Origin of the sequence: Aerococcus christensenii, assembly GCF_001543105.1 — a bacterium.
Classification (GTDB): Bacteria; Bacillota; Bacilli; order Lactobacillales; family Aerococcaceae; genus Aerococcus; species Aerococcus christensenii.
Window position 1 is genome coordinate 1,037,582 of record NZ_CP014159.1, and the last position, 461,373, is coordinate 1,498,954.

At 40.1% G+C, this 461,373-nt stretch carries 436 protein-coding genes, 4 tRNA genes, 1 other RNA gene, 19 pseudogenes, 1 CRISPR repeat array, 7 riboswitches and 2 other annotated features (2 of these 470 only partly in view); of the genes and pseudogenes, 362 read left to right on the forward strand and 98 right to left on the reverse strand.

Features of this window, described 5'->3' with window-relative positions; translation table 11 throughout:
- Both AWM71_RS04980 and AWM71_RS04985 read right to left on the reverse strand, forming a co-directional pair.
- Positions 1-227, reverse strand: partial view of a glycerate kinase type-2 family protein gene (locus AWM71_RS04980; RefSeq protein WP_060776916.1) — the 5' end (the start) only. It extends 1,021 nt beyond the left edge of the window; 227 of the gene's 1,248 nt are visible here — the first part of the coding sequence; the start codon lies at positions 225-227; the stop codon falls past the left edge of the window.
- Between the two features lie 33 nt (positions 228-260).
- A complete protein-coding gene (locus tag AWM71_RS04985) occupies positions 261-1,652 on the reverse strand; it encodes a GntP family permease (RefSeq protein ID WP_060776917.1) in 1,392 nt (463 codons plus the stop codon).
- A gap of 600 nt (positions 1,653-2,252) precedes the next feature.
- Here AWM71_RS04985 and AWM71_RS04990 point away from each other — a divergent pair.
- The 21 genes from AWM71_RS04990 (at position 2,253) to AWM71_RS05085 (ending at position 21,681) form a co-directional block, all read left to right on the forward strand.
- Positions 2,253-2,483, forward strand: coding sequence for a YSIRK-type signal peptide-containing protein (locus AWM71_RS04990; protein ID WP_060776918.1), 231 nt, complete (start codon positions 2,253-2,255; stop codon positions 2,481-2,483).
- A 123-nt stretch (positions 2,484-2,606) separates the two neighbouring features.
- Positions 2,607-2,762: a hypothetical protein gene (locus AWM71_RS08250; protein WP_158320033.1), complete on the forward strand. Its 156-nt coding sequence runs from the start codon at positions 2,607-2,609 to the stop codon at positions 2,760-2,762.
- 227 nt (positions 2,763-2,989) lie between these two features.
- The gene (gene rpsP / locus AWM71_RS04995) at positions 2,990-3,262 is read left to right on the forward strand and encodes a 30S ribosomal protein S16 (protein ID WP_060776919.1); all 273 of its coding nucleotides are present in this window, start codon (positions 2,990-2,992) and stop codon (positions 3,260-3,262) included.
- Between the two features lie 17 nt (positions 3,263-3,279).
- Positions 3,280-3,540 (forward strand): KH domain-containing protein, encoded by a 261-nt coding sequence (locus AWM71_RS05000; protein WP_269447855.1) that lies wholly within the window; start codon positions 3,280-3,282, stop codon positions 3,538-3,540.
- A gap of 106 nt (positions 3,541-3,646) precedes the next feature.
- A complete protein-coding gene (gene rimM / locus AWM71_RS05005; protein WP_101660135.1) occupies positions 3,647-4,180 on the forward strand; it encodes a ribosome maturation factor RimM in 534 nt (177 codons plus the stop codon).
- Positions 4,170-4,940 (forward strand): tRNA (guanosine(37)-N1)-methyltransferase TrmD, encoded by a 771-nt coding sequence (trmD, locus tag AWM71_RS05010; protein ID WP_060776920.1) that lies wholly within the window; start codon positions 4,170-4,172, stop codon positions 4,938-4,940. Before rimM ends, trmD begins: the two co-directional genes overlap by 11 nt.
- Before the next feature lie 219 nt (positions 4,941-5,159).
- Positions 5,160-5,762, forward strand: coding sequence for an MptD family putative ECF transporter S component (locus tag AWM71_RS05015; RefSeq protein WP_060776921.1), 603 nt, complete (start codon positions 5,160-5,162; stop codon positions 5,760-5,762).
- Entirely contained in the window at positions 5,762-6,442 is a 681-nt protein-coding gene (locus tag AWM71_RS05020) for an energy-coupling factor transporter transmembrane component T (RefSeq protein ID WP_060776922.1), read from the forward strand. Before AWM71_RS05015 ends, AWM71_RS05020 begins: the two co-directional genes overlap by 1 nt.
- The gene (locus AWM71_RS05025) at positions 6,442-7,815 is read left to right on the forward strand and encodes an ABC transporter ATP-binding protein (protein WP_060776923.1); all 1,374 of its coding nucleotides are present in this window, start codon (positions 6,442-6,444) and stop codon (positions 7,813-7,815) included. Before AWM71_RS05020 ends, AWM71_RS05025 begins: the two co-directional genes overlap by 1 nt.
- A 196-nt stretch (positions 7,816-8,011) precedes the next feature.
- On the forward strand, positions 8,012-8,374 hold the full coding sequence (rplS, locus tag AWM71_RS05030) for a 50S ribosomal protein L19 (protein ID WP_060776924.1): 363 nt from the start codon (positions 8,012-8,014) through the stop codon (positions 8,372-8,374).
- Between the two features lie 178 nt (positions 8,375-8,552).
- A complete protein-coding gene (locus AWM71_RS05035; protein ID WP_060776925.1) occupies positions 8,553-9,044 on the forward strand; it encodes a hypothetical protein in 492 nt (163 codons plus the stop codon).
- A 178-nt stretch (positions 9,045-9,222) separates the two neighbouring features.
- Positions 9,223-10,953, forward strand: coding sequence for an ABC transporter ATP-binding protein/permease (locus AWM71_RS05040; protein ID WP_060776926.1), 1,731 nt, complete (start codon positions 9,223-9,225; stop codon positions 10,951-10,953).
- A 4-nt stretch (positions 10,954-10,957) separates the two neighbouring features.
- A complete protein-coding gene (locus tag AWM71_RS05045; protein ID WP_060776927.1) occupies positions 10,958-12,634 on the forward strand; it encodes an amino acid ABC transporter ATP-binding/permease protein in 1,677 nt (558 codons plus the stop codon).
- Positions 12,635-12,768: 134 nt separating this feature from the next.
- Positions 12,769-15,378, forward strand: coding sequence for an ATP-dependent chaperone ClpB (gene clpB / locus AWM71_RS05050; RefSeq protein ID WP_060776928.1), 2,610 nt, complete (start codon positions 12,769-12,771; stop codon positions 15,376-15,378).
- A gap of 154 nt (positions 15,379-15,532) precedes the next feature.
- Positions 15,533-16,279 (forward strand): TMEM164 family acyltransferase, encoded by a 747-nt coding sequence (locus tag AWM71_RS05055; RefSeq protein WP_082632707.1) that lies wholly within the window; start codon positions 15,533-15,535, stop codon positions 16,277-16,279.
- Positions 16,280-16,348: 69 nt separating this feature from the next.
- Positions 16,349-17,488 carry a tRNA guanosine(34) transglycosylase Tgt gene (tgt, locus tag AWM71_RS05060; protein WP_060776930.1) on the forward strand — a complete coding sequence of 380 codons (1,140 nt, stop codon included), beginning with the start codon at positions 16,349-16,351 and terminating at the stop codon, positions 17,486-17,488.
- A 27-nt stretch (positions 17,489-17,515) separates the two neighbouring features.
- The gene (yajC, locus tag AWM71_RS05065) at positions 17,516-17,851 is read left to right on the forward strand and encodes a preprotein translocase subunit YajC (RefSeq protein WP_060776931.1); all 336 of its coding nucleotides are present in this window, start codon (positions 17,516-17,518) and stop codon (positions 17,849-17,851) included.
- Between the two features lie 20 nt (positions 17,852-17,871).
- Positions 17,872-18,147 (forward strand): post-transcriptional regulator, encoded by a 276-nt coding sequence (locus AWM71_RS05070; RefSeq protein ID WP_060776932.1) that lies wholly within the window; start codon positions 17,872-17,874, stop codon positions 18,145-18,147.
- A gap of 111 nt (positions 18,148-18,258) precedes the next feature.
- Positions 18,259-19,374: a DNA polymerase IV gene (dinB, locus tag AWM71_RS05075; RefSeq protein WP_060776933.1), complete on the forward strand. Its 1,116-nt coding sequence runs from the start codon at positions 18,259-18,261 to the stop codon at positions 19,372-19,374.
- 17 nt (positions 19,375-19,391) lie between these two features.
- Complete coding sequence (locus tag AWM71_RS05080) at positions 19,392-20,708, forward strand: DRTGG domain-containing protein (protein ID WP_060776934.1); 1,317 nt, start codon at positions 19,392-19,394, stop codon at positions 20,706-20,708.
- Between the two features lie 13 nt (positions 20,709-20,721).
- Entirely contained in the window at positions 20,722-21,681 is a 960-nt protein-coding gene (locus AWM71_RS05085) for a DHH family phosphoesterase (RefSeq protein ID WP_060776935.1), read from the forward strand.
- A 72-nt stretch (positions 21,682-21,753) separates the two neighbouring features.
- On the opposite strand, the gene zwf is transcribed toward AWM71_RS05085, so the two are convergent.
- Positions 21,754-23,217: a glucose-6-phosphate dehydrogenase gene (zwf, locus tag AWM71_RS05090; protein ID WP_060776936.1), complete on the reverse strand. Its 1,464-nt coding sequence runs from the start codon at positions 23,215-23,217 to the stop codon at positions 21,754-21,756.
- A 193-nt stretch (positions 23,218-23,410) separates the two neighbouring features.
- Here zwf and AWM71_RS05095 point away from each other — a divergent pair, with 193 nt between their 5' ends.
- A complete protein-coding gene (locus AWM71_RS05095) occupies positions 23,411-24,760 on the forward strand; it encodes a DEAD/DEAH box helicase (protein WP_060776937.1) in 1,350 nt (449 codons plus the stop codon).
- Positions 24,761-24,822: 62 nt separating this feature from the next.
- On the opposite strand, the gene AWM71_RS05100 is transcribed toward AWM71_RS05095, so the two are convergent.
- Positions 24,823-25,842 (reverse strand): DUF1189 family protein, encoded by a 1,020-nt coding sequence (locus AWM71_RS05100; RefSeq protein ID WP_060776938.1) that lies wholly within the window; start codon positions 25,840-25,842, stop codon positions 24,823-24,825.
- Positions 25,843-26,026: 184 nt separating this feature from the next.
- Between AWM71_RS05100 and AWM71_RS05105 the strand changes: the two genes are divergently transcribed.
- Positions 26,027-26,707 (forward strand): class I SAM-dependent methyltransferase, encoded by a 681-nt coding sequence (locus AWM71_RS05105; protein ID WP_060776939.1) that lies wholly within the window; start codon positions 26,027-26,029, stop codon positions 26,705-26,707.
- A gap of 75 nt (positions 26,708-26,782) precedes the next feature.
- Here AWM71_RS05105 and AWM71_RS05110 read toward each other — a convergent pair whose 3' ends face one another.
- Positions 26,783-29,404, reverse strand: coding sequence for a YfhO family protein (locus AWM71_RS05110; RefSeq protein WP_158320034.1), 2,622 nt, complete (start codon positions 29,402-29,404; stop codon positions 26,783-26,785).
- A gap of 383 nt (positions 29,405-29,787) precedes the next feature.
- Between AWM71_RS05110 and AWM71_RS05115 the strand changes: the two genes are divergently transcribed.
- From AWM71_RS05115 to glmS, 8 genes are all read left to right on the forward strand, one after another.
- Positions 29,788-31,956, forward strand: a complete 2,169-nt coding sequence (locus AWM71_RS05115) for a peptidoglycan D,D-transpeptidase FtsI family protein (protein ID WP_156407343.1) — start codon at positions 29,788-29,790, stop codon at positions 31,954-31,956.
- 101 nt (positions 31,957-32,057) lie between these two features.
- A complete protein-coding gene (gene rpmG, locus AWM71_RS05120; RefSeq protein WP_060776942.1) occupies positions 32,058-32,213 on the forward strand; it encodes a 50S ribosomal protein L33 in 156 nt (51 codons plus the stop codon).
- A 229-nt stretch (positions 32,214-32,442) separates the two neighbouring features.
- Positions 32,443-33,102: a rhomboid family intramembrane serine protease gene (locus AWM71_RS05125; RefSeq protein WP_060776943.1), complete on the forward strand. Its 660-nt coding sequence runs from the start codon at positions 32,443-32,445 to the stop codon at positions 33,100-33,102.
- Positions 33,103-33,129: 27 nt separating this feature from the next.
- The gene (locus tag AWM71_RS05130) at positions 33,130-34,098 is read left to right on the forward strand and encodes an ROK family glucokinase (RefSeq protein ID WP_060776944.1); all 969 of its coding nucleotides are present in this window, start codon (positions 33,130-33,132) and stop codon (positions 34,096-34,098) included.
- Between the two features lies 1 nt (position 34,099).
- Positions 34,100-34,504 carry a rhodanese-like domain-containing protein gene (locus AWM71_RS05135; RefSeq protein ID WP_060776945.1) on the forward strand — a complete coding sequence of 135 codons (405 nt, stop codon included), beginning with the start codon at positions 34,100-34,102 and terminating at the stop codon, positions 34,502-34,504.
- Positions 34,504-35,127, forward strand: coding sequence for a DNA-3-methyladenine glycosylase (locus AWM71_RS05140; RefSeq protein WP_060776946.1), 624 nt, complete (start codon positions 34,504-34,506; stop codon positions 35,125-35,127). The genes AWM71_RS05135 and AWM71_RS05140 overlap by 1 nt, the downstream gene beginning before the upstream one ends.
- A gap of 313 nt (positions 35,128-35,440) precedes the next feature.
- Positions 35,441-38,080, forward strand: a complete 2,640-nt coding sequence (locus tag AWM71_RS05145; RefSeq protein ID WP_060776947.1) for a valine--tRNA ligase — start codon at positions 35,441-35,443, stop codon at positions 38,078-38,080.
- A 436-nt stretch (positions 38,081-38,516) separates the two neighbouring features.
- The gene (gene glmS / locus AWM71_RS05150; RefSeq protein WP_060776948.1) at positions 38,517-40,325 is read left to right on the forward strand and encodes a glutamine--fructose-6-phosphate transaminase (isomerizing); all 1,809 of its coding nucleotides are present in this window, start codon (positions 38,517-38,519) and stop codon (positions 40,323-40,325) included.
- Between the two features lie 122 nt (positions 40,326-40,447).
- Here the strand turns inward: glmS and AWM71_RS05155 are convergent, their stop codons facing one another.
- From AWM71_RS05155 to AWM71_RS05165, 3 genes are all read right to left on the reverse strand, one after another.
- Positions 40,448-41,425, reverse strand: a complete 978-nt coding sequence (locus AWM71_RS05155; protein WP_060776949.1) for a peptidylprolyl isomerase — start codon at positions 41,423-41,425, stop codon at positions 40,448-40,450.
- A 123-nt stretch (positions 41,426-41,548) separates the two neighbouring features.
- A complete protein-coding gene (locus AWM71_RS05160) occupies positions 41,549-41,881 on the reverse strand; it encodes a YtxH domain-containing protein (protein ID WP_060776950.1) in 333 nt (110 codons plus the stop codon).
- Positions 41,882-41,883: 2 nt separating this feature from the next.
- Entirely contained in the window at positions 41,884-42,312 is a 429-nt protein-coding gene (locus AWM71_RS05165; protein ID WP_060776951.1) for an HIT family protein, read from the reverse strand.
- A 157-nt stretch (positions 42,313-42,469) separates the two neighbouring features.
- On the opposite strand from AWM71_RS05165, the gene AWM71_RS05170 reads away from it, so the two are divergent.
- The 4 genes from AWM71_RS05170 to trmB all read left to right on the forward strand — a co-directional run bounded on the left by AWM71_RS05170 (position 42,470) and on the right by trmB (position 46,041).
- The gene (locus AWM71_RS05170; protein ID WP_060776952.1) at positions 42,470-43,216 is read left to right on the forward strand and encodes an ABC transporter ATP-binding protein; all 747 of its coding nucleotides are present in this window, start codon (positions 42,470-42,472) and stop codon (positions 43,214-43,216) included.
- A complete protein-coding gene (locus AWM71_RS05175; RefSeq protein WP_060776953.1) occupies positions 43,206-44,414 on the forward strand; it encodes an ABC transporter permease in 1,209 nt (402 codons plus the stop codon). Before AWM71_RS05170 ends, AWM71_RS05175 begins: the two co-directional genes overlap by 11 nt.
- A 135-nt stretch (positions 44,415-44,549) precedes the next feature.
- Positions 44,550-45,347, forward strand: coding sequence for a phosphotransferase family protein (locus AWM71_RS05180; protein ID WP_060776954.1), 798 nt, complete (start codon positions 44,550-44,552; stop codon positions 45,345-45,347).
- Between the two features lie 55 nt (positions 45,348-45,402).
- Positions 45,403-46,041 (forward strand): tRNA (guanosine(46)-N7)-methyltransferase TrmB, encoded by a 639-nt coding sequence (trmB, locus tag AWM71_RS05185; protein ID WP_060777466.1) that lies wholly within the window; start codon positions 45,403-45,405, stop codon positions 46,039-46,041.
- 42 nt (positions 46,042-46,083) lie between these two features.
- On the opposite strand, the gene AWM71_RS05190 is transcribed toward trmB, so the two are convergent.
- Entirely contained in the window at positions 46,084-46,458 is a 375-nt protein-coding gene (locus AWM71_RS05190) for a hypothetical protein (RefSeq protein ID WP_236701108.1), read from the reverse strand.
- 238 nt (positions 46,459-46,696) lie between these two features.
- Between AWM71_RS05190 and ytpR the strand changes: the two genes are divergently transcribed.
- The 6 genes from ytpR (at position 46,697) to AWM71_RS05220 (ending at position 52,734) form a co-directional block, all read left to right on the forward strand.
- Positions 46,697-47,320, forward strand: coding sequence for a YtpR family tRNA-binding protein (gene ytpR / locus AWM71_RS05195; RefSeq protein ID WP_060776955.1), 624 nt, complete (start codon positions 46,697-46,699; stop codon positions 47,318-47,320).
- A complete protein-coding gene (locus tag AWM71_RS05200; protein ID WP_060776956.1) occupies positions 47,320-48,060 on the forward strand; it encodes a hypothetical protein in 741 nt (246 codons plus the stop codon). The genes ytpR and AWM71_RS05200 overlap by 1 nt, the downstream gene beginning before the upstream one ends.
- Complete coding sequence (gene murC, locus AWM71_RS05205) at positions 48,053-49,384, forward strand: UDP-N-acetylmuramate--L-alanine ligase (RefSeq protein WP_060776957.1); 1,332 nt, start codon at positions 48,053-48,055, stop codon at positions 49,382-49,384. The genes AWM71_RS05200 and murC overlap by 8 nt, the downstream gene beginning before the upstream one ends.
- A 17-nt stretch (positions 49,385-49,401) precedes the next feature.
- Positions 49,402-50,295, forward strand: a complete 894-nt coding sequence (locus AWM71_RS05210) for a UTP--glucose-1-phosphate uridylyltransferase (RefSeq protein ID WP_060776958.1) — start codon at positions 49,402-49,404, stop codon at positions 50,293-50,295.
- Between the two features lie 94 nt (positions 50,296-50,389).
- Positions 50,390-51,397: a nucleoid-associated protein gene (locus tag AWM71_RS05215; protein WP_060776959.1), complete on the forward strand. Its 1,008-nt coding sequence runs from the start codon at positions 50,390-50,392 to the stop codon at positions 51,395-51,397.
- 29 nt (positions 51,398-51,426) lie between these two features.
- On the forward strand, positions 51,427-52,734 hold the full coding sequence (locus AWM71_RS05220) for a bifunctional folylpolyglutamate synthase/dihydrofolate synthase (RefSeq protein WP_236701109.1): 1,308 nt from the start codon (positions 51,427-51,429) through the stop codon (positions 52,732-52,734).
- Positions 52,735-52,774: 40 nt separating this feature from the next.
- Here AWM71_RS05220 and AWM71_RS05225 read toward each other — a convergent pair whose 3' ends face one another.
- Both AWM71_RS05225 and AWM71_RS05230 read right to left on the reverse strand, forming a co-directional pair.
- Positions 52,775-53,446 carry a histidine phosphatase family protein gene (locus AWM71_RS05225; protein ID WP_060776961.1) on the reverse strand — a complete coding sequence of 224 codons (672 nt, stop codon included), beginning with the start codon at positions 53,444-53,446 and terminating at the stop codon, positions 52,775-52,777.
- Between the two features lie 764 nt (positions 53,447-54,210).
- Positions 54,211-55,209, reverse strand: a complete 999-nt coding sequence (locus AWM71_RS05230) for a LacI family DNA-binding transcriptional regulator (protein ID WP_060776962.1) — start codon at positions 55,207-55,209, stop codon at positions 54,211-54,213.
- Between the two features lie 134 nt (positions 55,210-55,343).
- Here AWM71_RS05230 and rpe point away from each other — a divergent pair, with 134 nt between their 5' ends.
- From rpe to AWM71_RS05280, 9 genes are all read left to right on the forward strand, one after another.
- Complete coding sequence (rpe, locus tag AWM71_RS05235; protein WP_060776963.1) at positions 55,344-55,997, forward strand: ribulose-phosphate 3-epimerase; 654 nt, start codon at positions 55,344-55,346, stop codon at positions 55,995-55,997.
- Between the two features lie 31 nt (positions 55,998-56,028).
- Positions 56,029-56,508, forward strand: coding sequence for a ribose 5-phosphate isomerase B (rpiB, locus tag AWM71_RS05240; protein WP_060776964.1), 480 nt, complete (start codon positions 56,029-56,031; stop codon positions 56,506-56,508).
- Positions 56,509-56,528: 20 nt separating this feature from the next.
- Entirely contained in the window at positions 56,529-57,887 is a 1,359-nt protein-coding gene (locus AWM71_RS05245) for a PTS transporter subunit EIIC (RefSeq protein ID WP_060776965.1), read from the forward strand.
- 42 nt (positions 57,888-57,929) lie between these two features.
- Complete coding sequence (locus tag AWM71_RS05250) at positions 57,930-58,880, forward strand: DUF7916 family protein (RefSeq protein ID WP_455300544.1); 951 nt, start codon at positions 57,930-57,932, stop codon at positions 58,878-58,880.
- A gap of 92 nt (positions 58,881-58,972) precedes the next feature.
- Positions 58,973-59,467: a PTS sugar transporter subunit IIA gene (locus AWM71_RS05255; protein ID WP_060776967.1), complete on the forward strand. Its 495-nt coding sequence runs from the start codon at positions 58,973-58,975 to the stop codon at positions 59,465-59,467.
- A 442-nt stretch (positions 59,468-59,909) separates the two neighbouring features.
- A complete protein-coding gene (gene leuS, locus AWM71_RS05260) occupies positions 59,910-62,327 on the forward strand; it encodes a leucine--tRNA ligase (protein WP_060776968.1) in 2,418 nt (805 codons plus the stop codon).
- A 19-nt stretch (positions 62,328-62,346) separates the two neighbouring features.
- The gene (locus AWM71_RS05265) at positions 62,347-63,219 is read left to right on the forward strand and encodes a PfkB family carbohydrate kinase (protein WP_060776969.1); all 873 of its coding nucleotides are present in this window, start codon (positions 62,347-62,349) and stop codon (positions 63,217-63,219) included.
- Between the two features lie 417 nt (positions 63,220-63,636).
- A complete protein-coding gene (locus tag AWM71_RS05270; protein ID WP_060776970.1) occupies positions 63,637-64,266 on the forward strand; it encodes a glycine zipper 2TM domain-containing protein in 630 nt (209 codons plus the stop codon).
- Between the two features lie 575 nt (positions 64,267-64,841).
- Entirely contained in the window at positions 64,842-66,566 is a 1,725-nt protein-coding gene (locus AWM71_RS05280; protein WP_060776972.1) for a putative polysaccharide biosynthesis protein, read from the forward strand.
- Positions 66,567-66,787: 221 nt separating this feature from the next.
- Here AWM71_RS05280 and glgP read toward each other — a convergent pair whose 3' ends face one another.
- Positions 66,788-69,061: a glycogen/starch/alpha-glucan family phosphorylase gene (gene glgP, locus AWM71_RS05285; RefSeq protein ID WP_060776973.1), complete on the reverse strand. Its 2,274-nt coding sequence runs from the start codon at positions 69,059-69,061 to the stop codon at positions 66,788-66,790.
- A 274-nt stretch (positions 69,062-69,335) separates the two neighbouring features.
- Here glgP and AWM71_RS08605 point away from each other — a divergent pair.
- The 7 genes and pseudogenes from AWM71_RS08605 to AWM71_RS05315 form a co-directional block, all read left to right on the forward strand.
- Positions 69,336-69,473 (forward strand): annotated as a pseudogene (locus tag AWM71_RS08605) (LacI family DNA-binding transcriptional regulator); the annotation flags it as partial.
- Positions 69,468-70,334, forward strand: a complete 867-nt coding sequence (locus AWM71_RS05290; RefSeq protein WP_335338719.1) for a helix-turn-helix transcriptional regulator — start codon at positions 69,468-69,470, stop codon at positions 70,332-70,334. The pseudogene AWM71_RS08605 and the gene AWM71_RS05290, both read left to right, overlap by 6 nt.
- A 198-nt stretch (positions 70,335-70,532) precedes the next feature.
- Entirely contained in the window at positions 70,533-72,287 is a 1,755-nt protein-coding gene (locus AWM71_RS05295; RefSeq protein ID WP_060776975.1) for a glycoside hydrolase family 13 protein, read from the forward strand.
- Positions 72,288-72,438: 151 nt separating this feature from the next.
- Entirely contained in the window at positions 72,439-73,704 is a 1,266-nt protein-coding gene (locus tag AWM71_RS05300) for an extracellular solute-binding protein (protein WP_060776976.1), read from the forward strand.
- 116 nt (positions 73,705-73,820) lie between these two features.
- Positions 73,821-75,086, forward strand: coding sequence for a carbohydrate ABC transporter permease (locus AWM71_RS05305; protein WP_060777468.1), 1,266 nt, complete (start codon positions 73,821-73,823; stop codon positions 75,084-75,086).
- The gene (locus tag AWM71_RS05310) at positions 75,087-75,944 is read left to right on the forward strand and encodes a sugar ABC transporter permease (RefSeq protein WP_060776977.1); all 858 of its coding nucleotides are present in this window, start codon (positions 75,087-75,089) and stop codon (positions 75,942-75,944) included.
- A 12-nt stretch (positions 75,945-75,956) separates the two neighbouring features.
- The gene (locus AWM71_RS05315) at positions 75,957-76,787 is read left to right on the forward strand and encodes a hypothetical protein (RefSeq protein WP_060776978.1); all 831 of its coding nucleotides are present in this window, start codon (positions 75,957-75,959) and stop codon (positions 76,785-76,787) included.
- A 158-nt stretch (positions 76,788-76,945) separates the two neighbouring features.
- On the opposite strand, the gene malQ is transcribed toward AWM71_RS05315, so the two are convergent.
- Positions 76,946-78,445 (reverse strand): 4-alpha-glucanotransferase, encoded by a 1,500-nt coding sequence (malQ, locus tag AWM71_RS05320; RefSeq protein WP_060776979.1) that lies wholly within the window; start codon positions 78,443-78,445, stop codon positions 76,946-76,948.
- Between the two features lie 253 nt (positions 78,446-78,698).
- On the opposite strand from malQ, the gene AWM71_RS05325 reads away from it, so the two are divergent.
- From AWM71_RS05325 to rny, 10 genes are all read left to right on the forward strand, one after another.
- The gene (locus AWM71_RS05325) at positions 78,699-80,003 is read left to right on the forward strand and encodes an alpha-amylase family glycosyl hydrolase (RefSeq protein ID WP_060776980.1); all 1,305 of its coding nucleotides are present in this window, start codon (positions 78,699-78,701) and stop codon (positions 80,001-80,003) included.
- A 25-nt stretch (positions 80,004-80,028) separates the two neighbouring features.
- Entirely contained in the window at positions 80,029-81,135 is a 1,107-nt protein-coding gene (locus AWM71_RS05330; RefSeq protein ID WP_060776981.1) for an ABC transporter ATP-binding protein, read from the forward strand.
- Between the two features lie 121 nt (positions 81,136-81,256).
- Positions 81,257-82,096 carry an endonuclease/exonuclease/phosphatase family protein gene (locus AWM71_RS05335; protein WP_158320035.1) on the forward strand — a complete coding sequence of 280 codons (840 nt, stop codon included), beginning with the start codon at positions 81,257-81,259 and terminating at the stop codon, positions 82,094-82,096.
- Between the two features lie 65 nt (positions 82,097-82,161).
- Complete coding sequence (gene pepV / locus AWM71_RS05340) at positions 82,162-83,550, forward strand: dipeptidase PepV (protein ID WP_060776983.1); 1,389 nt, start codon at positions 82,162-82,164, stop codon at positions 83,548-83,550.
- Position 83,551: 1 nt separating this feature from the next.
- Positions 83,552-84,313: a TrmH family RNA methyltransferase gene (locus AWM71_RS05345; protein ID WP_060776984.1), complete on the forward strand. Its 762-nt coding sequence runs from the start codon at positions 83,552-83,554 to the stop codon at positions 84,311-84,313.
- Between the two features lie 357 nt (positions 84,314-84,670).
- Positions 84,671-85,720 (forward strand): phenylalanine--tRNA ligase subunit alpha, encoded by a 1,050-nt coding sequence (gene pheS / locus AWM71_RS05350; RefSeq protein WP_060776985.1) that lies wholly within the window; start codon positions 84,671-84,673, stop codon positions 85,718-85,720.
- 8 nt (positions 85,721-85,728) lie between these two features.
- The gene (pheT, locus tag AWM71_RS05355; protein WP_060776986.1) at positions 85,729-88,149 is read left to right on the forward strand and encodes a phenylalanine--tRNA ligase subunit beta; all 2,421 of its coding nucleotides are present in this window, start codon (positions 85,729-85,731) and stop codon (positions 88,147-88,149) included.
- Between the two features lie 197 nt (positions 88,150-88,346).
- The gene (locus tag AWM71_RS05360; RefSeq protein WP_060776987.1) at positions 88,347-89,765 is read left to right on the forward strand and encodes an alanine/glycine:cation symporter family protein; all 1,419 of its coding nucleotides are present in this window, start codon (positions 88,347-88,349) and stop codon (positions 89,763-89,765) included.
- 101 nt (positions 89,766-89,866) lie between these two features.
- The gene (gene pta, locus AWM71_RS05365; RefSeq protein ID WP_060776988.1) at positions 89,867-90,865 is read left to right on the forward strand and encodes a phosphate acetyltransferase; all 999 of its coding nucleotides are present in this window, start codon (positions 89,867-89,869) and stop codon (positions 90,863-90,865) included.
- 214 nt (positions 90,866-91,079) lie between these two features.
- A complete protein-coding gene (gene rny, locus AWM71_RS05370) occupies positions 91,080-92,651 on the forward strand; it encodes a ribonuclease Y (protein ID WP_060776989.1) in 1,572 nt (523 codons plus the stop codon).
- A 307-nt stretch (positions 92,652-92,958) separates the two neighbouring features.
- Here the strand turns inward: rny and AWM71_RS05375 are convergent.
- Together AWM71_RS05375 and AWM71_RS05380 are read right to left on the reverse strand one after the other, a co-directional pair.
- Positions 92,959-93,046 (reverse strand) — tRNA-Ser (locus AWM71_RS05375).
- Positions 93,047-93,088: 42 nt separating this feature from the next.
- Positions 93,089-93,670 carry a histidine phosphatase family protein gene (locus AWM71_RS05380; RefSeq protein WP_060776990.1) on the reverse strand — a complete coding sequence of 194 codons (582 nt, stop codon included), beginning with the start codon at positions 93,668-93,670 and terminating at the stop codon, positions 93,089-93,091.
- A 197-nt stretch (positions 93,671-93,867) separates the two neighbouring features.
- Between AWM71_RS05380 and mutS the strand changes: the two genes are divergently transcribed.
- From mutS to AWM71_RS05455, 15 genes and pseudogenes are all read left to right on the forward strand, one after another.
- Positions 93,868-96,447 (forward strand): DNA mismatch repair protein MutS, encoded by a 2,580-nt coding sequence (gene mutS / locus AWM71_RS05385; RefSeq protein ID WP_060776991.1) that lies wholly within the window; start codon positions 93,868-93,870, stop codon positions 96,445-96,447.
- Positions 96,438-98,330, forward strand: a complete 1,893-nt coding sequence (mutL, locus tag AWM71_RS05390; protein WP_162492234.1) for a DNA mismatch repair endonuclease MutL — start codon at positions 96,438-96,440, stop codon at positions 98,328-98,330. Before mutS ends, mutL begins: the two co-directional genes overlap by 10 nt.
- 50 nt (positions 98,331-98,380) lie before the next feature.
- Positions 98,381-98,818 (forward strand): peptide-methionine (R)-S-oxide reductase MsrB, encoded by a 438-nt coding sequence (gene msrB, locus AWM71_RS05395; protein ID WP_060776993.1) that lies wholly within the window; start codon positions 98,381-98,383, stop codon positions 98,816-98,818.
- Between the two features lie 15 nt (positions 98,819-98,833).
- Entirely contained in the window at positions 98,834-99,436 is a 603-nt protein-coding gene (gene ruvA, locus AWM71_RS05400; protein WP_060776994.1) for a Holliday junction branch migration protein RuvA, read from the forward strand.
- 15 nt (positions 99,437-99,451) lie between these two features.
- Positions 99,452-100,483, forward strand: coding sequence for a Holliday junction branch migration DNA helicase RuvB (ruvB, locus tag AWM71_RS05405; RefSeq protein ID WP_060776995.1), 1,032 nt, complete (start codon positions 99,452-99,454; stop codon positions 100,481-100,483).
- On the forward strand, positions 100,464-101,537 hold the full coding sequence (gene queA, locus AWM71_RS05410; RefSeq protein WP_060776996.1) for a tRNA preQ1(34) S-adenosylmethionine ribosyltransferase-isomerase QueA: 1,074 nt from the start codon (positions 100,464-100,466) through the stop codon (positions 101,535-101,537). The genes ruvB and queA overlap by 20 nt, the downstream gene beginning before the upstream one ends.
- 70 nt (positions 101,538-101,607) lie before the next feature.
- Positions 101,608-105,012, forward strand: coding sequence for a DNA polymerase III subunit alpha (locus AWM71_RS05415; RefSeq protein ID WP_060776997.1), 3,405 nt, complete (start codon positions 101,608-101,610; stop codon positions 105,010-105,012).
- Between the two features lie 87 nt (positions 105,013-105,099).
- On the forward strand, positions 105,100-106,077 hold the full coding sequence (gene pfkA / locus AWM71_RS05420; RefSeq protein WP_060776998.1) for a 6-phosphofructokinase: 978 nt from the start codon (positions 105,100-105,102) through the stop codon (positions 106,075-106,077).
- Between the two features lie 20 nt (positions 106,078-106,097).
- Positions 106,098-107,885 (forward strand): pyruvate kinase, encoded by a 1,788-nt coding sequence (gene pyk / locus AWM71_RS05425; protein ID WP_082632711.1) that lies wholly within the window; start codon positions 106,098-106,100, stop codon positions 107,883-107,885.
- Positions 107,886-108,116: 231 nt separating this feature from the next.
- Positions 108,117-109,117: pseudogene (locus AWM71_RS05430) on the forward strand (IS30 family transposase).
- Between the two features lie 421 nt (positions 109,118-109,538).
- A complete protein-coding gene (gene pyrF, locus AWM71_RS05435) occupies positions 109,539-110,240 on the forward strand; it encodes an orotidine-5'-phosphate decarboxylase (RefSeq protein WP_060776999.1) in 702 nt (233 codons plus the stop codon).
- Entirely contained in the window at positions 110,240-110,866 is a 627-nt protein-coding gene (gene pyrE / locus AWM71_RS05440) for an orotate phosphoribosyltransferase (RefSeq protein ID WP_060777000.1), read from the forward strand. Before pyrF ends, pyrE begins: the two co-directional genes overlap by 1 nt.
- 284 nt (positions 110,867-111,150) lie before the next feature.
- Entirely contained in the window at positions 111,151-111,942 is a 792-nt protein-coding gene (locus AWM71_RS05445; RefSeq protein WP_060777001.1) for a DUF5633 domain-containing protein, read from the forward strand.
- A 118-nt stretch (positions 111,943-112,060) separates the two neighbouring features.
- Positions 112,061-112,321 (forward strand): hypothetical protein, encoded by a 261-nt coding sequence (locus tag AWM71_RS05450; RefSeq protein ID WP_060777002.1) that lies wholly within the window; start codon positions 112,061-112,063, stop codon positions 112,319-112,321.
- A gap of 158 nt (positions 112,322-112,479) precedes the next feature.
- A complete protein-coding gene (locus AWM71_RS05455) occupies positions 112,480-112,944 on the forward strand; it encodes a CAP domain-containing protein (RefSeq protein ID WP_060777003.1) in 465 nt (154 codons plus the stop codon).
- Positions 112,945-113,133: 189 nt separating this feature from the next.
- On the opposite strand, the gene phoU is transcribed toward AWM71_RS05455, so the two are convergent.
- A complete protein-coding gene (gene phoU, locus AWM71_RS05460; RefSeq protein ID WP_060777004.1) occupies positions 113,134-113,805 on the reverse strand; it encodes a phosphate signaling complex protein PhoU in 672 nt (223 codons plus the stop codon).
- 161 nt (positions 113,806-113,966) lie between these two features.
- On the opposite strand from phoU, the gene AWM71_RS05465 reads away from it, so the two are divergent.
- Positions 113,967-115,130 (forward strand): ABC transporter substrate-binding protein, encoded by a 1,164-nt coding sequence (locus AWM71_RS05465; RefSeq protein WP_060777005.1) that lies wholly within the window; start codon positions 113,967-113,969, stop codon positions 115,128-115,130.
- Between the two features lie 68 nt (positions 115,131-115,198).
- Here AWM71_RS05465 and AWM71_RS05470 read toward each other — a convergent pair whose 3' ends face one another.
- A complete protein-coding gene (locus AWM71_RS05470) occupies positions 115,199-116,029 on the reverse strand; it encodes an undecaprenyl-diphosphate phosphatase (RefSeq protein ID WP_417858888.1) in 831 nt (276 codons plus the stop codon).
- A gap of 145 nt (positions 116,030-116,174) precedes the next feature.
- Complete coding sequence (locus tag AWM71_RS05475) at positions 116,175-117,197, reverse strand: lactonase family protein (RefSeq protein WP_060777007.1); 1,023 nt, start codon at positions 117,195-117,197, stop codon at positions 116,175-116,177.
- Between the two features lie 174 nt (positions 117,198-117,371).
- Here AWM71_RS05475 and AWM71_RS05480 point away from each other — a divergent pair, with 174 nt between their 5' ends.
- The 9 genes from AWM71_RS05480 to murA all read left to right on the forward strand — a co-directional run bounded on the left by AWM71_RS05480 (position 117,372) and on the right by murA (position 126,608).
- Positions 117,372-118,589 (forward strand): AI-2E family transporter, encoded by a 1,218-nt coding sequence (locus AWM71_RS05480; protein WP_060777008.1) that lies wholly within the window; start codon positions 117,372-117,374, stop codon positions 118,587-118,589.
- A 42-nt stretch (positions 118,590-118,631) separates the two neighbouring features.
- Positions 118,632-119,987: a Mur ligase family protein gene (locus AWM71_RS05485; protein WP_060777009.1), complete on the forward strand. Its 1,356-nt coding sequence runs from the start codon at positions 118,632-118,634 to the stop codon at positions 119,985-119,987.
- Positions 119,984-120,640 carry a type 1 glutamine amidotransferase gene (locus AWM71_RS05490; protein WP_060777010.1) on the forward strand — a complete coding sequence of 219 codons (657 nt, stop codon included), beginning with the start codon at positions 119,984-119,986 and terminating at the stop codon, positions 120,638-120,640. The genes AWM71_RS05485 and AWM71_RS05490 overlap by 4 nt, the downstream gene beginning before the upstream one ends.
- Positions 120,641-120,788: 148 nt before the next feature.
- Positions 120,789-121,388, forward strand: coding sequence for a thymidine kinase (locus tag AWM71_RS05495; RefSeq protein ID WP_060777011.1), 600 nt, complete (start codon positions 120,789-120,791; stop codon positions 121,386-121,388).
- A gap of 67 nt (positions 121,389-121,455) precedes the next feature.
- Entirely contained in the window at positions 121,456-122,538 is a 1,083-nt protein-coding gene (gene prfA / locus AWM71_RS05500; RefSeq protein ID WP_060777012.1) for a peptide chain release factor 1, read from the forward strand.
- Positions 122,522-123,433 carry a peptide chain release factor N(5)-glutamine methyltransferase gene (prmC, locus tag AWM71_RS05505; RefSeq protein WP_060777013.1) on the forward strand — a complete coding sequence of 304 codons (912 nt, stop codon included), beginning with the start codon at positions 122,522-122,524 and terminating at the stop codon, positions 123,431-123,433. Before prfA ends, prmC begins: the two co-directional genes overlap by 17 nt.
- Positions 123,400-124,446, forward strand: coding sequence for an L-threonylcarbamoyladenylate synthase (locus AWM71_RS05510; protein WP_060777014.1), 1,047 nt, complete (start codon positions 123,400-123,402; stop codon positions 124,444-124,446). Before prmC ends, AWM71_RS05510 begins: the two co-directional genes overlap by 34 nt.
- A gap of 181 nt (positions 124,447-124,627) precedes the next feature.
- Positions 124,628-125,269 carry a uracil phosphoribosyltransferase gene (gene upp / locus AWM71_RS05515; protein ID WP_060777015.1) on the forward strand — a complete coding sequence of 214 codons (642 nt, stop codon included), beginning with the start codon at positions 124,628-124,630 and terminating at the stop codon, positions 125,267-125,269.
- A gap of 34 nt (positions 125,270-125,303) precedes the next feature.
- On the forward strand, positions 125,304-126,608 hold the full coding sequence (gene murA, locus AWM71_RS05520) for a UDP-N-acetylglucosamine 1-carboxyvinyltransferase (protein ID WP_060777016.1): 1,305 nt from the start codon (positions 125,304-125,306) through the stop codon (positions 126,606-126,608).
- 66 nt (positions 126,609-126,674) lie between these two features.
- Here murA and yidC read toward each other — a convergent pair whose 3' ends face one another.
- The gene (yidC, locus tag AWM71_RS05525; RefSeq protein WP_060777017.1) at positions 126,675-127,586 is read right to left on the reverse strand and encodes a membrane protein insertase YidC; all 912 of its coding nucleotides are present in this window, start codon (positions 127,584-127,586) and stop codon (positions 126,675-126,677) included.
- A 63-nt stretch (positions 127,587-127,649) separates the two neighbouring features.
- Positions 127,650-127,928 carry an acylphosphatase gene (locus AWM71_RS05530; RefSeq protein WP_060777018.1) on the reverse strand — a complete coding sequence of 93 codons (279 nt, stop codon included), beginning with the start codon at positions 127,926-127,928 and terminating at the stop codon, positions 127,650-127,652.
- A gap of 146 nt (positions 127,929-128,074) precedes the next feature.
- Between AWM71_RS05530 and AWM71_RS05535 the strand changes: the two genes are divergently transcribed.
- Positions 128,075-130,393 carry a DNA translocase FtsK gene (locus AWM71_RS05535; protein WP_060777019.1) on the forward strand — a complete coding sequence of 773 codons (2,319 nt, stop codon included), beginning with the start codon at positions 128,075-128,077 and terminating at the stop codon, positions 130,391-130,393.
- A gap of 98 nt (positions 130,394-130,491) precedes the next feature.
- On the opposite strand, the gene AWM71_RS05540 is transcribed toward AWM71_RS05535, so the two are convergent.
- On the reverse strand, positions 130,492-131,580 hold the full coding sequence (locus AWM71_RS05540) for a M42 family metallopeptidase (protein ID WP_060777020.1): 1,089 nt from the start codon (positions 131,578-131,580) through the stop codon (positions 130,492-130,494).
- Positions 131,581-131,751: 171 nt separating this feature from the next.
- Here AWM71_RS05540 and AWM71_RS05545 point away from each other — a divergent pair, with 171 nt between their 5' ends.
- From AWM71_RS05545 to AWM71_RS05565, 5 genes are all read left to right on the forward strand, one after another.
- The gene (locus AWM71_RS05545; RefSeq protein ID WP_060777021.1) at positions 131,752-133,377 is read left to right on the forward strand and encodes a peptide ABC transporter substrate-binding protein; all 1,626 of its coding nucleotides are present in this window, start codon (positions 131,752-131,754) and stop codon (positions 133,375-133,377) included.
- Between the two features lie 150 nt (positions 133,378-133,527).
- On the forward strand, positions 133,528-134,109 hold the full coding sequence (gene pgsA, locus AWM71_RS05550) for a CDP-diacylglycerol--glycerol-3-phosphate 3-phosphatidyltransferase (protein WP_060777022.1): 582 nt from the start codon (positions 133,528-133,530) through the stop codon (positions 134,107-134,109).
- A 69-nt stretch (positions 134,110-134,178) separates the two neighbouring features.
- The gene (locus tag AWM71_RS05555) at positions 134,179-135,426 is read left to right on the forward strand and encodes a competence/damage-inducible protein A (RefSeq protein ID WP_060777023.1); all 1,248 of its coding nucleotides are present in this window, start codon (positions 134,179-134,181) and stop codon (positions 135,424-135,426) included.
- An 87-nt stretch (positions 135,427-135,513) separates the two neighbouring features.
- On the forward strand, positions 135,514-136,644 hold the full coding sequence (recA, locus tag AWM71_RS05560; RefSeq protein ID WP_060777024.1) for a recombinase RecA: 1,131 nt from the start codon (positions 135,514-135,516) through the stop codon (positions 136,642-136,644).
- 168 nt (positions 136,645-136,812) lie between these two features.
- Positions 136,813-137,385: a GNAT family N-acetyltransferase gene (locus AWM71_RS05565; RefSeq protein WP_060777025.1), complete on the forward strand. Its 573-nt coding sequence runs from the start codon at positions 136,813-136,815 to the stop codon at positions 137,383-137,385.
- A gap of 93 nt (positions 137,386-137,478) precedes the next feature.
- On the opposite strand, the gene AWM71_RS05570 is transcribed toward AWM71_RS05565, so the two are convergent.
- The 6 genes from AWM71_RS05570 to spxA form a co-directional block, all read right to left on the reverse strand.
- Positions 137,479-138,021, reverse strand: coding sequence for a TIGR01440 family protein (locus AWM71_RS05570; RefSeq protein ID WP_236701111.1), 543 nt, complete (start codon positions 138,019-138,021; stop codon positions 137,479-137,481).
- Positions 138,022-138,126: 105 nt separating this feature from the next.
- A complete protein-coding gene (locus AWM71_RS05575) occupies positions 138,127-138,633 on the reverse strand; it encodes a TatD family hydrolase (protein WP_082632716.1) in 507 nt (168 codons plus the stop codon).
- Between the two features lie 71 nt (positions 138,634-138,704).
- Entirely contained in the window at positions 138,705-138,851 is a 147-nt protein-coding gene (locus AWM71_RS08255) for a hypothetical protein (RefSeq protein WP_156407344.1), read from the reverse strand.
- Positions 138,852-138,890: 39 nt separating this feature from the next.
- On the reverse strand, positions 138,891-139,190 hold the full coding sequence (locus AWM71_RS05580; protein WP_060777028.1) for a thiamine-binding protein: 300 nt from the start codon (positions 139,188-139,190) through the stop codon (positions 138,891-138,893).
- 58 nt (positions 139,191-139,248) lie between these two features.
- A riboswitch (TPP riboswitch) is annotated at positions 139,249-139,347 on the reverse strand.
- A gap of 142 nt (positions 139,348-139,489) precedes the next feature.
- Positions 139,490-140,146, reverse strand: a complete 657-nt coding sequence (locus tag AWM71_RS05585; RefSeq protein ID WP_060777029.1) for an adaptor protein MecA — start codon at positions 140,144-140,146, stop codon at positions 139,490-139,492.
- Positions 140,147-140,320: 174 nt separating this feature from the next.
- Positions 140,321-140,716, reverse strand: coding sequence for a transcriptional regulator SpxA (gene spxA, locus AWM71_RS05590; protein WP_060777030.1), 396 nt, complete (start codon positions 140,714-140,716; stop codon positions 140,321-140,323).
- Positions 140,717-140,949: 233 nt separating this feature from the next.
- Between spxA and trpS the strand changes: the two genes are divergently transcribed.
- Both trpS and AWM71_RS05600 read left to right on the forward strand, forming a co-directional pair.
- Entirely contained in the window at positions 140,950-141,936 is a 987-nt protein-coding gene (gene trpS / locus AWM71_RS05595; protein ID WP_060777031.1) for a tryptophan--tRNA ligase, read from the forward strand.
- A 156-nt stretch (positions 141,937-142,092) separates the two neighbouring features.
- Positions 142,093-143,106: a competence protein CoiA gene (locus AWM71_RS05600; protein WP_082632717.1), complete on the forward strand. Its 1,014-nt coding sequence runs from the start codon at positions 142,093-142,095 to the stop codon at positions 143,104-143,106.
- Positions 143,107-143,160: 54 nt separating this feature from the next.
- On the opposite strand, the gene AWM71_RS05605 is transcribed toward AWM71_RS05600, so the two are convergent.
- Together AWM71_RS05605 and AWM71_RS05610 are read right to left on the reverse strand one after the other, a co-directional pair.
- A complete protein-coding gene (locus AWM71_RS05605; RefSeq protein ID WP_060777033.1) occupies positions 143,161-143,889 on the reverse strand; it encodes a DsbA family protein in 729 nt (242 codons plus the stop codon).
- A complete protein-coding gene (locus tag AWM71_RS05610; RefSeq protein ID WP_060777034.1) occupies positions 143,886-144,512 on the reverse strand; it encodes a CYTH domain-containing protein in 627 nt (208 codons plus the stop codon). Before AWM71_RS05610 ends, AWM71_RS05605 begins: the two co-directional genes overlap by 4 nt.
- Positions 144,513-144,696: 184 nt before the next feature.
- Here AWM71_RS05610 and AWM71_RS05615 point away from each other — a divergent pair, with 184 nt between their 5' ends.
- The 3 genes from AWM71_RS05615 to metA all read left to right on the forward strand — a co-directional run bounded on the left by AWM71_RS05615 (position 144,697) and on the right by metA (position 147,678).
- Complete coding sequence (locus AWM71_RS05615; protein WP_060777035.1) at positions 144,697-145,500, forward strand: NAD kinase; 804 nt, start codon at positions 144,697-144,699, stop codon at positions 145,498-145,500.
- 8 nt (positions 145,501-145,508) lie between these two features.
- Positions 145,509-146,396 carry an RluA family pseudouridine synthase gene (locus AWM71_RS05620; RefSeq protein WP_060777036.1) on the forward strand — a complete coding sequence of 296 codons (888 nt, stop codon included), beginning with the start codon at positions 145,509-145,511 and terminating at the stop codon, positions 146,394-146,396.
- Between the two features lie 361 nt (positions 146,397-146,757).
- Positions 146,758-147,678 carry a homoserine O-acetyltransferase MetA gene (metA, locus tag AWM71_RS05625; RefSeq protein WP_060777037.1) on the forward strand — a complete coding sequence of 307 codons (921 nt, stop codon included), beginning with the start codon at positions 146,758-146,760 and terminating at the stop codon, positions 147,676-147,678.
- Here the strand turns inward: metA and AWM71_RS05630 are convergent.
- A complete protein-coding gene (locus AWM71_RS05630) occupies positions 147,668-148,123 on the reverse strand; it encodes a GNAT family N-acetyltransferase (RefSeq protein ID WP_060777038.1) in 456 nt (151 codons plus the stop codon). The two genes, metA and AWM71_RS05630, sit on opposite strands and share 11 nt — an antisense overlap.
- Positions 148,124-148,463: 340 nt before the next feature.
- On the opposite strand from AWM71_RS05630, the gene AWM71_RS05635 reads away from it, so the two are divergent.
- Genes AWM71_RS05635 through AWM71_RS05675 form a run of 9 tightly spaced genes read left to right on the forward strand, consistent with a single transcriptional unit; the run spans position 148,464 to position 157,014 of the window.
- The gene (locus AWM71_RS05635; RefSeq protein ID WP_060777039.1) at positions 148,464-148,790 is read left to right on the forward strand and encodes a hypothetical protein; all 327 of its coding nucleotides are present in this window, start codon (positions 148,464-148,466) and stop codon (positions 148,788-148,790) included.
- Positions 148,777-150,732 (forward strand): V-type ATP synthase subunit I, encoded by a 1,956-nt coding sequence (locus tag AWM71_RS05640; RefSeq protein ID WP_060777040.1) that lies wholly within the window; start codon positions 148,777-148,779, stop codon positions 150,730-150,732. The genes AWM71_RS05635 and AWM71_RS05640 overlap by 14 nt, the downstream gene beginning before the upstream one ends.
- A 16-nt stretch (positions 150,733-150,748) precedes the next feature.
- A complete protein-coding gene (locus AWM71_RS05645; RefSeq protein ID WP_060777041.1) occupies positions 150,749-151,228 on the forward strand; it encodes a V-type ATP synthase subunit K in 480 nt (159 codons plus the stop codon).
- Between the two features lie 21 nt (positions 151,229-151,249).
- Entirely contained in the window at positions 151,250-151,831 is a 582-nt protein-coding gene (locus tag AWM71_RS05650) for a hypothetical protein (RefSeq protein ID WP_060777042.1), read from the forward strand.
- A 15-nt stretch (positions 151,832-151,846) separates the two neighbouring features.
- A complete protein-coding gene (locus tag AWM71_RS05655) occupies positions 151,847-152,863 on the forward strand; it encodes a V-type ATPase subunit (RefSeq protein ID WP_060777043.1) in 1,017 nt (338 codons plus the stop codon).
- Positions 152,853-153,164: a V-type ATP synthase subunit F gene (locus tag AWM71_RS05660; protein WP_060777044.1), complete on the forward strand. Its 312-nt coding sequence runs from the start codon at positions 152,853-152,855 to the stop codon at positions 153,162-153,164. Before AWM71_RS05655 ends, AWM71_RS05660 begins: the two co-directional genes overlap by 11 nt.
- Before the next feature lie 18 nt (positions 153,165-153,182).
- Positions 153,183-154,967 (forward strand): V-type ATP synthase subunit A, encoded by a 1,785-nt coding sequence (locus tag AWM71_RS05665; protein ID WP_060777045.1) that lies wholly within the window; start codon positions 153,183-153,185, stop codon positions 154,965-154,967.
- Complete coding sequence (locus AWM71_RS05670; protein WP_060777046.1) at positions 154,961-156,349, forward strand: V-type ATP synthase subunit B; 1,389 nt, start codon at positions 154,961-154,963, stop codon at positions 156,347-156,349. Before AWM71_RS05665 ends, AWM71_RS05670 begins: the two co-directional genes overlap by 7 nt.
- Positions 156,350-156,381: 32 nt before the next feature.
- Positions 156,382-157,014, forward strand: a complete 633-nt coding sequence (locus AWM71_RS05675; RefSeq protein ID WP_060777047.1) for a V-type ATP synthase subunit D — start codon at positions 156,382-156,384, stop codon at positions 157,012-157,014.
- 199 nt (positions 157,015-157,213) lie between these two features.
- Here the strand turns inward: AWM71_RS05675 and AWM71_RS05680 are convergent, their stop codons facing one another.
- Complete coding sequence (locus AWM71_RS05680; RefSeq protein WP_060777048.1) at positions 157,214-157,408, reverse strand: type II toxin-antitoxin system RelB/DinJ family antitoxin; 195 nt, start codon at positions 157,406-157,408, stop codon at positions 157,214-157,216.
- A 159-nt stretch (positions 157,409-157,567) separates the two neighbouring features.
- On the opposite strand from AWM71_RS05680, the gene AWM71_RS08260 reads away from it, so the two are divergent.
- The gene (locus AWM71_RS08260) at positions 157,568-157,714 is read left to right on the forward strand and encodes a hypothetical protein (RefSeq protein WP_156407345.1); all 147 of its coding nucleotides are present in this window, start codon (positions 157,568-157,570) and stop codon (positions 157,712-157,714) included.
- Positions 157,715-157,815: 101 nt separating this feature from the next.
- On the opposite strand, the gene AWM71_RS05685 is transcribed toward AWM71_RS08260, so the two are convergent.
- Positions 157,816-159,579: an LPXTG cell wall anchor domain-containing protein gene (locus AWM71_RS05685; protein WP_060777049.1), complete on the reverse strand. Its 1,764-nt coding sequence runs from the start codon at positions 159,577-159,579 to the stop codon at positions 157,816-157,818.
- Positions 159,580-159,974: 395 nt separating this feature from the next.
- Between AWM71_RS05685 and AWM71_RS05690 the strand changes: the two genes are divergently transcribed.
- The 4 genes from AWM71_RS05690 (at position 159,975) to AWM71_RS05705 (ending at position 161,488) form a co-directional block, all read left to right on the forward strand.
- Positions 159,975-160,622 carry a sigma-70 family RNA polymerase sigma factor gene (locus AWM71_RS05690; protein WP_060777050.1) on the forward strand — a complete coding sequence of 216 codons (648 nt, stop codon included), beginning with the start codon at positions 159,975-159,977 and terminating at the stop codon, positions 160,620-160,622.
- A 111-nt stretch (positions 160,623-160,733) separates the two neighbouring features.
- A complete protein-coding gene (locus AWM71_RS05695; RefSeq protein ID WP_060777051.1) occupies positions 160,734-160,931 on the forward strand; it encodes a hypothetical protein in 198 nt (65 codons plus the stop codon).
- 12 nt (positions 160,932-160,943) lie between these two features.
- Positions 160,944-161,189 (forward strand): DUF2922 domain-containing protein, encoded by a 246-nt coding sequence (locus tag AWM71_RS05700; protein WP_060777052.1) that lies wholly within the window; start codon positions 160,944-160,946, stop codon positions 161,187-161,189.
- A gap of 35 nt (positions 161,190-161,224) precedes the next feature.
- The gene (locus tag AWM71_RS05705; RefSeq protein WP_060777053.1) at positions 161,225-161,488 is read left to right on the forward strand and encodes a hypothetical protein; all 264 of its coding nucleotides are present in this window, start codon (positions 161,225-161,227) and stop codon (positions 161,486-161,488) included.
- 273 nt (positions 161,489-161,761) lie between these two features.
- On the opposite strand, the gene fni is transcribed toward AWM71_RS05705, so the two are convergent.
- From fni to mvk, 4 genes are read right to left on the reverse strand one after another with little or no spacing between them, the layout of a single operon-like run.
- Positions 161,762-162,814, reverse strand: coding sequence for a type 2 isopentenyl-diphosphate Delta-isomerase (fni, locus tag AWM71_RS07955; RefSeq protein WP_082632719.1), 1,053 nt, complete (start codon positions 162,812-162,814; stop codon positions 161,762-161,764).
- 56 nt (positions 162,815-162,870) lie between these two features.
- Complete coding sequence (locus AWM71_RS05715; protein ID WP_060777055.1) at positions 162,871-163,977, reverse strand: phosphomevalonate kinase; 1,107 nt, start codon at positions 163,975-163,977, stop codon at positions 162,871-162,873.
- Positions 163,970-164,968, reverse strand: a complete 999-nt coding sequence (gene mvaD, locus AWM71_RS05720) for a diphosphomevalonate decarboxylase (RefSeq protein WP_060777056.1) — start codon at positions 164,966-164,968, stop codon at positions 163,970-163,972. The genes AWM71_RS05715 and mvaD overlap by 8 nt, the downstream gene beginning before the upstream one ends.
- 15 nt (positions 164,969-164,983) lie before the next feature.
- Positions 164,984-165,940, reverse strand: a complete 957-nt coding sequence (gene mvk / locus AWM71_RS05725) for a mevalonate kinase (RefSeq protein ID WP_062121869.1) — start codon at positions 165,938-165,940, stop codon at positions 164,984-164,986.
- Between the two features lie 339 nt (positions 165,941-166,279).
- Here mvk and guaA point away from each other — a divergent pair, with 339 nt between their 5' ends.
- From guaA to AWM71_RS05755, 5 genes and pseudogenes are all read left to right on the forward strand, one after another.
- Positions 166,280-167,830 (forward strand): glutamine-hydrolyzing GMP synthase, encoded by a 1,551-nt coding sequence (gene guaA / locus AWM71_RS05730; RefSeq protein WP_060777470.1) that lies wholly within the window; start codon positions 166,280-166,282, stop codon positions 167,828-167,830.
- 199 nt (positions 167,831-168,029) lie between these two features.
- A pseudogene (locus AWM71_RS05735) lies at positions 168,030-168,224 on the forward strand (plasmid mobilization protein); the annotation flags it as partial.
- Between the two features lies 1 nt (position 168,225).
- A pseudogene (locus AWM71_RS07960) lies at positions 168,226-169,547 on the forward strand (relaxase/mobilization nuclease domain-containing protein).
- A 114-nt stretch (positions 169,548-169,661) separates the two neighbouring features.
- On the forward strand, positions 169,662-170,117 hold the full coding sequence (locus AWM71_RS05750) for a CopY/TcrY family copper transport repressor (protein WP_060777060.1): 456 nt from the start codon (positions 169,662-169,664) through the stop codon (positions 170,115-170,117).
- Positions 170,118-170,130: 13 nt separating this feature from the next.
- Complete coding sequence (locus AWM71_RS05755) at positions 170,131-172,254, forward strand: heavy metal translocating P-type ATPase (RefSeq protein WP_060777061.1); 2,124 nt, start codon at positions 170,131-170,133, stop codon at positions 172,252-172,254.
- A gap of 197 nt (positions 172,255-172,451) precedes the next feature.
- On the opposite strand, the gene AWM71_RS08455 is transcribed toward AWM71_RS05755, so the two are convergent.
- From AWM71_RS08455 to AWM71_RS05770, 4 genes and pseudogenes are all read right to left on the reverse strand, one after another.
- A complete protein-coding gene (locus tag AWM71_RS08455; protein ID WP_231723648.1) occupies positions 172,452-172,844 on the reverse strand; it encodes an AAA family ATPase in 393 nt (130 codons plus the stop codon).
- A pseudogene (locus AWM71_RS07965) lies at positions 172,828-173,056 on the reverse strand (helix-turn-helix domain-containing protein). Before AWM71_RS07965 ends, AWM71_RS08455 begins: the two are co-directional and overlap by 17 nt.
- Positions 173,057-173,202: 146 nt before the next feature.
- Positions 173,203-173,472, reverse strand: a pseudogene (locus AWM71_RS05765) (hypothetical protein); the annotation flags it as partial.
- 441 nt (positions 173,473-173,913) lie between these two features.
- Positions 173,914-174,201, reverse strand: a complete 288-nt coding sequence (locus tag AWM71_RS05770) for a hypothetical protein (RefSeq protein ID WP_060777063.1) — start codon at positions 174,199-174,201, stop codon at positions 173,914-173,916.
- A gap of 235 nt (positions 174,202-174,436) precedes the next feature.
- Here AWM71_RS05770 and AWM71_RS05775 point away from each other — a divergent pair, with 235 nt between their 5' ends.
- Entirely contained in the window at positions 174,437-176,215 is a 1,779-nt protein-coding gene (locus AWM71_RS05775) for a DUF262 domain-containing protein (protein ID WP_060777064.1), read from the forward strand.
- Positions 176,216-176,453: 238 nt separating this feature from the next.
- On the opposite strand, the pseudogene AWM71_RS07970 reads toward AWM71_RS05775, so the two are convergent.
- Positions 176,454-176,648, reverse strand: a pseudogene (locus AWM71_RS07970) (tyrosine-type recombinase/integrase); the annotation flags it as partial.
- On the opposite strand from AWM71_RS07970, the gene AWM71_RS08460 reads away from it, so the two are divergent.
- The 6 genes from AWM71_RS08460 to AWM71_RS05800 all read left to right on the forward strand — a co-directional run bounded on the left by AWM71_RS08460 (position 176,622) and on the right by AWM71_RS05800 (position 182,440).
- Entirely contained in the window at positions 176,622-176,978 is a 357-nt protein-coding gene (locus AWM71_RS08460; RefSeq protein ID WP_236701112.1) for a hypothetical protein, read from the forward strand. The pseudogene AWM71_RS07970 and the gene AWM71_RS08460 overlap by 27 nt on opposite strands.
- Entirely contained in the window at positions 176,918-177,394 is a 477-nt protein-coding gene (locus tag AWM71_RS08465; RefSeq protein ID WP_236701167.1) for an IS30 family transposase, read from the forward strand. Before AWM71_RS08460 ends, AWM71_RS08465 begins: the two co-directional genes overlap by 61 nt.
- 290 nt (positions 177,395-177,684) lie before the next feature.
- A complete protein-coding gene (locus tag AWM71_RS05785; RefSeq protein ID WP_060777065.1) occupies positions 177,685-179,181 on the forward strand; it encodes a Spo0B domain-containing protein in 1,497 nt (498 codons plus the stop codon).
- Between the two features lies 1 nt (position 179,182).
- On the forward strand, positions 179,183-179,899 hold the full coding sequence (locus AWM71_RS05790) for a response regulator (protein WP_060777066.1): 717 nt from the start codon (positions 179,183-179,185) through the stop codon (positions 179,897-179,899).
- Between the two features lie 448 nt (positions 179,900-180,347).
- Positions 180,348-181,415, forward strand: coding sequence for an AEC family transporter (locus tag AWM71_RS05795; protein ID WP_060777067.1), 1,068 nt, complete (start codon positions 180,348-180,350; stop codon positions 181,413-181,415).
- Positions 181,416-181,432: 17 nt separating this feature from the next.
- Positions 181,433-182,440 (forward strand): NAD(P)-dependent oxidoreductase, encoded by a 1,008-nt coding sequence (locus AWM71_RS05800; RefSeq protein ID WP_060777068.1) that lies wholly within the window; start codon positions 181,433-181,435, stop codon positions 182,438-182,440.
- Positions 182,441-182,800: 360 nt separating this feature from the next.
- Here AWM71_RS05800 and AWM71_RS05805 read toward each other — a convergent pair whose 3' ends face one another.
- The 3 genes from AWM71_RS05805 to AWM71_RS08735 form a co-directional block, all read right to left on the reverse strand.
- The gene (locus AWM71_RS05805; protein WP_060777069.1) at positions 182,801-183,307 is read right to left on the reverse strand and encodes a COG2426 family protein; all 507 of its coding nucleotides are present in this window, start codon (positions 183,305-183,307) and stop codon (positions 182,801-182,803) included.
- A gap of 205 nt (positions 183,308-183,512) precedes the next feature.
- Complete coding sequence (locus tag AWM71_RS08730) at positions 183,513-183,815, reverse strand: DUF436 family protein (protein WP_256379445.1); 303 nt, start codon at positions 183,813-183,815, stop codon at positions 183,513-183,515.
- Entirely contained in the window at positions 183,815-183,979 is a 165-nt protein-coding gene (locus AWM71_RS08735; RefSeq protein ID WP_470207128.1) for a DUF436 family protein, read from the reverse strand. Before AWM71_RS08735 ends, AWM71_RS08730 begins: the two co-directional genes overlap by 1 nt.
- Before the next feature lie 317 nt (positions 183,980-184,296).
- Between AWM71_RS08735 and AWM71_RS08570 the strand changes: the two genes are divergently transcribed.
- The 3 genes from AWM71_RS08570 (at position 184,297) to AWM71_RS08140 (ending at position 184,934) form a co-directional block, all read left to right on the forward strand.
- Positions 184,297-184,419: a dCTP deaminase/dUTPase family protein gene (locus AWM71_RS08570; protein WP_256379430.1), complete on the forward strand. Its 123-nt coding sequence runs from the start codon at positions 184,297-184,299 to the stop codon at positions 184,417-184,419.
- 86 nt (positions 184,420-184,505) lie between these two features.
- Positions 184,506-184,688, forward strand: a complete 183-nt coding sequence (locus AWM71_RS05810) for an ECF transporter S component (RefSeq protein WP_256379446.1) — start codon at positions 184,506-184,508, stop codon at positions 184,686-184,688.
- A gap of 6 nt (positions 184,689-184,694) precedes the next feature.
- Positions 184,695-184,934: a hypothetical protein gene (locus AWM71_RS08140; RefSeq protein ID WP_062121873.1), complete on the forward strand. Its 240-nt coding sequence runs from the start codon at positions 184,695-184,697 to the stop codon at positions 184,932-184,934.
- Positions 184,935-185,052: 118 nt separating this feature from the next.
- Here AWM71_RS08140 and AWM71_RS05815 read toward each other — a convergent pair whose 3' ends face one another.
- A complete protein-coding gene (locus AWM71_RS05815) occupies positions 185,053-187,290 on the reverse strand; it encodes an ATP-dependent Clp protease ATP-binding subunit (RefSeq protein WP_060777071.1) in 2,238 nt (745 codons plus the stop codon).
- Between the two features lie 330 nt (positions 187,291-187,620).
- Here AWM71_RS05815 and AWM71_RS05820 point away from each other — a divergent pair, with 330 nt between their 5' ends.
- The 34 genes from AWM71_RS05820 to AWM71_RS05980 all read left to right on the forward strand — a co-directional run bounded on the left by AWM71_RS05820 (position 187,621) and on the right by AWM71_RS05980 (position 216,102).
- The gene (locus tag AWM71_RS05820) at positions 187,621-187,887 is read left to right on the forward strand and encodes a phosphocarrier protein HPr (protein WP_060777072.1); all 267 of its coding nucleotides are present in this window, start codon (positions 187,621-187,623) and stop codon (positions 187,885-187,887) included.
- A 1-nt stretch (position 187,888) separates the two neighbouring features.
- Positions 187,889-189,613 (forward strand): phosphoenolpyruvate--protein phosphotransferase, encoded by a 1,725-nt coding sequence (ptsP, locus tag AWM71_RS05825; RefSeq protein WP_060777472.1) that lies wholly within the window; start codon positions 187,889-187,891, stop codon positions 189,611-189,613.
- A 188-nt stretch (positions 189,614-189,801) separates the two neighbouring features.
- A complete protein-coding gene (locus AWM71_RS05830; protein WP_060777073.1) occupies positions 189,802-190,047 on the forward strand; it encodes a hypothetical protein in 246 nt (81 codons plus the stop codon).
- Positions 190,017-190,349 (forward strand): hypothetical protein, encoded by a 333-nt coding sequence (locus AWM71_RS05835; protein ID WP_144428636.1) that lies wholly within the window; start codon positions 190,017-190,019, stop codon positions 190,347-190,349. Before AWM71_RS05830 ends, AWM71_RS05835 begins: the two co-directional genes overlap by 31 nt.
- Before the next feature lie 175 nt (positions 190,350-190,524).
- The gene (locus AWM71_RS05840; protein WP_060777075.1) at positions 190,525-191,724 is read left to right on the forward strand and encodes a glycosyltransferase family 4 protein; all 1,200 of its coding nucleotides are present in this window, start codon (positions 190,525-190,527) and stop codon (positions 191,722-191,724) included.
- Between the two features lie 67 nt (positions 191,725-191,791).
- Positions 191,792-192,019: a YkuJ family protein gene (locus AWM71_RS05845; RefSeq protein WP_060777076.1), complete on the forward strand. Its 228-nt coding sequence runs from the start codon at positions 191,792-191,794 to the stop codon at positions 192,017-192,019.
- A 151-nt stretch (positions 192,020-192,170) separates the two neighbouring features.
- Positions 192,171-193,670, forward strand: coding sequence for a Mur ligase family protein (locus AWM71_RS05850; protein WP_060777077.1), 1,500 nt, complete (start codon positions 192,171-192,173; stop codon positions 193,668-193,670).
- Between the two features lie 58 nt (positions 193,671-193,728).
- Positions 193,729-195,009, forward strand: a complete 1,281-nt coding sequence (locus tag AWM71_RS05855) for a homoserine dehydrogenase (protein WP_060777078.1) — start codon at positions 193,729-193,731, stop codon at positions 195,007-195,009.
- A gap of 39 nt (positions 195,010-195,048) precedes the next feature.
- Entirely contained in the window at positions 195,049-195,927 is an 879-nt protein-coding gene (gene thrB, locus AWM71_RS05860; protein WP_060777079.1) for a homoserine kinase, read from the forward strand.
- A gap of 146 nt (positions 195,928-196,073) precedes the next feature.
- Positions 196,074-196,604 carry a YqeG family HAD IIIA-type phosphatase gene (locus AWM71_RS05865; protein ID WP_060777080.1) on the forward strand — a complete coding sequence of 177 codons (531 nt, stop codon included), beginning with the start codon at positions 196,074-196,076 and terminating at the stop codon, positions 196,602-196,604.
- Positions 196,597-197,718 (forward strand): ribosome biogenesis GTPase YqeH, encoded by a 1,122-nt coding sequence (yqeH, locus tag AWM71_RS05870; protein WP_060777081.1) that lies wholly within the window; start codon positions 196,597-196,599, stop codon positions 197,716-197,718. Before AWM71_RS05865 ends, yqeH begins: the two co-directional genes overlap by 8 nt.
- A gap of 18 nt (positions 197,719-197,736) precedes the next feature.
- Positions 197,737-198,048, forward strand: coding sequence for a YhbY family RNA-binding protein (locus AWM71_RS05875; protein ID WP_060777082.1), 312 nt, complete (start codon positions 197,737-197,739; stop codon positions 198,046-198,048).
- Between the two features lie 13 nt (positions 198,049-198,061).
- Positions 198,062-198,703, forward strand: coding sequence for a nicotinate-nucleotide adenylyltransferase (locus AWM71_RS05880; RefSeq protein ID WP_060777083.1), 642 nt, complete (start codon positions 198,062-198,064; stop codon positions 198,701-198,703).
- Positions 198,690-199,304 (forward strand): bis(5'-nucleosyl)-tetraphosphatase (symmetrical) YqeK, encoded by a 615-nt coding sequence (yqeK, locus tag AWM71_RS05885; protein WP_060777084.1) that lies wholly within the window; start codon positions 198,690-198,692, stop codon positions 199,302-199,304. The genes AWM71_RS05880 and yqeK overlap by 14 nt, the downstream gene beginning before the upstream one ends.
- 34 nt (positions 199,305-199,338) lie before the next feature.
- Positions 199,339-199,710: a ribosome silencing factor gene (gene rsfS, locus AWM71_RS05890; RefSeq protein WP_060777085.1), complete on the forward strand. Its 372-nt coding sequence runs from the start codon at positions 199,339-199,341 to the stop codon at positions 199,708-199,710.
- Positions 199,700-200,464, forward strand: coding sequence for a class I SAM-dependent DNA methyltransferase (locus tag AWM71_RS05895; protein WP_060777086.1), 765 nt, complete (start codon positions 199,700-199,702; stop codon positions 200,462-200,464). Before rsfS ends, AWM71_RS05895 begins: the two co-directional genes overlap by 11 nt.
- A 2-nt stretch (positions 200,465-200,466) precedes the next feature.
- On the forward strand, positions 200,467-201,675 hold the full coding sequence (locus tag AWM71_RS05900) for a nucleotidyltransferase family protein (RefSeq protein ID WP_060777087.1): 1,209 nt from the start codon (positions 200,467-200,469) through the stop codon (positions 201,673-201,675).
- 106 nt (positions 201,676-201,781) lie between these two features.
- A complete protein-coding gene (locus AWM71_RS05905; RefSeq protein ID WP_060777088.1) occupies positions 201,782-202,333 on the forward strand; it encodes a YceD family protein in 552 nt (183 codons plus the stop codon).
- Positions 202,334-202,362: 29 nt separating this feature from the next.
- Positions 202,363-202,554: a 50S ribosomal protein L32 gene (gene rpmF, locus AWM71_RS05910; protein ID WP_060777473.1), complete on the forward strand. Its 192-nt coding sequence runs from the start codon at positions 202,363-202,365 to the stop codon at positions 202,552-202,554.
- Between the two features lie 176 nt (positions 202,555-202,730).
- Positions 202,731-202,904: a hypothetical protein gene (locus tag AWM71_RS08265; RefSeq protein ID WP_156407348.1), complete on the forward strand. Its 174-nt coding sequence runs from the start codon at positions 202,731-202,733 to the stop codon at positions 202,902-202,904.
- Complete coding sequence (locus tag AWM71_RS05915) at positions 202,901-204,748, forward strand: polysaccharide biosynthesis protein (protein ID WP_060777089.1); 1,848 nt, start codon at positions 202,901-202,903, stop codon at positions 204,746-204,748. Before AWM71_RS08265 ends, AWM71_RS05915 begins: the two co-directional genes overlap by 4 nt.
- Before the next feature lie 15 nt (positions 204,749-204,763).
- Entirely contained in the window at positions 204,764-205,969 is a 1,206-nt protein-coding gene (locus AWM71_RS05920; RefSeq protein WP_060777090.1) for a DegT/DnrJ/EryC1/StrS family aminotransferase, read from the forward strand.
- Between the two features lie 45 nt (positions 205,970-206,014).
- Entirely contained in the window at positions 206,015-206,662 is a 648-nt protein-coding gene (locus AWM71_RS05925) for a sugar transferase (protein ID WP_201783965.1), read from the forward strand.
- A gap of 16 nt (positions 206,663-206,678) precedes the next feature.
- Complete coding sequence (locus AWM71_RS05930) at positions 206,679-207,494, forward strand: glycosyltransferase (protein WP_060777091.1); 816 nt, start codon at positions 206,679-206,681, stop codon at positions 207,492-207,494.
- Between the two features lie 186 nt (positions 207,495-207,680).
- Positions 207,681-208,577 (forward strand): coiled-coil domain-containing protein, encoded by an 897-nt coding sequence (locus tag AWM71_RS05935; RefSeq protein WP_060777092.1) that lies wholly within the window; start codon positions 207,681-207,683, stop codon positions 208,575-208,577.
- A gap of 22 nt (positions 208,578-208,599) precedes the next feature.
- The gene (locus AWM71_RS05940; protein WP_060777093.1) at positions 208,600-209,169 is read left to right on the forward strand and encodes a CvpA family protein; all 570 of its coding nucleotides are present in this window, start codon (positions 208,600-208,602) and stop codon (positions 209,167-209,169) included.
- 52 nt (positions 209,170-209,221) lie between these two features.
- Positions 209,222-211,612: an endonuclease MutS2 gene (locus tag AWM71_RS05945; RefSeq protein ID WP_060777094.1), complete on the forward strand. Its 2,391-nt coding sequence runs from the start codon at positions 209,222-209,224 to the stop codon at positions 211,610-211,612.
- A gap of 86 nt (positions 211,613-211,698) precedes the next feature.
- On the forward strand, positions 211,699-212,016 hold the full coding sequence (gene trxA, locus AWM71_RS05950) for a thioredoxin (RefSeq protein WP_060777095.1): 318 nt from the start codon (positions 211,699-211,701) through the stop codon (positions 212,014-212,016).
- 99 nt (positions 212,017-212,115) lie between these two features.
- Positions 212,116-212,937: a glutamate racemase gene (gene racE / locus AWM71_RS05955; protein WP_060777096.1), complete on the forward strand. Its 822-nt coding sequence runs from the start codon at positions 212,116-212,118 to the stop codon at positions 212,935-212,937.
- 3 nt (positions 212,938-212,940) lie between these two features.
- Positions 212,941-213,549 carry an XTP/dITP diphosphatase gene (locus AWM71_RS05960; RefSeq protein WP_060777475.1) on the forward strand — a complete coding sequence of 203 codons (609 nt, stop codon included), beginning with the start codon at positions 212,941-212,943 and terminating at the stop codon, positions 213,547-213,549.
- Positions 213,546-214,052, forward strand: coding sequence for a YfcE family phosphodiesterase (locus tag AWM71_RS05965; RefSeq protein ID WP_060777097.1), 507 nt, complete (start codon positions 213,546-213,548; stop codon positions 214,050-214,052). Before AWM71_RS05960 ends, AWM71_RS05965 begins: the two co-directional genes overlap by 4 nt.
- Positions 214,053-214,217: 165 nt before the next feature.
- Positions 214,218-214,574, forward strand: coding sequence for a GntR family transcriptional regulator (locus AWM71_RS05970; RefSeq protein WP_101659932.1), 357 nt, complete (start codon positions 214,218-214,220; stop codon positions 214,572-214,574).
- Positions 214,568-215,425: an ATP-binding cassette domain-containing protein gene (locus AWM71_RS05975; protein ID WP_060777098.1), complete on the forward strand. Its 858-nt coding sequence runs from the start codon at positions 214,568-214,570 to the stop codon at positions 215,423-215,425. The genes AWM71_RS05970 and AWM71_RS05975 overlap by 7 nt, the downstream gene beginning before the upstream one ends.
- A complete protein-coding gene (locus AWM71_RS05980) occupies positions 215,425-216,102 on the forward strand; it encodes a hypothetical protein (protein WP_060777099.1) in 678 nt (225 codons plus the stop codon). The genes AWM71_RS05975 and AWM71_RS05980 overlap by 1 nt, the downstream gene beginning before the upstream one ends.
- 74 nt (positions 216,103-216,176) lie before the next feature.
- On the opposite strand, the gene AWM71_RS05985 is transcribed toward AWM71_RS05980, so the two are convergent.
- Both AWM71_RS05985 and AWM71_RS05990 read right to left on the reverse strand, forming a co-directional pair.
- Positions 216,177-216,650 (reverse strand): nuclear transport factor 2 family protein, encoded by a 474-nt coding sequence (locus AWM71_RS05985; RefSeq protein ID WP_060777100.1) that lies wholly within the window; start codon positions 216,648-216,650, stop codon positions 216,177-216,179.
- A gap of 65 nt (positions 216,651-216,715) precedes the next feature.
- The gene (locus AWM71_RS05990; RefSeq protein ID WP_060777101.1) at positions 216,716-217,600 is read right to left on the reverse strand and encodes a mechanosensitive ion channel family protein; all 885 of its coding nucleotides are present in this window, start codon (positions 217,598-217,600) and stop codon (positions 216,716-216,718) included.
- A 160-nt stretch (positions 217,601-217,760) separates the two neighbouring features.
- Between AWM71_RS05990 and AWM71_RS05995 the strand changes: the two genes are divergently transcribed.
- A complete protein-coding gene (locus tag AWM71_RS05995; protein WP_060777102.1) occupies positions 217,761-218,411 on the forward strand; it encodes a DUF948 domain-containing protein in 651 nt (216 codons plus the stop codon).
- A 60-nt stretch (positions 218,412-218,471) separates the two neighbouring features.
- A complete protein-coding gene (locus tag AWM71_RS06000; protein ID WP_060777103.1) occupies positions 218,472-218,951 on the forward strand; it encodes a YtxH domain-containing protein in 480 nt (159 codons plus the stop codon).
- A 64-nt stretch (positions 218,952-219,015) separates the two neighbouring features.
- Here the strand turns inward: AWM71_RS06000 and rpoN are convergent, their stop codons facing one another.
- A complete protein-coding gene (gene rpoN / locus AWM71_RS06005; RefSeq protein ID WP_060777104.1) occupies positions 219,016-220,326 on the reverse strand; it encodes an RNA polymerase factor sigma-54 in 1,311 nt (436 codons plus the stop codon).
- Between the two features lie 145 nt (positions 220,327-220,471).
- Here rpoN and AWM71_RS06010 point away from each other — a divergent pair, with 145 nt between their 5' ends.
- The 9 genes from AWM71_RS06010 to AWM71_RS06050 all read left to right on the forward strand — a co-directional run bounded on the left by AWM71_RS06010 (position 220,472) and on the right by AWM71_RS06050 (position 230,351).
- Positions 220,472-220,891 carry a PTS sugar transporter subunit IIA gene (locus tag AWM71_RS06010; protein ID WP_060777105.1) on the forward strand — a complete coding sequence of 140 codons (420 nt, stop codon included), beginning with the start codon at positions 220,472-220,474 and terminating at the stop codon, positions 220,889-220,891.
- A 23-nt stretch (positions 220,892-220,914) separates the two neighbouring features.
- The gene (locus AWM71_RS06015; RefSeq protein ID WP_060777106.1) at positions 220,915-221,412 is read left to right on the forward strand and encodes a PTS sugar transporter subunit IIB; all 498 of its coding nucleotides are present in this window, start codon (positions 220,915-220,917) and stop codon (positions 221,410-221,412) included.
- Between the two features lie 22 nt (positions 221,413-221,434).
- Positions 221,435-222,247 carry a PTS mannose/fructose/sorbose/N-acetylgalactosamine transporter subunit IIC gene (locus tag AWM71_RS06020; protein ID WP_060777107.1) on the forward strand — a complete coding sequence of 271 codons (813 nt, stop codon included), beginning with the start codon at positions 221,435-221,437 and terminating at the stop codon, positions 222,245-222,247.
- A complete protein-coding gene (locus AWM71_RS06025) occupies positions 222,244-223,101 on the forward strand; it encodes a PTS system mannose/fructose/sorbose family transporter subunit IID (RefSeq protein WP_060777108.1) in 858 nt (285 codons plus the stop codon). The genes AWM71_RS06020 and AWM71_RS06025 overlap by 4 nt, the downstream gene beginning before the upstream one ends.
- A gap of 72 nt (positions 223,102-223,173) precedes the next feature.
- On the forward strand, positions 223,174-225,768 hold the full coding sequence (locus AWM71_RS06030) for a sigma 54-interacting transcriptional regulator (RefSeq protein WP_060777109.1): 2,595 nt from the start codon (positions 223,174-223,176) through the stop codon (positions 225,766-225,768).
- A 21-nt stretch (positions 225,769-225,789) separates the two neighbouring features.
- Positions 225,790-226,602: a Cof-type HAD-IIB family hydrolase gene (locus AWM71_RS06035; RefSeq protein WP_060777110.1), complete on the forward strand. Its 813-nt coding sequence runs from the start codon at positions 225,790-225,792 to the stop codon at positions 226,600-226,602.
- Positions 226,603-226,733: 131 nt separating this feature from the next.
- Positions 226,734-227,933, forward strand: a complete 1,200-nt coding sequence (locus AWM71_RS06040) for a metal-dependent hydrolase family protein (RefSeq protein ID WP_060777111.1) — start codon at positions 226,734-226,736, stop codon at positions 227,931-227,933.
- A 171-nt stretch (positions 227,934-228,104) separates the two neighbouring features.
- The gene (locus AWM71_RS06045) at positions 228,105-228,836 is read left to right on the forward strand and encodes a YebC/PmpR family DNA-binding transcriptional regulator (protein WP_060777112.1); all 732 of its coding nucleotides are present in this window, start codon (positions 228,105-228,107) and stop codon (positions 228,834-228,836) included.
- Positions 228,837-229,016: 180 nt separating this feature from the next.
- Positions 229,017-230,351: a C1 family peptidase gene (locus tag AWM71_RS06050; protein WP_060777113.1), complete on the forward strand. Its 1,335-nt coding sequence runs from the start codon at positions 229,017-229,019 to the stop codon at positions 230,349-230,351.
- Positions 230,352-230,521: 170 nt separating this feature from the next.
- Here AWM71_RS06050 and rnjA read toward each other — a convergent pair whose 3' ends face one another.
- The 3 genes from rnjA to AWM71_RS06065 form a co-directional block, all read right to left on the reverse strand.
- Positions 230,522-232,195 carry a ribonuclease J1 gene (gene rnjA, locus AWM71_RS06055; RefSeq protein WP_060777114.1) on the reverse strand — a complete coding sequence of 558 codons (1,674 nt, stop codon included), beginning with the start codon at positions 232,193-232,195 and terminating at the stop codon, positions 230,522-230,524.
- Positions 232,195-232,413 (reverse strand): DNA-dependent RNA polymerase subunit epsilon, encoded by a 219-nt coding sequence (locus AWM71_RS06060; RefSeq protein ID WP_060777115.1) that lies wholly within the window; start codon positions 232,411-232,413, stop codon positions 232,195-232,197. Before AWM71_RS06060 ends, rnjA begins: the two co-directional genes overlap by 1 nt.
- A gap of 273 nt (positions 232,414-232,686) precedes the next feature.
- Entirely contained in the window at positions 232,687-232,983 is a 297-nt protein-coding gene (locus AWM71_RS06065; RefSeq protein WP_060777116.1) for a HesB/YadR/YfhF family protein, read from the reverse strand.
- A gap of 170 nt (positions 232,984-233,153) precedes the next feature.
- On the opposite strand from AWM71_RS06065, the gene AWM71_RS06070 reads away from it, so the two are divergent.
- The 5 genes from AWM71_RS06070 (at position 233,154) to AWM71_RS07985 (ending at position 239,657) form a co-directional block, all read left to right on the forward strand.
- Positions 233,154-233,948, forward strand: a complete 795-nt coding sequence (locus AWM71_RS06070) for an acyl-[acyl-carrier-protein] thioesterase (protein WP_060777117.1) — start codon at positions 233,154-233,156, stop codon at positions 233,946-233,948.
- Positions 233,917-234,849 carry a type I pantothenate kinase gene (gene coaA / locus AWM71_RS06075; protein WP_060777118.1) on the forward strand — a complete coding sequence of 311 codons (933 nt, stop codon included), beginning with the start codon at positions 233,917-233,919 and terminating at the stop codon, positions 234,847-234,849. The genes AWM71_RS06070 and coaA overlap by 32 nt, the downstream gene beginning before the upstream one ends.
- A 14-nt stretch (positions 234,850-234,863) precedes the next feature.
- Positions 234,864-236,030: an AI-2E family transporter gene (locus AWM71_RS06080; RefSeq protein ID WP_060777119.1), complete on the forward strand. Its 1,167-nt coding sequence runs from the start codon at positions 234,864-234,866 to the stop codon at positions 236,028-236,030.
- 481 nt (positions 236,031-236,511) lie between these two features.
- Positions 236,512-239,103 (forward strand): SHIRT domain-containing protein, encoded by a 2,592-nt coding sequence (locus tag AWM71_RS06085; protein WP_201783951.1) that lies wholly within the window; start codon positions 236,512-236,514, stop codon positions 239,101-239,103.
- Between the two features lie 386 nt (positions 239,104-239,489).
- Complete coding sequence (locus AWM71_RS07985) at positions 239,490-239,657, forward strand: IS3 family transposase (RefSeq protein WP_256379447.1); 168 nt, start codon at positions 239,490-239,492, stop codon at positions 239,655-239,657.
- Between the two features lie 63 nt (positions 239,658-239,720).
- Here AWM71_RS07985 and AWM71_RS06090 read toward each other — a convergent pair whose 3' ends face one another.
- The 3 genes from AWM71_RS06090 to AWM71_RS06100 form a co-directional block, all read right to left on the reverse strand.
- On the reverse strand, positions 239,721-241,493 hold the full coding sequence (locus tag AWM71_RS06090; protein WP_060777120.1) for an ABC transporter ATP-binding protein: 1,773 nt from the start codon (positions 241,491-241,493) through the stop codon (positions 239,721-239,723).
- Complete coding sequence (locus tag AWM71_RS06095; protein WP_060777121.1) at positions 241,483-243,219, reverse strand: ABC transporter ATP-binding protein; 1,737 nt, start codon at positions 243,217-243,219, stop codon at positions 241,483-241,485. Before AWM71_RS06095 ends, AWM71_RS06090 begins: the two co-directional genes overlap by 11 nt.
- Positions 243,220-243,306: 87 nt before the next feature.
- Positions 243,307-244,941: an ABC-F family ATP-binding cassette domain-containing protein gene (locus AWM71_RS06100; RefSeq protein WP_060777122.1), complete on the reverse strand. Its 1,635-nt coding sequence runs from the start codon at positions 244,939-244,941 to the stop codon at positions 243,307-243,309.
- 252 nt (positions 244,942-245,193) lie between these two features.
- Here AWM71_RS06100 and AWM71_RS06105 point away from each other — a divergent pair, with 252 nt between their 5' ends.
- From AWM71_RS06105 to tenA, 5 genes are all read left to right on the forward strand, one after another.
- Positions 245,194-245,856 carry an HAD family hydrolase gene (locus tag AWM71_RS06105; protein WP_060777123.1) on the forward strand — a complete coding sequence of 221 codons (663 nt, stop codon included), beginning with the start codon at positions 245,194-245,196 and terminating at the stop codon, positions 245,854-245,856.
- Between the two features lie 88 nt (positions 245,857-245,944).
- Positions 245,945-246,049: riboswitch (TPP riboswitch) on the forward strand.
- 94 nt (positions 246,050-246,143) lie between these two features.
- Complete coding sequence (gene thiE, locus AWM71_RS06110) at positions 246,144-246,779, forward strand: thiamine phosphate synthase (protein ID WP_201783952.1); 636 nt, start codon at positions 246,144-246,146, stop codon at positions 246,777-246,779.
- Positions 246,776-247,438 carry an HAD family hydrolase gene (locus AWM71_RS08145; RefSeq protein ID WP_060777125.1) on the forward strand — a complete coding sequence of 221 codons (663 nt, stop codon included), beginning with the start codon at positions 246,776-246,778 and terminating at the stop codon, positions 247,436-247,438. Before thiE ends, AWM71_RS08145 begins: the two co-directional genes overlap by 4 nt.
- On the forward strand, positions 247,435-248,238 hold the full coding sequence (gene thiD, locus AWM71_RS08150) for a bifunctional hydroxymethylpyrimidine kinase/phosphomethylpyrimidine kinase (protein WP_060777126.1): 804 nt from the start codon (positions 247,435-247,437) through the stop codon (positions 248,236-248,238). The genes AWM71_RS08145 and thiD overlap by 4 nt, the downstream gene beginning before the upstream one ends.
- A 1-nt stretch (position 248,239) precedes the next feature.
- Positions 248,240-248,908, forward strand: coding sequence for a thiaminase II (gene tenA / locus AWM71_RS06125; RefSeq protein WP_060777127.1), 669 nt, complete (start codon positions 248,240-248,242; stop codon positions 248,906-248,908).
- Positions 248,909-249,182: 274 nt separating this feature from the next.
- On the opposite strand, the gene AWM71_RS06130 is transcribed toward tenA, so the two are convergent.
- The 7 genes from AWM71_RS06130 to AWM71_RS06160 all read right to left on the reverse strand — a co-directional run bounded on the left by AWM71_RS06130 (position 249,183) and on the right by AWM71_RS06160 (position 256,395).
- Entirely contained in the window at positions 249,183-250,451 is a 1,269-nt protein-coding gene (locus AWM71_RS06130; RefSeq protein WP_060777128.1) for an acetylornithine deacetylase, read from the reverse strand.
- Positions 250,452-250,523: 72 nt separating this feature from the next.
- The gene (thiM, locus tag AWM71_RS06135) at positions 250,524-251,357 is read right to left on the reverse strand and encodes a hydroxyethylthiazole kinase (RefSeq protein ID WP_060777129.1); all 834 of its coding nucleotides are present in this window, start codon (positions 251,355-251,357) and stop codon (positions 250,524-250,526) included.
- Positions 251,358-251,440: 83 nt separating this feature from the next.
- Positions 251,441-251,538: riboswitch (TPP riboswitch) on the reverse strand.
- A 47-nt stretch (positions 251,539-251,585) separates the two neighbouring features.
- Entirely contained in the window at positions 251,586-252,293 is a 708-nt protein-coding gene (locus tag AWM71_RS06140) for an energy-coupling factor transporter transmembrane component T family protein (RefSeq protein WP_060777130.1), read from the reverse strand.
- Positions 252,290-253,708: an ABC transporter ATP-binding protein gene (locus tag AWM71_RS06145; protein WP_082632729.1), complete on the reverse strand. Its 1,419-nt coding sequence runs from the start codon at positions 253,706-253,708 to the stop codon at positions 252,290-252,292. The genes AWM71_RS06140 and AWM71_RS06145 overlap by 4 nt, the downstream gene beginning before the upstream one ends.
- Positions 253,689-254,258 (reverse strand): ECF transporter S component, encoded by a 570-nt coding sequence (locus AWM71_RS06150; protein WP_060777132.1) that lies wholly within the window; start codon positions 254,256-254,258, stop codon positions 253,689-253,691. The genes AWM71_RS06145 and AWM71_RS06150 overlap by 20 nt, the downstream gene beginning before the upstream one ends.
- A 134-nt stretch (positions 254,259-254,392) precedes the next feature.
- A riboswitch (TPP riboswitch) is annotated at positions 254,393-254,483 on the reverse strand.
- A 464-nt stretch (positions 254,484-254,947) separates the two neighbouring features.
- The gene (locus tag AWM71_RS06155) at positions 254,948-255,499 is read right to left on the reverse strand and encodes a low molecular weight protein-tyrosine-phosphatase (RefSeq protein WP_060777133.1); all 552 of its coding nucleotides are present in this window, start codon (positions 255,497-255,499) and stop codon (positions 254,948-254,950) included.
- Positions 255,499-256,395, reverse strand: a complete 897-nt coding sequence (locus tag AWM71_RS06160) for a Cof-type HAD-IIB family hydrolase (RefSeq protein WP_060777134.1) — start codon at positions 256,393-256,395, stop codon at positions 255,499-255,501. Before AWM71_RS06160 ends, AWM71_RS06155 begins: the two co-directional genes overlap by 1 nt.
- A gap of 100 nt (positions 256,396-256,495) precedes the next feature.
- Between AWM71_RS06160 and AWM71_RS06165 the strand changes: the two genes are divergently transcribed.
- Positions 256,496-257,173 (forward strand): uracil-DNA glycosylase, encoded by a 678-nt coding sequence (locus AWM71_RS06165; RefSeq protein ID WP_060777135.1) that lies wholly within the window; start codon positions 256,496-256,498, stop codon positions 257,171-257,173.
- A 62-nt stretch (positions 257,174-257,235) separates the two neighbouring features.
- Here AWM71_RS06165 and AWM71_RS06170 read toward each other — a convergent pair whose 3' ends face one another.
- The 3 genes from AWM71_RS06170 to recU all read right to left on the reverse strand — a co-directional run bounded on the left by AWM71_RS06170 (position 257,236) and on the right by recU (position 261,412).
- Positions 257,236-258,210 (reverse strand): alpha/beta fold hydrolase, encoded by a 975-nt coding sequence (locus AWM71_RS06170; protein ID WP_060777136.1) that lies wholly within the window; start codon positions 258,208-258,210, stop codon positions 257,236-257,238.
- A 153-nt stretch (positions 258,211-258,363) separates the two neighbouring features.
- Complete coding sequence (locus tag AWM71_RS06175; RefSeq protein ID WP_060777137.1) at positions 258,364-260,769, reverse strand: transglycosylase domain-containing protein; 2,406 nt, start codon at positions 260,767-260,769, stop codon at positions 258,364-258,366.
- Positions 260,770-260,788: 19 nt separating this feature from the next.
- Positions 260,789-261,412: a Holliday junction resolvase RecU gene (gene recU / locus AWM71_RS06180; RefSeq protein ID WP_060777138.1), complete on the reverse strand. Its 624-nt coding sequence runs from the start codon at positions 261,410-261,412 to the stop codon at positions 260,789-260,791.
- 287 nt (positions 261,413-261,699) lie between these two features.
- Between recU and tig the strand changes: the two genes are divergently transcribed.
- From tig to AWM71_RS08270, 21 genes and pseudogenes are all read left to right on the forward strand, one after another.
- Complete coding sequence (tig, locus tag AWM71_RS06185; RefSeq protein WP_060777139.1) at positions 261,700-262,980, forward strand: trigger factor; 1,281 nt, start codon at positions 261,700-261,702, stop codon at positions 262,978-262,980.
- Between the two features lie 99 nt (positions 262,981-263,079).
- Positions 263,080-264,351, forward strand: coding sequence for an ATP-dependent Clp protease ATP-binding subunit ClpX (clpX, locus tag AWM71_RS06190; protein WP_060777140.1), 1,272 nt, complete (start codon positions 263,080-263,082; stop codon positions 264,349-264,351).
- An 88-nt stretch (positions 264,352-264,439) separates the two neighbouring features.
- Entirely contained in the window at positions 264,440-265,048 is a 609-nt protein-coding gene (gene yihA, locus AWM71_RS06195) for a ribosome biogenesis GTP-binding protein YihA/YsxC (protein ID WP_060777141.1), read from the forward strand.
- A gap of 93 nt (positions 265,049-265,141) precedes the next feature.
- Positions 265,142-267,004 (forward strand): DNA primase, encoded by a 1,863-nt coding sequence (gene dnaG, locus AWM71_RS06200; protein ID WP_060777142.1) that lies wholly within the window; start codon positions 265,142-265,144, stop codon positions 267,002-267,004.
- A gap of 50 nt (positions 267,005-267,054) precedes the next feature.
- Positions 267,055-268,188 (forward strand): RNA polymerase sigma factor RpoD, encoded by a 1,134-nt coding sequence (gene rpoD / locus AWM71_RS06205; RefSeq protein ID WP_231723649.1) that lies wholly within the window; start codon positions 267,055-267,057, stop codon positions 268,186-268,188.
- Positions 268,189-268,336: 148 nt separating this feature from the next.
- Entirely contained in the window at positions 268,337-269,707 is a 1,371-nt protein-coding gene (locus AWM71_RS06210) for an aspartate kinase (RefSeq protein WP_060777144.1), read from the forward strand.
- 9 nt (positions 269,708-269,716) lie between these two features.
- Positions 269,717-269,950: a hypothetical protein gene (locus tag AWM71_RS06215; protein WP_060777145.1), complete on the forward strand. Its 234-nt coding sequence runs from the start codon at positions 269,717-269,719 to the stop codon at positions 269,948-269,950.
- Positions 269,951-270,450: 500 nt separating this feature from the next.
- Positions 270,451-273,216 (forward strand): CRISPR-associated helicase/endonuclease Cas3, encoded by a 2,766-nt coding sequence (locus AWM71_RS06220; RefSeq protein ID WP_060777146.1) that lies wholly within the window; start codon positions 270,451-270,453, stop codon positions 273,214-273,216.
- Between the two features lie 5 nt (positions 273,217-273,221).
- Positions 273,222-274,952: a type I-E CRISPR-associated protein Cse1/CasA gene (locus tag AWM71_RS06225; protein WP_062121880.1), complete on the forward strand. Its 1,731-nt coding sequence runs from the start codon at positions 273,222-273,224 to the stop codon at positions 274,950-274,952.
- Between the two features lie 8 nt (positions 274,953-274,960).
- A complete protein-coding gene (casB, locus tag AWM71_RS06230) occupies positions 274,961-275,554 on the forward strand; it encodes a type I-E CRISPR-associated protein Cse2/CasB (protein ID WP_060777148.1) in 594 nt (197 codons plus the stop codon).
- On the forward strand, positions 275,544-276,659 hold the full coding sequence (gene cas7e / locus AWM71_RS06235; protein ID WP_060777149.1) for a type I-E CRISPR-associated protein Cas7/Cse4/CasC: 1,116 nt from the start codon (positions 275,544-275,546) through the stop codon (positions 276,657-276,659). The genes casB and cas7e overlap by 11 nt, the downstream gene beginning before the upstream one ends.
- A 15-nt stretch (positions 276,660-276,674) precedes the next feature.
- A complete protein-coding gene (cas5e, locus tag AWM71_RS06240) occupies positions 276,675-277,400 on the forward strand; it encodes a type I-E CRISPR-associated protein Cas5/CasD (RefSeq protein ID WP_060777150.1) in 726 nt (241 codons plus the stop codon).
- A 20-nt stretch (positions 277,401-277,420) separates the two neighbouring features.
- The gene (gene cas6e, locus AWM71_RS06245) at positions 277,421-278,059 is read left to right on the forward strand and encodes a type I-E CRISPR-associated protein Cas6/Cse3/CasE (RefSeq protein WP_060777151.1); all 639 of its coding nucleotides are present in this window, start codon (positions 277,421-277,423) and stop codon (positions 278,057-278,059) included.
- Positions 278,059-278,997 (forward strand): type I-E CRISPR-associated endonuclease Cas1e, encoded by a 939-nt coding sequence (gene cas1e / locus AWM71_RS06250; RefSeq protein ID WP_144428638.1) that lies wholly within the window; start codon positions 278,059-278,061, stop codon positions 278,995-278,997. Before cas6e ends, cas1e begins: the two co-directional genes overlap by 1 nt.
- A gap of 2 nt (positions 278,998-278,999) precedes the next feature.
- Complete coding sequence (cas2e, locus tag AWM71_RS06255; protein WP_060777153.1) at positions 279,000-279,902, forward strand: type I-E CRISPR-associated endoribonuclease Cas2e; 903 nt, start codon at positions 279,000-279,002, stop codon at positions 279,900-279,902.
- A gap of 20 nt (positions 279,903-279,922) precedes the next feature.
- A CRISPR array of direct repeats spans positions 279,923-280,868; the repeat unit is 28 nt; unit sequence CTTTTTCCCGCGTATGCGGGGGTGATCC.
- A gap of 1,662 nt (positions 280,869-282,530) precedes the next feature.
- Positions 282,531-282,740: a hypothetical protein gene (locus AWM71_RS06265; protein ID WP_060777155.1), complete on the forward strand. Its 210-nt coding sequence runs from the start codon at positions 282,531-282,533 to the stop codon at positions 282,738-282,740.
- Positions 282,741-282,881: 141 nt separating this feature from the next.
- Positions 282,882-283,010, forward strand: coding sequence for a hypothetical protein (locus AWM71_RS08575; RefSeq protein WP_256379432.1), 129 nt, complete (start codon positions 282,882-282,884; stop codon positions 283,008-283,010).
- Between the two features lie 485 nt (positions 283,011-283,495).
- Positions 283,496-284,779 (forward strand): annotated as a pseudogene (locus AWM71_RS06270) (phage portal protein); the annotation flags it as partial.
- A complete protein-coding gene (locus AWM71_RS06275) occupies positions 284,763-285,992 on the forward strand; it encodes a minor capsid protein (RefSeq protein ID WP_082632735.1) in 1,230 nt (409 codons plus the stop codon). The pseudogene AWM71_RS06270 and the gene AWM71_RS06275, both read left to right, overlap by 17 nt.
- Entirely contained in the window at positions 285,989-286,273 is a 285-nt protein-coding gene (locus AWM71_RS06280; protein WP_060777157.1) for a hypothetical protein, read from the forward strand. Before AWM71_RS06275 ends, AWM71_RS06280 begins: the two co-directional genes overlap by 4 nt.
- Positions 286,274-286,330: 57 nt before the next feature.
- Positions 286,331-286,486 carry a hypothetical protein gene (locus AWM71_RS08270; protein WP_156407349.1) on the forward strand — a complete coding sequence of 52 codons (156 nt, stop codon included), beginning with the start codon at positions 286,331-286,333 and terminating at the stop codon, positions 286,484-286,486.
- A 498-nt stretch (positions 286,487-286,984) separates the two neighbouring features.
- Here the strand turns inward: AWM71_RS08270 and AWM71_RS06290 are convergent, their stop codons facing one another.
- Both AWM71_RS06290 and AWM71_RS06295 read right to left on the reverse strand, forming a co-directional pair.
- Positions 286,985-287,362, reverse strand: a complete 378-nt coding sequence (locus tag AWM71_RS06290) for a type II toxin-antitoxin system HicB family antitoxin (protein WP_060777159.1) — start codon at positions 287,360-287,362, stop codon at positions 286,985-286,987.
- A gap of 56 nt (positions 287,363-287,418) precedes the next feature.
- Entirely contained in the window at positions 287,419-287,613 is a 195-nt protein-coding gene (locus AWM71_RS06295) for a type II toxin-antitoxin system HicA family toxin (RefSeq protein ID WP_060777160.1), read from the reverse strand.
- A 227-nt stretch (positions 287,614-287,840) separates the two neighbouring features.
- On the opposite strand from AWM71_RS06295, the pseudogene AWM71_RS06300 reads away from it, so the two are divergent.
- A pseudogene (locus tag AWM71_RS06300) lies at positions 287,841-288,053 on the forward strand (HNH endonuclease); the annotation flags it as partial.
- 221 nt (positions 288,054-288,274) lie between these two features.
- Here AWM71_RS06300 and AWM71_RS06305 read toward each other — a convergent pair.
- Positions 288,275-288,347 (reverse strand) — tRNA-Thr (locus AWM71_RS06305).
- Between the two features lie 186 nt (positions 288,348-288,533).
- On the opposite strand from AWM71_RS06305, the gene fabG reads away from it, so the two are divergent.
- Entirely contained in the window at positions 288,534-289,274 is a 741-nt protein-coding gene (gene fabG / locus AWM71_RS06310; protein WP_060777161.1) for a 3-oxoacyl-ACP reductase FabG, read from the forward strand.
- Between the two features lie 500 nt (positions 289,275-289,774).
- On the opposite strand, the gene AWM71_RS06315 is transcribed toward fabG, so the two are convergent.
- Complete coding sequence (locus tag AWM71_RS06315; protein WP_060777162.1) at positions 289,775-292,489, reverse strand: cation-translocating P-type ATPase; 2,715 nt, start codon at positions 292,487-292,489, stop codon at positions 289,775-289,777.
- Positions 292,490-292,840: 351 nt separating this feature from the next.
- Between AWM71_RS06315 and AWM71_RS06320 the strand changes: the two genes are divergently transcribed.
- Both AWM71_RS06320 and AWM71_RS06325 read left to right on the forward strand, forming a co-directional pair.
- Positions 292,841-294,994, forward strand: coding sequence for a Tex family protein (locus AWM71_RS06320; protein ID WP_060777163.1), 2,154 nt, complete (start codon positions 292,841-292,843; stop codon positions 294,992-294,994).
- Complete coding sequence (locus AWM71_RS06325; protein ID WP_060777164.1) at positions 294,994-295,479, forward strand: SprT family protein; 486 nt, start codon at positions 294,994-294,996, stop codon at positions 295,477-295,479. The genes AWM71_RS06320 and AWM71_RS06325 overlap by 1 nt, the downstream gene beginning before the upstream one ends.
- Before the next feature lie 245 nt (positions 295,480-295,724).
- Here the strand turns inward: AWM71_RS06325 and AWM71_RS06330 are convergent, their stop codons facing one another.
- The gene (locus tag AWM71_RS06330; RefSeq protein WP_060777165.1) at positions 295,725-296,612 is read right to left on the reverse strand and encodes a LysR family transcriptional regulator; all 888 of its coding nucleotides are present in this window, start codon (positions 296,610-296,612) and stop codon (positions 295,725-295,727) included.
- A gap of 73 nt (positions 296,613-296,685) precedes the next feature.
- On the opposite strand from AWM71_RS06330, the gene AWM71_RS06335 reads away from it, so the two are divergent.
- From AWM71_RS06335 to AWM71_RS06360, 6 genes are read left to right on the forward strand one after another with little or no spacing between them, the layout of a single operon-like run.
- Complete coding sequence (locus tag AWM71_RS06335) at positions 296,686-297,534, forward strand: phosphate acyltransferase (RefSeq protein WP_060777166.1); 849 nt, start codon at positions 296,686-296,688, stop codon at positions 297,532-297,534.
- Positions 297,518-298,621, forward strand: a complete 1,104-nt coding sequence (gene buk / locus AWM71_RS06340; protein ID WP_060777167.1) for a butyrate kinase — start codon at positions 297,518-297,520, stop codon at positions 298,619-298,621. The genes AWM71_RS06335 and buk overlap by 17 nt, the downstream gene beginning before the upstream one ends.
- Positions 298,618-300,030 (forward strand): dihydrolipoyl dehydrogenase, encoded by a 1,413-nt coding sequence (gene lpdA / locus AWM71_RS06345; protein WP_060777168.1) that lies wholly within the window; start codon positions 298,618-298,620, stop codon positions 300,028-300,030. Before buk ends, lpdA begins: the two co-directional genes overlap by 4 nt.
- A gap of 22 nt (positions 300,031-300,052) precedes the next feature.
- Positions 300,053-301,039 (forward strand): thiamine pyrophosphate-dependent dehydrogenase E1 component subunit alpha, encoded by a 987-nt coding sequence (locus AWM71_RS06350; RefSeq protein WP_060777169.1) that lies wholly within the window; start codon positions 300,053-300,055, stop codon positions 301,037-301,039.
- Positions 301,040-301,069: 30 nt separating this feature from the next.
- Positions 301,070-302,059 (forward strand): alpha-ketoacid dehydrogenase subunit beta, encoded by a 990-nt coding sequence (locus AWM71_RS06355; protein ID WP_060777170.1) that lies wholly within the window; start codon positions 301,070-301,072, stop codon positions 302,057-302,059.
- A gap of 13 nt (positions 302,060-302,072) precedes the next feature.
- On the forward strand, positions 302,073-303,521 hold the full coding sequence (locus tag AWM71_RS06360) for a dihydrolipoamide acetyltransferase family protein (RefSeq protein ID WP_060777171.1): 1,449 nt from the start codon (positions 302,073-302,075) through the stop codon (positions 303,519-303,521).
- Positions 303,522-303,660: 139 nt separating this feature from the next.
- Here the strand turns inward: AWM71_RS06360 and AWM71_RS06365 are convergent.
- A pseudogene (locus tag AWM71_RS06365) lies at positions 303,661-304,825 on the reverse strand (uracil-xanthine permease family protein).
- Between the two features lie 405 nt (positions 304,826-305,230).
- Here AWM71_RS06365 and AWM71_RS06370 point away from each other — a divergent pair.
- From AWM71_RS06370 to AWM71_RS06380, 3 genes are all read left to right on the forward strand, one after another.
- The gene (locus tag AWM71_RS06370; RefSeq protein ID WP_060777172.1) at positions 305,231-306,667 is read left to right on the forward strand and encodes an amino acid ABC transporter substrate-binding protein/permease; all 1,437 of its coding nucleotides are present in this window, start codon (positions 305,231-305,233) and stop codon (positions 306,665-306,667) included.
- Position 306,668: 1 nt separating this feature from the next.
- Positions 306,669-307,406, forward strand: coding sequence for an amino acid ABC transporter ATP-binding protein (locus tag AWM71_RS06375; RefSeq protein ID WP_060777173.1), 738 nt, complete (start codon positions 306,669-306,671; stop codon positions 307,404-307,406).
- Between the two features lie 285 nt (positions 307,407-307,691).
- Entirely contained in the window at positions 307,692-308,720 is a 1,029-nt protein-coding gene (locus AWM71_RS06380) for a lipoate--protein ligase (protein ID WP_060777174.1), read from the forward strand.
- Positions 308,721-308,824: 104 nt separating this feature from the next.
- On the opposite strand, the gene AWM71_RS06385 is transcribed toward AWM71_RS06380, so the two are convergent.
- Complete coding sequence (locus tag AWM71_RS06385) at positions 308,825-309,121, reverse strand: hypothetical protein (RefSeq protein ID WP_060777175.1); 297 nt, start codon at positions 309,119-309,121, stop codon at positions 308,825-308,827.
- Positions 309,122-309,346: 225 nt separating this feature from the next.
- Between AWM71_RS06385 and mreC the strand changes: the two genes are divergently transcribed.
- The 4 genes from mreC (at position 309,347) to AWM71_RS06405 (ending at position 313,371) form a co-directional block, all read left to right on the forward strand.
- A complete protein-coding gene (gene mreC / locus AWM71_RS06390) occupies positions 309,347-310,387 on the forward strand; it encodes a rod shape-determining protein MreC (protein ID WP_082632732.1) in 1,041 nt (346 codons plus the stop codon).
- The gene (gene mreD / locus AWM71_RS06395; protein ID WP_060777176.1) at positions 310,380-310,901 is read left to right on the forward strand and encodes a rod shape-determining protein MreD; all 522 of its coding nucleotides are present in this window, start codon (positions 310,380-310,382) and stop codon (positions 310,899-310,901) included. Before mreC ends, mreD begins: the two co-directional genes overlap by 8 nt.
- Positions 310,902-310,945: 44 nt before the next feature.
- Positions 310,946-311,159: a binding site (T-box leader), on the forward strand.
- A 58-nt stretch (positions 311,160-311,217) separates the two neighbouring features.
- Positions 311,218-312,687 carry an ABC transporter permease subunit gene (locus AWM71_RS08615; protein ID WP_082632733.1) on the forward strand — a complete coding sequence of 490 codons (1,470 nt, stop codon included), beginning with the start codon at positions 311,218-311,220 and terminating at the stop codon, positions 312,685-312,687.
- 12 nt (positions 312,688-312,699) lie between these two features.
- Positions 312,700-313,371 carry an amino acid ABC transporter ATP-binding protein gene (locus AWM71_RS06405; protein ID WP_060777177.1) on the forward strand — a complete coding sequence of 224 codons (672 nt, stop codon included), beginning with the start codon at positions 312,700-312,702 and terminating at the stop codon, positions 313,369-313,371.
- A gap of 198 nt (positions 313,372-313,569) precedes the next feature.
- On the opposite strand, the gene AWM71_RS06410 is transcribed toward AWM71_RS06405, so the two are convergent.
- Entirely contained in the window at positions 313,570-314,325 is a 756-nt protein-coding gene (locus AWM71_RS06410) for a 3-oxoacyl-ACP reductase (RefSeq protein ID WP_060777178.1), read from the reverse strand.
- Positions 314,326-314,393: 68 nt separating this feature from the next.
- A riboswitch (TPP riboswitch) is annotated at positions 314,394-314,490 on the reverse strand.
- A 456-nt stretch (positions 314,491-314,946) separates the two neighbouring features.
- Between AWM71_RS06410 and AWM71_RS06420 the strand changes: the two genes are divergently transcribed.
- From AWM71_RS06420 to AWM71_RS06465, 11 genes are all read left to right on the forward strand, one after another.
- Positions 314,947-315,858: an aspartate carbamoyltransferase catalytic subunit gene (locus AWM71_RS06420; protein ID WP_060777180.1), complete on the forward strand. Its 912-nt coding sequence runs from the start codon at positions 314,947-314,949 to the stop codon at positions 315,856-315,858.
- Positions 315,859-317,145 (forward strand): dihydroorotase, encoded by a 1,287-nt coding sequence (locus AWM71_RS06425; protein WP_060777181.1) that lies wholly within the window; start codon positions 315,859-315,861, stop codon positions 317,143-317,145.
- 43 nt (positions 317,146-317,188) lie between these two features.
- Positions 317,189-318,115 (forward strand): dihydroorotate dehydrogenase, encoded by a 927-nt coding sequence (locus tag AWM71_RS06430; RefSeq protein ID WP_060777182.1) that lies wholly within the window; start codon positions 317,189-317,191, stop codon positions 318,113-318,115.
- Positions 318,116-318,470: 355 nt separating this feature from the next.
- Positions 318,471-318,614: a hypothetical protein gene (locus tag AWM71_RS08275; RefSeq protein ID WP_156407350.1), complete on the forward strand. Its 144-nt coding sequence runs from the start codon at positions 318,471-318,473 to the stop codon at positions 318,612-318,614.
- 77 nt (positions 318,615-318,691) lie between these two features.
- Positions 318,692-318,766, forward strand: a sequence feature (ribosomal protein L21 leader region).
- A gap of 15 nt (positions 318,767-318,781) precedes the next feature.
- The gene (gene rplU / locus AWM71_RS06435) at positions 318,782-319,090 is read left to right on the forward strand and encodes a 50S ribosomal protein L21 (protein ID WP_060777183.1); all 309 of its coding nucleotides are present in this window, start codon (positions 318,782-318,784) and stop codon (positions 319,088-319,090) included.
- 3 nt (positions 319,091-319,093) lie between these two features.
- A complete protein-coding gene (locus AWM71_RS06440; RefSeq protein ID WP_060777184.1) occupies positions 319,094-319,429 on the forward strand; it encodes a ribosomal-processing cysteine protease Prp in 336 nt (111 codons plus the stop codon).
- A gap of 17 nt (positions 319,430-319,446) precedes the next feature.
- Positions 319,447-319,731, forward strand: a complete 285-nt coding sequence (gene rpmA, locus AWM71_RS06445; RefSeq protein WP_060777185.1) for a 50S ribosomal protein L27 — start codon at positions 319,447-319,449, stop codon at positions 319,729-319,731.
- A gap of 163 nt (positions 319,732-319,894) precedes the next feature.
- Positions 319,895-320,272 (forward strand): GntR family transcriptional regulator, encoded by a 378-nt coding sequence (locus AWM71_RS06450; protein WP_060777186.1) that lies wholly within the window; start codon positions 319,895-319,897, stop codon positions 320,270-320,272.
- A gap of 60 nt (positions 320,273-320,332) precedes the next feature.
- The gene (locus AWM71_RS06455) at positions 320,333-320,950 is read left to right on the forward strand and encodes an ATP-binding cassette domain-containing protein (protein WP_236701114.1); all 618 of its coding nucleotides are present in this window, start codon (positions 320,333-320,335) and stop codon (positions 320,948-320,950) included.
- Positions 320,950-321,756, forward strand: a complete 807-nt coding sequence (locus tag AWM71_RS06460; protein WP_060777187.1) for a hypothetical protein — start codon at positions 320,950-320,952, stop codon at positions 321,754-321,756. Before AWM71_RS06455 ends, AWM71_RS06460 begins: the two co-directional genes overlap by 1 nt.
- A gap of 11 nt (positions 321,757-321,767) precedes the next feature.
- Positions 321,768-322,910, forward strand: a complete 1,143-nt coding sequence (locus AWM71_RS06465) for a hypothetical protein (protein ID WP_060777188.1) — start codon at positions 321,768-321,770, stop codon at positions 322,908-322,910.
- Positions 322,911-323,005: 95 nt separating this feature from the next.
- Here AWM71_RS06465 and AWM71_RS08000 read toward each other — a convergent pair.
- Positions 323,006-324,414, reverse strand: a pseudogene (locus AWM71_RS08000) (IS3 family transposase).
- Positions 324,415-324,583: 169 nt separating this feature from the next.
- Here AWM71_RS08000 and AWM71_RS06480 point away from each other — a divergent pair.
- Positions 324,584-325,612, forward strand: a complete 1,029-nt coding sequence (locus AWM71_RS06480) for a class I SAM-dependent methyltransferase (RefSeq protein ID WP_060777190.1) — start codon at positions 324,584-324,586, stop codon at positions 325,610-325,612.
- Between the two features lie 84 nt (positions 325,613-325,696).
- Here the strand turns inward: AWM71_RS06480 and AWM71_RS06485 are convergent, their stop codons facing one another.
- Genes AWM71_RS06485 through AWM71_RS06495 form a run of 3 tightly spaced genes read right to left on the reverse strand, consistent with a single transcriptional unit; the run spans position 325,697 to position 329,668 of the window.
- Positions 325,697-327,499 (reverse strand): ABC transporter ATP-binding protein, encoded by a 1,803-nt coding sequence (locus AWM71_RS06485; RefSeq protein ID WP_060777191.1) that lies wholly within the window; start codon positions 327,497-327,499, stop codon positions 325,697-325,699.
- Positions 327,499-329,226: an ABC transporter ATP-binding protein gene (locus AWM71_RS06490; RefSeq protein WP_060777192.1), complete on the reverse strand. Its 1,728-nt coding sequence runs from the start codon at positions 329,224-329,226 to the stop codon at positions 327,499-327,501. The genes AWM71_RS06485 and AWM71_RS06490 overlap by 1 nt, the downstream gene beginning before the upstream one ends.
- Position 329,227: 1 nt before the next feature.
- A complete protein-coding gene (locus AWM71_RS06495; protein WP_060777193.1) occupies positions 329,228-329,668 on the reverse strand; it encodes a MarR family winged helix-turn-helix transcriptional regulator in 441 nt (146 codons plus the stop codon).
- A gap of 239 nt (positions 329,669-329,907) precedes the next feature.
- On the opposite strand from AWM71_RS06495, the gene AWM71_RS06500 reads away from it, so the two are divergent.
- Genes AWM71_RS06500 through AWM71_RS06515 form a run of 4 tightly spaced genes read left to right on the forward strand, consistent with a single transcriptional unit; the run spans position 329,908 to position 333,688 of the window.
- Positions 329,908-331,017: an ABC transporter ATP-binding protein gene (locus tag AWM71_RS06500; protein ID WP_060777478.1), complete on the forward strand. Its 1,110-nt coding sequence runs from the start codon at positions 329,908-329,910 to the stop codon at positions 331,015-331,017.
- On the forward strand, positions 331,010-331,825 hold the full coding sequence (locus AWM71_RS06505) for an ABC transporter permease (RefSeq protein ID WP_060777194.1): 816 nt from the start codon (positions 331,010-331,012) through the stop codon (positions 331,823-331,825). Before AWM71_RS06500 ends, AWM71_RS06505 begins: the two co-directional genes overlap by 8 nt.
- Entirely contained in the window at positions 331,812-332,609 is a 798-nt protein-coding gene (locus AWM71_RS06510; RefSeq protein WP_060777195.1) for an ABC transporter permease, read from the forward strand. The genes AWM71_RS06505 and AWM71_RS06510 overlap by 14 nt, the downstream gene beginning before the upstream one ends.
- 8 nt (positions 332,610-332,617) lie before the next feature.
- The gene (locus AWM71_RS06515; protein ID WP_060777196.1) at positions 332,618-333,688 is read left to right on the forward strand and encodes an ABC transporter substrate-binding protein; all 1,071 of its coding nucleotides are present in this window, start codon (positions 332,618-332,620) and stop codon (positions 333,686-333,688) included.
- A gap of 57 nt (positions 333,689-333,745) precedes the next feature.
- Here AWM71_RS06515 and AWM71_RS08560 read toward each other — a convergent pair whose 3' ends face one another.
- From AWM71_RS08560 to AWM71_RS08690, 3 genes and pseudogenes are all read right to left on the reverse strand, one after another.
- On the reverse strand, positions 333,746-333,856 hold the full coding sequence (locus AWM71_RS08560) for an SDR family oxidoreductase (protein WP_082632700.1): 111 nt from the start codon (positions 333,854-333,856) through the stop codon (positions 333,746-333,748).
- Between the two features lie 50 nt (positions 333,857-333,906).
- The gene (locus AWM71_RS08685) at positions 333,907-334,251 is read right to left on the reverse strand and encodes an SDR family NAD(P)-dependent oxidoreductase (RefSeq protein WP_417859223.1); all 345 of its coding nucleotides are present in this window, start codon (positions 334,249-334,251) and stop codon (positions 333,907-333,909) included.
- A pseudogene (locus tag AWM71_RS08690) lies at positions 334,231-334,955 on the reverse strand (SPFH domain-containing protein); the annotation flags it as partial. The pseudogene AWM71_RS08690 and the gene AWM71_RS08685, both read right to left, overlap by 21 nt.
- Before the next feature lie 113 nt (positions 334,956-335,068).
- On the opposite strand from AWM71_RS08690, the gene AWM71_RS06530 reads away from it, so the two are divergent.
- Positions 335,069-335,368, forward strand: coding sequence for a hypothetical protein (locus AWM71_RS06530; RefSeq protein ID WP_060777198.1), 300 nt, complete (start codon positions 335,069-335,071; stop codon positions 335,366-335,368).
- Here the strand turns inward: AWM71_RS06530 and AWM71_RS06535 are convergent.
- Together AWM71_RS06535 and AWM71_RS06540 are read right to left on the reverse strand one after the other, a co-directional pair.
- The gene (locus tag AWM71_RS06535) at positions 335,353-335,619 is read right to left on the reverse strand and encodes a hypothetical protein (protein ID WP_060777199.1); all 267 of its coding nucleotides are present in this window, start codon (positions 335,617-335,619) and stop codon (positions 335,353-335,355) included. The two genes, AWM71_RS06530 and AWM71_RS06535, sit on opposite strands and share 16 nt — an antisense overlap.
- Positions 335,620-335,710: 91 nt before the next feature.
- Positions 335,711-338,248 (reverse strand): M1 family metallopeptidase, encoded by a 2,538-nt coding sequence (locus AWM71_RS06540; protein ID WP_060777200.1) that lies wholly within the window; start codon positions 338,246-338,248, stop codon positions 335,711-335,713.
- A 414-nt stretch (positions 338,249-338,662) separates the two neighbouring features.
- A riboswitch (TPP riboswitch) is annotated at positions 338,663-338,752 on the forward strand.
- A 165-nt stretch (positions 338,753-338,917) separates the two neighbouring features.
- On the opposite strand from AWM71_RS06540, the gene AWM71_RS06545 reads away from it, so the two are divergent.
- From AWM71_RS06545 to AWM71_RS06655, 25 genes and pseudogenes are all read left to right on the forward strand, one after another.
- On the forward strand, positions 338,918-339,955 hold the full coding sequence (locus tag AWM71_RS06545) for a hydantoinase/carbamoylase family amidase (RefSeq protein WP_201783954.1): 1,038 nt from the start codon (positions 338,918-338,920) through the stop codon (positions 339,953-339,955).
- Between the two features lie 227 nt (positions 339,956-340,182).
- Positions 340,183-340,254: transfer RNA gene (locus tag AWM71_RS06550), tRNA-Glu, on the forward strand.
- Positions 340,255-340,485: 231 nt separating this feature from the next.
- A pseudogene (locus AWM71_RS08015) lies at positions 340,486-340,692 on the forward strand (HNH endonuclease); the annotation flags it as partial.
- Positions 340,693-340,785: 93 nt separating this feature from the next.
- Complete coding sequence (locus tag AWM71_RS06555) at positions 340,786-342,099, forward strand: phage portal protein (RefSeq protein ID WP_060777201.1); 1,314 nt, start codon at positions 340,786-340,788, stop codon at positions 342,097-342,099.
- Entirely contained in the window at positions 342,008-343,357 is a 1,350-nt protein-coding gene (locus AWM71_RS08480) for an ADP-ribosyltransferase (protein ID WP_236701115.1), read from the forward strand. The genes AWM71_RS06555 and AWM71_RS08480 overlap by 92 nt, the downstream gene beginning before the upstream one ends.
- A complete protein-coding gene (locus tag AWM71_RS06570; RefSeq protein WP_060777202.1) occupies positions 343,344-343,532 on the forward strand; it encodes a hypothetical protein in 189 nt (62 codons plus the stop codon). The genes AWM71_RS08480 and AWM71_RS06570 overlap by 14 nt, the downstream gene beginning before the upstream one ends.
- Positions 343,532-343,900, forward strand: a complete 369-nt coding sequence (locus tag AWM71_RS06575; RefSeq protein WP_060777203.1) for a YjcQ family protein — start codon at positions 343,532-343,534, stop codon at positions 343,898-343,900. Before AWM71_RS06570 ends, AWM71_RS06575 begins: the two co-directional genes overlap by 1 nt.
- A 55-nt stretch (positions 343,901-343,955) precedes the next feature.
- Entirely contained in the window at positions 343,956-344,111 is a 156-nt protein-coding gene (locus AWM71_RS08280) for a hypothetical protein (RefSeq protein ID WP_158320036.1), read from the forward strand.
- 1,159 nt (positions 344,112-345,270) lie between these two features.
- Positions 345,271-345,546: pseudogene (pgi, locus tag AWM71_RS08620) on the forward strand (glucose-6-phosphate isomerase); the annotation flags it as partial.
- Positions 345,547-345,792: 246 nt separating this feature from the next.
- Entirely contained in the window at positions 345,793-346,800 is a 1,008-nt protein-coding gene (locus tag AWM71_RS06585) for an SPFH domain-containing protein (protein ID WP_060777204.1), read from the forward strand.
- Complete coding sequence (locus AWM71_RS06590; protein WP_180947039.1) at positions 346,794-346,997, forward strand: type II toxin-antitoxin system antitoxin; 204 nt, start codon at positions 346,794-346,796, stop codon at positions 346,995-346,997. The genes AWM71_RS06585 and AWM71_RS06590 overlap by 7 nt, the downstream gene beginning before the upstream one ends.
- Positions 346,998-347,064: 67 nt before the next feature.
- Positions 347,065-347,958 carry an ABC transporter ATP-binding protein gene (locus tag AWM71_RS06595; RefSeq protein WP_060777206.1) on the forward strand — a complete coding sequence of 298 codons (894 nt, stop codon included), beginning with the start codon at positions 347,065-347,067 and terminating at the stop codon, positions 347,956-347,958.
- Entirely contained in the window at positions 347,955-349,163 is a 1,209-nt protein-coding gene (locus tag AWM71_RS06600) for an ABC transporter permease (protein ID WP_060777207.1), read from the forward strand. Before AWM71_RS06595 ends, AWM71_RS06600 begins: the two co-directional genes overlap by 4 nt.
- Before the next feature lie 99 nt (positions 349,164-349,262).
- Positions 349,263-349,745 (forward strand): TMEM164 family acyltransferase, encoded by a 483-nt coding sequence (locus tag AWM71_RS06605; protein WP_158320037.1) that lies wholly within the window; start codon positions 349,263-349,265, stop codon positions 349,743-349,745.
- 4 nt (positions 349,746-349,749) lie between these two features.
- Complete coding sequence (locus AWM71_RS06610; protein ID WP_060777209.1) at positions 349,750-349,965, forward strand: hypothetical protein; 216 nt, start codon at positions 349,750-349,752, stop codon at positions 349,963-349,965.
- A gap of 205 nt (positions 349,966-350,170) precedes the next feature.
- Positions 350,171-350,260, forward strand: a riboswitch (TPP riboswitch).
- Positions 350,261-350,310: 50 nt separating this feature from the next.
- A complete protein-coding gene (locus AWM71_RS06615) occupies positions 350,311-351,270 on the forward strand; it encodes an NAD(P)-dependent oxidoreductase (RefSeq protein WP_060777210.1) in 960 nt (319 codons plus the stop codon).
- Between the two features lie 83 nt (positions 351,271-351,353).
- A complete protein-coding gene (locus AWM71_RS06620; protein WP_060777211.1) occupies positions 351,354-352,586 on the forward strand; it encodes a hydantoinase/carbamoylase family amidase in 1,233 nt (410 codons plus the stop codon).
- A 264-nt stretch (positions 352,587-352,850) separates the two neighbouring features.
- Positions 352,851-354,077: a dicarboxylate/amino acid:cation symporter gene (locus AWM71_RS06625; protein ID WP_060777212.1), complete on the forward strand. Its 1,227-nt coding sequence runs from the start codon at positions 352,851-352,853 to the stop codon at positions 354,075-354,077.
- A gap of 32 nt (positions 354,078-354,109) precedes the next feature.
- The gene (gene thiS, locus AWM71_RS06630; RefSeq protein ID WP_060777213.1) at positions 354,110-354,307 is read left to right on the forward strand and encodes a sulfur carrier protein ThiS; all 198 of its coding nucleotides are present in this window, start codon (positions 354,110-354,112) and stop codon (positions 354,305-354,307) included.
- 1 nt (position 354,308) lies between these two features.
- Positions 354,309-354,932: a sulfur carrier protein ThiS adenylyltransferase ThiF gene (gene thiF, locus AWM71_RS06635; protein ID WP_060777214.1), complete on the forward strand. Its 624-nt coding sequence runs from the start codon at positions 354,309-354,311 to the stop codon at positions 354,930-354,932.
- Entirely contained in the window at positions 354,922-355,692 is a 771-nt protein-coding gene (locus AWM71_RS06640; protein WP_060777215.1) for a thiazole synthase, read from the forward strand. Before thiF ends, AWM71_RS06640 begins: the two co-directional genes overlap by 11 nt.
- 133 nt (positions 355,693-355,825) lie before the next feature.
- Positions 355,826-356,386, forward strand: coding sequence for a hypothetical protein (locus tag AWM71_RS06645; protein ID WP_060777216.1), 561 nt, complete (start codon positions 355,826-355,828; stop codon positions 356,384-356,386).
- A 20-nt stretch (positions 356,387-356,406) separates the two neighbouring features.
- Positions 356,407-356,541 (forward strand): ADP-ribosylglycohydrolase, encoded by a 135-nt coding sequence (locus AWM71_RS08485; protein WP_236701116.1) that lies wholly within the window; start codon positions 356,407-356,409, stop codon positions 356,539-356,541.
- Between the two features lie 85 nt (positions 356,542-356,626).
- Positions 356,627-356,902: a hypothetical protein gene (locus AWM71_RS06650; protein WP_144428640.1), complete on the forward strand. Its 276-nt coding sequence runs from the start codon at positions 356,627-356,629 to the stop codon at positions 356,900-356,902.
- Entirely contained in the window at positions 356,899-357,651 is a 753-nt protein-coding gene (locus tag AWM71_RS06655; RefSeq protein ID WP_060777218.1) for a hypothetical protein, read from the forward strand. The genes AWM71_RS06650 and AWM71_RS06655 overlap by 4 nt, the downstream gene beginning before the upstream one ends.
- A gap of 300 nt (positions 357,652-357,951) precedes the next feature.
- Here the strand turns inward: AWM71_RS06655 and AWM71_RS06660 are convergent, their stop codons facing one another.
- Positions 357,952-358,647, reverse strand: a complete 696-nt coding sequence (locus AWM71_RS06660) for a MurR/RpiR family transcriptional regulator (RefSeq protein ID WP_060777219.1) — start codon at positions 358,645-358,647, stop codon at positions 357,952-357,954.
- Positions 358,648-358,690: 43 nt separating this feature from the next.
- On the opposite strand from AWM71_RS06660, the gene AWM71_RS06665 reads away from it, so the two are divergent.
- The 5 genes from AWM71_RS06665 to AWM71_RS06685 all read left to right on the forward strand — a co-directional run bounded on the left by AWM71_RS06665 (position 358,691) and on the right by AWM71_RS06685 (position 363,734).
- Positions 358,691-359,326 (forward strand): AAA family ATPase, encoded by a 636-nt coding sequence (locus AWM71_RS06665; RefSeq protein WP_060777220.1) that lies wholly within the window; start codon positions 358,691-358,693, stop codon positions 359,324-359,326.
- A 34-nt stretch (positions 359,327-359,360) separates the two neighbouring features.
- On the forward strand, positions 359,361-360,662 hold the full coding sequence (locus tag AWM71_RS06670; RefSeq protein ID WP_060777221.1) for a PTS sugar transporter subunit IIC: 1,302 nt from the start codon (positions 359,361-359,363) through the stop codon (positions 360,660-360,662).
- A 4-nt stretch (positions 360,663-360,666) separates the two neighbouring features.
- Positions 360,667-360,981: a PTS sugar transporter subunit IIB gene (locus AWM71_RS06675; protein ID WP_060777222.1), complete on the forward strand. Its 315-nt coding sequence runs from the start codon at positions 360,667-360,669 to the stop codon at positions 360,979-360,981.
- 9 nt (positions 360,982-360,990) lie between these two features.
- Entirely contained in the window at positions 360,991-361,308 is a 318-nt protein-coding gene (locus tag AWM71_RS06680; RefSeq protein WP_060777223.1) for a PTS sugar transporter subunit IIA, read from the forward strand.
- A gap of 242 nt (positions 361,309-361,550) precedes the next feature.
- Positions 361,551-363,734, forward strand: a complete 2,184-nt coding sequence (locus tag AWM71_RS06685; RefSeq protein WP_060777224.1) for an SHIRT domain-containing protein — start codon at positions 361,551-361,553, stop codon at positions 363,732-363,734.
- A 207-nt stretch (positions 363,735-363,941) separates the two neighbouring features.
- Here the strand turns inward: AWM71_RS06685 and AWM71_RS06690 are convergent, their stop codons facing one another.
- Positions 363,942-366,779, reverse strand: coding sequence for an LPXTG cell wall anchor domain-containing protein (locus AWM71_RS06690; RefSeq protein ID WP_060777225.1), 2,838 nt, complete (start codon positions 366,777-366,779; stop codon positions 363,942-363,944).
- A 329-nt stretch (positions 366,780-367,108) separates the two neighbouring features.
- Between AWM71_RS06690 and AWM71_RS08580 the strand changes: the two genes are divergently transcribed.
- Together AWM71_RS08580 and AWM71_RS06695 are read left to right on the forward strand one after the other, a co-directional pair.
- Positions 367,109-367,240, forward strand: a complete 132-nt coding sequence (locus AWM71_RS08580) for a hypothetical protein (protein ID WP_256379434.1) — start codon at positions 367,109-367,111, stop codon at positions 367,238-367,240.
- A pseudogene (locus AWM71_RS06695) lies at positions 367,237-367,611 on the forward strand (hypothetical protein); the annotation flags it as partial. The gene AWM71_RS08580 and the pseudogene AWM71_RS06695, both read left to right, overlap by 4 nt.
- A gap of 378 nt (positions 367,612-367,989) precedes the next feature.
- Here the strand turns inward: AWM71_RS06695 and AWM71_RS06700 are convergent.
- Both AWM71_RS06700 and AWM71_RS06705 read right to left on the reverse strand, forming a co-directional pair.
- Complete coding sequence (locus tag AWM71_RS06700; RefSeq protein WP_060777227.1) at positions 367,990-369,141, reverse strand: tyrosine-type recombinase/integrase; 1,152 nt, start codon at positions 369,139-369,141, stop codon at positions 367,990-367,992.
- 198 nt (positions 369,142-369,339) lie between these two features.
- Positions 369,340-370,074 carry a helix-turn-helix domain-containing protein gene (locus AWM71_RS06705; protein ID WP_060777228.1) on the reverse strand — a complete coding sequence of 245 codons (735 nt, stop codon included), beginning with the start codon at positions 370,072-370,074 and terminating at the stop codon, positions 369,340-369,342.
- Positions 370,075-370,196: 122 nt separating this feature from the next.
- Between AWM71_RS06705 and AWM71_RS06710 the strand changes: the two genes are divergently transcribed.
- The 21 genes and pseudogenes from AWM71_RS06710 to AWM71_RS08595 all read left to right on the forward strand — a co-directional run bounded on the left by AWM71_RS06710 (position 370,197) and on the right by AWM71_RS08595 (position 380,188).
- Positions 370,197-370,424, forward strand: a complete 228-nt coding sequence (locus AWM71_RS06710) for a helix-turn-helix transcriptional regulator (protein WP_060777229.1) — start codon at positions 370,197-370,199, stop codon at positions 370,422-370,424.
- A 55-nt stretch (positions 370,425-370,479) separates the two neighbouring features.
- Positions 370,480-370,605: a BRO-N domain-containing protein gene (locus AWM71_RS08585; RefSeq protein ID WP_256379435.1), complete on the forward strand. Its 126-nt coding sequence runs from the start codon at positions 370,480-370,482 to the stop codon at positions 370,603-370,605.
- Between the two features lie 137 nt (positions 370,606-370,742).
- Positions 370,743-370,868 carry a hypothetical protein gene (locus tag AWM71_RS08590; protein WP_256379436.1) on the forward strand — a complete coding sequence of 42 codons (126 nt, stop codon included), beginning with the start codon at positions 370,743-370,745 and terminating at the stop codon, positions 370,866-370,868.
- A 97-nt stretch (positions 370,869-370,965) separates the two neighbouring features.
- Positions 370,966-371,292: a hypothetical protein gene (locus AWM71_RS06715; protein ID WP_060777230.1), complete on the forward strand. Its 327-nt coding sequence runs from the start codon at positions 370,966-370,968 to the stop codon at positions 371,290-371,292.
- Positions 371,276-371,575: a type II toxin-antitoxin system mRNA interferase toxin, RelE/StbE family gene (locus tag AWM71_RS06720; protein WP_060777231.1), complete on the forward strand. Its 300-nt coding sequence runs from the start codon at positions 371,276-371,278 to the stop codon at positions 371,573-371,575. The genes AWM71_RS06715 and AWM71_RS06720 overlap by 17 nt, the downstream gene beginning before the upstream one ends.
- Before the next feature lie 100 nt (positions 371,576-371,675).
- Entirely contained in the window at positions 371,676-371,849 is a 174-nt protein-coding gene (locus AWM71_RS06725) for a CopG family transcriptional regulator (RefSeq protein WP_236701117.1), read from the forward strand.
- A 250-nt stretch (positions 371,850-372,099) separates the two neighbouring features.
- Complete coding sequence (locus tag AWM71_RS06730; protein WP_060777233.1) at positions 372,100-372,405, forward strand: hypothetical protein; 306 nt, start codon at positions 372,100-372,102, stop codon at positions 372,403-372,405.
- Between the two features lie 136 nt (positions 372,406-372,541).
- Positions 372,542-372,850 carry a hypothetical protein gene (locus tag AWM71_RS06735; protein WP_060777234.1) on the forward strand — a complete coding sequence of 103 codons (309 nt, stop codon included), beginning with the start codon at positions 372,542-372,544 and terminating at the stop codon, positions 372,848-372,850.
- A gap of 67 nt (positions 372,851-372,917) precedes the next feature.
- Positions 372,918-373,211, forward strand: a complete 294-nt coding sequence (locus AWM71_RS06740; protein ID WP_060777235.1) for a helix-turn-helix domain-containing protein — start codon at positions 372,918-372,920, stop codon at positions 373,209-373,211.
- 113 nt (positions 373,212-373,324) lie between these two features.
- On the forward strand, positions 373,325-373,648 hold the full coding sequence (locus AWM71_RS06745) for a hypothetical protein (RefSeq protein ID WP_060777236.1): 324 nt from the start codon (positions 373,325-373,327) through the stop codon (positions 373,646-373,648).
- Between the two features lie 16 nt (positions 373,649-373,664).
- A pseudogene (locus tag AWM71_RS08025) lies at positions 373,665-374,048 on the forward strand (hypothetical protein); the annotation flags it as partial.
- 677 nt (positions 374,049-374,725) lie between these two features.
- Positions 374,726-375,640 carry an ATP-binding protein gene (locus AWM71_RS06755; RefSeq protein WP_060777238.1) on the forward strand — a complete coding sequence of 305 codons (915 nt, stop codon included), beginning with the start codon at positions 374,726-374,728 and terminating at the stop codon, positions 375,638-375,640.
- A gap of 466 nt (positions 375,641-376,106) precedes the next feature.
- The gene (locus tag AWM71_RS06760) at positions 376,107-376,517 is read left to right on the forward strand and encodes an ArpU family phage packaging/lysis transcriptional regulator (RefSeq protein WP_060777239.1); all 411 of its coding nucleotides are present in this window, start codon (positions 376,107-376,109) and stop codon (positions 376,515-376,517) included.
- A gap of 49 nt (positions 376,518-376,566) precedes the next feature.
- The gene (locus AWM71_RS06765) at positions 376,567-377,124 is read left to right on the forward strand and encodes a hypothetical protein (RefSeq protein ID WP_060777240.1); all 558 of its coding nucleotides are present in this window, start codon (positions 376,567-376,569) and stop codon (positions 377,122-377,124) included.
- Between the two features lie 27 nt (positions 377,125-377,151).
- Complete coding sequence (locus AWM71_RS08290; protein ID WP_060777241.1) at positions 377,152-377,487, forward strand: hypothetical protein; 336 nt, start codon at positions 377,152-377,154, stop codon at positions 377,485-377,487.
- Between the two features lie 10 nt (positions 377,488-377,497).
- A complete protein-coding gene (locus AWM71_RS06775; RefSeq protein WP_060777242.1) occupies positions 377,498-377,935 on the forward strand; it encodes a hypothetical protein in 438 nt (145 codons plus the stop codon).
- A gap of 933 nt (positions 377,936-378,868) precedes the next feature.
- Positions 378,869-379,159 carry a hypothetical protein gene (locus tag AWM71_RS08490; RefSeq protein WP_236701118.1) on the forward strand — a complete coding sequence of 97 codons (291 nt, stop codon included), beginning with the start codon at positions 378,869-378,871 and terminating at the stop codon, positions 379,157-379,159.
- A 146-nt stretch (positions 379,160-379,305) separates the two neighbouring features.
- Complete coding sequence (locus AWM71_RS06790) at positions 379,306-379,509, forward strand: CPCC family cysteine-rich protein (RefSeq protein WP_201783966.1); 204 nt, start codon at positions 379,306-379,308, stop codon at positions 379,507-379,509.
- 67 nt (positions 379,510-379,576) lie between these two features.
- Positions 379,577-379,804 carry a polymorphic toxin type 50 domain-containing protein gene (locus AWM71_RS06795; RefSeq protein WP_144428642.1) on the forward strand — a complete coding sequence of 76 codons (228 nt, stop codon included), beginning with the start codon at positions 379,577-379,579 and terminating at the stop codon, positions 379,802-379,804.
- Positions 379,797-380,006: a hypothetical protein gene (locus AWM71_RS06800; RefSeq protein WP_060777245.1), complete on the forward strand. Its 210-nt coding sequence runs from the start codon at positions 379,797-379,799 to the stop codon at positions 380,004-380,006. The genes AWM71_RS06795 and AWM71_RS06800 overlap by 8 nt, the downstream gene beginning before the upstream one ends.
- A 59-nt stretch (positions 380,007-380,065) precedes the next feature.
- Positions 380,066-380,188 (forward strand): hypothetical protein, encoded by a 123-nt coding sequence (locus tag AWM71_RS08595; RefSeq protein WP_256379437.1) that lies wholly within the window; start codon positions 380,066-380,068, stop codon positions 380,186-380,188.
- Positions 380,189-380,472: 284 nt separating this feature from the next.
- Here the strand turns inward: AWM71_RS08595 and AWM71_RS06805 are convergent.
- Both AWM71_RS06805 and AWM71_RS06810 read right to left on the reverse strand, forming a co-directional pair.
- A tRNA-Leu gene (locus AWM71_RS06805) sits at positions 380,473-380,557 on the reverse strand.
- 50 nt (positions 380,558-380,607) lie between these two features.
- Positions 380,608-381,393, reverse strand: a complete 786-nt coding sequence (locus AWM71_RS06810) for a zinc ribbon domain-containing protein (protein WP_060777246.1) — start codon at positions 381,391-381,393, stop codon at positions 380,608-380,610.
- Positions 381,394-381,636: 243 nt separating this feature from the next.
- On the opposite strand from AWM71_RS06810, the gene AWM71_RS06815 reads away from it, so the two are divergent.
- From AWM71_RS06815 to AWM71_RS06830, 4 genes and pseudogenes are all read left to right on the forward strand, one after another.
- The gene (locus AWM71_RS06815) at positions 381,637-382,593 is read left to right on the forward strand and encodes a transglutaminase-like domain-containing protein (protein WP_060777247.1); all 957 of its coding nucleotides are present in this window, start codon (positions 381,637-381,639) and stop codon (positions 382,591-382,593) included.
- Positions 382,594-382,921: 328 nt separating this feature from the next.
- Positions 382,922-383,629, forward strand: a pseudogene (locus tag AWM71_RS08625) (DeoR/GlpR family DNA-binding transcription regulator); the annotation flags it as partial.
- Between the two features lie 220 nt (positions 383,630-383,849).
- Positions 383,850-384,131, forward strand: a complete 282-nt coding sequence (locus AWM71_RS08495; RefSeq protein WP_236701119.1) for a hypothetical protein — start codon at positions 383,850-383,852, stop codon at positions 384,129-384,131.
- A complete protein-coding gene (locus AWM71_RS06830) occupies positions 384,100-385,164 on the forward strand; it encodes a Na+/H+ antiporter NhaC family protein (protein ID WP_236701120.1) in 1,065 nt (354 codons plus the stop codon). The genes AWM71_RS08495 and AWM71_RS06830 overlap by 32 nt, the downstream gene beginning before the upstream one ends.
- 223 nt (positions 385,165-385,387) lie before the next feature.
- Here the strand turns inward: AWM71_RS06830 and AWM71_RS06835 are convergent, their stop codons facing one another.
- A complete protein-coding gene (locus AWM71_RS06835) occupies positions 385,388-386,353 on the reverse strand; it encodes an L-lactate dehydrogenase (protein WP_060777250.1) in 966 nt (321 codons plus the stop codon).
- Positions 386,354-386,716: 363 nt separating this feature from the next.
- Here AWM71_RS06835 and AWM71_RS06840 point away from each other — a divergent pair, with 363 nt between their 5' ends.
- The 6 genes from AWM71_RS06840 (at position 386,717) to AWM71_RS06865 (ending at position 395,018) form a co-directional block, all read left to right on the forward strand.
- Entirely contained in the window at positions 386,717-387,910 is a 1,194-nt protein-coding gene (locus AWM71_RS06840; protein ID WP_060777251.1) for an acetate/propionate family kinase, read from the forward strand.
- A 77-nt stretch (positions 387,911-387,987) separates the two neighbouring features.
- Positions 387,988-389,334 (forward strand): NAD(P)/FAD-dependent oxidoreductase, encoded by a 1,347-nt coding sequence (locus tag AWM71_RS06845; protein WP_060777252.1) that lies wholly within the window; start codon positions 387,988-387,990, stop codon positions 389,332-389,334.
- Positions 389,312-390,718, forward strand: a complete 1,407-nt coding sequence (locus AWM71_RS06850; protein ID WP_060777253.1) for a helix-turn-helix domain-containing protein — start codon at positions 389,312-389,314, stop codon at positions 390,716-390,718. Before AWM71_RS06845 ends, AWM71_RS06850 begins: the two co-directional genes overlap by 23 nt.
- A 211-nt stretch (positions 390,719-390,929) precedes the next feature.
- Entirely contained in the window at positions 390,930-392,444 is a 1,515-nt protein-coding gene (gene glpK / locus AWM71_RS06855) for a glycerol kinase GlpK (protein WP_060777254.1), read from the forward strand.
- A 28-nt stretch (positions 392,445-392,472) separates the two neighbouring features.
- Positions 392,473-394,302, forward strand: coding sequence for a type 1 glycerol-3-phosphate oxidase (gene glpO / locus AWM71_RS06860; RefSeq protein ID WP_060777480.1), 1,830 nt, complete (start codon positions 392,473-392,475; stop codon positions 394,300-394,302).
- Positions 394,303-394,313: 11 nt separating this feature from the next.
- Complete coding sequence (locus AWM71_RS06865) at positions 394,314-395,018, forward strand: MIP/aquaporin family protein (protein WP_060777255.1); 705 nt, start codon at positions 394,314-394,316, stop codon at positions 395,016-395,018.
- A 114-nt stretch (positions 395,019-395,132) separates the two neighbouring features.
- On the opposite strand, the gene AWM71_RS06870 is transcribed toward AWM71_RS06865, so the two are convergent.
- From AWM71_RS06870 to AWM71_RS06880, 3 genes are all read right to left on the reverse strand, one after another.
- A complete protein-coding gene (locus AWM71_RS06870; protein ID WP_060777256.1) occupies positions 395,133-395,597 on the reverse strand; it encodes a universal stress protein in 465 nt (154 codons plus the stop codon).
- A 195-nt stretch (positions 395,598-395,792) separates the two neighbouring features.
- A non-coding RNA gene (gene ssrS, locus AWM71_RS06875) (6S RNA) lies at positions 395,793-395,976 on the reverse strand.
- 107 nt (positions 395,977-396,083) lie between these two features.
- Positions 396,084-397,358: a replication-associated recombination protein A gene (locus tag AWM71_RS06880; RefSeq protein WP_060777257.1), complete on the reverse strand. Its 1,275-nt coding sequence runs from the start codon at positions 397,356-397,358 to the stop codon at positions 396,084-396,086.
- Positions 397,359-397,554: 196 nt separating this feature from the next.
- Between AWM71_RS06880 and AWM71_RS06885 the strand changes: the two genes are divergently transcribed.
- The 29 genes from AWM71_RS06885 (at position 397,555) to rbfA (ending at position 428,034) form a co-directional block, all read left to right on the forward strand.
- A complete protein-coding gene (locus tag AWM71_RS06885; RefSeq protein ID WP_060777258.1) occupies positions 397,555-398,679 on the forward strand; it encodes a cysteine desulfurase family protein in 1,125 nt (374 codons plus the stop codon).
- 85 nt (positions 398,680-398,764) lie between these two features.
- Positions 398,765-399,112, forward strand: coding sequence for a hypothetical protein (locus AWM71_RS06890; protein WP_060777259.1), 348 nt, complete (start codon positions 398,765-398,767; stop codon positions 399,110-399,112).
- A 170-nt stretch (positions 399,113-399,282) separates the two neighbouring features.
- Positions 399,283-400,407, forward strand: coding sequence for a tRNA 2-thiouridine(34) synthase MnmA (gene mnmA / locus AWM71_RS06895; protein ID WP_060777481.1), 1,125 nt, complete (start codon positions 399,283-399,285; stop codon positions 400,405-400,407).
- Positions 400,408-400,507: 100 nt separating this feature from the next.
- Complete coding sequence (gene recD2 / locus AWM71_RS06900) at positions 400,508-402,931, forward strand: SF1B family DNA helicase RecD2 (RefSeq protein ID WP_144428643.1); 2,424 nt, start codon at positions 400,508-400,510, stop codon at positions 402,929-402,931.
- A gap of 134 nt (positions 402,932-403,065) precedes the next feature.
- Positions 403,066-403,884 carry a formate/nitrite transporter family protein gene (locus AWM71_RS06905; RefSeq protein ID WP_060777261.1) on the forward strand — a complete coding sequence of 273 codons (819 nt, stop codon included), beginning with the start codon at positions 403,066-403,068 and terminating at the stop codon, positions 403,882-403,884.
- Positions 403,885-404,214: 330 nt separating this feature from the next.
- On the forward strand, positions 404,215-406,863 hold the full coding sequence (gene alaS / locus AWM71_RS06910; protein WP_060777262.1) for an alanine--tRNA ligase: 2,649 nt from the start codon (positions 404,215-404,217) through the stop codon (positions 406,861-406,863).
- Positions 406,864-407,058: 195 nt separating this feature from the next.
- On the forward strand, positions 407,059-407,322 hold the full coding sequence (locus AWM71_RS06915; RefSeq protein WP_060777263.1) for an IreB family regulatory phosphoprotein: 264 nt from the start codon (positions 407,059-407,061) through the stop codon (positions 407,320-407,322).
- Positions 407,323-407,325: 3 nt separating this feature from the next.
- Positions 407,326-407,757 carry a Holliday junction resolvase RuvX gene (gene ruvX, locus AWM71_RS06920; RefSeq protein ID WP_060777264.1) on the forward strand — a complete coding sequence of 144 codons (432 nt, stop codon included), beginning with the start codon at positions 407,326-407,328 and terminating at the stop codon, positions 407,755-407,757.
- A gap of 59 nt (positions 407,758-407,816) precedes the next feature.
- Positions 407,817-408,095 carry a DUF1292 domain-containing protein gene (locus AWM71_RS06925; RefSeq protein ID WP_101660169.1) on the forward strand — a complete coding sequence of 93 codons (279 nt, stop codon included), beginning with the start codon at positions 407,817-407,819 and terminating at the stop codon, positions 408,093-408,095.
- A 177-nt stretch (positions 408,096-408,272) separates the two neighbouring features.
- Entirely contained in the window at positions 408,273-408,761 is a 489-nt protein-coding gene (locus tag AWM71_RS06930) for a YSIRK-type signal peptide-containing protein (RefSeq protein WP_060777266.1), read from the forward strand.
- A 9-nt stretch (positions 408,762-408,770) separates the two neighbouring features.
- Entirely contained in the window at positions 408,771-409,067 is a 297-nt protein-coding gene (locus tag AWM71_RS06935) for a hypothetical protein (protein WP_060777267.1), read from the forward strand.
- A gap of 140 nt (positions 409,068-409,207) precedes the next feature.
- Positions 409,208-409,399, forward strand: a complete 192-nt coding sequence (locus AWM71_RS06940; RefSeq protein WP_060777268.1) for a hypothetical protein — start codon at positions 409,208-409,210, stop codon at positions 409,397-409,399.
- The gene (locus tag AWM71_RS06945; RefSeq protein ID WP_060777269.1) at positions 409,396-409,800 is read left to right on the forward strand and encodes a hypothetical protein; all 405 of its coding nucleotides are present in this window, start codon (positions 409,396-409,398) and stop codon (positions 409,798-409,800) included. Before AWM71_RS06940 ends, AWM71_RS06945 begins: the two co-directional genes overlap by 4 nt.
- Before the next feature lie 321 nt (positions 409,801-410,121).
- On the forward strand, positions 410,122-411,243 hold the full coding sequence (gene mltG / locus AWM71_RS06950; protein WP_236701121.1) for an endolytic transglycosylase MltG: 1,122 nt from the start codon (positions 410,122-410,124) through the stop codon (positions 411,241-411,243).
- A gap of 97 nt (positions 411,244-411,340) precedes the next feature.
- Positions 411,341-411,820, forward strand: a complete 480-nt coding sequence (greA, locus tag AWM71_RS06955) for a transcription elongation factor GreA (RefSeq protein WP_060777270.1) — start codon at positions 411,341-411,343, stop codon at positions 411,818-411,820.
- A 217-nt stretch (positions 411,821-412,037) separates the two neighbouring features.
- Positions 412,038-412,808 (forward strand): 30S ribosomal protein S2, encoded by a 771-nt coding sequence (gene rpsB, locus AWM71_RS06960; protein ID WP_060777271.1) that lies wholly within the window; start codon positions 412,038-412,040, stop codon positions 412,806-412,808.
- A gap of 159 nt (positions 412,809-412,967) precedes the next feature.
- Positions 412,968-413,840: a translation elongation factor Ts gene (gene tsf, locus AWM71_RS06965; RefSeq protein WP_060777272.1), complete on the forward strand. Its 873-nt coding sequence runs from the start codon at positions 412,968-412,970 to the stop codon at positions 413,838-413,840.
- A gap of 83 nt (positions 413,841-413,923) precedes the next feature.
- Positions 413,924-414,640 carry a UMP kinase gene (pyrH, locus tag AWM71_RS06970; protein ID WP_060777273.1) on the forward strand — a complete coding sequence of 239 codons (717 nt, stop codon included), beginning with the start codon at positions 413,924-413,926 and terminating at the stop codon, positions 414,638-414,640.
- A gap of 4 nt (positions 414,641-414,644) precedes the next feature.
- Complete coding sequence (gene frr / locus AWM71_RS06975) at positions 414,645-415,205, forward strand: ribosome recycling factor (protein WP_060777274.1); 561 nt, start codon at positions 414,645-414,647, stop codon at positions 415,203-415,205.
- A 220-nt stretch (positions 415,206-415,425) separates the two neighbouring features.
- Positions 415,426-416,166, forward strand: a complete 741-nt coding sequence (locus AWM71_RS06980) for an isoprenyl transferase (RefSeq protein WP_060777275.1) — start codon at positions 415,426-415,428, stop codon at positions 416,164-416,166.
- 16 nt (positions 416,167-416,182) lie between these two features.
- Positions 416,183-416,977, forward strand: coding sequence for a phosphatidate cytidylyltransferase (locus AWM71_RS06985; RefSeq protein WP_060777276.1), 795 nt, complete (start codon positions 416,183-416,185; stop codon positions 416,975-416,977).
- A gap of 15 nt (positions 416,978-416,992) precedes the next feature.
- Positions 416,993-418,255: an RIP metalloprotease RseP gene (gene rseP / locus AWM71_RS06990; RefSeq protein WP_060777277.1), complete on the forward strand. Its 1,263-nt coding sequence runs from the start codon at positions 416,993-416,995 to the stop codon at positions 418,253-418,255.
- A gap of 64 nt (positions 418,256-418,319) precedes the next feature.
- Positions 418,320-422,636, forward strand: coding sequence for a PolC-type DNA polymerase III (locus tag AWM71_RS06995; RefSeq protein WP_144428644.1), 4,317 nt, complete (start codon positions 418,320-418,322; stop codon positions 422,634-422,636).
- 242 nt (positions 422,637-422,878) lie between these two features.
- Positions 422,879-423,352: a ribosome maturation factor RimP gene (gene rimP / locus AWM71_RS07000; RefSeq protein WP_060777278.1), complete on the forward strand. Its 474-nt coding sequence runs from the start codon at positions 422,879-422,881 to the stop codon at positions 423,350-423,352.
- 12 nt (positions 423,353-423,364) lie between these two features.
- Entirely contained in the window at positions 423,365-424,717 is a 1,353-nt protein-coding gene (gene nusA, locus AWM71_RS07005) for a transcription termination factor NusA (protein ID WP_082632741.1), read from the forward strand.
- An 83-nt stretch (positions 424,718-424,800) separates the two neighbouring features.
- On the forward strand, positions 424,801-425,097 hold the full coding sequence (gene rnpM, locus AWM71_RS07010) for an RNase P modulator RnpM (protein WP_060777279.1): 297 nt from the start codon (positions 424,801-424,803) through the stop codon (positions 425,095-425,097).
- Positions 425,090-425,371 carry a L7Ae/L30e/S12e/Gadd45 family ribosomal protein gene (locus tag AWM71_RS07015; protein WP_060777280.1) on the forward strand — a complete coding sequence of 94 codons (282 nt, stop codon included), beginning with the start codon at positions 425,090-425,092 and terminating at the stop codon, positions 425,369-425,371. The genes rnpM and AWM71_RS07015 overlap by 8 nt, the downstream gene beginning before the upstream one ends.
- A gap of 77 nt (positions 425,372-425,448) precedes the next feature.
- Positions 425,449-427,662: a translation initiation factor IF-2 gene (gene infB, locus AWM71_RS07020; protein WP_060777281.1), complete on the forward strand. Its 2,214-nt coding sequence runs from the start codon at positions 425,449-425,451 to the stop codon at positions 427,660-427,662.
- An 18-nt stretch (positions 427,663-427,680) separates the two neighbouring features.
- On the forward strand, positions 427,681-428,034 hold the full coding sequence (rbfA, locus tag AWM71_RS07025; RefSeq protein WP_060777282.1) for a 30S ribosome-binding factor RbfA: 354 nt from the start codon (positions 427,681-427,683) through the stop codon (positions 428,032-428,034).
- Positions 428,035-428,189: 155 nt separating this feature from the next.
- On the opposite strand, the gene AWM71_RS08695 is transcribed toward rbfA, so the two are convergent.
- Both AWM71_RS08695 and AWM71_RS07030 read right to left on the reverse strand, forming a co-directional pair.
- Positions 428,190-428,357, reverse strand: coding sequence for a type II toxin-antitoxin system YafQ family toxin (locus tag AWM71_RS08695; protein ID WP_236701122.1), 168 nt, complete (start codon positions 428,355-428,357; stop codon positions 428,190-428,192).
- Between the two features lie 52 nt (positions 428,358-428,409).
- Positions 428,410-428,628 (reverse strand): annotated as a pseudogene (locus AWM71_RS07030) (type II toxin-antitoxin system RelB/DinJ family antitoxin); the annotation flags it as partial.
- Positions 428,629-428,916: 288 nt separating this feature from the next.
- Between AWM71_RS07030 and AWM71_RS07035 the strand changes: the two are divergent.
- Both AWM71_RS07035 and AWM71_RS07040 read left to right on the forward strand, forming a co-directional pair.
- Positions 428,917-431,559, forward strand: coding sequence for an SHIRT domain-containing protein (locus AWM71_RS07035; RefSeq protein ID WP_060777284.1), 2,643 nt, complete (start codon positions 428,917-428,919; stop codon positions 431,557-431,559).
- Positions 431,560-431,806: 247 nt separating this feature from the next.
- Positions 431,807-434,314 (forward strand): InlB B-repeat-containing protein, encoded by a 2,508-nt coding sequence (locus AWM71_RS07040; protein WP_060777285.1) that lies wholly within the window; start codon positions 431,807-431,809, stop codon positions 434,312-434,314.
- A 123-nt stretch (positions 434,315-434,437) separates the two neighbouring features.
- Here the strand turns inward: AWM71_RS07040 and AWM71_RS07045 are convergent, their stop codons facing one another.
- Positions 434,438-434,764 (reverse strand): heavy metal-binding domain-containing protein, encoded by a 327-nt coding sequence (locus AWM71_RS07045; protein ID WP_060777286.1) that lies wholly within the window; start codon positions 434,762-434,764, stop codon positions 434,438-434,440.
- 451 nt (positions 434,765-435,215) lie between these two features.
- Positions 435,216-435,464 carry a hypothetical protein gene (locus AWM71_RS08175; protein ID WP_144428645.1) on the reverse strand — a complete coding sequence of 83 codons (249 nt, stop codon included), beginning with the start codon at positions 435,462-435,464 and terminating at the stop codon, positions 435,216-435,218.
- Positions 435,465-435,821: 357 nt separating this feature from the next.
- Between AWM71_RS08175 and AWM71_RS07050 the strand changes: the two genes are divergently transcribed.
- Positions 435,822-436,526, forward strand: coding sequence for a YaaA family protein (locus AWM71_RS07050; RefSeq protein ID WP_060777287.1), 705 nt, complete (start codon positions 435,822-435,824; stop codon positions 436,524-436,526).
- Positions 436,527-436,616: 90 nt separating this feature from the next.
- Here AWM71_RS07050 and AWM71_RS07055 read toward each other — a convergent pair whose 3' ends face one another.
- Together AWM71_RS07055 and AWM71_RS07060 are read right to left on the reverse strand one after the other, a co-directional pair.
- Positions 436,617-437,387 carry a 3-oxoacyl-ACP reductase gene (locus AWM71_RS07055; protein WP_060777288.1) on the reverse strand — a complete coding sequence of 257 codons (771 nt, stop codon included), beginning with the start codon at positions 437,385-437,387 and terminating at the stop codon, positions 436,617-436,619.
- Positions 437,387-437,608 (reverse strand): DUF2829 domain-containing protein, encoded by a 222-nt coding sequence (locus AWM71_RS07060; protein WP_060777289.1) that lies wholly within the window; start codon positions 437,606-437,608, stop codon positions 437,387-437,389. Before AWM71_RS07060 ends, AWM71_RS07055 begins: the two co-directional genes overlap by 1 nt.
- Before the next feature lie 432 nt (positions 437,609-438,040).
- Here AWM71_RS07060 and AWM71_RS07065 point away from each other — a divergent pair, with 432 nt between their 5' ends.
- From AWM71_RS07065 to AWM71_RS08060, 14 genes and pseudogenes are all read left to right on the forward strand, one after another.
- On the forward strand, positions 438,041-438,355 hold the full coding sequence (locus AWM71_RS07065; RefSeq protein WP_000420682.1) for a YdcP family protein: 315 nt from the start codon (positions 438,041-438,043) through the stop codon (positions 438,353-438,355).
- Positions 438,356-438,370: 15 nt separating this feature from the next.
- The gene (locus AWM71_RS07070; protein WP_000985015.1) at positions 438,371-438,757 is read left to right on the forward strand and encodes a YdcP family protein; all 387 of its coding nucleotides are present in this window, start codon (positions 438,371-438,373) and stop codon (positions 438,755-438,757) included.
- Positions 438,758-438,785: 28 nt separating this feature from the next.
- Entirely contained in the window at positions 438,786-440,171 is a 1,386-nt protein-coding gene (locus AWM71_RS07075) for an FtsK/SpoIIIE domain-containing protein (RefSeq protein WP_000813488.1), read from the forward strand.
- 177 nt (positions 440,172-440,348) lie between these two features.
- Complete coding sequence (mobT, locus tag AWM71_RS07080) at positions 440,349-441,554, forward strand: MobT family relaxase (protein ID WP_000398284.1); 1,206 nt, start codon at positions 440,349-440,351, stop codon at positions 441,552-441,554.
- A gap of 42 nt (positions 441,555-441,596) precedes the next feature.
- A complete protein-coding gene (locus AWM71_RS07085; protein ID WP_001009056.1) occupies positions 441,597-441,818 on the forward strand; it encodes a hypothetical protein in 222 nt (73 codons plus the stop codon).
- Between the two features lie 116 nt (positions 441,819-441,934).
- On the forward strand, positions 441,935-442,432 hold the full coding sequence (locus AWM71_RS07090; RefSeq protein ID WP_000342539.1) for an antirestriction protein ArdA: 498 nt from the start codon (positions 441,935-441,937) through the stop codon (positions 442,430-442,432).
- Between the two features lie 88 nt (positions 442,433-442,520).
- Positions 442,521-442,913 carry a conjugal transfer protein gene (locus AWM71_RS07095; RefSeq protein ID WP_000723888.1) on the forward strand — a complete coding sequence of 131 codons (393 nt, stop codon included), beginning with the start codon at positions 442,521-442,523 and terminating at the stop codon, positions 442,911-442,913.
- Complete coding sequence (tcpF, locus tag AWM71_RS07100) at positions 442,897-445,344, forward strand: conjugal transfer ATPase TcpF (protein WP_000331160.1); 2,448 nt, start codon at positions 442,897-442,899, stop codon at positions 445,342-445,344. The genes AWM71_RS07095 and tcpF overlap by 17 nt, the downstream gene beginning before the upstream one ends.
- A gap of 2 nt (positions 445,345-445,346) precedes the next feature.
- On the forward strand, positions 445,347-447,524 hold the full coding sequence (locus AWM71_RS07105) for a CD3337/EF1877 family mobilome membrane protein (protein WP_000804748.1): 2,178 nt from the start codon (positions 445,347-445,349) through the stop codon (positions 447,522-447,524).
- A complete protein-coding gene (locus AWM71_RS07110) occupies positions 447,521-448,522 on the forward strand; it encodes a bifunctional lytic transglycosylase/C40 family peptidase (protein WP_000769868.1) in 1,002 nt (333 codons plus the stop codon). Before AWM71_RS07105 ends, AWM71_RS07110 begins: the two co-directional genes overlap by 4 nt.
- Entirely contained in the window at positions 448,519-449,451 is a 933-nt protein-coding gene (locus AWM71_RS07115; RefSeq protein ID WP_001224319.1) for a conjugal transfer protein, read from the forward strand. Before AWM71_RS07110 ends, AWM71_RS07115 begins: the two co-directional genes overlap by 4 nt.
- 313 nt (positions 449,452-449,764) lie before the next feature.
- Positions 449,765-449,812, forward strand: a pseudogene (locus tag AWM71_RS08700) (hypothetical protein); the annotation flags it as partial.
- Between the two features lie 15 nt (positions 449,813-449,827).
- On the forward strand, positions 449,828-451,747 hold the full coding sequence (gene tet(M), locus AWM71_RS07120; protein ID WP_000691727.1) for a tetracycline resistance ribosomal protection protein Tet(M): 1,920 nt from the start codon (positions 449,828-449,830) through the stop codon (positions 451,745-451,747).
- 118 nt (positions 451,748-451,865) lie between these two features.
- Positions 451,866-452,033 carry a cysteine-rich KTR domain-containing protein gene (locus AWM71_RS08060; RefSeq protein ID WP_000336323.1) on the forward strand — a complete coding sequence of 56 codons (168 nt, stop codon included), beginning with the start codon at positions 451,866-451,868 and terminating at the stop codon, positions 452,031-452,033.
- Between the two features lie 59 nt (positions 452,034-452,092).
- On the opposite strand, the gene AWM71_RS07125 is transcribed toward AWM71_RS08060, so the two are convergent.
- On the reverse strand, positions 452,093-452,446 hold the full coding sequence (locus tag AWM71_RS07125; protein ID WP_001227347.1) for a helix-turn-helix transcriptional regulator: 354 nt from the start codon (positions 452,444-452,446) through the stop codon (positions 452,093-452,095).
- Positions 452,447-452,950: 504 nt separating this feature from the next.
- Between AWM71_RS07125 and AWM71_RS07130 the strand changes: the two genes are divergently transcribed.
- The 10 genes from AWM71_RS07130 to AWM71_RS07175 form a co-directional block, all read left to right on the forward strand.
- Positions 452,951-453,373, forward strand: coding sequence for a sigma-70 family RNA polymerase sigma factor (locus tag AWM71_RS07130; RefSeq protein WP_000804885.1), 423 nt, complete (start codon positions 452,951-452,953; stop codon positions 453,371-453,373).
- On the forward strand, positions 453,370-453,600 hold the full coding sequence (locus tag AWM71_RS07135; protein WP_000857133.1) for a helix-turn-helix domain-containing protein: 231 nt from the start codon (positions 453,370-453,372) through the stop codon (positions 453,598-453,600). Before AWM71_RS07130 ends, AWM71_RS07135 begins: the two co-directional genes overlap by 4 nt.
- Positions 453,601-454,060: 460 nt before the next feature.
- A complete protein-coding gene (locus AWM71_RS07140; RefSeq protein ID WP_000814511.1) occupies positions 454,061-454,264 on the forward strand; it encodes an excisionase in 204 nt (67 codons plus the stop codon).
- Between the two features lie 81 nt (positions 454,265-454,345).
- Positions 454,346-455,563, forward strand: coding sequence for a tyrosine-type recombinase/integrase (locus AWM71_RS07145; protein ID WP_001291561.1), 1,218 nt, complete (start codon positions 454,346-454,348; stop codon positions 455,561-455,563).
- Between the two features lie 339 nt (positions 455,564-455,902).
- Positions 455,903-456,442 carry a QueT transporter family protein gene (locus AWM71_RS07150; protein WP_060777290.1) on the forward strand — a complete coding sequence of 180 codons (540 nt, stop codon included), beginning with the start codon at positions 455,903-455,905 and terminating at the stop codon, positions 456,440-456,442.
- A 166-nt stretch (positions 456,443-456,608) separates the two neighbouring features.
- Positions 456,609-458,408: a DNA helicase RecQ gene (recQ, locus tag AWM71_RS07155; RefSeq protein ID WP_060777291.1), complete on the forward strand. Its 1,800-nt coding sequence runs from the start codon at positions 456,609-456,611 to the stop codon at positions 458,406-458,408.
- Positions 458,409-458,495: 87 nt separating this feature from the next.
- On the forward strand, positions 458,496-459,404 hold the full coding sequence (gene truB / locus AWM71_RS07160; RefSeq protein WP_060777292.1) for a tRNA pseudouridine(55) synthase TruB: 909 nt from the start codon (positions 458,496-458,498) through the stop codon (positions 459,402-459,404).
- Between the two features lie 33 nt (positions 459,405-459,437).
- Positions 459,438-460,394: a riboflavin biosynthesis protein RibF gene (ribF, locus tag AWM71_RS07165; protein ID WP_060777293.1), complete on the forward strand. Its 957-nt coding sequence runs from the start codon at positions 459,438-459,440 to the stop codon at positions 460,392-460,394.
- Between the two features lie 356 nt (positions 460,395-460,750).
- The gene (locus tag AWM71_RS07170; RefSeq protein WP_060777294.1) at positions 460,751-461,161 is read left to right on the forward strand and encodes a PRD domain-containing protein; all 411 of its coding nucleotides are present in this window, start codon (positions 460,751-460,753) and stop codon (positions 461,159-461,161) included.
- Positions 461,162-461,236: 75 nt separating this feature from the next.
- A protein-coding gene (locus tag AWM71_RS07175; RefSeq protein WP_060777295.1) for a hypothetical protein crosses the window boundary here: on the forward strand, positions 461,237-461,373 show its 5' portion. It continues 58 nt past the right edge of the window; the window shows 137 of its 195 coding nt (coding positions 1-137); the start codon lies at positions 461,237-461,239; its stop codon lies off the right edge, out of view.

The following is a 461,373-nucleotide window of genomic DNA, read 5'->3' on the forward strand; positions in this document are numbered from 1 at the left end:
CCCTCACAGTGTCCATACTTGGTAATCACAAGCCCTTGATCAAAGGTGACACCTGGATAGTCAACGGCCGCTTTTGCCATCCGCCAAGCGGCTTTGCCAATGGCAATAAATAATTTTCGCCCAGAAACTTCAGGTAAGTCTGCTAAAGCTCGCTTAACAGCTGTATCTGGTAGACAAGCCGTGATGGTTTGAGTGACCAGTTGTTTTTGAAAATCAGAGAAAGTCATGATAAATGCTCCTTGGTTCATAATAAAGTCAGACTAATGTAGGAATAAAGATAAGACAAAGATCAAAGCCATTGAGCTGATCCCTTCGATGAGTGTGACAACAGTTTGCGTGCGGTAACCCTGGTTAGGCGTCATTTGCCCGAAGTTTGTCACTACCCAGAAGTAAGAGTCGTTCGCGTGAGAAACGGTCATGGCACCAGCACCGATCGCCATAACGACCAACACACTTGAAATCGGCGAAGCAAGGCCGAGAGCTGGAAGAAGGGGTGCCATAATCCCAGCAGTTGTGGTCAGCGCAACGGTAGAAGATCCTTGAGCGGTCTTGAGTAAGGCCGAGAGAACAAACGGGAAGAGAATTCCAATCGATTGTAGAATATTAGCATTTGCTGTAATAAAGGAAACGAGACTTGTAGAAGCAATCACCTTCCCTAAAACAGAACCAGCAGCGGTCACAAAGAGAATAGGACCGGATACTTTTAAGGTATCATCGACCATTTTGTAAAGTTTATCGACCATTTTTTGTTGAAGGACGAGATAGACCCCGAGGACAACCCCAACCGCTAAAGCCATAATAGGTGTTCCAAAGAAGATACAGAGTTCTGCACCTAGTCCCTTCCAGTGAGCTAAAGTGGCAATATTAGAGAGGGCCATGAGTAAGATAGGAACAATGATAGGCGCAAGAGCCATAAAGCCATTTGGCAATTGCCCATATTCTGCAACGAGTTCTTCATAGGTCTTCTCAATAGAGTCAGAATCCGCCTCATCGCGAGCCTGTTCCTTTTGACCGATGTGCTTAGCATAGAAGTAAGAAGTAATAAGAGCAGGAATTGAGCAGATCGCTCCGAAAAGCATGACTAATAAGAATTGATTACCAATGCCGAGCGTATTGGCAGCGGCGATAGGACCTGGTGTAGGCGGAATAAAGACGTGCGACGCATAGAGCCCGGCAGATAAGCAGACCGTCATTGCCACAGAAGAAGCGCCTGTCCGCTTCACTAAGGCTTTACGGATAGGGTTTAAAACAACAAAACCTGAATCACAGAAAACAGGAATGGAGACTACCCAACCCATTAATTCAATAGCAAGCTCTGGACGATGAGGGCCGACTAACTTAATCACCATATCCGCTAATTTTAAGGCGGCACCAGTGACTTCCAAGAAAGTCCCAATCATCGCACCAAAGATAATCACGATCCCAATGCTTGAGAAGGTGGAGGAGAAACCCGCCCCGATAACTTCAGGCAAGCCCATAATCTTCTTCCCACCTTCGCCAACACTCGAGATGAGCGGAATGCCACCCAGTAAGCCGAGAATGGCTGAAATCAGCATAATAGCTAGAAAGGGATGGACCTTCCACTTACTGATTAAGAGGATCATGGCGATGATAGAAAGGATAAAAACAAATACTAAAGGTATACCAGTCATACTTTGACCTCTTTCTATAAAGTAAATACATAGATACACAAACAAGAACAATGATAAAAGAATAGCTTGGATATTACTTGATACCGTATCAACTTCTTTCTTTAAACTTTAGCGTTGCATCACATTCATTATATAATGCGTCACATAAAAAGCAAGGGACAAAATAAAAAAATAGGCCGTTTGAAAAAGTCTTAATCATTTCATAAACAATGCGTCAGAAAGAAGGAGAAAATAGAAACAGTCCCACGCTTCCGCCCCTCACTCTCCCACTTAGACAAAAATGTTGAAACAGAAGGGGATCTTATTTACTCAGGAAAAATAAGTGATCCTCAAAATCCCCACTCTTCTATTGAAGGCACAGGCAATTCAAGAACGGAAGACAACCAAATGTTCTGTAAAAGATAAGAAAATGTCTGCACCGGCTCTTTGAAAAATAAAAAGCCAGTCTTTAAACAAGCGGCCCTAAGGAAGGCAGAGAGGGCGAGAGCTTAGAATTTATTGCGCTTTTTTTTTAACAATTCTGATAGTGATAACACGCCTTAAGAATGGGCGTTCTTGCGCTAACTTATAAAAAATAAAAAAAAGAAAAGAGGAAATCACATGAAACCATCTAACGAGAGCCAGCCGCGTTATGGGATTCGGAAGTTCACGGTCGGCGTCGATAGCGCAGTGATCGGGTCAGTCTTGTTCTTGACTCCCACAGTTCAAGCAACCGAGAGCCTAAGCCATGCTCCCGCCGTTCCTGTCCAAGTCAAGGACCGATCGGCTGGCATGGAGAAGGAGAAGCCAATTCAGAAGAAAGAAGACAAGGCAATTCCCCAAGGCGTGTAACCTGCTGATACCCCGCAGCTTCAAAAAGACCTTGCCAAGAAGAAAACAACAAAAGAACCGGACAAGGAGATTCCTTCAAGTGTACCGCATAAAGAGGGAGGCAAAGAGGATTCGAAGAATACGATGGAAGTTGCATCACCTGCTCAAGAGTCTCAAGCAGGGAAGCCGAAGTCCCTTCCGAAGACAGGAGCAGAAGCGGAGATGATTTCCTTGGGTGTATGCTTATTAGTAGGAGGCCTGAGTGTAATCTTCAATCCCTTCAAACGTGATCAAAAATAAAACTAAGAAAGGCAGACGAGATTAATTAAAAATCGCTAGCCAGTCGTAAGTACCTCTAAATCTAGGGGCGAATGACAGGAGCTAGCGATTTTTTGTAAGAAAGTTGGCATGTGGAATCTTTTGATAAAAGTGTAAAGAAAAAATACTTTACACTTACAGATAACTTTGGTATAGTATGTAAATGTGAATAATGAATAAGAAGTAACACATAAGGAGGAATTTTATTCATGGCAGTTAAACTTCGTTTAAAACGTATGGGTTCTAAACGTAACCCATTTTACCGTATTGTAGTAGCAGACGCACGTTCACCACGTGATGGTCGGATTATTGAAAAGATTGGGACTTATAACCCAACAACTGATCCTGCAGAAGTTGTTCTTGATGAAGAATTAGCTTTAAAATGGTTAGGAAATGGGGCACAACCTACAGATACTGTACGTGACATTCTTTCTCGCCAAGGCGTTATGAAAAAACATCACGAAGCAAAATATAATAAATAAAGATAAGTGTGATCAACATGCCTAATACGATGCCTAATATTGACCTTTTATTAAATGAGCTTGTTGAACCTCTTGTAAGTCATCCAGAAGCCATGGAAATTCGCATCAAAGACGGGGATGAATTCTTAGAATATCATGTCTACTTACATCCAGATGATGTCGGGCGAGTGATTGGTAAGCATGGACGAGTAGCGAATGCCATTCGTACGATTTTATATAGTGTGCGTGTTGAAGGTCATCGTCGTATTCGATTGAGTTTTGATCGGATAGAAGATTAAGACGCAGAATGGTAAACAATGAGGAAAACTAGGGTTTCATATCCTAGTTTTTTTCTTTAAGATGAAAGAGAAGAAATGTCATGTGCGAATGAATAAAGGAGAAATTATGGCAGAAGTATATTATCGTGTAGGAAAAATTGTGAATACACAGGGTTTAAGAGGAGAAGTTCGTGTCCTTTCGGTGACAGATTTTCCAGATGAACGTTTTAAAGCGGGAAGTCGTTTAGCGATTTTTGATGAAAAGAGTCATCAAGAAGATGTGGTAGTAAAAAGCCATCGCCTGCATAAGAATTTTCATTTGCTGAAGTTTGAAGGAATGGAAACGATTGAGGCAGTGGAAGGCTTCAAGGGGATGACTTTGATGGTTTCTAGTCAATATCGGGAAGTGAATCTATCTGAAAATGAGTTTTTCTATGATCAAATTATTGGATTACCGGTATATACCTTAGAGGGGGATTTACTTGGTAAGGTGAAATCCATTACCTCTTTAGGGCCTAACGATGTGTGGACGGTTCAACGCCACGGAGAAGGAAAAGATATTCTCCTTCCTTATATTGAACAAGTTGTTAAGCAAGTGGATCTTCAAGACCAACGGATTGTTATTGACCTCATGGAAGGATTGATTGACGATGAAGATTGAAGTATTAAGTCTATTTCCTGAAATGTTTAAGGCTCCTATGAATTCTTCCATCTTGGGAAAAGCCCAAGAAAAGGGCGTGTTGTCTGTGCATGTGACCGATTTTAGGGAGTATTCAGAGAATAAGCATGGGCATGTGGATGATTATCCCTTTGGTGGAGGAGCGGGGATGTTGCTTCAAGTGGGGCCTATTCATCGGGCGTTGGAAGCTTTGGATGAACGTTTAGTGGATCATCAATTACCTGCTTCAGAGAAGCCAGCGCGAGTGATTTTAATGGATCCGAGTGGGGAGACTTTTACGCAGAAAAAAGCAGAAGAACTCGCCCAAGAAGACCAACTGATTTTTATTTGTGGGCATTATGAAGGGTATGATGAGCGGATTCGCCAATATGTGACCGATGAAATTTCAGTGGGAGATTTTATTTTAACGGGTGGCGAGTTAGGCGCGATGGTAGTGATTGATGCGACGGCTCGCTTATTGGATGAAGCAGTTGGCAATGAAGCTTCGATTGAGAGTGAGTCTTTTACGACAGGACTTTTAGAATATCCGCAATATACACGCCCTAGGGACTTTATGGGGATGTTGGTTCCAGATGTCTTGATAAGCGGAGATCATCAAAAAATAGCAGATTGGAAGCGAAAAGAGGCGTTAAGAAGGACCTATCAACGACGTCCAGATCTTCTAGTGAATAGGGCTTTAACGTCAGAAGAAGAAGAATGGTTAGAAGAATTTCGCCAAGAAGAACAGTCAAAAGGTGAATAATTGAATTTGAAAAGGAGAAAAACGAGCAATTGTTTTTCTCCTTTTTCTTCTTTATTAGCTAAAAATAATAGAGGGTCTCTCAAGCCTTTGGGTAAAGAAGGCAAGCTATCATAAAAAAACAAAGTAGAATTTATGAGGAAACTCTACTTGAAAATTTCTTTCAAAAGTTCAAGTTACGCGTTACAATACACCTACTGCTAAAAAAGAAAGGAAAAGCGTATGAACGAAAAATTAACCATTAGAGATTTAACCCATATAGGGGTATTTTTAGTGATTTACTATGTGTTAATCGGATTGATGAGCATGACTTTCGTCTTGTTGGGAATGGGAGCGACGGATCCCTTTTTGGCATGGTTATGTTTTGGAGGTGCTCCCTTTATGACAGGAGTGGTGGCAGGCCCGGTGGTCATGCTCTTAATGACAAAAGTCCAGAAAGCTTGGGGCTTTTTTATCTTTGGCATGCTCTCACCTCTTGCCTTGTGGGCAACGGGGCACACTTGGATTGTCCCAGCTATTAGTGTCTTCTTTGTCGGCTTAGCTGAGTTTATTTTGCGGAAAGGACATTTCAAATCCTTAAAAGCGATGACTTTAGCCTATGCTTGCTTTAATATTTGGGCGATGACGCCATTCTTCGCGGTTTTATGGATTCAATTTATGCAGACGCGAATGGTTGAAAAAATGGGCAAGAATTTGGTCATGACTATCTTTACTTTCCCTCATATGTTAGGAATTGTAGGCGTAGCTTTTGTAGGAGGGCTGATTGGGGCTTTCTTAGGTCAAAAAATGATTAAGAAACATTTCCATAAAGCTGGGATTGTCTGATGCGAAGTCAATATGTCATCACGGCTAGTTATTTTCATCCTTTGACTAAAATCCTCAGCACTCTCTTTTTAGGCTTTACCCCCTTATATAAGTTAGAAGCGGGGTATACTTGGGGAATGGTGGGGCTTTTAGCCTTAGCTTTCTATTTGGAGGGAGAAAAGCGAGAAAGTCTAAGAGCAGGGGTTACTTTTGGGGTGATTTCTTTTGGCGGAAATCTTTTGTTAGAACGTGGTCCCAGCTTTTTGTTGCCCTTGACTTCGTTTTTACTGATTGTTCAGGTGTTGTATCTGCCACTCTTGTCGGCTAAGTGGATGGTCGAAACGACGGATGTGGGAAGTTTATTGGCCGCTTTGGATCAGATCAGGGTGCCCAAGGAGATGAGTCTACCCTTGGCTGTTGTTTTTCGATTCTTTCCTACTTTTAAGGAAGAAGAGAAAAATATTCGAAGGGCGATGAAGGTGAGAGGGTTGACGATGAAGCATCCCTTGCAATATATGGAGGCACTGACGGTTCCTTTATTAGTAGAGGCTTCGCATTTGGCCGATGATCTTGCCAAAAGTGCGGAAACTAAGGGAATTGCGAACCCTTCACCTAAAACGCACTATGTAGAAGTCCATTGGAAGAAGAGAGATAGTGCTTACTTAATTGGAATGGTAGCTATGATGTTAGGAGGTGCCTAGTGATTGAATTACAGGATGTTCGCCTTTCTTATGGCGATCAGGAAGTTCTTAGTCAAATTGATCTTCAAGTTCATCCGGGGGAATGTGTGCTCTTAACTGGGAAAAGTGGCTCTGGAAAGTCTAGCTTGTTAGAGGTAATCAATGGGCTAGCTGTGCGCTATGACCAAGGGAAATGCCGAGGCCTTGTGCAGATTGGAGGAGTTTCGACGGAGCATTTAGAACTTTATCAGCTGTCTCAGTGGGTGGCAACGGTCTTTCAAAATCCGAAGACGTCTTTTTTTAATGTGAATACCACTTTAGAATTGGTGTCTTTTTTGGAGAATATGGGAATTCCGCGTGAAGAGATGGAGCGCCGCTTAGAAGATTTACTTACTCATATGCCTATTGGCCACTTATTGAATCGAAATATTTTTGCTTTATCAGGCGGGGAGCGGCAATTGCTAGCTTTGGCTGCGACTTATATTTCAGGTGTGAAACGGTTAGTTTTGGATGAGCCTTCGTCTAATCTTGATGCTGCAGCCATCGATCGTCTGGGAGAAATGCTGGCCATTTTGAAAGAAAAAGGCGTGAGCTTATTACTGGCAGAGCATCGCCTCTACTATGCTTTGTCTATAGTGGATCGAGTCCTTATTTTGGAAAAAGGACGGATAGTGAGAGAAGCGAGCAGAGAAGATTTTAAGCAGTGGAATAGAGAACAATGTAATCAATTTGGACTTAGAAAGTTAGAGCGATTATCTTTAGAGGATAAACCTTTAAGCGAATCGGGAGAGTGGTTGATTGAAGAATTGACGCTTCATTTTTCCAAAAAAAGGGGCTTAAAAATTTGCAAGCTTCCTCTCAAAGAGGGGCAAATTTATGGCGTAGTGGGGCCAAATGGCATAGGAAAGTCTACCTTCCTTCGGGCGTTCGTGGGCTTAGAAAAGGGAATGACGCTTTCTTATCAGGGACGTAAGCTATCTGCGCGCCAAAGGAGAAAATTATCAAGTTGGGTGATGCAGGATGTGAATCACCAACTCTTTAGTGATCAAGTCTTTCGAGAAATGTTTTTAGGAAATGGTTCTTTAGAGGAAGAAAGGGTTTTGGCTGTGGCCGATCAACTCGAATTAAGTCCTTTTTTAGATCGCCACCCTTTGAGTTTGTCGGGAGGTCAAAAGCAGCGTTTAGCGATAGCTTCTGCTTTATTAAGTTCCAAACCTTTAGTCTTTTTGGATGAGCCGACAAGCGGCATGGATGCTTACCATATGCGAAAAATTTCTGAAGCTTTACAGCAAGAAAAAAGAAACAAAGACCTTATTATTGTGGTTTCGCATGATGTGGAATTCTTGAATCGAACGGTAGATCAAATCCTTGACCTGAGTCAGTATGTGGTTTAAAAGGAGGAGCTGCTTTTTCTTTTGGAGTTGCTATTTAAAGAAAATATCGTATTTTTAGAAAAAGGAGAATAAAAAGACTTTACATTAATAGATGAAGGGAGTAAAATGGGTCAGTAAGTGTAAACTTATAGTGAAATCAAACGGTATTCCGCTGCCCTGTGGGGGTATGAGTATTTGTTAGAAAAGGAGAAGAATCATGAGTCATAATCCAAAGTTAATTGATGCTATTGTTGAAGGACAATTACGTAGTGATATTCCAGACTTTCGTCCTGGAGACACTGTTCGTGTACATGCCCGTGTTGTAGAAGGGGAACGTGAACGTATTCAAATTTTTGAAGGCGTAGTTATTTCACGTAAAGGACAAGGAATTAGCGAAAACTTCACCGTTCGTAAAGTATCAAACGGTGTAGGTGTGGAACGTACTTGGCCATTAAACACACCACGTGTGGCTAAGATCGAAGTTATTCGTCAAGGTAAAGTTCGTCGTGCGAAGCTTTATTACTTACGTGACCGTCACGGAAAAGCTGCACGTATTGCAGAACGTCGTCGCAAGAAATAATCTCGTCTATCCGAGAAGCAAGAGGAAATCGTCTAAAAAGAGGATTTCCTCTTTTTTTACTTCCAAAGTCAAAAAAAGTCAGTAAAATATGTTGACTAATTCTGACTAAAGGAATATAATAAACATGTAAGGAAAAAGAAAACCTTACAAAATGATAAATTAAAGAAAGGTGATCATAATGACAAAGTATAGAGTAACTGCAGATGTAGATAGTGCCACTTACGGAAAAGGTCGTTTGGAAGCATATTTGGATGAAGCAGAGTTTATTCAATACGCCAACCTTTCAGATGATGAAAAACTTGATTTCTTAAAGAATAAATCAGCTAAAGTCCAATTAGCCAGTGACTGTGTGAATGAAAATGAAGTCTCTCATTATCAAGTGAATGCGCTATCTCCTCGCGAAAAAGTAGAAGGTGAACAAAAGCCATCTGAAGTAAAGACTATTCGCAAGATGCGGATGAATATTAATGGTCAAGATACCGGATGGGTGGATGTCACAGATGAAAATGAAGCACAATATAATGCGATAATGGATCGTATGAAAGATATGCACCAAAAAATGACACAAGAATTCAATCACTTCTTTCAACCATTTTGCGAATGTCAAGGATTTCATTTAGAGTCCCCTTTCTTCGCAGCCTTGGATCATAAAGAAGCCACGGCAAAATAAAAAATTATAAACACGTTAAGCCTCAACTGTTGGCCTTAAAGGTTGGCAGTTGAGGCTTTTTGATGTTTATTGAGAAAAATGGGGCACCACTTTGTAAAAGCTTTTTAAGAAAAAAGATTCGAAATGCAGATTATAGAGGGTATAATAGAAAGGAGTCTAAAAGAGAGGAAAATATGCAATGGTCAAGAAACGGTTACTGGAGGTCGTTCCTACTGCTAAAGAAAATATAGCTAGAGTGGTGCTCTATCAATGGATAGGTTTGATCGGACAGGTGGGATTTGCGATGCTTCTTGCTTGGTTAATAGGGATTATATCTCAACGAACATTCACCTTACAGAAAAGTGTTGTTTTATTGGTGGGAATTGGTTTGGCTATAGGAATACGATTTTTTGCTGAAGTGAAGCAGGAGAAGGCTTCTTTTTTTGTGCGTTCGTCAGCGAAGAAAGAATTAAGGCAGAGGATTTATCAACAATTATGGACTTTAGGAAGTGATTACCAAAAATTTTTTTCAAAAGCAGAAGTGAGTCAATTATTGACAGAAGGGGTAGAACAGTTAGAGGCTTATTTTGGGTCTTTTTTACCCTTACTTTTTTATAGTGTATTAGCGCCTATTACTTTGTTTTTGGTATTACTTCCATTGAATTTCAAGGCAAGTGTCGTTCTCCTTTTGGAGGTGCCGTTTATTCCTTTAGCCATTATGGGAGTCGCTAAGATCGCTAAAACTAAACTTCGGAAATATTGGAAGTCTTATTTGAATTTGGGAGACTCTTTTTTGGAGAATTTAGAAGGGTTAGTGACTTTAAAAATTTATCAAGCAGATGCTATGAAAGAAGCGCAGATGGATAGAGAAGCGGAAGATTTTCGACGAATGACCATGAAGGTATTAGTGATGCAATTGAATTCTGTGACGATCATGGATATTTTTGCCTATGGGGGCGCTGCAGTGGGGATGTTGATTGCCATTTTTTCTTATGCTAAGGGAGAAATATCTTTGTTTGCAACTTTATGCGTTATTTTTTTAGCAAGTGAATTCTTCTTGCCTATGAGAAGATTAGGGTCAGCCTTTCATATGGCAATGAACGGTGTAGCTGCGAGTGAGCGCTTGTTTGCTTTATTAGATGCTTCTTTTGAAGAGAAAGGCTCCCTTCCTCTCCAATCACCAATTGAACTTGTGGAGGTAAATGACCTTTCCTTCGCTTATGAAGTCAAGCAAGCGGTTTTGAAAAATATCTGCCTACAATTAAAACCTGGACAAATTCATTGGGTGATGGGTCCCTCTGGATGTGGAAAAACGACTCTTTTAAAGCTCTTAGGACGAAAAGAAAGATCCAGTAAAGGAAGAATTGTCTTGAATGGGAGAGAGGTGTCGCAAATTGCTTTAAAAGATTTAGGAAGTCAAGTGGCTTATGTCGGTCAAGAATCTTATCTTTTTAAGGGGACTATTGAAGAAAATCTAAGAATGGGAAATGAGAAACTCTCTGATGATGAATTATGGCAAATGTTAGAAGATCTTCGGTTAGCTCACTTCTTTACTGAAAAGGAAGGTTTAACCACAAGGATCGATGCGGGCGGCGAAAATTTATCCGGTGGGCAAAGGCAACGGCTGCTTTTAGGGCGGGCTTTGCTCAAAAAAGCCTCTCTCTATTTATTGGATGAGGTGACTTCTTCTGTGGATTATGAGAGTGAACAAGCTATGATGAGCCTCTTAAAGAAAATTTCCCAAAAATGTGTGGTAGTTTTAGTTTCTCATCGCTTAACGTTGGCTGATGAAGGGGGAGAAGTGTATTTCCTCCACGCGGGTCAAATAATAGAAGAAGGAAATGTGGAAACATTACTAGCAAAGAAGGGGGCTTTTTGCCACTTGTATCATGAACAGAAGTCACTCGAAGCCTATAGTATTGGAGGGTAAGAGGATGAAAACCACTTATTGGAAAATCATTAAAAATTTAATGCTTTTAGTAAAGCCGTTGCTTGGAGTGATGGAATTAGCTATTTTGATGGGAACTGTAGGAAGTTTATTTGCTAGTTTTATTCCCGTTTTGGCAGGGGCATGCTTGCTTGAGGGAATGAGAAAGTTGACCTTAGAGGGCTCTATCACAGGAAAAATGTGGATTTATGGAGGGAGTATGCTCCTTTTGGCGGTACTTAGGGGATTCTTACGGTATGGCGAGCAGTACTGTAATCACTACATTGCTTTTCGCTTGTTAGCTCTTCTGAGGCATCGGACATTTGCTCAATTGAGAAGGATAGGGCCAGCTAAGTTAGCGGGTAAAGATCGAGGAGACTTAATGGCAATGATTACTCATGATATAGAAGCCTTGGAAGTCTTTTTTGCGCACACGCTTTCTCCAGTAGCTATAGCTTTCTTGTCGAGCTTAGGCATGTTGATTTTCATAGGATCTTATTCCCTATTAGCAGCTGGGGTTGCTTTAACGGTGTATCTTCTTCTTGGTGTCGTTTTGCCTTGCTTGCGATTTCGTCATTTGAAAAAGATGGGTCAAGAAGTTCAAAAACGCTTTTCAGAGTTAAATACTTGTGTACTGGATTCTTTATATGGCGTGGAAGATCTTATTCAATATGACCAAATGGATAATCAGACGAAGAAACTTACAAGCTATGAAAATTCTTTGCATGAGATGAAACAAGCCCTGAGTGACCGTTCTGCAAAAGAAAATGCTTGGGTGAATAGTTTGGTTGCGGTGGCTTCAGTGGGAATTGTAGCCGTTATGGGATTGGCATATAGTCAAGGTCAGGTGGAGATAGAAGGGCTTATTCTTGTCCCACTTGCTTTAATGAGTTCATTAGGCCCTTGTTTGGCTTTAACGCGGTTGCCCGATTATTTAACTCAAACTTTAGCAAGTGGTGAGCGATTGCTTCGCTTATTAGATGAGCATCCTGCTGTAAAAGAAGGGGAACATTCCCTTGTGACTCATGCGAAGGCTTTTACTCAATTACAAGTAGAGAAGATTGACTTTTCTTATGAAGCTTCATCTCCTATTCTTAAAGACTACTCTTTGAATGTGTTTCCTCATCGTATTATTGGCATTCATGGCTCAAGTGGTTCAGGAAAATCGACTTTATTAAAGCTTTTTATGCGGTTTTATGATGTGGATAAAGGAAAAATATGTTTGAATACCTGGAATTTGAAGGATTTAACCTTTAAAAGCTTGCGCTCGGCTGAAGCTTATATGACGCAGGATACCTATGTTTTTAAACAAACAGTTTGGCAAAACATTGCTTTGGGACATAAAAATCCAGAGAGAGAGTCGGTTATTTTAGCTGCTAAGAAAGCAGCTTTACATGATACCATTCAACGTTTACCTGAGGGCTATGATACGATACTTGGAGTAAAGGGTAGCGAATTATCTGCGGGTGAAAAGCAACGTCTCGCTTTGGCAAGAGCCTTTTTCTCTAAATCCCCCATTCTTTTATTGGATGAACCGACCAATCATTTAGATGTTTTAAATGAAGGCATGATATTAAAAGCCTTGAAGGAAATTTCTAAGGAACGTACGATTCTCTTAGTTTCGCACCGAATTTCTACTTTACAAATTGCTGATGAAATTTATACTTTAGAGCCTAAAGCCTAAACAAGAACTCCCCTATATTCGTTAGAGTTAAACTCTTTGAATAGGGGAGTTTTAAATTTTTGACTTTCTCTGGCTTTAACGTTGACCAATTTTGACCTATGTGGTAAACTAAGAATTGTAAAGGAGTGGATAGAATGAAACCTATGGATATGACAACCAATTTACAAGAAGCGCTCGCTAATGCACAACAAATTGCTCAAACGAGACATCATCAAGAAATAACTATTCCGCATCTTTTCACGGCGCTTGTTCAACCTAGTCAGTTCGCTGATCGGTTTTATGAGGGACTTTCCATTTCAACGGAAGCTATGCGCCAAGAACTTAATCAAGAATTAGATCGTATTGTTTGTGTAGAGGGAAGCGGTATTCAATATGGGCAGAATTTTTCGAGAGGCCTAGCTGAATTAATCCAAGCCGCTCAAAAGGAAGCTGAAGAATTTCAGGATGAGTATTTGTCAACAGAAATTCTTTTACTGGCCCTTATGACCTTAGAGAGTTGTGAATTAACGAAGTGGTTAAAGAAAATGACTTCGTATAAACAAATTAAGGATAAAATCAAAGCCTTAAGAAAGGGTGATCATGTGACTTCTCAAAATGCTGAAGAAAATTATGAAGCTTTAGAAAAATATGGGAGCGATTTAACTGCTGCAGCTAAGGCTGGGAAAATGGATCCTATCATTGGACGTGATGAAGAAATTCGTGATGTTATTCGGATTCTTTCACGTAAGACTAAAAATAATCCTGTTTTAATCGGAGAACCTGGTGTTGGGAAGACCGCTATTGTGGAAGGTTTGGCCCAAAGAATTGTTAAGGGGGATGTCCCAAGTAATTTAAAAAATAAAACCCTCTTTTCCTTAGATATGGGCGCTTTGATTGCGGGAGCGAAATACCGTGGAGAATTTGAGGAACGTCTCAAGGCGGTTCTGAATGAAATTAAGAAGGCGGACGGACAAATTATTTTGTTTGTCGATGAAATTCATAATATTGTTGGTGCGGGAAAAGCGGAAGGTGCCATGGATGCTGGAAACCTTTTGAAACCTCTTCTTGCGCGTGGTGAATTGCATTGCATTGGAGCGACTACGCTGGATGAATATCGAGAATACATGGAAAAAGATAAAGCTTTGGAACGTCGATTCCAGCGCGTTTTGGTGCAGGAGCCTACTGTAGAAGATACGATTTCTATTTTGCGGGGGTTGAGAGAAAGTTTTGAAAATCATCACCATGTAAAAATTCATGATCAAGCTTTAGTGGCTGCTGCTGAATTATCTAACCGCTATATTTCAGATCGTTATTTGCCGGATAAGGCCATTGACTTAGTGGACGAAGCGAGTGCAGAAATTCGGGTAGAAATGAATTCGATGCCAACGGAATTAGACCAACAACGTCGTCGTCAATTGCAATTAGAAATTGAAGAGGAAGCCTTAAAAGAGGAAGAAGATACCGCTTCTAAGAAACGATTGGGTGAATTACAAAAGGAATTAGCTGAAGTCCGTGAAAAGAATAATCAATTGACCTTAGAGTGGGAAAATGAAAAATTAGCGCTTAAAGAAATTCAAGACAAACGTCAAGAAATTGAAAAAGCTAAGCGGGATTTGGAAGTGGCACAAAATAGTTATGATTTGGAAAAGGCTGCTCAATTACAACACGGGACGATTCCTCAATTGATGAAAGAATTAGAAGAAAAGGAAAAAGCCTACGAAGAAGAAGAATCAGGTAGAACGAGTCTGGTTCAAGAAGCTGTAACAGAAGAACAGATTGAAGAAGTGGTTTCTCGTCAAACAGGAATTCCAGTGGCTAAACTTCAACAGAGTGATCGTGAAAAATTGTTAGACTTAGATCAACGGTTACATGATCGTGTGATTGGGCAAAATGAAGCAGTGGATTCTGTAGCTAATACGGTTCTAAGATCTCGGGCAGGTATTCAAGATCCTAATCGTCCGTTGGGGTCCTTCCTTTTCTTAGGCCCAACAGGTGTCGGAAAAACAGAGTTGGCTAAGGCTTTAGCTCAGCAAGTGTTCGATTCGGAAGATAATATGGTTCGAATTGATATGTCTGAATATATGGAAAAGGCAAATGTTTCTCGTCTAGTAGGGGCTGCACCAGGATATATAGGTTATGAAGAAGGCGGTCAGTTAACAGAAGCTGTTCGTCGCCATCCTTATTGTGTGGTCTTGCTCGATGAAATTGAAAAAGCGCATCATGATGTCTTTAATATCCTTTTGCAAATTCTCGATGATGGGCGTTTAACAGATGGACAAGGTCGAACTGTAGACTTTAAGAATACAATTATTATCATGACCTCTAATATTGGTTCAGATCTTCTACTTGAAGATGCTAAAACCGGAGAAGCTGATCATATTTCTTCTCGGGCAAGGAAAGAGGTCCAGAATCGTTTGAACTTAGAGTTTAAGCCGGAATTCTTAAACCGGATTGATGATATTATCTTCTTTAGCCCACTTTCTAAGGAGAATATGACAGGGATCGTGGAAAAACTCTTAAGGGAATTAGGACAACGTTTAGCCAGTCAACATATGGAATTGGATTACAGTCCAGAACTTGTACAATGGATTGCAGACAGTGCCTATGAGCCAGAATTCGGAGCTAGACCTTTACGTCGGTTTATTATTAACCAAGTCGAAACGCCATTAGCGCGTGCGATTATTAAAGGAGAAGTCAAAAAAGAGAGCAAGGTGTTTATAGATTATTCTCCAGTAGATGATCAAGTCATTCTAAAAGAAGCCTAATAGCTTGAAAGAAAGCTGCTCTTATTAAAAGGAGCAGCTTTTTTTGTTGAAATTGAGACAGAAGAAAGATTTGTGATAAAATAAATAGCGGAGTTTAACAGTCAGAAGACTTAAACGTACTGTTTAAGAAAAATCAATTCGTTAAAAGGATTGAATGAGAAAGGTAATTTCAATGTTTTCATATTTTATTCGAACAACAACAGATGCTGGTGGGACAATTCCCGCTTATATTTTAGCCGTATTAGCCGTTTGGGGAGTCCTTTACGGGTGCTTAACTGCAGTTACCGATCGAAAAATTACTTGGCATTTGTTTTTAGTATTAGCTTTTCAAGTGGTTCTATTAATGTGGTATTGTTTAGATATTCCGCTTTTACTCGAAGAAGGATTACCTTTTTATCATTGTCGGATAGTTTCATTGTTAATTTTATATGCTTTTTACAAGAAAAAAGAAAAGTTGATGACTTACACCGCTTGGTTAGGACTCTTTGGGGCTTTGATGGCGTATGCTGTGAATCCTAAAGTTTTGTATGTTTGGCCGCATTTGACTTATATAACCTTTGTGGGTTACCATTTGAATTTAATGATTATTGGATTACTTTTACTTAGACGCCATTGTCAAAATTTGTCTTTAAGTTATTGTTTCAATCAGAGCGTGAAGATCAATGCGGTGATTTATTTGGTGAACTTATTTTTGGATACCAATTACGGTTATTTTAAGGAACTTCCAGCTCCTTTCCCCAAAAATGTGCCAGCTTGGTTAGTGGCAAGTGTTATGGCTGTTTTAATGGGAATCAATATTTATAGCATCAATCGTTATTGCCTGAGGGAAAATGGAATTAAGCGTATTTATTTAAAATCGAAGGCCAAGGCAGATCGTGTTTCGGAAGCAAAGAACAGGTAAATATAAGACTAGTGAATTTGCTCTTTTTTTGTTAGAATAACTACTAGACTAGAGGAAAGGTGTTGAATAATGCCGGCACTGAGATATGAATTAATAAAAAAAGAAAAACATACAGGAGCGAGACTAGGGAGGGTCATTACGCCACATGGAGTGATTGAAACCCCTATTTTTATGCCAGTAGGGACTTTAGCTTCTGTAAAGAGCGTGTCTCCAGAAGAATTAAAGGAGATGAAAGCTCAGATTATTTTGAGTAATACCTACCATCTGTGGTTACGTCCAGGAGACGATCTTATAGAAAGGGCAGGAGGCTTACATACTTTTATGAATTGGGATCGCCCGATTCTTACAGATTCAGGTGGATTTCAAGTCTTTTCTTTAACGGATATTAGGCGTTTGGAAGAAGAAGGTGTTCACTTTAGAAGCCATTTGGATGGCTCGAAGCTTTTCTTAAGTCCAGAGAAAGCGATTCAGATTCAAAATCACTTAGGTTCTGATATTATGATGAGTTTGGATGAATGCCCGCCTTTTGACGCTTCCTATGATTATATGAAACATAGTATTGAGCGGACAACACGATGGGCAGAGCGAGGATTAAAGGCGCATCAAAGGCCGAATGATCAAGCCTTATTTGGAATCTTGCAGGGTGGAGGTTATAAAGACCTTCGCCTCCAACATGCCAAAGAAATGGTTGGATTAGATTTTCCAGGCTATTCTATCGGAGGCTTATCTGTTGGGGAATCTAAAGAAGAAATGTATAAGGTCTTGGATTACCTTACCCCAATTATGCCAGAGAATAAGCCACGGTATTTAATGGGAGTAGGAAGTCCGGATGCCCTAATTGAAGGAAGTATTCGTGGCGTGGATATGTTTGACTGCGTATTGGCTACTCGGATTGCTCGAAATGGAACATGTATGACCTCTAAGGGAAGATTAGTGGTAAAAAATGCTGCTTACAAAGAAGATTTACGACCAATTGACGAAGCGTGTCAGTGCTATACCTGTCGAAACTTTACAAGAGCTTATGTGCGGCATTTGTTACATTGCGGAGAAACATTTGGTCTGCGGCTAACCTCTATTCATAATTTACATTTCTTGCTTCAGTTAATGGAACAAGTTCGTCAGGCTATTCGAGAGGATTGTTTGTTAGACTTTAAAGAAGACTTCTTTGAACGTTATGGGTTAAATGTTGATAAACCTAAGAATTTTTAGAAATCAAACAAGGAAAGAGAGATAAATATGGGAATGCTTATATATATTGTGGCGATTGTTGGAATGATGTATTTCTTTATGATTCGTCCGGCTAGAAAACAACAACAGCAGCGTCAAGAGTTGATGAATTCTGTGGCTGTGGGAGATAAAGTGGTCATGATTTCTGGCCTTCATGGGGTGGTTCACGCCATCGATGCTTCTCTGGTTACGATTAATTGTGAAGGAATCTTTTTAGAATTTGAACGGACAAGTATTGCTCGTGTCTTAAAAGATACGGCAGCAGAAGATTCTCAAGCGTGTCCAGAAGAGGAAGAAGCCAAAGGGGAAGAAGTAGAAACTTCCGAACAAGAGTCAGAAGACTAAAAAGATAAGAAGGTTATGTCATGTTATCTAAGTGGCAGTGGGCTTTATTAAATCCCAGTTTGGATAAGAAAGTTAAGGAATTCCATCAAGCAGGGTATCCAGAAATTAAGCGAGAAGACTTGATCAATTATTTAAAAAATTATGTTTGGAAACGTCAGTCTCCCACAACGTATTTGAAAAAATTACAAACGATCAAAGAGGTAACCTGTAATCGGTATTTTGATTATTTACAATTACAAGCTACCTCCTGTAAGTCAAGATCTCTAGAAGAAATCAATATCGATTCCTTGCTTTAAAGAAGAAAAAACTGAGGATAAGATTCCTCAGTTTTTTTGTGCGTATTTATCGACTTCATGGTTTTTATTGATTATGATAAGGACGTATAGAGCACGAGGAGGGGAAAATCAATGAGACGAATCGGTGTTTTAGAATTTGAAGAGCCAAAGATTGAAGCAACCCGAAAAATCCTTCATGTTGATATGGATGCTTTTTATGCTTCAATAGAACAAAGAGATAATCCCGCTCTTCGTGGTCAACCTGTTGTGATTGCGCGTAATCCAAAAGAATCGAGTGGAAAAGGAGTGGTGGCAACGGCTTCTTATGAGGCTCGAAAGTTTGGTATTCATTCAGCAATGAGTGCTTCAGAAGCTTATCGTTTATGTCCACACGCTCATTTTATTAGGGGAAGGCATGATTATTATCGACAGGTAGGAGAAGAAGTTCGCCAAATTTTTGCACAATATACCTCTTTAATTGAACCTTTGTCTATTGATGAAGCTTTTCTAGATGTGACAGAGAATTATCAACAGCTCCCTTATGCTATGGATGTTGCTCAACAGATTCAAAGAAAGATTGCTCATGACTTGCATCTAACTTGTAGCGTAGGAGTATCTTATAATAAGTTTTTAGCCAAATTGGGATCTGATTATCATAAACCACAGGGCATGACTGTGATTACGCCCAAAAAAGCTTTAGCTTTTTTGGGACAGCTTCCCATTGAAAAATTTTACGGTGTAGGGAAACGGTCCGCTGAAAAAATGCATCAGCTAAAAATTTATACGGGGGAAGATTTAAGAAAATTGAGTCAGGAAGAGTGCTTGACTTATTTTGGCAAGGCGGGGTTGTCGCTGTATGAAAGAGTAAGAGGAGTTGACAATCGACAAGTTAAGACTAATCGCCAAAGAAAGTCAAATGGTAGGGAGAGAACCTTCTATCCCTTTCTGTATTATGATAAAGAAGTAGAAGAAATGTTACGCTGGTTGTCTCAGCAAGTGTCTGACAGTTTGATGACGAAAGGACTTAAAGGGCAGACCCTCACTTTGAAGATACGTTATGAAAATTTTGAAACGCTGACTCGCCAAAAATCCCTGGATGATTCTGTGAATAGTTATGAGGATATCTATTATCATGCTCAAGATTTGTGGGAGCAATGGGGACAAGCAGAACGAGGTGTGCGATTATTGGGTATTACAGTGAGTGATCTGGTTTCTGTTGAATATGAAAATATCCGGTTGCCATTGTAAATGATAGGAGGAAGAAAATGGCCACAAAACATGAACAAGTGATTGACTATATTCGAAAAATTCCTGTAAACCATGAAATTTCTGTTCGAAGAATTGCGAGAGACCTCTCTGTTTCTGAAGGAACTGCCTATAGAGGAATTAAAGCTGCAGAAATGAAGGGATTGGTCAAGACGAAAGATCGGGTGGGAACTGTCCGAATTGAACAATCTCTTGCTTATAGGCATCAGAATATTTCGGTGAGAGATGTAGTGGCTTTAACTGATGCGAAAATATTAGGGGGAAGTTTGGGATTAGATTATGTGGTTCAAGACTTTATTGTAGGGGCCATGAAAGAAGAATCCATTATTTCTTACTTAAAAGAAAATCTTTTGTTAATTACGGGAAATAGAGAAAATGTCCAAAAACTCTCCTTAAATCATGGGATTCCTGTGATTATTACGGGAGGTTTTCAGACCACACAAGAAGTCATAGATCTTGCGGATGAGAAGAAGATTCCTATAGTGAGTGTGACTTATGATACCTATTCTGTAGTTAAGATTATTAATAAGGTTTTATCTGAACGTGCGGTTCAACGGAATTTAGTTTTGGTAGAAGATATTTACGTTCCCTTAAAAAAAGTGAAGTTTTTAAGAGAGAATGAAACCGTAGCGGAATATTGGGAGCTTAGTCGTCGGACCACTCATTCCCGATATCCGGTGGTGAATGATGAAGGAGAAGTAGTTGGAGTGGTTTCTGCTAAGGATTTATTTAATACCACACCTTTTACCTCCATTCACTCCATTATGACTAAAAATCCCCTCGTTGCTAAATTAAATATGAGTGTTGCAAGTGTGACCCAGTTAATGCTATGGGATAATTTGGAAATGGTCCCTGTAGTTAATGAGGAGAATCAGTTAGTGGGATTAATGTCTCGACAAGATGTTTTGTATACCATGCAATTTACCCGACAAAGTTCAGATAATGATTACCGCTTAGAGGCTTTAATTAATGACAAGATTAAAAGTTTAACGACGGATGAAGGGCAAACGTACTATCAATTTACGAGCGACGGTTCTTTTGGAAGTAATTTAGGGACACTTTCAGAAACTTTACTAGGAGCGATCATTGCGTTTGTGGGACATCGATATGTTTATGAACAATTTAATGAATTTGGAGTGCTGGAAGCCTTTAATTATTTCTATTTTGAGGCTGTAGATTTTAATAAATCTATTCAGATTTATCCAGAACTTATTTATCAAACACGTAGGAATTGCAAACTTTCTATTATCGTGAAATATGGGAAAGCCAAGATTGCTTCGGCGGTCATTTCACTTAATATGCTAATAAAGAAATAAGAGGGGGAATATTATGTTTCAAGAGATTATGCAAGCGATTAAAGCCTATGATACGATTATTTTACATCGGCACGTTCGACCAGACCCAGATGCTTTAGGGTCTCAAATGGGATTAAAGGCAGTCCTGGAGGCAACTTTTCCGGATAAAAGGGTTCTTGCAGCAGGGCAAAATGAACCTAGTCTCGCTCTTTTTGGGGAAATGGATGATATTCAGGATGAAGATTTCAAAGGAGCTCTAGCTATTATTTCAGACACAGCGAATGTGGAAAGAATTGATGATCAACGTTATCAACTTGCTGATAAAATTATAAAAGTGGATCATCATCCTGATCGGGAGCCTTATGGGGATATTTCTTATGTGGATGATCAAGCGAGTGCGGCTTGTGAAATATGGGCAGAATGGTTGCTGGAACACAAAGAAGAATTAAAAATGACCGACTTAGCTGCAAGGAATTTCTTTTTAGGAATAGTGGGAGATACTGGGCGGTTCTTGTATGATAATACCTCTCCTAAAACTTTACAGTTAGCTGCTCAATTAAGGGCCTATGATTTTAAGGCTTCTGAATTGATGCAGGGGATGATGACAGAAAGCTTAGGCCAAGTCCGATTGAAAGGGTATGTCTTAAATAACTTTATTTTGAGTGAAGATGGTTTGGTGAATACGGTGGATATTCCTCAAGAAGTCTTGAAGAAATTGGGAGTAAGTGAGGCGGAGTCCCATAATATTGTTCAAACCCCAGGCATGGTTGAAGGGGTCTTGGCTTGGATCATTTTTGTGGCACAAGCAGATGGAAGTTATCGGTGCCGCATTCGTTCCAAAGGCCCTGCAATTAATCAAGTGGCAGAAGCTCACAATGGAGGAGGTCACGCTAAGGCAAGTGGTGCCTCTGTTTATAGTCAAGAGGAGAAAGAAGAAATGATTGAAGAATTACATCAAGCCGTTAAAGCCTTCCTTTCTTCCCAAGAAAAGTAAAAGAAAAAGCTATTCTTTTGTGAATGGCTCCTGTCTATTTGATAGGGGCCATCAAAGAATAGCTTTTTTGGGCTAGGTGTTATAGCGTTTAGAGACCCATTTGCGATGATCTTTTTCAATAAGTGCTATAGCATCGTCTGGGCCTAAGGTATTTGCAGCATAGTTAGGAAAGTCAGGGGCAGGGAGAGCAGCCCAAGCTGCTTTAATAGAATCTGCAATCCGCCATTGTTCTTTTAATTCTTCCCAAGTGGTAAAGAGCATCTGGTTACCCAAGAAAGCATAGTAAATCAGAATTTCATAGGATTCACTTGGCTCTTGTTTCCCTGTAAGAGATTGGTCTGGCGTTAAGCGAATAATTTGTGGAGCAAAGTGTCCCTTAAGAGCCTTTTGATTCATTGAGATTTCTATTCCTTTTTTTGGGTGAATAAGAAAAGTGAATCGATTAGGCAGAGAATTCCCAGAGGAGCTGTCTTTGAGAACGGCTTCTACGACGGTATATTTTCCGCTGGATAAGGCTTTACCTGTTCGGAAATAGAAAGGTGTTCCTGACCAACGAGGTGAGTTGACTTCGATTTTACCAGCTACAAAGGTTTCTGTTGTGCTTGAAGAATCGACTTCTGGAATATCTCGGTAAGCCAGATAAATATTAGACAGATCTTCACTATATTGTCCACGAACGATTTGCTTTTGAGTAGTTTCTAATGTGAAACTGGGAATCTGACGAAGAAAAGCTTCCTTACTTTGATGAATTTCTTTAATGTCTTTAGGAAGGTCCATTCCAACGAAAGACAAAACTTGAAGAATATGATTTTGGAACATATCAAGTAGGGCACCTGTTTGGTCATAATAACCGCCTCGAGTCCCTACTGGTAGATTTTCAGAAAGAGTAATTTGGAAGTGATCAATATATTGATTATTCCAGACTGCTTCTAAGAAGGGGTTGAATTGGCGAGTGGCCCAAATATTGAGGACGGTTTCTTTGCCTACGTAGTGATCAATACGATAAATATCGTTTTCATGGAAGGAAATATTCAAAGCCTTATTTAAAGAAATAGCGGAAGCTAAGTCTGTACCGAAAGGTTTCTCAAGGATAACTCTGTGATTACCTTCTAAAGAGGTGGTCCCAGTTTCTTTTAGATTCTTTGAAGTGATTTCAAAAAGACTAGGGACAATAGAAAAGTAGTAGAGGAAATTCTTATCGGTTTGATAAGTTTTTTGCAGATCTACCATTTTTTCTTTAAGGAGAAGATAATCATCGGTTTTCGAAGCATCATTTGAAACATAGAAGAAATGCTTAGCAAACTTTTGAGCTTCTTCTCGGATAGAATCGTCTTGATTATAAGCAATAATAGAATTGACAATAATTTCATGGAAATGTTCATCCGTCCATGGTCGTCGAGCGGTTCCGATTAAAGCAAAACGTTTACTGAGCCATCCTTGTTGAAAAAGATGAAATAAGGAGGGATACAATTTACGTTGAGCTAAATCACCAGAAGCGCCAAAAAGTACAATAATACCTGAAACTTGTTGTCGCATAGGGAGGGGTCCTTTCATTGGAAGTATGAGTGTTTAGTCACGGGCATTTATAGCTTTTAAGAAACTATAAATAACACATATATTAATAAATTATAGCGATAACGACTTTTATTTGCAAGAAGGGCTATAGTTCAGTTAAAATCAATAAGGCAGAGAAGTCAGGGACTATCATAAGGAACATTGGAGGAGAACTATGACATTTGAAGATTATCATTTTAAACCATTTATTCAGCGCGCATTAGAGGAATTAGGCTTCCAGAAAGCTACCCCTATTCAAGAAGCGGTGATTCCCCTTATAAAAGAAGGAAAGAGTGTAGTTGCCCAGAGCCGAACGGGATCAGGGAAAACACACTCCTTTCTGCTTCCTTTGATGGATCGCATGGCGTATGGACAAGGAACGCAATTGGTGATTACAGCACCAAGTCGGGAGTTAGCGGATCAATTGTTTCAAGCTGCCCGACAAATTGCGGCTCAATCTGAGCAAGCTCTTCGGATTGAACGGGCTTATGGGGGAACAGACAGTAAGAGACAATTAGAACATTTATCCAAATATCAACCGGAAATCGTGATTGGAACGCCTGGTCGCTTATTGGCTTTAGTGAAGGCACAAGCGATTGATATTCATAAAGTTAAAGCCTTTGTGGTTGATGAAGCAGATATGACTTTGGATATGGGATTCTTGGCTACAGTTGACCAGATTGCGGGACGTATGCCTGAAGATTTACAAATGGCTGTATTTTCTGCGACCATTCCAGATAAATTACGCCCATTTCTCAAAAAATATTTACAGAGCCCTGAATGGGTAAAAATTGACAATAAAGCTTTGATCTCTCCAAGCATCCGTAATATCTTATTCCCCTTAAGAGGGAGAAATAAGGATCAACTTTTATTAGAAATTTTGACAGTGGGTCATCCTTATTTAGTATTAATTTTTGCGAATACGATTGATAAAGTAGAGCATCTTTATCAACTATTGAAGAAAGAAGGATTGGCAGTTGCTAAAATTCACGGAGATCTTCCTAGTAGAGAACGCCGTCGCGTGATGAGACAAATTCAAAATTTGGAGTATCAGTATGTCGTGGCGACAGACCTTGCGGCAAGAGGGATTGATATTGAAGGAGTCTCTCATGTGGTGAATTATGAAATTCCTAAAGAGCTAGAGTTCTTTATTCATCGCGTAGGTCGAACAGGACGTAAAGGACAAAAGGGAATAGCGATTACTTTCTATCATCCAGACCAACAAGCAGCGATTGAATGGTTGGAAAAAAGAGGCATTCAATTTGAAAGCATGGATCTTAAACGAGGAGAGTGGGTGAAGGTCACTGATCATAAAGAACGCCAGCTTCGTCGAGATCGACATAAAGAAGATGTAGACCATGTTGTCAAAGGAATGGTGAATCGCAGTAAAAAACAACAAGTGAAACCAGGATACAAACAAAAATTAAAGCGGAATATTAAAGAATATAAACATAAAAAATATAATCAAAAACAACGCCAAAAAGCTCGAGATCAACGCAAAGCTAATAAAGAAAAATTTAAATAAATGATCCAAAATAAAGACGCAGGAAGTCTCCACTTATGGAAGATTTCCTGCGTTTGTTATGTTTAAAAATCTTTAGGCTCTTTTTTTTCTTTAGAGGAATCTTTATCTGATGGATCGGATTCCTTAATATTGTCGTCAGAATCTAAAATTTTATCTATCATAGATTCTCCTTTTTTTATAAAGTCTTCCTTTTTATCGAAATCTTCTTTATGATTGATTTGATATTTTTTTAGTTTATCTAGGAAGTTCATAGCATCGATATCTAAGTCATCCGATATTTTCAAAAAGCGCTTAAAATGTTTCGTGAATTCCGGAGTAATTGTAACGTTTTTAAATCTTTCAAAAAACAACAATAATCGAATCAAGCCAACTAAGAAGATAAATGAAAAGTAAAAAGGAATGGGATAGCCTGCACCTGTGGCTAAAGCAGTAAATAAAACAACTGGCCCTATGGCTAACAAGGCGTAGACAAAGCGGGCTTCAAAAGTCAAATGTGAATTTTTAGAGAAGGTTGTTTGACTAGATATCCAAGAGATGAGAACTGCGATGAGAGCGATTTGAAGACCGAAAAAGGTAAAGATAGCGAAAAAGGCTAAAACATATACCCAACGCGATAAGTGACTAAATGAATAGATGAGGTCTTTTTGTTCTTGACTGGATAGTTTGTTTTCATATGTGGAATAAGGTAAGGTTCGTGTATGCCCTAAGAAGGAGACGAGAACTCTCGAACTTTGGGTCATAAGAATGAGACCTTGAGGATTCTGTTTCCGGAGGGTGTCTTCAGATAACGTATCGTTAGGATCGTAAGCATAGGTTATGAGATCTGTTTGATTGATAAATGGGGAATGATTATCTGTTTTTAGTTTTTGGTTTTCAATGGTGAAGTCAGGAAGAGAGGCAATAATGCTTTGACCGTTATCTTCTAAAACAGTCATTGCTTTGTAAGTAGGAAAATATACTGGCAAAGTAAGAAATAGAGTTAACAATAAAAAGAAGGCCCAGCTTTCCATACGCTTGATATAAATGGTTAATACTCTTTTTAAGGAAAAAAAGCTAATTTGAAAGAGAATTAATAATTTCATAATACACCCTCCAATATCTCTTTTAGCAAATCGTATCATTTTATAAGAAGTGTCTTTAGTATAACAAAAAAAATATGCAAATAAAAGATTTAAGAGAGTCGACAGTTGAAGGAATCCTTGACAGAAAATAGAGGCGAAAAGGATTTTTTTATTTTATAATAGATGTAAGAAAGGAATGAGAAAAATGGCCTTATTTGATGCGATCGCAGACAGTTATGATGAGTGGTATTTAAAACCTTTTGGGCAGTTCATTGATGAAGTAGAATCAGAACTTGCTTTTTCAATTTTTAAAGTAGAAAAAGGTATGAAAATTTTAGATTTGGGATGCGGAACAGGCAATTATACTCTTCGCTTAGCTGAGGAAGGGGCCGAGGTAACAGGGGCAGATCTTTCTGAGAAAATGCTACAGCAAGCCAAACAGAAAGCAGCTAAAAGACATCAAAAGATTGATTTTATTCCAATGGATATGAATCATTTGAAGCTCAAAGAGGAAGAGTATGATGCTATTTTTTCTATGACAGCAGTTGAATTTGTGGAAGATTTAGAAGATTTTTTGACTGCTTGCTTGAAAGGGGTAAAGCCGGGTGGAAAGGTTTTACTTGGAACGATTACAGCCTCTGGAACTTTTGGAAAAGCTTACCAAGCACGGAAAAATTCCATCTATGAGGCCGCTAAGTTCCGAGATTTGGAAGATTTACAAAAAGTTTACGCATCGTATATTATAGGGAGTTCGGAAGGCTTATATTTAGAGCTAGGGGATAAAGAAGCTTCTGATTATAGAAAACGGGACGAAGAGAGAAAAAAAGTGAATTCTGCCAGCTTTGCTTGTGCTCTTTGGCAAAAACCCATAACAAAGGAAAACTAAACAATAAAAATCCTCGTTTTTATGCTCTTTTAAAGGTTAAATACCTTTAAGGAGACATAACAAACGAGGAATTTTTTACTTTAGGAGAGTAGGCCCTAGCTTTTTCAACAAGTGGATCAAAGTTTTCTCTTTGAAGAAAACGAGTAGAGATAGGCAGGAGAGAACGCTTCCCAAAGATAATCCGGGTGGAAAATAAGTAAGAGATACTTTATGGACACCAACAGGGAGATTTTTAAGAAGAGTCCCTCCATTTGAAAGACAAGGAGAAAGCGGGTAATTTTCTTGATCAATGGTGGCCTTCCAGCCTTTACTGTAAGGAATAGTCAGTAATAAAGTGTTTTTATTGGAAGGGACGGTAAGCTGTCCTTCTAAAGAAATATTAGAAAAATGGGTCATATGGAGTTGATTTTCTCCTAGTTGCTGAGAGAGAATTTGTATCCATTGAGGATCTAAGGAATAAAAGTTAATCTGTTTCAGGTCGAGAGTATCTGTTTTAACTTTGATGGTAAATTTCTTTTGAACGCCTGCTTCTTGATTGGCAACGTTGATGATTTGGGTGTTGTGGTAGGAGGAATCATAGGGTAATTTTTGACCATCCAGATAAAAAGAAACTTGCTGACTATCTAAGTCATTGGGGAGAGTGAGGTAATAGGCATGGTTGTTTGGAATGTCTAAAATAATATCAATATAGGCTAGGTGGGTAGAATTTTCTTTTTGATAGTGAGTGTTCACAAGGTCGGGGTTTTTAGCTTTTAAGTTAGAAGTTTGCACATCAAAATAATTTTCAAGCTTAAAATAATGAAAAAAAGCCTCTTTATCGTGTTGAGAATTATCACCTAATAAAGCCCGTAAAAGTGCATCTTGGTAATCGATAGGATGGCCGATTTGCTGGTTAAAATTCGTGAAAGTAGAAGGGACCAAGTAACCTAAAGAAAGTGCATATGGATTTTGAACTATTTGGAAATCTTGAGAGTTTTTTATTCGAGAATAGGAGGCAATGTCAAAACGTTTAGAGAGGGTATGGCGACTCCCAGGATGAACATTCTGATCTGTGGGAGTAGGTTGAATGAAATATTTTACACCAAACAAGGCATCTGTGAGTAAGGTCCCAGAATGATAATTGATAAAACCAGATCCACTAGGCAGCCCCAATTTGCTGTAAAGCTGAATGCTACCTTGTTCTAAGGTAGAGTTGAATTGTTCTAACCCTCGGTAGTTAAATTGAAAAGCATCATTTTTGCTCCTTTGAAAAGTTTTAGCCATTCGATAAAATGAAGGATCGCTATTTTGGAGAGTGTTGATAGGAGGCTGCATGGTGTGGATAGCTGAGACAAAGTCTGAGTAAGAAACATAAGAGAGACTATTGAGGGTAGCAAAGTGATTAAGTCCTAATTCGACAAGTGTGAGAAGAAGGATCCCCTTATTAAAAAATGACAAATAGCAAGAAACTTCACGAGCTAGTAATAAACAAAGACATCCCGCAAAAATAAACACAGAACAAATAAGGGAAGAAAGCTGTAGGTAAGGGAAATTTTGCAAATGAGTATATAAGAGATAAGCGCCAATGAGAGCTGATCCTAGTAAGAGAAAAGCTTGTAGAAGGTGAATAGATTTTAATTGACGAAAGGTTTTATAAGCTAAAAAGATCATCCAAAAACTGATCAGAAAAGAAAAGCGGTAAGGATACCAAATGGGATGCTGCATGCCGTGCCAGATTACATTGAGAGCGTCGTTGTTGAGAGAAAAAATAAAAAAAAGGGAGATAAAAAATGCGCTCAGACGTTCTTTGAGGGCGAATTTGGACTGGACAAAATAAAGAAAAAAGCAAATCAAAACGAGAGATCCGACAAAAAGATTAGGGAGACCGCTGGGAAGTTGATCATGGTTAAAAGCACCAATGATAAATTTACTCAAAAGATGCCATAAAGGATAAAGACTCTCAAAAGTAAGGGTCAGTGGAGAGTGGATGCCTTTACTTTCTTGCAAGGCATAAAAAGTTGGTATAAGGAAAAAGCTGGCTAATCCCCCTGATAAAAAAGAAGAAAAAACAAAACTTTTGATTCGCTGGAAGAGCCAAGCTTTTCTATGATTAGAAGGAAGATAAACAATCAATAGATAAAGAAAGAATAATGGCAAGAATAAGCACACCATATAGCCCATATAATATTGAATGAAGAGTAAGGCGGTGAGTGAGAGACAATAGGCTTTCCATTTTTTTTGAAGGACTAAGTCGAAGAGATGTTCAACAATAACAGGCAAAAGAATAAGCGCATCTAGCCACATAATATTCAGTTGATTGGCGCTGGTATAGCCCATGAAGGCATAGGCTAGAGAAAAAGGGAGGATCATGAAGGAGGAATCTTGGTAGACTTTTTTTAGGAAATAATAAAAAGCCATCCCAGCTCCTGAAATTTTGGCAAGGATAAGACAGATAATTCCGCAAGGGAGAAAGTCCTGTGGAAATAATAGAAGAATGAGGTTAAAGGGACTCATTAAGTAATACGACCAAGTCCCTATCATTTCACCGGCATAGCCTTTTTGAAAAGAATACCAAAAATTTGACCATGTTCCTTGGAGAAAGGTGTTGCGGTAAAACTGAAAGAAATCGATATATTGTTGACTGAGATCCACTGTGAGGGCGGTTTTATTTCCAAAAGGATAGACGCCTTGATAAAAGAAAAAACTTATTAATAGCAATGAGGGGATCAACCCGCTAAGAAGAAAGCCATGATGGTCTAAAAATCGTTTGAAAAAGTAATGCATTCTTTTCACCATGCGCAAAATATCCTTTCTTAGAAAAAGTGGTTGGTAGCTGGGAGACTTTGAAATTATCAGAAGGTCCAAGCTATGGGGAGTATTCTTGTTTTATTTTAACATAGGACAGGAGAGAGAATATGAGAAATCGTTAGAAAGAAGTTGAAATTTTATAAAGGCTAGCTATTTTATCAGACAAATAGGTTTGAATCTTCTATAATAATAATTATGTGGAAAATGACGGATACGTGGTAAAATAGAAAGTAATTGAATTGAATCGGAAAGTAGGTGAAAGCGTGTTTGGTCAATGGAAGAAGCGATTGAAAATGGAGAAAAAAACCTCGCAAACTAAGAATAATTATCCCAAACGAAAATCTCCCCATTGGCACCGGTATAGCAATCGGTTGAATTTTCTCCTTTATGTGGTATTCATTATGTTTGGTGTTCTTATTTTAAGATTAGGTTATCTTCAAATTATCAATGGTCAAGCTTTTCAAGAATTGGTCCAAATGACCCAAACAAATATTGCCGAACAGAGCGTTCCCAGGGGCTATATTGTAGATAGAAATCATAAAAAATTAGTAGATAATGAAGGTCTCCAAGCGATTTCTTATACGCGAGGGATCAATGTTACGGGGAATGATATGGCTAGGACTGCTCAAAAATTGGCTCAATTTATTGAAGTAGAGACAGAGGGCTTAACGGAACGTGATAAGAAAGATTATTGGATGGTTACACATGCGGATCAGCTTAAGGAACGCTTGACTGAAAAAGAAAAGCGGTTAAAAGAAGGGGAGTTCTATGAGGCTCAGTTAAGCCATGTGACGGATGAAGAAGTTAATGGTTTGAAAGGAGAAGACTTAAAGGCTGCCTTGATCTATAAACGAATGGCGAATGCCTATGCACTAACTCCAACCTTCATCAAAAATAAAGAAGTGACAAATGAAGAAATTGCTAAAATTACTGAGCATAGTAAGGAACTTCCAGGGGTCAGAACGACAATGGATTGGAAGCGAACCTATCCTCAAAAAGATTTATTGAGGAGTATTATCGGAAGTGTCACTAGCCAAGAAGAAGGCCTACCAAGTGATAGTGTGGATTACTATCTATCTCAAGGCTATGCTAGAAACGATCGCGTAGGAAAATCTTATTTAGAAAAAATTTATGAATCTGCTCTGCGAGGTTCAAAAATGAAATATCAGATGGACCTCAATCAGCGAGGAGAAGTCACGCGGAGTGAAAAAACGTACGGTGGTGCTATGGGTGATACGGTTCAATTGACCATTGATAGTGATTTCCAACAGAAGGTAGAAAATATTTTGTCGACTTATCTCAAGTCTTCCTCCACAGGAAAAAATAACTCTATTTATGCGGTGGTCTCTAATCCGAATAATGGGGAAGTTTTAGCTATGGCCGGAAAGCAAAGAAATGATAAGGGAGAAATTGTTGACGATGCTTTAGGAACTTTAAATTCTTCCTTTACGATGGGATCTACGGTAAAGGGGGCTACAGTTGGAGCGGGCTATCACTATGGAGTTTTGAAAATCGGTCAAGATAATACCTTTGTAGATCAACCTTTATACTTTACAGGGACGCCGCGGAAAGCTTCTTGGTGGTCTTCCTATTCCACTTCTCCTGTTCGCTTGAATGAAATTATGGCTTTAGCCAAATCTTCTAATGTTTATATGATTCGAACGGCAATGGCTATTGGTGGTCTTCCTAATTATGAAAGTGGAATGTCTTTAGCTAATCTTGATCCAAAAACAGGAGAAAAATTAAGAAACTTTTATCATCAATTTGGATTAGGAGTTTCGACAGGTATAGATCTGCCAAACGAAGTAGAAGGACTCAAAGGCAAAGAAGGAACACCGGGCAATGATATTGATTTAGCTTTTGGACAGTATGATACTTATACACCAATTCAGTTGAATCAGTATGTAGCAACCATTGCTAATGGAGGAAATCGCTATGCCCTACATCTTTTAAAACAAATTTTGAGAGACAATGGAAAAGATCAAACTTCTCAAGTTATTTATCAAAAAGAACCTGAAGTTTTGAATAGGGTTCAATTGGAAGCTGATCAGTTTAAACGGATTCAAAAAGGATTCTGGGCAGCTGCTAATGATCCTCAAGGCCTCAGTAAGCCAGAGTTCTCCAGTTTTCCAATGACCATTGCCTGCAAGACGGGGACAGCAGAAACGGGAGAAGAAGGCATTATTAATTCGACTTTTGTGGCGTATGCGCCATACGATCATCCAGATGTCGCCTTAACCATCGTTATTCCTAAGATGAGTGCCTCTGCCTTTGGGCAAACAGGAGAAGTTGTGGGGCATAAGGTGTTGGAAGCTTATTACCAACAAAAGGCACATGACAAATCTTCTAAGGAAGAGAAAGATAAGGATGATAAGCCAACTGCGACGCTTCCTGCTCAATCTCCTTCTCGCTCAGTCAGTCACCCCCCTGTTTCTAGCAGGCTTCAACATAGACGACGTTAGGCGGAGAAATCGCAAAATATTATTTGAAGTCTGAGAAGGATTATGCTAGAATAGCTAAGTATGATCTTTCATAATGATATTAAATAGGACGGAGGGAAGCTATGCGTGTCAATATTATTTTAGAAAACACAGAACTCAAGGGTGAACGCGTCTACCTAACTGAAAAAAATCGTCGTAATAACCCTGATCGTCTTGAATTAAAGAAATATAGTCCAAAATTACATAAGGTATGTCTATTCCGCGAAGTGAAGAAATAATCACTGGATGTACTTTATAAAAGGCTGTTCTTTCTGATAAGAACAGCTTGGATGAAAGTATTCAATGAAAACCGTATTCGATGACTCTTTAGAGTTTGTTGGATACGGTTTTTATTTGTTGAAGGGAAGAAAAACTTTTTATTTTTGGAAGGCTTTCTTTTATAATTTTTCGAGTTATGGTAAAGTTTAGGTATTATGGATAGAATGTTTAGTGAAAGGAGTGAAGAGATTGCGAAAACCCTATGCAACCTACGCCTTAGTGACTGTTCAGGTCCTCCTTTTTATAGGGATGGAAGTTGTTGGATCAAGTCGTGGAATGAATACTTTGTTGTTATTTGGAGCCAAGGATAACTTGCTGATTGCGGGTTATCACCAATATTTTCGATTGATTACGCCGGTTTTTCTTCATATAGGATTCACGCATCTCCTATTAAATTCTGTGACTTTATGGTATTTGGGAAGAGAAGTTGAGTCACTTATTGGAAGTTGGAAATTCTTGTTTGTTTATTTCTACTCTGCTTTGATGGGAAATCTCTTTTCCTATCAATTCTCTCCGAGTCTTTCAGCAGGAGCTTCAACGGCTTTATTTGGTTTATTTGCTTTCTTTTTAGCAATGCGCAGACTCTATCCGCATAGTCGTTACTATCAAGTGATGGGAGCACAATATCAAGTATTGATTCTTATGAATATTGCCATGAATCTTTTCTCCTCAGGTATTGACGTGTGGGGACATTTGGGAGGAGTGGTAGGTGGCTTTTTAGCTACTCTCTTCATAGGAACTCAAGGTAAGCAAGGACGAGCATATAAAGGATTATCGTTAGGAGTATCTGCCGTTATCATAGGCATTATTCTGGCTAATCATGGCTACTATAATACCTTGTTTCATTAACACACTTCTAAAAAAGGAGGATATGTCGTGAAATTTATTATAGGAATTGACCTAGGAGGAACAAGTGCCAAATTAGCGCTTTTTACAGAAGATTTAGAAGCTATTAAAATGTGGCAAGTAGCGACCAGTTCAGAAGATCATGGTTGGAAAATTGTCCCTAATATTGTGAAGGCCCTGCAGGCAGAAATTTTGAAGCAAGGCTTAGATTTGTCGGACTGTCTGGGGATTGGTATGGGATCACCAGGAGCTATTGATCGGAGAAAGGGAACAGTCACAGGGGCATATAATTTAGGCTGGGAGACTGCTTATCCCGTTAAAGAAGAATTTAAGCACTTACTAGGCGATTTTCCAGTTTATATTGAAAATGATGCCAATGTGGCAGCACTAGGAGAACAAGCCAAGGGAGCGGCTGCTGATACAGAAAATATGGTTTTAGTCACCTTAGGAACTGGGGTTGGTGGAGGAATTGTCTGCAATGGACGTCTCCTAACAGGGCAGGCTTCTGCGGGTGAGATTGGACATATGATTGCCAAGGTGGATGGCCCTCCATGTACCTGTGGAAGCAAGGGATGTATTGAAACTATTGCTTCTGCGACGGGGATTCATCGTTTAGCTGAAGAAAAAGCTTTATCGAGCCAAGTAGAGAGTCCCCTTGCCAAACGGTTTAAATTGGGAGAAGATATTAGCGTAAAAGCTATTGTAGATGCTGCTAAAAATGGAGATGCTCTAGGCGAAAAAGTGATGAAAGAAGCAATGGGAGCTTTAGGAATCACCTTATCACAGTTAGCTTGTGTGTTGAATCCAGAGAAGATTGTCATTGGCGGAGGCGTCGCTAATGCGGGACAATATCTCATCGACCAGCTCCAGGAAGTGGTTGAGGCCAATACCTATCCACCGAATCGTCGGCATTTGAAGATTCTTCTCGCTCAATTAGGGAATGATGCTGGGGTTATTGGAGCAGCGAGTTTAGTTTTAAAAGAAAGAAAGAGGTCGTAAAGTGTCAGGTTTTGCTTTAATTTATCTTATTTTTATTGTTGGTTTATTGGTTTATCTTGGTTATCAAGCTTATTTTTGGCTTGTTAGAAGACAAGTGGCAAAGGTTTTGAGTAAAGAGGAATTTCAAGAGACGATGCATCAAGCTCAAATTGTAGATGTTCGCGAAAGTCAAGAATTTCGTTCGGCGCATATTTATGGGGCACGTAATGTTCCTTATAGCTCAGTGAGACAAACAGGGCAAGTTCCTGGCTTTAATCGCTCGCAGCCTATTTATCTCTATGATAATGGCGTGAATATAGCGACAAGAATGGCTCAACGTCTAAAGAAACAAAATTACGATAAGGTTTATATCTTACGTGGTGGTTTCGCACAATGGGAAGGCAAAACAAAGAGGTTAGATGACTAATGAATGTTTGGCCTTACCAAGATAAGTCCTTTACAACAGAAGAGATTGCTCAAAAATTATTAGGCTGTTTGTTGGTAAGAGAATCGCCAGAAGGTTTATGTGGAGGCTATATTGTTGAAACAGAGGCCTATCTAGGTGTTAAAGATCAAGCAGCACATGTTTATGGAGGGCGGCGCACTCCACGTCTGGAAGCTTTTTACAGAGAGGGTGGAATTTTCTATATTTACACCCTCCATACCCACCTTTGTTTGAATGTGATTACCCAATCGGAAACGCAACCTGAAGGAATCTTGATTCGTGCTCTAGAGCCAGCAATAGGATTAGATATAATGGCTCAACGACGGCATAAAACGGGGAAACTTCTAACTAACGGCCCTGGGAAATTGACACAGGCTCTAGGCGTGGATAAAGCTCAAGATTATGGAAGTTCGGTAGGAGAGTCTCCATTGAGAATTGATTTTTTGAAACGGAAAGTGCCAAAATTGGTGGGTAAGGCTCCTCGCATTGGAATTCCTAATAAGGGAGAATGGACTTCTAAAAATTTACGATATTTTGTAGAAGGGAACCCTTATGTTTCGGATGCCAAAGGGGCAAAAGATTCTTCTAGAGACTGGATAATCTAGAGAAATAATAAAAGCTTTTATAGAGAGTTGCTTTTTATGGAAATTCTTGTTACACTTTTAGGTACAAATAAAGAAAAGTGAAGCGTAAGAGGATGTACTGGAAATTCTGAAGCGAGTGACAGTGTGGTGAAAGGTCATAGAAGGCAAGGTACATGGTTGCTTACAAACTGACAATGGTCCGGAAAATCCCGTTATGATGAAGTAAAAATATAGGTGGCACCGTGCAACATTGCGCCCTATCTCGTCAAAGAGGTAGGGCTTTTTTATTTGTTAAATGCCGATTTTAAAATAAGAAAGAGAAAGGAAGAAAGTTATGACGACAGTTGAGATGCCAAATAAGTATCAACCCCATGAAGTAGAAGCTGGTCGCTATGACAAATGGCTAAAGCAAGGAGTCTTTGAACCGAATGGAGATAAGGGAGTAGAACCTTATTCCATCGTTATTCCTCCTCCTAATGTAACGGGTAAGTTGCATTTGGGACATGCCTGGGATGTTACCTTGCAAGATATGTTGATTCGTCAAAAACGGATGCAAGGCTATGACACTTTGTGGTTGCCAGGAATGGACCATGCGGGGATTGCTACCCAAGCAAAGGTGGAAGCCAAACTTCGTAAGGAAGAAGGCCTTTCTCGTTATGATTTAGGCCGAGAGAAATTTGTGGAAAAGACCTGGGAATGGAAGGAAGAATATGCACAAACCATTCGGAACCAATGGGCAAAGATGGGAATTTCTGTGGATTATCGGCGTGAACGGTTTACTTTAGATGAAGGTTTGTCAAAGGCCGTTAGAAAAGTCTTCGTAGATCTCTACAATAAGGGACTTATTTATCGGGGGGAATACATTATTAACTGGGACCCTGTCTTCCAAACAGCACTTTCTGATATTGAAGTGATCTATAAAGATGATAAGGGAGCCTTCTATCACCTTTCTTATCCATTGGCAGACGGATCAGGCAGCTTAGAGTTAGCTACTACACGTCCAGAAACCTTACTCGGGGATACAGCAGTTGCTGTCCATCCGGATGATGACCGTTACAAAGACTACGTTGGGAAAACTGTTATTTTGCCAATTGTGGGTCGTGAGATTCCTGTCATAGCAGATGAATATGTCGATAGAGAATTTGGAACAGGGGTTGTTAAGATTACGCCTGCGCATGATCCGAATGACTTTGCTGTGGGGAATCGTCATGATTTGGAACGAATCAATGTGATGAATCCAGATGGCACGATGAATGAAAATGCGGGTAAGTATCAAGGTATGACACGCGAAGAATGCCGCAAAGCAATTGTGGAAGATTTAAAAGCGGCGGGTGCTTTAGTCAAAATTGAAGAAATGGTCCATAGCGTGGGACACTCTGAACGGTCTGATGCTGTGGTTGAGCCTCGATTATCTACGCAATGGTTTGTGAAGATGGCTCCCCTTGCTAAACGTGCGATTGAAAATCAAAAAACGGATGAGCGCGTAGACTTCTATCCCCCACGTTTTGAAAACACCTTCTTAACTTGGATGGAAAATGTACATGACTGGGTCATTTCACGTCAACTTTGGTGGGGCCATCAAATTCCTGCTTGGTACCATAAAAAGACAGGTGAAATTTATGTAGGTATGGAAGAACCGGAAGATGCCGAAAATTGGGAACAAGAGTCGGACGTTTTGGATACTTGGTTTTCAAGTGCTTTATGGCCTTTTTCAACGATGGGATGGCCCGATACAGATCAAGCCGATTATAAACGGTACTTCCCAACAAATACCTTAGTCACTGGTTATGATATTATCTTCTTCTGGGTAAGTCGTATGATTTTCCAATCCTTAGAATTCACAGACCAACGTCCATTTAAGAATGTGTTAATTCATGGTTTGATTAGAGACGCTCAAGGTCGGAAAATGTCTAAGTCCCTCGGAAATGGTGTGGACCCTATGGATGTGGTGGACCAGTATGGGGCAGATGCCTTACGGTGGTTCTTAGCGACAGGTTCTACGCCAGGGCAAGATATTCGTTACTATCCTGAAAAATTAGAAGCTGCTTGGAATTTTATTAATAAAATTTGGAATGCGAGTCGATACGCTTTAATGAATTTAGGCGAAATGACTTATGATGAGGTTGACATTAGTCAGGTAGATTCAATCGTTGATCAATGGATTTTAACACGATTAAATGAAACGATCGCTAAAGTCACAGACCGATTTGATCATTTTGAATTTGGGGAAGCCGGACGGGCTTTGTATCACTTTATTTGGGATGATTTCTGTGATTGGTATATTGAAATGAGTAAAGAAGTTTTACAAGGGGACGATGAAGAAGCGAAAAAGACAACGCGCAGCGTCTTAGCTTACACCCTTGATCAAATGCTTCGTCTCTTGCATCCTATTATGCCTTTTGTAACAGAAGAAATCTGGCAACATATTCCACATTCTGGGGAATCTTTAGTGACAGCCGCTTATCCAACGGTTCAAGAAGATCAAATGAATGAAGAAGCCGCTAAACAAATGGAAAGCTTGATTAGTTTGATCCGGGCGATTCGAACAGCCAGAAATGAAAATAATGTCGCTCCTTCCAAACCAATTGATATTCGGGTGAAGGCTAAGGATCAAGCCGCCGTAACGATGTTAGAGGAAAATACCAATTACTTACAACGCTTTGCTCGTCCAAAGAGTTTAGTGATTGCCCAAGATACGCAAGTTCCAGATCATGCGATGACGCTCTTCTTTGATGGTGGAGAAATCTATCTACCACTTGCAGGATTTATTAACTTGGAAGAAGAAATTGCTCGACTTGAAAAAGAAGCAGCGAAGTGGCAAAAAGAAGTTGAACGTGTAGAGAAGAAGTTAGCTAATCAAGGTTTTGTAGCGAATGCACCAGAAGCAGTCGTAGAAGCAGAACGTCAAAAGGGCAAGGACTATCAAGCTAAGTTAGAAGCTACTCAAGCTTGTTTAAATGATCTCAAAGTCTAAGAAATACGGGTAGGTAATTAGAAGCTCGGTCTTTAGAAGAATGACCTTTCATTTTTAAATCTTGTGATACGCTGTCTTTCATTAATCGCTTTAAAGATTAATGAAAGGCGGCTTTTTTAATACAAAAGAGAGAGGAGCTTTGTAAGATTTTTTTAAGCTTAAAGCTGGGAAAGAAAGGAGTGGTTGACTTTGTAAATTATTTAGCATAGCATATAGAATAAAGTACTACTTATTGATACTAAAATTTACAAAAGTAAATAGCGCCAGACTGCTGAGGCAGTGACGAGGACTGGATTTATCGAAAATTCGGCGGATGATCCAGGGGTTGCACAATCCAAAGATTAGTAACAAAGCTCTAAGGGACCAAAAGGCTAATCGGGTGTGAAGTAGTACCTTCATTTAACTAGGAAACTAGGATTCAATAGGAGGATGTACTATGTGTGGAATTGTAGGATTTATTGGAAATAAATCTGCGCAAGAAGTGTTATTGAATGGATTGGAAAAGTTAGAGTACCGTGGCTATGATTCGGCTGGAATTTATATTGTCGAACCTAATAAAAAGGGTCATCTTTTTAAGAAAAAAGGTCGGATTGCTGCTCTAAGAGAGAAAGTAGATAACTCCATTAAGGCAGGGTTAGGAATTGGACATACGCGTTGGGCAACGCACGGTGAACCTTCTGAACGCAATGCTCACCCCCATATGTCTCAAGATGGACGGTTTACGCTGGTTCATAACGGAGTTATTGACAATTTCCAAGCCTTAAAAGAAGAGTATCTATCGGATATCACTTTCAGGAGTGAAACAGATACGGAAGTTGTTGTTGAATTAATTGCTAAGTTTGCTCGTGAAAAGAGCCTCTCTGCCTTAGAAGCTTTACGGGAAGTATTGAAAGTATTAGAAGGATCTTATGCTTTTGGCTTGATTGATGATAATGATCCGAACCATCTTTATGCTGCCAAGAATAAAAGCCCAATGTTGATTGGTAAAGGGGAAGGCTTCAATACCATTTCTTCAGATGCTTTAGCGACTGTTCAATACACCCATCAATTTATCGAAATCCATGATAAGGAATTAGTAGCTCTTACTCAAGACAGTATTCATATCGAAAACTTAGAAGGAAAAGTGGTTGATCGTGCCCCTTATACCGCTAATTTAGATGCGAATGATCTGGAAAAAGGGACCTACGATTACTACATGGAAAAAGAAATTGATGAACAACCGGGAGCGATCCGCAAGATCATTCAACATTATGAAAATGCAGAAGGTGAATTGACTGTCGATCAAGAAATCTTGGATAAAATCATGATCAGTGATCGAATTTATATTGTGGCAGCAGGAACTTCTATGCATGCTGGATTAGTGGGCAAGAATTTATTTGAAAAAATTGCGCAGATCCCAACAGAAGTTCATTTGGCTTCAGAATTTGCCTATTATCCACCTCTCTTACCAGAAAAACCTTTCTTTATCTATTTGACTCAATCAGGAGAAACCGCAGATAGCCGTCAAGTTTTAGTGAAGACCAACGAAGCTAGCTATCCTTCCTTAACGGTTACCAACGTTCCAGGCTCTACCTTGTCGCGTGAAGCAGACTATACCTTACTCTTACATGTTGGGCCAGAAATTGCAGTGGCTTCCACCAAAGCCTATACCGGTCAAATTACGGTCATGGCGATTGTGGCAGACCAATTAGCCAAAGAAAAAGGTTTAGAACGTCCATTTAATTTGAAACATGAATTAGCGATTGCGGCACAAGCCATGGATGAAGTGGTTGCGCAACATGATTATTATCACGAATTAGCTACTGATTTCTTCAAGACGACTCGGTGTGCTTTCTATATCGGACGTGGGTTAGACTACAATGTTTCTGTCGAAGCTGCTTTGAAATTAAAAGAAGTATCTTATATTCAAACAGAAGGCTTTGCCTCAGGAGAATTAAAACACGGCACCATCTCCTTGATTGAGGAAGGCGTTCCTGTCATTGCTATCATTACCCAAAAAGAAACCGCCTTATTGACACGTGGAAATGTCGAAGAAACACGGGCACGTGGTGCGCATAACTTAGTGATTGCGATGAAAGGTCTAGAAAAAGAAGGAGACCAGATCGTCCTTCCAAAAGTTCATCCTATGCTTACGCCATTGGTTTCTGTCATTCCAGCTCAAATGTTGGCTTACTATGCGACGATTGATCGTGGACAAGATGTAGATAAGCCAAGAAATCTCGCCAAGTCTGTGACAGTGGAATAGCAGAAAATATGTAAAAAAAGAAACTCTCCCTAAATTGAACCGAATTTAGGGAGAGTTTTCTTCTATTCAAAAACCGATCCCCACTTTTGGAGATCGGTTTTTCTGCGAAGAGGGAGGAAAGCTTATTTCTTCTCTTCTTTTTTATCTGCGGACTTGTCTGCTTTAGGTTTATCTGTTTTAGCAGCATCATCTTTCTTTTCTTCTTTTTTCTTTTGTTCGGTGAAGTCTTTAAGGGCATTCTTCAAGTCAGAATCTTTGACCTTAATTTCATATTTCTTCAAGAGATCTCTTGTGATTTGGGTGAGAACATCTGGATTCTTGAGCTTTTCAGTTTGAAGTTTCTCTTTAAGTTTGTCCTTTTCTTCGTCAAAGCTTCCCTTTTGTCCTTTTTTGTCCATCTTGATGATATGGTAACCATAGTTTGTTTTGACAGGTTCTTTGGTGTATTCTCCATCATTGAGTTGGGAGGCAGCGTCTTCAAATTCTTTGACCATTTTCCCTTTTTCAACCTTGCCTAAAGATCCACCTTTAGTAACACTTGCAGTGTCCTTGGAGTTACTTTTAGCTAAGTCTTGGAAGGAAGCTCCTTCATCGAGCTGTTTAATGAGGTCTTTCGCCTTGTCTTCGTCATCTACTAAAATATGGGAAATTTCAGAAGCGGGGGTATAGTTATCGTATGCTTCTTTCAACTCATCATCTGAGATATTGATGTTCTTTTTAAAGGTTTCTTGAGTCGCTTGATAGTTAATCATGGTTTCTTTGTAAGCTTCTTCGGAGGCAATACCAGATTTCTGGAGAGCATCTTTGAATTTGTCTTCTCCGCCCATTGAGGCTTTGCTTTGAATGACTTGTTGGGTAGCTTGTTTGACAATTTCATTGAAGCGATCTTCTCCAAGTTCTTTCTTAGCAATTTCTGTTAAGACCATTTGACGGACGAGTTGTTCACCGGCTGCTTTTTTTAATTTATCATTGAAAGCATTTCTTGAAATGGAGATCCCGTTCCCAGTGACGATTTCTTCGCTATTTTTTTGACAAGCAGCTAAGGATAGGGCACTTAAACTAGCTATTAAAACGAGATTAAATTTTTTGTTAAAACGCATGAATTTCGCTCCTCTTTTATTAATTTATACGTATAAAAATATAGCATAAGGAAGTAAGAAACTCAATGAAAGGAACAGGAGTTCAAGAAATCTTCCAATATTCTTAAACTCCTGTTAACAGATCTAATGTTTTTCTAAATGTTGATTTAAAGTGACGAGAGCCTTATTTAAATGTTTCAAATCAGAAGAAATTTCAATTTGATAGTTGCGAATAAGGCCCTCTATTTCTTGTGAAAAAGCCTGAGCTTTCGGAAAACCTTCTTCTGTGAGGTGGGTGAGAGCTTTTTGCCCTTTAGTAAAATGCATGTGCCCCTCTTTTACAATGGACTGCAAACGGATGAAACGTTGGGCAAGAAGTTGACGATTCTTTTTCCCAGAATGGGGAGAATGAAGGAGAACGTAGGTCCCTGCGATAACAGCACCTACAATCATTCCCCGACTAAAGGAGTGAGACATCGTTACACCTCAATAGCTTGGCTAATTTTTTTAGCCATATTTTTGAGATCTTCATCACTGTATTGACTACTATTATTTTCAAATTTGATGCCAAAACCTTCTTCTTTTTGATAGCGAGGGAGGAAATGAAGATGTGAGTGCATCACGGTTTGATAAGCAATTTCGCCATTATTATTAAGAAGATTGATTCCCTTCATATCTGGAAAAGCCTTCTGAAGAGCATTAACGATAATAGGAATACGACGGAAAATAGCGCCTGCATCTTTCACATCATAATCAAAAATGTTGGCCAAGTGTTTCTTAGGGACAAGTAAGGTGTGCCCTTTAGTTACTTGGGAGGTATCTAGAAAAGCAGCAACGACTTCGTCTTCATAGACCATGTTTGTAGGGATTTCCCCGTTGGCAATTTTACAAAAAACGCAATCTGACATAAGAATCTTCCTTCCTTTGGTATCTTGACAGTTTCTTTGCTTATAGTGTATCACAAGCAAGGCAGACTCTCAATTTGTGAGTGAAGTTTTCATCGCCAAAATGATAAAGTTTTGATACACTTAAGAAGACACCTAACAATGAAAAGAGATTAAATCAATGAAAAGATTAGAAGTACAACATCTAACAGGAGGCTATAGTCGCCTTCCCGTCTTACATGACCTTAATTTTACTGTCAATAGCGGAGAAATTGTGGGGTTAATTGGCTTAAATGGTGCAGGAAAGTCGACAACCATTAAACACATTATCGGTCTTTTACAAGCAAGAAGTGGAGAAATTCTCTTGAATGGGCATAGTTTGAAAAGTGACAATCAAGCTTATCGAAGGAGTTTGGCTTATATTCCAGAACAACCTATTTTATATCAAGAATTGACTTTACGTGAGCATATTGACTTGGTGGCCATGGCTTATGGCATTCCTTTAGAAAGCGCCCATGAAATAGCCCTCCCTCTTTTGAAAACTTTTCGTTTAGAAGATCGTTTAGATTGGCTGCCTATTCACTTCTCTAAAGGAATGCGCCAAAAAGTGATGTTGGTGTGTGCGTTAATAGTAGAAGCAAGTCTATATGTGATTGACGAACCTTTTGTAGGATTAGATCCTCTAGCTATTGATGATTTGATTCAGGCACTTTTAGAGAAAAAGAAGAAGCAAGCGGGCATCTTGTTGACTACTCATATCCTTCGTTCAGCAGAACATTATTGCGATCGCTTTGTTTTCCTTAAGCAAGGACGCATCCAAGCAATGGGAAATTTGGAGGAGATTCGCCGACAATTCGATAGGCCTAAGGCAAGTTTAGATGAACTCTATATTGATTTAGCCAGGGGAGTGATGCCTCATGCTCACTAATTTATTCATCGAGCGAAGAAAAAAGTATCGCCACGCCCTTCAAAAATATTACAAGTATATTTTTAATGATCACTTTATAGTAGCAGTCGGATTTGTTCTTGTATCCTTAGCGGTTCAATACAGCTTATGGCTCAAGCAAAGCCCTGAGAACTCTTTCTTTATCGATAGTGTTTGGGCACTTTTAATGGCTTTAATAAGTACTTGCCTTGGTCACATTGCCCTCTACATGGAAGAAGCGGATCCCTTTTTCTTGCTGCCTTTAGAAAGTCATTGGAAGGAATATTTGAAAGCATCTTTTCTTAAAAGTTTGGGCTTTCCTTTGCTCATTCAAAGTATAGGTGTAGGATGTTCCTACCCCTTTTTAAAACTTTATGCGCATTTTGGACGGTGGGAAATCTTAGGAGTGTGGGGACTAGCTGTGGGTTTAGTACTTGTACGCTTACTCATAACCTATCGAAGATTTCAATTGGGTCAAAAGACTTTTCGGAGTCTTTTCTCTCTTTGCTGCTTTGTCTTAAGTTTTGGGATGTTTAGTTGGAGTCTTCGCGCCTCTGTGGTATGGCCGGATATTTTTGTGACTTTTCTTGTGGTGCTAGCTTGGAGTCAGTGGCAAACTTTGGAACAAGGTGTGCCGTACGATTGGCGAGAAATGGTGGCTTATGAAAGAAATCGACAAGATCGAATTTCTAGGTTATTGTCTTTGTTTGTAGATTTACCGATAAAAAAACGGTCGATTCAAAGAAGAAAGTTTCTAGATGCCCTGTTGTGTTCGCCTAAAGAAGGAGGATCTGTTTATTATTTCTTATTGCAACGTATCTTTTGGCGCGGACGAGAAGTTTTATTTGCCTGGGTGAGAGGAGGTCTTCTGGGAGGAGTATTAATCTTTATCTTCCCCAAGTGTTGGCTGACAGTTCTATTTGCTGTGGTGTGGACGTATTTGACCACCTTACAGCTTTTCCCTTTGGTTAAGCTGGCCAAGGGCTATTCGCTATTAAATTTATATCCGATAGGAAATGGCGAATTAGAGCGCGGGGTTAATTTATTTTTATGGCAGCCTGTAGCTTTTCAAGTAGGAGGTTATGCCTGTGTATTAGCTTATCAGCAGGCTTTCTTTTTAGCTGGCCTTTTCCTTTGCGGGTCACTGGGGATGCTTGCCTTTTTGAAGAAAGTTAAGCTTCCTCGCTTTTTAGCTCGTTAGGAAAGATAACAGTAAAATGAAAGATAAGTATTGACTCGAAGTCTTTTTCTGACTAAAATAAAGAGTACTGTTTACTGGTGGTTTGAAAATAAAACAGTAGCAAGTGTAGGTAGAATACGGTAAGGAGGAAAATAAATGGAGTTCCAGTTCGATCAAGAATGGACTTTACATCCCATTGAAGGGGATACAGGGCAAGCCTTTATGGGAATCCATAAACAAGAGAAAATTTTCCTCAAACGGAATTCATCACCTTTTCTTGCGGCCTTGTCTATGGAGGGAATTACCCCTCGATTGATCTGGACGAAAAGGACAGCAAATGGAGATGTTTTTTCCGCTCAAGAATGGTTATCTGGACATATTTTATCGCATCAAGAAATTCAAGAAGGAACTGTGGTGAAATTATTACATCGTTATCAGACCTCTCAAAACTTGTACAATATGCTCGTTAAAATAGGTGGAAAAGTCTGGGACCCAGAAGATTTTTTAGCAGCATTTGAGCAAAATATTCCTGAAAGATTGGCTTCGTTAACCTTTTTAAATCAAGTGAAAGATTATCTTTATGATACGCTTCCTTTTGTTCAAAATAATAAGCGTTCAGTTTGCCATGGGGATCTGAATCGAAGAAACTTTATTCTTTCTGAAGATCATAGACTTTATTTGGTAGACTGGGAGAGTGTTCGAATTGCGGATCCTATGTCTGATATTACCCAGTTATTGGTTCAATATGTTCCTTTTGAAGAGTGGGACTATTGGTTTGATCTTTATCATTTGCAGGTGAGTGCGGAGATCTATTATCGTATTGAGTGGTACTCCTTAATGAATCTTCTTATTTTGATTCGGAATGATTTTGAAAAAGATAGGATGTATCCCTTAAATCAAAAGATCTTATTGTTGAAACATATTTTTGCAAATCGGTATTTTAAAGGAAAATAAAAAGCAGGTCGGTAAAGAGGCCTGCTTTTCAATTGAAAAAGAAAAGGAGAATGGCATGCGCGTTAGACATAAACCGTGGGCAAAAGATTTGTTGAATGATCATCCAGAGTGGGTAATTACTTCCCCTCATGATTATAAGGGAAAATGGCAACAAGTCTTTGAAAAAGAGCAAGATTTAAAGATAGAGATTGGAACAGGAAAAGGGCAATTTTTAATTGGTATGGCACAAGCTCATCCAGAAGTCAATTTTATCGGTATTGAAATGATTTCAGATGTGTTAGTGATGGCTCTGCAAAAAGCTTTAGATTCTCAACTCCCTAATTTAAAATTTGTGAGAGGAGATGGGCAAGAGCTTACAGAGATGTTTGAAGAAGATGAGGTTGCAGGGATTTATCTTAATTTTTCAGATCCTTGGCCCAAAAAACGTCACGCTAAACGAAGATTGACCCATAAAAATTTCCTTCAGCAATATCAAACAGTGATGAAAGAAAACGGCCAATTGATTTTTAAGACAGATAATCAGGGACTATTTGAATATTCTTTGATGTCACTGGCTAATTATGGCATGTGGTTGGATGAGGTTTCTTTAGATCTTCATCATGCAGATGTGGGAGAAAATATTCAAACTGAGTATGAAGAAAAATTCAGTCGGCGTGGTCAGAGGATCTATCGATTAAGTGCGCATTTTCGTTAAACTAAAAGGTCTCATATTATGGAGATATGAGACCTTTTTTATTTAAAGGGGATAAATGGTGAGAATTTGACCGGTTAGGGTGTCTGCCATAAATTCATATTGGACGATTTTGTCGTTTTCTTTTCTGGAAATTCCCCCGTAATACACTTCTTGAGATTGTCCATAACGATTAATGATGACAGGTTTTAGCTCCATCCAAGACCCTTCAATCGGACCTTGATCTTGGAAGTAAGCTTTGACTTGGTTGAGAACGTCCATGCCATCTGGACACTGACGTCTTTGATAGGCATCGTAGAGGAGGCAGCCCATAGCTCCCCCAATCACGATTCCACAGCCTAAAAGAAGTCTAAAGAAATGGGAATCTGAATGTTGCAATTTTGGAAAATAAGTGTTTAAACGAGAAGTTGAAGATTTCATGAACAAATCCTTTCTAAACGGTGACCTGCGTTTACATTTAAGTAGGTTATTTCAATTATTATACCACGCCTGAGGTCCTTGGCAATCTCAAAGCGGCTTTTCGAGGGAGAAATTGCTTTTTAAGGGGTTTCAGTTTATAATTGTGCTGATGCTGTATAGGTTGGAAACAACTGTCGGGCATACAGAATGCAAGGGATGGAAATGTTCTGAATTAAGGAAAGTAAAAAGGAGAATTATTATGTGGTTAAGTTTCTATAATCCAAAGGCAGTAGGCGATATCTTGATGCTTATGTCTGCAGATATTGATCAAAAAAGCTTAGGAATCGAGACTTTATCAGATGTAACACGATTGTATAATAAAAAAACGAATGAGACAGTAGGTTATAATATTCATCGGATTTCTCATTATATGGGAATTGAGGGGTGTGGGCATGTGATTTTAACTGCCGATCAAGTGGATCAACTTAACCAACTTCTCTATGAACAAGGATTCGAAACCATTCAGTATGAATCTAAACCGCGTATTGTTGTAGGAAAAGTGTTAGCTTGTGAAGAGCATCCGGATTCTGACCACCTTCATGTAACGAAGGTAGAATTAGGAGAAGAAGGCGTTCAACAAATTGTGTGTGGCGCTAAAAATATTGAAGCAGGGTTAACAGTTGTCGTCGCTTTACCTGGTGCTGTGATGCCAAATGGTCAAGTTATTTGGTCAGGAACTTTGCGTGGAGTAGAAAGTTATGGAATGATTTGTTCAGCTTATGAATTAGGGTTAGATCCTGAACACGAAAAAATAGGGATTATGAGTTTATCCGATGATATTTCTGCTGGAACGCCCTTCGATAAAATCAAAGGACTTTTATAATGCGGGAAAATCGTCCGTTTATTCGTCAACGTAAGGGAATGAAGCCTATGGATTTCGTACCATTCTATAAACGTGAAAATCGGCAAAGAGTGAAACCTATTTTTGCCAAAAAGAACTTTCCAAATTATTTGAATGCTGCGCCTCCCTCTTCTTGTTTGGAAGAAAGGGAGAAGAGGGAAATGGATTACGCTGTAAAGCCAGATCTTTCGAGAGAAATGACCCATCGAAAGGAATATACAGCACCTTTCTCTTATCAAGAAAAACAACCGGCACTCTTGGCTAAGGAAGATAAGTTAGTAAAAAGAGCGCGCATACGGCAAGAATTAAAGGAATTTCAAGCAGAACAAAGTAAGCGACCTTTTAGGCCAACTCAGGTGCCTTCAATTTGGCAAGGAGATTATCATCAACCTGTAGATGATAAAAAGTCTTTTCCGCTATTGCTGGATGAAAAGAAGTTGCCTAAAAGTCAGTTACAAGACGACATCCAGCCAAAAGAAGAGGTTAAGAAAGCGGAAATCAAGAAAGATTTTCCTAAAAGTTCTGATAACTTAGTTAAGAATAAGATAAAAGCTCCTTTAAAAGCGAAGAAAAGGCACTTGAATAGGGACTTGCAATCTATCATGGCTCATGAACGTCCAATCGAATCTCACGCTTTTGTGGAAAGAGTGACGAGAGATTCTAAACTAAAACCACCTTTTCAAGAAAAGAAATTGAATGGAGAAAGTAAACAAAATGAATAAAGATGTCATCTATCATTTCACAGGGATTAAGGGAACAGGAATGTCTGCTTTGGCTTTGGTGTTAGCGGGATCTGGTTATCAGGTACAAGGCTCAGATGTAGAAGAGAAATTTTTTACACAGGAAGGTCTTGAAAAAGCAAATATTAAAATCCTTCCATTTAATCCAGATAATATTCAACCAGGTATGCATATTATTTGTGGGAATGCTTTTAAAGATGATCATCCTGAAATCGTCCGTGCCAAAGCTTTAAATCTCCCTATTACGCGTTATCATTATTTCCTGGGAGAATGGATTAAGAAATTTACTAGTGTAGCGATTACGGGATGTCACGGCAAAACTTCAACGACGGGTTTGGTGTCCCATGTTCTCTCAAGCGTTGAAAAAACAGCTTACTTAATCGGAGATGGGACTGGTAAGGGATTAGAAGATGCACGTTATTTTGTGTTAGAAGCAGATGAATATCGTGAACATTTCTTGGCTTACCACCCAGATTATGCTATTTTTACGAATATTGATTTTGACCATCCTGATTTTTACCATAGTTTAGAAGAAGTTTATCAATCCAACCTTGCATTTGCTAAACAAGTCAAGAAAAAAGTGATTGCTTATGGGGGCGATAAGAACCTTCAACGGTTTAAAGGTATTGTAGATATTCTTTATTATGGTATGGAAGAGGATTCTTATGATATCGTCGCTAAGAATATTAACAGGACAACAGAAGGGTCTCAGTTTGACGTGTATGTTCATGGAGAAAAATATGGAAGATTCTTTGTTCATACTTTCGGACAACATAATATTTTGAATGCTTTAGCTGTAATTGGCTTTTGCTGCTTAGAAGACATGGATCCTGAAGTTGTTCAAGCAGCCTTTGAGACTTTTAAGGGCGTTAAACGTCGATTCAATGAGCGGCCTTTAGGAGATAATGTGATTGTGGATGATTACGCTCACCATCCTTCTGAAATTAAAGCAACGATTGATGCTGCTCGGCAACAATATCCAACACGTCCCGTTATTGCTGTATTCCAACCACATACTTACTCACGGACAAAGGCTTTACACGATGAGTTTGCACAAGCATTGGATCTAGCGGACGAAGTGTATGTGTGCGATATTTTTGCTTCTGCTCGAGAAACAGACCATCATGAAGTATCTGCTTACGATATTATTCAAAAGATTCAAAAGCCTTGTTACCATTTAGATTTAGAAAATGTTCAGCCTTTATTAAAATATCAGAAAGCTGTGTTATTATTCATGGGAGCGGGGGATGTACCGAAATATGCGAAAGCTTATGAAGAAGCTTATCGTACCCAACACGGTGAATAAGGAAGGAGCAAGTTAACATGCAAAAAATAAGAAAAGCCGTCATTCCTGCAGCTGGTTTGGGGACCCGTTTTCTCCCAGCAACGAAAGCTATGGCTAAAGAAATGATGCCTGTCATGGATAAACCTGTCATTCAATTCATTGTAGAGGAAGTCGTTAAAAGCGGGATTGAAGAAATTTTAATTATAACAGGGCGTAATAAGCGGTCGATTGAGGATCATTTTGATGCCAATTATGAGCTTGAAGAGAATCTCATCGCTAAGCAAAAAGAAGACCTGTTGGCGATGGTTCAAGAAACGACTTTGGCTAATGTTCAGTTTAAAAGGCAGCATTACCCTAATGGACTAGGGGATGCCATTTATCAAGCTAAGTCGTTTGTTGGAGACGAGCCTTTCTTATTGACCTTAGGAGATAATATTATGGGGAGCGATGTTCCTGCTTCTAAGCAAGTGATTCAAATTGCTGAGGAGCATAACGCTACCGCCATTTTAACTCAAGAAGTGGATAGTGAAGCTGCGAAACATTATGGAATTGTTGAGGAAGTTGAAGCTTTAAAGGATCACGTCTTTAAAATTAAAGGCTTGGTTGAAAAACCAACCGATTATAGAGCAAATCCAAAAGCAATTTGCGGAAGGTATGTGTTGACGCCTGATATTTTTGATGCCATTGAAAAAGTAGGTCGCAATCCCCATTCAGGAGAAGTAGAATTAACAGATGCATTGAATTTATTAGCCAAGACGCAGCCTGTATTATCTGCTCACTATGAAGGTAACTGGTATGAAGTGGGAGAACCTTTAGGCTTGGTGAAAGCAAGTATTCAGTATGCACTCGCTCATCCAGAAGTGAAAAAAGAATTTAAAGCTTATCTGAAGGATCAAGTGATTCCTGCCTTAAAACGCGGCGAAGAAAGTTAATTTGAATTTATTACAGGATGCTAGTGCTACACGAGAGTGTAGCATTTTTTCTATGGAATAAAAAGAACGTATTAGATAATAGAAGGGAATAAAGATGGCCATTATTAAACAGGCAGTTTTGCATATTTATGATAGCAATACAAGGCAAGCAGTGTTATCTGAACAAGGCTTAGATTTAACGATAGAAGATATTCAAAAGTATATCGAAGCGATGATTGAAAAGGTCAGTACGAGTTTTAAGAGAAAGCAGGGAAATTTTAAGGGGGAGGAGTCGAGCTTTAAAGCCTTAAAAGCCACTGAAACAGATTTTATTGGGCAAAGTCAGCAGTTAACGCAGCAATTGACAGAGATTATGGCACATAATCCAGACATCCCACCTGCTGATTGGTTATGGACTTTATTTCTATTAGAAGATGGAGATACTTACTTAGGGGCTTTTAAGTTAAATCACAATACTTTTTATACTCATTTTGTGAATTATGAAGAAGAACACTTACAAAATGAACTCGTTCTTCATCGAAGTATTTTGCCTTCACCTAAACAAGCTATCGATGAGGGACTAGTTGTAAACTTAAAAACGGGGCACTATTATTTAATTGAGAAAAAGCATGTTTTAGAGGAGAAAGGGCAGTCTTGTGAGTATTTTAGTGGTCTCTTTTTAAAGATAAGCCCACAAGCGAGTGTGACTGAAGCGATTAAGGAAATTAAGAAAGCCGTAGAAGCTACTGCTAAATCTTTTGATGATCCTGTGTATGATTCTTTGGCTAAGGCGAAAGAAATTCTCTACCACGAAATGAGTCAAGAAGAGGGGTTCTCCAATGAAAGAATGGCAGATCAACTCTATAAAGATAATGTAGGGAAAAAAACGACTTATATGGAAAAAATGAGTGAAGTCGATCTCTCTGAATTAGAAGATGGACAGGATGCTCCGTTGATTCCAAACAAAATGCAACGTCAAAAATTAAAGCTCTCCAATGGTATTGAATTAACGATTCCTTTGGACTTGTTTTACGATCCAAATGTTGTAGAATGGATAAATAATCCAGATGGAACACTCAGCGTCCATTTGAAAAATATTGAATCCATTCGAAATCTCTTTTAGAATAAAAATAAGGATAGGAGATGAAGGACGTGGAATACAGAGAATTAACAGAGGCTTTACCGACCTCTCCAGAAGGAAAATGGAAGTTAGGATTACATAATATTCGCCGATTAATGGAACTTTTTGACAATCCTCAAGATAAGTTACCTACAGTGCATATTGCTGGGACGAACGGAAAAGGGTCTACGGCTTCGATGATTGCCAAGGCTTTACAAGAAGCCGGTTATAAGGTGGGCTTGTATACCTCCCCTTCCTTGGTTCGGTTTAACGAAAGGATTCGTATCAACGGAGAAGAAGTCTCGGATGATCAGCTTCTAAAAACAGTTGATCGTATTCAGACAGCTATTGCGGGGACAGATATTCATTTTTCGGAATTTGAATTATTTACAGCTTTAGCTTGGTTAATTTTTGAAGAAAAAAAGTGCGACGTAGTTGTTTTAGAAGTCGGACTAGGTGGACGTCTAGACGCCACCAATTTAGTAAAGTCTCCAGTTTTGACGGTTGTCACTAAAATTGCCTACGATCATCAGCAGTACCTTGGCAACACTTTAACGGCCATTGCTCATGAAAAAGCGGGGATTATCAAATATTGCGTGCCTCTTGTGATCTATCCAGAGCCCCAAGAAGCGGTAGAAGTGTTAACGGAAACAGCTGATCGTCTAAATGCGCCAATGAGGAAAGTGGACCAAGAAGATATTGAACATTTAGAAAGAAAAGGGCGTCAGCAAATTTTTTCCTACAAAGGAAAGACGTATTGTTTAAATTTACTAGGCAGACATCAAGAGGTGAATGCTTCTGTTGCTTTAGAAGCTTTGCAATGGTTGCAAGAGTTAGGATTTAAGTTGAGTGAGGAAGCTATAAGAAAAGGCCTTAGTCAGGTGAATTGGCCGGGACGTTTTGAATGGGTACATCATCAGCCGGATATTGTGATTGATGGTAGCCATAATTTAGATGGCATTCGTGCCTTGAGGTATAGTATAGAAAGTTATTTCCCTTCTGCCCCTCGCTTAGCCATCATGGGAATGATGAAGGATAAGGATGTTACTCGAATGGTTGGAGAAGTGTTACCCTTATTTGAGGAAGTTATTACCTTAACTCCGGATCCTCATCGTGGCATGCCGGCTGTTCAGTTGGCACAATTAGTAAGAGCCTTAGCTGGTACGCAGCATGTAGGGGTTTCGAGTTGTCATTCTATGGATGAAGCCTTGGATAAAGCGTATCTTTGGAGCAAATACCAGGCTGATGACGCTTTAATTTGCGTGTTTGGAAGCCTTTATTTAGTAGGAGATCTTCGAAAAGAAGTCTTTCGATATTCTTCTTCCAAAAATGAAAACTAAAAAAAGACGCTAAGGTACTTCCTTAGCGCCTTTTTTAGAATTAGGCTTGATCCCATTCTAAAAGAGTATAGCTCCCGTTCCGATAGAGGACGTGACCATAGTGCCCGTATCCTAAAGGAGAAGCCAAATTAAATTCAGGTAAAACTTCATGAAGAAAACTTCGAATAGGAGTGTGATGGGAAACAATGGCTACATTAACCACTGGTGTCATATGATCTAAGCGGTATTCAATGGCATCATCATAGACCTTCAGCATACCTTCTTCTAGGCGATCCCAAAAAGTCATAAAATCTTCAGCTTTTCCTTCGGGATCTCTTTGACTCAAGGTATCGATAATTTGAGGAATCCATTGGTTTTGAGGAATATTTTGCTTAGCTTTAAAGAGAGCTTCCTCGCTTAAGGATTTAGGCCAGGCTTGTTGGAGATCGTGCCCTTCTAACCCCCCGTAGTATAGTTCACGAAATTCTTTTAGAGGGGTAGCTTTGATGTGTTTATTCTGTTGACTAAGTAAAATTTGACTGCTGGTGATGCTTCGGCTCAGATCGCTGCAAAAGGCAATATCAAAGCAAATTCGTGATAAGCTATGAGAAAGATGTTGCATTTGTTCTTTACCAAGAGGAGTTAAGGGAGAATCTGTCCACCCTTGAACCTTATTTGTCGCATTTGCGACGGTTTCACCATGACGTATAAAATAGTAATGAATAGCTTGCATGGTTATCTCTCCTGTTACATAGTTTTCTTTATTTTAGCATAGACTGGTTCAAAAAGGGAAAAGCGGAAAATTCTTTCTTTAAATAGTTTTTCTAACTATACTATTGTTTTTATTGTGCTACATTTAGGCAAAGTAAATTCATTTAATAGATAAATATATTGTCTATCAATTCTTATCTGACGATTGTTAAAATCAAATTGATTAAGAAAAAGAGCAGTAGCCTCATTAAACTGCATGCCAGTAAATAACTGAATTTTAAATAAATAGTAATAATCTATTGTATTATACTTTTTTAGTTTATTAAAAGCTTTTTTATTTTATCGTCTTTCAAATAATAATCAGTTGACTGTGATAAAGATTTTTTAGATTGGAAAGATATCGCAAACGTTAATGACATCTACTTCGCTGATCCTAGCTGCCCATCGCAACGTGGGTTTAACGAGTATTCAAAGGTTTTACTTAGGAGAGATGTTCTACCTAAGGAGATGTATTTCACTGATATATCACAAGAAGAATTAAGTCAAGTTGCCCGTGTTTGAAATATAATTTCAAGAAAATCTCTAAATTATCGCTCCCCATTGAAGTCTTTTTAAAGAACTGTGTCAAAAAGGGAAGATTAGATGATTTTTTGCCTTGAGGCAGTCTAACTTTCAACCCCTAGGGTATCGAGGATCGCTTGAAGATTTAAAGTTGATAGGTTGGCAAGGTCAAACATCAATGTTTTAGTTTAGGAAAAATTCTAGTTTAGATTAACAATTCAAAAATTAAATGCTATCTCTAATGAATAATTCTGTTGGTACCAATATCTTCTTTTTTTTGGCGCTTGGATTAGCTATTTCTTTAATGAGTTGACTGACAGATTTTTTAGCTATGCTACTAGTATCTTGCTTAACACTGCTCAGTGTAGGAGAAGTATAGTTACAAAAATTCGAATTATCAAAACCAATAATTTTAAGTTCTTTTGGAATAGAAACATTTAAATTTTTAGCTATTGAAATTGATAGAGCTGCAATATCGTCATTAATAGCGAAAATACCGTCAATATTATTTTTAGCTATTATATATCTAATAGCTTTGGTTATCTCATCAGTACTTTTATATCCTAATTCATAAACCTGATCGCGATAAAAAGGTAAATTATTATCAGAAATAGCTTGATTGAAGCCGCCTATTCTATCAATGGCAGAAGGGTTATCTTTATCATAGACTAAAATAACAGGGTGTGTGACATTTTTGTCTAATAAAGCTTTTGTAGCTTCGTAGGCTCCTTGAAAGTGATCGGAGGATATTAATGAAGCAGGAGTATTATGGCTAGGGCGTCTATCGATACAAATAAAAGGTGTTTCTTGTAAGAGAGGGTATTCGCTAATATCAAAGTTTTTTTCTCCTGAAATTATGATCAGACCATCCACATTTTTTGCTAAGAGAGTATTTATGTATTGAGTTTCTTTTTCTTTATTTCTATTTGTGCTGGTTATGATCGTTGAGTATCCAGCATTGAATAGGGATTTTTCAATTTCTTGCACTAGAGAACTAAAAAAGCTATTGGTTATGTCAGGGATTAATACACCTATTGTATAGCTTTGATTTCCTCTTAAACTTTTGGCGCTGTAATTAGGGTGATAATCAGTTTCGTCAATTATTTTCAGAATTTTTTCTTCCGTTCTTTTAGAATACTTTCCTTTTTTATTAATCACTCTTGAAACTGTTGCTATTGAATATCCGCTTAATTCAGCGATATCCTTAATCGATATTTTCTTCATTATACACTTTATCTCACAATCTTTTTAAATATAGTTGACAATAATTATATGATAATGTTATCATATTTTGTGTTAAGGTAAACGTTTACCCTAGGTATTAAAACTTATTTTATGAAAAAAGTTAGGAGATACTCATGGAAAAAATTTGGATTTGTCCGTCGATGATGTGTGCTAATTATGGAAATCTAGAAAAAGAAATTAAAGAATTGGATGAAGCTGGCGCAGATGAATATCATTTAGATTTTATGGATGGAGATTTTGTACCTAATTTTGCAATGGGACTTCATGATTTAGAATTTATTCGTCAAGCAACTGATAAACTCATTGATGTTCATTTAATGATTTCTAATCCCTTTGAATATGTTGAATTCTTCGCTGATAAAGGCGCAGATATTATTTATTTTCATCCAGAAGCTGATATGCATCCAGCTAGAACTTTAGCGAAAATTAGTGCTAAGGGTAAAAAAGCTGGTATAGCTATTAATCCTGGGACTTCTATTGAAATGGTAAAAGAATTATTTCCATTATGTGATTACGTATTGGTCATGACTGTAAACCCTGGTTTTGCAGGGCAAAAATACTTACCTTTTGTGGATGATAAAATCGATCGCTTACTGGATTTAAAAGGAAAATATAATTTTGAAATAAGTGTTGATGGAGCGATTTCGCCGGAAAGGATTAAAACTTTATCTCAAAAGGGGGTTAGAGGTTTTATTTTAGGTACTTCCGCGTTATTTGGAAAAGAAAAAAGCTATAAAAAATTAATTCAAGAATATAAAAATTACTAAGAAGCATTAATAAATATAAGGAGATACGATGATGAAAATAGCAATTGGTGGAGATCACGTAGGACAATTATTAAAACCTGAAATTATCGAATTTTTAAAAAAGTTGGGGCATGAAGTTAAAGATTTTGGAACCTATACGACTGAAAGAACAGATTATCCTATTTATGCTAAACAGGTAGCCGAATCAGTAGTTAACGGAGAATATGATAAAGGGGTATTAATTTGTGGTACAGGTGTAGGTATTTCTATTGCAGCAAATAAAGTAAAAGGGGTTAGAGCTGTATGCTGTAGCGAACCTTATTCTGCCAAATTATCAAGACAACATAATGATACTAATATCCTTGCATTTGGATCACGTGTAGTTGGTTTAGAATTAGCTAAAATGATTGTTGAAGAATGGCTTAGTGCGGAATACGAAGGTGGTCGTCATGCAAAACGTGTAGAAATGATCTCTGAAATTGAAGAGAAACAAAATTTAGATAATGATAGTAATATTAAGTTGAATTGTTAAAGAAAGGGAGGTGTCTAACAATGACTACTAAAGAGATTGCTCAGTTTATACTAGATAAAGTTGGCGGTGAATCCAATATTAATAATGTTACTCACTGCGCTACACGATTACGCTTTAATTTAAAAGACGAGTCTAAAGCAAATACCAAAGAAATTAATGCTAAAGATGATATTATTTCAGTCGTTCAAAAAGGGGGACAATATCAAATTATTATCGGAAATAAAGTTACTCAAGTATACGATGAATTACAAAAAATAAGAGGAATAACAGATGAGTCATCGTCGATAGAAGAAGGCGAGAAAACCAAGCAAAATATTTTCACTGTTATTTCTGGTATATTTGCCCCTTTGTTATCAGCTTTTGCTGGTGCAGGTATTCTTCGTGGTTTGACCCTATTATCAGTTCAATTAGGCTGGATAGCTGAAACGTCAGGTACTTATAAAATTTTAACCATATGTGCTATGACGGTGTTTTATTTCTTACCCGTATTATTAGCGTATACGACAGCACGTTATTTTAATGTAAATGTTATATTTGCAATGATTATAGGCGCTGCTTTGATTCACCCTGATGTAATAGCTATGATGGGCAATATAGGAAATGGGGCTACAACAAACTTCTTTGGTATACCAGTAGTCTTAATGAACTATTCCTCTACTGTCTTACCGATCGTTGTGGCTATATGGCTGTATTCTTATTTAGAAAAATTCTTGAAGAAAATTATTCCAGAAGGCGGACATTTAGTTTTTGTTCCGTTGTTTAGTTTCTTAATCATGATCCCATTTACACTTATGACTATTGGACCAGTTACGGTATGGTTGAGTAACTTTATTGCTACAATTATTAACGGATTAATTGAGTCCAATGCACTTATTGCGGGGATTGTTGTAGGTGGAGGCTGGAATGCACTTGTTTCGGTGGGCTTACACTGGGCTGTCAACCCTATTATGATTCAAAATATAGCTCAACAAGGTTATGACTATATTGTTCCATTTACTTTCGCAACTAACTTTGCCATGATGGGGGCGGCTATTGGTGTATGGCTAAAAAGCAAACAAGGTAAGGTTAAGAAATTTGCTTTAACCACTGCTCTAACTATTGCATTTTCAGGAATTACAGAACCTGCTATTTATGGTGTAGCTATTCCTCGTAAACGTCCATTTGTCGCTGCTTTAATTGGAGGAGCTATCGGTGGTGCTTATTTAGGGCTTAATCATGTCACTGCTCATGCAATGGTTTTCGGTGGATTAACAACCTTACCAACATTTGTTGGTGGAGAACCAGGCAATTTTTTACATGCAGTCATCGGGCTTAGCATCTGTGTAGTTGTTTCAGCAGTACTAACTTATTTATTTGGTTTTAAAGAACCCGAAGTTTAATTTTAAATATTAAATAAAGGAGCTTAATGTATGTGACGACTAATAAATTGTAGTAAAAGCGAATTTAAAGAGGTTAGTAGTCAGGAATTAAAGGCAAGTATTAAAGCAAGTGAAGGCAGGGGAGTATTAGTTCAAAATTATGTTGGGTTTGGGTCATTAATCCAAGATACTACTAATGTTGAGTTGTCATTTGCATTTGGTGCAGATATGGTTTTATTTAATGGTTATCCAATGGATGGGAGTCCTATGCCTGCTTTTGAAACGCCAATATATGAAGAGGGGCAAATTACAAATAAGTATTTATCTTTAAAGGAAATAAGAGAGATTACTACAGGACCTTTAGGCATTTATCTAGAATGTGGTCTAGAAGATGATGCTAGTTCTTCAGCAGCATCAAGCGTGCAATTAATTCGTCCTGAACGAATTGCAAGTAGAAAGAACTTACTAAAACTTAAAGATGAAGGAGCAGATTTTGTTATTCTTGGAGGAAATCCAGGATCAGGAACGACTATGAATACAATAGTTGAAGCGACAAGAAACGCTAAAGATATCTTAGGGGACAATATAATGATTTGGTCTGGAAAATGGGAAGATGGAACCAGAGAGAAAGTCCTAGGAGATCCTCTGTTCTTTGAAGAGTCTAAGAAATATATTAAAGAATTAATTGATGCTGGTGCTGATGTCATTTGCTTGCCTATGCCAGGATCTCGTACTGGCGTAGTAGTTAACGAGATCAGAGAACTAGTGAAGTTAGCCCATACCTATAAAAATGGAGTTTTAGTAATGAACTTTTTAGATGGATCTGTGGAGGGGGCAGATGAAGATACTGTTCGCAAATGTGCAGTAATGTCCAAACAGACTGGTGCTGATATTCATGCTATTGGCGATGTTGGTATAAGTTGGATGCCCGTCCCTGAAAATATTTATCAACTATGTCTTACAGTTAAAGGCAGAAGGCTAACTTGGTTAAAAATGGCTACTGGACATAGATAAATAGGTACTAGAAAATTATATGGAATCAATACATATAGTACTCTGATATAACGTCTTTACTAACTATAGTAGAATAGCTAAGGAGAAGATAAATGTTTGGATTTTTTAAAAAAGAAAAGGCAATAAAAAAGAGTGTGCACGCTTTTGCTAATGGAAAGTATGTAGCTCTTGAAGAAGTAGGGGATCCAGTATTTGCACAAAAGCTTTTAGGAGATGGGTTTGGGATTGAACCTATTGATGGAAAAATTAAAGCTCCGATATCTGGAAAAATATCAATAGTTTTTCCAACAAAACATGCAATTGGAATTACTACTGATGAAGGGTTAGAGGTATTGCTTCATTTAGGATTCAATACTGTTGAATTAAATGGCGAGCCCTTCAATTCGTTTGTTAAAGAAGGCGACCATGTTGAAACAGGTGATTTGTTAACCGAGATGGATATTGAGTCTATTTACTCAGTAGAGAATGTTGAAAAAACTTGCGTTTTAGTTTTTACAAATGGAAATGATAAAATAGCATCAATTTCTTTTGAGAGCCTAGGGGAAATACACGCAGGAGATATCGCTTGCATGGTTACTTTAAAATAATGATGCATGAGGTAAGTTTCAAAAATTAAATAATTAGATAATTGACCTCAAAAGTATAGATAAAATCTAACTTTTGAGGGCTTTTTATTTGAAATCTATTTTTGAAAAAAGTTGGAAGAAAAGTTTTTACTCTGAAATTCCCCCAGAATAGATTTGAAAAGCATACGAAAGCGTGATAGAATACCAGTATATGAATAGGAATTGGACCTAGTAGCCAGTAAAGGTAAAAAAGCGAGGATGTGGTTGGTGAAAACATCCTATCTGAATGGTGAACTCAGCCAAGGATTCAAGCACATGTGTGCCGTTTCACCCGCGTTAAGGGGAAGATAAGAACCAACGATAGGTGGTACCACGATGCGTCGTCCTATTTATGCAACAGCATAGAAGGGCTTTTTTTGTACCCTTTTTTAGGAATATCAGATAGTTGAGAGGAGTTAGAAGAATGGTGTTTAATCACAAGACAATCGAAAAGAAGTGGCAAAAGTATTGGCAGGAGAATAAAAGCTTTAAAACTTTGGAAGACAAAAGTTTACCTAAGTATTATGCCTTAGACATGTTCCCTTATCCTTCAGGAGCAGGTCTTCACGTCGGGCATCCAGAAGGGTATACGGCAACAGATATTATGTCTCGGATGAAACGGGCTCAAGGCTTTAATGTTTTGCATCCCATGGGCTGGGACGCTTTTGGATTGCCAGCAGAACAATATGCCCTAACCACAGGACATACACCTAAGGGCTTCACAAAGAAAAATATCAAAACTTTTAAACGACAAATTCAATCTCTAGGACTTTCTTATGATTGGGATAGAGAAATTACTACGACAGATCCTCATTACTATAAGTGGACTCAATGGATTTTCACAAAACTTTATGAAAAAGGCTTAGCTTATGAAGATGAGATTCTTGTTAACTGGTGCGAAGGTTTAGGAACTGTATTAGCTAATGAAGAAGTAATTGACGGTAAGAGTGAACGGGGAGGTTTCCCAGTAGAACGCCGCCCAATGAAACAATGGGTCTTAAAGATTACCGCTTATGCAGATCGTTTGTTAGAAGGATTAGATGATTTAGATTGGCCAGAAAGCATTAAAGAAATGCAAAGAAACTGGATTGGCCGTTCAGAAGGGGCAGAAGTCACCTTTAAAGTTGCAGATAGTGATCAAAGCTTCCAAGTCTTTACCACTCGCCCAGACACTTTGTTTGGGGTAAGCTACTGTGCTTTAGCCCCAGAACATCCTCTCGTTAAAGAATTGACGACTCCAGAGAATCAAGCGGCTGTAGAGGATTATATTGAGTCGATCAGTCATAAATCTGACTTAGAGCGGACAGACTTAGCCAAGGAAAAAACAGGTGTCTTCACCGGTTCCTATGCGATCAATCCTATTAATCAAGAGAAGTTACCAATTTGGGTAGCGGATTATGTCTTGATCTCTTATGGCTCAGGAGCTGTGATGGCCGTCCCTGGACATGATCAGAGAGACTATGAATTTGCACATCAGTTTGACCTTCCTATTAAACAAGTCATTGAAGGAGGAGATCTCTCCAAGGAAGCTTATACTGGAGACGGCAAGCATATTCATTCTGACTTTTTGGATGACTTAAACAAAGCAGACGCTATGCAAAGGGCAATTGCTTACTTAGAAGAAAAAGGCCTCGGTAAATCTAAAGTTTCTTACCGATTAAGAGACTGGGTCTTCTCTCGTCAACGTTATTGGGGAGAACCTATTCCTGTGATTCATTGGGAAGATGGGACAACAACAGTTGTCAAAGAAGAAGATCTTCCTGTACTTCTACCAGAAGGCGGCGACATTAAATCTTCAGGAACTGGGGAATCGCCATTGGCCAATTTTGAAGACTGGATTAATGTCTACGATGAAAAGACAGGTTTACATGGAAAACGGGAAACCAACACCATGCCACAATGGGCAGGATCTTCTTGGTACTTCCTTCGTTATTGTGATCCACACAATGGCAAAGAATTAATTAGTGAAGAAGCAGCCAAGTACTGGATGAATGTGGATCTCTACATTGGGGGAGCTGAACATGCCGTTCTTCACTTATTGTATGCAAGATTTTGGAATCTCTTCCTCTATGATATCGGAATTTCTCCAACGCCTGAACCTTTCAAAAAATTATTTAACCAAGGGATGATTTTAGGAGAAGGCCATGAAAAGATGTCAAAATCTAAAGGAAATGTGGTCAATCCGGATGATATTGTCGAACGTTACGGAGCAGATACGCTTCGCCTTTATGAAATGTTTATGGGACCTTTGGATGCGTCGATTGCTTGGAGCGAAGAAGGGCTAGCAGGGGCTCGTCGGTTCTTGGATCGTGTATGGCGTTTGTTTGTAGATAGCGAAGGACGCTTGAGAGATCATGTCACAACTGTCAATACGGGTGAACTCGACAAGATTTACAATCAAACTGTTAAGAAAGTTACAGAAGATTTTGAAAAACTTCATTTCAATACAGGAATTTCTCAATTAATGGTCTTCGTTAATGAGGCCAATAAGGTGGACAATTTACCTTATGAATATGTGAAGGGCTTTATTCAATTATTAGCACCTGTAGCCCCACACTTAGGTGAAGAACTCTGGGAAATTGTGACCGGTCAACAAGGAATTTCCTATGTACCATGGCCAACTTATGATGAAAGTCAACTTCAAGAAGAAGAAGTGGAAGTTGTGGTTCAAGTGAACGGGAAGATCCGTGAGCGTTTAATGACTCCGACAGATTTGGACCGTGAAGGCTTAAGGGAATTTATTCAAAAACAAGCCAGTGTTCAATCTCTCATTGCAGACAAAACTGTTGTTAAAGTGATTGCTGTACCGGGTAAATTAGTGAATTTTGTGGTGAAGGGATAAAGACTAAGGAGGAGAGAACATGCGCAATGTGTTACTCGTTCATGATATCTCTTGTTATGGAAAGTGTTCTTCAACAGTTGCCCTACCTTTACTTAGTATGATGGGAGTGAGTGGGACACTTCTTCCCACGTCACTTCTCTCTACTCATACAGGCTCAGGTTTTGAAGGATTTACTTTCTTGGATTTAAGTGGAGAAATGAAAAAAATTGTGGCTCACTGGAAGCGACTAGGCCTGCAATTTGATGCCGCTTATGTTGGATATTTAGGAAGCAGTGATCAGATTGACTTCCTCATTCAAGAACTTCCAAGCCTATTGAAGCCAGGCGCTAAGTTTTACTTAGATCCTGTGATGGCAGATAATGGAGAATTTTATACAGGTTTCGATGCGGCGTATGCTCAAAAAATGAAGAGTTTAGCGCAACTGGCAGATGTCTTGCTTCCTAATCAAACGGAATTGGCATTGTTATTTGACCTCCCTTATCAGGAAGGCGTAGCTGGTTTGGAAGATATTCAATCTGCCGTCGATACGCTTAGTCATCAGAGCAAGTCAACCGCTCTTATCGTGACTGGGGCTGGTTATGACGGTCAGGGACAAATAGGAGCCTATGTTTCTGATCCATCCACTCACACTGAGAAACTTTTACAGGCCCCCTTTATTGCTGGCCGCTTCCATGGGACGGGTGATATTTTTGCTAGTCTTGTAGTGGGAGCAATGGAAAATGGGGCTTCCTTAGAAGAAAGCACAAAATTTGCGGTGGACAGCTTGAGTCAAGTCGTTCAAACTTCTATTCAAAAACCTAAGGTCAACCAAGAAGGAATGGCTTTCGAAGCTTTTGGAGAAAAATTTGCAACTTTTGCACAGTCTTGTCGTGAGAAGAGAGCAGAAGGTTAGAGAAAAATTAGTAAAATTTTATTTATTTTGATTATAAGGAACTCTTTAGGAAGTAACAAGTTCTTGCTAGTGGATAGCGAGCTGTTGAAGTCTAAAGAGTTTCTTTTTATTTTGTAGAATAATCGGAAATAGGAAAGCTTGTGTAGAAAAGTATAAAGAAGAGAGAATGGGATAATTTATATTCTATGAGGTTCTTATTTCTATAAAAATATAAATAAAGAATCGTTTTCTAAAAATGGATGTTTTAAGATAAAAAGGACATTAACAGCATTGACAATAAATGATAAGGGCAAGATAAGAAGGCGCTTTCTTGAAAACTAGGTATAAAGAGTTTTATAAATTTATTTGAAAATTGATGCATCGATTAGAAAAGTAGATGAACGTTTTAGCGAATGTGATACCCAATGGAGGACTGATATGAAAATATTTGAGAGACCTATTAAGATATTTTTTAGTTTGTTTGTTGTGGCGTTTATTTGTTTGTGTTTCCAATCTTCAGTAGTTAAAGCAGACAGTTTGAAAAGTGATGTTATTGTATCTGATCAATCAAATCTTATTTCTAAAAGCATTTCTCGTGAGAACAAAGAATTTCTAAATAAATTAACCAAAGTTTTGATGTATTTCAAAATAGATTTTCAAGGAACACTTTATTTAGACCTTTCCAAAGAGGAATTAAAAGAAATTTATCAGTTTACAGATGTTGAATGTGAAAAAGTAGAACAATTAATCGCTTTTTCAAAAATGACCAAACAAAGATATACAGATCGTGTAACTGTTTCAGATTGGAAGATTTATTTTACACATCCTGAAGTACAACAATTTTTACTTGCTGCTGCGCAAGCTGGACCAGTTGCGATGACAGCTGCATTAGGAACTGTAGTAGCTACACCAGGGATAGGGACAGTTATAGGAGCTATGATAGGAGCGTTTGGTGGCATTTCGGTAATTTGCTATTATGCTCTTCAAGCTTCTTATAATGGACAAGGACTTTATATGGTTGTAGAGTGGAATGGAAAGTTTCCTAATCCAGTAATTGGAACGTGGTAAGCATGAATCCTAGGAAGTTATTGGTTCCCCTTATTGTTTCAAGTGTGGCCAATGTGGTAGCTCTTACGCATTCTGTGACTGAACCGCTCTTTTCAGGGATCATGGGCCTTATGACTTGCCTCTTTTTTGCCAAGTTCCTTTGGAGAAGTTATCAAGTCTGTGCTAAGCCAGACAACAAAAAATCTTGGGGAAAGTGCTGGTTATGTTTGGTTGCTTGAATGAGTCTTTCTTTAGTCTGAATGCCTTATACCCTGAGTGGCGGTTGATTTCTTTTTGGATCCTTTTAGGTTATGGAGGCTTCTCTATCTCTTTATGAAGTCTTTAGAGAAAGACCTGAAGACGGAAAGAAGGGAATCCTTCTCCTGCGAAGCCGGGCAAGAAATGACTTTCTCCTACTAATAGATCACTTGATTCCCCCCCAGCCTCCTCCTAAGGTAGAGTAGGTTGGGGGATTTTCTGTCAAAGGAAGTTCTTAAAAGAATCTTCTTCAATGATTGAATTGATCATAGAATTTGAGTACAATGGAGAAGATTATAGGACTGAAAACATTATTGAAGAAGAGTTGGAGAAGAAACATGCCGAATAAGACAGAAGAACAGCAGGCGCTCAACCGAGATGAACGCGCCAAAGAAAAATTAAATGAGGGATCTGCCTGGATGTCCATTGCCAGTGTGATTTCTCGGATCTTGGGAGTTTTGTATATTATTCCTTGGATGAGGTGGATTGGCGATCCTCATACTGGAACGCAGGCCAACGCCCTTTATAGTATTGGCTATAATTATTATTCGATCTTTTTATCGATTGCCATTGCTGGGGTTCCAGCCGCTATCTCTAAACAGATGACCAATTATATGGCACGGGGACAGTATGGCACAAGTCAGCGCCTTTTCAAAAGCGGGACGGTGATGATGACGGTAACAGGACTGGTATGTGCCTTGGTATTATACCTAGCAGCGCCTGTTCTATCGAAAAATTTACCGGCAGCAAGTGAAGAAGAAGTGGTTTTAGTTATTCGATCATTGGTACCTGCTCTCGCCTTGATTCCAGTCTTATCGATTTTTAGGGGATTTTTCCAAGCTTACCTTGAAATGAAGCCGAGCGCTGTCTCTCAAGTAACCGAACAGATCGCTAGAGTCTTTTACATGTTACTAACTGTTTATTTGATACGAAAAGTTTTAGATGGGTCCGTTGCGACAGCGGTAGCTCATTCGACATTTGCAGCTTTTATAGGAGCTTTTGTGGCTATCTTAACTCTCGGTTATTATTACTGGAGGGGAAGAAGTTATTATCAAGTACCAGAGGGCTATGTGGATACTAATCCTGTCTCTACCCGCAGCCTTTTACTTGAGATCTTTAAAATTGCTATTCCTTTTGTGATTACGGGGTCTATTATCGAGATGATCAATCTGGTCGATATGAATACCTATATTCCGATTATGCAACGAGTGAGCGGCCTGAGTCATGATCAGTTGGTGTATGAATATGGAGTATTTAATGCGAATGCACGGCGGGTTATTCAGATTATCCTGTCATTCGCAACAGCGATCTCTTCGACCACAGTCCCTGTGGTTACCGATACTTACATTCGAGAACTTACCCATGTTCCAGTGGAAAAATTAAGTGCTCAAGAAATGAAGAAAACTTTCCAGAAAACCCGGGAAGTGATTCTCCACACTTTAAATTTATTTGCTTTAGTGATGTTACCAGCCTCTTTAGGCTTAGCCTTGGTGGCGGGGCCAATCTACCAATTGTTGTACGGCGTTTATGATCCTTTAGGAGAATGGTATCTTCAAATTTCATGTTTGATGGCAATTCCGATGGGCCTCTTCTATGTTTTGGTTATGACCTTACAATCTATGGATGAACAGGAGAAAGCCATGTTTGGAATTGTGTTAGGCGTAGGTATGAAACTTTTAATTCAATTCCCACTCTTAGGTGTTTTTGGAAGTGAAGGTGCCATGTATGCGTCCCTCTTGGCTTTTGTTTATATGTGTGCCTACTATTTTATGGTTATCCACGGCCGAGTGAATCTATCGGCTCAAGCGGTTATTAAACGTTTGTTAGGAGCATTCAAAGCAAGTGGATGGATGGTTTTAGGAGGAGGCCTTCTCCTCATTTTAATGAAAGGCTGGGTTGGCCCTACTAATCGTTTGGGTGCCTTGATCGAATTAGCAGTGATTGGACTTTTAGGCGGTTGGATTTATATTCTATCGATTGCAAAGAGTCATCAATTAGATGTTGTTCTAGGTACGAAGAAAGCAGCTAGGATTCGTCAGTTCTTACAAATAGAAACGAAATAAAAAGTCTTGGCCTTTTAGGGAGGTCAAGACTTTTTAAGTCAGAAGAGGAAAAAGAATGTTGACAAAGTAAGAGAATTCAATCTTTTTAAGAGCGCCTTCAAAACTTTTATAAGAGGGAGCTTTCTGAATAAGTAGCAAATTAAAACTCACAGGACCTTCTTATTCGCCCAGAGAAGGCCCTGTGAGTTTTTTTGCGATATATTTATTATATTTTTTTAGGATTAATGTTCTTCTAAATGCCAGATATCTTGGTTGTAGTCGCTGATAGTTCGGTCAGAAGAGAAGTAGCCAGCTTGGGCAATATTTTTAACAACTTTAGCTAACCAGCTCTTGCGGTCTTCGTAGTCTTGGTAAACTTTTTCTTTGGTTTGAATGAATTCTTCAATATCAATCATAGCCATGAACCAGTCTTTGCCTTTGATGTCATTATAGAGACGGTTGAGGCGTTCTGGATTGCCGAGTTTCAATATATCCTCACTAACGATATCATCGACAAGAGCCTTGATAGCTGGGCGGTTATAGTAGTCTTGTGGATGGTAGCCATGGGTTGCATAGAGGTTTACAATGCCTTCACTTGACCGGCCAAAGGTATAAATATTATCCTGACCAACGCGTTCAGCAATTTCAACGTTAGCGCCGTCCATAGTCCCTAAGGTTAAGGCCCCATTGAGCATGAATTTCATATTACCCGTTCCGCTGGCTTCTTTTGAAGCAAGGGAGATTTGTTCTGAAATATCAGCAGCTGGGATGAGATGTTCTGCAGCAGTGACGTTGTAGTTCTTCACCATAATAACTTGAAGGTAAGGACTAACGTCTGGATCGTTCTTAATGCGATCAGACAAGGTCATAATTAAGTGGATAATATCTTGAGCGATGATATAAGCTGGAGCTGCTTTCCCACCGAAGATAATGGTGATTGGACGTTTTGGAATGTCCCCATTCTTAATGGCATGATATTTGTAAATAATATAGAGCGCTAGCATTTGTTGGCGTTTATATTCGTGGAAGCGTTTGATTTGAACGTCAACAATAGAATTTGGATTAAAGGTAACGCCTTGATTGTGGTCTAGGAAAACATTTAAAGCTTCTTTGTTGGCTTCTTTGATGTGTTCTAAGTTTTGATGAACATTTTCAGAATAAATATATTTCTCTAGACCGGTTAAGTCTTCATCATGTCGCCAAGAAGAACCGATCAATTGATCGAAAAGACGGGCAAGGGAAGGGTTACAGCTCATGATCCAACGTCTGAAAGAAATGCCGTTAGTTTTGTTATTGAATTTTTCAGGGTAAATTTGATAGAAATCATTGAGTTCAGTTTCTTTCAAAATTTGAGTATGAAGTTTGGCCACTCCATTGATGCTGTAACCAAAGTGCATAGCAATATGTGCCATATGTGCTCGATTTTGGTCATCGATGACTGTTACTTTTTGGTTACCTGGAAATTCTTGGCGAACAAGTTGATCTAATTGGCGAATGATAGCGGCAATATCAGGAATAACTTCTTCGATATCTGACATTGGCCATTTTTCAAGCGCTTCTGCTAGGATAGTATGGTTAGTAAAGGCCACTGTTTTACGCGCAATAGCCACGGCTTCTTCAAAGCTGAAGTCGTAACGGGTAGTGAGTAAACGGATAAGTTCTGGAATCACGAAGGTTGGATGAGTATCGTTAATCTGAATAGTAGCAAAGTCAGCTAAATCGTGTAAGTTGCTGCCTTTTTCAAGCGCTTCATCGATGATTAATTGAGCTGCGTTGGATACCATAAAGTATTGTTGATAGATTCGGAGTAAGTTACCGTTTCTATCAGAATCATCAGGGTAGAGGAAGAGAGTTAAGTTCTTTTCGACGTTTGTCTTGTCAAATTGAATAGAGCCTTCTTCGATAATGTCACTGGATACACTGTCTAAATCAAACAAGCGAAGACGGTTTCTGGTTTCTTTTTCAAAGCCTAAAACATCGATGTTATAGAGTGTAGAATGAAGGGTAAATTTTGCAAAAGGGACTTCGTAAGATTTACCTTCTTCTTTTTCTAACCAGGTATCAGCATCTAACCATTCATCAGGAAGAGTACCTTGTTCGTTGTGATCCAAAGTTTGTCTAAATAAACCAAAGTGGTAGTTTAACCCCACACCATCTCCCGTAATTCCTAGAGAAGCGATAGAGTCTAAGAAACATGCAGCTAAACGGCCAAGGCCACCATTACCTAAGGAAGGTTCTTGTTCAGCATCTTCTACATCATTTAAGGATTGACCATGTTCGGCGAGTAGGTCTTTAACTTCGTCGTAACCCCCTAGATTAATGAGGTTGGTGCTGAGTAATTTTCCAATTAAGAATTCGGCGGATAAATAATAAAGTTTTTTCTTAGAGGAATTAAGGGGACGAGAGGCAGCTTCTTCTTTCACATAGTGAAGTAATACTTCGTAAAGTTCTCTTGAAGTGAGAGAATCGATAGGTTTATGATACATATGATCAGCGAGAATTTCTATTTTATGCATGAGTATCTCCTTTATTTGTTTATGGTTTTAATAAATTCATAACATAATCATGGAAGAAGGCGAGATAGCCAATCAACGTCTCCTTCTTAAAGTACTGAGAATGGAGCTAACTTCTCAAAAAGAGTTAGTCTTCAATCCTCTTCATTATAAACACAAAAATAAACTAACGCAACCGCTTTCGTAGAAAATTTATTTTGCTTGATATAAAATAAAAAGAGCGTGTACGTTCCTCATTTTTTCTGCTATTATAAGAAAATAAGAGAGGAGGAGAAAGACTTTGACAGTAACGATTAAAGATGTGGCCGAGCGAGCTGGAGTAGCTCCATCAACGGTATCTCGTGTTTTATCGGATAGCACATCCATCAGTCAAAAAACAAAAAAACGTGTGCGTCGTGTAATGGAGGAAATGAACTATGTTCCAAATTATAACGCGCGTCGTTTAGCCAGTCGCCAATCACAAACGATTGGGCTAGTCCTTCCTCAAGCGAGTGATGCTTTCTATCAAAATCCATTTTTCCCAACCGTTCTTAGAGGAATTACAGAAGCAGCATCCACTAAGGAATACGGACTTATGCTCTCTACAGGGGATACGCCTGAACGTCGGAAAAAACATGTGGAAGCAATGGTTCAGGGAAAGCAAGTTGCGGGGCTAATCTTTTTATATGCCAATGATAATGATCCTATTTTGGAATTTATAAAAAGCATTAATTTCCCAGCTGTAGTTATGGGAACTCCAGAAAATGGGCAGTTGAATGCTGTAGATAATGATAATTTTTCAGTAGCGAAAGAATTAACAGAGGTTTTAATTCAGGGCGGATGTAGGAAGTTAGCTTATGTGGGTGGAGATAGCCATCAATATTTCGTTCAGAAACGACTTGCTGGTTTTAAGGCAGCTTTACAAGAGGCTGACCTTCCTTTTTATCCGGAAGATGTGTACAATGATTTGACTTTTTTGCCGAGAGATGGTTACCAACTGATGGAGGATCTTTTAGAAGCAAAAGATTATGATGGCTTATTAATTGCTGACCATTTAGTGGCAAGAGGGGTCAAAAAAGCTTTAGAAGTTTTCCATAAGCATCAGGTAATGACAGGAACGTTTAAATCTTTTGCTGCTGAACCCAATCCTCAAGATCACAGACATCCTTACTTTAATTTAAATAGTCAACAATTAGGGAGAAGAGCGGTTCAAATTTTATTTGATGTTTTAGAAGACCAAGCCAATGGAAGTACGCGTTACCTTTACGAAATTGTTGAAGCAGAGTTAATGAAGTAGTTCAAAAGTGTTCTCTAAAAAGGAACGCTTTTTTTCTGAAAAGAAAAGATTGCGTAAGCGATTGCATTATGAAATAATAAGCATGGTGTGAAGAGCTTCTACATTGGAACGAAATAAATAGTGGCTTACTTATTAGGGAAATACTCACTTAAGCAAGCAATCGTTTGCACTAAAAAATAAAAAAGAGGAGAAAAATCAATGGAAATTACGAGTGTCTATCACCGCCCAGAATCAGAATTTGCTTACTTATATGATGAGAAAACCATGCACATTCGCCTCAGAACTCAAAAAGGCGATATGAGAGGTGCTCGCTTACATTATGGAGATACCGGCATTTTCTATCTTAAGGGATATGAGCATTGCGTTCCTATGCAGAAAATTTTGACCGATAAGTATTATGATTATTTTGAAAGTAAGGTAAAAGTTTCTCACCATCGTATTCAGTATATTTTTGAGTTAGAAGACCAAGCAGGCCTCAAGCTCCTGTATGGAGATCGAGGAGTTATTCCCAATCAAAAGGAGCAATTGAATCACTTTATGAATGGTTTTAAATTGCCTTATTGTCATGAAGTGGATCGCTGTAAGGAACCTACTTGGGTCAAGAAGACTATCTGGTATCAAATCTTTGTGGATCGATTCGCTAATGGCAATCCTAAACGATCCCCCAAAAAAGTTTGCAATTGGGATCCTCAGCGTACACCGGGACATTGGGATTTCTATGGTGGAGATTTAGAAGGGGTCATTGAACATTTAGATTATCTTCAGGATCTTGGCATTAACGGTTTGTATTTCTGCCCTATCTTTGAATCGCCAAGTAACCATAAATATGACACTGTGGATTATTATCGAATTGATCCACATTTTGGAGATGGAAAAATTTTTAAACATTTAGTAGAAGAGGCTCATAAGTGCGGCATGAAGGTGATGTTAGATGCTGTCTTCAATCATATAGGGATCACATCCAAATATTGGCAAGATGTCATTCAAAAAGGAGAGAATTCTCTTTATAAGGACTGGTTTCATATTTATTCCTATCCGGTCTGGCAGGACTATGACCATATGGAGAAGAGATTTGAACAATTAAATTATGATACTTTTGGTTATGAACCGAGAATGCCTAAATGGAATACTGCAGATCCTGAAGTGAAGCGTTATCTTTTGGATATTGCCAGCTACTGGATTGAAAACTATGACATTGATGCTTGGAGGATGGATGTGAGTGATGAGATTGATCATCAATTTTGGAGAGCTTTTCGTCAGAAAGTGACCGCGATCAAACCAGATTTCTATACAGTGGGAGAGGTTTGGCATAATGCGCAAGCTTGGCTCAATGGCGATGAGTATCATGCTGCCATGAATTATAATCTCGCTGAATCGATTAAGCAGTATTTTTTGACAGGAGAGATAGATACAGCAGAACTTATTCATCAAGTGATTGCTCAACAAATGAAATATCGCCGTCAGGTTACTGAAGCGATGTTGAATTTATTAGATTCGCATGATACTCCACGGATTCTTACCTTAGCAAAAGGAAATAAAGATTTCGTCAAAGCAGCCCTTACTTTTCTTTTCTTACAGGCGGGCAGTCCTTGCTTGTATTATGGAACAGAAGTGGGATTAGAAGGGGGAGAGGATCCTGATAATCGCCGAGCAATGGCTTGGAAAATAGATCAAGTTGATTCAGAAATGAAAGATTTTGTCAAGCAATTGATTCATTTAAGACGCACTTGCTTGCCACAAATTTTTGGAGATTTTCATTTAACAGAAGAAGCTAATGGAATTTTAGCTTTAGAAGTAGGGGTTGATGGACAAAGATTACTTGCTCGCTTTAATCAAACTGGGCAAGTTCTGTTTCTTCCTCAAGTAGGCGAAACGCTCTTGAGTCAGAAGAGAGAAGGAGAATATATAGGGTATGGAGGGTTTGAAGTGAGTTTTATAAAGGCTCCCATCTAAAAAAGAAAACAGTTGATAGAGTGAAAGGAAAAAAGATTTTGAAAGCTTTTTCAAAAACATTTCGCGAAAGCGCTTGCGCAAATGAAGAAAAGCTATTATAATAATCTTGTAAGCGATTGAATAATAAAATTTATATAAAGGAGTAGTTAATATGGAATTTAAGAAATGGCGTAAAGTGCTACTTACTGGAGCAGCAGCTCTTGCTTTAGCCGCTTGTGGCTCTCAAAAAACAGATAATAAAACAGCAAACAAAGCCGATAGTGGCGATAAAACTAAGTTAGTTGTTGGCGTTGACAAAATTTATTCAGAATACATGAAAGACATTAAGGATAAATTTGAAAAAGATAATAAAATAACTTTGGAAATTAAAGAAGTTAACCAATCAGATGTTCTAACGAACTTACCAACAGATGGTCCAACCGGTTCAGCTCCAGATGTGATGATGGCACCTTATGACCGCGTAGGTGGTTTAGGACAACAAGGTCATTTAGCAGAAGTTAAATTAGAAAATACAGACCAATACGATGACAAGATGAAGAGCATGGTAACTTTAGATGGCAAGGTTTATGGTCAACCAAATGTTATTGAAACTTTAGTTCTTTACTACAACAAAGACTTACTCAAAGAAGCCCCTAAGACTTTTGAAGATTTGGAAAAATTACAAAAAGATCCTAAATATGCTTTCGAAGGTGAATCCGGTAAGTCTACTGGTTTCTTGGCAGATTGGACGAACTTCTACTATTCTTACGGGGTAAGTGCAGGATATGGAGCTTATGTCTTTGGGAAGAACGGAACAGATCCTAAAGATATCGGGTTAGCTGCTGGAGATTCTGAAAAAGCACTTGAATATGTGAAGAAATGGTATGACACATGGCCACAAGGTATGAAGGACGCTTCTAAATCTGGAGCCTTTGCTTCTGAACAATTTATCGGCAAGAAAGCTGCCGCTATTATTGACGGCCCATGGAAAGCTGCTTCCTTCAAACAAGCTAAAGTTAACTATGGAGCAACTACTATTCCTACTTTACCAAACGGCAAGACATATAGTCCTTTTGCTGGTGGGAAAGCTTGGGTAATCTCCAATTACTCTAAGAACAAAGAAGGCGCTCAAAAATTCTTAGCTTACATTACAGGTGAAGAAGCTCAAAAGAAATTCTTCGATAAGACACAAGAAGTACCAGCAACAAAAGTTGGACGTAAATATGCGGATGAAAAAGGTACAGATTTAACCAAGGCGATTGTTAAACAATTCGAAAATTCTCAACCAATGCCAAATATTCCTGAAATGGCTGAAGTTTGGAACCCAGGAAAAGCAATGTACTTTGATGTAGCATCCGGTAAGAAAGATGCAAAAACTGCAATTAAAGATGCTGTAGAAGCTATTAAGAGCGCTATTGAGCAAAAATTTGCCAAATAGGATGATAAAGTAAACTTATAAAAAGGGGCTGGACAAGAAGTGCCTGGCTCCTTTTTATCATAGAAAAGAGGGACACCAAAGTGAAAGAAGAAGCGAACCATTCGGTGAAAAAGGCCATGTGGTTATCTCTCATTCCAGGCTTGGGGCAGTTCTATAATCAGCAAAAACTGAAAGGACTCATTCTGTTTGTAGGGTTTCTGTTAGAAATCATAGAAATAGTCACGTTTGGAATACCTGCTATTCAAGGCTTGATAACTCTAGGGACTACCCCGATGAAAGACCACTCGCTCTTTTTATTAATTGAAGGAGCTATTCAACTTATCGCTATTATTTTGTTCATTTTCTACCATGCTATATGTATGGCAGATGCCAAAATAGTTAGAGAAGGTATTGAAAAAGGACATCCTGTTTCAAAAGATATGAAGAGTATGCTTAAAAATATCTATCAAAACGGATTTGCTTATCTATTAATTATTCCAGCTTACTTAATTATGCTGTTTACTATTGTATTTCCGGTTATTGTGACGTTAATGATTGCGTTTACCAACTATGATTTTAATCATATACCACCGAACCGATTAATTGATTGGGTAGGGGCTAAAAATTTCTTGAACATCGTACGGCTAAGCACCTTTAAGTCTGCCTTTACGGCCGTCTTATCTTGGACGGTGATTTGGACACTTTTGGCGTCCACCTTGCAGATTGTGATTGGAATAGCTACAGCTGTTATTGCCAATCAACCTTTTATTAAGTTTAAACGCTTGTTTGGGGTAATTTTCCTATTACCTTGGGCAGTACCTGCTTTCGTTTCTATTATGAGTTTTTCTAACTTCTTCAATGACTCCATTGGAGCGATGAATGTTCAAGTGTTACCATTCTTAGAAAAAATTATTCCTTTCCTCCATTTTGGATTAATTCCTTGGAAGACAGAGCCAACTTGGTCAAAAGTAGCGATTATTATGATTCAAGGGTGGTTAGGTTTCCCATATGTTTATGTTTTAACCTCTGGGATTCTTCAATCCATCCCTCAAGATCTCTATGAAGCCGCAACTGTGGATGGGGCAAGCGCTTGGCAAAAATTTAGAAATATTACCTTACCGATGATTTTTGCAGTGGCTGCACCAACCTTTATTTCTCAATACACCTTTAACTTTAACAACTTCTCTATGATTTACCTCTTCAACGAAGGAGGACCTGGTAGTGTAGGTGGAGGTGCAGGGGCCACAGATATCTTAATTTCTTGGATTTACAAGTTAACTACACAAAACGCTCCACAATATTCTATGGCTGCTGCGGTGACCTTGATTATTTCCCTGATTGTGATTTCGATTTCTTTAGTTACTTTCAAGAAATTACATGCTTTTGAAATGGAGGAGAGATAGATGGCTAGTTTAAAAGTTCAAAGCTCCACTAAACGGAAGCGAATGATTTCTCATTCTTTAACTTATCTGTATCTTTTAATTCTTAGTGTGATTATTCTCTTTCCGTTAATGGTTACAGTTTCTTCCGCCTTTAAAGTTGGAAATGTAACGGCCTTTACTTTAGACTTGAAGAGTCAATTTAGTTTAGAAAATTTTAGGCGTCTCTTCCATGAAACGCTTTATGTTCGCTGGTATCTCAATACCTTATGGGTGGCCGTATGGACCATGCTTATTCAGGTCCTGGTTGTTACTTTGACGGGGTATGCTTACAGTCGGTATAATTTCGTCGGACGGAAGAAGAGTCTGATCCTCTTCTTGATTATCCAGATGGTGCCAACTACCGCTTCTTTGACCGCTTTCTTCGTTATGGCTTGGTTATTTCATGCCTTGAATGAATATTGGTTCTTGATTATGATCTATGTTGGCGGCGGAATTCCAATGAATGCTTGGCTGATGAAGGGATACTTTGATACAGTTCCTTTCGATTTAGATGAGTCCGCTCGCTTAGATGGTGCAGGCCACCTACGAATTTTTGGACAGATTGTCTTGCCATTAGTTCGGCCAATGATTGCTGTTCAAGCCTTATGGGCATTTATGGGACCTTTCGGTGATTTCATGTTGGCTAAGTTCCTCTTACGGGATCAAAAAGCTTACACGGTCGCAGTTGGTTTACAAACCTTTATTTCAGATTCTAAAAAACCTGAAGTCACACTCTTTGCTGCAGGAGCAATTTTGATAGCAGTACCAATATCTATTCTCTTCTTCCTCTTACAAAAGAATTTTGTGTCTGGCTTGACGTCAGGAGGAACGAAGGGTTAGTCAGGAGATCGAATGAAAAGTTTAGGATTACCGCTTCGCTATTTATGCGCCATTATGTCGCCTAAGAAGTTGTTTCAGCTACGTCGATTGCTTAAATGGCAAGAGATAGTGATGTTAATTATTATCTTGAATGCTTGTTTATTTTTGCCAACGATATATAGCGAGATCCAAGTAGAAGATTATTCTTTAGACCGAATTGTAGAAGGCGGATTGGTGATGATTAATGAACAGACGGCCAGTGCTTTGAAACAAGGTGAAATTAGGAATAATCATTATACTGGGCAACACATGGCGAAATCTTCTCAAGAAGGAAAGATTCTTGTTTTACCTAATCAAGATTCAATTGAACAGATCAAACAAGAAGAGACACCCTCTCTTATTTTAACTGGGGATCAATGGATTTTTCATTATGGACCAGACAAGTCAATTACTTTCCCTGTTTATGGAGAAAATATTGAGTGTACGAAGTGGACATCCGATGATGAAGTCAAGAAATTTGTGAACCAACAATGGTTTCTATCTAATAAAAAGACAGTCATTCTCTATCTATTGATGGTAGCTATGGCCTTATTTATAGGGAATAGTCTATTTTTGGTGATACTTGGTGGTTTCTTTCTATCATTAGTAAAGAAATCTAAACTTTTTCACATTAGAAGCTTCAAGGAAGGCGTGTCGTTAATGGTGGGCTGCTTAGGATTACCAACGCTATTAGCTGCTGCAAGTGGATTTATTTTTAAGTCTCCCATCCTGATGCTTAATGTGCAAATGATTGGTACAATTTTGATGGTGGTCCTTGTTTTCTATAAGACGCAATTTAGAGATCCCCTTATAGAAGAAAATTAAAAGGAAAAAGACTCAGATTCGATGCAGAAATCTGAGCCTTTTTAATTAATAAAAATGAAGTATGGGTTACTCTTACAAGAATAGATGAAAAAGGGCTTCTCGCTGTTTTGGAGAAGTCCTTTTTATTTTTAGAAGTGACTTTCTGATTAATGAAGGGTTTAACCTTTATAAGCAGGATTTAAGCGATGATAGATTTGAGTCAACTGACGCAATTTATCAGCAAGTGCAGGGGTGAGTTGTCCCTCTAACATCCGCCATTGCCAGTTGCCTCCAAGGGTAGAAGGAATGTTGATCCTAGCTCGATCATCTAACTCAAGTAAATCTTGCATGGTGTAAATAGCGGTGTTGGCTGGAGAAGCAGCAATTGCTCGGTTGAGCATCTCTGGAACAGATTCTTCAGGATGACGTTTAATGTAGTTTTCAGCACAAGCTTTTTCTTGATCGCTAGCGGTAAGATACCAGCCGAGACCTGTTTGATTATCATGGGTCCCCACATAAGCAATGGAATTCGAATCATAATTATGAGGAAGTTCAATACTGTCATTCCCATCAAAGGCAAATTCAAGAACATGCATTCCTGGAAAACCGCAATCTTTCAAAAGTTGAGCGACTTCTGGTGTAGGATAGCCAAGGTCTTCTGCAATAATATGGACGTCTCCTAAGGCTTCCTTAACAGCTTTAAAGAGAGCGTAGCCAGGGCCTTTTGCCCAATGACCAGGGGCAGCATCTTTTGAACCAAATGGAATTTCCCAGAAGGATTCAAAACCTCTAAAGTGGTCAATGCGAACAACATCGTAGAGCTTCAAGCTTTCTTGAATCCGCCAAATCCACCATTGATAGTGATCTTCTGCCATAGCGTCCCAATTATAGATAGGGTTGCCCCAAAGTTGGCCACCTTTTGTAAAACCATCAGGTGGGCAGCCAGCAACTAGGGTAGATTGTCCATTATCATCTACTTTGAAGAAGTGGGGCATCTGCCACATTTCGACACTATCCCCTGAAACATAGATAGGCATATCTCCAATAATTTGAATATGGTTTTGGTTGGCGTATTCTTTGAGTAGGTACCATTGCCTGAAGAAGAAGAATTGCGTCACGAGATGATAATCAATGACGTCTTTTTGTTGGGCTAAGAGTTGGCTAAGAGCAGGTTCTTGACGTAACCGAATAGGTGGATCCCAATTAGATACGGATTCGAGAAGGAAGTGTTCCTTACAAGCCATATATTGGGCGAAAGGAATCAACCATTTTTCATTTTCACGAATAAAGTCTTGATAAGCCGTCCAGTTAGGTTTATCTTGGAGAAATTTTTTGACCGCTTTTTCTAAAAGAGGACGCTTGGTATGAAAGAGAGTGGCGTAATCGATATTTTCTGGATCTTTCCCAAAAGATATGTTTTCATAGTCGTTTTTCTCTAATAGTCCCCATTGGTATAATATTTCTAAGTCGATGAAATACGTGTTCCCTGCAAAGGCAGAGAAAGATTGGTAGGGAGAATCTCCATAGCTTGTGGTTCCTAGAGGTAAGATTTGCCAATAGGTTTGGCCAGAATTGACAAGAAAATCTATAAAGTGATAAGCTGATTGCCCAAAAGTTCCAATGCCTTCATGATTGGGTAAGGAAGATATGGGCATTAAAACGCCGCTTGAGCGTAACATAGAAAGGCCTCCTTTAAAAAATAAGAATAGTAGCATTTTGCATAGTTTATTATAAAAAATCTAAGTACACAATGCAAACGTTTTCGGTAAAAATAGAAAAAAGTTTTTAAACAAAAGAGAGGAAATTTTTAAGAGAATATCTTAAAAAAAATAGCTGTAAGCATTGAAAGCGTTTTAAAATTAACGTATAATATTCTTATAAGCGCTAACGTTTGCATAACTTAGCCAATTTGCAAAGAGATGGAGGAAAGTTATGACTTCTACAACGTCAAACGCCTTATTGAATCAAAGTATTTATCAAGTTTTTGTCAGAAATTATGGCCCAGAAGGAACCTTCGATGAAGTGACCGCTGATTTGGATCGAATTAAGGCTTTAGGTTTTGATTATCTTTATCTATTACCCATTTTTCCAATTGGAAAGAAAAATCGAAAGGGAACATTAGGTTCCCCTTATGCGATCCGTGATTATATGGCGATTAATCCTGAACTAGGAGATTTGAATTCTTTTAAGCGTTTAGTGAAAGCTTGTCATGATCGGCACATGAAAGTGATGCTTGATATTGTGTTTAATCACACGGCACCTGATCATTATTGGACGGTAGATCATCCTGAATATTATTATCACAGAGAGGATGGTTCTTTTGGCAATCGGGTGGGCGACTGGAGCGATATTATTGATTTAGATTTATCTCATCCAGGACTTCGTCAAGAATTGATCAACACGCTGAAATATTGGGCCAAAGAAGGTGTAGATGCCTTTCGATGTGATGTGGCTAGCTTGTTACCCTTAGATTTTTGGTTAGAAGCTCGTCAAGAAATTCAAAAGGTTCATCCTGATCATGTATGGTTAGCGGAGAGTGTAGAACCTCAATTTATTCGCCAGTTGCGTTCAGAAGGGATGCACCCTATCACAGATTCGGAAGTCTACCAAGCTTTTGATTGCGCCTATGAATATGATATTTTAGCGAACTTTTATCAGGTCTTAGAAGGAAAGGCGTCTCTTCGTTTATGGAAGTACTTACTGAATTTTCAGCAAGCCATTTATCCAGAGAATGCGATTAAAGTGCGCACTTTAGAAAATCATGATCAAGAACGGATCAGAAGTCGCGTGAAGAGTGAGCGAAGCAACTTGAATTGTTTAGCTTATAGTTTCTTCTGTAAGGGAATGGGCTTTGTTTATAATGGGCAGGAGTTTCAGTATGCTAAGCGAACGACTTTATTTGATAAGGCGCCCATTGATTGGAACACGCCATCTCCTAAGTACTTGACTTTGTTGAAACGCATGCTTCAGCTAAAAAAAGAAGATTATTTCTCACAGCATAAGCAATTTTATGTTGTAGAAGATGATCAAGAGGCGTTAGAATTACGTTATGAAACCAAGAAAGAATTCATAGTGGGTGTGTTTGATATTTTGGATCAAAAAGGGACCTATCACATTGATCTTCCGGATGGTAGCTACATTAATCAAATTAATCAAGAGGAAATTGAAATTAAGGCAGGCCAATTGGATCTTGCTTTGGCACCGTTTATTATTCACTCCAAGACGAAGAACGCATAAGTAAGTCAAGAAAAGAGGAAAAGAAATGGTAAAAATTGATTTAGATCATATCTATAAAAAATATTCAAAAAATGATTTTTATAATGTGACGGATTTTAATTTAGAAATTCAGGATAAAGAATTTATTGTGTTTGTTGGCCCATCTGGGTGTGGAAAATCAACAACCTTGAGAATGATCGCAGGCTTGGAAGATATTACCAAGGGTGAATTACGTATTGATGGCGAAGTAATGAATGACGTTGAGCCTAAAGATCGTGATATTGCGATGGTTTTCCAAAACTATGCCTTATATCCTCATATGACAGTATTTGATAATATGGCGTTTGGCTTGAAATTACGGAAATATTCCCAAGAAGAAATTAAAAAACGCGTGGAAAATGCAGCAGATATTTTAGGCTTAAACGGTTTATTAGAACGTAAACCAGCCGCTTTGTCTGGTGGGCAACGGCAACGTGTGGCTTTGGGAAGAGCAATTGTTCGTGATGCCAAGGTCTTCTTGATGGATGAGCCGCTTTCCAACTTGGATGCGAAACTTCGGGTTCAGATGCGGGCAGAAATTGCTAAATTGCATCAATCTCTAGGCACCACTACGATTTATGTAACTCACGATCAAACAGAAGCTATGACGATGGCCTCTCGAATTGTTGTTATGAAAGACGGGATTGTTCAACAAATTGGTACCCCACAAGAAGTGTATAACTTCCCAAAGAATGTTTTTGTGGCGGGCTTCATAGGATCTCCTGCTGCTAACTTCTTTAAGGTCTTAGTGAAGGAAGATCATGTGGAACATGAATCGGGCTTACATTTAGAATTACCAGAACCTGCTAGAGAATTATTAGCGAATGCAGGTTATATAAATAAAGAAGTAATTATGTCGATTCGACCAGAAGATATTAAATCTGAACAAATCTTTTTAGATTCAACGCCTGGTTCCCTTGTGGAAGGTCAAGTCGTGGTTTCAGAACTCTTGGGCGCAGAAAGTATGTTGTACTCTAAGATTGGAGATACAGAATTTGTTGCTAAAATTAATGCACGCGATATGCACCAACCAGGAGAAACTGTACAATTAGGTTTCGATATGAATAAAGTTCGCTTCTTCGATTTTGAAACAGAAAATGTTATTGAGGGGTAAGGGAATAAAAAAAGAGCAACCGGAAAAAATTCTTCGGTTGCTCTTTTACAATGAAAATGAATTTTATAAAATAGGGAGTAGAGGACAAAGACAACGAAATCAAATCGCAGGAAAGGAATATATGAAAGTACTCACTTTAAACACACATGCCTGGCTAGAAGAAAAGACACTAGAAAAAATAAAAGAAGTAGCTCAGGTTATTGCAAGAGAAGATTTTGATGTGATTAGTTTGCAAGAAGTCAATCAGTTGGTCACCGCTAAAGAAGTGGATGAAAACTGCTTAGGAAAATATTATCAGGCCTTGGACCAAGAAGTAAGAATTAAGGAAGATAATTATGTCTGGTTGCTCGTTCAAGCTTTAAATGAGTTGAGGTGTTCTTATTATTGGACATGGGCCTACAGTCATTTAGGCTATGAACGCTTTGATGAAGGCGTGGCTTTATTGAGCAAAACTTCTTTTTCAGCCGAACCAATAGTCGTATCTGCATGTAAGGATCCAAATGATTATCATCGTAGAGTCATCATTCAAGCAGAGATAGTGACTGAGAGGGGGCAATTGCAGGTATGGAGTGTTCATTATTCTTGGTGGTCAAAAGAAGAAAGAGAAGATGGCTTTCAAAGGGAGTGGAGGCGGACGTTAGAAGTGAGTGATCATTTTGTAGGACCTTCTCTTTTACTCGGAGACTGTAATGCGCCCACTCATAGAAGGGGAGAAAGTTATGATCTCCTTCTGAAAAGTCGATTAAAAGACAGTTACTATCTTGCCAAAAAGAAAAGAGGAAAGGTAACTACCCTATCTGGAATTGCAGGATGGGCCCAAGAGACACCGCCTCAACGGATTGATCATGTCTTTGTGACATCTCCTTTTCAGGTAGAGGATTATCGCGTGATGTTTGATGGGAAAGAAGAGTCTGTGGTCAGCGATCATTACGGAGTGAGTGTTTCTCTAAGGCTTGAGTAAAGATGAGGGAAAAGAGATATGCAGAAAATAGAGTATGATATAATGAGCAAACAGGAGGGAAGCTTATGAAAATTAATTGGCAAGAAGAAGTCTCCAAAATCAAGGAGGCGTATTTTGAAGATTTATGTACCTTGTTAAGAATACCGAGTGTAAGAGAAGACGATAAAGCCACAGAAGAGGCGCCATTTGGACCTGGACCTAAGAAGGCTTTAGATACTTTCTTAGAAATGGCAAAACGAGACGGTTTTCCCACGAAGAATGTGGCAAATGTTGCGGGGCGTTTAGAATTTGGCCAAGGAAATGAAATTATGGGAATCATCGGGCATTTAGACGTTGTTCCAGTAGATGATTCTTGGTTAACAGATCCCTTTGAGCCTACTTTTAAAGATGGCAAGCTGTATGCACGTGGCGTGAGTGATGATAAGGGGCCAATGTTAGCTTGCTACTACGCTTTAAAGATGATTAGAAATTTAAAATTACCTGTTTCTAAAAAAGTTCACTTTATTGTAGGGACAGATGAAGAAAGTGATTGGAGATGTTTACATCGGTATCTGGAAACAGAACCTCTTCCTGACTTTGGAATTTCTCCAGATGCCATGTTTCCTGTCATTAACGGAGAAAAGGGCGGATATACGGTTGATTTGAAATTTGGTGCTTTACAGGGAGTTTTGAAATCTTTTACTGCAGGGCAGAGAGAAAATATGGTACCAGGGGAAGCAACTGCTGTGATTGAAGGTTTTAACCCCCTTCTTGTTCAAGAAGCAGCTGATCAATTCAATGCTCAACAGTCTGTGCAGATCACTGTGGAAGAAAAGGGACAAGAACTGACAGTAATCGCTCATGGCAAGGTCTCTCATGGAGCTTTCCCAGAAAATGGACACAATGCTGCTACTTATTTAGCTGCCTTTTTGACTAGCTTAGATGCTAAATTAGAAAAAGATCCCTATTTAAGCTTTATTGCTAACGTTTTACATTTAGACTTTAAGGGACAAAAGGTAGGTATCAGTCATCACGATCCTGTGATGGGAGATCTTTCCTTGAATTCAGGGGTCTTTTATAAAGAAGGCGATAAACAAGTAATTACGGTCAATATTCGTTTCCCTCAAGGGCAAAGTTTTGAACAATTAGATGCTCGATTTGATGAATTAGGACAACAATTTGGTTTTGAACGGGTAACTGGTCCTTCTAACAAGCTACCGCATTATGTTCCAATGGACGATCCTTTGGTAAAAACTTTACTAGCAGTATATGAAGAACATACTGGCATGGAAGGCTATGAGACAGTGATCGGTGGAGGAACTTATGCTCGTTTGATGAAGCGTGGGGTAGCTTTTGGTGCAGAATTCCCAGATGAAGAAAATACCATGCATGAACCGAATGAAGTTCAGAGCCTTGATCGGTTATTATTGACGATTGCGATCTATGCCGATGCGATCTATCGGTTGATTCAGTAAAATGATTACTTCAAAAAATAACCCCACGATTAAAGCTTTAAAAAAATTACATACCAGAAAAGGGCGGCAGAAGGCCCATCAATATCTTATTGAAGGCCCTCATTTAGTGAAAGAAGCCATCCAATCTCAAGCGCCGATTAAAGCAATCTATGCCTTAGAAGAGAAGAGAGAAGAGGACTACAAATCCTATCCTTTAGAAACGATTTCTTCTGAAGTAGCCGATGCTTTGAGTCAGACAGAACAAACACAAGGAGTTTATGCTTTGATTGGCCTTAGAGAAGAGGTAAATTTAGAGCCTACAAGCCCTCATATTTTGTTAGTAGATGCCATTCAAGACCCCGGCAATTTAGGAACTTTGATTCGGACAGCCGATGCTTTCTCATATCGAGATATTTATTTAGGACAAGGGACAATTGATCCTTATAATGATAAGGTGGTCCGTTCCATGCAAGGCAGTCAGTTTCATGTGAATCTTCATCAAGTAGATCTTGAGAAATGGATTCCAAGGCTTCAGTCCAAAGGTTATCTGATTATGGCTACGGAATTGAATCCTTCTGCCCAAGCTTTAGAAAGGTTGAGCTTTAATCCTCATCAAAAATTCGGAATTGTTTTAGGCAATGAGGGAAATGGCGTTTGTTCCTCTGTTATTGAAAAAAGTGATCTTTCTCTTTATATTACAATGCCTGGATGTGCTGAGTCCTTAAATGTTGCTATTGCAGGAGCTATTGCCATGCATCACTTTGTTTCTGTACCTTCAGTATAAAAAAGCAAGAGTTCCAAGAATAAAGTTGACTATTTGGGAGGGACTCGTTAAAATAGGAAAAAGTAAATAATTAATTAACGTTGAAAGAAGACGACATAACTTAACAATTTTCAGGAAAAGAAACCAGCGATTGAAAGTTTCTTAATTGGAGGTTATGATCTTTTCACTTCTGGAGTCGGCATCGGGCGATCATTTCAAAAGATGTCACGGATAAGCGCGATATAGCTTAACCAAGTGTTTATTTAGAAATAAAAACTAGGGTGGTACCGCGGTCTCTCGTCCCTTTTTTAGGGTGAGAGGCCTTTTTTGTTGAAGTGAGTTTTAGAGCGTTAACTTACAATTTGAAAGGAGTCAGAAATGGATATTATTGCTGATCTAAAGAAAATCGAACAAACCATTCAAGAAAAAGTCCAATCCATTGGACGTTTAGAAGATATTCAAGACATTCGTGTGAAATATCTTGGGAAAAAAGGCCCCATCACAGAAGCTTTGAGGCATATGAAGGATTTAAGTGCAGAAGAGCGGCCAAAAGTAGGTGCTTATGCGAATCAATTGAAGAATAAAGTTTCTTCTGCCCTCCAAGAGAAAGAAGAAGTCTTAGAACAAGAAGCTTTAAAAGCCAAATTAGAGGCAGAGAGCTTAGATGTGACTCTCCCAGGCAAGCGGCATCAAATGGGGTACCGTCATATTATTAGTCAAGTTATGGAAGAAATTGAAGATCTTTTCCTTGCTCAAGGCTATAAGATTGTCAATGGGACAGAGTTGGAATCTGATTATTACAATTTTAAACGGATGAATCTTCCAGAAAACCATCCTGCCAGAGATATGCAAGATACTTTCTATATTGAAGAAGACAAGGTCTTGCTTCGGACGCATACGTCACCTGTTCAAGCACATGCCATGGATGCCCATGATTTCTCTAAGGGGCCTCTTCAAATGATCAGCCCTGGGAAAGTATATCGCCGGGATGCAGATGATGCCACCCACTCGCATCAATTCCATCAAATTGAAGGATTGGTTGTAGCTGAAAATGTAGGACTAGCTGATCTGAAAGGAACTCTTGAATTATTTGCTAAGCATATGTTTGGTGAAGAACGCCAAATCCGTTTACGCCCATCCTACTTTCCATTTACAGAGCCTTCTGTAGAGATTGATATTTCTTGTTTCAAATGTGAAGGCAAGGGCTGTAATATCTGTAAAGGAAGCGGTTGGATTGAAATTTTAGGAGGCGGTATGGTTCATCCGAATGTCCTTGAAATGTCAGGCATTGATAGCAGTAAGTATTCAGGGTATGCCTTTGGTCTTGGACCAGATCGGGTTGCGATGTTGAAGTACGGAATTGAAGATATTCGTCACTTCTATCAAAATGATTTGCGCTTTGTTCGTCAATTTCAAGAAAGAGGGTAAGAGAAGGCATGTTAGTCTCCTATAAATGGTTAAACGAATATGTGGATATAAAAGATATTGAAGTAGAAGATTTGGCTGATTTGATGTCTCGAACTGGCTTAGAGGTTGAAGGTATCGAACAGTTTGGAAAAGATTTGAAAAAAGTGGTAGTTGGTCACACCCTAAAGGTAGAAGATCATCCAGATGCGAGTCATCTACACGTCTGCCAGGTAGATGTAGGGGAAGAAGACCCTCTACAAATTGTATGTGGGGCACCGAATATTGCAGAAAATCAAAAGGTGATTGTCGCTTTACCGAATTCACGGGTAGCTGGCAATATAAAAATTAAAAAAGGTAAATTACGTGGCGTCGTTTCTCAAGGAATGATCTGTTCCTTACAAGAAATTGGCATTCCTGAAAATGTGGTGCCTAAGGCTTATGCGGATGGCATTATGGTTTTACCAGAAGATGCCCCTGTTGGAGAAGATATCAAAACTTACTTGGGCTTAGAGGATCCTATCTTAGATATTGATATTACGCCTAACCGTGCAGATGCTTTATCGCTTCGAGGGGTTGCTCATGAAGTGGGTGCAATCTATGATCGAAAAGTTACTTTTCCAACTTCTCCAGAAGAAGTGGAAGGAAACTTGAAGGATGAAGTGGAGTTAAAAGTAGAAGATACGACACTTTTCCCTGAATACAATGCTTTCTTGGTAAAAAATGTCAAAGTTCAACCTAGCCCACTCAAAATTCAAATGCGATTGATGAAGGAAGGAATTCGTCCAATCAATAATGTGGTGGACGCAACGAACTATGTCCTCTTAGAATATGGACAACCTCTCCACGCTTTTGACTACGATAAGTTGAAGAGCAAGGTGATTGCCCCCCGTTTAGCCCGCAAAGGGGAAACGTTAGTGACTTTGGATGGAATTGAACGTCAACTCACCTCTCATGACTTGGTGATTACAGCAGGGGATGAACCTGTGGCTTTAGCGGGTATTATGGGCGGCTTAGAGACAGAGGTTGATGAGCATACGACTACCGTAATGATTGAAGCCGCTCAATTTGAAGGCGGACACATCAGAAAAACAGCGCGTCGTTTATCCTTACACAGTGAGTCCAGTTTGCGTAATGAACGTGGAGTAAACAAGGCCACGATTGCAGAAGCAGGCGCTTATGCTGCACGTTTAATGGAAGAATGGGCAGGGGGGCATAGAGTCCCAGGAAAGACCCAGCACTCTGTAGTAGATACGGCGCCTGTTCAGGTTCAATCTGATCTCGCCTATATTAACCGCATGCTGGGCATGACTTTAACTTACGAAGAAATGTTAGAATGCTTCCGTAAATTAGGCTTCCCTGTTGAAGGCACAGCAGAAAACTTTACGGTTTCTGTGCCTGCAAGACGGTGGGATATTCACATTCCTGCTGACTTAGTGGAAGAAGTCGCTCGCATTTATGGTTATGATAAATTACCTTCTCACTTGCCAGCTATTCCACCAGTAAATCTAGGTTTGAATGCATGGCAAAGATTTGTACGTCAATCTTCTCGCTGCTTAGAAGCTTTAGGATTTAATCAAGTGATTGCTTATAGCTTAACCAGTGAAAACAAGGTGAAAGTCCTCCAATCACATCCTCATGAGTCGGTTGTTTTAGATTTTCCAATGAGTGATGACCGGAAGCTATTAAGAACGAACTTATTAACGACCTTGCTGGATATTGCTCAATACAATATTAATCGAAATGTAAAAAATGTTCAGATTTATGAAGTAGGTCGTGTATTCTATGCAGATCAAATAGAAGATGGACTTCCAAAAGAAGAAAGCCATGCGGCAGGTCTTTGGACAGGAAATATCAGTGAAAAAGGCTGGCAAGAAGATGCCATTCCTGTTGACTTCTATGCAATGAAGGGTGCTGTTGAAGAATTTCTTGAACAAATGAATTGTTTAGATGAGATGACTTTCCAAGCAGCGCATGATCTTCCAGATACTCATCCTGGACGCACTGCGATTATCCGAATTGGGGATAAAGAAGTCGGCTACTTAGCTCAATTGCATCCTCAAACAGCTAAAGCTTATAATTTAGCAGCAAATACCTTTGTTTTTGAAGTTAATATGGAAGCTATCTTTGCTTTGCCAGAAAAAGAAGTTGTTCAAAAGCCTCTTCCTAAATATCCAAGCGTTGCGCGTGATATTGCTTTAGTGGTGAAGGAAGAAGTAACGAATGAAGAGATTTGTCAAATGATTCGCCAATCCAGCAAAGCTTATCTCACCCATATTAAACTCTTTGATATTTATCGTGGAAAAGGAATTGAAGAAGGATATAAATCAATGGCTTATCAATTAACCTATCAAAATCCTGAAGCTACTTTGGTAGATGATGAAGTCAATACAGATTTTGAAAAAATCAAAGACGGGCTACGTGACCAATTGTCAGCGGTCATTCGTGACTAATTAAGAAATATTTGAAGAATGAGAGATGGTGTTGCTTCCTAAAATTGAGAGGCAAGGCCATCTTTTTTGCTTTTTAGATGGAGTAAGAAGGTAATCATACAAAGAAAAGATGACAAGGAATGTTAAGATAAAGTTGATCTTATTTTATTTTTTCGATAATATGATGAAGTTGTTAAGATGAAAAAGGAGGATGTTTTGTGACAGAAACGATATTAAATACCATCACACCGATTAGTGATTTCTTATATTATCCAATTTTAGTGGCTCTTTTATTAGGAATTGGCCTCTATTTTACAGTGAAGACGCAATTCGTTCAGGTGAGCGAATTTAAAGATGCGATTTCTGTTATCATGGAGAAACCCGAAGAAGAAGGTTCTGTTTCTTCTTTCCAAGCTTTAATGGTTTCTACAGCTTCACGAGTAGGGACAGGGAACATTGTTGGCGTATCTACTGCGATTTGTTTGGGAGGATATGGAGCGGTTTTTTGGATGTGGGTAGTGGCTTTAATTGGAGGCGCTTCGGCTTTCATTGAATCTACTTTAGCTCAAATTTATAAGAAACGCGGAATCGGCAATTCTTGTTATGGTGGTCCTTCCTACTATATTGAAACAGCTCTCAATAAGAGATGGTTAGGTATTATTTTTTCAATTTTTTTGATTTTAACGTATGCGATAGGTTTTAATATGTTAGCGGCTTACAACGTGCAAGATGCTTTCAAGGTGTATTCTTTTTACCATGAGACATATACTCCGTTAATTATTGGCGCCCTTTTAGCTGCAGTTACCGCCTTTTGTATTTTTGGAGGGGGTAAGCGCATTATTAAATTTACGACATTTTTAGTGCCTTTTATGGGAATTATTTATGTAGTTGTAGCACTTATTATGATTCTTTTTAATATTACTTTTTTACCAACTGTCTTCAAATTCATTATGCAAGACGCTTTTAATTTTAAAGCTATTTTCTCTGGAATTGCAGGATCAAGTATGATGTTTGGAATTAAGCGGGGCCTTTTTTCAAATGAAGCCGGGATCGGTTCGGCGCCAAATGCGGCAGCTTCAGCCCATATTTCTCATCCGGTCAAACAAGGGTTGGTACAGATGATTTCTGTGTTTATTGATACCTTACTTATCTGTTCAGCGACCGCTTTCATGTGTTTGTGTTCAGGCATTGCACCAAGTGCTGAATTATCTGGAGCAGCTTATGTCCAAGTGGCCTTTTCTACCTTGTTTGGACATTATGGAAACTTCTTTATCACTCTTTCTTTAATGTTATTTGGTTTTACAACAGTTATTGGCAACCTTTTCTATGTTGATAATAATATTGCTTACATTTTTAGAGGAATGCCTCGCCGAGGATTTATGTTAGTCTATCGGGCACTTGCAGTGTTAGTGATTTTTGTTGGTTCGCTTCAACAAGCAGATCTAGCTTGGGGAACAGCAGATTTGCTGATGGCTTTGATGGCCTTGATTAACTTACCAGCTATCTTGATTTTGAGTAAGGTTGCTTTAAGAGCTCTTGATGATTATAGGCAACAAGCCAAACAAGGCAAAAATCCTGTCTTTAAGGCCCAAAATATAGGAATGGATGATCAGAAGCTCGATTTTTGGAAAGATTAAGTTCTTTAGTACAATTTTTGAACGCCTGTGCGAAATATTTTTAGTCAGTAATTTTTTGTGGTAGAATCTATCTAGAATAAGATTTGGAGGTAAATCGCAAAATGGCTTTATTTGATGATTTGAAAGCAAAAATCAAAAATGAAAATGTTCGTATTGTTTTCCCTGAGGCAACAGATGTTCGTATTCAAGGAGCAGCTGCTCGTTTGAAAGCTGATCAATTAGTAGAACCTCTATTAATTGGAAATCCAGAGCAAGTAAAAGAAGAAGCAAAGAAAAACGGCATTGATTTAGAAGGAATTCAAATTCTTGATCCTGAAAATTATGAAGATTTTGATAAAATGGTAGGAGCTTTTGTAGAACGGCGTAAAGGCAAAGCTACGGAAGAAAAAGCACGTGAATTATTGAAAGACGTCAATTATTTCGGAACAATGTTAGTTTACTTAGGTTTATGTGATGGATTAGTTTCCGGCGCTTGTCACGCAACAGGTGATACTGTGCGTCCCGCTTTGCAAATTATTAAAACAAAAGCTGGCGTCCACAATGTTTCTGGTGCTTTCTTATTAAGTCGTCCAAAAGAAGATGGCAGTGAAGAGAAGTACATGATGGGGGACTGCGCGATTACCATTAATCCAGATGCTCCAACTTTAGCTGAAATTGGGATTGTAACAGGACATACCGCTAAAATGTTTGGTGTAGAACCAAATATTGCTTTCCTCAGCTTCTCTACCAAGGGCTCTGCTTCTTCACCAGAACAAGAAAAAGCCGCAGAAGCTGCGAAATTAGCTCAAGAACAAGCCCCAGCAGACTTTAATGTAGATGGCGAAATGCAATTAGATGCTGCTTTAGTTCCATCTGTTGGTCAAGCAAAGGCTCCAGGGTCTAAGGTCGCTGGACATGCTAAAGTTTTGATCTTCCCTGAAATTCAATCTGGGAACATTGGTTACAAGATTGCTCAACGCTTTGGCGGATTTGAAGCCATTGGACCTATCTTACAAGGCATGGCTAAACCTGTGAATGACCTTTCACGGGGATGCAATGAAGAAGACGCTTATAAATTGGCCATCGTTACAGCTAATCAATTCTTAGCAGGTAAAGAATAAATTTTATTATGAGTCACTGAAAGGTAGCTTTGAAGAGCTACCTTTTTTGTTGGCATGAAGCTTAGTTTTTTCATGCAATAGAAATTCTTTTTGAAAAAGGTTGCTTTGTGAAGAGTTGACATTGCTATAAAAAAAATATAAAATTTAACTATATGCTTTGTTTTTAAAATTTTCATTTTAAGAAAAAAGTAAGTAATTATACGGAGGTGAAACTATGGGTTTTAATACAATTGCCTTCGTTATTGTTACTTTAATTGTTGGCCTCTTTGCTGGTAGTCTAATGGGCTATAAACGGCGTCAAAAAGTAGAAGAAGAGGAACGTAGCGAAGCACAACTGACTGCGAAAGGCATTATTATAAAAGCCAATCAAGATGCAGAAGCAAAACGTAAAGAAATTCTTCTAAATGCCAAAGAAAAAGCACAAGATTATCGAAATAAAGTGGAAGACGAATTAATAGAACGTCGTCAAGAAATATCCGTTAAAGAACAAAGACTCTTTCAAAGAGAAGAAAGTTTGGATCGTCGAGAGACTGTCTTAACGAATAAAGAGAACGATCAATTATCTAAGGAACAATCTTTACAAGATCGTTTGAAAAATGTTTCAGTGAAAGAAGAAAAAGCGGATAGCCTCATTCAAGAACGACAATCTGAAATTGAAAAAATTTCTAGAATGACGCAAGAAGAGGCTTCTCGTTTAATTCTTAAAGAAACGGAAGAAAATTTATCGAATGACATTGCTATTCGAATTCGAAATGCTGAGGAAGAATACCGTGAGAAAGCACATAAACTTGCAACCTCTATTATTTTGCAAGCGATTGAGACCTCTGCTGCAGATACAGTGGCAGATTCTTCTATTACGCGTATTGATCTCCCAAATGAAGATATGAAGGGACGAATTATCGGGAAGGACGGTCGGAACATAAAAACCATCGAAGCACTTACTGGGATTGATTTAATTATTGATGATACTCCAGAAACGGTTGTGTTGAGTGGTTTTGATCCGATTCGAAGAGAAATTGCTCGGATTTCTTTAGAAAGTTTAATGAAAGATGGGCGTATTCATCCCGCTAAAATCGAAGAAGCAGTGGATCGGGCACATAAGACGATGGACACTAAAATCCGGGATATTGGTGAAGAAACAACCTTTGATTTAGGAATTCATGATATGCATCCTGATTTAATCAAATTTATTGGCCGGTTAAATTATCGCACGTCTTATGGACAAAATGTCTTAAATCACAGCATTGAAGTCGCGCGTTTGGCAGGAATTATTGCTGCTGAATTAGGGGAAGATGAATTGACCGCCAAACGTGCTGGGTTACTTCATGATATCGGAAAGTCTGTGGACCATGAAGTGGAAGGGACCCACGTTGAAATCGGCGTGGAACTTGCTCGGAAGTATGGGGAACCAGAAACGGTGCTTAATGCAATTGCTGCTCATCATGGGGACGTTGAATCTGCATCGATCACAGCTATTGTTGTTCAAGTGGCTGATGCTTTGTCTGCTGCTCGTCCGGGAGCAAGAAGTGAGTCTTTAGAGAATTATATTCAACGCTTGAGAAGTTTGGAAGCTTTAGCTAATGAATTTCCAGGAGTTAAGAAGACTTATGCTATTCAAGCCGGTCGTGAAATTCGCGTGATTGTTCAACCAGATAAAGTGGATGATTTAGGAATTATCAAGCTGTCTCATGATATTTCTAAGCGTGTCGAAGATGAATTGGACTATCCTGGTCAAATTAAAGTAACGGTAATTCGGGAAAACCGATCCGTAGATTATGCAAGATAATGAAATTCTTTGTTAGCCCTTAGCTTGCAAAGAGAAAAAGCCATGTTCAAGAAATGAACATGGCTTTTATTGATTTAAGAATATTTTGAACGATAAGTAGCAAAATTTATAAAAATAGCTAAGAGAATGCCTAATAAAAACAACGAACCATTTATGTCCACTGTTTATTTTTCTTTTTTATTAGCCCTCGGGGTAGAACTTTTATTGGTAGGTGTTAAAAACTAATGGTAAATTGATTTTTAAATGAAAATCTACGCTTCGAAATCTTTGTTATATTATTACCTTAACAATCGTAAAAATACTATAACGGAGACGGTGGGATTCGAACCCACGTGCCGGTTTCCCGACAACTTGATTTCGAGTCAAGCGCGTTACGGCCTCTTCGCTACGTCTCCTTCAAGGTAACGTTATTATTATACTGTTTAGACCATTAAAAATCAAGAATTTTTGAGAGGGTCGATAATTGTCTGAAGGCTTAGGCGACCTTCCTCCCAGATAAAATGAAAAATAAAACAATTACCAATAGGAGGAATATCTTGACAATATTGAGTGAGGAACTGGTAGATAACAGAACCGTGAGAAACCATTAGCACTTTGGAAGGATCTGCTTGCTTTTCCAAAAAGGACAAAATCCCTTGAGTAATTCGTTCTTGAACGTGAGTGCCATCTTCTCCTCCGAAGGCAACAAAGTAGTCTTTTTTGGGGGGATTGTTCAAAGAAACGGTGACTTTTTTGCGAGATTTACTTTCTAAACTTCCATAGCCCCATTCTCTTAAAAAGGTTTGTTTATGGACAGGGAGAGCATAGTCGGTAGCTAATTGAGCGGTTTGATAAGCGCGATCGAGGTCTGAACTCAGGATTTGATCAAAAGTGATCCCGTTCTTCTGAAAGTAAGCATGGGCAGCTTTGGCTTGGAGGATGCCTTCTTGGGTAAGGGGAGAATTACTCCAGCCTTGAATTCGATAAGAAACATTATATTCTGTTTGTCCGTGACGCATTAAGAATAATTCTTTTGACATGAGATACTCCTTGAAATTGTAATCTTCGCTAAGTTTAGCACTTTATGGACAAGAAGTTAATCTTTTTAAGGCCTTTCTTTGAGAATCGATGGAAAAATTGACAAGAATTTAAGTGTAAAGCCCTTCAGGTTCTGTGATAAAATAAAAGAGATGTCAAAAAGACAGGTGTTAAGAAGATTAGACAAGGATGAATGGAAATGACAAAATTGGCAGATACCACACCAATGATGAAGCAATATCACAAGATGAAGGCCAACTATCCCGATGCTTTTTTATTTTTTCGTTTAGGGGATTTTTATGAATTGTTTGAAGAGGATGCTGAGAAAGCTGCCCAACTTTTAGAAATCACCTTGACGAGTCGAAATAAAAATTCTAAGAATCCAATTCCAATGTGCGGAGTCCCTCATCATGCGGTGGACGAGTATATCAAAACGTTAGTGAATCAAGGCTATAAGGTAGCTATTGCTGAGCAAATGGAAGATCCTAAACTTACAAAAGGCATGGTAAAGCGCCAAGTCATTCGAGTGATTACGCCTGGAACGTATTTAAGCAATGGCAACAAGGAAAATAACTTTATTTGTACGATCAGCAAGCCTTCAAGAGGGTATTGCTTGGCTTATACGGATATCTCTACAGGAGAAATTAAAGTCACAAAAATTTCAGATTTTGAAACCCTCCAAGCGGAATTTGGACAATTACAAGCCAAGGAAGTGGTATTTTCAGAACTCCTTTCAGATAAAGAAATGGAAATTTTACAAAATATTCATTCCTTTACAGTTTCACAAGTCCTCCAAATGCAAAAGCAAGACTTGAAGGATGAAACATTTCAGAAATTAACGGAAGATATCGAAGATCTCGATGAAAAGGAAGCCCTCAGAGATTTGATGGCTTATGTGGCTTCGACGCAATTCCAAATGATTGATCACTGGCAAAAAGCTGTGAATTATGAAGTCAGTCATTACTTGCATATGGATTATTTTGCGAAGAAGAATTTAGAATTAACAGAATCAATTCGTACCCAGCAGAAGAAGGGGAGCTTGCTTCACTTTTTAGATCATACACAAACAGCGATGGGGGGAAGATTGTTAAGACAGTGGTTAGATCGTCCGCTCATTATTCAATCTCAAATTGAACAACGGTTGGACCAAGTGGAAGCTTTGATGAATGCTTTCTTCTTGAGAAGAACGATTCAAGAAAAATTAAAGGGTGTGTATGATTTAGAGCGCCTTGTGGCTAAAGTGTCAATGAAACAAGTGAACGCCAGAGAACTTCTCCAACTCAAACATTCCTTAGAACAGGTGCCAATTATTTTGCAGGCTATTCAAGAATGGATCAGTGAGGAACCTATGCGTGGCCCTATTTGGCAGCCAATCCTTTCAACGATGAAGGCTTTACCAGAAGTGGTAGATTTGATCGACAGGGCGATCGATCCTAACGCTAACTTATTGATTACTGAAGGAAGTGTGATTCGGGATGGCTTTGATGAAGTGTTAGACGGCTATCGCCAAGCCCTTCAACATGGGACCGAGTGGTTGGCTACCCTGCAACAAGAAGAACGACAAAAAACAGGCATTAAATCTTTAAAAGTGGGCTACAATAAGGTATTCGGCTATTATATTGAAGTAACAAAAGCTAACTTGCATCTTTTGGAAGAAGGCCGCTATGAGAGAAAGCAGACCTTAACGAACGCAGAGCGCTTTATTACTCCTGAATTGAAAGAAATGGAATATAAAATTTTAGAAGCCCAAGAAAAATCGGTAGAAAGAGAATACCAACTCTTTGTAGATGTTCGACAAAAAATTCAAACCTATCAAGGGCGTTTGCAAGACTTGGCAAGCAGCATTGCTCAGTTGGATGTGGTTCAAAATTTAGCAGAAATTTCAGAAAATCATCAATTTGTGCGTCCACAATTTGATGAGAAGCGCTTATTTTTAAAAAACAGTCGTCATCCTGTAGTGGAAGAAACAATTGGCCGTGATCAATTTGTGCCTAATGACATTTGTATGGATGAGCAAACCTCTATTCTCTTAATTACAGGACCCAATATGTCTGGAAAATCAACCTATATGCGCCAGTTAGGACTTATTGCGATTATGGCTCAGATGGGATGCTTTGTGCCAGCTGATCAAGCGGTTTTGCCTATTTTTGATCGGATATTTACCCGAATTGGGGCGACGGATGATCTTCAAGCTGGCCAATCCACTTTCATGGTAGAAATGATGGAAGCTAATCAAGCTATCCAACATGCTACAGACCGGTCGCTTTTGCTGTTTGACGAGATTGGGCGGGGAACCTCCACTTATGATGGAATTGCTTTAGCGCAAGCTATTCTGGAATACTTACATAGCCATTATCAAGCGAAGGTCCTATTCTCTACCCACTATCATGAATTGACAAGTCTAGAGACGACACTCCCTCGCTTAAAAAATATTCATGTAGGGGCTACGGAACAAGACGGAGATTTGGTCTTCTTACATAAAGTTTTCGAAGGACCAGCGGATAAAAGTTACGGGATTCATGTGGCTAAATTGGCGGGAATGCCGAGAAGTTTATTGGTAGATGCGCAAAATATTTTAGAAGAATTGGAAGAAGAGAATGCCCAAGAAGAGACCCAACAGATGTCGCTCTTTGTTCAGGAAGAACCCTCTAAAAGAAATCCAGTGGAAGAAGAGGTACTGGATCAATTAGACCAATTAGACCTAAATAACATGACGCCTATCCAAGCTTTTGAAAACTTGAAATCTATTCAGGATCTCTTGAAAGGAGAATCTTCATGATTCATGAGTTACCCCCACAAGTTGCCAATCAAATTGCGGCCGGAGAAGTCGTAGAGCGACCGGCTTCTGTCGTTAAAGAGTTGCTAGAAAATGCGATAGACGCTCAAGCGACAGAAATTGATATTTTTGTAGAAGAAGCCGGTCTCAAAACCATACAAATCATTGATAATGGGATAGGGATGTCTTCTGAGGATGCTCAGATCGCTTTTAAGCGGCATGCTACCAGTAAAATCTTTCAAACTAAAGACTTGTTTCGTATTCACACTTTAGGTTTCCGGGGTGAAGCTTTGCCAAGTATCGCTTCTGTTTCAGAGATGTCTTTAGAAACCAGTGACGGCAAAGAAGGCACGGCGATTTCCTTGGTAGCTGGAGAGATTGTAGACGTAAAGGCAGGTCATTTGCGTAAGGGAACTTCTATACGCGTAGAAAATTTATTCTATAACACACCTGCCCGCCTCAAACACATCAAACAGTTAAGTACAGAACTTTCTCATATTACAGACATTGTCAATCGGATGGCGATGGGATATAGCCATATTCGTTTTCACTATGCGCATGATGGGAGAGTGTTGTTGCAGACGAATGGAAAAGGCAATCTTCAAGAAGTGTTAGCGGCTATTTATGGCTTTAAACAAGCGCAAGATATGGTCAAAATTCAAGCCGAAGATTATGATTTCTCCCTCTCAGGCTATATTTCTAAGCCTGAACTCACCCGAGCTTCTCGGCAGTATTTGTCTATCTTTTTAAATGGACGTTATATAAAAAATTATTTGCTTAATCAAGCCATTATGAAAGGCTATGGATCGAAGCTCATGGTAGGGCGTTATCCATTGGCTGTATTGAGTATTCAAACAGATGCTCAACTTCTGGATGTGAATGTCCATCCTACTAAGCAGGAAGTACGGATTAGTAAGGAAGATCAACTCTATGATCTCATTGTGAAAGCTATTCAAGAAGTTTTAGATCCTATGCAGCGGATTCCTACTGGGCGACCAGGGGATTCAAAAGAAAGCTTAGAAGGCTTTTCTCTTGCTGAAGAGAGTCAAGGGGAGCAGGTACAACTGAAATGGCAAGGAACAGGCTTAAGGGTTGAAGAAGAAACCGTGCCTTCAGAAGACTTCACTGAGAAAGGACAAGATAGGATTATTGAGCCAGAAGCCTCTCGAGAATCCACACAAATCAACAGTCCTTCAGAAGGAGCAATTTCATCGGAATATGAGGAGGCGCCCTCTCTAAAAGTTACTCAGAGAAATGTTACTTTTCCACATTTAGATTATATAGGACAGCTTCATGCCACTTACCTTCTGTGCTCAGACGAAACGGGAATGTATATGGTGGATCAACATGCGGCTCAAGAAAGAATTAATTATGAAAAATTCCGAGAAACTATTGGAACTAAAGGAACCGCTGTTCAAGACTTGTTAGTGCCATTGATTTTCTCCTATTCTTCTGTTGAAAGTGATCAAATTCGACAAGTATTACCCGCCTTGCAAGATTTGGGAATAGGCATTGAAGAATTTGGCAATCACCAATTTATTATTCATTCGCATCCTACTTGGATGGGAGAAAACAATATCAAAGATCATATCGAAGCAATGATTCAATTAGCAATAGAGGATCGCCACTTTTCTTTGAAGGCTTATCGTGAAAAAACAGCTAAGATGATGTCTTGTCGTTTAGCGATCAAAGCCAATCATTATTTAACGGATGATCAAGCCAAACAGCTTCTTGAGGATCTCTCTTATTGTCATAATCCTTATAATTGTGCGCACGGACGTCCTGTTCTGGTTCACTATTCCACCTATGATATTGAGCGGAGCTTTAAACGGATTCAGGACCCTCACCAAGCAGTTAAACCTCAAACAAAATCAATGAATAAATGAGTGGAAACGTGTAGAATAGTTCATGAGAAAAGAGATGAAGGAGAATAAGCATGAATCTAAAAGAAAAAGAAGAACGTTTAAAAGAATTGACGGAAGAACAATATGAAGTCACACAAAACCAAGCAACCGAACGTCCTTTTACGGGGGAATATGATGAATTCTTTGAGAAGGGAATTTACGTGGATATCGTGGATGGAACGCCCTTATTTTCCTCGGATAATAAATATAATTCAGGGTGCGGGTGGCCAGCTTTTACACGCCCTATTCTAGAAGAGCAGATTGTAGAGAAAAGAGATCTTACGCACGGCCTTGTCCGCAGAGAAGTGAGAAGTCATCAAGCGGATTCTCATTTAGGACATGTTTTTACAGATGGGCCAGTAGAAGAAGGTGGATTAAGATATTGTATTAATTCGGCTGCACTTCGATTTATTCCCTATGATAAGATGGAAGAGGAAGGATACGGCGATTACAAAAAATACGTAAATTAAGTGGAGTGAAAGCGAATGTTTGAATATTTGAAGGGAATTTTAACTGAAGTAATGAGTGATGCAGCTGTTCTTGAGGTTCAAGGGATCGGCTATAAGCTCTATATGGCCAATCCTTATCGACTTAATGGCCAAAAGGGGCAGGAAGTTAAGATTTGGGTGCATCAATCTTTTAGTCAAGAGGCCGTACGCTTATATGGCTTTTATACTTCGGAAGAGAAAACCTTATTTCTTCGCTTGATATCAGTCTCTGGGATTGGACCTAAGAGTGCGATTTCTATCTTATCCTTAGGAGATCATGCGGGTTTTGTTCAAGCTATAGAGGCAGAAGATATTAAGTTCTTAACGAAATTCCCAGGTGTAGGGAAAAAGACCGCCCAACAAATTATTCTTGACCTCAAAGAAAAATTAGGAGAGTTCACTGGAAATTTGAGTGATCTTCCTAGAGAAGAAGTCATAGTTACAGAAAATCCAGTTGTGATAGAGTTGCAGGCAGCATTGGCAAGCTTAGGATACTCTAGTCGTGAAATTAGTCGGGTGGTGAAGCAGGTAGATTTCACTCAGGTAACAGATACAGCAGAAGCTATTCGGATAGCTTTAAGGTTTATTACGAGTCAATAGGAGAAAGGAGTCCGTATGGTCCAGGAAAGTCGCTTATCGGATGGACGAGAGAGGGAAGAAGAACAAGGAGAAGAACAAGTGCTTCGTCCCCATTACTTGAAAGAGTATATTGGTCAAGCCGAAACGAAAGAAGAGTTACTCGTCTATATCAAGGCTGCTCAAGCTAGAAAAGAATCTTTAGATCATGTCTTGCTTTATGGGCCACCAGGTCTTGGAAAAACGACTCTCGCTCAGGTGATTAGTCATGAATTAAATGTGAATATTCGTTTGTCGAGTGGACCTGCCATCGAGAAAACAGGGGACCTTTTAATTCTTTTAAATGAGCTTTCTCCGGGAGATGTTTTGTTTATTGATGAGATTCATCGCTTACCGAGAGTCGTGGAAGAAATGCTTTACAGTGCCATGGAAGATTTTCGGGTGGATATCATCATTGGCCAAGAGGAAAGTTCTCGGTCGGTTCAATTTGATCTTCCTCCCTTTACTTTAATTGGAGCAACGACGAGAGCGGGAAATCTTTCTGCCCCTTTGAGAGATCGTTTTGGAATTATTCAACATATGCGCTATTATACTGTGGAAGAATTAGAAGCGATTGTTCAAAGAACCAGTCGTGTGTTTGGAATAGAGATTGATGAGGAAGCGGGGCATGAGATTGCGCTTCGGTCACGAGGCACGCCTCGGATTGCCAATCGCATTTTGAAACGAGTTAGAGATTTTGCACAAGTCTATAATTTATCCGGACATGTTGATTTAGGGGTGACCCAAAAGGCTCTTCAAGTCTTGCAGATCGATTCAGCTGGGTTAGATGTTTTGGACCGGCGAATTTTAGAAACGATTATTTATTTTTATCAGGGCGGACCGGTGGGGTTATCAACTATTGCTGCGAACTTATCAGAAGATAGGGAAACGATCGAAGATATGTATGAACCTTATTTGATACAAAACGGTTTTTTGAAGAGGACGCCAAGAGGAAGAATGGTGACCTTCAAGGCTTATGAACATTTAGGAATTCCCTACAAGGAGGAGAATAATGACTTTAAAAACGAGTGATTACGATTATGATTTACCAGAAGAATTGATTGCCCAAACCCCAACGAAAGATCGGTTGGCTTGCCGACTATTGAAATTACGAGCGACAGATGGGCATTACGAAGATTGCCAATTTGAAGATGTGGCGAGTGAATTTGAAGCAGGCGATGTCTTGGCTTTAAATAACACACGGGTTCTTCCTGCACGTTTATACGGACATCGTCAGGGGACAGGTGGCCATGTAGAAGTCTTGCTTTTGAAGAATACAACGGGCGACCAATGGGAAGTCCTCGTACGTCCCGCTCGTAAATTACACGAAGGGGGCGTTCTTGAGTTCGGAGACGGTCGCTTAAAAGCTACCATTTTGAAAGAGTTAAATTATGGGGGAGGAAGACTCATTGAATTTTCTTATGACGGTATCTTCCTTGAAATCTTAGAAAGTCTGGGAGAAATGCCTCTACCTCCTTATATCAAGGAAAAATTAGACGATCCAGAGCGCTATCAAACCGTTTACGCTAAGGAAAATGGATCTGCTGCAGCGCCAACAGCCGGACTTCACTTTACGAAGGACTATCTCAAGAAATTAGAAGAAAAAGGAGTAAAGATTGCCTATCTGACCCTTCATGTGGGCTTAGGAACTTTTAGACCGGTAAATGAAGAAGATATTGAAGATCATGAAATGCATTCAGAATTCTATCATTTAGACGAAGAAAATGCGGAGATCATTCGTCGGGCGAAGGAAGAAGGTCGTCAGGTGGTCGCTTGTGGGACGACCTGTATTCGAACACTTGAAACCATTGGAGCCAAGTTTGACGGCAAGGTTCAAGCAGATTCAGGCTGGACGAGTATCTTTATCTACCCTGGCTTTAAGTATCGGTTAGTTGATAGTTTTATTACGAACTTCCACTTACCCAAATCAACTTTAGTGATGTTAGTGGCTGCCTTTACCGGGCGGGAACATATTCTAGCCGCTTACCGTCATGCGGTGGAAGAAAAGTATATGTTCTTTAGTTTCGGAGATGCTATGTTTATTCGTGGCCCTCAAAATCCAAAGGCCTTGGAAGAAAATCATTAATAAAAAGGCTAAAAAAGGAAGGAGGTTACTCGTTCCTTTTTAGCTAGGAGAAAAAGAAGGGAGGTAATAGATGATGTTTGTACCACTGAATGTCACTTCTACTTACACGCTTTTAAAAAGTCCTATGACACCCAAAGCTTACGTAAAAGCCGGTAAAAAGTTAGGCTACTCAAGTCTAGGATTATGCGATCAAAATGTTTTGTATGGCGTCAATGAGTTTTATCAAGCTTGTCAACAGGAAGGCATCCAGCCTTTAATTGGACTTCGGGTGGCCTTTGCAATAGGACAAGCCAATCAAGAAGAGTGGATAGTCTATGCCCAAAATTACCAAGGCTATCAAGAATTAATGGAAATCTCTACTTGGTTAAAATCAACCGATTCGATAGAGAGTGAGCAGGAAAGACCCTTCCTTTTGCAGAATAGTAGGAACTGTTTTTTGATTTTAGATAGTGTGAATGGCCCTCATATCAACTATCTCAAACAGAATCAACCGCAATTAGCCGAAAAATTTTTGGAGCAATTTCAAGGTGAAAAATGGAACGGCCGGGTGTATTTAGGGATTGATGATCAAGACACCTATTATCATTCTGCTTTACGCACTCTTAGCAAAAAAAGTGGCTGTCCTCTTATCGCTATGCCGGCTGTTGCTTATGAGAAACCGGGCGATTATTTTATTCAACGCCTCCTGCAAGCCATTGACAAAAATGAAGTCTTAGAGGATTACCAACACCTCGCCGGTGAAAGCGGGAGTGCTTTTCTCAAGCAAGAAGCGGCTTACCTCAAACGGTATCAAGCTTTAGGACTAGAAGAGGCGGTGGAGAATTGTCGAGAGTTGGCGAATCAATGTCAAGTCACTCTTCCTTACCATCAGCACCTTCTTCCACGTTATCCTCTGCCAGAGGGAGTAGAGGTTTGTGATTATCTTCGTCAAAAGGCAGAAGAGGGATTAGAAGACCGACATCTTTTGAATTTACCTGTCTACAAAAAGCGCTTAGATTATGAACTAGCAGTCATTGATCAGATGGGCTTTAGTGATTATTTCTTGATTGTTTGGGATGTGATGGCTTATGCGCATCGTCAAAAAATCATGACGGGGCCTGGGCGGGGATCTGCCGCGGGTTCTTTGGTAGCCTATGCCTTAAAGATTACGCAAGTGGATCCTATTGCTAACCATCTTTTATTTGAACGCTTTTTGAATCCAGAACGGAAGAATATGCCAGATATTGATTTAGATTTTCCGGATGACAAGCGCCAAGAGATCGTAGAATATGTTTACAGAAAGTATGGGAGTGAACATGTGGCTCAGATTTCTACGTTCGGAACCTTTCAAGCGAAGAAAGCTCTGCGAGATGTGGGACATACTTTCGGAGAAGACAAGAAACTAATTGATCAATGGGCGAAGACTATTACAGGCATGGGACAAGGGCTAAGGGATTCTTACCAAAGCTCTCCCCAATTACAAGGACTTGTCAATAACCACGTCAATGGCATGCTGTGGTTTAAAACAGCTTGTGCTTTAGAGGGATTGCCACACCATGTTTCCACACATGCGGCTGGCGTTTTGTTAAGTGATAAGCCTTTAGTTGAAACTATTCCCCTTCAAGCTGGACTCAATCATACGATTCACCAGTCTCAATTTACTATGGGAGAAGTAGAAGCGATTGGCTTATTGAAGATTGACTTTTTAAGTTTGTCAAACTTAACCATTCTCGCCAATGGGATAGCAGCAGGTGAAAAGATATTGAATCAAAAGTTGGAACCAAGTGTTTTCCCTAGAGACGATCAGGCTGTCTACCAACTCTTCCAAGAGGGGGATACCTTGGGAATTTTTCAGTTTGAGTCTTCAGGCATTCGTCGAGTTCTCAAGCGGGTGAAGCCTACTAACATGTCAGATTTAGCCGCGGTCAATGCGCTTTATCGGCCAGGTCCTATGCAACAAATTGATGAATTTGTGAAGAGAAAACATGGTCAAGCTCCGATTACTTATCTTCATCCGGACTTAGAGGGAATTCTTAAGGAAACTTATGGTGTGATGGTTTATCAAGAGCAAGTCATGCAAGTCGCTCAAAAAATTGCCGGCTTTACTTTGGGAGAGGCGGACCTACTCAGACGGGCGATGAGTAAGAAGAAACATGCCCTCATTGAACAAATGAAAGAAAAATTTGTGCAACAAGCTAAAGAGAAGGGCTATTCCCAAGAAAAAGCGGAAGAAATCTATCATTATATTGCTTCTTTTGCGGATTATGGCTTTAACAAATCGCATGCCTATGCTTATTCGTATCTGGCTTATCAACTGGCTTGGTTGAAGGTGAATTTACCAGCAGCCTTCTATTACGGTATATTGAGTCGCACAAAAATTTACGAAGAAAAGGGACAAGCGCTTTATCAAGAAGCCAAATGGCGTGGCGTGACGGTGGAAGTGCCGGATGTGAATCAGTCTTATGTCGGAATGCAAGTCAAAGACGCTAAGATCTTACAGTTAGGTTTGAGCGATATTCGAGCAATTCCACGAGCGAGTGCCTATCAATTGGTTCAAGAAAGATTAGAAGGCGGAAGATATAAGAGTCTCTTTGATTTAATGAATCGATTAGATTTGAAATATATTCGCAAGGAAGTTCTTGAACAATTAGCCCTTTCAGGGGCTTTGGATACATTTGGACTGACTCGACGCACCTTAATTGAAGAGGCTATTCCTAAATATATCGATCACATTACCTTGTTTGGACGAACAGGCGATCAGCAGTTATCTTTGCCTTTGTTTATTGAAGGAGATAAACAATTATATGCTCCAAATATCAAAGAACTCCCAGAATACGATGAGAGTCACCTTCGACTAGGGGAACAAAGCACACTTGGACAAGCACTGACCCTTCCTCTCTTTCAGGATTATCAGCCTTTTTATCGAACAGGTTTGATTCAAGCAACTTCTCAACTCCCTGTTTCTCAAAAAGTTCATTTACTTCTTCATATCCAACAAATAAAACGGATTCGTACACAGAAGGGACAAGCTATGGCTTTTCTTCAAGGAGATGACGGTTTTGGTCAGATCGAAGTGACTGTTTTTCCGAAAGCTTATATTGATTATGCAGCGCTTCTTCATGAAGGAAGAGAGATTTTTCTGAGTGGAAAAGTTGAAAATCGAAAAGGAAAGAAGCAAGTTATTCTTCAGACCGCAACAGAAGTTTCTCAACGCTTAAAAGATGCATTAAAGAAACAGACTAGTAATCAAAAAAGCCACTTAAAAAAAGAAAAAATGTATCACATTCGAGTCGCTAATCGAGCATTTGCTAGTCAAACAAAGAAACAATTAATGCGACTTATTCAAAAAAATCCAGGGGAGTATAGGATAAATTTCACAATTCAAGAAGAAGGTAAATCGTATGTTTTATCTGATTCTTATCGATTAGGAAATTCTTCTGAAATCCTTGCTACACTTAGGATGATGTACGGCAAAGGAAATGTTTTATTCTTATGAAATCGTTTTCCTACAAAAATGCTACTCATAATCATAAAAACATGATATGATACTATGTGAACGAAAAAGAAAGGATACGGTGAAATTATGGCAAAAAAAATCGCTGTCTTGACGAGTGGGGGAGACGCCCCTGGAATGAATGCTGCTATTCGTGCAGTTGTTAGAAAAACAATTTTTGATGGCCATGAAGCTTACGGTGTACGGTATGGCTATCGTGGACTGGCAGAGGGAGATATTTTTCGGATGGAAGCTGCGGATGTTTCTAATCTTTCTGCTCGTGGTGGTACGGTACTTTATACGGCCCGTTATCCGGAATTTGCGAATGAAGAAGGGCAACTTAAAGCCATTGAACAACTCAAACGTCATGATATTGATGGCTTAGTTGTTATTGGTGGAGATGGATCTTATCGTGGCGCTTTAGCCTTAGCGCGCCATGGTTTTTTGACAGTAGGTATCCCTGGGACGATCGATAATGACATCCCTGGAACCGATTTCACTCTTGGGTTTGATACCGCATGTAATACAGCGATTGATGCTTTAGATAAATTAAGAGATACCGCTAAGAGTCATATGCGTACTTTTATTGTTGAAGTGATGGGACGTAATGCCGGAGATATTGCTTTATGGTCCGGAATTGGATGTGGAGCAGATCAAATTATTATTCCAGAAAAAGACTTTAATATGGATGATGTTATTGCTCAAATTGATCACGGTCGGGAAAGAGGCAAGATGCATACTATGATTGTTCTTGCAGAAGGCGTGATGCCTGCTCATGAATTTGCAGAGGCAATGAGTCAATATGGGGAATATCATATTCGGGCTGTAGTTATTGGGCATATTCAACGGGGCGGGGCACCTAGCGCCAAAGACCGCTTGTTAGCAACTGCTTTCGGTCATCGTGCAGTTGAAATGATTGAAGAAGGTAAGTCAGGAATCTGTATGGGAATTCGTGATAACAAGCTCATTTACACACCAATTGAAGAAGCTTTGAATAGCAAGGGAACAGACTCTAATTTTAATGAGTATCTCTATAACTTGAATAACGAAACTTCTGTTTGGTCATAGGTATAAAAGGAGAAATAATTATGGCATTTAATATGAAATTAGATAAAAAAACGAAGATTGTCTGCACGATTGGGCCAGCTTCTGAATCTAAAGAAACACTTATGGAACTCGCAAGATCCGGTATGGATGTTGCTCGGATGAATTTCTCCCACGGCTCTCATGAAGAACATTTAGCCAGAATTAAAATGGTTCGTGAAGTGGAAAGAGAAGTTGGGAAACGGATCGGGGTCTTACTTGATACTAAAGGTCCAGAAATCCGTACCCACGATATGAAAGATCACCAGCCTGTTCTTCTAGAAAAAGGGACCACAGTTCGGATTTCTATGAACCAAGTAGAAGGAACCAAGGACTTAATTTCTATCACTTATCCAGAATTGATTAATGATGTGAAACAAGATTCTCATATTTTAATTGATGATGGTTTGGTAGACCTTCGCGTAACGGCCATTGACTTTGATAAGCAAGAAATTGTCACTGAAGTAGAAAACAGTGGGATTATCAAAGACAAAAAAGGGGTTAACGTCCCGGGCGTTTCTATTGGATTACCAGGGATTACCGAAAAAGACGAAGATGATATTCGTTTCGGACTTGAAAATGGCATTGATTTCATCGCCGCTTCCTTTGTTCGGAAAGCAGAAGATGTCTTAGAAATCCGTAAAATATTAGAAGAAACCGGTCAAGAAGATGTTCAAATCATCCCTAAAATTGAAAGTCAAGAAGGGGTAGAAAACTTAGATAGCATCTTACAAGTGTCTGATGGGTTAATGGTTGCTCGTGGGGACTTAGGGGTAGAAATCCCAGTGGAAATGGTTCCTGTTTATCAAAAGGAAATGATTCGGAAATGTAATGCTGCGGGTAAACCAGTGATTACGGCTACTCAAATGCTAGACTCCATGCAACGAAATCCACGTCCTACCCGTGCAGAAGCTTCTGACGTTGCTAATGCGATCTTAGATGGAACTGATGCTATCATGTTATCTGGTGAAACAGCAGCTGGGGACTATCCTATTCAAGCGGTTCAAACGATGGCAAGAATTGCTGTAACAACGGAACGGGAAGGCAAATTACGTAATCAAGCGAAGAAGGCCTTGAAAGAATACAAGAACAGTGATGTGTCTGAAGCGATTGCGCAATCTGTTGCTCACACAGCTAGCAACTTAAATATCAATACCATCGTAGCAGCCACCAATTCAGGGCACACCGCTCGTTTAATTTCTAAGTATCGTCCAGACGCTTATATCTTGGCTTTGACTTTCACCGAACGTCAAGCCCACAAGCTATTGATCAGCCGTGGCGTTGTTCCAATGGTTATTGAAAAGCTAAAATCAACCGATGAATTAACTTTAGTAGCTACTCAAACCGCCAAAGAATACGACTATGCTAAAGACGGCGACTTAATCTTGATTACAGCGGGTGTTCCTGTCGGCGAAACAGGCACAACTAACTTAATGAAGATTCAAATGATTGGAGAGCGCTTGATTGAAGGCCAAGGTATCGGCAATTCTTCTGTGATTGGACATGTGGCTAAGGCAAGCACTCCTGAAGAAGCTATTCAAAAGGCTAACTTCAACAATATTCTCGTCTTGGATCGGACAGACGAACGTTATAATGAAGCAATCGAAAAAGCGGGGGCAGTCATCGTTGAACACGCGACTTTGACAGGTCATGCTGCTGTAATGAGCGTGAATACAGGGACCCCAGTCCTTGTTAATGCGAAAGAAGCTTTCGAAGTTCTAGAAGAAGGTCAATTGATCACTTTAGATGCTCGTCGTGGAAGAGTCTACGCAGGGGCTACTACCACTATATAATAGGAAATAATAAACACTTAAAGGATGAAAAGGACGATTTTTCGTCCTTTTTTATTTAGAAGCTAAGTTAAAAATAAAAAAGATAAGTTGTAAAATGAAGTGCATAAAGAAAAGGACGACAAAAAACCAGTGAGGCTCTATACTTAAAAGCGTCTAAACCCAAGTAAAGGAGCACTCACCGGCTATGAAACACCAAGGTCATATGCACACCTTTCTGCAGAAAAACGCAGAATCATCCAAGCAATGCACCATGAAGGACATAAACAGAAAGAGATTGCTGTCGCCATCGGAGTTAATCAAAGTCCCATATCGCGTGAATTAAAACGCGTCAAATGACCTACGATCATCAATATGTTGATGTCTATCTAGCAGAGACTGGCGCGCGTGTTTATAAAGAAAATCGGTCAAATTCAAAGGCAAAAGGTGCTTTGTTCGGAAAGTCTACTTTTATAAAAGCTTTTGAAGAAGCTTTACTGACGCATAAAAAAGATCGTGTCTTCAATGTTGACACTTTCACTCATAAGTACCGTAGAGAGCATCCTTTAGAAAGTGTCCCTTGCCCCAAAACGATGTATAAATATATCAACCTTGGGATATTAAGAGTGAAAAATATTGATCTTCCTATGAAACCACGGATTCGCCCAAGAAAGCAATCAAGTGAACCACGAGGAATGAATAAAAAGTTATTCGCAAAAAGCATTGATCAACGATGCCCAGCCATTCTTTCCAGAGAAGAATTTGGTCATTGGGAGTTTGATCTCGTGATAGGAAAGAAGACTAAGGGGGAGCCTTGTATTATTACTCTAGTTGAACGGAAAACGCGAAAACTTCTCACCCAGAAGACTTGGAAGTGGGATGCCGCTTCAATTGTAAAGTCCGTAAAAAAGATGATTCTCAAAGAGGAGCAAGAGTATTTAAAACCCTTAACGACCGATAAAGGAAGTGAATTTTCTAATCTGTCACAACTTGAAAACGGACTAAAAGATATAGAAGTCTTTTTCACTCACGCTTATTCTGCCTGGGAAAAAGGAACTAACGAAAGGCATAATCGCGTGTTAAGAGAATTCTTGCCTAAAGGGACCAGCTTTAAAAATCTGATATACCAAGAGTTGGCGCACTACACGAATACTATAAACAATCGCTTCAGAAAGATCTTAGATTATCAAACGCCCAATGACTGTTACATCATGGGAGTTGCGAAACTTCAGGATACCCTTAGAGAAGTAGGTTAAAGTGCTTAACCAAGTTTAGAGATTCAGGGTGGGCCAGTCAAGGTCCGCTACGCTTTCCCCTTGAATCTCTAAATAGTAATCAAGCACTTTAAGCTTGAGAAAATGGGCCAAGAATGATTGATTTTATCAGCCTTTTAGCTATTTTGCATGAAACTGAAATTTTTGAATTTAAATATGCATTTGATATTGCAATTTACCGAAAAATAAAAAAGGAGAAATTGATTTTTTACAGATTGACAAACCTCTAATTATTCGATATAATACTATAAATTTGGAGCGAGACTCTAACTTTAATTCTGTCCAGTGAGGCATGAAAAGTAATCAATGAAAATATACGCCCTCTTGAGGCGACGAATTGAAGACTTTTTTGAACCTGGACATTTGTCGAGGTTTTTTTTATGGCAATAAGAGAGGTGGAAAGATGAAAACATTATTTGTTGCACTTGATTTTAAAACGGAACAGGAAACCTTTGCCTTCCTAGATAAGTTTGAAGGCCAATCGATTGGGGTAAAGGTCGGCATGTCTCAATTCTACATGTCAGGTCCTAAAATTATTGAAGAAATGTGTCGTCGGGGGCACGAAGTTTTTTTGGACTTAAAGTGTCACGATATTCCTAATACGGTTTACTTGGCCTGCTTACAGCTCAGCCAGCTTCCTGTCAAACTTTTGACCGTTCATACTCTTGGTGGAAAGGAAATGATGCAAGCAGCTGTTAAGGGAGTGGAAGAAGGCCCTTACCAGCCTCAAATTTTAGGGATTACGCAACTAACTTCTACTAATCAAACTCAGCTCAATCAAGACCTAGGAATTTCTGGAGACTTGCAATCTTCTGTTATTCACTTAGCACAATTAGCTGAAGAGAGTGGACTAGCAGGTGTGGTTTCCTCTGTTCAAGAAGTGAGCCAGATTAAAGCTGCAACGTCTGAACGTTTTCTTTCCCTTACACCGGGTATCCGGATGCAAACAAATGCGACGAACGATCAGAAACGTGTTGCTACGCCAGAACAAGCCCGCTTAGCAGGGGCTGACTTTATTGTGGTGGGACGTCCAATTACTCAATCAAGTGATCCTGTCGCTGCTTATCAAGAATTTATTCATCAATGGAAAGGAAGTAACAACTAATGTCTACCCCTATTAATCAACAAGTCGCTCATATCTTACTTGAAAAACAAGCCGTTATCTTACAACCGGATGATCCTTTCACTTGGGCAAGTGGCATTAAGAGCCCCATCTACTGTGATAATCGCCAACTTCTTTCTTATCCTAAGGAACGTCGCATCGTGGCAGAAGGTTTGGCTGATTTGATTAAGACTTACTATCCAGAAGCTACCGCCATTGCCGGAACCGCAACTGCGGGGATTCCTCATGCGGCTTGGGTCAGTGAAGTTTTAGGCCTTCCTATGGTTTATGTTCGCTCAAAAGCGAAAGATCATGGACGCAAGAGTCAAATTGAAGGAAAGCTCTCTCCAAATGACAAGGTTGTTCTCATTGATGATCTTATTTCAACCGGAGGAAGTGTGTTAGAAGCTTGCCGACCAGTCGCTGAAAGGGCTACTGTTCTTGGAGTTGCTGCGATCTTTACCTACAACTTAAAACGGGCAGAGAATAACTTTAAAGAAGCGGGACAGACACTTCATGTCTTGACAGATCTTCACACACTTTTAGAGGTAGCAAGTCGAGATCATGGCTTAACACCTGATCAACTCGAAACCGTAAAAACTTTCCACCATCGCCTCAATGAAAACTAAGAGTTTAATTTATATTCTATGGGGATTTGAACGATAGAATAAGATGAAAATGTTTCAGTGACAGCTGTGTAAGGGGCTACTTATATTACATTTTGTTAATAAAATGGGCTAAATTTAAGTTCATATGTACCTTTCATAACAATAATGACACTGGAATAGGTAGAGTGAATAAGTTACTGATAGGCTATCCAACAACTACTGGCGTCAGTATTGTCATCAAAAAAGGAGTTCATGCTACTTACTCTATGTTGTAGTATCGATATATATCGAAAGGAGAATGTCATATGACAAAAGATTTGAAGAAATTATTGTTAGCCGCTACTGCTACTACCGCAACTGCTGGGGTATTATTTACTTCTGATGCTGTTTTAGCTGCTGGTAATGATCAAGAAAGTGCTAAAGTTGAAAAACAAGAAGAAAAGAAAACTATTCCTGAAAAAGGAGAAGTTTCTAAAGCAAAAACTTCTTTTGATCAAACTGTAAAAGAGAAAGAAGAAGGTAAAAAGAAGAAAGAAAAAATTCAAAAAGCTGTGGGCTTAAAAGATCAAAAAGTTGATCAAGTAGAAGCTACTGAGAATAACGAAGAAGGTTTTCATTTTGTTGTTGATGCAGAACAAGCTGCTGAAAATGCTCTCCTTGATAATGGAGGTGTCAACGAAGGTTACAAGATTGCTCGTCGTGAATACAAAGACGACAAAGGTAAAGTTAAAGATGCTAAATTCTTCTACACTTTGACTATTGGAGAAGGTAAAGAAAAAGGTCGTTTCGAAGACAATACCCAAGGTTTCGCAAGCAAAGAAAACGCTGTGAAAGCTGCTGAAAAAGCCCTTAAAGTTGACCACGAAATCAATACAGGTTACGAAATCAACTTCAACAAACGTATGGGTCGTTACTTCTACAAATTAACCATGGACGGCAAGAAAGTTGTTCCTACTACTAAAGTAGCAGACAAGAAGAAAGCTAACAAGAAAGTAGCCGACAAGAAAGACGACAAGACTGCTGGTCAAAAAGCTAAAGTTTTACCTAAGACAGGTGCTGTTGCAGGTTCTGCTTTCACCTTCCGTCGTAAAAAATAATTAGAATAATAGAGATTTCTGAATCATTATTTTAATAGTTTGATGATGTTCCGAGAACCAGCGATTGTGCTCAATGGAGCAGTCGCTGGTTTTTATAATGAGATAAAGGAGTGATTGTATGATGAGGTACGAACGTAATCGTCAATTAGTCAATAAAAGCTCGCATAAAGCTTGGAAATTAACTGGAGCTTTTGTGGCTAGTGAACCTGCTCAAGTAACGGTTCATGCAGCCACTCATTCTTCTGCCGTAAAAGTTGACGAGGCTACTGTTGAAGATCAGAAAGTTTCTTTGAATGAAGCAGTTGCACCAGAAGAAGTAGAATACGAATACAAGCGAAAAAGTAGAATCAGAAGTTCCTGGTCAAGAATTACATGCTAATTTATCTGTTTCTGAATATGAAAAAGCTGTAGCAAATGCTGCTTTTGATGCTTTGAATCGTTTGCGTGCAGAGAATGGATTAGATCCTCTTCAAAGAGATGATGCCTTAGAAGCTACTTCCGAATCTCGGGCGTCAGATGTGGCAGGAACCGATACGAATGGGGGAATTGCATCATGCTGTAGGTGGAACTGCTGCTAATGCTAGGGCCCATGGTTACACGGGTGAAAGTAACGATTTAGTGGTTGAAAATTTGGCATGCTATAGCCAATCTGGAGAAGATTTTGTGAGCTATGTGGATCCTAAGCAGTTAGGAGAAGAATTTGTGAACCAATTCTATGCAGAACGTGGCTTCCCAGATGGTAATCACCGCTTCAACATGTTAAACCCTAACTTTACGCGTGCAGGGATTGGGGTTAAAGTGGAAGGTAACAAAGTGGTGATGTCTCAACATATTTCCTTGCAAGATTCAGACTTGGATTATGATAAATACAAAGAATATGCAGATTGGACAGATACCCACAATGTACAGTCCGATGATCGAACCAGAGGATTAGATTCCTTAGACGACTTCTTGTCTCGCCGGAGTGGGGCAAACTCTTATCAATATGACGCACATAAGTAAAACTGCCTTCTAAGAAAGGGAAAAGGCCGGTACACAATTTCCGACCTTTTTTGTTATTCTCTTTTCCAACAGAAAAGAGACCTTCATGTGTAAAATGTACCGACCCCAAAAAGTTAGACCAAAAATCTAACTTTTTGGGGTCACATCAAAATGAGGGTCTCTTTTTGGTTTAAGTTTGAGGAGTGAGGATTAGTCGTTAAGGTTAACGACTTTTCCTTCATCCAGAAAGATAATTCGCTCACAGAGATTGGTCACATAGTCGCCCATTCGCTCTAAGTTAGAGATAATGGAGATATACGAAGAACCTGTGAGAATATATTTAGGATTGGACTTCATGTCTTCTAAGATAATAGGCATTAAGGCAGAGAAGTAGTGATCGACTTCATGATCCATTTCAGCAATTTCTTTGGCTCTTTGTTCGTCTCGAACAATAAAGGCAGAGACGGCAGCATCCGCCATTTTAATGACGGTATCCGCCATTTTTTCAAGATCTGCTTCCACGTTTTTCATCCGAGGCTCATTATTGACTTTGAGGACGCCACGGGCAATCGAAACTGCATGATCTCCCATTCTCTCAAGGTCAGAACTTGCTTTAATGATGGCAATAATGAATCGTAATTCATCTCCAATGGGGCCTTGAAGAGAGATTAATCGGAAACATTCTCTATCAATTTCGCGTTCGAGTTCATTAATGACTTTATCGTTGTCTATGACATGATGCGCAGCTTCTGTATGGTGAAGCAAGAGGGCGTCTACAGCTTCTTCAATAGCCTTGCAGGTAAGAATTCCCATCTTTGTGAATTGACTATCTAAAGTCTTCAGTTCATTAACGAAAGCGCGGCGTAAAGGTGTTTTTTTCATCGTCTCACTCCCTAATTGTTGATATCAGGAACTCATTATAGCACAGGGAGATGCTTTTGTAAATTTACAAGTATTCATGATAAAAAGTGGATTGAAGTGTAGAAAAGAACTATTTTTTCTATGCAAATATGGTAAAATAGGAAACTATGGAGGAATCGTTCATGAAACTTAAAGAATTATCAGTAGGATTAGCAGTTGCCTTGGGATTAACAGGTTGTCAGTCAATCACTAAACCCACACAAGGAGATCCTGGAAGCCACGATACTATTCGATTGGGTGGTAACTGGGAATTAACTGGACAGACGTCTGGTTATGGTGTTCGACCGAATCGAGCCATTCAATTGGCTGTTGATCAACAAAATGCTAAGGGGGGCTTATTGAATAAGTCCATAGAATACATTAATTATGATACGCGTTCAATGACGGAAGATACGGTGATTAATGCCTCACGTTTGGTGAGTGTGGAAGATGTTTCAATTATTTTTGGAACAGGCTCTACCAATACGGCCATGTCTCAATTACCTACCTTGGATGCTGCAGGAGTTCCTTTGATGGGAGCTTCCTTGACGGGGGATCGTTTGACCGTTGATGAAGAAGGACAGGTGCGTCCTAATGCGTTTCGGGTGTGCTTCCAAGATTCTTTCCAAGGAAGAGTGCTGGCGAATTTTTCAAACCAACGTGGCTATAAACGTGCTGTTATTATTAAAGATAACGGGACGGACTATGGTCAAAAGCTAACCGATGAATTCAAGAAGTATTATGAAGGTGATATCGTAGCAGAAGAAAGTTATGTTACGAAGGAAACAGACTTTAATGCCGTCTTAACCAATATTAAGCAGCTGAAACCAGATGTTATTTTTGTGGCTGGGTACTATGAAGAAGGGGGCCCTCTGATTCAACAAGCTCGGCAATTAGGCATTGATGCACCAATTTTAGGGCCGGATGGTTTTGGAAATGAACAGCTCATTAAGTTAGCTGGGGCAGCGAATACAGATCATGTCTTTTATGTGGCTCACTTCGTTCCGGGCAGCCAAGCCTCTGAGCAGGTTAAAGCTTTCCGAGAAGCTTATAAGGAACGCTACGGTGAAGAACCGGATCAATTTGCAGCACTTGGTTATGACTGCGCACGTTTGACTTTTGATGCCATGCAACGCGCGCAATCGGATCGACCAGAAGACTTTAAACGCGAGCTTGAAAAAACAGTCGATTACCAAGGGGTAACAGGTAAGTTTACCATTGATGATCATCATAATCCGATTAAATCCGCCTTTGTGGTGGAATTGAGTCAAGGAAAAATTATTTCTGCTACTGAAATTCAACCTTAAAAGTATTCAAAAAAAGGGATCCTAAAGCACAGAACTTTGGGATCCCTTTTTTTGAATAGATTATCCGCTTAAGCTGCGAAGAATGCGAAATAGAGGACAACCACAAGACCTAAACCAATCCGGTACCAACCGAAGACCTTGAAGTCGTTCTTTTGGATGTAATGGAGTAAGAAGCGGATGGTTAGAATAGAAACGACATAAGCAACGACCACACCGAGAATAAGGAGACTGAGTTCTGCTCCTGTAAAGTGGAAGCCTTTGAGGAAGGCTTTACCTAATTTGAGGACGGTCATGCCAAACATGATAGGAATAGACATGAAGAAGGAAAAATCAGCAGCCAAAGGACGAGAGGTCCCTAGAATAGTGGCCCCGAGGATAGAAGAGCCAGATCTGGAAGTCCCTGGAATTACGGACAAAGCTTGGAAGAGTCCAATTTGAAAGGCTTTGGTGTAGGTGAGGTCTTGAATATTTTGAATAGGAGCGGTGCGTCCTTGATTGCGATTTTCGACAAGGATAAAGGTAATCCCATAAAGAATAAGAGCCAAGGCAACTACCAACCAGTTTTGAAAGTGGCTTTCGACATAGTCATTAAGACTAAGGCCGATGACACCAGCTGGTACGCAGCCAATGACCACCTTGAACCAGGTTTCCCAGGTGGTGCGTTTTTGGTGGGCATCCTTGTGGGAAGAGAAGGGATTTAAACGGTCAAAATAAATCCAAACTACTGCAAGGATAGCGCCGAGTTGAATGACATAGACGAAGATATTCCAAAATTCAGGGCGGAGATCCATAGCCAAAAATTCTTCCACTAAGATCAAATGCCCAGTCGATGAGATAGGCAGCCATTCTGTAATGCCTTCGACAATGCCCATAATAATAATTTTAATAATTGCTAACATGTCCATGTCTCCTTTATTTTACTTGCTTGATGAACAATTTCATAGTATAGCCCAAAAAGAAGGGGCTGGCTAGGGCTTAGAGAAAATTTAAATAAAAAGCTCCACTTTTCGGGCTAGCGATAAAGGCGAAAAAGTGGGGAAATTTTTAATCGCTCGCAAGACAGCAGACAATTTCATCAAGGGGAGCGGAAGTAGGGAGAAGGGTGAGAAGTCCCGTCTGGGCATCCCGCTCAAAGAGGGTAATCTTGGCTTCCTTTTGATGGCCTACAAGAAGAAATTGGTCGTCAGCGAATAAGGTGAAGTCTCTTGGAAAGTCTCCGCCACTTGGGAGAGTCTGTAAGAGAGTGAGAGATTGACCATCTGGGCTAATCTGTAGGCAAGAAAGGGTGTTGGCACCCCGATTAGAGACATAAAGGAAGCGCCCATCTTGACTGATTTTGAGAGCAGCAGCGGAATTGTCTTTTGGAAAAGGAGTCGCTTGGGAGAGGACTTGGCCTATCCGGGTGAGCGTTCCGTCTTGGAAGCGGGCAATGTCCAGAGTGGCTGTCAATTCGTTAATGATGTAGACGATATGGCCATTCGGATGAAAGATGAAATGGCGAGGCCCTGAGCCTGGAAGACTATGATAGGTAGAGTAGAGGTGGAGAGTGTTTGTAGGTGTCAAAGTATAGGTGAGAACTTGGTCGCTTCCTAAGTCACAGGCTAATAAATAGTTGCCAGTGGGATCTAAATGGATAAAGTGGCAGTGGCTCTTGTCTTGGTGAGGGTGAGGCCCCTGCCCTTGACGGTAGATTTGGTCTTGAAGAGTGAGCCTCCCATTAGGGGCAATAGCCAGGACTGCGAGGCTGCCGGCATGATAGTTCGCTTGGTAAAGGAGTTGCCGATCTTCATCGAGAGAGAGATGACAGCCATTGCCTTGACCAAAGGCGAGGTGGTCTACTAAATGGAAAGACTTTCCTATTTTTTGGTAATGGGAGACGCCTGGTCTTTCTTTTTCGGAAAGAGTATAGAGATGGTTTCCATCTTTTGAGAGGGTAAAGTAGGTAGGATTTTGTTCTTCGATAAGGAGATGGTGGGTGGCAATGGTTTTCTTTTGGAAATTGAATTGAAGGAGGTGAATGCCGCGGTTATTAGAGCGGGTATAGCCTCCTAAGTAGAGAGTTTCCATAATGAAGGGTCCTTTCTTTATAGAGTAGAATCAAAACTATTATACCAGTCTCTTTTCAAGAGAGGGGGTTCTTTTAAAGAATTTACTTAATTTAACGTTAAGCCAGAAGCTAGGTCGTTTTTAAGAGAGAACTTTTGTGTTAAAATCAAAGGATGATATTAGAGGAGGATCGCTATGCCTACAAATGATTCTGATAAAAGACAAAAGAATTTTTCTTGGCGACAGGTTCCAGATATTGTAACGAAAGTTTTGGATAATCGTTATGTTTCTGTGTTGATTATTTTAATTTTGGTCGCTCTGTTTATTTTGTTACTTTCGCAGATTAGTTTTGTGTTTACACCTTTTATTGACTTCCTTCAAACGATTATGTTGCCAGTTATTTTGGCCGGTGTTTTGTATTATTTAACCTCTCCTATTTCGAATGCTTTGAGAAAACGAGGGCTTTCTTCTTATGCTATAGCCGGGATAGTTTTGCTGATATTGGCCTTAATCGTTGTTTGGTTGTTTTCATTTATTCCGCGGTTATTAGCAGATGGACGTCGCCTATTGAGTAATTGGTCAAGTATTTGGCGCCAATATCAATATACAGTTGAAACTATTGCTTCTGGCCAATGGTTAGGAAATCGTCAAGAATTAATCGATTTGATTGATAATTTGAATCTCGATCAGTTGCAATTTAATTGGAAGGACCTTATGAATACCACCATTGCAAGCATTGGCTCTATTGTGGGGGTAATTAGCCGGATAACGATTGCTCTCATCAGTGCGCCGATTATTTTGTTTTATCTCATTGCTGATGGGGAACGCTTTAAGAAGGGATTGGCGAAGTTAATTCCTGTGCGTCTTCGCGCAAAGACTATGCAATTGTTATCGGATATGAACCAACAGATTTCTGGCTACATTCGTGGGCAAATTTTTGTGGCGATTGCGGTCGCTATCATGTTCACTATTGGTTATCATATCATTGGTTTGAACTATGGGACTATCCTCGCCGTAGTAGCCGGTGCCTTGAATGTTATTCCTTATGTGGGATCGGCGGTTGGTTTATTGCCTTCTTTAATTGTTGGTTTGGTTCAGGATCCGATTATGATGGTAAAAGTCTTAATGGTTTTTGCAGTGGAACAAACCATTGAAAGCCGCTTGATTTCTCCGTTGATTCTAGGGAGCAATTTGAATATCCATCCCGTAACTATTATGTTACTCTTGATCTCAGGAGGCGACCTTTTTGGAGTGGTTGGAATTATCATTATTATTCCCGTTTATGCTGTCTTAAAGGTTGTCGTGAGATACGCTTTTGAATGGTATCGACAAGTTTCTGGACTTTACGAAGAAGATTTGGAAGACGAAGAACAGTCTCTAGAATCCCTTCCGTCATCCAAGCAAGAAAACTAAGTAAGCACTTAGAGATTAAAGGAAAAGAGGCAGAATGTTTTTATGACGATGCGAGCACAAGTCACGAAAGGAATAGCAAGAACTGTTCAAAAGACCTTAAAACGATGGACCAGTGGGGGAACGAGTTTCCCCGGTAAATTAGCAAAGGCTCTCGATCCAGAAATTTTAAAGAATTTGGCGAAAGACTATCGTGTGGTGATTATTACCGGGACCAATGGGAAAACTGTGACCACAGGACTGACTGTGAATATTTTAAGGCAACGGTACGCTCATGTTCTGACCAACGATACAGGATCCAATATGGAGCAGGGAATTATTTCCACCTTTTTACAAGCAGAGAGTGACAAAAAAGAGGATAAGATTGCAGTTCTCGAGGTGGATGAAGCCAGCGTCCGTCACGTCACTCGTTATATTCAACCTGAAGTGATCTTAACGACCAATTTATTTAGAGATCAAATGGATCGTTTTGGGGAGATCTATACGACTTTTGATTATATCTTAGAGGGAGCCGATCAAGTCCCGGACACGCTTCTGATGATGAACGGGGATGCGCCTATCTTTTCGTCGAGAGCCTACCAGCATAAAGTCTCCTATTTTGGATTTAGGAATGAAGATAAGACAAAAGATCTTATGGCTCACTACAATACGGATGGGGTCCTCTGTCCGAACTGTCAACATATTCTCCACTATCATGCCATTACCTATTCCAACTTGGGAGACTATTTCTGCCCGAATTGTTCCTTCAAACGCCCAGAGCTGAGTTATGAAGTGGAACGGGTAGATGAGTTAACTACAGAGAGTGCCTCCTTCACCATAGAGGGGCATACGTATACGATCCCAGTAGCGGGGGTTTACAATATCTACAATGCTTTAGCGGCATATAGTCTGGCCAAATATTTTGGCTTGAGTCAAGAGGAGATTCAAGAAGGTTTAGGGCAAGCTAAGCGAATCTTTGGCCGACAAGAGAAATTAACCTTAGCGGATAAGGATGTTCGGATTAACCTCATTAAAAATCCAGTGGGTTTCAACCAGATTGTCTCCTTACTGGCCCTAGATTCAGAAGATTTTTCTTTAGTTATTTTGTTGAATGACCGTTCTGCAGACGGCGAGGATATTTCTTGGATTTGGGACGGCTTGTTCGAAGATTTGGTTCACCTTTCGCAACTTCGAGCAGTGACGATTGGGGGCTTACGTCGCTTAGACCTCTTTACCCGGGTAAAGGTAGCAGGATACCCCAAAGAAGCTATTCATGTCGTGGAAAATTATCCTGAAACCCTCGAAGCCATTAAGAATATGCCTACCCAAAAGGTCTATGTCTTAGCCACTTATACAGCGATGCTTGGCATTCGTCGGGAACTATCGGACCAAGGATTAGTGAAGGAGCGGATGAAGTCATGAAATTAAGAATTTGTCATCTCTATGGGAACTTAATGAATACTTACGGCGATAACGGTAACTTATTGATGTTGCAGTATACGGCTAAGGAAAGTGGTTATGAAGTAGAGACAGAGATTGTTTCAGTGGGCGATGACTTGGATACCAGTCGCTATGACTTGATTTTCTTTGGAGGGGGTCAAGATTATGAACAATCTGTTGTCAGTCGAGACCTTCAAACGAAGAAAGAGGCCCTCTGCGCCTACATTGAAGCAGGCGGTGTAATCCTTGGTATCTGTGGAGGGTTTCAATTATTAGGTAAGTATTACCAAACTTTAAAGGGAGAGACTTACCCAGGGATAGGGGCCATTGATTTCTACACGATAAGTAAGAAAGATCGCCTGATTGGCGATACGGAAATGTATAGTGATCGTTTCCAAGAAACCTATTTCGGTTATGAAAATCATGCCGGCAGAACCTATCTCGGAGACAAAGTTCAAGGTTTAGGACGAACGGTTCAAGGTTACGGCAATAATGATGACGACAAGGTCGAAGGGGTCGTCTATAAGAATGCGTTTGGTTCTTACTTCCATGGTCCCTTCTTAGTTCGAAATCCACACTTTGCGCAAAGATTAGTGGATCTAGCCATGAATAAAGAAGCGCAAATTAAGAATTAAGTCTCTCTATTTTAGGAAAAGAGAGGAAACAAGAGAAGCGAGAAGGCCTAGCTTGGGCCTTTTTTGCTGGAGAAAATGGGGGTATGGATTGACTAATAGGGGGACTATCGGTATCATAAATAATTGGAAATGAGAAAGGATTGAGAGGATGGCACAGTTATTCTTTCGCTATGGGGCGATGAATAGTGGCAAGTCTTTTGAAATTTTAAAAGTTGCCCATAATTATGAAGAGCAGAATAAGGCAGTACTCACCATGACCAGTGCCTTGGATACGAGAAGCGGTTGTGGAAAAATCTCCAGTCGAGTGGGGCAAGATCGTTCAGCTATGGCGATCTATCCAGAGAGTAATGTCTTTGAAATGATTAAGGAAAAGAATCAAGAAACGCCCCTGCATTGTGTTTTGGTCGATGAGGCGCAATTTTTGTTGAAAGAACATATCTATGGTTTAGCCCGAGTCGTTGATGAACTCAAGATTCCCGTGATGGCCTTCGGGTTAAAGAATGATTTTCAAAATGAATTGTTTGAAGGCTCTAAGTACCTCTTGATCTTGGCGGACAAAATTGAAGAGGTCAAAACGATCTGTTGGTTCTGTGAAAAGAAAGCAACGATGAACTTGCGTATTCATGACCAAAGGCCGGTCTACACAGGTGAAAAAATTCAAGTAGGCGGCAATGAATCCTACTATCCTGTCTGCCGTAAACATTATCAACATCCCCCTCAGAAAGATGGGAAGATTTGTCTCCTTTAAGAAAGATAAGTGCTAGGTTATAGGTGCTTAGGAAGCTAAATCGTAGAAAAAGAAAGGTGGAACTCCCTTGTTACTTGAACAATTAGATACTTTTATTCAACGTTATCAAGAATTAGCAGAGTTATTAAGTGATCCAGAGGTCATTAATGATAATAAACGTTTCCGAGAATTGGCGAAGGAAGAAGCTGACTTACGACCTAAGGTAGAGACTTTCAAGCGATATAAGGAAGTCGTTCAAGGAATATCTGATACCGAAGAGATCATTAAGGAAACTTCCGATGATGAAATGTTGGAATTAGCGAAGATGGAATTAGAAGACCTCAAATCAGAAGAAGAAGAATTAGAACAGAAGATTCGGATTTTGATGTTGCCAACAGATCCTAATGATGATAAGAATATCATTATGGAAATTCGTGGAGCTGCAGGTGGGGATGAAGCCCAATTGTTTGCAGCAGACCTCTTTGATATGTACTCCAAGTATGCCGAAACTCAAGGCTGGTCTGTAGAAGTGGTGTCTGCTTCTGCGAATGATATCGGAGGTTATAAGGAAATTATCCTTCAAATTAACGGGGACCGGGTCTATTCCAAGTTGAAATATGAAAGTGGGGCTCACCGCGTTCAACGGGTGCCTAAGACAGAATCCCAAGGACGGGTGCATACCTCTACAGCAACGGTTGGCGTGATGCCAGAATTAGAAGAATTTGATTTTGAAATTGACGAAAAAGATATTCGGACAGATATTTATCGTTCTTCAGGGGCTGGTGGACAACATGTGAATAAGACCAGTTCAGCAGTTCGGATGACCCACATTCCAACAGGCATTCAAGTCGCTATGCAAGATCAACGTTCCCAACAACAAAACCGTGAAAAAGCTTTAACTATTCTTAGATCCCGTGTCTTTGAATATTATCAATCTCAAGAACAAAGTGAATATGATGAAAAACGGAAGAATCTTGTAGGAACAGGGGATCGTTCTGAACGTATCCGGACCTATAACTATCCACAAAACCGAGTAACTGATCACCGGATTGGATTGACTTTACAGAAGTTAGATCGGATCATGTCTGGGGATTTGGAAGAAATTATTAATGCTTTAATTTTAGCGGACCAAGCTCAGAAATTAGAGGCCCTCAATGAAACGCACATATAATGTGACCTATCGAGAAGCTCACCAATGGGCTTCTTCTTTTTTGAAAACAGCAGGCAAAGAAGAAGATATTGCCTATCATTTCCTCTTAGGTTGTCAGAAGTGGACGGTGACAGATTGGTATCTCAAGTGCCATCAAGACATGCCCAAAGAGGAGTGGGAGTTTTATCAAGCAGGGATTCAGCGGATCGTTGAAGAGGATTACCCTTATCAATACATCCTTGGAGAAAGTTATTTTTATGGACGACCTTTTTACGTTAATGAATCGGTGTTGATTCCGAGATTCGATACAGAACTTTTGATTGACCAAGTGAAACATTCACTCAAGGAAGGCCAACTCTCTCCTTCTGCGCGAGTGGTTGATATTGGAACAGGGTCAGGCATTTTAGCGATCACTCTCGCTTTAGAATGTCCAACTTTGAAGGTGACAGCTACTGATCTTTCAAAAGAAGCTCTCCAAGTAGCCCAGGAAAATGCAGAACGTTTAGGGGCAAAGCTAACCTTTAGATCAGGAGATCTTTATGCGCCCTTAGAAGACGAGAAGTTTGACTTGATTCTCTCCAATCCCCCTTATATTGCTCACGGGGAAGAGGGAGAGATGGGAGTGGATGTTCTGAAGTATGAACCTCCTATGGCTTTGTTTGCAGAGGAAGAAGGCTATGCGATCTATAAGCGACTAGCTAAAGACTTAGCCAGCTTTCTCAACCCAGGCGGCCTATTGATGGTAGAGTGTGGCTTTAAACAAGCCCAGAAAGTAGCTAAAATTTTTCAAAAATCAGTGAAAGCTTCATCGATTCGCATAATTAAGGACTATAATGGAATCGATCGAGTGATTTATTTAAAACAAGGAGATGACGGCGTATCATGCCAACCAAATGTTACCAAGTCGATGAATTAGATCAAGCAGCTCAAGCTCTTCGCCAAGGACAACTTGTTGCTTTTCCAACAGAGACAGTGTTTGGTTTAGGAGCGATTGCTAATAATGAAGAAGCAGTGAAGTCTGTTTACCAAGCAAAAGGGAGACCCAGTGATAATCCGTTGATTGTCCATATTGCCAAAGCAGAAGACCTCTTCCGCTTTTCTGGGGATTTGAGTTCAGAGGTGGAAAGGGTAGCTAGACGCCTAGTTGAGACTTTCTGGCCAGGCCCTTTGACCATCATCGTTCCTGTCCGTAAGGGGACTTTTGGTCCTACAGTTACAGGTGGCTTGCAGACGGTTGGCATTCGGATGCCTGACCATCCCCTCACCCTCTCTCTCATTCTAAAGACGGGATTTCCTTTGGTAGGACCTTCTGCCAATTTGTCCGGCAAACCGAGTCCTACCTGTGTGCAACATGTTTTGCATGACTTCGATGGAAAGATTGCAGGCGTGGTGGATGCAGACCCTACGCGAATTGGAGTAGAGTCCACAGTTGTCGATATTACCCATCCTGGCCAAGTGTATATTCTCCGCCCAGGGGCTATTACAGAAAAAGATTTACAAAAAGCCTTGCCGGAGATAGAAGTGACGGATGCCACTCGGGTCATTCAATCAGACTCCCTCGAACATCCTAAAGCGCCAGGAATGAAGTATCGGCATTATAGTCCTCACCAAGAGGTATATGCCCTCCTTCCTGAAGAATTAATGAAGACTCTTCACTCTCTCACTCCAGATGAAAAAGCAAAAGGAGCGGTGATTGCTAGAGATCAAGTTCTCTCCCAATGTGAGGGCTTCGCCAAAACCTTTAGCCTTGGGGAAAATGTCAAAACAGCAACTCATGGCTTATTTGCAGGACTTCGGGCCTTCGATGATGACGACCAAGTTCAAATCCTTTATGTGGAACAATTGCCTGACCAGGCGGAGAACAGGGCTTATCGGAATCGCTTATCCAAGGCCGCCTCTAATAAGGAAGGATTGCCTCCTCGTTCTTAAGGAATGTAACTTTTCATAAAAAAGCAAAGATAAAAAAGGGGGGCTTTCAAGAAAAAAGGATGCATTTAATGAAGAGAGAAAGAAGGAGGCTTGACAGAATCCTTTCTCACTCTTAAACTTGTAGAGATGTTAATCCCCAAGAGAAAATTGACAAAATCAGTGTAGAAAAAGGAGATTTACTATGAATAAAGAAACCTTACACGTTATTGATCACCCACTTGTTCAACATAAGATTGCTCTTCTTAGAGATAAGAACGCTGGAAGCAAGGATTTCCGTGAATTAGTGAATGAAATTACGGTCTTTGTCGCTTATGAAGCCACACGCGATCTTCCTCTCGAAGAAGTAACGATCGAAACCCCTATTACGACCTGTAAACAGAAAATGATTACCGGACGTAAGATGGCAGTTGTTCCTATTCTACGGGCTGGTTTAGGAATGGTAGAAGGCATACTTTCTCTCTCCCCTGCAGCTAAGGTAGGACATATTGGAATGTATCGAGACGAAGAAACCTTAGAACCTCATGAATATTTCTTCAAAATGCCAAGCGATATCGAAGAACGTCAGGTCTTTGTGGTAGACCCAATGTTAGCCACAGGGGGATCTGCTGTTTTAGCTGTGGAAGCTTTAATGAAACGTGGTGTGAAAGCTAAAGATATCAAATTCTTGTGTATTGTTTCTGCGCCTGATGGAGTTGAAGCCCTTCAAAAAGCTTACCCAGAGATTCATATTTATACAGCAGCTTTAGATGAAAAATTAAACGAAAATGGATACATTGTGCCTGGTTTAGGAGATGCCGGGGATCGTTTGTTCGGAACCTTGTAGGATATAAACCTGTAATAGAAATGGTGGTTAGTGAATGGAAAATATGGTCATTAGAGGTGGCAAACGTTTAGTAGGAACTGTCCAAATGGATGGCGCAAAGAATACAGTTCTACCTATTTTGGCAGCTACTTTGTTGGCCAGCGAAGGCCAGTCCGTGGTGAAAAATGCACCCTTATTTTCAGATGTTTATCTGATGAATCATGTGTTAAGTTACCTGCAAGCAGAGGTATCTTTTGATGAAGATAATCATCAAATCTTTGTCGATGCTTCTAAGGAATTAACGAGTGAAGCTCCTTTTGAATTTGTCAGCAAGATGCGAGCAAGTGTGGTTGTTATGGGACCCTTGCTTGCCCGCTTAGGCTATGTCAAAGTGGCTATGCCAGGAGGGTGTGCAATTGGAACTCGTCCGATCGACTTACATATTAAAGGCTTTGAAGCCTTAGGAGTGACCGTCACTGTGGGAAAGGGAGAAATTGAAGCTTCTTGTCCAGAGGGATTAAAGGGTGCAGAGATTTATCTTGATTTTCCAAGTGTAGGCGCAACAGAAAATATTATGATGGCAGCCACCCTTGCAGAAGGGGTGACGCTCATGGAGAATGTTGCCAAAGAGCCGGAGATTGTAGATTTAGCAAACTTCTTGAATCGAATGGGAGCTAAAATTACCGGTGCAGGGACGGATATGATCCGTATTCGTGGGGTGAAGTCACTCAAAGGAGTGGCTCATACCGTTATTCCAGATCGAATTGAAGCGGGAACCTTTATGGTAGCTGCAGCTATTACGCACGGGGATATTACCATTCAAAATGCGGTTGCTGAACATAATCTCCCCCTCATTTCTAAGTTACGTGAAATGGGCGTAGAAATTATTGAAGGAGAAGAACAGATCCGAGTGATTGGACCTGAACGATTGAAGGGAACGAATATTAAGACGCTTCCTTATCCAGGTTTTCCAACAGATCTTCAAGCTCCTTTCAGTGTTGCTCAGACCGTTGCAGAAGGCCAATCGAAGTTAGAGGAAACGGTGTTTGAAAATCGGTTTATGCACTTAGAAGAGATGCGACGGATGACCTTGGATTATCAACTCGCTGGGGATACCGCTAAGATCAATGGCCCTAATCACTTAAAGGGCGCTTATGTAAAGGCAACTGATTTAAGAGCGGCTGCAGCTCTTATTCTAGCGGGCCTTGTAGCAGAAGGGATCACCCGTGTTGGCAAATTAGAATACCTCGATAGAGGGTATGCGAGTTTTGATGAAAAACTCCGCCAACTCGGAGCGGATATTGTTCGTGTGACCTTTGATGAAAAAGAAAAAGTAGATTGGAATCACTTGTTTAGTTAAAAATAAAAAGACATCAAAAAAAGCCTTCCAAGTTAATCATTACTTGGAAGGCTTTTTTAATGCCTCTTAGGAATGGGATTGTTTACCTGCATTCCGATTTTTAGTTGCTTTTTTAGGGTTCACTTCTTTAGGTTTCTTAGAAGTTGAAGGGGTTGCGGCATTGAAGAATTTTTCGAATTGAATTGGTTTATCTTTCATCTCTTTGTCGACTTGTTCCACTAAGCGGGGACGAATGAATTTATTGATGAAGAATTGTTGAATCACACCAATAACGGTTGTGGTAACTAGGTATAAGCTGATTCCAGCGGCTGTTGAATAGGAGAATAACCCCATCATAAGCGGCATGAAAAGCATAGAAGTGCTTTGTTGTTTGCGAGCCTCTTCTGGCATGGTGACTAAGCTCATCTTCATTTGAAGAACGGAAAGAAGAACAAAGATCACAGTCAATACTATACTTCTTTCCCCAAGAGGAAGTCCGTAGAATGTATACTCTTGGATGGATTGATTGGTATAGATAGCCATATACATCCCAGATAAGATAGGAAGTTGAATGAGAAGAGGGAGACAGCCCATATTGCCGAAAAGGCTAATCCCGTTTTCCTTCATAAAGGCTTGTTGTTGTTGGGTGTAGAGCATTTTTTCTTCAGAAGATTGCGCTTCTTGAATTTTGGTTTGGAATTGGCTGAGATAGGACTGGTAATACTTTCTTTTTTCTGTCCCGATAATCGCTGCTTCCTGTTGTTTAAAGGTAAGTGGCAGCAATAAGAAACGGATAATGATGACTAAGAAAATCAAAGCATAACCATAATTTCCTTGGAAAATATCCGCAAACCATTCTAAAAGTTGGCTAATCGGACGAGCGATGAGACGATAGGAAAAAGAGTCTGTATTGCGACTGACGCATCCTCCTAGGAAGAAACTGACGGTCATGAGGGACGCAAGGAGCGACCAATATTTTTTGTGTTGTAAATGTTTCAAAGTAAAACTCCTTATTATAGTATTTGGTTAACGTTCTTATTCTATCTGACTTGTCGCTTCTTTTCAATAGATAGGGCTGAAATCACTCATAAAAGGAAGGTCTTCTTCTCTTAAGAGAGTGATGGTATCTATCCGCATCCAAGGGTTAAGAGAAGGAGACTGGAAAGCCTGGAGGAAAGCAGCAGCTTTTTCTGGGGAAACCTGAAGTTGTAAGGTCACACTGCCGTCTTCTTCATTTTTAACAGTTCCTTTGAGTCCCATAGAGAGGGCAAGTTTGGTAGCGGTAAATCGACAGCCAACGCCTTGGACGCGGCCGCATAGGCGATAAGTTTGAGTAAGCATCAGATATTCTCCTTTCCATTAAGTAAAATTTCTAATAGTTATCTTGAACTTATTGTAGCACAGGGGACGTTCGGATGAAATTTTGAAATTAGGAGTGGGTAGGTTATAATGGATGAGATGTGAAATGCTTTTGAAAAGAGGATAGTATGGCAAAAAGAAAGAGAAGAAAAACAAGTAAAAAACAGTATCAGTGGGAACTTGTTGCCTTTGTGTGTTTTGTATTAGCAATTTTAGGAATTTTTCAATTTGGCTTTATTGGACAGATCATGAAGGCATTCGGTCGACTAGTGATGGGAGAAGCTTATGTATTCGCCTTTCTCTTGCTGGCAGTAAGCGCTTTATGGCGGATTTTGACGGGAAAACATTTGAAGTTGAAGTCTCGCTCGATGATCGGGTTAGTTGCGTGCGTCCCTTTGCTTCTGTTGTTGTGGCATAGCTTCGTCTTTCACGAGATCGCTAAAAGCGGAGCCAGTCTTCTCCAAGTGACCTTTGATCGAGCGAGCCTGGGCTTTAAGGGAGACTTTGGTCAGGAAGTGGCCGGTGGGATGCTAGGAGCTGTGTTCTATCAAGTGACTTATTTTGCAGTGGGTCAATGGGGAACTTTTCTCCTTGTAGGAATTGGCTTATTAGCTCTCGTTCTCTACCTGTTAGAGATGTCTTGGCAAGAGTTCTTAGAGGGCATCCAAGGGGTCTCTCACTTGGTGCATCATTGGCTGACAGATTTCTCAAAAAAAGCGAAAACTTATTCCAAATCTCTTCAATCCAAAGACTCCAACAAGAAGGACGCTAAAGGAAGAGAACCCCGACCCCTTCAAGAGGAAGAAGGCAGTCCTTCGCCAATTATTAAGAACTATCAATCGTCACAAGCCGTTATCGTCACAGAAGAAACGTCCTCTCCAGTAGAGATTGTTCACGGGGTACCTGGTCAGCCCCCCCTTCAAGATTTTACAGGAGAGGAAAATGCTAAAGAAGAAGGAGAGGAAGAGACGGAATGGGATCACGATCTGGATCAATTAACCATTGGAGCGGAAGCTGAGAACCCTAACTATCTCCTCCCTCCAACCAAACTTTTGAATCCAATCAAGCGAACCGATCAGAGTGGAGAATACAGTGTCATTCAAGACCATATCAAAACCCTCGAAAAAACATTTGTGAGTTTTAATGTGGATGCCAAGGTGACCAAGGCCAACCTCGGCCCAGCAGTCACCAAGTATGAGATTGAACCGGCTGTAGGAACTAAAGTGTCCAAAATTACCAACTTAGCAGATGATATTGCTTTGGCTCTGGCCGCTAAGGATATTCGAATCGAAGCGCCTATCCCAGGAAAATCAGTGATTGGGATTGAAGTCCCTAACCAGCAGATTAGTGTGGTCAGTTTTAGGGAAAGTTTCGAACATCAACCCGCTCATGCCCACTTATTAGAAGTCCCTCTTGGCCGGGCAATTTCGGGGAATACCTGCATGGCGGATTTAACGAAAATGCCACACTTATTGATCGCAGGGTCTACCGGATCAGGAAAATCCGTCTGCATCAACGGAATGATTATTTCGATTTTGATGAAGGCCAAACCTAATCAAGTCAAATTAATGATGATTGATCCCAAGAAGGTAGAGTTGAATGTCTATAATGGAATTCCTCATCTTCTCACCCCGGTGGTCACCAACCCTCGTAAGGCGGCTCAAGCCTTAAATAAAGTCGTTGAAGAGATGGAAAGACGGTATGAATTATTTGCCTCTACGGGTCAGCGGAATATTGATGGGTATAATCAGTACCTTCATGAGAATGCTCAAGATACCGACCATCCGAGAGCCAAACTGCCGTATATTATCGTGGTGGTAGACGAACTGGCGGACTTGATGATGGTGGCTTCCAAAGAAGTGGAAGCCGCTATTACTCGTCTCGCTCAAATGGCCAGAGCCGCGGGCATCCACATGATCTTAGCGACCCAAAGACCTTCTGTCGATGTCATTACAGGGATTATCAAAGCGAATGTCCCTTCTCGAATTGCCTTTGCGGTATCGAGCGGGACAGACTCCCGGACCATTATTGACCAAAACGGCGCAGAAAAATTATTGGGACGTGGGGATATGCTCTTTATGCCGATGGGGGAAGGTAAACCAATCCGTGTTCAAGGCGCCTACATTACCGACGAAGAAGTAGAAAGAATTGTTGATTTTGTCAAAAACCAACAAGAAGCCAACTATGTGGAAGCGATGATGACCACCGACCAACTCCTTCAAGGCACAGACGAAGACTTAGATGAGATGTGGGAGGAAGTCATCGATTTTGTTAAACAGAGAGAAACGGTGTCTATCTCTATGCTGCAGCGCCGGTTTAGAATCGGATATAATCGAGCAGCGCGCTTGGTCGATGATATGGAGGCCCACGGAATTATTAGTCCAGCGAGTGGTTCTAAGCCGCGGACAGTTATTATTTACAAAGAAAATCAAGACCATCCTTCTTGATCGGTTGGATGCCAAGTCGCAGGAAGTTTTTCAGAAGAGGAAACAAAAAAAACAGCGAGACTTCGTAAAGAGGTCCCGCTGTTTTTTATTGGTTAGATTTAGTGGAAAGTTTTGAGATCAAAGGATTGAATATCTTCGAGGGTTAAGCGGCGGAGGAAGGCTTTAGTCAATTCCACAGTCGCATGGAAGTCATCATAGGAACAGAAGCAAGCATTGGTGTGAGCATAACGACTCGGAATACCAATGGTGGCGCAAGGTGTGCCTAAGTTTCCTAAGCTGATCGGACCAGCATTGGTTCCGCCACCTTCACGAACGGCGTGCTGGGTTGGAATGTTTTCGGCTTGAGCGGCCTGATTAAAGAGGTCAATCAAAGCGGTATTAGCCACATAGGAATTATCCCGATGACGAATTTGAGGACCAGCGCCGAGTTTGCCTTGAAGGAGGGGATCTGGATTGGTGAAGTCGTCTGAAGGAGTCCCTTCAAGGATAACGGCTAGGTTAGGTTGAACCCGGCGGACAGTCAAGGTGGCGCCACGCGTCCCGACTTCTTCTTGGGCAGCAGGAGCTGCTACTAAATTAAAGGGGAAGCTGTCAACTTCATCTTCTAAGTCGCGCATAATGGCGACTGCACAAGCGGTCCCGATTCGGTTGTCGAATCCTTTAGCGAGGATCGTGTGAGTAACTTCATTATAGGAGAAGCGAGTGGCAGGAACGATGGGTTGACCAACAGCGATCTTCAAATCTTCAATGACTTGTTTTCTGGAAGTTGCCCCCATATCAATTTTGATATCGGTGATGTCGATTTTTTTTGTGCGTTCTTCAGCGGTCATAAAGTGGATAGGTTTGGTGGCAGAGATTCCTTTGAGGTATTGGCCTTCTGTATTTCGAACGTAGAAGATTTGGGCGGTGAGATTAGAAGGTACCCAGCCTCCAATCGGTTGAATACAGAGTAACCCGTTCTCATCAATTGCCTTCACCATTAATCCCACTTCATCAATGTGAGAGTCCAACATAACGGTCGGCTTGTTAGGATCTTTCTTGTCGAGATTGAGGTAACAGTTGTTCATGCTGTCGACTTGCAGGGTATATTTGCCTTTGTAGCGCTTGATAACTTCTACAACTTCTTCTTCAAATCCGGACATGCCTTTGGCGTTGGTGAGGTCTTCGATTAAATTTAGGTAGTTCATTAGCTTTCCATCCTCTCTAAGAGATTGTTTGATTGCGACATATAAAGTTACTTTTCTTTATCCTACCACCTTTTAGGAAAAAATAAAGGGGCTTTTTAAAAATAAATGTGGAATGTAACCGATTTAACGTGTATAATAGTAAAAATAACTAAAATTTAGGAGGCTAGAGAGATGAAAAAAAGTTATCATTTAATAGCATGCTTAGTCATTGGACTATTGTTTATTTGTGGTTGTTCCAAAAACAGTTCTTCATCGAGTAAAGGCAAAGAAGTTAATCTGGCTTTAATTTCAGAATTAACTTCTGGGGATTTAGCAACTGTGACAGATACGAATACCTTTACCATGTTTAATAACGTTCAAGAAGGCTTATACCGATTTGATGAGAACAATCATCTCCAAAAAGCCTTAGTCAAAGAAGATCCGAAGATTTCTGAGGATCAGTTAACCTATACTTTCAAACTGAGAGAAGGAACCAAGTGGTCCAACGGCGATCCTGTAACAGCCAAAGATTTTGAGTATGGTTGGCGGAGAATGTGCGATCCTAAAACGGGAGCAGGGGGAGCCTATTTCTTCGATTACGTGATCAAGAATGCCCACCAGGTCATCTATGAAAAGGCACCGGTGGATAGTTTAGGCGTCAAGGCGCTGGATGACTATACCCTTGAGGTGTCTTTAGATTATCCTGTTCCTTATTTTTTAGATTTATTAGCAGATCCTTTATATTTCCCACATAACCAAAAAGCTGTTGAAAAATTTGGAGATAAGTTTGGTTCTTCTTCTGACACGATGGTATATAACGGACCATTTGTTCTTAAGAATTGGACAGGTTCTACGGCAGAATGGTCTTATGAGAAGAATCCTGATTACTGGGACAAGGACAATGTTCACGTAGATAAGGTTAATATTCAAGTGGTGAAGGAAGATGCGACTGCAGTGAACTTGTTTGAATTAGGGAAATTGGATTGGTTGCAGTTGAGAGGTGAATATTCCAAGCAATACGCTAAGAATCCGTGCTTTGTTTCTGTCCCTCAGAAAGCCTCTATGTACTTGACGATGAACCAAACTGATAAGTCGCTGTTGAAGAATAAGAATTTACGTTTAGCTATTGCCTATGCTTTTGACCGCAAGCAATTAACCGAGCGGGTACTTGGAGATGGCTCTATTCCTCTAGGAACTCTGACTCCTCCTGATTTTGTCAAGACTTCTGACGGTAAAGATTATATCGAAGGTGTCCAAAACAAACATGAAAAAAATCCAGAACTTGCTAAAGAGTTTTTACAAAAAGCCAAAGCAGAATTAGGAAAAGATAAGTTCAAATTAGAATATCTCGCAGTAGACGATGAATCTTCGAAACTTGTTGCTGAATATTTGCAAGGGCAAATTCAAGAAACCTTACCGGATGTTCAGATAACGATTAAGACTGTGCCATCGAAGAGTCTATTCCCTACATTAAAGAAGGGTGAATTTGATATGGCTCGGACAGGATGGGGGCCGGACTTCTTTGATCCAATAACCTTCTTGAACTTGTTTGAAGGAAAATCAAAATATAATGATGGAAAATACACGAATGCAGCCTTTGATCAATTGGTCCACCGGTCGAAAATTGAAGATGCTAAGGATAAAGACCTTCGTATGAAAGATATGCAAGAAGCTGAGTCTATCTTCTTGAAGGAAGCAGGGGCACCGACTCTTTATGCCAAAGCTTTAGCGACCCTCCATAAGCCACATATGAAGAAATTCTTTATTGATCCTTTGACAGGACAACAAACTTATAAATTTATTGAATTGGAAAAATAAAACGCTGATTAATTGTGTGAATCAACCACTCCTTGAAGAATCTCTTTCTTTAAGGAGTGGCTTTTTTTAGTGAACAAATGGAAATCGAGAAAGGGACGAATGTTACTTGGACGTGTTATAATATATGAAGAAATTTAAGGGGGAGAAACCATGAATTTACCAAATCGATTGACCTTGTTGAGAATCTTTATGATTCCATTTTTTATTGCTTTGATGGAAGTTAATTTTCATTTAGGTGGCTTCCAGTTAGGCGGGCAGGAGATGTCTATCCAGTGTGTTTTGGCTGCGGTTATTTTTGCGGTGGCGAGTGCGACGGACTGGTTAGATGGGCATCTAGCTCGCAAGAATCACTTAATCACAAACTTTGGCAAGTTTGCAGATCCTTTAGCAGACAAGATGTTAGTGATTGCAGCATTGATTGAATTGATCTTACTCGATCAAGCGCCTGCTTGGGTAGTCACCTTGATTGTGATGAGAGAGTTAGCTGTAACAGGCCTAAGACTCTTGATTGTGGAAGGCGATGGCACAGTTTTAGCTGCTGCTTGGCCAGGCAAGGTGAAGACTACTTCTCAGATGTTGGCCATTCTTTTCCTCTTGTTGAATGACTTTCCTTTCCAATTTTTGCCATTCTCTGTGGGAAAGGTGCTCCTTTACTTTGCTCTAGCGGCTACGCTTTATTCTGGTTATGATTATTTCCGTCAGAATAAGGACGTCTTTAGTGATGGGATGTAGAGTAAGTAAGAATTATAAAAATTCGAAAAAAAGAAGCCAAACAGCGGACATATTAAGCAGGAGGAAACGATGAAAGCAGAAATTATTGCGGTGGGAACAGAATTACTGATGGGAAAAGTGGTGAACACCAATGCACCTTTTCTGGCGAGAGAGTTAAATGCTTTAGGTGTCGATCATTATTTTGAGACAGTAGTTGGGGATAATCCCAACCGCATTCAGGAAGTGACTCGTTTAGCCGAACAGAGAAGTGATTGGATTATTTTTTCAGGAGGGATTGGCCCCACACAAGATGATCTCACTAAGCAAACCTTGGCAGCTTATTTGGGGGAAGAGTTAGTCTATGATTCGACCTACCTCAAGCGGATCGAAGCTCACTATCAAAAGCGGCATATAGCTCTCACAGATAAGGGCAAGCAGATGGCTTATACCTTTAAACGGGGAGTAACCTTAGGAAATCCCAAGGGGCAGGCTTGTGGAAGTGCTATTAAGAAAAAGGGACACACCTATATATTCCTCCCAGGTTTTCCTCATGAATTAAAGGCCATGTGGCGGGAATCGGTGGTCCCTTACCTTAATCCTTCCCAGGAAGAAGTGATGACGTCTCGCTATTTGAATTTTTATGGTATTTTTGAATCGGCCTTGGCGGATAAGCTGGATGATCTGATCGTTCACCAAGAGAATCCTACCCTTGCGATCTATTCAGCAGAGGGGATTGTAACGGTTCGGTTGACCGCTAAGGGAGAGTGCCTAGAAGCGAATGCGGGGATTTTAGAGGACATGACCCGACAGATCCTTGACCGCTTAGCGCCTTATTATTTTGGAGAAGGGTATGGACTGACCCCAGTGAAGGCGCTTCTGGATGACTTGATGGCTAAACACCAGACCCTTTCTTTCGCGGAGAGTTTGACGGGAGGAATGGCTGGTGAGCGGATCGTCAATTACAGTGGGGCCTCTCGGGTCTTTCAAGGAAGTCTGGTGGCTTATACGGCAGAAGCGAAGCAAAGAGTGATTGGGGTGGAGGCCAAAACCATAGAAAGTGTGGGCATGGTGAGTGAACAATGTGCCTTAGAAATGGCTGAAAAGACGCGCCAACGCTACCAAAGTGATCTCACGATTAGCTTTACAGGGGTTGCTGGTCCAGATGAGATGGAAGGTCATCCTGCAGGCACAGTCTTTTGCGGGTTTGCTTTCAAGGATAGACCTACCCATATTGAATCTTACCATCTTAGTGGAGATCGGCAGACGATTCGCCAACGCTGTCTTTTCCAAGCGTGTTTTGATGTGTGGAAAATGAGAAGTCAACAGTCTTCCCAATAAAATCAGAACGTTTGTTTGGTTTTTGCTTGCTATTTTTTAGAGAAATCAGTAAACTAGTTCATGTAAACAAATAGAGGAGGAAACAAGATGACGCTATCACATGACGAGAACCGCCAGAAAGCTTTAGAACAAGCCTTAAAGAAAATAGAAAAAAATTACGGCAAAGGTGCCATTATGAAATTAGGAGAAGCGAGTGATATTCAAATCTCTACCGTTTCCACCGGCTCGCTTTCCTTAGATGTGGCGCTAGGCGTTGGAGGGTATCCTCGTGGAAGAATTATTGAAGTCTATGGCCCAGAATCTTCAGGGAAGACAACGGTTGCTCTTCATGCGGTAGCTGAAGTGCAGAAACAAGGAGGAATTGCTGCTTTTATCGACGCTGAAAATGCCTTGGATCCAGAATATGCCAAAGCTTTGGGGGTTAATATTGACGAACTTTTGCTTTCCCAACCAGATACAGGGGAACAAGGCTTAGCGATTGCAGATGCCTTGGTCTCTTCAGGCGCTGTGGATATTGTGGTCGTTGACTCTGTTGCAGCGCTTGTTCCACGGGCAGAAATTGAAGGAGAGATGGGAGATTCCCACATGGGACTTCAGGCCCGCTTGATGTCTCAAGCCCTCCGCAAATTATCTGGTTCGATCAATAAGACCAAAACCATTGCCATTTTTATTAACCAGATCCGTGAAAAAGTGGGTGTGATGTACGGCAGTCCTGAAACCACGCCTGGCGGAAGAGCGCTCAAATTCTATTCGACCATTCGTTTAGATGTTCGTCGAGCAGAACGCATCAAGAGTGGAGAAGAAATTATCGGTAACCGTACCAAGATCAAAGTGGCTAAGAACAAGGTCGCTCCTCCTTTCCGAGTGGCAGAAGTGGATATTATGTACGGGGAAGGAATTTCTCGTGAAGGGGACTTAGTCGACTTAGCTTCGGATATGAAGATTATTAAGAAGAGCGGTTCTTGGTATTCTTATGGGGAAGATCGGATTGGACAAGGACGAGAGAACGCTAAGAAATATCTCAGAGATCATCCGGAAGTTTATGCTGAAATTGACCACAAGGTGCGGGTAGCTTATGGATTTGAAGAAGAAACCGAAGATGAAGGAAATTTGGGGGCTTCAACCTCTGAGAGTGACTCTAAGAAGGTAGAAAAAGTCAATGAAGTAGCTCCTGACCAAGAAGAAAATGAAACCTTAGATATTTTTGAAGAAGAATAGGTTTAGAGAAAAGACCCTTAACCAAAGGACTCCAAAGGTTTAGCTTGGAGTCCTTTTTAGTTTGGAAGACGCAAGCAGGCCTTGGAGATTCTCGCTTGATGACAAGCGTGCGCATCAGGTATACTTAAAGTAGAACTTTATGACAAAAAATAAACAAGGAGGGTCATCATGGAGATTCGACCGTTAGAGCCATCAGACAAAGAAAATAGCTATACCATTATTAAGGTGATTTTAGAGCATTTGGATGTGCCTTTGATTAATCAATTTGGCTGGGAAGAAGCCAAGGAAATTTTGAAAACCGCTATGGACAAACCTTATTATCGGTACGGCTGTCAGAATGGCTATGGGGTGTTTGTAGAAGGAGAATTAGTGAGCGTTGCTTATGCTTATCCGGGAGTGATGGATCCTATGATAGAAGCGCCACTAGAGACTACCATGATTGAAATGGGCTATTCTTCTGATCAGATTCCTTCCCGTTACGCCTTCGTTGAAGCCCTCATGGATGAATTTTACTTGGATTCTATTGCCACCAAAAAGAGTTACGAAAAGAACGGTTATGCCACTGCCCTTATTCATTACTTAGAGAAGCAGGCCCAAGCTCAAGGGTATGCTAAACTTTCCCTCAATGTAGATTTTGACAATGAAAAGGCTCGCCAGCTCTATGAACAATTAGGCTTTACCGTCCGCTCAGAAGTGATGATTGGGGGACAAGCCCATTATCATTTGGTGAAGGAAGTTTAAGACAGGATCTAGAGAACTCTCGAGAAAAAGTCCTATCTCTCACATAAAAAGCTCACGTTGGATGAAAACGTGAGCTTTTTTGCTGGCTTAGATTTATTTGAGATGAGGATCGTAGTGAGCACGCTCTCCTCCAATAAACTTAGGACGAGTTTTGGCGGCATTGACCCATGCTTGACCGAGTTGGTGGTGGGTGAGACGGAGGGGAACAGCAACTGGCTTTAGATGCATCCCAATAAGGGTATTACCGATGTCAAGGCCGGCATCCGCTTGAATCTCCTCAATCGCAATTGGATCTGGCAGGGTGTGGTAGGCCGCTGTGGCGAAGGAGCCCCCCGCCTTAGGGAAAGGCACTACATTGACGACTTCTTCGAAGGGACGGGCGAGCCGAGAGGTGATCAAGGCCCGATTCAAATGTTCGCAGCATTGAGCGGCGACATAGATGCCTTCTCGATGAAAGATTTCATAGAAAGCATTAAACAGAGTCTGTCCCAATTCGGGTGAAGAAGAGCTGCCAATTTTTTGACCACTGACTTCACTGGTGGAGCAGCCGATCACTACGGTTTGCCCAGGGGTAAGGTGGGCAGCTTGTATCAACTCTTGCGCAATGGCTTGGGCTTGTTCTTTTAGGGCATCCAAGATAAAGACCTTCTTTCTTTTGTTGTACTGTGATTATTATAAGAAAGACCTGGCGATTCCTCAAGTCTCTTCTTTTTGAGAAAGTTTGAAGAAGGGAGAGGAAACTTAGAGGTTGAGGGAGAGGTAATTTTGATAGACTTGATCTTTCATCTGGTCGAAGGAAAGGCCTTTTTGTTGGGAGAGGATATCTAGAATTCTAAGGATTTGATGGAGCCAGCCATAGCCATGTCCGATCCATTCTAAGGACGATGGACCATCTGTTTCGGTCAAGATTCGATCGATAGGAAGGTGATGGATCAATTGAGTGGTGAGCGGGGAATAGCCGGCGTCAACACTAATCGTGAAGAAGCAGCCTAAGTCCAAAAAATCATCTACCAAGTCTAAAGGGCCACTATACCAATGGATGATGAGGGGATCTTGGGTGCGGTAGTACTTGAGAATGGCTAAGACATCTTTTTCTGCACCCTTGGTATGAATATTGGCCAGAGTGTGCGTGGTATAGGCATAAGCCATAAAAGCCTGAAAGATCTTGCGCTGTCGAGGATAGGCAGAAGCATCTTTAGCCCAGTAGTAATCTAAACCGATCTCTCCTAGAAAATCCGCCTTTTGAATGCTTCCCTCCCAATCCCCAAACCTAAAAAGGCCTCTAGCAGAGTCATCTGAGAGTGGTAGAGAAGAAGCTGCTAATTATTTTTGGCGGCCATCACGGCATCTACAGGACTCGGTAGCATGAATTTAGGAAGACTCTGAGAGCCTACAGTCACTTGCCAGATCCCCATAAGGCACACAATACCTGATAAGGATTTCAAAAGGTGTAAGCTTTTTTTCATATCTACCTTTTTTCTATTTAGACTTACCTGAAATTGCCTTTAGTCTCGATAAGGGGAAAGTTTATCTTCGATAGTTAAGACATCTCCCTTCTCACAATAGGAAACCTTCACATTAGCGAAGATCTCTACGCCATCTTCCCCTGCCAGTTGGATGGCTTTTTTGAGGAGAGCCATCAAGTCGTCGTAATCTCCTTGAAGAGTCGTTTCAAAAGGAGAAACGGTGATGTTTTCTGGGGAGACTTGACTCTCTAGATAGCGAATCACTTTATCGACAACCTCTAACAGCTTCTTTTCGTCGACATATTGCGGCAAAATCTGAAGAGCTATACTACAATGCAAACAAAAACACCTCCCAAAAGTTAATCACAAAAAGTGCAACCTTTGGAAGGGATTAAGGGCATATCAGCTATCACATTCCTACGTAAGTACTAACTTCATCAGGTTATAAGAGTTAACGGATGACGTTTCTCAGCACAAGGCACCTCTTGCGATTAACAGATTAAATTTTCACCTTTATTATAACAAAGCAGTTTTTATAAAACAAGTAATAATCAGGGATGTCTTTCCTATAAAAAAAGCTCTCCTAAAAGAAAGAAAAGGCTTTCTCCAGAAGAGCTTTTGGTGAGAAAACTAGTGATCTAACTAAAATAACGAGCAATCGTAGAGTGAGCATTATAGCCGATTAATAATTTGCCATATTCTCGAATAAGGGAAGCATCGATAGGCGAGATCACACCGTATTCGAGGGCCACGTACAGTAAATCTTGAATTTCTGTCTCACTATAAAGAGTCGTAGGAAGGGCAATAATCGCGTAGAACTTCTTCTGATAGTTATAGAGATCTACTTCCACTTCCTTATTTTGGAAAGCTTTAGCAAAGAGCAGGAAATCTTCCCACTTGTCGAAAACCAAAGTTGCTTTCTCTAGGGTACCACAGCTTTCTGTTTCGATGTGGCCATCGGAAGCAGGCACATGAGACGCTATACTTTCCGTTAAATTATTGATAAGAGAATTAATCGTTTCTTTTTCGGGTTCGGGAGTGAGGGTATTTTCATCGATTTGTGCTTTAGAAATATAAAGGTCAATACCGCCTTGAGAAGGCATCACTTGGAAAGTTAGCGCATCTGAATTCTTGAAGCGGTGATTCACATCGGCTTCTTCTAAAACATTCATGAAGAAATTTTCGACAAGACTTTGGTCTTTAAAGAGGTCGACTAAACATACTCCGCGGTCTTTCAAATCTTCGTCTCTCAAAAAGACTCGCATGGTATTCTCGTTAATATATTCCATTTCCATTCGCACTCACCTCCACTATTCAAAGTCAATCGGCAAAGGCTTTGTTTGATAGCCAACACCGAGCATGGTAAGGAATAATTTCTACTTTATATTTTATCACAAGTTTGCTTAAAATAAAGATAAGCCGATCTTTTCTTAAGAAAGTAACAAGAAAAGATCGACTTTTAAGAAATTTTATCCCATTTTTCTAAGGGCTTCATAGAGTTCAATCGAGCGAACTTCACGCGGAAGGAAACGGCGAATTTCATCTTCGTTATAGCCAACTTGTAGTCGTTTCTCGTCCATAAGAATAGGACGTCTGAGAAGGCCTGGATTTTTTTGAATGAGATCAAAGAGTTGGTTTAAGGAGATGTCGTTGAAATCAATCGCTAATTCTTGGAAAGCTTTCGAACGTGTTGAAATAATTTCTTCCGTTCCATCTTCAGTCATTCGTAAGATATCCTTCACTTCATCTCGGGTAAGTGGTTCTTGGAAAATATTACGTTCTTTGTAAGGAATGTGATGTTTTTCAAGCCAAGCACGTGCCTTTCGACAGGATGTGCAACTTGGCGAAGTGTATAATCTAACCATGTCAATCTCTCCTTTACAGGTATGACTCGTGTTATTCCACTTTTCTTATTGTACCATAAAAAATCAAAAATGTCAGTTAAATTGTGAAAAGAGGCTTAAAAATCCCCAATAAATTCAACATATAGTTTGTGAAATAATAGACGAGAAGAGAAAGAGAGAAAAGAGGGGCATTTTCATTCTTCTCTAAGCGTGTTATAATAAAAATGTTTATAACCTTTAGAGGAGGAAACAGAATGAAACGTATTTTTTCTGGCGTTCAACCCAGCGGAACTCCTACCATTGGAAATTATGTAGGAGCTTTAAAACAATTTGTAGACCTTCAACAGGATTTTGAAACTTTTTATTGTGTGGTGAATGAGCATGCGATCACAGTCGCTCAGGACCCAGAAGCTCTGAAGAAAAACACGCGAAGCTTAGCAGCCTTGTATCTGGCTTTGGGAGTAGATCCTAATTTATCTACTATCTTCATTCAAAGTCATGTCCCTGCTCACGCACAAGCGGGTTGGGTGGTTCAATGTTTAACTCCTCTAGGAGAACTTGAACGGATGACCCAATACAAGGATAAGGCAAAGAAGCAAGACTCTGTTTTATCAGGTTTACTCGGTTATCCTGCCCTCATGGTTGCCGATATTATCCTCTATAATACGGATTTAGTTCCGGTAGGTGCCGATCAAAAACAACACATGGAATTAACAAGAAACTTTGTGGATCGGTTTAATCGTCGCTTCTCTAAAGATGGTCAGGATATCTTAGTGAAGCCAGAAGCTTACATCCCTAAAGCAGGAGGACGGGTGATGAGCTTACAAGAACCTACCAAGAAGATGTCTAAGTCAGACAGCAATCAGAAAGGTTTCATCTCTCTCTTAGATGATCCAAAAGCGATCGAAAAGAAGATCAAATCTGCAGTGACCGATTCTAGTGGAACGATTTCTTACGATGTGGAGAACAAACCAGGCGTTTCCAACTTATTGGATATCTATTCCGCCTTCTCTAATCGCACAGTTGACGACTTAGTTGAACAGTATCAAGATGCCGGTTACGGGCAATTTAAGGCAGACCTTGCACAAGTTTTAATTGCCTTTTTAGAACCAATGCAAGAGAAATATTGGGCTCTCTTAACCAGTTCTGAATTAGATGATGTCTTAGAAGAAGGAGCCAAGAAGGCGAATGCGGTCGCTAATGAAACCCTTCAAAAGATTTATCAAGCGATCGGTTTCTAGAAAAAGCTCTCTCTAAAAAACGGAGAGGATTTCTTACAAGAGACCAAAGCTAAATAAAAGCTGCGAAGCTAGAATATTTCTAGTCTCGTAGCTTTTTTTTTAGGAAGAGGGAGGTTATTTCTTCGTTAAAGAGCGGATAAAGGAAATAAGGAGGTGATGATGATGTACTATGCTCATACGCAACACGGAGAATTAATGACAGCTTTTGAAGTGAAAGATCGCTTGAAAAGGGGACTATTGAAAGCAGACCAGCGGAAATTTTTCTGTCCTAAATGTCATCAGCCTGTCCGCTATCTCGACTACCCTCCCAAGCGACCGTATTTTAAGCATTATGTCCGTCAAAACTCAAACTTAGAGAATGAGTCGCTCTGGCACAAATACTATAAAAAACAGCTCGCCCAGCGCTTGCAAGCGGTCGGTTACTCTGCTGAAATGGAGGTGCCAATGTCTCATAAGGAGAGACGGTCGGATGTCTGGGTGGACTTTAGAGGAAAGAAGGTGACCTTAGAAGTTCAATCGAGTCTCCTTTCCTTGCAAGAAGTGGTAGAAAGGGAGGCGGATTATGCGGAGGAAGGAGGGCAAGTGATTTGGTTATTGAACCCGAGCCCTCAGAAGTATCAAGTTCAAGTCAATCATCTAGACCGCCTAGCGCCTTTTTTGTCTATAAGTCCGGTCTTTGGACTGTATGTTCCTTTTTTAGAGGGAGATAAGGTACGATTGGATCAGTTGACATCTTTTGGGAAGGTCTGCCAAAGAATTCGGTTGACGATAGAAGACTATCTTTTATTGAAATTATTTCCACCTGAGGATTTAATTTTTACACCTTCCACCCTTCCGCCTTCTTCTCGACTCAGTGAAGAAGCTTGCAGATCCCAAAAAAAGCGGGTGCTTCTTTCTCCCAACGCATACGAAAAGATTTTTTTAAGTCGGCTCTACCAATGGCACAAGAGCCTAGAAGACCTTCCCCTCTTTCTTTTTTCCTTTGCAGACAAATGTCTATGGGTGAAGGAAGACGCTTGGTTGGTGAGGGCTTACAGTTATCTGCTCGCTCAAGAGGAAGTGGAAGAAGGAATGCTGGAGGAACTTTTGCATCAGCGTCCCTTTAAAGAAGACTGCCTTCCTTTGTATCGCAACTTTCTACAAGCGGGTTACCGAGAGAAGAAGGACTAAAGAATTTCTCCACACAAAAAGCCCCTCGAAAGGGGCTGGGTGAAGCTAGTGAGCTTAAGGATGACGTAAGAGAGAAGTGGACGTCAGTGAATGATGGGGGGGAATCTTCGAGACCTCCTTGTTAGCACTTGTCTTTTGATTTGGACAATAAAGGTGCAAGGTATCACTTTGAGGCATCATCTGTTCAATGAGTTTTTCTAAGTCATTGGATGTGAAAGAGCCTTGAAGTTTGACCCCATAGCGATAATTCAAGTTGTCATAGACGACTAGGGAAGGATAGCTGGTGATGTTCATCTGTTTGACGAGATGAATATCTTCTTGAAAGTCACTCTTTGCTTTTCCAGAGTGATAATCCTCCTCCCACATATCCACATCTAATCCACACAGGGTAGCACAATCTGCCATGGTTTCGTAAGAGAAGGGATGGTGGTCTTCATTAAAGACTTTCTGCATGGTCATTAAGAAGAGACGACCTCTTTTCTGCCCTTGGCATAGGGCTGCTTTATACCCCAGGCAGAGCTTATAAATCGATTGAAAAAGAGCATTGGCCTCCTTGAGGGAGTGGTTCGTCTGCCGATTAAGGGATTGATGAAAGAGAGGATAGTCTATAAAAGCGATCAAGCGGAAATAGACTTGCTGGGAACTCTCTTGAATAAATTGGAGGAGTTCCTTTTCAAGTTGCAAACATTGGGTGTCTAAGGGATTGATGAACAGAAACATTTCAAAAAGATGTTGTGGTTTTGCCTGAAAGGAGGGGGTATGACAAGAACAATGAGAAGTCATTCTCTTCCTCCTTTCTTGAGACTCTGCGTTTTAAAAGAATAGAGAGCATCAGAGAGAAGCATCCGAGCCACTTTCTGCTTGGAAGGACGACGTGGAATATGATAGGTCGAAAGAAAGCGATGGAAGGCTTTTTCTGCTTCTTCTAAGGAATCAGGAGATTCCATCTCTAATTCAAAATCATTAAAATGGGGGAAATGACAAGCATCGAGGACGAGGGTCTTTCCCTGCCATTCACCACTTAAACGCTTGGTATGAAATCGCCCAAGAATTTGAAGATCGGCCGGTTCGATACCTAATTCGACTAAGACCTCTTGGACATGAGGTCCGATTTCTAGCTGTCCAGTTTGCCAGATCGTTTGTCCAAGAGGGAGAGGGAGAGAATCGGTCACTTCTTTGGATTGGGCAGAATTGAATTTTTGTTTAAAGGTTAGATGGGCATAAGAAGGGGTAAGACGCAGACGTAAAGCCGCGTGCGCTTCTTTGAGTTGCCCAGATGCGGTATCAAAATAGAGATTATTCTGTTCATTAGCCGTTTGTTGATCTAATTTAAAGTGCGTGAGGAGTTTGTGATATTCCTCAGGGCTTAGTATATTTTTAAATTCAGTTTCTAAGACATAATTCACATGCTCACCTCATTTCAAAGGTATTATAGCAATTTTTTCACAAATTTCCAATTATAAACCCTTTGTTCGAAAAATGACTCAAAATTTGTGAAAAAGAAAAATAAAATGAGTTTCCATAAAACTTGTGATAAACTGAGTAAGAATGAGAAGAGAAGTAGAAGGAAGGCAAAGGAGGATTGAGAAGATGCGGATTGCAGTGGTCAATAACGAAAAAGGATCGTCAGTCACCATCAGAAATCGTTTTTTGACAGCGATAGAAGGGACAGAAGTCGTGTATGATGAGAAGAATCCGGATATGATAGTCTCTATTGGAGGAGACGGCACCTTACTAGAAGCCTTTCATCGTTATGTCGATCGCTTGGACAAGGTACGCTTCATTGGTATTCATACTGGCCACTTAGGTTTTTATACTGATTGGCAAGTGGAAGAATTGGAAGATTTTATCCCCTTTCTCTTGAGCGATTCTGGAGAAAGTATTTCCTATCCTCTATTAGAGGTGCGTTTAGCCCATGAAGATGGAAAAGTAGAGAAGATGATTGCTTTGAATGAAGCCACTATTCGTCGGATTGAAGGGACCATGACTGGCGAAGTCTTTATTAAGGAGGACAAATTTGAACTCTTTAAGGGGGATGGTTTATGTATCTCAACGCCTACGGGATCCACTGGTTTGAATAAGTCTCTTGGGGGGGCTGTGGTGCATCCCCGATTAGATACTTTACAAATGACGGAGATCGCATCGCTCAATAACCGCGTCTATCGCACCTTATCAAGTCCCTTACTTATTGCGGGAGACGAATGGTTCCACGTTCGGTTGGATGATGCTTATTTAGAAGGCGTGATGATGACTTTGGATCATCTCAATTTTTCATTGAAAGGCGTTCGAGATATTGAGTTCCGTTTGGCTAAGGAACGGGTTCATTTTGCGAGGTATCGGCATATGCATTTTTGGAATCGGGTTGAAACCGCCTTTATCGGGTGGAAAGAATAGGAGAGACTATGTTATTTTTTTCTTGGGTGTGTGAGGAAGCCATGTCAGTGAGAACCTTCCTCAAAAGAAAGGGTGTGTCTAGAAAACAACTCGCAGACATCAAATACCGTCAGGGGTATATTCTGGTGAATAACAAGATTCGCCGGAGCCGACACCGCTTAGAAGTCGGAGACAAGGTGACGGTGGTCTACCCTCCAGAAGGCCTTCAAGACAGTATCCTTCCAGTTGCACATCCCTTAGAGATTCTCTATGAAGACCGAGACTACCTCATCATTAATAAACCCTCAGGCTACACTTCTATCCCCTCCTATGCCAAGGAGGAGCCTTGTATGGCCAACTTTGTCAAGGCCTATTACCAAGAGAAGGCCTACGACAACCAAGTCATCCATGTGGTGACTCGACTCGACCGTTATACCAGTGGAGCCATGCTTTTTGCCAAGCATAAGTACGCCCACTCTATGATGGATACTCTCATGCAGAAGGGAGGGCTCGATAAACGTTACTATGCCTACACTAAGGACCTTCTCCCCCAAAAGCATGGCGTGATCGAAGCCCCTATTGGAAGAAAGGAGGACTCTATTCTCGAACGTTGCGTTAGACCAGACGGCCAATACGCCAAGACAGAGTACTGGTGGTTACAAGACCTTGGCAAGTGCCAGCAGTATGAAGTGAAGCTCTACACCGGACGGACCCATCAGATTCGAGTTCACTTCGCCTACCTCGGCTCTCCCTTATGTGGCGATGATTTCTACAAGGGTAGCGTGGAGCCTGCTCTTCAAGGGCAAGCCCTCCACTGCCATCATCTCGTCTTCACCCAGCCGATCACTGGAGAGGTGGTCGATGTCGAAGCCCCTCTCTCTGAAGAACTCAGTCAGTGGCTTGATCTAAGGCAATAAGTTCTTAGCATTCATGCTGTGGATGTCTACGTAAGGAAGGAATTCCCTCTTGACAAACAGAGGGGATCCCCCTAGAATTTACTGGTGTAATAATCAATGGCGTGGGAAAGATAAGTATGCAAGAGAATTGGAATGAATCCTGATAGCAAAAGAGGATATTCAAATATTTATTGAAGATGGTCTACGAACGACTTGTCGTGAAGCTACTGAGCGATGAGTGGACGGGTAAACGATACCTTCCCCCTGTATGAGGATGCAGAGGAGACAGGCAGCCCCTGTAAAGTTAACACAGTAGGACGTCCTTATAGTATCTGATAGGTACTGTAAGGCTTTTTTTATGGGAAAGAATGGAGGACATGTCATGCCAATCAAAGTCAAGAAAAATTTACCCGCCTTAAAGAAATTAGCGGGAGAGAATATTTTTGTAATGGATGAACGCCGGGCGAAGATGCAAGACTTTCGTTCCTTGGAGATTTTAATTGTCAACCTTATGCCAACCAAGGAAGCAACAGAAGAACAGCTATTACGTTTACTCAGTAATTCTCCCCTTCAAGTCAATGTGACCTTCTTGCATATGTCTTCCTATAACGCCAAGCATACCTCCTCGGACCACCTCGAAGAGTTCTATCGAACCTTTCAAGATGTGAGTGAGAAGTTCTTCGATGGCATGATTATCACAGGCGCTCCAGTAGAACAGCGCCCCTTTGAAACGGTGGACTACTGGCCAGAATTAGTAGCTATTATGGAATGGAGCGAAGATCATGTCTTCTCCACTCTTCATATTTGCTGGGGAGCTCAAGCAGCGATGTATTATCATTTTGGCTTGGATAAGGTGGACCTCCCTCAGAAACTCTTTGGAGTCTACCGCCAACACATTAATAAACCGGAAGTTAGCCTGATGAGAGGTTTAGATGACGTCTTCTATATTCCCCACTCCCGCTATACAGAGATCCCTCGTGCAGCCATTGAAGCGACGAAAGACTTAGAAGTCTTGATTTCTTCTGAAGAAACAGGGGTCAGTGTGGCCCATACCAAAGACCAACGTTTTGTTTTCGTCTTTGGACATGTGGAGTATGATGCTGACACTCTCGCCAAAGAATATGAGCGGGATGTGAAAGAGGGCCTTCATCCACAGGTTCCAGTAAATTATTACCCGAAAGATGATCCCCGCCAGAAGCCTCTTCTTCGCTGGCGGTCCACTTCCAATATGCTCTTCACCAACTGGTTGAACTACTACGTCTATCAAGAAACACCATTTGTCATTGAACAGATCAGTCATTAGAGGTAGAGGGAAGAGCGGACAAGACACAGCGCATCCTTCGATGAAGAATACCAGCATCTAGGAATTCCTCAGAGATAACTTCAAAGCCAAACTTTTTATAAAAACCGATGGCATGGGTTTGGGCATCGAGGACGAGTTCTTGGTAGCCGTTTTTTGTGGCGCTTTTGAGGATAGCCTTTATGAGCCGCTGTCCGATGCCTTGCTTTCGATAAGCTTTCAAGACAGCAAAACGTTGAAGTTTGAGCGTGGAAGAAGTAAGTGGGAAGGTGCGGGCCGTTCCACAGGGGAAGCCGCGGTCATAGATAACGAAGTAGGTACAGCCTTCTTCGCTTTCGATCTCTTGAGATAAGGGGACGCCTTGCTCCTTAATAAAAACTTCTTGACGAATGGTGAGACTGTCGCCATAGAGAGAAGAGGTCAGATCGGTTGAATAATTAATCCGCATAAAATTTTCCTTTCTAGGGGCGCTTGGCGCTCCTTTTTGTTTATAGACTTTTTCCTATTATAACGTTTTCTTTCCATATATATGATTCTCTTTTTGAAAAAAATTCTATTATTTGATTCTCTTTTGAAAAAGAATCCTTTGAAGAAAGAGAGGAAAGCTTCGCTTTAGGCTTTCTTTTCTTAGGCTTTTATGGTAAGGTAAAAGATATAAATAATCATTGGGCGCTTGTTGCTCCTAAAAAGGTGAAGAGTTGTGGGAAGTTTGGTCACATGGGATGAAACTTTCCATTTTTTTTATCAGGGGATAGGCGTATAATGATACAAAGTGAGGAGGTGTTTCGATGGTGAATGAGACTTTAGCAGAAGTTCTGCAAAGTGATCAAGAAGTGGAAGCCATTCGTCAAGAGACGAAGGAAACGATTCAAACTTTAAAGCAAAAAAATCAAGCAGCTTTAACCCAAGCTGAACAATCCGCCAAGGAAGACTTTAAGGCTTTTGAAGAATCCCTGGCTAACCAACAAGCGCAAGCATTTGAACACTATAAAAAAGAAGCTCAATTAGCCCATCAGGCTCAATTAGATGAATTACGACAAAAGTTTAATCAACACAAACAAACAATGATTGACCAAACAGTAAAGGAGTTGCGTAAAGTATATGGCAATTGCTAAGATGCAGAAGATTTCATTAGTGGCTAAAAGCGAATACAAATCGGTTCTCCTGCATGTCTTGCAAGGCTTACAAGGGGTAGAGGTCAGTGACTTAACACAAGAAGACCCCTCTTCTCCTTCTTTAGAAAGTGGGGAGACTTACCAAGAGACTTATCGTTGGTACGAACGCTCAGAAGCTGTGTTGACTCTTCTCGCTCAATATGCCCCGACTAAGCCCTTGAAGGTTCGTCTCAAGCAAAAAAGGCCAACTTTGACCTTGAGTCAGCTTTACGACCAAGTCGATGAACAATCTATCAAGGCAGCAATTGAACGTTTAGAGTCTCTCTCCAAACAGAGAGAGGAGATTTTGGAGAAACGACAAAAGCTTGAGAAAAAGCAAGCTGAGATCGGACCATGGAAGGTTGTGACCTATTCTCCAAAAGTTCTTCAACAAGCCAGATATTTTACCGTTCAGTTAGGCTATCTTCCGAATGATCAGGACCACAGCTTTTACCAACAGTTGCAATCCATTGATTCGGTGAGTGTAGAGGAAGTTTTCTCCCATAAGGATCGGATGGGCTTAGTGGCCGTGATGCCAACTTCCCGTCAAGAAGAGATCCTTGAAGAGATGAAGGACGTTGGCTTTTCGCCTTTGGACTATCCTTATGAAGACAGTCCCGAGGCCGTCTATCAAGCCTTAGAAGACCAACGACTAGCCCTCCATCAAGAAGAGAAGACCCTGATTCAAACCTTGAAAGACTACACCAAAGACTTGACCGATTTTCAATTAGCCAGTGAAGCTTTCTATAATCAGAGTCAACGGCAGTTAGTGGAGGCCTTCTCCAAGGATACGCCTTACTTAACCTATATCAAAGCTTGGTTAACGGTGGAGGACCTTGAGCGAATAGCAAAGTGTTTGAACCAAGAAATTGGCGAAGATCACTATGCTTTAATCAAGGAAGAGATCAGCCAAGAAGAAATTGACCAAGATGAAGTACCAATTAAGTTAGAGAATAAGAGCTGGATCAAGCCTTTTGAGCCGATCACGCTTATGTACACCACTCCGAATTATCGGGAAGCAGATCCGACACCCTTCGTGATGCCTTTCTATATGATCTTCTTCGGAATGATGATGGGAGACCTGGGGTATGGACTTTTGCTCTGGCTAGGGACCACTTTGGCCTTGCAGTTCTTAGACCTCGATGACAAGATGCGCCAAAATCTTAAGCTCGGGCATCTCTTAAGTTACCCGACTATGATTGTGGGAATCTGTTACGGGTCTTTCTTCGGGGTGACCTTACCTTGCCAAATGATTGATCCGATGAGTCAAGCCATGGAATTGATGATTATTTCTATGGGCTTAGGTTTCGTTCATTTGACAGTCGGTCTCTTGATTAAGACGGTCACCGAATGGAAGAGACGGAACTTCGAAGACATGTATAATGACGGAGCAGGTTGGCTCCTTCTCTTCTTAGGAGGCGTGCTGATCTTACTGGCTAAGGGACTAGAAATGCCTGTCTTAGCTTCTCTTGGAAAAGGGATCGCCATTGCCGCTGCCTTGGGGATTGTCTTTGTCCCTGTGATTTACAACAAGCGGCGGATGGTAGGTTTTGTGAGCGGCCTGTACAACTTGTATGGCGTCAGTTCCTTTATCGGGGATTTCGTTTCGTACTCTCGCTTAATGGCTCTCGGTCTATCCGGAGGGAGCATCGCCATGGCCTTTAACACGATGATTGGCCAGATGCCCCCTCTCGCCAAATTCACGATTGGAATTGTTCTCTTGGGATTGATTCATGTCTTCAACATGTTCCTCTCCCTCTTGAGTGCCTATGTTCACGGGTTACGGTTAACCTTTGTGGAATTCTTCGGCAAGTTCGTCGAAGGCGGCGGCAAGCTCTTCCAACCGATTCTTATCTTACAAAAATATGCGCATATCACAACGATAGATAAAAACGTAAAATAATGGAGGTATTATATTCATGCAAAATTGGTTAGAATTTTTTGTACAACACGGTGGTGCAGTCTTCGCTTATTTAGGAGCTGCAGTAGCAGTTTTCCTATCAGGAATTGGTTCAGCCAAAGGGGTCGGTGAGACAGGGTCTGCAGCTGCTGCCTTAATTAAGGACCAACCTGAAAAATTTGTGTCCGCTTTGATTTTACAATTACTCCCAGGGACCCAAGGACTTTATGGATTCATGGTAGGTATGGCGATCTTCATGAAAGTTACACCATCCTTAACCTTTGAACAAGGGGTGATGTATCTCTTTGCAGCTCTTCCAGTAGGGATTGTGGGCTTAGTTTCTGCCAAATACCAAGGTCAAGTTTCTACTTCTTCTCTTCAAATTTTAGCTAAACGTCCTGAAAATAACGTGAACGGGATCATCTTGGCTGTTATGGTTGAAACCTACGCCATCTTATCCTTAGTCATCTCTTTAATGATGGTTAATGCGGTACACTAATACCTTGAGAGGAGGACGGATATGGCAACGATAAAACAATTAAAAGAAGAAGTGTTTGAGCAAGTCCGTTCAGAAGGCACTCAAGCCATTCAAACCGCTAAAGAAGAGTTGGGCCAAGCCCTTACTTCTAAGCAAGAAAGCCTCAAAGAAGCCTACGCCAAGCAAAAGCAAGTCGCCAAAGAACGCTCAGAGGCTGAGTTAGAACGCAAGAAACAAAGTTATACGAACCAACTCAATCAAGAGCTTTTAAGAGCCAAACAAGATCTCTTCCAAGAAGTCTTCCAAGAAGCTATTCAGTCCATGACTCAGTTTTCGAGTGAAGAATTTGAAGAATTAGTCGACCAATCTCTCCAAGCCATAGAGGCCGGAGAGGGGACCTGTGTGGGAATTGGGGAAGAGAGCCAATCCCAGTGGAGTGCTGAATCAAAGGCTCGCCTCCAATCCAAGTACCCACAGGTTGAATTTCAATCGACCTTCTTGAAGAATCACGGTGGGTTTGTCTTACAAGAAGCCACCATGGATTATGACTTCACTTATGATCAGATCCTACTCGAAAAAGAAGCTCAACTCACCAGCCAATTCAACCAACAACTATCAGAATAGAAGGGAGTGGAAAGTGTGACAGCAGATACTTATGCAAGTTTAAATGTCACCGTGCGCATTCAAGAACAAGCACTTTTAGGAAAAAAAGATTACGAAGCGCTCATCCAAAGCCCTTCCTATGAGGGAGCCTTAGCCCTTCTCGAATCCACACCTTACTCGTTGAATAAGGAAACAGGAAACGTGGAAGAAGGATTGATCAAGAGACTTCAGGAAGCTTACCAAGAAGCCTACAAGTTCACTCCTCATGCAGGAGTGATTGACCTTTGGGGCCTGCGGTATACTTACCACAATCTCAAGGTCCTCTTCAAAGAAGACTATGCTCAGCGTGACTTGTCGTCCATGTACTTGCTTTTATCTAAGGAAGAAATTTCTTCTTTGAAACAGGCAGTGACGACAGGACATGCGGATTCCTTAGACCCGATCATTCTTCAAGCCGTTCGTTCTGTCAGAAGGTATATCAATGAGACCGGCTATATCAACGACATCTCACTCTTGTTAGATGAAGCCTATCTGAATCATATCGCTAGCTTGGCCCCCAGCCTAGAGAACGATGACCTTCAGGAGCTTGTTAATCGTTTCATCGATTTGGAGAACTTGGCCTTGATTCTTCGGGCGATTCCCCAAGGCAAGGGACTCGGCTTTCTCAAAGCTACGCTCAACGCCCATGGCACAATTCAAGTTCCAGACTTAGTGGCCGCTCTCGAAGCCAAAGACTTCGACGGACTCTTTGCTCTGTTCCAAGCCAAGGATTACAGCGAAGACTTTGCCAGTCTCTTAGAGGGGATTAAGAATGCCTACCTCCAACACAAGGAGGCCTTTGATCTCTTAGATTTTGATCGCCAAAAGAATCTCTTAATTAGTCAGGTGCTCAGAAAGGCATCCTTACAAGCCTTCGGACCACTGCCGGTGGTTGCTTATCTCTACTTCTTAGAGAATGAGGTTACAAACTTACGCCTGATCTTAACGGCGAAGGCGAGTCATCTAGACACCAGCAAAATCAAAGAAAGGATGCGACCAATCTATGCAGAGTAAAATCGGAGTTGTCGGTGAAAAACAAGTGGTCCAAGCCTTTCAGATGATCGGTTTCGACGCCTTCCCTGCAGAAGACGCCCAAACCGCTCGTTCGATTATTCGCCACTTGGCCGAAGAAGGCTATGGCATTATTTATTTGACTGAAACGCTCGCCAAAGAGCTAGAAGAAACCATTGCTTTTTATGATACCCAGGTGACCCCCGCCATCATCCTTATTCCTACCCACAATGGGAGCTTAGGAATAGGGAAGCGCCGGATCCACCAAAACGTCGAAAAAGCAGTCGGACAAAATATCCTATAAGCAAAAGGAGGAAACTCATTGAAATCAGGTAAAATTATAGAGGTTTCTGGTCCTTTAGTAAAAGCAAGCGGCATGGAAGATGCTGCCGTTCAAGAAGTCTGTTATGTAGGAAACCTACACCTTATGGGTGAAATTATTGAAATGCATAAAGACACCGCTTTTATTCAAGTTTATGAAGAAACTTCTGGGTTACAACCCGGTGAAGCGGTGGAACTCACAGGAGAACCGTTATCTGTTGAACTCGGACCAGGCTTATTAAGCAAAATGTTTGACGGGATTCAACGTCCCTTAGATGACTTTATGCAAAGAACACAGTCCAATTTCCTAGAAAGAGGGGTTCAAGTGAACGCCCTTGACCACAAGAAAGTTTGGGCTTTTGAAGCCAAGAAAAAGGTGGGCGATGCTGTCGTGAGTGGCGACATTGTCGGGACCGTTCAAGAAGGACCTGTGATTGAACACAAGATCATGGTTCCTTACGGCGTAAAAGGGACGCTTGAAACCATTACGAGTGGTGACTACACCCTCGAGGATGACGTCTACACCCTCCGTCTCCAAGACGGTACGCTTAAGAGCTTCGGCCTCGCTCAACACTGGCCAGTTCGTCGGGGACGTCCCGTTCAACGCAAGATGCTCCCTCATGATGTCATGACGACCGGCCAACGGGTCATCGACACCTTCTTCCCAATCACCAAGGGAGGTGCGGCCGCTATTCCAGGACCTTTCGGGGCAGGGAAGACCGTCCTTCAACACCAAATCGCCAAATATGCGGACGCAGACGTGGTCGTTTATGTCGGCTGTGGTGAACGTGGAAACGAAATGACCGAAGTTATTAACGAATTTCCAAAATTGATCGACCCTAAGACGGGAGAGTCTATTATGCAACGGACCGTCTTGATCGCTAACACCTCTAACATGCCAGTGGCTGCGCGTGAAGCCTCCATCTACACCGGCATTACCATCGCTGAATACTTCCGTGATATGGGGTATTCCGTTGCGATCATGGCGGACTCCACCTCACGTTGGGCGGAAGCCTTACGGGAAATGTCTGGCCGACTCGAAGAAATGCCAGGGGATGAAGGGTATCCTGCTTACCTCGGTAGCCGCCTCGCTGAATACTACGAACGGGCTGGCATGGTCGAAACTCTCGGTAATCCTGGACGAATCGGAGCAGTCACAGCGGTCGGAGCAGTTTCTCCTCCAGGGGGCGATACCTCTGAACCCGTGACCCAAAATACCATGCGGGTGGTCAAGGTGTACTGGGGACTCGATGCTTCCCTCTCCCAACAACGCCACTTCCCAGCAGTTAACTGGTTGGATTCCTACTCCCTCTATCTCGATCAAGTGACGGCGAATATCAGCCAGAAGATGGGCAAGGACTGGACAGGAATGGTTACCCAAGCCATGGCTATGCTCCAACAAGAGCAAAGCCTCCAAGAGATCGTTCGTTTGGTGGGGTTGGATGCCTTATCTCAAGAGGATCGCTTGACCCTTGTGATCACTCGGATGCTCAGAGAGGACTACCTCCAACAGAACTCCTACGATCCGGTCGATACCAAGACCTCCGCAGACAAACAATACAAGATGCTCAGAAACATTCTCTCCTTCAATACCCAAGCGCGTCGTACCCTCGGACTCGGTGCCTATTATGACGAGATCCTCCAGGGAACCAGCGACCTTCGCGAACGCATTGCGCGGATGAAGTATGTTCCAGAAGAAGAGATTAGCCAATTAGATGAACTCGAAGCAGCCATTCAACCTTGTCTAGAGGCTGTCATGCAAAAAGGAGGAATGGACGAGTGTTAAAAGAATACAAGTCAATCGCAGACGTTTCAGGTCCTTTGATGATTATTGATGATGTCAAGGGCGTGGGTTACAGCGAACTCGTTGAGATCAAACTTCAAAACGGGGAGACCCGAATCGGAGAAGTCCTCGAAGTCCAAGAAGACAAAGCCGTTGTTCAAATCTATGGGGGCGGTTCTGGGATCAACCTCAGAGATACCCGCGTTCGCTTCCAAGGACATCCCCTCGAATTTGGAGTGTCCCTCGATATTATCGGGCGTACCTTTGACGGGTTGGGACATGTGATCGACGGAGGCCCAGCCCCTATCCCTGACCAATCCCGAGATATCAACGGGATGGCGATTAATCCGATGGCTCGGGAATACCCCGATGAATTCATCCAAACAGGGATCTCTACCATCGACCATATGAACTCCCTCGTTCGTGGTCAAAAATTGCCGATCTTCTCAGGCGCCGGCCTTCCCCACAAGGAACTCGCAGCCCAGATCGCTCGGCAAGCCACCGTGCTTAACGACCACGAAAAATTCGCCGTTGTCTTTGCCGCCATGGGAGTTACCTATGAAGATGCCCAATACTTCATTAACAGCTTCAAGGAAACCGGAGCCATCGACCGGTCAGTGATGTTCATTAACTTGGCCGACGATCCTTCCATTGAACGGTTAGCCACTCCAAAAGTAGCCCTCACCGCCGCAGAATATCTCGCTTATGAGAAGGACATGCACGTTCTCGTTATCCTCACCGATATGACCAACTACTGTGAAGCCTTGCGGGAAGTGTCCGCCGCACGTCGGGAAGTCCCAGGACGTCGGGGGTATCCAGGTTACCTCTATACCAACCTCTCCACCCTCTATGAACGGGCAGGGCGGATCAAGGGCTGCAAGGGGTCTGTGACCCAATTGCCGATCTTGACCATGCCGGAAGATGATATTACCCATCCGATCCCAGACTTGACTGGATATATCACAGAAGGGCAGATCATCCTCGACCGAGACCTCGACCACCGCGGTATTCAACCGCCGATCGACGTTCTCCCTTCGCTCTCACGTTTGAAAGATGACGGAACAGGGGAAGGCAAGACCCGAGAAGACCACGCCGATACCATGAACCAACTCTTTGCGGCATATGCCAAAGGGAAGGAAGCCAGAGAACTCGCTGTTGTCCTTGGGGAATCCGCTCTCTCAGACGCTGACAAGTGCTACCTCAAGTTCGCCGATGCCTTCGAGAAAGAATACGTCAACCAAGGTTTCGACACCAACCGAACTATCTTCGAGACCCTCGATCTCGCCTGGAAGCTCCTCACCCTCTTACCAAAATCTGAACTCACTCGGATTAACGACAAGTATATCGATAAATACTATCCTAAAACGGATGAGACAGAAGATTAAGGGCAAGCAGCAGAGAAAGGGGAGTGAATGACATGGCCAATGCCTTAAATGTCAAGCCGACGCGGATGGAACTGCAGAAGTTGAAGAGTCATCTCGCCATTGCACGCCGTGGCCATAAACTCTTGAAGGACAAGCAAGACGAATTGATGCGGCAGTTTATTGAGAAGATCAAACAGAACAATAAGCTCCGCCAAGAAGTCGAAGCTTCCCTCGAAGAAGCCTTGAAAAATTTTGTGTTGGCATCTTCTGTGATGAAGGGCGCTTATCTAGATGAACTCCTAGCGATTCCGAGCCAATCGGTGAAAGTAGATATTCATAAGGAAAACATTATGAGTGTCGAAGTGCCGAAGATGACCTTTCAAGCAGCGGAGGATGCGGAGGAGTCCCACCTCGCCTTAAGCTACCTGAACACTTCGAGTGAATGGGATGAGGCCGTTCAGACCTTGAACCAGATCATGAAGCCGCTCCTAGAGCTGAGTGAACTGGAGAAGACCTGTCAGTTGATGGCAGATGACATAGAGAGCACACGTAGACGGGTGAATGCCCTAGAATATCGCGTGATTCCAGATACACAAGAGACCATCGCTTTTATCGAGAGCAAGCTAGAAGAGAGTGAACGCTCGACAAAGACGCGGATGATTAAGATTAAAGATATGAATCATTAAAGAAAAAGCCCCCCTCTATCCTGAGGGGGCTTTTTTGTGTGGAGAAGGGGTCTTCGGATGAGAAGCGCATAGAGTATGTCGGGAGTGCTAAGGACGGTTATTGGAAAGTTTACAACTAAAAAATGTGCTCCTTCATCCTTCATCGTTTAAATCTGACCATAGTTCCTCTAAAGTATTAAAGCTCTTCATTCTGCTCGTTCTATTCATCGGGGTCGTCCCATTGCCCTGTGATTTGGACTTTAAAGGGTAAACCTTGACGCATGACAATTTGTCGGAAATAGATATTTATAGCTTTTGAAAAGTCCAAGCCCAAAGAATTGAGAATTTCTTGTGTATCTTCCTTTAATTGTTTGTCGATTTTAATGGTAACTGTGGTCTTTGTGTTTTGTGTCATAATATCGCCTTCTTTCACTTTCAATTTTAGATGTTGTTTATGTTTTGTCAAGAAAAAGAGGGGAGCAGAGCTTGTAGGCTATAAAAATCTTCAGCGAATAGGCTATGCAAAAGAGAAAAGGATGGTCTACTAAAGCTGTGGAACATGAGGATGTTCTCAATGAAAAACACAATTCCCCTAGAAGGTGCACCTTCTAGGAGGATCTTTATCGCTATTTGTTGGGAGATAGCGTGTGTGGTTACAGGACTATTTGGGAAGGTGGAAGCTTCGGTTGGAGGGGCTAAAGATATTGGAGGACAAGAGTAGGGGACTACAAAAAAAGGACTGTTCACGAGGAACAGTCCTTTTGCGTAGGATCAACAAACCAAAATTGCCAAAAGTAATATTAAACTATGTGTTGGCTAAAATTATTTACGACGACGGAAAGCAAATACAGAACCTGTAGAAGCAAGTGCTAAGCCCATAAGAGCTACAGAACCTGCGATAGCACCTGTCTTAGGTAATGCTTTCTTCTTAGCAGCTTTCTTGTCAGCAGCTTTCTTGTCAGCAGCCTTCTTGTCAGCAGCCTTCTTGTCAGCAGCTTTCTTGTCAGCAGCTTTCTTGTCTTCTGCTTTCTTGTCTTCTGCTTTCTTGTCTTCTGCTTTCTTGTCTTCTGCTTTTTTGCCTTCTACTTTAGCAGCTGGAACAACTTTCTTGCCGTCCATGGTTAATTTGTAGAAGTAACGACCCATACGTTTGTTGAAGTTAACTTCGTAACCTGTGTTGATTTCGTGGTCAACTTTAAGAGCAGCTTCAGCAGCTTTCACAGCGTTTGCTTTGCTTGCGAAACCTTGGGTGTTGTCTTCGAAATGACCTTTTTCTTTGCCTTCTTCAATGGTTAATGCATAGAAGTAACGAACATCGGTTACTTTCCCTTTATCGTCTTTGTATTCATGACGAGCGATCTTGTAACCTTTGTTGATGCCATCATTTTTAAGAAGGGCATCTTCAGCAGCTTGTTCTGCGTCCACAACAAAGTGGAAGCCTGTTTCGTTGTTTTCTTCTGCAGCAGGTTTTTCGCCTTCAGGTTTTTCGCCTTCAGGTTTTTCGCCTTCAGGTTTTTCACCTTCAGGTTTTTTATCATCAGGTTTTTCACCTTCAGGTTTTTTATCATCAGGTTTTTCACCTTCAGGTTTTTTATCATCAGGTTTTTCACCTTCAGGTTTTTTATCATCAGGTTTTTCAGATTCTTGAGCACCTGCAAGTTGAAGAGCTTCAGTTAAAACAGCTTGGTTATCTTCACCGGTAAGAGTTGTTTTAGCATCTACCTTTTGTGCTTTAATAGTAGCATTGAGTAAGAGAAGGGCAGTCTCATAATCTGCTTTAGCAGTTTCAAGAGCTTGTTTAGCTGTGTCAACAGCTTGAACATCTTCTTGACCGTAAGCTTCAAGATTTGCTAATGCTTTTTCAGCTTTTTCAACTGCATCTTTAGCATCTTTTAAGCCAGCAGTTTCTTGATGATCTTCTGGTTTTTTGAGCTCGAGCTTCCCTTCAGCCTCTGTGATAGCTTGAATTTCTTTTTCAGCAGCCTCTTTTTTATCTTCAGCAGCCTTGTGTTTAGAAAGCACATCAGCATATTTTACATCAAGAACAGTTTTTTGATCATCATCTTTAGCTGTAGCATACGCTGTTGTATAAGCTTTGTATTCTTCACTTGCTTCAATGGCTTTGACTTCTTTTTCAGCAGCCTTTTGTTTAGCTTCTTGTGTAGTTTTTTCAGCTGCTAAATTTTCTTTTTGTTTATTGTAGGTAGCTAATTTTGCGTCGTACTCAGCTTTTGCTTTATCTTCTTTGGCTTGAAGTTGATCACGTTTAACCTTTAAGGCTGCAATGTCAGCTTTCTTAGCAGCAATTTTGTCATCTTTTTCTGAGTCTGCTTGAACGGCTTTTTCAGCCTCTTTAACTGCAGCTTCCTTAGTCGCAATAGTTGTCTTTGCCTTCTTAACATTTTCCACTCTAGATTGTAAAGCTTCAGCGATCGCTGCACTTTCAGCTCTTGTTTTAGGTGCTGTAGCTGCAGTATTTGTTCCTTCAGCAGCAGAAGCAACGGTTGCTTCGCTAGCGAAGAATACACCAGCAGCTGCGGTAGTAGCGGTTGCTGCTAATAACAATTTCTTCAAATTTTTTGTCATATGACATTCTCCTTTCGATATATCGAATAAAATATTGAGCAGTGAGCAGGAAGAACTTGAAAAGGAAGTACATGATCTTAAGATCCCTCTCAAAAATATGTCTTCACTATCCACTACTTTGAGTTTATTATATCATTGAAAAGAGTAAAAGACAAAAGGAAGCGATTTCTATTTTGTAACCAAATTGTTACAAAAGAAGATAGTTCTTAAGGACCTTGTTATATCAAGATCTTTGAGGAAAGTTTGCCTTTCAAGGAGAAAAATCGAAAAATTTTTCGAAAAAAATTGAGAGAGGAGGTTGACAAAAGGAGTCGTCAGATCGTTCTTATTAATAAAAGGGGGTTCCCCCTTATACCCTATCATATATACCCTATCATATAAAGGAGGCGTTTGAAATGGAACGGAAATTTCAGGGTGAAGATGTGAAGTGGAAAGAAGAATGGTTAGATGGAGAAGGTAATCATGAAGAATGGAGAGATTTGACAGGAGAGGAGCGCGAGATTTTTATTCTGAAGAAGTTTGAGGGTATTCCTCGCAAGGTCTTGGCACGCTACAGTCATAAGATCAGTCGGGCGGATTATGATGATTACTTGCAGGAGCTGCGGTTGAAGCTGTGGTTCTTGGTGAAGAAGTTCGATGGCGACTGCCTGGGTGAGGATAAGCCGCGCTTCATTGCCTATGCTACGCAGGGTTTACAGTGGAAGATGATCGAGTTATTGCGCAAGCAATCTCGGGAACAGAAGCGGTGTATTTGTGTGGACTGGCAGGAAGATATGGATAGCTGGGCCTTGGAGAACTTGCCTTGGCGAGATCCAGGGATGTCTTCTGAGGAGAGGGAGCGCATAGAGCGGGAATACTTGATGCTGGCATCGGAGGTTCTGTCGACGAGTGATTGGGAGATTTTCCAGGCCCTCTTTCAGAAGCGAGCCTTGGTGACGGAATTAGCGAGAGAGCGGGGGATTACTCGGCAAGCTATGTATAAGCGGGTGAAGCGGATCTACCAGTCTTTGAAGGAGGTCTTGAAGTTTTTATTCGAGGATTAGGAAGAATTTTTGGATAAGAGGTTGACAAGGGAGAGGCTAAGAGCGTTTTTATAAGTGTAAGCGGCTTACAAAAGAAGAATAGTAAAGGACAGTAAGAAAGGAGCTTGACTGATGAAGGCTTTTAGTAAGGGACAGTTGAATATTGAGACGACGGTGACAGGGACGGATAAGCGTGTGGTGTATGTGATGAAGGACTTGGTAGAGGACGTGACGGATGAGAAGGTATTGAAGGTACGTGACGCAGTAGCGGGTCTTTTGGTGGATCCGATTGATGGGATGAGCGCAACGATGGTTTATCAATTTTCTTAGGAGGGGTAGAGAATGAGTCAAGTAGAGACAACTTTAGAGCTATTATTTAAGACGAGTGATCACAAGCGGAAGACTGTGCGCTTTAAGCGGCCTAAGGAGAACTTGACAGAGGCAGAGGTGAAGCCGGCCTTGTCAGCCATCCAGTCAGTGAAGATCTTCAAGGGGTTGGAAGGCGTAGATCCTTATGCGGAAGTCCTCGGCGCCCAATATGTGAAGCGTGAAGTGGTCGGTATCTATTCCAAAGCAACTGCCGAATAGGAAAGACCTGGGCGGTAGAAGAAGGGAGGTATAGGATGTTGACAGTGGCGAGTTATGGATCGGCAATTCTGGTGGTTGTGACTTTGGTGGTGAAGCTCTTCCACTTGGTGAATGCCATCCAGATCTTGATCTTGAAGCTGTATTGCTTGGAAGATTGGGTGAAGGAAGCGGAAGAGCAGAACAGCCTTTGGCGGCAGTCCCTTCGCATGATGGAGGAGCGACTGGTGAGGTTAGAGCGTCAGGTGGATCCCACTCTAGGGGGAAGTCCTTTCCTCTCTTCGGGGCGGGAAAGGGCTTGAGTAGACGGCATGTGTTGAAGTAGTAACGAGCAGACATTCTCCAGTTTGAGAGGTAGACGAGCTTACCTTGAGCTCGTCTATTTCTTGAGAAATTGAGACGGTTACTTGTGAGGGACCTGCTGTGAGAGTCCTTGATGCTTGCGAGCTGAATGAGAGACTGGCGAGGTACCTATTCTATAGAAGAAAGACAATAAAAAATCCTTCCTAAGGAGAGCTAGAAGCTCTGTTTAGGAAGGATTTTTTGCGTGAGGTTCCTTTGGTAGGAACATATTTTTAAGTGTTTTGACAGCGCTGGGCTAAGGGGCGAACATCAATGCTGCGGACTTGGCACCAGTCGCGTGTTTCACCTAAGACGACGAGGGAGCGGTGTCTGAGAGCGGGCAAGTTCGGCGCATTAAGCATGGCTAAGATGAGCTGCATCTCTTCTTGGAAGGTGTGAACCCAGGCGATGATGTCGTCGACCTCTTGGTGGAGAACTCGGTGGAGGAATTCGCCGCTCATGCCGACTGCTTGGGCGCCGAGGGAGAGGGCGAGGCAGGCTTGAAGTGGGGTATGAATCCCACCAGAAGCGATAAAGTCGGCCTGATGGAGGAAGGGTTGGGCTTCAAGAAGGGAGATGGGGGTTGTTTGTCCCCAGTCTTCGAGGTAGGCGAGTTCTTGTTCAGTCCGCCGCGCGTTTTCTATCTGAAGGAAGTTAGTGCCGCCTCTGCCACTGAGGTCGATGGTTTGTGCGCCACAATCGAGGAGGGATTGGATGGCTTCACGGGAGAGGCCGAAGCCGACTTCCTTGACGAGGACGGGGACGGGGGAAGTGGCGAGAATCTCCTGAAGGTTGTCTTGGAGAGGGCGAAAGTCGCGGTCCCCTTCTGGCATGGCGATCTCTTGAGGCACATTGAGATGGACCGCCAGAGCGTCGGCTTGAAGGAGGTCGATCACTTGGCGGGCATCCTTTGCGGTGTGGTTGGCCCCGATGTTAGCGATGAGGAAGTTTTGAGGAGCGGTTTTCCGGAGAATAGTGAAGCTGTCCTGACAGGAGGGATCCTTGAGGGCAGAGGAAAGGGAGCCACTCTCGAGGGCAAGGCCGGTTTCTCTGGCTACGAGGGCGAGTTTTTGGTTGAGAGATTTTGTCCAGTTACTGCCTCCTGTCATCGCATTGATGAAGAAGGGAAGGGCGAAGTTCTGGTGAAAGAGCGTCGTTTGGAGGTCCACATGATCGACCTGAACGGTGCTGAGGGACTGGTGGACGAAGCGAAGGTCGTCGAAAGGACTGGAAGATGGCGTATAGAACTGATCAGCGAGGTGGACGTGGTCATTTTTTCTGTTCATAGGGAAAACTTCCTTTCTATGCGGAGGGATAGAGGACTCAGACTTTGCTTAGACTTCTAGGACATAACGAGGGAAAAGGGCAGCGGTGAGAGGCCGGCGGTTTGCCAGCGGGTGCGGACTTCTTGAGCGATGGAAGGATTGGGGCAGAGAGCGATGGCACAGTCTCCCCCACCGGCTCCGGAAATTTTGGAGGCGGCTTGGCAGTACTGGGCGAGGGTGACCGCTTGCTTGAGGGCTGGCGTCTGATAAGGAACGGGTCGGTTGTGATGGTAGCGGAGAAGGCTAGTTCCGTTGGCGATGAGAGCGGCTTGTGCTTTGTCCCAGTTGGACTGGTTGAGGGCCGTCTGGAGGGCGTTCACCTGAGATTGGGAAGCTTGGAGGAAGTCTTCTGTCGTGAGGACTTGTCTCTGTTCAAAATGGTCGGTGTTGTTGAGATGACCAGCGTTGTTAATTTGGAGAAGGTCATCAGTGGAGGAAGGGCTTTTGGTCCAAGCAATGGCCATCTCCCAGTCTGTAGGCCAAGGAAGAGGCTGAATGTCTAGTCCCGGCCAGTAGGAAGGATTGAGTAAGTCTTCTAGCTGGTAAGAAGTGGTGAGGGCTTGGTTGAGAAGCGTCGGATCGAAGTTCTGGTAGGCGATAAGCGTGCGGAAGCTGGTGCAAGCGATATCCCCGAAGGACCCCGAAAGGCCGATCCGCTTTTGGCTGATGACGGCGAGCTGGTAGATCAAGCGAGGGGTGTAAGGCACATGGTAGGCTTGGAGGAGGGCTTCGATACAGGCAACGCTGACTGCGGCAGAAGACCCGAGTCCGTATTTGGCGCCGGAGGGACTGTCGAGGTCAGACTGGATCGTTAGGACATAAGGGCGTGGTAGCAGAGCAGGTCCATGAGTGAGGAGGTAGCGGTAGCTTGTCTCCAAGCAGCTAGCAATCAGGACAAAGGGATCAGGAAGGCCCTGTACCCTTCCCGTTTCATCTACTGTCCAGTTGAGCGGGAGGGGGCTTTGGTTAGTGACCAAGTGTCCGATTCCGTCCGTTGAAGGGGTGAGGGAGAGATGGAGGTAGGCACTGATTGCAGCGATCACGGCGCTGTGGTAGGGATGCGTGACGGCGTATTCGCCAGCTAGATAGAGTTTGCCGGGCACTTGAAGGGTGATCTTAGGCATGGAGGGCCTCCAAGTGATCGAGAAGTTGGATCCCTTGACCAGGTTTGGAAGCGATGAGTTGGTCAGAAGGAAAGTGGGCTTGAAGTTTGGCCATGATCCGGTCTGCATCGGAATAATGACAGAGGACTTTCACATTGGGACCTGCGTCCATGGTGACATAGGCGGGGATACCACTTTGCCGGATCTGGTGGACAGCTTGGATAGCGACGAGGGTCTCGGGTTCAAAATAGGAAAACGGAGGATTGGCAGAGAGGGTCGTGGCGTGCATCATCATGGCGTGGTGTTCTGCGATTTCGCCGATTTTTTGAAGGTCGTGGGCCTTAATGGCGGGTTTGATGGCGGCGAGTTTCTCTTTGGAAAGAGTTGGCCAAAGGGAGTAGAAGGGAGAGGTGGCCATTGCGTGTGCCATGCCTTCTCTGGAGGAGATGACCTTTTGTTTTTTGTTGAGGGCGATAATAATCATACCAATGTCCCACTGGGCGTCGTCAAAGGGAAGGGCGATGGAATCTTTATCACCGGTCCCTTTTTGCCATTCGACAAAACCGCCGAAGATGGACCGAGTGGCAGATCCAGACCCTAAGCGAGCAAAGCGGGAGAGGGTAGTTAGATCGAGTCCTAGAGCGAGGGCTTGGTTGCAAGCACCTGCCAAAGCGGCAAAGGCACTTGCAGAGCTGGCTAGTCCGGCTGCTGTGGGAACGTGGTTGTAGGAAGTCACTTGTGCCTTGAGACTAGTTCCCGCGTAGGCACGAAAGTGGTCCAAAAACTGGCTAATTCTTTGCGTTTCTGCTTCTTCTTGCAGGGTATCGTTTAGGATCAAACGATCGCTGGTGAAATCACTGGAGAAGTGAACTTCAGTATCGGTGTAGAAGCGATCGAGGGTAAGGGATAGGTTACTATTCATGGGTAAGATCAGGTCTTGATCTCTTTTTCCCCAGTATTTGATGAGGGCAATATTAGTATGGGCACGACAAATGCCTTGTAGTGGTGCCATGAGAGGCCTCCTTTGTTAGTATTGACTGCTGAGGGGCATCAGCCAGGTGTCTGATGCGTAAGGACTGTGAGTGAGAGCTTCTTGGAGGGCGAGGGCTTGGTCGTGAGTTTCGACAAGACCATAGTAACAGCCTCCACCACCGCCACCGGTCAGTTTGGCGGCCACTGCTCCGTGTTTGAGCATCTCTTGAATGCCGAAGTCTAACTCTGGACTTGAAACTTGTAGACTCTGTAAATAAGTTTGAGCGGATTGGATAATGGAAGCGAGGGTCTCTAAGGACGATTGAGAAGCAGTGAGAGCTTCCGCAAAGCGAGGGGTGAGCTCTCCAAGTCCGTCGATGGCTTGATGAACAGCAGCTTTTCGAGCGGGATAAGGACTGTCGTAAGCTGTCTTGACCCGTTCAACGGTTGACTTGGTATTTCCTGCGATCCCACTATCTGCGACGACTAACCAGTAAGGGGTGTGGAAGTCGAAGACGGTTGGGTGTTGACCTTTTTGGAAGAGGAGGGGCTGGTTGAGGGCAGTGACTCGAGCATCCAGTCCACTCGGATGGCCGTGAGAGATAGTCTCTGCATAGTCCGCATAGTCTAAGAGGTCTTCTGTCGTAAGTGGACGGTCTAAGTATTGGTAGAAAGCTCGAATAAAGGCCACCGAAAGCGCAGCCGAAGAACCCAAGCCGCGTTCGATAGGGAGGCTTGAGCTAACTCGAATGGTGAAATGAGTCCTTTCTAAGTGAAAGTCATGACGCAAAATATTGAATAAGCCGATGAGGGCATCCAAGCGATTGGGTGCTTCTTCTGTAGGCCCTTCGTAAATATCCGAGAAAAGATAAGAATGATTGCCTGCAGGTTCCAATTGGACGGAAATCGTCGCTGCGCGGAAGGGAAGAGCGATAGAGGGCTTCTGATAGACCACACTATGCTCTCCTATTAAGATGAGTTTGCCATGGGATTGACCTGTGATTGTTTTCATAATGTTCCCCCGTTCATAACATTATAATCATACAATAAAAGATCGTCGAATAACAACTTTGTAGGGAATTTTTTTAGGATTCCTTAGATTTTAAGAGAGAAGTTATTTTGCTGAAAAAGGACGAGAGAGGAAGTGCGAATAAAGCCCTATATTTAATGAAGGAAAAATTTATTTTAGGGAAAGTATGGAGGACTTGTCCTAGTCAAAACGAACAATTCTTTTCTGAAAAAGTTTTAAGATCCGTGAAAAGGGCTTATTTTCGAAAACGTTTCTAGTAATTAAAGCCTATTTTTGATAAAATGAAGGCGATATGGAAAGGAAAGTGAGCCAGTGAACCTTATGAATACATTACATGATGTTGAAAAAATTATCGTTCTTGACTACGGAAGCCAGTACAATCAATTGATTACGCGGCGCATTCGTGAGATGGGCGTCTATTCTGAATTGCAATCCCACCGTCAAACGGCTGAAGAGATTGTCAAACAAGGCAACGTGAAGGGAATCATCCTCTCTGGCGGGCCGAACTCTGTTTATGAGGAGGGGTCCTTTGATATTGATCCCGCTATCTTCGACTTGGACATTCCTGTTTTGGGAATCTGCTACGGGATGCAATTGATTACCAAGAAATTTGGGGGAATTGTGGAAGCTTCTGATAAGCGGGAATACGGGCAACAAGTGATGACGATTTCCAAGACAGATTCCTGTATCTTCAAGGGCCTTGCCTGTGAAGAGACCGTCTTGATGAGTCATGGGGACCGGATTAGTCAGATCCCTGAAGGTTTTGAAATTTCTGCTTTTGCGCCGAATAGTCCAGTCGCTGCCTTCGAAGACAGTCAACGTCGGATTTATGGTTTCCAATACCATCCAGAAGTTCGTTCTTCCTTGCACGGTAACCTTATGTTACGGAACTTTATCTATGAAGTTTGTGGTTGCCAAGGCAATTGGAGCATGGCGGACTTTATTGAAATGCAAATTCAAAATATCCGTCAAAAAGTTGGCAAGAAGAAGGTCTTACTGGGGCTATCTGGTGGGGTTGACTCTTCAGTGACAGGGGTTCTTCTCCAAAAAGCGATCGGGGATCAATTAGTCTGCATCTTCGTTGACCATGGTCTCTTGCGGAAGGGTGAAGCCAAGCAAGTGATGGATACCTTAGGTGGTAAGTTCGGCTTGAACATTATCGCTGTAGATGCTTCTGAACGTTTCTTGACTAAGTTAGCAGGGGTAAGTGAACCTGAAAAGAAACGGAAGATTATCGGGAATGAGTTTATCGAAGTCTTCAATGACGAAGCCACCAAGTTGAATGGGGTAGACTTCCTCGCTCAAGGAACTCTCTATACCGACGTGATCGAATCTGGGACAGAAACCGCTGAAACTATCAAGTCTCACCATAATGTTGGGGGACTTCCAGAGGAAATGCACTTTGAATTGATTGAACCTTTGAATACTTTATTCAAGGATGAAGTTCGGGCAGTAGGAACGCAATTAGGGATGCCAGATGAGATCGTTTGGCGGCAACCTTTCCCAGGGCCAGGCTTGGCTATTCGGGTGATCGGTGCGGTGACTGCTGAGAAGTTAGAAATCGTTCGTGAATCGGATGCTATCCTCCGTGAAGAGATCGCTAAGGCAGGATTAGATCGGGAGATCTGGCAATACTTCACCGTCCTCCCTGGCTTTAAGTCTGTGGGCGTGATGGGAGACAAGCGGACCTATGACTACACCATCGCTATTCGGGCGATTACTAGTGTGGATGGCATGACCGCTGACTGGGCACGAATTCCTTATGATGTGCTCGATACGATTAGTCGTCGAATCGTCAATGAAGTCGGCGGCATTAACCGCGTCGTGGTGGACTGCACCTCTAAGCCGCCTGCAACAGTAGAATGGGAATAATAGCAAAAAAACAAAAAACCTTGTAAAATCAATGGTTACAGAAGATTAAAAACTGTAACTGGGATTAAAATGGGAACATTTGTTAAAAAGAATAAATTGAATAATAGTTCCAAGTGGTTTACATTTGGGCAAAAAAAATCAGACCGTAGTTTCAAACTGCGGTCTTTTTGTGTATATATTATTTATGAGGATTATTTTATTTAGACATCTTCAATGGCTACTTTCAAATGCAACAAATAATATAAATCAGATTGCAAAAGCACCTAATACAACTGGTGTTATTTACAAGAAAGATATTGATTATATGAGAGAAAAAATAGAAAAATTGTCAAAAGAAATATGGGATATACATTCTCTACTGCTTAACAGATCAAAAGAAAGTTCTGGTGATTAGTATGGCAATTACAAAAATACATCCAATAAAATCAACTCTAAATTTGGCAATAGATTATACAACTAAAAGTGAAAAAATTGATTAAAAAATTTTGGTATCTCCATTTAATTGTCATCCATCTACTGCCCACATTTAATTTCTGAAAACTAGAGAAGACAATGATACTAAATTTACAGTTCTGGCTATACACTTGATTCAATCTTTTCTACCAGGAGAGGCTAATCATATAAAAGCTCACGAAATTGGAATGGAATTATGTAAGAAAATTTTAAAAGGAGATTATGAATTTGTTTTTGCAACTCATATAGATAGAGGACATATCCATAACCATATTATTTTCAATAATGTTAATTACATGACAGGTAAATGCTACCAATTTAACAAAAAAACTTACCATAAAATCAGGTATCAAAGTGATGAATTATGTAAAGAAAATAAGCTTTCAGTCATTGATGAATATTATGAAGCTTACAAAAGAAAATACAAAACTGCTGGTAAATCTTGGTACGAATATGACCAAAACAAGAAAGGAAATTCTTGGAAGTCTAAACTGCAATTTGATATAGATAGAATGATTAATAAGTCTAAATCGTGGGAAGAGTTTTTGGAAAATATGAAAACTCTTGATTATGAAATTAAGTTTGGTAAACACATTGCTTTTCGTCATAAAGATAAGCAAAGATTTACAAGATTGAATACTATCGGAGAAGATTATGCTGAGGAAAGAATCAAAGAAAGAATAGATTTAGCAATTAAAAATAAAGCTAATCCTATTAAAAAACGTGTAGGAAACGTCATTGATATATCTACTAATGAAAAAGCTCAATCCTCTAAAGACTATGAAGTTTGGGCAAGAAAACACAATATCAAACAATGGCTGATTCAATAATTAAATTAAGAGAATAAGGAATTAATTCAATTACACAACTCGATGACCTGATCAAAAAATCAGCTGATGATAGACAAGATTTGTTAGATAAAATAAAGAAAATTGAAACTGAAATGAAGAGTTTATCCCAGGATATGGAAAATATAAATAAGTATCGTGAAATATATAAATACCACAAGAAAAATCCTAATGATAAGCAATTTGCAGAAGAGTATTATAGTGAGCTTTCTGTTTATAAAATAGCCGCTAAAGAAATTTTAGAAAACTATAAAAAACTACCAAACACCAAAGAAATATTAACGAGACTCGATGAATTGCAAGAAAAAAAGAACACCCTTATGCAAGAGTATTCTTTGGATAAAGAGCAATTTTCTGACCTTGTTCAGTATATGAAAAACTATGAAAATTATTATGGGATAGAAGTGGAGAGATAAAAAGCTATAAGCGTTGCTTACATTTATTAAAAATACTTGACAAAATAAGTTTACAAGAGTAAACCTATTTTAAGTATTAAGTCTATATTTGTAAACGATAAGGAGGGAAAGACAATGGGTGTAATAGTATATAATACTCATATCACAGATGCTGAGTGGGAAGTCATGCGTGTGGTTTGGGCAAATGATCGAGTAACTAGTAAAAAAGTCATTTCCGTATTGCAAGAAAAATTGGATTGGACACAATCCACTATCAAAACGATCTTAGGTCGATTAGTTGAAAAAGGCGTACTAAATACAGAGCAAGAAGGTAGAAAGTTTATTTACACTGCCAATATTGAAGAGAAAGAAGCCGTAAGGGATTATGCAGAAGATATTTTTAACCGTATTTGCAATAAGAAAGTCGGAAATGTAATAGGAAGCATCATTGAAGATCATGCTTTAAGCTTCGATGATATAGATCGACTAGAAAAAATATTAGAGATGAAAAAATCTTTCGCAGTAGAAGAAGTGGATTGCAATTGTCCAGAAGGACAATGCGAATGTCATTTACATCATCATGAAGAATAAGGAGGAATTTAAAATGAATAATGACAACAGATATTCGTCCCATAATCACCATAATTATGACGACATGGATAAGTTAAAACACGAGCATGGAATCACAGATGAACATGGAGACCATAAGAATCAACATCAAGAACATCATGCTGGGCATGACCACAGCGGGCACAGTGGGCATGATCACAGCGGGCACAGTGGGCATGACCACCATCATGGAAACTTTAAGGAACTTTTCTTAAAATCATTGCCACTAGGAATAATTATTATGCTCTTATCCCCTATGGCTGGGTTTGACCTACCATTCCAGTTTACTTTTCCATATTCTGATATTGTAGTAGCTATTTTATCTACTATATTAATTATTTATGGTGGACGTCCATTCTATCAAGGGGCAGTTGACGAATTTAAACAAAAAGACCCTGGAATGATGGCTCTCGTATCTTTAGGTTTAAGTGTTTCATATTTATATAGTATTTATACTGTAATAGCAAGCTACGTAACAGGTGAACAAATTATGGATTTTTTCTTTGAATTTGCTTCATTACTATTAATCATGTTATTAGGTCACTGGATTGAGATGAAAGCTATTGGAGAAGCAGGAGATGCACAAGAAGAACTGGCTAAGCTAGTACCAAAAGATGCTCATGTAGTATTAGATGACGATTCAATAGAAACACGACCAGTTGCTGACTTAAAGGTAGGTGATTTAATTCGAGTTCAAGCTGGAGAAAATGTGCCAGCAGATGGAACTATCGAGCGTGGCGAATCACGTGTAAATGAAGCTCTTTTGACTGGAGAATCAAAAGCAGTTAAAAAAGGTCCTGGCGATGAAGTAATCGGAGGCTCAACAAATGGAGAAGGGGTTCTTTATATTAAAGTGAATGAGACAGGTGATCAATCCTTCATCTCTCAAGTTCAGAATTTAATCAGCCAAGCTCAAAGTCAGCCTTCCAGAGCAGAAAATATTGCTCAAAAGGTTGCAGGATGGCTCTTCTATATTGCTGTTATTGTCGCGCTAATTGCTTTTGTAGTGTGGATGGTTATAGAAGATGTGCCAACGGCAGTTATATTTACTATTACTACATTAGTTATTGCTTGTCCGCACGCATTGGGTCTGGCTATTCCATTGGTAACCGCCCGTAGCACAAGCTTAGGAGCTAGCCGTGGCTTACTAGTAAAAGACCGCCAAGCCTTAGAAATAGCTCAAGATGCAGATGTGATGATTTTAGATAAAACGGGTACTTTAACAACTGGTGAGTTTAAAGTATTAGACGTTAAACTTTTTAATAACAAATATAAGAAAGAGGAAATCATTGCCTTACTGGCAGGTATTGAAGGAGGATCTAGCCACCCGATTGCTCAATCAATTATTAGTTTCGCTAAGCAGCAAGGTATAAGTCCAGTATCTTTTGATTCAATTGATGTGATTTCCGGTGCTGGCGTAGAAGGCAAAGCCAAGGGCCATAGTTACCAATTAATCAGCCAAAAAGCATACGGACGTAATCTGGATATGGATATTCCAAAAGGAGCAACTCTCAGTGTCTTAGTAGAAAACGATGATGCTATTGGTGCTGTAGCTTTAGGGGATGAATTAAAACCAACGAGCAAAGAGTTAATTAAAGTTCTTAAAAAGAACAATATTCAACCAATTATGGCAACAGGTGATAATGAAAAAGCAACTCAAGGCGCGGCAGAAGATTTAGAGATTGAATATAGATCAAATCAATCTCCACAAGACAAATATGAGTTAGTAAAAACACTTAAAGAAGAAGGAAAAAAAGTTATCATGGTAGGTGACGGTGTCAATGATGCTCCTTCTCTTGCCTTGGCAGATGTTGGAATAGCGGTCGGTGCAGGAACTCAAGTGGCGTTGGATTCAGCTGATGTCATCTTGACTCAATCTGATCCAGGAGATATTGAATCATTTATTGAATTAGCACACAAAACAACTCGTAAAATGAAACAAAATCTCTTTTGGGGAGCTGGTTATAACTTTATAGCTATCCCTCTAGCTGCAGGAATTTTGGCTCCTATTGGTATCACATTAAACCCTGCATTAGGAGCAATTCTAATGTCTGTGTCAACGGTCATCGTCGCCATTAATGCTATTTTATTAAGTTTAGATCCAAAAAATAACGGTTAACAGATCGAATGATTGAAACTCCTTAAAGTATCAAGATACAATAGTTTTACAGGAGAAAAAGAGATGTAAGTACTGGCTCTTTGTAAAATCGTGTTGGTAGAAGTAGACATTTTTCTACCAACACGATTTTTAATTTATTATAGAACTGATTTCTTTTAAAATCCTAAAAGCACCTATTTCAACACTTTTATAACTTGTTATTCTATTTTCTTGACAATAATACCACCGTCTCCACATGTGTCGTATCCTGAAATAGCTTTAAAATATTTTTCTGTATCACTACTTAAATTTGTAATTTTAGAGCTTTTTTTGTTTGATAAAAGTATTAAATTTTCTAAGCCTAATTTATTTAAAACAAAACTGCTATGAGTTGAAATAATTATTTGACTAGATTCCTTATTACTATTTTCTTGTAGAATATCAATTAAATTATTCATGTTAGAATATGAAAAATGGTTTTCTGGCTCTTCAATTAAAATTATTTTATCTTTATTTGTATTAATATTATTTAAAGCACGCTCAGTTTTTAATAAGCATTGTAGCCCTCTACCAGCATTGGAATATGTAATACTATCAAATTCCGTTATCATACTTGATCCCCATTGACTTATATTCAATAATATCTCCAATATTACATTGAAAATACTCACAAATCTTTCCTAATGTTTCTAGACTTACATTTTCGTCTCTTCCCATTTTTGCTATTGTCTTGGGTGTTGTTGCGATTGCACATTGTAAGTCTGTTTTTTTTCATATTTTTATCTATTAATAACTTCCATAATTTGTTATATGAAAATCCTATATCATTCTCCAATTCTATATTTTACCTTTCTAAATGTATAGATTAACTATCTAATTAGAGCATATAATACAGATTCCTTTCAATTATATGATTTACTGCGTTAAACTTAGCAAAAAAAATATCGGCAGTCTTCGGACTGCCGATATTTATCTCTCTGCACCTTTGCTATGGTCTTTCTTATTTGACTTAAGTTTGTCCTCTGTCTTAAAGCTATTTATTTGCCCTAATATGGACTTTTTATCCTTGTCTTGACTCCTTACTTGTTCTTTTGCTTTTAATAGCTTAGAAGACAGAATACGAACATTTTTATGTTCCCTTTCATTGTTGCCAATATTAGTTTTTACTTTTCCGAAGATTTTAACAAAATCTCCTTGTTTAAGGTTCTCTAAATCTTTTGTCTTATCTCCATAGAATGGATAATTACCAAGTAATATATTTAGATTTAAACCCACAAAGCAAAAAGTAAAAATGAAGTAAATTCGAAGTAAGATTAATTTGAAAACTGGATAAACAAGATTAACAGATATTATATTAAAACAATATTTATCCGGTACTGGGACTGGGACGGGACTAAAAATCTGAAAACGTCCTACAATTAAGTGGATTTAGTGATACTCTAAAAAATAGAATCTAGTATTTTGAATGGTTTGGGATATGTCGGACGTTTGGAAAAGAAGAATGGGAATAGTCGCAAAATTTTCTAAAATAGCTTAATTACAAGCTATAAAGAGAATGAAAAATAACTACTGGTACTCAAATGGTACTGGAAGTAAAAAAGAATAAATTGAATAATAGTTCCAAGTGGTTTACATGAGGACAAAAAATTAGACCGTAGTTTTAAACTGCGGTCTTTATTTTTATCCAAGATGAACATTCTTTTTAAATTTTATATTTTTCCCATTACAGAAATCCTCAAATTTACTTGAGTTGAAATTCTCACCAAACTCATCAATTAAGTGATCTTTTATATTATCTTTTTTTGATATGCCAAGAGAATCAAGTAACAATACAAAATTATTTTTGTCTAGATAATACATGAGTTCATAATCGTCTCCGACAAAAAATTCTACATCATAATCCTCGTACCCAATCTCGGCTGACCCATCATCATTAAGTGTAAATAATAATCCGCTAGTGTTTAACATAATTACCTCACTTTCTGCAAGCTTCTCAATATAGTCATTATAGCAAATTATTATCTATAGTTATTTAAATTATTTTTCCTAAGCCAAATTTTCACTAATTTAAAAGATTTAATGATATCATATAATATAAATAAATGAAAAACTGTTTTAAAATATATTTAGGTTAAGAAGTATAATTTTTGCAAGTAAAAAAACATTTTGTTTTATAAAATGAAATGTAATTTATGGAGGTTATATGTCAACATCAATAGAAATAAATAAGAAAAGTGTAAAAGAATTTTTAGATGCTGGAAAAAAACACAAGTTTATAATACCTGAGTATCAGAGACCTTATGCATGGGAGGAAGAAGAGGTTCAAACCTTATTTGATGATCTAGTTGAATATACTCAAGAAAGAATTGATTCCCCATATTTTCTTGGAACAATTGTGTCTTATACGAATGATGATAAGGAACAAGAAATAATTGACGGGCAACAAAGAATTACAACTCTATGTTTACTACTAAGAGCTATATATACAAAAATCGAAAAAATGGATCATACTAAGGAGAGAAAAAATTTCATCAGCCAGATTGAGCCAGCCTTATGGGAAACTGATGAATTAAGTGGTGAAGCAAACAAAAGTAATACGTTATTGGAATCTAGAGTTTTTGAATCAGAGCATAACGAAATATTAAATAATATACTAAGAACTGGAGTTGCAGATAAAAATGCTAGGGATAACTACTCGAAAAATTATTTATTATGTCAAAATCTTATAGATCAGTATGCTAAAAATGAACCTTTAACTTTCTATCACTTGATAAATAATATTTTAAATAAAGCGATTGTTCTTCCTATCAAAGCCGATAGTCAAGATACTGCTCTTACAATCTTTTCAACACTTAATGATAGAGGATTACCTTTATCGGATGCAGACATTTTTAAGGCAAAAATCTACAATAACATTAAAGAGCCTGAAGCTAGAAATACTTTCATTCAAAAGTGGCAAGAAGTTAGCACTGGTGCAGAATATGCTGACGAAAATATTCAAAAATTATTTTATTATTATATGTTTTATCTGCGAGCAAAAGAAAACGATAGAAAGACAACAACCCCAGGACTCAGAAAATATTATTCAAGTAATAATTTCTTAAGGCTATATGATTCAGAATTAATGGATAATTTGAGTGTGATATTAAATTTTTGGTCAGTAGTTAATAATAAAGAAGAAATAGAGGGTGAAAATTGGTCTAGAAATTTTGAGATTTTAAAAGAATTAGATATTCTTACATCTTATCCGAATGAATTCTGGAAATATCCCGTAATTACTTATTACCTACACTATAAAGATTCAGATAACTTTGAAGATAAATTCCTTTTATTCTTAAGAAAATTATTCGTTAACTTATGTAGTAGATATATTGTCACTCCAACAATTAATGCAGTTAAGCAGAATATTTTGAATTTAAATTCAGAAATTATTAGTAGCGATGAACCTAAATTTGAATTTAAAGCGGTTGATCAAAATATTATAAGAGAAGAATTGAAGAATCCTCATAGAAATGTGGTTAGGATGTTATTAAAGTTATTGTCCTATGATAATGACTTACAAGATGAACTTTTGCCAGTAAAATGGGAAATTGAGCACATTCTTCCTAGAAAATGGCAGGACTCTTATTTCCCAAGTTCCTCAGAAGACGAGGTAAATGAGATAATTGAACATCTTGGAAATAAAATACCTTTTGAAAAAAGACTAAATATTGTGGCTAGTAATGGATATTTTGAAAAGAAAAAAGATCTGTACAAACAATCAAAGATAGCTATGGTTCAAGAATTTTCACAACTTCATTCAAATGACTGGAAGCTAGAGCAAATAAGGGAAAGAGATATCAGAGTTTCTGATAGAATTGTGGAAATATTTGATTCGTGGACTGTGGATATAAATAATGTAAATGAATCAAAACTAACAGAAGAGGATATGAGGGCTATTGAACGAATAAAGTCTAGAGGTTTAGAAGACTATCTAAAATAATTTGTATAACCCTTGATAATAGAGAAACTGAAAGAGTTAAAAATTTTTCTCCGGTACTGGGACTGGGACGGGACTAAAAATTTGAAAACGTCCTATAATTAGGTGGATTTGGTGGTACTCTAAAAAATAGAATCTAGTATTTTGAATGGTTTGGGATATGTCGGACGTTTGGAAAAGAAGAGTGGGAATAATAGCAAATGAAGCTGTAAACGCTGGTATATCAACACTTATAACGAACTCATTTTCCCGTTGATCTTAATTTGGGCTTATTTAATAAAGCTGCAATTTCTGCTTGCCGATTGGGGTAAAGGTGGCTATAAATATTTAAAGTTGTTTCAATCGATTTATGGCCTAGCCTTTCTTTAATACTTAGAGGATCAATTCCTAAATGAATGAGATAACTTGTATGAGAATGTCTAAGATCATGAACTCGAAATCAAGAGAATTAAAAAGATGTGGTAATGAGTATGATGCTATCTATGCCCAAAAAGATAAGATTGAAAAATCATCATCTAAAGGCAGGAAAACAAAAGCTGATGGTAAACTCACCAAATCCATATCTGAAAAACTTCATAAGAAGTGGTCTCCCGAGCAAATAGCAAACACTATATGTAAAGATGTTGTCTGTTTTAAAACAATATATAATTGGATTTACTTAGGAATGATAGAGTTTGATGTTTCAAAGCTAAGAAGAAAAGGGAAATCAATAGAAAAAAACCAAAAGAAGTCAAAAAAAGGAATACTTTTGGTCATTGGGAATTAGATACAGTTGTGTCATCTAGAGGTAAAAGAAAAACTAGATTTTATATAGTCTTACCTATGGCAGATCGAAGCAAAAATTCGATGTTAGGAGCCGTTGATAAACTAATTCAATCTTTACCATTAGAAGCTTTAAAGACGTTCACATCTGATAGAGGCAAAGAATTTTCTTGTTATGAAGACGCTGAAAAAAGCGGTATAAATTTGTACTTTGCTGATGCGTATTCAGCATGGCAAAGAGGAAGCAATGAAAATTCTAATGGTTTATTGAGAGAGTATTATCCTAAGAAGACAGACTTATCTAAAATATCGGTTAATGAGCTAATAAAAAACTTAATGGAGCTTAATACTAGACCTAGAGAATGTCTAGGGTATCAAACTCCATTTGAAATGTTTATGCACGAACTGAGTTTGGTTTAAGTGTCGCAATATTATTTGTAATTCATCTGTAAAAAAATGTGTAGCTAGCAAGTAATCGTGATAAAATGAAGTTAGTAGGGCAATATTCCTTTTTTCTGTGTGGAGGCAATACATGAAGGAGAGATTGTCCTTTTTAATGTGTTTATTATTAGTCAAAATTTTAATGAAGTACACAATATTGACGTATAGAGTTACGTGTAAGCAATAAAAAATGAAGAAGTAGTTATTTTATTATTTTGATCGGATTAAACTTCTTAGTATTAGGTATGGATTCAATCGAGGAGTTATGGATGAATAAATTAAAAAAACTATGGGAAAAGCAGAGGCTATTAATTAAATTAATAATAATGAGCTTAACTTTAGTTGTGTTAACTTTACTTATTATGTATGGAACTATGATTAGTATGACTAAAAATCGTGTTATTCATGATTATGGAGAGCAAATTTTAAATATAGGACATGAGGTAGCTGCTGATCCAAGAGTTATTGAAGCAGTAGAATCTGGTCACACTTCAAGTGAAATTCAAAATTATGCTAGTAAAGAAGAAGCGAGGTTTCAACTTGATTATTTAGTTATTATTCTAAAAAATAGTACTAGGCTTACTCATCCGAATAAAGAATTAATAGGAGGACATTTTCAGGGAGAAAATGATCAGAATCGAGCGCTTGATCAAGGAGAATCTTATTATCATACAGGAAATGGCCCTTTAGGACGTTCATTACGTGGGTTTGTTCCTATCTATAATAAGCAAAATGAAGTAATTGGTGCCATTTCTTTAGGCATTATGTCTCCTAATTTAAAACGATTTATTGATCGAACGAATCACTCATTAGTGGTATCTTTAGTTTTTTCACTTTTGATCGGCTCTTTTTTGTCTTTCTTACTGGCTGTTTCTTTAAAAAAACAAATGCTAGGAATGGAGCCCCAAGAAATTGCTAAGGTCCTAGAAGAACGAAATGCGATGTTTCGAAAAACGCGTGATCCTATTATCTTAGTAGATACAAAAGGATATATTGAATACATGAATGAAACGGCTCAAGCCGTGTGGCCATTCGCAAATGGAAAATGTATTGATGAGATTTTGAAAAAGATCAATATTCATCAAGTCGATCAGTTACAACTTGTAGAATCACGAGTAGTTTATCGTTCTTATGTGGCGTCATTAACCGCTGTTAAAAACGGGAAACAACTTAGAGGGTATTTGATTATTTTAAGAGATACAAGTGAATTAAAAACGTTAGTTCAACAATTAGATAATTCTGAATATTTCGCTAAACAACTTGCTGAACAAAATCACGAATTTATGAACAAACTCCATGTGATATATGGCTTAGCTGATTTTGAACGAATCGAAGAATTGAAGCGTTATCTTGAACAATTAAGTCAAACAGAATTTTGTTTAAATCAAATTATGCCATTGTTGATCAATAATTCCGTTTTAGCTGGACACTTGTTGATACATCAGGCTAATCGCTTACTTTATGAAGAAATTTCTGTGGAAACGGAAGTCCCTGAGCCAACGAATTATCAAGAAACGAGTTCTTGGTTAGAAGAGATGCATTTCTTTGAAGATTGGTATCAAGAGAAACGATCTAAAACTTCACGTGCATCTTTGTCATTAGATTATCAAGAAGGTGAATTAATTACAGATATTTGGTTGGATGGGTTAGATGAATTACAAATTGAATCAGCTGAATCTTCTTTTGTTAATCGCAGGTATTGGCAAGAAGATCAAGTAATTGAGCCAACTGTACATTTACGGTTAAATATTAAGTATGGAGGATAAAATGACTTATCGTGTGTTATTAGTTGAAGATGACAAAATGGTTCAAGCGATTAATCGAGATTATGTCAATCGTTCTGGCAAATTTCATGTTGAAAAGATTGTTTCCAGCTATGAAGCTGCAGAACGCATTTTGCATAAGGAGTCGTTTGATTTAGTGTTAATAGATGATGATTTAGGAGCAGGGAAGAGGCAAGGGAGAGATCTGTTTGATAAGATTCAGCAATTGCAACCTGGATGTCAAATGATTATGTTAACTGCTCAAGATTCAGTGGAAGTGATCAAAGAGGGATTACGGTGTGGTGTTCATGATTATATTCTTAAGCCATTTAGTTATGAGCGTTTGTATTCAAGTTTGGAGTCTTTGGATAGGAAATTATTACTTCTTTTTCGAGATCAGAAGCTAAACCAGCAAGATCTTGACCTAATTTATCTGTCTAATTCTCGTTTCCATTCTTCTAGTGAAGATAGCGATTGGAAAAAAATATTGATTGAAGGACCACTTGAGAAAGGAATAACTTCTGCGACATTAGAAAAAGTTTTAGAAGCAATTAATCAATTTTCAGGAACTTTTACCATCATAGAGTTAGTGAATAAAATACATATTTCACATGTGACGGTAAGAAAATATATTCATTTTCTTATACAGAAAAAATATTTAAAAACTTATCAAGAATATGGTCATGCGGGGCGACCAGTAATTTATTATTCAAAAAGATGAATGGTTAACAGATATATGAGTTAATAGCTCATCCATTAAGCATATTCTTAGGGGAAAGGAAGCATTGTTTTGTGTATATAAGATTATTGTCGTTTTTTTACGGATATGAGGGAGAATAATCCTCACATTTAGAAGAGGAGCTTTTGTTAATTAGATAAAGAATGAAATTTGATTTACGATGAATTGTTCAATAAAAGACAATATATTGACTTTTTATGGGCTTAAATTGATTTTTAGTGTTGTGATAAATTTTATATTTAACAACACTTTTTTTATTTTCAGTAGAAATTGTAGGGCTTTTCAATAAAAATTGACATATGTTTAATTGATATAAATTATTTAAAAAAGTTTATTTAAGTTAAATAAAGTAGAACGATACTTTGTTAACATGTACACTATGTTTAGTTATTGATCCGGATAAATAATGAATGACAAGGAGAGGTTTTATATGTCAATTGGTAAAATATTAATATCAACTTTTACTAATATGAATTTTATTAGTGCGATTGCATCAACAATTGGTATTATTCTTATTGGTTATATTTGTCGGCGAAAGGGTATTTTTAATGAATATGCATCTAAAGTGCTATCTAAAACAGTATTGAAATTAGCTATTCCATGTTTAGCTTTTAATGCATTTATGAAAGATTTAAATACTGCTCAATTGAATCAAAGTATGAGTGTTCTTGTTTGGGGCTTCCTTGTGTATATTTTATTTATCTTGTTCACTCGAGTGAGCTATAGAAAATTTCAAGGTGATAGGCAATTAGTTTTAAGAATGCTTACTATTTTTGGGTCAACTACTTTTTTTGGTATTCCTATTGTTTCTGCTGTGTATGGATCAGATGGGATAATTTATGCTAATATCTTTAATATTGGCTATCGTGTTTTTCTTTATTCTTATTGCTATATTATGATGAGTGGTTTGAAATTTAAGAAAGAAAACTTAAAACAAATTTTCTTGAATCCGACAATTTTATTTACAATTGCAGGGTTGTTAATTTGGATATTCCAAAGCTACTTACCAACGATAACGGTTGAAGTTGTGAATAAAACAGGGAAAGCAATTGTTCGTCAAGCTCCAATTTTGAGAACGGATCTTGTTTTACCTCCACTCTACAAAATAATGGGTTACTTAGGAGGACTGTCTTCACCGTTAGCTTGGCTATCAATTGGAGCAACGCTTGGTGCAGCTAAAATTGATGAAGCTGTTACAGACCGCCATGTGTGGTATTATTCATTTAATAAAATGTTACTAGTTCCAGTAATTAGTTTGGTGATTGCGATAATTTTATCAAGTATCGGTGTGATGCCAATGGATTATGCTGCGATTGGAACAACAGTAGTAATGATGGCAACCCCGCCAGCAGCGGTGGCTGTTTCTTATGCGATAGGTTTTGATAAAGAAAATAAATTGGCTTCTAATTGTTCATTTATAGGAACATTGGTTTCTACTATTGCGATTCCATTATGGTTAGTAGTCATTCAAGTGTTACAAACAGTTGGTATAATTTAATAAAGGAGTGAATGAAAATGACATTAAAAATTGCATGTTATGGTGTCCGTTCTAATGAGAAAGATATATTTGAGTCAAAAAATAAATATGGATATGAGTTGACTTTAATTAAGGAGTTATTAACTGAAAAGAATATTGAAACAGCTAAGGGTCATGATGCTGTTTTACTTCGTGGCAATTGTGTCGCTAATCGAAGAAATCTTGAAAAGTTGAAAGAATGGGGAATTAATCTTATTTTTACACGAACAGTAGGGGTTGACCACATTGACTTAAAAGCAATTAAAGAGTTGAATCAAGTGGTGGCACGTGTACCTGGCTACTCCCCTAATGCGATTGCTGAATTAGCTGTAACGATGGCGATGAATTTGTTGCGTAATGTCCCTTATACTACTGAACGTACAGCACATCATTATGATTTCCGTGTACTTCCCCGGATGTTTAGTAGAGAAATTCGCAATTGCACAGTGGGTATTATAGGGTGTGGGAGAATTGGTGTGACGGAAGCGCGATTATATCAAGGATTAGGCGCACGTGTGATTGGCTATGATATTTATCAATCGGATAATGCCAAATCAGTTGTTGAATTCAAAGATACGCTTGATGAGCTTTTGGCTGAAGCAGATGTTGTTAGTTTACATGTTGCTTATATTAAAGGGGAAAATGATCGCATGATTAATGCTGATTTCATTTCTAAAATGAAAAAAGATGCCATATTGATTAATACCGCACGAGGTGAAATTCAAGATAATCAAGCAATTATTGATGCACTGAAAGCAGATAAATTATATGGGTTTGGAACAGATGTTTTACCTAATGAAAGACCAATCTTTTTCAAAACATTTGATCAATTGGATGCTATTCCAGATCAAACAGTTCGTGAATTAATTGCACTTTATCCTCGCGTTTTGATTACGCCACATGTGGGATCAAATACAGATGAAGCGGTTAAAAACATGGTTGAAACGTCAATGGATAATTTCCATGAATATTTACAAACGGGTGCAGTGACTAATCGGGTACAGTAAGAATAGAGACTTACTAAAATAAAACGAAATCTATGCATATATCGAAAAGTGATAGTAAGACAAGAGCGTAGTGGTTTTTATTTAAGACGCTTAAGCGGATATCTTGTTGAAGTGTTGGTGAATGTAAAAAAACACCAACACTTTTTTATTCGAAAAGGTTCATAAAAAGGGAGAACAAGTTAAAATTGATAATGGTTATGCAATAGATAACTGATGTGAAGATAGTAAACAGTAATCGAAATGAAAATAAAAACGTATCGTAGAAAGAAGATATAATAATTGAAAAAGGGAATGCTACATTATAAAATATGAGCAGATTGCTTTTATATAGAATCAAGAAAGATAGATAAAATAAAGATATTATTTTAACCCAAATACAGTAGGAAGAGCATACGCTAATCCTAACATAATGAAACAAGCGGATATGACACCAAAAGCAATAGGCAATAGAGCCTTTTTAGGAGGAAGACCCAAAAAAGCAGCAATCATTGCGCCAGTCCAAGCCCCTGTTCCTGGAAGAGGGATAGCAACGAACAAAAAGAGTCCAAGGCGTACGGAATGTGGATATTTTTTTAAGAGGGCAGTGCCTTGAGCACGGCCTTTTTTGATCATTTTTTTTGCAAGAAACTGGAAAGGACCTTTCAAAGCACAATGGTCGAGTACTCTCTCCACGAGTAGAATAATGAATGGAATAGGGATCATATTCGCTATAACAGTCAGTACGGCAGCTTGTTGCCAAGGAACGCCAAGTAGGCTAGCGGCAATGAGCCCCCCTCTTAATTCTAATAGCGGAAATAAAGATAAGATAAATATGATGAGTGGAGCAGTGAAGTAATGTTGAAAAAAAGTAACAATAAGCTGAATCATAGGGTTCTCCTTAAGACATATAAAAAAAATATAACAATCGTCCTTTTATTGTCTAGTATTGACGAATAAAAGTAAAGTGTAAGACAAATAGGTTGAGAAGAGAAACGCATGGATAGAATTTTAAAAATTAAGTCTATTTCTTAATGAATAGGTTAGTGTGATTGAGGTTATTAGGTCCAAGAGAAAGAAAAGTATAATTGATTGATTATTTGAGCGTAGGATTGTAGTGTGCGCGTTCACCACCGATAAATTTGGGGCGCATGCGCGCAGCGTTAACAAAAGCCTTCCCTAACCAATGATGGACGAGCCTAATGGGGACAGCGACTGATTTAAGATGCATGCCAATCAGTGTGTTGCCAATATCTAATCCAGCATCTGCTTGAATGGTTTCGATGGCAACAGGATCAGCTAATCGTCGATAAGCACCTGTTGCAAAGGCACCACCAGCTTTAGGAAAAGGGACAACATTGACTGGTTCTGATAATGGATGTATTTGATGGGAAACAATTAAAGCCGGTTAAGGTGTTCACAACATTGTGCTGCTACATTAATTTTGAATTGGAGAAAAGTTCGATAAAAAGTATCAAAAACAACTTGCCCCAGTTCTTCAGAAGAATGAGTGCCAATGCAATCTTCCATTATTTCACTGGTAGAGCAGCCCAATAACGACAAGTTGGTCCGCTTGTAAGTGGGCTTTTTCAATGAGTTCTTGGGCGATAAGTTGAGCTTGCTTTGAAATATTTTTCATAAAAACATGACCTACTTTCTATAAAATGTTTCTTGAGAAGATGTTGGTTTCATTATAGAAAAAAGTAAATGAATCAGCAAGCAAAGGTTAGATAATAGAAAGTGAGAAAAGCTGCAGTATAGAGTCTTTACACAGATGTTGCAGACATACTATGATTGAACAATGTTATTTGACAGGGATTGAAAAGGTTTCAGTCTATGAAAAGATATCAAAAACAAATGAGAAAGTAGCGTGAAAAAAGTTGAAACGGGTGAAGCAAGCGGGGTTTTTAATCGAAAAAGTGGAAGACATCGCCCTTGTGGAAAGTGATAGCCTTGAAACCACTGATCGTGGGGAGCGCGGATTTGGAAGTATGGGGAGATGAGAAAACGTGATAGCGTATGAAGATTATCTAAAGAATATAAGTTATAATATACGTAAGTTATGTGCTGAAAAGAAGGTTACTTTGTCATTATGGTATCTGCTCTTGTATTGGGAAGCCAAAATGGTTTTGTCATTGGAGCGATTACAGCTTTAGTGTCGAATATCTTTTTAGGGCAAGGTCCTTGGTCCCCTTGGCAGATGTATGCTTGGGGGATGGTCGGTCTGTCTGTAGGAGCCATGCGGCATACGCTCTTTATGAAGAATAAATAGCTACGCATGTTGTATGGTTTAGCTATCGGCTATTTCTTTGGATGGTTTATGAACTTATGGGCGATTTTAGGAAGTAATTTGTCCCTGACTTGGTCGAATATTTTCGCGTATGGGGTTTCTTCCTTCTTCTTTGATTTGGCCCATGGACTGTCGAATGTGTTCTTCTTGGGGATTTTTGCCTCGTCATGGATACAAACCATTCGTCGTTTCAAAGAAAAGTACGGCTTATTTCCAGAGATCTCGTAAAAGGAGTTATTGAAACAAGTCTACTTTACAAGATGTAGAAACATAAAAGGCGTATCTTCCGCTTGGGAGATACGCCTTTTTGAGCGGGAAAGAGTTGTTTTAATAGCTGAGGAGTGGCTTAGTCTTCTTGACCAGAAGGGAGAGTCTCTTCTTCTAAGGGTCCTTCTTGTTTTGCGGGGAGAAGGGCGGCTTCATTGGAGACTTGGTCGATGACAATATCTTCTTGATCGTTCAAGGCAAAGTGGACGTGATGAAGATCAGGATTTTGTAAGAAGGCATCGGCCACTTGGTTTTCGATCTGGTCTTGAAGGACGCGACGGAGAGGACGGGCCCCGAGCTTGGCATCGTAGCCAAGAGTAACGAGCCGGTCTTTGACTTCGTCGGTGACTGTTACGCGAATCGCTTGAGGGAGAAGCATGGTGTTCATCGCTTCTAACATCAAGTCGACAATTTGAATGAGTTCTTTTTTGGTTAGGGCTTGGAATTCCACGATAGCGTCGAAACGATTGAGGAATTCAGCCTTGAAGAAGTCCTTGAGGTGACGCAGGACGGAAGTTTGCTTGCCTTGCTTGCTGGCGGCAAAGCCAACGCTCGCTTCCACGCCGGCTGTTCCGGCATTCGAAGTCATGATAATCAAGGTGTCTTTGAAGGAAACGGTGCGTCCTTGAGCGTCGGTCAATCGCCCATCTTCCATTACTTGAAGGAAGAGATTCAGGACGTCGGGGTGGGCTTTTTCGATTTCATCTAATAGGATGAGGGAGTAAGGTTGCCGCCGAACTTGCTCACTTAACTGTCCAGCTTCTTCATAGCCGACATATCCAGGAGGGGCGCCGATGAGTTTGGCCACGCTGTGTTTCTCCATGTATTCTGACATGTCGAAGCGGATCATGGCGTCTTGGCTGCCGAAGAGGATACGGGCGAGTTGCCGGGCGAGTTCGGTTTTCCCGACTCCTGTTGGCCCGACGAAGAGGAAAGATCCGATCGGACGGTTGGCTTGGTTAAAGCCCACACGGTTTCTCCGGATAGCAGCACTAATGGCGCTGACTGCTTCTTTTTGGCCGATCACGTGAGCATTGAGCTGGTCTTCGAGATGGATGAGTTGGTCTTGCTCCTGGGCTTGAAGTTGTCCAACAGGAATACCTGTTTTGGCTTCGACGAGTTTTTGAATATCTTCAACCGTTACGGTAGGTGTCGTTTCGGAGACGGCTTGGTTATTATCGCGCATCTCCTTGTAGTGCTTGAGTTGGTCCCGATAGTAGGCGGCTTTTTCGTAGTCTTCTGCTTCGGTGGCCATGGTTTTAAGCCGATCGAGTTCTTCGATTTGTCGATTGAGAGTCTCACTATCGAGGAAAGGAATGGTGAGGTTCTTCTTAGAACCAGCTTCATCGAGAAGGTCGATGGCCTTGTCAGGCAGTTGACGGTCTTGAATGTAGCGGTTGGAGAGGGTCACCGTTGCCTTGAGAGCTTCTGGTGAGAACTTCACCTGGTGGAAGCTTTCGTATTGAGGGGCGATCCCTTGGATGATGGCGAAGGACTCTTCAATACTTGGTTCTTTGACTGTAATCGGTTGAAGACGACGGGCGAGGGCGCTGTCCTTCTCAATCTTTCGGTATTCGTTAAGTGTGGTGGCCCCTACTAATTGGAGTTCTCCACGAGCGAGGGCAGGTTTGAGAATATTGCCGGCGTCCATAGAGGAATTCTCTGCACTTCCTGCACCGACGATTTCATGAATTTCATCAATGAAGAGAATGATCTGAGGATTTTGGGTAAGTTCTTGGATCAATTGGTGCATTTTTTCTTCGAATTGGCCACGAACGCCAGTCCCTTGTACGAGAGAAACGACGTCTAACTGGATCACTTCTTTGTGTTGAAGTTTGACTGGGACTTCTTTTTGGATAATTTTTTGAGCGAGGCCTTCCACTACGGCAGTTTTTCCGACTCCGGCTTCTCCGATGAGAACGGGATTATTTTTGGTGCGTCGATTGAGAATCTCAATCAAACGTTGGATTTCTTTATCTCGTCCAATGATAGGGTCATACTTGCCGTTCCTGGCGAGTTCTGTCATATTGGTTCCGAATTGTGCTAAGAGCCCTTGAGATTGGGACTGTCCCTGTTCGGAAAAATGAGGAGACTCTTGGGAAGAGTGGACTTGTTCTTCTTGGACATGGCGGAAGAGATCGCCGAGTTGGTCCCAGTAAGAAGGTCTATTGCCTTCTGGTGTACTTGTTATAGCGGATGGACCATGGATCATTTCTGCATAACATTTTTGACAGAGGTTAATGGCTTGTCGTTGACCGTTAATATTGGCGTACATGTGGATCGCCGCTTGCCTTTTTTTACAACGTTGGCATAGCATAAGTAATCACGCTCCTTTTTTTAAGCATAGGAATCTTGGATGAGATCCTATTTGACACCTCTAGTATACATTGACCTTATTTGACTTTCAAGTCATTTGTTAGGAAAGTTTGGGTCTCTTGTGAAAATTTTGCTTGTGACAAAATCACTAAGATAGGTTGATAAAATGGGGTTTTTGAAGAATTAAAATGGATAATATTTGCTTTAAAGAGTTGTCAGGTCAAGGAATTAATGGTAAATTATTCTTGTAACGGTTTCCTTGATAACTTAATCGCATGAATCCGTCGCGCTTAGCATTTTATACATTTTATATATAAAGGAGAAGAAGAATATGAAATCTTTAGAATTTAACGTTATTGCAGAAACGGGTATCCACGCGCGTCCAGCAACTTTGTTGGTTCAAACCGCAAGCAAATTTAAATCAAATATTAACTTAGAATATAAAGGTAAATCTGTAAACCTTAAATCTATTATGGGAGTTATGTCCTTAGGGGTTGGCCAAGGGGCTGATGTTGTCATTTCTGCAGAAGGTGAAGACGAAGAAGAAGCAATGGCAGCTATTCAAGAAACCATGAAAAATGAAGGGTTGTCAGAATAATATGAATAAAATTACAGGTATTGCTGCTAGTGATGGGTATGCCATTGCTAGAGCTTTCCTCCTTGAACAACCGGATCTTACTTTTGAAGAAACCAAGTCTGATCAACCAGAAGTAGAAGTCGATCGGTTAAACAAGGCTTTAGAGGAAAGTCGTGAAGAAATCACTAAAATTCGTGAGATCGCTAAAGGACGTTTATCTGCTGAAGAAGCAGAGGTCTTCAATGCGCATCTTCAAATGCTAGATGATCCTGAAATGATCAGCGCTTATCAACAGAAGATTAATGATGAAGGCTTAAACGCTCAAGCTGCTGTTCGTCAAACCGCTGACTTCTTCATTACGATTTTCAAATCTATGGAAGACAATCCTTATATGCAAGAGCGGGCAGCTGACGTCAAAGATGTGACGGATCGTCTCATTGCTCACTTAATAGGTGCAAAAGTGCCTAACCTCAGCTTAATCGATGAAGACTCTGTGGTGGTCGCTTATGACTTAACACCTTCTGACACTGCTCAATTGAACCACTTTGTAAAAGGTTTTGTCACCAATATCGGTGGGCGGACTTCGCACTCTGCTATTATGGCACGGAGTTTAGAAGTAGCTGCTGTTGTTGGAACCTCTGAAGCTGTTGAAAAAGTGGAGGATGGTCAAACGATTATCGTTGATGGGTTTGAAGGAGAAGTGATCATTGATCCTGATCAAGCAACTATTGAAGCTTATCAACAAAAGGCAGAAGCCTTTGAAAAACAAAAAGCAGAATGGGAAAAACTCAAAGAAGCGAAAACCCTCACCAAAGATGGAAAGCATTTTGATATTGCTGCTAATATCGGGTCTCCTAAAGATTTAGAAGGGGTACATGCGAATGGGGCAGAAGCTGTCGGCTTATATCGGACAGAGTTCCTCTACATGGATAGCGATCACTTCCCAACTGAAGAGGAACAATTCGAAGCTTATAAGGAAGTTTTGGAATCTTTAGATGGCAAGAATGTTGTGATTCGGACCATGGACATCGGTGGGGACAAGAAGCTCCCTTATCTTCCATTAGAAGAGGAAATGAATCCCTTCTTGGGTTATCGGGCGATTCGGATTTGTTTGCATCAAACCGACATGTTCCGTACTCAATTACGGGCCTTATTAAGAGCTTCTGTTTATGGCTCCTTAAGCATTATGTTCCCAATGATTGCCACTTTGGAAGAATTCCGTCAAGCCAAAGCCATCTACTTGGAAGAACGCGAAGCCTTAATTAAGGATGGCGTGGCTGTTTCTGATGATATTCAAGTAGGGATGATGATTGAAATCCCTGCAGCGGCTGTTTTAGCGGATCAATTCGCTAAGGAAGTGGATTTCTTCAGTATTGGAACCAACGACTTGATCCAATACAGTATGGCTGCTGACCGGATGAATAATACGGTTTCCTATCTCTACCAACCTTACAACCCAGCTGTGCTTCGTTTGATCAAATTCGTGATTGAATCTAGCCACAAGTATGGGAAATGGACTGGTATGTGTGGGGAAGTCGCAGGGGATCAAACGGCTATTCCATTACTTGTCGGAATGGGCTTAGATGAATTCTCGATGAGTGCTACCTCCATCTTGAAATCACGGGCTTTAATGGCTAAATTAGACAGCAAAGAATGTCAAGGATTAGTCAAACAAGCTGTGGAAGAAAAGACCACTTCCCAAGAAGTTCAAGAATTAGTTGAAAATTATGTGAATGGATTAGACTAATCCTTCATTTTGAAAGAAAAGACCACCTCTAAGTGAAATTGCTTAGAGGTGTTTTTTTGTCTCCTCGATTAGCTGATGAGATATTGTTAACCTGTTCTTTTATTAGTATAATAGTCAAAAAACGATAACAAAAATTTGCCCTTGCTTAGGGAGAGAAGTGGCATTTCATAGAAAGAGAAGAGAAAGGTATGGAAAATTATGTGAATGCCATCAAAAGACATCCTTGGCTGATTATATTGGGGTATAGTTTATTGATGTCAGTCATTTTGTATGTTGCAGAAGAAGAATTGGTGTATCAAGGCCTGGAGGAATTTAGATTGCCTAGAAATTCTTTCGGAATGGTTCAAACAATGACCTATGAATGGGCCATAATATTTAGCTTTATAGTTGTTAACATGGGGGGGTGTTTTGTGGCTGGGTTATCGCTAAGGTGATGAATTTGGAAATTCCTTTTAAGGGAAGCTTGCGAGCTGCTTTGATGGCTTATATCACGCGTTTTATTTATGATGTTTTAACTCTTTTACTCTTATATTTTGGAATGAATGGTTTAAGTGGACATTCTCCCGTACATACACTCATTAATTACTATAATCCGGTGAATCTCGTGTATTACTTTTTAATTGGGGATTTCTTGAAGACAGTCTTTAATAAAAAGTCGACATATGGAATCGTAGGGTTCGTATTAGTTTTTCAATCTTTATTGGGCCTATTTGTGGGGGCTTGGATGGGAGCATGAAGAAAACACAGGTGCTTCAGCTTGAAACTATGGTTTGGAGTGAGAAGGAGAAAAGGATGAAAGCCCCCTCTTTCTAAAGCCTTCTTATGGTGAAAGAAGAAGACCTATGCTACAATAGAGAGGCTAAAAAAGATCACTTTCTAGTCAATAAAAAGCGAAGAGACAGGAGCGTATCATGAAGGTTGGATTATTTACAGATACTTATTTCCCTCAGACGAGTGGGGTAGCGACTTCTATTCAGACACTGAAGAGAGAATTGGAAAAGCAGGGTCACCAAGTTTATATCTTTACGACCACAGATCCGGAGTCCGTAGAGGAAGAAGGCGTTTATCGGTTTGAATCCATTCCCTTTATCTTCTTTAAAGAACGGCGGGTAGCGGTGACTACCTTGTGGCCGGTATATCGCTTGGCCAAGAAGCTGGATTTAGATATTATTCATACCCAGACGGAGTTCTCAATGGGGATTATGGGGGTCATGGCGGCTCGAAAGTTGCAGATCCCTGTGGTTCATACCTACCACACCTGGTATGAGAATTATATTCATTATATTTTGAATGGACACTTAGTAAGTAAGGCAGCTGTTCGCGCTTATACGCGCTTCTTCTGTTCCTTGGTTCAGCAGGTGATTTCACCGAGTGAGATGATTAAGGAGGTCTTGACCAGCTATCGGATTACTCAACCGATCACGGTCATTCCAACAGGCGTCGCTCTTCCTGAACCTTTAGAAGAGAGTCGAATCCAAAACCTGAGGGAACGGTTAGGTTTAGGAGACGATCACTTGATGTTATTGAGTGTGAACCGAATCGCTCAAGAAAAAAACCTCGATACGCTGATTCAGTGGATGCCTGAAGTCCTTCATTCGGTCCCTAAGGCCCGCTTAGTCTTAGTTGGGGATGGCCCTGAAAAGGAAAGTCTTGAAAAACTGACCCATTCTTTAGGCTTAGATGAGGAGGTTCAATTTACGGGAATGATTCCTCATGAGGAAGTTCAGGCTTACTATCAAGCAGCGGATCTTTACTGTAATTTATCGGTAACCGAAACGCAGGGGATTACCTTTATTGAAGCTTTGGCCAATGGTTTGCCCCTTATTGCTATGAAGAATGATTACTTACTGAGTCTTGAGAAAAGAGCCCCTTTTGGGAGACTATTGGAGCACGCTTCTGACTTTCCAGAGGCGGTGGCAGATTATGCGGACCATAGGGAGGACTTCTGCGGAAATGTGGAAGTTTTGAAACGAGAGATTTCTCAGGAAACCTTCGGCCAGCGGATCTTAGATTTGTATCAAAGACTGATCAAAGAAGAGAAGAATCAGCAAGATTCGGACGACTCTTCTTTCTTAAAGAAAATTTCGGAAAATATATGGCCATTTTCGTAACTTCTCTCTTTTCATTTTCGGTGAGTTTGTTACAATTAAACATAAAGGAATTGAAAGGGGATTGAGAATGAAACCTTCACAATTAAAAGCAATTATTTCTCGCTTAGAAGCGATGACCGCTGAAGGATCAGAAATTGATGTTCGGCGCTTTGAAAAAGAGGGACAAGAACGGTGCTTGGTGCGTTATGATCGCGAAGCAGATAGTTTTGAATTAACAGAACCAGGCGCGGATCAAGTGTTCTCATTTGATGATATTGATCTTGCCGCTATGGAAATTTTTGATTTGATTGATTAGATACAAAGTTAAGGACTTTTTTGGATAAGTCCTTTAAAGAATGTTCTATCGTTGGGATAGAGCATTTTTTGCTAGGGGAGAAAGGAATATCTAGCTTTCAAATTCTCTAAAAGGTAGTGTATAATGTAAGCCTAGAGAAAGTAGGGAAATTATGAGCGAGACATTAGAACATATAGCAGCAGTCTTATCACAAAGAGGTCTCTTGAAAGATCAGACTTTACCAGGTCATCAAGAAGTGACCGGGCTGACCTTCAACTCCAGAGATGTACAAGAAGGCCAGATCTTCTTCTGTAAGGGGAAGGCCTTTAAGGAGGCTTATCTCAGAGAGGCTTTAGAGAGAGGCGCTTGTGCCTATATCAGTGAGCAGACTTACTCTGTAGAAGCACCAGCCCTTATTGTGAAGGATATTCGCTTAGCCATGTCCGTAGTGGCTGATTTTTTCTATAAGAAACCTTATCAAGCCTTTCATCTGACTGGAATAACAGGCACCAAAGGGAAAACCACGACAACAGGCTATTTGCAGTCGATTTTCCAAGAAGTAGAGGGCAATCGTTCTGCTTATTTATCCTCTTCTCACTTTGATGATGGCCTAGAAGCAGGCGCCTCTCACATGACCACGCCAGAAGCCTTGGAACTCTTCCGTCGGCTTGATCACGCTAGAGAGAGTGGGTGTCAGTATTTCACCATGGAGGTGTCGAGTCAGGCTTTGAAGTATGGCCGAGTGGCTGAAGTGGAATTTGAAGTAGGAGCCTTTTTGAATATTTCACCGGACCACATTAGTCCTGTGGAACATCCGAATTTTGAAGATTATTTCCAGAGTAAATTAAAACTCTTCCAACACTCTAAGGTAGCTGTTTTGAATAAGGATAGCGATCATTTTGACCGGATTTTACAAGCGGCCCAATCGTCAGAGACGGTGGAGAAGATCCTGACGGTTTCTATGAAAGATGAGAGTGCTGATTACTATGCCTGTGAGGTTGAGTCTAAGCCAGAAGGGGAACACTTTACCTTGAAGACCGCAGATTTTACAGGACGAGTTGTTATGGCCATGCCGGGAATTTTTAATATTGAGAATGCTTTGGTGGCGATTGCGATTGCCCGGTATTATGGTGTGTCTTATGCAGACATTTTGAAGGGCTTGGCCCGTTGCAAGGCTCAGGGAAGAATGGAGATCTATCATTCCAAGCGTTACCCTATTCAAGTGGTAGTAGATTTTGCTCACAATAAGTTAAGCTTTGAGAAACTTTTCCAAGCTGCACGTGAAATGTATCCAAAGGCCAAGGTGACGATTGTGTTTGGCGCCCCTGGCAATAAGGCAGAGTCTCGACGCAAGGACCTCGGACAAGTGGCTGGAAAATGGGCAGATCATATTATTGTCACCATGGATGATCCAGGAACTGAAGATCCTCAGAAGATTTCAGAAGAAATTTTGGTAGCTATTCATGAACAGAAGGCGACCGCTCAAGTGGTGATTGATCGTCCAAAGGCGATTGCCTTAGCCTTTGATCAAGCGGTAGAAAGTCAAGAAGAGACGGTTATTCTTCTAGCTGGCAAGGGGGATGAAGACACGATGAAGCTTGATGGCAAGGACTGTCCTTATGCCACGGATACCTACTATGCCTTAAAAAAATTAGAAGAGCTCGATCGTTAGCCTTCAATAGAAGAATGATCTGAGTGAAGAGAGCCTTAAACGGCGAAAGGAGGAAGTCATGAAGATTAAGCATATTGGCCTTTTAGGGTTAGGAACCGTTGGATCGGGAGTGGCCCGGATCATTCGTGATCACCAAGAAAAAATTCAAAATCAGTTTGGCTTTTCTGTTCAAGTGGACAAAGTGTTGGTCAGAGACCCTAAGAAGATTCCCGAAGAGTTTCGGGGAAGTTTTACAGTGGTGAGTGATTATCGAGAGATTATGGAAGATCCAGCGATTGATCTCGTGGTTGAAGTTATGGGAGGCATTGATTTTGCAAAAGAATGTCTAGAAGCTGCCTTCTTTAACCACAAGCCGGTAGTGACTGCCAATAAGGATTTGATCGCTGCTTACGGTAAGGACTTAACGAGGCAAGCAGAGGAAGCAGGAGTTAGCCTCCGCTATGAAGCCTCTGTAGCTGGAGGTATCCCGATTTTAAGAGCTTTAAGAGAGAGCTTGGCGGGAGACAAATTAGAGAGTGTTACCGGTATATTGAACGGAACGACCAACTTTATCTTGACGAAGATGACCCAAGAGGGGGCAGACTATGCAGAAGTTCTCAAGGAAGCTCAAGCTTTAGGGTTTGCAGAAGCGGATCCAACGTCAGATGTCGACGGACTGGATGCTTTGAGAAAGGTCGTTATTCTCTGTAAGATTGCTTTTGGAGCGGATGTCCCTATGGCAAAAATTCCAGTTCAAGGGATTCGTGAAGTGACCCCACAAGATATTCAACTTGCCAAAGACTGGGGGCTGGTGATGAAACTCTTAGGTCGGATCCAAACGTCGGAACAGGGAGAAATTTTTGCGGAAGTCGCTCCTTTCTTAGTGGCTAAAGGTCATCCGCTTTCCCAGGTAGATCATGAAATGAATTCCATTTACACCCAAGGGAAGGCTTCAGGCACTTTGATGTTTTATGGGGCAGGGGCTGGTGAACTCCCAACGGCGTCTGCGGTTTTGGGAGATCTCTTAACGATTTGCCAAGAATTGGAACAAGGCGTTCGACCAGTCGCTTTTGCCCGGTATGAGCAGGAATTGGCATGGATGTCAGAAGATGAAGTTCAAGCTCGTCACTTCTTCCATTTGGCGATGGCGAAGGATAGTCAATCTCTCACTCCCCTTTTAGATCAGTTAGGGATTCACTTAGAGAAGAGCCTTGTAGTCCCTCATGATTCCAAAGAGGGCTGGACGGACTTTGTAGGGATAACAGAGCTTATCTCGTACGCTCAACGACAAGAGTTTATGGCAAAGGTAGAAGCGTGTGACCAGCTTGTCTTGCGGTCTGTCTATGGACTGATGGATTAGAGGGAACATGTGAAAAAGGTGAAAGAAAGGAAGGATCAGATGAAACGATTACGCGTTCCAGCGACTTCTGCGAATTTAGGCCCAGGATTTGATTCCTTAGGCTTGGCAGTGAACCTTTATCTCAACCTGGAGATCGTAGGGGAGAGTGAAGAATGGATTATTCACCATGATTTGGGAGAAGATCTTCCCAAGGATAAGAATAATCTGGTGATTCAAACCATTAACCAACTTGCGCCTGAACTCTCTCCTTTAGAGATGCGAATGACCAGTGACATCCCCATGACGCGAGGATTAGGATCGAGTTCAACAGCGATTGTGGCTGGTATTGAAGTGGCCAATCATTGGGCTAACAAGGGATGGACCTTGGAAGAGAAGATTAATCAGGCCAATCGTTTGGAAGGGCATCCTGATAATGTGGCCCCTTGTTTAGCAGGGGGACTGGTGATTGGAGTAGCTCTTCAGGAAGATGAGGTCTTATGGACGAAGACCAGTTTCCCGGATGCGCACTTCCTTGCTTTGGTTCCTAACTACCACCTTTCTACCCGGCAGGCACGCTCCGTCCTCCCCAAAGAGTTTTTTTTTAAGGAGGCGGTTCAAGCGAGCGGACTGGCTAATGTCCTGGTTGCTAAACTAATGCGTGGCGACTTAGAAGCAGCAGGGCGCTTGTTGGAGCGGGATCGGTGGCATGAGCCGTTTAGGCAGAGACTTGTCCCAGAATTGGAAGCAGCAAGAAAGCTTTTAGCAGACCAAGATGGGGTCTATGGCACCTATCTGAGCGGTGCAGGGCCAACGGTGATGACACTTGTCCATGCCCAAAAAAGCCAGCAAGTAGCCCATCTTCTCAGGAAAAACTTCCCAGAAGCAGTTGTTTATGATCTTACGCTTGATGAGCAAGGCTCTTGCTGGATAGAAGACTAAAACATGGAGAGATCTCTTGAAGAAATCGGCGTTTAGAGACGTCGATTTTTTAGCTAAAAGCTACACTCTAGCCTAGTCATCAAGGGATGTCTTTCCAAAGAATTATGCTATAATATAAGAGAAAAATGGCACCAAAGGAGGCGCTTATGTTTTTAGAGAATTTTTTACCGACTTGGCTATTGGAGAGTATTTATGTCCTGACGCCTGATCGATTAAAAGACTTACAGGTCAAAGGAATTATCACTGACTTGGACAATACAATCCTAGCTTGGAATCAACCCGATGTGACCAAGGAATTGGAAGAATGGGTGAACACCATGCAAGCCAATGGTATTCAGGTGATGATTCTCTCGAATAATAACAAAAAACGGGTCCGTCGTGTGGCTGATCCTCTGGGCATTCTTTACTATCATTCTGCAAGGAAGCCTTTTAGAAAGGGATTGCGCTATTTATTAGGAGAGTCTGGTTTGAATGAAGCAGAAGTGATCTATATTGGCGACCAGCTGTTGACCGATATTTGGGTGTCGAATCGTCAGGGGATTCGAAGTGTTTTAGTACGTCCAATTCTAGATACGGATATTATTTGGACCAAGCTTAATCGAAAAATGGAAAATTGGATTTTTAGCCGATTACAAAACAAATATACCGAATTGAAATGGAGAGATCATATTGACTAATCAAGAAAGTTACATCGACTTGCGGTGTATAGGATGTGGAGCGTTTTTGCAGACCGATCATCCTAAAGAACGAGGTTATACGCCAAATAGTGCCTATCAAAAGGGACTAGAAACTGGCGACTTGTACTGTCAGCGGTGTTTTAAACTCCGGCACTATAATACGCTCGATAAGGTTCAAATGACAGCTCAAGAGTTCTTAATGAGTTTGAATCAACTGGCCGAGAAGGACGTTTTAATTGTGAATGTAGTGGATGTGTTTGACCTAGCGGGGTCTCTGTTGCCCGGTTTGCAACGTTTTGCAGGAAACAATCCGATTGTATTCGTCGCTAACAAAGTTGACCTCCTTCCTTCTTCGGTGAAGGAGAATAAGTTGATTGCCTGGATGAAGCGCTACCTCAAAAGCCAAGGCATCAAAGTTGCCGGAATTTTCCTAACGAGTGCGAAGAAATATCGGCAGATGGATGAGTTGTTGGATTTTATCAATGCTCACCGAAAGGGAAGAGATGTCTATGTCATTGGGGTCACCAACGTCGGAAAGTCGACCTTGATCAATAGCCTCCTAAAGAGTCGAGGCCTTGAGGGAGATGTGATTACGACAAGTTACTTCCCAGGGACGACCTTGGATGTGATTGAGATTCCTTTGGACGACCATTCTAAACTTTTGGATACCCCAGGGGTCATTCAAGAGGGACAGATGACGTCTCTTTTAGAAGCTAAGGCTTTAGCTCAAGTCCTTCCTAAAAAAATGGTGAAACCGAGAACCTACCAGTTGAATCCTGGACAGACGCTCTTCTTGGGGGGGTTGGCTCGGTTTGACTTTGAAGGAATGAAGAGAAGTGGAGTCACCGTCTATCTTTCTAATGCGTTAGACATTCACCGTCGGAAGACAGAAGGAGCCGACGCCTTTTATCAGAAGCACTTGGGATCTTTGTTAACTCCACCTATGGGAAGACAGGCGGATTGGCCGGAGATCAGGCGGCATGCCTTTACTTTGAAAGAAGCACAAGATCTAGCGATTGCTGGTCTGGGGTGGATACATTGCCCAGCAGATAGTCGCGTAGCAGTTTATGTACCTAAAGGAATTGACGTGATTCTTCGTCAGCCTCTGATTTAAGAAGAGAGGGGAATAAGTATGAATAACAAGCAGAAAAAAGCCATTAAACAGGTGGGGCAGTTCTTAAAACCTATTTTTCAAATTGGAAAAAATGATTTAACCGATGAAATGATTGAACAATTTGACTATGCCCTTGAAAAGAGAGAAATTATAAAAATTAGTATTCTACAAAATTCTGCAGTGACTGCAGAAGAAGCATTAGGGGAACTTGAAGAAGCTTTGCATTTAGAGTTTGCTTATAGTATTGGACATACTTTGGTTCTCTATCGGGCTTCTCAACAAATGAAGAAACGCGATCTTTCTTTAAGAGTAGCAGCCTTAGAGGGTTAGGGGACGCTTGATTGTGGCAAAACAAGAGGTAGATTTAGCGTTAGACATTCAAACAGAAAGAGCCGTCTTTCTTCCTCAAAAAAGAATTGGGTTGATGGGAGGCACTTTTAATCCTGTTCATGTGGGACATTTGCTAATGGCTGAGCAGGTCTATGACAAGTTAGGATTAGATCGTATCGATTTTATGCCTAGTCATTTTCCCCCGCATGTGGATCCTAAAAAGACTCTGCCAGCTGAAGACCGTTTAGAGATGCTGAAGTTGGCTTTAGGGGATAACCCACATTTTGGCTTGGAAACTATTGAGTTAGAACGCCTAGGCAAGTCTTATTCAGTCGAAACGTTGGAAATCTTAACCACCCTCCACCCAGAAAATGAATATTACTTTATTATTGGGGGAGATATGGTAGATTACTTGCCTAAGTGGTATCGGATTGAAGATTTGGTGAAGATGGTTCACTTTGTAGGAGTGAAGCGACCGGGGTATGTGGGGCAAACGTCCTCTTTCCCTATTATCTATGTTGATAGTCCCTCCTGCGACGTGTCTTCTACCGCGATTCGGCAAGCGGTAGCGAGTGGACACAGTATCCGCTATCTTGTTCCAGAAGCGGTGCGACACTATATCAAAGAAAAGGGGCTTTATTATGAGCAAGGATGAAATTAATTATTCAAAATCTTATGTTGCCGTTGATCGGGAGAAGATTGTTCATTCCCTCCAATCTGAACTTTCTCCTCACCGCTTTCAACATTGTTTGCGGGTCGAAGAGACTGCTAGACGTTTGGCTGAGAAGTATGGACAGGATAAGGAAAAGGCAGGCTTGGCAGGCCTTCTCCACGATTATGCTAAAGAAGCTTCCAAGGAGACCCTCCTCTCTTATCAGGAACATCCGGACTATGATCCTGATTGGTTGAATTATGGCAATGCGATCTGGCATGGACCGTTAGCCGCTATGCGTGCGGTAGATCAATTTGGATTGAAAGATGAAGAGATTTACCAGGCAATTTTTCACCATACAGTAGGGAGTTTGAAGTGGACGCCGACTGCAAAGATCGTTTACCTGGCAGACTATATCGAACCTGGGCGCGATTTTCCCGGGGTAGAGGAAGCTAGACAAGCCACTGAACGTTCTTTAGACGAGGGCGTGACTTATAAACTTACTCATTCTTTAACTTACCTCGTGAATAATCACTTGCGTATTTATCCGCGTACCTTAGAGGTTTATAATCAGTGGTTTGGAGACCAGGAGAAGAAAATTTAAATTAGTTGAGATGATAAAAGAAAGGAAGTATGGAATGAATCAACAAAACAGTCAGGAGTTAATGAAGTGTATCGTTCGAGCAGCCGATGACCGCTTGGGACAGGATATCTTAGCATTGGATGTCCAAAACTTAACGCCTCTTGCGGATTATTTTGTTTTAGTGACCGCCAAAAATGATCGGCAATTGCAAGCAATTGTGGAGAGTATTGAAGAAGCCATGGAAGAAGCAGGCTATACCATCAAGAGTAAGGAAGGGCAGGCAGGGACGCGGTGGTACTTGCTAGACTGTACAGATGTGGTCGTCCATGTCTTTACCAAGGACGAACGTGAACACTATCATCTTGAGAAATTATGGAGTGATGCACCGATCGTGAACCTTGAAGGAATTTTATCGGATGAAGCCTAAATATAAGAACTATCAAGTTTTTAGCCAAGTTTATCAACAGATTTTTGATGAAAGCTTGTATGACCAATGGGCAGATTATGTTCAAAGAAAGATCAAGGGGGCCTTTCCTTCTGGGACAAGCCCTCTTCGTTTGTTAGATCTCGCTTGTGGAGATGGGAGATTAGCTGTTCGCTTGGCTCAAGCGGGCTATCAAGTGAGTGGAATCGACTTATCAGAAGAAATGGTGGCCTTGGCAGAAGAATTATCGGTAGAAGAGGACTGTTATATTCTCTTCCAGCTTGGAGATATGCGGAATTTTGAAATCTCAGAAAAGGTTGCGGTGGTTACGCTGTTCTGTGATAGCTTGTGTTATCTCAAGGATGTCGACGAGATCAAGGCAACCTTTTCTCAAGTTTATCAAGCTTTGGAGGAGAAGGGCCTTTTCCTTTTTGATATTCATAGTGCCTATCAGATGAATCAAGTCTATCCGACCTTTCATTGGGTGGAAGAGTGGGAAGACGCTGTCTTTACCTGGCGGAGTGAACAAGTCCGTGGAGAAAATACCATTGATCACTGCTTGAACATCTTTGTGCAAGAAGGGGAGGACTATCACCGCTATCAGGAGTGCCATCAGGAACAAATTTTTGCACCTGATGTGTATAAAGACTTGCTAGAAGAGGTAGGCTTTCACACGATTGAAGTGTCAGCAGATTTTAAGGAAGATCCAGCTTCTTTGACAAGTCGGCGACTTTTCTTTAAGGCAGAGAAGGGGTAATTATGCAAGAAGTGTGTGGAATTATTGTCGAGTGGAATCCTTTCCACAATGGGCATCGAGCTATCCTTCAATCCATTCGCTCCCACCATCCCCAAGCGGTGGTTATTGCCTTGATGAGTGGCAACTATGTCCAAAGAGGCGAAGTGGCCATCTTAAGCAAGTGGGAACGAGCCAAGATGGGGGTGAAATATGGGGCAGATCTTGTGTTTGAATTGCCTTTTTGGCAGGCCGTTCAACCGGCAGATGGGTTTAGCCGAGGGGGAGTAGAAGCCCTCGCTGCTCTCGGAGTGCAGACTTTGGTTTTTGGGAGCGAAGTGGCAGATTTTAAACCCTATCAAGTCCTGGCAGACTGGCTAGCTAACCACCAGAAGCAGGTGGAAGGGGCTTGGCAAGAGAGAAAGGGCCCGAGAGGAGATTTTGCAAGAGATCGCCTGCAGTTTTTGTATGACCTTTGTCAGAAAGAGGAAGAGTTAAAGGAGTTGACCATTGATTTTCAGAATCGGTCCAATACCCTGCTTGCTTTTCGTTATGCCAAGGCCAACGCTGACTTGCACTCGTCCATGCGACTGGAAGCTTTTAAACGAGAGAAGCATTATGACTTCCTGTCAGAAGGGGTGGAATTGCTATCGAGCAGTCAGATTCGCCATTCCCTCTCTCAACACTTTCCAGCTTCTTCGCTAGGAGAGAGCCTTCCTCGAGAGATGGCAGAAGCTTTGGACCAGACCCCACGACTTGGCTTCTTAGCGAGCTGTTATCCTTACTTGCGTTACACACTTTTGACCCATACCCGCCCTCAATTGGCTAGGTATTACCAAGTATATGAAGGGATAGAGGGAGTTCTTCAAGAGGCGGCGAAAACTTGTGACACTTATGAAGATTTCTTAGAGAAGGTAGTTAACAAACGGTGGACGCGTTACCGGGTTCAACGGGCCTTAGTGATGGTGCTTTTGCAAGTGGAGGAAGAAGAGATGGTCTGCTTCCAGAACTTGCGGCAACCTTTAGTCCTCTTAGGGGCTACCAAGCGGGGAAGAAGCTATCTAAAAGACTTGAAAAAGCAGTCGCATTCACGGTATTCTATACTTAGTCGGATAGGGCAAGCAGAAGAAAAGCAGTGGCCTCTAGCTGTTCGGGCGGATCAGTTTTATCAGCAATTTGTGATGAAGAGTGATCAAAGCCAAGTCTTTGGGCGAACGCCTTATCTCCGGGATTAAGCATAGGAAGGAAGCAATAGAAGAAATTAAGAATGTCAAGGAAATTTAATTGACAAACCTAAAAAATATCGGTATAATTTTTCTTGTTGCTTAATGGTGGTCAATAATGAAATGGTCAATCCAAGAATTAAGTTTTTTGGCAAGAGACCCTCTTTTCCTTCAAGAAACGTTGGATCTTGAGGAAGCTCTTCAAGCCAGATGCCAAGAAGTTCTCGCTGCATCTGCAGTGGAAGTGACGGGTATGGTTCTCTATGAAGAAGAGACGGTCTTGGTTCAATTACAAATCGCATTAACGATTACGCTACCGTCTTCACGTTCCTTACAACCTGTAGAAGTAGCCATGCAGTTTCCAATGAAAGAACGCTATCTTCCTTTAGGAGTGACGCAAACTTTTGGCGATGATGATCAAACGATTGTGCTGGACTTAGAAGGAGACACAGTGGACTTAGACCAGGCGATAGTGGATAATATCCTCACGCGGATTCCACTCAAGCGCTTGACACCTGATGAATTGAAAGCAACGCAATTATTGTCGGGTGAAGATTGGAATTTAATGACAGAAGCGACCTTTGCAACCAATAAAGCCCATCAGCAGACAGGGGATCCCCGTCTTGCAAAGTTGCAAGAATTGTTCAAGGATCAGACTTCTGAGAATTAAGTTGAAACGAAATAGGAGGTGTAATGAAGATGGCAGTACCAAAACGTAAAACATCCAAACAAAGAAAAAATAAACGTCGTACTCATTACAAGTTGGAAGTTCCAGGTATGGTAGCTTGTCCAAACTGTGGTGAATACCGTAAATCTCACCATATTTGCCCAAGCTGCGGCTTCTATAATGGTGAAGACGTTATGAACGCAACAGAAACAGAAGAAGCTTAATGAAAGCAAGCTGAAGGTGTCCTTCAGCTTTTTTTACGCCCTTATTCTAGGAGACTAGGAAGAGGCGTTTTTTAATTTTGAGGATCCCGTCTTTCTCTTCTTATATAGTAAGAAATGGTTATGATTAGGAAAACTCCCTTTTTAAACGGTAAAAATTGTGCTAGTATGGAGATTGGTTGAAGCAAGAGAAAAAAGGCGACATCCTTGATCTTGTAAGAAACTTGGCCCTTTTGTTGCTTTTTTTAAGTGGTAGAGAGGGAACAATCAGCTTCTTTCAGTCTAATCTTTCGCATGAAGCTTTTGATGGGGAGAAGCTAACTATAAAATTAGATATGAAGGAGTTATTATGAGAAAATTTCGGTTAACGAGAAAGCGCAAGCAAGCCATTATCATTGCCAATGATGCGTTGAGCGTAATGGTGAGTGCGGCTTTATCGATATTTTTAATTATTTATTATGTACATTCAAATGCGGTGGAATATTTGTCCATGGCTCTCGTTTATTTCTTCGTGTATGCCTTATTGGCCCATCTTCAACATGCCTTTTTGGCCATTATTCGTTACTTCAATATACGGGATGCGAGACGGTTGATAGTTACCAATGTCGTTGCAGCGCTTGCGGCTTATGTTTTTGGTAATTTGTTGTTTGAACAGATCAGTAACCGCTACGTTTTCCTTTTGATGGTTTTCTCAGCAGTCTTCATGGTCATCAATCGGTTAGTTTGGAAGACTTATATCGATTGGAAAAATCACACCAACCAACAAAGTGTAGATGAAGATGCTCCTCGTTTGTTATTGGTTGGGGCAGGGGAAGCAGCCAACTTATTTATTAATAATTTTTCCAAGCATCCTGAACGTTTTACCATTATTGGACTTGTGGATGATGATCCCAATAAGCAAGGAACCTATCTACGGAATGTTCCTATCTTAGGATGTATTGAAGATATTCCTATGATTATCGAAGAAAAAGATATTCAAGTGATTACCATTGCAGCGCCTTCCCTTCCTTCTGAAAAGGTGGAAGAAGTTGTGGAATACGGAAACAAAAAGAAGATAACTGTCAACCAAATGCCAGAAGCAGAACGGGTGCTTTCTGGGGAATTCAAGATGGCCATGAAAGACATCGAAATCTCAGACCTCTTGGGACGTTCTGAAATTCACTTGGATGACGAACCTGCTATTCGTGCTATTCGTGGAAAGACGATTATGGTGACAGGTGGTGGCGGTTCGATTGGTTCTGAAATCTGTCGTCAGCTTTTGAAGTTTGGACCTGCTAAGTTACTTTTTGTCGGACATGGGGAAAATTCCATTTACCTCTTGGACCAAGAGTTATCCAATATGAACTTGAAACATATTCAAGCTATTCCAATTATTGCAGATATTCAAGATCGGGAGCATATGTTAGATCTTATGAATATCTATCATCCAGATATTGTCTATCATGCGGCAGCTCATAAGCATGTGCCGATGATGGAATATAATCCAACGGAAGCTGTTCGAAATAATGTCTTTGGGACTTACAATGTCGCTTGGGCTGCGGATAAGGCTGGCGTGGAAAGATTTGTTATGATTTCCACGGATAAGGCGAACAATCCACCTAACATTATGGGAGCTACCAAACGGATCTGTGAAATGATTGTGACAGGATTTAATGAGCGGTCTCAAACGACCTTTTCAGCCGTTCGATTCGGAAACGTGTTGGGAAGTCGGGGATCTGTTATTCCACTCTTTAAGAAACAGATTGCAGCTGGAGGTCCTGTGACGGTGACCCATCCAGAGATGCGGCGGTACTTTATGACAATTCCAGAAGCTTCTCGTTTGGTGATTCAAGCTTCTGCCCTCGCTAAGGGTGGGGAACTCTTTATCCTCAAGATGGGTAAGGAAGTCTACATTAAAGATTTAGCACGTAAGATGATTACTCTGTCCGGTTACACCCTTGATGAAATTCCAATTAAATATGTAGGAATTCGTCCAGGAGAGAAACTTCATGAAACCTTGATTATGGAAGATGAAATAAGTGACCGAAAAGTGGATGATAATATCTATATCGGAAAAGTCCACAATAAGAGCCTAGAAGAAATTAAAGCCTTTGTGGATACTTTAGATTTGAGTGGTCGAGATGATCATTTGATTGATAAGGTGACCGCTTTTGTTCATAGAGATGAAGAAAATGCCTTAAAAGAGAATGAAGAATAGGTAAGGGAGAAAACCATGAAAAAGATGAATATTCCATTTTCACCACCAGATATTACAGAAAAAGAAATTGAAAATGTAGTAGATGCTTTGAAGTCAGGCTGGATCACCACAGGGCCTAAGACCAAGCAGCTAGAAGCCAAAGTGGCGCAATATTGTGGAACAGAAAAGGCGGCAACCGTGAATTCTGCAACGGCTGCTATGGAAATGACACTTCGGGCTTTAGGCGTAGGACCTGGCGATGAAGTCATCACAACGGCTTACACCTATACAGCTTCTGCAAGTGTTGTGGCTCATGTAGGGGCTAAGTTAATCTTGGTAGATGTGAAGCCGGGAACCTTCCAGATTGACTTTGATCAAGTGGAAGCTGCTCTTACTGAAAAAACCAAGGTAGTTATTCCTGTGGATATCGCAGGTAAAATGGTCGACTACGATACTTTATTTGAGAAGCTAGAAGCGAAAAAAGCGCTCTATCATCCCAAAAAAGGAACTTTACAAGAAGCTTTTGATCGGGTGATTGTGATGGCAGATGCAGCTCACTCTTTAGGAGCTACCTACAAAGGAAAACGGTCGGGGGCTGTAGCAGACTTCACCTGCTTCTCTTTCCATGCAGTGAAGAACCTAACAACAGCAGAAGGTGGGGCGGCCACTTGGAAGTCCAGACCTGGAATAGATAATGAAGCCTTGTACAAGACTTATATGTTGTTGACTCTGCATGGTCAAAACAAGGATGCTTTGTCTAAGATGCAATTAGGCGCTTGGGAGTATGACATTGTGGCGCCTTATTACAAGGCCAATATGACCGATGTACATGCAGCGATCGGCTTGGCTCAGTTTGAGCGTTACGAAGACATGCTCTTAAGAAGACGAACCATTATTGAACGTTATGATGAAGCCTTTAAAGATTTGGGAATAACCTCTCTTACCCATTTTGATGAATTAGGCAATTCGAGTGGTCACTTGTACTTGATGCGGATTGCAGGTTTTGGGGTAGAAGAGAGAAATGCTTTCATTATGAAATTAGCAGAAGCGGGCATTGCAACGAATGTTCACTACAAACCTCTCCCAATGATGACGGGTTATCGCAAGTTAGGCTTTGATATCAAAGATTATCCAAATGCCTATGCGACCTATGTGAATGAAGTGACCCTCCCACTACATACCTTATTAACGGATGAAGAAGTGGATTATATTATTGACCAAGTCAAACAAGCATTAAAATAGGAGTAAAATGTGATTTTAAAAGAATGGAAAGCTTTACCTCTGAGCATGCAATGCGAAGAGGTAAAGCCTTATTATGACTACTTACAGAAGAAAAAACTTTCTTTGGCGATAAAGCGGTTGTTTGATATTATCTTGGCTTGCTTTTTGTTGATTCTTTTTGCAATTCCTATGGGGATCTTGGCCGTGATGATTAAGAAAGATTCTCCAGGGCCTGTGTTTTATCGGCAAGAACGCGTGACTACTTATGGGCGAACCTTTTATATTCATAAGTTTCGGACCATGGTGGATAAGGCGGACCAATTGGGGAGTGCCGTAACGGTAGATCAGGACCAACGGATTACCCGAGTAGGTGCCAAGATCAGAGATTATCGTTTGGATGAGATCCCTCAATTGATTGATGTTTTGAAAGGGGATATGTCCTTTATCGGGACACGTCCAGAAGTGAAAAAGTACGTGGATGCTTACTCTTTAGAGATGAGAGCCACCTTGTTATTGCCGGCAGGTATTACGAGTCGAGCCAGCTTAGAATTCAAAGATGAGGCAGCTTTGTTAGAGGGATCGGACCATGTGGATAAGACCTATATTGAAGAAGTCTTACCGAAGAAGATGGCGATTAATTTGGAAAGTTTGAAAAGTTTTAGTTTAAAAAATGATCTTATCACGATGTGGAAGACTGCTTTCGTGATGTTATAAGATAAGGACGGATGGTATGCAGGAATTTTCAGTTTTAATGTCTTTGTATATTAAGGAGAAGGCCTCCAATTTTGAAGAATGTATGCAGAGCATGTTGAAGCAAACAGTTCTTCCAACTGAATGTGTTGTGGTATTAGATGGGCCTATTTCAGAAGAGTTACGTCAGGCCCTTGAAAGCTACCAGGCACAGTATGGAGATTGGATCGTGGTAGTTCCTCTTGAAGTGAATCATGGATTAGGCCTCGCCCTCGCTGAAGGGGTGCGCCATTGTAAATATGATCTCATTGCACGAATGGACACCGATGATATTGCGCGGTCGGATCGGTTTGAGAAGCAACTCGCTTGCTTTGAAAAAGATCCAGACTTGTCCATTTGTGGGAGTCATATTATTGAGTTTGAGGGGAGTATTGATCATGTTCTCGCTAAACGGAAGGTCCCTCTCACCCATGACGCCATCGCCGCTTACCAAAAGCAACGCAGTGCCTTTAACCACATGACGGTGATGTTCACCAAAGAAGCCATTCTAAAGGCCGGCAATTATCAACATGCGCCATTGATGGAGGATGACCTGATGTGGGTGCATATGTTACAATCGGGCGCTAAGTGTTTAAATATTGATGATTATTTGGTTTATGCCCGGACAGGTTATGAAATGATTTGTCGTCGAGGCGGCTGGTCTTACTTCAAGAAGTACCGTAAAGGACGTCGTCAGATTTTAGAGACAGGTTATATTAGTTACTGGGATTATTGGAAGACCGTGGCGATTCAAGCGGTTGTGGCTTTGGTACCTCAATCTGTTCGATTTTTTATCTTTAATAAGTTACTCCGCTAGATTCTAGTGATGAGAGTGTTGGTGAAGAGAGCAATCTTTGCCAACACTTTTTTGTTGGAGTGAAAACTTGAAAAGGTGACGCTTTCACTTCGTGGTCGTCTAAGAAAAAAGTGGGGAAGTTGCTGTATTTCAGAGGGAGAAATGGTAGAATAGAAAGGATGATTTAGACAGTGAGGGATAAGAAAAATGAGTGAAGAATACACATACAAAGCACAATTAGGCAAGGAAAAGATAGGAATTGTTAGTCGAAAGACCAAAGAACATCTGGATGAAGTGGTTCACCGGGTGAATGCAAGCCTTGCTCTTCTTGAGAAACAACATGTGATCTTGTCTAAACAAAAGATGGCACTCTTAGTGGCCGTGAATGCCACCTCTGATGGCGTTGAATCAGAAGAAAAAATTCAGAAATTAGAGAAGGATTTAGAAGTTGCGAAGGCAGAGACCGAGAACTTGGTGGAGCGACTTCGAACTTATAAGACTCAAGTGGATCAAATCAACCAATTAGAGGAAGAGCGCAAGACCCTTCTTCAAGAGAAAGAGGAATTGGTGACTCAGTTGAAAGAGCAAAATCTCGCTTATGAAAAGTTAGAAAGTTCTTGTCGAGAAGAGATCCAAGTTTTGCAAGGAGCTAACAAGAAGCTAGAGCAAGACTTAGTGGATCAATCCAAAGTTCAAAAGGACATGCTTCAACAGTTTCAAGGCGAAAAAAATCGCTTAGAGGAAGAGAAAGAAAGACAAATAAAGGCTTATAAAGAACGCCTTCAAGCTGCTTTAGAACATCAAACTTATCTAGAGAAAACGTTGGCTTACTGTCAAGACCAGCTTCAAGAGAAGACAAAAGAAGTGGAAAGCCAGAAAAGTTTAGCACCTGCTCATTCAGAAGAAAAGGTACAAGAAGAGAGCGTTCAGGAGGACTCCTCAGAGGAAAATTCATCACAAACCACAGCCGAACAGTCTCATCCAAGAAAGCGGGCGTCCTTGTATTGCACGGCATCTGAAACTCTCTTGTCCCAATATGCTTCCAGAAATTACGATCCCTTTAGTCGAGAGAAGGGGCGGTTAACAAAGACACCGCGACATTAAGAGAAAAGGAGACGATGAACGGATGACAGCTATTGTTTGGGGTAGCGGGCTAGTTGTGGTACTAGTGGTGTGGACTCAAATCTATCGCTATCGCTGCCAAGGCTTTTGGTCTCAGATGGGGCAAATGGGGGCGTTAGTTGGTGGTTTTTATTTGGCGGAACATTACTATTTGTGGTTAGCGGATAAGTTGGCTCTCCTTCTGCCTTATCCTCAGTTTTCTTCGAATTCCTTCTATGCGTATTATCCGCAAGCTGTAGTTGCTCATAAGGAAGAAATCTTTTTTAGAGCTTTAGCTTTTAGTGGTTTATGCTTAGCCGTCCTATGTCTAAAGAATTGGATATGGCAAAAAACGGGCATGAACCACCGAGGGAAAGGTGGCAAATTTTGGCTGACAGGAAGCTTAGTAGGCCTAGTGAGTGCTTGGTTTTTACTCTTTTTAATTTTTGGAGTGGCTTCTTTAGTCAACTGGCCATTTATTCAAAGGCTGTTAGCTGAAAATCCAGTGGCAGATTTCTTTATTCGTCAGACCCCTTTCTTGACGGAAAGAGTTTATCGCATGTGGTTTGAAGGAATTGCTGTGGTGAATTTGTAGTCTAAGAGAGTAAAATGGAAATGAATCGACAGTAATGTAGAGGAGGGATTTTTTGCAGTCTAAAATTTATCAAAGCTTAGCATTTGACAAGATCAGAGGGGCCTTAGCGGGACATACTCTAACTATTGCAGGAAAGGGGCTAGCCCTTCAAGTAGAACCAATGAAATCCAGAGAAGCAATTGAGGATACCTTGTGTCAAGTGGATGAAGTGAAAGCCTTGTATGAGTTGGCTTTAGCCTTGCCCTTGGTGGGATTAGAAGACTTAAGTGCAGCTTTGAAGCGCTTGGCCATTGATGGGGTCCTTAGTGGCAAGGAACTGGCAGGAATTGGGCAAGTTCTTTCGATGGTCTCTCAATTGAGCCAATTCTTTGATAAGTTAGAAAGTCAAGAAGTAAGGGTTCCACATTTGAGAGAGATAGTGGATCAATTGTCTAGCCTTCCTCAGTTAAATAAACGGTTAAGAGAAGCTATTGCACCAGATGGTTCTGTCTATGATGAAGCCAGCCGTGAATTAGCTCACATTCGGCATGCCATTAAGCGCGAGGAAGCCCATATTCGTATTTCTCTCGACCAGATTATGAAGTCGAAGAAGCAAGATTACTTGAGTGATCACTTAATTACGATCCGGAATGACCGTTATGTTTTGCCAGTGAAACAGGAATATCGACGGGCTTTTGGAGGGGTGGTCCACGACCAATCTGCCAGTGGACAGACCGTGTATATTGAACCTCAATCGGTTATGGAAGCAAATAATAAGGTGCAATCGCTTAAAACAGAAGAAAAAGTAGAAATCGAACGGATTTTGGCGGAACTTTCTGCGGCCTTAGCGCCCCATTGTGTAGAGATTCAGAGCAATTATCGCTTGATTGGACAGTTGGATTTTATTCAGGCCAAGTGGCGTCTGGCCCAAGCGATGAAGGCTCATCGTCCGCAGCTAGCAGAGCATAATGGTGAGGTGGCTTTGGTGGATGCCGTCCATCCTTTTCTCGATGTCAGAACGGCTGTAGCGAATACGATCCGTTGGGAAGCGCCTTATCGGATGTTAATTATTACAGGGCCGAATACAGGGGGGAAGACGATTACCCTAAAGACGACCGGCCTCTTGCAGTTAATGGGACAAGCAGGGCTGTATATTACCGCTTCAGAAGAAAGTCGCTTGGGAATCTTTGATGAGATCTATGCAGATATTGGAGATGAGCAATCCATTGAAGCAAATTTGTCGACTTTTTCCGGACACATGATGAATATGATTCATATCTTGGAAGAAGTGGATGATCGAAGTTTGGTCTTAATGGATGAGTTGGGATCTGGAACAGATCCTAAGGAGGGTGCAGCTTTAGCAATGGCGATTTTGAATCGGCTCGACCTTCTTCACTGTACGGTACTCGCAACGACCCACTATCCTGAGTTAAAAGCTTATGCCTTCAATCATCCCCATGCCATGAATGCGAGTGTCGCTTTCGATGAAGAAAAATTGCAACCTACTTATCGTTTATTGATTGGTCAACCTGGTCGAAGTAATGCTTTAGATATTTCTGAACGTTTAGGACTTGCTAAGGGGATTGTTGAAGAAGCTCGAACTTATGCCGGAGAAGAGAATCAATCTCTGAACGAAATGCTGGATGCTCTGAATAAAGAACGCCAGAGTTACGAAAACAAACAAGAGCACCTCAGTGACCAGGTGAAGGAAACAGAAGACTTGTTGCGTGATGTCAAAAAAGTCTATCATTCCTTACAAAGTCAAAAGGAAAATTATCTCCACCAAGCTCAAAAAGAGGCCCAGGCTTTCCTTGAAGAAACCCAAGAAAAAGCGGATAAGTTATTAGCTGAAATTCGTCAATGGAAGAAAGAAGGAAGGGCTTCTCAGTTGAAAGAGCACCAGTTGATTGACCAAAAGAAGGCCATTCAAGACCTGACACCTGAACAAGAACAACTCCAGCATAATAAAGTCTTAAATCGGGCCAAACGTCAAAAGAAAGCTAAGGAAGAATGGCAAGTGGGAGACCAAGTCAAAGTCTTCCCCTATGGTCAGATCGGAACCTTAGTTGAAAAGCGGGAAGATCATACCTGGGTGGTCCAAATGGGAATGTTGAAGATGGCGCTCCCTGAACAGGACTTAGAACGTCTCAAGCCTGCCAAAGTCGCCAACCAGAAGAAATCAGCGACCACCCTTAAAGCCCCAAGAGCCAAACGTGTAAAATCTACTCTCGATCTCAGAGGTATGCGGTATGAAGAAGCCTTAAGAGCTTTGGATAGCTACATTGACCAAGCCCTTCTTGCTAACTTGCCGCAAGTGACGATTATTCACGGCTTTGGGACGGGTGTGATCCGAGAAGCAGTTCAAAAGTATCTCCAGCAAAATCCTCGGGTTCTCTCTTTCTCTTATGCACCACATAATTTGGGAGGACAAGGAGCAACGATTGCCAAATTTACAGAAGAATAAAAGGAGTCGTGTGAGCAAAAAGATTCGTCTTGGGAAAGTCACATGTTATAATAAAAAAGCAAATTAGAAAACGGGAGGAATTTGTAATGTTACAAGGTGTTAACGATCAAAATTTTAACGAAGAAACCAAAGAAGGTGTCGTTTTAGTCGACTTTTGGGCAACTTGGTGTGGTCCTTGTCGGATGCAGTCCCCTATTGTTGATGAATTAGATGACGTGATGGGGGATGAAGTGACTTTCTGTAAGATGGATGTGGATGAGAACCCTGAAACGGCACGGGCCTTTGGCGTAATGTCTATTCCTACTTTAGTGATCAAAAAAGACGGCGAAGAAGTTGAACGGTTGGTAGGTTATACGCAAAAAGAAAAACTTCAATCGATTTTGGAGAAACACTTAGACAAATAAAAGCAGATTAAAAAGCATTCTCACAAGAAGAATGCTTTTTTGCTAGCTGAAATCTGGTATAATAAGGCGTGTAGATTTTTTAGGAAAGCAGGAAAAAGTATGAACCGTCCAATTGGTTTCCTTGATTCAGGGGTTGGAGGACTAACCGTCGTGAAGGAAGCAATGCGACAATTGCCGAATGAATCCATTATTTATATAGGAGATAATGCGCGATGTCCTTATGGTCCTAGACCGGTTGAAGAGATTAACGCTTTTACCCAACAACTCGTTGATTTTTTGGTGGCTAAGCAGGTGAAGCTTTTGGTCGTGGCTTGTAACACGGCAACCGCTGTTAGTCTAGAGAAGATTCGAGAACGACTAAGTATCCCAGTAGTGGGAGTGATTCATCCTGGCGCCCGTGCGGCCAATCGTTATACCCGAAAGGGGAAAATTGGAATTTTGGCTACCTCAGCTACTATCCAGAGTGCTCTCTACCAAAACATTCTTCTTGATCGCAACCCAGACCTTCAAGTTTTTCCTTTGGTGTGTTCAAAATTTGTACCTCTCGTGGAAAGTAAGGAATATTCCAGTCCTTTAGCGAAGAAGATTGTCAAAGAGTCCCTTCTCCCCTTAAAAGATAAGGGATTAGATACGGTGATTTTAGGCTGTACACACTATCCTTTATTAAGGCCCTTAATTCAACATGCGGTTGGAGATGAGGTGACCTTGGTGAATTCTGGGGCAGAGACGATCACTGATGTGGCCTCGTTAATGGATTTTTACGGTTTATCCGCTCATGCTAAAGACCGCATCAACAAAAGTTATGAATTTTATACGACAGGAGGCGTCCAACTTTTCCAAGAGATTTTGGAAGATTGGATTGGACCGGTGAGTCAGGTGCAACGCGTCTCTTTAGATCAGTTGCAGAAAGGAGAGTATTAGGTGATGAGAACAGTTCTTATTGCTACACAAAACGCAGGAAAAGTCAGAGAATTTGAGCATCTTTTTGCGCCGCTAGGCTATCAGGTGAAGAGTTTATTAGATTATCCTGATTTGCCAGATATTCCAGAAACAGGGGATAGCTTTTTGGAGAACGCTACACAAAAAGCAACTACCGCTGCCAAATGGTTGCACTTGCCCGTTATTGCGGATGATTCTGGCCTTTGTGTGCAAGCCCTAGGGGGAAGGCCTGGTATCTATTCAGCGAGGTATGCTGGCCTCGACAAAAATAATCAAGCCAACCGTCAAAAGCTCTTAAAAGAATTAGAAAATGTTCCAGAGGGAGAGCGTCAAGCCTACTTCGTTTGCACTTTAGCTATTTCTGATGCAGAAGGGCAGCTTATTCATCACTTTGAAGGACGGCTAGAAGGCGAAATATTAAGAGAAGAACGTGGGGAAAATGGGTTCGGATACGATCCGATTTTCTATGTCGCAAGTAAGGGACTAACCACTGCTGAAATGCCCGAAGAAGAGAAGAATGCGATCTCACATAGAGGAAATGCGATGCGGGCCTTAGCTCAAGCCCTTGAGGCAGGAGAGGTGACCCTCTCATGAAATTTTTATTAGTTTCGGATAGTCATGGAGATTGTAAGATTCTCTCAGATCTTGTAGTGAGATATGGCGATCAAGTAGATGAGATTCTTCACTGTGGGGATTCTGAATTAGATCCAAAAGATACGATATGGTCGCTTATCCATCCTGTTAAGGGCAACTGTGATTATGGCAATTATCGCTTGGAGCGAGTAGTAAATACTGAAAATGGTAAGCTCTTTTATTGCCATGGACACGTGTATGGGGTGAAGTTAGGACTTCATCAATTAGTGGAACGAGCTAAGGAATTAGGCGTTGTGGTAGTTGTTTATGGACATACTCATGTGATGGACCATCAAGTGATCGATGGCATTCATGTGATTAATCCTGGAAGCATTCGTTTTCCACGCGGGCACTATCTTACCCCTACTTATGCTTTGCTGGATTGGACCTCAGACCATATAGAGGTTACTTTCTACCAACGTAATGGAGAAAAAGTCCCTCAGGAGTATCTGCCTGAAGGATAAAATAAAAGGATGAGTGAACCTTTCACTTGTGTTTGTTCAAGAACAAGCCGGGTGGAAGTTTTTTTTTGTAGATTTTTCTTTACAAATTTTCAAAAATAAGGTATTCTACTTATAGAGTTAGTTAGTTGACTAATGAACTTGTCAAGTAGAGAGGAGAGAAAACAATTGAAAATAGAAATGCCCATCTATCAACAAATTGCGCGATGGGTGGAAGAAGAAATTATTTCGGATCGGTTACAGGCTAATGATCAGGTCCCTTCAACCAATGAATTTTCGAAAATTATGCAGGTAAATCCAGCGACAGCAGGCAAGGGGTTGAAGCTTTTGGTTGATCAGGGACTTCTCTATAAAAAAAGAGGATTGGGAATGTTTGTGTGTGAAGGGGCTAAAGAACAGTTAGTGGCTCGGGGACAAAGGGAATTCTTCGAGAAGAAATTGCCAGCTTGTTTAAAAGAAGCGGAGCAGTTAGGAATTGGTAAAGAAACGATTATTCAATTTATTAAGGAGGAATCGTCGTGTTAGCAGTTGAACAATTAACAAAGAAATACAGATCAAAGGTTGTATTAGAGGACATTGATTTGCAATTTTCTAACGAAACAGGGATTTATGGGTTACTTGGACGCAATGGGGTAGGGAAGACTACCTTACTTAAAATGATCAGTAATCAATCCGTTCACTATCAAGGGCGTATTACTTATGATGGCCAGTCTGTCCATGAAAATCCTGCTTTAGAAGGTAAGATTTTTTGTGCCATGAATTTTGGCTTTAAAGATGATTTTTTCCTTCAAAATAAGTTAAAGACTATCCTTCAAGTGATGCCGATTGCCTATCCAACTTTTGATGTGGACTATGCCAAGCGTTTATTAGAGGATTTTGGCTTGCGACTCAAAGATAAGTATAGAAAGTTATCCAGTGGGAATAAAACTTTAGTTCTTAATATTCTTGCTTTAGCGAGTGGATGTCCGGTGACTCTTTTCGATGAACCAACGAATGGATTAGATTCTGTCAATCGAGAGAAATTCTTTAAGGAATTGATGGCGAACTATGCGAAAAAGCCTCGTTTATTCATTTTGTCGACGCATTTAATTCAAGAAGTGCAAAATTATTTAACAGATGTGGTAATCTTAAAGGATAAACAAGTATTGCTCAATGAGCCTTTAGAGGACATTCAAGAGAAAAGTTATCAGATTATAGGCGGAGAGACTTTAAGTGATAAAAACGTGCTTTCTACTGAACAATTAGGTAATCAAAGCATTCAATATGTGTTTGATCGCTTGAGTGAAGAAGATTTTGAGGAGATTCAACAAGCAGGCGGCAGTGTTTCTATGATGGACCTGCAGACTTTATTTAATCGATTAATGGAGGGAGAATAATGAAGAAAGTTTTTCAATTACAGTTCTTAGGCTACAAAAGGGCTGTGCCTTGGATGATTCTTTTTGCTGTACTTATTTGGGCGATTTTCCTGGGGGGATATTATTTCTTGAGTATTGATCCGATTGCTCATCCTTGGAATTTTTGGGGTAAAGTCTTTATAGGATTATTATTAATGAGTATTTTATATACCAACTTTTTATTTCCATTCTATGATATCAGTACTTTTGATGTCGCTTTAAGAAGTGGAATTACGCGAAAATCTTATCTCAAGGCAAGTTTGGTGACCTTCCTCTTTTTAGCTGGAGTGAGTTTAATAGTGAATCCTAAGAATTTTTTAACGGTGGATTTAGAGTTTGTTAATCTCTTAGAAAATGCTTTGGAAAGCGGAGGAGTGTCACTCTTAGAAACTTTTGGGGCTTTATTGATGCAGATCTTAGGAACCGCAATTGCAGCCAATGTGTATTATCGGTTTGGATGGAAAGTCATGTTAGTTTTTGGGTTGGTGTATGGTAGCCATTTACTTCCAACGCTCTCTCATTTGATTTTATCTTTAGAGCCTTTGCATCCTCTTCAAGTCATGATTCAAGATCATCCTTCTTTGGTTAAATTAATGATATGTGTGGCCTTGGCAGGAATTTATAGTCTCCTCGTCATGAAGTCTGATCAAAAATATTAAAAAAGATAGACTTGTACCAAACAAAAAATCGACGAACTGAGAGGAAGACTTAGTTCGTCGATTTTGTTTTCAATTTATAGATTGATGTCATCAAAAATTACGCGGTAGCGATAGACTTTGCTGGCTTTGACTTTCCAGTGGCCATCGATCTTTTCGAAGGTATCGTCGTAATAACCATATCCATCGAAAGCTGCTTTCCCGTGAGTAAGGACACGATCTTCAAAGGGAAAGTAAGCCTTAGCCGTGGTGTCAGAAGTGAGGGTGATTTCTGGGATATGTCCCATATGGGCGCTTTGGACATTGTCGTCCATGAGTTTGCGAGCATTGGCAATAATTTCTTCACAAGAACGAGAAGGTTCTTGTTTGGAAGGAATAAGGGGGTGCTGGCCTTTGACGGGATCTGTGGCGACAAGGGAAGTGTCAAAGACCACATCTTCCGCTAAAACTGTACGCAAAAGATCAAAATCCTTGCTGTCTACTGCCCGCCAATATCTAGCTTTGCATTGTTTGATTTCTTCAATAGCGATAAGTTTTTCTAAAGGGTTCATAGTAAGCCTCCGTTTTCTATGGGTATTCAGTGAATCCATTTTACCATTCTATAAGATTAGGAAAATTACTTCAAGTCTTTGGGTGAATAAGAAGAAGGCGTGAAATGAATGGTTTTCACAGCACTTTGGGATTCGGGTTGATGGATGCCAGCCTTTTGAAGGGCATTGGAGAGGGCTTTATAATACTTAGCTTGGATATCATCTTGTCTTCCGCTTTGGCAGTAGAACTTGATTCGATAGACCAGTTGACCAAAAGAATTGCGGACAATTCCCATCAAAACTGGTTTTGCCGTGAGCGTTTGATCTGGGGACATGGCATGAAGCTGCGCTTTAATAATTTGCTCGAAGTGGTCAAGGTCAGTATCCGAGAAGTAAGAAAGATCTACTTGAGTACGAATTGGATGGCGAGAAAGATTGATGACGGTGCCGATATTTCGATTAGGGATGAAGTTCAATGTTCCATCATAGCCTCTGATGACCGTTGTTTTGATTCCTACTTTTTCGACATAACCTGAAATGTTATTAAGTGTGACATTATCACCAACTTCAATCTGACGTTCCAAGAGAATAAACATGCCGTTGACCATGTCTGTGACAAGTCCTTGTGCGCCAATACCGACAGCGATGGAAGCAATTCCTGCCCCAGCTAAAAGCGTAGCTACTGGAACACCGAGAATGGCAAGAATAGAATAAATGAGCAAAAAATAATAGATATACTGAATAAGGTTTTTTACTAAAGATTCCAACGTTTCTTGACGACTCCCGTGTGAGGTGAGACGTTGCGCTTGATGAAAATAGAGTGAGGCTAATCGTGTAATGATCTGTCGAATCAGCCAGAGAAGGATGATGGTAAAGATCACTTGAAAACTTTTAGAGAGAAAACTAGAGAACAGGGCTTCTAAGTTGAGAGTCCCTAGGTAATTATGAAACCATTGTTTGACTTGTTGCATATCTTGTCTCCTTTTTTTGATAGATCTAGTTTAATTGGAAAAAGAGAGAAGTTAAAGTCTTTTTCCTCATTCTTTAAAAATGTCTTAACTGTGGTAAAATAGACTTAAATAAGGTATACTTTAACATAATAATTACTGAAAGGATAGGAGTGAGGAAGTCATGACATGGAGTGAAGTCGCTTGGCTTGTTGTCGCAGTAGCCTTTGCAGTATTGGTTGTGTATTTGAGTTATTTCTTTGTTCATTTAACACAGACTGTGAAGCAAGTGTCTCAGATCGTTCAGGAAGCCCAAAAGACACTGGTGGTGCTGAGAAAAGATGTGGATAGCCTATCCGTGGAAACCCAAGGATTATTGAATAAGTCCAATCAATTGATGGAGGATGTCAACCAAAAAGTGGCTAAGATAGATCCTTTGTTTGAAGCTGTGGGTGAAGTGGGAGAGTCGATTTCAGGGGTTAATGATTCGACACGGAACTTCCTATCGGCCCTTACCAAAAAAAATGAGAACAAGGTGGATCAATTAAAGCAACGCTGTCAAGATTTGAAGAAATCCAAGGAAGAAGAATCTGTTTTTTCTTCTGAAACAGAACAAAAAACAACATCCCCTACTGCTCCCAATGAGCGGTATGTGCGGATAGATCAGGTCCCTGTCCACAAAGAAGTGTCTCAAGAGAATCCTGTATCTACAAACTCACAAAATATTCAAAAAATGGGCTCATCTCTGAGAACTTTGCGAAAATTCGCTAAGTTGGCCAAGGCACAGTATCGGATGAATAAAGTTGAAAAACAGTCAAAACCTAAAGCCTTTTAACGAAGGTAATCTTTGAAAAAATAGCCCCTCATTGGGCGAGTAAAAAAGGAGAGAGAAGATATGTCAAAAAATAATACGGGAGCTTTCTTATTAGGAGCCATTATCGGGGGAACAGCGGCAGCTATTACAGCCTTGTTATTTGCCCCAAAATCAGGGCGAGAATTGCGTGAAGATCTGAATGAGCAAGCCAATACTCTTAAAGATACTGCCAGAGATTACGCAGACATCGCCTTAGAGAAAGGAAACGATCTCTATGAAGCGACTTATGATGCCGCTAACGAAATTCGGATTAGCCTCCAAGAAAGTGCCAATAATTTAAAAGAACAACTTCAAGAAAGTGGGCAGGTAGCTAATCAACAATTGAAGCAGGCGACTGAAGAGGTTAAGACAGCCTACATTAATACTAAAGACGCAGTGAAAGCGAGCCTTGAAGAAGGAGAAGAAGCAGATCAAGTTGCTGAAGTGGTAGATGATCAAGCTGAAAAAGTAGAAGAAAAGGTAGAAGAAGATTCTCAAAAAGAATTTAAAGCCGAAGAATAATCGATAAAGAGATACGCCCTCTCAAACGTTAAAGGTTTGAGGGGGCGTTTTTGTGTGGGAGAAATTAATGTTTTTTTCTCTTTCTTTGTCTAGAGGAGGGAAAGCCTAAAAGTTGTCGATATTTGGTGAGAACACGACGAGATAAGGAATACCCTTTGAGCTGAAAGAGATTGGTTAGAGCCTGATCGGATAGCGGATGAAAAGACGATTCATTGGCGATAAGGGCTTGGAGTTCTATTTTAAAGTGCCCCAGACTAAGGGAAGGTCCTTCTTGGGTAAGAGAAGGACTGAGCCAATGATTAAGAGGAAAGACACGCCCGTTGAATTGAAGATATTTTTGATGCATTAATCGACTGATCGTAGATGGGGACTTTTGAATTTTTTGAGCGATTTGATTTTGGGTAAGAACATTGAGATAGGGTTGCTTATCTTGGAAGTAATCCCCTTGAATTGAGAGGATAGTCTGGACAACTTGAAAGAGGCTCTCTTTTCGTTCGTCGAGCGTATGGATGAGCCATTGATAATCTGCGCGCTGTTGATTGAGATAAGCAGTAAGTTCGGAATCTTTTTCAGTGTTGAGATCTTGCATGTGGTTAAAATAAGATTGATTAAAGGACAGATTAGGGAGGTAGTCATTCACACATTGAATGTTGAAACGATCCTCTTCATAAGAAACGATCAGATCAGGAATAAGTGGTGGAGAGGTGACCTTAGGAGTATCTGTAAGAGGATAGGGATTAAAAGTTTGAATAAGTTGAAAAGATTCTTTGACTGCGTGCAGGGAGTTCTGAGTAAGATCAGCAATCACTTCAAATTGATGTGCCACCATTTCTTGAAAATAGTCAGTTAACATTGTACTTGCTAAATCCCCTTCAGGATGAGCGTTGGCTTGGAGAATGAGACATTCTTGTAAGTTACGAGCTCCAATCCCGGTAGGATTTAAGCTTTGAAGAAGGGTGAGGTAGTGTGTAAACTGAGAGGGTTGCCAATCGTAGAGATGACAGAGTTTTTGTGAATCTTCTCTTAAATAGCCTTGGTCATCTAAATGATGGATGAGTTGGATTAAAGCAGTTTGGGTGACTGAATCGAAGGTTCTTAACTGAAAGAGGAGGTATTCTTCTGTTGTTAGGGGATCGGCAGCCGTTAAATGAAGATCCCAAGCACTGTCTTCTTTTGATGAGTAGGAAGAAGTGGGAGTAGAAGGAATAGATTTTTTTACTTTAATGAACGGATTGGCTTGGCAGTGAGCATCAATAATATTTGCTAGAGTCGTTTGATCCGCTTGAAAAATTTGAGCAGATTGAATCAGCCTCTTCTTTTGGTGGGGAGTAAGAGTAGGCTGAAGGGTTTGTTGATTGATCGGTTTGATAGACATAGGCGCCTCCTTAAAGTAGTGTTTATGTTTTTAAACACTATTTTTATTTACCGGTAAAAGTGTTTGCTCATTCAATAACATTTTTTTGGCACGTAACTTGCATATATATAAGTAGTATAACTTAATTTAAGGAAGGAGGCTAGAGATGGCTAAAAAGATTTTAGTAGCTTCACATGGAAAGTTTGCGGGAGGTTTACAAAGTTCGATTGACATTTTGACAGGGCAAGGGAGCTCTCTTCAAGTAATTAATGCTTACTTGGATGACAGTGACTATACCGATCAAATTCAAGCTTTTGTGGATGACTTACAAGCTGACGATCAAGGTCTCGTCTTTACTGATTTATTAGGTGGAAGCGTAAACCAGAGAGTAGTTAATGTGGTCATGCGTTCAGGTAAACAAGAGCAAGTTTTTATTGTAAGCAATGTCAATTTAGGAACGGTATTGAGTTTGCTTCTCTATCCAGGTGAAATAACGCCTGAAGTGATTGATGAACAAATTCAAACAGCGTACCCACAACTTGTTCGCTTAACGCAGACGGATGATGAAGATGATTTTTTTGATTAAAGGGAGTAAAGGAGACGAAGAAAATGATTACACAAATTCGTGTGGATGACCGGTTAATTCATGGTCAAGTGGCTGTGGTATGGACAAAAGAATTAAACACACCATTGATTATTGTTGCCAATGATGCAGCCGCTCAAGATGAAATTATGCAGATGACTTTGAAAATGGCAGTTCCTGAAGGAGCAAAATTATTAATCCGTACAGTAGAAGATGCCATTAAAGTATGTAACGATCCACGTGCCAAAGACAAGAAAATTTTTATGATTGTAAATAAAGTATCAGATGCTTACGCAGTGGCTAGTCAAGTAGAAGATACACAAGATGTGAATGTGGCGAATGTTGGACGTTTTGATCAAAGTGATCCTAAGGATAAAGTCGTTCCTTTCCACAGTGTTCAATTAAATCCAGTAGAACTTGAAGCCGCCAAAAATTTAGTGAAATTAACACGGGTGAAATCTTATCACCAAGTACTTCCAAGCAACGGACAAAAAGATTTAGCTGAAGGCTTGAAAGGCCTTTGAAATTAGAAAGGAAGAATAAATAATGCTTTACTACGCAATTATGGCCTTTTTAGTGGTCTTTGTCTGCTCAGCCTTGAATTATATGACAGGCCAAAGTATGGTTGAACGTCCTTTAGTAGTTGGTTTAGTGACCGGCCTATTAATGGGAGACATGACCACTGGTATTTTAATTGGGGCCTCCTTAGAAGCTGTTTTCATGGGAAATGTAAATATTGGTGGGGTGATTTCTGCTGAACCTGTTACAGCCACTACCTTAGCCGTAACATTTGCTATTATTTCTAATGTTGAACAACAGGCCGCTATTACATTAGCTATTCCTATTGGGATGTTAGCTGCTTTTGTGGTTATGTTTTTAAAGAATGTGGTAATGAACGTGTTTGCACCATTCCTTGATAAATGCGCACGTGAAAATAATCAAAAAGGAATTATCTTTTTACATTATTTCACTTTCGTTGTTTACTTCTTCATTATTGCATCTATCTCTTTCATTGGGGTTCTTGCAGGAAGCGAACCTGTTACCCAATTAGTGAATAATATTCCACCAGAGCTCATGAACGGGTTAAAAGCTGCCGGCGGATTACTTCCAGCTGTTGGGTTTGCCCTATTAATGAAATTATTGTGGAACAATAAATTGGCTATCTTCTATCTTCTCGGATTTATTTTAACCGCTTATTTGAAATTACCAGCTGTTGCTGTAGCATCCTTAGGGGTTGTTATTTGTGTAGTGATGGCGCAAGGTGACCTTCAATTAAGTGATCTCGTTGCCAGTGGCATCCAAAGCAAAGCTGGAAGTGCCAATAGCCAAGAACAAGAGGAGGATGACTTTTTCTCATGAAATCAATAGTTGAACAAGAAATTCAAAAGAGTGAACAAGAAAAGCTCGAAGATAAGAAAATGTTCCGATCCATGTTCTGGAGGTCTTGGACCATTAACATGAGTCGTACAGGGGCTTATCAATACCATGCTGCAGGGTTGATGTATACCTTGCTTCCAGTTATTAATCGTTACTATAAGACAGATAAGGAAAAAGCAGACGCTCTCGTTCGGCATACAACTTGGTATAATGCAACGATGCACTTAAATAACTTGATAACAGGGATTGTCGCTGCAATGGAAAAAACAAATGCTGAAAGCGATGGAACGTTTGATCCAAGTTCCATTACAGCTGTTAAGACTTCCTTAATGGGGCCAATATCTGGTATCGGGGATTCCTTCTTCTGGGGAATTTTACGGGTTATTGCAGCTGGGATCGGGATCTCTATCGCTGCAACTGGTTCTCCATTAGGAGCTTTGGTTTTCCTTCTTCTATATAATATCCCAGCGTTTATTATTCATTACTATATGCTTCATGTAGGGTATTCCTTAGGAACCAACTTTATAAAGAAAGTCTATGAAAGTGGCGCAATGAAGATTATTACGAAAGCGTCCAGTACTTTAGGTTTAATGATGGTAGGCTCTATGACAGCTTCTCATGTTAAGTTTAAGACTATTCTTAAAGTGGCTGTTAAAGGTGCCAAGGACCCAATTATGATTCAAAAGTATTTAGATCAATTATTTATTGGGCTTGTTCCTTTACTAGTTACCTTATTAGCCTTTTGGTTAATCCGGAACAAACGCGTAAATGTGAACTGGGTAATGCTAGGAATTATCGTAGTTTGTGTCCTATTAGGATTTTTAGGAGTTGTCTAATCCATTAATTTGTTGTTTAATAGAGTCTGAGTTATATTCTCAGACTCTTTTTTATAAGATAGGATGAACGATATGAAAGAAAGTATGCAACGCAATTTACTGCACACTTTGATCCAAACTAAACGTCCAATGACAACTAGTGAACTGAGTGAAGCCATTGGTAAGAGTCGCTCTTTAACATCGAATTATTTAAACACTTTGTTAAAAGCTGGAAAAATTGAAAAAACGAGTGGACGTCCCGTTTTATGGTTTTTAAAGTTAGAAGAAATAGATAAAGAAACTTATCAAACAGAACAAGCTGTATCTTCTTTTGACGATCGAGCCTTCCAACCTTTTATTGGAAAAAATGGCTCGCTAAAAGATTCCATTCGTCAAATTGTATCGGCTGTTAATTATCCACCATTAGGATTGCCCATTCTTTTTCATGGAAATTCTGGAGTTGGGAAAAGCTTTTTGGCGCAATTAGTTTATGATTATTTGTCGATGACCGGCCAATCGATGTCTGAACAATTTGTTGTTTTTAACTGTGCAGACTATGCCAACAACCCAGAGTTGATGTCTTCTCTTTTATTTGGATATGTTAAAGGAGCCTTTACAGGAGCGGATCGTGATCGAGAGGGCATTTTAAAACGGGCAGATCAAGGAGTTCTCTTCCTAGATGAAGTGCATCGCTTGTCTTATGAAAATCAAGAGAAACTTTTCCAATTTTTAGATAAAGGATATTTCAGACCACTGGGTGAAGAGCATGAACGAACTTTTTCAAAGGTACGTGTCTTATTTGCCACGAGTGAAGATCCTAATAAAGTTTTGTTACCGACTTTTTATCGTCGGATACCTCTAACGATTGAATTACCAGATTTTCATGAAAGACCTTATGAAGAACGTGTAGCTATTGTTGAAGCTCTGTTTAGAAAAGAAAGTGACCGGCTAGGAAAATCTATCCAGATTGATAAAAAATGCTTTCATCAGTTATTTAACCGGCAATATGCAGGAAATATAGGAAGTCTATCTAATGAGATTCAGCTCTTGTGTGCAGAATCACTTCAACATCATCAAGCTTCGGATAAATTGTATATTGAGAGTGATGAAGAAAGAATGGATGAAGCTCTATTGATTGATAGTTCTTTGAAGAAACAGCCTATTATTCAAGTTTATGTCGATCAACTCTATGAAACATTTGTTAAAATTTTAGGGGGAGAGTCTCTCTACCAGATTAAGTCGGATTTGATGAGCTATGCGCAAGATCATCCGGTTCGTTCGGATACTTCTGTAATTTTTAAACAAAAACAATTGATACAGAGTTTGAAGAAGAGTTCTGTTGCTGTTTTGGGAAGAGATATTATCAATCCAGAGATGGTATTGGTTTTGAACTTTTATGTGAGTTATCAAGCCTTACTGAAGAATCTTCCTTGTTTAAGCCAGATTGCTAAAAAGTTAAAAACTCAAGCACCACGTACTTATTCCTTAGCCAAAGAAATTACGCAAAAAGAAGAAAATGGATGCGGAACAGAAGTGCTATGGCTGTTGGCGCTCTTATTGTTAGGCGAAGTGGATGAAAAATTAAGGTATCATTGCCTATTGGTTGCTCACGGAGATAGTACGGCTTCGAGCATTCAAAAAGTGTCAAACCAACTTAATGGGGCCTATATTTATGATGCTATTAATATGCCCCTCTCTGCTTCTGTACATGATATTATCCGAAAAGTTAAAGAATGGTTAATTGATCATGAGAGTTTGTCAGGTATTATGATGTTGGTGGATATGGGGTCTTTGACTCAGCTATATAAAGGATTAAAACCTCATATTAAAGGCGAGCTTTTTGTGATTAATCAGTTAACGACCGCACTTGCTTTGGATTTGGGAAATCATCTCAACAGTCATCGAGAAGTGAGTGAATTTGTAGAAAATATTGGACCCCGTTTTCACCCGGAAGTTCAGTTCTTTGAAGGGTTTGAAATTCAGGAGAATATTATTATTTCTTCTATTTCTGGAGTAGAGTTAGCACAAGCTCTGGCAGACATTTTCAAGAAATATGTGCCACCAACAATGAAAATTATTGTGATGGAATATAATGATCTGTTAAGTTTGTTTAATCAACGACAAGTGGATAAGGATTACTTTGCTTCGACACGGTTCTTGTTGACGACGACGCCTTTTAATAGCCAAGAAAAGGTGACGGCTATCAATCTTCTTGAAATTTTGGAAAGTGATTCGACAGAAGCCTTGTCGATGATGGAAGATTTTATTAATGCGGTCAATCGTCAAAATCTTTTCACAGATCTCTTAAAATTCTTCTCCATCTCTGGATTATCTTCGCGGTTAGAGTTTTTGAATCCTAAGGTGATCATTAATCAGGTCGGTGAAGTCATTTCTAAAATTGAAACGCGCTTTCAAGTGGTTATGTCCCCTAAACTGAAATTTACTTTAGCGATGCACTTGGCCTTGATGATGGAACGGGTGATTCTCTCCACGAATGATTTGCCCCTTCCTGTGGCGATTGATCAATTGAATTTGAATGAAAAACCTTTCTTTTCATATTTGAAGACGATTCTTTATCCATTGGAACAGTTCTATCGTATTGAAATCTCTGATTGGGAGATTTATATTATTTATGAGATTTTAAATTCTTCACTCGAGGACCAACTCGGTAAAACAAAAAAGACTTAGAGAGGCAGGAAACAATTCGCTATGATTAAGCTGATTTCTATTGATTTAGACGGAACGCTTTTAAACAGTAATTCAGAAATTGATCAAGAAAATATTAAAGCTGTAAAGTATGCTCAGAAAAAAGGTTGTCAGATTGTTCTTTGTACGGGACGGCCTTATCCTTTAACCAAATCTTTTGCCGATCAGTTAGGCGTCCAAAGCGGTTATGTCGTAACTAATAACGGCGCTAACATTCAAAACTTATCTGGAGAAACGATTGGTCGGTTTGCTTTAGGAAGAGAGGATATTCAACATTGGCTTTCTTTCTGTAAGCGGTTAGATGTTCCGCTAAATGTGGTGGATTCTCGGCATATTTACACCATTGATCCAGCCTGGTCACCGTATCCATCGCTCTATTATAACTTGCCAACTTCTCGTATTCCTAAAATTATTCACCAAGAAGATCTGTTAGGCGATGTCTCCTTTGATAAAGTGGTGATTTGTCAAAAGGAGGAATTATTGGATAAGGTGGAAAGTCAGTTAGAACCCTCAGATGTTAAGACCTATCACATTGTACGTTCTGAACCTATTTTATTAGAAATCCTCAACCCAAAGGCTAACAAGCTTCAAGGACTTCGATGCGTCCTCGATCAAGTCCAGATCGATCTATCGGAAGTGATGGCGATCGGCGATCAAGCGAATGACTTAGAGCTTTTAAAAGCTAGCGGAGTGAGTGTAGCGATGGAAAACGCTATCGATATGGTCAAAGAAAGTGCAGATTATACTACGGCAAGTAACGATCAATCGGGTGTGGCTCAAGCGATTTATCATTATTTAGAAGATAAAAACAAATAAGGAAAGGCAGAGAAACCTGGCGTTCAATCATTATTATTGAGCGTTAGGTAGGGGCTCGCTTTTTAAAAGGTGAACAGAAGAAAAGTATGGTAGAATACGCTCAACAGAGAAATGAAAGAAGGCGCATCCACATGCTGACTTTATATGAACATGGAAATCTCTTTGATGGGGTTCAAGAAAAAATATTGGAAGAAGCTTGGTTCTTAGTAGATGAGGAGAGTGGACGTATTGTAGAGAGAGGGCAGGGAGAGTTTGAGGGAAAGTGTGAGAAAAGGGTAGATCTCCACGCCCATTATGTCATGCCTGGACTGATCAATGCTCATACACATATCACCTTAGATCCTTTAAAAATGGATTCTGGTTTACATAACAATGTGATCGCAGCTACTGTATTAGCGGTCAAGCATTTAAAGCAGGGGCTGCTATCGGGGGTGACTTATATTCGGGAATGCGGTTCTCGCTTTGACATCGATATTACGCTCTCAAAATTAGCGGCTAGCGGAGAGTTAGAAGATGTTCCTGAAATTATGCCTTCAGGGCGTGCCTATTCGATGACAGGGGGGCATGGAGATAGTCCGAATTTCTCATTTTTAGTTGATTCTGAAGATGAGATGCGGCATGCAATCCGACTCGGTATGAAAAATGGCGCTCAAAATATTAAGCTAATGGCGTCTGGCGGGGTCATGAGTCGAGATGACTATATGACGCAACCGCAACTCTCTGTGGCGGAGATGAAGGTAGCTGTTGAAGAAGCCCACCATAAGGGGCGACTGGTTTGTGCGCATGCTCAAGGCTCTGCAGGCATCAAGAACGCCATTGAAGCAGGAGTAGATTCAGTGGAGCATTGTGTTTATCCCGATGATGAAGATATTCAAGCGATGCTAGATAAGGGCATCTTTGTTAGTCCGACACTCTCTGCTTGTTGGGGAATTATCGGTAGAGGAGGACAAGAGATCCGAGATTACCAGATCGAGCAGTCAAAAGTAGTGTGGGAAGATTTTATCGTGAATATTAATCGCGTGTGGGATGCAGGAATTCCAATTACGCTCTCCACGGATGCTGGGACGCCTTGCAACGGTTTAGAGGAGACGGCAGGGGAATTGGAGCTGATGGTGACTAAGCTAGGCCGAACACCTTTTGAAGCTTTAATGACGAACTATCATTCTGCTCAGTTGATGCGTATTGATCAAGACTATGGAACTTTAGAAGCGGGAAAAATAGCAGACTTTCTCATTTTGAAAGGGAATCCCTTGGAAGATATTTTAGCTGTCCAAGAAAAGGATAAGGCTGTCTACAAAAAAGGAAAAAGGGTGAACAAGGAGGCGCTTTAAAGCTTATTGCGTCTTTTGGGGATAAGAAGTAACCCTGCATAAAAAGGCTGGAAGTTTTTATAAAGGGCATCTTCTCTCCTCCTACTTTTTTGGATGGATGGTTGCTAGATAGGGAATAATTTGATAAAATGAATTGTCGTAGAATATCATAAACGAAAGAAGGTATGTGCCGTGTCGGGACATAATAAATGGAGTAAGATTAAAAATACCAAAGGGGTAGAAGATGCTAAGCGTGCCAAAATCTTCCAAAAATTATCACGGGAGATCTATATGGCCGTGAAAAAAGGTGGCCCTGATCCTGATGCTAATCCAGCGCTTCGGATGGTAATGGACAAGGCAAAAGCGGCTAACATGCCAAAGAGCAATTCGCAACGTGCGATTGACAAGGGATCCAGTTCTGCAGGTGGAGAAGACTATAACGAAGTGACTTATGAAGGTTATGGTACTAATGGGATTGCGGTCTTTGTAGAAACTTTGACTGATAATACTAATCGGACGCTCTCTAATGTGCGTACTATCTTCAACAAAAACGGTGGTAGCCTTGGTGAAAGTGGATCTGTGGCCTACATGTTTGAACGAAAGGGATATTTAGCGATTGAACGGGAAGGTTTAGACGTGGATGAAGACACCATGTTTGAAGATGTCATTGAAGCAGGAGCAGAAGACTTAAAGACGAGCGAAGAAGTTTTTGAGATTTATACAGAGGCTAGTGATTTTGGAACTGTACGTGATGCTTTAGAAGAAAAGGGCTACAAACTAGCAACTTCTGAATTAACTATGGTTCCTAAGACCATGATTCCTCTTCCAGAAGACAAGAAGAAGACTTTCATGACCTTGATTGACAAGTTAGAAGACGATGACGATGTTCAAAACGTTTACTACAATACAGAAATTGAAGAATAAAAAACGTCTTTTCTAACGAATGGATTACTAAAGCCGACAGCTCTCATCAGAGACTGTCGGCTTTTTAGTGAATGCAGAATTTAGCTTATGCGAAGGAGAAAATTTATTTTTCCGATTGGAACAGAGATAGTGTATAATAGGAGTATTATCGGATAATTTCAAAAGAAAGAAGCGAATGCGATGATTGATCAAAAGTTAATTCAAGAATTTCATCAAAAATATCAAGCTGATCCTTCGAATGCAGCAAGTGAGCATGCCATTCGAGAAGTCGGCATTAACAAAGCCAGTGTGAATTATGCAGTTCGTCAACGCCATGATTTTGTCTTTTCAGAAGAAACGGAACGTGGCAAGATTACCAATCAAAAACAAAGTGGACGCTGCTGGATGTTTGCGGCTTTAAATACAGCGCGTGTTCTCACTATGGAGAAGTTACAGCTTAAAACCTTTGAATTTTCTCAAAGTTACACTCTTTTTTGGGATAAATTAGAAAAATCAAACTTTTTCTTAACTTCTATCATTGATACAGTAGAAGAAGACTTAGATTCCCGTTTAGTCTGGCATCTTCTTCAAACCCCATGTGAAGATGGGGGACAATGGGAAATGTTTGCAGGCATTTTGAAGAAGTATGGATCTGTTCCTAAATCTGTGATGCCAGAAACTTATCATTCTTCCAATACGCGTGAATTAGATACCGTATTAGCTACCAAGTTGAGAGAATTTGCGGCTCGTTTACGTCAATTGCATGAAAAGGGAGCCAGTCGAGAAGAATTGGAAGCGAAACGGGACGAACAGCTGTACTTTATCTATCAATTGCTTGTTAAAGCTTTAGGTCAAGTGCCTACTCGTTTTACTTATCAATACAGAGATAAGGACGATCAATTCCATCGAATTGAAGATATTACGCCACAAGAATTCTTCCAGAAATATTCATCCTTAGAAGTGGACCACATGATTTCTCTTTTGAATGCGCCAACTGCAGATAAGCCTTATGGGAAAACCTATACTGTGGATTATTTGGGGTCTATTGCAGAAGCAGAACCTGTTAAATATTTAAACGTTCCTATCGAAGACCTCAAGGCCACTGCTATTCGGGCAATCAAGGATGGGCATCCTGTTTGGTTTGGATCCGATGTAGGTAAGATGAGTGAACGGAAGTTAGGCTTATTGGATGCAGAGATGTATCGTTATGATCAAACTTTAGGTGAAGGCTATACCTTGTCTAAGGCTGAACGCTTGGACTACAGTGTTAGTCTTTTGACTCATGCGATGGTTCTTGTTGGCGTAGATCTCGATGCTAACGGCAAACCACTTACTTGGAAAGTTGAAAACTCTTGGGGGAAGGATGTTGGAGATGAAGGGATCTTCTCCATGTCTGACGAATGGTTCGATGACTATACCTTCCAAATCACAGTTCCTGCTCGCTATGTGAGCGAAGAGTTGACCAAGGCTTATGAACAAGAACCTGTTCATCTGAAACCATGGGATCCTATGGGGTCACTCGCTAAAGTTCGGTAATATTTGAATAAGAAAAAACAGTGGTTTTGTAGTGCCTCCAAAAGTTGGACTAAAAATCTAACTTTTTGGGGGCACTTCATTTAAGGCTACTGCTTTTTTATAGTGAAAGAGAGGATGGGGTTGTATAGAAAAAGGCATCTCACTTCAAGTGAGGTGCCTTTTGGTGTTTTTTAGACCGTCATGATCACAGGTAGGATCATTGGGCTTCGTTTCGTCCGTTTGTGAATGAAAGGATAGAGTGAGTTTTGAATACTATCTCGCAAAATCTTTTCATTGACATTCTTTCCGGAATTAAGGTGTCCAATCACTGTTGTTTGGATGACTTTTTGGGCATCTTTAATTAGGTCTTCAGATTCTCTCATATAGATAAATCCGCGGGAAACAATATCAGGACCTGCGACGAGTTCATTGTTACTGAAGTCTACTGTCACAACGACAATGAGAATACCATTGTCTGCTAGGTTATGGCGGTCGCGAAGAACGATATTCCCGATATCGCCAATCCCCGCGCCATCGACATAAACGTCACTTGCTGGGACGCGACCGGCTTCTCTCCAGGAGTTTTTGCTGAGGGCAGCCACCTGACCGTTATCATGGATAATAATATTTTCTTCAGGAATGCCGACAGCTTGAGCCGTTTCACCGTGGATACAGAGCATCCGGTATTCACCGTGGACAGGCATAAAGAATTTTGGCTTCATGAGACGAAGCATTAATTTTTGTTGTTCTTGGGTTGCATGTCCAGAAGTGTGGACGTTATTGATTTTCCCGTGGACGACTTCTGCCCCTGCTTCAAGTAGACGGTTGATCAGGTTATTCACGCTGGAATAATTCCCTGGAATAGGGGAGGAAGAGAAGACGACGGTATCTGTCGGATGAATGGAGACTTGACGGTGGGTACCATTCGCAATTCGGCTAAGAGCAGCGAGTGGCTCACCTTGGGAGCCCGTACACATAATCATGATTTCGTTATCTGGATAATCATTGATTTGGTTCGGTTCAATAAAGGTTCCTTCTGGAATGTTGAAGTATCCAATTTCTTGGGCATTTTGGAAGTTATTTTCCATGGAACGTCCAAAGACCGTAATTTTACGGTTGGTGGCTACCGCAATATCAATCGCTTCAGTAAGGCGCGAGATATTGGAAGCGAAGGAAGCGAAGATAATCCGTCCTTCTATCGGGGTCATAATTTCTCTGAGTGAATTTTTGACGTAATGTTCAGACATGGTCCATCCAGGAACTTCTGAGTTAGTAGAGTCTGCTAAGAGAAGGAGAAGCCCTTCTTCTCCTAAGCGGGCCATTTTTTGCAGGTCAGCTTGACGACCGATCGGAGTGAAGTCGAACTTATAATCTCCCGTAAAAGCGATTTTACCCACGGGGGTTGAAACAATGATCCCAGATGCTTCTGGAATCGAGTGGTTCACGGTAAAGAAGCTGACTTCTACCTGATCAAAGGGAATCACATCGTCGTCATTGACAACGTGAAGTTCGGTCTCTTTGAGGAGACCATGTTCTTCCAACTTGGCTTCAATGAGTGCAGAGGCTAAGCGGTCAGCATAAATTGGAAAATTTGCTTGTTTGAGAAGCCAAGGGATGCCTCCAATGTGGTCCTCGTGTCCGTGGGAGATAAAGATTCCCTTGACCTTTTCTTGGTTCTCAATGAGATAGGAATAGTCAGAGATCACATAATCGATTCCTGGAAGATCATCATCTGGAAACTTCACCCCATTGTCCATGATAATGATTTCGTCTTGGTACTGGACGACATACATGTTCTTGCCGATCTCTCCTAGACCCCCAATGGCAAAAACATAAACTTCATCTGGTCTGACTTCAAAAGCCATCAATGAGAAAACTCCGTGAGTTTGAAATCAGGATCTTGTTGCTCGTAAGCAAGATGGGCTTCATCTAGGACTTGGATATATTCCACGAGATAGGGGGTGTTTTCTCGTAATTGCTTGCGAACGGTGATCATATCGGTACCTTCGACATAAAGTACCTTACTTTTCTCCCGTAAAGGGGGTTCTTTGGGATTTTCTTGGTAAATTATTTTAAAAATCATAATATTCTCCTTTTTGTTATTTTCACTCAGATTACTGTTCCTATTTTAGCATAAGGAAGGCTATTTGCCTAATAGGGAAGAGAAGAAATCCATAAAATAACCTTTTTAGTTGGCTGAACAGGCTATTGCATCAAGAAGGAAAGCTTAAAAGCCTCATTGAAGTAGCTGCATGAGTGGATTTATTCGAGAAGTAAAAAAGTCTAACGCTTGAGGATATATGATCCTTCATAGCGCTAGACTTTTAGTGAAGCTTAAAAGTCTTGGCGAGGCGTGTTAAGCTGGATTTTCGAATCGGAATAAGATACTTTCCTTATTGGGGTTGTAGTCAACATTGAGGGAATGACCAGAGTAGAACCAAGCATCCGCTTCTTCTGCGAAATAGGTGACACCATTGATCTGTGTAGTGATTAGGGGCCGTTTTGGTTGCGCCAGTTGAGTCATAACAGAAAGACCTTCGTGAATATTGGTTTTTCCATAAACTTTAGAGGTAAAACGTACCGCTTGACCCTCTTTTAGTCCCATATCTTTTTCAAAAAATTGCACAGCTTGATCAGTTAAGGTAATTTCCATGATTTTCCAACTTTCTATCTAATTTCTATAGTTATTATAAAAAAAATCATCATAAAAGACTACTAATTCGCCCCAAAAAAGATAATTATGAAATGCTTTGGAAAATGGGGAAAGATGCTATAATAGGAAAAGCTAACAAATTTTATTTTTAGAAAAAGGAAGGTTCAGAAATGGCAGTTACGGAATCTTATGTTCACAAAGACGTCATTCGGAAAGAGCAATGTACAAAGGGTGGCCTAATAACGATGTCAGCTCTGATTAAGTTGTTGTTGCTAGCTTCAAAGACACATGATAGACGCTTGAGGGAAGAAGGGGTAATGGATTTTGTTGGTGAGAATGTCTGGGTGATTATTCAAAACCATCTTTCTTTTATTCGCTTGCCTCAAGCAGGAGATGAAGTATCTGTTAAGACTTGGGTGAAAGGCTTTAATCGGATCTTAGTTGAGCGTGGATATTCTTTGATGAGTGGTAATGAGGTGTTGGTGGAAGCAACAATATGCTTTGGTTTGATTAATTTTCAAACGAGGAAAATCCAACGCTTGAAGGCAGATTTACTTCGTCTTTGCTTCCCTTGTGCAGTGGAAATTCGGGTGAAGAAACCGGCTTTTCCTCCTCTTCCAGGACTTTCAGAGGGAAAGAAAATGTCCTACTTGGTGGGGGAAGAGCAGATTGACCACAATGGACATATGAACAATGTGGTGTACATAGACTGGGCTTTTGAACAATTGGGCGAGTCTTTTATCAAAAGCCATACCTTGAAAAATTTAAAGGTAGTTTATCGACGAGAATATCATTTGGGAGATCAGTCAGAAGTCTACACCAGAAAAGAAGGTGTAGAGACTAATGATGTGACGAGTCAGCACTTCTTTATGGCGGGTGAAGAGTTGCATGCCTACCTCATCCTACAATGGAAGAAAAAGAAAGAAGGAAAAAATGAAGGGCAAGTATTCGTACCATGTGATTGACCGCAAAGAATGGCGGAAATATCGGCAAAAGGTTGCACCTCCTGTCGCTATCAATTTGACCAATGAGCAGTTGCAACGCTTGGTATCTTTGAATGACCATTTGACCTTAGAAGATGCCAATGATATTTATCAGCCTTTGAGTCAGTTAATTGCGATTTATTTTAAAAAATACCAAAGACTCATGGAGGATAGAAATCAATTTTTAGGGATTTCTGATACCGTTCCGCCTTTCATTATTGCGGTTTCAGGGAGTGTTGCTGTGGGAAAGAGTACAACAGCTCGATTGCTAAAAGTTTTTCTCTCCCAATGTTTTCCCGCCTTAAGAGTGGAATTGATGACAACGGATGGCTTTCTTTTTCCTAATAAGCAGTTGGAGACTTTGGGAATTATGAACCGCAAAGGTTTTCCAGAATCTTATGATATGGCTGAATTAAAAGCCTTTATGCGAGATGTTAAGACCAATATGCCTTATTTGAAGATTCCTCAATATTCTCATGATATTGCCGATCGAGTGAAAGAATCTCTTGAGATTCCTCTTCCAGAAATTTTAATTGTAGAGGGGATCAATGTCCTTCAAATTATGGGGCCTGATCAATTTTTTATTGGAGAATATGCGGACTTATCGATTTATGTGGATGCAGAAACCTCTTTGATTGAAAAGTGGTATATGGAGCGATATGCGTTACTTCGCGAATATGCTTTAAGGGAGCCTGAGCGCTACCACCAAGTGTCTGCAGGCATGTCGTATGAACAAGCTATGGCTCATGCTAAGAAAACTTGGAAAGAAGTGAATTTGGTTAATTTAGAAGAATATATCTTGCCTACTAGAGATCGGGCAGATATTGTCATCCATAAATGTAAGAAGCATTTTATTGATTCGATTTGGATGCGACGTTATTAGGAAGGGGTCTTAGTATGCAAATTGAAAAACATTGGCGCCACTTATTGGCAGTGAGTATCGGTTTACTTTTGGGGTGGTGGAGTTTGACCCATTTGAACCTTGTAGGTCGATCTGTGCACCATGCGGTGGAAGTAGTCAGTCCTTTTTTATGGGGAGCGGGGCTTTCTTTTATCTTATCTATTCCTGTCAATAGCATTGAAACACGGTTGAATCAGTTAGCTTGGTTTCAAAAAAGGCGGGGACTTCTTCGTGCACTTAGTATCTTGTTAGCGGTGATGGGGATCTTTTGCCTGTTATATTTCTTGATTTTCTTGGTTTTGCCTGATTTTCAAGAAACGATTTTCTCTTTTGTTCAATTAGTTCCAGTGACGTTGAGTCGATTTATGGGGAAGGTGCTAAGCTGGATTGATAGGCACCCAGAATGGTTGATCTCGATTCAGCAAATGGATATTGATCTGGGTAGCCTTGTTCAACAAATAGTGGCTTGGGTTCAAGGAACACTGACAGACTTCATAGGAAGTATTTTTTCGATCTCTTATGGGGTTGTGACGTCTTTGTTTAACGGCTTCATCGCATTTGTCTTCGCTATTACCATGTTAGCAGGAAAGGAAACGCTTATTTTACAGGCTAAGAAATGTATTTATGCGTGGTTCAGTCTTCCTTGGGCCAATTATTTGGTGAATGTCGGGAAAGAGAGTCATCGAATTTTTACGAAGTTTGTGAGCGGGCAGGTGTTAGAAGGTGCGATTTTGGGGGGATTGGTATTTGTGGGGATGTTGATTTTTTCCTTTCCACACGCCTTAACGATCGCAGCGATTTCAGGTGCGATGGGAGTGATTCCGATTTTTGGAGCTTTCTTTGCAGCGGCTATTGGGACGCTTTTAATCGTGGTGGATAGCCCGACTCAGGCACTGTTTTTTCTTTTATTTTTGATTGTGGTACAGCAATTTGAGGGAAATGTGATCTATCCTAAAGTAGTCGGGAGTAGTGTTGGACTACCAGGAATTTGGACACTGGTTGCGGTGACAGTAGGGGGCGCTTATTTTGGATTGACAGGAATGTTATTGAGTGTGCCTGTTTTTTCTCTCGCCTATCGGTTAATTTCAGCCACTGTGAACCATCGCTTACAGGTGAAACAATTAAAGGGCGATCTTGATCAACAAAACTTGAATCTTTTTTAGAATTGCTGAGCAATGGGTCAAGAGCGATTAACTTATCTGTTTTAGCGAAGAAAACTAGGAAAAGAGTGAACGGAAAAAATGTGCTTTCACAGGTTGGATGCAAAAACGGATACGCCATTTTTCAGCTGTTGTTGAAGCTCTGGCTGAATCCCCTGCTTCTCCAACGGTTGCTTATCAAGGTTGAGATTTGATGGATAAGGATCTTCGAGGGACTCATTATTGGAGATTGGGCGTTCAAAACATTAGTATTGCAATGAGCGTAATTGAAGACTTGATGGAAAGGCATCAGGTCTTTTTTTGATAAGAGATGAAATGAGAATAAAGGGACGCTGATGGATCATTTTTACATCAGATAAAGAAGTAATCGCTAAAAAATGAAACCTAACGAAATAGAAGGGTGAAGTTGAAAAGTATTGCTTTTTTTTTTTTTTTTGATATAATGGCTGTACTCAAAAGTGATTTTTAGAAAAGAGGTTAGCTTATGCAACATGAGAAAGTTAATCGTTATAGTTTGCGTAAGTTCGGACAACATCTCGTGTCAGTTGTAGTTGCAGTGGGTGTGATTGGATTTTTGTCCTGTGGGATGGCTCTATCTCAAGCGACACTTGTTCACGCTGACACTGTGGCTAAAGATAATAAGAAACTAGAAAGTAACCATACGACAGGTCATGAAAACAAAACTAATCCTTTGACTAAAGATAATAAGTTAAAGAATGAACCAGAAAATAACCGTACGACAGGTCATGAAAACAAAACTAATCCTTTGACTAAAGATGAAGAAGGCTATTATGACCTTATGAATGAAAAAACTTTAGAAAATCTATATCCAGAAGTTTTTTCAGATGAAGAATTGCAAAAAGCTGAAAAAGAAAAAGATGATAAAGTAAAACTTTATTTCACTCCAAAAGGAAAAAACTTTAACCCAAAAGGAAAAGATACCAAACAATTAACATTAATAGGTGTGCAATATGTAGATTGGCATACACAAGAAGGAACAGTTGATTACTTTATATTTTTACCAAAAAGAAATGTAGATCTTGCAGAAGCACAAGTTGGACCGGTATGGCATGCTTATAATATTTTAGATAATGATAACAAAATAACTTTTAATGACGGGAAATACGCTGCAACACCTTTTGAGCTTTCGGTAAATAAAAAAAATATTGGTAAAGATTTAAAAGAGGAAACTAAATTTAAAGTAAATCCAAAGCAAACTCGTGCCTTTGTCAGAGTTAGCTATCAAGTAACTAAAAAAGACGATGCACTATCGCAAGTTTGTTATATAAATAGATATGGAGAAGGAAATACTATAGTTAAATTTTTTGTAACTTCTGCAGATGCAGATTTTCACTTTGTAGATGATAGTAGTTATAGAAAATTAACAAAGCAAAAACTATCTTCACCTCTAAAAGAAAGAAGTGAAAAAGATAAAAATTCTTTTTCTAATGAACCTTTTAAACAACTTGATTTAAAAGATATGCTTAAGATTGTTAAAACAGATAAAGCTCTTTTTGGAAATAATCCAGTTTACAGAGCTAGATTTTCCACTCCTTTATTGTCCTATCAAGAAGATGAAAGAAAAAGTATAAAAAGACCTACTTTAGAAGAGTTAAAAGCAAAAACAATTCCAGGATATATTTACTGTGATAATGATATAGATAAGCCAAAAACAAAAGAATTTAAAAAAGATGACGCCACAACGAAAGAAAAAGGTAATCATTATTTAACTTATGGTTATGATAAAGATAGAAATATGTTGACTACAAAACATTACTATATAACTTACAGAGCTATCCCAACAGAAATTGTTGCTCGTCAATTTAAAGAAGATAAAAAAACTCCTTTAGATAATAGTTTTGATCTTTACCGTGTAGAAGATAATAAAGAGGTTTTAGTTAAATCTGCTATTAAACCTAATTATTCTCGTGCGAATGAAAAAGAAGATACTATAAATGTAATAGAAGAAATGATGAAAAAAACTACAATAAACGATCAAGGCTATTACGAAAAAAATAATCTTCTTTATTTAGAACCAGGAAAATATATTTTAAAATCAAAAAATTTAGAAGAGCCATACTATAACGAAAAAGAAGAACAAGAATTTACAGTTGGTCTTTTAGATAGTAGTGACAAAAAAACAAGAATAATTGCAGACTTTAATGCTTTATTAAAACATAAAGTAAACTATAATTTTAAATCAGAAGATGGCAAAAACTTACCAGTGGAAGTAACAAACTTACTACCAAAAGATGAAAAAACATATAAAAAAGGCGAAAAAATAACTCCAGAAGAACCAAAACAAAAAGAAATATCAGTAGACGGAGGAAAATGGACATTCCTAGGATATGATCCTAAAGAGCAAACAGTAGAAGATAAAGATTTAACATTCACAGGAACATGGAAATTTACTAGCATAAAACCTCTATCTCCCCTAAACGAAGCACCGCAATTAGAAGTAGCTGACAAAGCAATAATGGTAGGCAAAACACTAGACCTAAAATCCCTAATAATAAGTGCAACAGACAAAGAAGACGGTGACTTAAAAGATAAAGTTGTAATAGACAAAGGAGGCTTTGACAACAACAAAGTCGGTACATATAAAATTACATATAAAGTAACTGATAGCAAAGGAGCAGCCGCAACAAAACAAGCGACAGTAACAGTAAAAGAAAAAACAAATCCACAGCCGCAGCCAGAGCCAACGCCAGAGCCGCAGCCAAAGCCAAAGCCAACGCCACAGTCAGAGCCAAAGCCAGAGCTAAAGCCAACGCCACAACCAGCGCCAACGCCACAACCAGCGCCAACGCCACAACCAAAGCTAGAGCCGCAGCCAGAGCCAAAGCCAGAGCTAAAGCCAACACCACAACCAGCGCCAACGCCACAACCAAAGCTAGAGCCAAAGCTAGAGCCAAAGCCAGAGTCAAAGCCAACGCCAACGCCACAACCTCAGCAAGAGCAAAAAACAAAAACCACTTTACCACAGACAGGAGCGATCGGCAGTAGCTTAGTATTGATGGGAAGTGCATTAGTTGCGATGGGTGGTTTGTTTCAAGTAAGTCAACGAAAAGATTAGTGTTTAATAATTGAGAGCCTCTATCTGTGGATAGAGGCTTTTTTGCGCAACACTTATTTTTATGGGATATGTTGTGCTTGGTGACCTAATGGAATCAATATCGAACTAACCTGCAAGGAGTTTTTAAGTCAGTAGGAAGTTAAGGTAAAAGGTCAGAAGCTGATTGTAAGTTAGATTAGCTTGAACGGAAGTAGATATTATTGCAGAGTAGTTAAAAAGGTTTGTTAACAGATAGTAGTCTTTGACAATTTGACTAGGGAAGTCTTAAAGTCAAGCTGATTTGCGGAATAAGTGGTGAAGAATCGGTGTATATCGCCAAAATTTTTGATGATGATTGGGATTTGAAAGGGTTGCTTTGATAACTTGCCAATGAAAAAAATTTTGGAATTTTAAAGCAAGAAATGTACTATAGAGATCCCTTATTAATTTATGAACCATTAGAACAAAAAATAACAGATTATATTCAACACTACAATCCTAATCGAATAAAAGAAAAATTGAGTGGCATGTTTCTGATTGAGTATCGAAAACATACTACTCAACTATTTGCTTAATAAAAACGAACTCCAACTTTTGGGGTGTCTCTCACTGATTAGGATGAGGGAGCCTCTTTTTTATTATTTTTTAAATTGGCTGTTGTAAAGATCGGCATAGAAACCATTTTTTTTCATGAGTTCGTCATGGGTACCATGCTCGATAATAGTGCCATGGTTCATCACAAGGATTTTATCAGCGTTTCGGATAGTGGAGAGTCTATGTGCAATTACAAAGCTAGTTCTGCCTTCCATGATACGATCCATGGCAGTTTGAATGAGTTGCTCTAAACGGGTATCGACTGAGGAGGTGGCTTCATCTAAGATAAGAATATCGGGATTATTGATAATGGCTCTAGCAATGGTCATGAGTTGTTTTTGACCGAGAGAAATGTTGCTGGCCTCTTCATTGATAGTCATATCATAGCCACCAGGCAAGGTTCGAATGAAATGATCGACATTAGCGAGTTGCGCGGCTTTGATTACTTGGTCGTTGGTTGCTTCTAAATTTCCAAAGCGGATATTTTCGCGGACGCTATCTGTATAAAGCCAGGCATCTTGAAGAACCATGCCGATATGCTGACGCAAGTTATGTCGGCTAAGATGACGGATATCGATGCCATCAATTTTGATCGCTCCGCCAGAAACATCATAGAATCGCATCAAGAGATTAATGAGGGTGGTCTTCCCTGCACCAGTTGGGCCAACAATAGCAACGGTTTGCCCTGGAGAGACAGAGAAGGAAACATCTTGCATGAGTAAGTGCCCTTCTTGATAGCCGAATTGGACGTGATCAAAGTCAATTTGTCCTTTGACGGGACTAGGTAGTTTTTCTTGAACAGGGCAAGAATCCAATTCTTTTTCTTCTAAGAAGTCAAAGATACGTTGTCCTGCTGCAAAAGCACTTTGGATGATCCCCATGAGTTGGGTGATGTTTTGTAATGGTTGATTAATCAGATAGATGTATTGAACAAAAGCCTGTAAGTAGCCTACGGTGAGTTTATCGATTAAGGTTAAATAAGCGCCCACGCCTCCGACTACCACATAAGACAGGTTAGCTATGAAATAGAGGAGGGGTTGCATGATTTCAGAAAGGAGTGTGGTTTTGAACCCTATTTTTTGAAGGCGGTGGTTACGCTGCTTAAACTCTCTGATGGAGTCTTCTTCTTTAGTATAGACTTTCAACTCAGTAAATCCAGAAAGTTGTTCTTCCGTGTAGCCAAACAAATGGCCTAATGCATCGGCTTGGGCCTTGAAAAGCGGCTGAGAGAAGGCGAGTAATTTTTTCCCAGCTAGGTAGGTTAAACTTATAGAAGTGAGGGCAATCAGAGTGAGTTGACGATTTAGAGAGAGCATCACGAGAACCGCTAAGGTGATTTGGACGGCTCCGATAATAAATTGTTGAACAGATTGCTGGAGGGCATTAGAGAGAGCTTCAACGTCATTGGTCATTCGACTGAGAATGTCACCTGTTTGGTGACGGTCAAAGAAGTGGACGGGAAGTCGGTTGGCTTTTCGACTAATTTGACAACGAAGATCATGGGTAGCGGCTTGTACCGCATCGGTTAGAAAATATTGTCCCAAATAAAGACCGATATGGTAGAACATGCCGCGTGTAAAGTACAAAAGAGCAACAAAGGATAGATACGGGAAATTGATCGCAGCGTTTGGAACGTGGTGGGCAATTTCCCAGACGTTTTTAGAAAGCTCTGTAATGCCAAGTCCTAGAACGATAGGTTCGAAGATCGCAGAAATGACCATAGAAGAGCTGGCAAGGATAGATAAGAGTAATTTTAAGCGATAAGGTTTCAAGAAGGGCCACAGTTGACGAATGAGTTGAAAAGGGTTAACTTTCATGGTGTAATTCCTCCTTCGTTAATTGGGAAGCTGCGATTTCATAATAGAGGGGGCAACTAGCGAGAAGTTCTTGGTGGGTACCCTGAGCTATAATTTTACCCTTGTCTAAGACAATAATTTTATCAGCGTTAATGATAGTGCCGACACGTTGAGCGATGATGAGGGTGGTTGCTTCTTGTGTTTCTTCTCTAAGGGCTTGGCGCACTTTCGCATCGGTTTTGTAGTCTAAGGCAGAGAAACTATCATCGAAGATATAGATTTCTCTTTTTCCAATAATTGAGCGAGCGATGGAAAGACGTTGACGTTGCCCGCCAGATAGGTTCGTTCCGCCTTCTGTTAAATGGGTTTTGTAGCCACTATCTAAGTTAGAAATAAATTCGAAAGCTTGCGAAACTTCGGTCGCTCTTGTCATATCTTTTTCATCAGCAGTGGGTTTTCCAAATCTTAAGTTGGCAGCGATCTGTCCAGAAAAAAGATTGGCTGTTTGAGGGGTGTAGCCGATTTTAGACCGCAAAGTTTTCAAGTCTAGCCGGCGAATATCGATTCCATCTAGGAGAATTTGTCCAGAAGTTACATCGTAAAAGCGGGGAATGAGTTTGACAATTGTAGATTTTCCAGATCCAGTGGAACCGATGAAAGCCAAAGTTTGCCCAGCTTTTGTTGTGAAGGAGAGATCTTCTAGTACAGGTTCATCGGCATCGGGATAAGAAAAGTACACATGACGGAATTCGAGTTGTCCGGATTGGTTTGTCTCAAAAAGGGGCTGGGAAGGATTAGTAATACTGATGGGGGAGTAGAGGACTTCTTTTAATCGATGGGCAGAGACCATCGCACGCGGATACATCATAAAAATGTTAGCAAAGACCATTAAAGAGAAAAGGGCTTGCCAGACATATTCAATGAAGGCTACTAACGTCCCCACTTGCATCTTTTGTTGAGCAATCAGATGACTCCCTAAAATGAGAATGGTAATGATGGTTAAGTTGACAATAAAGGAGAAAAGAGCTGGCGTAACGGCCATTGTTTTGAAAAGTTTGATTGAAAATCCTTGGTAGGAACTGTTCACCTTTTGAAAGCGGTTGGTCATAAAACCTTCACGGTTATAAGCGCGAATGACCCGAGTTCCTAAAATATTTTCTCTAAGCAGTTGGTTCATTTTATCGAGGGTGACTTGTTGTTTTTTTGAAATAGGGAGGGTTAGACGTGCGATAAAATAGATCAGACCGATGATTAAAGGCATCACAGGAAAAAGATATAACCCTAGGGTAGAAGCTGTTCGTCCAACCATGATCATTGAAATAAGAATCATTATTGGAGCCGTAGAGAGGGTTCTCAGTCCTAATTGGACGAATTGCATAATAATAAAGGCATCGGTGGTGATTCGGTTCGTAAGCGAAGGAACGCCAAAAGTTTGAAATTCATGATGGGAGAGATGTTGCATCTTTTCGTAGATGGCATCTCGAATATTTTTAACGACTAGAGTGGTAACCTGACTAATAAAATAAGCACCAAAAAGTTGTCCTAAAACACCTAATAGGGTGATAAGTACCATGATAGTGAGATAGATAGCTAATTGTTCATAGTTTTTAGGGATAATCACATCATCGATAATATAGGCTAAAACAGTTGGTAGACCTAAGGTGACTAAAGTAAACATCACCATTCCTAAAAAAATAAATAGGAGCTGCCGTTTAAACGGACGCAAATAAGACCAAATAAATGACATAAAAATTCTCCTTTCTTTAGATAAATAGGTGTGAGAAAAGCCAGCTTATTTGATAAGCTGACTTTATATTCTCAACAAGTTAAGTAGTTAATGACTTGTATAGAGGGCTTTGACACGTTTTTGAGTATCGGGGTTGTCAAGATATTCTTCATAAGAGGTGTGAATCTTATCAACTATGCCAGATCCAGAGAGATGGATAATTCGGTTAGCTAAGGTAGACAAGAATTGACGGTCATGGGAAGTAAAGAGGAGGACGCCTTTAAATTTCATTAAGCCATCGTTTAAGCTCGAAATAGATTCAAGGTCTAGGTGGTTGGTAGGGTCATCCATTATCAGAACGTTGGCTTTAGATAGCATCATCTTAGAGAGCATGCAGCGAACTTTTTCTCCACCGGAAAGGACACCCACTTCTTTTTTGACGTCATCTCCAGAGAATAGCATTCGACCAAGGAAGCTCCTAAGAAAAGTATTATCTTGTTCTTCTGGCGTTTTGGCATATTTGAAAAGCCAGTCTAAAATGCTTTGATCTTCTTGGCTAAATGCTTCAGAAGTATCTCTTGGAAGATAAGTTTGGTTCGTTGTGATTCCCCACTTGTAATGACCACTGTCTGCTTCCATTTCACCCGTAATAATTTTAAAAAGAGTAGTTATAGCAACGTCATTCTTGGAGAGGAAGGCGACTTTATCATCATTTTTAAGGTGAAAGGTGATGTTATCTAAGACTTTGATGCCGTCAATTGTTTTGGAGAGATTTTCAACGATTAAGACATCGTTACCAATCTCTCGTTCAGGTTCAAAGCCGACATAAGGATATTTACGGCTAGAGGGTTGGATATCCTCTAGCTCGATTTTATCTAACATTTTCTTTCGAGAAGTGGCTTGTTTTGATTTTGAGGCGTTGGCAGAGAAACGTGCGATAAAATCTTTTAATTCTTTCACTTTTTCTTCTTTTTTTGCTTGAGCATCTGCTTGAAGTTTGGCGGCCAGTTCGCTTGATTCCTTCCAAAAGTCATAGTTACCGACGTAGAGTTTAATTTTTCCAAAGTCCACATCGCAAATATGGGTGCAGACTTGGTTGAGAAAGTAGCGGTCGTGAGAAACGACGATGACCGCATTGGGAAAGTTAATAATGTATTCACATAACCATTCGATAGATTCTGTATCTAGACCGTTTGTTGGTTCGTCCAAGAGAAGAATATCAGGGTTTCCAAATAGAGCTTGGGCGAGTAAAATTTTCACCTTATCTCTTTCTTCAAGGTCGCTCATCAATTGGTAGTGTTTACTTTCTTCAATGCCTAGTCCTTGAAGAAGTTGAGAGGCTTCCGATTCTGCTTCCCAGCCATTCATTTCAGAAAATTCTGCCTCCAGTTCACCCGCTCGGATGCCATCCTCTTCTGTAAAATTAGTCTTGTTATAGATACTATCCTTTTCTTCACGGATGGCGTAGAGTTTAGCATTGCCCATGATGACAGTGTCTAAAGCGGTGTATTCCTCGTAGGCAAAGTGGTCTTGATTTAAGACAGATAGACGTTCATTCGGTTCTTTCGTTACTTCACCACTCGATGGGGCAATCTCACCTGACAAGATTTTTAAAAAGGTTGATTTTCCAGCACCGTTTGCGCCGATAATTCCGTAACAGTTGCCAGGACTAAATTTTAAATTCACATGATCGTACAGCTTACGGTCAGAGAAATGTAAGCTCACATTCGAGACTTGTAACATGCATTTTCCTCACTTTATCTTTAGTTTATGAAAATGAGCTTGTTGTTTACAAGCTCTTTCTTCTTATTCCTATTATGCTTCAGAGCGCAGTGTAGGTCAACTCTAACTCCTCTTTGTTTGAAATTTTAAGAGATAAAAAGACTTTTTCAAAAGTTTAAGAAAGGACCAAAATTTAGGCAAAAATGTGTATTTGGTGAGGGAATATGGTAAGATGGCGGCATGAATTATGGTTAAGGACAAAAGGAGATTTTAATGAAAAAGATTATTATTTTTGATATGGATGGGACTTTAATTGATTCTGAGACCCCTTATTTAGAAGCTTTGACAGAAGTCTTTAAAAAGTATGGTATTTCATTTACCCGTGAGGAATATGTGGCCGAGCAAGCAGGTCGGACATTTGATGAGTGCCAAGCGTCGATTATCAGAAAAAGTGGAAACCTAGAGTTAGGTCTTCAAGTTATCAAAGAAACTGGAGCCCTTCATCAAAAACGTTTTGAAGAAGAAGGCTTTTTGTCTAAACCGGGTTTAATAGAAACTTTAGAGGCTATAAAAGAAAAAGGAATTAAGATGATGGTTGCTTCTTCATCTACACGGCAATTGGTAGATAAGCGGTTAAAATCATTAGGTATTCAGGGATATTTTAGTGAGATTGTTTCAGGAGACCAAGTCTCGCATTCCAAACCGCATCCTGAGATTTTTCTTTTGGCACTTGAAAGAAGTGGATGTTCCGCACAGGAAGCTCTCATTGTAGAAGATTCACCATCAGGGGTAGAAGCAGGACTAAATGCGCACATTGAAACGATTATGGTCCCAGATTTGGTAGAGGCTACTCCTAAGATTCAGGAAGAAGCCCTTGCGGTGGTGCCAGATTTGACAGAAATTTTGCCTTATCTTGGAGATGAGATAGGGGATTAAGTCTTTAAGAAATAAAGTTTTTAGAAGGAAGCAGTGATTTTGAAGACTTGTCTTAAATAAAAGAAAGCGCTATACTATAATTATAAAGAGATTAAATCAGGGGAGCTTGAAAACAGGCTGAGAGGAAGGTTCATCCTTCGACCCTTTACCTGATGCGGATAATGCCGCCGGAGGAAGTTATTTTGTTGAACTTAAACCGAGGCTCGCTGCAAGTCTCGGTTTTTTTATAAATAAACATGACTTTTCTAAAACACTTTTAGAAAGGTTGTCAGATAGGAGGAAAAAAAGTGGATAAGAAGGATTTACTTTTATATGCAGTGACAGATCGTCGGTGGACAGGAGAAGTCACTCTAGAAGAACAAGTGGAAGCCGCACTTAAGGGAGGCGTGACCTTCCTCCAATTGCGGGAGAAAGATTTAGGGACAGAAGAATATATTGCTCAAGCTAAGAAGATCAAAGCCTTAACGGACAAGTATCATGTGCCCTTTGTCATTGATGATAATATAGAGGTCGCTCTAGCAGTAGATGCCGATGGGGTGCATGTTGGTCAATCCGATTTACCAGCTTCTGAAGTCAGAAAATTAATTGGCCCTAATAAAATATTAGGTGTGTCAGCTAAAACCGTTGAACAAGCCCTTAAAGCAGAAGCAGCTGGTGCGGATTATTTAGGCTCTGGAGCCGTGTTTGAGACCACAACGAAACCAGGGACTCCAACCTTACCTCATGAAACCTTACAAGCTATTTGTCAAGCGGTTTCCATTCCAGTGGTTGCCATTGGTGGGATTACTCCAGAGAACTTATTAACACTCAAAGGGGCAGATGTTGCAGGCGTAGCGATCATTTCGGCTATTTTTGGGGTCAAGGATATTGAAGGCCGTTGTCGGAAACTTTTAGAGCTTAGTCGTGAATTGGTTCAAGCATGAATTTAAGGGGTGCTATTTTTGATTTTGATGGAACCTTGTATGATTCCATGGCCATTTGGGAGGATTTAGGAGCAGATTACTTAAGATCACTGGGAAAGGAGCCGGCTTCTGATTTGCGAGAGCAGCTTCGAACAATGAGTTTAGATCAATCAGCGATCTATTTAAATGAGAGGTATGCGCTCCATCTATCTAAGGAAGCCATTATTCAAGGAATTAATGATCAAATTCGTTCCTATTATGTCTCTAAAGTTTTACCCAAAGCACATGTACGTGATTTTTTACAAGAACTCAAAGAAGCGGATGTCAAGATGGTGATTGCTACAGCAACTGATAAACCCTTAATTGAGAGTGCCTTGGAACGGTGTGGCTTAACCACTTATTTTTCAGAGATTTTGAGCTGTTCAGGTGTTGGCTTTGGAAAAGATCAGCCAATGATTTATCAGAAAGCTTTAGAAAGTTTAGAAACGATTAAAAGTGAAACGTTAGTGTTTGAAGATGCTTTTCACGCTGCCCAAACTGCAAAATCAGCTGGTTTTGTGGTTTGTGGGGTGTATGATGCTTTTGAACCTAAACAAGAAGAACTCAAAAGTTTAGCGGATTACTATCTCATTGATTTTTCGCAATTTTTAAAAAAAATTGAGAGAGGAGTTTTGAAATGAAAACAGCATTATCAATCGCAGGGAGTGACTCAAGTGGGGGCGCAGGTATTCAAGCTGATTTGAAGGCAATGAGCTTTAATGGCGTTTTTGCTATGAGTGCGATTACTGCCTTAACCGCCCAAAATACAACAGGAGTAACAGGAATTTTAAATGTGTCGCCGGAATTCTTAAAGGAACAGCTGGATGCTGTTTTCACGGATATCTATCCAGATGCCGTCAAAATTGGGATGGTTTCGAATGTGGAATTAATCCAAGCCATTGCAGAACGTTTGAACCACTATCAAGCCAAACATATTGTTTTAGATCCTGTGATGGTAGCTACCTCTGGGTCTAATTTACTTGAAAGTGATGCGGTAGTGGCTTTAAGAAAGGAACTATTTCCTTTAGCGGAAGTTGTAACGCCTAATATTTTAGAAGCTGAAACACTCGCTCAAATGTCTGTTAAAGATGAAGAGAGTATGGTAGCTGCTGGTAAGAAAATTAGCGAAACCTATGGCTGTGCGGTATTGGTAAAAGGCGGACATCGTGTAAATGATGCCAACGATCTCTTATACCACAATGGAGATTATCAATGGTTTAAGGGAGAGAGAATTGATACCAATAATACGCATGGAACAGGGTGTACCTTATCCAGTGCGATCGCTGCTAATTTAGCAAAAGGGTTTGATTTAGCAACATCTATTGACCGGGCAAAAGGCTATATCTCATCTGCTTTGGCAGACGGCTTAGATTTAGGCAAAGGAAGCGGCCCATTGAATCATGCCTTTGATTTAAAAGGAGAATGGAAAAAAGAGGCCTAACATGAATTTTACGGAACGTTTATTAGAGAAAACCATTGATATTTGGGAAGAATACTATAAGCATCCCTTTGTTTTAGGTATCCAAAATGGAAACTTGGATCATGCGAAATTTCGCTACTATATCCTCCAAGACTATCTCTATCTAGAAGAATATTTGAAAGTCTTTGCTTTAGGGGTAGCCAAATCACGGAGCGCGGAAACCTGTCATTTGTTTGCGGGATATATCGAAAATATTACGCATTCAGAGATGGATATTCACCGGGGCTATATGGGAGAATTGGAGATTAGTGCAGAAGAATTGCAACATGCCAAGAGAGCTTTGGATAATTTATCTTATACTTCTTATATGCTACGGTTAGGCTATGAAGAAGATGAATTAGCTATTTTGATCTCGATTTTGGCCTGCGCTTTGAGTTATGAATATATTGGTAAGCGTATTGTCAAAAATAATCCCGCTATTTTAGAAGATCCTTTCTTTGGACCTTGGGTAGCCGGTTATAGCAGTGAGGATTACACGCGAGAGAATCTGCTTTTGATTGAACAAGTGGAACGTTTGGCTAAAGGCTGTGATGAAGAGAGATTAGACTATTTAACTGAAATATTTGTCAACTGCTCCGCCTATGAATTAGAATTTTGGAATTTTTCATGGAAAGGTGAAAATAAAGCTTAGAAAGATTGTTAGTATATGATTCATCGATATTAAACGATCTCTGAAAAATTAAGGGGCGATTAAATGAAAGTTTATCCCAGGCTACTTGGAAGATCCGGTAGTCTGGGATTTTTTGGTGGAGGGGGGTGTTCCAAGAGGCTTACTAGAGTAAAAGATCTCTAAAGGAAACTTGAGGAGGGAGTATTTTAGAAACTAATGAACCAAAAGAAAACCCAAGTTGAACGCGGAAGTTCTACTTGGGTAGGATGATTAATTAGCTGAAGAATGAGCAAGATTAGCGTTTTTGATTACACCAATCGAGAATGAAGGCGCCTATAATTTGGGTAAATTCAAGAAGTTCTTGGCGACTGCTGGACTCATTTAAGGCGTGGGCTTCCTTCATTTCACCTGGTCCAAAACAAACGACAGGAATGTTGAAAGGTGTGAACCAACCGGAATCTGAAACTGATGGAGACATGCCGATGACAGGATCTTCTCCTTTGATATTTTGGTAGGCTTTGACTAAATGTTTAAAGCCAGGGTGATCTTGATTGAGTTCTAAAGCGGGGAAAATTTCTCCCTTATCTTCTGCCATGGAGCGCCCTCCCCATTCCACAATTGGAGGATTGTCACGCATCCATGGGTCTGCTTGGGCAACCTTTTGAATATGCTCCGTGACTTCCTTGGTGATATCTTCGACTTTTTCGTTCGGGTAAAAGTGAACGGTAAACCATAGGGAGCAGGTGTCTGCAATAAAGGCAGGATTACGTCCGCCTTCAATATAAGCGGGGTTGATGGTGTTGCTACCGGCGGCGAATTCAGGGTAAGACTTGGTGACGGCCCAGTAACGTTCAAGTTCTTGAAGGCCTTCAATGAGTTTGACCATTTTTTCAACGGTGCTAAAACCTTTTAAGCCACCTCCTGCATGAATTAAGTTGCGGCGGTTGCCATCATGAAAGACTTTATCTGTCTTTAATTTGATCCAACCGGTGATACAACCCCCTTGCCCCCAAATTTTTAATTCAGAGGTATCACTGACAATAGCGTAGTCAGCGCCATATCCCTTTTCTAAGATCTCTCGGGTACCCGCTTCTCCAGATTCTTCTCCGACGACAGAATGGAAGAGGAGGTCTCCTTTTAGGGGAATGCCTTCTTCTTTGAGAAGTTTAAAAAGAAAGAGATCTGCTGCAATAGCGGCTTTCATATCGCTGGTGCCTCGACCGTAGAGACGGCCATCTTTTTGAGTGAGTTGGAAAGGTGGGGAGGTCCAGTCTTTTTCATCCCCTACAGGAGCAACGTCTACATGGCCGTTTAAAACCAGACTGTGGTAGTTGGTACTGTCCGTTCCTTTCTTGCAGCCAACAAGGAGTTCATCTTTTTGGAAGAATGGCCAGTGGTCGACTTCAAAATCTTGGTCTGTTAAGTATTGTCTAACGAATGCTTGAATGGGTTGCGTGTTTCTGGCAGGTGGGCTCACTGTTTCAAAACGAATGAGTTGGTCGAGTAAGTCTAATAATTGATCGAATCTATCTTCGATCAATTGTGAGAGTTGTCCTTTATCCATAAGGAACCTCCTAATCATTTTTTTGAAAACAGCCGCATCTTACGGTGCGACTGTTGGCAATACATTAATAAATTACAAAGTGACGAAATCAAACGAATTATGAGCGATGTCTTCAGCACTCGCAAGATAAAGTTCATCAATAAATTGAGGTTGGAAGCTTCCTGGAGCTTTAACTTTCGCTTCCGCACGGCTGCCTGCTAAGTTAAATACCTGGCAAGCAGTCAAAGCTGCAATGAAAGGATCTGCCACGCAAGCATAGACAGCAGTGACACCCCCTAAGGAACACCCAGCTCCTGTGATTTTGCCCATGAAGGAGGAGCCACCATGAGAATGGGCAATGTGGTGACCATCTGTGACGAGATCAGTTTTACCAGATACAGAAACTGCGCCACCTGTGTAGAGAGCGAGGGCAAGTGCCGCTTCTGTAGCTTGGTCCACACTTTCTGTGGAGTCCACGCCACGTACTTTGGATTCAGAAGGATGATCGAGAAGGTGCCAGAGATGAGCAAGCGCAATCACTTCTGAGGCATTTCCGCGAATAATAGAAGGTTTATAAGGCTTGAAGTCATTTAAAAGTTTGGTACGTAATTCTCCAATCCCTATAGCCACGGGGTCGACTACCCAATTTTTACCGAGTTCGTGTAGCTTGGCGGCAGTTTGAGGGAGTGTTTCTTCGTAAATAGGGAAGATTGTTCCGACGTTTATATACATAGCTTGAGCAATATTGGCCATCGTTTTGCCTTCATCAGGCATATAGACCATGGCAGCAGAGCCTCCTACAGCGATTTGAGTATTGGCGACAAAATTAATAGTCACCGTATTAGTGATGGAAGGAGCCATAGGATTAGTTGACTTGACTTGATGAACAGCTTCAATGATAGCAGCTTGAACTTCTTCTTTTTTCATAACATGTAGCCTCCTGTAAGAAAAGTTAAATAATGAGTAGAGGAGAACGGTGCTCTATTAAAAAAGCTCCCAAGCGAATTGGGAGCAGAGCTTCGATTGCTTCCTTCGCTTGTCTTAACAAACAGGTTCAAAGGGTTAGGCGGCAGCCTTCTCAACCAAAACGGTACCCCTGCAATTCATTATCATTTTTATTTTACCTTGAAAAGGCTTTCGTATCAAGTAGACAGCTTAAATTTTAATTAATCCTAAAGCAAGTGCAATCACAGGGAGTCCCACACCTACGAGAATATCCATGAAGTGAACTTTCATAACCAGGTACTGGGTTCTTAATTCTGATATGCCTTTAGCTTCCATAGCCTTAGCAAGGCAATCGGACCAATTAATGGTTCGAACTAAGAGGGTGAATAGAGGCTTGGAGGAGAAAGGTGAGACCTTAATCCCGCGAATTTGATAGCTGAGTTTTGTTACTTCATAGTCGTGTTTGAGGGTAGGGAGTAAATGCAAGGCTGCTAAAACGCCGTAAGCGAGTTTAACAGAAATGTGGCATTGTTGCATAAAACTTGTGACTAATTCTAAGCTATCATTGGTTAAACTGTAAGCTAATCCGATTAATCCGTAGGCATACAAGCGACTCCCTAGGACTAGCCCATTTTCGAACGCTGGGGAAAGAACGTCATCAATAACGACTGCGCTATGATCCGCAATACTTTCAGCATAAAATTTCCAACCAGAAACAAAGAAACTAATCGCTAATATGGTAATAGGTAAGAGAGCTATCCCTAAGGTTTTCCAGCTCACACGTTTTGAAGTAATTAAACAAAGGAGACCAAATAGACAAAAGATGCTATTTAAGTGCCAGTTAGAAAAGAAACCTAAAATAATGGAAGTCGCCATGAAAGAAAAAGTCTTAATGGTAGGATTAAAATGATCAATCATGAGACCACACTCACTTTCTTATTTTCCATTCGTAATTCTATATCTGCGTAAGCCTCCACCAGTCGACGATCATGACTAGTGAAGCAACACGTTACGCCATGTCGGCATAAGTCTTGAAGCTGGGCCATTAATTTGGCGGCGTTTTGCCAGTCTTGACCGTAAGTGGGTTCATCCACAAGAAGTAATTTTTGCCCATGGAGAAGAAGGCAAATAACCGCTAAACGACGTTGTTCTCCCTGACTGAGGGTCCACGGGGAGCGGCTCTTATCGTTTAGAAGTTTATAGTGTTCGAGAAGGTCACGACCTCGTTTTTCTTCTTCTTTAGATGTGCCGACAAGAACTTCATCTAAGACCCGGTTAGTGACAAATTGAAGAGAAGGATCTTGGAAGACCAGCCCGATCTCTCCAAAAAAGGTGGAAGGTTTGACTTTCTTTAAGTCTTTATCTTCATAGGTGATCGTTCCTTGATAGGAGCATTGACCTAAAATTGCTTTAAATAAGGTGCTCTTTCCACACCCACTTTGTCCACACAGAGCAATGAGTTTTTCTTTGGGGAAGGAGAAAGAAGCGTCTTGAAGAATAATTTTTTCTCCTTGAGAGGAGTGAAAGCGAATTGTGAGGTCTTTTGCTTCTAGAAGAGGCGATGTAGTAGATTTTATTTTGGGAGCAGGTTCGCTTTTACCTAGTAAACCAGCCTTAAAAAATAAATCTTGAGTAGTGGATGAGTAGAAATCTGTGACTGAGGTAAGGTTAGCATTCTCTAAGACATAGAAACGTTGGGCGTCCTGCCAGAGGTCTAGCCTGTGGTCAATCACAAGAAAAGTTTTGCCTTCTGCTAGTCGTTGTTGAATTAAGCCTTGTAAGAATTCAATAGCATCGTCATCAAGATTTGAGAAAGGCTCGTCTAAGACATAACAACCAGGATCCATAATATCTAAACAACAGAAAGCTGCGCGTTGTAATTCGCCACCTGAAAGAGAAGAAAAAGGTTGATCTAAGTAAGATTCTAATTGGTGAATCTCTACATAACGTGCAATGATCTGTGGCATTTGAGAAGGAGGGACGAGTAGATTTTCTAAAATAAAAATAAGTTCTTCCCGCAAAGTATTCATACAAAAGGATAAGCGGGCGTTTTGGAAGGACACAGCGATTTGGCGAAGACGCTCTTTATCTGAAAAATCTGCAAGATTTTGTCCCTCCCAGGTTAATTCTTCAACTTGTAGTTTTCCTCCATGAAGAGGGTAGTAACCACTTAAAATAGCAGCTAATGTACTTTTGCCACTGCCACTAGCCCCACACAGGAGAACGAGTTCTCCTGGCTGAGCTTGAAGCTGAATGTTTTTGAGGAAAGTGACTTTACGTTTGGTAAAAGTCAGATTTTGGATGACTAATCCATTATTCCTCGTCGTCATCATGAATTACTCCGGCTTGATATAAGCGGTCACAGATAAATTTAGCTAAGAAGCCGGTGAAGAAGAGGGCACTTATTATACGAACAATGAAGACTAAGATGATAATCTTTGGTTCCATTGTCCAGTAGTGATGACGTAATGCAGACCAAAGGAAGGTAACAACTCCGCAAAGAAAACCTGCAGTTAAGCTGGTCTTGTAACTATAATCTTTGTAACCCTTGATGGCATAAGGAGCTTCAGCAGCCACCCCTTGAATAATTCCGGTAACGAAGACCATAGGCCCAAATGTACTTCCAAGTAAAACTTCAATTAAAGCAGCAATGACTTCGGTGATTGTACCAACAAAAGGACGTTTAATTAAATGAATAGCAACAATAGCAGCCATATACCAAATTCCATAACCGAATTCATACCCGATCATTCCAAGGCCTAGGGGAGTGAGAGCAGCAGTAATGGCAGTCCCTGTAACAGTTGTTCCAAAATAAATAATACCGAATACGACAGATAATAAGGCGGTAAAGACGTAATCTTTAGTAGTTAAATCTTTTTTCATAATAAATACCTCCAAAATAATTCAATTGAGCATGACAATAGACATAAGTTTGATATTTTGACAGTAAAAAATTTTGACAATAAAAAACCGCTTCCTTTCCCATGAAATTTCAAGGTGAAAGAAAGCAGCAAATTTACCGTCTCTTTAGATTTTCCTACGCAACCATAACGTTGATCAGGTACAGCGGGTATTAATCTCAGCCTTCAGGCACCCCGAATCTCATTTTAATATGTATTATAATATCATAAAATGAAAGCGATATCAAATTTTATCTTGCAAAGTAGTAAAAAAATCTAGTGTAGCTTTATACATGAAGGTAACTGAATACAAGTATAAAGCTGTACTGATATATACTCTCAACGTTCACTAAAAGATATTTCAAAATCTTTCATAGTACAGTTTGGATTTTACAAACTTTTATAACTTTTCCTCTATCTGCTTCCTCTCTTTGAAAATAGAGAACTTCACCACATTATTAGCGAAAAGAAACGTCTATACTTTATTGCTAAAATATAGACGTTTTTTTAAACTATTTAAAAGATATATTCTTAATGAAATTGTACAAGTATATTTATGGAAAAACAATTTGATGTGAAAGAAAATTAAAAATGTTATGATGATAAAGTCAGCTGCTTTTAACAACGATGAAAAAATAATTTTTGGAGACAAAGTAATAAGATTTCGAACTATTATGTATGAGTATTGTTTCTTTTTAACTCATCTTTAAGATGTTCGAGTAAGGTGGTTGTTCCTTGATCAATAAGGGAATAAGTCGTTTGAAAATCTTTGGTAACCGTAGGATCTAAGATATCTTGATGATCCGGAAGAAATTGACTAAAGGGATAAACATGTGAAAGATTTTCCTCACCTAAACGCTCTAAGGTCGCTTGATAGATGTTTTGATCCATGCAGAGGATATAATCAAAGCGCTGTCCATCTTCTTTTAAAAGGAGACGGCTAGTCATTCTTTGCGTAGAGATGCCTTTTGATTTGAGGAGATGTTCCACCCGAATATCTGGGTGGGCGCCGTTACGCCAATTCTCAATAGAGGCAGAATCCACTGTGATAAATTGAGAAAGATGAGCGGATTTCACCTTTTCTCTTAATAAAGCTTCTGCCATAGGAGAACGACAAATATTCGCTAAACAGATAAAAAGAACGTGAATGTGGTTGGGATGGGACCAGAACAAGAACTTATGGAGAAGGGCTTGGTAGGTCCGGGAAAGGGCTGCTTTTTTCATTAGAAGAACTGCCAGAGACTTTCACTGTGAGTGAGTTTGAGGGCCTTTTGAATAGCTTTAGCTACACCGCCTTCATTATTGCTGGCTGTTTGATATTTGGCAGCTTGTTTGACTTCTTCTTCAGCATTGCCCATAGCAAAGCTGTAACCAGCTAAGCGAATCATTTGGATATCATTCAGATTATCTCCGATCGTCATGATATTTTCAGGGTGGTAACCGTGAGCGTGACAGTAGGAGGCAACGGCTTCTCCTTTGTTGGCACGAGTGGCTGAAACTTCTAGATTAGAGTAAAAAGAGGAAGTCGTGGCAATATCCCAATAGGTATTATTGAGTTCTTCAGCTAAGGGTGAGAGAACTTGGTTTCCTCCTTCGTGAATGAAGACGATCTTTAAGATATGTTGACCTTGTTGATCAATCAAATCTGTTAAATCATCAAGATACTCAACAGAGGTAACGACAGCCGCTTGAGCGGCCCGTTTTTCAATTTCTTCTCGCGAGAGGTCTGGAGAGTGTTGTTGAATGACATCTGCAATGTAACTGAGACGGTACTGCTTAGAATTGGAGTAAACGTTTTTAGCAGTCATGGCTTCCATGTAATAGCCGTTATTTTGACCATATTGAATAATAGAGCGAGCAGTAGAATCGTTAAGGGCGATTTCATATTGAACTTTGCCATCACGATCAAATAGGATGGCTCCATTTAAACCAATAATCGGACAGCGGATGCCGGCTTTATCGAGGACGACTTGGGCTTCTTTGAAATTTCTTCCAGTTGCCACGATAAAAGGAATGCCTAAAGAATAGGTGTGCATAATAGCTTCAATATTATCAGGATGGACTTGCAATTGACCATTTAATAAGGTACCATCCATATCGGAAACAATGAGTTCTAACATACTTACTCCTTCTGTTCATTAAAAAGTTTTCTAACTTTATCTATTGTATCAAACTCCCCACCGATTAACTAGACTTAAACGATTAGAAAGGGTGATTCCTATGTCGATATTTATTGAAAATTCTTGGCAAGAACACTTAGAACCGGTTTTTCAAAGTGAGACATACAAAAATTTACATAACTTCTTAAAGCAAGAATATGCGCAGTGGACGATTTATCCAGATATGTGGCATATTTATGAAGCTTTTCGCTTAACGCCGTTCGAAAAAGTAAAAGTAGTTATTTTAGGACAAGATCCTTACCATGAGCCCCATCAAGCGCATGGACTTAGTTTCTCTGTTCAAAAGGGAGTGGCTATTCCTCCTTCATTAGTGAATATTTACAAAGAATTAGCGGATGATGTAGGCTTTCATCCAGTCTCGCATGGGGATCTGACAGAATGGGCAGAACAGGGAGTCCTTTTGTTGAACTCTGTTTTAACTGTTCGGAAAGGTCAAGCTTATTCGCATAGGGGGAGAGGTTGGGAAGAATTGACAGATTTTGCGATTCAAGAATTGAATAAGCAAGATCATCGCGTTGTGTTTATTTTATGGGGAGGTGCTGCTAGACAAAAGCGTCGACTCATTGATGAATCGAAACATGCCGTCTTAACTTCTCCTCATCCTAGTCCTTTATCAGCCTATCGGGGATTTTTTGGATCGAAGCCATTCTCTAAAACCAACCAAATCTTAATAGCCAGTGGTCAAACGCCCATTCAATGGCAACTCTCCGAAAAATAGTCCTAACTAAAAAAGCTAAGCGAAATCCTTGAAAGGAGATCGTTTAGCTTTTTTGTTAGGAATTAATGGAAGAAGGTAAAGGGATAAGGCAGATTCTTTTCCAGGACATAGGAGAGGTTGGAGATCCAAGTTAGAATATCTTGATAGACAACTTCTTCGTGGTCATAGAGGAATAATTCGTGCCCACGTTCTTGATATAATTCGAAGCGCACATTTTGAAAATTGGCAGATTTAAAATCTTCATAGAGATTGCGTTGAAAGGTGAAGGGACTAATCATGGGATCGAGGGCACCGTGCATCACGAAAAAGGGAAGATTTTTGCGAATCCCTCTTGACCAACTTTTGCTAGTAGCCGCATAAGCGAGACGGATGAGATGGGAAAAGCCATCGTTGGTGAAGGCAAAGCCGTCTAAGGGAGGGGTGATGTTTTCGTCAGGATGAGGATACCAGTAACGGTAGATTCTTTCCTGATATTCATTTCTTTGTTTGATCTGTTTGACGCCTAATCCGCCAAATAAAGCGCGGTGGAGGAAGTAATTCGTGGCTTTAGGATCGAGGGGGTCAAGAATGGGCTGAGCGAGTCGACCAAATGATATCCAGTATTCATGAGCACTTGTCCCAGAAAGAATAACGCCATCGATTTCAGTGCTATATTTTTTGAGGAAAAGGCGAGTGACATAGGAACCCATCGAATGTCCCAGAATAATGTAGGGAAGGTGGGGATAGCGCCTTTTAACTTTTTGAATCACTTGGTGGAGATCATCGACCATCACTGTTTGACTATCGATATTTCCAAAGTAACCCAGTTCTCCTCGACTTCGTGCGGCGGGTCCGTGTCCAACCTGGTCATGGCAGACAAAAACAATGCCCTTTTTTGCAAACCATTCTCCCATAGGCTTATAACGAAGGGCGTGTTCAGACATTCCGTGAACGTAGTGAAGAATAGCCTTGGGAGCTTGGCCACTTGGAAAGATATAGTAGTCAATAGGATAGTGTGTGGGAGAGTTAGAAATGAGATCATCGTTATGTTGATACATAAGGGGCCTCCTTTTTTTTATAAGAGATGTGATAAATAGTGATGAAAAAATAAGGAAAACGAATGATGTAAAAATCGCATGAAACAAACTTCTTATGGAGAGGGTTTCATGCGATTTTATAGAGTCACTGTTTGGTGAGAGTTATTGAGAAACTTAGGCTGCGGGTTGGGCCGTTGCTTGACCTCCTCCAGTAGTCCCTGGGCTAGGGGATGGAGGAGCTGTTCGACTAGGAGTTCTTCCTCCTGAAGTTCCTGGGCTTGGAGAGGTTGGGTCGTTGTCTGAAGCATTTTCCTGTGGATTTCTTCGCTTAGGTTTGGAACTTGGTCCTTGGCTTTTTTCCGAATCACCTTTTTCAATATCGTCTACGGATCCTCGGTGTTCTTTATTGTTGAAGGAGGTGTCTTCGGAATAAGAGAATCCAGAATCATTGATATCCGCTAGATCGCTCTTGCCTTCTACAATTTTCTTATAAAGATTTTCATTAATTAAATCCGTTATTCGAGAGCTGGATGGGGTGCTGGTAGTAGCAGCTCGGAGAGGATGAGAATTGAAAACAAGAGGGACTTTATGAACAGTGGAAGGCATTTCCCAATCGGTACTTGGTTTCCGTTTTTCCATGTAGTCCATGATGCGCCGATAGAGGTTATCAGCGATTTGTTGTTGAGATTGATTGAGGTAACCATTGGGTTGGAAAGGTTCATCATGTCCGGTCCAAACAACCACAGAATGGTTTTTGGTATAACCAGATGCCCAGTGATCAGGAACAGCACCGCTTGGAATTCTCAATTGTCGCATTTGCTGTTCACTATAGTTGGTGGTCCCTGTTTTACCGGCTTCGTTAAGACTACCGTTATGAATCCAAGAAGAGAGGCCAGATTTAAAGGTATCTTTTAAGATAGAGGTAATCATATAAGCTGTTGATTCTCGCATAGCTTGAGTGGATTTGCCTTTGACCGTAATTTTATCTCCATTAATCGTTGTAAAATAATTTACGGCTTTCGGTTGAGTGTAACGTCCGCTGTTCCCGAAGGAAGCATAGGCGGCGTTGAGTTGTAGAGGGGTAATTTCTCCACCGATGGCATTGGATTCATAGACACCCTTGCCGTCATTAAGGATGATGCCTAATTTCTTCAAAAATTCGTCAGATTTAGCTGCACTGACGGCTTTGAAGACTTTGATCGCTGGAATGTTTCTTGAATTCTTCAAGGCATCTCTTAGCGTAATTGTTCCCTTATATTGGCGGTCCCAGTTGAAGACTTCCGAGCCATCGGAATATTTAAATGGCTTATCGTCTTCTGTTTGACCAGGTGAATAGTCTAGGTATTCAAAGGCAGGAGCATAATCAGCGAGTGGTTTAATAGAAGAACCCACAGAACGATTCAATTGCGTAGCGCGATTATAACCTAATTGGCTGTCTAAGTGACGACCTCCAAACATAGCTAAGATATGACTGTTTGAAGTGTCAAGCACTGTAACGGCTGTTTGAATTTTGTCGTTTGAAAAGAGGGCATGAGAAGGATCTTCAGCTGTTTTATGAAGATATTGTTGAGCATCCATATCTAAGTGAGTATAGACTTTTAAGCCATCTGAATAGAGATCATATCCTGCATCTTTGACATCTTGAGCCACTTGTTGCATGTAGGCATCTAACATCAGTTTTTGTTGAGTGGCTCCTTTATCTTCTTTGGCTAGAGGAAGTAATCCGTGATTAATCGGTTCTTGAATCGCTTTTTCGTAGTCACTTTTTGAAATTTTTTTGTTATCGAGCATAGCGTAGAGAACGGTGTCTCGCCGATTTTTAGCTTGTTCGGGATGCGTGTAAGGGTCATAGTCGTTTGGCGCTTGTGGCATGCCGGCTAAAAGGGCAGTCTGATCTAAGGATAAGTCTTTTAAAGGCTTGCCATAGTAGATTTTAGAAGCTGTCCCTATCCCATAGATGCTATTTGCCATATAAACTTTGTTGATATAGTACTCGAAAATTTCTTTCTTGGTGTAGTCACCTTCGAGCTGAAGAGAGAGCCACATTTCTTGAACCTTTCTCTTGTAAGTTCTGTCTGCATTTTTTGTAGAAAAGACAGAGAGTTTGACAAGTTGTTGGGTGAGGGTAGATCCTCCTTGAGAAATTCCCCCAGCACGTAAGTTAGCGAGGAAAGAGCTCCCGATTCGAATGGGGTCAATCCCGTGATGCTTGAGAAAGCGGCGGTCTTCAATAGAAGTCACTGCATCAAAAATTTGATTAGAAATTTCATCTTCGCCGACTAAGATACGGTCGGCATGGTTAGTAGTATAGACCTCTTTGCCTTTACTATCGAAGACGATTGAGGCTGTAGAACCTTGGAGATCTGCCTCAGTCAAGGATGGAGAAGTAAAAATCCAAAAGAGACTTAAAATAAGAAGAAATCCGATAAGGCAACCCAAAACGCCTAAGATAGCAGTCATGATTTTCTTCTTGAGACTAAAATGAGCGGTTTGGTTGAATTTCTCTTTTAAAGAAGAGACAAAGCTTTCCTTTTGATGATGATGTCTAGTTCGTCTAGTCGGTGGTAATTGTTGAGACAATTCATTTCACTTCCTTATATTATTTAGAATTATGGTTAAAAGATTGGAGATATTGGTCGAGAGCCGATAAGTAATCTAAAGCTGGAAACCCACAAGAAGGAATCAAATAGCCTTCCTTTTGAATCTTCTTTAAAGGAATAGAAGCTACTTGGTGATTTTCAAAGGCTGACCAATCCTCTTTGAGAGAGTCATAGGGATAGAGATAAGTTTCTCCCAAAGGAGTGAAGTGTAAGATAGCAAATGTAATGCCACCTTGCTCTTGACATCTTCCCATATGACGGATTTGATGGGGATGAAAATTGTTCAAGGAGAATCTTGTTTTTAGATTCGCTTGTTTGGCCTCAAAATCGATGTAGTAACTTTTGTAGACACCATTATAATCAGTGGTTGAAGCTTGACGGTAGTAAGCTTCTGTGATTTTGGCTTGACTTCGTTTAGGATAATCGACTTTAACGACTTGGATAGGCGTTGGTTTTTTATAAACAACTGCCATGTGATGATCTAAGTACCATTGATTAGAGAGATTTAATAATTTCTCTAGATTCATGCCGCGATTAGCAAAAGTACTGACCGGTTGATTGACTTTTAAGGGAAGAGAACTACTGGTGTGCGCAGTATATTTTTTCCCATTAGGATAGTGCATACAATCCCTCCTTGTAACATTATAAGTATAACAAAAAATGGCAATGAATAGAATATATCCTTTAATTATTAAGGAGATTTAATGCTTTCTAAAACAAAAAAAGGAAAGGAGAGAGGGTCTATTGAAAAGAAGAGATTCGAGGTGAATAATTCTTAAGAAGGACTGTAAAAAAGTGAAGATTATTGGACAAATTTAGGAATTTAGTGTAATATAACAAAACGTGTAGATTAATCTTCAGGATTAATTTTTATGAACAATAAATTTACTATAGTTAGGGGAATGACAGCATGTCAGTAAAATTCGAAGAAACAGCAACTAATGAAGGTGTTTTATACTTTACTGTTGCCGAAAAAGAAGCACAAGCTGCTTTAAAACAAGCTTACCAAAAAATTAAAGGAAAAGTTTCTCTTCCAGGGTTCCGTAAGGGAAAAGTGAGCTACTCAGTGTTCTGTAAAATGGTGGGTGTAGAATCCCTTTATCAAGACGCTTTAAACCTTGTCTTACCAGGAGCCTATGCTGCTGCCGCTGAAGAATCTGGATTAGATCTCGTTGGTCGTCCAACTTTCGATATTGAAGACATCCAACCTACTGGTGAATGGAAATTAAAAGCTATCGTAGCTACTAAACCATCTGTTACTTTAGGGGAATATAAAGGACTTGAAGTTGCTAAACAAGAACGTGAAGTCTCTGAAGAAGATATCGCCGCTCGATTAAAACAAGCACAAGCCAGCTTAGCAGAACTCACCTTAAAAGAAGGAGAAGCTGAAGAAGGCAATACCGTCGTTATTGATTATGAAGGATTCAAAGACGGCAAAGCTTTTGAAGGTGGAAAAGGAGAAAATCATTCCCTAGAATTAGGTTCTCATTCCTTTATCCCAGGTTTCGAAGAACAATTAGTCGGCGTTAAAGAAGGCGACGAAAAAGAAATCCAAGTTACATTCCCAAGTGAATATCATGCAGAAGAATTAGCTGGTCAAGAAGCTACCTTCAAGGTAAAAGTTCATGAAGTAAAGAGCAAATCTGTTCCAGAATTAAATGACGAATTTGCTAAAGATGTGGACGAAGAAGTCAATAGCTTAGATGAATTAAAAGCTAAATACAAAAAAGAATTAGAAGAACAGAAAGCAACAGCTGCTGATGAAGCTGTTGAAGAAGAAGCTATCCGCAAAGCGGTAGAAAATGCGAGCTTCACTGCTGTTCCAAAAGCTATGGTTGAAGAAGAAGTAGATCGTCAAGTTGACCACTACTTAAACGAAATGAAACGTCAAGGAATTACACCAGAATTATTCTTCCAATTAACTAATTCAAATGAAGAGCAATTGCGGAAGCAATTCGCTGAAGACGCTGAAACTCGCGTGAAGACTAACTTAATGCTAGAAGCTATTATTGAAGCAGAAAACATCCAAGCGAATGACGAAGATGTTGAAAATGAAATTAAGAATTTAGCCGAAACTTACAAGATGGAAGAAGAGGCTGTTCGTAAAGTGGTAACGACTGACATGCTTAAACATGATATTGAACTCAAAAAAGCTATGGAATTGATTACCTCTTCAGCTGTAGAAAAATAGTAAATCACTTCTTACTAGAAGGAGTAGGAGTCCTGAATAATTGACTTCCTACTCTTTTTTTGTCACAATACTTAGGATACGAAAAGGAGGAATTGACTAATGTTCAATGATGAAAATGAAGCCAATGTTCATTGTTCTTTTTGTGGAAAAGTCCAAGACCAAGTTTCTAAGATTATTGCGGGACCTGACGTGTACATTTGTGATGAATGTGTGAAACTTTGTGATGAAATTATTCAAAATTCCAAAGATTCGGCAGAAGATTCAGAAGCAATTGTTGATCCCCCTAAACCAACTGAAATTTGTAAAATCTTAGATGCATATGTGGTTGGACAAGACGAAGCGAAGAAATCATTAGCTGTTGCTGTGTATAATCACTATAAAAGAATCAACAATAATTTAAAAACAAAAGAAACAGAAGAAACAGAAGAAACAGAAGATCTTGTAGAACTTCAAAAGAGTAATATTCTTTTAGTAGGACCTACAGGTTCTGGTAAAACTTATTTAGCGCAAACTTTGGCTCGCATTTTACAAGTACCTTTTGCTATTGCAGATGCTACCAGCTTAACAGAGGCTGGATATGTAGGAGAAGATGTTGAAAATATTCTGCTGAAACTTTTACAAGCCGCTGACTTTGATATTGAAAAGGCGCAAAGAGGAATTATCTATATCGACGAAATTGATAAAATTGCGACAAAAGCAGAAAATGTTTCTATTACGCGAGATGTCAGTGGAGAGGGCGTACAACAGGCTCTCTTGAAAATTTTGGAAGGTACCATTGCAAATGTTCCCCCTCAAGGTGGTCGCAAGCATCCGCAACAAGAATGTATTCAAGTGGATACCACGAATATTCTCTTTATTGTTGGAGGAGCTTTTGATGGCATTGAGACCATTATCAAGGAACGGACGGGGCATAAAGTCATCGGCTTTAAGGCACAAGATGATTCCCCAGAAGCTAAGCATCAGCTTTTGATGCAAGTGATTCCAGATGACTTACAAAAATTTGGGTTGATTCCAGAATTTATTGGCCGCTTGCCGATTATTTCATCTTTAGACGCTTTGAAACGGGACGACTTAGTTCGAATTTTGAGTGAACCTAAGAATGCCTTAGTGAAACAATATCAACAACTTTTAGCTATGGATAATGTTAATTTAGAATTTACGAGACCTTCTTTAGTAGCAATAGCGGACAAAGCTATTGCGAGAAAGACAGGGGCGAGAGGTTTAAGATCTATTATTGAAGAAGCTATGTTAGATGTTATGTATGAATTGCCTAGTCGAGAAGATGTCGCTAAAGTCATTATTACCAAAGAAGTTATTGAAAAGGCGAAGAAGCCGCAATTAATCGGTCATGATGGTGAAAAAATTGCTTAGAAGACGCGTCTTTGAGGAGGTTCTGTTTCACAGTGCCTTCTTTTCACTTTTACTAAGGAATGAGAGAATTCTCTAGAAGGAGAGAAGCATGCTACAAGCGCAGAACATTGAATTCTTATTGTCCGCTGCACGTAAGGACCAGTATCCAGATCCGATCTTCAAAGAAATTGCTTTAGCAGGAAGATCTAATGTCGGAAAATCGAGTTTTATTAATACCATGACCCACCACAAGAAAATGGCGCGCACTTCCTCTAAACCGGGGAAGACCCAGCAATTAAATTATTATGTATGGGATAAGCAAGTTTATTTAGTGGATGTACCAGGCTATGGTTATGCCAGGGTCTCTAAACAGGCAAGAGCCCAATGGCAAACGCAATTACAGGATTACTTTTATGAACGAGAAAACTTAGAATTAGTGCTCTTGTTAATTGATTTTCGGCATGAGCCGACAAAAGATGATCGAGCTATGAAAAAATTTTTAGAGGAAAGCGGTGTGCCTTTCTTTATTATTGCAACGAAAGCAGATAAGGTGAAAAGAAATCAATGGAACAAACACTTGCAAAGAATTAAATCTAGTTTAGACTTAGTGACCGTTGATCAAATTTTACCTTATTCTTCTCTCACCAAAGAAGGTAGAGAAGAAGCTTTGGATATCATAGAAGGCGTTTTGGCAGGCGACTTTGATCATGAGGAATAAATCCATGATAATTGAAGGCTAGAGGTTGCAATCCCCTTTTTTGTTGACTATAATTTACTCTGACATCTTATACTTATTAAGGGAGGAAGGGAAATGCCTTATATTCCTAATGAAGTGGTGGATCGTATTCGTCATGAAGTGAATATTATTGATATTATTAGTCAATATGTTGACTTGCAGAAACGTGGGAAAAATTATTTTGGTAAATGTCCCTTTCATGATGAGCGGACACCTTCCTTCACCGTTGAAGCGAATAAGCAATTCTATAAATGTTTCTCGTGCGGTCGAGGAGGAAATGTATTCAATTTTCTAATGGAATTAGAAGGCTTCAGCTTCCCCAGAGCAGTCGAAGAAGTAAGTCGAAGAGGTCATGTTACTGTGGATTTTGACTTTTCAACGATTCATGAATCGAATAAGAGTCATTATAATGAAAAAGACAAAGAACTTCTTAAAGTTCACGAAGCTCTGAAAGATTTGTATCATTACTTGTTGATGAATACCAAGGCTGGAGAAGCGGGATTGAATTATTTGAAAGAGCGCGGATTAAGTTTAGAAACGCTTGAAAATTATCAAATCGGATGGTCTCCTGTGGATAACGCTATGTCTTATCAGCATTTATTGAATAAGGGCTTTTCAGAAGAAAGTATTGAAGGCAGTGGGGTTTTTGTAGGACCTCCTCAAAAAAGACGAGACCGTTTTGCTGGACGGATTGTTTTTCCATTGATGAATGTATTCGGAGATGTTGTAGGATTTTCTGGTCGAATTTTACCGAAGAAATCGGAAGAAAGTGATGAACTCTCCGTTGCCAAATATTTAAATAGTCCAGAAACTTCTATATTTAAGAAAGGACATTTTCTTTTCAACTTGAATTTTGCCAAGGAAGAGGTCAGACGACAGAAACAGCTGATTCTTTTTGAAGGATTTATGGATGTTATTCACGCTGCGGAAGCGGGAGTAAAGTATGGCGTCGCCTCTTTAGGAACGAGTTTGACAGATGATCAGATTCAACTTCTTTATCGGTATACAAAACAAATGACTATTGCTTATGATGGAGATGCTCCAGGTCAAAAGGCAACACTTCGGGCGATTCATAATATTCAATCCATCAGTCCAAGTCAAAGCCTCAAAGTTTTGATTTTTCCTTCAGGGTTGGATCCCGATGAATTTATTAAAAAGTATGGATCTCAGCGTTTTCAAGAATTTGTATCTGAAGATTCTTTGACGCCGATTCGTTTCTATCGTTATTTTTATCGGCAAAAGTTTTCATTGACATTGGATGAAGGAAAATTGAAATATATTCAAGCCCTTCTTCCTGAAATTAGTCGTTTAAATTCAGCGATTGAGCAAGATATTTCTTTGCAGGAAGTCAGTGAAGATACCGGTGTCTCCAAGGAAACCTTAAAAAATCAGCTGGCTCTCATTCACAAAAAAGCCACTAAGCAGGCGGTCTTTGCTTCGCCCAAGAGAGAATTGAAGCAGGCGGATTTTCCAAATATAAAAACTTATTCTCCCTTGGAAAGGTTTGAAATGCAGTTATTACATCGACTCTTGAATTGTCCTCAGAGCTGGTTTTTGTTACAATCCAGACAAGAAGACTTTCATTTTCAAACGCCACTCATGGAAACTTGTTATCAATTATTGAAAATTTATCGGGAAAATGTAGGAGAAGTGATAGACAGTGGTAACTTTTATCAAAGTCTACAAGGAGACGAAGAGAGACGACTCATTGTAGATATTCAATCGCTTCATCTTCCAGAAGATTGCAGTGAACAAGAAATGAATGATTTGATTTATCAAATTGATACGAAATCTTATTACCATCGCCAGATCGAGCATTTAAATCAAGCTATTGAAGAAGCAAAAGTAGTCAACGATTTAGCTAGAATTAATCATTTAAACCAAGAACGTGTGAACCTTTTACGTCAACTAAAAATGAAAAATAAAAATGGGAGATGATTCATTTGAGTACAAGTAAACTTACCTTAAAGCAAGCCACCCAAAAATTAATGAATGAAAAACGGATCCTTGGCTCCATTTTATATACAGAACTGAGTGATAAGATTGCTCAACCTTATGCTTTAGACGATAAGCAAATTGATCAACTGATTGAAAAATTTGAAGATTCGGGGATAGCTGTCGTAGATAAAGACGGAGATCCAACCGACCGCCAATTACAAAAAGAAACAGAAACTCTGTTTTTGGATCAGCAAGAAAAATCATCTACCGATCGTTCAGACGATTATGAAGAAGACAGCTATGAAGAAGACGAAGAAGAAACAGAAAGTCGTTCCTTAGCTTCCTCACGCGCTAAAACCAATGACCCAGTGCGGATGTACTTGAAGGAAATTGGGCGCGTTGATCTTTTGACGGCAGAACAGGAAGTAGAATTGGCTAAGAGAATTGAAGAAGGGGATCCGATTGCTAAGCAAGAATTAGCAGAAGCGAACCTTCGCTTAGTGGTTTCTATTGCTAAACGCTATGTCGGACGTGGCATGTCTTTCTTAGATTTAATCCAAGAAGGGAATATGGGTTTGATGAAAGCTGTTGAAAAATTCGATTATAAGAAAGGCTTTAAGTTTTCAACTTACGCCACTTGGTGGATTCGCCAAGCAATTACACGTTCTATTGCGGATCAAGCGCGGACCATTCGTATCCCTGTGCATATGGTTGAAACGATCAATAAGTTGGTTCGTATTCAACGGCAATTACTTCAAGATTTAGGACGAGAACCTACACCAGAAGAAATTGGAGCAGAGATGGATCTTCCAACTGAAAAGGTAAGAAACATCATGAAGATTTCTCAAGAACCTGTTTCTCTAGAGACTCCTATTGGGGAAGAAGATGATTCTCACTTAGGAGATTTTATTGAAGATAGCGAAGCCATGCGTCCAGACGAATATACCAATCAAGAATTACTCAAAGAACAATTAAATGAAGTTCTAGATACTTTGACAGACCGTGAAGAAAATGTTCTCCGTTTACGTTTCGGTCTAGAAGATGGCCAAACCAAAACCTTGGAACAAGTCGGTCAACAATTTGGGGTTACTCGAGAACGTATCCGTCAAATTGAAGCCAAAGCTTTGCGGAAGTTACGTCATCCAAGTCGTCTCAAACAACTCAAAGACTTCTTGGAAGATTAATTATGAGTTAGACACTCCCAAAAGTCACCTCTTTTAAAGAGGTGGCTTTTTTGTAAACAAAGGCACTCTTATTTTATGAAGAAGGTTATTGCAAAGGTTCTAAAAAAATGATAAGGTGAATCAACGACTAAAAAAATGAGGTTGAAAGATGAAAGTAGTAAAATTCGGTGGGAGTTCCTTAGCCAATGCAAGGCAACTCGAAAAAGTGAAAAATATTATGGCAAGTGACCCGACACGGCGTATTGCTGTTGTTTCAGCCCCTGGAAAAAGGTTTGATTCGGATACAAAGGTCACGGACCTTCTGATAGAGTTAGCATCGCAATGTTTGAATGGCTCTGCGGATACCTTGCAAACCTTCAAAGAAATTATTGAACGGTATGCTTCGATAGCAGAAGAATTATCTATAGAAGAACCCATTATTGAAGAAATTACCCGTTCGTTAAGTGAACTTTTAGATATGGATAAATCTGTACCGGGTTACTTTATTGATGCGGTGAAGGCGAGTGGGGAAGACAATAATGCGAAATTGATCGCTGCTTATTTTCGGAAGGCAGGACTAAAAGCGCGTTACATTAATCCAAAGGAAGCCGGCTTGATTTTAAGTGATGAACCTGGTCAAGCTAAAGTTTTAGCAGAATCTTACTTAAATTTATATGCTTTGAGAAATTATGAAGAGATTCTCGTTTTTCCAGGCTTTTTCGGGTATACTAGAAAAGGAAGACTGGTGACGTTTTCAAGGGGTGGCAGTGATATTACGGGAGCGATTGTAGCCAACGGTGTAGAGGCTGCCATGTATGAAAATTTTACAGATGTGGATAATATTTTTGTTGCTAATCCTAAAATTGTTCAAAATCCGGTGGGAATTAGTCATCTCACTTATCGTGAAATGCGTGAACTTTCTTATGCAGGATTTAGTGTCTTACATGATGAAGCGCTCTATCCAGCCTTTGCGGAGGGAATTCCTGTTGTCGTAAAGAATACCAATAACCCATCAGCGCCGGGAACCGTTATTTGCGAAGAACGGCCTGAAGGAAGCGATCCCTTTGCGATTACAGGGATTGCCAGTCAGAAAGGATTCGCTTCTATTTATATTTCAAAATATATGATGAATAGAGAAGTGGGTTTTGTTCGGCGTGTTTTATCTGTGTTTGAGAGCTTCAACTTGTCTATTGAACATGTGGTTTCTGGGATTGATGATATTGATGTTATCTTTAAGGAAGATCAACTTTCGGGAAATGAGATTGAACACCTCCTGTCAGAGATCAAGCATCAAACGGCGGCAGATCAAGTGGTAAAGTGTGATAACCTTTGCCTACTGATGGTAGTAGGAGAAAGTATGAAGTCTCAAGTTGGGATTACAGCTAAAATTGCTTCTGCATTAAGTAAAGCTTCCATTAACTTAGAAATGATTAACCAAGGATCTAGTGAAAATTCGTTAATGTTTGGCATTAAAGAAGATCAAGAAGAGTACGCTGTGCGTGCGGTTTATAATGCTTTTTTTCAAGAAGATCCTAGATAGGAGAATCTTATGTCTTACAAAAAATTAAGTTTATTGTTTCCTTTAGTCTTATTTACTTTAGCGGCTTGTGGCCAACATAAGCAGTCCGCTGCTGAAGAGTCCAAAGCTCCTGTGACACAACCGGTTGTAGAGGACAATGGTAAAAAATCAACCCAAGAGCACTCTCCGTCGAAAAAAGAGAAAAAGGAGAAAACGCCAGCTAAGCCTTCCAAGAATATGCATAAAAAAACTAAAAAGAATTAAAGAAAAAGACCTGTAGAAAAGTTTGCGAAGGACTTGTAGCTCATTCATAAAGTGTGCTATACTAGCTCTATGCGATGAGGCGACATAGCATGGCATAAGGTAAGTCCATGCGGTGTTTTATAGAGAGTACACGGTTAATGGAACCACTACAGGAAGTAGGTACTTGGTTACGGCATGATGTGAACATAAGGTAACCCTAGTCTAGGGAAAAAGAGGAGTTTTTGCTCCTCTTTTTCTTTTTTATGACATATTTTATCAATGATTATCTATGGATTACTTTAAAAAAATAAGCTTTTAAAGTAAAATACAGTTACAATATGAAGCACTCTAAAATGTGCAATCAACAGGATTATTTTTTTGGCAGTTTTATGATTAAATAAATATTATATAATAGCTGAAGTTATCAATGTTCAATAATTCGATTGTCATAAATGCAAAATTAGAATATGAAGCTAGTTCTATTTTAATGTCAGTGAGTTATAAAAACTGGAGGAAAAGAAATGGAAGCTGTAAAAGCTGCTTGGGCTAAGAAAAGGATCGATTCTTCAGGACAATTTAAATGGCTGTCGCTTTATGATCATTTACGTGATACCAGAGGAATTGCTGGCTTAATTTGGGAACACTGGCTTAGCTCAGGGCAAAAGGATTATTTGCTAAAAAACAGTCAAGCAGATGACGAAGATCAGATTAAACGTTTGTATTTATTTTTAGCGGGTATTCATGATCTGGGAAAATTGTTGCCTGCTTTCCTTATTCAAGAAGGCTATAATTCTTCTGCTGATTTAAAGAATTTGTTGTTAGATAAGTTAGAAGCTGTGGGCTTTAGTGGGATTAGTGAGTTGAAATTACAGTTTCGAGGAAAGACCCCTCATGCACTCGCTGGTCAGTATCTATTACAAAGTTATGAGAAGAATGGGATAGATGAAGGATTAGCGTCCATTATAGGTGCTCACCATGGTAGACCAGCTGAGGTTGCTAATGAAGTTGCGGCTCAAAAGCACTATGTTGCCAATTATTTTCAAACTGAGGATGAAAATAGTCCTCTTTATCAGAAATGGACTCAAGCGCGTGAAGAAGTCATTCAGTGGGTACTTAAAGAAACAGAATTTGAATCATTAAAAACTTTGCCGACTCTCACTCAACCCGGACAAGTCCTGATGTCTGGCTTAGTGATTATGGCTGATTGGATTGCTAGTAATGAAGATTATTTTCCTTTGTTATCAGTAGATCAGGAGGAAGTTTTAGACGAGGGAAAAAGGATTATAAATGGATTTCAAAAGTGGTATAAAACTCAGCCATGGTGTCCAAGTTTGATAGAATCAAGCAACTTATTTTGGAAGCGGTTTCACTTTGATAGTCCAAACATGATTCAGAGTAAGCTAGCAGAATTGGTGAATACGAGTTTAGATCCTGGAATTTTTATTTTAGAAGCGCCAATGGGAATTGGCAAGACGGAGGCAGCTCTTTTAGCGAGTGAGTTATTAGCGGCTAAGAAGGGGGTTGGTGGTATTTTCTTTGGATTACCAACGCAAGCTACTTCTAATGGGATTTTTCCTCGTATTGAATCTTGGTTGGAAAGTATTGTGAAAGACAGTGAGTATACTTTAGGTTTGCGTTTACTGCATGGAAAGGCGAGTTTGAATAAGGATTTTGATCACTTGAAACAGGAAGCACTTGTCTATGAAGAAGGTGCCAAAGTTACTGTCAATGAATGGTTTGAAGGGCGCAAGAAGGCGATTTTGGATGATTTTGTTGTTGGAACAATTGATCAATTTTTACTAGCCAGTTTAAAACAAAAACACCTTGCCCTCAGACACCTTGGTTTGAGTAAAAAGGTTTTAATTCTCGATGAGATTCACGCATGTGATGCTTATATGTCAGTGTATCTTAAGAGAGCTTTGAGGTGGATGGGCGCGTATGATGTCCCAGTAATTTTGCTATCGGCGACTTTGCAAAGTTCACGGCGCGAAGCATTTATAAAAAGTTATCTGAATGGAAAAAAAGGAGCTAGTAAACAAAAGATAACGATGGATTTACCTCAAAAAGATGTCTATCCCTTAATTACTTATAGTGACGGCCTCTGTGCGAAGCAATTTAGTAACTTTGAATTAAAGGAGTCAAAAAAAGTTATCGTTAAAAAAATTGCAGAAGAAGATTTCATTGAAATAGTTATTCAGTTGATAAAAAATGAAGGGGTGGTTGGTTTAATTGTAAATACTGTAAAACGTGCTCAAGAATTAGGTGAAATTTTTCAGGAAAAATTAGGAGAGGATAAGGTTGAAGTTTTCCATTCGCGTTTTATTGCAAGTCAACGAATAAAAAAAGAAGATCAGTTACTTCAGTTGATTGGCAAAAAAGCTAAGCGTCCTAAGCATAAATTGATTATCGGCACGCAAGTCATTGAACAATCCTTGGATATAAATTTTGATGTTCTGATAAGTGACTTAGCTCCTATGGATAGTTTATTGCAACGGGTGGGTCGATTACATCGTCATGACATTGAGTATCCCAAAGCATATCAACAAGCTGTTTTGTATGTGGTTGGGATAGATTCAGAATTTAAATTTTCTGATAGCTCAGAAAAGGTATATGGAGATTATCTTTTGGCTAAGACACAACTCGCTTTGCCTGATCAATTGCAATTACCTCAAGATATTTCGCCCCTGATTCAGAAAGTTTATTCTGGTTTATCTGAAAACGAACAGAAAAATGATTTATTGCGGAGCTTAAAGCAGAAATATGATAAAGAGATAAAAGATAAAGATTCTAAAGCTCAGCAGTATTTGCTAAATAAGCCAATTTATCAATGCAAACGAGATCTAAGCAATACTTTGATTGGTTTAATCAAGAATGAAGATTCTTCTCAAGAAGAAGGGACCGAGTTTCAAAGAGAAATTAAAGCCTGTGCGCAAGTCAGAGATTCTTTGCCAACTATTGAAGTCATTGCACTAAAAAAAATAGGAACAGGTTATGGTTTATTTGGTAGTAGTGAAGATTTGTCCAATCAAATTGATAATAATCAAGTGGCTAAAATTATTGCCCAACAAACTTTAAATTTACCGAGCTTTTTTGCGAAAGGAAGGTTGGCTGATACTATAATTAAAGAATTAGAAGAATATAGGTGTCAATATTTAACAAATTGGAAAGATCAGGTCTGGTTAAAGAGTAGTCTAGCTCTTGTTTTTGATGAAGAGAATCATTATCAATTAGGAAATTATAAACTGACGTATGATTGGAATTTAGGTTTAATGTGGGAAAGGATGTGAGGGCCGTGAGTCGCTTTAATTTAATTGATGAACCTTGGATAGCAGTTACTGTTGATGGGCGTGGAAGTAGCCGTTTAGTTTCCTTAAATGATCTTTTTAGTCACGCGGAAGAGTATGTGGATTTAGCAGGTGATAGCAGACCTCAAGATTTTGCAATTTTAAGGATGCTATTAGCTATTTTGCAGACTCATTTTTCGCGAGTAGATGAGAGCGGTCGGGTATACGAAGAATTAGAAGTAAATAACGATCAGCAAGTCATTTCTGATCTTGATGAGGATGACAAGGATGATTATTTAGATAATTTATATGAAACATGGCAAATAATTTGGCAATCTGGGCGATTTCCGACGACAATTTTAGACTATTTAAGTCATTGGCATGATCGTTTCTATTTGTTCGATGATAAGTATCCCTTCTATCAAGTAACGAAGGATGTGATAAGCGAAGAGAAGCTTAACAATAAATCAGCCACTAGTATTTCGGGTAAGAATATTAATCGGTTAGTTTCTGAGAGTGAAAATAAGTTATCCTTATTCTCACCCAAGACAACAAACTATAAAGCGAAATTGACAGAAGCTGAAGTCGCTCGATGGTTGCTTACCTATCAAGGTTACACAGGTGTAGCAGATAAAGCTAGTTTTGGAAAAGAAAAGTATAAAAAAGTATCGAAGGGTTGGCTTTTTGATTTAGGCGGCATCTATCTTAAAGGGCATAATTTATTTGAAACTTTATGGCTCAATTGTGCCCTGAAACATCCCAATAAGAAGTATCAAGGAAATTCAGCCCATCCATGCTGGGAAGTAGATTCTCAGAGTTTAATTGACAAATATTTAGAGTTTAATAGTAAGGGAGAGAGGGGAAAAGTCGTTACGGATTTGGCGGACCTATATACCAACTGGAGTCGAGCAATTTATATGGATCCGTTAATCGATTTAAGCCAAGATTTCATGTTTGAAGTGGTTAAACTTCCTGAAATTGAGCATCAAGATAATTTTTTAGAATTGATGACGTTATGGAGAAAAAATAAAAAAGATCCGAATAAAGGTTATAGCACTCCTAGAAAACATTTACCTGATCAAGCTTTGTGGCGATCTTTTGGAATACTAACTGGGAGTTATCAAAAGTTAGATGAACCGAATTCTAATTATCATCCTTGCCCAGGAATTATTGCTTGGATGTGCGAAATTCAAGAGGATATCGATAAAGCTAAGATTATTTTACAGGCAACTAGTATGAAATATGATAATAATCCATGCTCTCGAAATCCTGTTGATGAAATTTGTGATCAATTAGTTTTAAATGAGCAGTTATTAACTGATAATGAAGGTTGGTCTGTTTATATTACTAATTGTGTTGAGAAAACGAATAGAATCATTACGGGGACTTATCGAAACTTTCTTTTGGATATTAAAACTATTCGAGGCCAAAATTCAAATGCTTGGATAGATCAAGAATTAGAACAGATCTACTTTTTGGTTGATCGTTCATTCAAAGTTTGGATCAGGGAGATTGATCCGGAGAAGGACAGTAGAGAAGAAAAGGCAAAAATTTGGTTTGACAGTTTGCAAAAACTTTTGAATGATCAGGTAAAACGATTTGTTGAAAATGCTACTTATCGTGATTGTTTAGGAATTAAACCGAAAGATAATAAAAATAAGAAGGGAGATAAAGTTTTAAATGTTTTTATAGCTTATAATAAGTTTAATTATTGGCTAAAACAAAACTTAGGAAAGTAGGTGAATACATGGACGAGAAGAATAACAAGGCAACGGTTTATAGTGTTACTCAAAAAGTTCTATTTAAATTAGAACAAAGTCTAGAGACAAGTCATGGAAAAGCTATGTTAGCTAAATTAAGACATTCAGTGGGGAAATCTATTGGTGAGAGTGTCGAAATATGGCCACTCTTATTTAGTGAATTCCCAGAAACTTTTTTGAGTAAAGATGGCCAAGCGACAAAGGAAGAATTGGCGATCATTACGGCATTACAATTCTATGCTTTACATCAACAAGGAAAAAGTGGAAGCGTTAATTTTAAAGCCAGCCATGCCTATGAAAATTTAGGGTGTTCTTTGAGTGCTTTAAGGAATAATGAAGACAATACAGCGGTTGATCGAAGGTTTAATGTTCTTATAACGTCAACGACAATTGAAGAATTTATTTATCATTTAAGGCAAATGATTACTTTATTAAAGAGCAAAGCTAAAACTACAAAAATTGATTATGCTAAATTAGCTGAAGATATCTTTTATTTTCAATTAGGGTATGCTGAAAATGTTAGATTACGCTGGGGTCAGGAATATTATCGCTACAAAGGAGAAGAAAATCATGAACAATAATCAACGTTTATTTTTAGATATTCACGCTATTCAAGTAGTACCGCCTTCGAACATTAACCGTGATGATACGGGAAGTCCTAAAACCGCTCTATATGGTGGCGTGAGAAGGGCACGGGTAAGTTCTCAAAGCTGGAAACATGCGATGAGAAGGTACTTTAATGAGAATGGCTCCAAAGAAAATGTGGGGGTTCGTACACTCGATATCGTCGAATATGTTGCTCAATCTATTTTAAGTTTGAATAATCATTTAACCAAGGAAGAAGCTCTGAATATGGCAGATGATGTTCTTAATAAAGCTGGAATAAAAACAGAATTGCCTAAGAAAACAGATAAAGAAACAGCCGTCAAAAGAGCTAAAGCCTTGACGTTTTTAGGATCAAAGCAGGCTCAGGCTCTCGCTAAGTCGGCTCTAGATGGTGTTAATGATAAAAAAGTTTTGCAAGATATTTTGACGGATAATCCAGCGATTGATATTGCTTTATTTGGGCGAATGGTTGCTGATGATGCCTCTTTGAATGAAGATGCTTCCTGTCAAGTTGCGCATGCTATTTCTACACATGCCGTTCAAACAGAGTTTGACTATTTTACAGCCATTGATGATTTATCACCAGAAGAGAAAGCCGAAGCTAAAATGTTAGGTACGATTGAATATAATTCGTCCACTTTGTATCGGTATGCTAACATTGCCTTACATGAATTTGTCAAGCAGTTAGATGATCAATCAGCCACCATTGAAGCCGTGAAGTTATTTATCAAAGCTTTTGTTCTTTCTATGCCAACAGGTAAGATGAATACCTTTGCTAATGCTACCTTGCCTCAATTGGTTTTAGTTAGTTTGCGCCATGACCGTCCCGTTAATTTGGTGACTGCTTTTGAACAGCCAGTGCGCACTGATGGGCATAATGGGTATGCCAAATCTTCATGTCAAAAATTATTTGACGAGGGACAAAAGATAGCTAAATTTACAGAAAAAGCAGATTTCACAGCTTTTGTGGCAATGGAAGAAATGGATCAAGTGAATACTTTTGGTCAAGAAGAAGTAAATCTTCAATCTCTATTAGATGAGCTAGGACTTCAATTGAATGAACGGCTTGCTCACGACTAAGGGCAGGTGAGGTTGATGAAAACTATTTTATTAAAGTTCGCGGTTCCTCTGCAATCTTATGGAACAGATTCGCATTTTGATAATCGAAAAACAGATTTCTATCCTTCTAAATCGTCCGTAATAGGTCTTATTTCAGCATGTTTAGGTTATCGTAGATATCAAACAGAACAGATTCAAGCTTTGAACGCTTTGAATTTTGCTGTGCGAGTCGATCAAGCGGGAATGCTACTTAGAGATTTTCAAACAGTCAAGAAATTAAAAAATAATGGAACCGTTGAGAGTGCTTATGTAACCAATCGGTATTATTTACAGGATGCTGTTTTTGTAGTAGGAATTAGTCATCCAGATGATCAAATGATGGAACAGATTTACTATGCTTTCAATCATCCTTATTTTCAACCTTTTTTGGGAAGAAGATCTGCTCCGCTTAATGCTGATTTTTTATTGGCTATTGAAGAGGGGGATATGATAGAAGTTTTCAAACAACTTCCTTGGCAAGCGGCTGTTTGGTACCAGAAGAAAGTGATGAAATCAAAGTCAAAGATTCGTCTTGACGCTTATTTTGATAAAGGTGTAGTCAGTGATGGAGAGGTAGGTTCTATCAGAAATGATTATGTCGAATCTTTTGATGTGAATGATCGTAAATTTAAGCAAAGAGTAGAAGTTAAAATAAATTTAGAAGTAAAACCTACCTATGTTCCGAAAGTTTCCTCGACACATGATGTTTTTAGTTGGTTATAAATAGGGAAGGGGTGATGATTATGTATCTATCCCGTGTAGAGATTGATCGGAATAATCGACAAAAAATAAAAGATTTAACGCATTTAGGAGCTTATCATAATTGGGTTGAGCAAAGCTTTCCTGATGAATTGAAACAAGAAATCAGGACACGTAAATTATGGCGGGTTGATCGCTTAGATGGCAAAGACTATTTATTAATTGTTAGCTCTTCTATTCCTGATTTGAAGGGCCTTGAACGCTATGGAGTAGAAGGAAGTGCTGCTAGTAAAAATTATGATCGCTTTTTAGACTCTTTAAGAAATGGTCAAGTGATGAGGTTTAGAGTAGTACTTAATCCAGTTGTTGCCAAATTAGAAACTCCTTCAAGTAAACGCGGGCGATTATTGCCACTTTTAAGTGAAGCAGATCAATTGAATTTTTTCATGAAGAGGACTCATAGTAACGGCTTTTCTGTTGAAGCTAATGATGTCATGTTAGTGGAAACTGGGTTTGAAGTGTTAAAAAAATCTCATCAAAGGGCAGTTAGACTTAAAAAGGCAAGTTATGAAGGCAAGTTGACGATTTCAGATGTTGAAGTCTTTCGAAATACTTTAATTAAAGGTATGGGAAGAAAAAAAGCTTATGGTTTTGGAATGATGACAGTTATTCCGGGAGTTTAATAATGGATAAAGCAGGAGCTAAGAAAACCGAACTTAATGAATTGCCTCGGATTTCTGATCGGGTGAGTTTTATTTATTTGGAACATGCTAAGATTAATCGCCAAGATAGTGCAATTGCCGTTAGAGATCAGCAAGGGTTAATCTGTATTCCTTGTTCAATGATCGGGGTTTTATTATTAGGACCTGGAACAGATATTAGTCATCGAGCGATTGAATTAATTGGAGATACAGGGACAACGATTGTATGGGTAGGAGAGAGAGGTGTTAGATTCTATGCTCAAGGTCGTCCGCTAGCTCATACGACTCGTTTGTTAGAGGCCCAGGCGAAATTAGTTTCAAATACTAAAACGCGCGTGATGGTTGCTCGTAAGATGTATCAGATGCGATTTGGCGATGAAGATGTTTCAAAATTAACAATGCAACAATTACGTGGACGAGAAGGTGCCCGTGTTAGAAAAATTTATCGAAAGCAAAGCAAACGACATCATGTGGAATGGAATGGCCGGCATTACGATATTGAAGATTTTTTAGAAGGATCTGTCATTGATCAGGCTTTATCGGCAGCAAATGTTTCTTTGTATGGAGTGGTTCATAGTGTTATCGCCGCTCTTGGAATGTCAGCAGGGTTAGGTTTTGTTCATACGGGCCATGATAAATCTTTTGTATATGATATTGCTGATTTATATAAGGCTGAATTAACGATTCCTTTGGCTTTTCAGGTTGCAGCAGAGTGTAATGAAGATGATGATATTGGAAAAATTACGCGTTTAAAAATGAGAGATGCTTTGGTCGATGGGAAATTGTTAAAAAGAATTGTGCAAGATTTACAATATTTGATGGGAATAACTGATGAAATAATTGAAGGAGATGTTCTTCACTTGTGGGATGACAAGGATGGCTTAATTAAGCATGGAGTGAACTATGAACGGATGGATTAATAATGCCCTTTACTGTAATTACTTTGAAAAAAGTATCAGCTTATTTACGAGGAGATTTGACAAAATGGATGCAAGAAATTGCACCTGGAGTTTATGTTGGAAATTTTAATACGAAAATTAGAGAAAAAATTTGGCAGCGTGTTAAAGAAAATGTATCTTCAGGAGAAGCCACTATGTCTTATGCTTTTCGCAATGAAATAGGTTATAATTTTAAAACATTAAATACAAATCGACAGGTTATTGATTATGAAGGAATTCCGTTGGTTAGAGTAAATGATCAAACTCAGGCGAGTCATATGAATTTAGGGTTCAGTAGTGCTTATAAAATGCGACAAGCTCGTAAATTTCAAGCTCATAAAAGTTCAAAAGTTGCAAAACTACATTCAGCGTATGTCGTTTTAGATATTGAAACAGATGGATTACAATTTGAAGTTAACCAAATCATTGAATTAGGTGCAGTTAAAGAAAAAAATGGTGTGCGAACGAGTTTTAATCAATTAATTAATCATGATAGAGAGTTGCCTAGTCATATAAAAGAACTTACTGGAATTACAGAGGAAATGTTAAGGAAAGAGGGAGTAAATTTAGAGGAAGCATTGAAGAAGTTGTTTGAATTTATCGGTGATCTACCGATAATAGGATACAATATAAATTTTGATATTAACTTTATTAATTACAATCTTATTCAACTGAATCATAATCCATTACATAATAAAACTTATGATGTCATGTCATATGTTAAACGAGAGAAATTATTTTTGAAGAATTATAAATTGGAGACGGTGCTAGCTAGCTACAATATAGAGGATAGAGTTCCACATCGAGCGTTGAAAGATGCAGAACTCATTGATAAACTCATAAATGAAGTGAATAAACTTCGGGATCTATTTGGAAATCAAGGTTGATATTATAGGGATTTTTTAGTCTTTTTCCCGCGTATGCGGGGGTGATCCTAAGGAGGGCGCTTATTTCATCAAAGCTTGTGTCTTTTTCCCGCGTATGCGGGGGTGATCCTAAGCCTCACCGTCAACGACAAAAACCCCAATTTCTTTTTCCCGCGTATGCGGGGGTGATCCTGGGTAGCCAACCAAGTATACAAGCGTGGGGATCTTTTTCCCGCGTATGCGGGGGTGATCCTAAGCCGAATAACCATGTATTTGACCGCCACTGCTTTTTCCCGCGTATGCGGGGGTGATCCCAGCAACACCAGATCGGACAGCCACTTATTATGCTTTTTCCCGCGTATGCGGGGGTGATCCTATTTATTCTCTTCCATAAATTTTGAAATATCTCTTTTTCCCGCGTATGCGGGGGTGATCCTTGGTTATTAGAGAAAGCAGATTCCCCGATACTCTTTTTCCCGCGTATGCGGGGGTGATCCTATTTTTCTATTTAGTCTTAGTCGATCAGTTGCCTTTTTCCCGCGTATGCGGGGGTGATCCCAGATCATACTTTTATGGTGATGAAGCGATTTGCTTTTTCCCGCGTATGCGGGGGTGATCCTGCGATGTCTCAAGTGGCAAATGATGTTTCAAGCTTTTTCCCGCGTATGCGGGGGTGATCCTGGTAGCAAGCGGTTTTTTCAAAGCGAAGATTTCTTTTTCCCGCGTATGCGGGGGTGATCCTGCCGCTGAAAGTGCTGGTAGTCGGATAAGTGGCTTTTTCCCGCGTATGCGGGGGTGATCCCAACATCTCTCCTTACATGCTGGCTGGCATATCCCTTTTTCCCGCGTATGCGGGGGTGATCCTGGCTAAGAATAATCAAAACAAACAAATGACCGCTTTTTCCCGCGTATGCGGGGGTGATCCTTTAAAAGGTGCCAATTTAGAAGATGCCGATTTACTTTTTCCCGCATATGCGGGGGTAATTTATACTAAGCATGTTATGGGATAGCAACACTTACTGTTTCTCCTTTCTTGAGATTAAATCTGGAATAATTTATAAACTGAAGATAGTGGAATAAGTTTGGCTTCTTTTTCTTTTGTATGTTCTTCTTAAAGTAGGCACTAAAAAAGTAAATCTACTTTAAGAAGATTTTTTTGTTCGAATAGAAAATCAGTTGCTAAAGAGTGATTTTGATATATTTATCTCTATGAAAAGTATGAACGATTTATTTAATCATATTATTAAAATATTTAGAGCATTTTTTTCGGATTTCGAATCTTGTATGAAGACTATTTCTTATAGTGAAATCTTTAAATAAAATTAAATACTATCCAATAAAAAATTTTAATTGTTAAAGATTTTCTAGCTACTAGTGTAAAAACCGCTTTAGATAACAGCAATTTTTTACAATAAGGTCTACTCATAAATTTAAAGTATAAAAAGTAAGATTCTTATAAAGTAATAATAATTATTAGTGTCAAAGCAATTGATTCAAAGAGGCGTTATCAAGGTATAAATATATTACTTAAGAACTTACAAAAGTTTTGAATAATTAAAGATAGATTAGATTTTTCAATACAAAATGATAAGAAATAAGAATCCTATTATAAAATCCAACCATATATGTTTTATATTTTCTTTAGATAAGCCTAAAGTCCACACCTTGATTGAAGAATTCATGTTTTTCTTATAGATCTTTTGCTATTTAGATGTATTGAGTTTAAAGCTTCTCTTTCGATTTGTTAAAAGGAAATTTTTTAATTCATTGATAAAAATCTTATGTGACTGGTATTTAGTAGAGTTAGTGTATTTAGCTTTGTCTTATTTATTTTTTATTAATGTCATTTTTCTTTGGCTTTGGTTGCAATTTTTGTATGTTCTGACTTTATTTTTGTTTTATCAGAATAGAAATTAAGGGAAATTCTAAAAGCAGCGACAGCAAATATCGCAGACTTTTTAGTCCTTACTTTTGATTTCTTTATCACTGAAGACCAAGTAGAAGCAATAAAAGAAGAAAAAATATTCATAATATTGGTTCTTTCTTTATGAATAAAAAGTTATTTAAAGAATTAAAAAATTATCTAGTATTTTTTTGAAAGGGAATAACTTATAAAATTGTCACAGTAGATGTAATGAAAGCACTAGAGCTTGTGTTAAGTGGATAACATTACCACGATTTGAAGTGGATTATTTTATAAACGGCAGGATCTTTATCAATTAATAAAGAGTGAGTCTTTAAATATTTTAGAAGTCTGTGCCGATCGTAGGCGTCTAAATATAATTTTTCGTATTCTAATTAACACTCACAATTTATAATATCGCTCAGGTAATAATTACTCTTACAAGGCCTATTGTATGACATAAATTTAAAAAGTTAATATACAGTGTGCAATTTTATTCTAAAGTGTAATATTTTGCTCTTTCGGGAGTAAATAAATACAGTCAAGATTATAAAAATGGAAAATAATTTGAAAGGCAAAAATTACGGTTGAAGGTATTCGATGTTTAAAAAGAAATGTTAAAATTCAAAAGTTGCTATCGTTTTTATTGGATAAAGCTGACACGATTATTAGTTTAGTAAAGCTTGCAGCAATAACCATCAACCGAAAGGGAGATGGTTTTATTTTGAAATAAAAGGGGAGATGACATGACACGTTTAGGCAATCCAAGGCCTACTAGGTCGGTCATTTTGCCATATAAAGAGAGCAAATACCAAGAAGCCATTAATTTATACGAAAAGAGCGGTAGGAAAGCTCAACAGTGGCAAATTGACATGATGAAAGACATTATGGCCGTCAATGAAGACGGTTTGTGGACGCATACGAAGTTTGGATATTCTTTGCCAAATAGTCATTGACTATTTTTATTTTTAATTCATAACTAGAATAAATCCCCACAAAAAGATTAGATCGTTGGTTCAATTTCTTGTGGGGTTATCAAAATTTATAGTAAAAATATTTTAAAATTATTAATCAAGATAAAGGAAGGAGGTAAAAAGATGAGTAAAAATGGTAATAAAAAAGATGACCAACTCGTTAAGTTAGCACTAGTAACCGCCACAATCGGTTTAATAGAAAAACTTATCGAATTAGTCATCAAACTTATCGAAATGATAGGGGGCGGATAAGCCCTCAGCATTGCTCATCTAAAGTATAGCATGAATAAAAATAAAAAGCGATTAGAATATGTATTATGGGCGCTCATTGCTTTAAGCGTGATAAACCTACTTCTCGAACTTTGTAAAATGTTTTAAAAGGAGATGAAGGCATTGTTAAAAATTCTTCACTTGTCATTTTAATTACCTCTTTCTCTTCTTTTACTTTCTATAATTATTAGAAGGCGATACTTTAATAAGATGATAGACTTTTCTTATTTTATGGTATCCCTTATTATCCATGACGTATAAATGATAAATATAGGTTATAAAAAGCTGTAGTATCGAGTGGATAATCAATGTGTTAAAGGGAGATTGTATGTTTTTTAGAAATCAACAAAAATAGAAAGGTAAAAAACGTGGATGATTTACTTTCTAGCTACGGCAAACTTTGTCGACTTTCTGGAATCTCTCAACAAAAGATAGTCGCTACTTTTTCTGCAGAGCCTTTTGCTCCTTCAGCGGATAATCGCATTGCAAGTGACTTTGCGCATTACATTACGATCTTTGAACAAGGCTACATGTTGGGTCGCCCTATTCAGTACAAGAACGAAGACACAACGTTGCAAGAACAAATTAATTTATTTGTTGAAGAAAACAACGAAGCAGCACACAATGTTTTGATTAAAACAGATTTATCTATTTATGGTCGAGCTTATGAGCTGCTGACTGTTGAGCGTTATGACGAAAGTTCACCAATCACGGTTAAGCTTACTAAGCTAGCACCAGAGCAGACATTTGTTGTGTACGATGATTCTTATCATGATCAATCGTTGTTTGGGGTGAACTATTACACCATTGATTATGGTGAAGGTTATCGTAAATCTTATATTGTCGTTTACACCAAAGATGCGGTTTATCGCTATGCAGATGATAGTCGGGACAAAAACTCATCGATGCATTTCGTATCAAGTGAGGAGCATTTTCTTAAAGGTGAGCCGATTAACGAGTACAAAAACAATGAAGACCGTACTGGTAGTTACGAAGCGGTACTAGACACGATCGATGCTTACGATTTATCACAATCTGAGCTGGCCAACTTCCAACAGGATAGCGTGGATGCTATCTTGGTGATTAGTGGTAACCCATACACAGGAGCAGACGAAAAAGATTTTTTAGAAGATGGGCGGATCAATCCGAATGGACGGTTAGGGATATCGCTTGCTTTTAGGGAGTCAAAAATGATTATTTTAGACGATAATCCTAACCCTGACGGGGTGAAGCCTGATGCAAAATATTTAGTGAAAGCTTATGATTCAAAAGGTGCGGAAGACTACAAGAAGCGATTAGTTGGTGATATCTTACGCTTTACGTTCACACCAGACACTAGTGATGAACATTTTGGAAGCAATCAAAGTGGTGAATCCATGAAATACAAATTGATGGCGTCTGATAATCTTAGAGCACAACAAGAGCGATTGTTTAAGCAAGGCTTAATGCGTCGTTTACGTTTAGCTGCTAATATTTGGTCAATTAAAGGAAACGAAGCCACTGCTTATCGACAAATTAGCCAAACAAGTGTTATATTCACACCAAATGTTCCAAAATCTGGCAAAGAAGTCATTGAAATGGCAAAAGATCTTTACAACGTTGTATCTGACACAACGGTTTATGAAATTTTGAATTCAGTGACAGGGGTTAGCCCAGAAGACGAATTAAAACGAATTAAAGCTGAAAGTGAAGACTCTGAAACGGAAACTGCAGAGGGTGCAGGCGGTGAAGAAGATGGTGAAGAAGTCTAGCTACTGGAAGAACCGTACCAAAGAATTAATGCAGTATGCTGAGCAGCAAGACAAGGTCATGTTTCAAGAACTCGCTAAATTGTACGGTGAAACGTTTAAAGATGTTCAGAAGGAAATATTTGCCTTCTATGCGAAGTATGCAGAAAACAATAAGATTACCATTCAAGAAGCTAAGCAGCGGCTTAGACGTACCGATTTAAGCGATTATCGAGAAAATGCTAGAAGATACCGTGAAGAAGCCAAGACACCAGAGCTACTGGAGCGACTTAACGAGCAGTATGTTTCTAGCAAAGCGACACGCTTAGATGCGTTGAAGCTGGATCTTACTTATCAATTAGGCTTGCTTCAAGGCAAAGTATCGGGGTCATTTGATAGCTATTTGAAGAAATTAGCTAAGCATTCTTATCGTAAGATTAGCGGTGGCTTATCTGATAGCACCTTAAACGAGCCAGCACTTGAGCAGCTAGTGAAGACACCGTTCGAAGGGTATAACTACTCCCAACAAGTTTGGGGAAATGTGGATCATTTAGCTAGGGACTTACACAAGACTCTAACTCGTGGTTTTGTGAAAGGCTTTAGTCCACATGAAATGGCAACAGAGATCAGAAAGAGACATGACGTAGCCAAACATCGAGCGGAGACGTTAGTTCGTACAGATGGGAGCATGGTCATTAATAACGCTACCTTGAAGCGCTATAAAGATGTTGGATTAAAGTTCTATCGAATTCATGTTCACATTGATAGTCGAACGTCTGATATTTGTATGAATATCTCAAAGCTAGATAAGGCTTACAAGCTATCGGAAGCACAGCCCGGTTATAACATGCCCCCACTTCATCCTAATTGTCGGTCAACGATTGTTCCTGATGATGAGGACATGGACAGAGCGGATGAACGAGATATTGAGTTTGTACGCAATTATGATAAAATAGGATTGGAAGAACGCTTTGATTATGTGATGAATGGTGAGGAGTTATTTATTCCAAAAGGTGCTGAAATCACGAATGTAAAAGTGATTGCTGGTAAAGGTAGTGGTACAGAATTAAGAGTAAAGCATAAATTAGTCAATCAATATGGGGGTAACCCAAACGATTGGCAAAAAGCAGTAGGTAAAATTGAAAGTGCTAAATATATGTTCGATATGCACTGGTACAGAAAAAATGATACTGAGCAAACGGAAATCAAATTAAAGATAAGGAGGGATCAAAAGTGAAACGACAAGTATATCAATGCGAGACTGATAGCTATAAAGAAATGGAAGTTATAGGTAGAGTACGCTATAACGGGGAAAGTTTTGGCATAGATAGTCTAACAAATGATGAAATCTACGATGTCATCAACGTTGATCGTGGGGATATGTTGCGAGTAGTTGATGATAGTAAAGAAGATTACCTTTATTCACTTAAAAATCCCCGACCTATTGATGGATCAAGTCCCGGTGGAAAATGGGAATTAGTTGAAGATTTTACAGGAGAATTAAGTAAGTTTTTATAGCAACCACCGACCGAAAGGAAGGTGGTTTTTGTATGCCCAAAATTAAGGAGGTACTAAATGAAAGATAGAGAAACTTACAATGAAACACGAGCAATTAGTAATTATGAAAAGATGCTATTATGGGCAATTGAAAATGATGTAAAAAAAGAAGACTTTGTTGTAGCGGGCAAAATCTTTTTTTCTGGTGTATGGGGACCTAAAGTCGTAGAATAAGAAAGATTGTTAGGCTTGATCCATAAAATTTTATAACTTTTATATAGGATGCTAGCGCCTACTCTTGAATTACTTGTATCACGAAAGGAGAAGCATATGCAAGGTGAAAAGAAGACGGGGACGCCTCGCAATAGAGAGAATGAAGTCGATAGAAAAAACAGCCCTCAATGAAATAATGAGAACTGTAACGCGTATAGCAGAAGAAGTAGATGAGATTAAAGGTCACTCAATTAGAAGAAATAAAAAATGTTTGATCAGCTTCATAATTAGCAACAATACAATTAACAGCTGATTTTATAAAGATTTTAAGACCTTGATTATCTTTATAACTGTGTTTTTCAGAGGCTTATGATCAAGGAAACTTGATAGTTTATATTTTTGAGTAATTTGATAAAAAGTTGGAAAAAGTCTGGAGTAATTAAAAAGTATTATGTTATATATTCGATAGAAGCATCTAACTAAAAGGGCGCTTTTTTATGCAAAAGAGCCTAGATCTAGCTAGACTCCTAGTTTTTCTTTTAACGCTTCTGTTAGCGTTTGGGAGAAGTTGATGTTTTCTATATTGGCTAAATCGTTTAACCATTCAGGAACTGTAACGTTTTTTCTAATAGTTTTTGAGTGATATTTGCGACGATACGCCACTGGGTCAAAGCCAATGAGTGCAACTTCTTTATTTGGAAATTCACTTTGAATGTCTTTGATAGAGCTTGGCTCAGGATAAGTTTCATAATCTTCAAGCACTGCACCTAAAACTTCAGATGCCATTTCATAGGCTTGTTCGTATGAATCGCCTTGAGTCATTGCTGCAGGAATATCAGGGAATTTTACAATTATATATTTTTCGCCTTTTTCAAAGGTTGCAGGGTAAATTAACACACTTTTCATTCCTTTCGTGTTGAGATAAGAGAATATCTATAAAGCCTGTAGGTCATTTAAGACCATTTAAGACCCGCTTGCTTTAATATGTCTTTATAAAAAGAATCATCAATATCTTTATTGTGCATGGGAACAACAGTTGTTCGATTAGTGTTTTCGTTATACATGACTTTATGACTGCCACGTTGTCTAAGTTCTTTAAAGCCGTTTTTCTGAAGTATTTTGACTAATTTCTTTGGCGTTATAGGCATTCTCTTATCTCCTTTCTATATGTATATTATACACACTTTATACACATTGGTCAAGCTATTTTTATATTTATTTCATTTCTAGCCGTCTTTTAGATGGCTTTTTTTAATACCCCCCTACGTAATTTCAATAGTGTTATTTATTTTAGCTCCCATCACTGCTAAAAGATGAGAGCAATATTAAAAGGGGTAGGGGTAGTAAAGCAACCACGAGTGGAGGTGTAGTAACTATGGCTAATCTTAGAGCAGATAGACAAGGCGCACATCGTACACAGTTTGAGCGCAATCGTAAGAGGATACTAAAGACACAGAACGTCTGTGGGATATGTGGTAAGCCTGTTGATGTGAGTCTGAAGCAAGGCAATCCAATGTCACCAGTGATTGATCACATCATTCCAGTGGCTAAGGGTGGACATCCTAGTGACATAGGGAACCTACAGCTTGTTATATAAAGTTTGGAATATAAAAAAGCACCTTATAGGGTGCTTTTAACCAGATTACCAATCATTGTATTTATGATAGTTATTTGTTCAAATTTGCACTCTTAAAAATAGAACTGATACATAGTGCAAAATGAGTGCAAACTAATTTATTTTTCTTTGATCTGAAACGTTGATTTAACGGCGTTTATAATGTCCTTTGATTTTTTATAATCTTTTAAATATGCCGAAAATAGGAATCGAACCTACGACCTTTGCATTACGAATGCACTGCTCTACCGACTGAGCTATTTCGGCAGTTGATCAACGAATCAACTATTACAGTATAGCATGAATAAAGAATAAAAAGCAAGTAGTAAGTAAAATTTATAAGCTCAATTTGTGTCCCTCCCTTAAATAAAGAATGAACAAACAACGTAAAAATATAGCTAAGGAAGCCATGATTGTTATAGAAGGTGAATTAATAAACAAGGAGGAATTTTTATATTTTCATTTTCAGATCAAGTAGTTGTTGTAACTGGAGCAGGACAAGGAATCGGTGCTGAAGTTGCGAAAGAATTTGCTCAAGCAGATGGAAAAGTCGTCATTATTGATTTTAATGGGGAAACCGCAGAAGCAACTGCCCAAGAAATTAAGGCAAATGGTGGCGAAGATCTTGCTTATCAAGCGGATTTTTCCGATTATGAACGAGCTCAAGAAATTATTGCAGATGTTGTTGAAAAATGGGGCAAAGTGGACGTATTAATTAACAACGCTGGGATTACACGTGATCGCTCCTTTAAGAAAATATCTAAGAAAGAATGGGATCAAGTAATTGCTACTAACTTAACAGGGACTTTTAACTATTCTCAAGCTTGTTTTAATAACATGGTAGAAAATGGTTATGGTCGAATTGCTTCTTCTTCTCTAGCGGGGGTTGAAGAAAACTTTGGTCAAGTGAACTATTCCGCATCTAAGGGTGGAATTATGGCTATGACAAAGACGATGGCACGTGAAGGAGCTGCGAAAGGAACTACAGCTAATTGTGTTGCACCAGGTTTTGTTGAAACGCCTATGACTGCTGCGATTCCTGAAGATGTTAAGCAAGGAATGATTAATTCGATTCCAGTTAAACGGATTGGTTACCCTAAGGATATTGCCTATGCTTATATGTTCTTAGCAGCGAAAGAATCTGGCTACATTACTGGACAAACCTTGCAAGTTAACGGTGGTGTGAATATGTAATCGACTTTATGCCAAAAATTGGAGGAACAAGTGAGAAATCTTGTTCCTCCAATCAGCATGTCTAAAAGTGGAAATTTTAGGAGGAAATCTGTTAAAAGATTTCGGGATCGATAAAAAGAAAAAGGAGAGATGAAGGCATGGGGAAAAATAAACCTGTCATTCTTTTCATGGATTAGGGGTTGTGCCGCTTCTGTCTGCTTTATTAGTAGGTAAAATAGCTGGTTGGTTCAATCGGAAAAGTTCTTTTATTCAACGAATTCGTACGTTCGGAAATATGGCTGATTCTTTGGAAGAACAATAGAAAAGGTTAGTGCGGAAATTAGGCGTCGCATTTCTGGAAGTGTAAGCTAATCACCTAGTTTTGAAAAATATTCCCCCTTTACTGGATAATTTGACCAGTGAAGGGGGTTTTGTTTCTTATGGAGGTTATAAAAAAATCCCCCTCAAGTTTTTCTTACTTGAAGGGGAGAAGGATAAGCAAAATGTTGAACAACACTTGCTTAAGATCTATGGTTTTCTACTTTATCGGCATAGCCACTCTTACGTAGGAAGAATTTAACAATCTCTACGTAGAGAATAATAGAGAGGGAAGCCAGAAGAATAATGGCCCACATAGTGAAGGCTTCTGGATCTCCTACTAAATGAATGGTTCCAAAGGCTGCGTTTAAGCCGGGAAGGAAGACCGTAATGAGGAGTAGGAGAGATGAGATGATCGTTGCATAATTGAGCCATTTATTAGCAAAAGGATTGGAGCTGAATAAGGATTTATGAACGGATCGACTATTGTAAGCGTGGGCAAGTTGGATAAAGGAAAGGGTTAAGAAGGCAATGGCTTCTGCGTCTGAGTTGGAGAAGTTCATATAGTAATGACTAAACCAATAGACGAAGAGGGTAATTCCGCCTTCATAGATTCCTTGATAGAAGAGAGCTGGCAAGAGTCCACCAGATAAGATACTGGTTTTTCTGCCACGTGGGAGATGTTCCATAACATCAGCTTCTGCATCTTCAACCCCTAAAGCAATAGCAGGGAAGGTATCTGTGACTAAGTTAATCCAGAGAATATGAATAGGTTCGAGAATTTGCCAGCCCATGATCGTTGCGACGAATAAGGTCATCACTTCTCCGAGGTTGGCAGATAGGAGGTATTGAACCGCCTTTTGGATATTAGAGAAGACTTTACGTCCTTCTTTGACGGCAGTGACGATCGTTGCAAAGTTATCGTCGGCAAGGACCATATCCGAAGCGCCCTTTGAAACTTCTGTTCCTGTAATTCCCATACCTACACCGATATCTGCTTGTTTAAGGGAAGGAGCGTCATTTACGCCGTCACCTGTCATAGCAACCACCTTGTTATGTTTGGCAGATTGCCAAGCTTTAACGATTCTGACCTTGTGTTCAGGGGCTACACGCGCATAGACAGAGTAGTGTTCGACTTCATTTTCTAATTGTTCATCGGAGATAGTATCGAGGTAAGCGCCTGTTGTGACGCCGGTTTCGATGTTATCTTGGTCGATAATACCTAAACGTTCAGCAATCGCTGCTGCTGTAATTTGGTGGTCCCCTGTAATCATAACCGTACGGATACCGGCAGATTTAGCAGTAGCAATGGCGTCTTTGACTTCTGGACGTTCAGGGTCAATTTCACCAACCATACCAGCGTAGACGAGCTGATGTTCATGGCTTTCTGCGGTGTAGTGGTCTTCAGTGGCTTCGAGAGGTTTGAAGGCCATGGCTAAGACGCGAAGAGCTTGACGAGCCATTTGGTCATTTTGATCCAAAAGCATCTGACGGTAGTCTTCTGTCATGGGATGGATTTCGCCATTTTCGAAGTAAGAGGTACAGTTATTGATTAAAACATCTGGAGCCCCTTTAGTCAAAATAACATAAGGAGAATTTCCAAAGGAAGAAGCGTTTTTATTTTGATGAACGGTTGTGGACATTTTACGTTCAGAATCAAAAGGAATTTCACCTAAGCGAGGTGTTCCTTCACGAAGACCTTTTACATCGTAACCTTTATCGATAGCCAATTGAATCATGGCAGTTTCCGTAGGATCTCCTGTGAGAGTGAGATCGGCAGTTAAGGTAGAGTCGTTATCCAAAAGCATGACTTGGAAGAGAGGCTCTGAAAAGTCAACTTCTTCTGAGACTTCATGAAAGTGACCATTGTAGAAAATCTTTTCGATAGTCATCTTGTTTTGGGTAAGGGTTCCGGTTTTGTCGGAGCAGATGACTTCTGTTCCCCCTAAAGTTTCCACTGCAGGGAGTTTACGGACGAGGGCATTTCTGTCGGCCATTTTTTGTGTTCCTAAAGCGAGGATAATTGTAGAAATCGCAGGTAAGCCTTCTGGCAATGCGGCCACGGCAATAGAGATAGCGACTAAAAGCATTTCAATCCAACTGTAAAGGCCGGTGAATAAACCAATAAAGAAGATGATAGCAGCAATAACGACAATAGCCCAGGTGAGAAACTTGGTTAATTGATTCATATTGGCTTTGAGTGGGGTAATTTTTTCTTCTGAATTTTGAATCATCGTAGCGATGTGTCCCACTTCTGTTGACATGGCGGTAGCTACAACGATCCCTTGACCTCTCCCGTAAGTAACATTGGTGGAAGAAAAGGCCATATTGCGACGATCTCCTAAGCTGGCATCTGAATTTACCTTTTCTAAATTCTTTTCAACAGGGACAGATTCTCCGGTTAAAGCAGCTTCTTCAATTTTGAGGGAGTGGACACTTGTTAATCTTAGATCGGCAGGGACAACATTTCCGGCCTCTAGAACGACGACATCACCGACTACAATTTGCCGAGAGTCGATAATGACAGATTCGCCGTCTCGAATGACATGGGCTTTTGGAGAAGACATGTCTTTAAGTGAGGCAATGGCATCTTCTGCCTTGGTTTCTTGAAGAACGCCTAGGATGGCGTTGAGCAGGACAACGACCAGAATAATACTTGCATCGACTAAACCGTGGATTCCTTCCAACAATATCGATAAGGCCGCTGAAATTAATAAGATAACAATCATGGCGTCTTTGAATTGATCAATGAATTTTTGCCAGAGTGTAGTTTGTTCGCCTTCTTGAATTTCGTTAGGGCCATTTTGAGCGAGTCGACGTTGGGCTTCTTCGCTGGTTAGTCCAGATAAAGGATCAGTATGCAATTGACTAGCAATGGCTTCAACTGATTCTGTAAAAAAAGAATTTTTTTCTGTCATATGTGATGTCTTCCTCCTTTAAAAATCTGCAATCCAGTGACTAAAAAAGACTTATACTACTCCTTGTAGCATAAGTCTCACCAATTAAGATAGCACCAGCAGGAAACTGCTTGATTAACTATTGTTGATACTATCACAGAGTGTTCTGCTGGTTACTCCCTTATGAAAAGCGTCCTTAAATTGCTGTCAACTATTATACCCCAAAATCCTTAAAATCTCAAATATTTGCCTAATTTTTTATGAAGAGAGTCGATTATTTGGAATAAAAAAATCTCCAAAATAAGAGGAAAAAGATTGGACAAGGTCAGACGGAACCGTTATAGTAGATAAAGTTAAGAAAGGGGACAAGATATGTCTGAACAATTCATTCAGCAAGTGCATGATCGCTTGAAGGAATATCGAGTAGATCAGATACAAGCCGTTATTTCTATGTTAGAAGCTGGGGACACTGTGCCTTTTATTGCGCGTTACCGTAAGGAAAAAACAGGAGCTTTGGATGAAGTCGCTATTCAAAAGATTAAAGAGACGCATCAATATGTAGAGAATTTGGAAGAAAGACGCCAAAGCATTCTAAAGTCTATTGACAGTCAAGGCAAATTAACTTCTGATTTGAAGAAAAATATTGAAGCAAGCACTGTCTTACAAACCCTAGAAGACCTCTATGCACCGTATAAAAAGAAAAGACGGACGAAGGCTACTCAAGCCAAAGAAGCGGGCTTAGAGCCTTTAGCAGAATGGTTGTATGCTTGTCCTACAGAGGGAAATGTCCACCAAAAGGCGGAAACATTCATTAATGAAAAGATTAGCAGTGGAGATGAAGCACTGGCTGGAGCCCATGAAATTATTTGTGAATGGATTTCGGAAAATGTGACTTTCTTAGAGCATGTCCGGACTTTTGTGTTTGAAAAGGGAAGTTTAGTCTCTAAAAAACGGGCGAAGGCAGAAGATGATCAGGAAACTTATGCTGTTTATTATGATTTTGAAGAAAAATTAAAACGACTAAAGCCTTATCAAGTCTTGGCCATTAACCGTGCAGAAAAAGAAAAAATCGTCACAGTATCCTTAGAGATTGATGAATTTCCTTTAGCTGCTTACTTAGTGAAAGAGATTATAAAGGGGAGACCGGTCTCTACTGGCCAATTACAAGATGCTATTCAAGATAGCTTAGAACGCTTCTTACTTCCTCAAGCCTTTCGGTATGTAAGAAGTCAATTGAACGAACAAGCTGAGGACTCGGCCATTTCTACATTTTCTACGAATTTAGAGCACCTCTTAATGCAACAACCTCTCAAAAGGAAAGTAGTATTAGGGTGGGATCCTGCCTATCGAACAGGATGTAAATTAGCTATATTAAGTCCAACAGGGCAAGTCTTGGATAAGACGGTTGTTTATCCAACCCCTCCTAAAAAAGATAAGGAAGGCGCTAAAAAGATCTTAAAAGATCTCATTTCAAAGTATGGAATAGACGTGATTGCTATTGGAAATGGGACAGCTAGTCGAGAATCAGAAGAATTTGTGGCTTCCTTTATTAAGGAAGAAGGTCTCCAATGCACCTACACGATTGTAAGTGAGAGTGGGGCTTCCGTGTACTCGGCAAGTCCGATCGCTAGAGAAGAATTTCCAGATTATAATGTAGAAGAACGTTCAGCTGTAAGTATTGGTCGACGGCTTCAAGATCCTTTGGCAGAATTAGTCAAAATTAATCCGCAAGCTATCGGAGTTGGTCAATACCAACACGATGTGAGCCAAAGTAAGTTGAGCGATCAATTGGACTTTATTGTGGAATTAGTGGTTAACCGAGTAGGAGTTGATGTGAATACAGCGAGTGCTTCTCTATTGGCTCATGTGTCAGGCCTCAGCAAAAATGTAGCCAAAAACCTTTTAGCTTATCGAAATGAACAAGGAAAATTTACCAATCGGGAGGAATTCCTGAAAGTTCCTCGCTTAGGTCCAAAAGCTTATGAACAAGCGGCTGGCTTTTTAAGAATTCGAGAAGGAGACAATCCTTTAGATAGTACAGGAATTCACCCAGAGTCTTATCCAGTGACCTTGGAATTGTTTGAAGAAGCGGGATATGCGATTGAATCCCTCCATCAAGCAGAGGTGAAACAATGGATCAAGTCTTGGAATTTAGAAGCTTTGGCAACGTCCCATGAGGTAGGATTAGAGACTTTAACGGATATTCAAACCGCTTTATTGAGTCCAGGAAGGGATCCGCGAGAAGAAATTAGTGGTCCTATCTTACGTCAAGATGTTATGTCAATGGAAGACCTTAAAGAAGGCATGTGCTTACAAGGTACGGTACGTAATGTGGTAGATTTTGGAGCTTTCGTGGATATTGGTGTCAAGCAAGATGGTTTGGTCCATATCTCTCGTTTAAGTGAAAAATATATTACAGATCCTAAAGATGTGGTGAGTGTAGGAGACATTGTAGAGGTATGGGTTGTCCAAATTGACAAGAATAAGGGAAGAATTTGGCTATCTATGATTGGACCAAAAGCCTAATGCTTTCTTCAAAAATCCCGTTTAGTGAAGAAGAGTTAAAAGAACTGGTTAAAGAGGTTTCTCTTAGAGATTTTAAGCGAGTTTTTGTACATGAAGTTTCGTGGAATCGTCGATTAAGGACAACGGGAGGGCGCTTCATTGTAAAAAGTTTGCGCTTGGAATTTAATCCTAAAGTTTTTGCGGCCTTCTCTAGAGAAGTGGGCTTAGGGATTATTCGCCATGAACTCTGTCACTATCATCTCTATCTTCAAAAAAAACCTTACCAGCATCGTTCTTCTGATTTTAGACGGTTACTTCAAGAAGTAGGGGGATTAAGATATACGCCTGCTTTAAAAGAAGAAGTACCTTATATTTATGAATGTCAGAGGTGCGGTCAAATCTATCCTAGACAGAGACGTATCAATATCAAAAAGTACAGATGTGGGCATTGTCAAGGTCCATTGCATTGCAAAAAGAATACAAGAAATAGTTATTCTATTAGTTAAATAAAATAGCCGAATTTTTATAGCACAGTTACTTCAGTAGCTGTGCTATTTTTTTCAAGTGGACATAAAAAAATAGTGAAAAAGGTTTTTAAAGATTCCCTTGCACTATTTTAGGGGATAATTCATAATAAATTATTTCGCTTTTAAATCTATAAAAATAAACTATACGGGCATAAATTTTAACATGAAGGAAAAATCTGTACAATGTTTTTGAAAACGGTTACTATATAGTTGTAGAGCGGCTCTCATAATTTATTAGAATGTAGTATATTGATAAGTTCTCGGATGGAATCTGTCATAAAAAAGTGTTTAGTGTGGGCTAATCCGATCTGAATTTGAGAATACGGATCGATGAGAGGGATCCAATGAAGATTGTTTGAGCATTTCACAAAGGACTTGTATTCGATAGCCATAAGGGAGATTGCATTCATATCTTCTAAGCTATTCAGAAGGACAGAAATATTGTCACCAGAATAAACAATGTTAGGAGTGAAATTAGCAGCTTTAGCTAAATATTCTAGGTGCTTCCCCAGCGTATACTTTTTAGAGAAACTAGCGAAACGTTGGCCTTTGAGTTGATCGGTGTAGATGACTGTTTCTTGAGAGAGAGGATGCTTGTAAGGAACAACCACACAAATGTGATATGAAAGATTATTAATAGGTTCGAGATCAATGTTTTTTTCAAATTTTGGAAAGGAAATAATTCCAAGATCTATCTCATTATTAGTCAAGGCACGTTGAAGTTCAGGAGAACCGCCTTGTCTAAGGGTGATATCGCAGTTTTGATGGGTGATGAGGAATTGAGAAATTAAAGGCATGAATTTTCTAGCGAAGACAGTAGTCATTCCTAGACGAATATATGTTTTTTGGTTCTCTCCGTAATGTTGGACATCCTCAGTCAATTTATCAAACTCTAAGAGAAGTTTGCCACCACGTTCGTTTAGCATTTTACCAGCGGGTGTAAGCGTAAGGGTGTTCTTTTCTTTGAAGAATAAAGGATGGTTAAGGTCATCTTCCAATTTTTTAATAGCGGTAGATAAAGTAGGCTGAGTCACAAAAAGCTTTTTAGCAGCTGCGGAAAAACTGTGTTCTTGGCTAACCGTTAAAAAATAGCGTAGTTGACGAATATCCATGAGACTTCCTTCTTTCCTAATTTGTTTATATAAATTTATTATAACAAGTTTTTGTCAATAAAGGAGGCAAATTATGATTAAGATCGCAGTTGCGTGTGGAGCTAGAGAAGAAATCCTTCATGTGGTTCGAGCAGCAAAGGCGGAAAATAATGAAATTGAATTTCATGTATTTGACGACAAAGAAAATTGTGCAGAAGATGGCGTATGGATTTATCATCCTTGTGAAAATGAAGCGGATGCTGTGACTCAAGCGGTGACATGGGCAGATAATGGACAAGCTGATATCTTAATGAAAGGTAACGTTAAGACCCATACCCTCTTAAAAGAAGTTTTGAAGAAAGATTACCACTTAAAGACGCAAGCGGTACTTTCCCATGTAACTTTTGTGAAAATTCCAAAACGTAATCAGCCTTTTTTATTGACGGATGCGGGAATGAATCTTCAACCAACAGAGGATCAATTATTTGAAATTGCTAGAAACGCTATTCACATCGCACATTTATTAGGATTAGATAAACCAAAAGTTGCTCTTATTTCATCAGCTGAGAATATTAATCCTAAGATGATTTCTTCTGTACTTGCTGTGAATCTTAAAGAAAGGCTTCAAGAAGAAGACGCTATTGTTGAAGGTCCACTTTCATTCGATTTGGCACTTTCACCAAAGTCTGTTGAGCGAAAAGGTTATCAAGGCAAGGTAATGGGAGATGCAGATATTATTGTTGTTCCTACGATTGATGTAGGAAATGTTATTTACAAGTCCTTGTTATTATTCGGGGATGCAGAATTAGGCGGAGTGATTGCAGGAACTAAGGTTCCTATTGTTATTACGAGTCGAAGCGATTCATCCAGCAGTAAATTACAAGCACTAACCTTTGCTATTCAACAGGTTATAGGAGGGAGAAGTGATGACAACGTTAAGTAGAGAATATGTGTTAGCCATTAACCCAGGATCTACCTCTACAAAATTAGCAATTTTTAAAGAGGGACAAAAGCAAGAAGAAGTGATTCGTCATCCGGTAACGGAATTACAAAAATTTCGGCAAATTAGAGATCAAATCGATTACCGAAAAGAAATCATTGAAGATTTCCTTGAAAAAGCTAATTTTGATGGGAATAAATGCGCGGCAGTTGTTGGTCGAGGAGGATTACTCCAACCTGTAGAAGGAGGGACTTACTCAGTCAATGAAGCCATGTTAGAAGATCTCAAGGAAGAGCGCTACGGAGCGCATGCAAGTAACCTTGGTGCTATGATCGCTGCTCCTCTTGCCCAAAGATGGGGATGCCCTGCATATATTGTGGACCCAGTTGTAGTGGATGAATTGAATCCTATTGCAAGAATTAGTGGCTTAGCAGGAATTCAAAGACGCAGTGTTGGTCATGTTTTAAATCAACGCTCAGTAGCTAGAAAAGCTATTGAACAGTTAGGAAAAACCTACTCAGAAAGTCGCTTAATCGTGGCTCATATGGGAGGGGGCATCAGTATTGGTGTTCATGACCATGGTCGAATTATTGAAATGGTAAATGGAATTGATGGAGAAGGGCCATATAGCCCAGAACGCCCAGGTAGTCTTCCATTGGCTGATTTTGCTAAAAAGATAGTAACCGAAAAACTTTCAAAACCTGAAATTCGTCGTCTTCTTGCAGGAGATGGGGGATTGAAATCTTATCTAGGCGAAACCGATCTTAGAAAATTGGTTGAAGAAATGGAAAATGGAGATGAACGTGTTCGCTATTACTTAGATGGAATGAGCTATCAATTGAAGCAATCTATCGGGAGTATGGCAGCAGTCTTGGATGGAAATGTAGATGCTATTGTTTTAACAGGTGGCATTATGTATGCAGATTACATCCGTGAGAAACTCCAAAAAGATCTATCGTGGATAGCTCCTGTGTTAGCTTTCCCTGGTGAAAGGGAAATGGAAGCTCTGTATGAAGGAGCAATTAGAGTGCTAAACGGTGAAGAAGAGGCGAAAACTTATCAGGTAAATAGGGAAGGAGCGATAGAATGATTACAACAGATTTAGTCGTTTTAGGAGGAGGTCCAGCTGGTTATGTCGCAGCTATACAAGCTGCAAAATTAGGAAAAGAAGTCATTTTAGTTGAAGAAGATTTGATGGGGGGAACCTGCTTAAATAGGGGATGTATTCCTACAAAAGCCTTGCTTCAAAGTGCTTCAGTCAAACATGACATTGACCATGCAGACGAATTTGGTTTCTCTTTGAAATCCGATTACGAAATTAACTTTGCGACTATTCAAGCAAGAAAAGAGAAGATTGTTTCCAATCTTCGCAACGGGGTTTCAGCTCTCATGAAGAAGAATAAAATTAAAGTCCTTCATGGGAAAGGCGCAGTCATGGGACCATCCATATTCTCACCTGTTTCAGGAACTGTAACGGTGACATATGAAGATCCTTCGAAAGAAGAAACTGTGATTGTTCCTAAGAATTTGATTATCGCCACAGGTTCTCGAGTAAAATCCCTTCCTAATTTAAAAATTGATGAAGAAAACATTCTTAGTTCAACGGGAATGTTAGAAATTAGTGAACTTCCTAAGACAGTAGCTGTTATCGGAGGAGGAGTAATCGGCGTAGAATTTGCGTCTTTCCTCAATCGCATGGGAAGTAAAGTAACCGTCATTGAATATGCTGATCGTTTGGTCATTAATGAAAGTCCTTCGATTAGTCAAGAACTCAAACGTGCCTTTGAAGGTGATGGAATATGTGTAAAGACCTCCGCTAAAGTCCAAAAAGCAGAAGTTGTTAATGGCGGGGTTGCAGTAAGCGTTGAAGGAGAAGCAAAACCTGAAATCTTTGATAAAGTTTTAGTAGCGGTAGGACGTGAACCGAATATTGATAATATCGGTTTGATAAATACTTCTATCAAGTTTGATAAGAAGGGAATTCAAGTCAATAAACACTATCAAACCGCTGAAAGTCACATTTATGCGATCGGAGATGCTATTCCTACTCTCCAATTGGCACATGTCGGAATGGCTGAAGGAAAGATCGCGGTAGAGCACTTGGTTAATAACTGTCAAGACACTCTAGATTATGTTTCTATGCCAAGATGTACCTATACTTCACCAGAAATAGCAAGTGTAGGGTATACCCAAGCCGATATTCCAGAAGGCATGAAGGTCAAAGTGGGTAAATTCCCATTCACCAGCAATGGTAAGGGGATGATCGCAGGTGCCAAAGGTGGCTTTGTGGAAGTTCTCAGAAATGAAGAAAATGATGACTTACTAGGAATTAGCATTATTGGACCTCATGCAACAGAAATGATCAGTGAAGGTTCATTGGCAAGATACGTCAATGCCTCCGCTCATGAATTAGGAGAAGTTGTTCATCCGCATCCAACGCTCAGTGAAGCGATTCAAGAAGCGGCCTTAGATTCTTACAAAATGGCAATACATAAATAAAAAAGAAAGTGAGTGACGGAAAATGGAAAAGTTAAAAACATCTGGTTTATCACGAGAAGAGATTATCGAAGCTTTTCGATTGGTTCTTGAAACGAGAATTGTCGATGATCGTTATTGGCAATTAACTCGTATCGGGAAAACTTCCTTTAACATTTCAGGGAAGGGGCATGAAGTAGGTCAAGTAGCTATGGGATTAGCATTTGATCCTAAGAAAGACTACTTTAACCCTTACTATCGTGATTTAGGAGCAGTGCTTGCTTGGGGGATGACACCAAAAGACTGCTTAATGGCAACATTTGCTAAAGATGCAGATCCTAACTCTCATGGACGTCAAATGCCTAACCACTATGGGTCAAAGGAACACAATATTGTGAGTCATTCTTCCCCAGTAAGTACCCAATATCCTCTAGCAAGTGGGATGGCTTTAGCTGCCAAATTAAATAAAGAAGACAGCTTAGTATTAGTAGTCACAGGGGACGGTTCTTTCGGACAAGGAGAATGTGCAGAAGCAATGAACATTGCTGGGGTTATGAAATTACCAGTAATCTTCGTTGTAGAAAACAACGGATATGCCATTTCTGTTCCAAATAAAGGAGAATATTCTTCTGAAACCTTAGCTATTCGTGGTGAAGCTTATGGCTTCCCTGGAGTTCGTGTAGATGGTTGTGACTTTGCAGCGACCTACCTTGCCTTCAAGAAAGCGGTTGAATATGGACGTTCTGGTAAAGGTCCTTACTTAATTGAAATGATGGTAGAACGTATGACTAGCCACTCCAGTGACGATGATCAAACCGTATACCGTTCAAAAGAAGAATTAGCTGAAGTAGAAGCCGATGACCCTGTTGAAAAGATGTGTAAGCAAATGATTGACGAAGGGTATCTCACAGCTGAAGAAATTGAAAAGATGAAAGAAGAGATTCGTGCTCTTGTCAATAAAGCGACAGATGAAGCGGAAGCAATGCCTGACCCTACACCAGAATCACTTTATGAACAAGTTTATGCAGACTAAACAGCCAATTGAAGGAGAGGATGATTAATTATGACAGAGATGACTTATTTACAAGCCATTAATCGCGGTATTGATGAGGAAATGGCACGCGATGACAAAGTGGTCATTTTCGGTGAAGACGTTGGTGGCGTTAAAGGTGGGGTTTTCGGGATCAGTAAAGGATTAGCTGAAAAATATGGCGATGACCGCTGCTTTAATAGTCCGTTAACAGAAATCGCTATCGGAGGATTGGCTGTTGGTTTAGGTTTACGTGGTTATCGTGCAATTGGTGAATTCCAATTTGCGGACTATATTTTACCTGCTGTTAACCAGATTTGTTCAGAAGCTGCACGTATGCGTTATCGGACAAAAGGAGACTGGACCACTCCAATTGTTTTCCGTGCTCCTTATGGTGGTGGGGTTCGTGGTGGATTCTATCACTCCCAATCATCAGAAAAAGTCTTTGCAGGACAACCAGGTCTTCGCGTTGTAACACCATCTACAGTTTATGATGCCAAAGGTATGATTAAATCAGCTATTCGGTCAGATGACCCAGTATTGTTCTATGAGCACAAGCGCCTCTATCGGTTACTCAAGGAAGATATTCCTGAAGAAGAATACACTGTTCCAATTGACAAAGCAAATGTTGTTCGTGAAGGGGATGACATGACGGTTATCGGCTATGGCTTAGTTCTTCATCACGCTCTTAAAGCTGCAGAACGTTTAGCTGAAGAAGATGGTATTGAAACAGAAGTCGTAGACGTTCGTTCCCTTTACCCACTTGACCGAGAAACTTTAGTTAATGCTGCAAAGAAGACAGGAAAAGTTCTCTTAATCAGTGAAGACAACGAAGAAGGTGCTGTTATCAATGATATCGCAGCTATCATCGCTGAAGAAGCCTTGTTCGATTTAGATGCTCCAATTAAACGTTTAGCAGGTCCAAATGTGCCAGCAATGGGTTATGCAATTAATCTTGAACGTGAATTCTTAGTAAATGAAGAACGCGTTTATGACGCAATGAAAGAATTATCAGAATTCTAGAAGGAGGAATATGATGGCCATAAAAGAGATCATTATGCCAGCTTTGGGGGAAAGCGTCCACGAAGCAACGATTACCTATTGGAAAGTTAAACCTGGCCAATCGATTGAAAAATACGATGTTTTAGCAGAGGTTATGTCCGATAAGGTAACAACTGAAATTCCTTCAGAATATAGCGGAACGATTACAGAACTGTTGGTAAAAGAAGATGAAGAAGTAGCCATTGGTACACCTATTTTGAAGATTGATGTAGGTGGAGATGCAGCTCCTGAGCCTGAAGATAAGGCCGCAGCTCCAAAACCAGCAGCTGAACCAGCTAAAGCGGCAGAAAAACCTAAGAAACCAGCATCTACAAATACCACTTATTCACCATCTGTTGTTAAGTTAGCGAGTGAAAAAGGGGTAGATTTGAAAGAAGTTGTTGGAACAGGTTCAGGTGGACGAATCACCAAGAAAGATGTTCTTGCTTATGCAGAAAAAGCAAAAGCAGCCTCTGCTCCTGCGGCAACTTCAGCAGGAAAAGCACCAGCAAATGAGGGTGGCGGACGCTTCTCACCAGCTGTGGTGAAATTAGCAAATGAACGTGGCATTGACCTCAATCAGGTCCAAGGAACTGGATCTCATGGTCGGATTACCCGTCAAGATGTTCTGAATTTCCAACCTGGAGCTGTTCAAGAAGTGGCTCCAGCTGCTACAAGTGCCCCTGCTGCACCAGTGGCTGATCAACCTGCTCCAGCCGCTTGTCAATCACAAGTTTGTGGAAATGATGAAGTAGTTACTCCAAGTCCTATTCGGAAGGCTATTGCAAAACATATGGTAGAAAGCTATACGCAGATTCCGCATGCTTGGTTACGTGTAGAAGTTGATGTAACGAATATCGTTCGTCTCCGTAAAGCAGAAAAAGATAAATATAAAGCAACAGAAGGCTGTTCCTTAACTTACTTACCGTTCTTTATTAAAGCGGTAACGCAATCCCTCAAGAAACATCCAAGCTTCAATGCATCTTGGCAAGCAGATAATACAGTGGTTTACCACAAAGATATTAATATATCGATTGCGGTTGCGAATGGAGATACTTTATATGTTCCTGTTATTCATCAAGCCGATAACTTCTCGATTAGTGGGTTAGCGAAAGAAATTGCTCGCTTATCTACAGCAGTTCGCGAAGGAAAAGCAAGCGGCGCTGATATGAAGGGCGGTACCTTCACAGTGAATAATACTGGTAGCTTTGGGTCGACAGCTTCTATGGGAATTATTAATGCGCCTCAAGTAGCGATTCTACAAGTAGAAAGCATTAGAAAGCAAATGATTCCAACTAAAGATGGCGGATTTAAAGTAGCAGATATGGTGAACTTATGTTTATCCATTGATCACCGCTTATTAGATGGTTTAGCTGCAGGTCAGTTCTTATCTGATATTAAAGCTAGCTTAGCTGCTTTTGATAGCCCTACAGATATTTATTAAAATGATATAACGTAAAATATAGAGAAAGTCATTTCTCCAGTGACTGGAGAGGAAACTTCTATATGTAATTAAAAAAATCTCGCTTTTCCCACATTAAGAGTGGAAGAGCGAGATTTTCTTATTTTGAAAATTTTTTTAATTAGTCATTTGCGGTTTCTGGTAATAGGAGATTAAGTAAGATACCAGCAATAGCACTTAAGGCTGTACCTGATATCGTGAGAATATTGGAGAATTCTAAGATAGCTCCGCCTAAACCAAGAACTAGAATTGCAGAAGCGATGATGAGGTTTCGAACATCTTTGAAGTCTGTTTTTGCTTCGATTAAGACTTTTAAGCCATTAGAAGCGATGGTCTCGTATAGTAAGATAGACATTCCTCCTAAAGCGGCTGTAGGAATAGTTGAAATCAGTGCGGTGAATTTCCCTAAGAAGGAAATGGTGATGGCAATGACAGCAGCGTGCTGGATAACGCTAGTAGAAGCGACCCGTGTCATCCCAACAACCCCTGTATTTTCGCCGTAAGTTGTTTCTGAAGGACCACCCAAGAGAGCGGATACACAAATCGCTAATCCGTCCCCAAGGAGTGTTTTATTCAAACCTGGGTCTTTTAAGAATTGACGCCCACAGATTTCGGAAAGAACGGTATGGTCTCCGATATGTTCGGATAAGGTAACGATGGCTACCGGAATAATGGCGAGAGCTTCTGGACCGAAGTAAAGTCTGAAAGAATCAAAGTAAGAAGTGTTGAATGATAAGATGAAATGTGGAATTTCAAACCAAGCTGCTTCTTTAATAGGAGTGAAGTCGACCAATCCCATAAAGGCTGTAAGAATATAACCGGAGATCAAGGCAATCAAAAAAGGAATGACCCGAACAAATCCCTTGCCTCGTACATTAACCAAGGCACAGACGATAAAAGTGAAGATGGCTACGATCATAGTTTGTAAGTTCCCATTTGGGACAAAGCCAGCGTTGGTTACAGCACTTCTTGCTAAGGAAAGCCCGATAACAACAATGAGTGGCCCAATGACGACTGGGGGGAGTAGTCGATCTACCCATTTGTTCCATAGCGATTTTCATTGCTCCAATAAAAGCGAAAGAAGATCCAAGATAGACAGGAACCTTTCCTTTGATGAAGAAAGTATAGATTAAGGTTCCTAAGCCACTACACATTAAAGTGACGGAAACTGGCATCCCTAAAGTTAAAGGAACTAAGATAGTTGCACCAAACATGGCAAAGACGTGTTGGAAACTTAAAAATAAGCCTTCGATACGTGGGGGCTTTTGATCAATATCGTAGCGCATAGTCAGACGGTTAGTATGTAATTCAATAGAACATTCTCCTTATTTGTGGGCGCAAAAAAAGCCCTTAATAGTGTGGTTAAGGACTTATATGACGACTTGATAAAATACGCATGTCTTTTCTCTTCTCACGGGCAGAGATTAAAAGACCTAAACTCCTAATAGTCTAAGGGTTAATTTCTAAAAAGTCAATGTTGAAATAAAAAATAGCAGTAAAGAATGCTTAGTAGAAGCGAATGTAATAAAATATAACAAAGCAAATGCGACATAGCTTTGAATGTCATAAAATAACACCTTATTAGTATAGGGTGTTATAAAAAGTGACATAAATGTACTCCCAACTCTTGCTTTCTTTATAAATCCATGATAAAATAGTCTCAAAATTATTACAAAAGGGGACTGATTACTATGAAAAAAAAGAAAAAGCTACATGGCTTGTTAAAATATCTAACAATAGCTATTCTTGTTTGGTTAGGTTGTATAAGCTGTAATCAGGAGCAGGCTCATGCTGCAGAAAAGACTTATATTATAGCAACAGATACGACTTTTGCACCCTTCGAATTTGAAAGTCAAGAGGGTAAATTTGTGGGGATTGATGTAGAGCTTTTAGAGGCAATTGCTAAAGAAGAAGGTTTTGATTACCAATTAAAACGGTTAGGATTTAACGCCGCTGTTCAAGCCTTGGAATCTGGACAAGCAGATGCTGTGATGGCTGGGATGTCTATTACTAATGAAAGAAAATCTTCTTTTGATTTTACAGACCCTTACTTTGATTCTGCTGTTATTTTTGGAGCAAAGAAGGGATCTTCTATCCATAGTTTGGAGGACTTAAGAGGAAAGAAAATTGCTGTAAAGACAGGGACCTCTGGAGCTAAGCAAGCATCTAAGATGAAGGATAAGTACGATTTAAAAATTACAACCTTTGAAGATTCCTCTAATATGTATGAAGATGTATTAAGTGGAAATAGTGATGCGGCTGTAGAAGATTATCCAGTAATGGCCTATGCGATTAATACGGGGATGGAACTCCAATTAGTCGGAGATAAGATTCCAAACGGAGAATTAGGGGTGGCTGTTGGAAAGGGCAAGTCTCCTGAATTCCTCGAAAAATTTAACCGTGGTTTGAAAAAACTTAAAGAAAATGGGCAATATGATGAAATTGTTAATCGCTACTTGAGTACGTCCAGTCAAGAAATTGATCATTCTTTATTGGGATTACTTCGTGGAAACTTTAAAAATATCGCAATGGGGTTATTTAACACCATTAAAATTACTGCCTTTGCCATTTTATTTGCTTTCCTTGTTGGGGTAGTGATTGCTATGATGGCAGTGAGCGATTCTGCAATTTTAGGTAGAGTGGCATCTGCTTACGTTCATTTGTTTAGAGGGTTACCTGTGATTGTGTTGGCTTTCTTCATTTATTTTGGTATTCCTCAACTCTGTGATATTAATTTATCTGCTAATATTGCCGGAATTATTACACTTACTCTCAATGCTTCGGCCTATATCTCTGAAATTATTCGAGGAGGAATTTTAGGTATTCCAGTGGGGCAATTCGAAGCTAGTCGGTCTTTAGGGTTAACGAAATCAATGACGATGCGTAAAATTATTTTACCGCAAGCCTTTAAATTGATGATTCCAGCTTTTATTAATCAATTTGTGATAACTTTGAAAGATACTTCAATTTTATCTGTAATTGGACTTGTAGAATTAACACAAACTGGTAAAATTATAATAGCACGCACTTATCAATCGGGTAAGATTTGGTTTATTGTTGGGGTTCTATACATTATTATTATTACCCTATTAACCAAACTATCAAAGCATATCGAAAGGAGTCTATAATATGGCTGAAAAGAAAGTGATTATTCAAAACCTTAAAAAGAGTTTTGGAGATAATGAAGTATTAAAAGATATTAACTTATCTATTTCAGAAGGTGAAGTGGTATGTATTATCGGACCTTCTGGATCAGGAAAATCTACTTTACTTCGCTGTATCAACCGTTTGGAAACCATTGATGGTGGACAAGTTACGGTGGACGGATTTGATATGTCGGATCCAAAATTAGAAATTGATAAAGCACGCGAAAATATTGGAATGGTTTTCCAACAATTTAATCTTTTCCCACATAAAACGGTTAAAGAAAATATTACTTTAGCCCCAGTTGAACTTGGAAAGATGAGTCAAGAAGAAGCTGACAAAAAAGCTTTGTCTCTCTTAGCAGATGTTGGATTAGAAAGTAAGGCAGATGCTTACCCTAATTCTTTATCTGGTGGTCAAAAACAACGTGTGGCGATTGCGCGTGCCTTAGCAATGGATCCGGACTTGATGTTATTCGATGAACCTACTTCTGCTTTAGACCCAGAAATGGTTGGGGACGTTCTAGAAGCCATGAAAGACCTCGCTAATAGAGGAATGACCATGGTGATTGTTACTCACGAAATGGGGTTTGCGAAACAAGTATCTGATCGAACCATTTTTATGGATGGCGGATATATCGTTGAAGAAGGAACGCCAGAGCAAATCTTTGAACATCCACAAAATGAACGGACAAAAGATTTCTTACAGAAAGTCCTTAAATAGATGCAGAAAAAGGTTAAAAAATCTCCTTTACTTTAGAAGTAAAGGAGATTTTTTTATTTGTTTAAAGAAGTGAGAATAGGACTTAAGAAAAACATTACATTAAAAATATCTTTGACCTATTTTGGCACGTTCAAAGGACAGAATGAAAATAAAAAAAGGTTAAACAAAAATAATAATTTTCTCTTTTAAAAAATAATAGTTTTCTCTTTTAGTAGATAACCTAACAAGTTATAATAGAGGTGTTGTATGTTAGATGATTTTGAGAATTATTCAGGAGGAAGTTGCATGATTTTAATTGAAATGAAACGAAACGGTGAATATGTTTACCGCCCTGGAATGGATATGGCTTTACAAGAGTATGTGCGTCAAAATATCTTTCTTGATGATGATATTATGATGCCTTACACGAGTTCCCCTCAAGTTCAAATGGGTCGGTATCAAAATGCTGTGAAAGAAGTTAATTTGGATGCTATGAAGGAGAAAGGCGTGCAACTCTGTCGTCGTGATACTGGTGGTGGAGCGATTTACCTAGACCGTGGGAATACAAGTTTCTGTTACTTGATCAATGATCGTTCAAATAATACAGATTTGAATTTCCAAAAATTGTACGAACCCGTGGTTGAAGTTTTACATGATTTAGGGGCAAAAGATGTTGAGTTCTCCGGACGTAACGATTTGAAAATTGGCAACAAAAAAATCTCAGGAGCTGCCATGAGTTTAGATCCTACTCGTTTCTATGCAGGCTACTCATTAATGTTAGATGTTGATTTTGATACCTTAACGACTGTTTTAACCCCAAACCGTAAGAAAATTGAAGCTAAAGGTGTAGATTCTGTTCGTCAACACGTAGATAGCATTCGTCATCACTTAGCTCCAGAATATCAAAACCTTACACCTAAGGAATTCCATGACCTTGTTGCTTGTCGTCTATTGAAAGTAGACCGGTTAGAAGATGCTAAACAATATGTTTTAACAGACGAAGACTGGGCAGCTATTGATAAACGTTGTGAAGAAAAATGGTTTAATTGGAACTGGGTTTATGGAGAATCTCCGGAATATCAATATACTCGGAATGCACGTTTAGAAGGTATTGGGACCTTTGAATTACACTTGACAGTAGATAAAAGTCGAATTTCAGAAATTAAGATTTATGGAGATTTCTTTGGATCAGAACCTATTCAAGATGTTGAAAAAGTCTTGTTAGGTGTTCCTGCTGAAAAAGAAGCCATTGTCAACGTTTTGAAAGATATGGATCTCAAACCTTACTTCAATGCTCAAATTCATGAAGAATTAGCAGACATTATATTAAGCTAAAACAAAAAAGAGGATTTTCTCTTGGAGGAGTCTTTGAAAGTCAGAGCAACACTCTGACTTTCAGGGACTCTTTTTTTAGGAGAACCTCTTTTCGTTTTGAAAAATTATTTTAAAGGACAGGCTAGATTTGCAGTCTTTGGATCGAGAAGTAGTTTCACTTTTTGCTGACAAAGTTGCAAAGCAAACAAGAGAAGCCGTTTGACTTGATCACTTGGAATCGTTTCGCCTTTGGCTAATTTTTCTTTGAGTTGACAAGCGTTTAAATGGCGAGCTAGAAAAGGACATTGAAAGCTGGACTGAATTTCTAAAAGGACATGTGGATCGGGATGTTTTTCGAATAAGAGGGAAATGATTTTCAGACTGAGTTCATTATATTTTTTTAGGTCTTGAGTGAGCGTCATAGTAACTTTTCCTTTCTTGAAAGTGTCTATTTTTATCATACGCTTCTAGCGAATCTTTTCAAAGAAGAAGTCTTGAAAAATTTGAACATAAAAATGTGAGAAGATGCGCTAATAGAAAAGTTTAAACTTTTAAAATGCTGGAGAGAAGGGTATAATAAACAAGTATCAATTGAGAGAGAAAGCCAAAGACTTCTTTCTCTTAGCCCTTGGAAAGGAAGAATCGCAGTGCGCCAATTTTTTGAAAATAAAAAATTAGTGGTCATCTTGTTAAGTGTGATTACTTCACTGAGTTTGATTGCTTTTTCAACTTTTGGAGGAGGTTTGCCTCAACCAGTAACTTGGGTAAATGATGTGGCTGCGATGATAGCCCGAATGGTATCTGCACCAAGTAATATCGTTATGCGATTTGGAGATGCAGTGAGTGGCCTACAAAATACCTATGAAGAGAATCAAAAGTTAAAGAAACAAATAGCCACCTTACAAAGCTTGGAAGCTCAAAATACGATCTTAAAAGAAGAAAATAAGCAGATGGCCAATATGCTGAAGTTAGAACCAACCCTTGTTGGAAAAAAGGTGATCGCCTCCACGGTTATTTCACGTTCACCAGAAAATTGGTTGGATAAATTAACTATTGATGTGGGTGAAAATAACGGTATTAAAGTAGACATGTCTGTGATGACGGATCAAGGAATTATTGGGCGGGTTTCTGAAGTAGGTCCTACTTCTTCGAAAGTGAGTTTAGTAACTTCTAATCAAGAAGACTCTGTGAAACTGTATGCCGGGATTCAATCCAAAGATAGTATTTACTACGGCGTGATTGATGATTATGATGGAACCAATAATGAACTGATTGTCAACCAAGTGCCTAAGTCCGCCAAAATTGAAAAAGACGATACCGTGACAACCAGTGGTCTAGGAGGAATCTCTCCAGAAGGTCTAGTCATTGGTAAAGTTACTAGAGTAGAAGATGATGAGTTCAATCTTTCCAAGCGGGTCTTCGTTTCCCCAGCTGCCAACTTTAACGACATTCGGCACGTCTTTGTGATTATGTCTGATAAGGAATCTGGCAAAGAGAAGAAGGCAACGCCTAAGGATATTAAAGCTTCTGATTCGTCTCAAAGTCAAAGTTCTTCAAGCAGCCAAACCGCTGCTTCTAGTCAGCCTCCTGCACAATCTCAGCGTCCAAGTCGACCAGCAGTTACTGGCCAAGTTCCTGCAAGAAATCCATTGCACCGTCCTCAAAGAGGAGGAAGACGACATGGGTAAATATTTAAAACATTCTTTTGCCTTGCCGTGCTTTCTTTTGCTATTCTTTTTCCTAGATGGCTCGGTGACCAACATGATTTTGGCTTTAGTGAACACCCATCACTATAAGATTGTCCCCGCCTTTTTATTAATCACTTGGATTCTAATGCCATTGTATACAGAGAAACGGTCAGTTCTCTATAACATGTCTTTTGTCATTGGGTTTCTCTATGACAGTTACTATACCGGAATCTTAGGAATTAACTTGTTCCTGTTTCCAGCTTTGGTGTACGTGACTTATTTAGCCAAACGGAAGCTGACTCTTAATTTTTATACAGTGTGGGTGTGGGGAGTCCTGGCTTACTTTACTTATCAGCATATAATTTGTATCGTGTACCGTTTGTTACGCTTTCATCACGAAAGTTATGGAACTTTCTTTCAGAGCTTTTTAGGGCCGTCACTTTTATTTAATAGTTTGATCATTTTTATGATGACTCTTATTATTCCTGCTTTTTGTCAATGGGAAGCACGTTAAAAAGCTTGATTAAATGACGAAATATCAGTATAATACAAAATAATAAGCAAACAATGAATGGAAGAGGTTAGAAGTCTTCCTTTGCAGAGAGCCTGGTTGCTGAAAACAGGTAAGGAAGTTCTAACTACACACCCAGGAGTTAATAGATCAAAGTCTATTCGTGTTCGAGCGTTACATCGAAGTGTTATTAAACATGAAGAGTTAAGTATTGTGAAATACTTGAGAAAAAAGGTGGTACCACGCCACAGCGTCCTTTTCCTATGGGAGAAGGACTTTTTTTTATTAGATTAAACGTTGTAAGAAGGAGGAAGTGGAGATGAAGAGCCTCAAATGGCTAGTGAGTCTATGCTGTTTCATAAGTTTTTGTATAGTAGGTGGGGGAAGCGTTGACGCTCAAACGGGCGATCAAGCTGTCCTTGAAAAGCCGGTCCCTAAAGAGGGGGATACTGTTCGAGTAGGGTTAGATGATACCTTTGCGCCGATGGGTTTCCGAAATGATAAAGGAGAAGTAGTGGGATTTGATATTGATCTTGCGAAAGCAATCGGGGATCTTTATGGTTGGAAGATGGAATTTCAGCCAATTGATTGGGCGATGAAAGAGACAGAACTCAATACAGGCAATATCGATATGATATGGAATGGGTTAGGGATTACACCTGACCGCGAAAAACAGATGTTGTTTTCCAAAACTTATTATGAGAGTCCAGGCATTATTATTACTAAGAAGGGATCTCCTATTCAAAAATTAGAAGACTTAGAAGGAAAGAAGGTTTCCACTCAGTCAGGGTCTACGACGGCTAAATATATCCAAGCTTGGCCGAATGGACTCTATCAAAAGTTAAATGGACAACCTGTTCTCTATTCGAGTTATAATGAAGTGTTTAGTGATTTGGATTCTGGAAGGGTAGATGCTGTAGCAACCGATTCTTGCTATGGAAGATATGTTATGCAGGTCAGAGGAGCAGATAAGTACGCCTTCTTTGTCGATGATTCGCATCCAGCAGAACCTTTTGGCGTCGGTATGCGTCTGGGAGACCAAGCCTTAAAAGAAAAAATCGATCAAGGGATTAGCCAACTCAAAGAAAATGGAAAATATGATCAAATCGTTGAAAAATGGTTCGGCCAAAATCGTGAAGTAGCCAAGCAAGAGAATCTTCTCCAAAAAATCCTTCCTTCATTAGGAAAAGGGTTTGAGCTGACGGTAGGCCTGTTTGTCATCGTTTTAGTGATGTCCTTGCCATTAGGCTTCTTAATTGCGATTGCCCGTGTATTTGGGGCTTCTTGGATTCGGGGTTTGATTGAAGGATATGTTTTCATTATGCGGGGGAGTCCTTTGATGTTACAGTTAATGGTTTTCTTCTTTGGACTTCCTTATATTGGGATTACTTTAGACCGGATGCCAGCTGCTATTTTAGCCTTTGTGATTAACTATGCCGCTTACTTTGCAGAGATTTTCCGTGGGGGCATTATGGCTGTCCCAGGCGGACAATATGAAAGTATCAAAGTCTTGGGAATTGGAAAATATCGCGGTTTTTGTCGGATTATCTTCCCGCAAGTGATGAACATTACCTTACCATCTGTAGGCAATGAAGTCATTGCCTTAGTGAAGGATACTTCTTTGGTTTATGTGATTGGACTCGGGGAACTCTTAAGAGCAGGCTCTATTTCGGCCAATACCTATGCCACGATTGTTCCTTATCTCGTTTGTGGGGTCTTTTATCTCGTATTTACAGCAGTAGTCACAGTAGGATTGAAACGCTTAGAAAATCAAATTCACTGGGGTTAGGAAGGAGAGACTATGAGTTTAGAAGTCAAAAATTTGTGCAAATCTTTCAAAGATAATCAGATCATTGATCATTTTTCTTGCCAGATTGATTCAGGCGAAATTGTCATACTTTTAGGGCCTTCCGGAACAGGGAAGACGACTTTTATGCGGCTGATTAATAATTTGGATAAGACAGATCGTGGGAGTATTCGGATTGGAGACTATCTTCTCTGTGAAGATAATGGCCAAGAAGCCGTTTATACCTCAACAAAAGAGCAAAGGGCTTATCAAAATGCGATTGGTATGGTCTTTCAAAACTATGAACTCTTTCCTAATTTAACCGTGATGGAGAATCTTTTAGAAGCTCCTCTAGCTCAGAAATTAGGGCAGAGAGAAAGTCTCCAAAAACAAGCAGAGGAACTCTTAGAAACTGTCGGCTTATTGGATAAGGCTCAGGTGTATCCTGCAAATTTATCAGGGGGTCAAAAGCAAAGGATTGCGATTGCAAGAGCCATGATGCTCAGCCCACAGATTATCTGCTTTGACGAACCTACCTCAGCTTTGGACCGGGAGTCTGCGGATCAAGTGGGCTATCTCATTGAAAAACTCGCTAAAGAGGGGATGGGAATCTTGGTAGTTACCCACGATATTGCCTTTGGGGAGAAGTATGGAACACGTATTGTCTCTTCGACTCAGTTTAAATAAGAAGTTTGATCAGATGTGAAAAATGAGGAGTTGTAGAATATCTCTTTATTTTTTGAAGGAGATCGGTGTCATTCGTAAGAGGGACACCGATTTTATTTACTTAATAAAAGGGAAAAATAAAAAAGCTTCTGCGACAGTGAGTCTCAGAAGCTTGGACCAATAGACATTTCTATTGTAAATGAGATATAAGTAGAACCATTAATTAAAAGTTTGACCAGAGTCAACCACGATGTTTTGACCGCTGATGCCCTTAGAAGCTGGACTAGCAAGGAAACAAACAAGTTCAGCGAGGTCTCTAGGGGTGGTGACTCTCTTGAGAGCGGTTGTTTGAGCGATTAAATCAAAAACTTCAGGGGTGGTTACTGCTGAAGCATCCGTTGTCTTCAACAATCCACCAGAAACGACATTACATGCGATCCCATCTTTGCCAAGTTCGGCTGCAGCATTTCTCATAAAGCCCACGAGAGCAGCTTTCCCTGTGGTATATTCATGATAAGGAACGACAGGACTTTGGAAGAGGTTAGTCCCAATCGCAATAAATCGTGCATTATCAGATGCTTTTAAATTAGCGAGGTTAGTTTGTAAGAGGTTAAGAGCCCCTTTAACAGAACCTTCAAATTGGGATAAATAATTTTTCCAACCAATATGAGCGAGGTCAAGTTGGGCGGTTGGATCAAATTTAAAGTTAATCAGTGCATTATGGATAATAATATCCACTTGACCAAATTTGGCAACGGCAGCCTTATTCAGTGCGGCCATTTGCTCTTCGTCTCTAACATCTGCTTGAACGGCAAGAACCTTATCTTCTCCAAATTCATCGACTAAGGTCTGAGCGCCAGAGGGTGTCTGATAGTAATCGGCCACCACGCAATAGCCATTCTCTAGCAAAACATGGGCGATTTCATGTCCTAATCCTCTACTTGCGCCAGTTACAATAGCAACTAAATTTCCCATAATGTATCTCCTTCATGTAAAATTTTAATAATGAATAGATGGGAAAATTTCGTAGAGATAGGCGAAAAAATCAGACTTTAATTGCTTCCTACGCTTGTCTTAACAAACAGGTTCAAAGGGTCAGGTTTTAACCTTCTCAACCGAGGGGTCCCCCTGCAATTCATCATCAAACTTATTATATATTATTTTGCGCGTATTGACTAAGTAAATGTAGAAAAAAATTCAAATTTTTTATAATACTTTTTGAATGCTAATTTTATAAAGATCTTTTTTTACTAGATTTTATAAGCTTTTGTGGACCTTATTTCTCTAAGGAATGCTTAAATATTTTTATAGGTTCGAATTTTTTTGAAAAAATAAGGAAACTGTTTCATTTTAGGGAGATTTTTCTATTGACAAATTGCCAATCCTTCTGTAAAGTAAAGGCAATTGAAGCGAGACTTCAAATTTTAATTCTGTCCAGAGAGACTGAAAAGTTTGATGAATATCAGAAAATAGTTAGACGAAGGATAACTATACTTTTTAGTAACGAGCACCTGGACAAAACCAGGTGCTTTTTTGTGGCCAGACTCAAAGGAAATAGGGGACATCTAAGTGAAGAGACCCCAAGAGGAGGCAAATATGGAACATTTACTAACGGTTGAAACTTTAACGAACGAGGACGTTATGGCCTTGTTAAACCGAGCGTTTGAATTGAAGAAAGGTGTGAAAGTTAAGCAGCAAGACGATATTTATGCGGTGAACTTGTTTTACGAAAATTCTACACGTACACGCACGAGCTTCGAAAAAGCGGAATATGCTTTAGGCTATCAAGTCTTACCATTTGAAGTGGCGACTTCTTCTGTGCAAAAGGGAGAAAGCCTCTATGATACCGTCATCACGATGGAGGCCATCGGAGCGAAAGTAGCTGTGATCAGACATTCAGAAAATGCTTACTATCAACCGCTCCTAGCCCAACTTCAGGAGAAGGGGCATTCCATTCGTTTGGTCAATGGAGGGGACGGTTCTGGTCAACATCCTACCCAATGCTTACTTGACTTGATGACTATCTATGAAGAATTTGGACATTTTGAAGGACTAAAAGTAGCGATCATCGGTGATATTCGAAATTCACGGGTTGCCCGCTCCAACGCCCATCTCCTTACCCAGCTAGGAGCAAGTGTCTTCTTCTCAGGGCCAGATTACTGGTTCGATGAGAGTCTCTTAATTTACGGTCCTTATAAACCTGAAGAAGAATTGTTGAAGGATATGGATGTTGTCATGTTACTGAGAGTACAGCATGAACGCCACATTGAAGGAGAAGATCAAGCTTTATTTACCAAGGAAGCTTATCATGAAGCCTACGGAATTAATCAAAAACGTTATGCAGAAATGAAGAAAACAGCGATTATTATGCATCCAGGTCCCATTAATCGCGGGGTGGAATTAGCCAGTGAATTAGTAGAAGCCCCTAAATCCCGCTTTTACCGTCAAATTCAAAACGGCGTATATGTCAGAATGGCTGTCTTAGAAGCGGTATGCGGAGGTAAATAGATGAAGACTTTGATAAAAAATGGAAATCTCTTTTTAGGGGGGCATTTGGCTCAGATGGACCTCTTAATCCAAGACCAGAAGATTCAATCGATCGGCTATGACCTTTGTTCGGAAGAAGCGTGCGACCAAGTGATTGAAGCAGAAGGCCTATTAGTGACGCCGGGCTTAATTGATGTCCATGTTCATTACAGAGAGCCTGGGCAGACAGACAAAGAAACGGTGAAAACCGGAAGTCGGGCTGCCGCACGTGGTGGCTATACAACGGTTTGCACCATGGCGAATACCACCCCTGTTCCGAATACGGTTCCCCTCCTTGAAGCGATGATTAAGCGCAACAAAGAAGAAGGCTGTATTAAGATTCATCAGTACGCGCCCATCACTGAAGATTTGAAATCGGATCGATTGATTGATGGACAAGCCATGAAGGCAGCTGGCGCTTTTGCCTTATCAAATGATGGCTTTGGTGTTCAAAGTGCAGGGACCATGTATGAAGCTATGCTTGAAGCGAAGAAAGCAGATCTTCCTATCTGTGTTCACTTAGAAGATCGCTCCCTCTTTAAAGAAGGGGTGATCAATGAAGGAAAGATCGCAGAAGAACTCGGCTTACCAGGTATTCATCGACTAGCCGAGGTGGCTCAGTTAGCGCGAGACTTGGAGATGGTGAGAGAAACGGGTGTCCGTTACCATGTTTGTCACGTGTCGACTAAGGCCAGTCTTGATCTTATTCGCAAGGCGAAGGTAGAGGGATTAGCTGTGACGTGTGAAGCGGCGCCTCATCACTTACTCTTAAATGAGGAAGACATCACAGAAGATGATGCTTATTATAAGATGAACCCTCCATTGAGAAGCGTCGAAGATCAAGAAGCTTTGATCCAAGGCTTAATGGATGGAACTGTAGATATGATTGCGACGGATCATGCCCCTCATACGAAAGAAGAAAAATCTCAAGGCTTCAGAAAGTCACCTTTTGGAATTATCGGGATAGAAACAGCCTTTGCCTTACTTTATACCCACTTGGTTAAGGAAGGACGCTTGACTTTGACTCACTTATTGTCGTTGATGACGACAGCGCCCAGCCAGACTTTTGACCTAGGAGAGGCAGGACGATTAGAACCAGGAAAGGCTGCAGATATTACCTTATTTGATTTAGAAACCTCCCAAAAAATTTTACCCGAAGAATACCTATCGAAAGCCCAGAACAGTCCGTTTAATCGAGAAAGCGTCTACGGAATGGCTGTGATGACGATCGTCGATGGTCAAGTCGTTTATAACAAATTGTCAAAATAAAAAGCAAATGTTTCAAGATTTCTTGACAGAAAGGAAGAGTAAGATGACAACACCCGTTGATATTACTGTAAATTTACCAGGATTAGCGATGAAGAATCCCATTATGCCTGCCTCTGGGACCTTTGGTTATGGAGATTTTGCTTGGTGCCAATCCTTAGATTTGAACCGTTTAGGGGCCTTGGTGATTAAGACCACTACACTGGAAGAAAGAGAAGGCAATCCGCAACCTCAAATTTGGGTGGGCGATGATTTTAGTATTAATGCCGTCGGACTAAAAAATCCTGGGATTGATTGTGTTATTAAAGAGAAATTACCTGCACTTAAAGAAAAATATCCAGATCTTCCTATTATAGGTAGTGTAGGGGGCTCGACCATGGAGGATTATTGTCGAGTGGCTGAATTATTTAGCCAATCTGGTAGGGTAGATGCCTTAGAATTAAATATTTCCTGTCCGAATGTTCATGAAGGAGGCATGGCCTTTGGGACAGACCCTAAAGTGGCTATGGAGTTAACGCAAAAGGTGAAGGCTGTGATTGATTGCCCACTTTATGTGAAGTTAACCCCGAATGTTACAGATGTTGTTTCTGTGGCTAAAGCAGTTGAAGAAGGGGGAGCAGATGGCTTAACTTTAATCAACACCTTATTTGGGATGCACATTGATGTAGAGAAACGTCAACCAGTGATTGCAAATGTGATGGGAGGCGTTTCAGGTAAGCCGCTGAAGGCCTTAGCCGTCCGTATGGTTTATCAGGTACGTCAAGCCACCAACTTGCCAATTATTGGGGTAGGTGGTATTGAAACTGTAGATGATGTGATTGAATTATTCCTTGCAGGGGCGAATGCCGTCCAAGTAGGAACCGCTCACTTTAAGGATGCAGAGATCTGTGATCACTTAGCCCAAGCTCTTCCTCAACGTTTACAAGAGTTAGGATTTGACCGGTTAGATCATCTCGCACAAATCTTTCACTAGGTCTTAATGGGCTGCTTTTTGAAGTTCTCTTTCGACGTCATCCCCTTTCAACAGTTTATTATCATCTTTGTAAGCCGTTAGAAACTTTTTAGGAAAGAGCAGCCTGATTGAGTGACGTTATGGCTTATTTTTGATAAAGAAAATGCACACCCTTTTTTATCAATCAAATGCTAGTTTCTTCTTGGAATGAAAAAAGAAGAGACTAGCGTTTTTTAGCGTAGAGAAAGGAAAGAGGGATAATGAAGAAAATAAGAAGAGAGGTCAGTATTTCTCTCATTTTTCAAAAAAGTTTACCTTATGAGATAATAAACTCAAGTATACGAGAAAGGAGATGCTTATCTATGGATAATAAAAAATGAAAATTGGCATTTATTTGTTAGCAAGTGTAGCCCTGACGAGCTTTTTATCTAGCCAAGTGAGCGTTCAAGCTGCAGAAAAAGGATCGCAAGCAAGAGCGATAATAGCAAGAGTGATAGAAATCTTACCCACTAATTTTTAAAAAGGTTACATGGAGCAAATAAGGCTTGACTTTAAAAATTATTTTGCTAAAATAATAGTGTTGTATTTCTGTACGCACCAGAACTGCAACCGCACAAGACTGTGTTAAAGTACGGGTAGCCGTCACCTTTCTTGGCGAGTCTAAGTCTATATAAGGAGGTGCATTGCATGTACGCTGTAATTAAAACAGGTGGCAAGCAAATTAAAGTAGAAGAAGGTTCTGTGATCTTCGTTGAAAAACTTGACGCTCAAGCAGGCGACAAGGTAACTTTTGATGAAGTGGTGTTCGTTGGTGGAGAAGAAACCAAGATCGGTACACCATTAGTATCAGGCGCAACCGTTGAAGGAACAGTTGAGAAACAAGGTCGTGAAAAGAAAGTGACAACTTTCAAATATCGTCCTAAGAAAGATTCTCGTTCTAAACAAGGTCATCGTCAACCTTATACAAAAGTTGTCATCGATAGCATCAAAGCGTAATCGATGATCCAAGCGACATTTAAAGAGCAAGGAGAAGATATGGTAGCCATGACGGTTGAAGGGCATGCCATGTCAGCAGAATACGGGCAAGATTTGGTCTGTGCGGCTGTCTCCACGTTAACAATTTCTATGGTGAATAACCTAGAACGTTTGACAGGCGTGCGCCCACTGGTGGAACAAGAGCCAGAGGGGGGATATCTTTACTGTGAACTGCCTCAAGATTTGAGTGATGCGCAAAAGCAAGTGGCTCAAATTTTGATGAAGAATTGTTACCTTGCCCTCAAAGAAGATGTTGCCAAGTCAGCACCTGAATCTCTTCAGGTCATTCTCATCCATTAGGAATAGGAGGAAGCTTCATGTTGAAATTAAATTTACAATTTTTCGCCCATAAAAAAGGTGGCGGTTCTACCGCTAACGGTCGTGACTCTCAAGCAAAGCGTTTAGGCGCTAAACGTGCAGACGGCCAATTTGTTACCGGTGGATCTATTCTTTACCGTCAACGTGGTACCCATATTCATCCAGGGGTTAACGTTGGTCGCGGTGGAGATGATACACTTTACGCTTTAGTTGACGGTATCGTTAAATTTGAACGTAAAGGCCGCAATCAAAAACAAGTTTCTGTATACGCAGAAGAAGCTTAGTATGAGTCATATAAATCAATAGATACGCTTATCTCTCATTAGAGGGGTAAGCGTATTTTTTTATTTTGTCGGGGAAGAGAAGTGAGTTGACGGATGACAGTATTAAGGATATAATACAGTTGAAATTGTATTATATCCTTAATACAATGAAGGGAGGTTACTTATGGAGTTTAATAAGCGCCTGCCGATTTATAGGCAACTTGCAGAGATTTTTCGTCAGAAGATGGCCTCTGGGGAATTTCTGCCAGGCAGTGAGTTGCCAAGTCGTCGTCAGGTAGCGAGTGATTTGTGTATTAATCCGAATACAGTTCAACGGGCCTATTCGCTTTTGGAAAGTGAAGGGTTAATTGAGACCAAACAAACTAATCATAGTCAGGTGACAGAAGACGTTAAACGGTTAGACGACTTACGGCAAGATTTGGTGGCTTTGGCGATAGATGATTTCTTACAAAAAATTCGTCCTCTTCATGTGGAGGAAAAAACATTGATGAGATTATTAGAGCGATCCTTGGATAAAAAGGAGGAAAGTAGTCATGATTGAATTTCAAGATGTGGTGAAACGGTATGGAAGAAAAAAGTACTCGATGGGGTTTCTTTTTGCTTGAATAAAAATCAAGTAACCTGTCTGATTGGGGTAAATGGAACTGGAAAGACAACCCTTATGAAGTTATTGATGAAATTAACTCCTTTAGATTCTGGGAAAATTTTATTAGATGGTCGGCCGATCCGTTCCAAAGATTTTGAACGGATTATGTTTATTCCGGATACTCCGACTTTGGATGATCTCCAAACGATTCGGGAGTCCTTGAATAGCGTGGCAAGATATTACCCGAATTATAATGAAGAACGTGCGCGTAAATTACTTCGTTTCTTCCGATTAAGAGAAGATGAGCAGATTTCCAATTTATCTAAGGGAAATGTAGCCAAGGTAGGGTTACTTTTAGGCTTAGTGGTGGACTCTGATTACTTGATCATGGATGAACCTTTTTCTGGTATTGATATTTTTACGCGAGAAGAAGTGGCGAAAGTCTTCACTGAAGAATTGATTGGGGATAGAGGGGTATTGATTTCTACCCATGAAATCCAAGATATTGAAGCTTTAGTCGATATGGCTGTTTTGCTGGATAGAGGGAGGATTGTTGAGACCTTCTCTCCAGAAGAAGTTCGTGATTTAGAAGGAAAATCTATTGTAGATGTTATGCGGGAGGTGTATCTTTAATGAAAAAATTCCTATCGCTTTATGTGGATGAATTGAATCGTTCCAAAACTTATTTCTTAGGAATAGTAGCTTTTATGCTCGTAAGTGAGGGAGCGAGTTTGTTTTACAAAATTTTTCGTGATTTAAGTCTCTGGCGTGAAGGAAAGGAAGTAGTTCCCTCCAATATTATGATTTACATGGTTAGTGGTATGAATAATGCGATTCATGGGGGAATTTTTTTAGCTCTGGCAATTTTTTCATTTTTGATTTGGCAAAGAGATTGGCAAGGTAAGGGACGGATGATTTATCGCTTAATGACTTTGCCAGGGTCTCGGTTAAGTGTAGGACTTGCTAAATGGGCGACGGTCATGACCTTTATTTTTGCTTTATTAGGTATTCAATTGGCTTTGATTGCTGGGTGCAATGTCCTCTTAGCTGGGGTATTACCAAAAGAAATCTATACTTATCTTCCTTATTTTTACTATTTTTCTCAGCAAGCAGGAATTTTGAATCTTTTCCTACCTTTCAATGGCTATGATTTTTTGATGTCTTATTTATTGGGATCAAGTTTAGTCTTAGTTTTGTTTAATGCGGTTGTATTGTATTATTGTGAGCGGGTGAATGGACTTTTACGCTTAGTGGTGAAAGAGAGTTTATTCTTTATTGGAATAGTTGCTTTTATCTTTAACTATTGGAGAGGAATGTTTGTTTATTTACATCCTCTAGAGTTGGAAATTGCTTACTTGAGTGCTTTGGGATCCGTAATTTTGATAGGAATTAATCTTTTGCTATTGAATTATCAATTGAATCGGCGTTTGTATTGTTAGGAGGGATTTCTATGAATCGCTATTTATTTCCAAGTGTGTGTAGCTTAGGGATAGTTGCTCTTTTAGGATTGAATATGATCTATCCGACGATTGCTCAAGACCGTATCGTCGTTGAAAATCAACAGGGAGATTTTAAGCTTTTAGAAAATCATCCTGTACTTTTAGCACGATATGAAAAAGAGCAGAATCCTTCTCAACAGAAAAAATTTTTTCAGATTCCTTTTCACTATGTTAATGGGAAATCAACGCTATATCCTTCTTCTGTTTTTTCTCCCTATTATCGTCATGCTTTTGCTTTTGAAGAAATGAAAAGTTTCCCGATGGGCGTGCGTCCAGATTTGTCGAACTATCAAAGTTTAAAATTAGGAGGGCGGGTAGAGTTTGTTTATCGGACGTCTTATTTTAACCAGGCGACGAATAGTTTGGATTATATTCTTATTGATCAGGCCAATCAAACTTGGAAGTCTTATTCGTCAGATTTGCCAAAAAACTTTGGTCAGTTTTATGTCTATGCATATAGTCAAAAGGGTCAAGAAGTGACCCTTTATTTGGATAAATACAGTAAAGAACATACGGAGAAACAGCATTTGTTTTCAGTGAAGATTGATTTAGAAACGGGACAAGTGAAGGAGTCAGCCCCTTCTTCACTGACTACTACTGGAAATGTGAGATTGATTTCTTTGGTAACTGCTTCTAAGGCCCCTCAATGGGTGCCTGTCGCTATGTGGGATGAGAATAATAAGATAAAAGATTTAACCCTCTATCATGCAGACGATTTTCAAAAGAAAGTCAATCTTAATCTCTCAGATTTTTCAGAGAAGAAGAGAGAGGAAGCCTACCAAAATTGTTTGGTCATTGGGGAGAATATTTATACGGCTCTCCTCAAGCCAGAGGCTAGACCAAAGGATTCGTCCGAGGCATTTTGGAAATATTATCGGTATGATTTTGATCAAGAAAAATTCGTCCCTATTTTGGAAGAAGAGGGGCCTATCTATTACGGCAAAGTGGTCGCAGGGAAGTTATATACTTTTCATAAAAAATCAGAAGGAAAATTTCAATTAAAATGCTATGATTTAGAGACAGGCAAAGTTCTTGCTCAAGAAGATTATTTGCTCCCTGTAAAAGAGGGAATGGGTGTGCAAGTGAAGATGTAGGAAAGGTTAGAAATTAAGAAAAATTCAGTAAATTGATGTGACCCCAAAAAGTTAGACTTTTTAAACGTAGTAGTTTGATCGACTGCTACGTTTTTTTATGCAGCCGTAAGGCTGATCCGATATTGAACAGGACTCATACATCCTAGTCGTTCTTTGATTCGTTTTTCGTTATAGGACTTGATATATTCCTCTATGGCGGATTTTAATTCTTCATAACTGTAATAGATAACCCCATAATAAATTTCTCGTTTTAGTAAGCCAAAAAAGTTTTCCATCACTGAATTATCGTGACAGTTGCCTTTCCTGGACATACTTTGGAAAATTCGTTCTGCCTTTAAGCGATCTTTATAACTTTTTATCTGATAAGCCCAACCCTGATCTGAATGAAAAGTACGACGATAAGGACAATCTGATGTTACTTGAATGGCTTGATCTAAAGCTGTCATCACATTGATAGCAGAAGGGCTTCTATCGATACTATAACTTAAGGTTTTGCTATTAAACATATCCATAAAGGAATCTAAATACAGTTTGTGCATCGTCATACGCCCCTTTTTATCGACTTCGTAATATTTAAATTCAGTCGTGTCAGTTGTCACCTTTTGGTGAGGAATCGAGGTGCAGAAACGACGATGGATTCTATTAGGCGCTATTCGACCATATTTACCTTTATAAGAATTATATTTTCGACTTTTTCTCGTGTATGAAGTAACTTGAAGCTTTAATTTTTGCATGAGTCGTTGAATTTTTTTCTTATTGATCAGAAAGCCTTGATTTTTCAGCGCAGCGGTCATACGCCGATAGCCGTAATCTTTATTTTCTTGGCAAATTTCTATGAGTTTTGTTTCGATTTCTTGATCTGGATTTTTTCGATTGAATCTTTTCTGCCAGTACATAAAAGTGGCTTTTGGCATACCTGTATATTTGAGAAGGTCTTTCAGGTTGAATTGTCCTCGGAGGCTGTGTATGATGTTCTTCCTCTAAACGCAACCTCCTCAACTCTTTTAAAAAAGCATTCTCTAACTTGGCCCAATATCATTCATCTTCCAACTGTTTAATCCGATCTGTACTCGTATCTACTGAATCTGCCCCATTGGGACGTTTGCCTTTCTTCTCTTTCTTTTTTCTTGTTTGTTCGTCGGTTTACGACCTTTCTTATGGCATCTCAATGCATCAGGACCAGCTAATCAAAAACGAGAAACCCAAGGGATGCATTCATTATCCCCATCTGAATTGCTATGTCCTGATAGGAGAGTTCACTTGATAAATATAATTGTACAATAGCTAGCTTCGTTTCAAAAGAATAAGAATTTTGTTTTCTAAACCTCAATAAGCTTTTATCCTCATAAGCCTTGTAATTAGCGATCCATCGTCGAATTTGACTTTTACTTTTTATTCCATGTTTTTTAGCAAGAAATGCGCAGCTACCTTTACCTTCTAAGTAAGCTTGAACAACTTCTTTCTTCAATTGATAACTATACTTCTGATAACTATACTTCGACATAAAAATACCGCCCTCCAAAGGTTAGGTTTTTGGTCTAACTTTTGGGGGGCGGTACAAATGAAGGAACCAGTCCTAAGGGAGGCCCTCTTTTTGAGCTTAGACTAGACAAAAGCCTGCTGAACATGTTAGCCTAGAGAGAGTGGAATGACAGAAATCGAGGGGGACTTTTGTGGATACAAAAAAAGTAAAAGAAAATTTTGAACAGTTACGCGTGATTACTGAAAAAATCGCCCAAGCTTTGGACATGTCCTATATGGAGGCCATTCATGAAACCCTTCAGAATTACGTATGTGGTCAAGTCCAACAAATGGATGGGCAACCGGAAGATGCTGTTGTAGAAGAATTAGAAGCAGCTTATCAATCTCTTAGTGTGGAAGAATTAGCGAAAGAAGATCAACAAGCTTTGTGGCAATGGCTACTTTTAGAAGGCGTGAAGAGAGACGGTTTACATCCTAATTATCAGCCGACAGCAGATGCGGTCGCCATGATTATGGGTTACATGGCTGCGCGTTTGATGAAACATAACCAACAAAAGGCCAAGGAAGTTCTACAAGTTTTCGATCCTTGTATGGGAACGGGAAATTTAATGGAACATGTTTTAAAAACTTTACGAAGAAATGGTTACCAAGCGGTTGGTCAAGGGATAGATAATGATGACTTAATGTTAGCTATTGGAGAGACGATGGCTGCTTTAGAGAAGGAGGAGGCACTCACTCTTACTTTAGGAGACGCTATGTCGGACTTACTTGTTGCACCGAGTCAGTTGGTGGTAGGGGATCTACCGGTGGGTTATTATCCTTTAGACGAAACTGCAAAGAACTATATTAGCGGACAACCTTTCCTTGAAGAGAAGTCACACGCTTTTTCCCATTATTTGATGATCGAGCAAGGACTGAAATATATGGCGGACAGTGGTTGGGGTCTCTTCTTAGTGCCTAAGACTATGTTAAACGATCCGAATTTTCTCCGATTAATGAAGGCAATTAAAGAATATGGTTACTTGCAGGCCCTCCTTAACTTGCCAACCTCTCTCTTTGCACAAGAAAAGGCTCAAAAAAGTCTGCTACTGGTTCAACGTCACGGCGAGAAAGCCAAACAAAGTGTCAATGTGCTCATTGGAGATATCCCTGATTTCAAATCAGCGGAAAAGATGAATCAATTTATGACGAGTTTCCAACGGTGGCTAGAACAAATTTAAGGGATAAAAATTTGGCCTTTAAATAATTCAAGAGAAATAAAAAAGCGAAGACATTGTCTTCGCTTTTTTGTGTACTTCTTTCTATTAAGAAGCTTGATCAAATTGTGCGTGATACAGTTGATAGTAAAAGCCTTTTTTGGCGAGCAAGTCTTGATGATTGCCTTTTTCAATAATCTGGCCTTGATTCAAGACGAGGATAATATCTGCATCTTGGATAGTAGAAAGACGGTGGGCGATTACAAAGGCTGTTCGTCCCTCGAGAAGTTTGGTAGTGGCCTTTTGAATGAGACTTTCTGTTCTTGTATCGATAGAGGAAGTCGCTTCATCGAGGATAAGGATATCTGGCTGGCTTACTAAAGCACGAGCAATCGTAATCAATTGACGTTGCCCTTGAGAAAGGTTGGAGGCACTTTCGTTGATAAGGGTTTGGTAGCCGTCAGGAAGCTTGTGAACGAATTCGTCGACATGGGCAGTTTTGGCTGCAGCATAGACTTCTTCTGGATGAATCTCTCTGCCTTGAGCACCATAGGCAATATTATCATAGATGCTCCCGGTAAAGAGCCAAGCGTCTTGAAGAACCATGCCGATCGGATGACGAAGGGCTTCTCGACTCAGATGGCGAATATCTTGGCCATCGATTTTAATGGCACCGTCATTAACTTCATAGAAGCGCTCTAAGAGGTTAATTAAGGTAGTTTTCCCAGCACCTGTTGGTCCGACAATAGCGACCGTTTGCCCAGAATGAACATCCAAATGGAAATCTTTTAGGATAGGATGGTTTTTGTGGTAGCCGAAATAAACGTGATCAAATTCAATGCGATCAGCATGCCTAATAGGAGTGGTAATTTCAGCATCGAAATTCATTTCCTCTAAGTCCAAAAATTCAAAGACACGTTCAGCAGAAGCTAGGGTCGATTGAATTTGGTTAAAGATATTGGCCATAGAAGCAATCGGAAGGTAAAGTTGTGGGTTATATTGCAAGAGGGCTTGCACATTCCCAATAGGCATTTTGCCTTGGAGGACTTGAGCGCCTCCGGCAAAGGCAATCGCCACATAGTTTAAATTTCGAATGAAATTAACGCTCGGGAAAAGAATTCCTGATATAAATTCCGCCAGTTGAGAACTGTGGTTATAAGCCGCTGTTTGTTCTTTGAAGCGGTCAAAGTGATAGTCTTCTTGGTTAAAGGCTTTAATCTCCATTTGTCCGTTGTAGTCTTCTTCAATTAGATCAGTGAGACGTCCTTGAAGGCGTTGACGATCAGCGAACAGTCTTTGGGTGATAGGTGTTAAGCGTGAAACGACAAAAAGGGCAATGAAGACGGATAGAACCATCATGCCTCCTATTTTGTAAGAGAGGGACAGAACCATGATTGTCACACAGATAAACTGGGTGATAGATATAATCGCCTGAGAAATATTTTGTTGGAGTGTGCGTGCAATGTTTTCGACATCGTTAATAGCCCGACTCAAAATTTCACCGTTGGATAAGCTATCTAAGCGGCTGATAGGCAAGCGATTGAGCTTAATCTGCATGGCTTGGCGCAAGTCCGCAATCGTTTTGGAAACGGTCCGAGATAAGATAAAATCTTGGAAGTAACGGACAATTCCAGAAACAAGATAGAGGCTAGCACAGGTCAAGATGATTCCTTCAATCTGATCGAAATCAAAAGCACTAGCGTCTAGGCCGGCTTGGCTCGTGCCATGTTGAAGGCCGTCTGCAATGAGAGTAGTGGCTTGGCCGAGGATAGCTGGAGAAAAAGTTTCCGTTAATGTGGAACAGATAGCCAGAATGATCACCGCTAAAAAGGCCCAGCGGTAAGGTCCAAAAAATTGAATTAACCGAAGAAAAGTTTTCCGTGCGGAACGGGGAGTTTTTCTACCTAGCATTATTCAGTCACCTCCTTAGATTGTGAAGAAACAATGGAAGCATAGAGAGGAACCTCTCTTAAAAGTTCTTCATGTCTCCCAATTCCTGCAATGGCGCCGTTATCTGTTAGAACTAAAATACGGTCGGCATGCTGAATGGTAGAGACTCTCTGAGCAATAATCAGGATAATCTTTCCTTGAGTCGTTTCAGAGAGGGCTTGGCGAAGCTTCTGATCGGTTTGGGCATCAAGTGCTGAGAAGGAATCATCAAAAATCAGAATTTCTGCGTCCTTCAAGAGGGCACGAGCGATACAGAGCCGTTGTTTTTGGCCACCCGAGAAGTTTGTTCCGCCTTGTTCGACGACACTGTCTAAGCCCTTATCGAGTTTTTCAACAAAGGAGTTGGCTTGAGCGATCTCTAAGGCCCGCCAAATTTCCTCATCACTAGCTCCTGCTTTCCCAAAGGCTAAATTGGAACGAATAGTCCCAGAAAAGAGATTAGCTTTTTGAGGGACATAGGCGATATGATCCCGAAGGTTTTTGAGGTTATAGTGTTCAATCGGAAGATTATTAATTAAGATTTTGCCGTCTTTCACTTGATAAAATCTAAAAATCAAGTTAGCTAGGGTCGATTTTCCTGATCCGGTGCCACCGATAATTCCCAAGCTTTGGTTGGCAGTCAAATGAAAATCAATGTCCTTTAAGACAGGAGAAGATGCACCGTCATAAGCAAAATTAACGTGGTTAAAATCTAAGCGAGTTTCTCCATCTTTGGAAAAGAGATAACCTCTCGATTTGGGAGAATGGATTTTTTCTGGAGTGACCAATACTTCGACGATACGACCTGCAGAAACTTGAGCGCGTGGAATTAAGACAAACATTAAAGCAATAAATTGGAAAGAAACGCCCATGATTCCGGTATAGGAAACAAAGGAAATGATTGCCCCGAGGTCCAATTGCTGCATGGATACTAGGTGAGCGCCTAGCCAGTTGATAAAGACAATACTGAGGTTCAAGGTAGTCATAAGGATAGGCATAAGAAAAGCTATCCGGATATTAACAGCAATCGCTGTATCCCGGTAGTCGAGATTAGAGGCTTTGAAGCGCTCAGCTTCATATTCATTCTTATTAAAGGCGCGAATGACTCTCACGCCGGTTAAACCTTCACGATAAATCAAATTCATCTGGTCTAACTTACCTTGCATTACTCGGAAGTAGGGCGCAGAAAAATAGAGAATAACGCCTAAACTGATCACAATAATAGGAATAGTCACTAGGTAAGTCTGGCTAAGGGCGAGACTGGAATGAATAGCCATGACTAAAGCAAATAAGAGTAAGGCAGGGGCTAATAAGAACATTCTTAACACCATCATAGTAGTCAATTCAATCTGCATAATATCGGTGGAGGAACGGTTAATCAAAGAAGCTGTACCGAAGGCATCAAGATCATCTTTGGCTAATTTTTGAACTTTATGATAGAGGTGGTTTCTAAGATCCTGCCCGAGGTTTTGAGAGGCTTTAGAAGCAAACCAAATGTTAAGCATAGCAGATGAAACGATCAGTAGGGTGACGATTATCATTTTTACACTGATGAAACGAAGGGCAGATATATCTCTAGGAATGATCGCTTGATCAACGAGAGAAGCGGTAATTGTTGGAAGGATTAATTCAAAAAAGCTTTGAATGAAGGCAAAAAATACAGAAAGAAAAATAAATTTCTTGGGAATTCTTTTGAAAAGATATAACACGTTAAGAAGCTCCTTTCTTTATAGTAAGCATGAGATGTTTTTTGAGTTGGGATAAGTTTTGAGTGAGAAGTTGGTTATTTTTTTCTCCGAGATAGACCTTGAAATCATTCTCTAAGTCAGCGAAGAGGGCTTGCAGTTTAATGATCTCACTTGTCCCTAGTGGGGTTAGGAAGACTTGTTTTTCGCGGTCGTTCGTAGGAGAGCTTTCTCGATAGATGTAGCCTTTTTGTTCTAAAGAACGAATCATATGGGTGATAGTAGCTTCTGGTTTCATTAAGTAAGTTGCTAGATCCCGTTGGTTCGTTGAAGGGTGTTGATGAATGAATTCTAAGGTTTTAGCTTGCATAGCATTCAGCGAAGAATTTTTAAGACGCTGTCTAATGAGATCTTGTTCGAGGTTAGAGAGTTGAAGAATCAAGGTCACAAGGCTATCCTGTGTCAAAGTTATCGGTCTCCTTTCTAGCGTTTGATTTTATTTTTAACAAAGGTAGTGATTAGCATACCAAGATATACTTGTAATTACAAGTATTTAGCTCAGGCAAATAAATCCTCACGGAGACTATTAAAAGGCCTAATAAGCATGTTATAATACAATTAATTTGGTGTATTTTGCGTTTTTTAAGAGAGCAGTTGCCAAAAATGACTATAAAGCAAGAATTCAACAAAGAAAGGGGTCAAGCAATGGGAGAAAGTTATCCATATAGTGTACAACTTAAGGGGGTCAGTAAGTCGTATACCGATCATTGTGTCTTAGACAACATTGATATGGAACTAGAGAAGGGTAAATTTTATACCTTGCTAGGACCTTCAGGATGTGGAAAGACGACGATTCTACGTTTGATTGCTGGCTTTTCATCAGCGACAACAGGCGAGGTTTTTCTGAACGGACAATTGGTGAATGAAGTACCAGCTGAAAAGCGACAAGTGAACACAGTTTTTCAGGACTATGCGCTTTTTCCGCATATGAATGTGTACGATAATATTGCTTTTGGCCTTCGCGTGAAGGGCGTAGAAGAAGCAACCATTAAAGAAAAAGTCAAAAATGCTTTAGCTTTAATTCAACTTTCTGGGTATGAGTTGCGGGATATTCAAGCTTTGTCTGGGGGACAAAGGCAGCGGATTGCGATTGCACGAGCTATTGTTAATGAACCAGACGTCCTTTTGTTAGATGAGCCGCTATCTGCCTTGGATTTAAAATTACGAACAGCTATGCAGTATGAACTTAGAGAGTTGCAACGCAGACTAGGGATTACCTTTATCTTTGTTACCCACGATCAAGAAGAAGCCCTCGCTATGTCTGATTGGATTTTTGTGATGGACAATGGGAAGATTGTTCAGTCTGGCCCCCCTAAAGATATCTATGATGAGCCTATCAATCGCTACGTTGCCGAGTTTATTGGAGAAAGTAATATTCTTCCTGCCACGATGTTGGAAGATTATAAGGTGCGTTTTTTGGGGAAGGTATTTGTTTGTGAAGATGCCGGAATGAATCCAAATGAATCGGTAGAGGTAGTCATTCGTCCGGAAGATCTAGCGATTTCTAGTGAGAAGAAAGGACAGATTGAAGCCAGAGTGGATACGGTTCTCTTCCGTGGGGTTTTCAATGAGATCATTGCTACTGACCAAACAGGCTACCAATGGCGGGTCCATACAACCAAAAGTTTTGAACATGGCCAAATCATTTATTTAGAGATTGAACCCTATGATATTCACGTGATGCGTTTTGGAGAATCGGAAGAAGATTTTGATGCGAGACTTGAGCAATACAGCGAGGGGGACGACGATGACTAAAAAATACGGACTCTATGTCTGTACTTATTATTTATGGATGGCTTTATTTGTCGTTTTACCGCTCTTGCTATTGGTTTACCAATCCTTTTTTGATACGAGTGGGCAATTTTCATTGGTGAATTATCAAACCTATTTTTCTTCCCCAGCTTATCTTAAAATGACTTTGAATTCCTTTATCTATGCCTTAGCCGTTACTTTTTTTACTTTAGTTTTAGCCTATCCTTTTGCTTACTTTTTGTCTCTTTTAAAGCATAAGAACTTGGTCCTTTTGTTAGTGATCCTACCGACATGGATTAACCTTTTGTTGAAAGCTTACGCCTTCATCGGTTTGTTTAGTCAGGAAGGAACGGTGAACCATGTCTTGGGTTTCTTGGGGATAGCACCTCAACAGCTTTTATTTACCCGAATGGCTTTTATTCTAGTTCTGGTCTACATTGAGCTGCCTTTTATGATTCTTCCCCTTTTTCAGTCGATCGATAAGATTCCAAACGCTCTAACAGAAGCGGCAAGAGACTTAGGGGCTAGTCCCTTACAGAGCTTTTGGAAAGTCACTGTTCCCCTCTCTCTTTCTGGAATTCGAAGTGGTGTTCAAGCGGTATTTATTCCTTCTCTCTCTATGTTTATGATTACCCGATTGATCGGGGGTAACCGTGTGATTACTCTAGGGACTGCGGTTGAAGAACACTACTTAGTCACTCGAAATTGGGGGATGGGTTCGACGATTGGTGTTGTCCTGATGGGAATGATGTTTCTGGTGATGGCCTTGTTAAGGGATAGAAAAGGGGGTAAAAAAGATGAAAAAATATAGCTTTGGAACCCGCATCTATTTAAGCCTTATGTTTTTAGTTCTTTATTTGCCGATTTTCTATTTAATTTTTTATTCCTTTAATAAAGGGACGACGATGAATCACTTTGAAGGCATGAGTTTGATTCACTACCGAGAGTTACTGGAAGATACTCGTCTCTTAGGCAATGTTGTGAATACACTCATCATTGCTCTTCTGTCAGCAGTGATAGCGACGGGGATAGGGACCTTTGGAGCGATGGCTATTTATTTCATGAAAAATCGCTTTTATAGACATTGGTTATTGAATTTAAATAATATTTTGATTGTAACACCTGATGTGATGATAGGGGCAAGTTTTTTGATCTTGTTAACACGGGTGATCGTTATTAAGTTAGGCTTTTGGTCGGTTTTAGTAAGCCATGTTGCCTTTAATATTCCTATTGTGGTTTTGATGGTGTTGCCTCGATTAGAGGAGATGAATGATAACCTCTTATTAGCGGCGAAAGATCTCGGAGCTAATGTTCATCAAATTTTAGTACAGGTTATTCTTCCCAGCATTCAGAAGGGGATTTTTTCTGGTTTCTTAATGGCGCTCACCTATTCCTTTGATGATTTTGCAGTCACTTTTTTTGTTACCGGTAATGGATTTTCAACTTTAGCTTTGGATATTTATTCCAGAGCTCGACGGGGTATTTCCCTAGAAATTAATGCCTTATCGACTTTGATTTTTGGAGTGTCTTTGGCCTTTGTCATTGGGTATTATTTTATTCAAGTACGTCAAATCAAAGATGAGAAGAAAGGTTAGGCGGTCCTATGCGAAAAATAATTCTAGGAATGTTGTCAGTATTAGCGGTTGTGGCAGGTCTATACTTAGGTAAGGAAAGCCTAGTCCCCAAGCAGGATCGAAACGCTGAGAAGACGGTTCATTTCTATAATTGGGGAGATTACATTGATCCTGACTTGCTGAAACAATTTGAAGAAGAAATGGGCTATCATATTGTCTACGATACCTTTGATTCCAATGAAGCTATGATGACTAAAATCGAACAGGGAGGCACCGATTATGATTTAGTGGTCCCTTCAGATTATATGTTGAATAATATGATCAAACATCATTTGCTTTTGCCCTTGGATCACGAAAAATTGCCGAACTTTAAGTATATGGATAACAGACTTTTGAACTTAGATTTTGATTTAGGGAATAAGTATTCTGTTCCGTATTTTTGGGGAACTTTAGGGATTTTGTATGATACGAGACGTGTCTCTCCTGAAGAGATCACTTCTTGGAAAGACTTGTGGAATCCCAAATGGAAAAATAGTTTGTTGGTTATTGATGGGGCTAGAGAAATGCTGGGCGTCAGTTTACAGTCCTTAGGTTATTCGGTGAATGAAGTGGACGATACAAAACTAGAAGAAGCCAGTCAGCAGCTGAAAGCTCTCATGCCCAATATTCAAGCTCTGATTACCGATGAGATTAAAATGTATATGATTCAAGGACAAGCCCCGCTCGCTGTGACCTTTTCAGGAGAAGCAGCCATGGCTATGGAGAAGGCGCCGTATTTAGCATATTCTCTTCCTAAAGAAGGTTCTAATATTTGGTTTGATAACCTCGCTATTCCCAAAACGGCACATAATTTAGAAGGAGCCTATGCTTTGATGAATTTTTTGATGCGGCCGGACGTTGCTGCTAAGAATGCGGAATATATTGGCTATTCAACGCCGAATAAGGCCGCCAAAGAGCAAATGGATCCTGATCAAATCAAAAATTCTATGTTTTATCCTTCAGAAGAGGTGATGAGTCGTTTGGAAATTTATAAAGATCTTGGTCAGGAACGCTTGATTTATTATAATGATTTGTTCTTAGAAGATAAGCTCAGTCAATAAAAAAATCCGCTAACTTTTGTATGGAGAGTTAGCGGATTTTTATTAAGGCTCTTTTGATTATTCACCACCGGTAATCCCAAAGGCTTCCCCAGTGATTTTCCCAGCGGATTCTGAAGCGAGAAATACGGCGAGTCCACCGATTTCTTCAGGTTCAATTAATTGTTTCATCCATTGAGCGCCTAAGATATGCCTTTCTAAGGCTACTGGTCCCGTCTTGGCTAGCGAGGGCAGCTAATTGCCCTTGAATAAGGGCAAGTGTTGGCGGCATCTGGCAGGATGCAATTGGCCGTGATGCCGTTCTTCGCTTCTTCCATGGCCACCGTATTCGTAAAGCCGATCTGCCCATGTTTTGCGGCTACATAAGCGGATTTGTACTTATCTGGACGTTTACCGTGCCCACTGGAGATGGTGATCACTCGACCAAATACTGCTTCTTTCATAGTGGGAAAGCAATGTTTAGTCATCAAGAAGGTTCCTGTTAGAATTGTTGACAGGATTTGATTCCAATCCTCTAGAGGAAAATCTGTAACAGGATGAATCCTTTGCAAGCCGGCATCTGCCACTTTATCTTGTATCTCTTGGCGAATACGTTCAGCCACAAGAGTACTTGATCCTCTTAAACTTCCATCATCAGGTTCACTATCACCTGTTGTATCAATATTTTCAGCGACATCATAAGGGGAAATACGGGCAATGTTATGAAGGGCGGCGTCGCATTGAAGGGAGAGATATTCTTTATAATTATCGACTTCAAAGACAGCCTTAGCGGTATCTTTGACTTGCCAGATGACAGCTACAGCGATTTCGATAGGATTTCCTAAGACATCGTTGATCTTTTGACGCCCATTCGAGAGGGTCATTTTTTTAGGGAGATTGCCTTTTTAGAAGGAGTTACATTAGTGGTTGTTGTACCATCAATAGAGATGCTGGTTGAAGTTGAATGAACATCTCCAGATTGCCCAAGCTGGGTATGGGAGGCAGGGTTCACTGCAACTGAGAAAGGATTTACAAAGTAAATGCCTGCTTCTTTGATGGTCCCTGTGTAATGTCCAAAAAGGGTAAGAACTAAAGCTTCGTTAGGTTTCACGACTTTTATTCCGAATGGAAGGAAGAGATCGAATATCAATAAAAGGATACTCAATGTCAACAATTTGTAACTGTTATGCTGAATAGCTAGAATAATTAAAACAATGTCAACGAAAAGAAATCCGATAAAAAAGATGAAAGCGCCCATTCCCTTCATGGGCTTGATTAATTTTTCTTCCATAATAAAAAACTCTTTCTTTAAACATGTGCTATCTATTTGATATCATTATTTAGATCACTTGTGGACTTGTCAATGAAAGATATAATGTAAGAAATGAGAGAGGAGGAAATCCAATGAAAACTGTTCAAAGGATAAAAGAGTTGGAAACATTTTTTTCAGGACAGGAAGGTGAAAAATGTTGGCGACATCTTCAAGAAGTTCTTCCTATTTATGGTCAACAAGGGCATTACAAAATAAAACCTATTCGATCCCTGCCGAACGCTTATGAAATGCGCATCAAAAAAGGAAAGGGCAGTTATCGATTAGGCTTTTTTGAATCTGAAAGGGACTATACGCTTTTTTATGTGAGTGAGACCCTTCAGAAGGTTAAATTTGATCGAGAAGCTTATAAAGTCGCTCAGTCTTTGAAATAGAGTTTATGACTACGAGGGAATTCACGTTGCCAAAGGGCGCGAAGTTGCTTTTTGAGGGTAGGGGAATGGACATCTTCTTCCCATAGCTTTGAAGTATAGCCTTCTTCTTGAATGATAAGACGCTGGCCGCAACGTTGGATAGCTAGAGAGCGATCTTTCTTTAAAGTATAAAAAGTTAAAGAAAAGTCGCCTGAATTTTTAAGGGCGCGTTCGAGCGTTTTTTGAGCTTGTTTTTCTCCGATTAACCGCATAAGACCCCTCCTTTAGGTGAATAGTAAAAACAGAAAAAGCTTGAGGCCTTTCTTCAATAGAAGAGACCTCAAACTTTTGTATTGCAGAGAATTAGATTGACTTCATGGAAGATAAGGCTGAAAGTAAGTCTTCTTGGTTGGCTTCAATGAAGGCCACTTTGGCCTCAATGAGGCGAGTGTCCATGAGAATTTCTCGACCAAGACCTGGGGTATCCTTCTTAGGAAGGAAGAAGTTCTTGAATTCTTCTAGACGTTTGGACGTATGCAAACAATGAGCGGTCACTGTGATAAAGGTGGCGAATTCCATATCTCCGCCAACCGTTTCTTCTAACCAAGCCCATTCCTCTTGCAACCATTCCCAGGCTTTTTGTTCGCCGAGAGGGTTCGTGAGTACGCCACGATACCATGCACGAAGATCTTGAGGCTTAATGACTTGGCTGTCTTTGAATAGAGAAAGAATGTGATCAAGCATTTCAGAATCTTTGGTATGCGTGATGGCTTGGCGAAGGTCCGCTTTATAACTGGCATTGGAGCTGGTTTGATAGGTATCTAACAAGTCCTTCAAGAAGTCCTTATCCGCAAAATGTTTGACTTCGTTTTGAAGAATTAAGCCACGGATTGCTGCTGGAAGATGAGCGTGCTGTTCTTTGTGGGATTGGTAAAAGGCATGGAGAGCCTTTATCGTTTCGGTATCTTCTGCGTACAAGGCTTGGGCTAAAACATAAGGACGCGCAAGGGAGGCGTCATTAATGTCCTCTGGCTGAGGCAGGCTGCCTAAGACTTGAAGGGCAGGGTGAGCCAATTGATAAACTAAGGCTTTGAGCTGAGCTTCTTGTTCAGAATTAGGACTGACAAAATCTTTCAAAGTTTGTGTCAAATCGTAAATCTTGCTTTGAACAATGGAAGATGGAGAAGCGGCTAAACGCTTCATCACAGGGAGAAGGTCTGCATAGGATCTGTAGCCTCCTTTAGCTAAGAGATCGAGATCTTGAAGGATTTGTAACTGAGTGATTGGATCTAAAAGATCTAATTCGTTTAAAATATCTTCCAAAAGTTCAGGCGAATAGTTCACGATATAGTGAGCACTATTGGAATGATTGAGACGGAAGGCTTTGCCATTAGCTTGGCACATGGCCTGATAATTTGGCAAGGTGAGACTTTTTCCTTCCATAAGTTGAGGAACTTCGTCGTAGTTACTATTTAATGGAATATGCCAGAGGGTTTGACTGTCTTCTTTTTCTCCAATGAAAAATTGTTCTTGATTTAAAAGGAGCATGTCATGATCTAAGGACACGCTGAGGACAGGGTAACCCGGACAATCAAGCCAATTTTCCATGATTTCGCCAATGTTTAAATGACTCGCTTCTCCGAGAGCTTGCCAGAGATCTTTGCCTGCTGCATTGCTATATTGATGGCTTTCGAAGTAGGCTTTAAGCCCCTTCCGAAGGACTTGATCGCCTACTAGAGACCTTACCATCACTAAGAGGCGAGCTCCTTTCGCATAGACGATCGCGGAGTCGAAGATGGCGTCAATTTCACGCGGATCATTCACCATGACATGAACAGATTGAACACCTGCTGTTGCATCTCGACCTAAGGCAGCGGGAGCTTCACTCGTTTGGAAACTTTCCCAAATCTTGTAATCGGGTTGAAGGGCATCAATGGCCACATATTCCATCATATTGGCAAAACTTTCATTAAGCCAGAGGTCATCCCACCATTTCATTGTCACTAAGTCACCAAACCATTGATGAGAGAGTTCGTGTGCAATAACATTTGCAACGACTTGTTTGGTACTGAGTGAGGTATTTTCTGGATCAACGAGGAGGTAGGCTTCTCGGTAGGTGACAAGCCCCCAGTTTTCCATAGCCCCAGCTGAAAAGTCGGGAAGAGCTACCTGATAGGAGTGTTTAAGCGGATAAGGGGTTTGGTAAAAATCTTCAAAAAATTCGATGGAACGTTTAGCAATATCTAAGGCAAAATCAAGATCTTTAGCACGATGAGCTTTGGTAGCAAAAACGCCCACCTCAATGCCGGACTGGGTGTGGGTGGTTTTGCTTTGGAGGTCTCCAAAGACAAAAGCTAACAGGTAGGTGGACATACGAAGGGTCGGCTTGAAATAGTGAATACCGTTTTCATAACGCTCTTCTAATTGGTTCGATAAAACGCGTTCCCCTTCTTTTTCATCGAATTGAATAGCGAGAGAAAAGGTAGCTTTGGCTGCAGGTTCATCAATACATGGAAAGGCCTGACGGGCGAAGGTGGTTTCAAATTGGGTAGCGACTAATTGATTTTTTTCACCAGCCACTTGGTAGTAACAAGGGTATATACCCATCATAGGGTCGGTTAGTTTGGTTTCATAAGTGATAGTGAGCGTGATATCACCTGTTGGAAGAGAAGGAAGAATGAGCTCTTCTTTCTCGTCTGAGCTTTCAAAAGGAATCGCTTGTCCATTGACCGTCACGGATGAAAACTGAAGAAATTTTTGGTTCAAACGAATAGTGGGAGCGAGGGCTTGTCCACAGATAGTGGTTTTTCCTCGAATGGTTTTGAGGGCGCGGTTAATGTTGAAGTAAAGATCGTAGTGATTTGGTTTAAAAAGATCGTAAAGACGACAGGTGTCAGTCATAGTATTACCTCCAGATTTGGTTTATTTTTATTATACGGAAAGGGCTGAGAGATATGCAACTTTTTAAGAGAAAAGTAAGTTTAAAATCTATAAGGCATAGCGTGAGAGCTCTTACAGATTGTATCATGCTAAAAATAAAAATGACGGGATTAGCTGCTAACTTATAGTCACCCCCAAGAGAGGGCATCTTATCTATTCAAAGAATACAAGCGATGGTATCGTTCCCCTAGAGGAAAATCATTTTCCATAATATTTAGTGGGGATGAAGGAATGGAGTAAAGAATATTTTATTTTATTCTTTAACTCTAAGGTATAAATTTTACATATAAAAGAGCGTACTAAAAAAAGATTTTCAAAAGTTTCAAGCGCTTTCTTGATAAAAATAAGAAACATGATATGATGAAAACAGTTAATAAGAGATTGCAGGGGTACTGGAAACAGTTGAGATAACACCCTTTGAACCTGTTTGTTAAGACAAGCGTAGGGAGCAATACAAGGAAAGAAGGCTCTCTATACCTAGGGAGCTTTTTTTGATTGGTAAAGCGTAAGAGGAAGCAATTGATTATTTTTTGCTCTAAGTTTAAATGAATAGTCTTTATTAAAGGAGGTGATGATTGCACGGAATGTGAAGTAGACATAACGTTTTGTCTAAAGGAAAGGAGGCAATTTGTGAGTAACATTAGTGCAGGAGCTATTGATGAGATGCTCAATTGGTTAGCAAGTTTTACCGAAAAACCTGAAGAAAAGGGAGTGACGCGCCCGTTATATACCCAATCTTGGCAACAGGCATTGCTTGGATTAAAGCAGCGATTTGAAGAAATGGGCATGTGTGTTGAGTTTGATGCTGTTGGTAATCTGATTGCGACAGTTGAGGGAGAAACATATCCTGATGAGGTAATTGCTTGTGGTTTACATATTGATACAGTGACTCGTGGTGGGAAGTTTGATGGACAATTAGGCATTGTGGCTGCCTATTTATCGGTTAAAGAATGCTTGGAAGTTTATGGACGCCCTCAAAAAAGTTTACGGATTATTTGTTTAGCAGAAGAAGAGGGTTCACGTTTTCCTTATGTATTTTGGGGGTCAAAGAATTTCTTTGGGTTGGCCAAAAAAGAAGAAGTTGCTACACTTTGTGATACAGAGGGAATAAGCTTTGAAAAGGCTATGCGAGATTGTGGGTTTGATTATTTAATAGGGCAACCACAATTTTGCAATTTAGCCGCTTGGTTTGAGTTACATATCGAACAAGGTCCTTTGTTAGATAGTCATCATGAAGATTTGGGAATTGTGACAAGCATTGCAGGGCAACATCGATGGGATATCCATCTTAAAGGTGTACAAAATCATGCGGGGACAACGATGATGTCTTATCGCCATGATGCAGTAGATTGTATGACTCATATCATCTCTAAGCAATTGGATAAAGCCAAAACAGCGGGAGATCCTTTAGTTTTAACTTTTGGTCGGATATCGGTGATACCGAATCAAGTCAATATCGTGCCTGGTCAAGTCACTTTTTCTATGAATTGTCGGCACACAGATGCGAGCTACTTAAATCAGTTCTTGCAAGAATTAGAAGAAGAGATTTATGCAACGGCTGATCATTATGGGATTGAAGCCGGTCGCGCTGCCTACTTAGCAGGCCCAGGACGGGTCCTTTTAGATGGTGCAGCTCCTTCCTCTCCTAAACGAGACGATGAGAAATAACCCACCTAGTTAAAAAAGAATCCTCTGAAAAGTTAGGGATTTCCATTCGCTTTTCGGAGGATTTTTTTGCTCAAAGAAATTTTTTAGTAGTCGGTTAAGAAAGGAGAAGAAGAAAACAGATAAGAAAGCGGTGAGGGGGAATTTTGGGGAGAAGATTTAAATTTTAGAAAAAGAGGGTTTACATAGGAAGCATTTGGGAGTACGATATTTATGTTGCCTTTTGATGCTGCCCGTTGGTCAAGGGGTTAAGACGCCGCGTTCTCAGCGCGGAATCGCGGGTTCGAATCCCGTACGGGTGATAGATAGTTTGAATTACCTCTGAAGAATGTTGATAGGTCAATATTCTTTAGAGGTAATTTTTGGTTTAGGAAAGAGTTAGTAGAGCTAAAAGAAAAAAACAGGAATTATTAGCTAAATAAAGTAAACAAAATATCTAGAAGGGAATTTATTTTGAAAATTTAGGGTAAACAAAAAGCGGTTAAATCTAACCGCTTTTTGAATTTGAATTTAATGGATGCGGCCAAGGCAGTCCGATGTCGCCAGTGATTGATCACATCATTTCAGTGGCTAAGGGTGGACATCCTAGTGATATTAGCAACCTACAGCTCGCTCATTGGTGTTGTAACAGACAAAAATCAGATAAATTATATAAAAATGTTGAAGAGAAAAAAGTGTTAGGAAATCGAAATCTTCCTCAGAGCCGAAATTGGGCCGATTTTAGAGCGACTAATGAATAGGGGGGTACCTCCCCCACCCCTTGGCTGGCCGAACTTCACGCCGTCATTGCACATATTTTTTCGTGGAAAAGAACTTGTAAAGGAGAAATGAGTATGGAACAAAAAGGAATAGAATATCTCAAGCAGAAATTAGCGAAGTTTAGTCTTCGTGGGACAACAAGGTATCGCTACTATGATATGAAAGTCAATGATAACAAACGGAATTTATTGATGCCAGTAGAAATCCAAGGAAGATATCGATCATGTATTGGTTGGTGTAGTAAAGCGGTGGATGCTTTAGCGGATCGGCTGGTGTTTAGAGAATTTGCAAATGATATATTTGATCTAAATGAGATATTCGAGATGAACTCTTCGGATATCTTTTTTGATTCCGCTATTTTATCAGCGTTGATCACGTCGTGCTGCTTTGTTTATGTGTCACTAGATTCAGAAGGTTTCCCTCGACTTCAAATTATTGAAGGAACAGATGCCACAGGGATTGTGGATCCAGTAACAGGATTACTCACCGAAGGGTATGCCATTCTCGATCGAGATGAACAAGGAAATCCTTCATTGGAAGCTTATTTCTTGCCTGGAATAACTTACTTCTATCAAAAAGGAAAACAAACCTACACGGTAAAAAGTAGTACACCTTACGCAGCACTTGTTCCTATTATCCATCGACCAGATGCGAAGCGGCCTTTTGGTCGGTCAAGAATTACACGGGCATGCATGTATTATCAAAACTATGCCAAACGGACGTTAGAGCGTTCAGACATTTCAGCGGAATTTTATTCTTTCCCTCAAAAGTATATTACAGGGCTATCTCAAGATTCAGAGTTTCTGGATAAGTGGAAAGCAACAATTACTTCCATGTTAGTTTTTCAAAAGGACGAGGATGGGGATTCTCCACATATTGGTCAATTTACGCAACAATCCATGACTCCCCATTTGGAACAGCTAAGAGCCGCCGCTAGTGGTTTCGCTGGGGAATCTGGCTTAACACTAGATGATTTAGGTTTTCCAAGCGATAACCCTTCAAGTGCCGAAGCCATTAAGGCAAGCCACGAAACGCTTAGAGTGACTGCACGGAAAGCACAGCGGTGTTTTGGGTCTGGCTTTTTAAACGTTGGCTATATTGCTTGCTGTATGCGTGATGGATTTGCTTATCGCAGAGCACAATTTTATGAGATTAACCCCAAATGGGAGCCGGTATTCGAAGCAGATGCGACGACTATGTCACTAGTTGGTGATGGAGCGATTAAGATCAATCAAGCCATTCCAGGTTACATGGATAAAGACACTATCAGAGATCTAACAGGATTGGAGGGAGCAGATGGAGCAGGATATAACGCCCAAACTGTGGGAGTCGATTCAAAAGACGTTTTGGCAAAACCTCAAGGAAATGAAAAAGGGGAAAAGTTATAAAGATGCTGATAACTATGCTGATCTAGTGGGTCAAGCGATGGCTAAAGCTTTTCACGACAATGCGGTGGATCTTCCTAATGACAAGATGTATTTCAACATTGCTGATCGGCTCATAAATGGCGCTCTCAGGCAATCCCACCAGCTAGTGTCTAATTATACTGCTGATGCTCAAACGGTCTTAAATAAGCAAGCTGGGCTTGGCATAAAAGGCCTTACAGCAGATATGGACGAGAGTAAAGCTAAAAACCTTGTGGAAGTGGCTTGTAACGCTGATCGCTATGCAGACGTAGCACCAAAAGTAGAACAAGCGATGACATCTTTTGCACGTTCAGTAGTTGTTGATACGATGAAGAAAAATGTGGATTTTCATCACAAGTTGGGGTTATCACCTAAGATTGTGCGCAAGCTAGGCCCTGGAACGAGTAAAAAGCGAAGTAACTCAAGGTGTGAGTTTTGCCGTGAGCGTGTTGGAACGTTTGTCTATAATAAGGAAACGATCGACAAAGATATATTCAGACGACATGCGCATTGTCATTGTACGTTAGAGTATTTTCCCGGTGATGGGAAGAAACAAAACTCTTGGTCTAAGCGATGGGAAGATGTTACCAATAAAGACTTTTCAGAGATGCAGGAGCAAGCAAAAGTAGCTTACCAAGCTAACAAGAAATTACAATCTCTAGCTTATAGTAAAGCGTTAGAGCTTGGCTATTCACCAGTGCCACCCAATAAAGTTGTTCAGACATTGCGAGAAGAATCTAAGAAATGGATACGCAATTTAACTACAGAAGAAAAGCGAGCGATCACTAAATACACTTACAACGGCAAAGATAAAGATGGTTTAAGACTATTTGAAAAGATTAATGGGTATTTGGCAGGTTATTATCAGCCTATTTCACAAAGTGAAGGTGAAATGCTAGATTACATGGTATCCAATATTCAAAACGGTTTATTGAAAAACAATTTGCAGAGAGATATAATTGCTTATAGAAAAGATTATCATGTTAAAGATTTGAACAAGCCTATTGATAAATTCTTGAGTACTTCAGTGACTACTAAAGGAGTAATCGGCGGTGTGCCAAACGTAGCTATTATCATTCCTAAAGGAACTTCAGGAGCTTATATTGAGTTACTTAGTCATATTGATTATAAAAAGCAACGAGAATTTTTAATTAATAGTGGATTGAATCTTGACAAAATATCAGACGATAGAGGACTATTAATTTATAAAGTTAGAGGTGAAAGCAATGAAACTAAGTAAAAAAGAAATAGAAGAAGCTTATCTTGCAAGATTAGAATCTGAAACACGTCAGCCAGAAACTGAAGAACAACGAAAGTTAGCGAAAGAAAGAAGGACAAGAATTAATAAATTGTCATATGAAAGCTTGCGAAAACAAGGCTTTTATGAAGCAGCAGAACGTTTAGGAGGTAAATAATGGCAAGAGACGATTACGATGTTGTTGTTTTTAAGCTACTAGTTTACTTTTACGCTTGTTTGAAGCGTGTAACGGTGTTCAAGCAGGAAGAGTTTGACTTGATCACTAAAAAAGCAGGAGTGAATGAACAGTATCTATTAGATATTTTGCATATGATGCAAAACGAAGGATTGATTGAGGGATTATCGTTTACGATGGCTTGGGGGAAAGTATTAATATTAGTGGGCAACGTTTCAGACGCAAAGATTACAGCTGAAGGTATCCGATATTTGAAAGAAAATGGACAAATGAAAAAAGTACTAGCGTTTTTAATAGATAAAGCTGACACAATTATTAGTTTAGTAAAGCTTGTGGCTTTGATGCAATAACCACCACCTAATCGGTCGGTGGTTTTATTATGTGCAAAAACAGGAGGTATATGGGATGGCGGAAAAGAAAGAGTTAAGAATCAAGTTAAATTTAAGTAATCGGTATGAATTAGACAAAGTGATTAACGGATGGATGGACGCCGTTCAAAAGATGGAAACGGAGAATAACTATGAATGCACGCTGCTTGAAATTCATGTTGAATATGATTAATCGTTCGAAAATTATCAAAAAGCTTGATTTAACAGCTTTTAATCGTGAGTGAATCGTGTGAAGTCGTAGCCATACGGCTTTTTTATTTTACAGAAAAAGGGGAGATGGCATGACACGTTTAGGCAATCCGAGGCCTACTAGGTCTGTCATTTTGCCATATAAAGAGAGTAAATTCCAAGAAGCCATTGATTTATATGAAAAGAGCGGTAGGAAAGCTCAACAGTGGCAAATTGACATGATGAAAGACATTATGGCCGTCAATGAAGACGGTTTGTGGACGCATACGAAGTTTGGCTATTCTCTTCCTCGACGGAACGGAAAGAATGAACTGGTTGTTATGCGTGAATTGTGGGCACTTAAAAATGGCGAGGAAGTGATGCATACAGCACACCGAATTTCCGCTTCTCATTCAGCTTGGGAGAAGTTGTGTTATATGTTGGATAAAGCGGGGGTAGAGTATAAATCCATTCGAGCTAAAGGGCAAGAATTGATTGAACTTGAAGAAGGGGGACGTGTCCAATTCCGTACTCGTACCAGTAATGGGGGTCTTGGTGAAGGCATGGACCTAATGATTATTGATGAAGCGCAAGAGTACACGGATGATCAAGAATCAAGCTTAAAATATGTGGTGACGAGTTCACAAAATCCACAGACGATCCTCTTAGGAACGCCCCCCACAGCCGTTTCCGCTGGTACAGTGTTTCCTAAGTTTAGAAAGGCTGTTTTAAACGGTGACAAGCCAGATAATGGCTGGGCAGAATGGGGAGTAGATGAACAGACAGACGTACATGACGTAGAAGCGTGGTATTTAACCAATCCTTCTCTGGGGTCAATCTTTACAGAACGCTCGATAAGAGACGAGATAGGTCCGGACACGGACGATTTCAACATTCAACGTCTGGGCTTGTGGATTTCTTATAACCAAAAATCAGCCATCACCGCAGAGGAATGGGGACGCTTAGCTGTTAAACGATTGCCAAAATTGACTAGCAAGCTCTATGTTGGCATTAAGTATGGCAACGATGGAGCAAATGTGGCCATGAGTATTGCGGTGAAATCAACAAAAAATAGGGTATTTATTGAGGCAATTGATTGTCGATCCGTTCGTGGTGGGAATCAATGGATTCTTAACTTTTTGAAATCAGCATCAGTTGAAAAATTTGTTAATACAAAGGCGTTCCAAGGGACATTGTTAGCCCATACTGATGGAAATGTACCTAATTTTGTGGTGCATTTAGATAAAATGGATGCATATCATTTAGGGCATATGATCTACTTCTTTGAGATTGCAATAGGGATGAGTGGTTATTTAAATGGAGTCAATCCATTTAATCAACCAGGCGTAGAAGCTTATAAGAAAAATATGTTTGCCTTATTAGGTAAACCTGGTTATGAAGAATTAGCAACAGCGTTGAATGCACGGTTAAATCAATAAAAGTGTTCAAAGTAAGGAAATACGTTTTGATAAGGAAGGTTAAGCAAGAAAGGCTATTAATTGTAAGTCAATAATTTCTTGCCCTCATTTTAACTATTTGGGAGAGGTGTTTTGTGTGACAGTAGCTGTCTGTCACATGAAGCCTTTCCTTTTTTTTGCCTCAAAATAAATAGAATGGGAAGAAAAATACTTGCAGTTATGTTTTCTATTTGATATCATAATGATATCAAATAGAAAAGGTGTGTGATGAAAATGTCTACGCAATCTCAGAATTTTAGTGAAGAAGAATTAAAACTAAAGTCTAATGGGTTACAGATTCAATTCTTCATTTTCCTTTTGTTAATAGCTAGCATAGGGTTGATAGGTCTTGGAGCTATGTCAAATGAGAACAATGGAAGTGTTTTCTGCATTATTTTAGGTAGTATCGGTATTATTATTTCAACTGTTTTGCAGATGGGAATGAAAATTTTAAAGCCTAAAGAAGCACTGGTGTTAACCTTATTTGGACATTATGCTGGCACAATCAAGCAGCCAGGTTTTTATTTTGTGAATCCTTTTTCAACAGCTGTTAACCCAGCAGCGAGAACGCAATTAGGGCAAAGTGGTGATGTGAAAGGAAGAGATGTGGAGTTAGGGAAAAAAATCTCACTGAAAGTAATGACTTTAAATAATAGTAAACAAAAAATTAATGATTATTTAGGAAATCCAGTAGAGATAGGGATTGCGGTGACTTGGAAAATAGTAGATACAGCCAAGGCAGTATTTGCTGTAAATAATTATAAAGAGTATCTTTCTCTACAAGCAGACACGGCTTTGCGTGATATTGTGCGCCAATATCCTTATGATGTAAATCCACGCTATGAAATTGATACCACTGGAGATGGAGAACCTGATGATGGCTCTTTAAGGGGATCTAGTGAAATAGTGGCTAAGCGTATTAAAGAAGAAATTCAAAAACGTGTGCAATGTGCGGGATTAGAAATTGTAGAAGCTAAAATTACACACTTATCCTATGCTTCAGAAATTGCAGCAGCGATGCTTCAAAGACAGCAAGCGGCAGCTTTAATTGATGCACGTGCTATGATTGTTGATGGAGCCGTAGGCATGGTAGAGATGGCTTTGGACAAGCTACAAGACCAAGGTGTTGTGGAATTAGACGAAGAACGTAAAGCTGCAATGGTTTCTAACTTACTAGTGGTACTTTGTAGTAATAAAGAGGCCAGCCCAATTGTGAATTCAGGAAGTCTATATTGATGGCTGCTAAGAAGCAAGTGCCGCTTCGTATTTCTCAATCCCTTTATGCTCAATTGTCTGCTTGGGCAGAGGATGATTTCCGTTCATTGAATGGTCAAATTGAATATTTATTAACAGAATGTGTGAAACAACGCAAACGTAATGGAGAATATGTTTCAAAAACCTTAGATGAAAAAATAAAATTAGATATTCATTAATCCATGCCGATAAAGAAAAATAAGAGTTTTTTATGCGCTATTAGAGGGTAAAGAAAGGAGGAAAGATATGTTAAAAATAAATCAATTAAAAAAAGCTTTTGGAAGCAAACAAGTTTTATTTGGACTTAATTTTGAAGTGAAGGAAGGCAGAATACTGGGGCTAATAGGTAAAAATGGTGCGGGGAAAACCACTATTTTTCACAGTATTTTGAATTTCATAGACTATGAAGGTGAGGTGACATGGCAAGGAAAGGCGTTAACTCAAAAAGATTACAATAAAATTGGCTACTTACCAGAAGAACGTAGTTTGATGCCTAAATTGACAGTAGAACGACAAGTAGGTTTTTTAGCGCAATTAAAAGGAATGCCACGAGATGCTATCAAAGAAGAATTACCTCACTGGATGGAGCGGTTGGCAGTTAAAGGAAAGTTAAGTGATAAAATTAAGAGCTTATCAAAAGGAAACCAACAAAAAGTGCAATTAATTGCCACTTTAATTCATCGGCCACAATTGATTATTTTGGATGAACCATTCAGCGGATTAGATCCAGTTAATGTTGATTTGATGAAAAAAGAAATTTTAGTGCAAAAGAAAAGAGGCGCCACGATTATTTTCTCTGAGCATAATATGCGAAATGTGGAAGAATTATGTGATGATGTTGTCATGATTAAGGAGGGTGGTGTAGCTTTACAAGGCAGTGTGAATGCAGTGAGGAATCAGTTTGGATTGACACGCCTATTTGTTAGAACGACACATAGTGTGGAAGAAATTAGACAATTATCGGGAGTAGAGAAAGTAGAAGTGTTAAACGATGGAAAGTATTATTTGCATTTGCGCAATGCGGATGATGGTAAAGCGCTTTTTTCATACTTTTCTCAAGGCGATTATGTTCAAACTTTTGATCAAGAGCCTCCAACATTAAATGAAATTTTTAGATTGAAAGCGGGGGATGCCTCATGACAAAAATTTTCATGGTAGCCAAAGAAACTTTTTGGCGGCAAGTCAAGTCATGGAGTTTTTTATTGTTAATTTTAGGACCTTTTTTGGTTATTGGTATTAATGTTGGGATTGGTGTGCTTAGTCAATCTGAAAAATCAGAAGATACAATAGGTATGGTCATTGTTGATCAAAAACTTTCTTCAGCCTTTTCCGATGGTTATCGCTTATATGATAATGAAAAACAAGCGGAAATAGATTTTGAAGATCAAAAAATTAAAGAATATGTTACAGTTGATGTAGTGGATAATGCACAAATAAAGTTGACTTATCATGGCAAAGCAAACTGTTCTGCAAAGTTGAAGCAGAAATTATTGATGCAAGCGCAAGTCGTGCAACAAACGTTGAACCAACAAGTCGCTCATCTAAAGCCTCAGCAGATTGAACAATTAAGCTTGCAACCTCAGTTTGAAGAATACAATATTGGTAAGATAGAAGAATCAGTGAATAATACTGATGTTAAAATGGGAAGTTTTGTTATTCTCTGTTTTTTCTTATATCTTTTGTTAATGATCTATGTAGGGGTTACTTCACAGGAAGTTGCTGTTGAAAAAGGAACAAAAATTATGGAAATCATTTTTTCCAGCATGCCAGGAGGCGATTATTTTATCGGTAAGTTGTTGGGATTAATGGGAGAAATTATATTGCATATTGGCATCTATATTGTTGGAGGGTATATGGCTTGGCAGGGTGTAAAGCATTTAGATGCACTAGAACATTATGTAGCGATGGGGGAACCTTTCTTTAAAGCCTTCTTGAAAAATATAGGTTTAGTGAACCTAATTTATATTGTGATTGCTTTAATCCTTAGTATCACATTAGCTATTTTTTGTGGGGCATTGTCTAGTAAACCTGAAAATGCGAATAAATCGGGTCAACCGGTTTTCTATCTTGTTATTCTTGGGTTTGTTTTGGGCATGACTTTTCAAAATCAACCAGATAGTACCATTTTATCTGTGGTCTCTTATATCCCCTTACTTTCCTCTTTTACAATGCCTATTCGAATTATTAATGAAACGGCAAGTACGCTGTCGGTTAGTCTTTCGTTAGGAATAAATTTAATCACACTAATAGGAGTGATTTATCTCATTAGGCGGTTATATCCACGTTTAATTTTACAAACGGATGATGCGATTTGGAAAGCGTTAAAGAGAAGTTTTCAAGGGTAATAAAAAATGCTTGCTTGTGCTGGCTTTGAAAAAAGAACAGCGACAAGCGGCATTTTTGGTTATAATACTTCTAAAAAAAGGGAAAATAAGAGGAGAAATATGGAATATTTCTTTAGACATGTTGCAGATGGTGAAGTGAGTTTTAATGTGGCAGTAGTCAAGCTATGTTTACTTTTTGTAATACTAGGGGTCTATCGTTTTCGTCATAGTAAATGGCTTCTTCAAGTGACTTTTATAGGGTTATTGATATTACAAGGACTTTTGATGGTATGGTATCTTGGCGAACCTGCCTTATTTTTAAAAGAGGGACTGCCTTTTTACCATTGTCGATTAGTAGCTTGTATCTTACCGTTTGCTTATTGGTTGAAAAGAGAAAAATTGACTCTTTATTTGGCTTGGTTAGGGATTATTGGCACGATAGTAGCTTTCAGTGTGCCAGATCCTTCAAAATATTTATGGCCCCATATTACCAATTTGACCTATATTGGCTCCCACGTATTATTGATGGTTTCAGGGATACTTGTACTTGCACAAATACATTCTGCGTTGAAAGTAAAAACGGTTTTCGCTATCAGTACGTAGATGAATGGGCTGTCTTGTTGGGGTTAATTTAGTGTTGCATGCCAATTATAGTTATTTAATGGCCTTGCCATTTGATTTAGGCTTTCGTCCTTCTTTACCATTAATTTTTGGAGCGACGCCGCTATTAATGACAGCTACTACTAGCTTTTTGGCAGCTTGGCAAATTGTACGTAAGTTACACGTTAGACAATTAAGAAAGCATGCGTTAGAAGTCGAGTAACCAATTATTAGTTGATAAAGAAGAGCATTCGCAGAGAGTGGATGCTTTTTTGTATGCTAACTTTTATCAAAATTGGTCGAAATGATAAGATTAGCAGAGTCTAAATGGGAGTCCTTTCACTTAGGAGGATCAAGACCAGATAAAAAAGATAACGTTTTATTGTCAAATCGGATGAAACGTGGTATGCTTACGGTATAGAAATAAATGGTTATTGCAGGGGTACTGGCAACAGTTGAGAGAATACCCTTTGAACCTGTTTGTTAAGACAAGTGTAGGGAGCAATAGTGTTGAGAAGTTCTCCCTGTTTTGAGGGAGTTTTTTTATGGATTGGAAAAGAAGTGACTTATGAAAATTGCATTATTAGAACCTTTAAGAGTATCCCGATCGACTATTGATAAGTTGGCTTTGCCTTTACGGAAATTAGGACATGACTTTATTGCATATGATTCGAAAGCAAAAACATCAGAAGAACTTTTTGCACGTAGTAAGGCATGTGAAGTGGTCATGATTGCTAATACGCCTTATCCAAGGAAAGTTATCTCTCGATTAACGCAGACACGTTTGATTAATGTAGCTTTTACTGGTGTGGATCATGTGGACATGAGTGCTTGTCGAGAGAAAGGAATTAAAGTGTGCAATGCTGCTGGATATTCCAACCAAGCGGTTGCTGAACAAGCTATCGGTATGGCCTTATCACTTTATCGCCACTTGAATAAATCTGATCAAACCATTCGCTTGGGTAATTCTTTTCTTGGGCCAATGATGGGCCAAGAAATAAAAGGAAAAACAGTCGGTATTGTTGGAACAGGCGCAATTGGATTAGCAACTGCACGTTTGTTTAAAGCGTTTGGTGCTCAATTATTAGGATATAATCGCACGCAAAAAACAGAAGCTTTAGCCATGGGTATGACGTATTGCTCTTTGGATACTTTATTGGCAAAAAGTGATATTGTGAGCGTACATTTACCTGCTACTGTAGAAACTAAGCACTTGTTAGATGCTCATGCTTTTCGTCGAATGAAAAAATCAGCAATCTTCTTGAATTTAGCACGAGGTGCTATTGTAGATAATTACGCACTAGCCTGTGCCTTAAATGCAGGCGAATTGGCAGGGGCAGGGATTGATGTATTTGAAACGGAACCACCATTACCTGATGATTATCCACTACTTAGTGCTCATAACTGTTTACTCACGCCACACACCGCTTATCTGACACAAGAAGCCATGCTTCATCGGGCACAAATTGCTTTTGATAAGACTCTAGCTTATGTAGAAGGCAAAGCGGTGAATTATATGTTGTCTTAATGAACTATTTTCTATTGAAGGAGGTGAGGATACACTGAGAACGAATGGACAATAACGTTTTTACCTAAAAAAGGAGGCAACGCATGAGTAGTATTAGTGCAGAATCTATTGATGAGATGATTGACTGGTTGGCAAGTTTTACCGAAAAACCTGAAGAAAAGGGAGTGACACGCCCGTTATATACCCAATCTTGGCAACAGGCATTGCTTGGATTAAAACAACGATTTGAAGCTATTGGGATGGTGGTTGAGTTTGACGCTGTTGGTAATCTGATTGCGACAGTTGAGGGAGAAACATATCCTGATGAGGTAATTGCTTGTGGTTCACATATCGATACAGTGACTCGCGGTGGGAAGTTTGATGGACAATTAGGCATCGTCGCAGCCTATTTATCGGTTAAAGAATGCTTGGAAGTTTATGGACGCCCTCAAAAAAGTTTACGGATTATTTGTTTAGCAGAAGAAGAGGGTTCACGTTTTCCTTATGTATTTTGGGGGTCAAAGAATTTCTTTGGGTTGGCCAAAAAAGAAGAAGTTGCTACACTTTGTGATACAGAGGGAATAAGCTTTGAAAAGGCTATGCGAGATTGTGGGTTTGATTATTTAATAGGGCAACCACAATTTTGCAATTTAGCCGCTTGGTTTGAGTTACATATCGAACAAGGTCCTTTGTTAGATAGTCATCATGAAGATTTGGGAATTGTGACAAGCATTGCAGGGCAACATCGATGGGATATCCATCTTAAAGGTGTACAAAATCATGCGGGGACAACGATGATGTCTTATCGCCATGATGCAGTAGATTGTATGGCTCATATCATCTCTAAGCAATTGGATAAAGCCAAAACAGCGGGAGATCCTTTAGTTTTAACTTTTGGTCGGATATCGGTGATACCGAATCAAGTCAATATCGTGCCTGGTCAAGTCACTTTTTCTATGAATTGTCGGCACACAGATGCGAGCTACTTAAATCAGTTCTTGCAAGAATTAGAAGAAGAGATTTATGCAACGGCTGATCATTATGGGATTGAAGCAAGCATTGATAAATGGATGTCAGACGATCCAACGCCATTACATCCAGAGATTATTCATTTATTGGAAGCACAAGCAACTAAGCAAGGGTATGCCTATCGTTTGATGTCTTCTGGCGCAGGACAGGATACGCAAATTTTTGCACCATTTGTCAAATCAGGAATGATCTTCGTACCATCCAAAGATGGTGTTAGTCATGCACCAGAAGAATATACCGCTCCCAAAGAAGCGGTACATGGCGTGCGCTTATTGAGTGAATCGCTTCGAGATTTAGCTTATTCTTAGAATAATTTATTTGTTGAGAAGTTAACCAGGATGAATGAAACAATTGAATAAAAATACATTGAGAGTATTTTACTGACGAATAAGGAAGTGGATACGAAGGGGCACACCACCACGGGTATGATGTCTTTTCGCGTCTTTTTTTTTGACCTACAGGAGTAATGGTTTAGGTCAGTCAATTAAAATGATAAGAAATAGGATATGAATTTTGCCATCGTATCACAATCTAACAGAAAAAAGAGGGCTTGAAATAAGGAGTGGTAAAAAATGAAAAAAATACAGCTGACCAGTCAAATTCTGATCGCGATGATTTTAGGTTTGGTAGCAGGCTCGTTTTTTGGAGAAAGAATTGCGTGGATACAGTTAATCGGAGACCTATTTTTACGCGGTATACAAATGGCGGTTGTCGTAATGATTATGGGAGCTGTCATTGAAGCGGTTGGTCAATTAAATCCAAAAGAGTTGGGAAAAGTAGGCGGGAAGTTAGCTGCTTGGTTTGTTGGGGGAACCTTGGTGTCTGCTGCTGTGGGCTTGCTGTTTGCACAATGGATTCGTCCTGGAGAAGGGTTGTCACTAACCTTATCTCAAAATAATTTAGCCGCTCAAACTAAAATTCCAAGTTTGCGCGAGACAATTTTGAATTTTGTACCAAGCAACATTATGAAAGCTATGAGTGAAGGCAATATGATCCAAGTGATTATTTTTGCACTCTTTTTTGGGTATGCTTTGAGTTTATTAAGTAGTCAAAAAGAAATGACAAATTTAAAAGAAAGTATTCATCAATTTAATCAGATTATTATTGAAATGATTAAGCAAGTGATGAAATTGGCACCAATCGGTATTTTTGCATTACTAGCAGGGGTTACTGGTAAAGTGGGCTTACAAATTATCTTGCCGTTAGTTAAATTTTTGCTGACAATGGGGGTAGCTACTATTGTTGTTTTTGTGGGATGGCTAGTATTAGTGGGCATTTATTGCCAAGTTTCTCCTATTCTTGTTTTGAAAAAGATGTGGAGAATGAGTTTAGTGGCTTTTACTACGACCTCTTCTTCTATTACTTTACCTATTGAAATGGAAGATCAAGAAAATAAATTAGGAGTTTCTAAACGAATTTCAGGAGTAGCAGCTCCTTTGGCAATGGCAATGAATAGTAACGGATTAGCCATTTATTTGTCCATTGCGGTGGTGACCTTAAGTCAAATTTATAATTTACAATTGTCAACGGGTCAATTATTACAAACGATTATTTTATCAACGCTATGTACATTTGGTACGGTTACTGTACCAGGAGGTGGATTGGTGGCCTTAGCCATTGTTGTCCCTGCTTTAGGATTACCTTTAGAAAGTGTAGCGTTATTAGCGGGAGTAGATTGGTTTTCAGGAATGTTTAGAACTTTATTGAATGTTGATGGAGATACTTTTATTGCGATGTTGATTGCAAAAGATGAAAAAGAATTAGATTATCGTTTATTAAAGGATCCCGCTAATATTTAATTAGAAAGTAATAAAAGAAAGGAGGCAGGTAGGTGTTAACTTTAAATCATCAAAAAATAGCATATCATCCTAATGAAACGGTATATGCTTTATTGAAGCGGACACATTTCAGTACGACATTTGTCGCTGTAGAAGTCAATGGACGATTAATCAAACGAGAAAATTTTGAACAAGAGGTTATTCCAGAAAGGGCAACTATTGAAGTTTTTAGTATTGTAGGAGGAGGATAGAATGGATGATACAGCATTACGTGAAAAAGTATTGAAACGTCAATTACCAAAAGATAATGCTCTGTTTCAATCGCAACACATCACGATACTGGGGTGTGGAGGATTAGGATCAAATATTGCAATGATGTTATCCCGTGCAGGTATTGGTAAGTTATCTCTTTATGATTATGATACCATTGAATATTCTAATTTGAATCGGCAAAACTATACTGTGGATGAAATAGGGCAATCAAAAGTAGCTATAACTAAAGCTAAAATTCAAAAAACGGTTCCTTATGTTAGAGTTGAAGCTTTTGATCAACGGATTGACCCTGATTATTTAGAAAGTATTCTTCACTCTTCTTCTTTATTTATTGAAGCGTTTGATGATCAACAAGCTAAAGCAATGGCAGTAGATATATTTATGCATCATCCAGATAAATATTTAATTACAGCTTCAGGTGTATCTGGATTAGGTCAACTAGAGGATATTCAAGTCAAATATTGTGATAATTTGTGTTTGATTGGCAACTTTAAAACGACACCTGATCAAGGACTATATCTTCCTTATGTGTCGATAGTTGCAAGTTTACAAGCTTTAGAGGCATTAAAATGGATAAAAAATGGAGGCACTTATGGAAAATAATGATTATTTAGTATTAGGTGGTAAGAAATTTACTTCACGGTATATTTTAGGTTCTGGAAAATATTCTGTTGAATTAATTGATGCAGCAGTTCATAGTGCAGGAGCGCAGATGATTACTGTGGCGATTCGTCATGCGGGGAATGAACAAGCGGCAAGTATTTTAAGTCATATTCCCAAGGAAGTGACGATTGTACCAAATACAAACGGAGCGACAAATGTAGAAGAAGCAGTTAAAATTGCACGTCTTGCGAGAGAAATGGGGTGTGGACGGTTTGTTAAATTAGAAATTATGCGTGATAGAAAGTATTTATTACCAGATAATTACGCTACTTTGAAGGCAACCGAGCAGCTAGCGGAGGAAGGTTTTGTGGTATTGCCTTATATGTATCCAGATTTACAAGTGGCGCGTGATTTACAATCAGCTGGTGCAAGTGCTATTATGCCTTTGGCAGCCCCGATTGGATCGAATAAAGGATTAGTGACTAAAGAATTTATTCAAATGATCATTGACGAGATTGCTCTCCCCGTGATTGTTGATGCAGGAATTGGAGTACCAAGTCAAGCAGCTGAAGTAATGGAAATGGGAGCAGCTGCTGTGATGGCTAATACAGGTGTAGCGACCGCTAAAGACATTGTTTTAATGGCTAAAGCGTTTAAGTTAGGTATTGAAGCGGGAAGAACAGCTTATTTAGCAGGACCAGGACGTGTATTAATGCATGGCGCAGCGCCTTCGTCTCCTAAACGCGATGATGAAAAATAATCAGGTAAGATACATGTTTTAAAATAATTAATTGGCGTAACAGGTTAAATCCTGTTGCGCTTTTTAGATAGAACACTTTTTGTATGATCATATGGCGTGGTATACTAGAGCTAAGTAAAAGGGGGAGTGTTAAATGTTAGAACGCGAAAAAGCTATTTATTTTGATATGGATGGCGTCCTAACACACTATTATCCCGAAGATTTTTCTGGACCGCATCCTTTATGGCTGAGTGATCCAGATTACTTTTTGCATTGTAAGCCTAATGTCCATATGATGCGTGTGTTAGAACAATTGACGCAACAAGTTTCGTCTATGTTACATGTTGGAATCATTACGAGTGTAGCTTTAACACCAAAACATTTTAGGACACAAAGTCAGGCTAAGAGGATGTGGTTAAAGCAGCAGTTGAGTGAACGGGCTTTTGATGCGCTGACTTTTGATGTCACAGTAAGTAGTAAGGCACAAGTGGCTAAGGAGAGATTACAAGAACGTGTCCAGTATCCCGTACAACAATTAACCTCCCGTGATTTTTTAATTGATGATTACATGGTCAATATTTTGTCATGGGATGAATCAGGAGGACGAAGTATCAAATACGCTAATGGGATTAATAACCCACGGTCTTATAATGGCTTTGTTATTGGACAAGAGATGACCAGTGAGGATATTGTTCAGTTTTTGTTGGCTTTGTAAGCGATAAAGGAGGAGGGCCCATGTTAGGGGCTATAGTAGGAGATGTTGTAGGGTCACGATTTGAACGGCACAATTATCGGGGAAAAGATTTTGAATGGCTAACGCCCACCTGTCGAGTGACGGATGATAGTGTACGGATGATAGTGTACGGATGATAGTGTAATTACACTAGCTGTTGCACAGGCATTACTATAGGAAGCTCCTGTATTTTTGGCCTTGCCTCAAACCGTGATAACTTGTATGCAAAGATTAGGTAGACAATATCCGCATGTTGGCCATGGTCCTCGATTTAAGCAGTGGTTAACTAGTGAGAGACCTCAACCTTATTATAGTTATGGTAATGGGGCAGCGATGCGGGTGAGTCCGTGTGCCGTTAGCTATCAAAAAATTGCTGAGGAAATTTTATCACAACATCCCGAAGCATGGACGCATCCTGAATTTGGAGAATGGGTCCAAGGATATGGGGGTCAACAGTATGCACAAGAAAATGAAAGGGAAAGGAAGCTTTCGCAGTGAAATTATTAGTGAATCCCACAGAAGTATCTAGGTGGTATTTTGGAGATTTGTTTGATCAAGAGTTACTTGATGACTCGTGCTTGCTGCATCGAATGATGATAAATTGGCAAACGTTAAAAGCTATTAGTCGACGATTACCCGCTAAAAAAGAAGGAATGATTCTCTATTATGGATCAGGCGATTACCATTATTTAACATTGGCCAATTTATTGTCTGTTGATCAAGCATACACTTTGGTGGTATTGGATCATCACATTGATGCGGGTGCGTTACTTTTTCCTGAACTTATTTCTTGTGGATCGTGGTTAGCGGACTTAATGCGCGTGTCTCGATCATTACAACATGTGTATGTGTTAGGCCCAGAATCTACTTGTCAGTATGCCCATAAGCCACTAGCCTCATTGGACGATTCTCGGTTGACTTGCATTGAAGAAACGAAGTTACAATATTCTCATTGGGCAGACTTACGTCAACTTTTGTCAGGACAAACCGTATATGTCAGCATTGATGGGGATGTGTTAGATAAGGACGATTTAGCGACGAATTGGGACCAAGGACATGTCAGATTAACTCAACTTTGCGATATGCTTCAAACAATACTAACCCCCCATCAATTATTGGGAGCGGATATGTGTGGGGCAAAACACTGGACAATGTCTCAAGCATTATCTACTCAAGGCCAGAGAGAAATCAAGTTAGAACGGCGATATTTGCAACGCTGTTTTGCAACATTAATGACGCGATTTTAGAAGAGTAAAGACAAATAAATCAAGAAATGAAAAACGACAAAGATAATCTTTGCCGTTTTTTGATGAGTAGACTTTGTTCGGAATTTGCCTAAGAATTCTTTGCTGATAACAGGTAAAGAATAATCGCCAAAATCTATTTTAATAAATAAAGAGAACGGTTACTTATCTGTGAATATAGGACGGCAAATACGAACGATTTAAACAAATTCACGAATTTCGTAAATTTGTTTGTAATTGAGACTACGTGCGTAATAAAAAAGGAAAACGTGTTACACTAAAACTGAACAGAGTCTGTTTCTATTATGTTCTTGTAGAATCATTGAGTGTATTAGCTAATAACCATTCAAATTGGAGGAGGGCGATTCCGTAGAATAAGTGAGGTTCAATATAATCGTGATTGAATGCTGAATAAGTATCTGTACTAATGACTAAATCAACAGATTGGGCAAGAGTAGATTGCTGACAACCTGTAAAAGCGATTGAAGGATGGCGATGATCAGCGTTCATTTGGGCAAGTTCACATAAACGATTGGTTTCTCCAGATTCGGAGATGAAGAAGAGTAGACAGTTGGTGTGTTCTTTTTCAAAAATATATTCTAAATGACTATTGGCTGTGGCACGATAGCCGTAATAATTCAGTTTTTCTGCCATATAATTTGTAAGATTATTAGAATATCCCGAAGCAAGTAACATCATGCGGTTATTTTGAGCTTGTTGTAAGAGAGCAGTGAATTGCCGACTTTGCTGAGGGCTGATTAATCGATTATTAAGTTGAATAGCTGTTGGACGTGTAAGATCATAAACCAACTCGGTATAACCGGAGTAACCGATTTTTTTACACATATTAATGATAGCTGAAGGAGAAAGATACAATAATTCTGCGATTTCACGTATTTTTTTGGCTTTTAATGTCTGTCGATGAGTATAGAGATAGGTTAATATGTGAAATTCTGTGGTATTGAGTTGATATTTTTCTTTGATAAGTTGTAAATCCATCGTTACCCCCTGAATAAATTGATTAAAAAAGGAAGGAATTAATATGTCTGATAAAAAGGAACAAAAAGAACAAGTTCGAATCACAGATCCTTGGGCGAAAATGAAAACGCGAAATAATTTACCTGGAGATGAGGTAATTTCTGCATTACAAAAATCTATTCGCCGAGGAATGGAGAAAGAAGCTTGTGAATTTGCCTATGAAATGTTTATTACTTCTCCACAAATGGAAGAGAAGCTGTGGCGACGTTTATTAGCTATTTCTGTGGAAGATATTGGTATGGCGAATCCAACCGCTGCTATTCTTATTAATCAATTGAATCAAATGCGACAAAATTTTCAATACAACGAATATGATCGTGCGATGTTCTTCTTTCATGCGATACGTTATTTGTGTCAGTCTCAAAAAGATCGATCCAGTGATTTACTTAAGAACTTGGTGATTAAGCGATTTGCTATGGGCTATGTTCCAGAAATACCAGATTACGCTTTAGATAAGCATACCACACGTGGGAAACAAATGGGACGGGGATCAAAGCATTTTTTACATGAAGCCAGTCGCGTGTATCCTCAAGCAAAAGTAACAAACCACTATAAAGAAGAATATGATCAATTACTCGATCAATATGATCCAAGTCAAACGGTTGATAATGCGTTTATTTTTAATACATGGCAAGTATAATACGAATTGTTCAAAACAGAAATGAGGAATCACAATGCAAAATACTTCATTCATTGATAAAATGAGTCAATTATTAGGACCAGTTTCTGAAAAAGTGGGTAATCAAAGACACTTACAAGCCATTTCTAAAGGAATGATGTTTAGTTTACCTTTTCTAGTGATCGGGTCACTCTTTTTGATTGTTGCAAATCCTCCAATCAATATTGATGCTTATCAGCCAGAAACGGCAAATGTTTTTTGGACGGTATTAGCACAATGGAAATTTGCAGCTATGCAATATTATGATTATTTAACAGCTCCCTTTAATTTAACTGTGGGCATGATTGGTCTAATCTCTTGTTTTGGTATCGCTCATGCACTTGCGGAATATTATCGATTGAATCCAGCGATGAATGGGATGGTTGCCAGTACGATCTTTTTATTGGTTTGTACCCCCATTCAAAAGGGAAAAATTCAATTAGATTTTTTAGGCACTAATGGCTTATTTATTGCCATTATCATAGCGCTTTGTGTTGTGGAAGTAAATCAATTCTTTGAAAAACGAGGCATTCAATTGAAGTTACCTGATAGTATTCCTAGTATGGTGGCTACCTTTGTCAATACGTTATTGCCTCTATTAGTGAATATTGTGATTTTTTACGGCATCAATTTAATATCTATTGCTTATTTTGGGAAAATGTTTCCTGAAGTAGTAATGAATGTTTTAACGCCAGCAACTAGTGCTGCAGGGAGCTTACCAGGGTTCTTGTTGATTGTTACCTTTGGTAATTTACTGTGGTTATTTGGTGTGAATGGCAGTTCGATTATTTTCCCAATAGTGTTTACGTTAGGAATTACAGAAACAGGAATGAATGCTGAATTATGCAAGCAAGGGGCAGAAATGACGCATTTAATGAATTTACAAATGTTTCGTATTTCCGTCTTAGGAGGAGCAGGAGGGACCTTAGGACTGATTTTGTTAATGATTCGAAGTAAAGTGCCTGAACTTAAGACATTAGGGAAGTTAGCCTTGTTACCAGGTATCTGTTCTATTAACGAACCTATTATTTTTGGATTACCGATTGTATTCAATCCTGTGTTAGCCATTCCGTTTTTGATGGTACCCATCGTATCGCTTGTTTTAACTTATTATGCGCAAAAGATAGGATTGATAGGGCTGGGCTATATTGTTGATCCTTCCTTTACTCCCTTCTTTATGCAAAGCTTCTTATCCTCTATGGATTTAAGAAATGTTGTCTTTGCTTTTATTTTAATTTTAATCAGTGCAGGGATATATTATCCATTCTTTAAGGTAATTGAAAAGCAAAAATTAGCTCAGATAAATGTAAAGGAGTAGTATTATGATTCATATTATTTTGGCTTGTGCAGCGGGTATGAGTACTAGTATGCTGGTCACTCAAATGCAAAAAGCAGCTAAAACTCAAGAAGAAGAAGTGAGGATTCGCGCTATTTCAACCAGTGAAATTGATCATGTCGTTGCTACAGAAAAGGTAGATTTAATTTTATTAGGGCCACAAGTGAAATACCAAGAAAAGACGATTAAGGAACGCGTTCAATCTCAAGGCGTGCCTGTTGCTGTCATTGCGATGAGTGATTATGGGCGAATGGATGGAAAAGCCGTATTAAAAGCAGCATTACAGATGATTAAAGGTTAAGAGGAAACTATGGAAGAAGAACTGTTATCAACTATTATGACAATTATTATGAAGAGTGGACAGGCTAAGGATGCTTGTTATCGTGCATTACAAGCTGCAAAAAAAGGAGAAGAAACGGCAACACTTCTGCAAGAAGCCACTGATTTCATGAATGAAGCACATCAAGCACAGACGACATTGATGAGCCAAGAAGCATCTGGTGTAGAGTTTAAGCTGAGTTTGTTGGTAGTTCATGCACAAGATCACTTAATGACAACCTTGACTTATATGGATCTTGTAAAAGAGCTAATTGCTTTATATGAGCAAGGACAAATAAAACGTGACTAACAATGCTTTGACAACAGATTTTAAATAAAAAACAAGCGCGAAAAATGTACCCATTCCAAAAAGTTAGATTTCTAACCTGACTTTTTGGAATGGGTACATTTTTAAGTGGAAAGAAAAAGGGTTATACAATAGACTGTGAAAGTGATAAGCGATGTTCTTGAGTAAAGAGGAAAATAGGAATAAAATAAGAATAATGGATTAGTTATTTATTATTTTATTGAACGAATTAGGAGAAAAATATTATGGGCATTTCAAAAAATAATGTGCGGTGTAAGTTAGAAAAAGAAGCAAAATGTGTGCCTCATTTTGCGATTCGTAAAGTAAAAATGGGAACAGTATCTGTTTTATTAGCCACTTCATTATATGTCATGGCGTCTAATGAAGTAGCGCAGGCGTCATCGACGAACCCAACAACAGTGAAAGAAATGGTTAATAATCAGATAGATAAACAAAGACAAGCCAATGAAAAGTCAGATGAAATGGTGAAGCCATCTGAAAAAGTAGGGGGGAGGCAGACTCTTTCTGTTAATTCAATTAAATCTGAACAAGTTGCTTCTTTAGGGAGCAATGCGACGCATGTTAAAGAAAGGATAACTCAAGGCAGTGCGCAATCTGTTCAAGAAGCGCAATCAATAGTTGATTCGCATCAAAAAGAAGCAGTTGTTTGGACTAAAGAAGATTTTTTATTGGATGAAACAGGGACTAAAATATTAGAACGGCGTCCGACAGATGGAGAGATTCCACAAGGATTGACAGAACAGGGTAAAGAAAAATTAAAAAAATCGGGTGGTCACTTAGTCATTCCAGAGGGGATTACTGAAATTGATGGGCAAGCTTTTTGTTATTATAAAAAGGTACCCAACATTCAAATCACTAGTGTAACGTTTCCTTCCACGCTTAAAAAAATTGGCTTTGGTGCTTTTACAGGAAATGCGATTAGTGGAGAAGTGATTATTCCAGAAGGTGTAGATACTATTGACCATTTGGCTTTTAGAGAAAATAAAATTTCTAAATTAGTTTTGCCTAAGTCATTGAAAGTATTAGGATTACAGTCTTTTGGTTGGAATCAAATTACTGATATAGAGGCTGATTGTGATTTAACAAAAGTAGAAACGAAAAATTACGGTAAGTCCAATATATCTGATGATCCTCGAGATAGCAGTCCATTGGCTGCTCAAACATTGCCAGATATTGTGTTAGTACCTGATTCCAAGCAAGTGGATAAAATACAAGAAAAAATAGTGAATAGACCCTTTATGAGAATGACAGGGAGCTCACAAAATCAAGCCGATCACTTGGAAGTATTTAATGGCGACAATGGAGATGCTTTTTATGTAAATGATATGGGAACAGCCGGAAAGAATAAAGGTGAGTTCATTTTTAATAAAGGGACGCAAGGAAAAATTTGGTCTGTACTAACAGTAAATGGGTATAAGACCCAGAAAGTTGATGGGACTATTGTTGGAAATATGTTGGGACATGGTAGATTTAATCTTAAAATAGCAGGGAAACATAATGTGACATATGCTTTTCAGCCTACGAAAGAGAGTTCTACTCCTCTTCCCCAAGCAGTTATGCAGTTATTACCTGCTAAATCTCAAGCATATGAAACAACTACTGTCAAAGCACCTGCTTTAGCTCAAACGGAATATTCAGAAGCCAATGGTAAGTGGCAATTCAAAGGATGGGACAAGACAGAACAAGTAGTTGGGACTACAGATGTTACCTTTACTGGAACTTGGGCTTTTGTTCCTACTCCTGTCCATCAGGTGAACTATGTATTCCAATCCAGTGATAAAAATTATCCGCTTCCACAAATAATTAAGACAAAAATACCTCAATCAGGTAAGGCAAAAGAAGGCGAAAAGGTCAAAGCACCTGCTTTAGCTCAAACGGAGTATTCAGAAGCCAATGGTAAGTGGCAATTCAAAGGATGGGACAAGGCAGAACAAGTAGTTGGGACTACAGATGTTACCTTTACTGGAACTTGGGCTTTTATACCGACACCAACACCGACGCCAACACCGACGCCAACACCAACACCGACGCCAACACCAACACCAACGCCAACACCGACACCAACGCCAACACCGACGCCAACACCAACACCAACGCCAACACCGACGCCAACACCAACACCAACGCCAACACCAACACCGACGCCAACACCGACACCAACACCAACACCGACGCCAACACCAACACCGACGCCAACACCGACACCGACGCCAACACCGACGCCAACGCCATCACCGACGCCAACACCGACACCAACGCCATCACCAATGCTGAAACAAGCTAGACACCCCAAGTCGTTTGGTACTTATCTTCCAGAAACTGGAGTGGTAGGGAATAGTATATGGTCGTTATTAACCATACTAGGGCTAGTAGGCACCTTCATGCTCCATGGAGAGAAAAAGAAATAAAAAGTATAATTAGATACTAGAAGTAAATGATTCCATTCTATCCTCAATATGTAGTTACAGTTAAAGGATAGGGAGGTAGAAGATGAGTCTTATTAATCATCCTCTTTATGTCAATATAAGGAGGATGATTTTTATATTGAAAGAAGGACAATAAAAAAAGTGTTGGGCAACCCTGTGGGTTGACACCAACACTGACTATTCAAAATATTACTGACGACGACGGAAGCTAAACAAGAATCCTAAAGCACTAAGTGTAAGACTGAATAACGCGGTTGAGTGTGAGATAGCGCCTGTTTGTGGTAAAGTGGATTTTTTCTCAGGCGTAGTAGAGGATGTTAGGTTTTTTGATGGATTAGTTTGCGAGGTGCTATTCGATTTGTTGCCTTGATCAGTGACTTTTATTGCTTTTTGTTGCTGCTGTACTTTCTTTTGAACTAAAGCAAAGTGGCTAAAGTGATCTACTGTAAATTCAGCATACCCTTCTTTGACAGTAGCTTGCATATCTACTAGCGTACCATCAGATTGCACATGGAAGACTTTGGCTTCGGTAACTCCAGAAGTTAAGGCAATCCGCACAGTACGATTGCCAGATGTAGTGACTGGCCTCCCCTTTTTTGTGAGGGTAAAGTTGAAGAGTTGGATATCATAAGATTCTACGTTTGGTACGTGTTGTTTAATAAGTTGTTGTTTAATTTGAGCCAGAGCTTGTGTATTCTCTACTTTTTCGACTTTTACGCCATCTGCATCCAATTTTGGGGATAATTGAAACTTGAATTGTGTTTGTCCTATTTTTTCTTCAATTAGTTTGGATTGTGGAGTAGGGATGTTGTTTTGACCATCTGGTTGAGGTGTCTGAGGTTGCGTTTCTTGCTCAGGCACTTGAGGCGTTTGAGGTTGTGCTTTTTGCTCAGGCACTTGAGGCGTTTGAGGTTGTGCTTTTTGCTCAGGCACTTGAGGCGTCTGAGGTTGTGCTTCTTGCTCAGGTTGTTGTGGTTGAGGAGTTGGTGTTTGTTGAAGGGCTTTGAGTGCTTCTTGATAGATTGTTTCCAGCTGATCAACAGTTTTAACTGTTGAGGCATTCAAGGCCATGGCTGCTGCGGTAAGACGTTTAGCCATTAGCAAGTCGTAATAGTAAGCTTTTTTCGCTTCAAAATGGGATTGACTGGCTAATTGGTAAGCGGCTTTGCTTTGGTCAAGGGCAGTTTGTGCTGCTGAGAGTGCTTGTTGGTCAGCTTGCAGAGCAGCGTTTGCTCGCCGTTGGTTAGCAAGAGCGGATTGCTGTGTGTCTTGGGCAACTTGTAAGTCGTGATTAAACTGATTAAGTGCATTTTGCGCAGTTTGGAGTTGTGCCTTGGTATCCTCATAAGCAATTTGCGCTTTTTGAGCCACTTCTTTGTTTTGTTCATACGTAGTTTTTAAAGGCGCTAGTTTTTTAGCGTCTGCTTCTTGGGCTTGGTTGTATTGCGTAGTTGTTTCTTGAACCGCTTGTGTTTTTTGAATGATTTCAGCTTCCAATTGAGTAAGTTGCTTTGTCAAATTATCTAATAGTTGATCTTGTTCTTTCTTTTGAGAAGTTAAAGATGTAATGGTTTTCGTGTTGTGGTCTCTTTGTTGTTTTAATTTTCTAGCGGCATTTTCTGCTTCTTGTGCTTCCTTTTTGGTTTGTTCTGATCGGGTTCTTGCATCCTGCAGTTGTTGCCCGTAGTCACCTTTAAGAAATGTACTTTCTAGCTGTTGTTCATAATTAGACTGTTCTCTTTCTTTTTGTGTGACGGTTTGTTGAGCATTTTCCAAGGCAGTTTGCGCTGCTGCTTCTTTTTCTTTGAGTGTTTGAAGAGCTTGCTCTTGGGTGATTTTATCTTGAGTTTGTGTTTGGAGAGTTGATGTTAGTCCTTCAAGAACCGCTTGTTCAGATTGATTTTGTTTTGTTAGTTGCTCTACTTTTTGAGTAAGCTCTTCAGTTTCTTTATTTAATCGAGAAATTTCTTCATGTAATTTTAATTCTTGGACCCTTGCTGTTTCATTCGGCTTATTGGTCAACGGTATCAAGTCACGTTGTATATCCTCTTGTCTTTTTTTGTTTTGTTGGATTTTATTATTAGTTTCGTTAATTTGTGTTGTATTGGTCTGTATGTTTTCTTTTGAAGTTTTTATTTTTTTATTGGTTTCTTCAATTTGCGCTAAAACAGAGTTGAGGCTCTCCTTTTTTTGATTTGTTTCGTTTGCTACTTGTTTCTTTTCTTCTGTTTTGCGATCTAATATAGTTTTAGCTTCTTGAATGCCTTTTTCGTATTCAGCTAATTGTGTTTTTTGCGGATCTTTTTCTTTATATGCTTTTAATAATTGATCTTTTTGAGCAGTTAATTCTGCAATCTTGTTGTCTGCTACTTGTGCATCTTTTTCATGCAGTTCTTTTTCCGCTTCTTTTTCTCTTTCCTGACTTTCGAGGTCATTATTTTCTTGGGAAAGGGTATTGAGTTGTTCGTTGGTATTTTTAAGGGTTTGAGTAGTTTTTTCTTGTTTTTGCTTTGCTTCGTCTAATTGTTTTTGAGTAGTGCTTTGTGCAATGATGTTTTGAGATAGCTTTTCTTTTAATTTTTGGGTTTCTTCTGAAGGTTGATTTGCTGCTTCGTAGGCTTTCTTAGCTTTTTCAAGTTCTTGATTGGAAGTGTTCAATACCTCTTTCTTTTCAGTTTCTTCAATTGTCGCTGATTTGACAGCATCTTCCTTACTTTGTTTTTGACTGTTTAGTTGATCTAGTTTTTTTTGTGCTTGTGTTACCGCTTGATCAGCTTTTTCTTTGTCTGTTTGATGTGCAGTTTGATCTGCTTGCGCTTGCTTGAGTGTTGCTGTGTCTTTATCAACTTGTTCTTTCTTTTCTTGTTCATTTTTGGCTGCTTGATCAGCTTTTCCTTTTAAGTTAGATGGTACAGTAGGTGCAGTGTCTTGCTTTTCGGCAGCGTCCACTGAAGTGGTTTGCGTAGTAACTAGCAGACTGGCTGCAGCCATTACCTGTACAGTCCCTAATAACATTTTTTTCTTCATGGTATAACCTCCATTGTATACGTTGCTCATTATTGTTTATTGAAAGAGTGATTGAAAAAATATAAATAACGTTATCTCCCTCAAAACTAGTTTAACAAGAATCAATTTAGAAGATGTGAACAAAGTATGAAATTTTTGAGTACAAACAAATTTCCCCTTTAAAGGTCAGTATTCTAGTCTACGGATTACCTCAAAATTCAAGGGTTATGAAGAAGCTAGCGGATCAACCAGTGGAAATAAACACACTGATTTTAGCTGGAATTTTTGATTTCTTGCGCTTATCCGTGTGGGCACTATCCTCTAATAGTCGATCTAATAGGAATTGCCCGATGAGCCTATTAGAGGAGCTAGGAGGTAAAGGGAAAGTAGCTAAAAGCACAGGTTATTCTTCTGGCGAAGAATTCAAAGAAGCAAGGAAAGTTTTACTTGAAAAGATTGCGAAAGAAGGTGGAAAACAATGACAGAACTTGGAAAAGCTTATGTTCAGATTGTTCCATCAGCTCAAGGTATTTCTGGCTCTATTCAGAAGCTCCTTGGTGGAGAAGCGGATTCTGCTGGAGAAGCAGTTGTGGGAAGCTTAGGATCAAAGCTGGTAGGAACAGCTACGAAAGTGATTGCTGCTGCTGGTATTGGAAAGATGCTCAAAGATTCCATTATGGAAGGCGGAGCATTAGAGCAATCTATTGGTGGGATTGAAACACTTTTTAAAGGATCAGCAGATACTGTTAAAAACTATGCTAAAGAAGCCTATCAAACTGCCGGGATATCAGCTAACCAGTACATGGAGCAAGCTACAAGTTTTAGTGCTTTAGGTAGCTTACCCATCGATACAGGTTTACAGGGAAAGGCTTTTCAAGTGACATGGCTGTCACCAGATCAAAAAGTAGAGCTAGCTTTGCTGAAAGATGATGGCACGCAAGGGCAATTCCGCTATGTGGCGTATGATTGGGATTTAATTAAAATATAAGAAAAAGAGGAGCCCAAAAGCTCCTCTTTTTGTTGATTTTATGCTGACTGGACTGCAAAAAAAGTTAGTAGAAAAGTTAGTAGATTTAAAAGAAAAACTAGTGATTATTAATGATTACTAGTTTTAGTCTTATGCGGCCAAGAGGACTTGAAGTATTCACACCTAACAAAGCCTGTAACTAAAGGATTTATAGCGACTTGCCAACCTTACTTTTATAAATTTGCGTGATATTTGCGTGATGAGTTAGAAATTGATGTATTTTGCAAACTTTTGAACAGATTGCTTTTTACTGTTTTCTGTTACATGAGTATAGACATTCATGGTTGTAGAAATATCTGAATGTCCCATTCTTTCCTTAACGTCTTTCATAGGTACACCAGCTTCAAAGAGCAAACTACAATGAGTATGCCTGAAACCATGAATATTAATCATAGGTAAGTTGTTTCTTTCACAGAACCTAGCTAAGAAGTTTCTAGGGCTAGCGACACTAATCGGAAAATTTTCGCTTTCCTTCCTGAAAATAAATTCATCACTTCCTAATAAGTTATAGCCAAGTTTCAGAAATAACTTAGCTTGTTCCGTCTTCCACTTTCTAATAATCTTCATGGTTTCACTGTCAACGTTTAGCGTTCTAGTACTACTTTGATTTTTAGGGTCGCCTATATATAGCCCTTGTTCGCCTAGCTTAACGGCTTTGTTAACTGTGATAGTGGATTGCTTAAAGTTGATATCCTCCCAAGTTAAGGCTAGAGCTTCCCCACGTCTTAGGCCCGTGAATGCCAATATCCTGAAAAAACATAGCCATTTAAGGCTATCTTCTTGTTGAAGGCAATTGAAAAATAATTCTAGTTCATCTTTGCTATAAAAATCTTTTTCACGCTGTGGACTATCGTACTGTAATTTCTTTTTAGGAATAGCCACCCTAGAACATGGATTGCTTTGTATATAGTCAAGAGTTACCCCATATTGTAAAACACGCTTTAAATAACTAAAGATTTTTTTATGCTTCTTATATTTCCTATGCCATTCATTAACAACTTTCTGAACGGTTTTAGGCTGTAACTTAGTAATAAGAATATTGCCCAACGGTGGCAGTATATGCAATCTGAAATAAGTTTTTGTATTTCTTAGCGTACTTTTAGTTACGTTCAACTTATACTGTTCTAGCCATTCATGGTATAATTGAGTTACAGTTATAAAGTTTTTATTTTGCAAGCTAAGGCCACTATCAAACTTTCTTGATTCTTGTTTGAAGTAGTCGACGGCTTGCTTTTTTGTTTTAAATCCTCTTTTTGTAAATTGAACTTGTTTCCCAGTTTCCTCATCTTTCCCTAGATAGGCTTTGACTTCCCAAAATTTACCTTTTGAATTTTCATACTGCTTAAATGTTGCCATAACGGTGTTCCTTTCTTAATAACTCCCCCGAGGCTAAGAAAAAGAACTGAGTAGGGCGGATCACTGTTTGAGTGATGTTTTTTAATCGTACGTTAATCGTGTAAAAGTCGTAGTTATGCGGCTTTTTTGTTTGTCCTTTAGTCTTATAAAGACATCAACGTCGTCTTTAATTGCTTTGTGTGAATATTTTTTTAGTTGTTAAATTTTGTTGTTCTGTTCTTCTTCCAATTTAGACTCTATGATAAATTGCTGATCATCTTTTTCATATTTTTCCCACAAAAGGCTTAACAGCATTTTAGTATTGGACAATATAGCTTGAAGTTGGTTCACTAAGTCTTTATCTACATCATCGGGCAATTTTTGAGAACAATATTTTATATCTTCAATTTCACAGTATAAGTCAAGAATTGGAAAATAAAATTTCTCTATGAGTTGTTTATTATTAAGGATTATAAAACTATTAGCTAATTCATCATTAACAAATTCCAACACATTATTTTTTAGTTGACTATAACTAAAATTATCAAGCCCGCTTTTGTTGCTAAACCAGTCTTCTTTAGTAAATAAGTCCATAAAGTCATTTTTTACTGATTTTGCAAATTTAAAAGGCTGTTCAAGAATATAGCGACATTCTTCTTTTCCTTTGTTTTTCTCTACATAAGAGAAAATATAAGAGTAAATAAGAGATTCAATAAATTCTTCTTTATTGCCATACATCAATTCATCCACCGAGATACCACCTAAGTCCGCTATTGCCTGTAAAGTCATATCATTAGGAATATTTTCGCCTCTTTCCCACTTTGAAACATTACTTTTCCCCGTCTTTAATCCCGTTATATTTTTTATACTATCGGCGAAGCTTTCTAACGTTTGCTTTTTAGAAACTCTAATTCTTTTTATTCTAGTTCCTAGATCTTTTTTATTAACTTCCATTATCTCACCACCTTTGCATAAATTTTACCACAGGTTTAAAAAGTTGAAAATATGAGTTGACAGAATAAAAAAGATTAATTAGAATAAAGGTGTAAAATGTTGAAAGCAAGGAGGTGTTGAAAATGCAAATGGTAAAGCCAATGCGTAAATTTATGGGGCTTACTCAGTCAGATATGGCAAAAAAATTAAATATTTCTAGACAATCCTATTACTTGAAAGAAAACGAAAAAACGCCATTTACCGACAAAGAAAAAGCAGTGATAAAGAAAACATTCAATGCTGCGTTCCCTAACGCTACTATTGACGATATTTTTTTTAGCACAAATGTGTCGAAAGTTGAAATTTATTGAGTTGACAATCCTTTCCCCGAGGCTAAGAAAAGAAACTGATAAGGAGATCAAAAATATGAAACAATCAGAGATATTTAACTTTGAAGATAAAGAGGTTAGCACTGTAATTATTGATGATGAACCTCATTTTAATTTGAACGATTGTTTTGAGATTTTAGAGATATCCAACATGAAAAGCTAAAGCACGATTAAATAAAAAAAGGTATCCATAGTACGGACACCCTTACTAGTGGAAAAGTTCGCTGAGGATCACCCCCACATACGTGGGAAAAAGGTCAAGAAAACCAGAAGCGGAAAAATTCGCTGATTAGGTCACAAGTGAAGTCTTGCCAACAACACGGGGCTTACTTAGCTAATCAAGTCATAGATCAAGTCTTTGAGGATCCTGATACCTTAAACGTGACGTATGTTTTAGATGATGAGCATAAAAAAACAGATCTTTGAAAATTGAATAAAAATAAGGGCAAAAGGTATCGACAAATAAAGTAAATTCCTTTAAAATGTAATTACAGGAGTAATTACATAGAGGAGTGATATTACAATGGTAGTCAAAGCACGACAACAAGGAAATGCGTTAGTTGTCACAATTCCTAAAGCGTTCAACGTTGAAGCGGGGACAAGCTTTACCCCACGTTTGCAAGAAGATGGAATCTTTTTCGAGCGAGTGGAGACTGTTCCTCGTTTAATCGACGAATACGACGATCTTCTTTTAACCGACCTCATTCAAGAAGGGTATACAGACGGCAAAGAAATTCTTAAGGAGATGTCAAAGCGTAAAACACTCATGGAGAATCGCTTGAATGAGCTAATGAATGAACCCGCTAGTGAAATGACTGAGGAGGATTTTAAACGTGAGTTTAACTTATAGAGTCCTCTTCAGAAATAGCGCTAAAAAAGAACTCAAAAAGCTGAAAGATAAGCAATTGCTGAAATTAATTAGTTATGAAATTTTCCAAGTTATTGCTAAAAATCCTTATAACGGAGATAGGAAAAAGGGCGGTTTAAAAGATATTTATACTCAGCCTATTCACTATCAAAAATCTCAATATAGAATTGCGTATACGATACAAGAAGAGGCCGTAACAGTAGAAATTATTCAAGTCGGAAGTCGTGAGAATTTCTACAAGGAATTAACGAGAAAGATACCCTAGTCAAAAAATGTTAGGGTATTTTTTATGAAGGCTATTGACATTGTGGAACTCATGAAGTATTACAACTTTGTGGAACTCATTTAGTAGGAGGTGAACACCTTTGACTAGTTCCAAAATGGGTAGACCCAAAGCTAAAAATCCTTTAAATGTTGATATAAAAGTTCGTATAGATGAACATATCAACAAACAACTTCTTGAATATTGCAAAAAGCACAATATCACCAGAGCAGAAGCTGTAAGAAGGGGAATTCATTTAGTTTTGAAGTCTGAATAAATAAAAAAAGCGCTCAAGTTGTCCTAACGCCAATCAGAACACAACTCAAGCGCCCCACCACCTAAAAGGTACACCTAAAAGGTACGCCAAAAAGGTAGCAAGAACATTATAACATAATCTTGCCCTTATTTGGTGAATCATTTAACAGATAACGGGCGAATCGACATTAAGCCCTTATTTGTTAAACACAAACAAGGGCTTTTATTATGAAATAAAGTTCAACATTAAAGCAAGAAGGAGAATCGAAGACATGGAAGAATTAACACCACAAGAAAAACGGTTGATTACTCTTCTACCCAGAGGAAAGGAGAATGCTAGAAACGGAACGTATTTAAGTCGTTTATTAGGAATTGAGAGAAGGAGCTTTTTCTCACTTATTGAAGGGCTGAGACGTAAAGGTTGCTTTATAGGATCGAGCAGGAAAAATCCAAAAGGGTACTACTTAGTAGCAAACGAAGAAGAAAAAGATCACTTTTTAGCGAGCTATAAAGCCCAAGTGAAAAGAGAAATAGAAACACTGAAAATTTTAGAAAGGAATGTTGAACAATGGAACTAAGTCCGTTAACTCTTAAACTGATTATTATCGCACTCGTGATATTTATCCATTGGCTTATGTTTTTCAAAATGGAAGATTTGGAAGAAGAGAATGCGGTACTAAAATCAAAACTAAAAAAATTTAAGGAGTGGTGAAAATGAAGAGCAAGGAATTTACAACTACCACACCCCAAGAGGAACAAGAAACCATCATCACGTACGATAGAAAACTGGATGAGTGGCACCTTTATACTGATGTTCCTAAGCACGCTAGAAAGTGGCAAGAGCGAATCATACCAGAAAGAGAAATCTATAACGAAAGTACCAACCAACTAATTGGTATCGAGGGAAAAATTAAAGGGAGTGTATCAGTAAATAAAATCAGAGTAATGAGTTATGAACAAAAGAAAAAGGCTAGTGAGCGAATGAAGAAAATGCATTCTAAGCCTAGTATCGCAATCAACTAATTAAGAAAAAAAGATCAATTAGGCTAAGCAAGGTATTTATATACCCGAGCTAGAAAGGAGCGAAAAAATGCCACTAACATTGGAACTGCCAGATCAATTTTATAAAGAGCTTCAAGAAAGTATGAAGGCTTGCTACATTCACGCCGTAGAAGAAGCAAGAAGAGACGTGGCTATCACTAAAGATTACTTGACTATTCAAGAAGCTATCAAGTTATACGGTGTAAGTCGAAATACTTTTACAAAGTGGACGGGGCTAGGACTGCCCTTTTACAAGGTGGAAGGCAAGCAATTTTATAGCCGTAAAGAAATCAATAACTTTATTAAAGACCATCAAAGCAATGAAAAAAGCTTGCTAAAATAGCAAGCCACATAAAAGATACAGCAACAAGAACACAACACTTTTTCCCCTTGTTGCCTTCTCTTATTCTAGTAAACCGAAGCAAAAATAGCAAGAAGAAAGAGAGAACATAGACCATGGAAACAAAACTAAACGATAAAGCGATAAATTACTTAACAGCAGAGCAAAATAAAAAAATTGCTTCAAAATTGCTTCCTATATTGAGATTGATTGAATTTTATGAAATAAAAGAAAGCCTCGCTCTTTCTGCTTACGCTTCAAGTAAAACAGAAAAAGCAAGCGAAGAAATAAAAAAATGTTCTGAAAAGCTTAGTGATTTATTTATTGATGCAATAGTTCACGATTACCGAGAGATTATAGATAACGTTTATTGTGCTTTGGAAAATAGCGACGACATCAAAGATTTAAACGACAGTTTAAGAAATCTAGGGATTAAGTAAATGGAGGAATGGATAAATGGCACAGCGTCGGATGTTCAGTAAAAAAATAACTGAGAGTGATCAGTTCCTTGATATGTCTCTAAGCGCACAATGTTTATATTTTCATATCAACATGGCCGCTGATGATGAGGGGTTCGTTGGCAACGTCAAGACCATCAAAAGGATGATAGGAGCTAGTGATGATGACTTAAAAATATTAATCGGCAAAGAGTTTTTAATACCTTTCAAGACTGGTGTTGTCGTCATTAGAGATTGGAAGATACATAATTACATTCAAAAAGATAGATATAGCTCAACTTTTTATTCTTACGAAAAAGCAATGTTAGCAACCACACCTAATAAACAATATCAGATTAAAAAAGAAAACTGTATCCAAAATGTATCCAAAACGGATACAGAGTATCCAGAGCGTATCCAAAGCGGATACAAAGTGGATACAGAATGCATCCAGAGTGTATCCAAAGTGTATCCAAAGCGGATACAGAATATTCAACAAGAAAGTGAAAATGAAGGAGATAACTCCTTAGAAACAGCGTCAAATAAGCAATGTGAGGACTTGTATCCAAACTGTATCCAAAATGTATCCAAAACGGATACACAGGTTAGGTTAGGTAAGGTTAGTATAGAGTTAGGTAAGAATAGTATAGAGTTAGGTAAGAATAATATAGAGTTAGGTAAGAATAGTATAGATCAGTTAAGGTCAGATAAAGATATAGATAAAGATATAGAGAGAGATAGCAATATATATATAAATAAAGATATAGATATAAATAAATATATAGTCAGAGAAAAAGCAAAAGAAGAAAATGAGCGTAACAATGTTCAAGACGACCGTAACATTGTTCAAAAATGTTACATAGAGAAAGAGATAGAGAAAGAGAAAGAGAAAGATAAAAATATAGAGATAGAGAAAGAACCTGTAGATTTTGAACTAGATGAGGATATAAGGACATACGCCCAAATATGTAAAAGATATCCTAGCGAAGAAGACAGAGAAAAAGCTTTTTCAAAATTACTAGAAAGAGGACGTGATTACCTTAGCGGGAATTGGGAACCTAAAAGCGAGGGGGCGAAAGAATGACAAATGACTTTATACACTGGTTGCCTAAAGAGACACGCAAAAAGTTGAGAGGAAGAGATATACAAGTAGAGACGGAAAACGCTAAAAAAAAGATATTAGCTGATCACGATATTCAAAAATTTTTGAAAGACTATAAGCCAGTTTTGGATGATGATTCAATAAACAAAAGCCTTACAACTTTTAACGGCTATACGACTTTTCAAAGAGATCCCCGCTACATTCCGGCTCTTTTTATAGTTAATGGGCTGGTTACGCTAGAGCTAGCGTTGAACCCAGAGTTTCAAGAAAGAAAATTAAAAGAAGCATGGAAAAGAAAGCTAGACCTTTTCACTTTGAGCATAGATAATCAACTGGCGACTCTTGAAGACTATGACCAAAGCGAATTAGGACGACAACAAGCATTCGCTTATTGCAACAACCTTATTAAAAACTATCGTCCTAATCAAAAACAAGTAGGTATATGGCTGGTTGGAAGTTTTGGAATTGGAAAGACATACCTACTAAGTGCAACTGCTAAAGAGCTGAATTCACGGCAAGGTGTAGGAGTAACCATGATTGAATGCGCCGAGCTGATAGAGGGCTATTTTAACCAAATGAAGAAGGACAGTAGCCGACTAGATAGCTACTTAAATAAATTCAAGCTTGTAGATTGCTTGATCATTGATGACATAGGCGCAGAATCTTATAATGCCTACGCTTTAAGTGGAATCTTATATCCAATCATTAACTTTCGATACAAGAAAAATAAACTAACTTGTTTCACATCCAATCTGACAAAGCTGGACTATTGCAGATATTTATTAAAATCCCCTAAAAACGGGAAAGAAGACGTTAAGCGTTTACTAGAAAGGATCGACGGATTAGCCACAGAAGTTCAAGCCATCGGAGTTAACAGACGGGAAAAACATTAGAACAAATTAAAAAACGCCTCTAGCGTGATAAAGAGCGTATAAAAAGGGCAATTTTTAAAGTTAATGTGGTTAAAGATAAAAAGCTTTTTAATCGAATGTATGAATTGCTAAATAGAAACTTTCGTTAACCTATTGTGTCCCTTATGTATACCTTTAGAATGTTGATATATCAACAAGTACCCTCTGTTACTAATATATATATATAAGATTTTTTTGTTATATATATTAGCGCCTTATATAGCTAAAAAAAAGTTAGTGTTTATATAGGAAATTAAAAGAACAGGGAAACAAGGTTGCAAATGTTGTTATATCAACGTTTTGGAGTATCCCCTTGTAAAAAAGAAAAGAAACAAGGGTAAACAAAAAAAGATCATTATAACTTAGAACAAATAAAAGAAGCACTCTTCCAAGTGATGAAGAGCGCCTAGCATGTACTTAAATTATATCACGGAGGAGTGCTTTTTTAATGCTAGATCTTATCAACGAAAAGCAAACAATCGCAAACGTCACCGCATTTTTAAAAGAGTATGCTACTATAAAGCGCTTATCAGGAATTATTGGAACCGTAACGGCTAATTACAGTTTTATACCTTCATCCGTTCCTTCTTCTTCTGATGGTTCTATGTTTCGGATATTAGAAAGACGAGAAAAAGCTCAAAACCAAATAAAAGCTATTCATGAAGCATTTGAATTACTAAGCGAAGAGGGAAAAGAATTGTTGCGCTTAAAATTCACAATAGAGCCAAAGATGACCGATGAAAACATAGCTTATAGGCTAGGGTTTTCTAGTGCATCTTATTATCGGTTACTTAAAAAGTATAAAATCCAATTTGCAGAAGCTTATAAAGGGGGTGAATTACTGGCTTTTAAAGAATAGGGGTAAAAAAGTAATGTGTAAAAATTAGATTGTTAAAGGAGAGTTTTAAATGAAACTTGATGAAATAGAAAAAAAGTTAAACCAATTAATTAAGACACGGGAGGAAGGCCTTGATTTTTTTGAAAAAAACGCTCAAAAAATCAAGGATAAAAAGGAAGAGCTGAAAGATAAAATCAAAGAAAACAAAAAGTTGAAAAAATTCCAGGAAGTTATTGAGCTAAAAAAAGAGCTGCTAGATTTGGATAAACAGCTCGATTTGAACGACGAAGTGATGCAAGAATTTAATCAAAAATCCCTTTTGAGTCAAGAAAACACAGCTAAATTTCTTGATGAGGTGAAGAAAAGTTCGAAAGAAAGTGCTAGCGCCCTATTCGCCGAACTGGAGAAAAAAGCAAATATTAAAGCGCTGGAAGAAATCAATCAAAAATCGTTGCAATTGATTGAACGAGTTTACGATCTGAATAATTCGATCAAAAGAATGTCAAAAAATAAAGACCTTATATATCCTTCAGAGTATAGAGGGGTTACCCCTGATTACTATATTGAAAAGTTTTTGTGTGATGGGGAATTAAAAACGGATATAGAGGAAGCTAAGAAAGCTATTTAGCTACACAAGAAAGGAGAGAATTGAATTATGACTTTAGAAAAAGTAGACATGAATTACTATACGGAATGGCTAGCGGAAAAGGTTAAAAAAGAAAAAGAGGAAGAAAAACAAAAAGCTTTCGAAGAATTTGAAAAAGAAGAAAAAAGAAAACAAGAAAAAAGTAAAAAGTGGGAGAGACTTATGAAAGCGGCTCACAAGGCGATTGTGGCTGAAAAGGAAGCTGCTGAAGAAGACGAAGAAATCGAACTGAGGCGTGAAATTTTAAAGGCTCAAAATAAGAGTGAGGAAGCGGTTAACCTTAAGACTAGCGGAGAACGAGCGATTGAAAGTGCATGGGAAAAAGTTATCAGTAAAATGGACTAAGAGGTGAAGTATGTTAGGTAAAGCTTTTTTGAAAGAAGAACTAGGACTTGATGAGGAACAGATCACTAAGCTTTTTAAGCGATTGGATCCTGACAATTTAAACTCTAAAAGGACTAAGGAATTAACCGAGGAGTTGGAGGAAACGAAAGCTAAACTTGAAGAGTCTCAAGAACAGCTAGAACAGGTATTGCGTTCTCTTAAAGAAGAAAGCGACTCGAACGATAAATTGAAAGAACAAGTGACTTCACTAACTGAACAAGTAGCACAAGTCAATAAAGAAAAAGAAAAAATTGAAATTGATTGCATAAAAAAATCGATTCTTTTTTCTTATAAACTAGACCCCGCCCTTTCGAAATATATCAGGGGAACTACCCCTGAAGAGATTGAAGATGATATAAATAAAGTGATGGCTTGTATCAATTCGCAAAAAAAATTTTTAATATTTTGATTGGAAGAATTACTAACGAATAGCCATTAACAAAAATCAATGAATACACAATAACAAAAGAGGGGGTATTTCTACCCTCTTTTTGTTACATTGATTACACTATACGCCTTATACACCTTAATGCGTAGTACTTAATCAACTGAATGATAACCGCTTCTAGATAGATTTTTATCCCCCCCTTACTTAAAAAAGAAAGGCAAAAAAAACTTCCTATTAGCTTCCGCAAAAGCTTGCGCCCCCAGTTCATTAAGTAGGTATAGCTCTACACCCTACCGACTTATAGTAGCAGTGTGGGAAGCTATGAGGGATCAAAGCTAAACTAATAAAAGGCTGTCTTAATGTATCATAGGTACAGTAGCAATCTAATAAGCAGATCTATTTACAATAAGTTTTAAATGAATGTTGTTGTAAAATTAAAACAATTCTTTTGTTGTGATGATGAACAGTTAAGGAAGTACTGAAAAGCTAGAGGATAGGTAATAGGAAGAGAGGAGCAAGGGGAGCAGGGCAAGGGCAACGAGAGGGAAGACAGTGCGAACAATGAAAAAAATCAAAAATATTTTAATTTATTTATTAAGCAAGTAATTAGCAAATAACGGCTTTTTCTACCGACTTTGTGAAGAGGGGGGGTACCTCCCCCCACCCTTGGCTGGCCGAACTTCACGCCGTCATTGCACATATTTTTTCGTGAAAAAGAGGATGAAGAAGAATGTGGATTTTCATCACAAGTTAGGGTTATCGCCCAAGATTGTTCGCAAGCTAGGTGTAGGCACAGGAAAGAAACGAAGCCATTCGAGATGTGAGTTTTGTCGTGAGGGTGTTGGAACGTTTGAATACAATAAAAAACTATTGATAAAGAAATTTTTAAGCGACATGCTCATTGCACTTGTTCGATAGAATACTTCCCGTACAAGGGGACGAAAGCAGAAAAAAGTGAAAGCGTGGCAATCGATGGAGGAACAAGAAGATAGAGCAGAGTATAAGACACTTTCAGAAACGTTGGGAAAAAGGATGCAAGTGTCACTGTCAGATTCCCAAAAAATGAAGTATAATAATTCTAAAGAGTACAAAGAATTAGCAGAACGTGCTGAATGGCTGAAATTTGAATTCCCTAGTGAAAAGTCTTTGTCGGGCATTTTGAATCTCACGGTAAAGAGTTTGGAGAAATTACTAAAGATAAATATCAAAAAAAGCAGCCGAGCTATTGTCTCAACCTATTTCTGAGGGTGTATTGGGATACGACACAGAAACCAGACGAGTTAGATATAACCAAAAGGAAAATACTATAGCCATTGGGAAGAAGAATAGAAATGGAAAATTTAAAGTAACAACCATGTTTAAACCATACGAAGGAGAACTGTATTATCATGATGACTACAAGAGAGAAAATAATAATGATTGATGGTTGGGAATATATTCATTGTCCAGTTTGCCAAGAACTTGTGGAGACTTATGATATTTGTGAACGTTGTAACTGGGAAAATACGGGAGAGACCAATATTGATGGTGGCCCTAATAAAATGACATTAAAAGAAGCTAAAGAAGCTTATGCCAAAGGATTAAAAATTAAATAAGGAGATCAATAATGGCAAAAGACGATTATCAAGTTATCGTATATCAAATATTGGCATATCTGTATAATTGCTTAAAATTGAAGAGGGGCAAAAATTAATTGATCAAACTATGGGTAAAGGATTAGTGGTATGCTATAATAACGGTGAACCCAAAAAGCAAGAAGATGTTAATTTTCATCAAATGATTGGATACTATGTAAAAGACGGAAAAGAATATCCTACTACTAAGGGTCGGATACATTATGGAAAAAATGGAGCACATATCGTGCCGGAGGAGGGGAGTCGCTTTGATTAATTGGGAAAAAGCAGAATATGCTGATAAAATCCGGGTATTGTTAAAAAATGGCCAAGTTTTTACTGGATGTGGTAATGGTCTCGAATTAGCAGAAGATTTTGATGATGAAGATGAACAATATGACACCTTTTTTATTGGAACTAAAAGCGGCTCATATGGATTAAAAGTAGATGATATTGAAAATATTGTATTTTTGAAATAACTAACCACCACCTAATCGGTCGGTGGTTTTATTATGTGCAAAAACAGGAGGTATATGGGATGGCGGAAAAGAAAGAGTTAAGAATCAAGTTAAATTTAAGCAATCAGTATGAATTAGACAAAGTGATTAACGGATGGATGGACGCTATTCAAAAGATGGAAGCTGATTTTGACAAGCTCTAGAAGCTGTATCCCAAGAAAGCTTGAAAGGCGGATACAGTGATAAGGTTACATCCTTTTGAATTAAAAATAAACATGAATTTAGGACGCAAAAAAATGGTATAAAAAAAGACCCTTAATAGGTCAGTTTCTTTTCTTAGCTTCGGGGAAATTTCTTGCGTGATATTTGCGTGATATTTGCGTGATTTGCGTGGCGTTCAATAAAATTCTTTGATTTTCAACTTGTCCTAAAGCCCTTGATACACAAGGCTTTTTAGCACTTTTTGAAAAGCTTTAAAAAGCATTTATGCGGCCAAGAGGACTTGAACCTCCACGGGAGTATCTCCCACCAGCCCCTCAAGCTGGCGCGTCTGCCGATTCCGCCATGACCGCGTAAAAATGAGTACTCATATATAGTACTCATTTTTATCCAGTTTGTCAACTCAATAAATCAAAATACCTAAAATAATTAAACAACAAATATAGATGATACAAGTCAAAAGAATGAGGGAGTAAGTATTAAGAGGAGAAAGATTCAAATTTTCTTTGAAATAAAAGAAAGAGACAGCAACAATAAGAGTAATGATCTCAATCACCAGCAAGCAAATAATCACTAAAAGAAAAAGAATAGGAGCGCTGAAAGCTAAGATCATGGCGATAAAAGATAAGAAAATAGAGAGAGAAATGCTGCCAAAAAATTGATTCATCTGATCGTTGATCTGCCATTTCCCCTTACGACTGTAAAAGCGTACGCCAGCCATCAATAAAGGCAAAAGGGGAAAAGCAAGTGCTAAAAAGATTAGTGTCCTCAGGCTAAATAATAAAGGCAAAAAAGCGACTTTGAGACTTGGCAATAGGGAAATCCTTGCAAACCATTCGTAGTAAGATAAACTCTGTTTAAGAAACAAAGTGACTGTTAACGTATTAAAAATAACCAGCAATAAAAGGGAGATTTTCCAATACAGATAAGATTCAGGGACGTCCTTTTTTAAATTAGAAAGAGGATGTTTTAAACAAAATATTAAATAGGCCATATAGTGTTTCATTCGATGAATGAAATGTTTTTCTTTAGCGAGCATTTGTCGATTTTTAGAGTCTGTATTTTCTTTAGGATGGGAAATAGTTTGAGATTCTGATCCTTGTTTCCCTGTTTGAAGATCGCTTCCGCAATTTGGGCAGACAAATTTTTCTCCCTTTGAGGGGAAGTGACAGTTTGGACATGAGAACATACTGATATTCGCTCCTTTCACTCTTCATTTATAGGATAGGCGAAAGTAATCAGAATGGCAATAAATTTTTCAAAAAAGAAGGTACATAACCTGTCCTTTTTTAGAAACATAAGAAATTTTGAACAAGCAATAGAATCTTTATTTTATAAGATATTCCTATTAATTATAATAGAATTCTTTGATAAGATTGTGAACAAATGTGCTATACTATTATTAATAATAGGTCAAAGAGAGGGTGAGCGAATGGGCAAGCAAAAACAAGATATTATATTAGCAATGAGTAGTCTATGTATGCTTTTAGCACTTTTTATCGGGATGTCTGTGCATTCGAATAGTCCTCACTGGTTCTGTTCCTTAGAGAATTGGTCAGAACTTTTTGGGGAGTCTGCATCAGAAAAATTTAAAGAGCAACTCTTGCATGGCGTTTCTTATGCCAAAAGTGTGGATGGAGAGATAGAAGAACTAAAGATTAGCGATGTCTATGTTGGACAAATTGATCGGAAGACTTTTCGAAGTGACTTGCGAAAGACTTTGATACAGCAATTTAAGAATGGCCAGCTTTCGTTTTATTTGACGATGAATACTGCCAATTTGAGCGATCAAGAAGCTTTTGAGATGACCAAAGAAGCTCTTTTCGGCAGTTATTATGGTCAAATGGTGAGATCTATGAAAGTCGTAACTTATAATGACGTGAATAAGGGACAATCACAGATTTACTATGCCTTTCAGTGGATTCATCGTCCAGAAGAAGATCAAATTGTTCATCAATGGGCGAAGTTTCTTGCGGAAGGGTACCAAGCCTGTCCTGTAGAAGAAAAATTATTAAAAATAAAGAAGGACATTCAGCTTCTAGCTACTGTAGAGAATCTACCGACCTACGGAGAAGCGGATAGCCATTCTCCTTATTCATTAATAGTGAAGCATAAAGGAAGTCCGAGTGCTTATGCAGCGCTTTTTCAATTAACGTGTGACTACGCAAATATTCCATCTAGAATTATATCGGGACAGTCCTTGACTTCAGAAGAGGAGTCTTCGAACATTCATTTTTGGAATCAAGTCTATTATCAAGGAAAGTGGCAGGATATAGAAGTTGCAGAACCATCTGAACAGAGCAGCCTTTTTGCAGATTTTAAGTCGCATTACCGTATTTTTTCACGGGAGGAATGCTTTGAACATTTCCTTGAAGATGAGAGTAAATGAAGGGTAAGCATATAAATACAGATTATTCTGTAAAATTTAATATAATACGATAGAATAATGAAAAGCAATTGAATAATGAATTATTATCATGTGGTATAATAGTAAATTACTTTATTAAAACCAAAGTTGTGTGTAGTATTTAATTCATTGCAATGGACTTAGATTAAAAAAATCAGATGGAATATTATTGGATGCATTAGACTCCTATTTATTTTATTATGAAGACTCCTAACAAAAGGATTTTGCATAAGAATATGGGAAGGGTTGGGACAACTATGCTAAAATTTGAACGAATAAAAGCAATAAAAGAAATTTTGAAAAAAGGGGAAGTGTGTCAATCTCTGAGTTAAGTAAATTATTTAATGTAACAGAAGAAACTGTTAGAAATGATTTAGCGGAATTACAAAGTGATAATACTGTAAAAAGGGTAAGAGGAGGGGCCTTTTTAATTGAACCATCAGATAACGAAGTTCCATTTGGCATTCGATCGGAAATGCTAAAAAATGAAAAAAAGCAAATCGCTAAAACGTGTATACAATTTATCAAATTTGGAGATACCATCGCTTTAGATTCTTCGACAACAGTGAATTGTTTAGCGAAAGAAATTGATCAATAAGATCTATCTATTACTGTTATTACTAATTCTATAGTAAATGCCAATATTTTAATGAATTGTAAAAATATTAATTTAGTTGTTTTAGGTGGAGTTTTAAGATCTAAATCAAAATCTTTAATTGGTCAAGTGACAGATGAATCTATTAAATGGTATGTAGTAGATAAATCGTTTGTGAGTTGTTCTGGACTAAGCATGAAATTTGAACCTACAGATACGAATGAGCAAGAATCTCGAATTCGGGAAAGTTTTTTTCAAGCTTCTGAAACGAATTATTTATTAGCTGATAATACGAAATTTGACTATAGGACTGCTTTTTTAATTTCACATTTCGATTTAATAGATTATGTGGTTACCAATGAAGAACCTGCTAAAAAATGGCGTAACTATTTAGAGAAAAATAAAGTTAAATTATTAGTGTAAATGTTAAGTATCAAAGTTAATAGTATTTGAAGCCTAGTAGAAAAAGTCTTTTCTTAATAAGGATCCGTTTTAATCATTGTCAAAGACAAGATTAGAACGGATCTTTTTTGTCTTTATTTTGAATTAATTTGATTCTTTTGGGATTTCCTTGACTTTTTTGGTGATAAGAGATATATCCAACTTGCGAAAACGGTTACTTGCGATAAAAGGAGGTTTGTTTATGAAGAAAGGAAATGTTCGAGGGATGATTCCTTTGATTGTTTTTCCTGTCCTATATGTGTTAGTTGGTGTCATTTCTGGTAGTTTTGATAAAATGCCGTTGATGATAGGAATTAGTATTGCTATTGCAGCAGCGTTAATTATGGATAGATCGAGTTCTTTTGATGAAAAAATTGAAATTTTTTGTCATGGAGCTGGAGAATCTACATTAGTATTGATGGTTTTAATATTTTTACTTGCAGGAGGATTTTATGTCGTTGCCAATAAGATGGCATGCGGTTGAATCTATATCTAATTTAGGATTAAGTATTTTGCCTGCAAAGCTGATTTTACCTGGGATATTTATTATAGGGTGTATTTTAAGTTTTGCTATGGGAACATCTATGGGAACTGTAGTAGCTTTAGCACCGATAGCTATTAATATTGCCAAAAAAACAAATTGTAAAATGGCATTGATTTGTGGTGCTGTGGTTGGAGGAGCAATGTTTGGAGATAATCTTTCTTTTATTTCTGATACGACAATTGCTGCAACGAGGACACAAGGAATATCCATGAAAGCTAAATTTAAGGCGAATATTTTGATTGTATTACCTGCTGTTTTCATTAATTTACTTTTATTAGGAATTCAAAATATTGATACTTCGAATGTTTCATCGAGAAGTTACCAATATCAATTGATCAACATTGTCCCTTATATTTTTGTTATTGCTCTATCTTTACTTGGAATAAACGTGGTGAAGGTAATGGTATTAGGAATATTATCCGGAATCTTTATCGGTGTGATTCATGGTGATTTTTCCTGGATTGGCTCTATGGAATTTGTTCAAAAAGGAATGGGTGGCATGGAAGACATGGCTATCATCGCTATATTTGTCGGTGGCCTTGTTGAAGTGATGAAGTACCTAGGTGGTATTCAATGGCTCATGGCAACTTTAGGAAAGAAAACAAAATCTAAAAAAGCTGCTGAACTTTCAATTGGATTTTTAGTAACATTATTATGTGTAGCTACAACGAATAATACTATCGCAATTGTTACTGTGGGACCATTGGCTCAGGAAATTGGACAAAAATTCCATTTAGCTAGAGCAAGAGTAGCAACGATATTGTCTATGTTTGGAACTAATGTTCAAGGGTTTATTCCATATGCAGGACAATTGTTAGTAGCAGGTGGTATGGCAAAGGTATCACCAGTACAGGTTATGCCGTGGGTTTGGTATTGTTATTTAACATTTATCTTTAGTATTTTATTCGTGCTTTTGGATTTTCCGAGAGTTAAAGTTACTGAAGAAACAGGTTATGATAAGTTAGATAATTGAATTAAGTTGTTTTTCTACCTTTTGAAGTTAGTGACAAGTTTAAAGATATTTGTTAAAAAATCCGTAAGAAGAGCCTACTGACTCTTACTTACGGATTTTTTTATTAAAGTATGGAGGATGAAGGGAGGGGGATTCGCTGATAGGCATATAAAAACAGGCTGATGTTCGTCAGCCTGTTTCTATATATGTATGGTGTCTATATGTAAGTTAGGAAAGAAAATTTCTATTGCTCTAATTTTGCAAAAGCATTAGTCTGAATTTCTTTCATGGCTGAGCAGGATTTTTCCATTAAAGCCTGTTCCTTGTCAGTGAGTTGAAGTTCTACAACTTGCTCTAACCCCTTAGAAGAGATAATAGCAGGAGTACCTGTAAAGACATCATGTTGACCGTAGTGGCCATCTAAGTAAGCAGAAACTGGCAAAACAGCATGTTCGTTATCAAGAATGGCACGACAAATACGGTTTAAGCAAGCAGCAACGCCATAGTAAGTTGCACCTTTTCCGTTAATAATGTCGTAAGCTTTGTTCCGAACGTAATCACTGACTTCATCTTGATAAGTTTCGTCAGCTAAGCGGTTTTCAGCTGTTGCGAATTTTTCAATAGGTTGACCACCCACTGCAACGTGAGACCAAGCCCCAAATTCACTATCTCCATGTTCTCCAAGAACATATGCGATAATATCTCGTGGATCAACATCTAATACTTTAGAAATTTCAGCGCGGAAGCGTGCAGTATCGAGAGAAGTCCCTGATCCGATGACTCTTTCTTTAGGGAAACCTGAGAATTTCCAAGTAGCATAGGTCAAGATATCCACTGGGTTAGAAGCAACGACGAAGATTCCATCGAAACCTGAGTCAACAACTTTACCAACCATTTCTTTAAAGATAGGTAAGTTTTTATCCACGAGATCCAAACGAGTTTCTCCACCTGGCTTTTGAGGAATCCCTGCAGTAATAACGACGATGTCGGCATCTTTACAGTTTTCATAAGTAGCTTGGTAAACACGTTTACGTGCAGTAAATCCTGTAGCGTCTTCTAAGTCTAAGACATCGGCGTTTACCCGGTCTTCCTTAATATCAATGATACCGAGTTCTCGTCCAATTCCTTGCAAAACGTTGCAATAAGCAAATGCAGAACCTACACCGCCATCACCAATTAAAATAATTTTTGCATCATTTAAGTTAGCCATAATACAGTCCTCCTTAGTTTAATAACGTAAAAATTGTTGAGAAATAATCAGAGAGGAAACTTTCTGAATTCCTTTATGCTTAATGTAAGCCCTTTCGTGTCAAAAATCAAGCATTTTATGCAGATAAAACTGTATTTTATGAATTATAGTAAATGATTCACAAGGGAAAATATGAAAACTTATTGGTTAAGATCAAAGTCCTTTCAAAAATAAAAGGGAAAATGTAGTGAGCATATTTTTTATTTCACAAGCAGACAAATGTAAAATTTCTATGCAAATCACGTGAATTTTTATTAACGTTTGTGTTAGAATAGTCGCAGACTGATTTATGATGTTTGTATTATTAAAAAAAGGAGTTAGTGTATGTCTAAAATTTTTGCTTTAAACGCTGGATCATCTAGTTTAAAATTCTCAATTTTTGAAATACCTAGTGAAGAAGTTGTGGCTTCTGGGCTTATTGACCGTATCGGACTAAATGATTCGAACGTTGTCATTAAATATGACGGTGAAAAATTCACCGATGTTAAGGATGTCCCAGATCATGATGTTGCTACCAAGATCTTATTGGAAAAGTTAAAAACTCTTGGGATTATTAAAAACATTGATGAAATTGCAGGGACTGGTCACCGTGTAGTTGCTGGGGGAGAAGTTTTCAAAGACTCTCTCTTAATTGGTGAAGATGAATTAAACCAAATTGATGCCCTTTCTGAATATGCACCTTTGCATAATCCAGCTGAAGTAAAAGTTATTCGTGCTTTCCATAAGCTCTTACCAGGTAAACCAGCTGTTGGAGTGTTTGATACTTCCTTCCATACCACAATGCCTGCTGAAAATTATCTTTACGGGGTTCCTTATGAATATTATGAAAAATATGGGGCACGTAAGTATGGAGCACACGGAACTTCTCATAAATATGTTTCCTTACGTTGTGCCGAATTAATGGGCAAGAAACCAGAAGAAGTAAACATTATTACTTGCCACGTTGGAAATGGGGCTTCCATTACAGCGGTTAAGAAAGGTAAATCTATTGATACTTCTATGGGATTCACTCCAGTTGCTGGGGTTGTGATGGGAAAACGTTCTGGTGATGTGGATCCTTCGATGTTGGCTTACATCATGGAAAAAGAACACATTGATATGACAGAAATGCTTCGCATTTTGAACAACGAATCTGGCTTGAAGGGCCTTTCTGGCGTATCTTCCGATATGCGCGATGTGGAAGAAGCTATGGCAAAAGGCAACAAACGTGCGAAGATTGCTTTAGATGTTTATATCAGTGCTGTTAGACGTTATGTTGGTTCTTACTTAGCAGAATTGAATGGCGCAGATGCTATCGTCTTCACAGCCGGTGTGGGTGAAAATTCTGCACCTTTCCGTGAACAAGTTTTAGCAGATATGGAAAACTTGGGAATTAAGATTGACAAGGAACGGAATGAATCCACCAAAGAAGGGCTCATTTCTACCGATGACTCTCGTGTCAAAGTTTATGTCATTCCAACTGACGAAGAATTAATGATCGTTCGTGATACGGTTCGTCTAGGACATATTAACGCTTAATAAAATGCAATCGATTTTGAAAAAAGCAAGGTTTCTGAAAGGAGATCTTGCTTTTTTTAGAGAAGAGGAGAGATTGAATGAAGATCTTAATTGTAGGGGCCTCTGTCGCTGGCTTGGAGGCAGCTTTCTATGCGAGAAAACGTTATCCTTCAGCGACGATCCAATTACTGGATCAGAGTCAGGTCCTAGGTTATCACCCCACACGTTTTAATCGGTACCTTATTGGCGAATTTGAGACCTTGGAAGGAGAAGACCATGCTCTCCAAGAAAAGCTAGCTAATCAAAATATCACCTGCCTTTTGAACTGTCGAGCGCTTAAAATCCTACCCGCTGACAAAAGTCTTCAGATCTTCTATCAAGGCCGTGTGCAAAGCTTGACCTATGATGCGATGATTTTAGCGACGGGATCCCAGGATAATCAGCGCTTGGTGCAAGATTTTGAAGAAGATAGCTCCTTAATTAAAATTCGCTCTTTAGAAGAAAGTCGCCAAAGTTTGGAATTGTTAAAGCGGTCAGATCAAGTCCTAGTGGTAGGAGCTGGTCAGATCGGTTTAGAAGCTAGTCAAGTTTATCATCGAGTAGGCAAACAGGTCACCCTTCTGGAAGCTTCTGAATACCTTAATTTTAAATATTTGGATCATCCGATGAGTGAGCGAATTCAACGCCGCTTAGAGCAGGCAGGAATCCGAATAGTGACAGGGGCAACCGTCAATCGGATGTCGTTTCATTCTCCTTTTTGTCAGATTGAAACGTCAAAAGCCACTTATCAGACAAAAGCCGTTCAATTAGCGACTAATTTTGTCCCGAATAGTGCCTGGTTAAAGGATCAGGTGACTTGTTATCCGGATGGGACAGTTCAAGTGGATGATTATTTGCAAACGAGTGTCCCTCAAGTTTTTGCGATTGGAGATTTGATTCGAGTGCCTTTTGGTCCTTATCGAGAGAAAATTTATCTTCCTTTGGTTCATCATGCCAAAAATTCTGCCAAGATAGCCGTTGAGAATCTCTTTTATCAGCAGTTGAAGCGGTCGATTAGTCAGCGGATTATTGTTTCCTATCTTTTTGATCAGACCTTATTATGTGGAGGATTGACTGAGGAAGAGATGCGTTTGACAGGGCGGAGGATCTTTGTTTCTTACCAAGAAGATGGGGAGGACTTTATTCAGATCCTTTCTGATTTTTATACGGGGCAAGTGCTAGGCGTTCAGGCGCTTAGCCGTCGAGACATCAGTCGATCGGCAGCTTATCTGGAAGAGATCTTAGCATGTCAAAAAACAGACCAAGCCCTTGCTTTAGAGAGTGCTTTTTATCGCAATGGGGAAAGCGTGGAACAAGAGAGGGATTGGTTAGATTTTGAAAGTCATTATTTGAAACGCTTAGCAGCTAGAAATGAGGTATGTGATGCAAGTCAAAGTGCTTTTTGATCGGAATGAAGCTTGCCTCTATGACTTGCTGGCTTATTTGAAAGAAGAGAAAGAGGGCGTAGCGAGAAGGGAACTTCTTCAGGTTTTACAGATTAGCCCTCAAACCTTTTGGAAGTATTGTCAACAGTTTAATGATTATCATCAAGGAAAAATGTGGGAAGAGAAGGAGAAAGTCCATCTTCATCTTCCTGCTCATTTGCAATGGCAGGATGTGGTGGCTTCTTTCACTCAAGATTCTATAAGAATGAAGATCCTTCGCTTGTTTTTAACGCATTCCAAACTAAGTAAATGGCAATTAGCTCAGAAATTAATGGTGAGTGAAGCCACAGTGAGTCGCCAGTTGAAACATCTTAATCACTCGCTTCAGCCTATAGGAATTCAACTGTGGAATGGTGAACTTCAAGGACCAGAACACTGGATTCGTTATTTTTATTTTGAATTTTATCGGCAGACTTTAGCCCCTAAAGACCTTATGAGTTTGTTACAAGCTCAAGGAATGTATGATCAGCTGTATCTGTTTGAAGGGATCACTCAAAGGACCTTTCATCCCAAACAAAAGATGGAATTAGCGCTTTGGCTCTATATCAGTCAATGGAGAGGGCAAGCGAATAGCAGGGATTTTTCTGCTTTGAAGGGAGCTCTTGCCCCCTATGAAGTCAGCGAGATCTATCGGTATCTATACCAAAGTCTCTTGCATTATTTGACGAAGTTTGCAACGAATGTGGATCAGGGGGAAGTTGGTGTCTTGATCGCTTTTTTGATGGCAAGAGGTTTGTTGAGTGATAGCTTGAATGAAAAATTCCTGGGTTATGGAGGTCCCTTAACAGAAGCTACCCAATGGGTGTTGAAAGGAATGAAGGAATCTCTTTCTGACTTGAATCTCCCACTTCAAACAGCTCCCCTCGCTTATAGCAGCCATTTGATGGCGAGATTGTATTTCTTTGGACCGATTTTTTTAGAAGAGAGTCCCTACGATAAGAAGGGACAGCCTCCTATAGAAGCGAAACGTTTAATAGCAGAAGTCTGTCAAAATCTTTTCCACCAAGAGCTTAAGGAGAAACAGGTAACCTATTATGTAGACCAGCTCAGCCAATTATGGGCTTACTATCGAGTAGAGCCTATTCCGACTTACCGAATAGGGGTTTGCTTAGGAGGACCTCCCCTCATCCGCTCCTTACAAATGCGCTATCTCTCTCAAAAATTAAGAAAGACGGATCAATTTCTGTTAGAAGCCTATCGAGAAAATCACTCCGATGATTACGATGTCTTGATTAGTGATTATTACTTACAGTCCGTGGATAAGCCTGTTTTTTATTTAAAGGATCAAAAGATTGAGAAGGACTTGGAAGATTTGAAGGCTTTTTTAAAGGGACTAGCAGAATAAATTTTGCCGTATCCTCTCTATATATAAGTTCCTCATAAAAACACCTTACTTATTAAAGCTTTTTAACTACTTGTCTTAAGACGGCAAGTAGTCTAAAGGGCGGTGAATGAAGAAAAAGAACCTCAAGAATTTTTATTTTTATAAAAATTTTGAGGTTCTTTTTGTATCCGCTTACACTAAAATAAGAGTATCTGATAAAGGAGGTCTATCCATGAAAGAAGAATATATTTTAGCGATTGATCAGGGCACTACCAGTACGAGAGCCATTATCTATAACCACAAAGGTGAAAATGTAGGATCTTATCAAAAAGAATTTGATCAACTTTTTCCGAAAGCAGGATGGGTAGAACACAATGCCAATCAAATCTGGAATTCTGTTCAATCTGTCATTGCAGGTGCCTTTATTGAAAGCGGGATTAAACCCGAGCAAGTCAAAGGGATAGGCATTACCAATCAACGGGAAACAACAGTTGTATGGGATAAACATACCGGTCGTCCGATCTATAATGCGATTGTCTGGCAGTCTCGTCAAACAGCACCTATTGCTGAGCAATTGATTCGAGAAGGCTATTCAGACCTTATTCGCCAAAAGACAGGATTGGTGGTGGATCCTTATTTCTCTGGGACCAAGATTCGCTGGATCTTAGACCAGGTGGAAGGAGCTCAAGAACGGGCAGAAGCTGGGGATTTACTCTTTGGAACGATGGATACTTGGATTGTCTGGAAGCTCACCAATGGAGCAGTCCATGTGACAGATTATTCCAATGCAGCACGAACCATGATCTTTAATATTAAAGAATTAAAGTGGGATGATGAATTGCTTGAGATTTTGAATATTCCAAAGGCGATGTTACCAGAAGTACGGTCCAATTCCGAGATTTACGGAGAGACTATTCCTTTCCATTTCTATGGTGCCAAGGTGCCTATTGCGGGGATGGCAGGGGACCAACAGGCGGCGCTCTTTGGGCAATTAGCTTTAGAGGCAGGCATGGTGAAGAATACTTACGGGACAGGGGCCTTTATCATTATGAATATGGGTCATGAATTTAAACTGTCTAAGAATAATTTAATCACGACAATTGGATACGGCATCAATGGAGAGATTACTTATGCTTTGGAAGGCTCCATCTTTGTAGCAGGGAGCGCTATTCAATGGTTAAGAGATAGTATGCGACTAGTGAAGACTTCTCCAGAATCTGAAAATTATGCGATGAAGTCTCAAAATGACGATGAAGTTTATGTGGTTCCTGCCTTTACAGGATTAGGAGCTCCACATTGGGATCCAAAGGCAAGAGGATCTGTCTTTGGATTAACTCGAGGGACAACACGGGAAGATTTTGTGAAGGCTACCCTTCAATCCTTGGCTTATCAAACACGGGACATTATCGATACGATGGAACTCGATACGGAAATTGAGATCAATGTCTTAAAAGTAGACGGTGGAGCAGCGATGAATAACTACCTCATGCAGTTCCAAGCAGATATCTTAGGAATTGAAATCGCCCGAGCAAAGAATCTTGAAACAACCGCTCTGGGTGCTGCCTTTTTAGCGGGATTAGCGGTAGGTTTTTGGAAGGATGTTAATGAATTAAGAGGTTTAAACTCTATTGGACAAACCTTCACACCAACGATGAACAATGCGCATAAAGAGCAGCTCTACAATGGCTGGAAGCGTGCGGTGAAAGCCACCCGTTTATTTACAGAAGTAGAAGAAGCACAAGATTAGGGAAAAAATACAGAAAGAAGCGACCATGATGAAATTCTCAAAAGAAACACGACAACAAGCCATCGATAAACTCAAAGAGAGAACCTTAGACCTCTTAATTATCGGAGGAGGCATTACGGGAGCAGGTGTGGCTTTACAAGCGGCTGCAAGTGGCTTAGAAACAGGCTTAATTGAAATGCAAGACTTTGCAGAAGGGACCAGCAGTCGGTCGACCAAATTAGTTCACGGAGGCATTCGCTACTTGAAACAATTCGATGTAGAAGTAGTGGCAGATACTGTTGGAGAACGGGCCGTTGTCCAACAAATTGCTCCTCATATTCCTAAGCCAGATCCCATGCTTCTTCCAGTTTATGATGAACCAGAGACAACTTTTAATCTCTTTCGCTTGAAGATTGCTATGGATCTCTATGATTCCTTAGCAGGTGTCACTCAAACCCAATATGCTAATACCCTCTTGACTAAGGAAGAAGTCTTAGAATATGAGCCTGATTTAAATCCAGAAGGTCTTCTAGGAGGCGGACAATATCTCGATTTTAATAATAGCGATATTCGGTTAGTGATTGAAAATATTAAACGGGCCAATCAAGATGGAGCACTTATCGCAAGTCGTGTGGAAGCAGTTGATTATGTCTATGATGATCATCAAAAGATAAAAGGTGTAGTAGCCAAGGATCTCTTGACAGGAGAGACCTTTACTATTCAAGCACGCTATGTCATTAATACCACTGGCCCATGGAGCGATAAAACGCGTTATCTCGGTCAAGATGTCGCTAAAACTAATATGCGTCCCACCAAGGGCGTGCATTTGGTTGTTGACAGTAGTAAATTAAAGGTTTCTCAGCCGGTTTATTTTGATAGCGGTTATGAAGATGGCCGGATGATTTTTGTCTTGCCTCGTGAGAATAAGACCTATTTTGGAACGACAGATACAGATTATCAGGGAGACTTTAAACATCCTCGAGTAGAGCAAGATGATGTCGATTACCTTTTAGGAGCGGTGAACCGGCGATTCCCTAAAGCTCACTTAAGATTAGAAGATATTGAAAGTTCTTGGGCAGGCTTACGTCCTTTACTTTCAGGAAACAGTGCTTCTGATTATAATGGTGGGAATAGCGGAAAGATAAATGATGAAAGTTTCAATCAATTAATCGACGCAGTAAAAGCTTATCTTCACCAAGAAAAAACGAGAGATCAGGTCGAACGCGTGGTGGCAGGTTTGGAAGCGAGTCTTTCTGAACAAGAACTCAGCCCTTCTCAAGTGTCGAGAGGGAGTAGCTTAGAGCAGGATGAGAATGGCTTGATTACCTTAGCCGGTGGTAAAATTACGGACTATCGGAAGATGGCAGAAGGAGCCATGAAGAAAATTATCGATTTGTTAGAGAAAAATGAGCATCGCCACTTCCACTTGATTAATTCCAAAACTTACCCTGTTTCTGGTGGGGAGATTAACCCAGCTAATATTGAAGCAGAATTTGAATCTTATACGCAAATTGGGGTAAATCGAGGGTTAGATAAGGAGGAAGCCTATTACTTAGCTTCTTATTATGGATCCAATGTGACTCAGCTTTATGCATTAGCTGGGAAGGTAGAAGCTATTGAAGGCATGACGCTTGCAGAGAGTTTGATGCTCTATTATGCGCTTGAACAAGAAATGGTGCTCACACCTGTGGACTACTTCTTACGTCGGACCAACTATATGCTCTTTAAGCGAGAAAAATTAGAGGACTTGAAAGCTCCTGTCTTGAAGACGATGGCTACTTATTTCCAATGGACCCCAGAAGAAGAAGAAGCTCAAAGAGAGGCACTCGAAAAAACATTACGAGAGAATGACTTGTCTGATTTGAAGGCAAAAAGTTAAGGAGGAATAAAATGGAACAAGCAGTACTAGGGGAATTTTTAGGGACGGCACTTTTGATTTTATTAGGAAATGGGGTAGTGGCTAATGTTAGCTTAAAAGATAGCAAAGGAAAGGATGCTGGCTGGTTAGCAATCAATATAGGTTGGGGATTAGCGGTGATGGTAGCAGCTTTTGCTTCTGGCTATCTCAGTGGAGCCCATCTGAATCCGGCAGTGACTTTGGCTTTTGCTATTCAAGGATCTCTAAAGTGGAATCTCGTTCTCCCTTATATATTGGCACAAATGGCAGGTGCGATAGTGGGGCAAGTTTTGGTTTACTTCCATTACTATGAACATTATCAAGTGACGGAAGATGGGGAAACCATTCTAGGTACCTTTAGCACAGGCCCAGCTATTCCTTCTGACTGGAATAATCTTTTGAGTGAAGCTATCGGAACGTTTGTCTTAGTCTTTGGTATTCTTTCCTTTACCAAAACAACCATGGCGCCAGGGTTAGGGACCGCTGTGGTAGGAGCCTTGATTATCAGCATTGGGGTCTCATTAGGTGGACCGACAGGGTATGCGATTAATCCAGCGCGAGATTTAGGGCCACGTCTCGTTCATGCCTTCCTTCCAATGGACCATAAAGGAAGTTCACATTGGGAATATGCTTGGATTCCTGTGGTAGGACCTATGATAGGCGGCGCATTAGCAGCTTATGCCTTTATGATGATTTAAGGTAAGCATAAGAAAAACGAATTTTAAATATTAAATAGTGATCATCCCAAAAAAGCACAAGACATTCTTAATTTAAGGAATGTCTTGTGCTTTTTGTTGTGGTAAGAAGGGGAATTAGTCGTCCTCTTCTATATTCTCAAGATTGGTACGAACCACTAACACATCACAGTTAGCGTTTCGAATGACGTATTCAGAAACGGACCCGATAAATAAGCGTTCAACAGCGTTTAAGCCAGTCGCTCCAATCATAATCAAATCAATATTATTTTCCTTAGAAAGTTTGAAGGCAATTTGAATTTTTGGAGAGCCATAATCGATGATCGTTTTGACTTCTTTGACTCCACGCTTTTCCGCATACTTCTTGTAATCAGCTAAGAGGGATTTGGCTTGATCGACTAATTCATCCGATAGAATGCCTTCGTAGCCTGTACTTGTTTGGATGGAGCGAGTGTCCACGACATGGCAGATAATAAGGGAAGCATCGTTTTGAAGAGCGATAGCAATCGATTTTTTTAAAGCCAGTTCCGCTTCCTTGGAGCCATCGACTGGAGCTAAGATACGTTGATATTTTTTATACATTTTTCACACTCCCTTTCACTCATATTATAGCAGATTAATAGCATAAAAAAAACGCTTACCATCCAAATTTTCATGCTTTTTCTTTTGAAAGAGAGAGTGTAAAAACTGAAAGAGTAAAAATTTAAGAATTCCAAATAAGCAAACAAAAAACCTAGGTTTTCATACCTAGGTTTAAAAAATAGTTTTATTTTTATGCAGGTTTCCAAGTGTACCGTTAAAACTCTATCTGTCTGAACCCACGTGATAGTAGGTGGGTACTGATATAGCCGACTTCAGTAGTCCTTCTATAAAAGGCGTTACTTATGTAGACGTTCACAATTCCCTAGATAGTCATTGTTCGGTCAGCACATAAAAAGAATCACGTGTACTTTAGATCCCTGTCATCACCAGTATATTAACATGATTTAGCGGATTATGCAAGATAATTTCACATTCCCTCAGAGGGACTCGGTTGGATAGAGTGTCCTTGAATAAAGGGGGCTTGTTTTAGGAACGCTGGCGCCTTTTTTGATTTTCCCTATCTAAAGCTTGCTCATAAGCACCGGTGTGGCAAGCTTTATAGTAGTGCCGGTGACGGAGTGTTTCCGGGAGATAGGCTTGCTTAACCCAGTGAGAAGGATAATCATGAGGATAGAGATAGTTGACACCGTGGCCGAGATTTTTTGCCCCTACGTAGTGGGCATCTTTTAAATAATCGGGAATAAGGCCACCTTTTCCGGTACGTACATCACTCAAAGCTTCGTCGATAGCAAGAATAGCGGAGTTAGACTTCGGAGAGAGGGAGAGGTCGATAATTGCGTTCGCCAGAGGAATACGAGCCTCAGGTAATCCTACCTTCAAGGCCGCCTCACAAGCAGTAACCGCTCGTTGACAGGCTTCAGGATTAGCTAAACCTACGTCTTCATAGGCGCAAACGATCAATCTCCGAACCAAGCTCTGTAAATCCCCGGCTTCTATTAAACGAGCGCCATAAAGGAGGGCGGCATCCACATCACTTCCACGGATACTTTTCTGGAAGGCAGAGATCACATCGTAATGAAGGTCGCCGTTGCTATCGTGAGAGAAAGCTTTTTTCTGGAGGCATTCTTCGGCAATTTCTAAGCTAATCCGTATCTTCCTTTGAGCGTCCTTTTCAGTTGAAAGAACAGCCAACTCTAAAGCATTGAGAGAAGCGCGCAAGTCTCCATTGGAAGACTGAGCGAAATGCTGACGCGCCTCTTCATCGAGTTGAATCTCGTAGTCCCCTAGGCCACGCTCCTTATCCGCTAAGGCTTGATCTAATCCTTGCAGAATATCTTCTGGAGAGAGGGGATGTAAGGGGAAAATCTGTGTCCGGCTTCGGATAGCCGGATTAATCGAGAGGTAGGGATTTTCAGTGGTCGCTCCAATGAGGATGAGGGTTCCTTTCTCAAGATGGGGCAAGAGGTAGTCTTGTTTGGTCTTGTCCAAGCGATGGATTTCGTCTAGTAAAAGAACAAGTCCTCCGGAAAATTTTGCTTCATCTACGGCCGCTTGGAGGGCTTTCTTGTTATCGGTCGCTGCATTCAGCTGACGGAAGGCGTGGTGAGTCGAGCCAGCAATAGCGCTAGCGATAGAGGTTTTTCCGATACCTGGTGGGCCATAGAGAATCATTGAGCTGAGTTTTTGGGCGTGGACCATGCGCCAGATGATTTTCCCAGGAGCGACGAGATGAGATTGCCCGATCACTTCATCTAATTGGCGCGGTCGCATGCGGTAGGCGAGTGGAGCGTCTGAATTCATAGTTGACATTCCTTTCTGTGGAAGTTTCCATTATTCTGGAAGTTCCGTTTAAGTATAGCACAAAAGGAGGGGCTGCGATTGATGGTGTTTTTTGAAAAAGAGAAAGCCACTCCCTAAGAAATAATGAAAAAGGAAGCGACAGGGAAGGTGAGAAAGTGATACAATGAAAAGGATAAGAAGGAAAAGGAGGGATGAGATGATTTATCTTGATTATGCGGCAACGACTCCAATGGATCCGCGGGTTATCGAAGCGATGACACAGGCGATGCAGAATGACTTTGGCAATGCTTCGAGTTTGTATTCTCTGGGGAGAAGTGCGCATGCGAAACTTGAAAAAGTTCGTCAAGAAATTGCATCCAGTATTCACGCAGAGGCGAGCGATATTATTTTTACAAGTGGTGCTACGGAAGCCACTAACTCCGCCTTGGTTCAGACCGCTCGACGGCTCAGTGGCAAGGGCAAGCACATCATTACGACCCAGGTAGAACATGCCTCGAGTTATCGGACGGCTCACTTTTTACAGAGTCAGGGCTTTGAAGTGACCTATCTTTCCTTGGATGAGGAGGGGCACATCTCTCTTGACGCCTTAAAAGCGGCCGTTCGCCCAGACACGATCATGGTATCTATTCTTGCGGGGAATAATGAAGTGGGTTCCCTCCAACCTATCGCACAGATCGGCAAGTTCTGCCAAGAGAAGGGGCTCTTCTTCTATACGGATACAGTCCAAACTTACGGGCATATTCCGATCGATGTTGACCAGATGGGGATAGATGGACTGTGTGTCTCTGCCCATAAGTTCTACGGACCAAAAGGAGTGGGTTTCTTGTACTACCGTAAGGCTAAGCGAGACTTTACGCCTTATATCCGAGGTGGGGAGCAGGAGCATGGCTTAAGGGCAGGAACTGAGAGTTTGGTTCAGATCTTAGGCCTTGGTGAAGCGGTACGTCTTCTTCAGGCAGAAGCCGATCAGAATAATAAACATCTGGGGGAGATGCGGGCCTACTTCCTCGAACAAGCAGAGAAAAAAGGGTTGAATTTTCAGGTGAACGGCCCACAGACGGTCGAGTTGCCTCACCTCCTCAATCTCTACTGGCCAGGCCATCCGAGTGACCAGACCTTGATTCGCTTAGACTTAGAAGGAATTTGTATTTCAGCAGGGTCTGCTTGTTCAGCAGGTTCTCTGGAACCAAGTCGGGTGCTTCTATCGATGTACGGCCCAGACAGCCCCCGCCTCAGAGAAAGTTTGCGACTATCCTTTGGTAAGCAAACCACCCGTGAAGAACTTGATAAAACTTTGGATATTTTTGCGCAGTGGGTCTAATGGACGCCCTCTGTCATGAGGCAAAGCCAAACGGTGTGAACACGTCCAACTTCAATATGAAAAACAAATAAGGGAGAGAAAGTATATGGCATTTCAAGCAACAGCACAATTAAAGGGAAGTCCCAGACGTTATCGGGTCCATCCAGAATGTAAGGCATTTACCTTGAGAGATTATGGCTTCTTGGTCACCAAAAAGGGCAATTTTGAATACAATCAATTAGTCAAAGCGGCAATTACCGATCAAAAGGGGGTCTACCTTAAAATGGCGGTGGATCAAGACGTCCATAAGCTCCAAATGACTGTTACCAACCAAATGGGATTGGTTGCTTTAGACGTTTACCATAGCAAAGGCATGGAAGGCATAGCTGCCCAGCTCGATTTTATTTTTAAAGATATGGAAGAAAGACACGTCCTTCAAGAAGTTACAGACTAGGCCTGCCTGACCAAGAAAGTTCAATTGAGAAGGGATAGTCCCCTTTCAACGACCTAATCAAATTAGGACTTGATAAATAAGACGAGGATCGATAAGATTAGAACTTAGGAAATCACAGCAAAACATACGACCTTCAATCGTAAATTTTGTCTAAGAAAGATGGTGGTGTTGTGAATGAAAATAAAAAAACGCGTGTTGTTTTAGGCATGAGTGGTGGCGTAGACTCTTCGGTATCTGCCCTTCTCTTGAAAGAAGCCGGCTATGAGGTGATCGGTCTCTTTATGAAGAACTGGGATGAAACGGATGACCAAGGGGTTTGCACCGCAACGGAAGATTATAAAGACGTCCAAGCGGTGGCAAGTCAGATTGGAATTCCCTATTATTCCGTTAACTTCGAGAAAGAATATTGGAACCGAGTATTTGAATATTTCTTAGAAGAATATCGCAAAGATCGAACGCCCAATCCGGACGTGATGTGCAACAAAGAGATCAAATTTAAGGCCTTTTTGGACTATGCCATGGAGCTAGGGGCAGACTATATTGCCATGGGGCACTATGCGCAAGTTCGGCGCAGAGAAGATGGTCAAGTGGAGCTCTTAAGAGGGGCAGATGCCAACAAGGATCAGACTTACTTCCTCAATCAATTGACCCAGTCTCAGCTTCAACGGGTGATTTTTCCGATTGGACACTTGCAGAAGGCTGAAGTTCGAAAGATTGCAGAAGAACATCATCTAGCAACGGCTCATAAGAAAGATTCGACGGGGGTGTGCTTCATTGGTGAGCGGAACTTTAACCAATTCCTTTCTCATTACTTGCCTGCCCAGCCTGGACAGATGAAGACGCTCGATGGGGAAGTCATGGGACAACACCAAGGCTTGATGTACTACACCATTGGTCAACGAAAGGGCTTAGGAATTGGCGGCACCAAGGGGAGCTTGAATGAACCTTGGTTTGTCATTGGCAAGAACCAAGCAAAAAACGAACTCTATGTGGGCCAAGGCTATCACCATCCTTATCTCTATGCCGACTATCTGTTAGCGAGTGATATTTCTTTCAACCAGGAAGATTTCCCAAGAGAAGACTTCTCCTGTACAGCCAAGTTCCGCTACCGGCAAAAGGATGTTGAAGTGACGGTTCACTTCCTAGAAGAGGATCGCCTCAAGGTAATCTTTAAAGAACCTGTTCGGGCGATTACCCCTGGCCAATCGGTGGTCTTTTACCAAGGAAAGCGCTGCTTAGGGGGCGCTACCATCGATGCGGCTTATAAAGGAGAAGAAAAGCGCCAATATCAATAAGAACAAGTTGGGAGAAGAACCCTGACCCTCATCGGCCGGGGCTTTTTCTTGTGAAGAAGAAAAACAAGAAATGGCTTTGAAGAAAGGGAGGCTAAGGAGAATGCAGGAAGAAGAATACTTTGTAGGAGAAGTAGAGGCGACTTTTTATAGCAATCCTGATAACTATTATCGGGTGGTACGTATCCGAATTGATGAAACCAATACCCTCTATTCAGAGAAGCACATCGTCGTGACGGGAACTTTTATAAGTCTTCAAGAAGGCACGACTTACCAGTTTTATGGACACTTAGTCGACCACGACCGCTATGGCGTTCAGTTCCAGATGACGCGCTACGAACAGAAGCAAGTCACCAGCAAAGAAGGCCTGATTCGCTACTTTTCCAGTGAAGCTTTTCCAGGAATTGGGAAAGTTCTAGCGGAAAGGATCGTAGAGATCTTAGGAATGAACGCTTTGACGGTTATTCTGAATGATCCTGATCAGCTCGACCAAGTCAAGGGGCTCACGAAAACGAAGCGCACTCTTATCAAAGAAAAAATTAAAGAAAATCAAGGCGACCAGCAAGTTTTCTTGAAATTAGCAGAACTGGGCTTATCCAATCAACTAGCAGCCAAGATTTACGCCAAGTATGGGGAAGAATCCGCCGAAGTAGTTGAAGACAATCCTTATCTCTTAGTCAAAGAGCTTCAAGGGTTCGGCTTCCAGAAGGCCGATCAATTAGCCCAGCGCTTAGATTTTGAGAGGGATGATCCCAGACGATTAACGGCAGCTTTAGCTTTTTGTTTGGAAAGCTTGTGTTACGGCAGTGGAGACACCAAGATAGCAAAAAACGTCTTATTAGAAGAAACGGAACAAATATTGAAGAAAGGGACCTTCTCTTCTGACATTGAAGCTCAGAAGTTAGAGGATACGCTCAGTGACCTTGTAGACATTGGGAGCTTGATTCAAGAGGGGGACTTCTTCAGTTTGCCGAGCCTATCCTTTGCGGAAAAAGGGATTGTCAGACGGTTGACTCAATTACAGAATTCGGGTCCTAAGTTAGAAGCAAAAGATTGGAATTTTGACCAAGAGATCCAGAAAAGTGAGGAAAAGTTAGGTATCCATTATGGTCCTGCTCAAAAGGAAGCCCTCAAACTGGCTTTAAGTTCTAAAGTCTTTATCTTAACTGGAGGACCTGGGACAGGAAAAACAACGGTTCTCAAAGGCTTGATTGATTGTTATGCCCGCTTACATGACTTATCTTTGGATCCGGATGCTTACGATTATGGAGAATTCCCTATTCATCTCGCTGCGCCGACGGGACGTGCCGCTAAGCGAATGAGCGAAACGACGAACCTCCCTGCTTCGACCATTCATCGCTTGTTAGGGCTAACAGGAGAAGAAGACGAAAGCCAAGTCAGTGAATCCAGTTATGGGATGAGTATTGAAGGAGACTTATTGATTGTCGATGAAATGTCTATGGTGGATACTTGGCTCTTTTACCAGCTCTTAGATCAAGTTCCCAACACCATGCAGGTTATTCTGGTAGGGGATCAAGATCAGCTGCCTTCTGTTGGACCAGGGCAAGTTTTGGCAGATCTATTAGCTAGTCAGAGAGTCGTTTCCTATGAGCTGGATCAGATCTATCGCCAAGATAGTCGGTCGACGATTTCTCTCTTGGCACATACGATTAAACAAGGAAAAGTCCCTAAAGACCTCACACAGAATCAACCGGACCGGTCTTTCTTCCAGGTCTCTTATTACCAAATGGCGGATTTTGTGGCTCAGGTCGCTCAACGTGCCATTGCTAAAGGCTACCCTAAGAAGTCCGTCCAGGTCTTAGCTCCTATGTATCGGGGACAAGCAGGGATTGACCAGCTCAACACCTCCCTCCAAGAACAATTAAATCCGAACTCGGACGGTCAGAAAAGGGAAGTGAGCTTTTTTGAACAGACTTTCCGTGTCGGAGATAAGGTCCTCCAATTACAAAACCAGCCCGAAAAAAATATTTTCAATGGTGATATCGGAGAAATTACGGGTATCTTCTACGCCAATGAAACGGATAGCGAGACCGATGAGTTAGTGGTGAACTTTGATGACCACGAAGTGACTTATCTACGGACAGATTTTAAGAAGTTAACTTTAGCTTATTGCACATCTATTCACAAGGCACAAGGCTCCGAATTTTCTATTGTGATCTTGCCTTTACTCGGACAATACCGACGGATGCTCCAGCGGAATCTCCTCTATACAGCGATTACACGTGCGAAAAAATCACTGATCCTCTGTGGGGAAGAGAAGGCCTTTGCTTGCGCAATTCAAACAGAGTCCTTCAAGCGGCAGACGGGACTTTTAGAGAAGCTCGTCGCTGAGGAAGAACTTCTTCCTGTTCTTCTGGTTAAAGGAGAAGAAGGGGAAGAAGAAGGAACTCCTGTTGAAGGCACTCTCTCTAAATCGTCTGTCACTTGGCTCACCCCTGAGATGGTTCTCAAGGGAGAGGTGGACCCGCTTATTGGCATGGAAGGGCTTAGTCCTTATAACATGTGAAATATTCAACTAAAAAGCTTTAATATTAGTAATGTTACCGCTTCCAAAAGATTCACATTCATGCTAAGATAGAAAAAGAAATTCATTTAAAAATTTTATTATTTTTATTTTAGATATAGGAAAGAGATGATATTATGCAATATTTAAATGGAGAGCGACCAGAAGAAGGCACACTGGCGCCGATGTTTTATGATAATATTGAGCAAAAAGCTACCTTATACGAGTCTAGCTATTGGCGATATGTAGTAAGAAGTATTTATGCCGCCATGTATTTGGCCTTTGGAACGACAATAGCGATGATGACTGCTCAGTTAGGCAATCAAGTCTTACCAGGCTCTGGGAAATTTCTTTTTGCTTTCTTCTTTGCCTGGACCTTGGTGATGATTGTTTATATGCATGTGGAATTAGGAACGGCCAATATGTTGTTTATGACGGTAGCTGTTCATAAGAAGTATCTTCCCTTGAAGAAAGCGCTCAGTATCTTGATGACTTGCGTTCTCTTTAACTTAATAGGAGGTATTATTTGCGCCTTTATTTTTAGTCAGTCAGCTATCTATCAAAATTTACCCAGTGATCATTTTTTATTTACAGCGGTTTCTGCTAAATTTACGAAATCTGCTTGGACGATCTTCATTGAGGGGATCTTCGCAAATATTATCGTAGCGACTTCTCTAGTGGCAACTACCCGTATGAAGAATGCAGATGGCAGAGTCTGGTCGATCATTTTTATTATCTTTATCTTTGCCTTCTGCGGCTTCGAGCACGTGATTGCGAACTTTGTTTCTTTCCCGATGGCTTTCTTTGCTAATGGAGGTCCCGTAGAAGGAATGACGCTTCTCTCCGTCGCTAAAAATTACGTGTTCACTTTTCTCGGCAATTATGTTGGTGGAGGCTTACTGATCGGTTGGATGTACTCTTGGTTCAGTGAGCGACCGGGGACTTATATTGATTAGTTGAAACTTTCTATTCCACTTATTCCAGGAAAAAAGAATTGACAATCCCCTGATAAAGGGTATAAAATGAGACAGCGTGAGAGGAGATCATAGGTCCTCTCTTAGAAAAGAACATATTGTTATCCCCCTTTAGCGAGGAGGAAAAGGTGAAAGCCTCCACGGATAAGAATGCTCCCTTTTCGAAGATACGAATGAAAATTCGTCGCGCTCGCGTTATCAAGCATGAATGAAGAAATAATGTCGCACTAGATATTATAATGGAGGTGGTACCGTGCCGTGGCGCCCTCCTTATAATGACTAGTGCTTTTTTTATTTAGAGGAGGAATCATAATGAAACAACTCACCGGTGAACAAATTCGACAAATGTGGATGGACTTTTGGCGGGAAAAAGGGCATGACATTTATCCGAGTGCCTCACTCGTCCCAGATAATGACCCTACTTTACTTTGGATGAACTCTGGGGTAGCCGCCCTCAAGAAATACTTGGACGGTTCAGAAGTCCCAGAAAACCCACGGATTGCTAACTCACAAAAATGTATTCGGACCAATGATATTGAAAATGTAGGGGTGACCGCACGTCACCAAACCTTCTTCGAAATGTTGGGAAACTGGTCCGTTGGAGACTACTTCAAAAAGGAAATTATTCCTTGGGCTTGGGAATTTCTCTCTGAGGAGAAGTGGCTAGGCTTGGATCCTAACCTTCTCTACATGACCTACTATCCAGAAGACGACTTGACTCACCAATTATGGGCAAAAGTGACGGGACTATCTGACGATCACTTTATACCTTTGAAGGACAACTTCTGGGACTTAGGCGCTGGTCCATGTGGTCCAGATACCGAAATCTTCTTCGATCGGGGCAAGGAATATCAAGATATTCCCGATGATGATCCAGAAATGTTCCCTGGTGGCGAGAACGAACGCTATCTTGAAATTTGGAACATTGTCTTCTCTGAATTCAACCATTTACCAAACGGGGAATATGTGCCATTGAAACAACATAACGTGGATACTGGGATGGGATTGGAACGGATCGCCAGTGTTCTCCAAGAAACCCCAACTAACTTTGAAACGGACCTCTTGATGCCTCTGATTCATGCGGTGGAAGAACTCTCTGACAACCACCACTATGGCGAAAGCAAAGAAGTCGATACCGCAATGAAAGTGATCGCAGACCATGTGCGGGCAGTCAGCTTCGCAATCGGGGATAATGCTTTACCTTCCAATGAAGGGAGAGGTTACATCCTTCGTCGTTTAATCCGTCGTAGCGTGATGTACGGACGCAGGCTCGGGGTTAAAGGCAACTTCCTCGCTAAACTTGTGCCGATCGTTGCTCAAAAGATGAACAAACACTACCCACAAGTCACCGAAAAACAAGACCTCATCCAAACGGTGATCGATAAGGAAGAAACCCGCTTCCAAGAAACCATCGCAGACGGTGAAGCGATCATTACAGAAGCTATCAACCAGCTCAAAGACCAACAGGCTACCGTTTTAGCAGGAGAAGAAGCTTTCAAGCTCTACGATACTTACGGCTTCCCGTTAGAATTAACGGAAGAATGCCTCTCAGAAGCAGGCTTTACTGTCGATACAGAAGGCTTTAAACAAGCTATGGAAGAACAAAGGCAACGCGCTCGTGCCGCTCGTAAGGACATCGGTGGCCTTCACGTTCAATCGACGGTTCTCAGCGATATCGAGACGCCTTCTGAATTTACCGGTTACCAAGAAGACGAGACAGACGCTGTAGTCACTGTGATTGTTCATGAAGAGGAAGAAGTCAGCGAAGTCAAGGCAGGGACGACGGCTTACTTCATGGCGGACAAGACCCCATTCTACGGGGAACGCGGCGGACAAGTCGGAGATAAGGGACTCGTCTATGATGAAAATGGCGAACTCTTAGGGAAGATCGTAGATACCCAGCATGCGCCAAATGATCAAAATCTCCATACCGTTGAAACTTTCAAACCACTCAAAGTTGGACAAAAGATCCATCTCGCTGTAGACAGTGCGCGTCGTCGCTTGATCCGTAATAACCACACCGCTACGCACCTCTTGCATCAAGTCTTGAAGGATGTCCTCGGTTCTCAAGTCAACCAAGCCGGCTCCCTTCTTGATGACCACTATCTCCGCTTTGACTTCAATTACTTCGGTCAAGTGACCCCAGAACAACTCGCTGAAATCGAATGTCGGGTCAATGAAAAAATCTGGGAACAAATTCCAGTTGAAGTAATCCACACTACCCTCAAAGAAGCCAAAGAACATGGCGCGATCGCCTTATTCGGAGAAAAATATCTCAAACTCCACGATAAAATCCGCGTCATCAACATCGATAATTGGTCCATGGAACTTTGCGGGGGCACACACGTGGCGAATACCGGTTTCATCGGCAGCTTCAAGATTATCTCAGAATCAGGGATCGGCTCTGGGATTCGTCGGATCGAAGCTTATACTTCTCGAGCAGCTTATGAATACAGCACAGGGCAAAGCGAACTCCTAGACCAAGTTGCTCAAAGCGTGAAAGTCAAGAAACCAGAAGAGATCGCTCACCGCTTAGAACAACTCGATCAAGAGCGAAAATCCCTCGAATCAGAGATCGAATCTCTTCATGCCAAGGCCAATCAAGCCGCCGCTTCTCAAATTTTTAGTCATATTCAAAATTCTGGGAAGTACACCTATATTGCAGAAGCCCTCGACGGGAAAACCATGGACGACCTCAGAAAGATTAGTGATGAATGGAAACAAGCCGATTATTCACAAGTCCTTGTTTTGGCCACCTCTAACCAAGGCAAAGCTAACTTGCTCGTAGCAGTCAAAGAAGACGCCATTAAAGCTGGCCTCAAAGCTGGGGACCTCATCAAGCAACTCGCACCAACTGTTGGCGGTGGTGGCGGTGGCCGTCCAGACATGGCCCAAGCCGGTGGGAAGAACCCAGCAGGTATTCCAGACGCACTCGCTCAAGTAAAGACCTTACTGGCCTAAATTTTTAAGAACTACTGAGGGAAAATTCCCCCCAACATTGGAAAGAGGATCCTTGCTGACAAGGGCCTCTTTCTTAGGGGGCAGATCTGAAAAATGGAAGCCTTATTCAAGTCTCCTAGTTTTCCTATAGAAAATACTTGTTGAGGATTCACTTTTCAGTTACAATATAAGAAATGATTGCTGGAGGTGCCAATTATGAGTGTAAAAGATGAAACCGTTCTTTTCCGTTTTGATGAAAGCAAAGAAAAAAATGTTCAAGAAACGCTGGAGATCGTGTATGACGCTTTGGTTGAAAAGGGCTATCAACCCATCAATCAAATCGTAGGATATTTGTTATCTGGAGATCCTGCTTATATTCCGCGGCATAACCAAGCGAGAAATCTTATTCGTTACCATGAACGTGATGAAATTCTAGAAGAATTAGTTGCTCACTACATGAAACAAACAGGGCGTGAATAAGGCATGCGGATTATTGGATTAGATGTAGGCTCTAAAACAGTAGGTGTGGCGGTTTCGGATCCTTTTTGCTGGACAGCTCAAGGCATTGAAACCATTCTGATCGATGAAGAAGCTGGGGAATATGGTTTAGATCGCTTAGAGAAGTGGTTAGAGGAATATCATATCGAACGTGTGGTGATTGGACTACCGAAGAATATGAATAATACCGAAGGCCCACGTGTCGAAGCTTCTCGCTACTACGGCAAGCTAGTAGAAGATCGTTTCCACTTGCCTGTTGTCTATCAAGACGAGCGCTTAACGACACAACAATCCGAGCGCTTCCTGATTGAAAAGGCTGATCTCAGCCGCAAGAAACGCAAAAAGGTCATTGATAAGTTAGCGGCTGTTCTGATCTTACAAACTTACCTCGATGCGAATGCGGGCAAGCTCAACTAATTGCACTCGCTTTTCGCCCGATGATAGCGGCTCTATCGCATGATGATGAAGGAGTTTTTATGATTAAAGATATAGATGATCATATTACATTAACAGATGAAGAAGGCAACGAGACCCTCTATCATGTGCTGTTCACTTTTGAATCGGAAGACTATGGCAAAGCCTACATTCTTGTGTATCCAGATGGTGAAGAGGAAGAGTTGAGCGTAGAAGCTTATGAATACAAGGAAAGCGAAACGTCCGGCGAAGGCACCCTCTATCCTGTCGAGACAGAAGAAGAGTGGGACATGATTGAAGAAGTCTTCAATACCTTCCAAGCAGACGACGAAGAAGAATAAAAATAAGAAAAATTTCTATCCCTGTGGTTTTAGCCGCAGGGATTTTTTTATTGAGAGATATAGCACTCTAAAAAATAAATAGTTATTTTCAAGGCATATGAATTTTTTGAAACCGATGTATTATTCTTTGAGAAAAATTATGAATAATTGTCAATATGTGAAAGAAGGAATTTTAAGATGAGTAGTCAAAGAAAATCTGCATCGTCATTAGGCGGAGAGAAGATTCCCCGCTATTCTATTCGAAAATTTAGTTTTGGAGTTGCGAGTGTGGCCATCGCGTCCCTATTTTTGTTTGCTGGGTCATCGAATCTCGTTTCAGCAGCTCAAATTTCAGTGGAAACGCTACCAGTAGAGAAGACAACAAAAGAAAGCGCTAAGCCAGTAAAAAAGGAGAAAATCCAAACTGAAAAAGCTCCAGCTTCAGTTCAAGCAGAAGGCCATTCTTCTCAGAAAGGGGCTGAAAGGACAACAGATAAGGCTAAGAATAATGGGCCAGAAGCTAGTCAACTAGGTGAATCCAAACCCACTCCTTCAAAACAACATAAGCTGGTAAAGCCAAATTGTGGAGAAGTTTATAACTTTAACGAACTCACTGAAAATGAGAAAAAAAGTATTCTTGATCAAGTAAGCAAAGCTAATCCAGGTGCAACCGTAGAATTCGATTAAGCCAATCATGTGGTAGTCACTTATGCGGATGGCACTAAAGAAACGCTCTCACTCACTGAGCTTGTTAAACAAAAATGGGCCGAGCTTCCTCAAATGCAATTTTATAGTCCCCAAACAGACTGGAAGCAAATCAACAAAAAAGATAAGACACCTGTTCCTGAACTGACTGTTTATCGGGGCGATACCTTTAGCTACACGATACAAATCAAGAATCACGAAAGAGTGGGTGTGAAAGAGAACAAGCAAGGGATATTTGTCGGTTATACCAACTATATAGAGAAAGATGAGACCAGTCGGCAAATGTAACCGAAAAAGGGCAAATGGATGGCCTAGCATTAACCTATGACATCCACAAACGGGGTGAGTGGGATGACTCTTACGATTATAAAGTGGACGGATTTATTCCTTTAAGTGCAGCGGCTTAAACGTATGAAGTGACTTACGCCATGACACCGATTGCGACTATTGATGAGGTAGCTAAGGACGGCCAAACAAAAGTCACAACTGATGATGCGACAGCAAAGATCATTGTGGCAGTGCCAGAAAAAGAGAAGTACACCCCAACAGCTGGGTCAATCATCCAAGACTTTGGTCAACCAACGACAGCAGACGAAGTTATCGCTAAGGTCACAAAGTGACGGTTCAAGTCACGGTGAACCCTGAGAAAATACCTCCTAAGCCTCAATCAGAGACAGTTAAGCCAAAACCTAAACAGCCTACACAATCTACCGGAGATTTCACTTGCTTCATTCCCGAAACAAAGGACGAAGAGAAGAAAACACCACAAGAAACTCCAACAGCTAAAGGGGCTCCCGTTGAAAATAAAGGCAAGAAATCGTCGCTTACAAAGAAATCAGTCCAAACTACCAAAAACAGCACAGAGAGAGTGAATGGACATGACGCTTCCGCCAAAAAGGCAACTACTAAGAAGTTGCCAGCTACAGGGGGAGAAGCCACCTTCCTCAATTCTTGGCTTACCCTTGATGTCCGCTTCCGGTCTGTTCATGATTCCAAGCAAGAAAAGAGAATAATTTTCTGAAGAAGTGAAGTTGGCTCTAAAAGCCACACTCACTATCAGAAGAAGACAAAGGGTTGAGCGAAGTGCTCAGCCCTTTTTTGATCTTTGAAGAGGAAGTGGGCGGACGAGTGAGGGAGGAAATTTTCAATCATAGGAGGAGTGGAAAAATATTAGCATTAGGTTATAAATTGTTTCGAAACGATTACATTTTCTTTGATATTAGATGATAAAAGGACCTCTCAGTTAAAAAGTTGCTATATTAAGAGGGTGTAGTTCTTCTTTGAAAAGAGAATTTCAAGAAGAAGGGAAAGAAGCGATATTCGTTTGAAACGGAGAAGTGACGTGCTAAAGAAATCTAAAAAAGTAAAAAATAACCAAAGTCGAAGAGCAAAGAAATCTTCAAGTTTCTCAAGGCGTTTAGTGAAAAGCTTGATCTTTACCTTAACCCTCGTGGTGGTGGTCTTTGCTTTATTGATGGCTTTCTTGATGAAGTCGGGAGGAACGGGCGCGAAGAAAGACGTGAAGGTAGAGATTCCTACTGGGGCGACGAGTGATCAAATTGCTTATATCTTAGACAAAGAGGGCGTGGTTTTTAGTGGGGATTTGTTCAAGATCTACATGCGGGTGGTGAAACATTCTCCTATTCAGGCAGGCACCTACCAGTTGACGACAGCGTCAGGTTTTGACAAGGCTTTGAATGATTTGCAAGACAAGAAGCACGTGAAGGTGAATGTCTTGTTGTTGAAAGAGGGGCAGACGCTTGAACAGATGGCAGAGGCAATGGCCGCTTATTTCAACCTCTCTAAGCAGGATGTTATGGATCAACTGACAGATCCTGATTTTGTTCAGGAATGTGTCGCTAAGTATCCCAAACTCTTATCGGGTGTGAAGAATAATCAAGACGTTCGTTATCAGTTGGAGGGCTATCTTTTCCCGGCAACTTATGAAGTAAAGCCGACAGATAGCTTGAAGACTTTGGTGGACAAGATGCTTCAAGAGAGTGAGAAGATCCGTCAAAAGTATGCGTCTACTTTCCAGGGACAGGATTTGACTTGGCATCAGATCTTGACTTTGGCTTCGATTATTGAGCGAGAGGCCTCTTCTGATGAGGACCGGCAGATGGTATCTGGGGTTTTCTATAATCGTTTAGAAGCAGGGATGCCGCTTCAGTCGGATGTGACCTTACTTTATGCGCATAAAGCGCATTTGGCTTATGTGACGGAGGCAGATACGCAAATTGATTCGCCTTATAATCTCTACACCAATAAGGGACTAGGCCCAGGACCTTTCAATAGTCCGAGCGAGTCAAGTATTCGGGCCGCTCTTTCTCCTAAGAAGAATGATTATTTCTTCTTTGTGGCGAACTTAGATACGAAGAAAGTCTACTATTCCAAAACCTATGAAGAGCATGAAGCCTTAGTGAAGGAACATGTCAGTGAAGACAACGCAAAATATAATCATTAAAAAATTGGAACAAAAAATTTAAAATAAAGCGATTGCATATTTCACGACATCGTGATAGTATCTTGTTATATTTATGAAACTGTTAGGAGAATGTGAAATGACACAAGAAACCTTTCCAATGACTGAAGAAGGTAAAAAAAGATTAGAAGCTGAATTAGAAGATTTGAAGGTCCGTCGTCGTCCAGAAATTATCGAAAGAATCAAGATTGCTCGAGGGTTCGGGGACTTATCCGAAAACTCAGAATATGAATCCGCTAAGAATGAACAATCGGCCTTAGAAGGACAAATTGCTAAGTTGGAGCACATGATTCGTTATGCTGAAATCATCGATCCTTCTGCAGCGGGTGAAGATACGGTTTCTATTGGTAAACGGGTGAAGTTTATCGAACTTCCTGACGGAGAAGCAGAAACCTATGAAATCGTCGGAAAAGCAGAAGCTGATCCGTTCGGTGGACGTATCTCGAATGAATCTCCTATCGCCAAGGCCATCATTGGTCATCAAGTGGGCGAAAAGGTGGATATTGAAACCCCAGGCGGACAATTTACGGTTGAAATTCTATCTGTGGAGACCGCTTAATTTTATCTACAAATTCTAAACGAGAAGAGGGCAGAGGTCCTCTTTTTTTGTAGTGGAGGAATAAAGGAACTTGCTTCTTGGAGGAAAGTGTAGTATTCTAATAAAGTGTGTTTGAACACACCTATTTCACACGTTGTGGATGAAGACGCCGGGTGCTCAGATGAGTAGCGCCTTTTAGAAGCAACGGAGGAAAATAAAACCAAATGGAGGTATTTACATGGCTCAAGTAAGCATGAAACAATTATTAGAAGCTGGTGTCCACTTCGGTCACCAAACACGTCGTTGGAATCCTAAGATGGATCGTTACATTTTCACAGAACGGAACGGAATCTACGTTATCGACCTACAACAAACCGTTAAGTTGATTGACGAAGCTTATGACTTCATCCGTGACATCGCTGCAGAAGGTGGGAACATCTTATTTGTAGGGACCAAGAAACAAGCTCAACAAGCGGTTGAAGAAGAAGCTATTCGTTGTGGCCAATACTACGTTAACCATCGTTGGTTAGGTGGTTTGTTAACCAACTGGAACACCATCCAAAAATCTATTCAACGTATGCGTGACATCGACCAAATGGAAGCAGACGGCACTTTCGATGTTTTACCTAAGAAAGAAGTTTCTGAATTAACCAAAGAACGTCAAAAATTAGTAGACAACTTAGGTGGTATGGCAGATATGCCTGCTATTCCTGATGCTATCTTCGTGGTTGACCCACGCAAGGAAGAAATCGCTGTTAAGGAAGCTAAGAAGTTAAATATTCCTATCATCGCTATGGTTGACACCAACTGTGACCCAGATGACATCGATTATGTCATTCCTTCTAACGATGACGCTATCCGTGCCATTCGTTTGATTGCTAGCCGTTTAGCAGACGCTGTTATCGAAGGAAATCATGGGGAAGACGAAGAAGCTGACGATCAAGAACTTGCAACCGACGAAGATCTTGAAAAAGTTGCTCAACAATTTGCAAGCGAAAACGAAGAATAATCGCTTAACTATTGCAGTTAAGATTTAAAAATAGTAAGATATAATAGAGTAGATAGCTATCTTCTTAGGTAACTGAAGCTTCAAGTAGCTTTTACTTATGAGATAGCTATTTTTTTGAAAGATTTGAAGTGTAAACTTTATTCTAGGAGGAATAAGAGAATGGCAATCAGTGCAAAATTAGTCAAAGAATTACGTGATCAAACAGGCGTTGGGATGATGGATGCTAAGAAAGCTTTGGAAGCTACCGATGGCGACATGGACAAGGCTGTGGACTTCCTTCGTGAATCCGGCCAAATGAAAGCTGCTAAGAAGGCTGACCGTATTGCTGCTGAAGGGCTTGCTAAGGTTTATGTAGACGGCAATACAGCGGTTGTTTTGGAAGTGAACGCTGAAACAGACTTCGCTGCTAAGAACGAAAAATTCACCAACTTAGTAGAAACTATTGGTCACGCGCTCTTAAAGGCAAAACCTCAAACTGACGAAGAAGCTGCACAAATGGAAGTAGAAGGCGTTTCTTTGACAGATTATATCAATCAAAAGATTGCTGTTATTGGGGAAAAGATTGCTTTACGTCGTTTCAAAGTTTATGAAAAGACAGATGATCAATCCTTTGGTCAATACGTTCACATGGGCGGCAAGATTGCTACTTTAGTTTTAGCAAACACCACTGATCCTCAATTAGCTTTGAACTTAGCTTTGCATGTGTCTGGGATTGCTCCTGAATTCGTGAGTGAAGAAGATGTTGATCAAGCCCGTCGTGACCACGAACGTGAAGTTTTGACAGAACAAGCTAAAAACGAAGGCAAACCTGAAAAGATCATCGAAAAAATGGTGGACGGCCGTATGCGTAAATTCTTCGCAGAAATCTGTTTGTATGACCAAGACTACTTATTAGATGACTCCATGACTGTTAAAGAATTATTAGACAAAGAAAATGCTTCTGTTGTAGACTTCCGTCGGTTTGCAGTAGGGGAAGGAATTGAACGTAAAGAAGAAGACTTTGCTGCTGAAGTAGCTAGTCAAATGAAATAAGAAGTCACCCTTTAGGGGAGACGGACGGTACAATAAGGGTTGGGTCTTCCCCAACCTTTTTATTAGAGAATGAGGAGAGAGTCATGACGAATAAATATCAACGCGTAGTGCTAAAGGTTAGTGGAGAAGCTCTAGCAGGAGAAACAGGTTTTGGAATTGATCCTAAAACTATGAAGACCATCGCTCAAGAATTAAAAGAAGTTTATGCGATGGGGGTTCAAATCGCTGTGGTATGTGGTGGTGGCAATATCTGGCGCGGCAAAACCGGTGAAGAAATCGGTATGGAGCGCGCTCAAGCAGACTATATGGGAATGCTAGCCACTATTATGAATGCTTTAGGCTTACAGGATGCTTTGGAAAATCAAGGCGTGCCTACTCGTGTACAGACCTCTATCGAAATGCGTGAAATTGCGGAACCTTATATTCGCCGTCGGGCTATTAGACATTTGGAAAAGAATCGGGTTGTTATCTTCGCAGGAGGAACAGGGAACCCTTACTTCTCAACGGATACGGCAGCGGCTCTTAGAGCGGCTGAAATTGAAGCAGACGTGATCTTAATGGCCAAAAATGGTGTAGATGGGGTCTATTCTGCTGATCCAAATATTGATAAAGAAGCTGAAAAATATGAGGAACTCACCCATACCGATGTGATCACTCAGGGCTTACAAGTGATGGATTCCACGGCTTCTTCTTTGAGTATGGATAATGATATTCCGATCGTCGTCTTCAATCTCAATGAACCAGGAAATATTCGACGAGTAGTGGCAGGAGAACATATTGGGACAACAGTAAAGGGATGAGAATATGACGATTGATAACTTATTACAAGAAACCAAAACACGGATGCAGAAGAGCGAGCAATCTTTGCAAGGGGAATTAGCGCATATTCGAGCAGGCGTAGCCAATGCGAGCTTGTTGAATGGCGTGAATGTGGAGTATTACGGAGTAGAAACTCCCCTCAATCAAATTGCTTCCATCACGATTCCTGAAGCGCGGATGCTTTTGATTACACCTTACGACAAGACCGCCCTTACCAATATCGACAAGGCCTTACAAATGTCTGATATTGGGATTGCCCCAACAAATGATGGGGATAAGATCCGCTTAGTGATTCCGGCCTTGACCAACGAACGCCGCCAAGAGCTTTCCAAGCAAGTGGGACGTTGTTTGGAGGATGCCAAGGTGGCTGTCCGCAATATTCGACGGGATGCTAACGAACATGTGAAGGCTGCTGAGAAGGATGGGGAGATCACTGAAGATGATGCCCGCCGTATGGAAAAAGACATCCAAAAATTAACCGATGATTCTACGGCTAACTTAGAAAAATTAGCCAAGTCGAAAGAAAAAGAAATTTTAAAAGACTAAGAAATCTGAGAGTGCTGACGAGAGTTGGCACTCTTTTTTTGCTTTTTGAGGGATGATTGGAGGATTGAAGACTTCTTCAGGACCTAAGGCGTAAAAAAAGAAGGATATCCTTTAAGATTTCTCTTTTTTTGAGGTTTATTGTTTACAATTTACCCTCACTAACAGTACAATTGAATAAGTATTGATTATAGTCATGTATGACGTAAAGTGAGGGGAAAAAATGACCGAAACAGCTCGATTTAATCCCAATGGCGAGATTCCTAACCATGTGGCGATTATTATGGATGGAAACGGACGCTGGGCTAAGGAGAGAGGATTAAAGCGGACAGCAGGGCATCGGGAAGGTCTGAGAGCTATTAAGCGGGTAGTGGTCGCTGCTGCTAAGCTCCAGATAAAAGTCGTCACTGTCTATGCTTTTTCTACGGAGAATTGGAAACGTCCCAAGTCAGAAGTGGCCTATATTATGCAATTACCTGGCCTACTTCAAGATGAATTGTTGCCAGAATTAATGGCGAATAATGTCAAAGTTCAAATCATGGGGAAGGAAGAACATATCCCTATCTATACCAAACATACCATTAAACAAGTGATTCAAACGACTCAAAATAATACCGGCTTGATCTTGAATATTGCTTTTAATTATGGAGGAAGAGATGAGATCGTTCAAGCAACGAAAGAGATCTGCCAAGAGGTGCGGGACGGCAAGTTGACTCTCGATCAGGTGGATGAAACGACCTTATCTGCCCACTTGAAGACAGCCTGTCTGAGGGAATTTGCAGATCCGGATCTCTTGATTCGCTCCAGCGGGGAAGTTCGCCTGTCGAACTTTTTGTTGTGGCAACTCGCCTATGCTGAGATGTACTTTACGTCAGTGAAATGGCCTGATTTTGATGAAGAAACTTTTTTAGATTGTTTGGCAGCCTATCAGGAAAGAAATCGTCGGTATGGCGGTTTGAGTTAGTAGAAGGAGGAAAAGCGTGAAGAAACGAACACGAACAGCGATTCTGGGATTACTTTTGTTTATTCCCTTTATGGCAGTGGGAGGCTGGCCAATGACCGCCTTTATTTTAGTGGTAGCTACGCTCTCGCTGTGGGAATTTTTGAGAATGATGAAGATTCGTTGGTTCTCTTTTGAGGGAATTTTGGCTTTTTTGATGATGCTCAGTATCTATTTGCCGCGGAGTGGGTCTTTAGGAATCGCTTGGCCCCTTCAACCGATTGATGCTTTTTATGTGGGGGTCATTGGCCTTTTTGTCCTCATGGTTTATTTCCCACAGAAGCTCACCTTCCTCAAGTTGTGTACCCTCTCCATTGCCTCTCTCTATGTAGGAATAGGCTATCATTATCTGATTATGACGAGGGACTTGGGTTTGCCGATTCTGCTGTACATTATGGGAATTATTTGGGTGAATGATTCTTGTGCTTATATTACAGGTATCAAGTGGGGCAAGAATAAATTAGCGCCAAAGATCTCTCCTAATAAAACCATTGAGGGGGCACTAGGCGGTATTGGAGGTGCCTTAGTCTTCACTTGCTTGTTGGAATATGTTGTCTTTAAGGGCAGCTTGTCCTTCTTGCAAGCGATCCTTTTGACGGTGATCCTCTCCTTGTGTGGACAGTTTGGGGACTTGATTGAGTCTTCGATTAAGCGGCACTTTAGTGTGAAGGATTCTGGAAATTTACTTCCAGGACACGGTGGCTTGTTAGACCGGTTTGATTCCATGTTGGTCGTTTTACCCGTGTTTCATTATTTTTTAGCCTTATTCTTCTAAGAAGGGAACGAATGAATGAAAGCAATAATAGTATTCTTACTGATTTTTAGTGTAATTGTTATTTTCCATGAGTGTGGACACTTTTTCATGGCCAAGCGCGCCGGTATTTTTGTGCGGGAATTTGCGATTGGGATGGGACCTAAGATCTTCCAATTCAAAGGCAAAGAAACAGTTTATACCTTACGTTTGCTTCCTGTTGGGGGTTACGTGCGGATGGCTGGTCGGGATGAATTTGAAGACCTCATTGAAAAAGGTATGATGGTCCTTGTTCAATTGGATGAAGAAGATAAGGTGAAGGCCATTACTTTAGGAGAAGGAGAAAGTGACTTTAAGGGGTTGCCGCTAGAGGTGATGGACTTTGATTTGAATAAGGATTTATTCCTTGAAGGGATTCCGACAGGGCAGACAGATCCGGAACGTTATGAAGTGCTCCCGGATGCCTTAATTGAAGAAGTGAATGGACACAGCTTCCATCTAGCGCCCCAAGAACGGCAATTCCAGTCGGCTTCTTTGTTCAATCGTTGGATTACCAATATTATGGGGCCGGTCAATAACTTTATCTTAGGGATTCTGGTGTTTATCTTGTTAGCTTTCTTAAATGGAGGCGTCTATTCCAATGAAGCCCGATTAGGTGAGGCCCTGGAAGATTCCCCAGCTGCTAGTCAAGGCTTGAAGAAGGGTGATAAGATATTGGCAGTTAACGGTCAATCGGTAGAGAACTTTATGGAGATGCAAGCCATCATTGCCAAACATCCCGAAGAATCCTTGGACTTTAAGGTGGAACGGGAAGGACAAGTTGCGCACTACCCAGTCACTACAGGAACGACCGAGACAAAAGACGGTCAAAAGGTCGGAAAAATCGGCTTTATGCGCTACAAAGAGGGCGGCTTCTTCAAGAAGATCGCCTATGGTTTTACAGCAACAGGAGCCTTGATTGCCGGTATGTTAGGCGCTATCTGGAAGATGATCACACAAGGTTTTAACTTGAATAATTTAGGGGGCCCTGTGTATATGTATCAAGCCACGAAGACAACTGTTGATGTGGGATTTTCTGCGATCATCACCCTGTTAGCTTATCTGACTGTGAACTTAGGCATTGTAAACTTGCTTCCTTTGCCAGCTTTGGACGGAGGAAAAGCTTTCTTGAATATTTTGGAAGCACTAAGAGGCAAACCGCTCAGTGCCAAAACAGAAGGCATGATTAACTTGATAGGGGCGCTCTTCTTGATGGTTTTGATGTTAGCAGTTACCTGGAATGATATTTTACGTTTATTTTAATTGGAGTAAGAGGCCTAGCTTGAACTAGGCTTCCTTTATTCATAGGACTTTGGAGGGATGATGTGTGTTAAATCCAAAAGAAATGTTTTCGCTTTTATTGAAGCAGATCCAGTGGCCGATGGATCAAGGCGAGAACTTGGAGGGACGGATTGAATCGGTGGTGATTCATCGCCAATCTCGGCGGTATCACTTTGAGGTCGCCTTTCCTAATCGTTTGCCGGCAGAGGTCTATCAAGCCTTTGTAGGAGGGGTAGAGAGGGCTTTCGAAGGAATTGCTCAGGTGGATGTGATCATTCACTGTGACCAAGCTCAAGCAGCTGACGAGGCGGAGATCTTGGCTTATTGGCCGATTGTTTGCCAAGAGTTGGACTTCCAACAAGGGATGGCTGGTCAGGTTTTTGACCGAGTCCCTCAATTGAAAGATCATCACTTAATTGTCTTCGCAGATAATCCCCCTGTCAAAGACTACATTGAAGCCAACTACCTTCAGAAGGTCACGCAAGCTTATCAGCGTTTAGGTTTTTCAGGCGTGGGAGTAAGGGTAGTGATTAATGAAGTGCAGGCCAGTCAACGGCAGGAAGAATACGAGAAACGCCAACAGACCATTCAAGCTAAGCAGCAAGCGCTCGCCCAAAAAGCCACCCAGCGGACCAGTCAATCCCAGAAGAAATCAGAACAGAAGGTAGCCTCCTTTGACGAAATTCATTTTGGACGTCCCATTCATGAAAAAGACATCACGCAGTCCATGGATAAGTACGTGGAAGAACAGCGGAACGCTATTATGGAAGGGGTCGTCTTTGAAGTAGAAGTTCGGGAGTTAAGAACAGGACGGTGCATTTTAGTCGCTAAAATTACTGATTATCATTCTGCCTTTTTAATCCAAAGATTTTCCAATTCAGAGGAAGATATTACCATCTTTCGAGGAATTAAAGAAGGTATGTGGCTGAGAGTGCGTGGCGATATCCGGATGGACGACCGTTTCGCTCGGGACTTAGTCTTAAGTGTGCGGGACATGCAGGCGGTGCATAAGCCCAAACGCCAGGACACTGCCCCTGAAGGAGAGAAGCGGGTAGAACTTCATGTTCATACCAATATGAGTACTTTGGATGCGACCAATACCGCCAACCAGTTCGTCAAACAAGCTGCAGAGTGGGGGCATACCGCCATTGCGATCACAGACCATGGGGATGTTCAAGCCTTCCCAGATGCCAGTCAAGCGGCCAAGGCCACAGGCGTCAAGGTGATCTACGGAATGGAAGCTTACGTTGTGGATGACGGGATTCCGATCGCCTACAACCTCGCACCTGTCAACCTAGAAGAGGCAACTTATGTTGTCTTTGACGTAGAAACGACGGGCTTATCGGCTGTTTATAATACCATCATCGAGATTGGGGCCGTTAAGATGTATAAGGGCAATGTGATAGAGGAGTTCTCTGAGTTCATTAACCCTGGTCACCATCTCTCCAAATTTACGACAGACCTGACAGGGATTACAGACTCGATGGTGGCGAATGCCAAACCTGAGGAAGAAGTTATCCGTTCCTTCAAGGTCTTTTGTGAGGGCTGTATTGTGGTGGCTCACAATTCCACCTTTGACGTGGGGTTTATGGATGCGGCTTACAAGAAGTACGGCCTGGAAGTGACCACGAATCCGATCATTGATACCTTGGAATTGGCGCGTTATCTCTATCCAGAATTCAAATCTTACCGTCTGAATACCCTCTCCAAGCATTTTAATGTGGCTTTGGAACACCACCATCGGGCTATCTACGATGCGACCTCAACGGGAGGGTTGGCTTGGATTTTTGTTAAGGAAGCTAAGGAAAAACATCAAATCCTCCTGCATGAAGAATTGAACAAGGACCTCGGTAAGGGGGAAGCTTATAAGCAAGGGCGCCCTTATCACGTGAATATCCTTGCCAAGAATCAGAAGGGCTTGAAGACCCTCTTCCGCTTGGTGTCGGAATCCAATGTGCATTACTTCTATCGGGTGCCTCGAATTCCTCGTTCGCTTCTGGAGAAACATCGGGAAGACTTAGTGATCGGGTCGGCCTGTTCTGATGGCGAAGTCTTCACCGCTGCCATGCAGAAGGGAAAGGAAGAAGCTGAGAAATTAGCGGCCTTCTATGATTACTTAGAGATCCAACCGAAAGGAGTCTATGAACCCTTGATTAAGGAAGGACTCATTAAAAATAACGAGGAATTAGAAAACATCATCCAGCACCTGATCGAGGTTTCAGAGGCCTTAAATATTCCGATGGTGGCGACGGGAGATGTGCATTATCTGAACCCTGAAGACCATATTTATCGGGAGATTCTTATCCATTCCATTAAGTCGAACCGCACTCGCTTTTTCCCGAAAGCCCATTTTCGGACGACCAATGAAATGCTGGAAGAATTCGCTTATTTGGGTGAGGAGAAGGCTTACGAGATCGTGGTCAAGAACTCCAACCTCGTGGCGAGCTGGATAGAGCCTGTCGAACCCATCCATGACAAGCTCTATACGCCACATATTGATGGAGCAGAGGAAGCGATTCATGATGACGCTTATGAACGGGCACATGCCATCTATGGAGATCCGCTCCCAGAATTGATTGAAGCGCGGTTGAAGAGAGAGTTGGATTCAATTATCGGAAATGGTTTCTCTGTGATCTACTACATTGCTCAAAGACTGGTTTTAAAATCCAACGAAGACGGGTATATTGTCGGGTCACGGGGGTCTGTGGGATCGTCATTTGTGGCTACCATGCTAGGAATCACAGAAGTGAACCCCCTCGCGCCTCACTATGTCTGCATGAAGTGCCACTACAGTGAATTCTTCACCCATGGAGAGATTGGATCAGGTTTTGACTTAGAGGATAAAGATTGTCCGAACTGCGGGGAACCTTTGACCAAGAATGGGCACGATATTCCCTTTGAAACCTTCTTGGGATTTAACGGGGACAAGGTGCCTGATATCGATCTGAACTTCTCAGGCGAATATCAAGCGCAAGCCCACAACTATACCAAGGTTCTTTTCGGGGAGGATCACGTCTATAAGGCAGGGACGATTTCAACGGTCGCTGATAAGACGGCGTACGGCTATGTCTTAGGCTATGACCGGGACTTTAACTTGAACCTACGTCCCACAGAGCGGGATTTCCTCGCTAAGGGGGCCACAGGAGCCAAACGAACGACTGGCCAGCATCCTGGAGGGATCATTGTTATTCCGGAGAATATGGATGTTTACGACTTTACCCCGATTCAGTACCCTGCCGATGAACAGACAGCAGATTGGCGAACGACCCACTTCGACTTCCACTCTATCCATGATAATGTATTGAAATTGGACTGCCTGGGTCACGATGATCCGACCGTTATTCGCAAGCTCCAAGACTTGTCTGGCATTCAACCGACTGATATTCCACTCGATGATCCGGACGTTTACAGTCTCTTTAATGGCACAGAGTCTCTCGGTGTGACGCCTGAACAGATCTTTTCTAAGACGGGGACTTTGGGCATTCCAGAGTTTGGGACGCCATTCGTTCGAGGCATGCTGGAATCGACCCATCCGTCGACCTTTGCGGAGTTGCTTCAAATTTCAGGGCTTTCTCATGGGACGGATGTCTGGTTGGGCAATGCAGAAAGCTTGGTCAATGAAAAGGGCATGCCGTTAAAAGAAGTGATCGGTTGTCGGGATGACATTATGGTGGACTTGATTCATATGGGTGTTCCAAAGAGTGACTCCTTCCAAATTATGGAGAAGGTCCGGAAGGGGAAGGGCCTCTCCCCAGAACATCAAACGATTATGAAAGAACACGATGTGCCGGAGTGGTATATGGATTCTTGTCAAAAGATCAAGTACATGTTCCCAAAGGCCCATGCAGCTGCTTATGTGATTAATGCGTTGAGGGTGGCCTGGTTTAAGGTTCACCATCCGATCTGGTACTATTGTGCCTACCTCAGTGTGCGGGCTGAAGACTTTGATTTGCCAGCTATGTGTGGCGGCTTAGAGAGCAATAAGGACCGCCTCAAAGAGATCAAGGCCAAGGGGAACGATGCCAGCACCAAAGAAAAAGCCCTACAAATCGTTCTGGAATTAGTGAATGAGATGTGGGAGCGCGGCTTGAAGTTGAAGATGGTTGATTTGAGCAAATCGCAAGCCAAAGACTTTGTGATCGAAGGGGAGGATACTTTGATTGCTCCCTTCCGTTCTATTCCAGGCTTAGGGGTGAATGTGGCCAAGCAAGTGGTAAAAGCCAGAGAAGAGTCGCCTTTCTTATCGAAGGAAGATCTGAAGATTCGCGGCAAGGCGTCTCAGTCTGTCATCGACTATATGACAGAATATGGGGCCCTCGAAGGCCTGCCTGATGAGAACCAGTTGAGTCTTTTCGACTTTTAATGGGATGAATTCTTTTCGAGTTTTGTTGCAGTGGAGTCTTTTAGACTTTGAGCGAGAGGAAAAGCGGTTAAGTCGTATTTTTCGGGGACAGTCCGACATCCTCCTAGAGAAAAGAAGGCGAGCTCTAGAAAGATTTGCCTATTAGAAAAAGTTGTGTTACAATAAAAATGTTGTTATAGTGAAGAGGGAGTGAGCGAATGACGCTCACTCTTTTTCATGAATAGAAAGAAAGTGAGGGAAGTATGGCTAAAGTTGTTGATGTCGTTAGAGAATTAATCGAAAGCGAATTACAAGCGCAGGGTTATGAACTTTTTGATCTAACATTCAGTAAAGAAGGCAAAGAATGGTATTTGCGTATCTATATTGATAAGCCGGGAGGGGTGACCCTGGACGATTGTGTGGACGCAAGTGAAGCGATCTCCGCTATCGTGGACCAGGCGGAACCAGATCCCATTCCTCAAGCTTACTATCTGGAAGTATCTTCACCAGGTGCTGAGCGTCCGCTCAAAACGGAAGCAGATATCCAAAAAGCGATCGGTCAGTGGGTACATTTGAATTTTTATAAGGAATACCAAGGACACAAACAAGTTGAAGGAAAGTTGTTACAAGCAGACGAGGAAGCCTTTACCTTAGAAACTAAAGATAAAACGCGCCGACTCGAAGGCGTTTATCCAAGAAAAAATGTTTCCTTGATTCGTTTAGCTATTGAATTTTAAAGAGGGGTTTAAATGAGTAAAAAATTATTAGAAGCTTTTGAATTACTTGAACAAGAAAAAGGCATTTCAAAAGAGACCATCGTAGAAGCTGTAGAATCCGCTTTAGTATTTGCTTATAAGCGAAATTTCAACCAAGCCCAAAATGTGGAAGTTGAATTCGATGACAAAAAGGGAACCTTCCACGTGTACTCCGTCAAAGAAGTCGTAGATACCGTGATGGATTCTAACTTAGAAGTTTCTCTTGCGGACGCTTTGGAGATCCATCGGGGCTATGAAATTGGCGACAAGATCCGCTTCGAAGTGACACCTAAAGACTTCGGACGAATCGCTGCACAAACTGCCAAACAAGTGATTACCCAACGTTTGCGGGAAGCTGAACGGGCGATTATCTACAACGAGTTCATCGATTATGAAGATGACTTGTTGACAGGGGTGGTCGAACGTCAAGATCACCGTTATGTTTATGTCAATCTTGGGAAGATTGAAGCCGTCCTTACGCCAGAAGGACAGATTCCTGGCGAACGTTTCCAACCGCAAGACCGTATTCAAGTCTATGTGGAACGGGTTGAAAATACTACCAAGGGACCTCAAATCTATGTGAGCCGGACCCATCCGAATATGCTTAAGCGTTTGTTTGAACAAGAAGTGCCTGAAATTTTCGACGGGACTGTTGAAATTCGTGCCATTGCCAGAGAAGCTGGCGATCGGTCTAAGTTAGCTGTCTATTCTAATGACTTGAACGTCGATGCCGTGGGAACCTGTGTAGGTCCAAAGGGGTCTCGGGTTCAAACGATTGTTAGTGAATTAAAAGGGGAGAACATGGACATCATTGAATGGAGTGATGATCCTGCGCAACTCATTGCCAACGCCTTAAATCCCGCCAATGTTTTAGAAGTTCATTTCGTTCCGAATGAATCTTCCTGCGTAGTCGTTGTCCCTGACCGTCACTTGTCCTTAGCTATCGGGAAACGGGGACAAAATGCCCGATTAGCCGCTAAGCTAACGAACTACAAGATCGATATTAAGGCCCAATCCGACTTCGAAGTTTACAAGGAAACTGAAGAATATCAACAACGTTTCTTGTTAGTGAGTGATGAGGAGAATAAGGAAGAAGCCCTTCCAGAAGACGCGGAGGCATCTGTGGAAGCGAACGAGCTTTTGGACGAACAAGCCTCTCTTGAAGAAACGTCAGTTCCTGAAACAAACGGCGAAGAAGCAGAAACGGTTGAAACGTCCACTAGTGAAGAGACAGTTCCAGCTGAAGAAGCAGTTGAAGTCCCTGAAAGCAAGGAAGAAACAGAGACGGCTGAAGTTGCTGAAGCAGCCACTGAAGAAGCTCCTCAAGAAACGCTTATCGAAGACTAAGAGCCAAGCGCAAGATCAAAAAGAATCGCCTAAGAAGACTTGCTCATTGTCGGAAAACATGAAGGAAAGAAATGAGGGATCTTATGAAAAAACGGAAAATACCGATGCGTCGTTGCGTAGTCACCAATGCACAATTTCCTAAGAAGGAATTAATTCGAATCGTTCGGACACCTGAAGAAACAGTTGCTTTGGATCCAAGTGGTAAGATGAACGGTCGGGGCGCTTATGTATGTGCAGATCCTGAGGTCGTGCAAAAGGCGTGGGACAAGCACATTTTGGATAAACAGCTCAACGTCACCATTAGTGATGACTTTTACCAAGAATTAAAGAACTATGCCGATCACCAAAAGGCACGGCGTGAGTTACTAGCGAATGAATAAAAAATTACAAATCTTAGGATTGGCTCAGGTTGCTGGACAATTAGTGAGTGGCTATGACACCGTCCTCCAGACCCTCCAGCAGGGCAAGGCCTGTCTAGTCGTTGCGGCAAGTGATTTGAGTCCTAGAAGTTTAAAAAATATTACAAATAAATGTTCTTATTATCAAGTTCCATTGTATAGGGAGTTTGATAGCCTCGAAATTAGCCAAGCCCTTGGCAAAAAGCGGTCTATCTGCGCACTAACTGATCAAGGCTTTGCTAATTCATTGAAATAAAAAAAATGACGGGTGAATTCTATAAAATTAGGAGAGAACAGATTATGAAGAGTTAATAGAATAAGGAAGGTGATGGCATGTCTAAGAAACGTGTCTATGAATATGCAAAAGAAAAGAAGATGTCGAGTAAAGCAATCCTAGAAAAGGCAGAATCAATCGGCATTCACTACAAGAGCCACATGTCTTCAATATCTACAGATGAAGAAAAAAAATTAGACCAACTTTTTTCGGGAAAAAATTCCAAAAATTCCAAAAAATCAGAAAAAAAAGTAGCCTCTCAGCCGGTCGAAAAAAAGCATCCAAATTCTGAGAAGACCGATCGTCCTAAAAAAGACAAAGCTTCCAAGAGAAAGAATTTTTCTCAAGAAGACGAGAAAGAGTCTGGAAACAAGAGACGTCAAAATAAGAAAAATCGGCGCCAAAACAAATCTAACGCATACGAGGACAAGTCTTTGAAATATAACCAACGCAAAAAACAACACCGAGATCAACCCAAACCTGCTGAAACGCATAAAGCAGAAACCCCAAGCAAAGTCGAATTCTATGATGGGATGACGGTGGCTGAATTAGCTAAACGGGTGAAGAAATCTCCTGCAGATTTGATCAAGTCTCTTATGATGTTAGGTGTGATGGCTAACCAGAACCAAGCTCTCGATTCTGATACCATTCAAGTGATTCTTGCAGACTTTGGCATCGAAGCCGAAGAGAAAATCATCGTCGATCCGACTGACTTTGATCATTACTTCGAAGAAGCCAAACAAGAAGACAAAGACAAGATCTCCTCACGTCCAGCTGTGGTAACTATTATGGGACACGTGGACCACGGGAAAACGACCCTCTTAGACTACTTGCGTCAAGCCAATGTGGTTGAAGGAGAAGCCGGAGGAATTACGCAACATATCGGGGCTTACCAAGTCCGCGTCGGCAAAGACAAAGAAAACATCACCTTCCTAGATACCCCAGGACATGCTGCCTTTACCACCATGCGTTCACGCGGGGCCGATGTGACCGATATCGTGGTCATCGTCGTTGCAGCTGATGACGGCGTGATGCCGCAAACCGTCGAAGCCATTAACCACGCCAAGGCTGCGGATGTACCGATCATTGTTGCTGTGAACAAGATCGATAAGCCAAACGCCAACCCTGACCGCGTCAAACAAGAACTCATGGAATATGAACTTATCCCAGAAGAATGGGGCGGGGACACTATCTTCGTTAATATCTCTGCCAAATTTGGACAAAATATCGAAGAATTACTCGATATGATTCTCCTCGTTGCAGAAGTCGAAGAATTAAAAGCGAACCCTCACCGTAATGCCCTCGGTTCTGTGATTGAAGCCGAATTAGACGCTCATCGAGGACCTGTGGCAACCATTCTCGTTCAAGAAGGAACCCTCAAACAAGGGGACGCTATCGTGATTGGGAATACTTATGGCCGTGTACGGACCATGACTAATGACCAAGGGCGCCGCATTAAGACAGCTGGCCCATCTACTCCAGTAGAAATTACCGGTCTCCAAGAAACCCCAGAAGCCGGCGACCGTTTCGTTGTTTTCGACGATGAGAAGACGGCACGCAGCATCGGGGAAAGCCGTGCCCAACAAGCTCAAGAACGTCGCCGCAGCCAAACCCACAAGATCACCCTCGATAACCTCTTTGATACCATCAAAGAAGGCGAGATGAAGACCGTCAACATTATTATTAAGGCCGATGTCCAAGGCTCTGTAGAAGCCATCGCTTCCTCCATGAAGAAGATTGACGTCGAAGGGGTCAAAGTCGACATTATCCATGCGGCTACAGGCGCTATTAACGAAAGTGATGTCACCCTCGCTTCCGCTTCTAATGCGATCATTATTGGGTTTAATGTTCGACCAACGCCTCTCGCTAAGAGTCAAGCCCAAGAAGAGGAAGTTGAGATTCGCTTGCATAATGTGATCTATGACGCCCTTCAAGAAGTTGAAGACGCTATGAAGGGCCAACTCGATCCAGAATATGAAGAAGAAGTGACCGGATATGCCACCATCCGTGAAACCTACCACGTCTCCAAGTTAGGGACGATCGGAGGATGTATGGTGACAGACGGTTACATCGAACGCGACTCTCTTGTTCGTCTCATTCGTGATAATATCGTGATCTACCAAGGTCAACTCTCCTCTCTCCGTCGTTTCCAAGATGACGTGAAGAAGGTAGCCAAAGGATTCGAATGTGGGTTAATGATTGAAAACTACAACGACATCAAGATTGAAGATCAAATTGAAGCTTACCATATGATTGAAGTGAAAGCCCACTAGAAGTTAGGAAGTGATCAAATGACGAATAATCGCCGCGTGGAACGCGTTAGCCACGAGATTCTCCGAGAAGCCAGCGCTATTCTTCGTAAAGAAGTCAAAGACCCCCGGGTCCAAGGCGTTACGCTCACGGATGTTCATCTCACAGGCGACCTCCAAGAAGCTACGATCTACTACTCCACCTTAACAGACACGGCTAGTGTCTGTGAGAAAACGCAACTCGGTTTAGATAAGGCCACAGGTTTAGTGAGAAGTCTCCTCGGTCAACGCTTACGCCTCTACAAAACCCCAGAAGTCAAATTCAAACGCGATCCATCGATTGCATACGGCAGTCGGATCGACGAATTGATTGCGCAATTACATCAGAACGATTAACAAAGAAAGTGCAAACATTTACGTTTGCACTTTTTTGTTGAAATTTCTTAAAAGCCACTCTAACTTAGGGTGGCTTTTGAAGTTATTTATTAAATAAATCTGAAGGACTACCTATACGAGAAGCGATTAAGACGAGTCTCTCTTCATTGATAGCATCAATCAAAAGGTACATCCGGTTGAATGTGACACTCTCTAAAATCTTGATAAGTTTCCGTTAGTGCATGATCTTTATATTTAGAATACAATGTTTTTTGATTCGTTTGTGATCTTTGCGAAACTTTGAGGTCGTTTGAAGGTGAAGCATTCGCTCTATTCTTCCGCATTAAGAGAATCCAAGAGGTCTTTAGGAGAGGAAAAGGCTCTTTCTGGCGTTTACCCGAAAATAATATGACGAGCTTTTTGTATATCCGCAAGTGTTTCAGCGTTATAACGTAGATGTTTGATATTGAAAGGAAAGCCCCCCTCCATGATAGAGATTCTCAAGAAAATATTAATCGCATCCGTAACAGAAATTCCAAAGCTACCGAAAAGATCCTTTGCCTCTTGTTTGACTTCAGGTTCGATACGGATATTGATGTTTGCTGTCTTTGTCATGACGATACACCTCCTGTTTTTGTTAGTGTATAGCGAAAGTTACACAAATGCAGGACGTGATGTAGCTATTCTTGGCAAAGAAGGGAGAGAGCAGTTTCTGTAATTTTGATGTTTGTTTTATTGAATTAAGAAAATTTATAGTGTGTTTTATAAATATAAAATATCAGATAAAAAAGTCTAACTTTTTGGGATCACATCAAAGTAAGGCTTGTTTTTTTTTTTTTTTTAATTTATACTCAATAATGAGAAAAACTATTTTTTAATGAATGATCAAAAGGAGAAACTTTTATGCAAAAAGAAAAAGTGAATCACTATGCTTTACGCAAGATCGGTAGACACTTGGTTTCAGCCCTCGTTGCGGTGAGTTTTGTAGCGGTCGGGACGCAAGAAGTTGCCCAAGCTGCGGAAGGCGGTGCCCCTAAGTCAAGTCATGAAGTCGGGACTAAGTCAGACAATGAGGCTATCGCTCATAAAGGCCTCACAAATCAGAAAGTGAAGCCTTCGTCCGCAGCATCTCCAGCCAAGGTCCGCGCACGTCGCAGCGTAGGGGAAACGAGAGATGGAGAAAAGAAAGCGGACTTCCAAATCGCTCAATACGTCAAGAGCACCGTGACAGGCAAGGACGCTAGTGGCAAAGAAACTATCGATGAAAAGCAAGTAGCCAGCTATGAAGGCACCGTTACCATGGACGTTCCCGTAGCGAAATTGATGGAGCCATTTACGAAGTATATGGTCATGGGCTTTCCACATGGCAAAGATGGATATAAAGAGATAGCTTACATCGACTATAGTTTAAATTTGCCAAAAAATATCAACTGGGGAGACGTAACGGTCAAAAGTGACTCTGCTCTGATTCCTCAATCTACCATTGGTCAAGAGAAAAAAGAGAATCAGTTACGATTGAAATTAAAATTGGCCGATGTGGATTGGCCAAGCCAGAAAACTAATTATGATGCTGATGTTCAGAAGAACTATCCTAAGGTGACCATTACAGCTAAGTATCAGTTTAAAAAAGACGATTTAGCCCAGCTAAAAGATCAGAAAATCACCGGATCAGGCGATTTTAGCTTCTACCCATCAGGAAAGCAGGCTCTTTTGGAAATAGGATTAAAATCTTTTAAAACGGACGAAGTGACTATCGACGTTACAGGCGGAGTGAAGCCAACATCCTCAGACCCATCGTCACCATCTGAGAATATCACAGATCCGTTTGATTTAGCGGGTGATTTGGCAGTCAAAGAGAGTGACAATAAATACAATAGCCAGTCGGATAAAGTTCGCCCGTTGAAGAAGGGAGAAGATCTAGAACTAATAGCTACTCTGGATGTGACTCCGGTTAAGCAAGGACTGAATCAAGTAGAACAAACCGTGCAGCCAGAGATGCTTCCACAAATAACGATAGCTAAAGAGGGCTTTGAATTTTATATGGAAGCTACCTTTAAATTGCCAGAAGGGATGAAGTTTAAAGACAGTACGGCCTATAAACCTACCTTAGAGGGAACTGAGGGGACGGGGACAGATAAAAAGCCGAAATTTAAGGTTTTATCCTCGACATTTGATCCAACATCGAATTCCGTTACTGTCAAAATGGGCTTAGCAGAGCAAGCAGATGGTCAAGCTGTTACGCAGTACATGCAAATTCACAATGCTGTGTCAGGTACAGGAGATAAATTTATCTTAAAACTTCCAGTTGTTCAATTAACGGACCAGGCGAAACATGGCCAAAATTACACCATCAATGGCACCGTTGGAGGAAAATTTGCGGCTACTGCGAGTCTGAATGGTGCAACGATGCCTTTCAGTTATGATTTCAAGAGCCATCAAGCAACAGGTGGTAAGGATTCCACCGCTACAGATGATAAGTCGATCTCCTTCACTGTTGGTGTTCCTTATGAGGTAACATATGAATTCAAATCCAGTGATACAACTAAATCGTTGCCTAGTGATGTTACGAATAAACTACCTAAAGCAACTAGCGTTATGAAGGACGAAGATGGCACCCTTGCTGCTTTTCCAACTGATGTAGTAAAGACAGACGAAGGAACTTGGACTTTTGATACAGAAAAAGGTTGGGCAGATGCTAAAGGTAAAAAAGTTGAGAAAATTAGTAATGTTTCAAGTGATATGGCCTTAACAGGTTATTGGACCTTTAAAGAAAATAAGAAATATGATATAACTTATCAATACGCAAGTGAAACAAAGAATAAAGAATTACCTAAGAATATTCCTGCGGCTCCTTCTGCAGTAAAAGTTAAAGAAGGCGACAAATTAACAACGCTTGCTGCTTTTCCAACTGATGTAGTAAAGACTGACGAAGGAACTTGGACTTTTGATACAGAAAAAGGTTGGGAAGCCAATAATAAAAAAGTAGATGCTAACACAGAAGTAAATGAAGCAATGACCTTAACCGGCTATTGGAAATTTACAAAGAAGATAGAGCCAACTCCTGCGCCGCAGCCACAACCAATACCAACACCAACACCCCAACCACAGCCAAATCCACAACCAACACCAACTCCTACACCGCAGCCCCAACCACAGCCAGAGCCAAATCCAATCCCTAACCCGCAGCCACAACCCCAACCAACACCAATTCCTAGTCCAGTGCCAACTCCACAACCTGTTCCATGCCCAACGCCTGCCCCTGAACCAGAAGTGACGCCACAACCAGAGCCAGCCCCAGAGCCACAAGCTCAGCCAGATCGTCCACAACCTAAGAAACCAGAAAGTCCAGCGCCTAAGAAGGAGAAGGACCAACCTTCCTCACCAGCTGAGAAACTTTCCAAGAAAGCACTATCTAAGAAAGAAGCAGTTGCAGGTTCAGAGAAGAAGGCCTTACCGAAGACAGGGGCGGAAGCAAGTCTGATCTTGCCAAGCTTAGGACTTCTCTTAGCGAGTGCGGGGTATGTCTTTAAGCGGCCGAAAAAATAAAAAAGAATAAGCAGAGCATTCTGTGAGAAAGAGAGAGGTGACTGTCATCAGTCGCCTCTTTTTTATATGCCGACTTCAAAATGAAATGAGACACTTGGGGGGATGACGGGAGCGTTCTTATAAAGACCTCGCCCCCTTTATTTAGGACGAAAGCGCTTAAATAAAGGGTTTTTTTTTTTTTTTTTTTAATTTTTACTCGGTAATATAAAATCTATTTTTTAACGAATGATCAAAAGGAGAAACTTTTATGCAAAAAGAAAAAGTGAATCACTACGCTTTACGTAAAATCGGTAGGCACTTGGTCTCTGTTGTTGTTGCGGTTACGATATGGACAGTTGCAACATCTAGCATCGCTCAAGCGAGCCAAGTCGACGGCAATGTGACTACTGATAAGAGCGAAAAGATGCCGGTAGCTGAAAAGGATAAAGGCGCTACGCCATCGACGACTACTGAAACGCCTACGCTTAAAGATATTGTGGATAAACATAGTGAAGATAGAACGAATGAGACAGGTTCTGCTCAGACGGAGGTAAAGGAAACTCCTGAACAACGTCGTTTAAAAAAATTTGGTGCTGAAAGTTTAGCATATATGAAGACGGAAATCGCTGAATTTAAGGAGAAAGCGCGCAGTAAATCCAACGGAAATTATAGGTCACATTTAGAGTGGTATGAACATGAAAATTCTGGACTGTATAATTATGTTCCGCAAGAGTTGAAAGAATATCTCGATACCAAGAAATTTAATTGGGTCGATAGAATTTCTGATGATTATGTTCGTCTGATTGGTGTTCCTAATATGGGATTACAAGGCACGCCAGAAGGTCCTGATGAAGACGATGAAGGGGCTTTGATGTTTATGATATTTGATTCAAATAGCATTAAAGCGGGACGTATTCATCCAGACGATTCGTCCTATCATCGATGGAAAGATGGAAAATGGTGGGTGCCTTATGACATGACGGTCGACAAAGATTTGCTTTATGAGCCAAAATTTAATGATTATGTACCTAAAAACGAGTTGAAAGATCAGAATGCTTTAGATAGTTTAGAAAAATCAGATGTATTAAAATATGACTATAACATTCGGGCTGATTTAAAGGAAAAGGATCAAGATTCTAACAAAACGATCGAACATTATCTTGGTGACGATTTTCAATTAGATTTCACTTTGAATTTAGATCCTTTGAGAAGGTTGATGAATAGCAGATTAGTGAGTGTTTTAAATCCGTTTATGCCGGGTGCGGACACTATCGCTAATAATCCGCCAGAAACTGGTCTCACTGAAGCTGACGGTACAATTGTCTATACTTTGGAATTACCAAAGGGCTTGGAGCCTTCTTTGAATGACAAGAATAATCTCACAGGGATCGAAGTGACAGGACTAGATGATTTTGATGTGACGTCCACTTGGGATTCGAAATTACGCAAGCTTGTAGTGAAAGCAAGAGTAAAGGCATTTAAACCAACTAAAGAGCAACCTTTTGAAAAGCTGAAGGATAGATTCACAAAAATCAATCAGCTAAAACAAGCTTCGCTATCGGTTAAAAATTTAAAGATTACCAAAGATGTAGAATTCAATAAAGCCACTCGAATCACTGGTTATGCTTCAGGAGCTTATGGCTGGGTTTGGCCTGGCGGTACGAATGACAAGCTTAAACAACATGACCCTTATGATGGTGGATCTGTTGTGGAGAGTATTTTTGCCGCTAAACAATCCCAAATTGGTATTGATGAAGCCCTCGAAAAGGATGATCAGGGGAAGGTTAAACAGCCAAACCTGATTTCTTACAGTTTCATTGTCAAAGCGAACACCGTTACCTTTATGAACGATGACAAGAAAGTGGCAGAGGTTAAGGTAGAACCAGGACAAGCGATTGCGACGGATAAATTTGTAGATCAATCCATGCCAGCGAACGCACAAAGGGACCATTACTCTTTCGTTGGATGGAATCAAGACAAGGCAGCTACGACAGCTGGATTTGACGGCAACACGCCTGTTTCACAAGATTTGACCGTTTATGCTATTTTCAAGAACAAGGCACCTCAATTGACGGTTCATGATGCCACGATCAATGTGAATGGCGCACTCGATTTGGCTAGCTTAATCGATCAAGCGAGCGATACAGAGGATACTGCGTTATCGAAGGCAGATGTTGTCATCGATGCTGGAAAATTTGATAATACTAAGGCGGGCGTATACGCGATTAAATTTAGCCTGACGGACGGCGCAAAAACAACAACGACTGCCACGGCGAAAGTAACGGTTCAAGAGCCACAACCTAAGCCAAAACCAGAGCCAACTCCTACGCCACAACCAACACCAACACCCCAACCACAGCCTACACCAGAGGTACACGAAAACGGACCGGTTTGGATTCAACCGGCTTTACCAGAAGCTCACCTCATTCCAGATCCAACGCCGTGCCCTGTGCCAACTCCACAACCTGTTCCATGCCCAACGCCTGCCCCTGAACCAGAAGTGACGCCACAACCAGAGCCAGCCCCAGAGCCACAAGCTCAGCCAGATCGTCCACAACCTAAGCAACCAGAAAGTCCAGCGCCTAAGAAGGAGAAGGACCAACCTTCCTCACCAGCTGAGAAGCCTTCCAAGAAAGCGCCAGCTAAGAAAGAAGCAGTTGCAGGTCCAGAGAAGAAGGCCTTACCGAAGACAGGGGCGGAAGCAAGTCTGATCTTGCCAAGCTTAGGACTTCTCCTAGCAAGTGCGGGGTATGTCTTTAAGCAGCCGAAAAAATAAAAAAGAATAAGCAGAGTATTCTGCGAGAAAGAGAAAGGTGACTGTCATCAGTCGCCTCTTTTTCATAAGAAAACCCCCAAGCATCAGCAATGTGACACTTGGGGGTTTGTTTGTTGAGAGGGGTTAGACTTCTTCGAATTGGACGGCTGTTCCGGAACAGGTCACCATCAGCATACCGTTGTTGGCCCCGAGGACTTCGTAATCCATCCGAATGGCGACGACAGCATCGGCGTGAATAGCTTGGGCGCGCTGTTCCATCTCTTCAAGGGCTTCTTGGCGTGCCTTACAGAGTTCTTCTTCGTAGCCTTTTGACCGGCCGCCTAAGATATTTTTAAAACCAGCGGCGATATCTTTGACGAGGTTGATCCCAGTGATACTTTCCCCGAAGATGACGCCTTGATAGGTGGTAATTTTTCGGCCTTCGACGGAAGGCGTGGTCGTGATAATCATATAAAGGTCCTCCTTTGTTACGTGTTCGTATAATTAGTTACCTTTAGCATAGCATATTATTATAAAAAAGACCATGCCTATAAAAAGCAAGGTCATATCTGAAAAATTAGAACATGGTGAGAAGGAGCATAGCGACCAGAGCGCAGAGGTGGGCGCCGAAGATAGTGACGAAGGTATCCCGCCAGGCGGGCGTTCTTGATGGATAAGCCGGATAAGTTGGCGAAGGTGATGAAGGAACCGGATTGTGGCAGGTTCACGAGCATCCCGGACGAACAAACGAGGAGGCGGTGGAGGAGTTCTGGAGAGACTCCGTAGGCTTCAGGGCCAACTTTTTGGACGCTATTGAGGATGATACCGACAGCACCGGAGGAAGAACCGGTGAAACTCCCTAAGACAGCAGAGAGGGTGACGGAGAGGGAGAGTTGGTTAGGTAAGAGCTGAGTAAATCCGTTCACGATGACTTGGAAGCCAGGTGCGTTGACGAGTAGAGACCCGAAAGCAACGGCTGAAGTGGTCTGTACAGCTGGTGCAATGGCGCCGAGGGTCCCACTGTTGATGAGAGCGATGTGGGCATTTGGTTAGTGATTAAAACGATAAGAGTTGCCAGTGGAGCGGCGATGATGATGTTCAATTCTCTTACAGAGACATAAATAATAAGAATAATGGTGGCGATGATGCCAATGAATGAAATGAAAGTCATTCGATTCCTCCTTTATAAAAATTTTAAGTATTCCTAACTAGCGTAACACTTTTCGACGAGCTTTTTCCAAAATTTGAGCTTAAAGATGCTGTTCAAAAAGGAAAGCAGGGGAGATGACTCTATACATTCTGTATACAAAAAGGTATCACCCACTTAGCATCAAAGTAAGCGCCTGAAGCTAAAGCAAACTTTAGCTAGAGTGAATGAAAAGGAAAGAAGGAACACTCGGGAGAGATAAAAAGCAAAAGTTGCATTTATTTTAAGAAACTTTTGAAGAAATAGAACCAATTTTGCAGAGAAAATGTTAAAATAAAGATAAGAAAATCATAAGAAATTCAAAGAAGAAGGTGGATATTGATGAAGATTATTTTAGCACCTGCTAAAGAAATGAATCCCCAACACGTGGTTTCTGGAGACTGGCAATTGTCTGAGAAGTCGCGAAAGATTATGGAAGTTTATCAGACTTTAAGTTCGGAAGAGATTCAAGACATGATGCAAGTTAGCAAGAAAAAGTTGCGTGAAGTTCTCACCTTTCAAGAGAACTTTTCTGCGCCTGAAACCTATCGGGCTTTGGACTTGTATAATGGCTTGGTTTTTCGTCAGATTGAAGAGGTACACCCGGACTATTTGGAAGAACATCTTCGTATTTTGTCTGCCTTCTATGGCGTTTTGAAGCCGGGGGATCAGATTAAACCTTATCGTTTGGATTTCAATATGTCTTTTCAAGTAGAGGGAGAAGGTCTTCGGCAATTCTGGGGGAAGGAATTTGATCGTTTCTTCGAAGAGGGAGAATTAGTATTGAATTTGGCGAGTGTGGAATTTTCTTCTTGCCTGACCCCTCAACGCTATCAATGGGTGGATTTTGATTTTTATGAAGTGGTGGATGGTCTACCGAAGCGTCATTCGACCATCTCTAAGAAGGCACGGGGCTTAATGGTGACCTACCTCAATCAGAAAGAAGTGACGACTTTAGAGGAAGTCAAGGCTTTTGATTTGATGGGCTATGCTTATGTGCCAGAAGAGTCGACAGACCATTGCCTGGTCTTTAGACGCGACCACTAATCGCTTGAAAAGAAAGCAAAGAAAAAACGAACACGATTTTTTACTTAGGGAGGTGTTCGTTTTTTGTCTTTTATACAGGAGATGAACCAACTAGCGAATCATCCAACCTCCATCGACAGGAAGGACGGTTCCTTGGATATAGTCTGCGGCGTCACTAGCTAGAAAGAGTGTCAATTGGGCAACTTCTTCCGCTTGGGCCCATCTTTTGACGGGCGTCTGGTCAGCTACCCATTGGGCGAGAGAGCCATCGCCTTCGAAGTCCGATTGGGTCATGGCTGTCTGGATGGCTCCAGGAGCAATGGCATTGGCGCGAAGACCGTCTGTGCTGTAATCGTAGGCAATTTGCTTGGTGAGGCCGATGACGGCATGTTTGGAAGCGGTATAAGCCACACCGCCACCGCCAGCTGTGAGACCTGCTATGGATGCCATGTTAATGAGACGAGAGGCTTTTTGTTGGCGGAGAAAGCTTAGGAAATACTTACTCATAAGAAACATGGAGGTGAGGTTGGTTTGGAGAATCCTTTGCCATTCTTCGACACTGGTCTCTTCAAGGGGATGGTAGCCATCTAATTGACCGGCAGTATTGCACAACACGTTAATTGGATAGGCCATGTCTCGGCAGTGATCAGCGAGTTGGTGAATGGCTTTTTCCTCTGTGAGATTAACCACTTGATAATCGAGCTGGTCTTTGGAATAAGCCATTAGGGCCTTGGGGAGTGGGGATTTATCGACGCCAATCACAAAAGCACCTTGTTCCAGAAAGGCGAGACATTGGGCGAGACCAATGCCTGATCCAGCCCCTGTCACTGCAACGGTAAGAGGCCTTCGGAGAGGGTGGGTGAGATACGTAGAAACAACCATCAGTCGACCAAGAGCCAATCTGTGGCTAAGATGTCACATACGGTAGGTTGGTACATTGAGTAGCCTTCCCCTGCGACTTTGATGACAAAGTAAGGAGTCATTTTTTCGTCCTCTAATTGATGGGGAATGATAATTTTCACGAATTTTTCTCCAGAACTCCATGCTCTCCGAACAGCCTTTCTGTGATTTTTAAGCTCTGGTAAAATAGTTTCAAAAGTCATTTCTTTTTCCTCCTTATTTATACCTTATATATTTTATAGCGTTTCTTCCAAAAATACAAATGCTCTGATCTAAAATTTCCTCACTTTTTTTATATAAAAAATAGCATAAAAATCTAGTTATCCGCATAAAAACTGGACTTATCACACTTTATCAAGGTCAAAACCACTCAATTTACTACTAATTTACTACTTATGAATGAGCTTTGATACGACGATTTATCCTTGAAAAGTGAAGATATAAAGATACTTCCAATAAAATTTGAATATTTAATAGGTAGACACTTCAAAAAATGAGGTGTCTATTTTTTTACCCGATTTTGAAAGGAAGTGAACTTATGAAAACAAAAAATCAAGAATCAAAAGGTCGTTCCCCACTCTTTAAGACCATCAAACATTCATTCAGCCAATAAAAAAGAAAGGATAGGTAAAAATATGGAACTTAAATTTGTGATTCCCAACATGGAAAAAACATTCGGCAATTTAGAATTTGCTGGCGAGGATAAAGTCGTTCAGCGAAGAATCAACGGACGGCTAACTGTCTTATCAAGAAGCTATAATCTCTATTCTGATGTTCAAAGAGCAGATGATATTGTGGTGGTGCTTCCTGCTGAAGCTGGCGAAAAACATTTCGGCTTTGAGGAACGTGTGAAGTTAGTCAATCCACGTATTACCGCAGAGGGCTACAAAATCGGCACTCGTGGTTTTACAAATTACCTTTTACATGCTGACGACATGATAAAAGAATAAAGAAAGAGAGGAAAAATGATGAGATTAGCAAATGGCATTGTATTAGATAAAGACACGACTTTTGGAGAATTGAAATTCTCTGCTCTACGTCGTGAAGTGAGAATCCAAAATGAAGACGGGTCGGTTTCAGATGAAATCAAGGAACGTACCTATGACTTAAAATCCAAAGGACAAGGACGCATGATTCAAGTAAGTATTCCTGCCAGCGTGCCTTTGAAAGAGTTTGATTATAACGCACGGGTGGAACTTATCAATCCCATTGCGGACACCGTTGCTACTGCCACCTATCAAGGAGCAGATGTTGACTGGTATATCAAGGCAGACGATATTGTGCTGACAAAGGATTCTAGTTCATTCAAAGCTCAACCACAAGCAAAGAAAGAACCGACACAAGACAAATAGTCGCTAGGTAGAAAGGAGACTTTTTCGCATGAAACAGCGTGGTAAAAGGATTCGCCCATCTGGTAAAGATTTAGTCTTTCATTTTACGATAGCGTCACTCCTGCCTGTTTTCCTGCTGGTTGTCGGACTGTTTCATGTGAAGACAATCCAGCAGATCAACTGGCAGGATTTTAACCTATCACAAGCAGATAAGATTGACATTCCCTATTTAATTATCAGTTTCAGTGTCGCAATTCTTATCTGCTTGCTGGTAGCGTTTGTATTCAAACGGGTTCGCTATGATACGGTTAAACAACTTTACCACCGTCAAAAACTGGCAAAGATGATACTTGAAAACAAGTGGTATGAATCTGAACAGGTCAAAACAGAGGGTTTCTTTAAAGATAGTGCTGGTCGTACAAAGGAAAAGATAACCTACTTCCCTAAAATGTATTATCGACTTAAAAATGGCTTGATACAGATACGGGTGGAAATCACGCTGGGAAAATATCAAGACCAACTCTTACACTTGGAAAAGAAATTAGAGAGTGGCTTGTACTGTGAGCTGACGGATAAAGAGTTAAAGGATTCCTATGTGGAATATACTTTGCTCTATGACACCATAGCCAGTCGTATTTCTATTGATGAAGTAGAAGCTAAAGATGGTAAACTTCGCTTAATGAAAAACGTATGGTGGGAATATGATAAGCTCCCTCATATGTTGATTGCTGGTGGTACAGGTGGCGGTAAAACTTACTTTATACTGACACTGATTGAAGCCTTGCTTCATACAGATTCAAAACTGTATATTCTTGACCCGAAAAATGCTGATCTTGCGGACTTAGGTTCTGTGATGGCAAATGTCTACTATAGAAAAGAAGACTTGCTTTCTTGCATTGAAACATTCTATGAAGAAATGATGAAACGTAGTGAGGAAATGAAGCAGATGAAGAACTATAAGACTGGCAAAAATTATGCTTACTTAGGTCTCCCGGCACACTTCTTAATCTTTGATGAATACGTCGCTTTCATGGAAATGCTGGGAACAAAAGAAAACACCGCAGTTATGAATAAGCTGAAACAGATTGTCATGTTAGGTCGTCAAGCTGGCTTCTTTCTAATACTGGCTTGTCAACGTCCAGACGCAAAATATTTAGGCGACGGAATCCGTGATCAGTTTAATTTCAGAGTGGCTTTAGGTCGTATGTCTGAAATGGGCTATGGCATGATGTTTGGCAGTGACGTACAAAAGGATTTCTTCTTAAAGCGAATCAAAGGTCGTGGCTATGTTGATGTAGGAACAAGTGTCATATCAGAGTTTTATACTCCCCTTGTACCAAAAGGATATGATTTCTTGGAGGAAATTAAAAAGTTATCCAACAGCAGACAGTCCACGCAGGCGACGTGCGAAGCGGAAGTCGCAGGTGTGGACTGATCTTGCTGGCTGGTGTGGCAATAGCCACGCCAGCACTTAACCCCCCGTATCTAACAGGGGGGTACAAATCGACAGGAAACAGTCAAAAAAACATTAGAAAATCCTTTGGTTACAAGGGATTTACAAAATTTCAGCGTATGTCAAATGGGCTTTAAAAGTTGACATACGCCTTTTTGATTGGAGGGATTTTTACTGAATGAACAAACTTGGTTACAGCATTTAAAAGAAAAACGCTTGGCTTATGGACTATCTCAAAACCGTTTAGCTGTTGCGACTGGTATTACAAGGCAGTATCTAAGCGATATTGAAACAGGAAAAGTCAAGCCATCAGAGGATTTACAGCAGTCCCTTTGGGAAGCTCTGGAACGCTTCAATCCCGACGCTCCCCTTGAAATGCTGTTTGATTATGTAAGAATTCGCTTTCCGACAACAGACGTACAGCAGGTGGTCGAAAACATCTTACAACTGAAACTGTCCTATTTTCTTCATGAGGACTATGGTTTCTATTCTTATTCAGAGCATTATGCTTTAGGCGACATATTCGTCCTTTGCTCCCATGAACTGGACAAAGGAGTTCTGGTGGAATTGAAAGGTCGTGGGTGCAGACAATTTGAAAGCTATCTTCTGGCACAACAAAGAAGCTGGTATGAGTTCTTTATGGACGTTTTGGTGGCTGGCGGTGTGATGAAACGCCTTGACCTTGCCATTAACGATAAGACAGGGATTTTAAATATCCCTGTACTCACTGAAAAGTGCCAACAGGAAGAATGTATCTCCGTCTTCCGCAGTTTTAAAAGCTATCGCAGTGGCGAACTGGTACGCAAAGAGGAAAAGGAATGTATGGGAAACACCCTCTATATCGGTTCATTACAAAGTGAAGTTTATTTCTGTATCTATGAAAAGGACTACGAGCAGTACAAGAAAAATGATATTCCCATTGAAGACGCAGAAGTAAAAAACCGTTTTGAGATTCGATTGAAAAATGAGCGTGCCTATTATGCAGTCCGTGATTTACTCGTCTATGACAATCCAGAGCATACCGCCTTTAAAATTATCAATCGGTATATCCGTTTTGTAGATAAAGACGATTCCAAACCTCGTTCTGATTGGAAACTGAATGAAGAATGGGCTTGGTTTATTGGGAACAATCGTGAACGATTAAAACTAACCACAAAACCAGAGCCTTACTCCTTCCAAAGGACGCTGAACTGGCTATCTCATCAAGTTGCCCCGACCTTAAAGGTTGCGATTAAACTTGATGAAATCAACCAGACGCAGGTTGTAAAAGACATTCTCGACCATGCGAAACTGACAGACCGACACAAGCAGATTTTGAAGCAACAGTCAGTAAAAGAACAGGACGTGATAACAACAAAAAAATAACTCAAATACAAATTCATTGAATATAGAGAGGAGAACATTTTTATGAATTTTGGACAAAACCTTTATAACTGGTTTCTATCAAACGCTCAATCACTGGTGCTTTTAGCAATCGTTGTGATTGGCTTGTATCTTGGCTTCAAGCGTGAGTTTAGCAAACTGATTGGCTTTTTAATTATTGCGATTATTGCGGTTGGCTTAGTCTTCAACGCTGCTGGAGTAAAAGACATTTTACTAGAGCTATTCAATCGCATTATTGGTGCTTAAATAAAACCGTTCTTTTGTGGAATATAAGTGGTTTTCTTATGTTCCGCAAAGGAATGGTACACCAAACGAAGTGCGGTAGGGATTTTTGAATCTCTACAAAGAAAGGACGTGAATATATGGACGATATGCAAGTCTATATTGCGAATTTAGGCAAATACAATGAGGGCGAATTGGTCGGTGCGTGGTTTACCTTTCCCATTGACTTTGAGGAAGTCAAAGAGAAAATCGGCTTGAATGATGAATATGAGGAATACGCCATTCATGACTACGAGTTACCCTTTACGGTTGACGAATACACTTCCATTGGCGAACTCAATCGACTATGGGAAATGGTATCGGAATTACCCGAAGAATTACAATCGGAGCTATCTGCTCTGCTCACTCATTTTTCAAGCATTGAAGAACTAAGCGAACATCAAGAGGATATTATCATTCATTCCGATTGTGATGATATGTATGACGTGGCACGCTACTACATTGAAGAAACGGGTGCTTTAGGCGAAGTACCAGCTAGTCTTCAAAACTATATTGATTATCAAGCCTATGGTCGGGATTTAGACCTTTCAGGAACGTTTATCTCAACCAATCATGGGATTTTTGAAATCGTCTATTAAATCTGTCGGTACATTACTACTGGCAGATTTTCTATTTTACGGGGTGGCTCAATCAGCTACCCCTATTTTTTATGAAAGGATTGATTACATGAAGAAAATACGAAGCTATACCAGTATCTGGTCTGTGGAAAAGGTACTGTATTCTATCAATGATTTTAGACTTCCGTTTCCCATAACCTTTACGCAAATGACATGGTTTGTCGTGTCACTCTTTGCAGTGATGATACTTGGCAACTTGCCCCCTCTTTCCATGATAGAGGGAGCATTTCTCAAATACTTTGGGATTCCTGTGGCTTTCACATGGTTTATGTCTACAAAAACTTTTGATGGTAAAAAGCCTTATGGATTTTTGAAGTCTGTCATTGCTTATGCACTGCGACCAAAGCTGACCTATGCAGGAAAAAAAGTAACGCTTGGCAGAAACCAGCCACAAGAAGCCATTACAGCAGTTAGGAGTGAATTTTATGGCATATCCAATTAAATACATTGAAAACAATCTCGTCTGGAATAAAGACGGGGAATGTTATGCTTACTATGAGCTTGTTCCTTACAATTACTCATTTCTAAGTCCAGAACAGAAAATACAAGTGCATGATTCTTTCAGACAGCTTATCGCACAAAATCGTGATGGCAAAATTCATGCTTTACAAATCAGTACAGAATCCAGCATACGTTCTGCACAAGAGCGTTCCAAAAATGAAGTCACTGGCAAGCTCAAAGCGGTTGCCTATGACAAAATCGACCAACAGACAGACGCTTTAATATCCATGATTGGCGAAAATCAAGTGAACTACCGTTTCTTTATCGGCTTTAAGTTGCTTCTCAACGATCAGGAGTTTTCTATGAAAAGTCTTACCGTTGAAGCAAAAAATGCTTTGTCTGATTTTGTCTATGATGTGAACCATAAGCTGATGGGCGATTTTGTTAGTATGAGTAATGATGAAATCCTGCGTTTTCAGAAGATGGAAAAGCTCTTAGAAAATAAAATCTCTCGTCGTTTCAAAATCCGCAGGTTAGATAAGGACGACTTCGGCTATCTGATTGAACACCTTTACGGACAGACAGGCACTGCCTATGAAGAGTATGAGTACCATCTATCAAAGAAAAAGCTGGATAATGAAACGCTGATTAAATACTATGACTTGATTAAGCCTACTCGCTGTTTGGTGGAAGAAAAACAGCGATATTTGAAAATCCAGCAGGAAGATGAAACCGTCTATGTAGCTTACTTTACCATTAACAGCATTGTCGGAGAACTGGACTTCCCGTCCTCTGAAATCTTCTACTACCAGCAACAGCAATTTACATTCCCGATTGATACGTCAATGAATGTGGAAATTGTAGCGAATCGTAAAGCCCTATCTACTGTCCGCAATAAAAAGAAAGAACTGAAAGACTTGGATAACCACGCTTGGCAAAGTGATAATGAAACCAGCTCCAATGTGGCGGAAGCTCTGGAAAGTGTGAATGAGCTGGAAACCAATTTAGACCAAAGCAAGGAATCTATGTACAAGCTGTCTTATGTGGTAAGGGTATCAGCAAATGATCTTGACGAACTCAAACGTCGTTGTAATGAAGTGAAAGATTTTTATGACGATTTAAGCGTAAAACTGGTACGACCATTTGGGGATATGCTCGGCTTACATGAAGAATTTTTACCTGCCAGCAAGCGTTATATGAATGATTATATTCAATACGTGACCTCTGATTTCCTCGCTGGTTTAGGTTTTGGTGCTACTCAAATGCTGGGGGAAAATGAGGGGATTTATGTTGGCTACAGCTTAGATACTGGACGCAATGTCTATCTGAAACCTGCTCTTGCCAGTCAAGGGGTTAAGGGTTCAGTAACCAATGCGTTAGCGTCGGCTTTTGTTGGTTCGCTGGGTGGTGGTAAATCCTTTGCGAATAACCTTATCGTCTATTATGCGGTGCTTTATGGGGCACAAGCAGTGATTGTAGACCCAAAAGCAGAACGTGGCAGATGGAAAGAAACCTTGCCAGAGATTTCCCATGAAATCAATATCGTCACTCTGACTTCTGATGAGAAAAACAAAGGCTTACTTGACCCTTATGTGATTATGAAAAATCCCAAAGATTCTGAATCACTGGCTATTGATATTCTGACATTCCTTACGGGGATTTCCTCTCGTGATGGGGAACGCTTCCCAATCCTTAGAAAAGCCATTCGTGCAGTAACCAATAGTGAAGTACGAGGGTTGATGAAAGTGATTGAGGAATTACGGGTTGAGAATACGCCACTAAGTACCAGTATAGCCGACCATATCGAAAGTTTTACAGACTATGACTTTGCACATTTATTATTCAGTAATGGTTATGTGGAGCAGTCTATCAGCTTAGAAAAACAACTGAACATTATACAGGTTGCGGACTTGGTACTTCCCGACAAGGAAACTTCCTTTGAGGAATATACCACTATGGAGCTTTTATCCGTTGCTATGCTGATTGTCATTAGTACCTTTGCTTTAGACTTTATCCATACAGACCGAAGCATTTTCAAGATTGTAGATTTAGACGAAGCATGGAGCTTTTTACAGGTAGCACAAGGAAAAACACTATCTATGAAGCTGGTTCGGGCTGGTCGTGCTATGAACGCTGGGGTATATTTCGTGACCCAAAATACAGACGACCTCTTAGATGAAAAACTGAAAAATAACCTCGGCTTAAAATTTGCATTTCGTTCCACTGACCTTAACGAGATTAAAAAGACCTTAGCCTTTTTTGGTGTAGACCCAGAGGACGAAAACAATCAGAAGCGATTGCGTGATTTGGAAAACGGGCAATGCCTTATCAGTGATTTATATGGTCGTGTCGGTGTGATACAGTTCCACCCAGTATTTGAAGAACTGCTCCATGCCTTTGATACCAGACCACCTGTGCGAAAAGAGGTGTAAATGTGAAACCATCAATAGTAAACAGAATAAAATCAAACTGGACGCTGAAACGTCTAGGTAAAGTGGCAATGACAGTGGCTTTCACACTTGTGATTGCCATTTTTCTTTTAGCCATGCTGGGAACGGTGGTTCAAGCTGCGGGCTTGGTAGATGATACGGTCAATGTGGCAAATGAATACAGCCGATACCCACTTGAAAACTATCAACTGGATTTTTATGTGGATAATAGCTGGGGCTGGCTTCCGTGGAACTGGTCGGACGGGATTGGAAAACAGGTCATGTATGGACTATATGCCATTACCAATTTTATTTGGACAATCAGTTTGTATGTTTCCAATGCGACAGGTTACTTAGTACAGGAAGCCTATTCCTTAGACTTCATTTCCGCTACAGCAGATTCCATTGGTAAGAATATGCAGACCTTAGCTGGTGTGAGTGCAAACGGATTTTCAACAGAGGGTTTCTATGTTGGATTCCTCTTACTCTTGATTTTGGTTCTTGGGGTTTATGTTGCCTATACGGGACTGATAAAGAGAGAAACCACAAAGGCAATTCATGCCATTATGAATTTTGTGCTGGTGTTTATCCTATCGGCTTCCTTTATTGCCTACGCTCCCGACTACATTAAAAAAATCAATGACTTTTCATCAGACATCAGTAATGCCAGTTTATCACTTGGCACGAAGATTGTCATGCCCCATTCCGATAGTCAAGGCAAGGACAGCGTGGACTTAATCAGAGATAGCCTGTTTTCCATACAGGTTCAGCAACCGTGGCTACTGCTTCAATACAACAGTTCAGACATTGAAAGTATCGGTATTGACCGTGTGGAAAGCCTGCTCTCCACCAGCCCAGATTCCAACAATGGCGAAGACAGAGAAAAAATTGTTGCGGAAGAAATTGAAGACAGAAGCAATACCAATCTAACCATTACAAAGACCATTAACCGTTTAGGTACAGTCTTCTTCCTATTTGTCTTCAATATTGGGATTTCCATATTTGTATTCCTATTAACAGGAATCATGATTTTCTCGCAGGTACTTTTTATCATCTATGCTATGTTTCTGCCTGTGAGCTTTATTTTAAGCATGATTCCATCATTTGATGGTATGTCAAAACGAGCCATAACAAAGCTCTTTAATACCATTTTGACACGAGCTGGAATCACATTGATTATTACGACAGCATTTAGTATTTCAACCATGCTCTATACCTTATCGGCTGGTTATCCGTTCTTTTTGATTGCTTTTCTACAGATTGTGACCTTTGCAGGAATCTACTTCAAGCTGGGCGATTTAATGAGTATGTTTTCTCTACAGAGTAACGATTCTCAAAGTGTGGGAAGTCGTGTGATGAGAAAACCTCGTATGCTTATGCACGCTCACATGCACCGTCTACAGCGGAAACTTGGACGTTCCATGACTACTCTAGGGGCTGGGTCTGCCATTGTTACAGGTAAAAAAGGACAGTCGGGTTCGGGGAGTTCTGCAAGGACACAAGCAGATCACTCCCGACCAGACGGAAAGGAAAAATCAACACTTGGAAAACGTATCGGTCAAACCATCGGTACAGTAGCTGATACCAAAGACAGAATGGTAGACACTGCTAGTGGTTTGAAAGAACAGGTTAAAGATTTGCCGACCAATGCAAGATATGCAGTATATCAAGGAAAATCCAAAGTAAAAGAGAATGTCCGTGATTTAACCAGTAGTATTTCTCAAACCAAAGCGGACAGAGCCAGTGGACGCAAGGAACAGCAGGAACAAAGGCGAAAAACCATTGCGAAGCGTCGCTCTGAAATGGAACAGGTCAAACAGAAAAAACAGCCTGCTTCTTCTGTTCATGAAAGACCGACTACAAGACAAGAACAATATCATGATGAACAGACCTCAAAACAGTCTAATATTCAGACTTCATATAAGGAATCTCAACAAGCCAAACAAGAGCGTCCAGCAGTTAAGTCCGATTTTTCAAGTCCAAAAGTGGAACGCCAAGGCAATACCGTTCAAGAAAAAACCGTTCAAAAGCCAGCAACTTCAACCACTACAGCAGATAGAACTTCACAACGTCCAATCACAAAAGAACGTCCGTCTACTGTTCAAAGAGTACCACTACAAAATACAAGAAGTAGACCACCAATCAAAACCGCCACCATTAAGAAAGTCGGTAAGAAACCATGAAGTTGAAAACTTTAGTGATTGGTGGTTCTGGATTATTCTTGATGGTCTTCTCACTGCTTCTGTTTGTTGCCATTTTATTTTCAGATGAACAGGACAGCGGAATTTCCAATATTCATTATGGAGGTGTGAATGTTTCCGCAGAAGTGCTGGCTCATAAGCCTATGGTAGAAAAATATGCCAAAGAATATGGCGTTGAAGAATATGTCAACATACTTCTTGCGATTATACAGGTGGAATCGGGCGGTACTGCGGAAGATGTTATGCAGTCCTCGGAATCCCTCGGTCTTCCACCTAATTCATTGAGTACAGAAGAATCCATTAAGCAAGGTGTGAAGTATTTCAGTGAATTATTAGCCAGTAGCGAAAGGCTCAGTGTAGATTTAGAATCGGTTATCCAGTCCTACAATTATGGTGGTGGTTTCTTAGGGTATGTGGCTAATCGTGGAAATAAATATACCTTTGAACTGGCTCAAAGTTTCTCAAAAGAGTATTCAGGTGGCGAAAAAGTGTCTTACCCCAATCCCATAGCCATACCTATCAATGGGGGCTGGCGATACAACTATGGCAATATGTTTTATGTGCAACTGGTAACGCAGTATCTTGTCACAACAGAGTTTGATGATGATACGGTACAAGCCATCATGGACGAAGCACTGAAATATGAGGGCTGGCGATACGTTTACGGTGGAGCTTCCCCGACTACTTCTTTTGATTGTAGCGGACTGACACAATGGACGTATGGAAAAGCTGGAATTAACTTACCACGAACCGCACAACAGCAATATGATGTGACCCAGCATATCCCACTATCGGAAGCACAAGCTGGCGATTTGGTTTTCTTTCATTCTACCTATAACGCTGGCTCTTATATTACTCATGTTGGGATATACCTTGGCAATAACCGTATGTTTCATGCAGGCGACCCAATCGGTTATGCCGACTTAACAAGCCCCTACTGGCAACAGCATTTAGTGGGAGCAGGACGAATCAAACAATGAGAAAGGAAGATTTAATGATGAAATTTAGAAAAAATCAGAATAAAGAAAAACAGATACCAAAGGAAAAGAAACCTCGTGTCTATAAGGTCAATCCTCATAAAAAGGTTGTGATTGCCTTGTGGGTACTTTTAGGGCTTAGTTTCAGCTTTGCGATATTCAAGCACTTTACAGCTATAGATACTCATACTATTCACGAAACAACTATCATAGAAAAGGAATACGTTGATACTCATCATGTAGAAAATTTTGTAGAGAACTTTGCGAAAGTCTACTATTCATGGGAGCAATCCGATAAGTCCATTGATAATCGAATGGAAAGTCTAAAAGGCTATCTGACAGATGAACTTCAAGCTCTCAATGTTGATACAGTACGCAAAGATATTCCTGTATCGTCTTCTGTAAGAGGATTTCAGATATGGACGGTAGAGCCAACTGGCGACAATGAGTTTAATGTAACCTACAGTGTAGACCAGCTCATTACAGAGGGAGAAAATACAAAGACCGTCCACTCTGCTTATATAGTGAGTGTCTATGTAGATGGTTCTGGAAATATGGTACTGGTTAAGAATCCGACCATTACCAACATACCTAAGAAATCAAGTTATAAACCAAAAGCCATTGAAAGTGAGGGGACGGTTGATTCCATTACAACCAATGAAATCAATGAGTTTTTAACGACGTTCTTCAAGCTCTATCCTACAGCGACAGCCAGTGAACTTTCCTACTATGTGAATGACGGGATATTAAAACCAATCGGAAAAGAGTACATCTTTCAAGAACTGGTAAATCCTATTCACAATCGTAAGGATAATCAAGTCACGGTATCGCTGACAGTGGAGTATATCGACCAGCAGACCAAAGCAACGCAGGTATCTCAATTTGATTTGGTACTTGAAAAGAACGGGAGTAATTGGAAGATTGTAAAATAACAAATATTGGTACATGATTACAGATACTTTGTAATCATGTACTCTTTTTGATAAAAAATTGGAGATTCCTTTACAAATATGCTCTTACGTGCTATTATTTAAGTGACTATTTAAAAGGAGTTAATAAATATGCGGCAAGGTATTCTTAAATAAACTGTCAATTTGATAGCGGGAACAAATAATTAGATGTCCTTTTTTAGGAGGGCTTAGTTTTTTGTACCCAGTTTAAGAATACCTTTATCATGTGATTCTAAAGTATCCAGAGAATATCTGTATGCTTTGTATACCTATGGTTATGCATAAAAATCCCAGTGATAAAAGTATTTATCACTGGGATTTTTATGCCCTTTTGGGTTTTTGAATGGAGGAAAATCACATGAAAATTATTAATATTGGAGTTTTAGCTCATGTTGATGCAGGAAAAACTACCTTAACAGAAAGCTTATTATATAACAGTGGAGCGATTACAGAATTAGGAAGCGTGGACAAAGGTACAACGAGGACGGATAATACGCTTTTAGAACGTCAGAGAGGAATTACAATTCAGACAGGAATAACCTCTTTTCAGTGGGAAAATACGAAGGTGAACATCATAGACACGCCAGGACATATGGATTTCTTAGCAGAAGTATATCGTTCATTATCAGTTTTAGATGGGGCAATTCTACTGATTTCTGCAAAAGATGGCGTACAAGCACAAACTCGTATATTATTTCATGCACTTAGGAAAATGGGGATTCCCACAATCTTTTTTATCAATAAGATTGACCAAAATGGAATTGATTTATCAACGGTTTATCAGGATATTAAAGAGAAACTTTCTGCCGAAATTGTAATCAAACAGAAGGTAGAACTGTATCCTAATATGTGTGTGACGAACTTTACCGAATCTGAACAATGGGATACGGTAATAGAGGGAAACGATGACCTTTTAGAGAAATATATGTCCGGTAAATCATTAGAAGCATTGGAACTCGAACAAGAGGAAAGCATAAGATTTCATAATTGTTCCCTGTTCCCTGTTTATCACGGAAGTGCAAAAAACAATATAGGGATTGATAACCTTATAGAAGTGATTACGAATAAATTTTATTCATCAACACATCGAGGTCCGTCTGAACTTTGCGGAAATGTTTTCAAAATTGAATATACAAAAAAAAGACAACGTCTTGCATATATACGCCTTTATAGTGGAGTACTACATTTACGAGATTCGGTTAGAGTATCAGAAAAAGAAAAAATAAAAGTTACAGAAATGTATACTTCAATAAATGGTGAATTATGTAAGATTGATAGAGCTTATTCTGGAGAAATTGTTATTTTGCAAAATGAGTTTTTGAAGTTAAATAGTGTTCTTGGAGATACAAAACTATTGCCACAGAGAAAAAAGATTGAAAATCCGCACCCTCTACTACAAACAACTGTTGAACCGAGTAAACCTGAACAGAGAGAAATGTTGCTTGATGCCCTTTTGGAAATCTCAGATAGTGATCCGCTTCTACGATATTACGTGGATTCTACGACACATGAAATTATACTTTCTTTCTTAGGGAAAGTACAAATGGAAGTGATTAGTGCACTGTTGCAAGAAAAGTATCATGTGGAGATAGAACTAAAAGAGCCTACAGTCATTTATATGGAGAGACCGTTAAAAAATGCAGAATATACCATTCACATCGAAGTGCCGCCAAATCCTTTCTGGGCTTCCATTGGTTTATCTGTATCACCGCTTCCGTTGGGAAGTGGAATGCAGTATGAGAGCTCGGTTTCTCTTGGATACTTAAATCAATCATTTCAAAATGCAGTTATGGAAGGGATACGCTATGGTTGCGAACAAGGATTATATGGTTGGAATGTGACGGATTGTAAAATCTGTTTTAAGTATGGCTTATACTATAGCCCTGTTAGTACCCCAGCAGATTTTCGGATGCTTGCTCCTATTGTATTGGAACAAGTCTTAAAAAAAGCTGGAACAGAATTGTTAGAGCCATATCTTAGTTTTAAAATTTATGCGCCACAGGAATATCTTTCACGAGCATACAACGATGCTCCTAAATATTGTGCGAACATCGTAGACACTCAATTGAAAAATAATGAGGTCATTCTTAGTGGAGAAATCCCTGCTCGGTGTATTCAAGAATATCGTAGTGATTTAACTTTCTTTACAAATGGACGTAGTGTTTGTTTAACAGAGTTAAAAGGGTACCATGTTACTACCGGTGAACCTGTTTGCCAGCCCCGTCGTCCAAATAGTCGGATAGATAAAGTACGATATATGTTCAATAAAATAACTTAGTGTATTTTATGTTGTTATATAAATATGGTTTCTTGTTAAATAAGATGAAATATTTTTTAATAAAGATTTGAATTAAAGTGTAAAGGAGGAGATAGTTATTATAAACTACAAGTGGATATTGTGTCCTGTATGTGGAAATAAAACACGATTAAAGATAAGGGAAGATACTGAATTAAAAAAATTCCCCCTCTATTGTCCGAAATGCAGACAAGAAAATTTAATTGAAATAAAGCAGTTCAAAGTAACTGTGATTACAGAGCCAGACGCAAAGACGCAGAGCCGATAAAATGAGATTAATACAATCTCATTTTATCGGCTCTTTCCGTTATGTATGGATTCTTTTAATTAGTCTTCGATGTTTCTTGCTTCGTTGATACCGCTGGCTAAAGATTCCATTAAGGATAGTTCTTTGTCTGTAAAGCTATCCATGTATTTCTCTATCTGTAATCGTCGGGTGCTTTTTACCAAGTTATTAGCAGGTAAGAAAAATTCATCAACGGAAACATGAAGTAACGATACAAGGTCATAAAGAACTTGTATGCTGGGGTGTTGCCCTTTATTTTCAATATTAGTTAAGTACCGTGGGTCAATTTCAATCAATGCTCCCACTTGTTCACGAGTTAAACCTCGTTTCAATCGAGCTTCTTTAATGGCTAAACCAAAGGCTCTAAAATCATATTTATCTTCTTTTTTACGCATAGTAGACCACCTCTATACATTTTATTGTTCCTACTGAATTAAAAACAGGTATAGAAAAACGTGTTATATGGTTTATAGGTTTATATTTAATAAAAAGCACTACTAAACGCCAATAAAAAAAACCGTTATATGGTAGTGCTATTTACGCTGTTAAAATATTGTATATTACTTCCAAATGGCGGTTTGTTGGAGGTCAACGTCGCCATGAAGTACATCATATACAATAAATTTCCTTACATTGGGTTCTTGTCAAAAAAAGTCGTCTATCTGCAATAGATAAGTACGTCCACCAATGTGGTTTTATAAATCATATAGATAGAATAACAGAAGCATGTAAACAGAGAAATAAATCTGTTTATATGCTTTTTTGGCTATTCAGAACTTTTTTACAAAGTTTATTTATCAGTAATGCAACAAATCCCCCTTTCACATTGGGACTAAGAGTGAAAGGAGATAAACGAGCAAGGCTCACTTCCTTTCCTAGACAGAAAGGGGGTGAGAAACATGAAACCATCTTCTTTTCAGACCACAATAGAAAATCAGTTTGACTATATCTGTAAACGTGCTATGGAAGACGAGCGAAAGAATTATATGCTTTATCTTTCAAGGATTGCAAAGCGTGAGGTGTCCTTTTCGGATGTTGGCGATTATCTTGTTAGCCAGTTTGCGACAACAGATAACTATTCAACTGACTTTCAGATTTTTACACTCAATGGGTTATCAGTAGGCGTTGAAAATGATTTGTTGAGTGAAGCATTACGTGAGTTGCCAGACAAGAAACGTGAAATTCTACTGCTGTTTTACTTTATGGACATGAGCGATTCAGAAATTGCAGACCTGTTGAAATTGAACCGTTCTACTGTCTATCGGCATAGAACCAGTGGACTAGCCTTAATTAAAAAGTTTATGGAGGAATTTGAAGAATGAAAACACAATATCCTATGATTCCCTTTCCTCTCATTGTAAAGGCAACAGATGGCGATACCGAAGCGATTAACCAGATTCTACATCATTACAGAGGGTACATAACGAAGCGTTCCCTACGACTTATGAAAGATGAATATGGCAATCAAAGTATGGTCGTTGATGAAGTCTTACGTGGAAGAATGGAAACCAGACTGATTACAAAGATTTTGTCATTTGAAATTAAGTAATATCCTCTCTCCTTTCGTGGAAGCGTGCTAAACCATTCCACGCTTCCCGAACAGGGAGGTTTGTTATTCCACCAAAGCATATTGAGCTTTCAATGTGTTTTGATAGGCTAACGAGCCATTGTTCTTTGAAAACTGAATAAAAGTAATCGAATACGTTTCGATAAGAAAAGAGCCAACGGAACTAACCGCCATGACCTATCTTATAAAGATAGCGAGCGATTCATGTTAGTGATCCGAGAAGCAATCTTTAGCAGGATTGCCTGCAACGACATTCTTATCGTGATAATGATACTCCCATACAGTCAATAGTCCGAGCGTGATAAAACCGTCGCAGGCAATGAGTATGGCTACATGAGAACCATGCAGGGGTGGAACTCCCGTGAGCTTTGCTAAAGCTGTTCGATTGCTGGTAAAACAACTTTTATGAAATCCAAATAAGTGATTTGGAAAGGAGGATTTTATGAAGCAGACTGACATTCCTATTTGGGAACGTTATACCCTAACCATTGAAGAAGCGTCAAAATATTTTCGTATTGGCGAAAACAAGCTACGACGCTTGGCAGAGGAAAATAAAAATGCAAATTGGCTGATTATGAATGGCAATCGTATTCAGATTAAACGAAAACAATTTGAAAAAATTATAGATACATTGGACGCAATCTAGCGTCGCCAAAGGGTCTTGTATATGATAAAATAGTATTAAGTCGTATCAAGGCTCTTTCCATAAAGGAAAGGAGCAAATGCCATGTCAGAAAAAAGACGTGACAATAAAGGTCGAATCTTAAAGACTGGAGAGAGCCAACGAAAAGACGGAAGATACTTATACAAATATATAGATTCATTTGGAGAACCGCAATTTGTTTACTCGTGGAAACTTGTGGCTACAGACCGAGTACCAGCAGGAAAGCGTGATTGTATCTCACTTAGAGAGAAAATCGCAGAGTTACAGAAAGACATTCATGATGGTATTGATGTTGTAGGAAAGAAAATGACACTCTGCCAGCTTTACGCAAAACAGAACGCTCAAAGACCAAAGGTTAGAAAAAACACTGAAACTGGACGCAAATATCTTATGGATATTTTGAAGAAAGACAAGTTAGGTGTAAGAAGTATTGACAGTATTAAGCCATCAGACGCTAAAGAATGGGCTATTAGAATGAGTGAAAATGGTTATGCTTATCAAACCATCAATAACTACAAACGTTCTTTAAAGGCTTCATTCTATATTGCTATACAAGATGATTGTGTTCGGAAGAATCCATTTGACTTTCAACTGAAAGCAGTTCTTGATGATGATACTGTCCCTAAGACCGTACTAACAGAAGAACAGGAAGAAAAACTGTTAGCCTTTGCAAAAGCTGATAAAACCTACAGCAAAAATTATGATGAAATTCTGATACTCTTAAAAACAGGTCTTCGTATTTCAGAGTTTGGTGGTTTGACACTTCCAGATTTAGATTTTGAGAATCGTCTTGTCAATATAGACCATCAGCTATTGAGAGATACTGAAATTGGGTACTACATTGAAACACCAAAGACCAAAAGTGGCGAACGTCAAGTTCCTATGGTTGAAGAAGCCTATCAAGCATTTAAGCGAGTGTTAGCGAATCGAAAGAATGATAAGCGTGTTGAGATTGATGGATATAGTGATTTCCTCTTTCTTAATAGAAAGAACTATCCAAAAGTGGCAAGTGATTACAACGGCATGATGAAAGGTCTTGTTAAGAAATACAATAAGTATAACGAGGATAAATTGCCACACATCACTCCACATAGTTTGCGACATACATTCTGTACCAACTATGCAAATGCAGGAATGAATCCAAAGGCATTACAGTACATTATGGGACATGCTAATATAGCCATGACGCTGAACTATTACGCACATGCAACATTCGATTCTGCAATGGCAGAAATGAAACGCTTGAATAAAGAGAAGCAACAGGAGCGTCTTGTTGCTTAGTAGTACAAATGAATTTACTACTTATTTACCACTTCTGACAGCTAAGACATGAGGAAATATGCAAAGAAACGTGAAGTATCTTCCTACAGTAAAAATACTCGAAAGCACATAGAATAAGGCTTTACGAGCATTTAAGAAAATATAAAAAGATAATTAGAAATTTATACTTTGTTTAATTTAAAATTTAACTTGAAAATTTTTACTTGCCTGCTTGTAGTTTTTTGCCTATAATTATTTTCGTTGTTTGAACAACCTGCAATTCTTCAGTGGATTCAGCCACTCTAAGTCCTTTGGTTGCAGTAAGAAAATAAGTCACACTTATTTAAAGGAGAGAAAGTTATGAATAAGAGTAGATGTTGTGAGAATCGTGAAGCTTATGGTTTGGCTTTGTCAGGTGTAATAGCAGCTTTATATATCGTGTTGACGCTGGCTTTTGCGCCCTTGTCTTTTGGACCTCTTCAGTTTCGGCTGTCGGAAGGTTTGAACTTTTTGGCTTTATATAACAAACGCTACGTGTATGCCATGACTGTGGGCGTTTTCATCGTGAATTATTTTGCCTTCGGAATGTGGGATATGATCGTTGGGAGTTTAGGGACTTATGTCTTTTTAAGTTTGGGACGTTACCTAGCGAAGAAAGCTGCGGAGGCTGTGGAGAAGATGCCACGTTTAGCCAAGTGGAGCTTAGGGATTCAGTATGCTGTCCTCTTGATTATCTTTTCGCTTTCCATGTTTACGATTGCTGGCTTGATCATTTTTCTAGGAGCAGAGGAAGCTTTTTGGCCCCTCTACTGGACCTTAGCCGCTTCTGAGGCAGTTGCTATGGGCTTAGGTGGACTCCTTGTTTATCCGATCGCTCGGCGGTTTGATTTTAGTAAGTAAGCCTGAAATACCATTGAGAAATAAATGAATAGAGACACACTTTCTTTGGAAGGTGTGTTTTTTTTGTTTAGAGAGAGGGGGTTTTTGGCTGGATGAAATTTTAGAGGAATTTGTGTATGCGGATAGACTTCTGTTATAATGGAAGTTATTGAAGGGAGCGGACAGCATGACTTTAGAAGAAGCCTTGGAGGAACATTTCGGATATAAAGCCTTTCGTTCCGGGCAAAAAGAACTCATTGAAGGCATCCTGTCTGAACGTGATGTGTTGGGGATCCTGCCAACAGGTGGGGGTAAATCGATCTGCTATCAACTGCCTGCGCTATTATTGGAGGGGCTGACAGTCGTGGTGTCTCCCTTGATCTCTCTGATGAAAGATCAGGTAGATAGTCTCAGAGAGCATGGAATAGGGAGTGCCTTTATCAATTCTTCCTTAGAAGGGAAGGCTTATTTCGACGTGGTTCAGCAAGTTCGCTGTGGAGAGATTAAGCTCTTGTATGTGGCGCCAGAGCGGTTGAACACGCCACACTTCCTTACTTTGATGCAGGAGGTCAAGATTCGGCAAGTGGCTGTGGATGAGGCTCACTGTGTGTCACAGTGGGGTCATGACTTCCGCCAAGCTTACCGTCAGATCGCTGGCTTTATTCAGTCACTTCCCTATCGGCCGATTATTTCTGCTTTTACAGCAACAGCCACCCAGCGTGTGCAGAAGGATATTGTCGACCAGCTGCAGTTAAATCATCCGCTCATCCGAGTGAATTCCTTCGATCGGCCAAACTTACAGTGGCTGGTGGAAGAACCTGCTGATAAGAAGAAAGCTTTGTTAGACTGCTTGAATCCAGAAGAATCGACCATTATCTATGCTTCCTCACGTAAGCAAGTCGACAAGCTTCAGACTTACCTGGCGGAGAAGGGCTATGCGGTGTGTGCCTACCATGCCGGTCTGTCAGCAGAAGCGCGAGAAAAAGCTCAGAACCAGTTTATTTATGAAAAAGCGAATATTATCGTGGCAACGAATGCTTTCGGGATGGGAATCGATAAGCCGGATGTGCGGGCAGTCATCCACTACAATCTTCCCACCAACCTCGAGTCTTATTACCAAGAGGCGGGGCGGGCTGGAAGGGACGGCTTGTCGGCAACTGCTCGCCTTTTCTATTCGCCAGCGGACATTATCACCTGCAAGCTCCTTATCCAGGAGAGCTGTGAGCCGACTGTTCATGAGCGACTAGAGGCCATGATTCAATACGCGAATTGTGCAACCTGCTTAAGGCAGCGCCTTCTCGCTTATTTTGGGGAAGAAATGACAGGACCTTGTGGCAATTGCTCGTCTTGCTTGGGAGTCTTTAAGCGGCAGGATGCCACCCGACATGCTCAGATGATTCTCTCCTGTTTAGTCAGAATGCGGCAGGCTTATGGGATGACCCTCTTGACGGAGGTCTTAAAGGGAAGAAAACAACAAAAAATTCGGGACAAGGGTTTTGACCGCTTGTCCACTTATGGCGTGATGAAGACCGTCCCTGAGAAAACGATTAAACAAATTATCGCCCAATTGATTGGCCAGGGTTACCTCGCTTTGAATAGTCACAAGGGGTTGATCGTTCAAGAGCAGGCTCTTTCCCTGTTGAGAGGGGAAGCCAAGCTCTGGGTGAAGGCTTCGACCTATGCTTCTCAATCCAACCTACAAACGGAGAGGGGATCTGTTGCTTCTACTGGAGACTCGACATTTGGTTTGTCGGAGGCAGATCAGGAACTCTATGAAGGCTTGCGGGAATTGCGAGGAGACTTAGCTGATGAAGAAGGGGTGCCTGCCTATATTGTGTTCAATAACCAGAGTTTATTGGAGATGGTAGAGGAAAAACCGACAAGCTATGGGGACTTCTTAGAGATTTCAGGGGTAGGTCGTGTAAAAGCCGACAAGTATGCGGATGTTTTTTGTGAATTTATTGAAGATTTTGTGGCGACTGTCTAGCTCAGGCGTGATGGCATGAGGGCGTGACCTAGTGAGCACGGGTTGAGCGCATGGACAGGGCTTTTAGGGAAAGAAGAGGTAGAAGAGATGGATGGAATTATCCCTCTATGGAAGGAGAGAGGAATGACCAGTCATGACTGTGTCTTCCGTTTACGAAAAATTTTGAAAACGAAGAAAGTCGGCCATACTGGCACCTTGGATCCGGGAGTGGATGGGGTCTTGGTCGTATGCGTGGGGAAGGCCACTAAACTGTCGGATCTTCTCATGGATAAGACCAAGACCTACCAAGGGGAGATCACCTTGGGCTTTCAAACGACGACAGAGGATAGGGAAGGCGAGGAAGTGGCGCGTGTAGCTGTCCCTGGCCCCCTGAGTGACAAGGTCATTGAAGAAGGCATGCTGTCTTTGGAGGGATGGATTACTCAGATCCCTCCCATGTATTCGGCGGTCAAGGTCAAGGGGCGCAAGCTCTATGAATACGCCAGAAAAGGGGAGAGTGTCGAACGTCCCAAGCGGCAAGTGAGAATAGACCGCTTTCTTTTGACCTCTCCTGTATGTTATGATGGTAAAAGAAAAGAAGTTTCCTTTAATTTTGAAGTGATCTGTGGTAAGGGGACCTATGTCCGGACACTAGCAACAGACCTGGGGAAAGTCCTCGGTTATCCGGCAACGATGACGCAGCTGACGCGGACGGAAGCGAGTCCTTTTCAAGCGGCGGATTGCTTCCGACTAGAGACCATTCAATCCCTCTGTGAAGAAGGGAGAAGGGGTTTCCTTATAGAAATGGATGAGGTTTTAAAGGACCTGCCGGCTTATGAGGTTAGGCCAGAACAAGCCAACTGGTTTCGGAATGGGGCCGTCTTAAATCAAAACAATTTACCAGAAAATTTGAGAGATCAACTCCCCTTAAGGATCTACGACCAGGGCGAGTTGATTGCCATCTACCAAGCCCATCCTGATCAAGCGGACCAGATGAAGCCTTATAAGATGTTTTAATTGAAGGAACGAAAGGAAGAAGAGAGGGTATTTATGGAAGTCATCACGATTCATCATCCTTATGCACCTCAGCAAGTGACAAGTGAGGATATGGTTTTATGTTTAGGCTTTTTTGATGGGGTGCATTGTGGTCATCAAGCAGTCATTCAAGCAGCGAAGGAAGAAGCGATAAAGCGACAGCTGCCACTGGCTGTGATGACTTTTAACCGTTCGCCTTTGATCATTAATCGTAGCTTACATCCGGATAAGATGAACTATCTCACCCAACTCCCAGAGAAAATCCGTCTCTTGGCTAAGAACGGCGTGGACAAGGTCTATGTCGTGGACTACACCAGTGCCTTTTGTCAGTTAAGTCCGCAAGATTTTGTGGATCAATACCTGGTCGACTTAGGGGCCAAAGTGGTTGTGGCTGGTTTTGATTATACTTACGGGGACAAAGGAACGGCGAATATGGAGAAACTAGCTACTTATGCTAAGGGAAGATTCCAAATTATTGAAGTCCCTGCCTTGAACAAGGGCGAAAAGAAGATCGCTTCTCAAGCGATCAGAAAGCAGCTCCTATCAGGTGACCTTGAGGCCGCCAATGAAGGGCTAGGTTATCAGTATTTCTTTAAGGGAACCGTAATTAACGGCTTCAAACGTGGAAGAACACTCGGTTATCCGACTGCCAATATCTATACGCCAGCCTCTACTTTGATGCCAGAAGTAGGTGTCTACTTGGTTCAATGTGAGTGGCAGCATCGTTTGTACTGGGGAATGGCTTCAATTGGACATAATATTACTTTCGGAGATAACAATGAACGTACCCTCGAGATCAATCTCTTTGACTTTAATGAAGAGATTTATGGTGAAGAATTAACGATTTTCTTCTATAAATACTTGCGCCAGGAGCAGAAGTTCGCTTCTATTGAAGCGATGATTGACCAGTTAGCGCATGATAAGGCCAAGTGTCAAGCCCTCGCCAAAAACTTAGAGCCCTACCAAAAATAAAGGGAGATTGGACCTATTAGAAAGAATGAAGGGATTGTTGGCGAAGGTCTCAATAGTGGTTTGTTTGTTGATTCTTATGGATTTGTTTATAGATATTATTTGAATAACAATTATGTTTGTCGTAGGCAGGAAGAGCATTTATATGCTCTTTTTTTAGGCCCTATATGTTTGTGGGTAGGTATTTATCTGCTTCAGATGTATAGGGTTTTTTGTTTAGAGAACTTTGTAGATGATAAAAGAATAATTATTAAGAAGGAACGTGAGCAAGGCGTTCTTTTTTATCTTGGCTATCTATAGAATTGAAACAAAATTTTTCAATAAATGAGTGTTATTTCTTTGCTCAGCAATTGAATGACGTGAACTATAAATCTTTGAAGCAACTACTAATCGAACATTATGACAGCCAATTATTGTATCAAGTTAGCCAATTAATTGAGGGAGTTTCCCAGTCTATTGGCAATGATTTTGGGCAGGATGAAGAACTTTACTATAACTTAGTAACTCATATTCAAGCAAGGCTTAATCGCCTTCAGCCTTTAGATGTTCAGACTGGTTTGAATTCTTTATTGGGAACAATTGCAGAGCAGTACGAGGAATTATTTGAAGCGGTGAATGAAAATTTCTCCAAAGCTTTTAATGGCTTACGTCTAAATTCAGAAGATATTGCTTTTATTGTTATTCACTTTGCAACGTCTTATGAAAAATATCCAGTTAGTCGTCGAAGGATTCGTTTGTTATTAGTTTTTCAGCAGAAATTAATTCTATAGAAATTTTAGAAAATCGGTTGGTTAAAGCCTTGCCCCAAAACGATGTATAAATATATAAAGCTTGGGATATTAAGAGTGAAAAATATTGATCTTCCTATGAAAACACGGATTCGCCCAAGAAAGCAATCAAGTGAACTACGAGGAATGGATAAAAAGTTATTCGGAAAAAGTATTGATCAACGATGCCCAGCCATTCTTTCCAGAGAAGAATT

Bases quoted from the DNA above. Each gene is read 5' to 3' on its own strand.
- AWM71_RS06095 (WP_060777121.1), bottom strand. From the start codon at position 243,219: ATGTCATTTATTTGGTCTTATTTGCGTCCGTTTAAACGGCAGCTCCTA.
- AWM71_RS05900 (WP_060777087.1), top strand. From the start codon at position 200,467: ATGCAAGAAGTGTGTGGAATTATTGTCGAGTGGAATCCTTTCCACAAT.
- AWM71_RS05295 (WP_060776975.1), top strand. From the start codon at position 70,533: ATGGAAATTACGAGTGTCTATCACCGCCCAGAATCAGAATTTGCTTAC.
- AWM71_RS06485 (WP_060777191.1), bottom strand. From the start codon at position 327,499: ATGCTAGGTAGAAAAACTCCCCGTTCCGCACGGAAAACTTTTCTTCGG.
- AWM71_RS06735 (WP_060777234.1), top strand. From the start codon at position 372,542: ATGAAGAGCAAGGAATTTACAACTACCACACCCCAAGAGGAACAAGAA.
- AWM71_RS05100 (WP_060776938.1), bottom strand. From the start codon at position 25,842: ATGAAATTATTAATTCTCTTTCAAATTAGCTTTTTTTCCTTAAAAAGA.
- zwf (WP_060776936.1), bottom strand. From the start codon at position 23,217: ATGCGACAACAAGTTTCAGGTATTATTGTACTTTTTGGCGCTTCTGGT.
- AWM71_RS05925 (WP_201783965.1), top strand. From the start codon at position 206,015: ATGCAATGCGAAGAGGTAAAGCCTTATTATGACTACTTACAGAAGAAA.
- thrB (WP_060777079.1), top strand. From the start codon at position 195,049: ATGAAACGATTACGCGTTCCAGCGACTTCTGCGAATTTAGGCCCAGGA.
- AWM71_RS05490 (WP_060777010.1), top strand. From the start codon at position 119,984: ATGAAATTAAGAATTTGTCATCTCTATGGGAACTTAATGAATACTTAC.
- AWM71_RS06025 (WP_060777108.1), top strand. From the start codon at position 222,244: ATGAAATCAATAGTTGAACAAGAAATTCAAAAGAGTGAACAAGAAAAG.
- AWM71_RS04990 (WP_060776918.1), top strand. From the start codon at position 2,253: ATGAAACCATCTAACGAGAGCCAGCCGCGTTATGGGATTCGGAAGTTC.
- rpsB (WP_060777271.1), top strand. From the start codon at position 412,038: ATGGCTCAAGTAAGCATGAAACAATTATTAGAAGCTGGTGTCCACTTC.
- cas6e (WP_060777151.1), top strand. From the start codon at position 277,421: ATGTATCTATCCCGTGTAGAGATTGATCGGAATAATCGACAAAAAATA.
- rpoD (WP_231723649.1), top strand. From the start codon at position 267,055: ATGAATGAAAAACGGATCCTTGGCTCCATTTTATATACAGAACTGAGT.
- AWM71_RS06040 (WP_060777111.1), top strand. From the start codon at position 226,734: ATGCTGACTTTATATGAACATGGAAATCTCTTTGATGGGGTTCAAGAA.
- AWM71_RS05690 (WP_060777050.1), top strand. From the start codon at position 159,975: ATGGAACGGAAATTTCAGGGTGAAGATGTGAAGTGGAAAGAAGAATGG.
- AWM71_RS06765 (WP_060777240.1), top strand. From the start codon at position 376,567: ATGAAACTTGATGAAATAGAAAAAAAGTTAAACCAATTAATTAAGACA.
- AWM71_RS05620 (WP_060777036.1), top strand. From the start codon at position 145,509: ATGTTATTTTTTTCTTGGGTGTGTGAGGAAGCCATGTCAGTGAGAACC.
- AWM71_RS06505 (WP_060777194.1), top strand. From the start codon at position 331,010: ATGACTAAAAAATACGGACTCTATGTCTGTACTTATTATTTATGGATG.
- AWM71_RS06050 (WP_060777113.1), top strand. From the start codon at position 229,017: ATGATTGATCAAAAGTTAATTCAAGAATTTCATCAAAAATATCAAGCT.
- AWM71_RS05165 (WP_060776951.1), bottom strand. From the start codon at position 42,312: ATGTCAGATTGCGTTTTTTGTAAAATTGCCAACGGGGAAATCCCTACA.
- rplU (WP_060777183.1), top strand. From the start codon at position 318,782: ATGTACGCTGTAATTAAAACAGGTGGCAAGCAAATTAAAGTAGAAGAA.
- rny (WP_060776989.1), top strand. From the start codon at position 91,080: ATGGGTTTTAATACAATTGCCTTCGTTATTGTTACTTTAATTGTTGGC.
- AWM71_RS05600 (WP_082632717.1), top strand. From the start codon at position 142,093: ATGATGATGTACTATGCTCATACGCAACACGGAGAATTAATGACAGCT.
- tsf (WP_060777272.1), top strand. From the start codon at position 412,968: ATGGCAATCAGTGCAAAATTAGTCAAAGAATTACGTGATCAAACAGGC.
- AWM71_RS06155 (WP_060777133.1), bottom strand. From the start codon at position 255,499: ATGAAAAAAGCAGCCCTTTCCCGGACCTACCAAGCCCTTCTCCATAAG.
- AWM71_RS05840 (WP_060777075.1), top strand. From the start codon at position 190,525: ATGAAGGTTGGATTATTTACAGATACTTATTTCCCTCAGACGAGTGGG.
- AWM71_RS06840 (WP_060777251.1), top strand. From the start codon at position 386,717: ATGTCTAAAATTTTTGCTTTAAACGCTGGATCATCTAGTTTAAAATTC.
- trmB (WP_060777466.1), top strand. From the start codon at position 45,403: ATGCGCGTTAGACATAAACCGTGGGCAAAAGATTTGTTGAATGATCAT.
- leuS (WP_060776968.1), top strand. From the start codon at position 59,910: ATGGTGTTTAATCACAAGACAATCGAAAAGAAGTGGCAAAAGTATTGG.
- AWM71_RS06595 (WP_060777206.1), top strand. From the start codon at position 347,065: ATGTTAAAAATAAATCAATTAAAAAAAGCTTTTGGAAGCAAACAAGTT.
- AWM71_RS05845 (WP_060777076.1), top strand. From the start codon at position 191,792: ATGAAACCTTCACAATTAAAAGCAATTATTTCTCGCTTAGAAGCGATG.
- AWM71_RS06610 (WP_060777209.1), top strand. From the start codon at position 349,750: ATGGGCTGTCTTGTTGGGGTTAATTTAGTGTTGCATGCCAATTATAGT.
- AWM71_RS08580 (WP_256379434.1), top strand. From the start codon at position 367,109: ATGAGCCTATTAGAGGAGCTAGGAGGTAAAGGGAAAGTAGCTAAAAGC.
- pyrH (WP_060777273.1), top strand. From the start codon at position 413,924: ATGACGAATAAATATCAACGCGTAGTGCTAAAGGTTAGTGGAGAAGCT.
- AWM71_RS06105 (WP_060777123.1), top strand. From the start codon at position 245,194: ATGAAAAAGATTATTATTTTTGATATGGATGGGACTTTAATTGATTCT.
- AWM71_RS08560 (WP_082632700.1), bottom strand. From the start codon at position 333,856: ATGAAACAATTAATTGAACCTGAAGAAATCGGTGGACTCGCCGTATTT.
- AWM71_RS06330 (WP_060777165.1), bottom strand. From the start codon at position 296,612: ATGGATATTCGTCAACTACGCTATTTTTTAACGGTTAGCCAAGAACAC.
- AWM71_RS08455 (WP_231723648.1), bottom strand. From the start codon at position 172,844: ATGATAACGGAATTTGATAGTATTACATATTCCAATGCTGGTAGAGGG.
- AWM71_RS05640 (WP_060777040.1), top strand. From the start codon at position 148,777: ATGGCAATTGCTAAGATGCAGAAGATTTCATTAGTGGCTAAAAGCGAA.
- AWM71_RS07035 (WP_060777284.1), top strand. From the start codon at position 428,917: ATGCAAAAAGAAAAAGTGAATCACTATGCTTTACGCAAGATCGGTAGA.
- AWM71_RS05155 (WP_060776949.1), bottom strand. From the start codon at position 41,425: ATGCGTTTTAACAAAAAATTTAATCTCGTTTTAATAGCTAGTTTAAGT.
- AWM71_RS06980 (WP_060777275.1), top strand. From the start codon at position 415,426: ATGACCGAAACAGCTCGATTTAATCCCAATGGCGAGATTCCTAACCAT.
- AWM71_RS05540 (WP_060777020.1), bottom strand. From the start codon at position 131,580: ATGAACTACCTAAATTTAATCGAAGACCTCACCAACGCCAAAGGCATG.
- AWM71_RS06465 (WP_060777188.1), top strand. From the start codon at position 321,768: ATGAATCGCTATTTATTTCCAAGTGTGTGTAGCTTAGGGATAGTTGCT.
- AWM71_RS05750 (WP_060777060.1), top strand. From the start codon at position 169,662: ATGGGTGTAATAGTATATAATACTCATATCACAGATGCTGAGTGGGAA.
- trxA (WP_060777095.1), top strand. From the start codon at position 211,699: ATGTTACAAGGTGTTAACGATCAAAATTTTAACGAAGAAACCAAAGAA.
- AWM71_RS07065 (WP_000420682.1), top strand. From the start codon at position 438,041: ATGGAACTTAAATTTGTGATTCCCAACATGGAAAAAACATTCGGCAAT.
- AWM71_RS07145 (WP_001291561.1), top strand. From the start codon at position 454,346: ATGTCAGAAAAAAGACGTGACAATAAAGGTCGAATCTTAAAGACTGGA.
- AWM71_RS05875 (WP_060777082.1), top strand. From the start codon at position 197,737: ATGAATAACAAGCAGAAAAAAGCCATTAAACAGGTGGGGCAGTTCTTA.
- rpoN (WP_060777104.1), bottom strand. From the start codon at position 220,326: ATGTCTATCAAACCGATCAATCAACAAACCCTTCAGCCTACTCTTACT.
- AWM71_RS05785 (WP_060777065.1), top strand. From the start codon at position 177,685: ATGAATAAATTAAAAAAACTATGGGAAAAGCAGAGGCTATTAATTAAA.
- cas2e (WP_060777153.1), top strand. From the start codon at position 279,000: ATGCCCTTTACTGTAATTACTTTGAAAAAAGTATCAGCTTATTTACGA.
- AWM71_RS05510 (WP_060777014.1), top strand. From the start codon at position 123,400: ATGCCAACCAAATGTTACCAAGTCGATGAATTAGATCAAGCAGCTCAA.
- yajC (WP_060776931.1), top strand. From the start codon at position 17,516: ATGGGAATGCTTATATATATTGTGGCGATTGTTGGAATGATGTATTTC.
- AWM71_RS08495 (WP_236701119.1), top strand. From the start codon at position 383,850: ATGAAGAAAGGAAATGTTCGAGGGATGATTCCTTTGATTGTTTTTCCT.
- AWM71_RS05960 (WP_060777475.1), top strand. From the start codon at position 212,941: ATGAGAACAGTTCTTATTGCTACACAAAACGCAGGAAAAGTCAGAGAA.
- AWM71_RS06810 (WP_060777246.1), bottom strand. From the start codon at position 381,393: ATGTTCTCATGTCCAAACTGTCACTTCCCCTCAAAGGGAGAAAAATTT.
- glpK (WP_060777254.1), top strand. From the start codon at position 390,930: ATGAAAGAAGAATATATTTTAGCGATTGATCAGGGCACTACCAGTACG.
- AWM71_RS06130 (WP_060777128.1), bottom strand. From the start codon at position 250,451: ATGGATAAAGGACAACTCTCACAATTGATCGAAGATAGATTCGATCAA.
- casB (WP_060777148.1), top strand. From the start codon at position 274,961: ATGGACGAGAAGAATAACAAGGCAACGGTTTATAGTGTTACTCAAAAA.
- AWM71_RS05985 (WP_060777100.1), bottom strand. From the start codon at position 216,650: ATGAACCCTTTAGAAAAACTTATCGCTATTGAAGAAATCAAACAATGC.
- thiM (WP_060777129.1), bottom strand. From the start codon at position 251,357: ATGAAAAAAGAAGAAGTTCAAGCTGCTATCATTGAAGCTGTTCATCAA.
- AWM71_RS06295 (WP_060777160.1), bottom strand. From the start codon at position 287,613: ATGCCTATAACGCCAAAGAAATTAGTCAAAATACTTCAGAAAAACGGC.
- AWM71_RS06605 (WP_158320037.1), top strand. From the start codon at position 349,263: ATGGAATATTTCTTTAGACATGTTGCAGATGGTGAAGTGAGTTTTAAT.
- dinB (WP_060776933.1), top strand. From the start codon at position 18,259: ATGAGACGAATCGGTGTTTTAGAATTTGAAGAGCCAAAGATTGAAGCA.
- AWM71_RS06450 (WP_060777186.1), top strand. From the start codon at position 319,895: ATGGAGTTTAATAAGCGCCTGCCGATTTATAGGCAACTTGCAGAGATT.
- murA (WP_060777016.1), top strand. From the start codon at position 125,304: ATGGAAAATATGGTCATTAGAGGTGGCAAACGTTTAGTAGGAACTGTC.
- AWM71_RS05070 (WP_060776932.1), top strand. From the start codon at position 17,872: ATGTTATCTAAGTGGCAGTGGGCTTTATTAAATCCCAGTTTGGATAAG.
- AWM71_RS05645 (WP_060777041.1), top strand. From the start codon at position 150,749: ATGCAAAATTGGTTAGAATTTTTTGTACAACACGGTGGTGCAGTCTTC.
- AWM71_RS07075 (WP_000813488.1), top strand. From the start codon at position 438,786: ATGAAACAGCGTGGTAAAAGGATTCGCCCATCTGGTAAAGATTTAGTC.
- AWM71_RS05930 (WP_060777091.1), top strand. From the start codon at position 206,679: ATGCAGGAATTTTCAGTTTTAATGTCTTTGTATATTAAGGAGAAGGCC.
- AWM71_RS06440 (WP_060777184.1), top strand. From the start codon at position 319,094: ATGATCCAAGCGACATTTAAAGAGCAAGGAGAAGATATGGTAGCCATG.
- queA (WP_060776996.1), top strand. From the start codon at position 100,464: ATGACTTTAAAAACGAGTGATTACGATTATGATTTACCAGAAGAATTG.
- AWM71_RS05815 (WP_060777071.1), bottom strand. From the start codon at position 187,290: ATGCTATGCCAACGTTGTAAAAAAAGGCAAGCGGCGATCCACATGTAC.
- AWM71_RS05830 (WP_060777073.1), top strand. From the start codon at position 189,802: ATGGAAAATTATGTGAATGCCATCAAAAGACATCCTTGGCTGATTATA.
- AWM71_RS06730 (WP_060777233.1), top strand. From the start codon at position 372,100: ATGGAAGAATTAACACCACAAGAAAAACGGTTGATTACTCTTCTACCC.
- AWM71_RS05805 (WP_060777069.1), bottom strand. From the start codon at position 183,307: ATGATTCAGCTTATTGTTACTTTTTTTCAACATTACTTCACTGCTCCA.
- AWM71_RS06745 (WP_060777236.1), top strand. From the start codon at position 373,325: ATGGAAACAAAACTAAACGATAAAGCGATAAATTACTTAACAGCAGAG.
- truB (WP_060777292.1), top strand. From the start codon at position 458,496: ATGGATGGAATTATCCCTCTATGGAAGGAGAGAGGAATGACCAGTCAT.
- mvk (WP_062121869.1), bottom strand. From the start codon at position 165,940: ATGAAAACAATCACAGGTCAATCCCATGGCAAACTCATCTTAATAGGA.
- AWM71_RS06530 (WP_060777198.1), top strand. From the start codon at position 335,069: ATGAAAACTGTTCAAAGGATAAAAGAGTTGGAAACATTTTTTTCAGGA.
- AWM71_RS06165 (WP_060777135.1), top strand. From the start codon at position 256,496: ATGTCGATATTTATTGAAAATTCTTGGCAAGAACACTTAGAACCGGTT.
- rpmA (WP_060777185.1), top strand. From the start codon at position 319,447: ATGTTGAAATTAAATTTACAATTTTTCGCCCATAAAAAAGGTGGCGGT.
- AWM71_RS06640 (WP_060777215.1), top strand. From the start codon at position 354,922: ATGGAAAATAATGATTATTTAGTATTAGGTGGTAAGAAATTTACTTCA.
- AWM71_RS06740 (WP_060777235.1), top strand. From the start codon at position 372,918: ATGCCACTAACATTGGAACTGCCAGATCAATTTTATAAAGAGCTTCAA.
- AWM71_RS06350 (WP_060777169.1), top strand. From the start codon at position 300,053: ATGGAAAAGTTAAAAACATCTGGTTTATCACGAGAAGAGATTATCGAA.
- mreD (WP_060777176.1), top strand. From the start codon at position 310,380: ATGGGTAAATATTTAAAACATTCTTTTGCCTTGCCGTGCTTTCTTTTG.
- msrB (WP_060776993.1), top strand. From the start codon at position 98,381: ATGAATCTAAAAGAAAAAGAAGAACGTTTAAAAGAATTGACGGAAGAA.
- AWM71_RS06850 (WP_060777253.1), top strand. From the start codon at position 389,312: ATGCAAGTCAAAGTGCTTTTTGATCGGAATGAAGCTTGCCTCTATGAC.
- spxA (WP_060777030.1), bottom strand. From the start codon at position 140,716: ATGGTTAGATTATACACTTCGCCAAGTTGCACATCCTGTCGAAAGGCA.
- AWM71_RS05480 (WP_060777008.1), top strand. From the start codon at position 117,372: ATGCCTACAAATGATTCTGATAAAAGACAAAAGAATTTTTCTTGGCGA.
- AWM71_RS05335 (WP_158320035.1), top strand. From the start codon at position 81,257: ATGAAAGTACTCACTTTAAACACACATGCCTGGCTAGAAGAAAAGACA.
- AWM71_RS07055 (WP_060777288.1), bottom strand. From the start codon at position 437,387: ATGGTTGTTTCTACGTATCTCACCCACCCTCTCCGAAGGCCTCTTACC.
- AWM71_RS06625 (WP_060777212.1), top strand. From the start codon at position 352,851: ATGAAAAAAATACAGCTGACCAGTCAAATTCTGATCGCGATGATTTTA.
- AWM71_RS05450 (WP_060777002.1), top strand. From the start codon at position 112,061: ATGATGAGGTACGAACGTAATCGTCAATTAGTCAATAAAAGCTCGCAT.
- lpdA (WP_060777168.1), top strand. From the start codon at position 298,618: ATGATTACAACAGATTTAGTCGTTTTAGGAGGAGGTCCAGCTGGTTAT.
- AWM71_RS05775 (WP_060777064.1), top strand. From the start codon at position 174,437: ATGTCAACATCAATAGAAATAAATAAGAAAAGTGTAAAAGAATTTTTA.
- AWM71_RS05325 (WP_060776980.1), top strand. From the start codon at position 78,699: ATGACTTCTACAACGTCAAACGCCTTATTGAATCAAAGTATTTATCAA.
- cas7e (WP_060777149.1), top strand. From the start codon at position 275,544: ATGAACAATAATCAACGTTTATTTTTAGATATTCACGCTATTCAAGTA.
- AWM71_RS05555 (WP_060777023.1), top strand. From the start codon at position 134,179: ATGAAAGCAGAAATTATTGCGGTGGGAACAGAATTACTGATGGGAAAA.
- AWM71_RS07135 (WP_000857133.1), top strand. From the start codon at position 453,370: ATGAAAACACAATATCCTATGATTCCCTTTCCTCTCATTGTAAAGGCA.
- AWM71_RS06410 (WP_060777178.1), bottom strand. From the start codon at position 314,325: ATGGGAAATTTAGTTGCTATTGTAACTGGCGCAAGTAGAGGATTAGGA.
- AWM71_RS08585 (WP_256379435.1), top strand. From the start codon at position 370,480: ATGAAACAATCAGAGATATTTAACTTTGAAGATAAAGAGGTTAGCACT.
- AWM71_RS05495 (WP_060777011.1), top strand. From the start codon at position 120,789: ATGGCACAGTTATTCTTTCGCTATGGGGCGATGAATAGTGGCAAGTCT.
- recQ (WP_060777291.1), top strand. From the start codon at position 456,609: ATGACTTTAGAAGAAGCCTTGGAGGAACATTTCGGATATAAAGCCTTT.
- AWM71_RS06710 (WP_060777229.1), top strand. From the start codon at position 370,197: ATGCAAATGGTAAAGCCAATGCGTAAATTTATGGGGCTTACTCAGTCA.
- rseP (WP_060777277.1), top strand. From the start codon at position 416,993: ATGAAAGCAATAATAGTATTCTTACTGATTTTTAGTGTAATTGTTATT.
- mutS (WP_060776991.1), top strand. From the start codon at position 93,868: ATGACAAAATTGGCAGATACCACACCAATGATGAAGCAATATCACAAG.
- AWM71_RS05915 (WP_060777089.1), top strand. From the start codon at position 202,901: ATGAGAAAATTTCGGTTAACGAGAAAGCGCAAGCAAGCCATTATCATT.
- AWM71_RS05485 (WP_060777009.1), top strand. From the start codon at position 118,632: ATGACGATGCGAGCACAAGTCACGAAAGGAATAGCAAGAACTGTTCAA.
- AWM71_RS05465 (WP_060777005.1), top strand. From the start codon at position 113,967: ATGAAACTTAAAGAATTATCAGTAGGATTAGCAGTTGCCTTGGGATTA.
- ribF (WP_060777293.1), top strand. From the start codon at position 459,438: ATGGAAGTCATCACGATTCATCATCCTTATGCACCTCAGCAAGTGACA.
- AWM71_RS06085 (WP_201783951.1), top strand. From the start codon at position 236,512: ATGCAACATGAGAAAGTTAATCGTTATAGTTTGCGTAAGTTCGGACAA.
- AWM71_RS06150 (WP_060777132.1), bottom strand. From the start codon at position 254,258: ATGAAAAAAGATTTAACTACTAAAGATTACGTCTTTACCGCCTTATTA.
- fni (WP_082632719.1), bottom strand. From the start codon at position 162,814: ATGAACAGAAAAAATGACCACGTCCACCTCGCTGATCAGTTCTATACG.
- AWM71_RS06210 (WP_060777144.1), top strand. From the start codon at position 268,337: ATGAAAGTAGTAAAATTCGGTGGGAGTTCCTTAGCCAATGCAAGGCAA.
- AWM71_RS05270 (WP_060776970.1), top strand. From the start codon at position 63,637: ATGAAAATATTTGAGAGACCTATTAAGATATTTTTTAGTTTGTTTGTT.
- AWM71_RS06870 (WP_060777256.1), bottom strand. From the start codon at position 395,597: ATGTATAAAAAATATCAACGTATCTTAGCTCCAGTCGATGGCTCCAAG.
- AWM71_RS08695 (WP_236701122.1), bottom strand. From the start codon at position 428,357: ATGCGGAAGAATAGAGCGAATGCTTCACCTTCAAACGACCTCAAAGTT.
- rplS (WP_060776924.1), top strand. From the start codon at position 8,012: ATGAGTCATAATCCAAAGTTAATTGATGCTATTGTTGAAGGACAATTA.
- AWM71_RS06865 (WP_060777255.1), top strand. From the start codon at position 394,314: ATGGAACAAGCAGTACTAGGGGAATTTTTAGGGACGGCACTTTTGATT.
- AWM71_RS05990 (WP_060777101.1), bottom strand. From the start codon at position 217,600: ATGCAACAAGTCAAACAATGGTTTCATAATTACCTAGGGACTCTCAAC.
- upp (WP_060777015.1), top strand. From the start codon at position 124,628: ATGAATAAAGAAACCTTACACGTTATTGATCACCCACTTGTTCAACAT.
- prmC (WP_060777013.1), top strand. From the start codon at position 122,522: ATGAAACGCACATATAATGTGACCTATCGAGAAGCTCACCAATGGGCT.
- AWM71_RS06140 (WP_060777130.1), bottom strand. From the start codon at position 252,293: ATGATTGATCATTTTAATCCTACCATTAAGACTTTTTCTTTCATGGCG.
- greA (WP_060777270.1), top strand. From the start codon at position 411,341: ATGACACAAGAAACCTTTCCAATGACTGAAGAAGGTAAAAAAAGATTA.
- AWM71_RS08615 (WP_082632733.1), top strand. From the start codon at position 311,218: ATGAAGAGCCTCAAATGGCTAGTGAGTCTATGCTGTTTCATAAGTTTT.
- tcpF (WP_000331160.1), top strand. From the start codon at position 442,897: ATGGCATATCCAATTAAATACATTGAAAACAATCTCGTCTGGAATAAA.
- yqeK (WP_060777084.1), top strand. From the start codon at position 198,690: ATGAGCAAGGATGAAATTAATTATTCAAAATCTTATGTTGCCGTTGAT.
- AWM71_RS06940 (WP_060777268.1), top strand. From the start codon at position 409,208: ATGACACCGATTGCGACTATTGATGAGGTAGCTAAGGACGGCCAAACA.
- AWM71_RS05415 (WP_060776997.1), top strand. From the start codon at position 101,608: ATGATGTTTGTACCACTGAATGTCACTTCTACTTACACGCTTTTAAAA.
- AWM71_RS06030 (WP_060777109.1), top strand. From the start codon at position 223,174: ATGAAAGAAAGTATGCAACGCAATTTACTGCACACTTTGATCCAAACT.
- glgP (WP_060776973.1), bottom strand. From the start codon at position 69,061: ATGCATAAAATAGAAATTCTCGCTGATCATATGTATCATAAACCTATC.
- AWM71_RS08250 (WP_158320033.1), top strand. From the start codon at position 2,607: ATGGAAGTTGCATCACCTGCTCAAGAGTCTCAAGCAGGGAAGCCGAAG.
- AWM71_RS06570 (WP_060777202.1), top strand. From the start codon at position 343,344: ATGAAACTAAGTAAAAAAGAAATAGAAGAAGCTTATCTTGCAAGATTA.
- AWM71_RS05535 (WP_060777019.1), top strand. From the start codon at position 128,075: ATGGCAAAAAGAAAGAGAAGAAAAACAAGTAAAAAACAGTATCAGTGG.
- rpmG (WP_060776942.1), top strand. From the start codon at position 32,058: ATGCGTGTCAATATTATTTTAGAAAACACAGAACTCAAGGGTGAACGC.
- clpX (WP_060777140.1), top strand. From the start codon at position 263,080: ATGTTCAATGATGAAAATGAAGCCAATGTTCATTGTTCTTTTTGTGGA.
- AWM71_RS05280 (WP_060776972.1), top strand. From the start codon at position 64,842: ATGCCGAATAAGACAGAAGAACAGCAGGCGCTCAACCGAGATGAACGC.
- tig (WP_060777139.1), top strand. From the start codon at position 261,700: ATGTCAGTAAAATTCGAAGAAACAGCAACTAATGAAGGTGTTTTATAC.
- AWM71_RS05700 (WP_060777052.1), top strand. From the start codon at position 160,944: ATGAGTCAAGTAGAGACAACTTTAGAGCTATTATTTAAGACGAGTGAT.
- AWM71_RS08575 (WP_256379432.1), top strand. From the start codon at position 282,882: ATGAGTAAAAATGGTAATAAAAAAGATGACCAACTCGTTAAGTTAGCA.
- rnjA (WP_060777114.1), bottom strand. From the start codon at position 232,195: ATGGCTTTTGAAGTCAGACCAGATGAAGTTTATGTTTTTGCCATTGGG.
- AWM71_RS06690 (WP_060777225.1), bottom strand. From the start codon at position 366,779: ATGAAGAAAAAAATGTTATTAGGGACTGTACAGGTAATGGCTGCAGCC.
- recA (WP_060777024.1), top strand. From the start codon at position 135,514: ATGACGCTATCACATGACGAGAACCGCCAGAAAGCTTTAGAACAAGCC.
- AWM71_RS06080 (WP_060777119.1), top strand. From the start codon at position 234,864: ATGCAAATTGAAAAACATTGGCGCCACTTATTGGCAGTGAGTATCGGT.
- AWM71_RS06760 (WP_060777239.1), top strand. From the start codon at position 376,107: ATGCTAGATCTTATCAACGAAAAGCAAACAATCGCAAACGTCACCGCA.
- ptsP (WP_060777472.1), top strand. From the start codon at position 187,889: ATGAATAAAATTACAGGTATTGCTGCTAGTGATGGGTATGCCATTGCT.
- pyk (WP_082632711.1), top strand. From the start codon at position 106,098: ATGGCATTTAATATGAAATTAGATAAAAAAACGAAGATTGTCTGCACG.
- glmS (WP_060776948.1), top strand. From the start codon at position 38,517: ATGTGTGGAATTGTAGGATTTATTGGAAATAAATCTGCGCAAGAAGTG.
- AWM71_RS06070 (WP_060777117.1), top strand. From the start codon at position 233,154: ATGGCAGTTACGGAATCTTATGTTCACAAAGACGTCATTCGGAAAGAG.
- AWM71_RS06425 (WP_060777181.1), top strand. From the start codon at position 315,859: ATGAAGACTTTGATAAAAAATGGAAATCTCTTTTTAGGGGGGCATTTG.
- AWM71_RS08460 (WP_236701112.1), top strand. From the start codon at position 176,622: ATGAGAATGTCTAAGATCATGAACTCGAAATCAAGAGAATTAAAAAGA.
- rsfS (WP_060777085.1), top strand. From the start codon at position 199,339: ATGAATCAACAAAACAGTCAGGAGTTAATGAAGTGTATCGTTCGAGCA.
- rimP (WP_060777278.1), top strand. From the start codon at position 422,879: ATGGCTAAAGTTGTTGATGTCGTTAGAGAATTAATCGAAAGCGAATTA.
- pheT (WP_060776986.1), top strand. From the start codon at position 85,729: ATGTTAGTCTCCTATAAATGGTTAAACGAATATGTGGATATAAAAGAT.
- AWM71_RS05605 (WP_060777033.1), bottom strand. From the start codon at position 143,889: ATGACTTCTCATTGTTCTTGTCATACCCCCTCCTTTCAGGCAAAACCA.
- ruvA (WP_060776994.1), top strand. From the start codon at position 98,834: ATGTTTGAATATTTGAAGGGAATTTTAACTGAAGTAATGAGTGATGCA.
- AWM71_RS06010 (WP_060777105.1), top strand. From the start codon at position 220,472: ATGGCTAAAAAGATTTTAGTAGCTTCACATGGAAAGTTTGCGGGAGGT.
- AWM71_RS06715 (WP_060777230.1), top strand. From the start codon at position 370,966: ATGGTAGTCAAAGCACGACAACAAGGAAATGCGTTAGTTGTCACAATT.
- recU (WP_060777138.1), bottom strand. From the start codon at position 261,412: ATGCACTATCCTAATGGGAAAAAATATACTGCGCACACCAGTAGTTCT.
- AWM71_RS05140 (WP_060776946.1), top strand. From the start codon at position 34,504: ATGAATGTTTGGCCTTACCAAGATAAGTCCTTTACAACAGAAGAGATT.
- clpB (WP_060776928.1), top strand. From the start codon at position 12,769: ATGAAACCTATGGATATGACAACCAATTTACAAGAAGCGCTCGCTAAT.
- AWM71_RS07050 (WP_060777287.1), top strand. From the start codon at position 435,822: ATGAAGATTATTTTAGCACCTGCTAAAGAAATGAATCCCCAACACGTG.
- AWM71_RS05695 (WP_060777051.1), top strand. From the start codon at position 160,734: ATGAAGGCTTTTAGTAAGGGACAGTTGAATATTGAGACGACGGTGACA.
- rimM (WP_101660135.1), top strand. From the start codon at position 3,647: ATGGCAGAAGTATATTATCGTGTAGGAAAAATTGTGAATACACAGGGT.
- AWM71_RS06670 (WP_060777221.1), top strand. From the start codon at position 359,361: ATGCAAAATACTTCATTCATTGATAAAATGAGTCAATTATTAGGACCA.
- AWM71_RS05475 (WP_060777007.1), bottom strand. From the start codon at position 117,197: ATGGAAACTCTCTACTTAGGAGGCTATACCCGCTCTAATAACCGCGGC.
- AWM71_RS06420 (WP_060777180.1), top strand. From the start codon at position 314,947: ATGGAACATTTACTAACGGTTGAAACTTTAACGAACGAGGACGTTATG.
- pheS (WP_060776985.1), top strand. From the start codon at position 84,671: ATGGATATTATTGCTGATCTAAAGAAAATCGAACAAACCATTCAAGAA.
- AWM71_RS06885 (WP_060777258.1), top strand. From the start codon at position 397,555: ATGATTTATCTTGATTATGCGGCAACGACTCCAATGGATCCGCGGGTT.
- AWM71_RS05455 (WP_060777003.1), top strand. From the start codon at position 112,480: ATGGGGGAATTGCATCATGCTGTAGGTGGAACTGCTGCTAATGCTAGG.
- trmD (WP_060776920.1), top strand. From the start codon at position 4,170: ATGAAGATTGAAGTATTAAGTCTATTTCCTGAAATGTTTAAGGCTCCT.
- AWM71_RS06890 (WP_060777259.1), top strand. From the start codon at position 398,765: ATGGCATTTCAAGCAACAGCACAATTAAAGGGAAGTCCCAGACGTTAT.
- AWM71_RS06680 (WP_060777223.1), top strand. From the start codon at position 360,991: ATGGAAGAAGAACTGTTATCAACTATTATGACAATTATTATGAAGAGT.
- AWM71_RS05310 (WP_060776977.1), top strand. From the start codon at position 75,087: ATGGCTAGTTTAAAAGTTCAAAGCTCCACTAAACGGAAGCGAATGATT.
- AWM71_RS06335 (WP_060777166.1), top strand. From the start codon at position 296,686: ATGATTAAGATCGCAGTTGCGTGTGGAGCTAGAGAAGAAATCCTTCAT.
- AWM71_RS06515 (WP_060777196.1), top strand. From the start codon at position 332,618: ATGCGAAAAATAATTCTAGGAATGTTGTCAGTATTAGCGGTTGTGGCA.
- AWM71_RS05715 (WP_060777055.1), bottom strand. From the start codon at position 163,977: ATGCCTAAGATCACCCTTCAAGTGCCCGGCAAACTCTATCTAGCTGGC.
- AWM71_RS05000 (WP_269447855.1), top strand. From the start codon at position 3,280: ATGCCTAATACGATGCCTAATATTGACCTTTTATTAAATGAGCTTGTT.
- AWM71_RS06000 (WP_060777103.1), top strand. From the start codon at position 218,472: ATGTCAAAAAATAATACGGGAGCTTTCTTATTAGGAGCCATTATCGGG.
- yihA (WP_060777141.1), top strand. From the start codon at position 264,440: ATGCTACAAGCGCAGAACATTGAATTCTTATTGTCCGCTGCACGTAAG.
- AWM71_RS05105 (WP_060776939.1), top strand. From the start codon at position 26,027: ATGGCCTTATTTGATGCGATCGCAGACAGTTATGATGAGTGGTATTTA.
- AWM71_RS05015 (WP_060776921.1), top strand. From the start codon at position 5,160: ATGAACGAAAAATTAACCATTAGAGATTTAACCCATATAGGGGTATTT.
- mvaD (WP_060777056.1), bottom strand. From the start codon at position 164,968: ATGGCACCACTACAAGGCATTTGTCGTGCCCATACTAATATTGCCCTC.
- murC (WP_060776957.1), top strand. From the start codon at position 48,053: ATGAATAAAGATGTCATCTATCATTTCACAGGGATTAAGGGAACAGGA.
- AWM71_RS06600 (WP_060777207.1), top strand. From the start codon at position 347,955: ATGACAAAAATTTTCATGGTAGCCAAAGAAACTTTTTGGCGGCAAGTC.
- AWM71_RS07095 (WP_000723888.1), top strand. From the start codon at position 442,521: ATGAAGAAAATACGAAGCTATACCAGTATCTGGTCTGTGGAAAAGGTA.
- AWM71_RS06540 (WP_060777200.1), bottom strand. From the start codon at position 338,248: ATGACTGACACCTGTCGTCTTTACGATCTTTTTAAACCAAATCACTAC.
- AWM71_RS05035 (WP_060776925.1), top strand. From the start codon at position 8,553: ATGACAAAGTATAGAGTAACTGCAGATGTAGATAGTGCCACTTACGGA.
- trpS (WP_060777031.1), top strand. From the start codon at position 140,950: ATGAAACGTATTTTTTCTGGCGTTCAACCCAGCGGAACTCCTACCATT.
- AWM71_RS06660 (WP_060777219.1), bottom strand. From the start codon at position 358,647: ATGGATTTACAACTTATCAAAGAAAAATATCAACTCAATACCACAGAA.
- AWM71_RS05190 (WP_236701108.1), bottom strand. From the start codon at position 46,458: ATGAAATCTTCAACTTCTCGTTTAAACACTTATTTTCCAAAATTGCAA.
- pyrF (WP_060776999.1), top strand. From the start codon at position 109,539: ATGAAAACATTATTTGTTGCACTTGATTTTAAAACGGAACAGGAAACC.
- AWM71_RS06090 (WP_060777120.1), bottom strand. From the start codon at position 241,493: ATGAAAGTTAACCCTTTTCAACTCATTCGTCAACTGTGGCCCTTCTTG.
- buk (WP_060777167.1), top strand. From the start codon at position 297,518: ATGACAACGTTAAGTAGAGAATATGTGTTAGCCATTAACCCAGGATCT.
- AWM71_RS06700 (WP_060777227.1), bottom strand. From the start codon at position 369,141: ATGGCAACATTTAAGCAGTATGAAAATTCAAAAGGTAAATTTTGGGAA.
- ytpR (WP_060776955.1), top strand. From the start codon at position 46,697: ATGTGGTTAAGTTTCTATAATCCAAAGGCAGTAGGCGATATCTTGATG.
- AWM71_RS05940 (WP_060777093.1), top strand. From the start codon at position 208,600: ATGACAGCTATTGTTTGGGGTAGCGGGCTAGTTGTGGTACTAGTGGTG.
- AWM71_RS06355 (WP_060777170.1), top strand. From the start codon at position 301,070: ATGACAGAGATGACTTATTTACAAGCCATTAATCGCGGTATTGATGAG.
- AWM71_RS06880 (WP_060777257.1), bottom strand. From the start codon at position 397,358: ATGAATTCAGACGCTCCACTCGCCTACCGCATGCGACCGCGCCAATTA.
- coaA (WP_060777118.1), top strand. From the start codon at position 233,917: ATGAAGGGCAAGTATTCGTACCATGTGATTGACCGCAAAGAATGGCGG.
- AWM71_RS06430 (WP_060777182.1), top strand. From the start codon at position 317,189: ATGACAACACCCGTTGATATTACTGTAAATTTACCAGGATTAGCGATG.
- AWM71_RS06775 (WP_060777242.1), top strand. From the start codon at position 377,498: ATGTTAGGTAAAGCTTTTTTGAAAGAAGAACTAGGACTTGATGAGGAA.
- AWM71_RS07040 (WP_060777285.1), top strand. From the start codon at position 431,807: ATGCAAAAAGAAAAAGTGAATCACTACGCTTTACGTAAAATCGGTAGG.
- AWM71_RS06275 (WP_082632735.1), top strand. From the start codon at position 284,763: ATGGTGAAGAAGTCTAGCTACTGGAAGAACCGTACCAAAGAATTAATG.
- AWM71_RS05225 (WP_060776961.1), bottom strand. From the start codon at position 53,446: ATGCAAGCTATTCATTACTATTTTATACGTCATGGTGAAACCGTCGCA.
- AWM71_RS05800 (WP_060777068.1), top strand. From the start codon at position 181,433: ATGACATTAAAAATTGCATGTTATGGTGTCCGTTCTAATGAGAAAGAT.
- AWM71_RS05855 (WP_060777078.1), top strand. From the start codon at position 193,729: ATGAAGATTAAGCATATTGGCCTTTTAGGGTTAGGAACCGTTGGATCG.
- recD2 (WP_144428643.1), top strand. From the start codon at position 400,508: ATGCAGGAAGAAGAATACTTTGTAGGAGAAGTAGAGGCGACTTTTTAT.
- AWM71_RS08270 (WP_156407349.1), top strand. From the start codon at position 286,331: ATGAAAGATAGAGAAACTTACAATGAAACACGAGCAATTAGTAATTAT.
- AWM71_RS06925 (WP_101660169.1), top strand. From the start codon at position 407,817: ATGATTAAAGATATAGATGATCATATTACATTAACAGATGAAGAAGGC.
- AWM71_RS05995 (WP_060777102.1), top strand. From the start codon at position 217,761: ATGACATGGAGTGAAGTCGCTTGGCTTGTTGTCGCAGTAGCCTTTGCA.
- AWM71_RS07070 (WP_000985015.1), top strand. From the start codon at position 438,371: ATGATGAGATTAGCAAATGGCATTGTATTAGATAAAGACACGACTTTT.
- AWM71_RS05115 (WP_156407343.1), top strand. From the start codon at position 29,788: ATGGAGAAAAAAACCTCGCAAACTAAGAATAATTATCCCAAACGAAAA.
- AWM71_RS08485 (WP_236701116.1), top strand. From the start codon at position 356,407: ATGTTAGGGGCTATAGTAGGAGATGTTGTAGGGTCACGATTTGAACGG.
- AWM71_RS05215 (WP_060776959.1), top strand. From the start codon at position 50,390: ATGGCCATTATTAAACAGGCAGTTTTGCATATTTATGATAGCAATACA.
- AWM71_RS05020 (WP_060776922.1), top strand. From the start codon at position 5,762: ATGCGAAGTCAATATGTCATCACGGCTAGTTATTTTCATCCTTTGACT.
- AWM71_RS05445 (WP_060777001.1), top strand. From the start codon at position 111,151: ATGACAAAAGATTTGAAGAAATTATTGTTAGCCGCTACTGCTACTACC.
- AWM71_RS07015 (WP_060777280.1), top strand. From the start codon at position 425,090: ATGAATAAAAAATTACAAATCTTAGGATTGGCTCAGGTTGCTGGACAA.
- pepV (WP_060776983.1), top strand. From the start codon at position 82,162: ATGAAAATTAATTGGCAAGAAGAAGTCTCCAAAATCAAGGAGGCGTAT.
- AWM71_RS05080 (WP_060776934.1), top strand. From the start codon at position 19,392: ATGGCCACAAAACATGAACAAGTGATTGACTATATTCGAAAAATTCCT.
- AWM71_RS05615 (WP_060777035.1), top strand. From the start codon at position 144,697: ATGCGGATTGCAGTGGTCAATAACGAAAAAGGATCGTCAGTCACCATC.
- AWM71_RS06665 (WP_060777220.1), top strand. From the start codon at position 358,691: ATGTCTGATAAAAAGGAACAAAAAGAACAAGTTCGAATCACAGATCCT.
- AWM71_RS05210 (WP_060776958.1), top strand. From the start codon at position 49,402: ATGCAAAAAATAAGAAAAGCCGTCATTCCTGCAGCTGGTTTGGGGACC.
- AWM71_RS06835 (WP_060777250.1), bottom strand. From the start codon at position 386,353: ATGGCTAACTTAAATGATGCAAAAATTATTTTAATTGGTGATGGCGGT.
- AWM71_RS05650 (WP_060777042.1), top strand. From the start codon at position 151,250: ATGGCAACGATAAAACAATTAAAAGAAGAAGTGTTTGAGCAAGTCCGT.
- AWM71_RS06615 (WP_060777210.1), top strand. From the start codon at position 350,311: ATGAAAATTGCATTATTAGAACCTTTAAGAGTATCCCGATCGACTATT.
- AWM71_RS06535 (WP_060777199.1), bottom strand. From the start codon at position 335,619: ATGCGGTTAATCGGAGAAAAACAAGCTCAAAAAACGCTCGAACGCGCC.
- AWM71_RS06035 (WP_060777110.1), top strand. From the start codon at position 225,790: ATGATTAAGCTGATTTCTATTGATTTAGACGGAACGCTTTTAAACAGT.
- AWM71_RS06320 (WP_060777163.1), top strand. From the start codon at position 292,841: ATGTCTGAACAATTCATTCAGCAAGTGCATGATCGCTTGAAGGAATAT.
- AWM71_RS05820 (WP_060777072.1), top strand. From the start codon at position 187,621: ATGAAATCTTTAGAATTTAACGTTATTGCAGAAACGGGTATCCACGCG.
- AWM71_RS06160 (WP_060777134.1), bottom strand. From the start codon at position 256,395: ATGTTAGAACTCATTGTTTCCGATATGGATGGTACCTTATTAAATGGT.
- AWM71_RS05045 (WP_060776927.1), top strand. From the start codon at position 10,958: ATGAAAACCACTTATTGGAAAATCATTAAAAATTTAATGCTTTTAGTA.
- rpsP (WP_060776919.1), top strand. From the start codon at position 2,990: ATGGCAGTTAAACTTCGTTTAAAACGTATGGGTTCTAAACGTAACCCA.
- AWM71_RS05290 (WP_335338719.1), top strand. From the start codon at position 69,468: ATGAACTATGTTCCAAATTATAACGCGCGTCGTTTAGCCAGTCGCCAA.
- AWM71_RS07090 (WP_000342539.1), top strand. From the start codon at position 441,935: ATGGACGATATGCAAGTCTATATTGCGAATTTAGGCAAATACAATGAG.
- AWM71_RS05345 (WP_060776984.1), top strand. From the start codon at position 83,552: ATGATTACTTCAAAAAATAACCCCACGATTAAAGCTTTAAAAAAATTA.
- AWM71_RS06790 (WP_201783966.1), top strand. From the start codon at position 379,306: ATGACTACAAGAGAGAAAATAATAATGATTGATGGTTGGGAATATATT.
- AWM71_RS05545 (WP_060777021.1), top strand. From the start codon at position 131,752: ATGAAAAAAAGTTATCATTTAATAGCATGCTTAGTCATTGGACTATTG.
- AWM71_RS08255 (WP_156407344.1), bottom strand. From the start codon at position 138,851: ATGAAAAAAAGCTTACACCTTTTGAAATCCTTATCAGGTATTGTGTGC.
- AWM71_RS05685 (WP_060777049.1), bottom strand. From the start codon at position 159,579: ATGACAAAAAATTTGAAGAAATTGTTATTAGCAGCAACCGCTACTACC.
- tgt (WP_060776930.1), top strand. From the start codon at position 16,349: ATGCCGGCACTGAGATATGAATTAATAAAAAAAGAAAAACATACAGGA.
- rpmF (WP_060777473.1), top strand. From the start codon at position 202,363: ATGGCAGTACCAAAACGTAAAACATCCAAACAAAGAAAAAATAAACGT.
- rbfA (WP_060777282.1), top strand. From the start codon at position 427,681: ATGACGAATAATCGCCGCGTGGAACGCGTTAGCCACGAGATTCTCCGA.
- AWM71_RS06845 (WP_060777252.1), top strand. From the start codon at position 387,988: ATGAAGATCTTAATTGTAGGGGCCTCTGTCGCTGGCTTGGAGGCAGCT.
- AWM71_RS07115 (WP_001224319.1), top strand. From the start codon at position 448,519: ATGAGAAAGGAAGATTTAATGATGAAATTTAGAAAAAATCAGAATAAA.
- AWM71_RS06380 (WP_060777174.1), top strand. From the start codon at position 307,692: ATGATTTTAATTGAAATGAAACGAAACGGTGAATATGTTTACCGCCCT.
- AWM71_RS05680 (WP_060777048.1), bottom strand. From the start codon at position 157,408: ATGACACAAAACACAAAGACCACAGTTACCATTAAAATCGACAAACAA.
- AWM71_RS05705 (WP_060777053.1), top strand. From the start codon at position 161,225: ATGTTGACAGTGGCGAGTTATGGATCGGCAATTCTGGTGGTTGTGACT.
- AWM71_RS08145 (WP_060777125.1), top strand. From the start codon at position 246,776: ATGAATTTAAGGGGTGCTATTTTTGATTTTGATGGAACCTTGTATGAT.
- AWM71_RS06360 (WP_060777171.1), top strand. From the start codon at position 302,073: ATGGCCATAAAAGAGATCATTATGCCAGCTTTGGGGGAAAGCGTCCAC.
- pfkA (WP_060776998.1), top strand. From the start codon at position 105,100: ATGGCAAAAAAAATCGCTGTCTTGACGAGTGGGGGAGACGCCCCTGGA.
- pgsA (WP_060777022.1), top strand. From the start codon at position 133,528: ATGAATTTACCAAATCGATTGACCTTGTTGAGAATCTTTATGATTCCA.
- AWM71_RS05145 (WP_060776947.1), top strand. From the start codon at position 35,441: ATGACGACAGTTGAGATGCCAAATAAGTATCAACCCCATGAAGTAGAA.
- AWM71_RS06460 (WP_060777187.1), top strand. From the start codon at position 320,950: ATGAAAAAATTCCTATCGCTTTATGTGGATGAATTGAATCGTTCCAAA.
- AWM71_RS05380 (WP_060776990.1), bottom strand. From the start codon at position 93,670: ATGTCAAAAGAATTATTCTTAATGCGTCACGGACAAACAGAATATAAT.
- AWM71_RS05175 (WP_060776953.1), top strand. From the start codon at position 43,206: ATGCTCACTAATTTATTCATCGAGCGAAGAAAAAAGTATCGCCACGCC.
- AWM71_RS06060 (WP_060777115.1), bottom strand. From the start codon at position 232,413: ATGATTTTTAAAATAATTTACCAAGAAAATCCCAAAGAACCCCCTTTA.
- AWM71_RS07045 (WP_060777286.1), bottom strand. From the start codon at position 434,764: ATGATTATCACGACCACGCCTTCCGTCGAAGGCCGAAAAATTACCACC.
- AWM71_RS06385 (WP_060777175.1), bottom strand. From the start codon at position 309,121: ATGACGCTCACTCAAGACCTAAAAAAATATAATGAACTCAGTCTGAAA.
- AWM71_RS06830 (WP_236701120.1), top strand. From the start codon at position 384,100: ATGTCGTTGCCAATAAGATGGCATGCGGTTGAATCTATATCTAATTTA.
- AWM71_RS06915 (WP_060777263.1), top strand. From the start codon at position 407,059: ATGAGTGTAAAAGATGAAACCGTTCTTTTCCGTTTTGATGAAAGCAAA.
- AWM71_RS05850 (WP_060777077.1), top strand. From the start codon at position 192,171: ATGAGCGAGACATTAGAACATATAGCAGCAGTCTTATCACAAAGAGGT.
- AWM71_RS07130 (WP_000804885.1), top strand. From the start codon at position 452,951: ATGAAACCATCTTCTTTTCAGACCACAATAGAAAATCAGTTTGACTAT.
- nusA (WP_082632741.1), top strand. From the start codon at position 423,365: ATGAGTAAAAAATTATTAGAAGCTTTTGAATTACTTGAACAAGAAAAA.
- racE (WP_060777096.1), top strand. From the start codon at position 212,116: ATGAACCGTCCAATTGGTTTCCTTGATTCAGGGGTTGGAGGACTAACC.
- AWM71_RS06575 (WP_060777203.1), top strand. From the start codon at position 343,532: ATGGCAAGAGACGATTACGATGTTGTTGTTTTTAAGCTACTAGTTTAC.
- AWM71_RS06405 (WP_060777177.1), top strand. From the start codon at position 312,700: ATGAGTTTAGAAGTCAAAAATTTGTGCAAATCTTTCAAAGATAATCAG.
- AWM71_RS05040 (WP_060776926.1), top strand. From the start codon at position 9,223: ATGGTCAAGAAACGGTTACTGGAGGTCGTTCCTACTGCTAAAGAAAAT.
- AWM71_RS05095 (WP_060776937.1), top strand. From the start codon at position 23,411: ATGACATTTGAAGATTATCATTTTAAACCATTTATTCAGCGCGCATTA.
- AWM71_RS08480 (WP_236701115.1), top strand. From the start codon at position 342,008: ATGGAGCAGGATATAACGCCCAAACTGTGGGAGTCGATTCAAAAGACG.
- AWM71_RS06905 (WP_060777261.1), top strand. From the start codon at position 403,066: ATGCAATATTTAAATGGAGAGCGACCAGAAGAAGGCACACTGGCGCCG.
- AWM71_RS05055 (WP_082632707.1), top strand. From the start codon at position 15,533: ATGAGAAAGGTAATTTCAATGTTTTCATATTTTATTCGAACAACAACA.
- AWM71_RS06375 (WP_060777173.1), top strand. From the start codon at position 306,669: ATGGCTGAAAAGAAAGTGATTATTCAAAACCTTAAAAAGAGTTTTGGA.
- AWM71_RS07110 (WP_000769868.1), top strand. From the start codon at position 447,521: ATGAAGTTGAAAACTTTAGTGATTGGTGGTTCTGGATTATTCTTGATG.
- AWM71_RS05585 (WP_060777029.1), bottom strand. From the start codon at position 140,146: ATGGAAATGGAATATATTAACGAGAATACCATGCGAGTCTTTTTGAGA.
- AWM71_RS05660 (WP_060777044.1), top strand. From the start codon at position 152,853: ATGCAGAGTAAAATCGGAGTTGTCGGTGAAAAACAAGTGGTCCAAGCC.
- rpiB (WP_060776964.1), top strand. From the start codon at position 56,029: ATGAAAATAGCAATTGGTGGAGATCACGTAGGACAATTATTAAAACCT.
- AWM71_RS06930 (WP_060777266.1), top strand. From the start codon at position 408,273: ATGAGTAGTCAAAGAAAATCTGCATCGTCATTAGGCGGAGAGAAGATT.
- AWM71_RS06220 (WP_060777146.1), top strand. From the start codon at position 270,451: ATGGAAGCTGTAAAAGCTGCTTGGGCTAAGAAAAGGATCGATTCTTCA.
- AWM71_RS06755 (WP_060777238.1), top strand. From the start codon at position 374,726: ATGACAAATGACTTTATACACTGGTTGCCTAAAGAGACACGCAAAAAG.
- AWM71_RS05245 (WP_060776965.1), top strand. From the start codon at position 56,529: ATGACTACTAAAGAGATTGCTCAGTTTATACTAGATAAAGTTGGCGGT.
- AWM71_RS06065 (WP_060777116.1), bottom strand. From the start codon at position 232,983: ATGGAAATTACCTTAACTGATCAAGCTGTGCAATTTTTTGAAAAAGAT.
- AWM71_RS05530 (WP_060777018.1), bottom strand. From the start codon at position 127,928: ATGCTTACTCAAACTTATCGCCTATGCGGCCGCGTCCAAGGCGTTGGC.
- AWM71_RS06555 (WP_060777201.1), top strand. From the start codon at position 340,786: ATGGAACAAAAAGGAATAGAATATCTCAAGCAGAAATTAGCGAAGTTT.
- metA (WP_060777037.1), top strand. From the start codon at position 146,758: ATGCCAATCAAAGTCAAGAAAAATTTACCCGCCTTAAAGAAATTAGCG.
- AWM71_RS07085 (WP_001009056.1), top strand. From the start codon at position 441,597: ATGAATTTTGGACAAAACCTTTATAACTGGTTTCTATCAAACGCTCAA.
- AWM71_RS06370 (WP_060777172.1), top strand. From the start codon at position 305,231: ATGAAAAAAAAGAAAAAGCTACATGGCTTGTTAAAATATCTAACAATA.
- AWM71_RS05180 (WP_060776954.1), top strand. From the start codon at position 44,550: ATGGAGTTCCAGTTCGATCAAGAATGGACTTTACATCCCATTGAAGGG.
- AWM71_RS08290 (WP_060777241.1), top strand. From the start codon at position 377,152: ATGACTTTAGAAAAAGTAGACATGAATTACTATACGGAATGGCTAGCG.
- AWM71_RS05330 (WP_060776981.1), top strand. From the start codon at position 80,029: ATGGTAAAAATTGATTTAGATCATATCTATAAAAAATATTCAAAAAAT.
- AWM71_RS06315 (WP_060777162.1), bottom strand. From the start codon at position 292,489: ATGACAGAAAAAAATTCTTTTTTTACAGAATCAGTTGAAGCCATTGCT.
- AWM71_RS07150 (WP_060777290.1), top strand. From the start codon at position 455,903: ATGAATAAGAGTAGATGTTGTGAGAATCGTGAAGCTTATGGTTTGGCT.
- AWM71_RS06620 (WP_060777211.1), top strand. From the start codon at position 351,354: ATGAGTAGTATTAGTGCAGAATCTATTGATGAGATGATTGACTGGTTG.
- AWM71_RS06650 (WP_144428640.1), top strand. From the start codon at position 356,627: ATGCAAAGATTAGGTAGACAATATCCGCATGTTGGCCATGGTCCTCGA.
- AWM71_RS06500 (WP_060777478.1), top strand. From the start codon at position 329,908: ATGGGAGAAAGTTATCCATATAGTGTACAACTTAAGGGGGTCAGTAAG.
- AWM71_RS05935 (WP_060777092.1), top strand. From the start codon at position 207,681: ATGAGTGAAGAATACACATACAAAGCACAATTAGGCAAGGAAAAGATA.
- guaA (WP_060777470.1), top strand. From the start codon at position 166,280: ATGAATACATTACATGATGTTGAAAAAATTATCGTTCTTGACTACGGA.
- AWM71_RS06170 (WP_060777136.1), bottom strand. From the start codon at position 258,210: ATGTATCAACATAACGATGATCTCATTTCTAACTCTCCCACACACTAT.
- AWM71_RS05265 (WP_060776969.1), top strand. From the start codon at position 62,347: ATGCGCAATGTGTTACTCGTTCATGATATCTCTTGTTATGGAAAGTGT.
- AWM71_RS05160 (WP_060776950.1), bottom strand. From the start codon at position 41,881: ATGTCTCACTCCTTTAGTCGGGGAATGATTGTAGGTGCTGTTATCGCA.
- AWM71_RS05470 (WP_417858888.1), bottom strand. From the start codon at position 116,029: ATGTTAGCAATTATTAAAATTATTATTATGGGCATTGTCGAAGGCATT.
- AWM71_RS06685 (WP_060777224.1), top strand. From the start codon at position 361,551: ATGGGCATTTCAAAAAATAATGTGCGGTGTAAGTTAGAAAAAGAAGCA.
- AWM71_RS06675 (WP_060777222.1), top strand. From the start codon at position 360,667: ATGATTCATATTATTTTGGCTTGTGCAGCGGGTATGAGTACTAGTATG.
- AWM71_RS08595 (WP_256379437.1), top strand. From the start codon at position 380,066: ATGGCGGAAAAGAAAGAGTTAAGAATCAAGTTAAATTTAAGCAATCAG.
- AWM71_RS06100 (WP_060777122.1), bottom strand. From the start codon at position 244,941: ATGTTACAAGTCTCGAATGTGAGCTTACATTTCTCTGACCGTAAGCTG.
- AWM71_RS05905 (WP_060777088.1), top strand. From the start codon at position 201,782: ATGAAATGGTCAATCCAAGAATTAAGTTTTTTGGCAAGAGACCCTCTT.
- AWM71_RS05980 (WP_060777099.1), top strand. From the start codon at position 215,425: ATGAAGAAAGTTTTTCAATTACAGTTCTTAGGCTACAAAAGGGCTGTG.
- AWM71_RS06215 (WP_060777145.1), top strand. From the start codon at position 269,717: ATGTCTTACAAAAAATTAAGTTTATTGTTTCCTTTAGTCTTATTTACT.
- AWM71_RS05675 (WP_060777047.1), top strand. From the start codon at position 156,382: ATGGCCAATGCCTTAAATGTCAAGCCGACGCGGATGGAACTGCAGAAG.
- pyrE (WP_060777000.1), top strand. From the start codon at position 110,240: ATGTCTACCCCTATTAATCAACAAGTCGCTCATATCTTACTTGAAAAA.
- thiF (WP_060777214.1), top strand. From the start codon at position 354,309: ATGGATGATACAGCATTACGTGAAAAAGTATTGAAACGTCAATTACCA.
- AWM71_RS05565 (WP_060777025.1), top strand. From the start codon at position 136,813: ATGGAGATTCGACCGTTAGAGCCATCAGACAAAGAAAATAGCTATACC.
- AWM71_RS05170 (WP_060776952.1), top strand. From the start codon at position 42,470: ATGAAAAGATTAGAAGTACAACATCTAACAGGAGGCTATAGTCGCCTT.
- AWM71_RS08280 (WP_158320036.1), top strand. From the start codon at position 343,956: ATGGCGGAAAAGAAAGAGTTAAGAATCAAGTTAAATTTAAGTAATCGG.
- thiD (WP_060777126.1), top strand. From the start codon at position 247,435: ATGAAAACAGCATTATCAATCGCAGGGAGTGACTCAAGTGGGGGCGCA.
- AWM71_RS06510 (WP_060777195.1), top strand. From the start codon at position 331,812: ATGAAAAAATATAGCTTTGGAACCCGCATCTATTTAAGCCTTATGTTT.
- AWM71_RS05230 (WP_060776962.1), bottom strand. From the start codon at position 55,209: ATGAAGAAAATATCGATTAAGGATATCGCTGAATTAAGCGGATATTCA.
- AWM71_RS06585 (WP_060777204.1), top strand. From the start codon at position 345,793: ATGAAAATGTCTACGCAATCTCAGAATTTTAGTGAAGAAGAATTAAAA.
- AWM71_RS05795 (WP_060777067.1), top strand. From the start codon at position 180,348: ATGTCAATTGGTAAAATATTAATATCAACTTTTACTAATATGAATTTT.
- AWM71_RS06705 (WP_060777228.1), bottom strand. From the start codon at position 370,074: ATGGAAGTTAATAAAAAAGATCTAGGAACTAGAATAAAAAGAATTAGA.
- AWM71_RS05630 (WP_060777038.1), bottom strand. From the start codon at position 148,123: ATGCGGATTAATTATTCAACCGATCTGACCTCTTCTCTCTATGGCGAC.
- AWM71_RS08260 (WP_156407345.1), top strand. From the start codon at position 157,568: ATGAAAAACACAATTCCCCTAGAAGGTGCACCTTCTAGGAGGATCTTT.
- AWM71_RS08175 (WP_144428645.1), bottom strand. From the start codon at position 435,464: ATGACTTTCATTTCATTCATTGGCATCATCGCCACCATTATTCTTATT.
- AWM71_RS08140 (WP_062121873.1), top strand. From the start codon at position 184,695: ATGTTGTATGGTTTAGCTATCGGCTATTTCTTTGGATGGTTTATGAAC.
- AWM71_RS05895 (WP_060777086.1), top strand. From the start codon at position 199,700: ATGAAGCCTAAATATAAGAACTATCAAGTTTTTAGCCAAGTTTATCAA.
- glpO (WP_060777480.1), top strand. From the start codon at position 392,473: ATGAAATTCTCAAAAGAAACACGACAACAAGCCATCGATAAACTCAAA.
- AWM71_RS06015 (WP_060777106.1), top strand. From the start codon at position 220,915: ATGATTACACAAATTCGTGTGGATGACCGGTTAATTCATGGTCAAGTG.
- AWM71_RS06645 (WP_060777216.1), top strand. From the start codon at position 355,826: ATGTTAGAACGCGAAAAAGCTATTTATTTTGATATGGATGGCGTCCTA.
- AWM71_RS05635 (WP_060777039.1), top strand. From the start codon at position 148,464: ATGGTGAATGAGACTTTAGCAGAAGTTCTGCAAAGTGATCAAGAAGTG.
- AWM71_RS07060 (WP_060777289.1), bottom strand. From the start codon at position 437,608: ATGACTTTTGAAACTATTTTACCAGAGCTTAAAAATCACAGAAAGGCT.
- rnpM (WP_060777279.1), top strand. From the start codon at position 424,801: ATGAAAAAACGGAAAATACCGATGCGTCGTTGCGTAGTCACCAATGCA.
- AWM71_RS05920 (WP_060777090.1), top strand. From the start codon at position 204,764: ATGAAAAAGATGAATATTCCATTTTCACCACCAGATATTACAGAAAAA.
- ruvX (WP_060777264.1), top strand. From the start codon at position 407,326: ATGCGGATTATTGGATTAGATGTAGGCTCTAAAACAGTAGGTGTGGCG.
- frr (WP_060777274.1), top strand. From the start codon at position 414,645: ATGACGATTGATAACTTATTACAAGAAACCAAAACACGGATGCAGAAG.
- AWM71_RS05305 (WP_060777468.1), top strand. From the start codon at position 73,821: ATGTGGTTATCTCTCATTCCAGGCTTGGGGCAGTTCTATAATCAGCAA.
- AWM71_RS06265 (WP_060777155.1), top strand. From the start codon at position 282,531: ATGACACGTTTAGGCAATCCAAGGCCTACTAGGTCGGTCATTTTGCCA.
- AWM71_RS08275 (WP_156407350.1), top strand. From the start codon at position 318,471: ATGAAAATTGGCATTTATTTGTTAGCAAGTGTAGCCCTGACGAGCTTT.
- malQ (WP_060776979.1), bottom strand. From the start codon at position 78,445: ATGTTACGCTCAAGCGGCGTTTTAATGCCCATATCTTCCTTACCCAAT.
- ruvB (WP_060776995.1), top strand. From the start codon at position 99,452: ATGGTCCAGGAAAGTCGCTTATCGGATGGACGAGAGAGGGAAGAAGAA.
- dnaG (WP_060777142.1), top strand. From the start codon at position 265,142: ATGCCTTATATTCCTAATGAAGTGGTGGATCGTATTCGTCATGAAGTG.
- phoU (WP_060777004.1), bottom strand. From the start codon at position 113,805: ATGAAAAAAACACCTTTACGCCGCGCTTTCGTTAATGAACTGAAGACT.
- infB (WP_060777281.1), top strand. From the start codon at position 425,449: ATGTCTAAGAAACGTGTCTATGAATATGCAAAAGAAAAGAAGATGTCG.
- AWM71_RS05865 (WP_060777080.1), top strand. From the start codon at position 196,074: ATGTTTTTAGAGAATTTTTTACCGACTTGGCTATTGGAGAGTATTTAT.
- AWM71_RS05790 (WP_060777066.1), top strand. From the start codon at position 179,183: ATGACTTATCGTGTGTTATTAGTTGAAGATGACAAAATGGTTCAAGCG.
- AWM71_RS07125 (WP_001227347.1), bottom strand. From the start codon at position 452,446: ATGCGTAAAAAAGAAGATAAATATGATTTTAGAGCCTTTGGTTTAGCC.
- cas5e (WP_060777150.1), top strand. From the start codon at position 276,675: ATGAAAACTATTTTATTAAAGTTCGCGGTTCCTCTGCAATCTTATGGA.
- AWM71_RS05300 (WP_060776976.1), top strand. From the start codon at position 72,439: ATGGAATTTAAGAAATGGCGTAAAGTGCTACTTACTGGAGCAGCAGCT.
- AWM71_RS05255 (WP_060776967.1), top strand. From the start codon at position 58,973: ATGTTTGGATTTTTTAAAAAAGAAAAGGCAATAAAAAAGAGTGTGCAC.
- AWM71_RS05770 (WP_060777063.1), bottom strand. From the start codon at position 174,201: ATGTTAAACACTAGCGGATTATTATTTACACTTAATGATGATGGGTCA.
- pta (WP_060776988.1), top strand. From the start codon at position 89,867: ATGGCTTTATTTGATGATTTGAAAGCAAAAATCAAAAATGAAAATGTT.
- AWM71_RS04985 (WP_060776917.1), bottom strand. From the start codon at position 1,652: ATGACTGGTATACCTTTAGTATTTGTTTTTATCCTTTCTATCATCGCC.
- AWM71_RS06815 (WP_060777247.1), top strand. From the start codon at position 381,637: ATGGGCAAGCAAAAACAAGATATTATATTAGCAATGAGTAGTCTATGT.
- AWM71_RS05965 (WP_060777097.1), top strand. From the start codon at position 213,546: ATGAAATTTTTATTAGTTTCGGATAGTCATGGAGATTGTAAGATTCTC.
- AWM71_RS05200 (WP_060776956.1), top strand. From the start codon at position 47,320: ATGCGGGAAAATCGTCCGTTTATTCGTCAACGTAAGGGAATGAAGCCT.
- alaS (WP_060777262.1), top strand. From the start codon at position 404,215: ATGAAACAACTCACCGGTGAACAAATTCGACAAATGTGGATGGACTTT.
- AWM71_RS06020 (WP_060777107.1), top strand. From the start codon at position 221,435: ATGCTTTACTACGCAATTATGGCCTTTTTAGTGGTCTTTGTCTGCTCA.
- AWM71_RS06145 (WP_082632729.1), bottom strand. From the start codon at position 253,708: ATGATGACGACGAGGAATAATGGATTAGTCATCCAAAATCTGACTTTT.
- AWM71_RS06325 (WP_060777164.1), top strand. From the start codon at position 294,994: ATGCTTTCTTCAAAAATCCCGTTTAGTGAAGAAGAGTTAAAAGAACTG.
- AWM71_RS05085 (WP_060776935.1), top strand. From the start codon at position 20,722: ATGTTTCAAGAGATTATGCAAGCGATTAAAGCCTATGATACGATTATT.
- rpe (WP_060776963.1), top strand. From the start codon at position 55,344: ATGGAAAAAATTTGGATTTGTCCGTCGATGATGTGTGCTAATTATGGA.
- AWM71_RS05755 (WP_060777061.1), top strand. From the start codon at position 170,131: ATGAATAATGACAACAGATATTCGTCCCATAATCACCATAATTATGAC.
- tenA (WP_060777127.1), top strand. From the start codon at position 248,240: ATGAATTTTACGGAACGTTTATTAGAGAAAACCATTGATATTTGGGAA.
- AWM71_RS05315 (WP_060776978.1), top strand. From the start codon at position 75,957: ATGAAAAGTTTAGGATTACCGCTTCGCTATTTATGCGCCATTATGTCG.
- AWM71_RS07140 (WP_000814511.1), top strand. From the start codon at position 454,061: ATGAAGCAGACTGACATTCCTATTTGGGAACGTTATACCCTAACCATT.